This is a genomic window from Lysinibacillus sp. FSL M8-0216 (assembly GCF_038595555.1).
GTDB lineage: Bacteria > Bacillota > Bacilli > Bacillales_A > Planococcaceae > Lysinibacillus > Lysinibacillus fusiformis.
On sequence record NZ_CP152007.1, the window covers coordinates 3,976,874 to 4,438,246 of the forward strand.

420 protein-coding genes, 26 tRNA genes, 9 rRNA genes, 7 riboswitches and 1 other annotated feature (1 of these 463 running past the window's edge) are annotated in these 461,373 nt (G+C 37.9%); of the genes, 108 read left to right on the plus strand and 347 right to left on the minus strand.

The window, feature by feature from the left end; genetic code table 11:
• The 6 genes from MKX57_RS19755 to MKX57_RS19780 all read right to left on the minus strand — a co-directional run.
• Positions 1 to 523, minus strand: the 5' end (the start) of a protein-coding gene (locus tag MKX57_RS19755; RefSeq protein WP_089986249.1) for a sugar-binding domain-containing protein. Its footprint begins 524 nt before the window's first position; only the first 523 of its 1,047 coding nucleotides appear in the window; the start codon lies at positions 521 to 523; the stop codon falls past the left edge of the window.
• Positions 524 to 698: 175 nt separating this feature from the next.
• Entirely contained in the window at positions 699 to 821 is a 123-nt protein-coding gene (locus tag MKX57_RS19760; protein WP_255250346.1) for a hypothetical protein, read from the minus strand.
• Between the two features lie 256 nt (positions 822 to 1,077).
• A complete protein-coding gene (locus MKX57_RS19765; protein ID WP_008173221.1) occupies positions 1,078 to 1,311 on the minus strand; it encodes a glutaredoxin family protein in 234 nt (77 codons plus the stop codon).
• A 161-nt stretch (positions 1,312 to 1,472) separates the two neighbouring features.
• Entirely contained in the window at positions 1,473 to 3,743 is a 2,271-nt protein-coding gene (locus MKX57_RS19770; protein ID WP_342550549.1) for a S9 family peptidase, read from the minus strand.
• 130 nt (positions 3,744 to 3,873) lie between these two features.
• Positions 3,874 to 4,623 carry a TPM domain-containing protein gene (locus MKX57_RS19775; protein WP_342550550.1) on the minus strand — a complete coding sequence of 250 codons (750 nt, stop codon included), beginning with the start codon at positions 4,621 to 4,623 and terminating at the stop codon, positions 3,874 to 3,876.
• Positions 4,623 to 5,204, minus strand: a complete 582-nt coding sequence (locus MKX57_RS19780; RefSeq protein ID WP_089986252.1) for a LemA family protein — start codon at positions 5,202 to 5,204, stop codon at positions 4,623 to 4,625. Before MKX57_RS19780 ends, MKX57_RS19775 begins: the two co-directional genes overlap by 1 nt.
• Before the next feature lie 132 nt (positions 5,205 to 5,336).
• Between MKX57_RS19780 and MKX57_RS19785 the strand changes: the two genes are divergently transcribed.
• On the plus strand, positions 5,337 to 5,954 hold the full coding sequence (locus MKX57_RS19785; RefSeq protein WP_008173231.1) for a spore coat protein: 618 nt from the start codon (positions 5,337 to 5,339) through the stop codon (positions 5,952 to 5,954).
• Between the two features lie 54 nt (positions 5,955 to 6,008).
• Here the strand turns inward: MKX57_RS19785 and MKX57_RS19790 are convergent, their stop codons facing one another.
• From MKX57_RS19790 to MKX57_RS19805, 4 genes are all read right to left on the minus strand, one after another.
• Positions 6,009 to 6,731 (minus strand): amino acid ABC transporter ATP-binding protein, encoded by a 723-nt coding sequence (locus MKX57_RS19790; RefSeq protein ID WP_008173232.1) that lies wholly within the window; start codon positions 6,729 to 6,731, stop codon positions 6,009 to 6,011.
• Positions 6,728 to 7,432, minus strand: a complete 705-nt coding sequence (locus MKX57_RS19795; protein ID WP_036120219.1) for an amino acid ABC transporter permease — start codon at positions 7,430 to 7,432, stop codon at positions 6,728 to 6,730. Before MKX57_RS19795 ends, MKX57_RS19790 begins: the two co-directional genes overlap by 4 nt.
• Before the next feature lie 80 nt (positions 7,433 to 7,512).
• A complete protein-coding gene (locus MKX57_RS19800) occupies positions 7,513 to 8,307 on the minus strand; it encodes a basic amino acid ABC transporter substrate-binding protein (RefSeq protein ID WP_089986253.1) in 795 nt (264 codons plus the stop codon).
• Positions 8,308 to 8,806: 499 nt separating this feature from the next.
• Positions 8,807 to 8,881: transfer RNA gene (locus MKX57_RS19805), tRNA-Arg, on the minus strand.
• Between the two features lie 317 nt (positions 8,882 to 9,198).
• On the opposite strand from MKX57_RS19805, the gene clpP reads away from it, so the two are divergent.
• Entirely contained in the window at positions 9,199 to 9,792 is a 594-nt protein-coding gene (clpP, locus tag MKX57_RS19810) for an ATP-dependent Clp endopeptidase proteolytic subunit ClpP (RefSeq protein WP_008173241.1), read from the plus strand.
• A 51-nt stretch (positions 9,793 to 9,843) separates the two neighbouring features.
• Here clpP and MKX57_RS19815 read toward each other — a convergent pair whose 3' ends face one another.
• The 14 genes from MKX57_RS19815 to MKX57_RS19880 all read right to left on the minus strand — a co-directional run bounded on the left by MKX57_RS19815 (position 9,844) and on the right by MKX57_RS19880 (position 22,432).
• Positions 9,844 to 10,101, minus strand: coding sequence for an HPr family phosphocarrier protein (locus tag MKX57_RS19815; protein ID WP_008173242.1), 258 nt, complete (start codon positions 10,099 to 10,101; stop codon positions 9,844 to 9,846).
• A 113-nt stretch (positions 10,102 to 10,214) separates the two neighbouring features.
• On the minus strand, positions 10,215 to 11,162 hold the full coding sequence (gene whiA, locus MKX57_RS19820; RefSeq protein WP_008173244.1) for a DNA-binding protein WhiA: 948 nt from the start codon (positions 11,160 to 11,162) through the stop codon (positions 10,215 to 10,217).
• Between the two features lie 88 nt (positions 11,163 to 11,250).
• A complete protein-coding gene (locus MKX57_RS19825) occupies positions 11,251 to 12,219 on the minus strand; it encodes a YvcK family protein (protein WP_342550551.1) in 969 nt (322 codons plus the stop codon).
• A gap of 4 nt (positions 12,220 to 12,223) precedes the next feature.
• Positions 12,224 to 13,117 (minus strand): RNase adapter RapZ, encoded by an 894-nt coding sequence (rapZ, locus tag MKX57_RS19830; RefSeq protein ID WP_008173248.1) that lies wholly within the window; start codon positions 13,115 to 13,117, stop codon positions 12,224 to 12,226.
• A gap of 9 nt (positions 13,118 to 13,126) precedes the next feature.
• A complete protein-coding gene (locus MKX57_RS19835) occupies positions 13,127 to 13,594 on the minus strand; it encodes an 8-oxo-dGTP diphosphatase (RefSeq protein WP_008173251.1) in 468 nt (155 codons plus the stop codon).
• A gap of 328 nt (positions 13,595 to 13,922) precedes the next feature.
• The gene (gene trxB, locus MKX57_RS19840; RefSeq protein ID WP_008173253.1) at positions 13,923 to 14,867 is read right to left on the minus strand and encodes a thioredoxin-disulfide reductase; all 945 of its coding nucleotides are present in this window, start codon (positions 14,865 to 14,867) and stop codon (positions 13,923 to 13,925) included.
• 232 nt (positions 14,868 to 15,099) lie between these two features.
• Positions 15,100 to 16,623, minus strand: coding sequence for a tetratricopeptide repeat protein (locus tag MKX57_RS19845; protein ID WP_342550552.1), 1,524 nt, complete (start codon positions 16,621 to 16,623; stop codon positions 15,100 to 15,102).
• Between the two features lie 90 nt (positions 16,624 to 16,713).
• Positions 16,714 to 17,331 carry a bifunctional phosphoribosyl-AMP cyclohydrolase/phosphoribosyl-ATP diphosphatase HisIE gene (gene hisIE / locus MKX57_RS19850; RefSeq protein WP_089986254.1) on the minus strand — a complete coding sequence of 206 codons (618 nt, stop codon included), beginning with the start codon at positions 17,329 to 17,331 and terminating at the stop codon, positions 16,714 to 16,716.
• Complete coding sequence (hisF, locus tag MKX57_RS19855) at positions 17,328 to 18,089, minus strand: imidazole glycerol phosphate synthase subunit HisF (protein WP_090003048.1); 762 nt, start codon at positions 18,087 to 18,089, stop codon at positions 17,328 to 17,330. The genes hisIE and hisF overlap by 4 nt, the downstream gene beginning before the upstream one ends.
• Positions 18,083 to 18,715 carry an imidazole glycerol phosphate synthase subunit HisH gene (gene hisH, locus MKX57_RS19860; RefSeq protein ID WP_090003047.1) on the minus strand — a complete coding sequence of 211 codons (633 nt, stop codon included), beginning with the start codon at positions 18,713 to 18,715 and terminating at the stop codon, positions 18,083 to 18,085. Before hisH ends, hisF begins: the two co-directional genes overlap by 7 nt.
• Positions 18,712 to 19,311 carry an imidazoleglycerol-phosphate dehydratase HisB gene (gene hisB, locus MKX57_RS19865; RefSeq protein WP_342550553.1) on the minus strand — a complete coding sequence of 200 codons (600 nt, stop codon included), beginning with the start codon at positions 19,309 to 19,311 and terminating at the stop codon, positions 18,712 to 18,714. Before hisB ends, hisH begins: the two co-directional genes overlap by 4 nt.
• 4 nt (positions 19,312 to 19,315) lie before the next feature.
• Complete coding sequence (hisD, locus tag MKX57_RS19870; RefSeq protein WP_239355240.1) at positions 19,316 to 20,590, minus strand: histidinol dehydrogenase; 1,275 nt, start codon at positions 20,588 to 20,590, stop codon at positions 19,316 to 19,318.
• A 47-nt stretch (positions 20,591 to 20,637) separates the two neighbouring features.
• Positions 20,638 to 21,267: an ATP phosphoribosyltransferase gene (hisG, locus tag MKX57_RS19875; protein ID WP_036120252.1), complete on the minus strand. Its 630-nt coding sequence runs from the start codon at positions 21,265 to 21,267 to the stop codon at positions 20,638 to 20,640.
• A complete protein-coding gene (locus MKX57_RS19880; RefSeq protein ID WP_342550554.1) occupies positions 21,260 to 22,432 on the minus strand; it encodes an ATP phosphoribosyltransferase regulatory subunit in 1,173 nt (390 codons plus the stop codon). Before MKX57_RS19880 ends, hisG begins: the two co-directional genes overlap by 8 nt.
• A gap of 523 nt (positions 22,433 to 22,955) precedes the next feature.
• On the opposite strand from MKX57_RS19880, the gene MKX57_RS19885 reads away from it, so the two are divergent.
• The gene (locus tag MKX57_RS19885) at positions 22,956 to 23,162 is read left to right on the plus strand and encodes a hypothetical protein (RefSeq protein WP_008173271.1); all 207 of its coding nucleotides are present in this window, start codon (positions 22,956 to 22,958) and stop codon (positions 23,160 to 23,162) included.
• A gap of 75 nt (positions 23,163 to 23,237) precedes the next feature.
• On the opposite strand, the gene MKX57_RS19890 is transcribed toward MKX57_RS19885, so the two are convergent.
• The 15 genes from MKX57_RS19890 to MKX57_RS19960 all read right to left on the minus strand — a co-directional run bounded on the left by MKX57_RS19890 (position 23,238) and on the right by MKX57_RS19960 (position 37,656).
• Positions 23,238 to 23,783 carry a DapH/DapD/GlmU-related protein gene (locus tag MKX57_RS19890; RefSeq protein WP_342550555.1) on the minus strand — a complete coding sequence of 182 codons (546 nt, stop codon included), beginning with the start codon at positions 23,781 to 23,783 and terminating at the stop codon, positions 23,238 to 23,240.
• A 5-nt stretch (positions 23,784 to 23,788) separates the two neighbouring features.
• The gene (ppaX, locus tag MKX57_RS19895) at positions 23,789 to 24,430 is read right to left on the minus strand and encodes a pyrophosphatase PpaX (protein ID WP_008173275.1); all 642 of its coding nucleotides are present in this window, start codon (positions 24,428 to 24,430) and stop codon (positions 23,789 to 23,791) included.
• Positions 24,431 to 24,443: 13 nt separating this feature from the next.
• Complete coding sequence (gene lgt, locus MKX57_RS19900; protein WP_008173278.1) at positions 24,444 to 25,265, minus strand: prolipoprotein diacylglyceryl transferase; 822 nt, start codon at positions 25,263 to 25,265, stop codon at positions 24,444 to 24,446.
• 45 nt (positions 25,266 to 25,310) lie between these two features.
• The gene (gene hprK, locus MKX57_RS19905) at positions 25,311 to 26,246 is read right to left on the minus strand and encodes an HPr(Ser) kinase/phosphatase (protein ID WP_025116542.1); all 936 of its coding nucleotides are present in this window, start codon (positions 26,244 to 26,246) and stop codon (positions 25,311 to 25,313) included.
• A gap of 122 nt (positions 26,247 to 26,368) precedes the next feature.
• Positions 26,369 to 26,686, minus strand: coding sequence for a cytochrome c551 (gene cccB, locus MKX57_RS19910; RefSeq protein ID WP_008173280.1), 318 nt, complete (start codon positions 26,684 to 26,686; stop codon positions 26,369 to 26,371).
• 51 nt (positions 26,687 to 26,737) lie between these two features.
• A complete protein-coding gene (locus MKX57_RS19915; protein WP_089986258.1) occupies positions 26,738 to 27,580 on the minus strand; it encodes a YitT family protein in 843 nt (280 codons plus the stop codon).
• A gap of 172 nt (positions 27,581 to 27,752) precedes the next feature.
• Positions 27,753 to 28,982, minus strand: a complete 1,230-nt coding sequence (locus MKX57_RS19920; protein WP_043989566.1) for an HDOD domain-containing protein — start codon at positions 28,980 to 28,982, stop codon at positions 27,753 to 27,755.
• 171 nt (positions 28,983 to 29,153) lie between these two features.
• On the minus strand, positions 29,154 to 29,798 hold the full coding sequence (locus MKX57_RS19925) for a VTT domain-containing protein (RefSeq protein WP_225316111.1): 645 nt from the start codon (positions 29,796 to 29,798) through the stop codon (positions 29,154 to 29,156).
• Between the two features lie 255 nt (positions 29,799 to 30,053).
• Positions 30,054 to 31,601: a fatty acid--CoA ligase family protein gene (locus MKX57_RS19930; RefSeq protein ID WP_342530715.1), complete on the minus strand. Its 1,548-nt coding sequence runs from the start codon at positions 31,599 to 31,601 to the stop codon at positions 30,054 to 30,056.
• 142 nt (positions 31,602 to 31,743) lie between these two features.
• The gene (locus tag MKX57_RS19935) at positions 31,744 to 33,678 is read right to left on the minus strand and encodes an ABC transporter permease (RefSeq protein WP_342530717.1); all 1,935 of its coding nucleotides are present in this window, start codon (positions 33,676 to 33,678) and stop codon (positions 31,744 to 31,746) included.
• Complete coding sequence (locus tag MKX57_RS19940) at positions 33,650 to 34,426, minus strand: ABC transporter ATP-binding protein (RefSeq protein WP_008173288.1); 777 nt, start codon at positions 34,424 to 34,426, stop codon at positions 33,650 to 33,652. Before MKX57_RS19940 ends, MKX57_RS19935 begins: the two co-directional genes overlap by 29 nt.
• Positions 34,427 to 34,438: 12 nt before the next feature.
• Entirely contained in the window at positions 34,439 to 34,864 is a 426-nt protein-coding gene (locus MKX57_RS19945; RefSeq protein ID WP_342530718.1) for a hypothetical protein, read from the minus strand.
• Between the two features lie 11 nt (positions 34,865 to 34,875).
• Positions 34,876 to 35,859, minus strand: a complete 984-nt coding sequence (locus tag MKX57_RS19950; RefSeq protein WP_008173291.1) for a sensor histidine kinase — start codon at positions 35,857 to 35,859, stop codon at positions 34,876 to 34,878.
• A complete protein-coding gene (locus MKX57_RS19955) occupies positions 35,859 to 36,563 on the minus strand; it encodes a response regulator transcription factor (protein WP_008173292.1) in 705 nt (234 codons plus the stop codon). The genes MKX57_RS19950 and MKX57_RS19955 overlap by 1 nt, the downstream gene beginning before the upstream one ends.
• A 100-nt stretch (positions 36,564 to 36,663) precedes the next feature.
• On the minus strand, positions 36,664 to 37,656 hold the full coding sequence (locus tag MKX57_RS19960; RefSeq protein WP_342530721.1) for a lipoate--protein ligase: 993 nt from the start codon (positions 37,654 to 37,656) through the stop codon (positions 36,664 to 36,666).
• Positions 37,657 to 37,800: 144 nt separating this feature from the next.
• On the opposite strand from MKX57_RS19960, the gene yhfH reads away from it, so the two are divergent.
• Positions 37,801 to 37,926 (plus strand): protein YhfH, encoded by a 126-nt coding sequence (gene yhfH / locus MKX57_RS19965; protein ID WP_008173294.1) that lies wholly within the window; start codon positions 37,801 to 37,803, stop codon positions 37,924 to 37,926.
• Between the two features lie 200 nt (positions 37,927 to 38,126).
• Here yhfH and MKX57_RS19970 read toward each other — a convergent pair whose 3' ends face one another.
• The 6 genes from MKX57_RS19970 to MKX57_RS19995 form a co-directional block, all read right to left on the minus strand.
• On the minus strand, positions 38,127 to 40,316 hold the full coding sequence (locus tag MKX57_RS19970) for a YhgE/Pip domain-containing protein (protein WP_342550556.1): 2,190 nt from the start codon (positions 40,314 to 40,316) through the stop codon (positions 38,127 to 38,129).
• Between the two features lie 130 nt (positions 40,317 to 40,446).
• Positions 40,447 to 41,019 carry a TetR/AcrR family transcriptional regulator gene (locus MKX57_RS19975; RefSeq protein ID WP_008173298.1) on the minus strand — a complete coding sequence of 191 codons (573 nt, stop codon included), beginning with the start codon at positions 41,017 to 41,019 and terminating at the stop codon, positions 40,447 to 40,449.
• Positions 41,020 to 41,140: 121 nt separating this feature from the next.
• On the minus strand, positions 41,141 to 41,668 hold the full coding sequence (locus MKX57_RS19980; RefSeq protein ID WP_008173300.1) for a FixH family protein: 528 nt from the start codon (positions 41,666 to 41,668) through the stop codon (positions 41,141 to 41,143).
• 3 nt (positions 41,669 to 41,671) lie between these two features.
• Positions 41,672 to 43,060 carry an ATP-binding protein gene (locus tag MKX57_RS19985; protein WP_096364808.1) on the minus strand — a complete coding sequence of 463 codons (1,389 nt, stop codon included), beginning with the start codon at positions 43,058 to 43,060 and terminating at the stop codon, positions 41,672 to 41,674.
• Complete coding sequence (locus MKX57_RS19990; protein ID WP_008173305.1) at positions 43,057 to 43,740, minus strand: response regulator transcription factor; 684 nt, start codon at positions 43,738 to 43,740, stop codon at positions 43,057 to 43,059. The genes MKX57_RS19985 and MKX57_RS19990 overlap by 4 nt, the downstream gene beginning before the upstream one ends.
• On the minus strand, positions 43,737 to 44,708 hold the full coding sequence (locus tag MKX57_RS19995) for a YncE family protein (protein ID WP_233301547.1): 972 nt from the start codon (positions 44,706 to 44,708) through the stop codon (positions 43,737 to 43,739). The genes MKX57_RS19990 and MKX57_RS19995 overlap by 4 nt, the downstream gene beginning before the upstream one ends.
• A gap of 164 nt (positions 44,709 to 44,872) precedes the next feature.
• On the opposite strand from MKX57_RS19995, the gene MKX57_RS20000 reads away from it, so the two are divergent.
• Positions 44,873 to 45,961: a glycosyltransferase family 2 protein gene (locus MKX57_RS20000; RefSeq protein WP_043989571.1), complete on the plus strand. Its 1,089-nt coding sequence runs from the start codon at positions 44,873 to 44,875 to the stop codon at positions 45,959 to 45,961.
• A gap of 170 nt (positions 45,962 to 46,131) precedes the next feature.
• Positions 46,132 to 50,124: a collagen-like protein gene (locus tag MKX57_RS20005; RefSeq protein ID WP_342550557.1), complete on the plus strand. Its 3,993-nt coding sequence runs from the start codon at positions 46,132 to 46,134 to the stop codon at positions 50,122 to 50,124.
• 140 nt (positions 50,125 to 50,264) lie between these two features.
• Here the strand turns inward: MKX57_RS20005 and hemY are convergent, their stop codons facing one another.
• The 3 genes from hemY to hemE form a co-directional block, all read right to left on the minus strand.
• Entirely contained in the window at positions 50,265 to 51,686 is a 1,422-nt protein-coding gene (gene hemY, locus MKX57_RS20010) for a protoporphyrinogen oxidase (protein ID WP_008173311.1), read from the minus strand.
• A 14-nt stretch (positions 51,687 to 51,700) separates the two neighbouring features.
• Complete coding sequence (hemH, locus tag MKX57_RS20015; protein ID WP_107922682.1) at positions 51,701 to 52,621, minus strand: ferrochelatase; 921 nt, start codon at positions 52,619 to 52,621, stop codon at positions 51,701 to 51,703.
• Positions 52,622 to 52,769: 148 nt separating this feature from the next.
• The gene (hemE, locus tag MKX57_RS20020; RefSeq protein WP_096364806.1) at positions 52,770 to 53,819 is read right to left on the minus strand and encodes a uroporphyrinogen decarboxylase; all 1,050 of its coding nucleotides are present in this window, start codon (positions 53,817 to 53,819) and stop codon (positions 52,770 to 52,772) included.
• Positions 53,820 to 54,232: 413 nt separating this feature from the next.
• Here hemE and MKX57_RS20025 point away from each other — a divergent pair, with 413 nt between their 5' ends.
• Positions 54,233 to 54,748, plus strand: coding sequence for an antibiotic biosynthesis monooxygenase (locus MKX57_RS20025; RefSeq protein ID WP_008173317.1), 516 nt, complete (start codon positions 54,233 to 54,235; stop codon positions 54,746 to 54,748).
• A 57-nt stretch (positions 54,749 to 54,805) separates the two neighbouring features.
• On the opposite strand, the gene MKX57_RS20030 is transcribed toward MKX57_RS20025, so the two are convergent.
• Both MKX57_RS20030 and MKX57_RS20035 read right to left on the minus strand, forming a co-directional pair.
• Positions 54,806 to 55,987, minus strand: coding sequence for an ABC transporter permease (locus tag MKX57_RS20030; RefSeq protein ID WP_008173319.1), 1,182 nt, complete (start codon positions 55,985 to 55,987; stop codon positions 54,806 to 54,808).
• Positions 55,971 to 56,720, minus strand: coding sequence for an ABC transporter ATP-binding protein (locus MKX57_RS20035; protein ID WP_342550558.1), 750 nt, complete (start codon positions 56,718 to 56,720; stop codon positions 55,971 to 55,973). Before MKX57_RS20035 ends, MKX57_RS20030 begins: the two co-directional genes overlap by 17 nt.
• 104 nt (positions 56,721 to 56,824) lie before the next feature.
• Here MKX57_RS20035 and MKX57_RS20040 point away from each other — a divergent pair, with 104 nt between their 5' ends.
• From MKX57_RS20040 to MKX57_RS20065, 6 genes are all read left to right on the plus strand, one after another.
• On the plus strand, positions 56,825 to 57,238 hold the full coding sequence (locus tag MKX57_RS20040; protein WP_089987027.1) for an HIT family protein: 414 nt from the start codon (positions 56,825 to 56,827) through the stop codon (positions 57,236 to 57,238).
• A 150-nt stretch (positions 57,239 to 57,388) separates the two neighbouring features.
• Positions 57,389 to 57,925: a tryptophan transporter gene (locus MKX57_RS20045; protein WP_036120328.1), complete on the plus strand. Its 537-nt coding sequence runs from the start codon at positions 57,389 to 57,391 to the stop codon at positions 57,923 to 57,925.
• Positions 57,926 to 58,058: 133 nt separating this feature from the next.
• Complete coding sequence (locus MKX57_RS20050) at positions 58,059 to 58,454, plus strand: YtxH domain-containing protein (RefSeq protein WP_025117254.1); 396 nt, start codon at positions 58,059 to 58,061, stop codon at positions 58,452 to 58,454.
• Positions 58,455 to 58,611: 157 nt separating this feature from the next.
• Positions 58,612 to 59,172: an HTH-type transcriptional regulator Hpr gene (locus MKX57_RS20055; protein ID WP_008173331.1), complete on the plus strand. Its 561-nt coding sequence runs from the start codon at positions 58,612 to 58,614 to the stop codon at positions 59,170 to 59,172.
• A 176-nt stretch (positions 59,173 to 59,348) separates the two neighbouring features.
• Complete coding sequence (locus tag MKX57_RS20060) at positions 59,349 to 59,894, plus strand: DUF3267 domain-containing protein (protein WP_008173333.1); 546 nt, start codon at positions 59,349 to 59,351, stop codon at positions 59,892 to 59,894.
• Positions 59,895 to 59,964: 70 nt separating this feature from the next.
• Positions 59,965 to 60,150: a hypothetical protein gene (locus MKX57_RS20065; RefSeq protein ID WP_008173337.1), complete on the plus strand. Its 186-nt coding sequence runs from the start codon at positions 59,965 to 59,967 to the stop codon at positions 60,148 to 60,150.
• A gap of 178 nt (positions 60,151 to 60,328) precedes the next feature.
• On the opposite strand, the gene MKX57_RS20070 is transcribed toward MKX57_RS20065, so the two are convergent.
• Positions 60,329 to 60,433, minus strand: coding sequence for a YjcZ family sporulation protein (locus tag MKX57_RS20070; RefSeq protein ID WP_004230765.1), 105 nt, complete (start codon positions 60,431 to 60,433; stop codon positions 60,329 to 60,331).
• A 143-nt stretch (positions 60,434 to 60,576) separates the two neighbouring features.
• Between MKX57_RS20070 and MKX57_RS20075 the strand changes: the two genes are divergently transcribed.
• Positions 60,577 to 61,557 (plus strand): peptidylprolyl isomerase, encoded by a 981-nt coding sequence (locus tag MKX57_RS20075; RefSeq protein WP_342550559.1) that lies wholly within the window; start codon positions 60,577 to 60,579, stop codon positions 61,555 to 61,557.
• Between the two features lie 87 nt (positions 61,558 to 61,644).
• Here MKX57_RS20075 and MKX57_RS20080 read toward each other — a convergent pair whose 3' ends face one another.
• From MKX57_RS20080 to MKX57_RS20095, 4 genes are all read right to left on the minus strand, one after another.
• Complete coding sequence (locus MKX57_RS20080) at positions 61,645 to 62,949, minus strand: methyl-accepting chemotaxis protein (RefSeq protein ID WP_342550560.1); 1,305 nt, start codon at positions 62,947 to 62,949, stop codon at positions 61,645 to 61,647.
• 164 nt (positions 62,950 to 63,113) lie between these two features.
• Entirely contained in the window at positions 63,114 to 64,049 is a 936-nt protein-coding gene (yhaM, locus tag MKX57_RS20085) for a 3'-5' exoribonuclease YhaM (RefSeq protein WP_008173348.1), read from the minus strand.
• Positions 64,046 to 66,934 (minus strand): AAA family ATPase, encoded by a 2,889-nt coding sequence (locus MKX57_RS20090; RefSeq protein WP_342550561.1) that lies wholly within the window; start codon positions 66,932 to 66,934, stop codon positions 64,046 to 64,048. The genes yhaM and MKX57_RS20090 overlap by 4 nt, the downstream gene beginning before the upstream one ends.
• A 5-nt stretch (positions 66,935 to 66,939) precedes the next feature.
• On the minus strand, positions 66,940 to 68,154 hold the full coding sequence (locus MKX57_RS20095) for a DNA repair exonuclease (protein WP_008173351.1): 1,215 nt from the start codon (positions 68,152 to 68,154) through the stop codon (positions 66,940 to 66,942).
• A gap of 265 nt (positions 68,155 to 68,419) precedes the next feature.
• Here MKX57_RS20095 and MKX57_RS20100 point away from each other — a divergent pair, with 265 nt between their 5' ends.
• Positions 68,420 to 68,605 carry a YhzD family protein gene (locus tag MKX57_RS20100; protein WP_008173354.1) on the plus strand — a complete coding sequence of 62 codons (186 nt, stop codon included), beginning with the start codon at positions 68,420 to 68,422 and terminating at the stop codon, positions 68,603 to 68,605.
• Positions 68,606 to 68,651: 46 nt separating this feature from the next.
• Here the strand turns inward: MKX57_RS20100 and MKX57_RS20105 are convergent, their stop codons facing one another.
• Entirely contained in the window at positions 68,652 to 69,434 is a 783-nt protein-coding gene (locus MKX57_RS20105; protein WP_025117262.1) for an enoyl-CoA hydratase, read from the minus strand.
• A 139-nt stretch (positions 69,435 to 69,573) separates the two neighbouring features.
• Between MKX57_RS20105 and MKX57_RS20110 the strand changes: the two genes are divergently transcribed.
• Positions 69,574 to 70,545, plus strand: a complete 972-nt coding sequence (locus MKX57_RS20110) for a rhodanese-related sulfurtransferase (RefSeq protein WP_089987031.1) — start codon at positions 69,574 to 69,576, stop codon at positions 70,543 to 70,545.
• A 67-nt stretch (positions 70,546 to 70,612) separates the two neighbouring features.
• On the opposite strand, the gene MKX57_RS20115 is transcribed toward MKX57_RS20110, so the two are convergent.
• Positions 70,613 to 72,262, minus strand: a complete 1,650-nt coding sequence (locus MKX57_RS20115; RefSeq protein WP_090003264.1) for an FAD-binding dehydrogenase — start codon at positions 72,260 to 72,262, stop codon at positions 70,613 to 70,615.
• Between the two features lie 403 nt (positions 72,263 to 72,665).
• Positions 72,666 to 72,905: a binding site (T-box leader), on the plus strand.
• Positions 72,906 to 73,063: 158 nt separating this feature from the next.
• Here MKX57_RS20115 and serA point away from each other — a divergent pair.
• Positions 73,064 to 74,671, plus strand: a complete 1,608-nt coding sequence (gene serA, locus MKX57_RS20120; protein WP_342550562.1) for a phosphoglycerate dehydrogenase — start codon at positions 73,064 to 73,066, stop codon at positions 74,669 to 74,671.
• Positions 74,672 to 74,848: 177 nt separating this feature from the next.
• Here the strand turns inward: serA and MKX57_RS20125 are convergent, their stop codons facing one another.
• The 5 genes from MKX57_RS20125 to MKX57_RS20145 all read right to left on the minus strand — a co-directional run bounded on the left by MKX57_RS20125 (position 74,849) and on the right by MKX57_RS20145 (position 79,792).
• On the minus strand, positions 74,849 to 75,637 hold the full coding sequence (locus MKX57_RS20125) for an HAD-IA family hydrolase (protein ID WP_008173370.1): 789 nt from the start codon (positions 75,635 to 75,637) through the stop codon (positions 74,849 to 74,851).
• A gap of 174 nt (positions 75,638 to 75,811) precedes the next feature.
• A complete protein-coding gene (locus MKX57_RS20130) occupies positions 75,812 to 76,060 on the minus strand; it encodes a DUF3006 domain-containing protein (RefSeq protein WP_043989579.1) in 249 nt (82 codons plus the stop codon).
• Positions 76,047 to 77,234, minus strand: a complete 1,188-nt coding sequence (locus MKX57_RS20135; RefSeq protein WP_342530749.1) for an MBL fold metallo-hydrolase — start codon at positions 77,232 to 77,234, stop codon at positions 76,047 to 76,049. Before MKX57_RS20135 ends, MKX57_RS20130 begins: the two co-directional genes overlap by 14 nt.
• A 71-nt stretch (positions 77,235 to 77,305) precedes the next feature.
• Positions 77,306 to 78,652 carry a GntP family permease gene (locus MKX57_RS20140; RefSeq protein WP_089987036.1) on the minus strand — a complete coding sequence of 449 codons (1,347 nt, stop codon included), beginning with the start codon at positions 78,650 to 78,652 and terminating at the stop codon, positions 77,306 to 77,308.
• The gene (locus MKX57_RS20145) at positions 78,653 to 79,792 is read right to left on the minus strand and encodes a glycerate kinase (protein WP_089987037.1); all 1,140 of its coding nucleotides are present in this window, start codon (positions 79,790 to 79,792) and stop codon (positions 78,653 to 78,655) included.
• Positions 79,793 to 79,956: 164 nt separating this feature from the next.
• Here MKX57_RS20145 and MKX57_RS20150 point away from each other — a divergent pair, with 164 nt between their 5' ends.
• Positions 79,957 to 81,036: a sugar diacid recognition domain-containing protein gene (locus MKX57_RS20150; RefSeq protein ID WP_008173377.1), complete on the plus strand. Its 1,080-nt coding sequence runs from the start codon at positions 79,957 to 79,959 to the stop codon at positions 81,034 to 81,036.
• A gap of 39 nt (positions 81,037 to 81,075) precedes the next feature.
• On the opposite strand, the gene MKX57_RS20155 is transcribed toward MKX57_RS20150, so the two are convergent.
• Positions 81,076 to 82,581, minus strand: coding sequence for a coproporphyrinogen III oxidase (locus tag MKX57_RS20155; protein WP_008173379.1), 1,506 nt, complete (start codon positions 82,579 to 82,581; stop codon positions 81,076 to 81,078).
• A 176-nt stretch (positions 82,582 to 82,757) separates the two neighbouring features.
• Here MKX57_RS20155 and MKX57_RS20160 point away from each other — a divergent pair, with 176 nt between their 5' ends.
• Entirely contained in the window at positions 82,758 to 83,126 is a 369-nt protein-coding gene (locus tag MKX57_RS20160) for a hypothetical protein (protein WP_342530754.1), read from the plus strand.
• Between the two features lie 46 nt (positions 83,127 to 83,172).
• Here the strand turns inward: MKX57_RS20160 and MKX57_RS20165 are convergent, their stop codons facing one another.
• The 4 genes from MKX57_RS20165 to MKX57_RS20180 form a co-directional block, all read right to left on the minus strand.
• Entirely contained in the window at positions 83,173 to 84,081 is a 909-nt protein-coding gene (locus MKX57_RS20165; protein ID WP_089987039.1) for a copper amine oxidase N-terminal domain-containing protein, read from the minus strand.
• A 119-nt stretch (positions 84,082 to 84,200) separates the two neighbouring features.
• A complete protein-coding gene (locus MKX57_RS20170; protein WP_089987040.1) occupies positions 84,201 to 84,863 on the minus strand; it encodes a ribonuclease H family protein in 663 nt (220 codons plus the stop codon).
• A 130-nt stretch (positions 84,864 to 84,993) separates the two neighbouring features.
• Positions 84,994 to 85,341: a YlbF family regulator gene (locus MKX57_RS20175; RefSeq protein WP_008173388.1), complete on the minus strand. Its 348-nt coding sequence runs from the start codon at positions 85,339 to 85,341 to the stop codon at positions 84,994 to 84,996.
• A 16-nt stretch (positions 85,342 to 85,357) separates the two neighbouring features.
• Positions 85,358 to 86,500 (minus strand): DUF445 family protein, encoded by a 1,143-nt coding sequence (locus tag MKX57_RS20180; protein ID WP_089987041.1) that lies wholly within the window; start codon positions 86,498 to 86,500, stop codon positions 85,358 to 85,360.
• 189 nt (positions 86,501 to 86,689) lie between these two features.
• Here MKX57_RS20180 and MKX57_RS20185 point away from each other — a divergent pair, with 189 nt between their 5' ends.
• From MKX57_RS20185 to MKX57_RS20200, 4 genes are all read left to right on the plus strand, one after another.
• Positions 86,690 to 86,893 (plus strand): YheE family protein, encoded by a 204-nt coding sequence (locus tag MKX57_RS20185; RefSeq protein WP_025117277.1) that lies wholly within the window; start codon positions 86,690 to 86,692, stop codon positions 86,891 to 86,893.
• 171 nt (positions 86,894 to 87,064) lie between these two features.
• Complete coding sequence (locus tag MKX57_RS20190) at positions 87,065 to 87,481, plus strand: hypothetical protein (protein WP_089987042.1); 417 nt, start codon at positions 87,065 to 87,067, stop codon at positions 87,479 to 87,481.
• A 459-nt stretch (positions 87,482 to 87,940) separates the two neighbouring features.
• Entirely contained in the window at positions 87,941 to 89,260 is a 1,320-nt protein-coding gene (locus MKX57_RS20195; RefSeq protein ID WP_170844181.1) for a hemolysin family protein, read from the plus strand.
• A 133-nt stretch (positions 89,261 to 89,393) separates the two neighbouring features.
• Positions 89,394 to 90,302, plus strand: coding sequence for a cation diffusion facilitator family transporter (locus MKX57_RS20200; RefSeq protein ID WP_342530761.1), 909 nt, complete (start codon positions 89,394 to 89,396; stop codon positions 90,300 to 90,302).
• A gap of 18 nt (positions 90,303 to 90,320) precedes the next feature.
• On the opposite strand, the gene MKX57_RS20205 is transcribed toward MKX57_RS20200, so the two are convergent.
• Positions 90,321 to 91,061, minus strand: a complete 741-nt coding sequence (locus MKX57_RS20205) for a zinc ribbon domain-containing protein (protein ID WP_342530763.1) — start codon at positions 91,059 to 91,061, stop codon at positions 90,321 to 90,323.
• A 63-nt stretch (positions 91,062 to 91,124) separates the two neighbouring features.
• A complete protein-coding gene (locus MKX57_RS20210; protein WP_008173399.1) occupies positions 91,125 to 92,054 on the minus strand; it encodes a YafY family protein in 930 nt (309 codons plus the stop codon).
• A 571-nt stretch (positions 92,055 to 92,625) separates the two neighbouring features.
• Here MKX57_RS20210 and MKX57_RS20215 point away from each other — a divergent pair.
• Positions 92,626 to 93,747, plus strand: a complete 1,122-nt coding sequence (locus tag MKX57_RS20215; RefSeq protein WP_090003252.1) for a response regulator — start codon at positions 92,626 to 92,628, stop codon at positions 93,745 to 93,747.
• Between the two features lie 53 nt (positions 93,748 to 93,800).
• Here the strand turns inward: MKX57_RS20215 and MKX57_RS20220 are convergent, their stop codons facing one another.
• Positions 93,801 to 94,448, minus strand: coding sequence for a response regulator transcription factor (locus tag MKX57_RS20220; protein ID WP_008173403.1), 648 nt, complete (start codon positions 94,446 to 94,448; stop codon positions 93,801 to 93,803).
• Between the two features lie 12 nt (positions 94,449 to 94,460).
• The gene (locus MKX57_RS20225) at positions 94,461 to 95,576 is read right to left on the minus strand and encodes a GAF domain-containing sensor histidine kinase (RefSeq protein ID WP_008173404.1); all 1,116 of its coding nucleotides are present in this window, start codon (positions 95,574 to 95,576) and stop codon (positions 94,461 to 94,463) included.
• Positions 95,577 to 95,759: 183 nt separating this feature from the next.
• On the opposite strand from MKX57_RS20225, the gene MKX57_RS20230 reads away from it, so the two are divergent.
• Complete coding sequence (locus MKX57_RS20230; RefSeq protein WP_008173406.1) at positions 95,760 to 96,185, plus strand: disulfide oxidoreductase; 426 nt, start codon at positions 95,760 to 95,762, stop codon at positions 96,183 to 96,185.
• A gap of 54 nt (positions 96,186 to 96,239) precedes the next feature.
• Positions 96,240 to 97,079, plus strand: a complete 840-nt coding sequence (locus MKX57_RS20235; RefSeq protein WP_036120414.1) for an RluA family pseudouridine synthase — start codon at positions 96,240 to 96,242, stop codon at positions 97,077 to 97,079.
• Positions 97,080 to 97,127: 48 nt separating this feature from the next.
• Here the strand turns inward: MKX57_RS20235 and MKX57_RS20240 are convergent, their stop codons facing one another.
• Together MKX57_RS20240 and MKX57_RS20245 are read right to left on the minus strand one after the other, a co-directional pair.
• Complete coding sequence (locus tag MKX57_RS20240) at positions 97,128 to 97,958, minus strand: aldo/keto reductase (protein WP_008173410.1); 831 nt, start codon at positions 97,956 to 97,958, stop codon at positions 97,128 to 97,130.
• 84 nt (positions 97,959 to 98,042) lie between these two features.
• Entirely contained in the window at positions 98,043 to 98,213 is a 171-nt protein-coding gene (locus MKX57_RS20245; protein ID WP_008173412.1) for a hypothetical protein, read from the minus strand.
• A gap of 394 nt (positions 98,214 to 98,607) precedes the next feature.
• On the opposite strand from MKX57_RS20245, the gene MKX57_RS20250 reads away from it, so the two are divergent.
• Complete coding sequence (locus MKX57_RS20250; RefSeq protein WP_239355378.1) at positions 98,608 to 99,453, plus strand: VOC family protein; 846 nt, start codon at positions 98,608 to 98,610, stop codon at positions 99,451 to 99,453.
• Positions 99,454 to 99,489: 36 nt separating this feature from the next.
• Here MKX57_RS20250 and trmL read toward each other — a convergent pair whose 3' ends face one another.
• Together trmL and queG are read right to left on the minus strand one after the other, a co-directional pair.
• Positions 99,490 to 99,963, minus strand: a complete 474-nt coding sequence (gene trmL / locus MKX57_RS20255; RefSeq protein WP_008173417.1) for a tRNA (uridine(34)/cytosine(34)/5-carboxymethylaminomethyluridine(34)-2'-O)-methyltransferase TrmL — start codon at positions 99,961 to 99,963, stop codon at positions 99,490 to 99,492.
• Between the two features lie 66 nt (positions 99,964 to 100,029).
• Positions 100,030 to 101,166, minus strand: a complete 1,137-nt coding sequence (gene queG / locus MKX57_RS20260) for a tRNA epoxyqueuosine(34) reductase QueG (protein ID WP_342530770.1) — start codon at positions 101,164 to 101,166, stop codon at positions 100,030 to 100,032.
• Positions 101,167 to 101,225: 59 nt separating this feature from the next.
• Here queG and MKX57_RS20265 point away from each other — a divergent pair, with 59 nt between their 5' ends.
• The 3 genes from MKX57_RS20265 to MKX57_RS20275 all read left to right on the plus strand — a co-directional run bounded on the left by MKX57_RS20265 (position 101,226) and on the right by MKX57_RS20275 (position 104,324).
• A complete protein-coding gene (locus tag MKX57_RS20265) occupies positions 101,226 to 101,915 on the plus strand; it encodes a phenylalanine--tRNA ligase beta subunit-related protein (protein WP_089987048.1) in 690 nt (229 codons plus the stop codon).
• Positions 101,916 to 101,930: 15 nt separating this feature from the next.
• Positions 101,931 to 102,440 carry a hypothetical protein gene (locus tag MKX57_RS20270; protein ID WP_008173424.1) on the plus strand — a complete coding sequence of 170 codons (510 nt, stop codon included), beginning with the start codon at positions 101,931 to 101,933 and terminating at the stop codon, positions 102,438 to 102,440.
• A gap of 297 nt (positions 102,441 to 102,737) precedes the next feature.
• Positions 102,738 to 104,324, plus strand: a complete 1,587-nt coding sequence (locus tag MKX57_RS20275; protein WP_008173426.1) for a catalase — start codon at positions 102,738 to 102,740, stop codon at positions 104,322 to 104,324.
• A 45-nt stretch (positions 104,325 to 104,369) separates the two neighbouring features.
• On the opposite strand, the gene MKX57_RS20280 is transcribed toward MKX57_RS20275, so the two are convergent.
• The 3 genes from MKX57_RS20280 to nagB form a co-directional block, all read right to left on the minus strand.
• Complete coding sequence (locus MKX57_RS20280; RefSeq protein ID WP_036127356.1) at positions 104,370 to 104,771, minus strand: cytidine deaminase; 402 nt, start codon at positions 104,769 to 104,771, stop codon at positions 104,370 to 104,372.
• 18 nt (positions 104,772 to 104,789) lie between these two features.
• Positions 104,790 to 105,698 carry an LD-carboxypeptidase gene (locus MKX57_RS20285; protein WP_008173429.1) on the minus strand — a complete coding sequence of 303 codons (909 nt, stop codon included), beginning with the start codon at positions 105,696 to 105,698 and terminating at the stop codon, positions 104,790 to 104,792.
• A gap of 282 nt (positions 105,699 to 105,980) precedes the next feature.
• Positions 105,981 to 106,694, minus strand: coding sequence for a glucosamine-6-phosphate deaminase (gene nagB / locus MKX57_RS20290; protein WP_239355376.1), 714 nt, complete (start codon positions 106,692 to 106,694; stop codon positions 105,981 to 105,983).
• 186 nt (positions 106,695 to 106,880) lie between these two features.
• Here nagB and MKX57_RS20295 point away from each other — a divergent pair, with 186 nt between their 5' ends.
• Positions 106,881 to 107,627, plus strand: a complete 747-nt coding sequence (locus tag MKX57_RS20295; protein ID WP_008173431.1) for an arylamine N-acetyltransferase — start codon at positions 106,881 to 106,883, stop codon at positions 107,625 to 107,627.
• A 40-nt stretch (positions 107,628 to 107,667) separates the two neighbouring features.
• Here MKX57_RS20295 and MKX57_RS20300 read toward each other — a convergent pair whose 3' ends face one another.
• The 6 genes from MKX57_RS20300 to MKX57_RS20325 form a co-directional block, all read right to left on the minus strand.
• Complete coding sequence (locus MKX57_RS20300; RefSeq protein ID WP_239355375.1) at positions 107,668 to 108,753, minus strand: S-layer homology domain-containing protein; 1,086 nt, start codon at positions 108,751 to 108,753, stop codon at positions 107,668 to 107,670.
• A 576-nt stretch (positions 108,754 to 109,329) separates the two neighbouring features.
• Positions 109,330 to 110,004, minus strand: a complete 675-nt coding sequence (locus MKX57_RS20305; protein ID WP_089987053.1) for an ABC transporter ATP-binding protein — start codon at positions 110,002 to 110,004, stop codon at positions 109,330 to 109,332.
• Between the two features lie 2 nt (positions 110,005 to 110,006).
• Positions 110,007 to 111,038: an ABC transporter permease gene (locus MKX57_RS20310; protein ID WP_239355374.1), complete on the minus strand. Its 1,032-nt coding sequence runs from the start codon at positions 111,036 to 111,038 to the stop codon at positions 110,007 to 110,009.
• Between the two features lie 146 nt (positions 111,039 to 111,184).
• Complete coding sequence (locus tag MKX57_RS20315) at positions 111,185 to 111,982, minus strand: phosphotransferase (protein ID WP_089987055.1); 798 nt, start codon at positions 111,980 to 111,982, stop codon at positions 111,185 to 111,187.
• Positions 111,983 to 112,104: 122 nt separating this feature from the next.
• Positions 112,105 to 112,464, minus strand: a complete 360-nt coding sequence (locus MKX57_RS20320; RefSeq protein ID WP_342550563.1) for a hypothetical protein — start codon at positions 112,462 to 112,464, stop codon at positions 112,105 to 112,107.
• A gap of 1,335 nt (positions 112,465 to 113,799) precedes the next feature.
• Positions 113,800 to 115,020 (minus strand): helix-turn-helix transcriptional regulator, encoded by a 1,221-nt coding sequence (locus MKX57_RS20325; protein ID WP_237068882.1) that lies wholly within the window; start codon positions 115,018 to 115,020, stop codon positions 113,800 to 113,802.
• Between the two features lie 135 nt (positions 115,021 to 115,155).
• On the opposite strand from MKX57_RS20325, the gene MKX57_RS20330 reads away from it, so the two are divergent.
• A complete protein-coding gene (locus tag MKX57_RS20330; RefSeq protein ID WP_089987056.1) occupies positions 115,156 to 116,451 on the plus strand; it encodes a S8 family peptidase in 1,296 nt (431 codons plus the stop codon).
• A 401-nt stretch (positions 116,452 to 116,852) separates the two neighbouring features.
• Here the strand turns inward: MKX57_RS20330 and MKX57_RS20335 are convergent, their stop codons facing one another.
• The 22 genes from MKX57_RS20335 to MKX57_RS20440 all read right to left on the minus strand — a co-directional run bounded on the left by MKX57_RS20335 (position 116,853) and on the right by MKX57_RS20440 (position 125,119).
• The gene (locus MKX57_RS20335; protein ID WP_089987057.1) at positions 116,853 to 117,146 is read right to left on the minus strand and encodes a hypothetical protein; all 294 of its coding nucleotides are present in this window, start codon (positions 117,144 to 117,146) and stop codon (positions 116,853 to 116,855) included.
• Positions 117,147 to 117,182: 36 nt separating this feature from the next.
• Entirely contained in the window at positions 117,183 to 117,317 is a 135-nt protein-coding gene (locus MKX57_RS20340; protein ID WP_255319032.1) for a hypothetical protein, read from the minus strand.
• Between the two features lie 116 nt (positions 117,318 to 117,433).
• Positions 117,434 to 117,514 (minus strand) — tRNA-Leu (locus tag MKX57_RS20345).
• A 47-nt stretch (positions 117,515 to 117,561) separates the two neighbouring features.
• Positions 117,562 to 117,635 (minus strand) — tRNA-Cys (locus MKX57_RS20350).
• 8 nt (positions 117,636 to 117,643) lie between these two features.
• Positions 117,644 to 117,718: transfer RNA gene (locus MKX57_RS20355), tRNA-Gly, on the minus strand.
• Positions 117,719 to 117,724: 6 nt separating this feature from the next.
• Positions 117,725 to 117,799 (minus strand) — tRNA-Gln (locus MKX57_RS20360).
• A gap of 21 nt (positions 117,800 to 117,820) precedes the next feature.
• Positions 117,821 to 117,896, minus strand: a tRNA-His gene (locus MKX57_RS20365).
• 37 nt (positions 117,897 to 117,933) lie between these two features.
• Positions 117,934 to 118,009: transfer RNA gene (locus MKX57_RS20370), tRNA-His, on the minus strand.
• 13 nt (positions 118,010 to 118,022) lie between these two features.
• Positions 118,023 to 118,096 (minus strand) — tRNA-Trp (locus tag MKX57_RS20375).
• Positions 118,097 to 118,109: 13 nt separating this feature from the next.
• A tRNA-Tyr gene (locus MKX57_RS20380) sits at positions 118,110 to 118,193 on the minus strand.
• Positions 118,194 to 118,202: 9 nt separating this feature from the next.
• Positions 118,203 to 118,278 (minus strand) — tRNA-Thr (locus tag MKX57_RS20385).
• Between the two features lie 10 nt (positions 118,279 to 118,288).
• Positions 118,289 to 118,361 (minus strand) — tRNA-Phe (locus MKX57_RS20390).
• 14 nt (positions 118,362 to 118,375) lie between these two features.
• Positions 118,376 to 118,451: transfer RNA gene (locus MKX57_RS20395), tRNA-Asp, on the minus strand.
• Between the two features lie 3 nt (positions 118,452 to 118,454).
• Positions 118,455 to 118,529, minus strand: a tRNA-Met gene (locus tag MKX57_RS20400).
• A gap of 26 nt (positions 118,530 to 118,555) precedes the next feature.
• Positions 118,556 to 118,631: transfer RNA gene (locus tag MKX57_RS20405), tRNA-Val, on the minus strand.
• A 19-nt stretch (positions 118,632 to 118,650) separates the two neighbouring features.
• Positions 118,651 to 118,725: transfer RNA gene (locus tag MKX57_RS20410), tRNA-Glu, on the minus strand.
• Between the two features lie 24 nt (positions 118,726 to 118,749).
• A tRNA-Ser gene (locus MKX57_RS20415) sits at positions 118,750 to 118,841 on the minus strand.
• A 5-nt stretch (positions 118,842 to 118,846) separates the two neighbouring features.
• A tRNA-Asn gene (locus tag MKX57_RS20420) sits at positions 118,847 to 118,923 on the minus strand.
• Between the two features lie 16 nt (positions 118,924 to 118,939).
• A 5S ribosomal RNA gene (rrf, locus tag MKX57_RS20425) occupies positions 118,940 to 119,055 on the minus strand.
• Positions 119,056 to 119,168: 113 nt separating this feature from the next.
• A 23S ribosomal RNA gene (locus tag MKX57_RS20430) occupies positions 119,169 to 122,096 on the minus strand.
• A 233-nt stretch (positions 122,097 to 122,329) separates the two neighbouring features.
• A 16S ribosomal RNA gene (locus MKX57_RS20435) occupies positions 122,330 to 123,881 on the minus strand.
• The 16S, 23S and 5S rRNA genes sit together here with 16 tRNA genes alongside, the layout of an rRNA operon.
• 350 nt (positions 123,882 to 124,231) lie before the next feature.
• Positions 124,232 to 125,119, minus strand: coding sequence for a nucleotidyltransferase-like protein (locus tag MKX57_RS20440; RefSeq protein WP_043989585.1), 888 nt, complete (start codon positions 125,117 to 125,119; stop codon positions 124,232 to 124,234).
• Between the two features lie 146 nt (positions 125,120 to 125,265).
• Between MKX57_RS20440 and MKX57_RS20445 the strand changes: the two genes are divergently transcribed.
• Positions 125,266 to 125,619: a YgzB family protein gene (locus MKX57_RS20445; protein ID WP_008173457.1), complete on the plus strand. Its 354-nt coding sequence runs from the start codon at positions 125,266 to 125,268 to the stop codon at positions 125,617 to 125,619.
• A gap of 21 nt (positions 125,620 to 125,640) precedes the next feature.
• On the opposite strand, the gene perR is transcribed toward MKX57_RS20445, so the two are convergent.
• The 3 genes from perR to bcp all read right to left on the minus strand — a co-directional run bounded on the left by perR (position 125,641) and on the right by bcp (position 127,620).
• The gene (perR, locus tag MKX57_RS20450) at positions 125,641 to 126,084 is read right to left on the minus strand and encodes a peroxide-responsive transcriptional repressor PerR (RefSeq protein ID WP_043989586.1); all 444 of its coding nucleotides are present in this window, start codon (positions 126,082 to 126,084) and stop codon (positions 125,641 to 125,643) included.
• A 118-nt stretch (positions 126,085 to 126,202) separates the two neighbouring features.
• Positions 126,203 to 127,147 carry a D-2-hydroxyacid dehydrogenase gene (locus MKX57_RS20455; RefSeq protein ID WP_342530821.1) on the minus strand — a complete coding sequence of 315 codons (945 nt, stop codon included), beginning with the start codon at positions 127,145 to 127,147 and terminating at the stop codon, positions 126,203 to 126,205.
• Positions 127,144 to 127,620: a thioredoxin-dependent thiol peroxidase gene (gene bcp / locus MKX57_RS20460; protein ID WP_089986839.1), complete on the minus strand. Its 477-nt coding sequence runs from the start codon at positions 127,618 to 127,620 to the stop codon at positions 127,144 to 127,146. Before bcp ends, MKX57_RS20455 begins: the two co-directional genes overlap by 4 nt.
• Before the next feature lie 130 nt (positions 127,621 to 127,750).
• Between bcp and MKX57_RS20465 the strand changes: the two genes are divergently transcribed.
• Together MKX57_RS20465 and MKX57_RS20470 are read left to right on the plus strand one after the other, a co-directional pair.
• Entirely contained in the window at positions 127,751 to 129,037 is a 1,287-nt protein-coding gene (locus MKX57_RS20465; protein ID WP_089986838.1) for a glutamate-1-semialdehyde 2,1-aminomutase, read from the plus strand.
• 135 nt (positions 129,038 to 129,172) lie between these two features.
• Positions 129,173 to 130,261 (plus strand): aromatic acid exporter family protein, encoded by a 1,089-nt coding sequence (locus tag MKX57_RS20470; RefSeq protein WP_008173466.1) that lies wholly within the window; start codon positions 129,173 to 129,175, stop codon positions 130,259 to 130,261.
• Between the two features lie 91 nt (positions 130,262 to 130,352).
• Here MKX57_RS20470 and MKX57_RS20475 read toward each other — a convergent pair whose 3' ends face one another.
• From MKX57_RS20475 to mutY, 19 genes are all read right to left on the minus strand, one after another.
• Entirely contained in the window at positions 130,353 to 131,387 is a 1,035-nt protein-coding gene (locus MKX57_RS20475) for a toxic anion resistance protein (protein WP_090002962.1), read from the minus strand.
• A gap of 22 nt (positions 131,388 to 131,409) precedes the next feature.
• Positions 131,410 to 133,041, minus strand: coding sequence for a YceG family protein (locus MKX57_RS20480; RefSeq protein ID WP_096365881.1), 1,632 nt, complete (start codon positions 133,039 to 133,041; stop codon positions 131,410 to 131,412).
• A gap of 261 nt (positions 133,042 to 133,302) precedes the next feature.
• Positions 133,303 to 134,121, minus strand: coding sequence for an HAD family hydrolase (locus MKX57_RS20485; RefSeq protein WP_089986835.1), 819 nt, complete (start codon positions 134,119 to 134,121; stop codon positions 133,303 to 133,305).
• An 11-nt stretch (positions 134,122 to 134,132) separates the two neighbouring features.
• Positions 134,133 to 135,233 (minus strand): cysteine protease StiP family protein, encoded by a 1,101-nt coding sequence (locus MKX57_RS20490; protein ID WP_342530831.1) that lies wholly within the window; start codon positions 135,231 to 135,233, stop codon positions 134,133 to 134,135.
• The gene (locus MKX57_RS20495; protein ID WP_089986833.1) at positions 135,230 to 136,591 is read right to left on the minus strand and encodes a phosphoribosyltransferase family protein; all 1,362 of its coding nucleotides are present in this window, start codon (positions 136,589 to 136,591) and stop codon (positions 135,230 to 135,232) included. The genes MKX57_RS20490 and MKX57_RS20495 overlap by 4 nt, the downstream gene beginning before the upstream one ends.
• The gene (locus tag MKX57_RS20500) at positions 136,572 to 137,765 is read right to left on the minus strand and encodes an HpcH/HpaI aldolase/citrate lyase family protein (protein WP_090002966.1); all 1,194 of its coding nucleotides are present in this window, start codon (positions 137,763 to 137,765) and stop codon (positions 136,572 to 136,574) included. The genes MKX57_RS20495 and MKX57_RS20500 overlap by 20 nt, the downstream gene beginning before the upstream one ends.
• Positions 137,766 to 137,866: 101 nt before the next feature.
• On the minus strand, positions 137,867 to 138,025 hold the full coding sequence (locus tag MKX57_RS20505; protein WP_008173481.1) for a hypothetical protein: 159 nt from the start codon (positions 138,023 to 138,025) through the stop codon (positions 137,867 to 137,869).
• Between the two features lie 128 nt (positions 138,026 to 138,153).
• Positions 138,154 to 138,729 (minus strand): TerD family protein, encoded by a 576-nt coding sequence (locus MKX57_RS20510; RefSeq protein WP_008173483.1) that lies wholly within the window; start codon positions 138,727 to 138,729, stop codon positions 138,154 to 138,156.
• 34 nt (positions 138,730 to 138,763) lie between these two features.
• Positions 138,764 to 139,345, minus strand: coding sequence for a TerD family protein (locus MKX57_RS20515; protein WP_008173485.1), 582 nt, complete (start codon positions 139,343 to 139,345; stop codon positions 138,764 to 138,766).
• Positions 139,346 to 139,376: 31 nt separating this feature from the next.
• On the minus strand, positions 139,377 to 139,994 hold the full coding sequence (locus tag MKX57_RS20520) for a TerD family protein (protein ID WP_008173487.1): 618 nt from the start codon (positions 139,992 to 139,994) through the stop codon (positions 139,377 to 139,379).
• Positions 139,995 to 140,261: 267 nt separating this feature from the next.
• On the minus strand, positions 140,262 to 141,158 hold the full coding sequence (gene nikC, locus MKX57_RS20525) for a nickel transporter permease (RefSeq protein ID WP_008173489.1): 897 nt from the start codon (positions 141,156 to 141,158) through the stop codon (positions 140,262 to 140,264).
• Between the two features lie 12 nt (positions 141,159 to 141,170).
• Positions 141,171 to 142,175 (minus strand): ABC transporter permease, encoded by a 1,005-nt coding sequence (locus MKX57_RS20530; RefSeq protein WP_008173491.1) that lies wholly within the window; start codon positions 142,173 to 142,175, stop codon positions 141,171 to 141,173.
• A 224-nt stretch (positions 142,176 to 142,399) separates the two neighbouring features.
• Entirely contained in the window at positions 142,400 to 144,019 is a 1,620-nt protein-coding gene (locus MKX57_RS20535) for an ABC transporter substrate-binding protein (protein ID WP_008173493.1), read from the minus strand.
• A gap of 31 nt (positions 144,020 to 144,050) precedes the next feature.
• A complete protein-coding gene (locus MKX57_RS20540; RefSeq protein ID WP_089986829.1) occupies positions 144,051 to 145,031 on the minus strand; it encodes a dipeptide ABC transporter ATP-binding protein in 981 nt (326 codons plus the stop codon).
• Positions 145,006 to 146,019 carry an ABC transporter ATP-binding protein gene (locus MKX57_RS20545; protein WP_008173496.1) on the minus strand — a complete coding sequence of 338 codons (1,014 nt, stop codon included), beginning with the start codon at positions 146,017 to 146,019 and terminating at the stop codon, positions 145,006 to 145,008. Before MKX57_RS20545 ends, MKX57_RS20540 begins: the two co-directional genes overlap by 26 nt.
• 305 nt (positions 146,020 to 146,324) lie before the next feature.
• The gene (locus MKX57_RS20550; RefSeq protein ID WP_090002968.1) at positions 146,325 to 148,070 is read right to left on the minus strand and encodes an ABC transporter ATP-binding protein; all 1,746 of its coding nucleotides are present in this window, start codon (positions 148,068 to 148,070) and stop codon (positions 146,325 to 146,327) included.
• Positions 148,071 to 148,275: 205 nt separating this feature from the next.
• The gene (locus MKX57_RS20555; protein ID WP_036120520.1) at positions 148,276 to 148,824 is read right to left on the minus strand and encodes a DUF402 domain-containing protein; all 549 of its coding nucleotides are present in this window, start codon (positions 148,822 to 148,824) and stop codon (positions 148,276 to 148,278) included.
• Positions 148,825 to 149,104: 280 nt separating this feature from the next.
• The gene (locus MKX57_RS20560) at positions 149,105 to 149,281 is read right to left on the minus strand and encodes a gamma-type small acid-soluble spore protein (protein ID WP_008173504.1); all 177 of its coding nucleotides are present in this window, start codon (positions 149,279 to 149,281) and stop codon (positions 149,105 to 149,107) included.
• Positions 149,282 to 149,373: 92 nt separating this feature from the next.
• Positions 149,374 to 150,408, minus strand: coding sequence for an A/G-specific adenine glycosylase (gene mutY / locus MKX57_RS20565; protein ID WP_342550564.1), 1,035 nt, complete (start codon positions 150,406 to 150,408; stop codon positions 149,374 to 149,376).
• Positions 150,409 to 150,607: 199 nt separating this feature from the next.
• On the opposite strand from mutY, the gene MKX57_RS20570 reads away from it, so the two are divergent.
• A complete protein-coding gene (locus tag MKX57_RS20570; protein WP_107922569.1) occupies positions 150,608 to 151,594 on the plus strand; it encodes a metal-dependent hydrolase in 987 nt (328 codons plus the stop codon).
• Positions 151,595 to 151,629: 35 nt separating this feature from the next.
• Here MKX57_RS20570 and MKX57_RS20575 read toward each other — a convergent pair whose 3' ends face one another.
• The 3 genes from MKX57_RS20575 to recX are packed head-to-tail and all read right to left on the minus strand — an operon-like array spanning position 151,630 to position 153,029.
• Positions 151,630 to 151,899 carry a YfhJ family protein gene (locus MKX57_RS20575; protein ID WP_107922568.1) on the minus strand — a complete coding sequence of 90 codons (270 nt, stop codon included), beginning with the start codon at positions 151,897 to 151,899 and terminating at the stop codon, positions 151,630 to 151,632.
• Positions 151,900 to 152,229 (minus strand): YfhH family protein, encoded by a 330-nt coding sequence (locus MKX57_RS20580; protein WP_008173513.1) that lies wholly within the window; start codon positions 152,227 to 152,229, stop codon positions 151,900 to 151,902.
• Positions 152,226 to 153,029: a recombination regulator RecX gene (gene recX, locus MKX57_RS20585; RefSeq protein ID WP_342550565.1), complete on the minus strand. Its 804-nt coding sequence runs from the start codon at positions 153,027 to 153,029 to the stop codon at positions 152,226 to 152,228. Before recX ends, MKX57_RS20580 begins: the two co-directional genes overlap by 4 nt.
• A 159-nt stretch (positions 153,030 to 153,188) precedes the next feature.
• Here recX and MKX57_RS20590 point away from each other — a divergent pair, with 159 nt between their 5' ends.
• The 5 genes from MKX57_RS20590 to MKX57_RS20610 all read left to right on the plus strand — a co-directional run bounded on the left by MKX57_RS20590 (position 153,189) and on the right by MKX57_RS20610 (position 158,118).
• Positions 153,189 to 154,097, plus strand: coding sequence for a TIGR01777 family oxidoreductase (locus MKX57_RS20590; protein ID WP_239355284.1), 909 nt, complete (start codon positions 153,189 to 153,191; stop codon positions 154,095 to 154,097).
• Positions 154,098 to 154,153: 56 nt separating this feature from the next.
• Positions 154,154 to 154,978, plus strand: coding sequence for a polysaccharide deacetylase family protein (locus MKX57_RS20595; RefSeq protein WP_008173518.1), 825 nt, complete (start codon positions 154,154 to 154,156; stop codon positions 154,976 to 154,978).
• A 37-nt stretch (positions 154,979 to 155,015) separates the two neighbouring features.
• A complete protein-coding gene (gene rlmD / locus MKX57_RS20600) occupies positions 155,016 to 156,404 on the plus strand; it encodes a 23S rRNA (uracil(1939)-C(5))-methyltransferase RlmD (RefSeq protein ID WP_096365899.1) in 1,389 nt (462 codons plus the stop codon).
• A gap of 232 nt (positions 156,405 to 156,636) precedes the next feature.
• Positions 156,637 to 157,320 carry a Crp/Fnr family transcriptional regulator gene (locus tag MKX57_RS20605; protein ID WP_342550566.1) on the plus strand — a complete coding sequence of 228 codons (684 nt, stop codon included), beginning with the start codon at positions 156,637 to 156,639 and terminating at the stop codon, positions 157,318 to 157,320.
• 135 nt (positions 157,321 to 157,455) lie between these two features.
• Complete coding sequence (locus MKX57_RS20610) at positions 157,456 to 158,118, plus strand: peroxiredoxin-like family protein (protein WP_089986823.1); 663 nt, start codon at positions 157,456 to 157,458, stop codon at positions 158,116 to 158,118.
• Positions 158,119 to 158,660: 542 nt separating this feature from the next.
• Here MKX57_RS20610 and MKX57_RS20615 read toward each other — a convergent pair.
• The gene (locus tag MKX57_RS20615) at positions 158,661 to 159,296 is read right to left on the minus strand and encodes a hypothetical protein (protein WP_089986822.1); all 636 of its coding nucleotides are present in this window, start codon (positions 159,294 to 159,296) and stop codon (positions 158,661 to 158,663) included.
• Between the two features lie 236 nt (positions 159,297 to 159,532).
• Positions 159,533 to 160,717: an MFS transporter gene (locus tag MKX57_RS20620; protein WP_043989601.1), complete on the minus strand. Its 1,185-nt coding sequence runs from the start codon at positions 160,715 to 160,717 to the stop codon at positions 159,533 to 159,535.
• A 362-nt stretch (positions 160,718 to 161,079) separates the two neighbouring features.
• Between MKX57_RS20620 and MKX57_RS20625 the strand changes: the two genes are divergently transcribed.
• Positions 161,080 to 161,265 (plus strand): SE1561 family protein, encoded by a 186-nt coding sequence (locus tag MKX57_RS20625; RefSeq protein WP_008173529.1) that lies wholly within the window; start codon positions 161,080 to 161,082, stop codon positions 161,263 to 161,265.
• Positions 161,266 to 161,308: 43 nt separating this feature from the next.
• On the opposite strand, the gene MKX57_RS20630 is transcribed toward MKX57_RS20625, so the two are convergent.
• Positions 161,309 to 162,109, minus strand: coding sequence for a YwqG family protein (locus tag MKX57_RS20630; RefSeq protein ID WP_008173530.1), 801 nt, complete (start codon positions 162,107 to 162,109; stop codon positions 161,309 to 161,311).
• A gap of 190 nt (positions 162,110 to 162,299) precedes the next feature.
• Here MKX57_RS20630 and MKX57_RS20635 point away from each other — a divergent pair, with 190 nt between their 5' ends.
• The gene (locus MKX57_RS20635) at positions 162,300 to 163,835 is read left to right on the plus strand and encodes a fumarate hydratase (protein ID WP_043989602.1); all 1,536 of its coding nucleotides are present in this window, start codon (positions 162,300 to 162,302) and stop codon (positions 163,833 to 163,835) included.
• 261 nt (positions 163,836 to 164,096) lie between these two features.
• Positions 164,097 to 166,001: a heavy metal translocating P-type ATPase gene (locus MKX57_RS20640; protein WP_096365861.1), complete on the plus strand. Its 1,905-nt coding sequence runs from the start codon at positions 164,097 to 164,099 to the stop codon at positions 165,999 to 166,001.
• Between the two features lie 59 nt (positions 166,002 to 166,060).
• Here the strand turns inward: MKX57_RS20640 and MKX57_RS20645 are convergent, their stop codons facing one another.
• Complete coding sequence (locus MKX57_RS20645) at positions 166,061 to 166,978, minus strand: YihY/virulence factor BrkB family protein (protein WP_342550567.1); 918 nt, start codon at positions 166,976 to 166,978, stop codon at positions 166,061 to 166,063.
• A gap of 22 nt (positions 166,979 to 167,000) precedes the next feature.
• On the minus strand, positions 167,001 to 167,327 hold the full coding sequence (locus tag MKX57_RS20650) for a hypothetical protein (RefSeq protein ID WP_089986819.1): 327 nt from the start codon (positions 167,325 to 167,327) through the stop codon (positions 167,001 to 167,003).
• Positions 167,328 to 167,505: 178 nt separating this feature from the next.
• Here MKX57_RS20650 and MKX57_RS20655 point away from each other — a divergent pair, with 178 nt between their 5' ends.
• The gene (locus MKX57_RS20655; RefSeq protein WP_008173540.1) at positions 167,506 to 167,727 is read left to right on the plus strand and encodes a DUF1128 domain-containing protein; all 222 of its coding nucleotides are present in this window, start codon (positions 167,506 to 167,508) and stop codon (positions 167,725 to 167,727) included.
• A gap of 56 nt (positions 167,728 to 167,783) precedes the next feature.
• On the opposite strand, the gene motB is transcribed toward MKX57_RS20655, so the two are convergent.
• Positions 167,784 to 168,548 carry a flagellar motor protein MotB gene (gene motB / locus MKX57_RS20660; RefSeq protein WP_008173542.1) on the minus strand — a complete coding sequence of 255 codons (765 nt, stop codon included), beginning with the start codon at positions 168,546 to 168,548 and terminating at the stop codon, positions 167,784 to 167,786.
• Entirely contained in the window at positions 168,532 to 169,335 is an 804-nt protein-coding gene (motA, locus tag MKX57_RS20665; RefSeq protein ID WP_008173543.1) for a flagellar motor stator protein MotA, read from the minus strand. Before motA ends, motB begins: the two co-directional genes overlap by 17 nt.
• 189 nt (positions 169,336 to 169,524) lie before the next feature.
• Between motA and MKX57_RS20670 the strand changes: the two genes are divergently transcribed.
• The 3 genes from MKX57_RS20670 (at position 169,525) to MKX57_RS20680 (ending at position 171,779) form a co-directional block, all read left to right on the plus strand.
• A complete protein-coding gene (locus MKX57_RS20670; RefSeq protein WP_115648589.1) occupies positions 169,525 to 170,766 on the plus strand; it encodes an aminopeptidase in 1,242 nt (413 codons plus the stop codon).
• Between the two features lie 138 nt (positions 170,767 to 170,904).
• A complete protein-coding gene (locus MKX57_RS20675) occupies positions 170,905 to 171,039 on the plus strand; it encodes a hypothetical protein (protein ID WP_255250397.1) in 135 nt (44 codons plus the stop codon).
• Between the two features lie 176 nt (positions 171,040 to 171,215).
• Positions 171,216 to 171,779, plus strand: coding sequence for a carbonic anhydrase (locus tag MKX57_RS20680; protein WP_008173550.1), 564 nt, complete (start codon positions 171,216 to 171,218; stop codon positions 171,777 to 171,779).
• A gap of 71 nt (positions 171,780 to 171,850) precedes the next feature.
• Here the strand turns inward: MKX57_RS20680 and MKX57_RS20685 are convergent, their stop codons facing one another.
• Both MKX57_RS20685 and MKX57_RS20690 read right to left on the minus strand, forming a co-directional pair.
• The gene (locus MKX57_RS20685) at positions 171,851 to 172,438 is read right to left on the minus strand and encodes a GNAT family protein (RefSeq protein ID WP_107922564.1); all 588 of its coding nucleotides are present in this window, start codon (positions 172,436 to 172,438) and stop codon (positions 171,851 to 171,853) included.
• A 175-nt stretch (positions 172,439 to 172,613) separates the two neighbouring features.
• Positions 172,614 to 173,423: a polyphosphate kinase gene (locus tag MKX57_RS20690; protein ID WP_342550568.1), complete on the minus strand. Its 810-nt coding sequence runs from the start codon at positions 173,421 to 173,423 to the stop codon at positions 172,614 to 172,616.
• A 200-nt stretch (positions 173,424 to 173,623) separates the two neighbouring features.
• On the opposite strand from MKX57_RS20690, the gene MKX57_RS20695 reads away from it, so the two are divergent.
• Positions 173,624 to 174,337, plus strand: a complete 714-nt coding sequence (locus tag MKX57_RS20695) for a hypothetical protein (protein ID WP_115648588.1) — start codon at positions 173,624 to 173,626, stop codon at positions 174,335 to 174,337.
• A gap of 27 nt (positions 174,338 to 174,364) precedes the next feature.
• Here the strand turns inward: MKX57_RS20695 and map are convergent, their stop codons facing one another.
• Positions 174,365 to 175,120, minus strand: coding sequence for a type I methionyl aminopeptidase (gene map / locus MKX57_RS20700; protein ID WP_008173560.1), 756 nt, complete (start codon positions 175,118 to 175,120; stop codon positions 174,365 to 174,367).
• Positions 175,121 to 175,290: 170 nt separating this feature from the next.
• Positions 175,291 to 175,851, minus strand: coding sequence for an energy-coupled thiamine transporter ThiT (gene thiT, locus MKX57_RS20705; protein WP_008173562.1), 561 nt, complete (start codon positions 175,849 to 175,851; stop codon positions 175,291 to 175,293).
• Positions 175,852 to 175,985: 134 nt separating this feature from the next.
• Positions 175,986 to 176,093, minus strand: a riboswitch (TPP riboswitch).
• A gap of 126 nt (positions 176,094 to 176,219) precedes the next feature.
• Here thiT and MKX57_RS20710 point away from each other — a divergent pair.
• Together MKX57_RS20710 and MKX57_RS20715 are read left to right on the plus strand one after the other, a co-directional pair.
• Positions 176,220 to 176,543 carry a DUF4870 domain-containing protein gene (locus MKX57_RS20710; protein ID WP_008173564.1) on the plus strand — a complete coding sequence of 108 codons (324 nt, stop codon included), beginning with the start codon at positions 176,220 to 176,222 and terminating at the stop codon, positions 176,541 to 176,543.
• A gap of 52 nt (positions 176,544 to 176,595) precedes the next feature.
• Positions 176,596 to 176,721 (plus strand): hypothetical protein, encoded by a 126-nt coding sequence (locus MKX57_RS20715; RefSeq protein WP_255250400.1) that lies wholly within the window; start codon positions 176,596 to 176,598, stop codon positions 176,719 to 176,721.
• A 40-nt stretch (positions 176,722 to 176,761) separates the two neighbouring features.
• Here the strand turns inward: MKX57_RS20715 and MKX57_RS20720 are convergent, their stop codons facing one another.
• From MKX57_RS20720 to MKX57_RS20760, 9 genes are all read right to left on the minus strand, one after another.
• Complete coding sequence (locus MKX57_RS20720) at positions 176,762 to 179,842, minus strand: SMC family ATPase (protein WP_342550569.1); 3,081 nt, start codon at positions 179,840 to 179,842, stop codon at positions 176,762 to 176,764.
• Entirely contained in the window at positions 179,839 to 180,996 is a 1,158-nt protein-coding gene (locus tag MKX57_RS20725; RefSeq protein ID WP_342550570.1) for an exonuclease SbcCD subunit D, read from the minus strand. Before MKX57_RS20725 ends, MKX57_RS20720 begins: the two co-directional genes overlap by 4 nt.
• A gap of 123 nt (positions 180,997 to 181,119) precedes the next feature.
• The gene (locus MKX57_RS20730) at positions 181,120 to 182,031 is read right to left on the minus strand and encodes an SGNH/GDSL hydrolase family protein (RefSeq protein ID WP_008173573.1); all 912 of its coding nucleotides are present in this window, start codon (positions 182,029 to 182,031) and stop codon (positions 181,120 to 181,122) included.
• Positions 182,032 to 182,063: 32 nt separating this feature from the next.
• Entirely contained in the window at positions 182,064 to 183,293 is a 1,230-nt protein-coding gene (locus MKX57_RS20735; RefSeq protein ID WP_107922561.1) for an aminopeptidase, read from the minus strand.
• Position 183,294: 1 nt separating this feature from the next.
• On the minus strand, positions 183,295 to 184,443 hold the full coding sequence (locus MKX57_RS20740; RefSeq protein ID WP_008173577.1) for a DEAD/DEAH box helicase: 1,149 nt from the start codon (positions 184,441 to 184,443) through the stop codon (positions 183,295 to 183,297).
• A 218-nt stretch (positions 184,444 to 184,661) separates the two neighbouring features.
• Entirely contained in the window at positions 184,662 to 185,363 is a 702-nt protein-coding gene (locus tag MKX57_RS20745; protein WP_008173579.1) for an amino acid racemase, read from the minus strand.
• A complete protein-coding gene (locus MKX57_RS20750; RefSeq protein WP_342550571.1) occupies positions 185,360 to 186,592 on the minus strand; it encodes an ATP-grasp domain-containing protein in 1,233 nt (410 codons plus the stop codon). Before MKX57_RS20750 ends, MKX57_RS20745 begins: the two co-directional genes overlap by 4 nt.
• Positions 186,593 to 186,649: 57 nt before the next feature.
• The gene (locus MKX57_RS20755) at positions 186,650 to 187,639 is read right to left on the minus strand and encodes a C39 family peptidase (protein WP_237068874.1); all 990 of its coding nucleotides are present in this window, start codon (positions 187,637 to 187,639) and stop codon (positions 186,650 to 186,652) included.
• Positions 187,640 to 187,820: 181 nt separating this feature from the next.
• Positions 187,821 to 189,317, minus strand: a complete 1,497-nt coding sequence (locus MKX57_RS20760; protein ID WP_090002976.1) for a long-chain fatty acid--CoA ligase — start codon at positions 189,315 to 189,317, stop codon at positions 187,821 to 187,823.
• Positions 189,318 to 189,566: 249 nt separating this feature from the next.
• On the opposite strand from MKX57_RS20760, the gene MKX57_RS20765 reads away from it, so the two are divergent.
• The gene (locus MKX57_RS20765) at positions 189,567 to 190,172 is read left to right on the plus strand and encodes a metallophosphoesterase family protein (RefSeq protein WP_008173587.1); all 606 of its coding nucleotides are present in this window, start codon (positions 189,567 to 189,569) and stop codon (positions 190,170 to 190,172) included.
• A gap of 45 nt (positions 190,173 to 190,217) precedes the next feature.
• On the opposite strand, the gene MKX57_RS20770 is transcribed toward MKX57_RS20765, so the two are convergent.
• From MKX57_RS20770 to MKX57_RS20795, 6 genes are all read right to left on the minus strand, one after another.
• Positions 190,218 to 191,969, minus strand: a complete 1,752-nt coding sequence (locus tag MKX57_RS20770) for a methyl-accepting chemotaxis protein (RefSeq protein ID WP_342550572.1) — start codon at positions 191,967 to 191,969, stop codon at positions 190,218 to 190,220.
• A gap of 277 nt (positions 191,970 to 192,246) precedes the next feature.
• A complete protein-coding gene (locus MKX57_RS20775; RefSeq protein ID WP_008173590.1) occupies positions 192,247 to 192,831 on the minus strand; it encodes a DUF305 domain-containing protein in 585 nt (194 codons plus the stop codon).
• A 76-nt stretch (positions 192,832 to 192,907) separates the two neighbouring features.
• Complete coding sequence (locus tag MKX57_RS20780) at positions 192,908 to 193,111, minus strand: cysteine-rich CWC family protein (RefSeq protein WP_152333869.1); 204 nt, start codon at positions 193,109 to 193,111, stop codon at positions 192,908 to 192,910.
• Between the two features lie 80 nt (positions 193,112 to 193,191).
• Positions 193,192 to 193,389 carry a hypothetical protein gene (locus tag MKX57_RS20785; protein ID WP_008173593.1) on the minus strand — a complete coding sequence of 66 codons (198 nt, stop codon included), beginning with the start codon at positions 193,387 to 193,389 and terminating at the stop codon, positions 193,192 to 193,194.
• Positions 193,390 to 193,402: 13 nt separating this feature from the next.
• A complete protein-coding gene (locus MKX57_RS20790) occupies positions 193,403 to 193,612 on the minus strand; it encodes a hypothetical protein (RefSeq protein ID WP_025115801.1) in 210 nt (69 codons plus the stop codon).
• Between the two features lie 45 nt (positions 193,613 to 193,657).
• A complete protein-coding gene (locus tag MKX57_RS20795; protein WP_043989606.1) occupies positions 193,658 to 193,891 on the minus strand; it encodes a hypothetical protein in 234 nt (77 codons plus the stop codon).
• Between the two features lie 121 nt (positions 193,892 to 194,012).
• On the opposite strand from MKX57_RS20795, the gene MKX57_RS20800 reads away from it, so the two are divergent.
• Positions 194,013 to 194,507 carry a L,D-transpeptidase family protein gene (locus MKX57_RS20800; RefSeq protein WP_043989608.1) on the plus strand — a complete coding sequence of 165 codons (495 nt, stop codon included), beginning with the start codon at positions 194,013 to 194,015 and terminating at the stop codon, positions 194,505 to 194,507.
• A 39-nt stretch (positions 194,508 to 194,546) separates the two neighbouring features.
• On the opposite strand, the gene MKX57_RS20805 is transcribed toward MKX57_RS20800, so the two are convergent.
• The gene (locus MKX57_RS20805) at positions 194,547 to 195,311 is read right to left on the minus strand and encodes a DUF2935 domain-containing protein (protein ID WP_090002997.1); all 765 of its coding nucleotides are present in this window, start codon (positions 195,309 to 195,311) and stop codon (positions 194,547 to 194,549) included.
• Positions 195,312 to 195,522: 211 nt separating this feature from the next.
• Between MKX57_RS20805 and MKX57_RS20810 the strand changes: the two genes are divergently transcribed.
• On the plus strand, positions 195,523 to 197,193 hold the full coding sequence (locus tag MKX57_RS20810) for a ribonuclease J (RefSeq protein ID WP_089986810.1): 1,671 nt from the start codon (positions 195,523 to 195,525) through the stop codon (positions 197,191 to 197,193).
• A 57-nt stretch (positions 197,194 to 197,250) separates the two neighbouring features.
• Here the strand turns inward: MKX57_RS20810 and MKX57_RS20815 are convergent, their stop codons facing one another.
• Complete coding sequence (locus MKX57_RS20815) at positions 197,251 to 197,910, minus strand: restriction endonuclease subunit S (protein WP_342550573.1); 660 nt, start codon at positions 197,908 to 197,910, stop codon at positions 197,251 to 197,253.
• A gap of 219 nt (positions 197,911 to 198,129) precedes the next feature.
• Between MKX57_RS20815 and MKX57_RS20820 the strand changes: the two genes are divergently transcribed.
• On the plus strand, positions 198,130 to 198,519 hold the full coding sequence (locus MKX57_RS20820) for a helix-turn-helix transcriptional regulator (RefSeq protein WP_008173600.1): 390 nt from the start codon (positions 198,130 to 198,132) through the stop codon (positions 198,517 to 198,519).
• 32 nt (positions 198,520 to 198,551) lie between these two features.
• Here the strand turns inward: MKX57_RS20820 and MKX57_RS20825 are convergent, their stop codons facing one another.
• Positions 198,552 to 199,427, minus strand: coding sequence for a radical SAM/SPASM domain-containing protein (locus MKX57_RS20825; protein ID WP_008173601.1), 876 nt, complete (start codon positions 199,425 to 199,427; stop codon positions 198,552 to 198,554).
• 179 nt (positions 199,428 to 199,606) lie between these two features.
• Here MKX57_RS20825 and MKX57_RS20830 point away from each other — a divergent pair, with 179 nt between their 5' ends.
• Positions 199,607 to 200,017 (plus strand): hypothetical protein, encoded by a 411-nt coding sequence (locus MKX57_RS20830; RefSeq protein WP_008173602.1) that lies wholly within the window; start codon positions 199,607 to 199,609, stop codon positions 200,015 to 200,017.
• A gap of 52 nt (positions 200,018 to 200,069) precedes the next feature.
• Here MKX57_RS20830 and MKX57_RS20835 read toward each other — a convergent pair whose 3' ends face one another.
• The 3 genes from MKX57_RS20835 to MKX57_RS20845 all read right to left on the minus strand — a co-directional run bounded on the left by MKX57_RS20835 (position 200,070) and on the right by MKX57_RS20845 (position 204,799).
• On the minus strand, positions 200,070 to 201,473 hold the full coding sequence (locus MKX57_RS20835) for a SpoVR family protein (RefSeq protein ID WP_089986808.1): 1,404 nt from the start codon (positions 201,471 to 201,473) through the stop codon (positions 200,070 to 200,072).
• A 45-nt stretch (positions 201,474 to 201,518) separates the two neighbouring features.
• Positions 201,519 to 202,676 (minus strand): sporulation protein YhbH, encoded by a 1,158-nt coding sequence (gene yhbH, locus MKX57_RS20840; protein ID WP_089986807.1) that lies wholly within the window; start codon positions 202,674 to 202,676, stop codon positions 201,519 to 201,521.
• 173 nt (positions 202,677 to 202,849) lie between these two features.
• A complete protein-coding gene (locus MKX57_RS20845) occupies positions 202,850 to 204,799 on the minus strand; it encodes a PrkA family serine protein kinase (RefSeq protein ID WP_008173608.1) in 1,950 nt (649 codons plus the stop codon).
• A gap of 161 nt (positions 204,800 to 204,960) precedes the next feature.
• On the opposite strand from MKX57_RS20845, the gene MKX57_RS20850 reads away from it, so the two are divergent.
• Both MKX57_RS20850 and MKX57_RS20855 read left to right on the plus strand, forming a co-directional pair.
• A complete protein-coding gene (locus MKX57_RS20850) occupies positions 204,961 to 205,956 on the plus strand; it encodes a M23 family metallopeptidase (RefSeq protein WP_089986806.1) in 996 nt (331 codons plus the stop codon).
• Positions 205,957 to 206,217: 261 nt separating this feature from the next.
• Positions 206,218 to 207,912 (plus strand): methyl-accepting chemotaxis protein, encoded by a 1,695-nt coding sequence (locus MKX57_RS20855; RefSeq protein ID WP_342530889.1) that lies wholly within the window; start codon positions 206,218 to 206,220, stop codon positions 207,910 to 207,912.
• 62 nt (positions 207,913 to 207,974) lie between these two features.
• Here the strand turns inward: MKX57_RS20855 and MKX57_RS20860 are convergent, their stop codons facing one another.
• The 6 genes from MKX57_RS20860 to MKX57_RS20885 form a co-directional block, all read right to left on the minus strand.
• Positions 207,975 to 208,655: a hypothetical protein gene (locus MKX57_RS20860; protein ID WP_342550574.1), complete on the minus strand. Its 681-nt coding sequence runs from the start codon at positions 208,653 to 208,655 to the stop codon at positions 207,975 to 207,977.
• Between the two features lie 143 nt (positions 208,656 to 208,798).
• Positions 208,799 to 210,289, minus strand: coding sequence for a sodium:solute symporter family protein (locus MKX57_RS20865; protein WP_089986803.1), 1,491 nt, complete (start codon positions 210,287 to 210,289; stop codon positions 208,799 to 208,801).
• Between the two features lie 21 nt (positions 210,290 to 210,310).
• Positions 210,311 to 211,063 carry a 3-oxoacyl-ACP reductase family protein gene (locus MKX57_RS20870; RefSeq protein ID WP_008173618.1) on the minus strand — a complete coding sequence of 251 codons (753 nt, stop codon included), beginning with the start codon at positions 211,061 to 211,063 and terminating at the stop codon, positions 210,311 to 210,313.
• Complete coding sequence (locus MKX57_RS20875; protein ID WP_089986802.1) at positions 211,053 to 212,804, minus strand: HAMP domain-containing methyl-accepting chemotaxis protein; 1,752 nt, start codon at positions 212,802 to 212,804, stop codon at positions 211,053 to 211,055. Before MKX57_RS20875 ends, MKX57_RS20870 begins: the two co-directional genes overlap by 11 nt.
• Before the next feature lie 106 nt (positions 212,805 to 212,910).
• Positions 212,911 to 212,996, minus strand: a riboswitch (cyclic di-GMP riboswitch).
• A gap of 176 nt (positions 212,997 to 213,172) precedes the next feature.
• Positions 213,173 to 213,367 (minus strand): hypothetical protein, encoded by a 195-nt coding sequence (locus tag MKX57_RS20880; RefSeq protein WP_043989610.1) that lies wholly within the window; start codon positions 213,365 to 213,367, stop codon positions 213,173 to 213,175.
• Between the two features lie 147 nt (positions 213,368 to 213,514).
• Positions 213,515 to 214,009 (minus strand): DUF1456 family protein, encoded by a 495-nt coding sequence (locus MKX57_RS20885; protein ID WP_090002983.1) that lies wholly within the window; start codon positions 214,007 to 214,009, stop codon positions 213,515 to 213,517.
• Positions 214,010 to 214,196: 187 nt separating this feature from the next.
• On the opposite strand from MKX57_RS20885, the gene MKX57_RS20890 reads away from it, so the two are divergent.
• Entirely contained in the window at positions 214,197 to 214,400 is a 204-nt protein-coding gene (locus MKX57_RS20890; protein WP_008173624.1) for an alpha/beta-type small acid-soluble spore protein, read from the plus strand.
• A gap of 75 nt (positions 214,401 to 214,475) precedes the next feature.
• Here MKX57_RS20890 and MKX57_RS20895 read toward each other — a convergent pair whose 3' ends face one another.
• The 23 genes from MKX57_RS20895 to MKX57_RS21005 all read right to left on the minus strand — a co-directional run bounded on the left by MKX57_RS20895 (position 214,476) and on the right by MKX57_RS21005 (position 243,008).
• On the minus strand, positions 214,476 to 215,672 hold the full coding sequence (locus MKX57_RS20895; RefSeq protein WP_008173625.1) for an MFS transporter: 1,197 nt from the start codon (positions 215,670 to 215,672) through the stop codon (positions 214,476 to 214,478).
• A 313-nt stretch (positions 215,673 to 215,985) separates the two neighbouring features.
• Positions 215,986 to 217,347 carry a trypsin-like peptidase domain-containing protein gene (locus MKX57_RS20900; RefSeq protein ID WP_043989613.1) on the minus strand — a complete coding sequence of 454 codons (1,362 nt, stop codon included), beginning with the start codon at positions 217,345 to 217,347 and terminating at the stop codon, positions 215,986 to 215,988.
• A gap of 534 nt (positions 217,348 to 217,881) precedes the next feature.
• The gene (gene glpK / locus MKX57_RS20905) at positions 217,882 to 219,378 is read right to left on the minus strand and encodes a glycerol kinase GlpK (protein WP_115648587.1); all 1,497 of its coding nucleotides are present in this window, start codon (positions 219,376 to 219,378) and stop codon (positions 217,882 to 217,884) included.
• 19 nt (positions 219,379 to 219,397) lie between these two features.
• Entirely contained in the window at positions 219,398 to 220,201 is an 804-nt protein-coding gene (locus MKX57_RS20910) for an MIP/aquaporin family protein (RefSeq protein WP_107922553.1), read from the minus strand.
• Between the two features lie 162 nt (positions 220,202 to 220,363).
• Entirely contained in the window at positions 220,364 to 220,921 is a 558-nt protein-coding gene (locus MKX57_RS20915) for a glycerol-3-phosphate responsive antiterminator (protein ID WP_008173630.1), read from the minus strand.
• 71 nt (positions 220,922 to 220,992) lie between these two features.
• Positions 220,993 to 222,636 carry a glycerol-3-phosphate dehydrogenase/oxidase gene (locus MKX57_RS20920; RefSeq protein WP_089986800.1) on the minus strand — a complete coding sequence of 548 codons (1,644 nt, stop codon included), beginning with the start codon at positions 222,634 to 222,636 and terminating at the stop codon, positions 220,993 to 220,995.
• 207 nt (positions 222,637 to 222,843) lie between these two features.
• Positions 222,844 to 223,812 carry a tRNA-dihydrouridine synthase gene (locus MKX57_RS20925; RefSeq protein ID WP_107922552.1) on the minus strand — a complete coding sequence of 323 codons (969 nt, stop codon included), beginning with the start codon at positions 223,810 to 223,812 and terminating at the stop codon, positions 222,844 to 222,846.
• A gap of 113 nt (positions 223,813 to 223,925) precedes the next feature.
• Positions 223,926 to 225,290 carry a 23S rRNA (uracil(1939)-C(5))-methyltransferase RlmD gene (rlmD, locus tag MKX57_RS20930; RefSeq protein ID WP_342551138.1) on the minus strand — a complete coding sequence of 455 codons (1,365 nt, stop codon included), beginning with the start codon at positions 225,288 to 225,290 and terminating at the stop codon, positions 223,926 to 223,928.
• A 109-nt stretch (positions 225,291 to 225,399) separates the two neighbouring features.
• Positions 225,400 to 225,522 carry a hypothetical protein gene (locus MKX57_RS20935; RefSeq protein WP_012292033.1) on the minus strand — a complete coding sequence of 41 codons (123 nt, stop codon included), beginning with the start codon at positions 225,520 to 225,522 and terminating at the stop codon, positions 225,400 to 225,402.
• Between the two features lie 14 nt (positions 225,523 to 225,536).
• On the minus strand, positions 225,537 to 226,562 hold the full coding sequence (locus MKX57_RS20940) for a cytochrome d ubiquinol oxidase subunit II (protein ID WP_090002986.1): 1,026 nt from the start codon (positions 226,560 to 226,562) through the stop codon (positions 225,537 to 225,539).
• Complete coding sequence (locus tag MKX57_RS20945) at positions 226,559 to 227,905, minus strand: cytochrome ubiquinol oxidase subunit I (protein WP_089986797.1); 1,347 nt, start codon at positions 227,903 to 227,905, stop codon at positions 226,559 to 226,561. Before MKX57_RS20945 ends, MKX57_RS20940 begins: the two co-directional genes overlap by 4 nt.
• Positions 227,906 to 228,336: 431 nt before the next feature.
• A complete protein-coding gene (locus MKX57_RS20950; RefSeq protein ID WP_025115774.1) occupies positions 228,337 to 229,251 on the minus strand; it encodes a diacylglycerol kinase in 915 nt (304 codons plus the stop codon).
• Positions 229,252 to 229,323: 72 nt separating this feature from the next.
• Positions 229,324 to 229,887, minus strand: coding sequence for a thioredoxin family protein (locus MKX57_RS20955; RefSeq protein ID WP_090002987.1), 564 nt, complete (start codon positions 229,885 to 229,887; stop codon positions 229,324 to 229,326).
• 160 nt (positions 229,888 to 230,047) lie between these two features.
• Positions 230,048 to 231,475, minus strand: a complete 1,428-nt coding sequence (gene gatB, locus MKX57_RS20960; RefSeq protein ID WP_008173646.1) for an Asp-tRNA(Asn)/Glu-tRNA(Gln) amidotransferase subunit GatB — start codon at positions 231,473 to 231,475, stop codon at positions 230,048 to 230,050.
• 1 nt (position 231,476) lies between these two features.
• Positions 231,477 to 232,940 (minus strand): Asp-tRNA(Asn)/Glu-tRNA(Gln) amidotransferase subunit GatA, encoded by a 1,464-nt coding sequence (gene gatA, locus MKX57_RS20965; protein WP_107922551.1) that lies wholly within the window; start codon positions 232,938 to 232,940, stop codon positions 231,477 to 231,479.
• 24 nt (positions 232,941 to 232,964) lie between these two features.
• The gene (gene gatC / locus MKX57_RS20970; protein WP_008173651.1) at positions 232,965 to 233,252 is read right to left on the minus strand and encodes an Asp-tRNA(Asn)/Glu-tRNA(Gln) amidotransferase subunit GatC; all 288 of its coding nucleotides are present in this window, start codon (positions 233,250 to 233,252) and stop codon (positions 232,965 to 232,967) included.
• A 234-nt stretch (positions 233,253 to 233,486) separates the two neighbouring features.
• A complete protein-coding gene (locus tag MKX57_RS20975; RefSeq protein WP_089986794.1) occupies positions 233,487 to 234,626 on the minus strand; it encodes a CamS family sex pheromone protein in 1,140 nt (379 codons plus the stop codon).
• Positions 234,627 to 234,733: 107 nt separating this feature from the next.
• Positions 234,734 to 236,737 carry an NAD-dependent DNA ligase LigA gene (gene ligA / locus MKX57_RS20980; protein ID WP_171365962.1) on the minus strand — a complete coding sequence of 668 codons (2,004 nt, stop codon included), beginning with the start codon at positions 236,735 to 236,737 and terminating at the stop codon, positions 234,734 to 234,736.
• 14 nt (positions 236,738 to 236,751) lie between these two features.
• Positions 236,752 to 239,004: a DNA helicase PcrA gene (gene pcrA, locus MKX57_RS20985; RefSeq protein ID WP_171365961.1), complete on the minus strand. Its 2,253-nt coding sequence runs from the start codon at positions 239,002 to 239,004 to the stop codon at positions 236,752 to 236,754.
• Between the two features lie 32 nt (positions 239,005 to 239,036).
• Positions 239,037 to 239,726, minus strand: a complete 690-nt coding sequence (locus tag MKX57_RS20990; RefSeq protein WP_008173655.1) for a heptaprenylglyceryl phosphate synthase — start codon at positions 239,724 to 239,726, stop codon at positions 239,037 to 239,039.
• Positions 239,727 to 239,839: 113 nt separating this feature from the next.
• Entirely contained in the window at positions 239,840 to 240,157 is a 318-nt protein-coding gene (locus tag MKX57_RS20995; protein ID WP_008173656.1) for a YerC/YecD family TrpR-related protein, read from the minus strand.
• Positions 240,158 to 240,172: 15 nt separating this feature from the next.
• The gene (locus tag MKX57_RS21000; RefSeq protein WP_342550575.1) at positions 240,173 to 241,228 is read right to left on the minus strand and encodes a DUF3048 domain-containing protein; all 1,056 of its coding nucleotides are present in this window, start codon (positions 241,226 to 241,228) and stop codon (positions 240,173 to 240,175) included.
• Positions 241,229 to 241,286: 58 nt separating this feature from the next.
• Positions 241,287 to 243,008 carry an adenine deaminase C-terminal domain-containing protein gene (locus tag MKX57_RS21005; protein ID WP_008173659.1) on the minus strand — a complete coding sequence of 574 codons (1,722 nt, stop codon included), beginning with the start codon at positions 243,006 to 243,008 and terminating at the stop codon, positions 241,287 to 241,289.
• 199 nt (positions 243,009 to 243,207) lie between these two features.
• Here MKX57_RS21005 and MKX57_RS21010 point away from each other — a divergent pair, with 199 nt between their 5' ends.
• On the plus strand, positions 243,208 to 243,633 hold the full coding sequence (locus MKX57_RS21010; protein WP_089986790.1) for a YgaP-like transmembrane domain: 426 nt from the start codon (positions 243,208 to 243,210) through the stop codon (positions 243,631 to 243,633).
• A 113-nt stretch (positions 243,634 to 243,746) separates the two neighbouring features.
• Here MKX57_RS21010 and purD read toward each other — a convergent pair whose 3' ends face one another.
• The 30 genes from purD to MKX57_RS21160 form a co-directional block, all read right to left on the minus strand.
• On the minus strand, positions 243,747 to 245,003 hold the full coding sequence (gene purD / locus MKX57_RS21015) for a phosphoribosylamine--glycine ligase (protein WP_090002992.1): 1,257 nt from the start codon (positions 245,001 to 245,003) through the stop codon (positions 243,747 to 243,749).
• A 73-nt stretch (positions 245,004 to 245,076) separates the two neighbouring features.
• A complete protein-coding gene (purH, locus tag MKX57_RS21020) occupies positions 245,077 to 246,603 on the minus strand; it encodes a bifunctional phosphoribosylaminoimidazolecarboxamide formyltransferase/IMP cyclohydrolase (RefSeq protein ID WP_342530923.1) in 1,527 nt (508 codons plus the stop codon).
• Positions 246,604 to 246,717: 114 nt separating this feature from the next.
• Positions 246,718 to 247,287, minus strand: coding sequence for a phosphoribosylglycinamide formyltransferase (gene purN / locus MKX57_RS21025; RefSeq protein ID WP_171365958.1), 570 nt, complete (start codon positions 247,285 to 247,287; stop codon positions 246,718 to 246,720).
• Positions 247,287 to 248,342: a phosphoribosylformylglycinamidine cyclo-ligase gene (gene purM / locus MKX57_RS21030; RefSeq protein ID WP_008173664.1), complete on the minus strand. Its 1,056-nt coding sequence runs from the start codon at positions 248,340 to 248,342 to the stop codon at positions 247,287 to 247,289. Before purM ends, purN begins: the two co-directional genes overlap by 1 nt.
• A 92-nt stretch (positions 248,343 to 248,434) precedes the next feature.
• On the minus strand, positions 248,435 to 249,859 hold the full coding sequence (gene purF / locus MKX57_RS21035; protein WP_008173665.1) for an amidophosphoribosyltransferase: 1,425 nt from the start codon (positions 249,857 to 249,859) through the stop codon (positions 248,435 to 248,437).
• A complete protein-coding gene (gene purL / locus MKX57_RS21040) occupies positions 249,835 to 252,069 on the minus strand; it encodes a phosphoribosylformylglycinamidine synthase subunit PurL (RefSeq protein ID WP_342550576.1) in 2,235 nt (744 codons plus the stop codon). Before purL ends, purF begins: the two co-directional genes overlap by 25 nt.
• The gene (gene purQ / locus MKX57_RS21045) at positions 252,056 to 252,739 is read right to left on the minus strand and encodes a phosphoribosylformylglycinamidine synthase subunit PurQ (protein WP_008173667.1); all 684 of its coding nucleotides are present in this window, start codon (positions 252,737 to 252,739) and stop codon (positions 252,056 to 252,058) included. Before purQ ends, purL begins: the two co-directional genes overlap by 14 nt.
• Positions 252,740 to 252,741: 2 nt before the next feature.
• Positions 252,742 to 252,990 carry a phosphoribosylformylglycinamidine synthase subunit PurS gene (gene purS, locus MKX57_RS21050; RefSeq protein ID WP_008173668.1) on the minus strand — a complete coding sequence of 83 codons (249 nt, stop codon included), beginning with the start codon at positions 252,988 to 252,990 and terminating at the stop codon, positions 252,742 to 252,744.
• A gap of 2 nt (positions 252,991 to 252,992) precedes the next feature.
• Complete coding sequence (gene purC / locus MKX57_RS21055) at positions 252,993 to 253,703, minus strand: phosphoribosylaminoimidazolesuccinocarboxamide synthase (RefSeq protein ID WP_008173669.1); 711 nt, start codon at positions 253,701 to 253,703, stop codon at positions 252,993 to 252,995.
• A gap of 130 nt (positions 253,704 to 253,833) precedes the next feature.
• Positions 253,834 to 255,129 carry an adenylosuccinate lyase gene (purB, locus tag MKX57_RS21060; RefSeq protein WP_107922548.1) on the minus strand — a complete coding sequence of 432 codons (1,296 nt, stop codon included), beginning with the start codon at positions 255,127 to 255,129 and terminating at the stop codon, positions 253,834 to 253,836.
• A gap of 13 nt (positions 255,130 to 255,142) precedes the next feature.
• Positions 255,143 to 256,267: a 5-(carboxyamino)imidazole ribonucleotide synthase gene (gene purK / locus MKX57_RS21065; RefSeq protein ID WP_008173673.1), complete on the minus strand. Its 1,125-nt coding sequence runs from the start codon at positions 256,265 to 256,267 to the stop codon at positions 255,143 to 255,145.
• Positions 256,264 to 256,752, minus strand: coding sequence for a 5-(carboxyamino)imidazole ribonucleotide mutase (gene purE, locus MKX57_RS21070; protein WP_008173674.1), 489 nt, complete (start codon positions 256,750 to 256,752; stop codon positions 256,264 to 256,266). Before purE ends, purK begins: the two co-directional genes overlap by 4 nt.
• Positions 256,753 to 256,957: 205 nt before the next feature.
• Positions 256,958 to 257,056: riboswitch (purine riboswitch) on the minus strand.
• A 93-nt stretch (positions 257,057 to 257,149) separates the two neighbouring features.
• On the minus strand, positions 257,150 to 257,344 hold the full coding sequence (locus MKX57_RS21075) for an NETI motif-containing protein (protein ID WP_008173676.1): 195 nt from the start codon (positions 257,342 to 257,344) through the stop codon (positions 257,150 to 257,152).
• 578 nt (positions 257,345 to 257,922) lie between these two features.
• Positions 257,923 to 258,038: ribosomal RNA gene (rrf, locus tag MKX57_RS21080) — 5S ribosomal RNA — on the minus strand.
• Between the two features lie 187 nt (positions 258,039 to 258,225).
• A 23S ribosomal RNA gene (locus MKX57_RS21085) occupies positions 258,226 to 261,153 on the minus strand.
• Between the two features lie 234 nt (positions 261,154 to 261,387).
• Positions 261,388 to 262,939: ribosomal RNA gene (locus MKX57_RS21090) — 16S ribosomal RNA — on the minus strand.
• Positions 262,940 to 263,450: 511 nt separating this feature from the next.
• Positions 263,451 to 264,752: an NCS2 family permease gene (locus MKX57_RS21095; RefSeq protein ID WP_008173678.1), complete on the minus strand. Its 1,302-nt coding sequence runs from the start codon at positions 264,750 to 264,752 to the stop codon at positions 263,451 to 263,453.
• A gap of 131 nt (positions 264,753 to 264,883) precedes the next feature.
• Positions 264,884 to 264,985, minus strand: a riboswitch (purine riboswitch).
• A 227-nt stretch (positions 264,986 to 265,212) separates the two neighbouring features.
• Positions 265,213 to 265,881: an MOSC domain-containing protein gene (locus MKX57_RS21100; protein WP_342550577.1), complete on the minus strand. Its 669-nt coding sequence runs from the start codon at positions 265,879 to 265,881 to the stop codon at positions 265,213 to 265,215.
• A gap of 636 nt (positions 265,882 to 266,517) precedes the next feature.
• A complete protein-coding gene (gene guaA, locus MKX57_RS21105) occupies positions 266,518 to 268,071 on the minus strand; it encodes a glutamine-hydrolyzing GMP synthase (RefSeq protein WP_089987294.1) in 1,554 nt (517 codons plus the stop codon).
• A gap of 154 nt (positions 268,072 to 268,225) precedes the next feature.
• Positions 268,226 to 268,327: riboswitch (purine riboswitch) on the minus strand.
• A gap of 32 nt (positions 268,328 to 268,359) precedes the next feature.
• Complete coding sequence (locus MKX57_RS21110) at positions 268,360 to 270,543, minus strand: transglutaminaseTgpA domain-containing protein (RefSeq protein WP_342550578.1); 2,184 nt, start codon at positions 270,541 to 270,543, stop codon at positions 268,360 to 268,362.
• Entirely contained in the window at positions 270,540 to 271,721 is a 1,182-nt protein-coding gene (locus tag MKX57_RS21115) for a DUF58 domain-containing protein (RefSeq protein WP_008173685.1), read from the minus strand. Before MKX57_RS21115 ends, MKX57_RS21110 begins: the two co-directional genes overlap by 4 nt.
• Positions 271,718 to 272,662: a MoxR family ATPase gene (locus MKX57_RS21120; RefSeq protein ID WP_008173686.1), complete on the minus strand. Its 945-nt coding sequence runs from the start codon at positions 272,660 to 272,662 to the stop codon at positions 271,718 to 271,720. The genes MKX57_RS21115 and MKX57_RS21120 overlap by 4 nt, the downstream gene beginning before the upstream one ends.
• A 192-nt stretch (positions 272,663 to 272,854) precedes the next feature.
• A complete protein-coding gene (locus tag MKX57_RS21125; protein WP_089987292.1) occupies positions 272,855 to 273,535 on the minus strand; it encodes an ABC transporter ATP-binding protein in 681 nt (226 codons plus the stop codon).
• Positions 273,532 to 274,335 (minus strand): ABC transporter permease subunit, encoded by an 804-nt coding sequence (locus tag MKX57_RS21130; protein WP_237068910.1) that lies wholly within the window; start codon positions 274,333 to 274,335, stop codon positions 273,532 to 273,534. The genes MKX57_RS21125 and MKX57_RS21130 overlap by 4 nt, the downstream gene beginning before the upstream one ends.
• A complete protein-coding gene (locus MKX57_RS21135) occupies positions 274,332 to 274,784 on the minus strand; it encodes a nitrous oxide reductase accessory protein NosL (protein WP_342550579.1) in 453 nt (150 codons plus the stop codon). The genes MKX57_RS21130 and MKX57_RS21135 overlap by 4 nt, the downstream gene beginning before the upstream one ends.
• A gap of 2 nt (positions 274,785 to 274,786) precedes the next feature.
• Entirely contained in the window at positions 274,787 to 276,052 is a 1,266-nt protein-coding gene (locus MKX57_RS21140) for a NosD domain-containing protein (RefSeq protein WP_342550580.1), read from the minus strand.
• Between the two features lie 59 nt (positions 276,053 to 276,111).
• Positions 276,112 to 276,753 carry a hypothetical protein gene (locus tag MKX57_RS21145; protein WP_090003212.1) on the minus strand — a complete coding sequence of 214 codons (642 nt, stop codon included), beginning with the start codon at positions 276,751 to 276,753 and terminating at the stop codon, positions 276,112 to 276,114.
• A gap of 210 nt (positions 276,754 to 276,963) precedes the next feature.
• Positions 276,964 to 277,284: an NAD synthetase gene (locus MKX57_RS21150; protein WP_089987290.1), complete on the minus strand. Its 321-nt coding sequence runs from the start codon at positions 277,282 to 277,284 to the stop codon at positions 276,964 to 276,966.
• Between the two features lie 157 nt (positions 277,285 to 277,441).
• Positions 277,442 to 278,266, minus strand: a complete 825-nt coding sequence (gene nadE, locus MKX57_RS21155; RefSeq protein WP_008173697.1) for an ammonia-dependent NAD(+) synthetase — start codon at positions 278,264 to 278,266, stop codon at positions 277,442 to 277,444.
• 19 nt (positions 278,267 to 278,285) lie between these two features.
• On the minus strand, positions 278,286 to 279,746 hold the full coding sequence (locus MKX57_RS21160) for a nicotinate phosphoribosyltransferase (RefSeq protein ID WP_008173699.1): 1,461 nt from the start codon (positions 279,744 to 279,746) through the stop codon (positions 278,286 to 278,288).
• Between the two features lie 312 nt (positions 279,747 to 280,058).
• Here MKX57_RS21160 and MKX57_RS21165 point away from each other — a divergent pair, with 312 nt between their 5' ends.
• Together MKX57_RS21165 and MKX57_RS21170 are read left to right on the plus strand one after the other, a co-directional pair.
• Positions 280,059 to 280,400: a P-II family nitrogen regulator gene (locus MKX57_RS21165; protein ID WP_012291989.1), complete on the plus strand. Its 342-nt coding sequence runs from the start codon at positions 280,059 to 280,061 to the stop codon at positions 280,398 to 280,400.
• Positions 280,401 to 280,414: 14 nt separating this feature from the next.
• Positions 280,415 to 281,716 (plus strand): ammonium transporter, encoded by a 1,302-nt coding sequence (locus MKX57_RS21170; protein ID WP_342530951.1) that lies wholly within the window; start codon positions 280,415 to 280,417, stop codon positions 281,714 to 281,716.
• 76 nt (positions 281,717 to 281,792) lie between these two features.
• Here the strand turns inward: MKX57_RS21170 and MKX57_RS21175 are convergent, their stop codons facing one another.
• Entirely contained in the window at positions 281,793 to 282,293 is a 501-nt protein-coding gene (locus tag MKX57_RS21175) for a methylated-DNA--[protein]-cysteine S-methyltransferase (protein WP_008173702.1), read from the minus strand.
• 103 nt (positions 282,294 to 282,396) lie between these two features.
• Between MKX57_RS21175 and MKX57_RS21180 the strand changes: the two genes are divergently transcribed.
• From MKX57_RS21180 to MKX57_RS21190, 3 genes are all read left to right on the plus strand, one after another.
• Positions 282,397 to 283,128: a phosphate ABC transporter ATP-binding protein gene (locus MKX57_RS21180; protein WP_171366094.1), complete on the plus strand. Its 732-nt coding sequence runs from the start codon at positions 282,397 to 282,399 to the stop codon at positions 283,126 to 283,128.
• A complete protein-coding gene (gene fetB, locus MKX57_RS21185) occupies positions 283,125 to 283,877 on the plus strand; it encodes an iron export ABC transporter permease subunit FetB (RefSeq protein WP_089987286.1) in 753 nt (250 codons plus the stop codon). Before MKX57_RS21180 ends, fetB begins: the two co-directional genes overlap by 4 nt.
• 73 nt (positions 283,878 to 283,950) lie before the next feature.
• On the plus strand, positions 283,951 to 284,925 hold the full coding sequence (locus tag MKX57_RS21190) for a proline dehydrogenase family protein (RefSeq protein ID WP_008173705.1): 975 nt from the start codon (positions 283,951 to 283,953) through the stop codon (positions 284,923 to 284,925).
• Positions 284,926 to 284,969: 44 nt separating this feature from the next.
• Here MKX57_RS21190 and MKX57_RS21195 read toward each other — a convergent pair whose 3' ends face one another.
• From MKX57_RS21195 to MKX57_RS21240, 10 genes are all read right to left on the minus strand, one after another.
• Positions 284,970 to 285,581 carry a response regulator transcription factor gene (locus MKX57_RS21195; RefSeq protein WP_008173706.1) on the minus strand — a complete coding sequence of 204 codons (612 nt, stop codon included), beginning with the start codon at positions 285,579 to 285,581 and terminating at the stop codon, positions 284,970 to 284,972.
• A 16-nt stretch (positions 285,582 to 285,597) separates the two neighbouring features.
• On the minus strand, positions 285,598 to 286,548 hold the full coding sequence (locus tag MKX57_RS21200; RefSeq protein ID WP_043989641.1) for a sensor histidine kinase: 951 nt from the start codon (positions 286,546 to 286,548) through the stop codon (positions 285,598 to 285,600).
• Positions 286,549 to 286,869: 321 nt separating this feature from the next.
• Positions 286,870 to 287,901 (minus strand): fatty acid desaturase, encoded by a 1,032-nt coding sequence (locus MKX57_RS21205; RefSeq protein WP_342530957.1) that lies wholly within the window; start codon positions 287,899 to 287,901, stop codon positions 286,870 to 286,872.
• 108 nt (positions 287,902 to 288,009) lie between these two features.
• The gene (locus MKX57_RS21210; protein WP_090003210.1) at positions 288,010 to 288,510 is read right to left on the minus strand and encodes a GNAT family N-acetyltransferase; all 501 of its coding nucleotides are present in this window, start codon (positions 288,508 to 288,510) and stop codon (positions 288,010 to 288,012) included.
• Positions 288,511 to 288,610: 100 nt separating this feature from the next.
• Positions 288,611 to 292,042 carry a methionine synthase gene (gene metH / locus MKX57_RS21215; RefSeq protein ID WP_342550581.1) on the minus strand — a complete coding sequence of 1,144 codons (3,432 nt, stop codon included), beginning with the start codon at positions 292,040 to 292,042 and terminating at the stop codon, positions 288,611 to 288,613.
• Positions 292,035 to 293,882 carry a bifunctional homocysteine S-methyltransferase/methylenetetrahydrofolate reductase gene (locus MKX57_RS21220; protein WP_107922848.1) on the minus strand — a complete coding sequence of 616 codons (1,848 nt, stop codon included), beginning with the start codon at positions 293,880 to 293,882 and terminating at the stop codon, positions 292,035 to 292,037. The genes metH and MKX57_RS21220 overlap by 8 nt, the downstream gene beginning before the upstream one ends.
• A gap of 89 nt (positions 293,883 to 293,971) precedes the next feature.
• Positions 293,972 to 294,071, minus strand: a riboswitch (SAM riboswitch).
• Positions 294,072 to 294,173: 102 nt separating this feature from the next.
• Entirely contained in the window at positions 294,174 to 295,568 is a 1,395-nt protein-coding gene (locus tag MKX57_RS21225; protein ID WP_342550582.1) for a protoporphyrinogen oxidase, read from the minus strand.
• 189 nt (positions 295,569 to 295,757) lie between these two features.
• Positions 295,758 to 297,050, minus strand: coding sequence for a globin-coupled sensor protein (locus MKX57_RS21230; RefSeq protein ID WP_342550583.1), 1,293 nt, complete (start codon positions 297,048 to 297,050; stop codon positions 295,758 to 295,760).
• Between the two features lie 628 nt (positions 297,051 to 297,678).
• Positions 297,679 to 298,965 carry a tetratricopeptide repeat protein gene (locus MKX57_RS21235; RefSeq protein ID WP_239355416.1) on the minus strand — a complete coding sequence of 429 codons (1,287 nt, stop codon included), beginning with the start codon at positions 298,963 to 298,965 and terminating at the stop codon, positions 297,679 to 297,681.
• 71 nt (positions 298,966 to 299,036) lie between these two features.
• Positions 299,037 to 300,053, minus strand: coding sequence for a YdcF family protein (locus MKX57_RS21240; protein WP_239355415.1), 1,017 nt, complete (start codon positions 300,051 to 300,053; stop codon positions 299,037 to 299,039).
• 184 nt (positions 300,054 to 300,237) lie between these two features.
• On the opposite strand from MKX57_RS21240, the gene MKX57_RS21245 reads away from it, so the two are divergent.
• The gene (locus MKX57_RS21245) at positions 300,238 to 300,702 is read left to right on the plus strand and encodes a hypothetical protein (protein ID WP_008176901.1); all 465 of its coding nucleotides are present in this window, start codon (positions 300,238 to 300,240) and stop codon (positions 300,700 to 300,702) included.
• On the plus strand, positions 300,690 to 300,977 hold the full coding sequence (locus MKX57_RS21250; protein ID WP_008176904.1) for a DUF2653 family protein: 288 nt from the start codon (positions 300,690 to 300,692) through the stop codon (positions 300,975 to 300,977). The genes MKX57_RS21245 and MKX57_RS21250 overlap by 13 nt, the downstream gene beginning before the upstream one ends.
• A 48-nt stretch (positions 300,978 to 301,025) precedes the next feature.
• Here MKX57_RS21250 and MKX57_RS21255 read toward each other — a convergent pair whose 3' ends face one another.
• The gene (locus MKX57_RS21255) at positions 301,026 to 301,394 is read right to left on the minus strand and encodes a potassium channel family protein (protein ID WP_174804750.1); all 369 of its coding nucleotides are present in this window, start codon (positions 301,392 to 301,394) and stop codon (positions 301,026 to 301,028) included.
• A gap of 182 nt (positions 301,395 to 301,576) precedes the next feature.
• Positions 301,577 to 302,137: a TetR/AcrR family transcriptional regulator gene (locus MKX57_RS21260; RefSeq protein ID WP_089987279.1), complete on the minus strand. Its 561-nt coding sequence runs from the start codon at positions 302,135 to 302,137 to the stop codon at positions 301,577 to 301,579.
• Positions 302,138 to 302,281: 144 nt separating this feature from the next.
• Here MKX57_RS21260 and MKX57_RS21265 point away from each other — a divergent pair, with 144 nt between their 5' ends.
• The gene (locus MKX57_RS21265; protein ID WP_089987278.1) at positions 302,282 to 303,397 is read left to right on the plus strand and encodes an alpha/beta fold hydrolase; all 1,116 of its coding nucleotides are present in this window, start codon (positions 302,282 to 302,284) and stop codon (positions 303,395 to 303,397) included.
• Between the two features lie 94 nt (positions 303,398 to 303,491).
• Here the strand turns inward: MKX57_RS21265 and MKX57_RS21270 are convergent, their stop codons facing one another.
• The 3 genes from MKX57_RS21270 to MKX57_RS21280 all read right to left on the minus strand — a co-directional run bounded on the left by MKX57_RS21270 (position 303,492) and on the right by MKX57_RS21280 (position 306,623).
• Positions 303,492 to 305,114 (minus strand): S-layer homology domain-containing protein, encoded by a 1,623-nt coding sequence (locus MKX57_RS21270; RefSeq protein WP_342550584.1) that lies wholly within the window; start codon positions 305,112 to 305,114, stop codon positions 303,492 to 303,494.
• Between the two features lie 102 nt (positions 305,115 to 305,216).
• Positions 305,217 to 306,383, minus strand: coding sequence for an endonuclease Q family protein (locus MKX57_RS21275; protein ID WP_043990225.1), 1,167 nt, complete (start codon positions 306,381 to 306,383; stop codon positions 305,217 to 305,219).
• A 69-nt stretch (positions 306,384 to 306,452) separates the two neighbouring features.
• The gene (locus MKX57_RS21280) at positions 306,453 to 306,623 is read right to left on the minus strand and encodes a hypothetical protein (RefSeq protein WP_170844197.1); all 171 of its coding nucleotides are present in this window, start codon (positions 306,621 to 306,623) and stop codon (positions 306,453 to 306,455) included.
• 141 nt (positions 306,624 to 306,764) lie between these two features.
• Between MKX57_RS21280 and MKX57_RS21285 the strand changes: the two genes are divergently transcribed.
• The 3 genes from MKX57_RS21285 (at position 306,765) to MKX57_RS21295 (ending at position 308,085) form a co-directional block, all read left to right on the plus strand.
• Positions 306,765 to 307,346 carry a TetR/AcrR family transcriptional regulator gene (locus MKX57_RS21285; protein WP_043990255.1) on the plus strand — a complete coding sequence of 194 codons (582 nt, stop codon included), beginning with the start codon at positions 306,765 to 306,767 and terminating at the stop codon, positions 307,344 to 307,346.
• 71 nt (positions 307,347 to 307,417) lie between these two features.
• Positions 307,418 to 307,771 carry an SMR family transporter gene (locus MKX57_RS21290; RefSeq protein WP_008176915.1) on the plus strand — a complete coding sequence of 118 codons (354 nt, stop codon included), beginning with the start codon at positions 307,418 to 307,420 and terminating at the stop codon, positions 307,769 to 307,771.
• On the plus strand, positions 307,771 to 308,085 hold the full coding sequence (locus tag MKX57_RS21295) for an SMR family transporter (RefSeq protein WP_008176924.1): 315 nt from the start codon (positions 307,771 to 307,773) through the stop codon (positions 308,083 to 308,085). The genes MKX57_RS21290 and MKX57_RS21295 overlap by 1 nt, the downstream gene beginning before the upstream one ends.
• 77 nt (positions 308,086 to 308,162) lie before the next feature.
• On the opposite strand, the gene MKX57_RS21300 is transcribed toward MKX57_RS21295, so the two are convergent.
• On the minus strand, positions 308,163 to 308,954 hold the full coding sequence (locus MKX57_RS21300) for an ABC transporter ATP-binding protein (protein ID WP_008176926.1): 792 nt from the start codon (positions 308,952 to 308,954) through the stop codon (positions 308,163 to 308,165).
• 5 nt (positions 308,955 to 308,959) lie between these two features.
• Positions 308,960 to 310,006 carry an iron chelate uptake ABC transporter family permease subunit gene (locus MKX57_RS21305; RefSeq protein ID WP_089987272.1) on the minus strand — a complete coding sequence of 349 codons (1,047 nt, stop codon included), beginning with the start codon at positions 310,004 to 310,006 and terminating at the stop codon, positions 308,960 to 308,962.
• A gap of 195 nt (positions 310,007 to 310,201) precedes the next feature.
• A riboswitch (cobalamin riboswitch) is annotated at positions 310,202 to 310,393 on the minus strand.
• A 154-nt stretch (positions 310,394 to 310,547) separates the two neighbouring features.
• Between MKX57_RS21305 and MKX57_RS21310 the strand changes: the two genes are divergently transcribed.
• Together MKX57_RS21310 and MKX57_RS21315 are read left to right on the plus strand one after the other, a co-directional pair.
• Positions 310,548 to 311,144: a biotin transporter BioY gene (locus tag MKX57_RS21310; RefSeq protein WP_090003202.1), complete on the plus strand. Its 597-nt coding sequence runs from the start codon at positions 310,548 to 310,550 to the stop codon at positions 311,142 to 311,144.
• Between the two features lie 116 nt (positions 311,145 to 311,260).
• Entirely contained in the window at positions 311,261 to 311,845 is a 585-nt protein-coding gene (locus MKX57_RS21315; protein ID WP_089987270.1) for a YdhK family protein, read from the plus strand.
• Between the two features lie 41 nt (positions 311,846 to 311,886).
• On the opposite strand, the gene MKX57_RS21320 is transcribed toward MKX57_RS21315, so the two are convergent.
• The 6 genes from MKX57_RS21320 to MKX57_RS21345 all read right to left on the minus strand — a co-directional run bounded on the left by MKX57_RS21320 (position 311,887) and on the right by MKX57_RS21345 (position 316,851).
• Positions 311,887 to 312,588: a response regulator transcription factor gene (locus MKX57_RS21320; protein ID WP_008176937.1), complete on the minus strand. Its 702-nt coding sequence runs from the start codon at positions 312,586 to 312,588 to the stop codon at positions 311,887 to 311,889.
• Positions 312,560 to 313,960, minus strand: coding sequence for an ATP-binding protein (locus MKX57_RS21325; RefSeq protein ID WP_090003201.1), 1,401 nt, complete (start codon positions 313,958 to 313,960; stop codon positions 312,560 to 312,562). Before MKX57_RS21325 ends, MKX57_RS21320 begins: the two co-directional genes overlap by 29 nt.
• 129 nt (positions 313,961 to 314,089) lie before the next feature.
• On the minus strand, positions 314,090 to 314,632 hold the full coding sequence (locus MKX57_RS21330) for an NADPH-dependent FMN reductase (RefSeq protein ID WP_025117582.1): 543 nt from the start codon (positions 314,630 to 314,632) through the stop codon (positions 314,090 to 314,092).
• Positions 314,633 to 314,695: 63 nt separating this feature from the next.
• Entirely contained in the window at positions 314,696 to 315,313 is a 618-nt protein-coding gene (locus MKX57_RS21335) for a nitroreductase family protein (protein ID WP_008176945.1), read from the minus strand.
• A 68-nt stretch (positions 315,314 to 315,381) separates the two neighbouring features.
• Entirely contained in the window at positions 315,382 to 316,365 is a 984-nt protein-coding gene (locus MKX57_RS21340; protein ID WP_342550585.1) for a ring-cleaving dioxygenase, read from the minus strand.
• 51 nt (positions 316,366 to 316,416) lie between these two features.
• The gene (locus tag MKX57_RS21345) at positions 316,417 to 316,851 is read right to left on the minus strand and encodes a MarR family transcriptional regulator (RefSeq protein ID WP_008176948.1); all 435 of its coding nucleotides are present in this window, start codon (positions 316,849 to 316,851) and stop codon (positions 316,417 to 316,419) included.
• A gap of 172 nt (positions 316,852 to 317,023) precedes the next feature.
• Between MKX57_RS21345 and MKX57_RS21350 the strand changes: the two genes are divergently transcribed.
• Positions 317,024 to 319,009, plus strand: a complete 1,986-nt coding sequence (locus MKX57_RS21350; RefSeq protein ID WP_342550586.1) for a catalase — start codon at positions 317,024 to 317,026, stop codon at positions 319,007 to 319,009.
• Between the two features lie 53 nt (positions 319,010 to 319,062).
• On the opposite strand, the gene MKX57_RS21355 is transcribed toward MKX57_RS21350, so the two are convergent.
• The 3 genes from MKX57_RS21355 to MKX57_RS21365 form a co-directional block, all read right to left on the minus strand.
• Positions 319,063 to 319,527, minus strand: a complete 465-nt coding sequence (locus tag MKX57_RS21355) for a YusW family protein (protein WP_008176953.1) — start codon at positions 319,525 to 319,527, stop codon at positions 319,063 to 319,065.
• A gap of 106 nt (positions 319,528 to 319,633) precedes the next feature.
• Positions 319,634 to 321,847, minus strand: coding sequence for a YcdB/YcdC domain-containing protein (locus tag MKX57_RS21360; protein WP_089987146.1), 2,214 nt, complete (start codon positions 321,845 to 321,847; stop codon positions 319,634 to 319,636).
• Between the two features lie 126 nt (positions 321,848 to 321,973).
• Positions 321,974 to 323,263 carry a glycoside hydrolase family 18 protein gene (locus MKX57_RS21365; RefSeq protein WP_342551139.1) on the minus strand — a complete coding sequence of 430 codons (1,290 nt, stop codon included), beginning with the start codon at positions 323,261 to 323,263 and terminating at the stop codon, positions 321,974 to 321,976.
• Between the two features lie 536 nt (positions 323,264 to 323,799).
• Between MKX57_RS21365 and MKX57_RS21370 the strand changes: the two genes are divergently transcribed.
• Positions 323,800 to 324,219, plus strand: a complete 420-nt coding sequence (locus MKX57_RS21370) for a hypothetical protein (protein WP_089987147.1) — start codon at positions 323,800 to 323,802, stop codon at positions 324,217 to 324,219.
• A 13-nt stretch (positions 324,220 to 324,232) separates the two neighbouring features.
• Complete coding sequence (locus tag MKX57_RS21375; RefSeq protein WP_342550587.1) at positions 324,233 to 329,317, plus strand: DUF4132 domain-containing protein; 5,085 nt, start codon at positions 324,233 to 324,235, stop codon at positions 329,315 to 329,317.
• Between the two features lie 47 nt (positions 329,318 to 329,364).
• Here MKX57_RS21375 and MKX57_RS21380 read toward each other — a convergent pair whose 3' ends face one another.
• Positions 329,365 to 330,096 carry a hypothetical protein gene (locus tag MKX57_RS21380; protein WP_342550588.1) on the minus strand — a complete coding sequence of 244 codons (732 nt, stop codon included), beginning with the start codon at positions 330,094 to 330,096 and terminating at the stop codon, positions 329,365 to 329,367.
• Positions 330,089 to 331,426 carry an AAA family ATPase gene (locus MKX57_RS21385; protein WP_342550589.1) on the minus strand — a complete coding sequence of 446 codons (1,338 nt, stop codon included), beginning with the start codon at positions 331,424 to 331,426 and terminating at the stop codon, positions 330,089 to 330,091. The genes MKX57_RS21380 and MKX57_RS21385 overlap by 8 nt, the downstream gene beginning before the upstream one ends.
• A gap of 119 nt (positions 331,427 to 331,545) precedes the next feature.
• On the opposite strand from MKX57_RS21385, the gene MKX57_RS21390 reads away from it, so the two are divergent.
• The 4 genes from MKX57_RS21390 (at position 331,546) to MKX57_RS21405 (ending at position 338,343) form a co-directional block, all read left to right on the plus strand.
• Entirely contained in the window at positions 331,546 to 332,088 is a 543-nt protein-coding gene (locus tag MKX57_RS21390) for a hypothetical protein (protein ID WP_342550590.1), read from the plus strand.
• A gap of 557 nt (positions 332,089 to 332,645) precedes the next feature.
• A complete protein-coding gene (locus MKX57_RS21395) occupies positions 332,646 to 334,394 on the plus strand; it encodes a HAMP domain-containing methyl-accepting chemotaxis protein (RefSeq protein ID WP_008176967.1) in 1,749 nt (582 codons plus the stop codon).
• Between the two features lie 131 nt (positions 334,395 to 334,525).
• Complete coding sequence (locus MKX57_RS21400) at positions 334,526 to 337,693, plus strand: amino acid adenylation domain-containing protein (RefSeq protein ID WP_342550591.1); 3,168 nt, start codon at positions 334,526 to 334,528, stop codon at positions 337,691 to 337,693.
• A gap of 185 nt (positions 337,694 to 337,878) precedes the next feature.
• Positions 337,879 to 338,343 (plus strand): 4'-phosphopantetheinyl transferase superfamily protein, encoded by a 465-nt coding sequence (locus MKX57_RS21405; RefSeq protein WP_258955003.1) that lies wholly within the window; start codon positions 337,879 to 337,881, stop codon positions 338,341 to 338,343.
• Positions 338,344 to 338,445: 102 nt separating this feature from the next.
• Here the strand turns inward: MKX57_RS21405 and MKX57_RS21410 are convergent, their stop codons facing one another.
• The 7 genes from MKX57_RS21410 to groES form a co-directional block, all read right to left on the minus strand.
• On the minus strand, positions 338,446 to 339,456 hold the full coding sequence (locus MKX57_RS21410) for an ABC transporter substrate-binding protein (protein WP_342550592.1): 1,011 nt from the start codon (positions 339,454 to 339,456) through the stop codon (positions 338,446 to 338,448).
• A 13-nt stretch (positions 339,457 to 339,469) separates the two neighbouring features.
• A complete protein-coding gene (locus tag MKX57_RS21415) occupies positions 339,470 to 340,231 on the minus strand; it encodes an ABC transporter ATP-binding protein (protein ID WP_089987153.1) in 762 nt (253 codons plus the stop codon).
• Positions 340,232 to 340,235: 4 nt separating this feature from the next.
• A complete protein-coding gene (locus MKX57_RS21420; RefSeq protein WP_171366050.1) occupies positions 340,236 to 341,285 on the minus strand; it encodes an iron ABC transporter permease in 1,050 nt (349 codons plus the stop codon).
• A gap of 243 nt (positions 341,286 to 341,528) precedes the next feature.
• Complete coding sequence (locus MKX57_RS21425) at positions 341,529 to 342,065, minus strand: DUF6241 domain-containing protein (protein ID WP_089987155.1); 537 nt, start codon at positions 342,063 to 342,065, stop codon at positions 341,529 to 341,531.
• A 302-nt stretch (positions 342,066 to 342,367) separates the two neighbouring features.
• Positions 342,368 to 343,725 (minus strand): IS3 family transposase gene (locus MKX57_RS21430; protein WP_085961709.1). Its coding sequence is split into 2 segments (ribosomal slippage): positions 342,368 to 343,272 and positions 343,272 to 343,725, totalling 1,359 coding nucleotides; the frame shifts between segments, so codons are not numbered across the junction.
• Positions 343,726 to 343,861: 136 nt separating this feature from the next.
• Entirely contained in the window at positions 343,862 to 345,496 is a 1,635-nt protein-coding gene (gene groL / locus MKX57_RS21435; RefSeq protein WP_008176984.1) for a chaperonin GroEL, read from the minus strand.
• A gap of 128 nt (positions 345,497 to 345,624) precedes the next feature.
• Positions 345,625 to 345,909, minus strand: coding sequence for a co-chaperone GroES (gene groES / locus MKX57_RS21440; RefSeq protein ID WP_008176986.1), 285 nt, complete (start codon positions 345,907 to 345,909; stop codon positions 345,625 to 345,627).
• A 168-nt stretch (positions 345,910 to 346,077) separates the two neighbouring features.
• Here groES and MKX57_RS21445 point away from each other — a divergent pair, with 168 nt between their 5' ends.
• Positions 346,078 to 346,842, plus strand: coding sequence for a type II CAAX endopeptidase family protein (locus tag MKX57_RS21445; RefSeq protein WP_036120942.1), 765 nt, complete (start codon positions 346,078 to 346,080; stop codon positions 346,840 to 346,842).
• A 75-nt stretch (positions 346,843 to 346,917) separates the two neighbouring features.
• On the opposite strand, the gene tatC is transcribed toward MKX57_RS21445, so the two are convergent.
• From tatC to MKX57_RS21460, 3 genes are all read right to left on the minus strand, one after another.
• Positions 346,918 to 347,742 carry a twin-arginine translocase subunit TatC gene (tatC, locus tag MKX57_RS21450; RefSeq protein ID WP_008176990.1) on the minus strand — a complete coding sequence of 275 codons (825 nt, stop codon included), beginning with the start codon at positions 347,740 to 347,742 and terminating at the stop codon, positions 346,918 to 346,920.
• A gap of 16 nt (positions 347,743 to 347,758) precedes the next feature.
• Positions 347,759 to 347,944, minus strand: a complete 186-nt coding sequence (locus MKX57_RS21455) for a twin-arginine translocase TatA/TatE family subunit (protein WP_008176991.1) — start codon at positions 347,942 to 347,944, stop codon at positions 347,759 to 347,761.
• 165 nt (positions 347,945 to 348,109) lie between these two features.
• Complete coding sequence (locus MKX57_RS21460) at positions 348,110 to 348,745, minus strand: redox-sensing transcriptional repressor Rex (RefSeq protein WP_012291935.1); 636 nt, start codon at positions 348,743 to 348,745, stop codon at positions 348,110 to 348,112.
• Between the two features lie 244 nt (positions 348,746 to 348,989).
• Between MKX57_RS21460 and MKX57_RS21465 the strand changes: the two genes are divergently transcribed.
• Entirely contained in the window at positions 348,990 to 350,933 is a 1,944-nt protein-coding gene (locus tag MKX57_RS21465) for an ABC-F family ATP-binding cassette domain-containing protein (protein WP_107922865.1), read from the plus strand.
• Between the two features lie 436 nt (positions 350,934 to 351,369).
• Here the strand turns inward: MKX57_RS21465 and tsaD are convergent, their stop codons facing one another.
• From tsaD to MKX57_RS21495, 6 genes are all read right to left on the minus strand, one after another.
• Positions 351,370 to 352,386: a tRNA (adenosine(37)-N6)-threonylcarbamoyltransferase complex transferase subunit TsaD gene (gene tsaD / locus MKX57_RS21470; RefSeq protein WP_342550593.1), complete on the minus strand. Its 1,017-nt coding sequence runs from the start codon at positions 352,384 to 352,386 to the stop codon at positions 351,370 to 351,372.
• Positions 352,386 to 352,838 (minus strand): ribosomal protein S18-alanine N-acetyltransferase, encoded by a 453-nt coding sequence (gene rimI, locus MKX57_RS21475; RefSeq protein WP_342531015.1) that lies wholly within the window; start codon positions 352,836 to 352,838, stop codon positions 352,386 to 352,388. The genes tsaD and rimI overlap by 1 nt, the downstream gene beginning before the upstream one ends.
• The gene (tsaB, locus tag MKX57_RS21480) at positions 352,831 to 353,538 is read right to left on the minus strand and encodes a tRNA (adenosine(37)-N6)-threonylcarbamoyltransferase complex dimerization subunit type 1 TsaB (RefSeq protein ID WP_089987158.1); all 708 of its coding nucleotides are present in this window, start codon (positions 353,536 to 353,538) and stop codon (positions 352,831 to 352,833) included. The genes rimI and tsaB overlap by 8 nt, the downstream gene beginning before the upstream one ends.
• Positions 353,535 to 353,984: a tRNA (adenosine(37)-N6)-threonylcarbamoyltransferase complex ATPase subunit type 1 TsaE gene (gene tsaE / locus MKX57_RS21485; RefSeq protein WP_043990256.1), complete on the minus strand. Its 450-nt coding sequence runs from the start codon at positions 353,982 to 353,984 to the stop codon at positions 353,535 to 353,537. Before tsaE ends, tsaB begins: the two co-directional genes overlap by 4 nt.
• 335 nt (positions 353,985 to 354,319) lie before the next feature.
• Complete coding sequence (locus tag MKX57_RS21490) at positions 354,320 to 354,658, minus strand: hypothetical protein (protein ID WP_043990233.1); 339 nt, start codon at positions 354,656 to 354,658, stop codon at positions 354,320 to 354,322.
• 470 nt (positions 354,659 to 355,128) lie between these two features.
• Positions 355,129 to 355,204, minus strand: a tRNA-Asp gene (locus MKX57_RS21495).
• A 150-nt stretch (positions 355,205 to 355,354) separates the two neighbouring features.
• On the opposite strand from MKX57_RS21495, the gene opp3b reads away from it, so the two are divergent.
• From opp3b to MKX57_RS21515, 4 genes are read left to right on the plus strand one after another with little or no spacing between them, the layout of a single operon-like run.
• Positions 355,355 to 356,284, plus strand: coding sequence for an oligopeptide ABC transporter permease (gene opp3b, locus MKX57_RS21500; RefSeq protein WP_107922886.1), 930 nt, complete (start codon positions 355,355 to 355,357; stop codon positions 356,282 to 356,284).
• Positions 356,281 to 357,312 (plus strand): oligopeptide ABC transporter permease, encoded by a 1,032-nt coding sequence (gene opp3C, locus MKX57_RS21505; protein WP_342531021.1) that lies wholly within the window; start codon positions 356,281 to 356,283, stop codon positions 357,310 to 357,312. The genes opp3b and opp3C overlap by 4 nt, the downstream gene beginning before the upstream one ends.
• 13 nt (positions 357,313 to 357,325) lie before the next feature.
• Positions 357,326 to 359,317, plus strand: coding sequence for an ABC transporter ATP-binding protein (locus MKX57_RS21510; protein ID WP_008177010.1), 1,992 nt, complete (start codon positions 357,326 to 357,328; stop codon positions 359,315 to 359,317).
• Positions 359,314 to 359,679 (plus strand): DUF3899 domain-containing protein, encoded by a 366-nt coding sequence (locus MKX57_RS21515; RefSeq protein ID WP_216604819.1) that lies wholly within the window; start codon positions 359,314 to 359,316, stop codon positions 359,677 to 359,679. The genes MKX57_RS21510 and MKX57_RS21515 overlap by 4 nt, the downstream gene beginning before the upstream one ends.
• Before the next feature lie 40 nt (positions 359,680 to 359,719).
• Here MKX57_RS21515 and MKX57_RS21520 read toward each other — a convergent pair whose 3' ends face one another.
• Entirely contained in the window at positions 359,720 to 361,402 is a 1,683-nt protein-coding gene (locus MKX57_RS21520; protein ID WP_096365780.1) for a peptide ABC transporter substrate-binding protein, read from the minus strand.
• Between the two features lie 135 nt (positions 361,403 to 361,537).
• Between MKX57_RS21520 and MKX57_RS21525 the strand changes: the two genes are divergently transcribed.
• Together MKX57_RS21525 and rpoN are read left to right on the plus strand one after the other, a co-directional pair.
• Entirely contained in the window at positions 361,538 to 362,602 is a 1,065-nt protein-coding gene (locus MKX57_RS21525; protein WP_239355479.1) for a Xaa-Pro peptidase family protein, read from the plus strand.
• 179 nt (positions 362,603 to 362,781) lie between these two features.
• The gene (gene rpoN, locus MKX57_RS21530; protein WP_089987163.1) at positions 362,782 to 364,068 is read left to right on the plus strand and encodes an RNA polymerase factor sigma-54; all 1,287 of its coding nucleotides are present in this window, start codon (positions 362,782 to 362,784) and stop codon (positions 364,066 to 364,068) included.
• 61 nt (positions 364,069 to 364,129) lie between these two features.
• Here rpoN and MKX57_RS21535 read toward each other — a convergent pair whose 3' ends face one another.
• From MKX57_RS21535 to MKX57_RS21555, 5 genes are read right to left on the minus strand one after another with little or no spacing between them, the layout of a single operon-like run.
• The gene (locus tag MKX57_RS21535) at positions 364,130 to 365,611 is read right to left on the minus strand and encodes an aldehyde dehydrogenase family protein (RefSeq protein ID WP_089987164.1); all 1,482 of its coding nucleotides are present in this window, start codon (positions 365,609 to 365,611) and stop codon (positions 364,130 to 364,132) included.
• 18 nt (positions 365,612 to 365,629) lie between these two features.
• Positions 365,630 to 366,532 carry a 4-hydroxy-tetrahydrodipicolinate synthase gene (gene dapA, locus MKX57_RS21540; protein WP_089987165.1) on the minus strand — a complete coding sequence of 301 codons (903 nt, stop codon included), beginning with the start codon at positions 366,530 to 366,532 and terminating at the stop codon, positions 365,630 to 365,632.
• A gap of 25 nt (positions 366,533 to 366,557) precedes the next feature.
• The gene (locus tag MKX57_RS21545; RefSeq protein ID WP_342550594.1) at positions 366,558 to 367,430 is read right to left on the minus strand and encodes a proline racemase family protein; all 873 of its coding nucleotides are present in this window, start codon (positions 367,428 to 367,430) and stop codon (positions 366,558 to 366,560) included.
• Between the two features lie 12 nt (positions 367,431 to 367,442).
• The gene (locus MKX57_RS21550) at positions 367,443 to 368,462 is read right to left on the minus strand and encodes a proline racemase family protein (protein ID WP_342550595.1); all 1,020 of its coding nucleotides are present in this window, start codon (positions 368,460 to 368,462) and stop codon (positions 367,443 to 367,445) included.
• Complete coding sequence (locus MKX57_RS21555; RefSeq protein ID WP_171366046.1) at positions 368,459 to 369,640, minus strand: FAD-dependent oxidoreductase; 1,182 nt, start codon at positions 369,638 to 369,640, stop codon at positions 368,459 to 368,461. The genes MKX57_RS21550 and MKX57_RS21555 overlap by 4 nt, the downstream gene beginning before the upstream one ends.
• Before the next feature lie 153 nt (positions 369,641 to 369,793).
• Here MKX57_RS21555 and MKX57_RS21560 point away from each other — a divergent pair, with 153 nt between their 5' ends.
• The 5 genes from MKX57_RS21560 to MKX57_RS21580 all read left to right on the plus strand — a co-directional run bounded on the left by MKX57_RS21560 (position 369,794) and on the right by MKX57_RS21580 (position 375,185).
• Complete coding sequence (locus MKX57_RS21560) at positions 369,794 to 371,500, plus strand: sigma 54-interacting transcriptional regulator (protein WP_237068918.1); 1,707 nt, start codon at positions 369,794 to 369,796, stop codon at positions 371,498 to 371,500.
• 138 nt (positions 371,501 to 371,638) lie between these two features.
• Entirely contained in the window at positions 371,639 to 371,905 is a 267-nt protein-coding gene (locus MKX57_RS21565; protein WP_008177031.1) for a (2Fe-2S)-binding protein, read from the plus strand.
• A complete protein-coding gene (locus tag MKX57_RS21570) occupies positions 371,905 to 372,246 on the plus strand; it encodes a (2Fe-2S)-binding protein (RefSeq protein ID WP_008177033.1) in 342 nt (113 codons plus the stop codon). Before MKX57_RS21565 ends, MKX57_RS21570 begins: the two co-directional genes overlap by 1 nt.
• The gene (locus MKX57_RS21575) at positions 372,236 to 373,468 is read left to right on the plus strand and encodes an FAD-dependent oxidoreductase (protein WP_008177036.1); all 1,233 of its coding nucleotides are present in this window, start codon (positions 372,236 to 372,238) and stop codon (positions 373,466 to 373,468) included. The genes MKX57_RS21570 and MKX57_RS21575 overlap by 11 nt, the downstream gene beginning before the upstream one ends.
• 265 nt (positions 373,469 to 373,733) lie before the next feature.
• Positions 373,734 to 375,185 carry an alanine/glycine:cation symporter family protein gene (locus MKX57_RS21580; protein WP_107922880.1) on the plus strand — a complete coding sequence of 484 codons (1,452 nt, stop codon included), beginning with the start codon at positions 373,734 to 373,736 and terminating at the stop codon, positions 375,183 to 375,185.
• Between the two features lie 44 nt (positions 375,186 to 375,229).
• On the opposite strand, the gene rrf (MKX57_RS21585) is transcribed toward MKX57_RS21580, so the two are convergent.
• The 23 genes from rrf (MKX57_RS21585) to acpS all read right to left on the minus strand — a co-directional run bounded on the left by rrf (MKX57_RS21585) (position 375,230) and on the right by acpS (position 391,315).
• Positions 375,230 to 375,345 (minus strand): 5S ribosomal RNA (gene rrf, locus MKX57_RS21585).
• Between the two features lie 187 nt (positions 375,346 to 375,532).
• Positions 375,533 to 378,460: ribosomal RNA gene (locus tag MKX57_RS21590) — 23S ribosomal RNA — on the minus strand.
• Between the two features lie 234 nt (positions 378,461 to 378,694).
• Positions 378,695 to 380,246: ribosomal RNA gene (locus tag MKX57_RS21595) — 16S ribosomal RNA — on the minus strand.
• A 197-nt stretch (positions 380,247 to 380,443) separates the two neighbouring features.
• Positions 380,444 to 380,517: transfer RNA gene (locus MKX57_RS21600), tRNA-Gly, on the minus strand.
• Positions 380,518 to 380,534: 17 nt separating this feature from the next.
• Positions 380,535 to 380,611: transfer RNA gene (locus MKX57_RS21605), tRNA-Arg, on the minus strand.
• 30 nt (positions 380,612 to 380,641) lie between these two features.
• Positions 380,642 to 380,727, minus strand: a tRNA-Leu gene (locus MKX57_RS21610).
• A gap of 66 nt (positions 380,728 to 380,793) precedes the next feature.
• Positions 380,794 to 380,866: transfer RNA gene (locus MKX57_RS21615), tRNA-Lys, on the minus strand.
• Between the two features lie 15 nt (positions 380,867 to 380,881).
• Positions 380,882 to 380,956 (minus strand) — tRNA-Gln (locus MKX57_RS21620).
• Positions 380,957 to 380,961: 5 nt separating this feature from the next.
• Positions 380,962 to 381,037, minus strand: a tRNA-Asp gene (locus MKX57_RS21625).
• Between the two features lie 29 nt (positions 381,038 to 381,066).
• Positions 381,067 to 381,138 (minus strand) — tRNA-Glu (locus tag MKX57_RS21630).
• 1 nt (position 381,139) lies between these two features.
• Positions 381,140 to 381,216 (minus strand) — tRNA-Asn (locus MKX57_RS21635).
• A 91-nt stretch (positions 381,217 to 381,307) separates the two neighbouring features.
• The gene (locus tag MKX57_RS21640; RefSeq protein WP_043990239.1) at positions 381,308 to 381,766 is read right to left on the minus strand and encodes a SprT family protein; all 459 of its coding nucleotides are present in this window, start codon (positions 381,764 to 381,766) and stop codon (positions 381,308 to 381,310) included.
• A gap of 67 nt (positions 381,767 to 381,833) precedes the next feature.
• A complete protein-coding gene (locus MKX57_RS21645) occupies positions 381,834 to 384,005 on the minus strand; it encodes a Tex family protein (RefSeq protein ID WP_342550596.1) in 2,172 nt (723 codons plus the stop codon).
• Positions 384,006 to 384,148: 143 nt separating this feature from the next.
• Complete coding sequence (gene sigB / locus MKX57_RS21650; RefSeq protein ID WP_089985767.1) at positions 384,149 to 384,934, minus strand: RNA polymerase sigma factor SigB; 786 nt, start codon at positions 384,932 to 384,934, stop codon at positions 384,149 to 384,151.
• Positions 384,912 to 385,382 carry an anti-sigma B factor RsbW gene (gene rsbW / locus MKX57_RS21655; RefSeq protein WP_008177047.1) on the minus strand — a complete coding sequence of 157 codons (471 nt, stop codon included), beginning with the start codon at positions 385,380 to 385,382 and terminating at the stop codon, positions 384,912 to 384,914. The genes sigB and rsbW overlap by 23 nt, the downstream gene beginning before the upstream one ends.
• Positions 385,382 to 385,714 carry an STAS domain-containing protein gene (locus MKX57_RS21660; protein ID WP_025114281.1) on the minus strand — a complete coding sequence of 111 codons (333 nt, stop codon included), beginning with the start codon at positions 385,712 to 385,714 and terminating at the stop codon, positions 385,382 to 385,384. The genes rsbW and MKX57_RS21660 overlap by 1 nt, the downstream gene beginning before the upstream one ends.
• Before the next feature lie 50 nt (positions 385,715 to 385,764).
• Positions 385,765 to 386,772 carry a PP2C family protein-serine/threonine phosphatase gene (locus MKX57_RS21665; RefSeq protein ID WP_171365853.1) on the minus strand — a complete coding sequence of 336 codons (1,008 nt, stop codon included), beginning with the start codon at positions 386,770 to 386,772 and terminating at the stop codon, positions 385,765 to 385,767.
• 12 nt (positions 386,773 to 386,784) lie between these two features.
• Positions 386,785 to 387,186 carry an anti-sigma regulatory factor gene (locus tag MKX57_RS21670; protein ID WP_008177053.1) on the minus strand — a complete coding sequence of 134 codons (402 nt, stop codon included), beginning with the start codon at positions 387,184 to 387,186 and terminating at the stop codon, positions 386,785 to 386,787.
• Between the two features lie 364 nt (positions 387,187 to 387,550).
• Positions 387,551 to 387,901, minus strand: a complete 351-nt coding sequence (locus tag MKX57_RS21675; protein WP_008177055.1) for a type II toxin-antitoxin system PemK/MazF family toxin — start codon at positions 387,899 to 387,901, stop codon at positions 387,551 to 387,553.
• A 4-nt stretch (positions 387,902 to 387,905) separates the two neighbouring features.
• The gene (locus MKX57_RS21680) at positions 387,906 to 388,169 is read right to left on the minus strand and encodes a hypothetical protein (protein WP_036162355.1); all 264 of its coding nucleotides are present in this window, start codon (positions 388,167 to 388,169) and stop codon (positions 387,906 to 387,908) included.
• Between the two features lie 291 nt (positions 388,170 to 388,460).
• The gene (gene alr / locus MKX57_RS21685) at positions 388,461 to 389,582 is read right to left on the minus strand and encodes an alanine racemase (RefSeq protein WP_342550597.1); all 1,122 of its coding nucleotides are present in this window, start codon (positions 389,580 to 389,582) and stop codon (positions 388,461 to 388,463) included.
• A 195-nt stretch (positions 389,583 to 389,777) separates the two neighbouring features.
• Positions 389,778 to 390,836 (minus strand): outer membrane lipoprotein carrier protein LolA, encoded by a 1,059-nt coding sequence (locus MKX57_RS21690; protein ID WP_043990243.1) that lies wholly within the window; start codon positions 390,834 to 390,836, stop codon positions 389,778 to 389,780.
• A gap of 125 nt (positions 390,837 to 390,961) precedes the next feature.
• Entirely contained in the window at positions 390,962 to 391,315 is a 354-nt protein-coding gene (acpS, locus tag MKX57_RS21695; RefSeq protein WP_089985770.1) for a holo-ACP synthase, read from the minus strand.
• A 64-nt stretch (positions 391,316 to 391,379) separates the two neighbouring features.
• Here acpS and MKX57_RS21700 point away from each other — a divergent pair, with 64 nt between their 5' ends.
• Complete coding sequence (locus MKX57_RS21700) at positions 391,380 to 392,003, plus strand: rhomboid family intramembrane serine protease (protein WP_036121030.1); 624 nt, start codon at positions 391,380 to 391,382, stop codon at positions 392,001 to 392,003.
• Between the two features lie 73 nt (positions 392,004 to 392,076).
• Here MKX57_RS21700 and MKX57_RS21705 read toward each other — a convergent pair whose 3' ends face one another.
• The 8 genes from MKX57_RS21705 to MKX57_RS21740 form a co-directional block, all read right to left on the minus strand.
• Positions 392,077 to 392,652 carry a GNAT family protein gene (locus MKX57_RS21705; protein WP_089985910.1) on the minus strand — a complete coding sequence of 192 codons (576 nt, stop codon included), beginning with the start codon at positions 392,650 to 392,652 and terminating at the stop codon, positions 392,077 to 392,079.
• Between the two features lie 107 nt (positions 392,653 to 392,759).
• Positions 392,760 to 394,238: a PH domain-containing protein gene (locus MKX57_RS21710; protein WP_043990246.1), complete on the minus strand. Its 1,479-nt coding sequence runs from the start codon at positions 394,236 to 394,238 to the stop codon at positions 392,760 to 392,762.
• Positions 394,231 to 394,710, minus strand: a complete 480-nt coding sequence (locus MKX57_RS21715) for a PH domain-containing protein (RefSeq protein WP_008177068.1) — start codon at positions 394,708 to 394,710, stop codon at positions 394,231 to 394,233. Before MKX57_RS21715 ends, MKX57_RS21710 begins: the two co-directional genes overlap by 8 nt.
• A 123-nt stretch (positions 394,711 to 394,833) precedes the next feature.
• Positions 394,834 to 396,375 carry a DEAD/DEAH box helicase gene (locus MKX57_RS21720; protein ID WP_008177070.1) on the minus strand — a complete coding sequence of 514 codons (1,542 nt, stop codon included), beginning with the start codon at positions 396,373 to 396,375 and terminating at the stop codon, positions 394,834 to 394,836.
• A gap of 352 nt (positions 396,376 to 396,727) precedes the next feature.
• The gene (locus MKX57_RS21725) at positions 396,728 to 397,420 is read right to left on the minus strand and encodes an alpha/beta fold hydrolase (RefSeq protein ID WP_008177072.1); all 693 of its coding nucleotides are present in this window, start codon (positions 397,418 to 397,420) and stop codon (positions 396,728 to 396,730) included.
• Positions 397,421 to 397,497: 77 nt separating this feature from the next.
• Positions 397,498 to 398,865: a UDP-N-acetylmuramoyl-tripeptide--D-alanyl-D-alanine ligase gene (gene murF / locus MKX57_RS21730; RefSeq protein WP_342550598.1), complete on the minus strand. Its 1,368-nt coding sequence runs from the start codon at positions 398,863 to 398,865 to the stop codon at positions 397,498 to 397,500.
• 11 nt (positions 398,866 to 398,876) lie between these two features.
• Complete coding sequence (locus tag MKX57_RS21735; RefSeq protein ID WP_342550599.1) at positions 398,877 to 399,956, minus strand: D-alanine--D-alanine ligase; 1,080 nt, start codon at positions 399,954 to 399,956, stop codon at positions 398,877 to 398,879.
• A 114-nt stretch (positions 399,957 to 400,070) separates the two neighbouring features.
• Positions 400,071 to 400,823, minus strand: coding sequence for a hypothetical protein (locus MKX57_RS21740; RefSeq protein WP_008177079.1), 753 nt, complete (start codon positions 400,821 to 400,823; stop codon positions 400,071 to 400,073).
• A 339-nt stretch (positions 400,824 to 401,162) separates the two neighbouring features.
• On the opposite strand from MKX57_RS21740, the gene MKX57_RS21745 reads away from it, so the two are divergent.
• Positions 401,163 to 402,350: an FtsW/RodA/SpoVE family cell cycle protein gene (locus tag MKX57_RS21745; RefSeq protein ID WP_008177081.1), complete on the plus strand. Its 1,188-nt coding sequence runs from the start codon at positions 401,163 to 401,165 to the stop codon at positions 402,348 to 402,350.
• A gap of 57 nt (positions 402,351 to 402,407) precedes the next feature.
• On the opposite strand, the gene MKX57_RS21750 is transcribed toward MKX57_RS21745, so the two are convergent.
• Positions 402,408 to 402,545: an Lmo0850 family protein gene (locus MKX57_RS21750; RefSeq protein ID WP_164908744.1), complete on the minus strand. Its 138-nt coding sequence runs from the start codon at positions 402,543 to 402,545 to the stop codon at positions 402,408 to 402,410.
• 334 nt (positions 402,546 to 402,879) lie between these two features.
• On the opposite strand from MKX57_RS21750, the gene MKX57_RS21755 reads away from it, so the two are divergent.
• Together MKX57_RS21755 and cls are read left to right on the plus strand one after the other, a co-directional pair.
• The gene (locus tag MKX57_RS21755; protein WP_043990249.1) at positions 402,880 to 404,040 is read left to right on the plus strand and encodes an MFS transporter; all 1,161 of its coding nucleotides are present in this window, start codon (positions 402,880 to 402,882) and stop codon (positions 404,038 to 404,040) included.
• A gap of 167 nt (positions 404,041 to 404,207) precedes the next feature.
• Positions 404,208 to 405,665, plus strand: a complete 1,458-nt coding sequence (gene cls, locus MKX57_RS21760; RefSeq protein WP_043990258.1) for a cardiolipin synthase — start codon at positions 404,208 to 404,210, stop codon at positions 405,663 to 405,665.
• A gap of 52 nt (positions 405,666 to 405,717) precedes the next feature.
• On the opposite strand, the gene MKX57_RS21765 is transcribed toward cls, so the two are convergent.
• From MKX57_RS21765 to MKX57_RS21780, 4 genes are all read right to left on the minus strand, one after another.
• Positions 405,718 to 406,500, minus strand: a complete 783-nt coding sequence (locus tag MKX57_RS21765; RefSeq protein WP_043990250.1) for a M15 family metallopeptidase — start codon at positions 406,498 to 406,500, stop codon at positions 405,718 to 405,720.
• Between the two features lie 150 nt (positions 406,501 to 406,650).
• The gene (locus MKX57_RS21770; RefSeq protein WP_008177088.1) at positions 406,651 to 406,902 is read right to left on the minus strand and encodes a hypothetical protein; all 252 of its coding nucleotides are present in this window, start codon (positions 406,900 to 406,902) and stop codon (positions 406,651 to 406,653) included.
• Positions 406,903 to 406,953: 51 nt separating this feature from the next.
• Positions 406,954 to 407,712, minus strand: coding sequence for a membrane protein insertase YidC (gene yidC / locus MKX57_RS21775; RefSeq protein ID WP_008177090.1), 759 nt, complete (start codon positions 407,710 to 407,712; stop codon positions 406,954 to 406,956).
• Between the two features lie 168 nt (positions 407,713 to 407,880).
• A complete protein-coding gene (locus MKX57_RS21780) occupies positions 407,881 to 408,675 on the minus strand; it encodes a helix-turn-helix transcriptional regulator (RefSeq protein ID WP_025114261.1) in 795 nt (264 codons plus the stop codon).
• A gap of 505 nt (positions 408,676 to 409,180) precedes the next feature.
• On the opposite strand from MKX57_RS21780, the gene MKX57_RS21785 reads away from it, so the two are divergent.
• The 3 genes from MKX57_RS21785 to MKX57_RS21795 all read left to right on the plus strand — a co-directional run bounded on the left by MKX57_RS21785 (position 409,181) and on the right by MKX57_RS21795 (position 412,966).
• Positions 409,181 to 409,831, plus strand: coding sequence for a LytTR family DNA-binding domain-containing protein (locus MKX57_RS21785; protein WP_008177095.1), 651 nt, complete (start codon positions 409,181 to 409,183; stop codon positions 409,829 to 409,831).
• A gap of 350 nt (positions 409,832 to 410,181) precedes the next feature.
• The gene (locus MKX57_RS21790) at positions 410,182 to 411,702 is read left to right on the plus strand and encodes a succinate CoA transferase (RefSeq protein ID WP_342550600.1); all 1,521 of its coding nucleotides are present in this window, start codon (positions 410,182 to 410,184) and stop codon (positions 411,700 to 411,702) included.
• Positions 411,703 to 411,823: 121 nt separating this feature from the next.
• On the plus strand, positions 411,824 to 412,966 hold the full coding sequence (locus tag MKX57_RS21795) for an MFS transporter (RefSeq protein WP_107922306.1): 1,143 nt from the start codon (positions 411,824 to 411,826) through the stop codon (positions 412,964 to 412,966).
• 17 nt (positions 412,967 to 412,983) lie between these two features.
• Here the strand turns inward: MKX57_RS21795 and MKX57_RS21800 are convergent, their stop codons facing one another.
• From MKX57_RS21800 to MKX57_RS21855, 12 genes are all read right to left on the minus strand, one after another.
• Positions 412,984 to 413,292, minus strand: coding sequence for a hypothetical protein (locus MKX57_RS21800; protein ID WP_008177106.1), 309 nt, complete (start codon positions 413,290 to 413,292; stop codon positions 412,984 to 412,986).
• 443 nt (positions 413,293 to 413,735) lie between these two features.
• A complete protein-coding gene (locus MKX57_RS21805) occupies positions 413,736 to 414,017 on the minus strand; it encodes a GNAT family N-acetyltransferase (protein WP_008177108.1) in 282 nt (93 codons plus the stop codon).
• Between the two features lie 132 nt (positions 414,018 to 414,149).
• Positions 414,150 to 415,064 (minus strand): DUF1002 domain-containing protein, encoded by a 915-nt coding sequence (locus tag MKX57_RS21810; RefSeq protein ID WP_342550601.1) that lies wholly within the window; start codon positions 415,062 to 415,064, stop codon positions 414,150 to 414,152.
• A gap of 138 nt (positions 415,065 to 415,202) precedes the next feature.
• On the minus strand, positions 415,203 to 416,060 hold the full coding sequence (locus MKX57_RS21815) for a S1-like domain-containing RNA-binding protein (RefSeq protein WP_342550602.1): 858 nt from the start codon (positions 416,058 to 416,060) through the stop codon (positions 415,203 to 415,205).
• A 29-nt stretch (positions 416,061 to 416,089) separates the two neighbouring features.
• Positions 416,090 to 416,509 carry a transcriptional regulator MntR gene (gene mntR, locus MKX57_RS21820; RefSeq protein WP_008177112.1) on the minus strand — a complete coding sequence of 140 codons (420 nt, stop codon included), beginning with the start codon at positions 416,507 to 416,509 and terminating at the stop codon, positions 416,090 to 416,092.
• A gap of 122 nt (positions 416,510 to 416,631) precedes the next feature.
• On the minus strand, positions 416,632 to 416,934 hold the full coding sequence (locus tag MKX57_RS21825) for a late competence development ComFB family protein (RefSeq protein WP_008177114.1): 303 nt from the start codon (positions 416,932 to 416,934) through the stop codon (positions 416,632 to 416,634).
• 165 nt (positions 416,935 to 417,099) lie between these two features.
• On the minus strand, positions 417,100 to 419,223 hold the full coding sequence (locus MKX57_RS21830) for a heavy metal translocating P-type ATPase (protein ID WP_008177115.1): 2,124 nt from the start codon (positions 419,221 to 419,223) through the stop codon (positions 417,100 to 417,102).
• Complete coding sequence (locus tag MKX57_RS21835; protein WP_008177117.1) at positions 419,204 to 419,575, minus strand: metalloregulator ArsR/SmtB family transcription factor; 372 nt, start codon at positions 419,573 to 419,575, stop codon at positions 419,204 to 419,206. Before MKX57_RS21835 ends, MKX57_RS21830 begins: the two co-directional genes overlap by 20 nt.
• A gap of 145 nt (positions 419,576 to 419,720) precedes the next feature.
• Complete coding sequence (locus MKX57_RS21840; protein ID WP_342550603.1) at positions 419,721 to 422,090, minus strand: penicillin acylase family protein; 2,370 nt, start codon at positions 422,088 to 422,090, stop codon at positions 419,721 to 419,723.
• Positions 422,091 to 422,398: 308 nt separating this feature from the next.
• Positions 422,399 to 423,154, minus strand: coding sequence for an exodeoxyribonuclease III (locus tag MKX57_RS21845; protein WP_342550604.1), 756 nt, complete (start codon positions 423,152 to 423,154; stop codon positions 422,399 to 422,401).
• A 53-nt stretch (positions 423,155 to 423,207) separates the two neighbouring features.
• Positions 423,208 to 424,122 (minus strand): UDP-N-acetylmuramate dehydrogenase, encoded by a 915-nt coding sequence (murB, locus tag MKX57_RS21850; protein WP_008177120.1) that lies wholly within the window; start codon positions 424,120 to 424,122, stop codon positions 423,208 to 423,210.
• A 208-nt stretch (positions 424,123 to 424,330) separates the two neighbouring features.
• Entirely contained in the window at positions 424,331 to 424,636 is a 306-nt protein-coding gene (locus tag MKX57_RS21855; protein ID WP_004231981.1) for a helix-turn-helix domain-containing protein, read from the minus strand.
• 356 nt (positions 424,637 to 424,992) lie between these two features.
• On the opposite strand from MKX57_RS21855, the gene MKX57_RS21860 reads away from it, so the two are divergent.
• Together MKX57_RS21860 and MKX57_RS21865 are read left to right on the plus strand one after the other, a co-directional pair.
• Entirely contained in the window at positions 424,993 to 425,517 is a 525-nt protein-coding gene (locus MKX57_RS21860) for a YceI family protein (RefSeq protein WP_008177127.1), read from the plus strand.
• A gap of 35 nt (positions 425,518 to 425,552) precedes the next feature.
• Positions 425,553 to 425,906 carry a DUF2500 domain-containing protein gene (locus tag MKX57_RS21865; RefSeq protein ID WP_089985775.1) on the plus strand — a complete coding sequence of 118 codons (354 nt, stop codon included), beginning with the start codon at positions 425,553 to 425,555 and terminating at the stop codon, positions 425,904 to 425,906.
• Positions 425,907 to 425,945: 39 nt separating this feature from the next.
• On the opposite strand, the gene MKX57_RS21870 is transcribed toward MKX57_RS21865, so the two are convergent.
• The 3 genes from MKX57_RS21870 to MKX57_RS21880 all read right to left on the minus strand — a co-directional run bounded on the left by MKX57_RS21870 (position 425,946) and on the right by MKX57_RS21880 (position 430,140).
• Positions 425,946 to 428,306: a bifunctional 2',3'-cyclic-nucleotide 2'-phosphodiesterase/3'-nucleotidase gene (locus tag MKX57_RS21870; RefSeq protein WP_342550605.1), complete on the minus strand. Its 2,361-nt coding sequence runs from the start codon at positions 428,304 to 428,306 to the stop codon at positions 425,946 to 425,948.
• Positions 428,307 to 428,610: 304 nt separating this feature from the next.
• Positions 428,611 to 429,237, minus strand: a complete 627-nt coding sequence (locus MKX57_RS21875; RefSeq protein WP_342550606.1) for an FMN-dependent NADH-azoreductase — start codon at positions 429,235 to 429,237, stop codon at positions 428,611 to 428,613.
• A gap of 195 nt (positions 429,238 to 429,432) precedes the next feature.
• Positions 429,433 to 430,140, minus strand: coding sequence for a DsbA family oxidoreductase (locus tag MKX57_RS21880; protein WP_342550607.1), 708 nt, complete (start codon positions 430,138 to 430,140; stop codon positions 429,433 to 429,435).
• 125 nt (positions 430,141 to 430,265) lie between these two features.
• On the opposite strand from MKX57_RS21880, the gene MKX57_RS21885 reads away from it, so the two are divergent.
• Complete coding sequence (locus tag MKX57_RS21885) at positions 430,266 to 431,645, plus strand: FAD-dependent oxidoreductase (protein ID WP_008177142.1); 1,380 nt, start codon at positions 430,266 to 430,268, stop codon at positions 431,643 to 431,645.
• 376 nt (positions 431,646 to 432,021) lie between these two features.
• On the opposite strand, the gene MKX57_RS21890 is transcribed toward MKX57_RS21885, so the two are convergent.
• Complete coding sequence (locus MKX57_RS21890) at positions 432,022 to 432,948, minus strand: manganese-dependent inorganic pyrophosphatase (RefSeq protein ID WP_008177150.1); 927 nt, start codon at positions 432,946 to 432,948, stop codon at positions 432,022 to 432,024.
• Positions 432,949 to 433,344: 396 nt separating this feature from the next.
• Between MKX57_RS21890 and MKX57_RS21895 the strand changes: the two genes are divergently transcribed.
• Positions 433,345 to 434,151: a GNAT family N-acetyltransferase gene (locus MKX57_RS21895; protein WP_237068839.1), complete on the plus strand. Its 807-nt coding sequence runs from the start codon at positions 433,345 to 433,347 to the stop codon at positions 434,149 to 434,151.
• A gap of 103 nt (positions 434,152 to 434,254) precedes the next feature.
• On the opposite strand, the gene MKX57_RS21900 is transcribed toward MKX57_RS21895, so the two are convergent.
• Both MKX57_RS21900 and MKX57_RS21905 read right to left on the minus strand, forming a co-directional pair.
• The gene (locus MKX57_RS21900; RefSeq protein ID WP_008177153.1) at positions 434,255 to 435,121 is read right to left on the minus strand and encodes a MurR/RpiR family transcriptional regulator; all 867 of its coding nucleotides are present in this window, start codon (positions 435,119 to 435,121) and stop codon (positions 434,255 to 434,257) included.
• A gap of 308 nt (positions 435,122 to 435,429) precedes the next feature.
• Positions 435,430 to 436,659 carry an MFS transporter gene (locus tag MKX57_RS21905; protein ID WP_342550608.1) on the minus strand — a complete coding sequence of 410 codons (1,230 nt, stop codon included), beginning with the start codon at positions 436,657 to 436,659 and terminating at the stop codon, positions 435,430 to 435,432.
• Positions 436,660 to 436,863: 204 nt separating this feature from the next.
• Between MKX57_RS21905 and thrC the strand changes: the two genes are divergently transcribed.
• From thrC to MKX57_RS21920, 3 genes are all read left to right on the plus strand, one after another.
• Positions 436,864 to 437,916 carry a threonine synthase gene (thrC, locus tag MKX57_RS21910; protein ID WP_008175156.1) on the plus strand — a complete coding sequence of 351 codons (1,053 nt, stop codon included), beginning with the start codon at positions 436,864 to 436,866 and terminating at the stop codon, positions 437,914 to 437,916.
• Entirely contained in the window at positions 437,913 to 438,827 is a 915-nt protein-coding gene (thrB, locus tag MKX57_RS21915) for a homoserine kinase (protein WP_342550609.1), read from the plus strand. Before thrC ends, thrB begins: the two co-directional genes overlap by 4 nt.
• Before the next feature lie 121 nt (positions 438,828 to 438,948).
• Positions 438,949 to 439,635, plus strand: coding sequence for an MtnX-like HAD-IB family phosphatase (locus MKX57_RS21920; protein WP_008175158.1), 687 nt, complete (start codon positions 438,949 to 438,951; stop codon positions 439,633 to 439,635).
• Between the two features lie 53 nt (positions 439,636 to 439,688).
• Here MKX57_RS21920 and zupT read toward each other — a convergent pair whose 3' ends face one another.
• The 8 genes from zupT to MKX57_RS21960 form a co-directional block, all read right to left on the minus strand.
• Positions 439,689 to 440,498, minus strand: a complete 810-nt coding sequence (gene zupT / locus MKX57_RS21925; RefSeq protein WP_008175159.1) for a zinc transporter ZupT — start codon at positions 440,496 to 440,498, stop codon at positions 439,689 to 439,691.
• Positions 440,499 to 440,662: 164 nt separating this feature from the next.
• Positions 440,663 to 441,271, minus strand: coding sequence for a phosphatase PAP2 family protein (locus MKX57_RS21930; RefSeq protein ID WP_008175160.1), 609 nt, complete (start codon positions 441,269 to 441,271; stop codon positions 440,663 to 440,665).
• 83 nt (positions 441,272 to 441,354) lie between these two features.
• Positions 441,355 to 441,483, minus strand: coding sequence for a hypothetical protein (locus MKX57_RS21935; protein WP_255319030.1), 129 nt, complete (start codon positions 441,481 to 441,483; stop codon positions 441,355 to 441,357).
• A 26-nt stretch (positions 441,484 to 441,509) separates the two neighbouring features.
• Positions 441,510 to 442,388: a hypothetical protein gene (locus tag MKX57_RS21940; RefSeq protein ID WP_216604791.1), complete on the minus strand. Its 879-nt coding sequence runs from the start codon at positions 442,386 to 442,388 to the stop codon at positions 441,510 to 441,512.
• 434 nt (positions 442,389 to 442,822) lie between these two features.
• Positions 442,823 to 443,443 carry a response regulator transcription factor gene (locus tag MKX57_RS21945; protein WP_008175164.1) on the minus strand — a complete coding sequence of 207 codons (621 nt, stop codon included), beginning with the start codon at positions 443,441 to 443,443 and terminating at the stop codon, positions 442,823 to 442,825.
• Positions 443,418 to 445,706 carry an ATP-binding protein gene (locus MKX57_RS21950; RefSeq protein WP_239355144.1) on the minus strand — a complete coding sequence of 763 codons (2,289 nt, stop codon included), beginning with the start codon at positions 445,704 to 445,706 and terminating at the stop codon, positions 443,418 to 443,420. Before MKX57_RS21950 ends, MKX57_RS21945 begins: the two co-directional genes overlap by 26 nt.
• 5 nt (positions 445,707 to 445,711) lie before the next feature.
• Entirely contained in the window at positions 445,712 to 445,870 is a 159-nt protein-coding gene (gene comX / locus MKX57_RS21955; protein WP_008175167.1) for a competence pheromone ComX, read from the minus strand.
• A 14-nt stretch (positions 445,871 to 445,884) separates the two neighbouring features.
• A complete protein-coding gene (locus MKX57_RS21960; protein WP_089985782.1) occupies positions 445,885 to 446,787 on the minus strand; it encodes a polyprenyl synthetase family protein in 903 nt (300 codons plus the stop codon).
• Positions 446,788 to 447,125: 338 nt separating this feature from the next.
• On the opposite strand from MKX57_RS21960, the gene MKX57_RS21965 reads away from it, so the two are divergent.
• Positions 447,126 to 447,665, plus strand: a complete 540-nt coding sequence (locus MKX57_RS21965) for a hypothetical protein (protein WP_089985783.1) — start codon at positions 447,126 to 447,128, stop codon at positions 447,663 to 447,665.
• Positions 447,666 to 447,769: 104 nt separating this feature from the next.
• Here the strand turns inward: MKX57_RS21965 and MKX57_RS21970 are convergent, their stop codons facing one another.
• From MKX57_RS21970 to putP, 12 genes are all read right to left on the minus strand, one after another.
• Positions 447,770 to 448,084, minus strand: coding sequence for an antibiotic biosynthesis monooxygenase (locus tag MKX57_RS21970; protein ID WP_008175171.1), 315 nt, complete (start codon positions 448,082 to 448,084; stop codon positions 447,770 to 447,772).
• Between the two features lies 1 nt (position 448,085).
• On the minus strand, positions 448,086 to 449,105 hold the full coding sequence (locus tag MKX57_RS21975) for a siderophore ABC transporter substrate-binding protein (RefSeq protein WP_089985784.1): 1,020 nt from the start codon (positions 449,103 to 449,105) through the stop codon (positions 448,086 to 448,088).
• Between the two features lie 65 nt (positions 449,106 to 449,170).
• Positions 449,171 to 449,932 (minus strand): ABC transporter ATP-binding protein, encoded by a 762-nt coding sequence (locus tag MKX57_RS21980; RefSeq protein WP_008175175.1) that lies wholly within the window; start codon positions 449,930 to 449,932, stop codon positions 449,171 to 449,173.
• The gene (locus MKX57_RS21985; protein WP_008175176.1) at positions 449,929 to 450,882 is read right to left on the minus strand and encodes an iron chelate uptake ABC transporter family permease subunit; all 954 of its coding nucleotides are present in this window, start codon (positions 450,880 to 450,882) and stop codon (positions 449,929 to 449,931) included. The genes MKX57_RS21980 and MKX57_RS21985 overlap by 4 nt, the downstream gene beginning before the upstream one ends.
• Positions 450,875 to 451,825, minus strand: a complete 951-nt coding sequence (locus MKX57_RS21990; protein ID WP_089985785.1) for an ABC transporter permease — start codon at positions 451,823 to 451,825, stop codon at positions 450,875 to 450,877. Before MKX57_RS21990 ends, MKX57_RS21985 begins: the two co-directional genes overlap by 8 nt.
• Positions 451,826 to 452,110: 285 nt before the next feature.
• A complete protein-coding gene (locus tag MKX57_RS21995; RefSeq protein ID WP_008175178.1) occupies positions 452,111 to 453,163 on the minus strand; it encodes a hypothetical protein in 1,053 nt (350 codons plus the stop codon).
• Between the two features lie 40 nt (positions 453,164 to 453,203).
• Complete coding sequence (menC, locus tag MKX57_RS22000; protein WP_043989909.1) at positions 453,204 to 454,310, minus strand: o-succinylbenzoate synthase; 1,107 nt, start codon at positions 454,308 to 454,310, stop codon at positions 453,204 to 453,206.
• Between the two features lie 21 nt (positions 454,311 to 454,331).
• Positions 454,332 to 455,156 carry a GNAT family N-acetyltransferase gene (locus tag MKX57_RS22005; RefSeq protein ID WP_008175180.1) on the minus strand — a complete coding sequence of 275 codons (825 nt, stop codon included), beginning with the start codon at positions 455,154 to 455,156 and terminating at the stop codon, positions 454,332 to 454,334.
• Positions 455,156 to 456,301 carry a M20 peptidase aminoacylase family protein gene (locus MKX57_RS22010; RefSeq protein WP_036121158.1) on the minus strand — a complete coding sequence of 382 codons (1,146 nt, stop codon included), beginning with the start codon at positions 456,299 to 456,301 and terminating at the stop codon, positions 455,156 to 455,158. Before MKX57_RS22010 ends, MKX57_RS22005 begins: the two co-directional genes overlap by 1 nt.
• A 207-nt stretch (positions 456,302 to 456,508) precedes the next feature.
• Positions 456,509 to 457,996 (minus strand): peptide MFS transporter, encoded by a 1,488-nt coding sequence (locus MKX57_RS22015; protein WP_008175182.1) that lies wholly within the window; start codon positions 457,994 to 457,996, stop codon positions 456,509 to 456,511.
• Between the two features lie 418 nt (positions 457,997 to 458,414).
• A complete protein-coding gene (gene hflX / locus MKX57_RS22020; protein ID WP_008175183.1) occupies positions 458,415 to 459,701 on the minus strand; it encodes a GTPase HflX in 1,287 nt (428 codons plus the stop codon).
• Positions 459,702 to 459,838: 137 nt separating this feature from the next.
• A complete protein-coding gene (gene putP, locus MKX57_RS22025) occupies positions 459,839 to 461,326 on the minus strand; it encodes a sodium/proline symporter PutP (protein ID WP_008175184.1) in 1,488 nt (495 codons plus the stop codon).
• Positions 461,327 to 461,373: the final 47 nt, after the last annotated feature.

A 461,373-nucleotide genomic window follows, 5' to 3' on the forward strand; every position in this document is an offset into this window, starting at 1 on the left:
GTGCGGCAACAAAGGTAATATCTTTTTGTCCCTCTAATGGATGTAAAAATTGAGCTAGAGAGGCAACTGATTTTCCACCAGTGACCGCTACAACTTGTTCATCAAAAGCAGTAGACATAAATTGCAATGCTGCTTCCTTGCCAAGCAAGGTTAGGATTGTATTGTCTTCACTATAGTCACCTGGTACAACAACAACATGTTGTATACCAAAATGATGTTCAAGCAATTTTGCAAGCTGGGTTAAACCAGACCATTCATAAACGATGGCTCTCAGTTTTTCAATGACTTCTTCACCATCATCTGTACATACCATACCCGACTTTTGCGAATCTAATAACCCTTGTTCACGTAAAATGTCAGTTTCTTTACGAATTTCTCTCTCTGTCATTTTCAATGAATCTGCGAGTGTTCGACGCCCGATAGGTTGCATAAGTTGAACGGCTTGCAAAATACGATATCTAGATTGCAGAAGCGGATACATTTCAGGAAGTAGCCTTTGCTGTGCCTCTGGAATAGTGAACATATTTATCTACTCCCTTGTTAATAAAGGTGGGTTCAATTAAGTCCCACTATATTATTTTGTGTCCCACTTATGATTTTATTATAATACGCATATTTGGAAAGTGCAAGTAATTGTATAGTTTTGGATTAAAAAAAAGCCCCATAGCTTTGTCATTAGCTACGGGACTTTGGTTTGCTTATTTTGTGAAAGATAAAATTGCGTTTTTCTTAAATCCTTCTAAAGCTTTTGTTGCTTCATTTTTATTTGTAAATTCAAAAATACGAACGTCCTTTTTTTCAAATACTGTAATAACCCACATTGTAAAATCTCCCTTCACATCGCTTTTGTAATATAACAACCACTAGAATTTGTGATACTTTTCATTATCTGTTTTATAACAACGTCTTACTTGATACCTATTCTACTCCGATTTTTATAAAATAAAAGACTAATGTGAAGGTCTTCACAAACTGTTCAAATTCAAACCGCTTTCATTGAACAATTTGTGAATTGTATGAATGACAACTAACAATAGAGCGATTTACGCCGTTATTATCTTTTTAAAGACATAGAACTTAACTGCCCAAGTACTCCATCAATGTAGCATAATCCAGATTACCGTATTGGATAACGACCCCATCCTTTTCTACTACAGGTATCATTAACATATATTTTTCGTGTATGAGATCATCCTCTTCAATATTAACTATTTCAATATCGAACGCTACATCTTCCTGTACAAGCTTTAATGTATGTAAGCCCTCTACACATAATGGACAATTAGCTCGACTAAAAAATTGAACAATCATGGATGGCACCTCCTGTTTCAATTATCTCTTCATCGTTGAACGATGACAATGCTAGCTACAACGATTGTAAACTATGTGGTGGATTCATTCAAAAGCTTACTAGAAAAATGAAAGGCATTGAGTGCGAATAACAAGCACATCAATGCCTTTTGGCTATTATGTTATTTTAAATGATGATCAAGGAATTTCAACATGGCATTATAGAATTCGATTCTGTTTTCTTCATTCGCGAAGCCATGGCCCTCATTATCCTTTAACATATACTCTACATCTACACCTCTAGCACGTAAAGCTTCGACAATTTGGTCGGATTCCGCTTTGTTGACACGTGGATCATTTGCGCCTTGTGCAACAAATAAAGGTGTTTTAATTTTATCTGCATGGAAGACCGGAGAAACCGCTGTTAATAATTCTTTATCTTTCTCTGGATGACCTACTCGTTCATAAAAAATGTCTCGCATAGTTTCCCAGTATGGTGGAATTGTATCTAATAGTGTGAAAATATTAGATACACCAACATAATCAACTGCTGCCGCATATAAATCTGGTGTATACGTAATGCCAGCTAATGTAGCATAACCACCAAATGAAGCACCGTAAATACCGATACGTTTAGGATCTGCAATACCCTGGTCAATCGCCCATTGAACGCCATCCGTTATATCATCTTGAATTTTCAAGCCCCATTGCTTATTACCAGCTTGAAGGAATTCCTTCCCATATCCAGTCGAGGAACGGAAGTTTACTTGTAGCACTGCATAGCCACGATTTGCTAATAGCTGTACTTCTGGATTGAATCCCCACATATCACGAGCCCACGGTCCACCATGTGGGTTTACAATAAGAGGTAGATCTTTAGCATTTTTATTTTTCGGCAATGTTAAATAACCATTTATAATTAATCCATCACGACTCTTATAAGAGATAGGATGCATTTCTGCAAGCTCTGAAGATTTCAACCAAGGGCTCAATGTTGCTAATTCTGTTAATTCATCTGTTGTTGAATCATAGTAATAATATTTTCCATAGATGGTGTCACTCGATACACTTACAATAAATTTTGTCATCTCTTTATTGTAATCGTTTATGCCCAATTGGCTTTCTTGAACACCAAGCTTGTTTTGAATTTTACGGAATAACTTTTCAAAATTTTTATCAAAGAATTGATAATGGATTTTATCCGTAGCATACGCACCATACAATAATTTATCTTTTTCAGCATTATACAATACACCCGAAACATCCACTTCATCATTGGACATGATTACTTCTTCTTTCCCTTGTAAGTCATACTTCACCACTTCTACTTTATCCCGGCCTTTATTGGATGTAGCATAAATAAACTTATTGTCCTTCGAGAAAGCTATCGGCATCACTTCATCCCCAGCACCGATTTTAATAAATGATCTGAATTCATCCTTTTCTGAATCTCGATAAAGGACAGTACCTTCCACCCCATCAGTAGCCACAGCTACACGTACATTGCCGTTACGATCTGCTAACCAGTTCGTAATATTGCCAGGATTTTTGGCGACGTGAGTCGTTTTACCCGTCTTTACATTTAGCTTGTACACATCAAAAACAGTAGCATCCTCTTTGTTCATCATAATAAGAATTTCGTCTTTTACACCCTGTAAGCTATCCAATATTCCTACCGTTACGTTAGGATATGGCGTTAAATCTTTTTCCACAGAACCGTTAAAGGTTGTAGAATAAATATGGAAGTTTTCATCTCCACCTTTATCTTTCAAATAAAGTAAAGCATCATCCTTCCAGAAAAAACCTGCAATATCTCGATCCTTTGAGCTTGATACACGAACAGGCTCACTATTATCATTCATTTTTTTCACGAATACATTCGAGCGGTTCTCCCATTCAGAGGCAAATGTAATGTAATTACCATCAGGGGAAAGTTCGTAGCCAAAATTCCCTGGATTTTTCATAAAATCTTCCACAGAAATTTCTTTTACTCCTTTATTATTGGAACCATTTTTTATATGTTTAACATTGTTAAGGAGTTTGCCAGCATCTTGTTTCGTAATAAAATCTGTACTTGAAGATACTCCCTTAAAGAAACCAAGCTTATTGGCCTTCTTTAAATACTCTGCTAGTGACTTTTCTTTTCCTTCTTTATTGGCACCTCTAACTAAAATCCTAGCTGCTTGATCACGTTTAATAGTAGCGCTTAAGTCTGAAATCTCTCCAGCCTTTATCCATTGATCCTTAATTTGTTGACGCATTGAATCAGAGCCATGCTGGAATGTTAAAGCTGTTACTGCTAAATCCAGAAATTCCTGTGCTGAAAGATGTTCCTCTTGTGCTAATACAACATTTGTTTCATTGGCAGCACGTACTTCTTGCAATGTTGCAGGAATAACCGTAGCAGTTGTTAGTATAATTGCTAATGATGCAGTTAAAAATCTTTTTTTCAAAATGATTCCTCCCTATATCAGTTTACGTTATATCGATAGTCGATATATTCAAATTATACCATTATTTGTATTTTTGTCAATATTTTCATATTAAAAGCGAACTAAATAATTAGCTCGCTTGTCGTTAGTATTAAAATTTTCGGCTTGCCCCTCCACCTGCTGAAGAGCCGCCACCAAACCCTCCAAAACCGCCACCACCTGAACGTCCGCCACCAAAGCCACCAGGATAACCGCCGTAGCCTCTCCCACGAGGTCCGCCTCTTCCGCCTTTTGAAAAAGAAGAAAAAATGAGGACTATTATAACGATGACAATACTGAGCCAGATGGGCATTCCTTCCTCCTCCTTTGCACCTGCAGGTAATTCACCATTCCAATTATACTCTTCAGCTACAGTACGAAAGACCTCCGCATATGTAGCTAGAAAGGCTTGATCATTATCACCTTCACTTGCAAAGGGATAAAATGCATTATCTAAAATACGCCCTAATTTACCGTCTGGTAATGCTCCCTCTAAGCCTTGACCTACAGCTATCACCACATCATTTTGGCCTTCGCCCTGTCCAAATGTAGCGAGTATAAGGACACCATTATTTTTCTCTTTGTCCCCAATGCCCCAGGAACGAATCATCTTTGTCGCATACATTTTCGCCTCCTGCCCATGAAGGCTATCAACGGTTACGACCATGATTTCAGCACCTGTCCCTTTATCTAATTGCTCTGAATAATGGTTTAGCTCCTGTTTTACATCTAAAGATAGGACATTCGCAAAATCATGGATATACGTATTTTTCATTGGTGAAGGTATTGCTGCTTTCGTCATAGTCATGCTAAAAAGAAGCACTGAGCAAACGATAAGCAGCTGTATAATACAACGCTTCATCACTGTGTACCCGATTGACTAAAATCAATAGACGGTGCTTGTTCGGCACCCGCAGCGGCTTTAAAGTATTCTTTTTGTTCAAATCCAAACATCCCTGCCATTAAATTGCCAGGAAAGCGTTTAACATGCTTATTAAATTGTTGTACTTCATTATTATAATCCTCGCGCGCAACTGCCAAGCGATTTTCTGTGCCAGCAAGCTCATCCATTAACTGACGAAAATTTGCATCTGCCTTTAAGTTCGGGTAGTTTTCCACGACTACTAGTAAACGACTAAGCGCACCAGATAAAGCATCATTCGCAACAGCTTGCTGTTCAGGAGTATTAGCATTGCCCATTTGAGCACGTGCGTTAGTAATATCCGCAATGATCTGTTGCTCGTGATTCGCATACCCTTTCACAGATTCAACCAAATTGGGAATTAAATCGTAGCGGCGTTGGAGCTGGTTTTCAACTTGCGCCCATTTGGAATCTACATTTTCCTCAGCTGTTACTAAACTGTTATATTTAGGAATCAATACTAAGGCTAACACGATAAGAATGATAACAATTATCCCAATTGGTCCAAACCATTTCTTCATTTTCTAAAACCTCCTTGACTTGCATTTCCTTTTGTTAGTCTACATTTTTGCCTTTGCATTTATACCGTATGAAAATCATTTGGCTTGACATACTAAATACTGCATCAAAAATTATATGAGGAGGCGTTTTTTTTGTCACAATCGTTTTACAATGAATCATCATCCAATCAAACAAATTTCAATCAACAACATAGTCTAAATCATGGTGGACACGAAATGATGGACATGCATGAAGCAATTGGTGAAATTATCGCTGGTATGAACCAAGCGATCATTTTACGTCCACAAGTAAAGGATCAAGAATTACTCAGCATTTTGGATCGCCAATATAATTTTACATTGGGTATGTATAATACGATTGTTGAGTCCTTTAAAACAGGTCATGATCCATCTGTTCCTACGGGACGTTACCAAATGGAAACAGGCAATGACTTTAAATATGGCTTAACTCCAGGCCAACCAAAAAAACCAATGCAAAACGCTAATGAAATTAATGATGAAGCCATTTCTGGTTTCTTACTAGGCGCTCAAAAGGGAGCAGCAAAATGTATGACGGCTGCTGCAACAGAAACGACAAACCCTGTTGTTCGTCGTGTTGTTGCTGATAGTATTCCCAACTGCATTGAAATGGCCTATGAATTATCCATTTACCAAAATAAACATGGCTATTATCAAGTGCCTCAGTACTCTCAACAAGATATGCAAACGATGCTTAATGCATACGATACAACCTCTAATCCCCTTCATTAAAAATCAAAAGGCAGTCCATGGTGATGAATTCTCATCATGGACTGCCTTTTCTCATTATAATACTTTTCCTAAAAATGCTTTCGTACGTTCACTTTGTGGGTTTCCGAATAATTCCTCAGGCAACCCCTCTTCCACAATATAGCCACCATCCATAAAGACTACTCGATCACCAACCTCACGAGCAAAGCCCATTTCATGTGTGACTACAATCATTGTCATCCCTTCAGCCGCTAGATTTTTCATTACATCTAACACCTCTTTTACCATTTCAGGATCAAGAGCTGAAGTAGGCTCATCAAATAGAATGGCCTTTGGCTTCATTGCTAACGCACGTGCAATAGCTACACGCTGCTGTTGTCCACCTGATAGCTGTTCAGGATAATTATAGGCTTTACTGTCGAGACCCACCTTTTTTAACAGCTCATGCCCAAGCTCTTCAGCTTCTGGACGACTCATTTTACGAATTTGCATGGGAGCCATCGTGACATTATCGATGACGTTCATATGAGGGAATAAGTTAAATTGTTGAAACACCATTCCCACCTCTGCTCGAATCTCATTGATATTCGTTTTCGGATCATTGATCTTCACATCTTCAATATAAATAGCACCGTCCGTTACTTCTTCTAGCATATTAATGCAACGTAAAAAAGTACTTTTTCCTGAACCAGAAGGCCCAATGACACATACAACTTGTTTTTCTTGGATTTCATAATCAATCCCTTTTAATACTTCTAGCTTACCAAAATATTTGTGTAGGTTCTCAATTCTTATCATCTTGCTTCCCGCCCTTCTGCCTTACGAGGGACATAACTATTGCTAAATCGTTTCTCAATAAATGCAACAATCTTCGTTACACCATACGTTAATATTAAATATAGTAATGCAGCAACAATATACGGTTCCCAGAAACGGAAGCTTGCACCTGCAACAACTTTACTAGCATATAGAATATCTGGTGCAGCGATGACTGTTACTAGTGAGGAATCCTTTAATAATGCTATGAATTCATTCCCTAATGGCGGGATCATGCGTCTAAAGGCCTGCGGTAAAATAACCTTACGCATCGCTTGGTTATGTGTAAGACCAAGAGAACGAGCGGCCTCCATTTGCCCCTTTGCAATACTTTGGATACCTGCACGGAAAATTTCTGCATTGTAAGCAGCACAGTTTAAAATAAGCGCGGTAATCCCTGAAACCATATACCCTAAAGAATGTCCAAAAATGGTTGGAATAACGGCTAAGTGTATTAATAAAATTTGAACAAGCATTGGTGTTCCGCGGAATAAATCAACATATAATTTTGATGGCCAATATATCCATTTTTTACTTGATAATTTCCCTAGTCCTAAAAACAGTCCTAAAAGAATACCGCCAAAATAACCACTAAGTGTCAAAATAAGTGTTACGCCAATACCTCGTATAAACATATCTCGGTAGTTCCAGACAATGTCCCAGCGTAGGTCAAAGATGTCCATCCGAAAACCCCATTTCCCCTTTAAAGTTACATCAATTAAATGAGTCGCTAGCATACTGCTTGGCGAGTGGCATTACCATATTATTCGAAATCAGTACCTGTAATTTCTTTTAATTTACCGTTTTCTTTAATCTTTTTCAGACCTTCATTTAATTTATCTAAAAGCTCTTTATTCCCCTTTTGAACCATAAAGCCATAATATTCTTTTTCGAATGCGTCATCTTGAATGACTTTAATTTTTTGATCTGGATGCGCTTTAATATATTCGTATACTACCGCATTGTCTCCAATAGCTGCATCAACATTACCATTTAGCATTTCTTGAATTGCGATTGGCTGACTTTCAAAAGCCATAATATTTGTACTTGCTTCACCTTGTAGCTTTTTAGCTGCCATATGGCCAGTAGCATTAATTTGTACGGACACCTTTTTGTCTTTTAATTCATCTAATGATTTAATCTTTGAATCTTCTTTCACAACAATTAATAATTGAGATTCATAGTATGGCTCAGTAAAATCGAATGATTCTTTGCGCTCATCTGTAATTGTAATCCCTGAAGCACCAATATGTGTTTCACCGTTTTTAATTGTTTGGAAAACGGGTTCCCAACCAATATTATTCCACTCTACTTCGAAATTCATTTCATCAGCAATTGCTTTTAAAATATCGACATCAATCCCCACAATTTTCCCTTTATCGTCAACAGATTCAAACGGTGCAAAAGTTGCTTCTGTACCTACTTTATATACTTTCTTGCCATCCGCACCTTCTGAAGGTGTGCTACCAGAAGAGGCATTGTCCTTTGTGCCACATCCTGCAAGTGCTAAAGTTAGCGCTGCTATCATCATAAGTAACATCCAAGCTGTTTTTTTCATTGCATTTCCCCCTATTTCGATAATTTTCCATCCTGCGTATTATTTTTCGCAATTCGGAAATGTTAGACTATTAGGTCAATTATATTAATATTATAGTATTTGCACAACAACTTTTCGCATAAAACTAAATATTTTTTCATATTAATTAATGGTAAAACCATTTATATAGAAAAAATAAGCATTAATAACAAGATATCGAACCTAAAACTAATATATATACAATAGAAGCGATGTCAAATTTCGATAAATTTAAACAAAAAAAAAAGAATCCCCTCAGAAAGGATTCTTTTTTCGGCTATTACTAGCCTTCACGGACAGTATGTTCACTAAAAAATAATTTGGAGTTGTTGCTTTCTTGAAGGTTTGAAAGGCATAAATAGGGGAATAATGCCAACTAGGACAGTATTCCCGTTACTTTTCCTCTCTATCCCCACTAAGCAGGCTGCTAAACTACTTATTAGGAGATTGAGCTATTACAGTATATCAATATTCAGTAAAATGGCGCCCTCGGAGGGAATCGAACCCCCAGTGCAAGAACCGGAATCTTACGTGTTATCCATTACACCACGAGGGCAAAAAACACAAAAAAAAAGTACTCACCCTAGGCTTACGAAAAGCATGATGTAGATAATCCTCTTTTGAAGCATACCTGCAAAATAGTGTCCTGTACTTTCAAACTTATAACCTTACCTATTATACAAACGTATCACATATAATTCAACCATAGAATGCAAAAAGAATTTATTTTTTTTATTTTAATTAATTTCACTTTAGCAGGGTTAATATTTGACCTTCCCTGACTATAATGTGTATGATAAGGTTACAGCTGAAATAAACAATGTAGATTTCAGCAAAGGTAATCGAATTTAGTTTTTTGAAGGAGGATTTAACATGAATTTAATTCCTACAGTTATTGAACAAACAAGCCGTGGTGAGCGTGCATATGACATTTATTCACGTCTACTTAAAGACCGCATTATCCTTTTAGGAAGTGCTATCGATGACAATGTGGCGAACTCCATTGTCGCACAGCTACTTTTCCTACAAGCAGAAGATCCAGACAAAGACATTTCTCTTTACATTAATTCGCCAGGTGGATCAATTACGGCTGGTATGGCTATTTATGACACAATGCAAATTATTAAGCCAAAAGTTCAAACGATTTGTATTGGTATGGCTGCATCAATGGGAGCTTTCTTACTTGCTGCGGGTGAACCTGGTAAACGTTTTGCATTACCAAATGCGGAAGTAATGATTCACCAACCACTAGGTGGCGCACAAGGTCAAGCGACAGAAATTGAAATTGCTGCTAAACGTATTTTATTCTTACGTGAAAAATTAAACGGCATTTTATCTGAACGCACTGGTCAACCACTTGAAGTCATTGCAAGAGACACAGATCGTGATAACTTCATGACAGCTGAACGTGCAAAAGAATATGGTTTAATCGATCACATTATGCACCGTAGTACGGATAATAAATAATACTAAAAAGCCTCCCAGAAAATTACTCTGAGAGGCATTTTTATTTGTTTGTTAATCTTCATTTTCAATAATTGCAGCTAATGCTGTAACCGCTTGCTCGGCATCATTGCCTTCACTACTTAACGTTACTTCGGTACCTTTCGCAACCGCTAAGCTCATGACACCCATTATCGATTTGGCATTCACTTTTTTTTCATCTTTTTCTAGAAAGATATCCGCACTGAAACGATTGGCCTCCTGCACAAATAGTGCCGCTTGTCTAGCTTGTAGTCCTAATTTTAATTTAACCTGGACTCTTCTCTCGATCATTCTCAAAACTCCCCTTCACTACCGTTCATCTATTAGTTTTATCTTACCTTACTTACTAGCAAAAGAACAATAAGCGATTACGCATGACATTCATACCTGAAAAGTATGAAAACTTAACCGCCTATTTTTTCACCGCGTCTTAATGCATCTGCTATTTCGTCTATTTTTCTTAAACGATGGTTGACACCTGATTTGCTGACGGTACCACTGGATACCATTTCACCAAGTTCTTTTAACGTAACATCTTGATACTCTACTCGTAATCGTGCAATTTCACGAAGCTTTTCTGGTAGTTGGTCAAGTCCAATAGAATTTTCAATAAATCGAATATTCTCTACCTGCCGTAATGCTGCTCCAATTGTTTTGTTTAGATTGGCTGTTTCACAGTTCACAATACGATTGACACTATTGCGCATGTCTCGCAATATCCGAACATCCTCAAATTTCATCATTGCCTGATGGGCGCCTACAATATTAAGGAAATCAGAAATTTTTTCCGCTTCCTTTAAATAAGTAACAAAGCCTTTTTTGCGTTCAATTGTTTTGGCATTGAGTTCAAATTCATTCATTAAATCCATCAATGCTTCACCATGTTCTTTATATAAAGAATAAATTTCTAAATGGTAGGCGGACGTTTCTGGGTTATTGACAGAGCCTCCTGCCAAAAATGCACCTCTTAAATAGGCTCTTTTTTGACCATTTTTTTTAATGAGCTTTCTTGAGATCGTATGATTAAATTGAAAGTCGTCTGAGATGATTTCTAAATCAATTAACAGCTCGCGCGCTCCTTCTCTTACACGGCAAATATATACGTTATTTTTTTTCAATCGCATTTTCTTACGAACTAGTAATTCCACATTGTACGGATACAATTTTTTCATAATCGTATATAGTCTTCTTGCAATTGCAGCGTTTTCAGTTTGCACGTCCAAGCTTAGTTGTTTATTCGCAAAGGATAATGAACCATTCATACGAATTAGGGCAGAAACTTCTGCTTTCATACAATGATTGTCCGCTTCTATTTGGGTTAATTCCTTTTTCGTTTCAGAAGCAAAAGACATATCACGCCCCCCTTTCAATCATAATTTCTATGTATATGTTCATCTTACCATATACAATAAACACTTTATGTTTCTATTATCGGTTCTCTTACCGATCATAAATACCGGCATAATCTACCAGCCACTCTGCAACATTCGTAGCAGTATGTCGAACCGTACCATCTGATCGAATTGTAGCAATATCGCGTCTTATAACCTCTAATCCCATACTTTCAAGCTTTGCCACATCAAATGTCACTGGCTCTGCTCTTTCTTCTTTATACAATTCTTTTACTGGATTCGGCAATTCTTCATCATTAACTAAAATCGAATCAATAAAGGATGCGCCAACATGCTTATGTATGGCCGATACATGATCACCTGCTGTATAAGAAATGGTTTCACCTTTTTGTGTCATTAAATTACAAACATATATTTTTCTTCCTTTTGCTTTCACAACAGCTTCCCCAATCTCTTTGACAAGGAGATTTGGAATAATACTTGTGTATAAGCTTCCTGGGCCAATTAATATATAGTCTGCACGCTGAATTGCCCGAATAGCTTCTGGTAACGGTTGCACGTTTTCAGGTACTAAAAAAACGCGATCAATGCGTTTTGTCGCTGTCGGGACTTTTGATTCACCTTCAATGATTGAACCATCCTCTAACACAGCATGTAAGTTAATTTTTTTATTGGCTGCTGGTATTACACGGCCGTGTACTTTTAATACCTTCCCCATCTCACTTATAGCATGGTTAAAATCACCAGTAATATCAGTAAGTGCTGTTAGCATTAAGTTCCCTAAGGAATGGCCACGTAAATCCTCTGACGCTGAAAAACGGTATTGAAACATTTGCTCCACTAGCGGTTCAATATCTGATAATGCCGCAATGACATTACGAACATCACCTGGTGGTGGAATATCATAATCATCTCGTAAACGTCCTGAAGAGCCGCCATCGTCTGCTACCGTCACAATAGCAGTAATATCAAATGGATGGTGCTTGAGCCCACGAAGTAATGTAGATAGTCCTGTTCCACCACCAATTACCACAAGCTTTGTTTGCTTTTTCCCCATTCACTCATTCCTTTCTACGATTAATATCACGATGCGTAATAACCGTATTCTCTTTGTTGGCTAAATAAGCCCCAAAAAACTCTGCTAAAGTTACTGAACGATGCTGACCACCTGTACAACCAAAAGCGATAACGAGTTGTGATTTACCTTCTTGTCGATAAAGAGGAATCATAAAGTCGAACAAATCCGTTAGTTTTTGTATAAGTATTTGCGTATCTTCCAAGGCTAAAACATAGGAGGATACTTCTGTTTGAAGTCCCGTCTTTGGGCGTAGCTCTTCTACATAATACGGATTTTTAAGAAAACGAACATCGAACACTAAGTCTGCATCAATTGGCATACCATGCTTGAAGCCAAAAGACATGATGTTTACGGTAAAAATAGTATCTGCTTCACTGGCAAATTCTTTAACGATCTTTTCACGTAATTGCTTTGGTTTCATGTTAGATGTGTTATAAACAAAATTAGCACGGCCTTTTACTTCCGATAAAAGCGCTCGCTCTTGCTTTATACCATCTAAAGGTAAGCCACTTACTGCCAATGGATGGGCTCTTCTTGTTTCTTTATAGCGTCTTACTAATGTGGCATCATCTGCATCTAAAAATAAAATACGAGCTACAATGTCGCCTTCTTTTAGTATATGGTCTAACGCCCCAATAAGCGCATCAAAAAAGTTACCTCCACGCATATCCATCACTGCCGCAATACGTGTACTATTCTTTCCAGAATCTCTTAGCAGAGTTAAAAAAGTTGTAAGTAACGCAGGTGGTAAATTATCAATACAGTAATACCCTAAATCTTCAAAGCTTTGAATAGCTACTGTCTTCCCAGCTCCAGACATTCCTGTAATAATAACCAATTCATGTGTACTTTGTTGGCCTTCAACCACCACTGTCATGCAACTCCTTTATTGTTCTTTTGATATTTGTATTTTCTGATGAAGTAATTCAAAATTCGTTGTATAGTCAAACGTGCCATACTGAATACCTGATTGCGAAATAGCAAATTGTAAATTAGTGCGATCTCCTTCAGCCATTGGCAAATGTGCTAAATCCTCTACTGGGTGCCATGCAAGTTTACCTTCTCTAGTTTCTACAAACGGTATACCGTCTACATCCTTAGCAACAAATGTATAAAGCATCCATTCATCTACGACTTCATCATTTTCTTTAATGACCATCGTATAAACACCCTTTAGGTGTACATGTAAAGGTATAACATTTGTCTCTTCCTGAAATTCACGAATTGCAGCCTCAAAGATGGACTCACCGCTTTCCATTTTTCCACCCGGAGCAACGTACCAACCTCGTCTTGGTTTCTGAAGTAATAATACTTTACCGTCTTTTACGGCAATTAAATTTGCAATTCTTTGCATAGGCACACCTCTAATCACTTTTGCATTCTACTCTCCATTATAGCAAGACACAGCAAGATTTGTCCTCATTTACAACTCTCATACGTAGACATTTAACAATTTAGTTTTATCGAAGAATTTATTGAAAAAAAGCTCATGCTCTTTTCATGATCTATACAAATAAAAAAGTAGGTTGTTCCCACCTAATTGAGGCGGAAACAACCTACTAAACAAAATAAAAGGGGGATTGCTAATTACACTTTTAATCATACACCTTTTATATGTCATTCAAGTTACAACAATATTAAAACCACATTAAAATTGTATTTTTTTCCTTAAAATAGCCAAGTTATGCATTTATTTTCTCTAATAGCTCTTCTACATAATGCTGTACGGCTTGAGCTGCAATACTGCCATCACCAGTTGCTGTAACAATTTGACGTAGTGATTTTTCACGTACATCTCCAGCTGCAAAGATTCCTGGAATTGTTGTTTCCATATTATCATTTGTCAAAATATAACCAGCATCATTTAAAATACCTAAAGATTCAAATGGCTTTGTTAAAGGTAGCATACCGATATACACAAACACACCATCTGTTGTAAACTCTGATTCAGTTCCATCCACAGTTGATTGTAGTGTAACACTACCCACTTTACCATTAGCTTCATTAATTTCTTTTACTGTAGCATTCCAAATGAAATCAATTTTGTCATTTGCAAATGCACGATCTTGGAGGATTTTTTGTGCACGTAATTTATCACGACGGTGGACAATTGTTACTTTATCAGCAAAGCGTGTTAAATATACGCCCTCTTCTACAGCTGAATCTCCTCCGCCAACAACTACAAGATTTTTTTGTTTAAAGAACGCGCCATCACAAACTGCACAGTAGCTGACACCACGGCCGCCAAGTTCTTTTTCACCAGGCACACCCATTTTTTTATACTCTGCACCAGTTGTAATAATAATGGCACGTGTTTTATATTCTTTTGTACCTGATTTAATTGTTTTAAATTCTTCCCCGTCGATGATTTCTGTTACATCGCCATAGGCATATTCAGCACCGAATTTTTTAGCATGGTCAAACATTTTTGTAGAAAGCTCAGGTCCTAAAATTGTATCGAAACCAGGATAGTTTTCTACTTCTTCAGTGTTGGCCATTTGTCCACCAGGGATTCCTCGTTCAATCATAAGCGTTGCCAAATTAGCACGTGATGTATAAACAGCAGCAGTCATCCCCGCAGGACCTGCACCAATAATGACCACATCATAAATTTTTTCTTCCGACATAAATACTTCCCCCTAAACAGAATACTTTTTATCTTCATTCAACAATATAGTAGTGAAAGTGTAACGTCACCTACATATGATCCCAACTTACAATAGAGGGGATGAAGATAAACCATTGGCAACTAGCAAGGAGTAACACTCAAACGCAATGTTGCCAGGGCAAATTCTTGATAACGTTAGTATGTTCATCGTATGTGAAAGTATAAAGTTATTCAACTATGTTGCTCACACACTAATTATGACTGTCTGGTAAAAAAGCTAAAATTTCTTCAATATACTTCGATAAAGTGGCAACAGATACTCCATATTGTTGAGCTATTTCTTTTTTTGTCACCTTAAGCATTTGAGAAGATCTAAATAAATAATCATTTGCTCCTGCAATCGCTACAGGATTTGTAAAACGATAATTTTGAATTAAAGCTTGTTCACACAGGACAAACCACATTTGAAACATAGGTACAATCAATGATGATAATTTGCCATACTGCTCTAATAAAATTTCCGGCACATTTACAGCACGTAAAAAGCTGGCCTCTACTTTGTTTTTCTTTTCAAATTCATGACCAAGTGCATAGGCTAAAAATAATTTCTCAAACGCACCGAATTGCTCGATATTGACCCATTTAGGATGGGCGATTATTTCTTGCTTATGAGCCGTATCCTTCAATAAAAATAAGCCAAAGATACGCTCACTTGAATAGCTACTTTCTAATTTTTCAACAATAAAATTTCGATCATGTTCCAACGCATCCAGTGCAAATTCGTTGTCTTGTTGGCGCCAAGGTTCAAAGCCCTCTTTATCTGGGTCTACCTCTAGCAGTTGACCCCAAGCACTTTTAGAAACTTCCTCATGCCCTGAAAAATAAGCAGCATGGGATAACCAGAAATAAAAACCTGCGTCGCCTACATAGCCTCTTTTTTGCATACTGCGCAACCATTTATAGGCTAATTCATATTGCCCTATTAAAGCTAATGTAGCACCTAGTTTATAACGATGCTCCCATGTATATGGCTGAATTTTAACAAGGATATTTAATAGCTCTTGCAAATCTTCTTCATTCTTTTCGTAATACGCAATCACCGTTAAGTTACAAAGTGCATGTAAGTTTCCCTTATTTTCACGTAGTACTGTATGTAAGAGAGTCTTCGCCTGTTCCTCTTCTCCAACATAAAAATAAGCAAGTGCAAGATTATTATAGGCCGACCAAAAGGCTGGTCGATCTTCAATTAAATCTTCTAAAATAGTAATAGCTTCAGGAAAGTCGCCCTTCTCCATATGACGGCGAGCCTGTTCCTGACGATATAAATCCTCACCAGATCCTTCAAGCTCCTCAAATTCATCCTGCTCGAATGCGACAAATTCTAAAATTTCTGCTGCTTCATCTGCATATGCACCTTCAGGCTCTAGCTGCAAATACTCTTCAGCAAAGCGTTTAGCATCCTGCATGATGCCTACACAACCCGACACTTCCGCCATGTAAAAAATAATTTCCGGATTATCGGGGTCAATTTGATAGGAACGACGAAGCAGATCATACGCTTCTTCAAAACGTTGACCTTCTAACTCTACAATAGCAAGCTGCAAGATTATCATAGGATCATCTGGGCTAAGATCAACTGCACGCTGCAAATATTTATAGGCTTTATTCATTTGTCCACTGTTCATAGCTTGAATTGATTTTTTATAATAATAGTCGCCTGTTGGAATGAACGACACTATATTTGATTGGTTCTTATTTTGACGTTTCTTTTCCAATATATTTCCTCCGAAACAAGAAATAAGGAACGTATTAAACGTTCCTTTACACAGTAAACCCTATTATACCATACAATTAATAATATGCTGTTATTTCTCCTCGTGACGTTTTTTCAACACATGAAGAACATCATATATACTTACCTTTTGTTCTTGCAGTAATACTAGTAGGTGATAAATTAAATCAGCAGCCTCCCACTTTACTTCTTCTGCATCCCGATTTTTGGCCCCAATAACAACCTCTGTCGCTTCCTCCCCAACCTTTTTACAGATTTTATCGATACCCTTGTCAAATAGATATGTAGTATAAGCTCCTACAGGCATTTCCTGTTCTCGCTTTTCAATAACACTTACAAGTTTTGCAATCATTTCTACAGAGCCGACTTCAGCATTTTGCTGTACCACCTCTGTAAAGCAAGAAGTTGTACCATTATGACAGGCTGGACCATCTGGTAAAACCTCCACAACTAATGCATCTTGATCGCAGTCTGTTTTAATGGTGACAACCTTTTGTGTATGACCACTTGTCGCGCCCTTATGCCAAAGCTCTTGACGTGAACGAGAATAAAACCAAGTTTCACCTGATTCTATCGTTTTAACTAATGACTCTTTATTCATATAAGCCACTGTTAGTACTTCTTTCGTATTGGCATCCTGTACAACTGCCGGTACAAGACCTTTCTCATCAAATCGAATACGTTCTATCATCGTACTGCCACTCCTTTTTCCCGTAAGTATTCTTTCACTTGGGCTACGCTTGTTTCTTTATAATGGAAGATGGAAGCTGCAAGTGCTGCATCTGCATCAACTTCTTCTGCTAATACTTCGTAAAAATGTTCGGCATTTCCTGCCCCACCACTTGCAATAACAGGGACTGTCACAGCCTCTCGTACTGCTTTTGTTAATCCCAAATCAAAGCCAGATTTTTCTCCATCTTGATTCATACTAGTTAGTAAAATCTCACCTGCTCCTAAGCGCACCGCTTCCTTTGCCCAGTCAATAGCTGACCAAGTAGTTTTGTTGCGCCCACCATGGGTATAAACCATCCATGTACCGTCCTCTTCACTATAGCGAGCATCGATGGCCACGACGATGCATTGGGCACCAAAGAAATCGGAGCCTTCTTGAATAAGGGCAGGACGCTCTAAAGCGGAAGTATTAACAGAAACTTTATCCGCACCAGCGCGTAAAATACGCTTCATATCATCCAACGTCCGAATACCTCCACCAACTGTAAAAGGAATCGCTAATGTGGCTGCACTTTGTCGAACTACATCTATCATTGTTTCGCGACCTTCATGTGAAGCAGATATATCTAAAAATACGAGCTCATCTGCCCCTTGTTCATCATAGAATTTTGCTAGTTCCACTGGGTCACCAGCATCACGAATGGATACAAATTGTATCCCTTTTACAACACGGCCCTCCTTGACATCTAGACAGGGAATAATTCGTTTCGTTAGCATGCTTTCACACCTTTCAGCCATTGCTCCAATAAATATACGCCCAGCTCACCTGATTTTTCAGGGTGAAATTGCATACCTGTCACGGAACCTTTCGTTACAATACCGGGAACTCGTACGCCACAATAGTCTGCATAAGCAACAAGCTCAGACTCCTCAATATGAGTGGCATAAAACGAATGAACGAAATAGACATGCTTTGCAGGGGCACTATTTTCTAACCAAGCAGGACGATTCGCCATCACCAATTGGTTCCAGCCCATATGTGGCACTCGATATGCCCGCCCCTCATTTGTTCCACTAAATCGCTTAATTTGTCCTTTAAAGAAACCTAAGCCATTTGTTGATGTGACCTCATCACTTTGTTCAAATAATAATTGCATCCCTAAACAAATGCCTAAAAGAGGGCGATTTTGGCTTTGGGCTTTTATTAGATAACGATCTAATTTAGTCTCTGCTAAACGCTTTCTAGCATCCGGGAATGCCCCAACTCCTGGTAATAGTAATGCATCTGTAGCATCTAGCTTCTGTTCATCAGCTGTCACAACCACCTCACAGCCCAGTCGATTTAATGCTTGTACCACGCTAAATAAATTCCCCATACCATAATCAATCACACCTATTTTCACGTTAACAGCCCCTTAGTCGATGGTACTCCTTTAACACGTGGATCAATTTCTACGGCAGCATCAATCGCTCTAGCTAATGCTTTAAAAATCGCCTCAATGATATGGTGCGTATTATGTCCATAGGGTACAATCACATGTACATTCATTCGTGCTTCCAAGGCAAATTTCCACAAAAACTCATGCACTAATTCTGTATCAAAAGTTCCCACCTTTTCTTTTAAAGCGGGCACACGGTATTCTAAGTGTGGACGATTCGAGCAATCAACCACCACCTGCGCAAGTGCATCATCCATTGGCACAAATGCCGTTCCATAGCGTTTAATGCCCTTCTTATCGCCAAGTGCTTCTCGAATTGCTTGCCCTAACACAATGCCAAGATCCTCCGTAGTATGGTGATCATCGATATAGGTATCCCCATTCGCATGGATGGTCCCGTCAAAAAGACCATGCTTGATAAATAAATCCAGCATATGGTCCATAAAACCTACGCCTGTTTTAATGTTTGCCTTCCCTCCACCATCTAAATTGATAGCTATTGAAATTTGCGTTTCATTAGTTGTTCGCTCTACTTGTGCAAATCGTTTCTTTTCCGTCATTGTATTATTCCTTCTTCCATCCGCGAGATTCCACCGCACGTGCATGCCCCTCTAAACCTTCCATACGTGCGAGACGGGCAATTTTTGGTGCATTGTCTTGCCAAGTTTTTTCACTGTAATAAACAATACTTGATTTTTTCACAAAATCATCTACGTTTAAGCCACTAGCAAAACGTGCTGTACTATTGGTTGGTAACACATGATTGGTCCCCGCAAAATAATCACCAACAGGCTCTGAACTATAACGACCAATAAAAATACCACCTGCATGCCTTATTTGTTCAGCGATCGCCTCAGCATTATTTGTCATAATCTCTAAATGCTCCGGTGCTAATGAATTAATCGCTTCCACTGCATCTGATACTGTTTCAGCTACATAAATGACCCCAAAATTTTCGATTGAAGCACGGGCCACTTCTTGACGCGGTAAAATCTCCAATTGCTTTTCAACTTCTTCAGCTACCTTTTTAGCCAATTGCTCTGAGGTCGTGACGAGAATAGCACAAGCTAAAGGGTCATGTTCTGCTTGTGATAATAGATCTGCAGCAATTTCGTCTGGAAATGCAGTGTCATCAGCTAGTACTGCAATTTCGCTGGGTCCCGCAATCATATCAATTGCAACCTCTCCAAATACCTCCCGTTTAGCAAGGGCTACAAAAATATTTCCTGGGCCTGTAATTTTATCGACTGGGGCGATGGTCTCTGTGCCATATGCAAGAGCAGCAATCGCTTGTGCCCCACCAATTTTATAGATTTCATCAATCCCTAAAAGCTGAGCCGCCACTAGGACACCTGCAGGTATTTTTCCATCACGCCCTGCCGGTGAAGCAATCACGATTCGCTTCACACCAGCTACCTGTGCTGGAATCACATTCATTAGCACGGATGATGGGTATGCTGCTGTACCGCCAGGAACATATAACCCTACTGCATCTAGAGCTGTTACACGTTGTCCTAGCCAAGAACCGTCTCCAAGCTCTAAGCGATAGCCGTGTCGTGACTGTTGTTCATGATAAAGGCGAATATTCTTGGCCGCTTCTGCCAAATCCTGATAGAGTTGTTGGTCAAGATCATTTACGGCTTTTTGTATTTCTTCCTTTGTGACCTGCAAGCTTGTAGGCATATATCCGTCCCACCGCTCTGTATAGGCACGTAATGCTATGTCTCCCTGTGTCCTGACATCTGCTAGCACCTGTCTTACAACTGTTAACTGTTCCTCATTTCCTCCTTCAAGTGGTCTTTTTAAGGAAATACCCTTTGCTAGTTTTGCTATTTTCATACAATTAAACCCCTTCAGTTACTCATATGTAGCGAGATATGATTACTTTATTGTTCATTCACACACTTCTTTAGTCGCCTTACAAGGTCAATAATACGCTCACCTTTCATGCGATAACTGACTGGATTGGCAATTAACCGAGATGAGACAGCCGAAATAAATTCATATTCCACTAAGCCGTTCTCTTTTAATGTGCGTCCTGTAGAAACAATATCGACAATTCGATCAGCTAAGCCAATCATAGGAGCTAATTCAATAGATCCATTAAGCTCAATGATTTCGACTTGCTCCCCAATGCCTTTATAATATTTCATCGCAATATTCGGATATTTCGTTGCAATTCTAGGAGCAATCTCATTCATCTCTGTATGGGGTAAACCCGCTGATGCGATATAGCAATTACTAATTTTTAAATCCAGTAATTCATGTACCTCTCTCTGCTGCTCTAACAAAACATCCTTCCCAGCAATACCGATATCCGCTACACCATGTTCAACGTAAACAGGTACATCCATTGGCTTTGATAAAATAAAACGAATTTTCTCTTCTGGTATTTCAATCATTAATTTACGCGACATTTCGACCTCTTCTGGTAAATTAAATCCTGCCTCTAATAGCATTTGGTAGGCTTCTTCAAAGATTCGCCCCTTTGGCATTGCAATTGTTAATTCATTCACCGCCAACTTCCTCCTGTCCAACTACAACTACTTCAGTAAAGTGTGCTAAAAAGGCTTCTTCATCGACTAGGCTACTACGCAACTGTAAGGTAGCAAATTTTCCTGCTCCTCGTAATGTGTTTACCTGTAATAAAGCTGCCTCAAATTGTTCTTCCTCAAACAGCACAACAGTTGCTTCTTGCTGCCCCTCTGATTGTCCATTTAATGTTTCCAATAAACGATCGACACGAATGCTAAAGCCTGTCGCACCAGCTTTTGATCCAAACACCTCTAACAATCCATCGTAACGGCCACCATTTCCTAATGGAAAACCACTGCCTAAGGCAAATATTTCAAAAAGCATACCTGTGTAGTAACTCATATGACTCGAAAGTGTAAAATCAAACGTAACATAATCAGCTAAGTCAGCCATCTCCAATAGCTGAGCAAGCTGTTGCATATATACTAATGCATCATTTTTGCGAACATATTGTTCAATATCACGAATATCCTTCACATCCATTGCTTCTTCAATAAACTGGAGAAGAGCATCCGCTTTAGCTTTCGGTAAATTAAATGACTCTACCGCTTCTTCAAATCCAACATAATTTCGCTGGACAAGTAAAGTTCTGAGTGTAGCTTGCTGTTCAATACTCTCTGTGTAATCTTGTAAAATGCAGTTTAGGATTCCTGCATGCCCAATCGTCACTTTAAACGCTACTAATTGTAAGTGTTTCAAAAGCTCCATTGCTGTCACTATGACTTCTGCATCAGCAAATACGGATTGGTCGCCTATTAATTCAATGCCCATTTGATCGAATTCTGCTGGTCTCCCACCTTCTGCTTCTTGTGCACGAAAAACACTTGCGAAGTACGCTAAACGTTGAGGAATCATTTCTTTCAATAATTTTGAAGTGGCCACCCGAGCAATGGGGGTCGTCATATCCGGTCGTAGCACTAATGTATTTCCTTGACTATCCACAAGTTTAAATAAATGAGTATCAGCGATCGCGGAAGCTTTTCCGACTGTATCAAAATATTCAACAGCTGGCGTTTTGATAAACTCATATCCTCTTTTAGATAAGAAATCTTTGCCAGTCTGTCTTACTGCTTCAACTTTTTCAAAGATCTGCGGAAATGTATCACGCATTCCAAGTGGTTTTTCAAACATTTTTATTGACGACATATGAACACTTCCTCACATTCACTTTAATTCACTAGAGTATTAGAGAATTAGATTATGAAAGAATTCTAACTTATTTCTTTTCAACAGTCAACGCAATTCCCCTTAATTATCTAAATCTTTAATTTACTTTTCATTTGAATAATATAGAGAGGCAAGAGGCAAGTTGAAGAAAATCTACAAACTTAAAGATTGAGAATGAGAATATGTCTAAAATGTGACAAGCAAATCATGGACGCTGTTAACTTGTCTGTAAAAAATTGATAATGATTCTCGAGTGGACTGAAATATCGACCACTCCATCATCTATTCTCAATACGACCCATTATAAAATTATATTAATATAACTTAATAGCCATGTAAAATTAAAATGATTCTCAATCTCATTATCAATAAAATTACTATAATATCAGTATTTACGATGATTATTACTCTCATTCTACTTTTACTTTTACAATTCAAAATCCTTCATATAGAATAGCATTAATAAATAAAACAACAGTTATAATACACATTGGAGGGATTTATGATGGCATGTCCATTCGTACAACTTAGTGAGCAAATGATCGTTAGTATTTGTAAGGGAGATTTTTATCCTGGTGATAAAATTACACTGCATACAACAGAAGATATTGATGGTACTGCAATCAAATCAACTTTCGTTGAATCAACTTGCTTAGGCGATCATAGTAATTGTGAATTCAAATCAGAATATGATGCTGTACACGCATAAATCGGCTTCATAATACTAAAAACAAAAGCTACTCCCAAAAATTGTTGGGAGTAGCTTTTTAAACTTATTGAACGTTTATTGTTTTTTAGGTGTACACCATTGCACAATTTCATGACACTTACGCTCTGCCATTTGCTCTGCTGTATAAATAATTTGCATCGGGTTTCCTCCTGCTAGGCAACCAGCCGGCACATCCTTATGTACAAGAGTAGCGGCCGAAACAATGGCGCCATCTCCAATTGTCACACCAGGTAAAATGGTAGAATTCGCACCAACCATTACTTCATGACCAATATGAACATCCCCTAAACGATATTCCTCTATTAAATATTCATGGGCTAAAATGGTCGTATTAAAGCCAATCACTGTATTATCTCCAATAAAAATACGTTCAGGATACATAGTGTCTGGCATAACCATTAAGGCTAATGATGTTTTTTCACCAATAGTCATTCTTAAAAATGTTCGATAAAGCCAGTTTTTCACACGTAAAAATGGTGTGAAGCGTCCAATTTGAATGATAATGAAACACTTCATCACCTTCCAAAAGGACACCGTATCGTAGATTTTCCAAAGAGAATTCGCCCCTTCGACACGGTAACGTTCTGTTTTACGCGCCATCTAACTTACCCCTCTTTCACAATATCCAATAAATCCGTCATATGATGCAAAATAAATTCCGGTTGATACTGCTGTAAGTACGCCTCGCCTTTAATCGCCCAAGCGACACCAGCTGCTCTGACTCCTGCACGATGTCCGGCTTCTATATCATGCGAATTATCTCCAATCATAATGGCATCAGCTTTGTCGACACCTAGACGTTCCAATGCAAGTAATACTGGTTCAGGATCGGGTTTCACATTTTTCACATTATCTGTTCCAATACGCACATCAAATAGGTGTGTTGCTCCAAGGATAGATAGCCCGCGATCAATCGTATCATTCCGTTTTGTCGAAACAATCGCCAATAATATTCCTTGGGCTTTTAATTGCTCTAATGTCGAAACAACATCAGGGTATTGACTAACAAGTTCATCATGATGCTCTAAATTCCAAGCTCGATATTTGGCTATTAAAGCTTCCTCTTCACCTGGTGCAATGTCATTAAATGTCTGCTTGAGGGATGGACCAATGAATTTCAAGCAATCTTTTGGCGAAAATTGCCCGGGAAATCTCTCATTTAAAACATGCATAAATGTTTGAATGATTAATTCATTTGTATTCAGTAAAGTTCCATCAAAATCAAATAGTAGTGCCTTTACAGCCATATGTTACATCCCCTTATTTATTATCTAAGTATTTCATGGCTGGTTTAACCTTTATTCTACGATAAATAATGGCCCCAAGACCTACTACAATACTTATAATAGATACAATCTGTGCTGAGCGTAAATCACCAACTAGGTAAAGACTATCTGTACGCATGCCTTCAATGAAGAAACGACCAATAGAATACCAAATTAAATAACTGAAGAAAATTTCCCCACGATTTAAATTTACCTTACGTAATACTAGTAAGATAATGAGCCCTATTAGATTCCACACGGATTCATACAAAAACGTAGGATGTACATAAGTACCTAATTCTTCAATATACATTTGATTGATAATCCAATCTGGTAACATTAAATTTTCTAAAAATTCCTTTGATACAGGACCACCATAAGCCTCTTGATTCATAAAGTTGCCCCAGCGACCGATAATTTGTCCAATTAAAATACTAGGCGCTGCAATATCCGCTACTCGTAAAAAGCTTACATTTTTAATACGAGTAAATATGTAAGCCGTCACAAATGCACCTATTAACGCACCGTGTATAGCAATACCGCCATTCCATATCTCAATGATTTTACCTGGATTTTCACTATAGTAATCCCAGCGCATTGATACATAATAAATGCGCGCACAAATGATGGAAATCGGAACCGCCCACAATAATAAGTCTGCCAAAAAATCTTCAGGCAATCCTCGTTTTACAGCCTCTCGTTGGCCCACCACATACGCTAAAATAATACCCGATACGATGAGCAATCCATACCAACGGACTGGAATTGGCCCTAAGTGAAAGGCAATCGGGTTAATTTGTAAAAGTAATAAATCCATCTTTTGCTCCTCTCCAACTATCTGTTACCAAAGAACGGTTAACTTTTAATCATCTAATACATCGTTTGACGAAATAACTTCATCTAAACGTCTTGAAAATTCTTCAGCCGCATTTACGCCCATTTTCTTCAATCGATAATTCATCGCTGCCACTTCGATAATTACAGATACATTTCGTCCTGGCCTTACAGGAATTGTTAATTTCGTCAATTCCGTATCAATGATTTTCATCTTTTCTTCTTCTAAGCCTAATCGATCATACACTTTTTGAGGGTCCCAAATTTCCAGCTCAATAATAAGTGTAATACGTTTATACGGGCGGACTGCACTTGCACCAAATAGTGTCATAATATCAATAATGCCGATGCCTCGTATTTCCAGTAAATGCTCTAAAAGAGGAGGTGGACTACCAATTAATAAATTTTCTGATTCTTGTCGAATCTCAACACAATCGTCGGCTACTAAACGGTGACCTTTTTTGACAAGCTCAAGAGCTGTTTCACTTTTACCTACGCCACTTTTACCAATAATCAGTATACCAATGCCATACACATCAACAAGGACACCATGTGCAGCTGTCATTGGTGCTAAACGACCCTCTAAATAGTTCGTCAATCTACTTGAAAACTTGGTTGTTGTCATATGTGTTTTAAAAACTGGAACATGCTTTTCGTTGGAAGCTTGAATCAGCTCCTCAGGTACTTCTAAATCCCGAGAAATTATAATTGCAGGTGTATCCTGAGAACAAAGTAAGCGCATCCGCTCAAGCTTGATATCTGTTGGTAACATTTCAAAAAACGACAGCTCTGTTTTGCCAAGCAATTGTACTCTATTGGCTGGATAATGTGTAAAATACCCTGCCATTTCAAGTCCTGGTCTTGAAATATCACTTGTCACAATTGTTCTGCCGATTCCTTCCTCACCTGCTAATAACTCTAACTTAAATTTCTCCATAACATCTCTCGTTAATACTACGACCAATGAAAAAGCCTCCAATCAATGGATAAGGTTCTCCTTATTTTAGCATGTCTATGTATAAAAGAAATGTATTTACTCTTCACAAAAAAAACTAGCGGCTCTCCAGTCCGCTAGTTTTTGAAGTATTATTTTTTAGTAGCTAACCATTTAGCAACTGCTTCAGCATCTGCGCCTTTTACAATTCCTCCAGGCATGCCACCTTTACCATTATTAATAATATCTAAAATTTCCGATTCCGATAAACGAGAACCTACATCGTTTAATGCTGGTCCATTGGCACCTTGTAGCTCGCCACCATGACATGTCACACATGATTTCATTGCGATAGCTTCTCCATCTGGAGCAGTGGCACCTTCATTGTTAGTTGCCTCTTTATCTCCGCCTCCACAAGCTGCTAAGAAAATTGCTGAACCGAACACTAATGTTAACATTGCTTTTTTCATTAGTACCCCTCCTCATAATAGATAATACCTTACGCCGCCATTATACCAAAATTATGCACGTTTGAAACCTTCTCCTAATACCTCATAGGCATCCGAAACGATGACAAACGCTGATGGGTCAACGCTTTTAATGAGTTGTTTCAGCTTTGTGAATTCTGTCTGATAAACAACAACCATAAGAACTGGTCGTGCCTCTCCTGTATAGCCCCCAAATGCTTGTAACTTAGTTACACCCCGATTGACTTCTGCATAAATGGCTTCACGTACTTCATCTTGTTTCAACGTAATAATATAGACCATTTTGGATTGGCTAAAACCTAGCTGAATAATATCAATCGTTTTGGTTGTTACATAAAGTCCAATTAGGGCATACAAACCTTTCTCTAAATCAAAAACAACTGCTGCACTAATCGCTATGATTCCATCTATTAACAGTACACTTGTACCAAGCGTTAATCCAGTATACTTCGTAATGATTTGCGCTAGTAAATCAGTGCCACCAGTAGAAGCATTCCCTTTAAAGACCAGTCCTATTCCTAATCCCACTACAATTCCGCCAAAAAGAGCTCCAAGCAAAGGATTGTCCGTCCATGGCTCCCAGCTATTTGTTAGCAAGACAATAAACGGTAATGTAATCGTACCAATAAATGATTTAATGCCAAATTTTTTGCCGAGTAATAAAACACCAGCAATAAATAGTGGAATATTAAAGGCATATTGTACAATACCCGGATTCCAGCCAAATAACCCATGCAAAATCGTACTAATTCCACTTACCCCTCCGGAGGCAACCTGATTTGGTAATAAAAAGACATTAAAACCAATAGCAATTACTGTTGCTCCTACAATAACATACACATAGTCCACAATGTTTTCCCTAACATCATGTTTCATTTCCCCACGCCCACTTCAACTATCAGAATTTTTTTAAGACGAGATGATTATAGCAAATACTTTCTACATTGAGAACTTCATCTTGATGAAGAGATTAGCTATTGTAGAGGATAAAAATAAGCTATCTTATACGAATGTAAGATAGCTTTTTGTACGAAATATTGGCACTTACTTAAAATGATTTTTCTGCCCATTCCATTGCCTCATAATATAGAAGATCCATATCATTAAGCGGGATATTTAATTGAGCACCTAGCTCCTCTAATCGGGGCCAATCCAATTTGCCTAGAGCGATACTAAATTCTAGAAATGGTGTCATCTCTGTTTCATGCCCTAAAATTGTATTTGTAATATCTTCTGAAAATGGTAGCTGATGTAATATGCTGCTCATAGGTCTTTGCAGTAATGTGTCAATGAGCGAAAACATACCTACAAGGAAATATTCCGAAAAATTCTTTTTGTAAGACAGCTTCGCTAACTTCTCACAAACTTTTGCTCGAAACAAGGACATACACATCACTTCTTTGAAAAGATCTGAATCCGCATCAATATCAATTTCTCGCATCGCTAATAGATAAATCCATTTTCGTAAATTGGATATACCTAATAACACGATTGCTTGTTTAATGGAGCGTACTTTAGATTTTGAACGCTTAGAAGAATTATTGATCATTTGTAATAATTTATACGTCAAAGAAATATCTCGTTCGATATTTTCTGCTAATAATTGAATATTTGGTTCTTCTTCTTTTAGCAAGGAGATGATATGAATATACTGAATCGTATTAGCAGGTATATCTGTTGCTTTTATAATTTGAGGTTGTTCAAAGAAATAGCCTTGAAATAAGACGTATCCAGAAGACTTAGCCACTTCAAATTGATGACGAGTCTCTACTTTTTCAGCGAGCAATTGAATATGTGGATAATTTCCCTTTACTTTATTTTCAATCTCCATTCTTTTAACCATCGATGTTGCTAGAAAATCTACTTTTATATAATCAACTTGTTCAAATAATTCATCATAGATTTCAACATGTTCATCCATAATAAAATCATCTAACGCAATTTGAAATCCATATTTTTTTAGCTCCACCACCCGTTTCACTAATTGTGATGTCAGTGGAACATCCTCTAAAATTTCAATGACAACTTGTGAAGGATTTAAAAATTCATGAATGGAGCTCATTAATAAGTTATCAGTAAAATTAACAAAACCTGGCTTACCTTTTGTTACTTCTTCAAAACCAATTGAAAGAAATGAGTTCACCAGTACATCAATAGTTGCTGCATCTGAATCAACCATTGGAAAGGCATTAACGTTTTTGCCACGATATAATAATTCATATGCAACGACCTGTTCGTGAAGATTAAAAATAGGCTGCCTGCCAATAAATACTTCCATTTCGTTGCCCCCATTTCTCCACATTCTAGTAATTAATAGTATAGCATTTTTTACGACCTGATGCTTATACTTCAATATAATTTATCATCATCATTATAGATTTACTAGTTCTTTTTTCTACCTAAAAAAAGACAGTCCCAGTGATGTGGCATCACGTTAGGACTGTCCAAATTATTTGCTAACTTTGGCTTTTATCGCACCAATTACTGCTGGAACGACAGAGATAAAAATAATCAATATAAGCACAACTGAGAAGTTATCTTTAATAATAGGAATATTACCAAAGAAATAACCAAGTAATGTACAGCTGAATACCCATAAAATAGCACCTAAAATATTATAAAGTAAGAAGTAGCTATAATTCATTTTACTTGCTCCCGCTACGAATGGGATAAATGTACGAATAAACGGCATAAAACGGGCTATTACAATTGTTTTTCCACCATGTGTATTGAAGAATTTTTCAGCTGCTTCCATACGTTCTTTTTTTACAACTCTTCCGAGAAGGCTCTTTGGAGGAATCGACGTTCCAACTTTATGACCAATATGATAATTCATTGTATCACCTAAAATGGCCGCTGCTAAAAATACTGGTATTAATATCCACATATCAAAGGCTCCCATTGCAGCAGCCAATGTACCACTTGCGAATAGTAATGAATCACCTGGTAAGAATGGGAAAATAACGACGCCTGTTTCTACAAAAACAATGGCAAATAAAATAAGATAACTCCAATTACCAAAATCACGAATGATTTCTTCTAAATGCACATCGATATGCACAATAAAGCTTATTAACTCCTGAATGAGTTCTATCATGTTTTTGTATGCTCTCTTTCAATAGTATTTTTACCTAAAAGCTTTGACGTAGCCTTACATCAAAGGGTTCCAGTTTTGTACGTCTTTTTACATTACTTCCTCACTATATGACAAGCTATTGAAAAGTATGTAGAAGATTTCACAAGTTTGATTTTATCACTTACAGATAACTTACCTCAACTGATTTTACTATTATACGAATAATGTACACAAAAAAAGAGCTACCATTTTTCAATAGTAGCTTTTTTCGCTTTATACTTTTTCTTTTAAGGAACGGCGAAGTATTTTTCCAGTCGTATTTTTAGGTAATTCATCCATAATTTCAATGACCTTAGGCACCTTATATTTCACCATATGCTTACCACAATACGATAGAAGATCTTCCGTCGTAGTGGCCGCCACTTCTTTTAATACCACATATGCATGAACTGCCTCTCCTAAGTTAGGATCAGGGAATCCAACTACCGCTGCCTCTACAATGTTATTATGGGCAAACAATACTTCCTCGACCTCTCTAGGATAGACATTAAAGCCTCCTACAATGATCATATCCTTTTTACGATCGACAATATAAAAATAGCCTTCGTCATCCACTCTTGCTAAATCGCCTGTATAGAGCCAGCCATCACGGATTGTCATTGCCGTTTCCTCTGGCATTTTATAATACCCCTTCATTACGTTAGGGCCACGTACTATTAACTCTCCAACCTCCCCAACAGGTACTTCCTGACCGTTTACATCGACAACTCTATTTTCCACATTGCTAATCGATGTACCAATAGATCCAGCTTTACGGTCACGATCCAAAGGATTAAAACACGTCACAGGTGATGCCTCTGATAAGCCATATCCTTCTGATACACGCACATTAAATTTCTGCTCGAAATTATGTAATAGTGCAACTGGTAAAGATGCTCCTCCTGAAATAGCTAAACGAATTGTCGAAAAATCTTCAGGATTTCCTTCAGGTAATTGGTATAAGAAATTATACATAGTTGGTACCCCAGCAAAGACTGTTGCTTTTTGCTCTCGCGCTAAAGCAAAAATTTCTGTAGGGCTAAATCTAGGTGCTAGTAAAACTGTTGCTCCACTTAATAATGGCGCGTTTACAACAACTGTTAAAGCAAAGACATGGAATACAGGTAATGTGGCAATGACACGATCCTTTTCTTGGATATCTAAATAATGGGCAACATCACGCGCATTTGAATAGACATTTTCATGCGTAAGCATCGCTCCTTTTGGAGTGCCAGTAGTGCCCGAAGTATATAAAATAATAGCATTGTCATCATCTGCCACTTTAACAGGTTGTAAAGATTGAGAAGTATTCGCGATGATTTGTGTAAATAAATGAGTTTTTTCTTGCGCACTTGGTGATAAAGCTGCTACTTTTTCCGCTATATCTGCCGTTGTTTCACAAACTACAAATGCTTTAACCTGCGGAAATGCTTGTACACCTTTCTCCACCAATGGTAGTAAAAGATCCAGCGCAATAACTGCTTTTACATCGCCATTATGCAAAATATAAGAAATTTCATCTGGTGTATAAATAGGGTTAACAGGAATTGCCGTTGCCCCTAAACGCATTGTTGCATACAAAGCAATTAAATAATGTGGTGTATTGCCGAGTAAAAACGCCACATGATCCCCTTTTTCAACACCCAAATCTTGTAATCCCTTTGCAAAACGACCAACTGTTTGCTCGAATTCTCCGTATGTCGTATCTTTCCCCATAAAATGATACGCAACTTTTTCCGGCTGTTCTGTTGCCTGTTGACGAACACGTGAAACTAAATTCAATTACACCATCCCCTTATCGTATAAAATGAATCGTTATTCAGTAATATTATATAAGAAATATATGTAAAAAACAATCAGTCTTTTTATTTCATGTCATAAATTACGTTAAATAATTCATTTTTTTCTCTTTTAAACAAATACATTACGAACGAATATGAGAAATGTATCGCCAACGAATTAAATAAAAATACACTACTTGAATTAATACAAAAAAGCCAAAAGCAAAGAATACTTCTTTTACAATAGAAATATTCGCGATATCTTTCAAAATGCCCTGTACCATTAGAAACGCAAAGGCACTGTGCATCATAGCAACGCCCCATGGCAAGAAAAATTGAGGAAATAAATGGCGGTTAACAAGCTTCTTTAACTCTATCTCCGTTAAACCCATACGCATTAAAACATCAAATTTACGCTTTTCTCTCTCTAGTGATGTATGCAATTTGAAATAGATAAAGCTTCCTGCAGCCAGTAAGAATACGGTAGCTACTAGAACTCCCACTAATGTAAATAATGAGTAGGTAGCTAATATATAAGAATAATTTAAACCGGCATTTTCAAAGTAGAATGGACTGAATTTATCCTTTTTAAGAAAATATAAATTGGATTCTAAATAATCGATGTCCTTACCGACTTCCTTCGTTTCCATCCACTGTGGAATAACAAATGTAAATAAATGATAGCTTGGTTGAATAATGTTTTTCTCAGAAATAGGAAGAATAAGCTTTGCAAAATCCTCATCACTAATAACGATCGAGTTTACGCTTACAATTGAACCAGGAAACACAATCTTAGGATAAACACTATCAATTGTAATTGGTATCGAATTTTCTTCAAGCACTGTATGCACAACTCTATTTTTTAATTTTTTTAGTGAATCCTCTGAATAAGGAATAAATACCGCTTCACCGGGACCAAGATTTAGAAGTGGATAACTATAGGAAGATAGCAAGACATTCATATCGGACTCACGAAAAACCTCTACTTCATTTTGCGTGAAAGAAGATGTTTGCTTAACAACAACAAAGCGGGACAGCTGATAGGATAACCCCTTCTCTTCTAATTGCAGACGCAAAGAATTTATATGCTCTCGCTCAAAAGGATTATCAATATCCCCCTTATAAACTAAGCCCAATGGATTTAAACGATCATATTGGGTTGTGTAAGAAGACATTGTCGCTAATACACCTACAGATAAAAATGCGAGTGTGGACACCATAGTAACGACAAAAAACATTTTCACATTATCCATCATAATATGAGTTTGCTCAGCTAGTGAGAGCAGACGATAGCGTTGCCAATGAAATTTACGTTTACCACGTGCTAAGTCTAAAAAACACGGGACAGAATCGCTGAAAAAATAATAAGTACCAAATGTTGCTGAAAATGGTATTAATAGCGTTAGTCCTATTAAAGACGTATGTCCTACAACAAACGCGAGAATATAAGTCCCTAAAATTAAAGTAATACCGTATATAGCCCGAATTTTGGAATAAGTTGTTAAACTATTTAAATAATCGCTACCTTTAATTAGATCTCGTAATTTCCTCTCTCGTGTAAAATATACACTAATAAAAGAAATGACGACAAAGGCACTTGTGAATACGCCTATTGTGAGTAGGAATGGCTGCCAGGAAACATACAATGGTAATTCATCCAAATGTAAAATTTCTCGCACAATCATGAAAAAGAATTTTGAAAAAGAAAAGCCAAAAACAATTCCTACAATGATGGAGCCTGCCCCAATAATCATTGTCTCAAGAAAGACAAGTTTATTCATCTGACGCTTTTCCATTCCTAGATGCAATAACATCGCAAATTCATGTGATCTAGCCTCTAAAAAGGCACTCATAGAATAATATAAAAAGAATAATGTAAAAAGGACGAGTACAATTTCAGCACCCACCATGCCAATAAGTGATACTTCTCCTAATATTCCGCGTTCAATATCAGGATGAAACATCAGCATTGAATAGATAAAAAATACAGCCACAGAAAAAAAGCTCGCCATGAAAAAGGCACCATATATCCGGCTGTTCCGTACGACATTACGGTAAGCGAATTGTCGAAAGGTCACCTACTTGCCCTCCTCCTAGTAAGCTCAAAACATTTAATATACGTTGGAAAAACATTTGACGACGGTCATCTCGATAAATTTCATTGAAAAATTCGCCATCTTTTATGAATAGCACTCGATCACAGTAACTTGCTGCAATTGGATCATGCGTTACCATCACAATCGTCGTGCGTTTATCTTTATTTACTTTCGTTAAAAGTTCAAGTACATCTCGTGAAGAATTCGAATCTAAATTACCTGTTGGCTCATCTGCTAAAATGAGACTCGGATTATGAATAAGTGCTCGACCTATGGCGGTTCTCTGTGCTTGTCCACCCGAAATTTCATTTGGACGCTTATGTAAGAAGGGCGTCAAATCTAACTTATCGACAATATTAGCCAGCCGTTCCTCCATTACCTCTAACGGTTGCTGGTCCAATGTTAACGGCAACACAATATTCTCCTCAACTGTTAGCATATGCAGAAGATTGAAGTCCTGAAAGACAAAGCCTAGCTGCCTTCTTCTAAAGTAGGCAAGCTCTGTTGCATTAAGCTTATGAGGGTTCATGCCATCTAAAATTATCTCTCCACTTGTTGGTTCATCAATAGTAGAAATAATATTCAATAATGTTGTTTTACCACTTCCGGAAGGGCCCATAACTGCTAAAAATTCGCCTTCTTCCACGTCAAAGCTCAATTGATTTAAGGCACGATGTGTGACCTTGCCTTCATAAACTTTTGTCACATCTTTAATTTGTAATATAGGCATGCTAAATTCACCTTATTTCTTCATTAATTCTAATGATTGCGGTAAAAGCCACTGTAATACAATTTCAAAGCCGATTTGAAAATGGGGCTCTGTTAATTCTAAAACGGACTCTTCCGCTACCAAACTAAAACAATGCTCTCCTATAATGACATCCCAGGCATCCATTTCTCCCTCTAGAATTTCACCATATACAGTGTAATGTCCACTATACATAATCTGTTGACCATCGACAGGAAACGCATTTAATAATGTTGGTTGTTGTAAGTTTAACCCAAGGATATTTGAAAAATGCAGTAGTTCTTCATTTAGCACTTCATTTGCCATGACGAAATTTTGATAAGATACTTGATCGCCCTCTTGCAAATGTGTCATAAAAAGAGACTTTGTTTTCTCTTTATCGATATTTAATAGCCAACCTTCAATGCTTACTTCTGTCATCCTAGCTCCCCCTAATTTGTAAAAGTCACTGTAACAATCGTCCCTTTTCCTACCTCTGATGAAATAGCCAATTCATGTCCAAGCTTCTCGCAAATTTCCTTGGCTAAATAAAGGCCCATCCCAGTAGACTCCCCTGTTTTCCGTCCATTTTCACCAGTAAAAAAGGCCTTCGTAACACGTGAAAGGTCAGAAGCTGGAATACCGATTCCCTCATCGCAAATGGCTAGCTGTACATAATCATCCTTTTTAATAGCAGAAATGACTATTTTTTTATTGGCTTCAAATGTGTATTTCACTGCATTGGTTACAAACTGACCGAGAATGAAGCGAAGCCATTTCGAATCACTCGCCACAATAAGATCATCTTCAATATGAATTTCAGGGAATACTCTTTTCGTAATAAATAAACGTTTATTCTCATTAACAGTTGCAGTCACTATGGACTTTAATGCAACCTGTTCTACTTGCATATCATCTTCGAAGTTTTCTAATCGTGCATTTACAAGCACCATGTCTAAGCCTCTACGTAAACGATCAATTTCCTCCTGCACATTTTTCTTATCCAGCGGACGATCATCCTGCAGCAATAACTCAATGACAGATATGGGTGTTTTCATCTGATGCACCCACTGATTCATAAATTGATCATGACGTTTTTGACTAGCGTATAATGAATGCAGCTCATGTTGATAGAGTCGATATAGCTCATGCATATATTTCTCTGTTTGCATTGCTTCTGGCGTTTTGGCGTTTTTTTGTAACACATCCTCCATTGCTGTTGGTAGCTGGGATATTTTCAACAAATAACGTTGCCGCATTAAATAGCGAACAAGTAAAAATGAACAGAGCAGTACAAGACTGATACAGAAGGAATATATAGCTGTATCGATATTTCTGAATCCATCTAGTCCATATAAGACCATGATGAAGCCAACTAATAAGAGCTGAAATACAATAAATGATGCATAATCACGTAAAAATAATTTCCAGCCCACTATAATTCACCCGCACTCAATATGAATCGATAGCCTGCGCCACGCACAGTTTCAATAGTTGATGCAATTTGATAATCCGCTAATTTTTTACGGACGCGAGTCATATTAACATTCAACGTATTTTCATCGACAAATGCTTGATCATCCCAGAGTTCCTCTAATAGTTGCTCCCGTGTTACTACTTTCGGGGCATTCCCCATAAGCAATTCTAAAATAATGCACTCTTTTTTCTGGAGTGGGATTTCTAATTCATTTTTATGCAGCTCCATCCTCTCTAAATGAAGAATAAGCTGCCCTTGCTTAATTGTCCGCTCCTCTTGCCTTGTAGCATACTCCCCATATGTACGACGCAAATGACTACGAATTTTAGCCAAGACAATTTCATAATTAAAGGGCTTTGTAATAAAATCATCGCCCCCATTTTCAAGTGCAAAAATTTGGTCCATTTCCCCTGAGCGAGCAGAAATAAAAATAATTGGACACGTTGTATGTTGACGTAGCTGACGGCACCAATAGTAGCCATCATATGAAGGTAAATTTATATCAAGCAGCACCATATGTGGATTAAATGCTGTAAATTCTTCTATAAGATGATCAAATTCTTGAATGGTTTCAACCTCGTATTGATATTTTCTAAGCGTTTCCGCTAGTAATGATGCAATCTTCACATCATCTTCAACTATGAATATTCGATGCTTTTCCATATCAACACTCCTTTCTAACTATATTGTATCAAAAAAAGGTTCGACGACATAATTGTCAGCGAACCTTTAGGCTAAATCATTACATGAAATCGAACTTTTCTTAATAAATTAATTGTAAAAAGTCTTCTGTTGAAATTCCACCAAAATATGTAGGAATATCAATATCTGCTAATGCTTCTGCTATAGCCGTTCTATCATGGTTTGTCCCAACTAGGCGTTGTTCTATATCAGTCATATCCCCTACACCAAAGAAATCACCAAAAATATGTGCCTCTTCGATGACACCATGATTAACTTCAAGGCGAATATCAATGCCTCCTGTTGGGAAACGGTGCGTCTTTTGAATATTAAAGCGCGGTGATTTACCATAATTCCATTCCCATGTTTGATAACGTTCTGCTGAAAGCTTATGAATATTTTCCCAATCTTGATCCGTCAGTTCATAATAACGAATGTTTGCTTCGCCACCGAAAATGGATTTTAAAATTTCAAGACGAAATTCTTCTATCGTCATCTTCTCTTTTAAAAACTCAGAAATGTTTGCTACTCGGGAGCGAATGGATTTAATTCCTTTAGATTCAATCTTATCCTTTTTGACTTTTAAGGCTGACACAACGGCATCTATTTCAGTATCAAACATCAACGTACCATGACTGAACATACGGCCTCGTGTAGAAAACTGGGCATTTCCAGAAACTTTACGACCCTCTGCAAGAATATCATTACGTCCTGAAAGCTCTGCATTCACACCCATTTTTGCCAAAGCATCTACTACTGGCTGCGTGAATTTTTTATAATTCATAAAGCTATCGCCATCATCGTTTGTAATAAAACTGAAATTAAGATTTCCTAAATCATGATACACGGCTCCACCGCCAGACAAACGGCGAACAACAATAATGTCATTATCTTCTACATAATCCGTATTAATTTCTTCAATGGTATTTTGATTTTTACCAATAATGATGGACGGCTGGTTAATATAGAAAAGTAGCACTGGCTCCTTTTCAACATCCATTGTTTTAAGTAAATACTCCTCAATAGCAAGGTTAACACGCGGATCATGGATCACTTTATTATCAACGAAAATCATAGTTTACGTTTCCTCCTTCACAAAATATCCATATTTATTTTAACGCAAATTAGGCGTTTTGTGTTGACGAAAAGCATCTGTTATAATACACTAGTAAATATCAGAACAGTAATAGTACAGATGAACTTAAAGGAGGAGTCCACAATGTTAGAAAACGTAGTTGAATTTTTCAAGAATTTGCCTGCTAAGCAATGTACAGAGTGCGGTGAAAAAATTGAAGAACAAAGTGAATGCTACTGCAACACTTGTGAAAAATGTAACCACCTATAAGCATTTGCCTATTCTGTAATTGTCATTTACGTGCCCCACACGTAGTCATAATGATAACTTCATCATATTTTATGATGAACCTTTAATTAAATCTCTTACACTTACAAAACAACAGCTGATACGCTCATATCAGCTGTTGTTTTTTGGCGTTTAAAGACAAAATAAAGCACCCACCTCAGTTGGTGAGTGCTTCAACTATTTTAGTTTTCCTCAGCTATTTTAGAGTAACGTTTGTTATGCAGTAGCATGAAATAACCGAATGTGATGGCTAAGAATGCTACTAAGAAGCCAGCTAAAACTCCATAGTTTTGCATTAAGAATGACGTATCGCCAGTAGAAATGCTTGTTTTAAATGCTTGAACCGTATAAGTCATCGGTAATAGTTTGTTAAATACTTGTAATGGTGATGGAATTAATTCAAGTGGGAAAGTACCTGCACTTGTTGTTAATTGCAAAATCAATACAACAATTGCCATGAAACGTCCTGGATCACCAAAGATCGAAACTAGCATCTGGATTAATGCTAAAAATACATAGCTTGTTAATAATGCTGTTAATATAAAGTGGCCCATGTTATTTACTTCAAGTCCTAGACCCCATTTAACAATAACTACTGTTAGTACTGTTTGCACTAAACCTACGACTGCTAAAACAGTCACTTTACTTGTGAACCAAGATGCACCATTTTTTGGACGAATAGCTGGTTCAACAAGTGGGAACACAATTGAAATTAATAATGCACCTACGAATAAACCTAGAGAAATAAAGTATGGTGCAAAACCTGTACCATAGTTAGGAACATGGTTGACTGATTCTTTTTCAACTTCAACTGGACTACCTACCATGTCGTAAGTGTCTTGATTAGCTTTTACTTCATTTGCTTTTTCACTTGCCTCACCTAATTTGCCTGATAATGTAGACGTACCGTCAGCAAGTTCTGTAGAACCATCTGCAAGTGTTGCTGAACCTTGTGCTAGCTCACCAGATTTTGAAGCAAGGGTAGATGTACCTTGATTTAATGTCGTTGTACCATTCGCTAATTCATTTAAACCAGATGCCAATGTTTTAGAGCCTGTTACAGCTGTATTCACACCCGCATTTAGTTCCCCTAATTTTGCAGCTAATGTTGCATTACCTGCTTGTAGACCTTTGGCACCTTCCACTAAAGCATTACTTTTTGCTGTTAGTGCATTAGCACCTGCTAGCACCTCAGCTTGCCCTGCTGCAATTTGACCTGCACCTGAGCTTACTTGATTAGCACCTGCTTGTAATTTTTCTGTACCTGCAGATAATGATGTTAAACCATTGTGCACACTAGTACTACCTGCTTGTAGCTCTGCTAATGTTTGCTTTAATGCCGCTGCTTGTTCCTCTGGCATTGAAGCCATCATTGTTTGTAACTGGTTGGATAACGCTGTAATACCTGCTTCTACCTTAGCAGAACCAGCAGTTAATTGGTTCGCTGCACCATTTAATGCACCTGCATTTTCAGCAATAGAAGCTGCACCTGCACTAATTTGTTGCTGTTTATCATTTAAAGTGTTTAAACCTGCCCCAACTTTAGCAACACCTTGTGTATATTGTGATAATCCTTGCTCAAGGCTAGTTGCACCATTGGCAGCTTGCTGTGCACCTTGTTGTAATTGTACTGTACCATCTTGAAGTTTAACTAAACCACTAGATAAATCATTCGCACCTTTTGCAGCATCTCCAGCACCTTTTGTTAATTTATCTGTACCATTTGATAGTTCAACTGTACTTGATGCTAGCTGTTCAAGATAACCTTTTAAATCTTTTGCACCGTTCGCAACTTTTTGGGCACCTTCATCAAGCTTATTAGAGCCATCTGCGGCTTCTGTAAAGCCATCACCAAGCGTTGCAATAGAATCAAATAATTTTTCAGCGTAAGTTGCTGAAACTTGTGAATTTACTTCTGCACGGACACGATCCATTGCAGTCTCACCAATTTGTGCACCAAGGAAGTTTAGCCCTTCGTTTGGAATGTAGTTCATAACCAATTTTGATGGTTTGTCATCTAATAATGTTGTAGCATGCTCAGAGAAATTTGTTGGAATTTCTAGAATCATATAATAATCACGGCTATTTAAACCTTTTTCGGCTTCTTCTTTTGAGACCTCTATAAAGTTAAACTGCTCGCTATCTATCAACTTATCAACTAAGGTGTCCCCTAAGTCTAATTTTACGTCATCCATCTCAGCACCAGTATCCTCATTAACAACAGCTACTGGAAGATTAGGAAGCCCTGCATAAGGATCCCAAAACGCCCATAAAAACATACCCGCATACATTACTGGAATAAATAATACAGCAATAATGGAAACAAGCATTTTTCTTGTTTTAAAGATCTTCAGCCACTCAGCTTTAATCATATAATATCCTCACTCCTAAACTGTTTGACCGAAAACGTCATTCGGTCATTTTTGTTCAAAAAAATATAAACCCTTCAACCTTTGCAAAAAGAACACTTGATTCGACACTTTTGTGAGTATTGAAATCGAATCAAGTTAGAATTAAACCTCGAAAGATTGTCTCCTTGAAAAGATTAAGAATCTTCTCTTCAGGGATCACATCACCGTGTAACTCATGCCAATCGACAACAAATGCAAGATAGGCCTTTAATAGTAAGTAACTAACCAGCTCTGCATCACAATCTCTAATTTCACCTTTATTTATACGTCGCTGAATTAACTCTGCAACATACGATAAAATTTCTGTCTCGATGCGTAGGAGCACCTGTTTAACAGCTGGTGTACGTAGTTCTTTTTCTTCCTCTATTAACTTCGCAAATAAAAGATGTTTTTCACGGAACTGTAGCATTTTCATTAAAGCATTATGTGCATTATCCATAAAGCTTGCTGATGCATCCAACACTGCATCCGCTTCACCCTTCATCTCTCGAACTAGTGACATAGCGATTTCCTGAAATAAAATCTCTTTATTTGCAAAGAATGTATAAATCGTACCTTTACCGACATTAGCTATCTTTGCCACTTGCTCCATTGTTGTTGCTTTGTAGCCAAACAATGTGAAAGATTTTGCAGCTGCTTCAAGAATTTCCTGCCTACGATCCATTAGTAACACCCTTTCTTGTTAGGTTATGTACATCAAAAGTACACTTTCATAAAAATGACCAGAAAACCATTCCGGTCATCTGGTCATTATCATATTCCTATTTTAAAAAAATTGCAAGTGTTTAATGATGATTTTCTTCATCTTTTTTTTCTTCAGTCTGATCAGTGTCGTCAGAAGTGCCATTATCATGGTTCATCATGTTATTATCCATACTGTTATTGCTCTTTTCATCTTCTGGCAAAACTTGTGTCATATCGGGACTTCCTGCAAGAATTTCTTGCTTAGGCATGTTATGAACACCATTTGCTGTTGTATGCGCATACATATAATAAACCCCATCATGATCAAATGTAGTTGTCGCTTTATATACGCCATCTTTGTCTAATTTTCCATCAATCATTTGACCTTCATCACGTTTCCCTGATTCCCACACTTCAAACTCTACTACTGCGTCATCGACATTTTTACCACCCTGCTCAACATGTGCTGCTAGCTCAATTGTTTCATTAAGTGGTACTTCTTTTGGTGTTAAAATTTCAACTTCTGGTATTTGTGGAACTTCTGGCTCCGGTAAAGCCTCTTCTTTTTTTTCTCCACAGCCTACCAATAAGGCAGGAACCGCAATTAGTGCAAATAACCATTTTTTCATTTTTTAATCCTCCATTAATGGCAATGTAATCTTAACGATTGTGCCTTTTTCAATAATACTTTTTATTTCCAATCTTCCCTGTAGCTGCTTTAATAATTGCTCTACAATCGATAAACCTAGTCCACTACCGCCATCTGCTCGACTCCGCGCCTTGTTAACACGGTAGAATCGCTCTGTTACGTGTGATATATCCTCTTGTGGGATGCCGATTCCATAATCTTTGATGGTGATTTGTGCACTTCCATTCTTTTCAAGAGCAACCATTTCAACCTTCGAATTTTCATACGAGTAATTAATAGCATTTTCAATAATATTTATGAAAATTTGTTTAAGCTTTACCTCATCCGCTTGAATAATTAAGGCATCGTCCACATCTAAATATAATGTTATGTTCTTTTTATCAGCTTGATGTGTTAAGATTTTTTGAACCTCTCGTAAAGTCTCTCCCAGAGGAATTGGATACACTACTATGTCTGTTTGTTCATTTTCAGTTCTGGCAAGTTGAAGTAATTCGTTCGTCAACCTCTCCATTCGATTAGCCTCACGAACAATAAGCTGAATCGTTTCCTCTTTTTGATTTTCTGTGATGATGCCATTTTGCATTGCTTCACTATAGCCCTTTACATAGCTAATTGGTGTTCGTAACTCATGAGAAACAGTCGCTAAAAATGTTTTTTGTGCTTCATCCTCTTGCTGGATTGCCTCTGCCATTTTATTAAAGGTGCTTGATAATTTACCGATTTCATCTCGTGAATTTACAGGTACACGTGTCTCATAATTCCCGTAGGACATCTGTTCCACCGCAAGTTGCAAATCGTTTAATGGTCGCATAATATGCCGAATACCTTTATAAATTAAATAGCTTACAACCACTAAAAAAATGAAAGCACTAATAAATAACAGAATCACCCCACTATTAGCTAATTCACTAATTTTGGCTAGAGGGAAATAAATGTAAATGATTCCTTCTAATCTATTTTGATCGACAAGGGGCAAGACGACAGAAATTAGCTGTCGATCGAAACGAGGTTCATAGCCAATTTTTTGCACATAACTACCAGAAAGTAATTTCTGTCTTTCTTCAGGTCCAATTAATGTTTCATAATCTATATCAAATGGAACACAGGCACTTAATTCACGTGGATTTCTTACCGCAAATATATTTAAATTTGAATAATCGTTAAAACGTTCAATGTCTGCAATAAATTCATCCGTTACCTTTCCATTGTTATACATTGTCTGTAGCTTTAGGCCAACCTCAACCATTGTATCTTCCGTATCTTGTACATATAAGCGTTGGTATAAAAAATTCGTGAGGACATACATAAAAACAACAGTAATAATTAAAAATGCAAAAATTAACAACCAAATACGTGTGGCTATCTTTTTCATTCGCCAGGATCAAAGCGGTAGCCGACTCCCCAGACCGTTTGAATATGTGCAGCCGCTTCCTTTCCAAGCTTGATGCGTAAGGTTTTTATATGAGTGTCGACAGTTCGAGTCCCACCTACATAATCAATATCCCAAATGCGTTCTAATAATTGCTCACGTGTATAGGCATTTCCAGGATTTTTCATAAATAAATGGAGTAGTTCAAATTCTTTTAAAGTAAGGGGGATACTTTTTCCATCGACCGATACTTTACGTGCTATTTCATCTATTTTAATGGGACCAAATACAACATATTTTTGTTGTAGCTCTGCAATATTTGCACCACTTCTTCTTAATACTGCGTAAATTCTAGCGACTAGTTCATCATGTGTAAATGGTTTAACAATATAATCATCACCACCAAGTGTAAGACCCTTCACTTTGTCATCATTGGCGTCACGTGCTGTCAGGAATATAATCGGAACATTGGACATAGCCCGTATACTTTGACACACAACAAAGCCATCCTCATGCGGCATCATTACATCAAGCAGCACTAAATCAATTTTCTCACGTACAATTATATCGTATGCCTCAGTACCACTTGCAGCAGTAAATGTTTCAATATCAGAGTTATTGAGCATCATTTCTATTAGGTTCCGCATATCTTGCTCATCATCAACTATTAATACAGTTGTCATTGTTTTTCCTCCCTTACTAACAGCTGAAAAGCACCTTTCCCGACATCAACTGTTTTTTCTTTCTGGCCATCTTTTATAAAGTGTAATTTGTGATCGTCATAGCCAGCGACAACAATATAGTCTTTAAATTGATTGACCACAAAAGGGTTTGCCCCTACTTCCTGCTGCCATTTTATATGACCATCAAAGTCAGCAACATATAACTCATTATGACCATGACTTACAACAAGTACAGCATCCTTTGTCTTTTTTAACCCTACTGGCATCAATGGCATGTTTATTTCACCATGCAATTGACCACTGCTCAAATCATATTTTTTAACCGAACTATTTGGCTTACTTCCTTCTCCATGGCCACCTATCCAAAGTTCATGTGTCTCGTCTACAATGGCTATTCCATGTGAAGATTTTTGTATCGGCCACTCCTGTTCAATTTGTAAATCTTTCATATTTAAAACAGATAATTTTGTATCTTTAAAATTTATCACATACAGCTTATCCTTATACGATGCCATTGACATAGGATAATTACCTATCCGCTTGGAGGCCAACACGTTTCCTTCATGATCAAAGCTTGTCACTGTATTAGTTTTACTATTCGTTATAAAAAATTGCTTGATATTGTCATCATAATACACATTCGTTGTACCAACCTCTACTTTTTGAGAATAGAGCTTTTCTCCAGTTGATAGTGTATAGACATCAATGGTATTTAATTGGTGTCCGTATAAGAGAACTTGATCATCCCCTAGTAATGTTGCCCCTGAATAAGCTCTATCAAATAACCACTTCGCTAATACATGGCCATTTTCATCAATAAAGTCTAATGATGGCTCTTGAATATTTAATGAAGCTATAAAATTTCGATCACGCTCAATCGATTCATAAGATTTTTCAGTACAACCCGCTAACCAAACTATTTGTAGTAAAGAAAAAATGAAGAATGCCCATTTTTTCAACGTTATCACCTCTGCCCCTTTACTATACTTCACAATTGTGAAATTCGGGTGAAACTTGAAAGGTAAATTTATGACAAACCATAAAAATACATTTCACAATTCAATTGTATTCATCCAGCCAATACTTCCTTCTATACATATACTACAAGGATAATGGTAAGGAGGAATAAAATGTGGTTTCCATCAGCTTATGTATGATTGTGAAAAATGAAGAAGATGTCATCGGTAGATGTCTTGAATCTGTTAAAGGTTTAGTAGATGAAATCAATATTGTAGATACAGGTTCAACAGATCGTACAAAACAAATTGTTGCTCAATTTACAGATAGAATTTTTGATTTTGAATGGATCCATCATTTTGCCGCTGCCAGAAACTATTCCTTTCAGCAAGCAACGATGGATTACATTCTTTGGTTAGATGCAGACGATGTTTTTTTAGAAGAAGATCAAGAAAAATTTAAGGCGTTAAAGAGTTCTCTTTCCCCTACTATTGATGCCGTTTCAATGAATTACAATCTCAGCTTCGATAGTGAAGGAAATGTAGATGCTTTAATAAGAAGAAACCGACTAGTAAAGAAAGAAAAAAGCTTCCAATGGATTGGTGCTGTTCACGAATATTTGGAAGTAGGTGGCGAATTAATAGAAAGCGATATAGCGGTTAGTCACTTACCATTAACTCATGACCATTCACGTAATATTACGATTTATAAGACATTAGTTGAATCTGGTGAAATATTATCACCACGAGATACATTTTATTTTGCCAATGAGTTATTAGATCACAGTCAATTTGAAGAAGCCATTTACTATTACGAATTATTTTTAACGTCAAAGCTAGGCTGGGTGGAAGATAATATTCGTGCTTGCTTTAAATTAGCGGATTGCTATTCGAATTTAAATGATCCAGAAAACAATTTTAGTGCAATATTAAGAAGCTTTGAATACGATGTACCCCGCCCTGAGGCCTGTTGTCGACTAGGTTATCATTTCATGGAGCAATATAAGAATTATGAAGCTATTTTCTGGTATGAACAAGCACTTATCATTAAACAAAATCCTAACGCTCCTTTTCAAAATAAAAGCTTCTCAACTTGGCTTCCTCACCTACAGCTTTGTGTTCTATTTGACCGTCTACAACAATACGAACTCGCAAACGCACACAATGAATTAGCCGGCTCCTTTATCCCAAACGACGCAAAGGTTTTACACAATAAAAAGTATTTCGAGCAAACTTTAAAGTCTAATCAGACTGATTCCCAGTAATTCTAATCGCTAGAATAAATAGGACAAAAAATTACCCATTAGTATTTAGCAGGTCATTATGAATCTTCAAGTTTTATTAACAAACCTACTATTTACTATTAGTAAATAGTTATGTGTCTACCTCCTCTATCAATTCTCGGAATACGATATTTGAGAGAGGAGGTGAGACTTTGCATTTTGGAAATTATTTAAAACGAGTATGTAGTAAATGTAATTCTTTTCCTTGTTGTTGTAGAACTGGGCCTATTCCAAGTTGTCCAGTTTGGCCTGTAAAACCTACCGGAACTACTGGTGGTATTACAGGGGCTACGGGTGTAACTGGAGCTACTGGGGCTACTGGTGTAACTGGAACCACTGGTGCTACTGGCGCTACGGGTGTAACTGGTGTAACTGGAACCACTGGTGCTACTGGCGCTACGGGTGTAACTGGGGCTACTGGTGATATCGGAGCTACAGGCTCTACTGGTGTTACCGGAGCTACGGGTGTAACTGGAGCTACCGGTTCTACTGGAACTACTGGGGCTACTGGCGCTACGGGTGTAACTGGAACCACTGGTTCTACTGGTGTTACCGGAACTACTGGCGCTACCGGTTCTACTGGAACTACAGGCTCTACTGGTGTTACCGGAGCTGCGGGTGTAACTGGAACTACTGGGGCTACTGGCGCTACTGGCGCTACAGGTGTAACTGGAACCACTGGTGTAACTGGGGCTACTGGTGATATCGGAGCTACAGGCTCTACTGGTGTTACCGGAGCTACGGGTATAACTGGAGCTACCGGTTCTACTGGTGCTACAGGTATAACTGGAACTACTGGGGCTACTGGGGCTGCCGGTTCTACTGGAACTATTGGTTCTACTGGCGCTACGGGTGTAACTGGAACCACTGGTGTAACTGGAACCACTGGTGTAACTGGCGCTACGGGTGTAACTGGGGCTACCGGTTCTACTGGAACTACAGGCTCTACTGGTGTTACCGGAGCTACAGGCTCTACTGGTGTTACCGGAGCTACGGGTGTAACTGGAACTACTGGGGCTACTGGCGCTACCGGTTCTACTGGCGCTACCGGTTCTACTGGCGCTACCGGTTCTACTGGAACTACAGGCTCTACTGGTGTTACCGGAATTACTGGAACTACTGGGGCTACTGGGGCTACTGGCGCTACCGGTTCTACTGGAACTACAGGCTCTACTGGTGTTACCGGAGCTACGGGTGTAACTGGAGCTACAGGCTCTACTGGTGTTACTGGGGCTACCGGTTCTACTGGAACTACAGGCTCTACTGGTGTTACCGGAGCTACGGGTGTAACTGGAACTACTGGCGCTACTGGTGATATCGGAGCTACAGGCTCTACTGGTGTTACCGGAGCTACGGGTGTAACTGGAGCTACAGGTTCTACTGGCGCTACGGGTGTAACTGGAACCACTGGTTCTACTGGTGATATCGGAGCTACAGGCTCTACTGGTGTTACCGGAATTACTGGAACTACTGGGGCTACTGGCGCTACCGGTTCTACTGGAACTACAGGCTCTACTGGTGTTACCGGAGCTACGGGTGTAGCTGGAGCTACAGGCTCTACTGGTGTTACCGGAATTACTGGAACTACTGGTTCTACTGGCGCTACCGGTTCTACTGGAACTACAGGCTCTACTGGTGTTACCGGAGCTACGGGTGTAACTGGAGCTACGGGTGTAACTGGAACTACTGGGGCTACTGGCGCTACCGGTTCTACTGGAACTACAGGCTCTACTGGTGTTACCGGAGCTACGGGTGTAACTGGAGCTACGGGTGTAACTGGAACTACTGGGGCTACTGGCGCTACCGGTTCTACTGGAACTACAGGCTCTACTGGTGTTACCGGAGCTACGGGTGTAACTGGAACTACTGGCGCTACTGGCGCTACTGGTGTAACTGGGGCTACCGGTTCTACTGGAACTACAGGCTCTACTGGTGTTACCGGAGCTACGGGTGTAACTGGAACTACTGGCGCTACTGGTGATATCGGAGCTACAGGCTCTACTGGCGTTACCGGAGCTGCGGGTGTAACTGGAACTACTGGCGCTACGGGTGTAACTGGAACCACTGGTTCTACTGGTGATATCGGAGCTACAGGCTCTACTGGTGTTACCGGAATTACTGGAACTACTGGTTCTACTGGCGCTACCGGTTCTACTGGAACTACAGGCTCTACTGGTGTTACCGGAGCTACGGGTGTAACTGGAGCTACGGGTGTAACTGGAACTACTGGGGCTACTGGCGCTACCGGTTCTACTGGAACTACAGGCTCTACTGGTGTTACCGGAGCTACGGGTGTAACTGGAACTACTGGCGCTACTGGCGCTACTGGTGTAACTGGGGCTACCGGTTCTACTGGAACTACAGGCTCTACTGGTGTTACCGGAGCTACGGGTGTAACTGGAACTACTGGCGCTACTGGTGATATCGGAGCTACAGGCTCTACTGGCGTTACCGGAGCTGCGGGTGTAACTGGAACCACTGGTGTAACTGGGGCTACTGGTGATATCGGAGCTACAGGCTCCACTGGTGTTACTGGGGCTACTGGCGCTACTGGCGCTACCGGTTCTACTGGCGCTACCGGTTCTACTGGCGCTACCGGTTCTACTGGAACTACTGGGGCTACTGGCGCTACTGGGGCTACTGGCGCTACTGGCGCTACTGGTGATATCGGAGCTACAGGCTCTACTGGCGCTACCGGGGCTACTGGCGCTACTGGCGCTACTGGCGCTACTGGTGTAACTGGGGCTACTGGTGTTACCGGAGCTACGGGTGTAACTGGAACTACTGGCGCTACTGGTTCTACTGGTGATATCGGAGCTACAGGCTCTACTGGCGTTACCGGAACTACTGGATCTACTGGTTCTACTGGCGCTACCGGTTCTACTGGAACTACAGGCTCTACTGGTGTTACCGGAACTACAGGCTCTACTGGTGTTACCGGAGCTACGGGTGTAACTGGAACTACTGGCGCTACCGGTTCTACTGGAACTACTGGCTCTACTGGTGTTACCGGAACTACTGGAACTACAGGCTCTACTGGTGTTACCGGAGCTACCGGAGCTACCGGTGTAACTGGAACTACTGGCGCTACGGGTGTAACTGGAACCACTGGTGTAACTGGGGCTACTGGTGATATCGGAGCTACAGGCTCCACTGGCGCTACCGGTTCTACTGGACCTACTGGCGCTACTGGCGCTACGGGTGTAACTGGGGCTACTGGTTCTACTGGTGATATTGGACCTACTGGTTCTACTGGTGTTACTGGTTCTACGGGGGCTACTGGCGTTACTGGAACTACAGGTGTAACTGGAACTACTGGTTCTACTGGCGCTACTGGTGTTACTGGAACTACTGGTTCTACTGGCGCTACTGGTGTTACCGGAACTACCGGCTCTACTGGAACTACAGGTTCTATAGGCCCTACGGGTGTAACTGGAGCTACTGGTTCTACTGGCGCTAATGGTATAACTGGAACCACAGGTTCTACGGGTGTAACTGGAACTACCGGGGCTACTGGCGCTAATGGTATAACTGGAACCACAGGTTCTACGGGTGTAACTGGAACTACCGGGGCTACTGGCGCTACAGGAGCTACAGGTACAACTGGGGCTACGGGTACAACTGGGGCTACTGGTATTATTGGAGCTACCGGGGCTACTGGACCTGCGTTTACTGAAGGATTCTCTGCCTTTAAAAACACGTTGGTTGTTAGTGGATCTACTTCAATCACTAACTGGAGTGTCGCGTCACCATACTTTACAACACCTGCATTCAATCCAACAACTGGCATATTCACTGTACCAACTACAGGTAGATATTCCTTTGAAGCAACCATTAACTACTCCACTACTGCGGCCATTAGTGTTACTTTAGGAGGGGGAATAAACCCATCATTTGCAATTAGGCAAAATGCTACAACAAATTTAATTAGTGGCTTGTTCCCTGTACTAAACGTCAATGTGGCACTTGTATTAACTTTACGAGCAGTTCTTGGAAATGGCACAATCACTTTAGCAGGAGAAGTGAATTTAAATGCTGGAGATACGATTGATTTGTTCTATGAAGCCAATGGATTGACTATCTCTCTTACACTAGGTGGAGCTAACTCTGGTGGTATCGTTTGGTCATGTCATCGAATTTCTTAGAACTAGGTTATCTAGAAAATTGGATGTATAGATGTAGAAATAGCAAACTAAGAAATAGTTAGTTTGCTATTTCTTTTTGTCTTTTGAACTTACTTCAAAAAAAATAGTACAAACATAATGTTTGTACTATCGTGCTTCTACTAACAAAAAATTTCCGCCAACACTTCATCGGCAACATGTTTACCTTGTTGCACACATTCTGGGATGGATATTCCTTCGAATGAGCTACCTGCCAATTTTACAGTTGGAAAATGTTCTCGTAATTCCTGCTTTATCCGTTGGACCTTCGCCTCATGTCCAACGGTGTATTGTGGCATCGCATTTTTCCAACGTGTAACTACTGTCGTTATTGGTTCTCCATCTATACCGATAGTTTTATTTAAATCCTGTAGCACTGTTTTTTCAATCTCAGTATCTGATAATGCTACAATCGCCTCGTCACCCACTCGACCAATATAACTACGTAATAACACATAATCATTAGGTGAGGTACCCGGCCATTTTCGATTCATCCAAGTACATGAAGTGATTGAAAAATCACTATTTCGAGAGACATAAAATGAGAGTGCGTCTAAATCACCAAGCTGGTCCTTTTTAAATGCCATTGTAACGGTTGCGATAGTGGCAGCTTTCATTGTCCCTAGTTCATTTAACAAATTATACTTACTGAACATCTTATCTGCCATATTAAAGGGTGTAGCAATAATGACCGCATCCGCTTTAATATGTGAGAAATTGTTTAGCATTACATGTACAGACCCATCTTTTCCATGCTCAATTTCTTCGACCTTGACACCTTTCATCACTGTCCCAGGAAGTAGAGATTCCTCAATACTTTCGATTAATGTTTCAAGCCCATTACTAAAGGTTTGAAATATCCCTTTATTTTCATCAATAAAATCATTACTTAAGAAATTTGTTCCAGCCTTTTTCATCCCTACTAATAAGCTACGATATTTTTGCTCTAGATGATAAAGCTGCGGGAAAGTTGAGCTCATGCTTAATTGCTCAATATCACCTGCAAATGTCCCTGCTAGTAATGGTTCCACTAGATTTTCAACAACCTCTGCGCCAAACCTTCTTCTAAAAAATGCCCCCAATGGTTGATCATCGTCTTGTGCTGAGCGGGGGATAAAAAAATCACCTGCCGCACGAACTTTACCGCTTAGTGAAAACAAGCCTGATGTAATAAATGATGAGATATGTGGCGTTTCTCCTGATAAAAGATGGCTTGGTATTGGGTATAACTGGCTTCCGACAGCAACATAGTTGGGTCCTGCGTTACTTGTCATGATTTTTTGTTCAATACCGAGATCCTTTGCTAAAGCATTTACATAATTTTCACGGTCAAAAAAAGATTCTGGCCCACGCTCAATAATAAAACCATCTTTTCTTAGTGTTTGAATTTTTCCGCCAAGACGTAATGACGACTCGACAAGTACGATATCTAATGGCAATTCTTTTGTGCTTGCTTGTTTTTGCATATAGAACGCAGCTGTAAGGCCCGTAATACCACCACCTACAACAACTACCTTTCGTCTTTTCTGAGTCACCAACATCATCACTTTCTTTTCGCTTAGCTTAATTTTTTATAAATTGCATCGACCATCGCATCAATAAATAAAGGATGTGTATTTGGCATCGACGGACGATAATATTTTGCGCCTAGTTCATCACAAACGACTTTACATTCAAAATCATTATCATATAACACTTCTAAATGCTCTGTTACAAAACCTACTGGCGTATAAACAAATGAACGGAAGCCTTTTTCTTCATAAAGCTCACGTGTTAAGTCTTGAACATCTGGACCAATCCAAGGCTCTGGTGTCTGTCCTGCTGATTGCCAGCCGACCTCAACGTTTTTCAAACCAGTTGCCTCTTGAATAAGTCGAGCTGTTTCAATTAATTGATCCTCATAAGGGTCACCTAAATCTTTAATTTTTTCAGGAAGTGAATGAGCTGAAACGATTAAACATCCTGTTTCACGTTCTTCTTCAGACATTGACTTAAATGTATCATTAATTTGTTGTTTCCAATACTCAATAAATTTAGGTTCATCATACCAAGATTCTACTGATGTAATCGTTAAGCGATCTCCTGCTGCTTCCACAGCACGGCCATTATAAGATTTAATAGAGAATGTTGAGAAATGAGGAGCTAAAACAATTGATACCGCTTCTTTGATGCCCTCTGCCACCATTTGCTCTATTGCGTCTTCAATAAATGGATGAATATGCTTTAAACCAATAAACAATTTATATTCTACAGCACCCTGAACTTCATTTAAACGTGCACATAACGCTTCAGCTTGTGCCTGTGTTGCTGCTGCTAAAGGAGATAAACCTCCAATTGCTTCATAGCGACTACGTAAATCTTCTAAATGCTCTTCCGAAGGTTTGCGACCATGACGAATATGTGTATAGTAAGGTTCAATATCCTCTTCTTTATAAGGTGTCCCGTATGCCATTACCAATAAGCCTTTAACTTCTTTCATTACCCTTTTCACCTCTAAAATTGTTTTATGTTTTTATACATTATGTGATAAAAAGAAGCTGTCCAATCTATGATGTTGGACAGCCCCCTTTCTATGATGAAAATTTCGTACATAGAAAAGGACATATTTCACATTTGAATCCGCTTTTTTAAGAACGAGCTTGAATTTGTTGTGCACTATATTCATGAATAAGTGTCGTTAAACGCTTTAAGACCTCTGGATCAACCTCTGGGAAAACACCATGACCTAGGTTAAAGATATGACCTGGCATTTCTAAACCTTGATCGATAATATCCTTAGTTCGTTTTTCAATGACTGACCAATCTGCCAATAATAGCGATGGATCAAGGTTACCTTGGACTGGTTTTGTAATACCATTCGCGCGTGCTTCTTTTATTGGTAAACGCCAGTCTAAGCCGACAACATCAATCGGTAAATCATTCCATTCCTTCGCTAAATGACTTGCCCCGACACCAAATTGAATCAATGGTACATTTTCTTTTTGTAATTCCGCAAAAATTCGCGTCATAATTGGTTTTATAAATACACGGTAATCTTCCACATTTAAAGCGCCCACCCAAGAATCAAATACTTGGATTGCTTTTGCACCAGCTTTAATTTGGGCAGTGACATCTGCAATAATCATGTCAGCCAGTTTATCCATTAATGCAAACCAAGCTTGTGGTTCTGACACCATAAATGACTTTGTTTTGTTATAGTTTTTAGAAGGACCACCTTCAATCATGTAGCTGGCAAGTGTAAATGGTGCTCCAGCAAAACCAATCAACGGGACATTTAATTGCTCTTCTGTCAAGATTTTAATAGTCTCTAATACAAATGGTGTATGCTCTTTAGCATTGAATTCACCTAAATTATCAACATCTGCAACTGAACGAATTGGATTAGAGATAACAGGACCAACACCTGCTTTAATTTTTACATCTACGCCAATTCCAGGAAGAGGTGTGACAATATCTTTGTATAATATAGCTGCATCAACATTGTAATTTTCTACAGGTAGACGAGTGACATATGCACATAGCTCAGGTTGATGTGTAATTTCTTCTAATGAATATTTTTCTTTGATGGCACGATATTCTGCCTGAGAACGTCCTGCCTGACGCATATACCATACTGGCGTGTGTGTAGTTTTTTCTCCACGAGCAGCACGCAGAAGTGTATCGTTAAAAGTTGTCATGAATAATTCCTTCCCCTCGATAAATTCATTACTATCCATACGCCCTGGCGTAATTGTGTCCAGATTTCTTGCTCTTTACTCTTCTCTTCAAAATCTGCAATATCGACCAGAGGCTTTATCTTGAATCAGTGGGTTCACCACTCTCTATAGCGGAAAGAGTCTTCTGTGTTTTATACTTCGATTTCAGTACAAAAAACCTTTGCTGAGTCAAGAAAAAAATGTATTATTTATTCCTTTATTATTGATATCCGTTTCCAATAGTAAACGCTTCCTCTGTTATTGTATAGTTTTCCTAGTGAAATGTCATAAAATTGTTCATTCTAGACAGATTCTTTTTGGACAAAGCGTTAGACTTATGCTGAAAAGGGTATAATCACGCTATAATTAGTAAGATTCATAAGGAGGATAAATTGATGAATATTTATTTAACTTCTGGTACTGGTGATTTTTTAGAACAACTGAAAAATAAGTATCCAAATGAGCATATGATCTTAATTCATGGAGAGGGAAATTCTGTATTAATTCATGAAACAGAAGGGAAATCTGTTTTTGCCACACCTCGCAAATTTGAAGTGTTAGATTCGGTAAATGAGCTAGAAGAACGTGGATTCTTTGTTCTTAATAATATTCCTGTAACAGATGAAGGACGCCCTGTTTTCGAGCATCGCTTTTTACAACGTTCACATGCCATTGAGGATGAGCCAGGCTTTGAGTCCTACAGATTACTTCGTCCCATCAAGGATGACACTTATATTGTCATGACTCAGTGGCATGGACCACATTCATTCGAAGCATGGAAAAGCTCTAAAGCCTTTGAAAACGCACATGCAAAAAGAGATGATTCCAGTGGTGTAAATCAGCAGAACATCTTCTCGGCAGCTTCCTATGTAACAACTTATAGTGCTATGCCAAAAGAGGATACAGAATAGATCTACAACAAATAAAAGCTCATCTTCTCAGCACAGGCTGGGAAAATGAGCTTTTCATTATTTAGATACTTTCGCAGTCAATTCACTAATTACTAAAACAATGACAACTACAATATAAAACATCGGCTGTGTAATCGCACATAATCCTACGATGATCGCTTGTGTAATCATAGCTAGACGTACAATTTGCTTCACAGCTAGTTGACGAGCATTATCCGGCAACGGAAACAGCATGTCCATGCGGAATTCCCCACTTGAAAGTAATGCTTGTTTTAATTGGATAGTCGTTGCAAAGCTTAGTGCCGCGGCAACAATCCATGTAACTATTGGAATGTCTACAAATGCTGCAATTACTGCTGAAATGGCCGTAAGACGGAGCCATAAATAAAAATGATCATCTGTACGGACAAAAGTGCGAAATACTAAATACTTTTGAGCGTTATTTTTACCATATGGAACGAATTTATAGAGCCAGTCCATCCAGCCTCGACGTCGGATGCTTCCATGTAAATGGGGTACATCTGTAAAATAATTTGCGAAACGATAAAAGCTCATCATTCGATTTTGCTCAAGCTTTACAAAATGTTCGTAAGGTACTGGTTCTCCTACAGATTTTTTTCTAAAGACAATAATATAAATAACACTTATGACTGTAGCAACAATTGATAGGAGCAACTGAGCTTGCAGCCCCATATAAACAGCGGCAGCAAATATTATTGCTCGAATCAGCCTGTCCACCCAAACCATTTGACCACGTTCACTATATCGATAGCTGAATTCTCCTCGTACACTTATATATTTCAGCACAATCACAAGTAGGAATATCGACCAAATGTCAGCCGTTGTTAAATCCGTCACTGCTTTTAATAGTGGAATACTAACAATGTAGACGATCGCTACAATCCAAACCTGAGACCAAAATGTCCAAGCCAGTGCCTTGCTAAAATACAGCGACATTTTTGACTCTAGGGGCAATAGGTACACTTGGTCTGGCTCTCTCAAAAGCGTAGTAGGGCGACTAAAGGCTAATAAAACGCCTATAAAAACAGCAATAAGTATTTCAGCTGGGAAATCTGTCTGTACAACTTTCAACCATTCACTATATTGGTAGCCTCCTGCTCCAATTAGAAATACAAGTACAATGGCAATATGCCCTGTAAAAATAAATTGCATATATTTTTGTACTTCTCCTATATAATGCATGAAGCGAGAGGACCATACATCACGCAAGTTCTTCATGGTCCCGCTCCTTTGTCATTGCAATATATAGATCGTCCAATGTTGCATTGGGCATCGCAAATGTTTGTCGCAAATCTGCCATCGTTCCTTGCGCTCGAACTCTTCCTTCGTGCAATAATATAATTCGATCACAATGCTTTTCGGCAGTCGATAAAATATGCGTAGACATTAATATGGAAGCACCTTCTTTTTTCTTCTCATCCATTTGATCTAATAATGATTGAATTCCGAGTGGATCTAACCCCACAAAAGGTTCATCAATAATATAAAGACTAGGATTCACTAGAAATGCACACATAATCATAACCTTTTGACGCATTCCCTTTGAAAAATGTGATGGGAACCAGTTTAATCTTTTCTCCATTCGAAATTCCTTTAAAAGTACTTCAGAACGAGCATCTAGAGTTGCCTTATCAATACCGTAAGCCATCGCTGTTAATTCTAAATGTTCCCTCAATGTTAGTTCATCGTAAAGCACAGGGGTTTCAGGGATATAAGAAAAGGCTGTACGATACTTGTCCGTATCTTCCTTTAACGTTCCTCCATTAAGGTAAATATCCCCTTCTTTTGGCAACATTGTTCCTATTATATGTTTAATCGTTGTACTTTTACCGGCCCCATTCAAGCCAATTAAGCCAACAAGCTCTCCTTTTTCAATAGTAAAAGATAAATCTTTAATAACAGGTTTTCTTGTATATCCGCCTGTCACATGCTGTACCTCTAATACTGACATAACCTCACTCCTCTTCTTGTTTTATATTTTATCAAAAATTAGCAAATGATACAGGTTTGAGTATGATAGAATGAATTTACATATACGATAAGGGGGAAATTCTCATGAGCGATTGCCTATTTTGCAAAATTATCGATGGATCCATTCCAAGTACAAAAGTGTATGAAGACGATCATGTCTATGCATTTACAGACATTTCACCAGTTGCAAAAGGTCATACTTTACTAATTCCAAAGCATCACTGCCAAGATCTATACGAAATGCCAGAGGATGTTGCACGCAACTTATATGCTGCGGCACCGAAAATTGCGAATGCCATTAAGGCAGCGTTTGAGCCAATCGGTTTGAATACGATTAATAATAATGGGGCAGCGGCTGGACAAACTGTGTTCCACTATCATCTACATTTTATTCCTCGTTATGACGAAAAAGAAGGCTTAGGTTTAGTTTGGCAAACACAAAAATATTCACCAGAACAATTGACTGAAGTGGCAGAAAGTATTAAAGCCAACCTATAACGTTTTTTGTAATATATTAACATTTTAATAACCCACATACTGTATTGCAAATATAAAAATTTTAGCGTACAATCACAAATAAGTTTCGCTAACGGTCAAGAGGACACGTTGGGAAACTAATAGATTAGCTCAGTCGAGGAGAGATAAAAAATGAATACAAAGAATTTAGTATTAATGGCCCTTTTAGTTGGGATCGGTGCGGCACTATATGTCGTTACACCAGGAATGATTAACGGCATGAAACCCGATTTCATGTTAACAATGATGTTTATTGGCATATTATTGTTTCCTACAGTGAAAGAAACGTTTTTACTTTCGCTAGCAACAGGTGTACTTTCAGGTTTGTTTACAACATTTCCTGCCGGTCTAGTTCCAAACATTATTGATAAAGCTGTAACAGGCTTTGTGTTTTTAGCTGCTGTAATTGTTCTAAAAAAGATAGCAAATAGTTTCGCTGTCTCTGCAGTTTTAGTTGGTTTGGGTACTATCCTATCAGGTACGGTCTTTTTAGCAGTGGCACTTTTTGTTTTCAATGCAAATGTAGGTGCAACGTTTGCGATGCTCTTTATTGGGGTTGTCCTTCCAGCGGTAGCATTTAATGTCGTTGCTTTTGCTATTATTTATCCTATTGTTGCAAAATTAGTGAAGCGCTCTAAATTTGTGACTGCCATTTCTCAGATTTCATAAATACTAACTTTAAAATAATCGAAAGAAACTGAACGGTGATGCTCTATCACTTGCTCAGTTTCTTTTTCTTTTTGTATTTATGCAATTCATGGTTTAATAGTAGTTAATCATGACAAGAAATGAGGTATATAATATGAAAGCAAAACCATTTTTAATTGGACTAGCAACAGGTATTATTGGTGGAACAGTTGCTGTGCTGTTCTCAACCCCACAATCAGGCCAGCAGTTACGCACAACGTTAAAACAAAATGCAGACCAAACAAAAGGTATGCTCCTTGATGTTAAACAACAAGTAGGGACTGTGAAACATTCTGTCAATACATTAACAAACGAAGTTAAAAATAATATCCCACAAATAATAAATGATTTAAAACAAACAATTACGACTTTTACAGAAGAAATAGAGCCAAATAAAAATAATTTGCAACAAGAATTAGATGCTTTACAGAATTCGATAAGCGAAATCGAGAAAAACATTGCACAATTCACAGAAAACAAGAAAAAACCGCAGGAAAAAATTAGCGACTAAAGTCCTTTCTAGATGCTAATTAATCTATTTTTTCATCAAAAATTATTGCTATAATATTATTTTTTAACCACTTTTCAATTTTTTAATTTTTCTAACTTTAAACTTTTTTTCTTTACTGCTATAATATTTTTAAAAATGTGAAAGAAAGCAGTAGGTGATGGTTTTGTCAGAGGAATTATACACACAAAAAGAAGCAATGCTCTACAGTCAAAGAATCGCGCAATTATCGAAAGCACTATGGAAAGCGGTTGAAAAAGATTGGCAACAATGGATTAAACCATATGATTTAAATATTAATGAACACCATATTTTGTGGATTTCCTATCATTTAAAAGGAGCCTCTATTTCTGATGTAGCAAAGTTCGGAGTCATGCATGTTTCTACAGCATTTAACTTCTCCAAAAAATTAGAAGAGCGAGGCTTCCTTAAGTTTTCGAAGCGAGATGATGATAAGCGTAATACGTATGTTGAGCTAACTGAAGCTGGCACAGAGCTTATTGTAGAGATGAATAAAAACTACCATAATACTTATCATTCTGTATTAGAAGGATCATTGGCCTTAAAAGACTTATACGGCCGTTTCCCAGACTTTTTAGACGTAATGGCTGTCATTCGAAATATTTATGGTGAGGATTTCATCGATATTTTTGAACGCTCCTTTCAGCATTTCCGTGATTCCTTTGACACGCTTGAAGAACGTCCAACTGTAAAAGGATAAAATAAGGCTATCGTACAGATATTTTCCTGTGGGTTCTAACTGTTCATTCAGAAATAAATCATGTGAAAGGAGGTATTTCAGAAATATTTCTGAAGTACCTCCTTTCTCTTGCATTCTAAGACAATTCAATTTACATTAAATAGGACACTTCCTATTTTCGGAGTTGATAATAAACCATGCATTGTTGGAAAATTTTAAATCTTGAACATCATTACGGCACTACGCGTATTATTATAATGGGTGTTATTACTTTCTTATCCGTTTTTTCAGTATCGTATGTGACGTTTAATTTATTCAACGAGGAGCATTATACAGATCGTTTATTCTGGCTCTTTGTAATAGCTGTATTAACACTTTATCCGGTTCACAAGTTTTTACACTTTCTCGCTCTTTACGATTTACGCCAGCATCTTAAATTGCGTGTCCGTACGCAATTTTATCTAATTCCAGTATTACACATGCGTATTCGTGAACCTTTATCCAAAAACCGTTATATACTAGCACTTCTTACGCCATTTATCGTTCTTAATACTAGTATTATAATAGGTACTTGGCTACTACCAGCATACACACATTACGGTACTTTGCTGTTAGCGTATCATTGTAGTCTATGTTTGATTGATATACTTTACGTGAAATATTTATTGAATTCACCAAAAAACTCACAAGTTGAAGAAACACCGAAGGGCTATGAAATTTTAGTTCCACCAACGGTTCACTAAATTGCTTGTACTTGTTTTTTAATGGCGTTCTTTGTTATGCTATTACTATTGAAAGAGGGGAGGAATAGACTTGCTATTAATGATTGTAGTTCTATTCTCGGTATTCTATTTATTTCAAATTAACCGTATGACATATGCTCTATGTATGCGACGTGAAATTCCCGAAGAAAACCAGCCAAAAATATTCCGAACTATAAATATACTTATTACCATTTTACTTGTCTCATTTTATATTGAAATTTTATACGCGGTATAACAACTGAAAAGTAAAATACATTCACATCCGCATGCGACAAGATAAGTTGAGTCCCCATAAAACAACTTACTCAAACCATTACTAATGGCTTGGATCTCTGGCATGCAGCGTGAATGTCTAACACTGTTAAGAAAAGCTAAGAGTTATTGGAGCTCTTAGCTTTTCACTGTTTTATTAATTAGTATAGGAACGCTGCACCAACGATAATTAATAAAATAAATAACACAACTAATAAAGCAAAGCCTGAGCCGTAGCCACCGCCACCGTATCCTCCGTTGCCCATAACTTCACCCCCTTTCTTTTCTATATCCTATGCGCTTCAAAAATTGAAATATAGGCAATACTCAAGGGGGAACCATTTTGTTTTTAAAACGTTTATGTTATAGTAAAAAATGGACGAAACCATGTTAGGAGAGAATATCCACTATGAAAAAAACAGTTTTATCTTTAACTTTAGCTGCTTCTGTTTTAGCGCTCGGTGCGTGTAGCGGCGGAGATAGCAAAGCAATCGTTACTTCTAAAGTTGGCGACATTTCAGTTGCTGACTTTAATGAAAAAGCCAAATCTTTAACAGGCTCATATGTATTACAACAATTGGTGACTGAAAAAGTATTGTCTGACAAATATGAAGTAACAGATAAAGAACTTAAAGAAGCTTATGATACTACAGCTTCACAATTTGGTGATGGTTTTGCACAAGCACTTGCTGAAAGTGGCTTAACAGAACAAGGCTTTAAAGATTCTTTACGCGTGCAACTTCTTCAAGAAAAAGCTTTAAAAGATCAAGCTATTAAAGAAGAAGATGTGAAAAAATACTATGAGCAAATGAAAACAGAATTAAATGGTCGTCATATTTTAGTAGCAGATGAAAAAACAGCAAAAGAAGCCATTGAGAAAATTAAAGGTGGCGCTAAATTTGCTGATGTAGCAAAAGAGTACTCTACAGATACAGCTTCTGCACAAAATGGTGGGGAGCTTGGTTGGTTCTCTGTTGGTTCAATGGTTGATGAGTTTAACGATGCTGCTTATGCCCTTGAATTAAACACTTTAAGTGAGCCAGTAAAGTCTAGCTTCGGTTATCACGTAATCGAAATTACGGACAAGCGTGACGTGAAAGATGTTGGTGCTTTTAAAGATGAAGAAGAAAAAATTCGTACATCGATGTTAAGTAAACTGAACCAAACAGGTGAAGCGCAAACTATTCTAAAAGATATCGTTGCGAAAATGGCAAAAGATGCAAATGTTAAAACTTCTGATAAGGATTTAAAAGATTCCCTAGAATTCTTTACTACAACAAGTGAAGAGCAAGCTAAGGCCGCTGAAGAAGCAGCTAAAAAAGCAGAAGAAAATGCTGCTAAGGAAGAATCTAGCGACAAAGCAGAAAATACAGATAAAGAATCTAAATAATTAGGATGATTGACCTTTTTCATTAAAGGAGCAACATTCTCAAAGAAAGGGAGCATCTTATAATACAGATGCTCCCTTTCTCTTTTGCTATTTTACTTTAAATTGGCTTATTTCGGCTTGTAAGTCATTTGACATCGTCTGGAGGATATTTGCTGCACTTGCAATTTCCTCGTTAGAAGCCGTTTGCTGCTCAATAGAGAGCGCGATATGCTGTATACCTGAAGTGGTGCTATTTGCAATACCTACAATTTCTTTCGTTGCATAATCGGTTTGGCTCGCCTTCTCATTTACACGCAATACTATATCCGTAACTTCCTTTGTACGATGGCTAATTTGTTGTAGATATTCTACAATATTTTTAAAGGCACCGCCTGTTTGTTCAACAGCCTCTCGCCCTTCCTCTACAAATTGTGTACCACTATTAATAGCATAAACTGCGCTTGATGTTTGGCTTAAGATATCATCTACTAATGTTCTAATATTGTCAGCAGCCTTCCCAGATTCCTCAGCTAGTTTTCTCACTTCATCGGCGACAACCGCAAATCCTTTTCCTGCTTCTCCTGCACGTGCTGCCTCAATGGAAGCATTCAATGCAAGTAAATTTGTTTGATCCGTAATGCTTGTAATGAGTGCCACAATTGTACTAATTTCCTTCGATTTTTCCCCTAATGCATTGACAACCTCTGTTGATTGGTGAACAGATTCATTAATAGTATTCATTTTTCCAATCGTTTGTTCAATTAACTGTAATCCTAAATCGGCCTTTTGGTTCGTTTCATTCGCTATATCCGCAACTGCCTGAACTGCGGATGAAGCATAATCCATATCTTTGGAAATTAAGTTAGCAGAATCAGATAATAAGTCCATTTGCTGCAATTGACCTTCCGCGCTAGCGGCAATTTCTCGAATTGCAACAGAGATGGTTTCAACTGTATTACTACTTTGCTCTGTAATCGTAGTAAATTCATTTGTATAAGCAGAGACATCCGTAGATGCTTTATTCGCCTTTTCAATAACTGAGCCGATTTGCTCTAACATATGATTAAATTCAGTCGATAATTGACCAATTTCATCTTTCAATTTATCATCTATACGTATTGTCAAATCGCCATCCGCAGCTTGCGTCATTGCTTTTAACACACGCTTTACACGCTTTAAGACGATATATCTTGTACATAAAGAAATAATTACTGTCCCAATAAATAGCGAAATAAATGTATTGATGGCAACACCTGCGCTACCATTTAACTCCACTACCTTTTCGATTTGTTGGCTAACGAACTCAGAAATATGTGAGCTAATAAATAAACTGATTCCAATAGCTAGTATCATTTTGAAAATCAAACTTTTCCAAAACTTTATTTTACGTGAAACAAGTCCCTCTTTATCCATTGTTTTTCCCCATTCCTATAAATTCTTCCTATATTCTAAAATAAATACAGTATTGGTACAATGGATAGGTACTGAAATTCCGCAGATATATAATTAGACTTATATAAAAGCTCGCCCACACAGTTATTTAGAAACGAAAATTTCACAAATAATGTGTTGAATGATTAAAATGTTGGCTTATAAAACGATCGGTTATCCAGAGGGAATAGTCGCTCTGTAAATTCACCAGGTGCCGTTTTACCTAATGCTCTAGTCAACATATTCATCTTAGCATCGATGTTATCAATATAATGTAAAATTTCTGCTTCTTGAACCATCGGCTTTTTTGGACTACCCCACTCTTCCTTGCCATGGTGAGATAATACCATATGCTGTAAAAGCATCACTTCTTCACCTTCGATTTCTAGCTCACTAGCAATCTTAGCAATTTCATTCACCATAATCGTAATATGTCCTAACAGGTTGCCCTCCACTGTATATGTCGTGGCAATAGGTCCAGACAGCTCCACAACTTTTCCAATATCGTGCAAAATAATACCTGCATATAACAGGTCTCGATTAAGAGTCGGATATAAATCAGCAATGGCTTTACCTAGTTTTAACATGGACACCATATGATCTAATAAGCCAGAAGCATAATCATGATGATTTTTAGTTGCCGCTGGAAAAACTAATATGGCGTCCTGATGTTTTTTAATGGCTGCTCTCGTCATACGTGAAATATTTGGATTTTTAATATCAAAGAAAAATTGATTCAACTCTTCAAATAGTTGTTCCTTTGGTGTTGCAGAGGAGGGTACTAAATCATGAATGGCAATTCCTTCTTCTGGCTTTGCCACACGAATGGCTTTGATGCGCAATTGATTTTTCCCTCTGTAGTCGTGAATTTCTCCGCCGACACGTACAATGGCTTCAGCATGATACATCTTTTCATGATCCTCATTTGTATCCCAAAGCTTTGCCTCAATATCTCCACTTTTATCTTGTAATATTAGCGACATAAATGGCTTCCCAACAGTAGTAACTCCTTTTGTCGCTTGTTTAATTAATAAATATTGATCAACTGCTTCTCCAACCTGGAGCGTTGTAATTCCTTTCATGTTGACGCCACTCCCCTTTCATTTGCTAGTGCTCCTACATCAATAATTTGCTCTTTCGGCCAATGTTTGAGCATTTCGTCATGGCAAGTAAAATATAAAATTTGACGCTCATATCCTACTTCTTTCATTAATTGTACCATTTTGTCTGTACGGTTTCGATCAAAATGGACAAACGGATCATCCATAATAATCGGGAATGGCGCAGAGGTCATCAACGTTTGGGCAAGTGCCATACGTAATGCCATGTAGGCTTGCTCCTTAGTCGCCTGTGATAATTCAACCATTTGATAACGAATTCCTGCCACATCTTTCGCAATAAAGTAGCCCTCTTCATGAATCGTAAGTTGATCGTAGCGCCCTCCAGTAAGTAATTGGAATATCGCATTAACCTTCGATAAAACATGTGGTAATTTTTTTTCTCGAAGACGAAATAATGTTTCATGAATAGCAGTCGCCACAGCTTTTTTCGTTGCCCAATGCTCAATCAATTGCTGTAACTCCGATTTTTCTTGTTCAAACTGTTGAAGCATTTGGCCATATTTTTCGTCATTTAATAACTGTTCCTTTTCAATTTGCAAGGCAGCACGATGTTCAAGACATCGGTCTATATCCACTTGCAAAGACGTTTGCTCCTGCTCTAAAACACGCATATTCTCCATAACAGAGTCCTCTATTAACTCATCGTGTTCAGATAAATTCAACGAGGCTAGTTGAGCCAGAACCGTTTGAAGCTCTGTCGTAATTTTTCTCTGCTGCTCAGATTGCTCATATCTCTCATAATAATCTCGTTCGTTTTGCACCTGTGCTTCGTTCAATAGCTGTGTCATATCAGCGGTATAACGATCTATTCGTGTTTGTCCACTTTGTAGTTTAATCTTGATGTCAGCTAGCTGCGCTTGTGCTTGCTGCACTTGTTGTTGCTGTTGCTGCGCTTCCAGGTAGGCTGTGCGCAAATACATATATATTTCATGTTCATTATAAATTTCATTTAGTACTTGTTGAAGCTGTTCATAAAGGCCATTCTTTTCATCCTGAATTTCTTGCAAAAGGCTAATGGAACCGTCCCTTTTAACCGCCAGTTCTTGCACATTTCGTATGCGCATAAATAACTCTGGCATTAACGTTCTAGCGATCGTACCTTGTAAGCGATAGCGTTTTAAAAATTGCTGCAATGACTGCGTAGTTTCCTCACTCTCTAACTCTGCTTGCTGAATTTTATATTCCAATTGGGCATACTGCTGCTCCTTCTCGCTTTGCTGGTCATTGACATGTAACCAGCGATCTTCCAATCTTTGTTTTTTTAGGAGTATAGTTTGTACAGTCATTTCATCTTGCTCTAATTGTCGTAAGAGGTGACCATTTTCTTTATTGGGCGCCTCTGTGGTTTGTCTAACAAACTTCATCAACAATATTGTTATGATTGTTAAAACTACACCAATAATGGCCACCGCCACATTTTTTTGAATAACCCCATAAACAAATGACAATACACCAATTAATAAAATCATCCAAGAAAAATAATTAGGCTGCCTTTGTTTAGTCCGTTGCGATTTGGCAGCACGCAATTGCTCAAGCCTCCGCTTTTGTTGAGGCCACTGTGCTAAAATATGTTCTTCTTCCTTTGTTAATGACTCCTGGTTTAACCTTTGCTTTTGTTGCGTTATGGCATCTAATTCTTGATGGATTTGCTCTAGCGAACGTAAATGAAACTTTAGCTCATCCTCCGCCTCTTCTAGCTTTTGTAATTGCTGTTGAAATTGCTGTTCCTGCTGTAAGGATACTGTTTCTCCAAGAAGAATGTTCTGTGCCTCTTTTTCTTGCACACCTAATAAACGAAACTGCGTATCAATTTCTTGCTCCAGCATAAAGAGATCATCTCGTAAGTTTTTCTCCTTCACGATCAACTGATGCCATGTTGCCTCCTTTTGCATAAGGCGGCCCATTTCATTTACGGTTTGCTCATTCACAGTAGCTAGCACTTTTTCCTGTAGCAATTGATATTGTTCTTTTAATTGCAGCAACTGCTGACTTTCGTGTAAAAGACGGTCCTTTGCTTGTTCATATCGTCTTACACCTTCTGCTGGAAATTGAACATATTGATCATCCCCTAATGCTTGCTGCAACATCTGTTGTTGCTTGATAAGAGGAAGGGCCTGCTTTTGAACCGTTAAGTATTGCCATTGCTGTTGTTGCTTTTTTTGAGTGGCATAAAGTTTCTCTAGGTTTTGCTCAAGAAGTTGCAATTGTTGTAATTTATCCTCAAATGTTTGGATCTTACCTTGCTCGAGTCTAATCGTTCGCTCCAATTGCTTTAACTGCTCAATTTTTTGATTAATTACTGGAACTTTACCTGTTTTCTTAAATAACTCGTTCGCCTCTTTATCCATTTTTTTCTCAAGAGCAGACAGGTGCTGGATACCTGTTGTGCCAGAGGAGAGGAGAAGATGTGTTAATTCCTCCTCTGACATTTTTTCAATGCCTTGAAGCTCATGCAAAGAAAATGAAAAAATAGATTCAAAGGATGCTCTAGAATAGCCATATAAAAGCTTAGCTAACAACTCCTCCTGTCCCGTTGTACCATCTTCAAGATAAACAGTAACATCACCTGAAGCCTTGCCTTTCACACGCTCAATAATGCAGGAACCATAAATAGGGTGTAATAGTGTCAGTTGACCACCAAACTTAGTCGATGTTTTTGGTTCATATTTGCGCTGAGTCTGCTGCCTTGTTGGAAAGCCAAAGAGCATCTGTAAAACAAATTGCTGAATCGTTGTTTTTCCTGCCTCATTTAAACCATAAAAAATTGTAACGCCTTCATTTAAGGGAATTGTCAGGTTTTGATGCTTACCAAAGCCATAAATTTGTAGTTTTTTGATTGTTAGCATGTGCATCACGCCCTTTGAATTTCTTCCGCCAATAGTGACTGTGCGTTGTGCGTTAAATTCTTTATATCCTTTTCAGATAAAGGCTCGATCAGTCTAGCACCACCAGCATACTGGTACAAGTCTTTTAGTATATCCTTCCAGTCAGTACTATCCCATTGCTCCATTAAACTTACGACTGATTGCGTAGCAGCAGAATATTCACCGTGAATTGAAGGTTTTTGTAACACCATTTTTTGTACCCAGCACATTGGCTCAATCCCTTCTTCTGCCTCGCGAATAGTCTCCAGCCATGCGTCCACCGTCGCATGCTCAAACAAGGCCTCTGTTTGCTCATCAATATTTTTTAAATAAAGCTCCACTACCGTCGCTCCCAATGAAGTTCTATTGACAGCAATTGCTTCCTCGCATCTTTTAAGTAATTCATTAGCATGGACGATATTCGTACAATCCACCTCTATTGTGTTATAAACAATGGTGGAGGTAGGAATAAAATCAAGTTCACATGCTGTTTGAGATAAAGTTACATCATAGCAACCTTTTATTCCTTGTTCTTTACGATGACGGCTTTGAATATTGCCTGGATAAACGATAGGAGGGTTTTCATGTAAGAGCTGTCGTTTATGAATATGCCCCAACGCCCAATAATGATAGTTCCGTTCAAGTAGTTGCTGTTTTGTAAATGGAGCATATAAAGCGTGTGAAGTATCGCTTGCCTCACTGCCATGCAGCATGCCAATATGAATTGCATGAGAATCTTGAGCGATTGGATAAGTATCAATAACCGACTCCTTTAAGTGGCGTTCACTATAGCTGAAGCCGTATATACAGACTTGCTGACCGCGGATTTTCAACTGGACAACACTCGTCTCAGCCGGTAATTCATACACATTACTTGGTAAAGAAAAACGTGTCCAAGTTCCTTTTAAATGATCATGGTTCCCATAGCTAATAATTACAGGAATATTGTGTTGAAAAAGTTTCTCCATTGCCTCTTGAAATTTCCTTTGGGCTTGTAAACTGCGATTTTCACCATCGTAAATATCTCCGACAATTAATAAAAAGTCGGGCTGCTCCTGAATGGCCTTTTGAATAATTTTATCAAAAGCATCAAACGTACTTGATCGAATCTCCTTCAAAATGTGTTCAGGTAAGCCAAATAAGCCCTTAAATGGACTATCTAAATGTAAATCTGCCATATGGAAAAAACGAATTGCTGACATCCAATCACCCCAACTATAGATAATTCCCACCTCAGTTAGTTACTACAAACTATCAACCAAAGCAGTCATATGATTACAAAACCGAATATTTGTTCTATTTTATCATACTTCCCTATTTATGAAAAATGGTAATGCTTAAAAAAAAAGGTCGACTTACTTTTTCCACAATTTTCGTAATTTATCAAATAGTTTACTAGTTTTACCGTGAAGTTTATAAATCTTCTATGTATAATAGATATATATTTAAATAAAGGGTGGGGTTTGTATGGAGAATTACCGTTTCACAGCTTTCGAAAAAACAGGGGAAACATTGTTTGATGAAACATGGACATTTGAAAATGATGAGGCTGCTAAGTTAAATGGCCAACAACAAATTGAAGAAAAAGGTGTTGCCAACAAAACTCATCGTCTTGTAAACGCTTCAGGTAAATTAATTTTATTCCATGTTTAATAATTGAGAAAAGGCACGTAGGATATCTACATGCCTTTTCTTATTTTTATTTCCCTACAAAGACAGGTGTTCTTTTCTCTACAAAGGCATGAATTCCTTCTAAATGATCTGTCGATTTACGCATGGTTGATTGACCTTCCGCTTCCATTGCAAGGATATTTTCGAGCTGTGCTAAATTTTGAGCGTGTAAAATATTTTTTGTCGTAATCATAGAAGAAATAGGTGAGGCAAGCATTTTACCAACAAGCTGATCTGCCATTGCAAAGACAGTACCATCAGGGGCTATATAGTCGATTAATCCTGCATCTAATGCTTCTTGTGCTGTAAGGACCTTCCCTTCCCAAATCATTTGTTTCGCTTTCACCGTACCGACACGTTCCTTCATAAAGAAGTGACCACCTCCATCTGGAATGAGTCCTATGCCTATGAAATTCATAGCTAGCTTACTCTTTTCACATGCCACAACAATGTCTGCCCCTAGTGTTAAACTAAAGCCTAGACCTGCCGATGCACCATGAACTGCCGCAATGACTATCATTGGTAGCTGATAATAGGCCTTAACGATGCGTGTAAGATATACCATCGCTTCGTCAATATTTAGAGGCTTATTTGAATCAAGCATCGCCTTAATATCGCCTCCAGCAGAAAAGACCTTCCCTTCTCCACGAATAACAAGTACTTGTATATCTTTTTCCTGTTGCAAAGCCTCAAAGCATTCAGCTAGTTCTCGCATCATAACGTCATCCATCGCATTCATCGCCTGAGGACGGTTTAAAGTTAACGTTGCACGGCGATCTAACATTTCTAATGTAATCGTTGAAAATTCCATCTCCATTACCCCCAAATATGAATAGTCATTCGCTATGTACTATTCGTGTTTTTTTAGAAAACTCCTTCTCCGCTAAACAAATTCGCTTTTGTTATGCTATATTAAAGGACGAATATTGTTATAAAGGTGGTTACACATTTTGACGCAAAAAGACTATCGTATATTACTTTATTATAAATATGTTACGATTGAAGACCCTATAGCATTTGCTGAAGAGCATTTAGCATTATGTCAAGAACTCGGACTTCTTGGCCGCATTTTAGTTGGTAATGAAGGAATTAACGGAACTGTTTCGGGAACTATTGAACAAACAGACGCTTACATGAATCATATGAAGATAGATCCTCGATTTAGCGATATTATGTGGAAAATTGACGAAGCTGATGGGCATGCTTTCAAAAAAATGCACGTTCGCCCTCGCCTCGAGATTGTTCACTTAGGTTTAGAAAATGATATTAATCCATTAGACATAACAGGGGAATATTTATCCCCTAAGGAATTTATGGAACAAATGCAAGAAGAGAATACGATCATTATCGATGCACGGAATGACTATGAATTCGACCTTGGTCATTTTAGAGGCGCTATTCGACCGGATATTGAAAATTTCCGTGACCTACCAGCATGGATGGAAACACATAAAGAAGAATTTGTGGATAAAAAGATTTTAACTTACTGTACTGGTGGAATTCGTTGTGAAAAATTCTCTGGTTGGTTAAAACGTGAGGGCTACGGAAAAAGTGTTGGTCAATTACATGGTGGTATTGCCACATACGCAAAAGATTCCGAGGTAAAAGGTCAACTCTGGGATGGGCAAATGTTTGTTTTTGATCGTCGTCGCAGTGTGCCAATTAATCAAGTGGAGCATGTCGTTATCGGAAAAGACTATTTCACAGGTGAGCCTTCCGAACGTTATACGAACTGCGCAAATCCCGAATGCCATAAATTAATGCTATGTGAAGAAAAGCATGAAGACTTTTATATGCGTAGCTGTTCTGATGAATGCCGTCGTGCCAAACGTAACTTCTTCGTTGAGGAGCATGGCTGGACGGTAAATCAAATCGAAGAGCAAATCGCTAAAATCGCAGATGTCCAAAACACAAATTCATGATAGACGTCACTCCATTACTTGGCGACAAAAAGAGCATCGTTTATGACGATGCTCTTTTGTACTGGCATTAAACTTCTGCTAAAAAACGTCCTACCTGCCTACCACTAAATATACAGCCACCAACAAACGTTCCTTCTAAAGCGCGGTAGCCATGAACACCACCGCCTCCGAAGCCGCTTACTTCCCCAGCAGCAAATAGTCCTGAAATAGGCTGACCATCCATCCCTAACACTGCCCCATTTAAGTTTGTTTGTAAGCCACCTAAGGTTTTTCTTGTTAAAATATTTAATCGTACCGCAATTAAAGGCCAATTTTTAGTGTCTAAAATTTTATGTGGCTTAGCAACACGTACTAGCTTATCCCCAATATAATTTCTAGCACCGTGAATGGCGTTCACCTGTAAATCTTTTGTAAACTTATTATCCATTTCTCGATCCCTTGCTAAAATTTGCTCTTTAATTTTCATGAAATCGAGTAAATCATTGCCTGCTAGTTTATTCATTCCATCTACTAGTTCTCTTAAATCATTTGCAATCACAAAATCCTCACCATGGTTTTTAAAGGCTTGGATTGGAGCAGGTGGTCCGGGCATGATTCTTTTTAAAACATCACCAATGCTTTTGTTTGTTAAATCAGGATTTTGTTCCGAGCCAGATAGAGCAAATTCTTTTTCAATAATTTTTTCCGTTAAAATAAACCAAGAATAGTCATAGCCTGTTTTTTGAATCGTTTCTAGTGTACTGAGTGTATCGAATCCAGGGAAATTAGGCGCATGAAATCGGTTACCTTCTGCATCAAACCATAAGGAGGAGGGGCCTGGCAAAATTCGTATTCCATGATTAGGCCAAATCGGATCCCAATTTTTTAATCCTTCTGTGTAATGCCACATACGATCACGATTCACAATACGGCCTCCTGCATGCTCTGTAATTTCCAGCATTCTTCCATCTACATATGCAGGGACACCACATACCATATTTTTAGGAGGGGTCCCTAATCGTTCAGGCCAATTTTTTCTCACTAAATCGAAATTCGCCCCGATACCCCCACTTGCCACAATAACGGCTGCAGCCTCATAAGAAAATTCTCCGACTCCTAATCTTGAGCTTTTTTCCCCTCGACTAATAAAGGTTTCTGCTAGTATTGTTCCACTTATCCCCATAATCCTTCCGTCTTGCTGAATAAATTCATCCACACGATGTCGTGGTTTAAATTCAATATAGCCTTCTTTTATGGCCTTTTTGACTTTATCCACAAATGGCTTAACAATGCCTGGACCTGTTCCCCATACAATATGAAACCTCGGCACTGAATTTCCATGTCCACCAGCAAGAGAACCACCCCGTTCTGCCCAGCCAACAATAGGAAAAAATTTAATCCCCTTTGACTTCAACCAATCATATTTTTCACCCGCAGCAAAATCGACATAGGCCCTCGCCCATTTATATGCCCAGGAATCCTCATCTTCTAAACGATCAAAGCCTGCTGTCCCTAACCAGTCCTGCCATGCCAACTCCTTACTATCCTTAATGCCGAGTCTTCTTTGTTCAGGAGAATTTACTAAAAATATGCCACCAAAAGACCAAAATGCCTGTCCCCCTAATGAATTTTCAGGCTCTTGATCTACTAGAAGTATTTTTTTCTTTGCATCGACTAACTCGCAGGCTGCCACTAAGCCTGCCAGTCCGGCACCAACTATTGCAACATCGTATTTCATTACTACACCCCCAAATCAATCATCCTTAATTTAAATTCTTCTTTCATAGTCTATTTACCTTCTAAAAATCAAAGTTTTGTCTAAAATGTGACAAGATAAAATGTTCGTTTTCTTTCATGAAGCAAACTAGTTCTAACATAGAACAATTAATTAATACCATTTAATTGCCATATAATATTTTCGCTATAAACTTCATGGAACCTTGATACAATCAATCTTTTTAAATATCGTTAATGCTTTCATTGTACACCCCTAAAAGACGAACATTATTAAACGATAATACATAAAATATTCGTGTATTGATATTTTTCAGACTTTTGAAGTCAATGTTTTTTTAGTTTTTTAGAAATATCGTTGACAAAGGTGAACAATAGGGATTATGATGTTAACAAATTTAATCATAAAAAATATAACGACGGAGACACACTAGTCGAAAGAAAATCCAAAGAGAGCTGATGGTTGGTGCAAATCAGTGATTTCTACGATAATAGTTCCACTCCTGAATAGTTAAGCTGAACCATCTAAGTAAGCTTATCCGTCTCATGCACGTTACGCATATTGCTAAGACTGCAAGAATAGGTTTTTCTAGCAGTGATTAAGGGTGGTACCGCGAACCAAGTTTATACAGCCTTTCGCCCCTTACAACACAATAACTGTGTTTGTAAGGCGTGAAAGGCTTTTTATATTGCTTTCGATTCGGAAAGGAGATTGTTTGCATGCTGTAAGATGTTAGAATTTTACAAATTCCAGACTATCGTAGATAAACCACAATTAACATTTATTAAAAAGGAGCTAATTATAATGATTACTGCCACAAAAACAATTAACGTATTTATCGCTGACCCACTAAGTGAGGATGGGATTTTTCCATTACGCCAGGAACAAGATTTAGATTTAAACATTATCGTAGACACTGGCCTAGCACCAGAAGAATTAATCGCTAAAATTGCAGATGTAGACGTGTTACTTGTTCGTTCACAAACTACTGTGACACGTGAAGTAATTGAAGCGGCAAAAAGCTTAAAGTTAATTGGTCGTGCTGGTGTAGGTGTCGATAATATTGACCTTGCTGCTGCCACTGAGCATGGTATTATCGTTGTTAATGCTCCAGATGGTAACACAAACTCAGCTGCTGAGCATACAGTCGCCATGATGACATCACTTGCACGTCACATTCCACAAGCTTTTAATACATTAAAAAATGGGAAATGGGACCGTAAATCTTATGTTGGAGTAGAGCTAAAAAACAAAACTTTAGGTGTTGTAGGCTTTGGCCGAATCGGTGTTGAAGTAGCTTATCGTGCAAAAGGTCAACGTATGAATGTTATGGCATATGATCCTTTCCTAACTGATGAGCGTGCAAAAGAATTAGGTGTCACAAAGGCGACAGTGGAAGAAATTTGTCAAGCAGCCGATTTCATTACTGTACACACACCACTTCTTCCTGAAACACGTAATCTTATTAATAAAGAAAAGTTTGCGATGATGAAAGATGGCGTACGTATCATTAACTGTGCACGTGGCGGTATTATTAATGAGGACGATTTGTATGATGCTATTGTAGCTGGTAAAGTAGCAGGTGCTGCACTGGATGTATTCGTATCTGAACCAGCGACAGACCATAAGCTGCTTACTTTGCCTCAAGTAATTGCAACACCTCATTTAGGTGCATCTACGATTGAAGCACAAGAGTCTGTAGCTGTTGATGTATCAAATGACATTATTAAATTTTATAAAACAGGTACTGTAACAAATCCAGTGAATATGCCATCTATTCCGAAAGAGCTTCTGGCACAAGTTGAGCCTTTCTTTGAATTAGCGGAAAAACTTGGTTCATTCTTATCACAAGTAACAACAGAGCCTGTAAAAGAAATCAACTTATCTTATGCTGGAGATGTAGCAAACTATGATGTCCGCCCATTAACATCAAATGCATTAAAAGGTTTATTAGCTAAAAATCACGGTAATCATGTGAATGATGTCAATGCTCGCTACCTGTCTGAGCGTATTGGCATTAAAATTATCGAACATAAAACGACAACGGCTAAAGGCTTTACAAGTTTAATTACGATTGAAATTATTACTGCAAATGAAACACATACCGTAGCTGGTACATTATTAAATGGCTTAGGTGCTCGTATCGTCAAAGTAGAGGACTATGTTGTAGACGTTATTCCACAAGGTCATCTTCTATATATTAAAAACACTGACAAACCAGGTGCAATTGGTCGTGTAGCCACTAAACTTGCAGAAAAGGAAATCAATATCGCCACTATGCAAGTAGGTCGTGCCCAAGTTGGTGGGACAGCGGTTATGATGTTAACGATAGATAATGTTGTAACAGATGAAGATTTAGCATTTGTGGCACAGCTTGAAAATATTGATGAAGTAAAAGCTATTAATTTATAATAAGCAAAACGAAAAGCAGGGAGTTTTTACTCTCTGCTTTTTTAAATACACTTTAAAGGGTAAGCTAGTGAGCATCATAATATTGGTGATAGCTTTTCCATTCATATGCTTAGCATAAAATATAAAGTATTCCAAACAAAAAAATGTACTGCATCCATGAAGGAGCAGTACATTTCTTTAAAGTTTTTCCACTAGTTGTAATAAGTCTGTCAAAGAGACTATCTCATACGTAGGTGTCACAGCTCCATTGGCCCTATTATTTTCGCGATTAATCCATACGTTTCGCATCCCTACACGAGAGGAGCCTAAAATATCAGTATTGAGATTATCGCCAACCATAATTGCCTCATCTGCTGTAATGCCTACACTTTCCATTACATGCTCAAAAATAGAAGCGTCAGGCTTACCTTTTCCAAAGTCTCCTGAGATAATAATATGATCAAAGTACGGAGCTATTTCTGGCGTAATTTTCAGCTTTAAATTTTGCAAACTAGGTGCGCCATTAGTAAGTAAAACAAGCTTGTACTTCCCTTTCAATTCGTCTAACACAGGAAATGTATCTTCATATAAAAATGGGGAGGCCTTACGCTCAGCTACAAAGCGTTCTCCTAGTTCTGCTCCGAATTTTTCATCCTCTATACCAAGAGCAGCTAAACCTTTTGTCCATGCTGCCGCACGATAGCCCGGAACAAGTCCCTTCATTGTTTGGAAAGATTCAGTCGGGTCATCAAAAGTTCCCCATAGTCCTTCGAAAGGATTAATGCCAATTAATACGGTATAGTCGTATGTTTCATAGCCTTCGTATAACGCACGAGCCTCTTGACGAACTGCGTCCTCTAGCTCAGTAGAATTCACATTATGTATCGTAGCAGCATAGTCACATGTTTTTTCAAAAGCAGTTTTTACTGATTTTTTATCCCATAGTAATGTATCATCTAGATCAAAAATAATAGTGTTTATCGACATTTTATCCGTCCGCTCCTAGCTTTTGATTAATACTATTATTTTAGCATATTTTCAAAATATTTAGGATAACAAATTATGTCCAATTCCCCTTAAATTCCATCCGTCTACAGGACTTTTCTGATTCAAAATAAAAACAAGCTGTGGATAACTTCCTCACAGCTTGTCATCTATTATTTATTGATGTTTATGACGTAAACGGTCCATTAAATTCTGGATATCGGCTTTTTTTTGTTCTGTTTCTTCCCTTAAAATATCAATATGGTAAATGCCATCTATTTCTTCTATCTGTACACGATCCCCAACAACGACAGGCTTATTCATAGCTGACTGTAAAATAATAATTTGTTCTTCTTCCTCAGGATACTTTAAAAAAACAGCATAACCGTCTTCCATACGATCTAAAGTATATTTAGTCGAGCTCACTAACAAGTTCCCCTTTCTCATTCCGTAATTGCGCAGCATCTCCATCGTTTAGCCATATCTGTTTAGTAGTCCATTTTAAATAATTATCCCCTTCACGAGCATTAGCCCCACTAGTAACATACACGATTTTACCAGGCTGTAATGATAGATTAGGAAAATTAAAAACTTGATTTCCTTCCAGAGAAATAAGCTGCCAATTGTTTAACGAAACAGCTTGTTGACCATTATTTTTAATGCCTACAATTTCTGTTACTAAATCTTTGCTGACGATCTCAACAGCTGTGGTAGGTAAAACAGTGGATGGAGTTTTTGGAGCTACCGCTCTGGAAGCTTCCTTTCCATTCACCGTGTAGTTTACCCCATCTGTTGCCACCATAATCGTTCCTGATTCAGCAGTAGCATAGATGTTACTGCCCATTGCTTGCAATCGATCCACTACTTCTGCATGAGGATGTCCATATTTATTATCTTCACCATAGCTTAATATAGTGACTTCTGGCTTCACTGCACGAATGAATTCTTTTGAGCTACTTGTATTAGAACCATGATGTCCTGCCTTCAGAATAGTAGCTGTCACATCATTTTGCATCATTTCTTTTTCTAATGCTATGCCCGCATCCCCCGTTAATAAAAAGGATACGTTGCCATAAACTACTTTTAAAACAATCGAAGCATCATTATTATCCGTTGCATGTTCATTTGCATTTAAAACCTTCACCGTTACATCCTTATCAAATTCAATAAGGTCCCCTGTTTTCGGCACATAATAAGGTATATTTTTTTCATCAATCGCCATCAGCATTTCTTCAAAAGTTTGAGAGGTATGTACTTTGCCCGAATCATAAAATTGCTCAATAGGGATTGCCTGTAACACTGGAATGAGCCCACCTATATGGTCAGCATCGGGATGTGTTGCCACTACCCGATCAAGTTTGTTCACACCAAGTTCGTTTAAATAAGAAACTACCTGCTGTCCTGCCCCTTTCACACCACCGTCTATAAGCATTGTTTTCCCATTCGGCGATTCAATTAATATGGAATCTCCTTGTCCCACATCAATAAAATGAACTCGCATCTCATGGCCAGCCGTTACAGGCACTTGCTCTGTCTTAACTGCTTCTGTACAGCCTGCTAATAAAAAAATACAAAGGAGTACTACTATTAATTTTTTCATGTGACTAACTTCCTTTCTATCTTCCTATTATACAAAAAAGAGAGCTTACCATGGGCAGCTCTCCCTGTACTTTAAACAAATATCCACCATAAAACCATTGTAATTATGATTGTAACAATGCCTTGTAATAATGTTGCAACCGTTTGTGCCTTATAGGCTTGAGTTACTTCCATTCCACTATACTGTGTAATTACCCAGAAGAAACTGTCGTTTACATGACTAACCGTCATTGCACCAGCTCCAATGGCCATTACTACTAATGCTAACGGGACAGCTCCCTCAACGCCAAGTGTCACGAGCATTGGTGCAACTAGAGTAGACGTAATAACAAGCGCTGTCGTTGAAGATCCTTGGGCAGTTTTTAAGGCAGCAGCTACTAAAAACGGCACTAGCAGGAATAAAGTACCTGACGCAAACATCCCCAAATCCATTTCCTGTAGCATTTCTCCAACACCAGCATTTTTAATAACGGTCCCAAATGAACCGCCCGCTCCTGTAATAAGTAAAATGGGAGCGGCTTCTTTTAAACTCTCTCCAATCCAACCCGTTAAGGTCGTTTCACTAATTTCAGGTAATAATAAAAAGGCAGCAGCCACCCCTAAAAATAAAGCTACCGTTGGTGAACCTAAGAACTTAAAGATCGTATTGAATGTTGATTCGGGATCCCCTACTAACGATGCTATCGAACCAAGTCCAATTAAGACAATTGGGAGGACGATTGGTAAAAAGGCTTTAAAGGTTGAAGGCATTTTGCCAAAGGATTTAATGACTTCCTCATAGTCTAATGCCTCTACATCATCTTCAGGTACTCGAATTTTGGTTGCAACTTTCACGGACCACATATAGCCTACAAATGTAGCCGGTATAGCTACTAATAAACCAATGACAATAACTGTCCCTAAATAATCAGCCGCCCCAATATTTCCTGCTGCTGCGATGGGACCTGGTGTGGGTGGGACTAATACATGTGTCGCAAATAAACCCGTCGCTAAAGCTACTGCCATTGATGCAATCGTTACGTTAGCCCGTTTAGCTAATGATTTTTGCAAACTCGATAAAATAATAAAACCCGAATCACAAAACACTGGGATGGATACGATGTAACCAATTAAGGACATCGCAAGTTGTGGACGTTTTGGGCCGACGATTCGTAAAACTACTTCTGCCATTCGATAGGCAGCGCCTGATTTCTCTAATATTAAACCTATAATAGTTCCAGCGATAATCACTAAGCCAATGCTCGTCATTAAACCACCGAAACCAGTGTTAATACTTTCTACCACTGTTAATAATGGCATTCCTGAAGCAATTCCGACGAAGAAGGCACTCATTAATAATGCCAGAAATGGGTGTAGCTTTAATTTGGCCGTGCCCAATACAACAAACAATACCCCGATTAAAATAATAATGAACAACATCTAGTCAGCCCCCTTTTGTATGTAAAGCTCAAAGATTCTCTTAGTTTTTAACCGAATAAAACGAGCGGGTTCTTGCATTGCCTGCTGAGTAGTAATCTCCTCATCTACTAATGTTTCTACAACGCTAAAATACTTTTGAAGTGCAGGCTTAGCCGTACTATCAATGTCTCCCGATAATAAAGCTGCATCTATATGTGCTAGCGCTGCGGCTTTCGCAACCCCTAATGGAGCCTTACCATGTAATGTTTGGAGATCCGATTTCCCTTCTCCCGTTATTACTAACTGTGCGGCTGCTAAATGATCCTGTAACTGGACAGCATCTATGACGATATCAATTCCTGCATGAAATGTCCCTTTTAAAAATGCGATTAACGCGCCTCCCAATCCTCCTGCCGCTCCCGCTCCTTGATAATCATGCAATCGAATAGAAAATTGTTGTTCCACGATATCTGCAAAATGCTTTAAACAGTTATCAAAATGCTTGACTTGATCGTCCCGCACACCTTTTTGAGGACCAAATATAGCTGTTGCCCCTCGTTCACCAATGAATGGATTATCCACATCACAGGCAATGGTAAATATCGCTTCTGTTAATCTAGCATCCAGTCCACTTACATCGATTGCAGTTAACTTCAGTAGACTTGAAATTCCATCTTCTAAATCTGAGCCATCTTCCTTTATGAATCGCACACCTAATGCCTTGAGCATGCCAATCCCTGCATCATTTGTGGCACTTCCACCTATACCGATAATAAATTTTCTAAAGCCTCGGTCGAGAGCAGCCTTAATTAATTGGCCAGTACCATACGTTGTAGCAAATTCAGGATTTTTTTCATTGTCTTGTAGCAGCATGATGCCAGATGCCTGAGCCATTTCAATCACACATGTTTCTTTATCACCCAAAACACCATATTGTGCCTGTATATCTCTTCCTATTGGATCTAATACATCCACTGAAAAATATTGACCATTCGTAGAGGCAATAAGCGAATCAAGTGTCCCTTCCCCACCATCTGCAATTGGTAGAATTATAGTTTCTATTGATGGATCTGCATCCAGAATTCCTTTCTGCATGGACCTCGCTACTTCAACTGCTGACAGAGTACCCTTGAAGGAATCTGGACTAATAATGATTTTCATAAAATACCTCCACTTATGTCGTCCATTGATATTTACGTAAATTTTAAATCCCTAAGTTAAGCGCTTACAAATTATTATAATGACAATAAATTCAGAAAACATTATAATAAATGTACAATTTATCTGTGCTATAACAGACTGTTTTTTATCCGAGGTGTATAAACATGTTGACAAAAAAATTAGCAGAAGATATCGTACATCAAACAATGTTGCGCTTACGTCACAATATTAATGTCATTAGCCCTACTGGTGTTATTTTAGCCTCTGGAGACAAGATGAGAGTGGAGGATATTCACGAAGGTGCGGTTTATGTAGCACAAACAAAAAATACGTTGATTATTAATGAAGACAATATAGAGTTGTATCCCAATACAAAGCCTGGCATTAATATGCCTATTATGTATCAGGATGAAGTAGTAGGTGTGATTGGTATTACTGGAGATTCAGAAGACATGCTTGAAATCGCCAATCTTGTTCAATTAACGACAGAGATCATGACACATCAAGCACTCGTTGAGTCTAAAAGCGAGTGGCAACGGAAGAATAATGACTACATATTCGAGGCACTCGTTCATGGAAGTAAGCTGGATGCTACGTTAAATAAACGAATTCAGAAATTACCCTTCTCACTAATAGCACCCTTCCAAGTTATTTTAGTGAGTTTACATGAAACATCTTATTTAGAAAATACGATACCCTTCTTTTTTGAGGATTTATTTTATAGACAGCCCATTTTAGCTGGACATAGCCAATTACAGGAGTATTATATACTGCTAACCCATTGTCAGGAACAAAGCCGTCAATCTATCATAAAAGCTCTCAGAAAGAAAAAACAAAAACTACCTTCCTTACAAATTGGTATTGGTCCAGTTGTCCAGCAACTTTCACTACTTCCCTATAGCTATCAGGGAGCTAGGACAGCACTCGAATTCGCTAACGTCCATAACGAGATTACCTTTTTTGAGGATGTAGAGTTATTTTCTCTTTTTAAACATCGTGAATCAGAGGAGGTACAAGCTTTTCATCACCGAATCCTTAAAAATATCAATGCAAAACAGCTGGAAACATTACAATCGTTTTTTGATTGTAATTTACAGTTAAAGCTTTGTGCACAGCAACTAAACATTCATCGCCATACACTTACTTATCGATTAAATAAAATAAGAGAGTTAACTGGCTATGATCCACAATATTTTGAAGATGCAGTGATCTTGCAAATGGCTTGTACATTACGAACTCTATAAATAGTAAAGGCAATCTGAATCACTCAGATCGCCTTTATTTTATAGTTTGTATAGCTCATCTAACAACTCGATTTTTTTCCCAATAGCCTCTTCAAAGGTCATAATATATGCTGCAGGATCTTTTGGGTTGTGGAATTGCGTAATTTTTCCTGTTTCAGGATGAACAAATTTAGAAGATGCGCCACAACCAATCCCTAAAATTGTCTGTACCTCTTCCATGATCACAATATTATAAATACTCTCTTCACCTGCTTTACTATAGCCGACATTTTCGAGATTACCTAAAATATTTTTTTGGCGATATAAATAATATGGAACATAGTCATTTTCCTTTGTCCAATCTTGTGCCATTTGCATCATTTCAGCGACCGTATCACGATCCGCTACTTTATATTTATCTTTATTGCGAGTCATTTCAGATGCACGTTTAAATGATAATGTATGGACAGTTAATGATTCAGGCTGCATCTTAGCCGATTCCACTAACGAATGCTGAAATTCCTCAATACCTTCATTTGGTAAACCAATAATGAGGTCCATATTAATATTGTTCATACCGGATTCACGAGCTAGCCAAAATTTATCAATTGTTTCTTGAACTGTATGATGACGACCAATGGCCTTTAACGTTTCATCTGTATAAGATTGTGGATTTACACTAATACGATCAATTCCCCATTTTTTAAGCACTTCTAATTTTTCAGGTGTAATCGTATCTGGTCTTCCTGCTTCAACGGTAACCTCTCGAATTGTTTCAGGGTTCGGGAAGGATTCATACATCGTTTGATATAAGGCGTCCATTTCATCAGCTTCAATGGAAGTCGGTGTACCGCCCCCCCAATAAATAGAGGTGATTTTCATATTATTGTCCTTGAGCCATTTTCCCATTTCACGTAATTCAATATGCAAGCCATCTAAAAATGTATTTACACGACCTTGCTTACGATTACTTCCGATCGCATAGGCTGGGAATGTACAATAGGCACATTTCGTTGGGCAAAATGGAATGCCAATATATACACTAATCTCTTGCCCAATTTGATCAATATCTGGAATGGTTACTAATTGTCGTTCCACGATATCCTTTAAAAGTGCTACCTTCTCCTTAGACAGGCGAAAATCTCGAATTAATAACTCAGCAATTTCTTGATCCCCTTTTCCTTCTTTTCTAAACTTGTGATAGAGCTTAGTCGGACGGACTCCTGTTAGAATCCCCCATTGCTGATGTACCCCTGTATGCTGCTCAAGAACATCTAAGAATACATGGGATAATGCTCGTTTCATTCGAATATTGAGCTCACGACCTGTTGCAGCTGATTCGTATTGGATGCTGTAATCATTTGTATATTGTTGTCCATCTACAGTCAATATCGCTTTTGTAGCTATTGAAAAATTCTCTCCAACGTCGTACGTAAATGAAACCGACATATCAGCTTCCTCCGGCTCCACTCGCAGCTTGGAATCCTCAAAAAATAAATTCGCTATATGATTTAATACGCGAATCCAATCCTCAGGATATTTTTGATCTATGTGAATCATTTTCATATTGTTTCGCTCTCTTCTTTTCTTATTCCATATATATTGCAGATTTTAGTTTAACAAATTTCTATGACTATAAGCAAAGTAACAATAAGAAACATCAAGAAAACAGAATATTCAGTCTACATGTAGACAAACTATTTTTTTGTCATTATAATTTCTTACAAAAGGTGGTGTTGATAGTGTTTCTTTTAAAAAATAGTAATCGTCCATCCATCTCGAGCTTTATTCATCAAGTAGAAGTAGCATTTCACCATTTTGACTTAGCGCGATGTGATGAAAAAACATTATATGTCACCGTATTATTTAAATATAAAACATATAATGTGATCTGTGACTTTATCTACATCATTGACCAACAAGAAATGTACGGAGCTATTTCTATCAACAAGCACTACGAGAAAGCTAGGGCATTTGTTAAACAGCACTTCCAGCAATTTTTATTGTATTCAGATGAAATGATATTAGCTAAAAATTTTATGAGTACGGTTTCTTTCAAGCAATGCCTGCAGCAATTTGCCAAAAGATATCCTTCCAGAATAGTTTCTTAAAAAATAAAACTAGTATGCCACAAAAGTTGGCATACTAGTTTCAAATTTATTTCAAAAATTCTTCAATGAATTCAACAGGGACATAAGTTTTCGTGTCTTTCAACGTTGGTGCCACTGACAAAGTGCGTAATGATTTGTTATAACCAAACGTTTTATCTCCACGTGTGATTGTATAAGATCCATTGCCCTTTGTTAGGATAACCGTTTTACCTTTTGATTCTACTTTAAAGCCAAGCTTTTCTGCAATGCTACGTAATGGCACCATTGTTGTTTCTTCTACCATATAAAAATCTGTGGCGATAATTTTATTAATTTCCTCATCTACTGGATTCAAAGAACTTTCCGAATTGTCATCTAGAACAATCACTTTCGATGGTGTTGTTTGTGCTGGAATACTCTTAGTGGATGCTGTATAGAAAACAGCTAAATGCTTCTCTGCTAAATCTTTTGACGTTACTTTTTCACCTTTTGCATTAAGTAGTTCCGTTTCTTTACCAATATTTAATTTTAAAATATCATATGTGTTTGTTAAATCCTCAAAGAAATAATCCACTTCTACAAGCCCAACTTCTTTTGAATCTACAATGACAATCTCTGGATTGAATTGCGGTGGGTAGATATATTTTTGTGGTTGATTGGCAAAAGTGTATGCCTCTACTTTATCCCCTTCTTTAAGCTCTACTTTTTTACCCGTATTATCATACACAGGAGTATCTTTTGTAATTTCTAGTACATTTGTTTGCTCTCCGTCTTTAACAGTGTAATATGTAATGTCTTTAGCAACACGAACATCTTCAACTGTTCCATGTGTTTGATTGAAAATGTGTACTGGATCAATTTGGATTTGCGGAACTTCAACTTCATCCTTCTGCTCATTTGCCGAAGCAACAGGTATGACAACACTTCCCATTAATAATGCAGACAAAGCTGCTGGTGCTAATTTTTTCATATACATAACAATCTCTCCTTATTGTTTGGGTTCATAGTAGTAGTAGTTTCAAAATGGAAAAAGTTTCATTACCTATAAAGAATTTAAAAAAAGAGGTGACAGTAACTACCGACACCTCTTTCGATTTATTCTTTTACAAGTTCGCTCAAGCCTGTAATATCTATACCATTTAATGCTTGTGTAGCAAGCCGGTCTGCTTCTGAATTGTCCTTACGAGCGATTAGCTGATAGTCCGGTTGTATAGTAAGTTGTGCTAATTTGGCATCAATCTTATCTGCCCAACCTACTAGATCCTTTTCTAATGCTGCCCATTCCCCACTTAATTGATTGATAACTACTTGGGAGTCTCCTTTAATTTGGACAGGTAGATGATGGACATTTAGTAATTCTAGCTCCACTAAACCTAAATAAAGCGCAGCATACTCTGCTTCATTATTAGATTTAAGTTCGGATGAAAAAGCATTTTTTCTTAAACGATAGGGCTTGCCATTTTGTTCATAGTAAATAGCACATCCAAGCCCTGCCTGTCTTGTCCCCCTATCAAAACCTCCATCGAAATAGACAATAATATTATGCGGCTCTGTATCTATTTCTTTTAAATAGGCTTTTAGCTCTTTTAATGTCCAACTTGTATCTTGACGATCTAAACAATGAATGGACTTGACTCTTCCGGTCTTTTCCATATCCTCAGCTAGTAATAGCGCTTGCGCTGCAGGCATTTCTTCAGAACGTAAAACAGTTGTTGCTCCCTTCGGTGTTTTATAGGTCCATTCAATGAATACATGCATAGTTATAACCTCCAATACAATTGACTGGTGTATATAAAGTAAAAACGTGCTCCGGTTAGCGGATACACGTTTTCCTCTTACTTGTATATGTGCAATTTCTCAAACAATTATTCCTTACGATATGGATGATTTATTGAATATCTTCATATAGGCCTTGAATTGGCTTTATTAAAATACGATTCACTTCTTCAATGACTTTACTTAACTTCATTTCTGCCTCAAGCATAGCTGAAATCTTTTCATTTTGCTGCACAAGCTGAGATGCCTTTTGAGCATAAACAAGCTCATCCTCCAATAAATCTTCTCCAGCTAATTGTTTCTTTTGTAATTCAATTTGAATTTTACGGAAGTTTTTAAAGACATTTAACGCCTCTTCATCACTCTTTACAACTTCAACCGCCGCTTGTAAAGCCTCAAACTCTGGAGTCTTACGGAATGTTGCCTCTAGCGCATTAATGTCATTATAAATATTAACCATTTATACAATCTCCTTTTTAAATAAAGTAAACAATTAAACCTTGCACAATTCCAATCAATCCACCAAGAACTGCACCTAATACGGTAATCATTTTAAATTCACGTTTTGAAATACCTAATACAAGTTCCTCTAATTTCTCTACAGGGAAAGAGTCAACCTGCTCACGAACAACTTCTTGTAAATTTAAACGTGTAAGTACATCCTCTAGTTTTTCCTCTGCCTTGACAAAAGCTTTTTCAATCGCCTGTGGGATGACCGAATTTTTCATCCATTCATTTCCTTCAGGCCAATAATAAGAAATTGATTGATTTAAACGTTCAGCGACAGCTAATTGCTCTTTTACATACATTTGTAATTTCGACAAAATTGGATCAAACTGCATGTCTTGTAAAAAGTCCATCGCTGGTCGATCTTTTAATTTTTCCCATTCTTGTGTAAATATTTTTGTTAATAATGTTGACGTACCCGGAGCTTGTAAAAACTTGACGAGCTCACGTTGAACTTTTCCTACAAGGGACGATGAATCACCTAAAAACATATTGATCATACCACCAAATGATCCTTTTGATGATAAGAAATCATCAATCATTGCTTTAATTGTCATTTCACCTTCTGGTGATAAAAAGTAATCCTCGCCTTTTTCTAGTATATGACTGACTGCTACAGGAATCTTGGCATCAAGAGTATCCTGCATATCTGAAGATAGGAGTGTACGAATTGATTTTGTTGATAGTGTATTCTTCACTGATGCAAATTGTCCCTCAACAATTGCTTCAACTTTCTGCTCAATCGTAGCTGGCATATGAGCAAACCCTGCAATATTTAACCAATCTTGAATCGTTTTATCGTTTGTAAAGATGGTTTCCTCTACTTTCGTTTGCACAAACTGTTCAACCTTTTCCTGAATATCCTTCGAGAAAAATTTCTTTCTAAACGTTTCAGGAGTTAATAAATAATTTACAACGGTAAGACCAAGCTGTTTTGCTAATTCATCACGTCGTTTTGGAATAAGTCCAGGTGTAAAAGGAACGCGCCAGTTTTTTATATATATTGCGTTATGTGGACGAAAAAGCATTTTAATGGCTAGGTGATTGGTAACACCTCCGATTGCTGCGCCAATAATTGCCATAAAAAGTAATGTCACTATAAAATTGTCCATTAGTATCCTCTCATTTCAGTTGAATTCACGATTGGCGTTTTATGTCGCCTTCTGCACTTATTATAGCAGAGCAATGATTTCCAACGAAAGAAATACCCCCTTTAGATTTCAGTATAAAAGTGAATAGTTGCAAAATTACCATTATCCTTGAATAATATGAACTACATACTATAGAAATGAGGTTGGATGATGATTCAACATTTCAGTTTTAAGCCATTATTTGAAAATACTCAACTTCCAGGATGGACTGTTTCATTTTTTTATCAGCGTGAACGCTACTCTGCTGAATATTTAAAAGACGGCACTATTCAATGGACAGGACCAACACCACCAAATGAAGAAGATGTTAAAAAAATGATTCATGAGCTAATGCTATTCCATGTGTATGATTAAAAAATATAGTAATTTTTTCGCTTAATTCCCCGATAAAAATACCTATATTTACTATATATAGCACGTCCTTTATGCTAATTATGTTGATACATGTTGAAATTCCTATATATTTCTTATACATTAGGGTTAGCAATTTAATAGTATATGTTTTTTATGCAGGGGGCCATATCAATGAGTAAAGTCACGCTTTCAGATGACTTAAACAGTTATCATTCAAAAGCATTAATACGTGTTAAAGTAAAAGAATTTTTTTCAGAATTTTCCGCGAAAATATTCGAACTAGCTGACGAAGCTGGTAAATTAGATCACAAAAAATTCGAAGCCATCTCTGGCATTAATGGCGATTTCTATAACGAATATTGTAGTCAACTTAAAGGTTTCTTTGACTCGTCTGCTAGCACTTTTGGTAAAAAGTCAATTAAAACAATGTACTTTACTTATAACGGTAAAAATTATATTTTAACTCAGCAAGGTATCACAGAAAAAGCACCAATATCTATAGCACCATTTATGGGTAATTTACCTTTGAAAGAATCCTTTCATGATGTAGAGAAGGCATGTTTAAAATTACGTTTCCAACAGGAATAAACTTAGAAGGAGCAGTCACATCAAAGACTGCTCCTTCTAAGTTTTTTCCACAAAAAAAGGAAAGTCTCAATTGAAGATCGAGTCTCTCCTTTAGCTATTAAAAATAATTTATTTAAAAAAATCCGCAAGTAAAAGCAATCTTGAGATTTTTGACGTGTCGTATTATATAAGATGCAAAATGCTTCTTTCCCTAAACAAACTATCTTTGCTCAATTTAAGTTAGCATATTGCAATCACGTTTACAATCACTTTGCTTTTGAATCTAGCTACTTTTTACATGGATAGAATACGAACGTAAAAAGTTGTTGTCAATATTTGTGTTTTTCTTTTAAATAATTTATTATTGAAACATCCAACAATTTTTTAAATCATAGGAGGTGTACACTTTGTTTACTTCCCTCATTTGGGCGGGAACAAAGGAATTATTTGGACGGAGACATATTGGAGATAACCATTAGGTTGGCGGCATTCGCCCTACTAATTATAATGACAGGATTTTTCGTTGCAACAGAATTTGCAATCGTTAAAGTGAGAACTACCCGCATTGATCAATTGCTCGCAGAAGGGCATAAGAAGGCGAAAAATGCAAAACGTGTTGTTTCAGATTTAGATGAGTACTTATCTGCATGTCAGTTAGGTATTACCATCACTGCACTTGGTTTAGGTTGGTTAGGTGAACCTACATTTGAAATTATTTTGCACCCAGTGTTTGAATTTCTAAATTTGAATGGTAGTATAACATCTATCCTTTCATTTATAATTGCATTCTCAATCGTAACGTTTATGCATGTTGTTATTGGGGAATTGGCGCCAAAAACATTAGCCATCCAAAAAGCAGAACTTGTCACATTAAACTTTTCTGGCCCATTAATTTTATTCCACAACATTACGTATCCAGTCATAAAGTTATTAAACGGGTCTGCCCGTGGCTTAACTGGCCTTTTTGGCTTAAAAATGATGTCGGAATCAGAAGTAGCTCATACAGAGGAAGAACTACGTATGATTTTATCGGATAGTTTAAAGGGTGGAGAAATAAATAACTCAGAATATGAATATGTAAATAGTATTTTTGAATTCTCAGATCGTCTTGCAAAGGAAATCATGGTTCCTCGAACAGAGATTGTCGGCATTGAAAAAGAACTGACAATTAAAGAGGTATTTGATTTAATGGGTGTTGAACAATATACTCGTTATCCGATTATTGACGGCGATAAAGACCATATTATTGGTTTAGTTAATATGAAGCATTTATTAACCGCTTACATTAAAGACCCGAAAAATGGGGATAAACCAGTTATTGACTATATGCAACCAATCATTCGAGTGATGGAAACAACGCAAATTAACGATTTATTACTCAAAATTCAACGTGAACGTATTCATATGGCCATTTTAATGGATGAATATGGCGGAACATCTGGTTTAGTGACGATCGAAGATATTATTGAGGAGATTGTCGGAGATATTCAAGATGAATTCGACGAAGATGAAATCCCAGAGGTACAAGAAATAGCAGATAATCATTTTATTTTAGATGCCAAAATGCTTCTTGAAAATGTAAATGATATGCTAGGTACTGACATAGAAGATGATGATATTGATACTATCGGTGGTTGGTTTATGACAAAACGCTTCGATGCAGTCGAAGGAGACAGCATTCAGGAGCAAGGTTATGAATTTATTGCAAAAGAATTAGATGGTCACCATATTTTATACTTAGAAGTTCTGAAGTTACCTGAAAGTGATTTATCAAATGAATTTGACGCTGTTACTGAGTAAGATTCATAAATATGGACTTTTCCTCACACCTTATATAGGTGGGAGTTAATACCGTGATAATAGATATAAACGACTCCCTTTTAAATAGGGGGTCGTTTTCTAATGTCCGAAAATTTTGCGAGGGGGAAACAAAATGGAGCTCTATACAAATTTACGTGAAGGGGAAAAAGGCGCTTGGTTATCCATTGGGACTTATTTAATCCTAAGCTCCATCAAACTAACGATTGGCTATATCGGTACCTCTGAGGCATTAAAGGCAGATGGTTTAAATAACACCACGGATATTATCGCTTCTATTGCCGTCTTGATTGGCTTACGCATTGCTCAAAGACCGCCCGACTCCAATCATCAATATGGGCATTTGCGTGCTGAGACCATTGCCTCTTTAGTAGCATCATTCATCATGCTTGTTGTTGGTCTCCAGGTTTTAATTAACTCTTTAAAAAGCTTATGGGCACCACCTGGAACAACTCCTTCCCTCTTAACAGCATTTGTAGCAATAGGTAGTGGAGTTGTTATGTATATCGTTTATCGCTATAATTTGGCACTATCAAAAAAAATAAAAAGCTCCGCTGTCAAAGCAGCCGCCTTTGATAATCGCTCAGATGCATTTGTCAGCATCGGCACAGCAATAGGTATTTTTGGTGCAATTTTTGGTTTTCCCATTATCGATTCTCTAACGGCTCTTATCGTTGCCTTTTTAATTATTAAAACAGCAGTAGAAATTTTTTGGGAGGCTGTTCAAAGTCTTACAGATGCATTTGATATCGATGAAGTGGAAACGTTATCAGTCCTAATTCGTAATGTGGACGGTGTGATCGAGCTCTTAGACTTTAAAGGCCGCGCTCACGGTAATATGTATTTTATCGACATAACCGTAACGGTTGACCCCTATTTAAATGTTTTTGACAGTCACCGCATTACTGAAGAAATCGAACGTACCATCTTGCGAGAAAATCGTTTTTGTCAGGTTCTCGTGCATATCGAACCTCATATTGAAATAGTTCCCCCTCCAAACGATGAAAAGTCTCCTACCAATTGATTGGTAAGAGACTTATTTTTATTTAATAGCGATATAAACTTCCACCTGTGCCTCTTGTGGGTTTGCACAACGTTCATCATACAATTCAAAATCACCAGTATATGTTCGTTCTACCTCAGAATTTGCAAACCATGCCCAAACTTCTTGCCATGTTTGGATAACAATCTCCGGCATTTTTCCTTTCTGTGATGTGAATACTAAATATTTGGCTGCTGGAATAGTCTTGATGACTAAATCAGAATGTGCTGTATTCAATGAGGCTTCTACACCAAGTGTTATGGAATAATTGCCGTTTACATCGGTTTCATAATCTGAATACAAACCGTATACGCTTTGATTATCCAACTTAGATAGTTGGTCAACAATATTTTGCTCATAAAAATCATGCCATAATTGCGGAATTTTGGCTTGCGCTGTCATTTCATTGGTATTGCTTGTTTCCGTCGAAATTCCTATTATTTGGAATTCCTCTCTTTTTATAATTTTTGGTTCTGACCATTCTTGTTTTCTCCATCTTTTTAAGTTTGGCAAAAAAGATGTAAGCATATGACGGGCCTCGTTTTCAGGCATACCATCTTCCTTTAGATGTGGCACACAAATGTTAATCATTGCTTCAACGGTTAAATCAGGTTGTTTAAAACTCCCCTCCTCATAACAATATGTACAATAGTCTTGATTTTTGTGACCTTCTTTTTCCGTTCCTAATAAAGCCGCATCTGTTAGAGGCATTCCACAGCTTTGACAATAGTTTTGCATCATGTTTGATTCCACCCTTCGCTTTATTTGTCCTTACTATAGCAAAGGAAACCTGACAACTGTCTGTCAACTATTATCTGGATTTTTATATAATTGAACAATTTCCTGCGCACGTTTTTGAAGTATGTCCCTTATGTGTGGTGGTTCAATAACTTTTATGCGATTGCCAAAACTAAGTAAAAAGCCGTACAGCCACTCATCCTCTGGTATAGATATATTAATTTTGGCCTGCTTATGATCAACAAATTCTACTCCAAAGGATTCTTCCACTAATGTCGTCACAGCCATATCAAAACTAATTACTAAATCCACTACGTTTTCTGGCTGATACCATTCTTTCCCCCATGGAAGTTCACTTAAATTAATTTCCTTCCGCTCATAGTGTAGATCTTCTTGCATTAAGTTTTTAATTCTTGCCAATTTAAAGAGACGAAAGTCCATTCTTAACGTGCAATAGCCATATAAATACCATGTCTTCCCTTTTTGAACCAATGTATGCGGTTCAACTACTCGCCTTGTTAACTCTCCATGTGTCGTCGAATAAGTAAAGCTTACACAGTGCCTATTTTCTATAGCACTTTTTAAAATCGTAATATGTTCCTTAAAAAGTATATTTGGCCCCCATGGACTCAGATCTATAAATAGGTGGTCCATCGATTGTTTGACATGATCATCTGCAATACTTGTTAGCTTTTCAAGAACAGCTTCTGCATGAGAATCTTCATAGGTAGTCAAAGCACTTTTAATGGCAATTGTCAGAGATGTAAGCTCATCCTTTGTTAAAATCTGTTTATCCACACGATATCCATCTATCAAGCTAATTCCTCCGTGCACCCCTTGTTGGCTAATAACCGGTACCCCTGCACAGCTAAGTGTTTCAATATCTCTATAAATAGTACGAACCGACACATTAAATACTTCTGCTAATTCTTGTGCGGTAACCTTTTTTCGATTGATTAATATCATTATCATTGTAAGCAGACGCTCTAATTTCATAGCGAAGCCCCTTTCTTCATAGATCTTATTTTTTTCTCAGCAAAATGCATTTTAATTACTATCATCCTATATTTTTAAGTATTTTTTAAGTACTTTTTTAGTTTTATTTAAGACAAATGTACTATAATTACGCCTGATTAATTATTACAATCATTATACTATTTTTACAATATAAGAAAAAATATTACTTTTTAAAGTCGATCTCTTACAGCTTTATGTTCCTACTAAATATAAACTATTTCAATTTTTTATAAGAATAGTTTGATACATAAACGCCTAAACAATTATTTCAATTCTCTTAACACAAATAAATAACTTCTTTCTTCTATATAATGAACGGCGAATACTTTCTAAGAAGGGATTTGGCGTGATGTGACACCCCCACAGGATTACTAACTCTCGCCTGTGGAAGACCTACTATAAATTGCTTTATTTTAGTATCAAATTTTTAATAGAGAAAATTAAGTGATTTTAACTTTTCATGCCCTTCAGTATATATAGAAAGCCTTTTCAACCAAAATGAACTAGAGTTTAATGGTTTTCAATTTAATTGTAAAAAGGAGAGTTTGATGTGATTCGAGCCGTTTTAATAGACAATGAACCTTTAGCTTTACACTATTTTCAAAATAAACTACAAGTATTTCAGCAAATACAAATTATTCAAACCTTTACAAGTGTAGAAGTATTTCTTAATGAGCTACCCTCGATAGAATTTGAGGTTCTATTTTTAGAGGTAAAACTCAAAGAACTTTCTGGACTTGAAGTAGCGGACATTATTAAAACAGAGCGTCCACATGTCAGTGTTGTTTTTATTACTTCCCATCATGAATTTGCTTTACAAGCTTATGAAATTGGTGGACTTGATTATTTATTAAAACCCATCAGCCATGCTCGTTTAGAAAAAACAGTGACTCGTATTGAGCATGAATTTTCTATACAGCAGATGCTTCAACAGGCAACTCAAACGTTATTAAACGTACAATGCTTTGATCAATTTGCTGTTTATAGCAATAAAAGCTTAGTAGCATTTAAAACTGAGAAGACGAAGGAATTATTTGCTTATTTTATTTTGCATCCAAATATTCCTATTCACCGAGATTATTTAATTGAAATTCTTTGGCCAGATTTAGATTATGTAAGAGCCAAATCAAATCTTCATACAGCTTTGTCGTACTTAAGGAAAACATTAAATACGATTGGCTATGAAAACTGTATTGTTTTTTCAAATAAATACTATATCTTTGAAAAACCAAGCCTCGTGTGTGACTTATATGATTTTCAAAAACTTCATGAGGATTTTTCACGATTAGAATTTCCTTCTATTTCTTTAATTCATCAATGTCTAGCAATTTATAAAAATGGTTTATTTGTATTTGATGATTATGAATGGGCAAAAGCCTATAAGGATAGATTAACGAAATCATACATAGAGTTATTAGAAAAAGGGTTCCAAACTACAGTCTTTTCAGATACTGATAAAGCCATAGAATTTTTGCATGCTTTATTAGAATATGATCCCTATAATGAACAAAAACTTGAACACTATTTATACACATTAATTCAGGCAGGTCTTCATGAGCAGGCGCACAAAATTTTCCTAACGTATAAACAAAAACTAAAAGAGGATTTAGCATTAGCTCCAAGTTCTACTTTATTAGAGATATCAAAAAAGTTGTTTGTGGAAAGTAAATAACCAAACTAAAAACGACGAGCTCCTACAATATTGTAGAAACTCGTCGTTTTGCTTTAGCTACCACTACCCTCTGTCAAACCATGTTTAACTGCATATAGAGCAGCCTGGGTACGATCTTGTACTTGTAATTTTGTAAATATATTAGAAATATGAGTTTTAACTGTTTTTTCTGTAACAAATAATGAGGATGCAATTTCTCGATTACTTTTCCCTTTTGTAAGCTCTGCCAGCACATCCTGCTCACGAGGTGTCAATGGATTTAACGAATGCGGGGCATTCTGTGCCTCCTGGCGATCCATTTCAAGCGTCGTTGTAGCCTCTGGGTGTAATGTATTTTCGCCACGCATAATACGACGAATAGATAAGACCAATTCATCTGGCTCAATATCTTTCAATTGATAGCCTGCTGCCCCAGCCTCCATTGCAGGGACAACATGGTCCCGATCTGAAAAGCTTGTCAGCATTAAAATCTCTATTTTTGGAAATTTTGCTTTAATGCGCTTTGTCGCCTGTATGCCGTCCAACTCAGGCATCACTAAATCCATTAAAATAATGTCAGGTTGGATACTTTCTGCTAATGATACGGCTTCATGTCCATTTTTCGCCTCTCCAACAACCTCAATATCCTTTTGTGTCTTTAAGAAAAACAATAACCCTCGACGCACTACGTGATGATCGTCTGCAATTAATACACGTATCATGTCCTCTCCCCCTTAGTATGGCAAGCGGATCAGCAGCTCCGTACCTTTGCCCATTTCACTTACCCAGTCGGCAGTGCCACCCACTGATTTTGCACGGTCCTTAATGGATTGTAAGCCCATTGACAGTAGCTTCGTATTATTGTCAATGACAAATCCTCGTCCCTCATCGCGTATAACTAATAAAATATCTGTAGACGTGACGGTAATATAAAGTGCTGCCTCTAAAACACCTGCATGGCGTCTCACATTATTTAAAGCCTCTTGAGCTACTCGAAATAATGTCTCTTCAATCCGCGATGGAAATTGTAGGACTCCTGAAACCATAACATGTAATTTTAAGCCAAGCATCTCAGCATATACTTTTATCGCTTCCAGTAGGCCATTTTCCAATCCCTTTGGTCGTAGCTGCCAAATCAATGCCCGCATCTCTGTTAGCGCATCCTGAGTTAAATGCTGTATCTCTTTAAATGTTTCTTTCACATCGCTATCCTGTGTCATTTCAATTCCAGCCCTCGCCGTTAGCGTAACCGAGAATAATAGTTGATTGACTGAATCATGTAAATCTCTTGCTAGACGGTTGCGTTCCTTTACAAGGGCCATTTCTTGCTCTTGTTTCGTCAGTAAAATTCGCTTTATAGCAGAACCCATCTGAAATGCTACCGACTCCAATAGGGCTAGCTCCTCCTCTGAAAAGCGTACCGTATCCTTTGAGGCAACATTTAATACACCAAAACGTTCTTGTCCAGATTGAAGGGGCACTGTGGCATGATGGGTGATTCCTTCATGATCCCCAACATTAGCTGCAATGGCACTTTCAATACGTTGACATTCAATGATATTAGATGCCTTTTTTAGCTCCTCATTACGATAGCGCGATACACACCAACAGCCACCTTTTTTTAAATAATGACAGTTGTTAAATTCCAATGCCTCAGGTAAATTTTCATGAACAACAAGCTCCGAGCGTCCCTTTGCGTCAATAAAAAAGATCCAGCCTGTTTCAAAATTCGTGCCATTTAAAAATTTGATAAGAGCCCCTTTTAGCATCGTAACAATTTCAGTTTCTTCATTTAATAGCTCTGCAATTTCCTTTAATATACTTATATTGGAATGCTCATTTTCCTTCACGAAAACACCTCTTCTATAGCATTACTATTGTTAATGATACCATTAAGGCATTAGGGTCGTCTTCATTAGCCGTTCATACTTTAGACTGAAATTATCGTCCTTATTTTGCGTAAGTTAATTTACATATAAAACTAGAACAACTATAATCGTACAAGTAGTGTTTTTATAAAGGGGAGAATCGATATGTCTAAAAAAGAGGAAAATGGCTTATTATTTATATGGATAGTTTCTGCTGTAGCTACACTGGGTTCATTATACTTTTCTGAAATTCGTCATTATGAACCGTGTAAATTATGTTGGATACAGCGTATTTTTATGTACCCTATCGTCATTATGGCCACTGTAGCCTTCATACAAAAAAATGCTCGTATTGCTGTCACAACAGCGGTTTTCTCTGTTATCGGAGGCTGTATCTCACTCTATCATTACGGCATTCAAAAGCTTAGTTTTTTAGCGGATAATGCCCCTTCTTGTGGCGCCGTATCATGTACAGGACAATATATTAACTGGTTAGGCTTTATTACTATTCCATTTTTAGCATTAACTGCATTTATTTTAATTGCAGGGGCAAGCTTCTATTTAATAAAAGCTACAAAAGCTGCAAAATAATCAAGAGACCGTGTTCTACCATTGGAATACGGTCTTTTCTACGGAGGAAGATTAATGTTTCTTTATACATTCAATGAAGATCACTTAACGATTGAGGAACTGTTACGTAATCATTGGCGACTAGGCAAAAAGCTCGTCCATGAACTACGTATGGCAAAAGCTATTACTTTAGAAAATGATGAGCTTGTTCAATGGAATACTCCTTTACAAGTCGGCACTATAGTTAAATTTACATTCCCAATCCCAGCATCTAGCTATAAACCAACCCCTGTTTGTGCGATTGATATAGTTTATGAGGATGATCATTGCTTAATCGTATCGAAGCCAAAGGGTATGGCAACGCACCCTAATGATGACCGAGATACCCATACATGTATGAACCACGTTATGGCACATATTCAACAACAAGGTGGTATGTATGCAGAGCATGTCCATCGACTAGATAAAGGGACACAAGGTTTATTACTCGTAGCCAAGCATCCTTTAGCGAAATCAATTTTTGACCGGATGATTGAAGAAAAATCTATTATTCGGACGTATGCGGCAGAAGTACAAGGAAATATACGCTCCTCATCAGGTACCATTTCCGAATCTATTGGTAAAGATCGACACCACGCATCTAGACGTGTCGTGTCCAAAACTGGACAGCATGCAGTGACACATTATGAAGTTGTTTCACGCTATAAAAATTCCTGTGTGGTCCATTTGATTCTTGAAACGGGTCGAACACATCAAATTCGTGTCCATTTAGCCTATATCGGCCATCCTATTATTGGTGATACTATGTACGGTGCAAGAGAAACGGTTAGTGATGACTATGAACTCCATGCTATCCAATTAGAATTTGACCATCCATTTTTAAATAAACGCATTACAGTCAAGGACGAGCAATAATCAAAAATCCCGCTTCTCTATTACGAGAGCGGGATTTTTTTAATAGAACTAAAAATCAAATTTAAAATGATCAGGATCTTGCCCAAATCGTTGATTACTATTTAATGACGCTATCTTATCCATTTGAGTCTGTGTTAATTCAAAGTCAAAAATCTGAGCATTTTCTGCAATTCGACTAGGTGTCACCGATTTAGGAATAATCAATGTGTCATTTTGTAAATGCCAGCGTAACACTACCTGAGCAGCCGACTTGCCAATCTCCTTGCCAATTTCTACGATAGTAGAATCATCAAGTACCCCACCTCGTCCTAACGGTGACCATGCAGTAACTGCAATCTGATGTTCATGGCAAAATGCGCTTAATGCTTGTTGTTGTAAATATGGATGCATCTCCACCTGATTAACCATTGGAGCAATATTGGCCTTTGCCAGTATTTTTTCTAAATGATGCTCATGATGGTTCGACACACCTGTTGCACGAATTAGTTTTTCATCATATAGGCGTTCAATGGCACGATAGGTTTCCTCAAATGTTTCTGGAACAGCCCAATGAGTCAAATATAAATCTACGTAATCCATATTAAGTTTCTTCAGCGATACTTCAAAAGCGCGTAAGGTTTCATCATATCCTTGGTCATTATTCCATACTTTTGTGGTAACAAAAATATGTTCACGTGGTACACCTGAATGACGAATAGCTTCTCCTACCTCTGCTTCATTCCCATACAAAGATGCCGTATCAATAGCTCGATAACCAACCTTCAGCGCTGTATCGATGGATTGTAATGTTTCTTCATGATCTGTCATTTTATAAACACCTAAGCCGAAGCGAGGCATTTCTACTCCATTTGATAATGTTTTCGATGATTGTAAATTCACGAATCACCACCCCTTTCTTTTTCCTAGTACCATTATACAAAAAATTGGATTTAAGAAAAATAAGGAAGCTACTGTTCTTCACCACTATTCATCCTTTTCCTCGATACTTTCCAATTGAATAGGGTCGGCAATACGCTCATCCTCCGCAAGCTCTAGACCATCACGTAAATGTTCCATTTGTTTGCCCAAATCTTTTAATTCCTTCATATCTCTCGCCATCGTACCATTTTCAATGTTTGGCACTTTTTTTTTCATATGAATCACCTCCTTAATAGTTTTCCCGATAACTATACGTTTGAACCATTTCTGACATATTTTATTCAGGTATGTCGTTTCATTTTCATAGTAGATAGGCTATACTAAATAGAGATGTCTTTATTACATGAGGAGGGTTACTTCCATGAAACTATTATTAATCATTGGTGTAACAGTTGCTTTCTTAACAGCTATTTTTACTGCTGGGTACGAAGGCGATTACAAAGCGGATAAATAATACCTCGAGAAAATCACTAAGCATTAGATATGCTTAGTGATTTTCTTTTTTTGTCGAACAATAACATTCCTTACTTGACTTTCGGCTATTATTAAAATAAACTAACTTACATAAAGTAACTAAATAAATAAAAATAACTTACTGGAGGTATTCTATATGCATTTCCATGAAAAACCTAACACATATGTAACAAATGTTGAAATAAAAGTAAGCGATCTACAACGTTCTTTAGCATTTTATCAAGACGTCATTGGCTTCAACGTTTTACACCAAGAATCACATAAAGCTACTTTAACAGCGGATGGACATACTGCACTATTAACAATTGTCCAACCAAACACAGTGGAAGAAAAACTGAACAGGACGACTGGACTTTATCATTTTGCACTACTCTTGCCAACTCGTCGTGATTTGGCAAATATTATCACGCATTTTCATGAAAAAGGAGTATATCTTGGGGCTTCTGATCATGCTGTCAGTGAAGCACTCTATTTAAATGATCCTGATGATAATGGTATTGAGGTATACGTAGATCGTCCTGAAAATGAATGGGGATGGCATATGGATCAAGTGCATATGGTGACAGAGCCACTAAATATTCGATCGATTTTAGAAGAAGGTAACGGAAATTGGAATGGCCTTCCTGCTGGTACAGTCATGGGACATATTCACTTATCTGTTTCTAACTTGGCAGAAGCTGAACAATTTTATACAAATGGCTTAGGGTATGATATTGTGGCGCGCTATGGTTCTCAGGCATTATTTATTTCTACAGGGCGCTATCACCATCACATTGGCCTAAACACTTGGCACTCAGAAAATGCCCCAAAGCTTGGCGAAAACCAAGTAGGCTTAAAAACGTACTCACTGCGTTTAGATAATGAAGAACAAGCATCAATAATGAAAGCAAACCTTCGTGCAATGGGTGCACCTGTTATCGATATGGACGGTGGATTCCAAACCGAGGACCCAGCTGGAAATGTCGTATTATTAAAACTTTAGTAAAAAGCAGTTCTCACAATTTGAGAACTGCTTTTATTAATGTAAACCTGGATATCCTTGTTGTCGTAATGCCTCATATATAACAATCGCAGCCGTATTAGATAAGTTGAGTGAACGGACATGATCACTTTGCGGAATACGCAAGCACATATTGCGACGTTCATACGCAAATTCTTTCGGCAGTCCTGTTGTTTCTTTCCCAAACATAAAGTAAATGTCACGCTCCTTATCACTAAAATCATGCGTGGTGAACGGCTCATCACTATAAGTTTCGATTAAATATACGTCACCATCTTTAGAATACGCTATAAAATCATCTAGTGAATCATGATAAACAACATTCACACTATGCCAATAATCTAAGCCTGCCCGTTTTAGCATTTTATCGTCGGTTGAAAAGCCTAGTGGACGAATTAAATGTAATGAAGTATTTGTACCAGCACAAGTGCGAGCAATATTTCCTGTATTCGCTGGAATTTCTGGTTGATATAAAACGATATGCAATGGCATAACGATACACTTCCTTATTGTCATAATTTCTTTTAGTATTACTCATTTAGTCGAGTTGTTTTTTCTTCATTCATCATAAAAAAACTGCAAACCTTTGTGAATTTCATGCAATACTTCTTCGTCCTGCTCATTAGCCTCCGCATCATATAAGGCAGACTTGGCCTGTTCTCCGCCTATCTTACCTAAAGCCCATGCTGATGTGCCTCGAATGACTGGACGATCATCGTTTTTCAAAAGGTTGATAAGATCTGGAATAGCCGCTTCCTCTTTAAAATGAGCAAGGGCGAGGATCGCATTTCGTTGAATGGGCTTTTTACCTCGCCATGAACCAGAAACGTGGCCAAATTTTTCCTTAAATTCTCTATTAGAAATCGTTAATAGTGGTGTTAGTAATGGCTTGGCAAGCTCTGGATCTGGCATAAATTCTTCATGAATCCAATTAATTTTCCCTTTATTTTTGGGACACACAGTCTGACATGTATCACAGCCATAGAGACGATTACCAATATGGTTACGAAACTCATCAGGAAGTGTTCCCTTCGTTTGAGTGAGGAAGGCAATACAACGTTGTGCATCCAATTGCCCTCCTTGGATTAATGCACCGGTTGGACAAACATCCAAGCATAGGCGACATTCCCCACATTCATCCTCCATTGGCTTATCTGGCGAGAATGGAATATTGGTAATAAGCTCCCCTAAATACACATAAGACCCGAATTCAGGTGTTATAATCGAACAGTTTTTACCGCTCCAGCCTATGCCTGCACGTTCTGCTACTGCACGGTCTACAAGTGCACCTGTATCAACCATTGACTCAATACGAACACCTTCGACACGCTCCTCAAGCCAAGCAGATAATAACTTCAAACGTTCACGTATTGCTGTATGATAATCGACTCCCCATGAAGCACGGCAAAATATCCCACGTCTTGCTCCCCTTTTGCCAATGGGTGCATTTTGCATACGTGAGGGATAAGCAACCGCGATCGAGACAATACTCTCTGCCTCATTTAATAAATGCAGGGGTTCGGTACGTTTTTCAATATCACTTTCTTCAAAGCCAGACTGATAGCCAAGCTCCTGCTGACGACGCAGTCGGTTTTTTAATTCTGTAAAGGGAGCTGCTGTTGTAAAACCTATTTTATCAACGCCAATGGATATTGCATATGCCACAAAGTCGCGTTGTAGGTCATGTATGTTCATTTTATTTCCAACTCCTTACATGGTACAATAATAGAAATAGATAAAGTAGGTGATGTTCTTTGGAAATTTCCATTAACGAATCTCTATTAACACAACATCCCGAGCTAAAAATCGGCATTATTCATTATACCAAAATTGTTGTAGCAGAATCCCCTCAAATGATTAAAGGTCGGATGCAATTGTATCAAGAAAACCTTTTTCTGGACATGCAGGACCTTCCAGTGAACCAGCGTGAGGGTATTGCGGAATGGCGAGCACTATGGAAACAGCTAGGTGCCGATCCAAATCGTTATCGTCACTCAGCAGAAAGCCTTATGCGTCGAATTAGTAAACAAAACTTTTTAACACCATTTCATTCTGGTGTAGATTTAAATAACTTCTTCTCTCTTCAATATGAAATTCCGATTGGTCTATATGATGTAGCCCTTATGAAAGGGTGCGTAGAAATATCTCTTGGCCACGAAGACATTGGTTATGAGGGTTTAAATGGTCGTTTTAATACGTTTAACAAAATCCTCTATAGCCGTGATGAAAAGGGAGCGTTTGGTTCTCCATTTGTCGATTCTAAACGGACAGCCGTTACAGAGGATACGACTGAGGCGCTCCATATTTTTTATCTTAGACCATCACTAACACATGAAGCAGCGAATGACCTTTTGGCGTCAGCAGGCAAAATGTTTAACCAAATTCATGGTGGTGACTATCAAATTGCCCTCTTGTCAAATAATGCACCATCTACAATACTATAAAAAGGACGTGTTTTCGTGATCAATCTTGCAGAAGCTGTTAAACTAAAAAGTATTTTAGGAAAGAAAACGCAAGAGCTTATTAGTGAATTACATCGTAGTGCTTTTGTGACAGTAGAAAAGGGACAGGCTCCTAAAACAAGTAACCGTGCACTCTCCCTTATTGAAGCCGAATTGGCACAAGTTCGTGTAGATACGCGTACGCTAGATCGTTTAGTGTATGAAGCAAACATCCAAAACACAGTAGACTTTAAAGATCAGAAACTAGCACTAGTGGAAGCTATCGAATTAGCTACACAGCTGCGTGCTGAGGCTGAACTATGTAAAGAATTTAGTATGAGGGAAAAAGAAAGTGTCCGCTTTGGCTATGGTGATGGTGCTATGTTATACGAGATTGCATTATATGAGCCAGATGACTATAGAGAACGCGCAATGAAGCTCGAAAAACAGGCACATAAACTATCCAATCTTATTAATTCAAAAAATTACAGCATACAACTTAACTTTGATGATTCCCGTTATTTCTAATCTCGGGGCGGTGAGACTCCAAACCGAGTTGGATGTGCTGTTTTCAAATTTAGCTATTCGGCTAATTAAATAAAAACCAATAACAAGTTACCTGTTACTGTATGACCGATGACTAATGACCAACTATAGGTAAAGGCCATACTCAAAAAACTTGATTCCATTTGAAAACGCCATCCAAGGCTCTCCTACATCTATGTATGGAGAGCTTTTTTATCAGCAAATATGTAAAAATTCCCTATGTCTAGATTGCCGCTTTCAAGGACAAAATGGAAGTATCTCTTGGAAAGGGGTCATACAATGACGCAGCAAAATGATTCAACACATGAGCAAGATACAACATTGACAAATCGACAGGGGCATCCCGTTACTAACAATCAAAATTTACGAACGGTTAGTAATCGAGGTCCTGCAACACTTGAAAATTATGATTTTCTAGAGAAGATAAGTCACTTTGACAGGGAGCGAGTCCCAGAACGAGTTGTTCATGCTCGCGGTGCTGGTGCACATGGTTATTTTGAAACATACGGTGTAGTAGGCGATGAACCAATTTCTAAATATACCCGTGCAAAAGTCTTTCAGGATAAAGGAAAAAAAACACCTGTATTTGTGCGTTTTTCAACGGTTATACATGGTGGACATTCGCCTGAAACATTACGTGACCCACGAGGCTTTGCGGTAAAATTTTATACAGAAGATGGCAACTGGGATTTAGTAGGCAATAATTTAAAAATCTTCTTTATCCGTGATGCAATGAAATTCCCTGACATGATTCATGCATTTAAACCTGATCCTATTACTAATATTCAAAACGTTGAACGTTTCTTTGATTTTTGTGCTAGCTCACCAGAATCTTTCCACATGGTAACATTTGTATATTCACCTTGGGGTATACCCGCTAACTATCGTATGATGCAGGGCTCTGGCGTCAATACGTATAAGTGGGTTAATCACGAAGGTAAAGGGGTTCTAGTCAAATATCACTGGGAACCACTTCAGGGCATTAAAAATTTAACACAAAAAGAAGCAGAAGAAATTCAGCAGAAAAACTTTAATCATGCCACACAGGATTTATATGATGCGATTGAACGTGAAGAATTTCCTGAATGGGAGTTACATGTTCAAATTATGGAGGATGGTCCACATCCTGAGCTTGATTTTGATCCATTGGATGACACAAAGCTTTGGCCAAACGATCAATTCCCATGGTATTCAGTCGGTAAAATGGTATTAAACAAAAATCCTGAGGACTATTTTGCAGAGGTAGAACAAGCTACTTTCGGTACGGGCGTACTGGTCGATGGTTTAGATTTCTCCGATGATAAAATGCTACAAGGTCGTACATTCTCCTATTCAGATACACAGCGTCACCGTGTGGGAGCCAACTATCTTCAATTGCCAATTAATGCGCCTAAAAAGCGTGTAGCAACCAATCAAAGTGGTGGGCAAATGATGTATAAACGAGATTTAGCACCTGGTCAAAATCCACATATTAATTATGAGCCGTCCATGTTAAATGGCTTAAAGGAAGCAGCTCAGGATGGTAAGGAATATACTCCTTATGTTGAAGGAAACCTTGTTCGAGAATCCATTGATCGTCAAAGTAATACAAAGCAAGCTGGTGAAACTTACCGTAACTTTGAGCAATGGGAGCGCGATGAGCTGCTTGCCAATTTAATTCGTGATTTATCGGTCTGTCATATGGATATACAAAATGCAATGATTGCACTAGCGGAAGAAGCAGATGAAGAATATGGTCGTTTGCTAAAAGAAGGGTTGCATAAGGCTAGAAAGGAATCTTCTCCTTCAAAGCCACTTGGCAATATTGGTGGCGATCATGCCCCTCAGGATGCGATAGATAAAGGACATAATGCCGAGCCTTATTAAATCACACCAAAAAGACATTACATATTTTTGTAATGTCTTTTTGCATTATTGTTCATAGGCCTTATACCAGTGATATGGTTGTATCTCTTTTAACGTTTTAAATATTAGTGAACCGTCTGAATTCGTAACTGCTGCCTTCACATTCTCTCCCCAATAAAAGAGTCTTTCTTGGCAGACCCCACAAGGTGTGAGGACTACGAATTTAGATTTTTCATTTTCTCTAGCAACACAAATCGAATGTGTCACCTTTGTATTCAATTTATGCGCCTCTAAAATAGCACCCGTTTCCATACATAATTCAGTTGCTGCATTGATGACCTCTGGTGCGACACTAGTTAAAATATGCCCGTCCTCAGAATATAAAGCGGCCGCTCCGCCCCATCCTGAGGGATATCTTTTCTCCACTAATTGGACAGCTGCTTCATAGAGCTTTTTCTCAATATCCATATCATCAATCCCCCACAGTTAATATACTCCTGGTAATATCTTCAACACTTTTCCCTCTGCATCTAAATACGCATCTACCCCAAGAGGAATGCCTATATTCGTTAATTCATGTCCTATTTTAAAACCTGCCACAACAGGAATGCCTAAGTCTCCAAAATACTCTTTCATTAAATTATTTAGTGCTGCATCATCCGACTCTGTTTGTGTAAAGGAGCCAATGACAACACCTGCTAGCTGCTCAAATTTCCTAGCTTGCTTTAATTGCTGTAGCATCGAATCAATGTTAGGAATCGATTCAGCTAACTCCTCTATCAATAAAATCTTACCTTCTGTCTGTATCTCAAATTTAGTACCTAATGTGCTGACAAGACGATAAAGATTTCCTCCTATTAATTCACCGCGTGCCACCCCACCAGCAATTGTTATTAAAGGAGAAATTGATTCCGTATATTGTATTTCGATAGGGGAAAATAATTGTACAAACATTTTCTTCGATAGTTCATCCATTGTATTAGCAGCCATTAGCATAGGTCCGTGGAATGTTACTAAATTAGCGTACTCATTGATGGCACAATGCAAATAGGTAATATCTGAAAAGCCCCAGAAAATTTTTGGATTTTCCTCTAATAGCGTATAATCAATTTTTTCAGCTATTCGGGCAGCGCCATAACCTCCCTTTACACAAAAAATCGCTTTCACTTCAGGATTTTTAACCATTTCATGAAAATCAGCTAACCTGATTTCATCACTTCCCGCTAAATAATCATGCTTGGCATGGATGGTATCCCCTACGATATAGCGAAGACCCAACTCATCTAAAAAAGCTAATGCGTCCCCAAGCTTTTCAGATTCTACTAGACTCGATAGGGCAACTACACCTACTACATCTCCCTTTTGTAAACGTGGTACGGTATTTTTCACGTTCATTCCTCCTTTATTTTTCTAATGCTGTCTCTAAGTTAGTGCGAAGACATTTAGCTATTATTGCATCTTCTTCCCATCATTCTATACGGTTATTTTCTACTTAAGAAGAAACGATCGACATTCTGCAATTGCAACCTTCAGACATTTAGACATACCCTTCAACAAGGGTGATTTAATTGTTATTGTAGCAGTAATTTTTGGGAGCGTATATCCATTGCTCATCCGTTTTCAGGAAAAAACAAGAAAGCAAAGTCTTCAGTCATAAGAAGACTTTGCTTTTTATTGTTAATTTGTGCCGCCATAAATAATCGTCACGTTAGGATGTTTCAATAATTGACTTGCAGGGAAATCTTCTGTTATATGGCCACTTTTCAATTTTTGAATGGCCGCCAGCTTCTTTTCACCAAAGGCAATCAGGACAATTTCCTTCGCCTTCATAATGGATTGAATGCCCATCGTAATCGCATGTGTTGGGACTTCGGCTTCGTCATCAAAGTAAATCGCATTTTCTGTTCTTGTTGATGTCGTTAATTCGACAATATTTGTCATAGAATGGAACGGAGTACCTGGCTCATTAAAACCTATATGACCATTTACGCCAATTCCAAGAAGCTGTAAATCAATACCTTCTACCGCATCAATTCTTGCATCATATGCCTTGCATTCAGCAGCTAAATCCTCTGCCTCACCATTTGGCAAATGTATATTTTCTTGTTTAATATTTACATCATTAAATAAATTATTGTGCATAAAAGTCCAGTAACTTGCAGGACTTGTTCGCTTAAGACCTACATATTCGTCCAAATTAAAAGTTTGTACATCCTTAAATGATACTTGACCAGCTTGATGTCGGGCTACTAATTCTTTATACATTCCTACAGGTGAACCACCAGTTGCTAATCCTAGCACACTATTTGGCTTCTTCTGTATTTGCTCTAAAAAAATCTTTGCGGCCATTTCGCTCATTTCGTCATATGTATTGACTTCTATCCATTTCATTTTCCTTATCATACCTACCTTAAATTCTTATTCATTAACTATATTGTAAAAAATTTCACTTTATAGTAGCTAATATATTAATTCTACAAGTTATTTAGCTATTTTTCTATCATTTCCCTCGTAATATTATGCGTGTATTCTGTTGCTGTTTCGGTTATGTTATTAATAAGGAAGTGAGGCGATTTTATGAATGCACAGATTCAGCAATATTTACAGCATATTCAATTTCAAGGAACTTTAGAGCCTACTGTCCAACTACTAGGACAGCTACAGACAAAGCATCTATTGACTATTCCCTATGAAAATTTAGATGTTGCCTTGAACCTCGGTATCTCATTCTCTATTCCTAATTTATTTCAAAAGATTATTGTTGAGCGACGTGGTGGCAATTGTTTTGAACTAAATATTTTATTTAGCTGGCTTTTACGGGAGCTAGGCTTCTCAGTTACCAATCGCTATGCTCAGTTTTGGCGCAATGTTGAAGAACATATGCCTCCTGAAGATATACCCATGCATCAGTTATTACTAGTAAAGGATGCGAAGCAATCCTATATTTCAGATGTAGGCGTTGGTGCTTTAGCGCCTTGTAAACCAGTACCATTAATAGCCGGATATAAACACCGAGAAGGTCGAGAATTATATAAAGTAGAGTATGATGAAGAAAATGGTTGGATGCTTTTTGAGCAAACCAAACAGCAATGGCGTTTGCTCTATTGCTTTCATGATGATGCAAATGATGCAAAATTTGCCCCACGACTCTCCAAGCAAAAAAATAAAATCGCCATGATTCGAACGGCTCGTGGTCGTCACACGATGATGAACAATGAATTTAGAATTTACGAAGGACCATCCTTAACTACCTATACAACAAACACCGAGAAGGAATGGCAGCAAGCATTACAGCGCTTTTTTCATATTTCTATACAACAATAAAGGAAAGCGAGTCCATCAGTGGCTTGCTTTCCTTTTCTGATTATTTCATTGTTCGATTGAGTAATTCAAACACAACTATATCATTGTGTAGCTCCTTGATTAAACCAATTTCATCTACGAAATAATAAGTTTTTATCACATCACTAAATTTTGACCTTTTCTCTACTATTATTACACCCGTATATTGCACTTCACCAGCTTGTACTGTGCTATTAGTTGATTTTACAGTTACTCTTTCTCCTGCAGTAACCCCTGGATCATCTTCATGTAAAATAACACCTATTCTAAGTGGTAGTTCCATATATAAATCATAATGTGTGTTAGCTTCACTTGCAATGGCTTGACCATATGCACGATCATGACCATATAAAAGCTCATCAGCAAGTGATTGTCCTGTACTTACATTTTTGACTGTCCATACATCATTTTTACCGTCGTGTTGCTCATATTGATAGCTTAAAGTATAACGCTTATTGTCGCTTAAAGAATAATGGGCATACGTATAAACAAATGCCGGGTCCTTTAGCAAATTGGGCTTAGAAAGAGTCAATGCTCGTGCCAAAAATGCTGAGAAGTGTGCACGTGTAACAGGGTCATTAGGCTTAAATGCACCACCCTCATAGCCCCTTATTAAATGATTATGGGCCAGTGTTAAAATTTCTTTATAACCACGTGTCTGCTCCGTCACATCTGTAAAATAATAAGAATCTGAGCCTTTTAATTGAAAGGCTCTATTTAGCACAATAGCCATTTCTCCTCTAGTAATCGGCGCGTCTGGATTAAATGTATGAGCTGCATCGAATATCCCTTTGTTTTGTACAGCAGCTATTTCTTTGTAATATTGATTAGCAGTTGTTACATCTTGATAGTGGGGGTTTTCTATGTTGATTGTGTTTAGTCCTAAAGCACGTGTGAGCATGACAGCTACTTGTGCTTTCGTAACATAGTCATTCGGCTTGAATAACTGATTCGAATAACCCTTCACAATATCCTGCTCCACTAAATAATGTATTTCTGTCATCAAGGTATCATCCGTTAAATCTTTAAAACTGGCTGCCTGCACTTCCTTCGGTATTAAGCCAATCGTTATCAGGATCAAACATACTAATTTCAATATGTTCCTCACATTATCCCTCCTCCATCGATTCTTTACCCATAAAGACGTTTAATTATGCTTAAAATGAAAAAAGACTCTACTGAAAGAGACTTTATGCGTTATTTTTATGTTGAATTAATCCGATTCCTAGACCAGTAGGATCCACCAAATAAGCAAGATAAAAGTCATCAAACTCCATTTTCTCACGCAAAATAGTAGCCCCGTTCCTTGTTGCCTATTCGATAACTTCATCAGTTGCATTTTGAATTCGTGTACCAAGTGGATAGTCACTTGGACCTTTACTAATGCCACCATTAACCCCAATTTCGCTTTCTTGCCCAGTTGTCACTGGCCTAATCTCAATTCGGGGCCGCTACCTCCCAGCCAAACAACTTACTATAAAAGCTGCCGTTTTCTTAGGTTACTGACTATTTAATTCCAAGCTAATTACTCTTCCCAAACATATCCCTCCTTTTTATTTTTGCATAACAAATAATTCAACAATTAATTGGATTTTCCTTCCTAATAATCCTATAAATTTGCATGTCACACACATTTAACCTAAATGTTACACAAGGCTCCCTATTAGTTGGAGCCTTGCTTATTTTATAACACGACACCATCGCTCATTTTAATAATACGATCTGTATAAGCCAACATTTCTTCGTCATGCGTCACTAATAATGTTGTTATATTTAAAGTTTTTGTTAATGTTCTTAATAACAACATAATTTCTTTAGAGCGCTGTGAATCTAAACTTGCTGTTGGCTCATCTGCAAACAATACTTTTGGTTGATGAATAATGGCACGAGCAATCGCTACACGTTGCTTTTCTCCACCTGACAAGGAAGAAGGATAAGCATGTTGACGATGAGCTAACCCAACTAACTGTAATAAACGATTTACTTCATGCTTTTTCTCATGTTTCTTCAGTGGCGACCCAGCAACGTCCAACATTAATAGCAGCTGCTCCTCAACGGTAAGAAAAGGTACTAGATGTGCAAACTGAAAGACAAAGCCAAATTTACTTGCACGCAGCCCTCGTACCTGTTCCTCGTTCATAGCCGTTAAATTATGTCCCTCAAAAAGGATTTGTCCATCTGTTGCTGGTTGTAGTCCAGCAGCTATAGTTAATAACGTGCTTTTCCCTGAACCAGATGCACCTACCAATGCGGTAATTTCTCCTTCTTTTAAGGATAAATTAATGCCTTTTAAAATTTCCTCTTCGACATCACCATTTTTAAACGTTTTTCTTACTTCATCAATCGTAAATAACGTCATGACTAAGCCTCCCCCTGGTGTATTGCTTGTAACGGTTCGATTTTTTTAATTTGTAGACCTGACAGTGTAGCTCCCACAAAACCAATGACAAGGAACACTAACGATAGTTGTATTGTTGTACCTAGGTTTAACGTAAACGGCATCTCCTTTGGCGCAACTATATTGAATAATTGACTAAGGCTGACTGATAATACTAATGAAAAGGCAGTAATAATCACCATCTGTGTCCAGATCATGTTAAATAACCTACTTGTTTTTAATCCAATCGCCTTGAGAATGCCATATAGTCCAATCTTTTGTACATTCATCATATAGAAGAAAATAGCAAATAACATACCACTAATGACAACTAAAAACCAAATTATCATATTTAAAGACATCTGTTCCGCACTGTAACTCGGAATAGCATTCAGAAATTCTTTATTCCTATAAGACTGCAGTCCCTCAAATTCCTTAGCCGTATTTTTGGGAACGAAAATTAATTGCATATCCTTTACCCGATACATTTCCTGATAAGCCTCTTTACTTATATAAGCAACAGGTGCATGGCTATATTTCTTTTGCTCCACAAAGCCTTTCACTATAAACTCGCCACTATATTGATTGTTCGTTAATATATCTCCAACCTTAATTCCTTTATCCTGTAGCGAGCTGTCTAACAGCACCTCACCATGTCGTACATTTCTAAATAGTGTTGATTCCGTCGACGTGACAAAGGCCACACTTTGCTGTTTATCATCCTGATCACTTAAAAAGCCCATTTGAATAGAAAAGGCAACTGCCTCCTTCTCCTCAGTCATGACTTCCTGTTGTAGATCGCTAGAGATTCTCGAAAGATTAAACGTCCCATCTGCATCCTCCGTCATGTAAAATTGTCCTTGAGGTAAATCTTTTATTAAAGCTGCATTATCCTGTGACAAACCATTCGCCAAACCTGAAATAATAAACGTTAAAAAACTAACTAGGAAGATGATGGAGCCCAAGATTAAAAACCGCACTTTATTTTTCTTCATTTCTTTCCAGGCAAGATTCATCCTTAACCCCTCCATTACTTTGATTATCCTTAGCTTAAAATTGTTACATGAACAGAGCATGAACTAATCGTTAAAAATGTAGGGGAAAACAAATAAACCGCTCTGAAGGAAAGTAATTTATCCTACAGAACGGTTTATATCTTCATCTAAAAAAACTCATATAATCCATTTTTAAAGTAATTGTACTCGTTTTGATTAATTAATTTTCTCCCATACCCTTCATAAAATATCTGCCTGTCTCTTTCAGTTTCAAAGGCTTGTGGTTTAGGTCTTACAGCTAGCGCAAAATCGTATCGTGGGTCACCGAATGCTCCACCACTCCAATCAATAATACCCGATATTTTCTGATTATGAACGAGAACATTATCGATTGTAAAATCACCGTGTATGAATGTTTGCTGAATAGGTTCAGGTTTATTCCCTTTTAAGTCATCTAACAACTTTGACGTACCATCTACCTCAAAATTTTTTAGATTAAACTCTGCCTGACCCAACATATCATCGATCCAAACCCCAACTGCTCCCTCCTTTATTTCCAGTGGGCATGGCATCGAATGAATGGCTGAAAGGACCTTTCCATAATGAAAGATGATTGCATGCCTGTTTTCCTCTTTGGTTTCATTCTCTAACGCCTGTCTAATCGTGCTACCCTCTATATATTCCATCAATGCCCATGCCTGATTGTCTAAAGGTTGTTCAACAAAACAATATAAACGAGGGATAGGTAATGTAGAATTAGATAGACATTTTAGAACAGTCGCTTCTTTCTTTAACCATGAGCCATATTGCTTTCCTTTTGTTCTCTTTAAAAAGAAAGTGCCTCTTTCAGAAAAAAGGATTCCAACATCTGATGTATGCCCCTGTCTTGGAAAAGAAATATGGGTAACTCCACCAACATAATCGACTATTTCTTTAGGTATTTCTGTAAGATGTATCGGCTTCAACCTGATCACCACCTAGTTAAAAAGTTAGAACAAATATTGTAATAAAAAAACAGTTCCAATCGTTTACCTAAATAACTTTAGCATTTCAATAGTTTTCTTTTAATCTTATCCGTTTTATACGTTTATAGTGTTTTTATATACTTTATGATGTTGCTGATATTTTCAGAATTATATTCCGCCTCTGATAAAAGATAGTATCCACTTTTCGAAAAATCAATATGACCCAGTAAACTTTTTAAGTATGGAGAAATTAAAACCAAAATGCCATCGTTTTCTAATAATTCCTCTGGAGATTCAAATCCATGAGTAACTTCTACGTTAAAAGAACTCAAATGATTTTCTTTCAATGAATTTTCTATGCTTTTTTTTAATCTCGTTGACCTTTTCTTCAAGAAGAATCCTTCTCTATCTAAACCAGTGGCAAATCCCCTAAAACCCATTGCTAATTTCGGATAAATATAAATCGTTTTAATTATGAGCACCCCTTCAAAAAAAGATTTATAACTCTCTCCATACCAATCCTATTATTTCCATTTTAACATATAAAAGAAAGGAATATATATTGTCACTACTATATCAATTGCTCCCCTTAAACGTTTGTGCAGCACATAATTTCACATAATTATGTTTGAAGTACTGTCCTACATGGTGGAAGTGATGTTGTAGTAGCAAGGAAAACAAAAAAGACTCCACACAATTAAGTGTGAAGCCTTAACTATGTAGCATTCTCTGTTGCTAGTATAGGATACAGGTGGTCGAGACAGAGAATGCATTAAAAAGCCTTATATTTCAAGGTATTCTATCTGACGTGTGTAAAATTGGTGTAAAGTAATTTGGCAATGTAAATCTCAAAAGTACATACTTTTCTTTAAAAGTGATATGCCTCAAGATAAGTTTTTTCACTAATTACATCTTGCCGCCGTGAGGTGAAAGGTATTATCTTCTCTTTAACAGTATATGAAGATAGTTCGGTATATCAAAGTTTTTTTCAAATTCTGTTTGTAACATCTTTAACGAGAATTTATCCTTTTTCATTGAATTGCGGTAACAAAGTGTTAGCTCTTTGCAGGCGCACTTTTAGCAGAAATTAATTACCCAGTAACGGAAAAGTAACAATTAAATACATTACCCACACTCTACATACGTAGAGTGTGGTGGTGCTAGTGGGTTCAATACCGCATTCATTTCTGCCAATTTACTGCTTGATAAGCTCTAAACTTTTTGAGGCTACATCATTCTATACCATCGTCAATCAACATTATTTGATTGAAAGTTATTGAGCAATGCATGTACTTCATCTGTTGATTTCATGTTCATCAATTGATATCTTACATTGTCCTTCATGTTACTTCTCCGCTCTTTTCAACAACTCTTGGTTTTTCATTTACAGAACGCTTCCCTGAAAGTGCGAGTGTCAGGTCAAAATCAGCTATCAGGTTTCTTAACACCTACTTGACTCCTTCTTCATCAACCAAAGGCAATCCATACATATAGGAGACCTACCAGTACTGTCCTTGCCCTAAGGCAATTGGCGTTTAATCTCTTTAATGCGAGAATTATGCCCGCTGAGGCTCAATATAAAGCCTACCAAAATACATGCTGCTACGTGTATCTTATGGGCAATTTTTCAGTTGCGAAGTGCCTCACATTTCGAGTTTTGAAAAACACTGTCCTCAATCATAAGATAGAGCCACTACCTTCTACCACTCTGGCCTTTTATAAAACCGGTGGATGAATTGGAACAGATATAATTATTACTGTAGCACTCAGTATTAAAATTGATAATCCAACATTTTTCTTCATATTCACACTCTCCTTTAAATTTCAATAAATTGCATAGCTTTCTCGAACTGCTTTTCTTGTCGATAATACTCTCCCAATAAATTAGAAAATTGTTGGTGCATTTCTTTTAATTCTTCATTATCTGCTGTAAATGGAATTAACCTCCCTTCTAAAAAATCCATTGCTTTCTTTTTTTCTTCTCCTAGCAAATATAAATAAAAAGTAGCAAATAAATTAAAACTTATTTTTTTCTTATTTTTTGCTTCTTCCTTTAGAATAGTAAAGGTTTTTATACTTTTTTCCGTTTGTCCTAAGCGAAATTGTGTAACACCTAAATTATATAAGCAAAGCAGATAATGATCACAGTTCTTTGACATTAAAGAAGCGCTTTTTTCAAAGTAAATTAATGCATTTTCATATTCCCATCTCATTTGGTACAAATCCCCCAAATTGTGATATATAGCAGGTAATAGCTGCTGTTGCTGTAATAGCTCCACATTTCTCACTAAATGTTCATAGATTTCGATTGCTTCGTGAAACACTTTTCCTCGAGAGTAATTGAGTGCCAGAGACATTAATGTATAAATAATTCTTTTAAAATTAAATTGGTCCTTATAGAATTGAAGAGCTTTTTTCCCATAAATAATTGCTTGGCTTGGTTCTTCTAACCGCCCTTTTATTAAAGCGAAATGATAGTAAAACTCTCCTTCTAGTGACCCTAGTTCTGGATGTATTTGAAGTATTTGAGTTAGTTCTTTAGCTGCTTCCTCATATTTACCTTTTGTAATTAAAACTAATGCATAATAATATGAATGTAAATACCTTTCATGTTGGGAAAAATTTTGTCGGTGGGCATTTAGCCATCTTAATTGATTGTCTGCTAATTTATGCTCTTTAACAAACACATAATAACGTAACTTATAAAGTTCATATAAATAAATAGATTCTGTAAAACCTATTATTTCTTCATATTCTTTTAATCTGCTCATTGTCTCTTTTACTTTCTCATTCTCTAGGTAATTTATATGTTTTTGTAAATCATTTAATAGGCAAATAATATTTTGTTCGTTATTCTCTACATCATGAATACTAATATTTAATCGTTCTAGCAGTAGACGTATTGTCTCGCTATTTGCTTCTTTATTATTATTCTCAATTTTACTTAAATGAGGAATCGAGCAAATCCCCATTGCCACTGAATTCTGTGTCATTCCTAGCTTTGTACGATAGTACTTAATTAATGAACCTATCTTCATTTTCATAACCTCCCGTATCGAATGACTATATTTTACATTTATTATAATCATAATTTTCCCAATAATCAAAAAACCTAAATTATGGTAGATTCAAATTGTAGTACTATAACTTAATTTGAAAAGGGGTTGGGATGAATGAAAAAAATGAAAAGTACGTTGCTAAGTCTTTTGATTGCAGGATCAGTAATAAATCCGGTGTACGCAACAGCGATGAATAGCGAAGATAGCTCAGGAAACGACGGTGGTCAGGAGAAATTCCGTGTTTATGTTGAGGCAAACAAAAAATCAGAAAAATCAACATTAAAAACTCAATATTCTGCTCGTTGGGAATTAACAGAGAACGGATTTTCAACTGATATGAATGAAAAACAATTCGAAGCATTACAGAAGAATAAAAATTTCACAGTTACAAAAGTTCCTATCGTTACATTAGATACGATAGGTTTGGAAGACGATAGTATGGTAGAAAATGAAACCCTGGATTTGGTAACTTCTTTAAGAGCTTCTCAACAAATACCTTGGGGAATTAAAGCAATTTATAACAATGATACTTTAACATCTACAACTGGAGGAAGTGGCATTAATATTGCCGTACTCGATACGGGTGTAAATACTTCTCATCCTGACCTTGTCAATAACGTAGAGCAATGTAAAGACTTTACAGGTGCGACAACACCCATTAATAACAGCTGTACAGATAGAAACGGACATGGTACACATGTTGCTGGTACGGCCTTAGCTGATGGTGGAAGCGATCAAGCAGGCATTTACGGTGTAGCTCCAGATGCTGATCTTTGGGCTTACAAAGTGTTATTAGATAGCGGCTCTGGATACTCAGATGATATTGCTGCTGCTATTCGACATGCAGCAGATCAAGCAACAGCTACTGGTAGCAAAACAATTATTAGTATGTCTCTAGGTTCTTCAGCGAATAATAGCCTCATTTCAAGTGCTGTCAATTACGCATACAGTAAAGGAGTTCTAATAGTAGCTGCAGCTGGTAATTCAGGCTATGCGCAAGGAACAATTGGTTATCCGGGGGCATTACCAAATGCAATCGCCGTTGCAGCTTTAGAAAATGTACAACAAAATGGGACTTATCGTGTAGCTGACTACTCTTCACGTGGTTATATATCTACAGCTGGAGATTATGTAATCCAGGAAGGTGATATTGAAATCTCAGCTCCTGGCTCATCAGTTTATTCTACATGGTATAATGGCGGTTATAATACAATTAGCGGCACATCAATGGCTACCCCTCATGTCTCTGGTTTAGCAGCAAAAATTTGGGCTGAAAATCCGTCATTGTCTAACACGCAACTACGTTCTAACTTACAAGCGAGAGCAAAATCAGTAGATATTAAAGGTGGTTATGGAGCTGCTATAGGTGATGACTACGCTTCAGGATTTGGATTTGCTCGCGTTCAATAATTTCAAAAGGTGAAGCATACTAACATTAGTAATACAAACCAAAGCTATGGTTTGTATTACTATTTTTTTGGTTCTAAACGTATTCACCAGTACCCCTAATACCTCCAAGTAGTATTATAGCTTCGCTTGTTATACGAGATCTAAGTCCCAACCAGCCTCAAACAAATTTCTACAGGTAGGGGTGAACAGGTAGAATTATTGAAAGGCACTTAATGTGCCTTTCAAACTTCACTAATTAAAATCATGAATAAATTCTTTTAACAATATTTTAAAGTAATCCAGATATCCCTCATTTAAAATGCTACTAGGAATATGTGTAGAATAGTCAATATGATTTACAAACTTAAATTCTTCTTTATCATACTTTCCTATTTCTTCGGTTTTTAGAGTAGTAGTAAATATTATTTGATTACGGAGTATGTTTCTGTTTTTTTAGTAAACAGACTATCAAAAAATAAAGTTCCATTTGGATCAATACTTTTATATTTTTCATTCATGGAGAATAAAACATTAGAGATAACTTCTTTTTTAGTTGAAATACCTTTGTCCTTTGCAATTTCAAACATAGTAATAATTGATTCTAATTCTCGTATTTGTTCATCTAGTTCTTGTACTTTACTCTCAGCATCTTCTGCATTAAATAATTGCTCTTTATAAAATAACAGTGATTCTAAAGAAATCTCGTCAACGAACATTATCCCATAGTTTACTTACCTGATTACACGAACCAGTCAAATCATTGAAGTTATATAGTAACTAATATCATTACTATCTGTTCTAAAATTCATCAAGTATAATAAAGCTTTAGTTTCATACTCGCTTCCAATACCTCTATTCTTTTCTGTAGCTTGAATAACATAGCTCATTCGTTAGCCCCCCTTTTCATGGAAGAATATTCAATCTTAATGTATACAGTTTTTCTACAAATTTTCAACATAAAAAAAGAACCCTTGAGTTATCAAGGATTCTTTCACTTTTTAGATACCGGTGGTCGGGGTCGAACCGACACTCCAAAGGAACACGATTTTGAGTCGTGCGCGTCTGCCAATTCCGCCACACCGGCATAATGGAGATAAAAAAAATCGGATAAACCGATTAGCAGTAAAAATATGGAGGCGGCAACCGGATTTGAACCGGTGATAAAGGTGTTGCAGACCTGTGCCTTACCACTTGGCTATGCCGCCATCATACTTGGAGCGGAAGACGAGGTTCGAACTCGCGACCCCCACCTTGGCAAGGTGGTGTTCTACCACTGAACTACTTCCGCAATAAATGGCTGGGGTACCTGGATTCGAACCAGGGCATGACGGAATCAAAATCCGTTGCCTTACCGCTTGGCTATACCCCAAAAGATAATTATATATAAAAATGGGGCGACTGATGGGAATCGAACCCACGAATGCCTGAACCACAATCAGGTGCGTTAACCACTTCGCCACAACCGCCATTATTAATATTATTTTGTTTTATTTTAAAGTTAAATGGGGCGACTGATGGGAATCGAACCCACGAATGCCTGAACCACAATCAGGTGCGTTAACCACTTCGCCACAACCGCCATAAAATTTAATTGGCAGGGGCAGTAGGAATCGAACCCACATCAAAGGTTTTGGAGACCTCTATTCTACCGTTAAACTATGCCCCTATTTGATAAAAACTGGTGGAGGGGGACGGATTCGAACCGCCGAACCCTAAGGAGCGGATTTACAGTCCGCCGCGTTTAGCCACTTCGCTACCCCTCCGGGAATAAATGGTGCCGGCGATAGGAGTCGAACCCACGACCTACTGATTACAAGTCAGTTGCTCTACCAACTGAGCTACACCGGCAAAAAAATGATGGGTCAGGACGGAATCGAACCGCCGACACTTAGAGCTTCAATCTAATGCTCTACCAACTGAGCTACTGACCCATATACTATAAAAATGGCGGTCCCGACCGGGATCGAACCGGCGATCTCCTGCGTGACAGGCAGGCATGTTAACCGCTACACCACGGGACCATTTGGTTGCGGGGGCTGGATTTGAACCAACGACCTTCGGGTTATGAGCCCGACGAGCTACCACTGCTCCACCCCGCGATAATGATATATGTTGTTTTTAAAAATGGTGGAGGATGACGGGCTCGAACCGCCGACCCTCTGCTTGTAAGGCAGATGCTCTCCCAGCTGAGCTAATCCTCCATCTGGGTATAAAAATGAATGGTGACCCCTACGGGATTCGAACCCGTGTTACCGCCGTGAAAGGGCGGTGTCTTAACCACTTGACCAAGGGGCCTTCGTTTGGAATAATTAAAAGTGCTGGCGGAGAGTAAGGGATTTGAACCCTTGAGACAGTGTTAACCGCCTACACGATTTCCAATCGTGCTCCTTCGGCCACTCGGACAACTCTCCAAGAATGGCTCCGAAGGCAGGACTCGAACCTGCGACAACCTGATTAACAGTCAGGTGCTACTACCAACTGAGCTACTTCGGAATAATTTTAGTATACAGCCTAGCGACGTCCTACTCTCACAGGGGGAAGCCCCCAACTACCATCGGCGCTAAAGAGCTTAACTTCCGTGTTCGGTATGGGAACGGGTGTGACCTCTTTGCCATCATCACTAGACTATTTGAAAGACAATACTTATTATAACATATTTTATCGAAATTACAAGTATAATATAATAATTTTATTCTTTCAAAACTGGATAAACGGTTCATTGAAGGTTTCAAACTTTTTTGGTTAAGTCCTCGATCGATTAGTATTCGTCAGCTCCATGTGTCACCACACTTCCACCTCGAACCTATCTACCTCATCGTCTTTGAGGGATCTTACTTACTTGCGTAATGGGAAATCTCATCTTGAGGGGGGCTTCATGCTTAGATGCTTTCAGCACTTATCCCGTCCACACATAGCTACCCAGCGATGCCTTTGGCAAGACAACTGGTACACCAGCGGTGTGTCCATCCCGGTCCTCTCGTACTAAGGACAGCTCCTCTCAAATTTCCTACGCCCACGACGGATAGGGACCGAACTGTCTCACGACGTTCTGAACCCAGCTCGCGTACCGCTTTAATGGGCGAACAGCCCAACCCTTGGGACCGACTACAGCCCCAGGATGCGATGAGCCGACATCGAGGTGCCAAACCTCCCCGTCGATGTGGACTCTTGGGGGAGATAAGCCTGTTATCCCCGGGGTAGCTTTTATCCGTTGAGCGATGGCCCTTCCATGCGGAACCACCGGATCACTAAGCCCGTCTTTCGACCCTGCTCGACTTGTAGGTCTCGCAGTCAAGCTCCCTTGTGCCTTTACACTCTACGAATGATTTCCAACCATTCTGAGGGAACCTTTGGGCGCCTCCGTTACCTTTTAGGAGGCGACCGCCCCAGTCAAACTGTCCGCCTGACACTGTCTCCTGCCCCGCTAAGGGGCATGGGTTAGAATTTCAATACAACCAGGGTAGTATCCCACCGACGCCTCCTTCGAAGCTGGCGCTCCGAGATCTCTGGCTCCTACCTATCCTGTACAAGTTGTACCAAAATTCAATATCAGGCTACAGTAAAGCTCCACGGGGTCTTTCCGTCCTGTCGCGGGTAACCTGCATCTTCACAGGTACTATAATTTCACCGAGTCTCTCGTTGAGACAGTGCCCAGATCGTTACGCCTTTCGTGCGGGTCGGAACTTACCCGACAAGGAATTTCGCTACCTTAGGACCGTTATAGTTACGGCCGCCGTTTACTGGGGCTTCAATTCGCAGCTTCGCTTGCGCTAACCACTCCTCTTAACCTTCCAGCACCGGGCAGGCGTCAGCCCCTATACGTCACCTTACGGTTTTGCAGAGACCTGTGTTTTTGCTAAACAGTCGCCTGGGCCTATTCACTGCGGCTCTCATGCGCTTGCACGCTCAAGAGCACCCCTTCTCCCGAAGTTACGGGGTCATTTTGCCGAGTTCCTTAACGAGAGTTCTCTCGCACACCTTAGGATTCTCTCCTCGACTACCTGTGTCGGTTTGCGGTACGGGCACCTCTCACCTCGATAGAGGCTTTTCTTGGCAGTGTGAAATCAGGAACTTCGTCCATACGGACTCGCCATCACAGCTCAACGTTACAGTGTGCGGATTTGCCTACACACACGCCTTACTGCTTGGACGCGCATAACCAACAGCGCGCTTACCCTATCCTACTGCGTCCCCCCATTTCTCAAACGGTGAGGAGGTGGTACAGGAATATCAACCTGTTGTCCATCGCCTACGCCTATCGGCCTCGGCTTAGGTCCCGACTAACCCTGAGCGGACGAGCCTTCCTCAGGAAACCTTAGTCATACGGTGGACGGGATTCTCACCCGTCTTTCGCTACTCATACCGGCATTCTCACTTCTAAGCGCTCCACCAGTCCTTCCGGTCTGACTTCAACGCACTTAGAACGCTCTCCTACCACTGACATCGTAGATGTCAATCCACAGCTTCGGTGAATCGTTTAGCCCCGATACATTTTCGGCGCAGCGTCACTCGACCAGTGAGCTATTACGCACTCTTTAAATGATGGCTGCTTCTAAGCCAACATCCTGGTTGTCTGTGCAACGCCACATCCTTTTCCACTTAACGATTACTTTGGGACCTTAGCTGGTGGTCTGGGCTGTTTCCCTTTTGACTACGGATCTTATCACTCGCAGTCTGACTCCCGTGTATAAATATCTGGCATTCGGAGTTTGTCTGAATTCGGTAAACCGGGATGGCCCCCTAGTCCAAACAGTGCTCTACCTCCAGTATTCTCATCACGAGGCTAGCCCTAAAGCTATTTCGGAGAGAACCAGCTATCTCCAAGTTCGATTGGAATTTCTCCGCTACCCACACCTCATCCCCGCACTTTTCAACGTGCGTGGGTTCGGGCCTCCAGTAAGTGTTACCTTACCTTCACCCTGGACATGGGTAGATCACCTGGTTTCGGGTCTACGACCACGTACTATTTCGCCCTATTCAGACTCGCTTTCGCTGCGGCTCCGCCTTCTAAAGCTTAACCTCGCACGTAATCGTAACTCGCCGGTTCATTCTACAAAAGGCACGCTATCACCCATTAACGGGCTCTAACTACTTGTAGGCACACGGTTTCAGGATCTCTTTCACTCCCCTTCCGGGGTGCTTTTCACCTTTCCCTCACGGTACTGGTTCACTATCGGTCACTAGGTAGTATTTAGCCTTGGGAGATGGTCCTCCCGGATTCCGACGGAATTTCACGTGTTCCGCCGTACTCAGGATCCACTCAGGAGGGAACGAACTTTCGACTACAGGGCTTTTACCTGCTCTGGCGGACCTTTCCAAGTCGCTTCATCTAACTCGCTCTTTTGTAACTCCGTATTGAGTGTCCTACAACCCCAAGAGGCAAGCCTCTTGGTTTGGGCTCTTCCCGTTTCGCTCGCCGCTACTCAGGGAATCGATTTTTCTTTCTCTTCCTCCAGGTACTTAGATGTTTCAGTTCCCTGGGTCTGCCTTCAAGACGCTATGTATTCACGTCAAGATACTACGCGATTAAACGTAGTGGGTTCCCCCATTCGGAAATCTCCGGATCAAAGCTCACTTACAGCTCCCCGAAGCATATCGGTGTTAGTGCCGTCCTTCTTCGGCTCCTAGTGCCAAGGCATTCGCCGTGCGCCCTTAATAACTTAACCTATCAGCTTTCAATACACATCGCATTTAACTGCTCGTGTCTTGAAACCTTTTAATGTTATTAAGCCTATAAAAAACTTAAAAAATAAATGTGTTTGTTACTATTTCAATGTCGTTTTATCCAGTTTTCAAAGAACAAGTTTTGAAGTATTTCATTCAGAAGAATGAACCTTCAAAACTGAACGCAAAACGTAATCTTACAAACCCAAGGTTTGTATTCCGAAAATATCCTTAGAAAGGAGGTGATCCAGCCGCACCTTCCGATACGGCTACCTTGTTACGACTTCACCCCAATCATCTATCCCACCTTCGGCGGCTGGCTCCAAAAGGTTACCTCACCGACTTCGGGTGTTACAAACTCTCGTGGTGTGACGGGCGGTGTGTACAAGGCCCGGGAACGTATTCACCGCGGCATGCTGATCCGCGATTACTAGCGATTCCGGCTTCATGTAGGCGAGTTGCAGCCTACAATCCGAACTGAGAACGACTTTATCGGATTAGCTCCCTCTCGCGAGTTGGCAACCGTTTGTATCGTCCATTGTAGCACGTGTGTAGCCCAGGTCATAAGGGGCATGATGATTTGACGTCATCCCCACCTTCCTCCGGTTTGTCACCGGCAGTCACCTTAGAGTGCCCAACTAAATGATGGCAACTAAGATCAAGGGTTGCGCTCGTTGCGGGACTTAACCCAACATCTCACGACACGAGCTGACGACAACCATGCACCACCTGTCACCGTTGCCCCCGAAGGGGAAACTATATCTCTACAGTGGTCAACGGGATGTCAAGACCTGGTAAGGTTCTTCGCGTTGCTTCGAATTAAACCACATGCTCCACCGCTTGTGCGGGCCCCCGTCAATTCCTTTGAGTTTCAGTCTTGCGACCGTACTCCCCAGGCGGAGTGCTTAATGCGTTAGCTGCAGCACTAAGGGGCGGAAACCCCCTAACACTTAGCACTCATCGTTTACGGCGTGGACTACCAGGGTATCTAATCCTGTTTGCTCCCCACGCTTTCGCGCCTCAGTGTCAGTTACAGACCAGATAGTCGCCTTCGCCACTGGTGTTCCTCCAAATCTCTACGCATTTCACCGCTACACTTGGAATTCCACTATCCTCTTCTGCACTCAAGTCTCCCAGTTTCCAATGACCCTCCACGGTTGAGCCGTGGGCTTTCACATCAGACTTAAGAAACCACCTGCGCGCGCTTTACGCCCAATAATTCCGGACAACGCTTGCCACCTACGTATTACCGCGGCTGCTGGCACGTAGTTAGCCGTGGCTTTCTAATAAGGTACCGTCAAGGTACAGCCAGTTACTACTGTACTTGTTCTTCCCTTACAACAGAGTTTTACGAACCGAAATCCTTCTTCACTCACGCGGCGTTGCTCCATCAGGCTTTCGCCCATTGTGGAAGATTCCCTACTGCTGCCTCCCGTAGGAGTCTGGGCCGTGTCTCAGTCCCAGTGTGGCCGATCACCCTCTCAGGTCGGCTACGCATCGTCGCCTTGGTGAGCCGTTACCTCACCAACTAGCTAATGCGCCGCGGGCCCATCCTATAGCGACAGCCGAAACCGTCTTTCAGTGTTTCACCATGAGGTGAAACAGATTATTCGGTATTAGCCCCGGTTTCCCGGAGTTATCCCAAACTATAAGGTAGGTTGCCCACGTGTTACTCACCCGTCCGCCGCTAACGTCGAAGGAGCAAGCTCCTTCTCTGTTCGCTCGACTTGCATGTATTAGGCACGCCGCCAGCGTTCGTCCTGAGCCAGGATCAAACTCTCCATAAAAGAAATTTGATTAGCTCAAATTGTTTTGCTGGCATCAATTTTGATGTCCAAAATTTTGTTTCGTTCACTAGCTAGGCTAGCTACTAAAAACTTTATTGATTACGTTTTGCTTGTTCAGTTTTCAAGGTTCATTATTTAAGTCGTTTTTTTCAGCGACTCCTTTATATTAACATCTCGTTCGAAACATGTCAACTACTTTTTTGAAAAAGTTTTTTGTGTTTTTTATCGAGTTATTCGTTATGTCTTAGCGACAATTAATATAATACAATACCAATATGTTATTCGTCAACTACTTTTCTAAAAAAATATCGAGGTATTTTTTAGATACCTCGATTACAAGCATACTACAGTCATTGACCGATTTCTAGAGCATCTTTATTGACCTTATAATGGCGGTGAAAGATCATTTCGTTTTTCGCAGTAACTGGCTCTATATGAATATACCCTTTATCCACTAAGTATTCGACAAACACTTCTAAATCAACTGAGTAATTCATGAGTTCTTGATGGTCATGTAGCTCTTGAATAGACCAGGTTTCTTTTGTTTGCATCACTTCTAATATATGTTGTGCTCCATCTCGTGTACGAGAATGTATTAAAAACTCACTTGCTAAAAATAAAAGCTCTAGACGCTTTTCTATTGGCTCATTACTTGTCACTAGCTCTTCGTATAGCTTATAAATGGCTGGTTCAATTTTTTTCACTTGTCCCCATACAGTTACTTCAGGGTATAAACCACTATCAATAATCGATAAACGACCCAAATGGTGTAAAGAATCGACTACATGATTATATGCATCCAAATAACTGCCCTTATCAAAGTATTCTTTCCCCTCCAAATAACGACGGATTAACTTTGAAAATTGAATGCCCGTTTTAATCTTACGACCACTATACGGAAATTCCTGTAATTCTATTTTTAATTTATGCAGAAATTCATTTCGATCAAATAGTACTCTGCCAAAGAAAATCCAATCGACTACTTTCTTATTAGAACCGATTAGGAGCCATTTTCGTATTAATTTTTCCGTAACCGTATGTAGAGCGACTTTATTTCCTTCATATAAGTAATGTTTTGAAAAGACTGGCTGCTCTGCTTCTTTTACAATAATTAATAAAACAGTATCAAATGTATCTGTAACGTTACTTTGCTCCTCACGCTTTTCTACTAAAATAACGCCTAATGTATTTGACTGACTCGCACGTTCTTGGTATATAGGACGCAATACTTGCTCCATGTTCAGCCCCCCTTTATTCATATAGCTTCTCTTGTTCGGTTAAAAATTCGACATACTCTAAAAGTATTCCTTCTTTGATTTACCTCAAAGCTAAAATACTTTGCCCTTATATGTTATAGTAGATTTTAGATTGGGAGGCAAGATAAATGAAACCTTATAAAAGTAAAATTAATAAAATTCGTTCATTCGCTTTAGCACTAATCTTTATTGGTTTTATTGTAATGTACGGAGGTATATTCTTTAAAAATAGCCCAATATTAGTTTTAATTTTCATGACATTAGGTGTTTTATGTATTATTGGTAGTACAGTTGTCTATGCCTGGATAGGTTTATTATCAACACGGGCAATTCAAGTTGAGTGTCCAAATTGCCATAAGCATACAAAAGTTTTAGGTAGAGTTGATATGTGTATGTATTGTAATGAGCCATTAACGCTTGATCCTACTCTTGAAGGTAAAGAGTTCGACCAATCCTATAATCATAAAACGAAAAAATCCTAGCCCGTAAAAGAGCTAGGATTTTTATTGTACTTTAGCAGTAAGACCTTTACATGATGGACATGTGCCGTATATCTCTAAACGATGCGAATGCACATCAAAGTCAGTTACCTGTGATGCAAAATGCTCTATTTCATCGAGACCTGGATAATGGAAATCGACGATCTTGCCACAGCATTCACAAATCATATGGTAATGATCATTTGTCACGAAATCAAAGCGACTTGAAGCATCTCCATAAGTAAGCTCTTTCACAAGACCTACCTCACGAAATACTCGCAGGTTATTATAGACCGTCGCTACACTCATATTAGGGAATCTCCCTTCAAGTGCTTTATAAATTTCATCGGCAGTAGGATGTGCCATAGATTGAATTAGATATTCCAAAATAGCATGACGCTGAGGAGTAATACGTACACCAGTTGTTTTTAACGTGTCCAGTGCATCCTGTAAATGCGTTGTAGACATCGTCATGCACCTCTTCCATAAGTATTATTAATTTATAATTGTTATAAATAGTGTATCCAATTAGCGCTACTTCGTCAACAATCACACATACTAATCCTCTAATTTCATCGTTTTTTTCTTAATATCCTCTCGATAGCTCCATGACATTTTCTAAATCTCTGTCACCTCTTAGCCATTTTGTTAAGCTTGGCTTAAAAATTTCTAAGCTTCGTTCCACATAACGAGATGAATGGCTTGAGACATGTGGTGATACTATAACATTTGGCAATGCCCATAGTGGATTGTTTGATGACAGAGGTTCTTCTTCGAATACATCCAAAACAGCATATTCAATTTCTCCCGCTTCAATCGCTTGGACAAGTACCTTTTCATCAACCAAATTCCCTCTGCCAAAATTCATGAAAATCGCACTGCTCTTCATAGCAATAAAATGTTCTTCATTTAATAAATGCGTTGTTTCTCGTGTTTTTGGCAGCACAGAAATGACTATATCCGCACTCGGTAAAGCTTCTTTTAATTGCCCAAAGCTAATCATCTTATCCATGTTTGACGCTTCATTTCCAGAACGATTGCAGCCAATAGTCTTGACACCAAAGGCTTGTAATAAGCGACCCACTTCCGAACCAATAGCCCCTGGACCTAAAATAAGCGCTGTACTATCTCGCAATTCAGTTTGCTTGGCTTTTTTTGACCATTCACTTTTCTTTTGTTGCTCATACATCCAAGGTAAAGCGCGTTTAATGGCTAAAATATGGGCTAGCATTGATTCTGCCATAGGTGTTTTATGAATACCTCTTACATTAGAAACTAAAATACCACGTTCCATAATAGCTTGGGCAGGCATTTTTTCAATACCTGCTGATGCAACAAAAATCCATTTTAACTTCGTCGCCTGTTGGATGCTCTCTGTTGTTAAATCCTCACCATATGTAACTAATACATCCGCTTGTTGAAGCTCTTCATTTGTTATTCCGCTTTCAAATATAAAATCGACTTGTGGGAATTCTGCTAATAATGGTTCACGTAAATCTGGTCTTGGCTCAAAAGTAAAATAGATTCTCATGTTGTCGCCTCCTGTTCTGCTAAATAATCATAAACTTCTTCAATATGATTTTTCACACGTACTTTACGCCAAGCTTTCATTAACTTACCCTCCGAATCAATTAAAAATGTTGAACGCTCAATACCCATAAATTCACGTCCATACATTTTCTTTAAGACCCATACACCGTATGCCTCCGCTACAGCATGATCTTCATCTACTAATAAAGAAAAAGGCAATCCATGCTTATCAATAAATTTTGTATGTTTGTTTGCATCATCTGGACTAACACCCAGAACAGCAGCGTTTAAATGACTAAAGTCCTCAAACTTATCTCGAAAATCACATGCTTCAGTTGTGCAACCTGGTGTCATATCTTTTGGGTAAAAGTATAAAATAACATTCTGTCCTTTAAAATCAGTTAGCTGTACCATATCTCCCTTTTCATTTATAAGAGAAAAATCGGGCACCTTCTGTCCTTCTTGCAAAGTCATAACTATCTCCTCCCTTGTACGTTCTATTTTACTCCAAGTAACAAATCAAGTCATATTCCTTAATTTCTTTGGATTTCTTACACTGATAGGTCTACAATAGATTACGTATAAAAAGATAGGAGGCAATACTATGAATCACGCAAAATCTGAAGCAGTACACACAGAGGCGTTACAACATATCGTTGGTGGTGTAAATAGCCCTTCTCGTTCATATAAAGCAGTAGGCGGCGGTTCTCCTGTGGCAATGGTTCGAGGAAAAGGGGCTTATTTTTGGGATGTAGATGGCAATCGTTATATTGATTATCTTGCAGCATATGGTCCTATCGTTACAGGTCATGGACACCCTCACATTGCTAAGGCCATTACACATGCAGCTGAAAATGGCACATTGTTTGGAACGCCGACTGAATACGAGGTTACTTTTGCAAAAATGCTAAAAGAGGCCATTCCGTCTATGGATAAAGTACGCTTTAACAACTCTGGTACAGAAGCTGTTATGACAACTATTCGTGTTGCACGTGCCTATACAGGACGTACAAAAATAATGAAATTTGCTGGATGCTACCATGGTCACTTCGATTTAGTATTAGTAGCTGCTGGTTCAGGTCCTGCTACATTAGGAACACCAGACTCAGCAGGGGTTACGACTTCTACAGCTGAAGAAGTTATTACGGTACCTTTCAATAACCCTGAAGCTTTTACAGAAGCAATGAATAAATGGGGCGAGGAAATTGCAGCTATTTTAATAGAACCAATCGTAGGAAACTTCGGTATTGTTGAACCGAATCCTGGCTTCCTTGAATTAGTACACGCTACAGCCAAAGAAAAAGGAGCCTTAACAATTTACGATGAAGTTATCACGGCTTTCCGCTTCCACTACGGTGGTGCTCAAAACTTACTTGGCCTAACACCTGATCTAACAGCACTTGGAAAAGTTATTGGTGGCGGTTTACCAATTGGTGCATATGGTGGTCGTAAAGAAATTATGGATACAGTCGCACCACTTGGCCCAGCTTACCAAGCCGGAACGATGGCCGGAAATCCAGCATCTATGCAAGCAGGTATTGCATGCTTAGAAGTCCTGCAAGCACCAGGCATTTACGATGAAATGGATCGGTTAGGTGGGATTTTAGAAGAAGGAATTTTAGCTGCAGCTAAAGAGCATGGAGTGACAATCACGTTAAATCGTCTTAAAGGGGCGCTGACGATTTACTTTACAGATGTGAAAGTTGAAAACTATGAGCAAGCCGAAAACTCTGATGGTGAGATTTTTGGCCGCTTCTTTAAACTAATGCTTGAGCAAGGCGTTAATCTAGCTCCTTCTAAATATGAAGCATGGTTCTTAACTACAGAACACACGGAAGCAGATATTCTTGAAACGATTAAAGCTGTAAATTACGCATTTTCACAATTATAATAATGAACATACGAAGGCGACTTTCTATCATAAGTCGCCTTTTTCTTATTCATGCATACAAATCTATGTATTTTATGAGCACTTCCTTCTATAATGTAAAGAAGCTAAAAAATATTAGACAGAAAGGACATCTTTATGAAATTAGGTGCCCGCGTATTTAAAACTGGTGTCGCTATCGTATTTGCCCTGTTTATTGCAGAGCTATTAAAACTACCTTCACCTGTTTTTGCTGGAATAGCAGCCATTTTTGCGATTCAGCCTTCTATTTATCGCTCTTATCAAACCATTGTAGAGCAAGTGCAAGCAAATATTATAGGTGCAACCATTGCTGTCTTTTTCGGCCTACTTTTTGGCCATCATGTGGTTGCCATTGGCATAGCTGTCATAATAGCTATAGGTTTAATGTTGAAATTTAAACTAGAAAAATCTCTTTCGTTAGCGCTGGTGTCAGTTGTGGCCATTATGGAGTTCCAAGGAGAAGACTTTTTAACATTTGGTTTAATACGCTTTGTTACTATATTAGTCGGCGTGTTAGCAGCATTTGTCGTTAACCTTGTTTTCTTACCACCGAAATATGAGATCAAACTATTCCGCAAAATTTATATTTTGCAGGATGATATTATTCGTTGGACACGACTTGCGGTACGTCAGGCTTCTGAGCATACATCCACAAAGGGTGCATTAAGTAAATTTAAAAGCCGTATGTTACGAGTGGATACGCTGTATGACTTATATAAAGAAGAGCGTAATTACTTCAAAAATAAAAAGTATGTAAAAGCACGTAAATTGGTCGTCTATCGTCAAATGATTTTAACTTCCAAAAAAAGTTTAGAATTGCTACAACGATTGCATAATCACGAAAACGAATTAGCTAAGCTTCCTACGCAATTTCACTTAATGATTCAGGAACGGCTTGATTCCTTATTAACGTATCACGAACAATTGCTCTTAAAATATACAGGGAAATTAAAGCCTGAGCATTCTGAGTGGAGCAAAAGCATCGACTATGTTCAACGCAATGAACTAATGGAAATTTTCATCAAGCAAGTGAACTTTGCTCGCGAAGAAGGCGATACAGAATTTTCCAGCTATCACTTACTCTATATTTTATCGAGGATATTAGATTACGAGGAAAATTTAGAGCATCTAGATACACTGATTGTTTCATACCAAAGCTACCACGGCCATGAAATTAATGTAGAATTTGAAGAAGAATTTATCTAGCAACCATGTAAGCGACAGATTCATGTACAGCGAATCTGTCGCTTTTTACTATACGAAAAAACCCCTAAGTAAAATGTACTTAGAGGTAAAATTAAGAACGTAACGCAAGCAATTGCTGCTCAGCTTGCTTACGTTTATCTGTCTGCTCATTCCGTAAATGCTGATAATTAGCAATACCCGTAACAATGGTATCCCACATTTCTTCTAGCGTCTGGGTTGTATCCACTTGCTGGGCAAGAGTCGTGCTTAGGTGAACCGCTTCATTGCTAGCTTCTCCAAATTGCTTCATCCGATTTTCAAAGGCGGATGCTGATTGATTTTGTAATTGCTGCCGTCTTTCATTTACAGCATTCATCAGCCCCATTTTAAAAACAGGAATGGTTTTAACAAATGCGCCATTAATCTGTTCCATCAACTCACTATTCCCCTGACGTAGCATCTCAATTTGTGGGGCTGTTAAAATGGCAACCATTCGTGATTTCTCTAACTCATCTATTTTTTGTTGAAGCAGTTCTGCAATTGCCTGTAAGCGATTAAGCTCCATTTTGGCTACCTGATTACCTGCCTCACCCTGTTTTTCATACATAGGAATTAATGTGGTTTGCACCTCATGTAATTTCATATCAGTTGCTACGATATATTTTTCTAAGTCAAGGTAAAACATCAAATCTTCCTTGTATAATCGAGCGAGTAATCGATTATCCTTCGCTAATTCCTCTTCCATAAGTACAAATTGGTAATGAATTTTCTCAATATCTCTACCGAGCACATTGTATTTTGCATATACATCATCTTCACTTTTGGATTTACGTGTAAATAGCTTCTTGAAGAAACCCTTTTGCTCAGTAAAATCTTTTTTATCAAATGTCAGCATTATGGCCTCAAGCTGTTTAAATAGTGCATTGGATTCAAAAGTAGCTGATTGGGTCACTATAGCTAAAATTTGATCTGCAAATTTTGCTAATTTGTTAGCTGGCTCTTTTCCCAACGCCATTAGCTCTAGCTGATTTTTTATATCAATCTGATGAGCAATTTGTTGGACCTCTACATGCTCTCGTAATTGTTGTTTGACGGCATCTGCTGTTTCTTGTGTCAGCTGCTCAAGCATCATTGGGATGTTTGACATGGTCGCCGCCTCCTTCCTATCATCAGAAAAAGCGATTAAAGAGCTTTTTAATAATTTTATCCGGTGCCGTTTTTTGTTGCTGTGGTTCTTCATAGGGCAAGTCAAATAACATATGCTCTAAACGATGTACATCGTACGTGTCCTCTTGCAGGTGCTTTTCTAAATCTAATTGACCTGTTGGATTATAAAAAACGATATCCATCCCGAACCGATTTAAAAACGCTAGTAAGGCAATATCTTCACGCGATAAGGCTGGTTGCTGTGGCGCTTGATACAAAACAATCTTCGGTATCTCTTGTGAATAGTCGAAGCTTTGCAATAATCTTAGGATCTCTTGAGGAATCATTGTTAGCTGCTTAAATAAAAATAACTGTAAATCATATAAAGTCTCATTAGGCTGTTGTTTTAACATGGGTTGCTCACAAGATGTTTTGATCGTATGCGCAATGGCTTGCTGTAGCTCCAACGATAATTCACCATACTGCCACCAATCACTTTGTATAATACGTTCTACTGAAAGTTCACCATTTACTAAGCAATGTTTATAGTGAAAATGAAAGTTGGCCTTGCTCGTTTTTGTAAAAGGGAATTCCTGCACGAAGATAGTTTGTGGGTTTATTAATAACTGATGCATTAAGTGCCAATATTCCTCACGCTGGCTTGAGACTCCACTGATTTTAGCAAAGATGACAGGGATCACTACTTCATTTCCATTGATATCAAATTGCGGTCTTACCAATGCTTTTTCCTTCGCATAAATAAAAATATCATCATATGTCATACGTAAAGTTAATGAGCGTGGCATAAAGTCTTTAAATTGCCACGGTCTATAGACTCCTGATTGCTGGTCATGCATTAATTGTTCAAAGTGCTGACTAGAACGATACCCTACAGTTGCCTGACGATCACGAGGCTTGTCAGGAAATGGCTGTAATGTTGTTTGGCTCGTATAGGAATAGCTGACGGAAAACGAATCAGTAGGATCTAACTCAGCAAACTCATCGACTTTTGCTGGATGAAATATTAATACGTCACAGCCAAGTTCCATTAGCAGTAAAAGAAAATATCGCTGACTAACAGTGGCTTCTCCATACCAAACAACTTTAGGAAAATCATCAGTAGGCTTCAGAGCTTTAGCCCATTGAATCCAATGGTTTTTTAACCACTTCACCAGATCAATTAAAAAACGGCGAAATTCATTGGAAAGTAAGCCTAGCGATTGTTGATGTTGAAATAATTCTATAACCTTAATAGTCGTTAGCTGTAAATGTCGATTCATAATGCTGTCATCATGTTTGGGAATCAATTGATACCCATACATCATCGCAACTAAACGATTAATAGTAAGCCCTTTAGGTGTTTGCTGATGCTGCGATAAAATTTGTTGTATAGCTTGAAAGTCTTTCTGTTCAATATGCTTATTTAATTCTTCACTTAAAATATGAATATTTTGGTTTTGAGATAAAGTAAATAATGAATTAAAATACTCATCTTCCTCAATTGGTACTCCTAAAACACGTAGAGCAATACGGCTAAAACTTATTTGTTGCGGTGTTTCCTCATAAAATGCACGATTCTTTGGTGAATCTTGAAACGCCTGTAGCCAATCATCTGGATTACGCTCGACTATTGATTTAATTGTGATTGTTTGCATACAAACGCCACCTCCTAAAAAAATCATCCTCAGTAACCTTAAGCTAAATTCAACAGGTATATTATGTTTGAAAAGGTATACGTAACATCCCAAAAATAGAACCTAGTAAAATATGGATTCCACTTTTCTGAAGTTTTATTCCACCATTACTAAGTAAAATGTAAAAAAACTAATCTGATTGCAGGCATAATAACTTGGTTGTATACAAACAAATGCAAATGTACTTTATGAAAAATTTCGTTTGCCATCCATAATTCTATCCTATAATAGAGAAAAATCTGGTTGTGTTGCATGCTGTAAAACAGTCTGAAGCAAATGTTTGGTAAATGCTTCCCCCTCATACGGCGAGTATGTTGTATTATGTAGTATTTTTGGCTGTTTATCCTTTAAATCACCGTGATTTGGTGTAAAAGCTACATCAGCCAACATCAGCATTCCATAATCCATCATAGAATCACCTGCTGCTATATGCACATCGTATGTACAAAACTCCATCATATATTCTATTGCAGCTTCCTTGGTCAAAACCTTTGGCATGAAATATAATTTTTTTCCTTGCAGAAGAACGCACCAACCATGGGCATCGAATTCTTGAACAATGGCGTGTAAATCATCCTGTTGTAAAACATCCAGATTTACATGATGGACATAAAAAAGGTCGTCTATATAGAAGGAACGTTGTAGCCATGTATCGGATTTGATGGTTTGAAATAGTTGTGACATATCCTCTTGCGGAATTGAAGAATCTTCAATACGACTACCTAATGTTTTCGTCCATTTGTCGTATGGCTGACCCTTCTCTAATATTGTACCCCCATTACTCGTAATTGCAAAAGCAGGGTTCAAGTCATTTATAAATTGAATTCTTTTATATTGATGCAACGCTCTAGTTGTAACAGGGACAAATAGTGTTTGCTGATGCACTTGTTGCAATAAAATAGCCGTTTCTTTTGTCATCATGCTCATCGTTTCATTAGCCTTCTGTTCAACGACCACTTTATCTGAAATAGGCGGAAACATTTCCATCATACGTTTAGAATAAATTAGTGTTCTATCTAAATCTGATGTGAATAATATCATGGTGAGCTCCTCTACAATTCTTTTATTAAGCCGCAACATGCGTAAGACATATGCGAATATTCTTCTATTATTACATTTTTTTCATGAGCTAATAATAAAATGTGCTCTAGCTCATCCATATACTGTGGATTAATTAAGATTTTCCAAGGTATTCGTCGCAATAAAACTCTTGTCGTTTCTCCAACACCTGGTTTAATAAGGTTAATGTTATCCATATCAAAATCCAATTGAATATTTTGGACCGATTTCATACCTGCCCAAGTAATAAGAGAAGTGGCTTCGTCCTGAAGTTGACTGATAATCTCACTCTGTACTTGTTTGAAGCATGCGACTATACGATCTATGTACAAGTTCGAGACATCTATATCTTCTAATTCTTTGTAGTATTTTGCTCCATGGAAGTCGTGCTCATCCATAAACTGCAAATTTAAAACAGTTCTACTCACCAAGCCAGAGACAGTTGAATTTAAACAAGCCGATGGAATTAAAAAATCTTCGCGAGTTCCATAAATCGTCGCACAATGCCCTGGATCTGCTAATACAGCTAAATCAGCATTTAACTGCGCTTGATAGTGTCCATTAAATTTTTGGCAAGAGTGGATCAATTCTTTCGTTATAGCACCTTTCCCCGTCCAACCATCAATAAATTGAAGACAGCCTTGTGGATGTTGTGACAAAATATAACGTATCGCCGCCTCATCAAATCCACGACCACGCAAAATTGAAATCGAATAATGTGGCACATCCACCTTATAGTTCATCGATATGTACCGTTTGATTAAAACACCGATTGGTGTACCTGCTCTAGCTAAACTAACAAGTATTAAATTGTCTAATCCTCTACTTTTAATGATTCGTTCTGCTACTACCCCAACAGCTATGGCTATTTTATTCGCGGAAGCATCCAAGGTTTTATAAAATAGATTCATATATGTTTTTGATGGGTGATATTCCACTGGTAGCATTTCAGAATAATGCGTACCTGCTTGAATAAGCTGCTCCCGTTTTTCATTACCCATCTCTAGAAAAACATTTCCAATATCACGCAATAAAAAAATAACGTCCTCTTGTGCATAGCTACCCATTCTATCTGGCTGTAAAGTCGATTTCATCGTGCTCCCTCCAACTCATGCATACAAATGACATATACCTTTGCTTCACTAACTGACTGCAGAGCCGCCACCATCCGAGCTACTACCTCTTTATTTGCTATACGTTCCACTAGTAGAAAAAGTTCCGTATACGGTTGGCTTTGAACATTATATAAATAATTTTCGACCCCATTATTCTCGGGACTCTCAAATACTATTTTCTCTGTAATCGTATAATCTAAATCGTCTGTACAATAGATCGGACTGCGAGTTGTTGATTGAAAATAAACATCATTCCCTAAATAAGAGGCAATTTGCATAGGCACATACATAAACTCACCAGTCCCAATCACAAGAGCTGGTCCGTCCGTTCGTAGCTCCTTTAATTGCTTGGCGATAGTCTGTAACATGTGATTTTGTTCAAAATGCTGTTTAGATGTTAGCATAAATCTCCCTGTTGCTTTTAAATACGGCTGACTGTTCATTTTGCTATTCTCTGCAATTGAATGATAGAAAAGACGATCAGTGGAGTCTTTGATGGGCAATAGGTTGATGTTTCTTGCAGCAATGGTCGTAATGCTCGGCTGTACACTTGTTAAACTAGGTACTCCTGTACAATTGAATGTCCCACACATAATGGAGATGAATTCAATAGAAATCCCCCATTGCCCCTCTAATTGCTGAAAGATCATTCGCTGCTGGTCCGATCGCCAATCTAAAATGGATAGGACAGCGTACTGTTTAACATCAGGAAATTTTTTTTTTAATGTTTCAATTATGTTGATGACCGTATTCCCAGTAGTAATCTCATCATCTATTAACACGATACGCTTAGCCTGCTGTAAAACATCAGGTTCCTCTGTATAAATTCTATGGCTTGTCGCATGGGAATGTTCTTCTTCGAATGTGACAAATGGTTCAATATGAGGAATGACTTCACGAGTAGTATGAATATACATAGCATTTGATTGAAATGCATTAAATACGGCATGTCCAAGTGCAGTGGCCGTCTCCGCAAACCCAATAAACAATGTCTCTTGTGCTAACTCTACACTTTCTTTCACAGAATTTTGTAGTTCCTCTACATTTATTCCTTCTTTTAAAGCTTGAACAATAGACGATATTGTATTGACCTTTTGACTACTGTCTTGCTGGTCGTACATCATAGCTAATAGAGCTCCAGTTAGCATAGGAATTTGTGGGCGAACAGCCAAATGCTTGCCAAGCACAGTACTTACAAATAAAAATTGTCTCTTCTTATTTATACGAGCTGCCATTTGAAATAAATCTGTTAGCGCAAAATTGTGTGGGTTATAGGTAATTTCAATATCGATTGAATAGTTTGGTAAAATAGTAAGTTTACTCATTTGTTGTTGCATACATATGACCACCTAGTTCAGAATTTAATAATAGTGAGGCGAAATCCATAGATTCATGATAAACGCCATAGACATGTGCCTGTTTTAAAATGCGTTGTGCCCATCGCATATGCGGTTTGATTTCATTCATTTTATTAGCATAATGACTTTTCATGACACCTTTACTACCATCATTATGTTCAACAATACTAAGTGCATCTAAATACTCTTCATATGAAATAGCGTAAAGTGCATGCACAACACGGATATGACTTGGATGAATGACCGTTTTACCGACAATTCCATTTTGTTTATCCATTAAAACTTCCTTCATTAGTCCATCTAAGCAATCGTCTAATAATGCTTTCCTCGTTTCAAGCGCACCTTTTTCACTAAATGGTGTCATGCGTAATGCCGGTTTTAACACACGCTGATTACTAAAATACTCCCACACTGGCCCAGATATCACAAAGCCGTCTTCCTCACGTCCTAAAATATTCACTATATCAGCTATACAATCCCTTATTACGCTAATATCATATATGGTCGAGTCCATACGGCGGCGAATTCCATAAATTCCACAAAAATCAGTAGCACCAATTCGTATATTCAACACCCTTGATTTGTGCTGCAGTAAAACCGATTTAATGGCTAATAATGCCTCCATACGAGATTCTTTATATAGAACCTCCCGGCTTTCTAAAATCGGCATCCCATATAAGGTAAGATTATTTTCTTGAATTGTTTTCTCAAGAAGCTCAAAATAATGTGCTCCCTGCGTCGCTGTGAATTTTGGAAAGACATAACCAGTTAAAATTTCCTGCTTTTCTTTTAATCTAGCAGTTAAATAACTAAATTGTTCAACATGACGCACACGAATAAAAAGTAAGGGGATATCTTGGAGCTGCAATTGTTTTTGTTGATATAGTTTATATAACTCGCTAATGTCCTCCATCAACTTTTCCTCACAATCACCTAATTCTGAATCCCCTACTGCATCCTCTAAATCAATAACAAGTGACGTAAGTTCTTTATATTTTTGTGATTGGATCAAACCTACAATATTAGGCATGGAAGCGGGCATATACAAAGTAGCACCTAATGCATAGGATAAAATATCTGGCGTTGCCCATTTCGTAAAAGGCTGCGGCTTTTTATAAAAAATCGTCTCTGCTTCTGTTGCAAAGTGTTGCATCTAATCCACTCCCCAATAATTATGCCTTTGTGAAAAAAGCACTGTATCAGCCTGTTCCTTACAGACCAATACAGTGCCATGTTACACTGCTGATTTCTTATTCATCTTTGTACAACAAATGTCAATAAGAACGCAGCAATTAGAATAATGAAAAATACTTCGTGTGGTGGATGGAATACAAAAATACTCCCAAACATTTTCAGTACAATAAGCGGATTTAAAATATATGCAGTCGTTTCAAACTCTGACACTCGCTCCATTAAGTACGCATCATAAATATTCCTAAATCCCGCCTACTAATAGAACCTATACTTTAATGTGCATATGTACTTAATCATTTATTAAGTACATCACACATGATTCTCATCATGTACCTGCAACTTACTAGTTACTGTAGGCCATATGCGCTGATTAATGCTGCTAAGCCGCCTTGATAGCCCGAGCCTATTGCGGCAAACTTCCACTCGCCATTATGACGGTACAGTTCACAAAATACTACGGCTGTTTCAATACTGAAATCTTCGCCTAAATCATAACGCAATACCTCTGCTCCTGACTCTTCATTTGTCAACCGAACATAAGCATTTAGGACTTGTCCAAAGTTTTGATGACGTCCCTCTGCATCATAAATAGTGACCGTTACAACAATTTTGTCAATTTGAGGAGATACTTGCTTTAAGTTGACGAGGATTTTTTCATCATCCCCATCCCCTTCGCCTGTGCGGTTATCCCCTGCATGAACAACAGATTGATCTGGACTTGCTAAATTATTGTAAAAGATAAAATCTTGTTCATTACGACATTTGCCCGATGCATCTAGTAAAAATACAGATGCATCAAGGTCAAAATCTTGCCCACCATCAAATTGTTTAACATCCCAGCCTAAGCCGATGCCGATGCTGTTTAAACTAGGGTCTTGCTTCGTTAAATCAATTCGCTGCCCTTTACTTAATTGAATAGCCATTCAAAAATCTCCCTTTCTTTCCAAAGATGAAATTTTAGTTTACGTTCAAGCCGTAGTCATTACATAAAGCAGCTAAGCCACCCTGATAGCCAGCACCAACTGCGTTAAATTTCCATTCTCCGTTATGACGATATAATTCACCGACTACAACTGCTGTTTCAATACTGAAGTCCTCACCTAAATCAAAGCGAATTAGTTCTTGGTTGGATGCAGCATTTACAATACGAATATATGCATTCGATACCATGCCGAAATTTTGATTACGTGATTCTGCATCATGAATAGTTACAGTGAATGCTAGTCGTTGAACATGTGCAGGAACTTGAGTTAATGCGACTTTTACCACTTCATCGTCACCTTCACCAACACCTGTTAAATTGTCACCAGAATGTTCAACTGACCCATTACCACCTTTTGTATTGTTGTAGAAAATGAAGTCATTTTGATCTGCTACTTTTCCTGTATCAGCAAGTAAAAATACAGATGAATCTAAATCAAAATCATTTCCACCATCATATTTATTTGTATCCCAACCTAAACCAACAATTACATTTGTTAATCCCGGATTTGTTTTTGTTAAATCTACTTTTTGACCCTTTTGTAGTGAAATGCCCATACTTTTTATTCCTCCTAAATAGTCGTTTATTTTATTGATATCTTCGAACAACGTCGCCAAGTTTAAGATCATTCGTTCCTGAACCAACTGCTGCGAATTTCCATTCAGTTTGATGACGGTAAATTTCACCACAGATTAACGTCGTTAAATTCGAATAATCATCACTTAAATTATAGCGAATTAGTTCGCTTCCTGTCCTGTCATCATACACACGAATATATGCATTTCGAATCATACCAAAGTGTTGGTTTCTACCTGCCGCATCATAGATGTTTACGACAAACACTAGCTTATTAAATTGTGTCGGAACAGACGATAGCTCAATTGTAATTACTTCATCATCTCCATCGCCATCTCCCGTTAAATTATCGCCAGAATGTCGAACAGAACCACAGCTACTTGTTAATTTCCCAAAATAAATGACATCGTCCCCAGCTAAAACTTTATCATCTTGCAGCATTAATACGGAGGCGTCACAGTCAACGCTTCTACCACTGCCACTATTTCTACTAGAAAATAAGCCACCAAGGAAGCCACCGCTTTTTTCTTGGCCGACAGGGTCCCACCCTAACCCTACTTTAATCTTATTTAATCCTGCGTTACCCTTTGTTAAATCAACACGTTGCCCTTTTTGTAAATTAATCGCCAATTTGAACACCCTCCTAAAAATATGTATTTCAATTGAAAGACTATATGTAAAGTCATAATCTACGCATTTAGATTGTCTTTTTCAACAATACTTTAAGTCTAAAATAACGTGACAAAAAATTCAATAAATGGCTCCGAAAGGTTCATCTTTTTTTATTTTATTTTGTAGGAATATTTCTATAAAGGACGCTTCAACTGTAAAAGAGTTCCTTTTCAAAACAGCCGAAAAAAAACCTTCTAGCTTGTAGAAGGCTCATGAATCTAATTACTAATTTTTCATTTTCGGATCTAGTGCATCACGTAAACCATCCCCCATTAAGTTAAAGCCAAGAACCGTTAACATAATCGCTATCCCTGGGAAAATCATTGTCCATGGTGCATTTAATAAAAACTTCCTTGCATCGGCAAGCATTTTTCCCCATTCGGGTGCTGGGGCTTGCGCGCCTAGCCCAAGGAAACCTAATGCCGCCGCTTCAATAATGGCAGTTGCAATAGCAAGCGTCCCCTGTACAATAATCGGAGTGATTGAATTCGGCAATATATGAGAAAACAGAATTCGTGAATCACGCATGCCAATTGCCTTTGCTGCTACAATATATTCCTCTTCTTTGACACTTAATACTTTTGAGCGGATTAAGCGTCCAAAGTTCGGTACGTTAATAATGGCAATAGCAATTAATGCATTTTGTAAAGATGGACCTAGCACTGATACTACTGCAATCGCTAGTAGCATACTCGGGAAAGCTAGCATAATATCAAAAATACGCGAAATAATCGTATCGATCCATTTTCCATAATAACCTGCAATGATGCCAAGTAAACTACCCATTATAACGGATAAAATAACGGAGAAAAAGCCTACCCAAAGCGATATTCTTGCGCCATGAATGATTCTCGAAAAGATATCCCTTCCAAAATCATCCGTTCCAAACCAATGATCAGCGGATGGTGCCAGTAAACGCTTCGTTAAATCTTGTTCATTGATGCCCTGTGGTGCAATGAACGGACCAATGATAGCCAGTAAAACGAAAAATATAACAATCCCGGCGCCCACTAGTGACACTTTGCTCTTTTTAAAGCTACGCCAGCCTTCGAGCCATGGACCTACTGCCCTTTCTGGAACTGGTGCTGCTTCTTTTTTTATATCGATTGCTCCAGTCATCATTGCAACTCCCTTCTATTTGTATTTAATACGCGGATCGACGACTGTATACAGTAAATCCACGATTAAGTTAATCATGATGAAAATAAATGCAACGATTAAAATTCCTGATTGAATAACAGGATAGTCTCTGAAGCCAATCGCATCATAAATATAACGACCAATTCCTGGCCAACTAAAAATCGTCTCTGTTAAAATGGCACCACCTAGCAGTAATCCTGTTTGTAGACCAATTACCGTTAACACAGGAATAACGGCATTCTTCAATGCATGCTTATAAACAACAATAAACATTTTTTGGCCTTTTGCTCTTGCAGTGCGGACATAATCTGAGCGCATAACTTCCAGCATAGAAGACCTTGTAATTCTGGCTATAATAGCCATCGGAATAGTTGCCAGTGCGACACCTGGTAATATGAGTCGCTTTAGGACTTCGACGAATTGATCAAAGCGACCTTGAATGAGCGTATCCAATAAATAAAAATGGGTTATGGCGGTTATAGGATTTCGCACATCTTCTCGACCAGAGGTAGGCAACCATCCAAGCTTGCTACTAAATGTCCATTGCTCCATCAAGCCAAGCCAGAACACCGGTACAGAAACACCGATTAATGCGACAATCATCGCTGTATAATCAAACCAAGAATTTTGGAACCACGCAGAAATAATACCAGCATTTACACCGATAACAATCGCAATAATCATCGCAAAAAAGGCTAGTTCAGCTGTTGCTGCTAAGTATGGGAAAACTTCGTCTGATACAGGTAATTTTGTACGTAAGGAAACCCCTAAATCTCCCTGAAAAATGCCTGCCAAATAACTAAAATATTGTGTATACCAAGGTTTATCTAATCCTAAACTTGCGTTTAATGCCTCGACCGCCTCTTTTGTCGCCTGTTGTCCCAAAATAACTTGAGCGGGATTACCAGGTATTGCTCGTATTAACATAAAGACAATAAAAGTCATTCCAAGCAAAACTGGGATTAGTTGAAGTAAACGTCTCCCCATATAGTGAAGCATGTTCATCACCTCTCTATGATTTTCATAATCTACTTTGAAGTCTTTATATTCTGTTGAAAGGTTGTGCCTTCACCAAACGGTTTTGAATGTTTAGATGAGTGATCTTTCATACAGGAGAAATAATTTGGTTTTCTTTTACTAGAAAAGAATCTGCTAGAATTCCACGGCTTACCCGCAGAAAAGCAAGCAGATTCTCTAATTCACTTATTCAATTAAACATAAAATTACTGTTGAATATCTACCGCATCTAAACGGTCAGAGCCAGTAGGATGCGCAATATAATTTGTCACTTTCTTGTTAGCAGCTAAAATTGGCGTAGAGTGAGCAAGTGGAACCCATGGAGCGTCCTCAGAAATAATTACCTGAGCTTGCTTATAAAGTTCATTACGCTTGTCCTCATCGACTTCAGTTTGAGCAGCTGTTAACAACTTGTGTAATTCTTGATTGTCATAGAATGTATAGTTATTAGAGCCAATATTATCTCCATCTAATAAAGTATATAGGAAGTTATCCGCATCCCCATTATCACCTGTCCAGCCAAGTAAGAATGCATCAGCTTCACCATTTTGTGCTTTTTCTAAATAAGTAGCCCATTCAAACGATACAATTTTGGATTTAATGCCTACATCCTCTAAGTTCTTTTGAATCGCTTCTGCCACTTTTTGTCCATCCGGCATGTATGGACGTGGTACTGGCATTGCCCAAAGCTCAATTTCCTTACCATCATAGCCTGCTTCAGCAAGTAATGCTTTCGCCTTTTCAGGATCATACGTATAGCCTGTAACTTCATCGTTATAACCAGAAATTACTGGTGGCATTGGGTTTTTCGCTGGCTCTGCTAGCCCTTCATAAAATGCATCCACTAATGCTTGTTTATTAATTGCATAGTTAACTGCTTGACGCACTTTTACATTATCAAATGGAGGGCGTGTTACTGTTAAACCTAAATAACCAACATTCATAGATGGACGCTCAATTAATTGTAAATTAGCATCTCCCTCGATAGTTGCTTTATCAGATGGACTAATGCCATCAGCTACATCGATATTGCCTGCTAATAAATCATTTAAACGTGCAGAGTTTTCTGGAATAGAACGATAAATCACTTTATCTAATTTAGGATAGCCATCAATATAGTAATCAGGGTTTTTCTCAATTGTTATTGAATCATTACGTACCCAGCTAACAAATTTGAATGGGCCAGTTCCTACAGGATTTGCTGACAATCCCTCTTCATCTGCTTCAAATGCTGTTGGAGAAGCAATCGCAAATGGAGACATTGCTAAGTTTTTCAGGAATGGTGCTTGTGGTTGGCTTAATTTAAAGACAACTGTATTGTCACCCTCTGCAGTTACTGATTCAATGATTTGCTTGTCACCAATTAGAAATTGCGAACTAAAGTAAGGGTGTTTATCCGCACCTGATTTCCAACGTTCAATATTCTTAACAACAGCCTCAGCATTGAAATCTGTGCCATCATGGAATTTTACACCTTCTTGTAGCTGGAAAGTATACGTTAAACCATCCTCTGATGCCTCCCATGATTTTGCTAGACCTGGTTGAATTGTTACATCTTGTTCACCAAAGTTTACTAATGTTTCATAAATATTAGCTGTCACCGTAAAGGATTCACCATCTGTGACAACAGCAGGGTCAAGTGCTACAGAATCTCCTCCACGACCATACACTAAAATTTTTGGATCGCCACTGCTAGCTGTATCGCCACCAGTTGAAGTATCTTTACTACCCGTATCCTTTGTATCAGAGCCGCCACAAGCTGCTAAGATCGTCGAGAGAATAAGGAGCAGCATTACACCTAAAGTCCAGAGCTTCTTTTTCTTCATTCAATTTCCCCCTATGTGGTTTTTATATCATTTAATGTTGGAGTGCCTCATATAGATGGCAAGCAACATAATGACCTGGTTTCACTTCTTGCATTTTAGGTACTACCTGTGAGCATTGTTCCATTTTAAAAGGACATCGCGTATGGAATGTACAGCCACTCGGCGGATTGGATGCACTTGGAATATCTCCAGTAATAATAATTTGTTCACGTTCAAACGTTGGATCTGGCACTGGGACCGAAGATAAGAGTGCTTGTGTATATGGATGAAGCGGTTCAGCATATAAGTCCTCACTCGCTGTCAACTCTACTAATTTACCTAAATACATGACGCCCACACGATTGCTAATATGGCGCACAACCCCTAAATCATGAGAAATAAAAATATAGGTTAGCTTTAAATCCTTTTGCAGCTTTTGCAATAGATTTAATACTTGTGCCTGTATGGACACATCCAATGCGGATACCGGCTCGTCCGCAATGAGCAAACGAGGATTGGTCATTAACGCACGCGCGATGCCAATTCGTTGCCTCTGACCACCACTAAACTGGTGGGGATAGCGTTTGATATGATATTCATCCAATCCAACAATCTCAAGTAGCTCCAACACTTTCTGTTTTCGCTCCTTTGCATTACCTATCCCATGAACAATAAGAGGCTCCTCCAATATTTTGCCAATGTTATGGCGAGGATTTAATGAAGCATAGGGATCCTGAAAAATCATTTGAATATCTCTACGCGCCTTCCTCATTTCATTATTGGATAATTCTGAAATCATTTTACCTGCGAATTCAATGTTTCCTTCAGTAGGCTCTAGTAACCGCATTAGTAAACGACCTGTTGTCGATTTACCACAGCCTGACTCACCAACAATCCCTAATGTTTCTCCTTCAAAAACTTCAAAGGAAACATCATCTACTGCCTTTACATCCCCTGTTTGTGTATTTAGGACTCCTTTGCGGATCGGGAAATATTTCTTTAAGCCATCAACCTTTAATAACACTTTCGACACGTTGCTCCACCTCCTGCTTCTCTAGTAAAAAACATCTCGATTTATGCTGCTCTGCTGCTTCAAATAAAGGTGGTGTTTCCTGTAAACAACGTTCCATTGCGTATTCACAGCGTGCCGCAAAACGACACCCTACTTGAATACTTCCTGGTTTTGGTACACTTCCAGGGATCGAATATAAATTATCCTTTTTAAAACGCATATCAGGCACTGATTGAATAAGACCTTGTGTATAGGGATGCTTCGGATTAGAGAATATTTCTTGAATCGGTGCTTCTTCTACAATTTGTCCAGCATACATGACAATCACACGCTCACATGTTTCTGCTACAACACCTAGATCATGTGTAATTAACAGGACTGCTGTATTCAATCGTTTATTTAAGTCCTTCATTAGCTGTAAAATTTGAGCTTGAATCGTAACGTCCAAAGCAGTTGTCGGTTCGTCCGCAATTAAAACCTGTGGATCACAGACAAGTGCCATAGCAATCATGACCCGTTGTCGCATACCACCCGATAGCTGATGCGGATAATCCTTTAGTAAGTCCTCAGCACGTGGTAACCCTACAAGTTTCATAATTTCAACAGCTCTGGCAAACGCTTTCTTTTTCGACCATTTTGGATTATGGATTAAAATGGCCTCCTTTAACTGATCACCTATTGTAAACAACGGATTTAGTGAAGTCATAGGCTCCTGAAAAATCATAGCTATGTCTTTTCCACGTATTTTCTGCATTTGTTTTTCTGTACAATTCACTAGATTTTTATTATCTAGCAATATTTCACCACCTGTTATTTTGCCTGGTGGTGATGGAATTAATCCCATGATGGACAGTGACGTAACACTTTTACCACTTCCCGATTCGCCGACAATCCCTAATATTTCTCCTTCTTGGACAGAAAAATCGATATCATCTACAGCAGGAATTTGTCCATTATCTGTGAAAAAGGTTGTTCTTAAACCTTTTATTTCTAGTAGCTTTTTCCTCATGCGCAACGTCCCACCCTACCTATATTTTACTTAATTGTATAAATTATATTAACAGAATGCTATAACTTTTGTTAAATTCCCTATTTTCAGATAATTCTAACTAAAAATCATCACTCTTTCAATCATTAATATTCTGCAATTTACGTAGTTTTTCTGCATCATTCGCCTTCAGTATTAATTACATCTTATAAAGTAATATTTTTATATAGATTTTCAAAAAAAAATAGCCTTCCATTTTTAAAAAATGAAAGACTTTTTTTGAAAAAAATTTCACAATTGATGATTTCTGTGTAAATTCACTACTATTACTCCAAATGTTGCACTTGGAATAAATCATAATATGTCCCTTGCTTTGTCATTAATTGCTCATGATTACCGTTTTCGATTAATTGACCATGGTCTATAACAAAAATTTTGTCAGCATGAGTGATGGTCGAAAGACGATGAGCAATAATTATAGTTGTTCGCTCATGAGCTAGCTCCTCTAATGATTCCTGAATCAATGCTTCACTCTCTAAATCGAGCGCTGAAGTTGCTTCGTCAAGAATTAAAATCGGAGGATTTTTTAAAAATACTCGAGCGATGGCAACTCGTTGTTTTTGCCCGCCTGATAGTTTTACTCCTCGTTCACCTACTTTAGTGTCATAACCATTTGGCAGAGTCATAATAAAATCATGGGCATTCGCTGCTTTGGCAGCCTCTATCACTTGCTCATCTGTAGCATCTGGTTTTCCCATTAAAATATTTTCTTTAACGGAGTCACTGAAAAGTATATTATCTTGGAGGACAATTCCTATTTGAGAACGTAGTGAATGCAATGTAACATCACGTACATCCTGTCCATCAATCGTTACGACACCATCGGTTGCATCATAGAAACGAGGAATTAAGCTAATAATGGTGGATTTACCGCCTCCACTCATTCCAACGAAGGCGACAGTCTCACCAGGTTTTATAGTGAAATTTATGTTATTTAAAATAGATACTCCTTCTTTTTCATATTGGAAAGATACATTGTCAAAACGAACTTCTCCCGTAGCGGATGGTAAATCTCGCGCATCAACTTTATTTTTCACTTCATATGGTTCATCCATTAAATCAAACATTCGATCCATGGATGCAATGGATTGTGTCAACGTTGTTGAAGAACTAACAAGACGGCGAAGTGGGCCATACAATCGTTCGATATACGCGATAAAGGCAACCATTGTTCCAACAGATAAAGTACCATTTATGACTTCATAACCTGCATAAGCAATAACTAGTAAAGGCGCTACATCTGTAATAGTATTTACAACAGCAAAGGATTTAGCATTCCATTTTGTTTGATCAAGGGCCTTCTCTAAAAACTCCCCATTTGCTTCATCAAATAATGTTTGTTCATGCTTTTCTAGCGTAAAGCTTTTTATAATACTCATACCAGCTACTCGTTCATGTAAATAGCTTTGTACACCTGCAAGTGCTTGAGAACGTTTACGTGTTAAGTCCCGCAGTTTTCCAAAAAAGTACTTCACACTCAATGCATAAAACGGGAACGCTAATAAGGCCACTAATGTGAGCTTAATATCCATGGTTAGCATAATAATTACTGCAATCACAATGGTTGCAAGGTCTAGCCACACATTCATTAAACCCGTCATCACAAAGTTCTTCGTTTGCTCAACATCATTGATGACCCTAGAAATAACATCACCAGCACGTGTATTGGCATAATATTTTAAGCTTAATCGTTGTAAATGTGCGTAGATTTCCTTCCGAATATCAAACAGCACCTTATTACTAACATGTTGTGCAAAATATTGACGATAGTACTCGATTGGTGGACGTATAATAAAGAACACAATAATCGTTCCGCCCAGCCAATATAACAGCTCTTTTGTTTTTTCTCCATTTGTTAAGTCGTCCGCAGCAATAATATCATCCAACACAATTTTAATGAGTAATGGAATAAATAATGGAATAGCAAATTTAACTATACCAATAACAATCGTTAGAACGATTTCCCAAGAATATGGTTTTACAAAGCGCATATATCGCTTTATGCTTCCCAAGTTTTCATCACATCCTTACAAAAAGAAACAGGCATCCATTGATGAATGCCCTATGTATTATAGCAATATTTTGATTAAAATACAGTTATGATGACTTTACCGCTAACTATTTTGTATGTACCTTCCCTAACAGTGTGGAAGATGCTCATTAAGAGTGGCTAAAAGAGGCAATATAAAACACCTATTAGTTAACTAATAGGTGTCACTAACAATCATCTGACTGCATATCAAGCTGGAACTTGTAACGATTTGTCCAAACATTGATGAAATCGGGTGCAAATGGTCCTTTTTTTTGTTGAATCCAGCTTATTAACTTATCGACATTGCGCTTTAAAATTTTATCAATCACATCAGGATAAGACATTTCCTTACGATGAAGCTCATATTCATCCTCATCTAAGAGCGTATAAGACATGTCAGGAAAAACTTTAATATCTAGATCATAGTCGATATATTTAATGGCATTATTATCGAACACAAATGGTGAGCTTAGATTGCAATAATAATACACGCCGTCTTCTCGTAGCATACAGATGATGTTAAACCAGTGTTCCGCATGGAAATAGCAAATAGAAGGCTCTCTCGTTAGCCATGTACGACCATCGGATTCTGTCACAAGTGTCCGTTCATTCGCACCGATCACAATATTTTTTGTTCCTTTTAAAACCATCGTTTCTTGCCAAACACGGTGGATGCGGCCATTGTGTTTATAACTATGTATTTGTATCGTTTCTCCTTCTACTGGTAATGCCATTTTGAAGCCCACCTTTTCGTCTATGCTACCTAAATCTAGCAGTCTCTAGTATATTATAGCAATGTGTACGCGAAAGGTGTAGTTAGAAAACCACAAATTTCACTACGCTATTTTGAATTTGTATAAAATTTCGTTAACTTTAAGCAAAATTTATTAGAAGTTCCGCCATTTTGGTATTTTTTGGTTTTTTAAGTGAATATAGAAAGGAGCTGTCTTTTTCATCTTTTCGGATTTTTAGACAGCCCCTTAGAGGTAAATGCAATTATGCAATTACAAAGTGTTACTCACCTAAATCTTGGTTAGTTTTAGAGAAACGACCTGAAGCTGGAGCTTTCTTTTGCTCTGCTTTAGCATTTTGCTTTTGCACTTCATTTACGTCCGTTTCATAACCAAATTCTTCACTTTGACGTTGCATGTTTTTATTCGGTTGGAAATTTTGGTTGTTTTGCTTTTTCATTATTCATTCACCTCCACGCTAATTATTGTGTACCGAGGTGATGAATTTTATGCTCACTAATTTATCGTTTAAAGTAGGATTTATTTTCCTGTTTATTTTTTTACCTCTTCCCAAATTTTTAACATGGGAACAGGCATCGGCAATTGTTCTATTTGTTCTTGAGTGAACCAATCGCCCATCGATGTAGATTCACACTTCATATAATAACTATTTACATGCCATGTTAAATGTGAAAACACGTGCTTAAACGTAAGCAGTTCATGCTTAGCTTGTACACTGATGGAATATTCCTTTAAGAAGCTTTCTACTGAAACCTGACTAGTATCAAACATTGGAAATTGCCAAAGATTAGCTAATAACCCTTCTTCAGGACGTTGCTCCATTAAAAAACGTCCTTGTTCATCTTGACAGACCAGAATATCATAACTCAAATGCTTCATCTTTATTTTTTTCGATTTAACTGGCAGTTTTTCCGGTTCACCTTCATTAAACGCTGTACAATACTCTCGCACAGGGCATAATAAACATTTTGGTGACGTAGGTGTACAAATAAGTGCCCCTAGTTCCATTAAGCCTTGGTTAAAGGAAGATGCATTAGTAGGATCAATAAGCTCCTCCACTGCAGCTTCAAAAATTTTTTTGGTTTTTGGTATGGCTATGTCCTCACTTATATTCAGCACTCTGCTTAATACGCGCATAACATTGCCATCTACTGCATGTTCGGGCTTGTTATAGGCAATACTTAAAATAGCACCAGCGGTATACGGTCCAACACCTTTTAATCTTGATATTTCATGGCGATTATCGGGGACCACGCCTCCGTAATTTTCTAAAACCTCACGTGCACCTGCCTGTAAATTACGCGCTCGTGAATAATAGCCAAGTCCTTCCCAATGCTTTAATAAATAATCTTGCGGAGCTTCTGCAAGCAAATCTAATGTTGGAAAACTTTCCATAAAACGATTGTAATAAGGAATAACTGTGTCGACACGTGTCTGCTGTAGCATCACTTCAGAAACCCAAATTTTATAGGGGTCTGTAGTATGTCTCCACGGTAAGTCGCGTTTCTCAGCGTTAAACCATTCGACTAAAGAATGTCGAAATTCTGTTACATATGGGTAATTCACAGTGACCTCCAAAGTTTTTACGATTTAATTTATGTTGAAAAGGGTATACAATTAATAAAGAATGAACATTCGTCCATAACTTACAATATTCGTCATTATCGAATGTCACCATACTAAAAATTAATAAAGTTATTTATAAATGAAATAAAGATGTATGCAAATTGTACTCGATTTTACTGCATACTAGGAGTGGATATTTTTGGATTCAGGTACACATTTCGTTATGGGTATTGCCCTTGGCGGTCTTGCATTAGCCGACCCTATAGTAGCAAATCACTCAATGACCTTTACTGCCGTCATGGCAGGTACGATAATTGGCTCACAAGCTCCGGATGTTGATACTGTGCTAAAACTACGCAATAATGCTATCTATATTCGACATCATCGCGGAATTACACATTCACTACCAGCAGTAGCTATATGGCCAATCTTAATAACAGCTGTTATTTCCCTTATTTTGCAAGACGTAAATGTGTTTCATTTATGGCTTTGGACATTTTTAGCTGTCGCTCTTCACGTCTTTGTCGATATTTTTAATGCGTACGGCACACAAGCAATACGGCCATTCTCCAGAAAATGGGTTGCATTAGGTGTCATCAATACATTTGATCCAATTATTTTTTCCTTGCATTGTATGGGTATTGTATTATGGGCTTTTGGAGCCAATCCTGTTTGGACATTTAGCATCATGTATATCATTATCGTGATTTATTATCTGTTACGATTCGCTGTTCAAAAAGCAGTAAAAAATGCAGTCCACAGCACGATACAAGATGAAGAATATGTTATCGTAGCACCAACTATGCGCTTCTTCCATTGGCGAATTGCCGCCAAGTCTAAAACACATTATTATGTTGGGCGGGCTTATGGCAGGACTGTTAATATTTATGATAAATTCGAAATTAAACCTTTACCTCAAACTGCCCTTATTCATGCAGCCATGAAAGACCCTAACTTAGCTGCCTTCGTGTCGTTCTCCCCGATGTACCGATGGGAGATTTCTGAGCTAGAAAACGGCTTATTGGAGGTACGTTTAATCGACTTGCGTTATCGGAGTGACAATCGCTACCCCTTTGTGGCAGTAGCACATTTAAATGACGATAATGAAATCGTTACATCTTACACGGGTTGGATTTTTACAGAAGATAAGCTTCAGAAAAAATTACAAATTGGTGCAAGTAATTAAGCAGTAAACCCTGACCAACATTGGTCAGGGTTTTATTATTGTATCATATCATCGCTAGCATCTAGGAGATGGGCATATTTTGGATTGCGCCCTGCAAAGGCATGTAGTTTATCACCATAGCTTGTAATTAATTGGCGGACAAGATTTTCTGTATAATCTGCCCCACGATAATCATATCCTGCTTTGGCTGAAGTTGATTCAAAGTCGCTCCATAATAATTCAACCCAGACACGGGCACGTCCAACTGACATTTGTGGATTTTTTGCCAGCAGTTCTGCTGTCAATTTTTCAATTTTTCCCTCCACTTATTTGCCCACCTTTACAGGAGACAGCATAGATACAGGTAATGCCTCTTGATATTTGTCACCGCCTAAACGATGTCCCCATGCAAAGCGTCCCTTTAAATAATCAACTTGGAAAAATTCATTATCTGAACGATCAATACGATACATTTCACCAGGCACAATTGTGTCTAAATCTACTAAATAAGCCGCTGCCATTAATGCTTTACGCTCATATACAGCAAATTCATTAATGATCCCAAGCTGCTCTGCCTTTCGTGCCTTTTCTTTTAAAAACGCAATTTCCTCACGCAGTTCATGCTCAGACATAGCAGCATAATTCTTTTCGTTCATTCTTCATTCTCCTTCTCTTCTATAAAACGGTTTATTACTTCTATAGGAAAACCCTTTTGATAGAGCGTCTGCTTCACCTTCATTTTTAGCTCATAACCAGTATACTTCGATACGTACTTTTTCCAAACTTTTTCGCCTTGTGCTTCGAGTAATGGTTGCCAATTTTCTTCATCTTGCTCAAGCTCTATTTGATTAAGCACCTCTTCTACAATCGGAAATGCATAGCCTTTTCTTAACAGATAATCCTGAATTTTAGCTTTTACTTGTACTGGGGTCTTTCTTTTTTCTGAACGTACAATTTTTTCCGCCAACTGTAAGGCCAATTTGATTTGTTCTTCCAAACTATATGTGGCAAGTACCTCATCTTGAAGGTTTTTATCAATTCCTTTTTTAATGAGATCTTGTCTAATAGCTCTCGGTCCCTTTTTCATTGTCGCCTTTTTTGTATCCAGTAAAGCTTTGGTATAGTTTGCATCATTTATAAAGCCATACGATTTTAATTTCTGAATCGCTTCTAAAGCTACCGCTTCACCAAATTCTAAAGTAAGAAGTTTTTTCTTCACCTCGTGCTCACTTCGCATTTGATAAGAAAGAAAGTTTAATCCTTTATTAAACGCCTTCCGTATTTCATCCTCGTAGGCAATTTCCTGAATTTCAAATTCATCGAGAACCTTCCCCTTTGTTAAACCAAATTGAAGCAGAATAGCCTCGTCAACAGGAAATGCATATTCTTCATTTAAGTAGATATTATAACGTTCAGGATTGTTTTTTTGACGTGCAATTTTTGTAATCATACGCATAGCCAACACCTCACCTGTCCATTATAACATTTCTTTTTATGGTATCCGTTATTCGATGCTATTCATCCCCCATCTTCTAGGGGTACTTTAGATGTTCACATACGTGTTAAATGATACAATTATTAGTAAGTGTAATTTTTGAAAAATGGGGTGATTCTTATGAAAATTGTGATTGCGGGTGGAACTGGTTTTGTGGGAAAAGCTTTTATCAAGCTAGCAGAGGAAAACGGTCATAATATTTTTGTCTTAACTCGGAGTGCACCTTCCGAAAAAAATGGCATTCATTATGTACAATGGTTGCAGGATGAAGCCCTACCAATAGAGGCATTAGAAGGAGCAGATGCCTTTGTAAATTTAGCGGGAGTTTCTTTAAACAATGGTCGATGGACAAACAAACAAAAGAAGGATATTTATTGGAGTCGGATGCATGCGACACTTGAAATCGTGCGCATAATGGAAAAGCTCACGAAAAAACCTAAAGTCCTTGTTAATGCAAGTGCCGTCGGTTTTTACCCCCATTCTTCAGAGATTATTTATGATGAAACATTTACTGATGTGGCGAACGATTTTTTAGGCACGACCGTTCATGATTGGGAACGCCATGCAAAACGAGCAGAACCATTAGGAATTCGTGTCGCACTTGCACGCTTTGGGGTCATTTTAGGTAGAGAGAGCGGGGCATTACCACCAATGTTATTACCATATCAAATGCATGTTGGCGGAACAATCGGCTCTGGTAAGCAATGGCTTTCGTGGGTACATATTGAAGATGTGGCACGTGCTTTATATTTCGCAATCCTTCATGAAAATATTCATGGACCATTCAATGTAACCGCACCTCATGCGACTCGCATGAAAGAATTCGGGCAATCAATCGCAATGATCATGAACAGACGACATTGGCTGCCTGTTCCTAGTTTTGCAATACGTTTGGCGCTTGGAGAACAAAGCACTCTTGTTTTAGAGGGTCAACATGTACGACCAGCAGTGTTAGAAGAGCATCATTTCATATTTAAATATCCGCATTTAACAGAAGCACTTGAAGACTTATTAATTGCTCAGAATTAGTGGATAATTTATAGCTATTTTACGCATCCTAATGAAAAAGAAAGGATGCGTTTTTTATGTGGAAACAACATATTGTAGGTGCGGTAATCGCTACATTTATTATTGCCGCAGGTATTAGCATTAATCCATATTTTGCTGCAGGTTCTGATGAACATCATTGGGGCTTTAAACGTGCGAAAAATGGTGAACAGGCAGAAGCTGGTGCACAGCTTGATCAATTACTTGATAAATACGGGGCTATTTATAAAGGCAAGGCAGATAAAAAAATTGCTTACCTAACATTTGATAATGGCTATGAAAACGGCTTTACCGAAAGTATTTTGGATACATTGGAAAAAGAAGATGTACCTGCCACTTTCTTTTTAACTGGGCATTATTTAGACAGTGCCAGTGACCTAGTAAAACGGATGGTGAAGGATGGTCATACTATTGGCAACCACTCGTATGGTCATCCTAATATGGCTCGACTTTCACCAGAGGGCATGCGTGCAGAATGGCGAAAGTTTGATGGGAAATTACGTGAATTGACTGGCATAGACCGCACAACCTATGCTCGCCCACCAGAAGGAACCTTTAATGCCAAACTGCTAGAAGTAGGAAATGCGGAAGGATATCGTCATATTTTTTGGTCTGTTGCCTTTAAGGATTGGATGAAAGATGAACGACGTGGTGCAGATTATGCCTATAATGCGCTCATGGAGCAATTGCATCCAGGTGCCGTTATTTTAATGCATACTGTTGCACAAGATAATGCCGAAGCTTTGCCAATGTTTATTGCAGAGGCCAAAAAGCAAGGCTATACCTTCTTATCACTTGATGATTTAGTATTAGAATATGAAGATTTTCCTGTTGCTTTGCAATCGTCTGCTCCTTCGTTATAATGGGGAGATGACATTATAAAGCAGGGACGTGGAACGTTTGACGCAGCAAACAACAATGACCGTGGGACAACAATTCCCACTAATAATAAAAAGGCTTGGCATCAATGGAGAAGGTGTAGGTTTTTATAAAAGAAATGTAGTATTTGTCAAAGGAGCTATTCCTGGCGAAGAAATTACAGCTCAGGTTACGAAGACACAACATAATTTTGCTGAAGCTGAGATTTTATCCATTCGTAAAGTCTCTAAGCACCGTCAGGAAGCACCTTGTCCAGTCTACAATGAATGTGGTGGCTGTCAGCTTCAACATATGACATACGAAAAACAGCTATCGGAAAAACGTGATATTGTCATCCAAGCTTTAGAGCGTTATGCGAAACCTCTAGCTGAAACGGTGGAAGTACGAAAAACACTTGGAATGGATAACCCTTGGCATTATCGTAATAAAAGTCAATTCCAAGTACGTAAGGAAGGCAAGCGAGTATATGCAGGCTTATTTGTTGAAGGCAGTAATAAGCTTCTAAATATTAACGATTGCCTTGTGCAGCACCCTGTCACTTCTAAAGTTACCGTTGCAACACGTAAGATTTTACAAAAATTAAATATCACTATTTATGATGGACGAACACTTGATGGCTTAGTGCGTACAATCGTAGTACGTACAGGGATTCGTACAGGCGAAACACAAGTTGTACTTGTAACTACACGTAAAGAAATTCCTCATTTAGCCGAACTGATTACACGGATTAAAAAAATCGATCCGAGCATTGTCTCCATTGCACAAAATATTAATCGTGAGAAAACCTCTTTAATTTTTGGTGATGAGACAATAGTTCTTGACGGTAAAGAAACGATACATGAAGAGCTTGGCGAATTGGCCTTTGACTTATCGGCTCGTGCTTTCTTCCAGCTTAACCCTACACAAACAGTTCATCTCTATAATGAAATTAAAAAAGCAGCTGCATTAACTGGTAAAGAATCAATAGTGGATGCATATTGTGGAGTTGGGACTGTGGGACTTTGGCTAGCAGATCAAGCGCAAGAAGTTCGAGGGATGGATGTCATTCCCGAAAGCATTCAAGATGCCCGTAAAAATGCGCGCAACCATGGCTTCAAGCATACCAAATATGCTGTTGGTACTGCTGAAAGTGTCTTAGCAAAATGGCGCAAAGAAGGCTTTACACCAGATGTTATTACAGTAGATCCACCACGTACAGGTCTAGCACCCGAGTTTATCCAAACCGTGCTTAAGCTTAAACCAAAGCGTTTTGTTTATACTTCTTGTAATCCATCTACATTAGCGAAGGATTTACAGCAACTATCGAAGCTTTATCATGTCGAGTACATTCAACCTGTTGATATGTTCTCACAAACGGCACAAGTAGAATGTGTTTGCTCCATGGTTCTTAAAGCAGAACATCGAAAATGATATTTCCTTTGTAAATTTTGGCGACTTGATTAGGCGTAGTCTGCATTTTGTAGACTGCGCTTTTTTCTTTTTTGATACCTATTGCTACAGTTTTCTTCTCTAATAAGAATAGCTAAACATTTGAAAAACAAAATGAAAAACGTTGAGTGACTGTCACCAATTGTCGATTGATTTCAATATGTTTACATTGTGTTATAGTCTTGGGGGGCTCATGCAATTATAAGGAGGAAAAATGGATAACATTCAATACTTATCACAATTTAATCTGCTTAATTCGCTCTCGATGGAAGATTTAATAGAGATGGAACAATTAACTTTAATAACGACCTTTCCGAAAAACACTTTTATTCAAACACCAGAAACTTTTTCGGAGGGGCTATACTTTGTTAAAAGGGGGAAGTTGCGCCTGTATAAAGTAAATGCACAAGGTAAGCAGTTTACTTCGGATATACTTAACGAAGGTAATGTATCTGGGGAAATGGATATTATTTCATTTGGTACTCGAGAGAATTATATTGAAACGATAGAGGAAAGCCACATTTGTTTGATGAATAAGGAAAGATTTGAAAATTTTTTAATTCAGCGGCCTCAATTTATGATGACATTATTAAAAGTACTAAGTAATCGAATTATCGGTATGAGTCAATTAACGCAAAATCTAGCTCTTGGGAAACTACATGACAAAGTTTTATATGCGCTTATTAAGCTATCTGATCAGTTTGGACTTACGGGTGATAATGAGTATTACAAAATAGATTTTCCTCTTTCACATCAAGAAATCGCCAATTTAGTTGGTGCAACCAGAGAAGCTGTAACTGTGGTTTTACAAGAACTTGTTAAAGAAGAAGTCATTAAGACCGGATTTAAAACAATCTATATTCATCGAGAAAAGCTTTTGGAGAGGAACATTTCATAGGCTAAAAAATGCTGGATAGTATCAAGTAGCATAGAGATTTTCAAATTGAGTTGTAAACAACATTACATCTTTCTTCTAGATGAAGATGTATCGTATAACTACATACAAAATATAATACGATACGGAGATGACATAATGAAAAACACACCATTTCAAAAATTGCAAAATGAATTAGATATAGCAGCTACACATATGGAAAAGGTGCTCCCAAAGGAAGTGCTGGATATATTCGAAAAATCCATTCATGATTTACGTACATCTGATTCGGGTAGGGGTTTAATAGCTGGAGTCAAAGCGCCTGACTTCACTTTAGTGAATTCTACAGGACAAAAGATAACTTTGTCTGAGGAAATTTTGAAAGGTCCCGTTGTTCTTATATTTTACCGAGGTACATGGTGTCCATTCTGTAACCTTGAGTTGAAAGCATACCAGCGAATGAATGATGACATTAACGCAATTGGTGGCCAATTAATTGCAGTTAGCCCGCAAACTCCAAACTATTCTGCATCTGTACAAGATAAAAATGAATTAAATTTCCATGTTTTAAGCGACTTACAAAATAAAACTGCTGAAAAATATAATCTGAAATTTAAATTGCCTGAGTATGTGTATCCTATCTACAGATCGCTTGATATATCACTCGAAACATTTAATGGTGACCATTCTTGGGAACTTCCAGTACCAGCTACTTATGTAATCGATAAAGCAGGAATTATCCGTTTAGCTAGCGTGGAGGCAGACTATAAAAAACGTATGGAACCTAGTAAGGTGATGCATTTTCTTCAGTCACTTTATTAGCATCCTAGAATTATAAAAATATGATGAAATAAAAAAACAGTCTCTCAGTTACCACATTCGTTTAGGTTAATGAGGAGTTGGAACAGAGTCGATTGATAGCCGCCAATTTAAACAATATAATACTCGTTACTAATGGTTACTTTGCTATTTATCGGACATTTAATCATAACTGGTAGAATGTGTTGCAAAGCTGGTATTGAAAAATAAATAATCATAAAAAGGACGTCTCAAAATAAATGGAGACGTCCTTTCTTTATGATGCACAGCACGAGCTGCCTGGTGGATGACGGACGGTCCAGAAAAGTCGATACCTCAACCATTACCCCAGGATTTAAAAGATTTTTAAAGGTTCAATTTTCAACTTTTATAGAAAGATTTTTGAAGCGTAAACTTTATACTTTTACCTTTAACCTTTAAGCTTTTAGGTTATTTTCATTGTAAGTTTTATTTGTGTAAGGCATGTTTGATGTTTAAACTCACACACATGCCTTGAAGCGCGAGCGACTCTTCGTTTTCCGTTTTCGCAAGGCCATGCATATCCCTTAAGCTTGGACTTCAATAAATGTTGTGGCATTCGATTCAGATAAGACTGCATCGACCTCTGATTCGAACTCCTCGATCCGACTACTTAATGTCTCTATTTGTTGTTTGACATTTAGTGGATCAATGATTTCAAATTCATTTCTTTTCATAAATGTGTCCGTATGTAATTTTACTTCTTCCGGAGATTGTTTATCTTTATTGCCTAATATATTAATTAAATAGGTTTCCAGTTTAGCTGGTAAGGCATCATTTTCTTTGGCGACTGTTTGAATAGCAGAACGATATTGATGTTGCATGACTTCTAGCAAATTCTTTTCATATTGAATAGATTGTTTCCGCTCAATGGCCTCCGCGACAGTCATTTCTTCCTTTCCAACGATTACCATTGTACGGGCATTCGATTGTACAACTAAAGCTTTTATTTTATGTCTATAGCTAATTAAGCCCATTACTTTATCGTAGGATGCTTGCATTTGTTTCTCATACTCAACTATTTCTATTCCATTTATTTTCTGATTACTTTTACGATTGGCTACTACAGAGCTAACCTCATTTGTTGCCCCTTCAATCCGTTGCTGTAGCATTTTTAATTCTGTTAAAGCGCGATGAATAGATAGTTTTTTCATTTCGGTCATGATAAAACCTCCTTCTTAAGCAAGTGTTCTTCCATTATATTTAAAAATAGCAGCAATGTCCAAAATATCCCTTTTTATTTTTATTGATTTCATAAGAATTTGTCTGTATAATTCTTTTTTAGGTGCCAAACCTATGTAACTTGGACGGAACATCCTTGTTACGCAAAAAACGCCATAACAGCACGGATTTGCTGGGCGTTTTTTTGTTTTTGAGCGGGAGATGAGCCCCGCTCTTTTTATTTTGCCATCGATGCCTGTTTGTTCTTAAGACGTCCAAATAGGAGTAATATGAAAGCCACAACTAGCAATAGCATTGCTACAAGTAAAAGGAAGCTATAGTTTTTTACATATTCTAAATAAACTCCACCTAAGAACGGTCCGGTTAAACTACCTATACTTAGGGCAATTCCACAGAGTAAATTCCCAGTAGGCAGTAGCTCCTTTGGCGTTAAATCTGCCATAAATGTAATCCCTAAAGAGAACATCGAGCCAACTAGTGTGCCCGTTAAGAAAAACGCTATAGCGACAGCCATTTGTGAATGCTCTAAAAAGCTGGCAATTGCGAAAATAATAGCGCCACCAAATGACCCTACCATCAAAATATTCTTTCTTCCCACTTTATCTCCCAGTGCACCTAATGGTACTTGAGTTAAAATACCACCAAATGTAAAGACTGATAAAATAATTGGAATCATGCCCACCTCAAACCCTTTACGTAGTGCATATACGGGGAATAATGCATTTAATGAAGACTCGAGGAATCCGTATACAAAAGGTCCTAAAAAGGCAATCCAACCAAATAAAATAGCCATTTTGTAACGCTTCCACCCTCTTGCATGTAAGTCCCCTGTTAAACGCTCAGGTTTTTCATTTTGTAAGAAGAATACAAAAGACCACGCCATTAAACACATGATTGACGAAACAATAAATGGTAAAGCTTCACCTATTTCAATCAACTTTACCATCAGTGGCCCAACGGCAAAACCTATACTAAAAGACAAGCCATAGATAGCCATCCCTTTTCCCAAGCTTTTATGATCAGCAGTACTAGTAATCCATGTTTGAGTGGCATAGTGCAAGGCATGGTCCCCCACACCAATCAGTAAACGAAGCACAAACCAAAATGTGACGCTTTTCCATAAAGGAAATGCCAATAAGGAGATAAAAACAAGTGCGCCCCCAATCAAAATGATCGGTTTATAGCCCCATTTTCGTAATGGTTGCTCTATAAATGGTGAAATTAATAATGTCCCTATGTATAAGCCCGTTGCATTCAAGCCATTTAATGCTGAGGAAACGCCATCACGTTCAAAAATTATAGAAATGAGCGGTAATAACATCCCTTGCGAAAAGCCTGATATGGATACAATTATTACTAATATGGTAAATCTTTTTTTGCTGTAATCTGAGAAGTATGTCATCTTTTCCTCCAATCAATCTCCCAAAGAACAGCATACCAAAAAGCCTTAGCGCTCACCACATGTGATTTTACGCTAAGGCTTAACGAATACTTATAGTCATTTAATTGTATAAACACGAAATTCGGCTTTTGATTATTACCGAGTACTTGTTTAAACTCCCTCCTTTTCGAGTTAGAGTTGTAAAGATGTTTTCGATCAGCTCCTTTACTTTATCTTAAAACAACTTTAACATACAAATTCAATATTGTAAATATTCCGTCTACTTATTTTTAAAATTAATCGCTTAGTCCTAGGTGTCTACCTAAACATTGAAATTTCAGCCTAAATCAGCTACGATGAAAGGGATGAAATGAGGTGTACGAATGTCCAAGCCAATCACTGATAAAAAACAGCAAGTAACCTATTTAAGAGAGCGTCTTGAAATGTTTTTAGAAGTATTAGATGCCCTAGATCCTGAAACAGCTGAATTAGATGATATTGATCGTTTAATTCAAATGATGGATGACCTAGAAGACAAAATGGAGCAATTTAATGCTCGTGAACAATAAAAATTACAAAACAAGCGAGCACTGTGTATGCTCGCTTGTTTTTTTAATGACAGTCCCAATTGTAAAGAACATTGCTAAAGTCTTTATTTTTTAATTCTTCCTCAGTAATGAAGAAATTGCCAACTCCACAATCGCCCCATAGTATATCATCCCCCACACTATCTATTTGCAATAGCAAAATTGTAGAGTCTGTATAATCACCGTATGCACGTGGATCTTCTTGTGTAAAGAAAGGATAACCACCGATTTTAAGTCCATCCCCAGTTAAAGCATCATAAAAGGCATCTTCTAATGTTTCGTTATCTTCAATTGTCGTTAAGATATGACTGTAAATGTCATTAGCTCTGTAATCATCAATCGATAAGGGTTCAAAACCTGTTTTAAAAGATAATGTCATTTCACGCTCTACTGGAAAATACATTTCCTCATCTTCCTTTTCTACGAATGAAAAATCTTGAATAAGCTGCGCTTCATCATGTATAACGGTATCATGAAAAATGACACGAAAACCTTCTTGATTTTTGCCATTATCAAAGTCCATTCCTAATACATCGTCATAGCCATCAATATAAAACTGCACTATCCCCTCTTCTGGGAAATTCGGCAAATGCTTAGGCAATTCTGCAAAATTAACTTGGGCTAAAAGCTTTAGTGGTTGTCCACTTGCATTTTTAGGATATTCCATTGCTAGTGGGAAATAAGGGTCCCCCGCAAACTTACTCTGAAACAAGGTTGTTTTTCCAGCATCCGCATCAATAAGGACAACAGGCTTCATTGTTTCCTCTATTAGCGGTCTATATTGTTCAAATTCTTCCGGTAATTCAAGTAAAGTTTTAGCAGACATACAAATTCCTCCTAATTGTGGGTTATTATTAGTTTAGAACAAACGTTCTATAAAATCAACTCTCTATTAAAATACTATTAAACTATGCGTAAATTTATCCCTCATAGGTAAGGACTCTTTTTTTCATTAGTTGAAAAGAGTATAATGTTACGTGGAAATAATCAAATTTTCTATGGGGGGCAATACACGAATGAATCAACAAACTTTGGAGAAAAGTCTTTATGATTTAATTACTGAAACATCCACGAATTTACCTAAGGATGTACGTCGTGCGATTAAAAAAGCAAAAGAAGCGGAGAATGCTGGAACACGTGCGGCAATGAGCTTAGACACAATCTCAAATAATATTATTATGGCAGAAGATAATGTATCACCTATTTGTCAAGATACTGGTCTTCCAACTTTCAAAATTTATACACCTGTGGGCGTAAACCAACTAGAAATTAAAGCTGCGATTAAAAAAGCAATCATTGATACGACAGCTGATGCAAAACTACGTCCAAATGCAGTGGATTCATTAACTGGTGCCAATAGCGGTAATAACCTTGGCGATGGTTTACCAGTTATGAAGTTTGAACAATGGGAAAATGATTACATTACGATTAAATTAATTCTAAAAGGTGGCGGCTGTGAGAACAAAAACATTCAATACAGTCTTCCATGTGAAATAGATGGTCTTGGTCGTGCAGGTCGTGACTTAGATGGTATCCGTAAGTGTATTTTACACTCTGTATACCAAGCACAAGGTCAGGGCTGTTCAGCTGGTTTCATCGGTGTTGGTATTGGTGGAGATCGTTCTTCTGGCTACGATTTAGCAAAGGAACAATTATTCCGTCATGTCGAAGATACAAATCCGAATCCTGATCTTGCCAAATTAGAAGAGTATGTGGTGAAAACTTCTAATACATTTGGTATCGGTACAATGGGCTTCGGTGGTGAAGCAACATTACTAGGCTGTAAAATTGGGGTTATGCACCGTATTCCAGCTTCCTTCTATGTATCTGTAGCATATAACTGCTGGGCTTACCGTCGTATGGCTGTTGACATCGATCCTCAAACTGGTGAAATCATTAAATGGCACTACCAAGAAGGTGAAAAAATTACGTTCAAGGATGAAGTGGCTGCTACAACAGAAGACAACACAACAAATGTAGTAGAGCTTACTGCACCAATTACAGAAGAACAAATTCGTTCACTAAAAGTTGGAGATGTAGTTTCTATTACAGGACGTATGTATACTGGTCGTGACGCTATCCACCATCATTTAATGAGCCATGATGCACCAGTGGATCTAAATGGACAAGTTATTTATCACTGTGGTCCAGTTATGGCAAAAGATGAGGAAGGCAATTGGACAGTAAAAGCAGCTGGTCCAACTACTTCTATTCGTGAGGAGCCATATCAAGGTGATATCATGAAGAAATTCGGTATTCGTGCTGTCATCGGTAAAGGTGGTATGGGACCAAAAACATTAAAAGCTCTTAATGAACACGGTGGTGTTTACCTAAATGCTATCGGTGGAGCAGCCCAATATTACGCAGACTGCATTAAAGGTGTAGATGGTGTTGATTTAATGGAATTCGGTATTCCAGAAGCTATGTGGCACTTAAATGTTGAAAAATTCACAGCAGTTGTCACAATGGATTCACACGGCAACTCCTTACACGCAGATGTCGATAAATCATCTTTAGAAAAACTTGCATTGCACGCAGAAAGAGTTTTCTAATTCAATATAAGTAAGCAGTAGCCCTTCTGACTGCACACTTTTATAAGGCACAGAATATTCCTAGTGAATAGACTGTGCCTTTTTTCTATTAAAAAAAAATCCCACTTTTTCAACTCTCCTCTTTATTTTTATAAGTTCCTTTGTTATAATAATTCTAAATAAAAGATATGGTAATTGAAATCCATTTTCAATTACACATCACATTTAAGTGTTTATAATTAAAGGTTTTGATATTGATTTTCATTATCAGGAGGGATAAGAATGGAATACTCTAATCGAGAAAATATAAGTTTAATTGAGAAAATAAAGGAGCATGCAGAATTAATCGCTGCGTTAATCGCTGGTATATTCATCTTACTTGCATGGCGTTTAGATACAAGCGGACAAACAACCGCTTCTGTTCTTCTTTATGTCATTGCCTTTTGTGTAGGTGGATTTGCCAAAGCAAAAGAAGGTATTGAAGAAACAATAGAAGATAAGAAATTGAATGTTGAACTACTAATGGTATTAGCAGCTATTGGTTCCGCAGCCATCGGTTATTGGACAGAAGGTGCTATTCTTATTTTCATCTTTGCAGTAAGTGGTGCACTTGAAACTTATGCTATGAATAAAAGTCATCGTGAAATATCTGCATTAATGAATCTTCAGCCAGAAGAAGCCTGGTTAGTTCGAGGCAACTTTGAGCCAATGAAAGTATCCGTTTCTACCTTACAAATTGGTGACCATTTATTGATCAAACCTGGGGAACGTATTCCAGCCGACGGTATTATTTTTAAAGGACAGTCTTCCATTGATGAGTCAGCTATAAGCGGTGAACCATTACCCGTTTTAAAAAGCGAGGGTGATGAAATCTTTGCAGGAACAGTAAACTTAAATGGTGCGATTACGATGGAAATGACGAAGGCCAATTCAGAAACACTTTTTCAAAAAATTATCCAGCTTGTCCAAAGTGCTCAAAGTGAAAAATCTCCGTCTCAACAATTCATCGAAAAATTTGAGGGAACTTATGTGAAATTCGTTTTACTTGGTGTAGCTATCATGATGTTCCTTCCCCATTTCGTACTAGGTTGGGATTGGACAACAACTTTTTATCGTGCCATGGTTTTATTGGTTGTTGCATCTCCTTGCGCACTCGTCGCAGCCATCATGCCTGCGACACTTGCAGCTATTTCAAATGGCGCCAAAAATGGTGTGCTATTTAAGGGTGGCTTACATTTAGAGCATCTCAGTGTTTTAGGGGCATTAGCAGTCGATAAGACAGGAACATTAACACAAGGTAAACCAGTCGTGACAGATTTTATTGTCCGCGATGGATTCGAACCTCAGATGGCTTTAGCTATTCTTGCAGGGATTGAAACACAGTCCAACCACCCTCTTGCTCAAGCCATTACTTCCTATGCAAAAGCGGAAGGAGTTACTGCCTTACCACAAGCAACAATTGAGGATATCCCAGGATGGGGTATGAAAGGGATCGTTCACAACAAGGAATATCAAGTTGGTAAACCGGAATTTGTGAATGCTCAACATGCCAATGATTTTGCAAATGGCGCTGCGGGAAAACTTGCTGCACAAGGTAAAACGGTTATTTTCATCCGTGACCAGAATGGCATTGTCGCATTAACAGCTTTAAAGGATACCGTCCGTAACGAAGCGAAAAAAGCTGTGTCATTATTAAAAGAGCTTGGTATTCAAGTAGTCATGCTTACTGGCGATAACGAAAAAACAGCGAAAGTAATTGCAAAAGAAGCTGGTGTTACAGAGTATGTAGCGGAGTGTCTACCTGAAACGAAGGTAACAGAAATGAAACGTTTGCTGTCCCAACATCACTTTGTAGGAATGGTTGGTGATGGCATCAATGACGCCCCTGCATTGGCTACCGCAACTACTGGTATTGCGATGGGTGAAGGTACAGACGTTGCGTTAGAAACAGCTGATGTTGTATTAATGAAAAACGACCTATCTAAAATCGCTTATGCTGTTCGTCTGTCTCGTAAAATGCAACGAATTGTCAAACAAAATATTATCTTTTCCATTGGGGTAATTATTTTCTTAATTGCCTCTAACTTTTTACAAGTAGTCGATTTACCTTTAGGTGTAATCGGGCATGAGGGTAGTACCATTCTCGTTATTTTGAATGGCTTACGCATGCTGAATAAAAATGTTTAAAAAATAACCTCACTTCTCTCCTACGAGAAGCGAGGCTATTTTTTTATCTGGTCATTTCCTTATCTATTAATTTGCTTTTGTAACGCCCTTTTCTGCATTGTAGCATTTAATACTCCACCAAAGATTAAAATAATTCCCGTAAAATATAACCAGAGCATTAAAATAATAACGCCACCAATACTACCATATGTAGCAGAATAATTCGCAAAGTTATTAATATAGAAAGAGAAAGCATATGTGACCACTAACCAGCCAAGTGTAGCAAACATCGCCCCTGGCCAAACACCCAATATTTTCAACCTTGGGCTTGTATTAGGCACGAACCAGTAAATACCCATTAAAACAATAAAAATAAGTATCGGTGGTATTGACCATCTTAAATTATGCCAGACCGATTCAAATTGTTCCTCTATGCCGACGATTGAAAATAGGAAATGACCTATTTGCTGGCCAAATACTGGCAATAGAAGAGCGACTGCAATGACAATAACAAGAGCCACTGTAAAAACAAGAGATAGCCCTCTATCTAATATACCCGCTCTTCCTTCTGTATCGTATGCTTTATTCAAAGCTCGAATTAGCGCGTTAATACCTTTAGATGCCGACCATATCGTACCTAGTACCCCGATGGACAATAAACTACTATTACGGTTTGTTAAAATTTCTTTCAACGTATTTTCAATAAGCTTATAAACTTCATCTGGCAATACATTTACTAAAAATGAATAAACCTGCGTTGTTTCCAAATTAAGATATGGTAGTAATGTCACAAGGAAGATAAGTAATGGGAAGAATGATAGTAAAAAGAAATAAGCGAGCTGTGCGGAAAGCGCTGAAATTTCTACTCGCTTTAACCGACCTATCAAATCTTGGACAAAGCCCTTGGATGTCATGACATCAATCGCTTCTCCCTCAGGAGAAACGATTGATTTGACGTATCCAAAGGCATTTTGCATTGTTGCCTTTTTCTTTTCCATACAACTCCTCCTAAAACTACAATTATTCTTTATGAGGTAAAGTAAAAGCTGACTTTGTGTCATCAATCATACTTTGAATCGTAGTTGGCAATTCTTTAAATTCCTCTACCTTCTCTGCAATAGTGTTGACATTGTCTGACACACTTTCACAAAGCACCTTCGCAGCCAGTACTTTCTCCTCCACTAGAACCTGTAATTCTTCACGATTTGTTGCATAGTACGTGACAGCTTCTTTCATTTTTTTAGTTGTGTCGATTGTTTTTTCGCGAGTACTGCGATCGAGCATACTTAATGCTGCACCAATTGCTGCTCCTGCTACGATTGATACTAATAATTTACTTTGACCCATATTAAAACCCCCTGCTTGTGTAATTGCATATTCCCTAATATTTCATAAATAAACTAGTGTACTGCCCTTATTCTACCCAATAACAGTCTATTTTTAAAGCAATGCTCAAATACGGAGTTGACATTTTTTTTATTCAATGAAATGATTATTGCGAAGAGTACGAAAGGTAGGGTAAAAAATGGATTTATCAGTCCCGTCAAAGGAAAACGTTATTTATATGATTGATCAAATGAAGGATAAGCTTCGTATGGTAAATGTCGATGCAATGAAATCGGAACATTTCAATGAAGCAAACTATGAAGACTTAACGTATTTATATGAAATGGTTATGAAAAGAGATTCCTTTAGCCCAAGCGAAATGCAAGCGATTGTGGCTGAATTGGGTTCTTTACGTAAATAAGCAAACAAAAAAGCTATGAGCATGAGACAAACAGTCCGTGCTAATAGCTTTTTAATTTATTGTGTATTCTTCGCTTCCGAGCCATCCTCAGTCACTAGCGGCTGAATAAGTACTTCGACACGGCGGTTCTTCGCACGGCCTTCTGCTGTATCATTAGGTGCAATCGCTCGGTTTTCACCGTAGCCTTTTGCACTAAAGTTCTCAGATTTTAATTGAGAATTACTGTCTAATAAAACCATATAAAAATTAGAGGCACGCATTAATGATAGCTCTAAATTTGAAGAGAAGTTAGGGCCCGCTGGAACATTATCCGTATGACCAGTAATAACAATATTACGTGGAGGATTGGATACTAATACACCCGCAAGCTCCTTCGCAATAGGAATATACTCTGGTTTAATCGTTGCTTGACCAGGATCAAATAAAATACTATCACGAATTGTCACAAGTAAGCCTTCATCTGTCATTTCTGTAGCGAATTGACCTTCCATTTCATTGACAGCGATAAAATTATCGACACTATCTTTAATTTCAGCCAACTCCTGTTGATCCTTTAAGTAGGCTGAATTTTGTTGTGGTGTTTGATCGCTATCCGCATTTGGACTAGGCACTGGTGAAGGCTGCTCTAAAAAGCTTGTTCCGCCATCAAAAACCTGACTAAAAACGGCTGACATTCTTTCTAGCTTTTCTTGGTCTACTGAACTTGAAGCAAATAGTATAATAAACACAGCTAAGAGCAATGTTAAGATATCGGCATATGGTACTAGCCAAGACTCATCTATATGCTCATCATGCTTTTTTTTCTTAGCTTTCTTTGCCAAGGCCACCCGCCCCGCTTTCAACAGAAATTTGACGACGTTCTTCCATCGTTAAGTATGATGATAGTTTTTGTTCAATTACACGTGGAGCCTCCCCTTCTAATACTGAAAGGATACCCTCAATCATCATTCTCTTTTGTTTCACTTCTAAAGCAGATTTACGTTTTAATTTATTCGCAAATGGGTGCCATAAAACATAACCAGTAAAGATACCGAGTAATGTAGCCATGAAAGCTGCTGAAATAGCGTGTCCAAGCTTTTCGATATCATTCATATCAGCCAATGCGGCGATTAAACCTACTACTGCACCAAGAACCCCAAGAGTTGGTGCATATGTACCTGCTTGTGTAAAAATGGCAGAACCACTAGCATGACGTTCTTCCATAGCTTCTACTTCCTCTGTTAATACATCACGGATGTAGTCTGCATTTTGTCCATCAATCGCTAATGTAAGACCATTTTTCAAAAACGGATCTTCAATTTCTGATGCTTTACTTTCAAGAGCTAATAGCCCTTCACGACGAGCTAAGTCAGCCCATTGCGAAAACATCTTAATAATTTCAATATCATTTGCTAATTTAGTTTCTTTAAAAAGAATCTTAAATAGCTTTGGTACGCGCTTTAACTCTTGCATTGGAAAGGCAATTGTTACTGCGGAAATAGTACCAAAGATGATAATTAGGATAGCTGCTGGGTTATAAAAAGCTGTTAAACTTACACCCTTCATTACCATCCCTGTTAATAGCGCTATAAACGCAATTATTAACCCTATGACCGATGACTTATCCATTCTAGAACCTCCAAATCTACTATTACTCTTAATTTCGTCTATTTTTCCATATTTTAAATATATAATGCTAGTATAAATGTATTTTAAATATTTTTCGATGTAATTAATGCTTTTTATTCACATTTCGACCATTTTTGATTATATTGAATTAAGAATATTACACTAAACTGTCTTATTTCGAAAGGGGATATGAATTTGTTATTATCATTTAACACAAAATTACTAAAATATGCCGAATTAGCGGTAAAAGTAGGAGTAAATATCCAAAAAGATCAATATCTTTATATAAGCTGTTCGACCGATAACTTAAAATTAGCTCAAATTATTACTAAAATGGCCTATGAAAATGGTGCAAAACAGGTATTTGTCGATTTGTCTGATGACGAACTTGTTCGTGCTCGCTATGAAGGAGCACCGAAAGACTCATTTGATTTCTTTCCACCGTGGAAAGTTCAAGAGCGCGAATGGCTGGCTGAAAATGGTGCAGCTTTCCTAAGCATTAGTTCACAAAACCCAGATTTACTGAAAGGCATTGAACGTGACAGAATTATGGCGTTCCAAAAAGCTTCTGGCCAAGCATTAGCGAACTATTATCAAATGTTACAATCTGATAAATTTAGTTGGTCAGTTATCGCCGCTCCATCCAAAGCGTGGGCAGCAAAGGTGTTTCCTGATTTACCAGAGGATCAACAAATGGATGCCCTATGGGAAGCTATCTTTGCGGCGACGCGTATTGATCTTGAACATTCAGTGGAGGCTTGGTTAGCTCACGATAAGGAGTTACACGACAAAGCCGATTATTTAAACAGCAAACAGTATAAGTCCCTTCACTATACGGCTCCAGGCACAGATTTAACAATCGAGCTACCTGCACATCACATTTGGACAGGCGGTAGTAGTGCCAACGTACAAGGTCAAACATTTATGGCGAATATGCCTACTGAAGAAATTTTTACTGCACCGTTAAAAACTGGTGTGAATGGGTTCGTATCCAGCACTAAACCGTTAAGCTATGGCGGTAATATTATTGATAATTTCACATTAACGTTTAAAGATGGCCGTATTATTGAAGTAAAAGCTGAGGAAGGTCAAGAAATTTTAGCTTCTCTTATTGAAACAGATGAGGGGGCGCATTATCTTGGTGAAATAGCATTAGTGCCTCATCAATCCCCTATTTCACAATCGAATTTATTATTTTACAATACATTATTTGATGAAAATGCCTCTAATCATTTAGCCATTGGTAGTGCTTATGCATTTTGTATTGAAGGTGGTAAAGAAATGACTTCAGATGAGTTAGCAGCGCATGGAATTAACCAAAGTTTGACACATGTAGACTTTATGATTGGCTCCAATAAAATGAATATTGATGGCATTACCCATGATAATCATAAAGACCCAATATTCCGTGATGGAAATTGGGCATTCTAAATAATCCATTCTTACTAATAGTATTCTAGGCTAGTATGTTATGGATGTCATAAATTATCCTTAGATTTTCCTAGTATCCTATTGTATAATTAGTTTAGGGTAATTAGTAGATCATCTAAGTAGAGAGGAGCTCTAAAAATGTTCATTACAACTGTTCTTGGATTTTCAGCAGTTTTATTAATTTCAACTGGATTCTTCATCCACTACCTACAAGTTGGTTTAGATAGCAAGTCTTCAGTAACTGTAGATCCAAAGCCAAGCGAAAAATTTTAATGTAAAAAACAGCTACTGTAAAGGTAGCTGTTTTTTTATAGATTCAAAGTTTTTCATCTGTTAAAGTGTATGAAGTTTGCTTCTTTATTGTAAAAATTGTCTGAATAAAGTCTTTATTGTTTGCATAATTAAAGTTTTGCTCTAAAATATTTTTTGTAAGGAAGGGAGCAATTTTCATGACAATGTTACATGATATTTTAGAGTTTAACAAAGAGTTTGTACAAGAGAAAAAATATGAACCATTCATCACTACAAAATATCCTGATAAACGTATTGTTGTTTTATCTTGTATGGATACTCGTCTTGTAGAGCTTTTACCAAAAGCGATGAATCTCCGTAATGGCGATGTAAAAATTGTGAAAAGTGCCGGTGCTTTAGTAAGCCATCCTTTCGGTGCTGTAATGCGTAGTTTATTAGTTGCTGTTTATGGCCTACAAGCAGATGAAGTTTACGTAGTTGGACATTATGACTGTGGTATGAGCGCAGTTGATCCTGATGCTATGTTAAGTGAAATGGTTAAAAGAGGTATTAACCCAGAAACCATCAAAATGCTGGAGTATTCTGGTTTTGATTTAAAAGAATTTTTACGTGGTTTTGGTGATGTAGCGACAAGTGTTAAGAAAAGTGTCGACACGATTCGAAATCACCCATTAATGGTAAAAGACGTTCCTGTACATGGTTTAATTATTGACCCAAATACAGGTCATCTAGATTTAATTGAAAACGGTAACCATCAATAGTTATTCTAACTTGATTTATAGCAAATCAATAAACAAGTGCCTTTCCATCGAATAGAAAGGCACTTGTTTATTTATTCATCCTCTAAACGGGCATACATATAATGATCGACCCATTGACCATTTATATATAAAAGCTTTCTTAAAAGACCTTCTTGTTGAAAGCCCGCCTTCTCTAAGACACGCATAGAGGGATTATTTTGGGTTGATACATATGCCTCGACACGATGTAGCCCAATTTGATCGAATGCAAACCGGACTACCATGTTCACTGCCTCAGTGACAATTCCCTTACCTACGTAAATTTCATCCATAGCATATCCCACAAATGCACTTGAATAGGGTAATCGTTTTACAGCATATAGTGCAATATGTCCTATTAGATTATTAGTACCATGCTCATAAATACCAAAAGTAAATTCTCGCTTTGAATCCATTAAATATAAACTTTCTTGAATTTTTTTATATTGCGCGTCGATTGTATAGTATTCAGGTCTTTGTAAAGGCTCATATGTTGACCAAAAGTATTTATTGCGGCTTACGAGACCTGTTAAACTTCGTGCATCATTTTCTTGGAATGTGCGGATGTAGCATTTTTCCCCCTTTATTGTTACCACATTCCCACCCTTTTTTCTTAATAAATTCCAAATTTTAAGCACCATTTCTCCACACTAGCCTTCCAATCAATATCGATAAAAATTTATACTACCTTCTCAAGCATCGGAAATTACGGGGGGGTACCCCTAGTTTTACCTTATTGTATGTAAAAAAAGATGCTGCTACAACTAAAACAGCTCATGTCTTCATGTCATAGCACCATCATTCATATTTTATCTTTTACTTCTTTTTCTCATTTAACACGTCCAGGCTAGATGACTCAGCATCCTCTAAATGCGCCTTGTCTAATACATTAGTTAAATGAAGTCCACGTTTCAATGCCTCTCGTTCAATATGTGCAAGCGTTTCTTGTAGCACCTGCACACGCGCATATTTTTTATCGTTTCCAGCTACTAAAACCCACGGAGCATTTTTCCTATCGGTCTTTTCAAACATTTCATTGGCAGCCTCCACATATTGCGGTGACTTTTCTCGATTACGCCAATCTTCGTCTGTCAGCTTCCAAGACTTGTATGGATTTTGTTCTCGTTCCTTAAAACGTTTTAATTGCTCTTCATCTGAAACATGAAGCCAGAACTTAATAATTATGTAGTCTCCCGCAGTTAAAATCTTTTCAAAATTATTAATTTCCTCATAGGCACGAGACCATTCGTCCTTCGTCGCGAATCCTTCAATTCGTTCTACTAATACACGACCATACCATGAACGATCGAAGACAGCGATTTGCCCGTGCTGAGGTAGCTTTCTCCAGAACCGCTGTAAATAGTTATAGCGTAATTCATGTGGCTGTGGAGCTGAAATTGGATGGACGACATAGCCACGTGGATCAACACGTTCAATTAAACGTTTTATCGCTCCTCCTTTACCAGCTGCATCCATACCTTCAAACACTAAAATTAAACCTATTTTATTCTTTAATAAAAATTGTTGGGCATTTAACATTTCATATTGGAGTACTTGTAATTTCTTTTTATACATCTTTTTATCTAGTTCAATAGATAGGTCTAAATTTTTTATGTTTTGCGTCATAAAGCTTCACTCCTTTAATCTGGATATATTCTTATTGTACTAAAGAAATAAATGGATGCCTATTGAGATGGTAAATTGTAGATAGTATTAGCAAAACAACACGATACATTGATGGAAATTTCCGTTATAATAAATTGAGTGACGGTACTATACTTATTTGTCTTTTCCCTATACAATCTAACACGAAGGGAGAGGAAAGCATGCCTCGGTTTTTATTGATGACAATTTCTTATATTGTCTCACTCATCCTAACCTTTTCATCCTTTTTCATGAAACTTAACGGTCAATCTTTTTTAGAAATTTCTAATCGTTTTTCGGTGGTATTTGCACCTGTTGATGGAAGTCATATAATTTGGATTGTCATTTATTTATTAATCGGTTATTGGTTAGTGATGAACATCAAAAAGACATCTATGAAACAGTCTGCGCTCTTTAGTTGCATAAATATTTTACAAGCATTAACGATATATGTATGGCATCATGAATTATTTATTGTTTCTCTCGGCATTACCTTACTCTTAGTCTTGTATTTATTTATGCTGTACAATACGTATCCACTTCATGACAAATCACTGTCGGGTCGTATTCCTTTCGCCATTTATTTTGCATGGATGACATTTATTTTTATCACAAATATTAGCTTTACGTTAACAGCTTATGGTTGGAACGGTTTTGGTCTAAGCACTCCTCTTTGGGCAGTTATTTTACTGACATTAGGTGGAGCCATTGCGCTACATATCCGCTTTCATCACTTTGATATCATGTATCCAAGTGTTTTTATATGGGCTTATATAGGAATCGCTTTACATAATGGTTTTGATGAGCTACTCGTAACAACAGCTGCATTATTTTTATGTGGTGTACTCTTAGTTGGTATTTTATTCATTAAAAAAAATCCTGCCTACCAAAAATAATTTGGTGTGCAGGATTTTTTTGTAATCCTATTCTTCGTCTAATGAAGTAAGGATAATTGGTTTATCTTTTGTAACAATTACTGAATGTTCAATTTGAGCAACAAGAGACTTATCAGGTGTAATGAATGTCCAACCATCACCAGCTTCTACAATATGCTCTGCTTTTGCTGAGATAAATGGCTCAACTGCAAGAACCATGCCTTCTTTCATAATCGTAGAGTCCCATGCATCGTAATAATTTAAAATGTGATTTGGTTCATCATGTAAAGAACGACCTAAACCATGGCCTGTTAAATTCATAATAACTGTTAAGCCATTAGCATTCGCTTCGCGCTCTACAGCTTTACCGATTTGATTTAATTTAGAGCCAGCCTTTACCTTTGTCATAGCACGATCAAAAGCATCTTTGGCAACACGACATAGTTTTTCTTTGTCTTCATAGCCTTCACCAACTACAAATGAAATACCCGTGTCGGCAAAGTAGCCATCTAAAGAGCCTGAAACATCGATATTGACGATATCTCCCTCCTGAATAACACGTTTACCTGGGATACCATGCGCTACTTCCTCGTTGACACTTATACAAGTATATCCTGGGAAGTCATATTCTCCTTTTGGTCCTGAAATGGCACCTGCCTCAGCAAACATTCGACCAGCAATTTCATCTAGTTCAAGTGTTGTGACACCTGGTTTTGTAGCAGCCTTCATCGCTTCACGAATCTCTGCACAAATGCGTCCAATTTTTTTAAAAGCTTCAATTTCTTCTTGCGTTTTTACAATCATGTATAACGTCCCTTTCATCTAATATCTACTCTTTAATATAACATAACTTTTTACGCGTATAACGCTAAACGCTTTAAATATTGTATGCCTGCCTTCTTGGCAAAGTGCTAAGAGCTCTATTCTCTTACGACTACATAAAAAACCCCTTCACCAATATGAAGGGGTTGGCATTATGCTTTACGTTGCATTAGTTGTGGAGCCGCTGTGAATAATAACGCTCCCACAATAGCTGTTAATACTGTTGCGGGCAGCATATAGGTACCATTATAAATAATCGAGTAGATCCACGCATTTTGATCGCCGGCATACTCTGCAAAAAATACTGCGCCAGCAGTAGTGTGCGCTGCATATCTCAAGAAGCCTGCAAATACAGTACCTACAATAATATAAAGCGCCATTTTTGTTTTGTTTAGTTGATTTGCTGCTTCCAGTAAAGGTCTGCGTACAATGGCCGCTAACCCTACAACTGTGAAAGCAACACCGTAATCTAATAAACCTTGAAGCCAGTGTACAATATAAGCTCCAAACATGGTTTGCATAACACCTACAAGCAAGCCTGTTGTTAGGCCAGCTACTAGACCCCAGCGAAATGCAATTAACATAATTGGTACCATAACAAGACTAACAGAGCCACCTTGTGCCCATACTTTAAAGGAGACCTGATCGAGCACGAGGCCAATCGCTGCAAATATTGCAATCTCCACTAGCATTAATAGTCTTTTTTTGTCCATACATATTCTCTCCTTTGTTCCGATGTAGGATACAAGAGCAGGAATAGAAATGCGCTGATTTGATTCGCTCTGACACCTTTTTATTCTTAAGAATGAAAAAACGATGTCAGGACAGAGCCTCACATCGTACAAGTGTCGGTTTCTATCCACATCCCTACGCAAGTGTTAGCTTACAGGTTCAAAGAGTCAAGGCATTACGTGCCCAGTCTCAGCTGACATCATCAGCTCCCCTTGTGGTCGTTACATCTGAATTTAATTTGAACACTTTCATTGTACGCAAAGCACGGAATGATTACAACCTCTTCCATACTTAATTTTTGAAACTTTACTGTTTTCCATGCGTAAATATTAAAAAAGGAGGTACAACTATGGAGAACCAAAAAATATTATCTGCCTTTAGTTATCTCAGTATTTTCTTTGCTCCTTTCATCGTACCATTAATTGTTTACTTCGTTACGAAAGATGCTGACATCAAAAGACATTCTATTCGCGCATTAGTGTCCCATCTAATTCCTTTCGTATTTGGGATCTTATTTTTCATTGTCTTTGTCTTTTCTACATTTAGTTTAGACCCCACTTCAAGTAATAGTACAGTCATGATCATTTGGTTCATTTCGTTCGCCATTTACGGAATTGTCTCGCTCGGAATTGTTATATGGAATATTATTCAAGCCGTTCGAGTTATCCGCTAATGTTTCATTTTTAAAATAAACAGGTAGAAGTAATTAAAAAGGAGCTGTGTTTTTGATGAAAGTATCAAAAGTAGTGAAAACCGCTGTTAAATTAGCGCCTATTGTTATACCAATCGTAAAAAAAGTGATGGCAGCAAAAAAAGGGACAACTTCTACAGTCAGTTCTCGAAAAAAATAAAAGGAGGGCGTATTTCCTTAAACCGGAAATACACCTTCCTTTATTTTATTTCAAAATGTGTTTGACTATGTCCATTCAATGTTTTTTCGACATGTAAAACGGCTGGCATCGCTGATTTTAATTCAGGCACATGAGAGATGACACCAATCATTCGTCCAGAATCTTGTAAATCGATTAATGTGTCTATTGCTTTATTTAATGATTCTTCATCGAGCGAGCCAAAGCCCTCATCAATAAACATGGTTTCAATATGAATATTGCCTTGGAAGCTTTGAATAACATCTGCCATTCCTAGAGCAAGGCTTAATGATGCATTGAACTTTTCACCACCAGATAACGTTTTAACATCTCGTAATTGATCTGTGTAAGCATCATATACATCAAGCCCAAGTCCACTTTGCTTGGCATGCTTTTCAAGCCTGTCTGAACGTCTAAGTTCAAATTGACCGTTAGATAAATGATAAAGACGAATATTGGCTGCCTCTGTAATTTGATCTAAATAATTAATTTGAATATATCGTTCAAAGGACAGTTTTTTCGAATTTTGCCCATTTAATAAGCCATACAGCTCCTTCACTCGACCTGCCTCACTCTCAAGTAGACGAAGCTCTCTCTCTGTTTCTTCTACTTTGTTGATGAAGCTTAGACATGATTTCGCAAATCCATCTATTTGTTGAAGTTGTTTAAAGGCATCCTCATAGGCGATTCTGAGATTTTCCACAGTTGCCTCCATCAGGGCTAAATCTTGCTCCTCTTTCCCTTGTAGATGTTTTTCTCCTTCTGAAATTTGAATTTGTAACGTATGAACATGTAACCTGTAGTCATTGCATGCCTTTCGAAGTTCCTCTAATTGAGTGGCACTTCTTTTCGCAGTTGCATAGTCTTCATAGTTCACAAAGCCTGCTTCCTGCATGCTTATTGAAAACTGCTCACGCTTGTCATTCATTTTGAGCTTTAATTCTTCAAAATTCTGTTTGGCGATTTCCACAGCTAGTTTAGCATTACTGGCAGCTTCCTTCGCGGCATGTAAATCATGCTGGCTTTCCTGCCATAATTTTTGTAAATCCATTTTCTGTTTACTAACATCGGTAAGTGTTTGTTTTAATTGCTTTAAGGTTGGCATAGTTGTTGGCATTTGCTTATGCTGTTCTTCTACAATTGCCTGCAGTCTTGTCCAGCCCTTCATCTGCTCAGTTAAATATTCCTCAAGTTTGACTTGTTTATGTTGCAAATGCTCTATTGCTAAACGCTGTTCCTTCTGGTTAATCCTTGTTTGAGCTAACTGTTGATTGATAATCTTTAAGCTAGTAATCTCTTGTTCCATTTTTTCTAAGGAAGCTATTATTTGTGCTTGATCCTGTTGCTTCATCGCGTATGCTTCTATTTGTGTCAGTGCCTCTTGCTGAAGCTGTTGTGCGGATGTTAAAAATGCCTCTTTTTCCAAATACAAACGCTCGTCTGAAGAAGCTTTTCTCCTTAACGTTTCCACCTGAGCAAGCTCAACAATTTCCAATTGCTCATTATGTGTTTGTTGATGAGTCGTACTCCCACAAACCGGACAAGGTTGCCCTTCTTTAAGCTGCTGAGCTAAAATGCTTGCTTGGCTTGTCAGCCAGCGTTGCTCTAATTGTTGAAGCTCCAGTCTACTGTCCTGATAATGAGTTTGAGTAGCGATAACATCTTGTTTCGCTATCTCTACCGTTTTTGTATATTTCTCCACCTTCATGAGCAAAGCTACTTGCTCCCGCAGTTTTGGTAGTTGTTCTAAGTAACCTTCATACGGTTCCAATTGTTTTTCATAGTGCTCAATTGATTGTGAAAGCTCCTCTAATTGCGCGCTTTCTTTATCGATTAGCACTAGGTTATCCGCTGCCCCTTGTTTAGCCGTTTCTACATATTGCTTAGCAACTTGCAGTTGCTGTACATTGCTGTCATAAGCCTCGAACTTAGGAAGCAATGCTTGGAGCTGCATTTCCTGCTGCAAAAGCTGTTGACGTTCTGACTCTTTTGCCTCTTCCGCTTCATATTTTTCTTGAGCTCTTTGTAACAGCTCCTTGGTTTGTAGTTGACTACTGTTAGCTTGCTGATAGGCTTGTTCTTTTAAATTTTGTTCGGCTCGTAAATCCAAACATTGTTGCTCCAGTAGTAGTAAACGCTCCGCTTGTTCTGCTAAGGCTATCTCCCGTTCCTTTGCAAGGAAGTTGTCTTGCTCATTTAATAGCAGTTCTAGTCTTTTTTGACGTTTGAACTGCTCCTCAAATTGTTCATTAAGCGTTTTAGCTAAACGGTAAAACTCCTGTTCTTTTTGATGATGATTATAGGCTTCCTCATACTGGCGCTGTTCATCTTCAAAACATTTTCTATAATAGGTAAGCTCCTCTTCCAGTGCTTGCTTTAGCTGAAACATATTTTCCGTATTATCAGCAATTTGTGTGAACAAAGGAGAGGAACGATGTGGAAGTGCACCAACAATTTGACCAAGTAGATGTTCTTTTAATTGCTTGGCACGTTCAAGATCACTTTCTGCCTCTTTTCGTTTCGCATCAAGCAGTTTTGTCATAACACCAAAGCGATCTGTTTTGAAGATTTTTCGTAATATGACCTCTTTGTTTGTAGAATCCGACGTTATTAATTTGCGGAATTCACCTTGAGGTAGCATCACAATTTGGCTAAATTGATCCTTTGTCAGACCAATAATATCCTGAATCTTTTTATCGACTTCAAGTGTTTGCTGCTTTTCAACAATGTTATAATCGAGCTTTCCCTCTTTTACTTCCGCTAACTCCACCTTTTTACCAGTAGCTGTTTTATTTTTTTCCTTTATATGTCCAGGCTGACGTAAAATCTGATAGACCCTTCCATGCATTTCAAAAATAAGTTCTACTGCTGTATATACATCATCATCAGCAAAGCCACTTCGCAGTAAAGCCGTATCCTGACGATCCTCACCACTGCCTGACCCATAAAGTGCATAACAAATCGCATCAAAAATCGTCGTTTTCCCTGCACCGGTTTTGCCAGAGATAGCGAACAAACGATGTTCCCCTAACTGTTCAAAATCAATTATTTCCGTATTTTTATAAGGACCGAATGCCGTAATCGTTAACTTTAATGGCTTCATTTTACTATTTCTCGCTCCTTATCTAATAATTCCTGTAGCATTTCCGTAAACAGACGCTCGGTTTCTTCATCTGGTTGTATCCCAATTATATCTGTAAAGAAAGAGCGGAATAGATCGATATCTTCAAGCTTTTCTGCTTCTACTACTTGAAGCTCGCTTGGTTTCTCTTGTCGTAAAATCTTACGTTCAACATGCATGGCATGTGGAAAAACGGTACGAATACGTTCCATTGGCGAAGACACGGACGTAGCATCCGTCAATCGAACAAATACATAATCATCACTTGGTGGAAGCATTAATAAATCCTCCAACTGTCCTTCCACAACACGTAAATCTCGTCTTGGCATGAACTTTCTTTTAGTTACAGTACTATTTCCTTGCTCATCTAGATCGACGATTAAAAAGCCTTTTTCATGTAGATGCTCAGACAATGAGTATTTTAATGGTGAACCAGCATAGCGAATTGTTTCATTTAAGACAAAATGTGCCTTATGTAAATGTCCGAGTGCTGTATAATGAAATGGTTTAAATAAAGCAGCATTCACGCAATCTGAACCCCCAATAGAAAGCGGACGCTCTGAGTCACTAGTATTAGCTTCTTCCTCACCGTATTTGGTCACAAAGGCATGTCCAACAAATATATTGCGTTTATTTGTATCCATACCTGCTGTTATATGTTCAATAATTTTCTGCATCGCATCATGGTGAGAACGAATGGCCTCCTCTTCAAAAATACTGCGAATAGTGGTAGGCTCTGCAAATGGTACAAGATGAAAATGCACCTCTCCATGTGAATCATTGATAATAATGGGTGCATGATCTTTCGTAAACTGCCCCTTAATATATAAACCACTATCACGCATCAAACGACTACCAAAGTTTAATCTGCCTGCACTGTCATGATTCCCTGCAACAGCTAAAACAGGAATCTTCTTCTCTAAAACTATTTTTGCTAATATATCATTTAGTAAATTCACTGCCTCAATAGGCGGCATGGAACGATCGTATAGATCACCTGCTATAATAATTACATCTGGCTTTTCTTCATCGATAGCTTGTATAAATTGTTGTAAGATATATTGTTGATCCTCTGTCATATAGACGCCTTGAACGAGCTTTCCTAAATGCCAATCTGCTGTATGAAATATTTTCATTCCTGTACCTCCTGTCCTTTTACTATTTTATCATGGCTTGTAATGGATTGTTTTTTCCTTTGTTTGGGGAATTTAGTACACACAAAAAAAAGCATCCTCTAAGATGCCTTTACTCAACATTATTTATCTCTTTTCCAACTTCCCCATAAAAGCTGTATAGCCGTGAAATCCCTGAATGGAACGTACGTTTTGAACAGACTGGGAGGATGTCACCTTTTGTTGTTTAGGCTGTGTGGAAGCTCGCTCTTTTAAAATTTCCTCAAATGACAGAGGATTCGGTTGCGGTAATTGTGATGAAGCAATATTTAAGGCATCACTACCACTATATGCCTTTAAAAATGCATTGGCCATTTCGCGATAACCTTCCATATTTGGATGAACATCTGCATAGTTTGGTAAGTAGTTAGTAGCATTTAATCCAAAGCTGTCATACACATTTACATAAACAGCTCCGGCTAGCTCTGCCTGTTGCTGTAAAATCGTATTTAATTTCACAAGCTGTGCATTTGTTCCTTCTTTTTGAGTGAGATGAACACCTGGATAGGCAAAATAATAACCTATAACATATACCTGAGCCTTTGGCGCAAGCTCTCCCAATTCATTTAAGATAGCTTCCATATTTTTTCTCACTATATTTAAGGCGTAATCTGCTTGAAGTTGAGAAAAAGTTAATGTTCCAGCCGTTGGATTTAGCCGGACAAGGCTTAATAAATCATTGGCACCTGCCGAAACAGTAACTAAAGTGGCATTGGCTAATAAATCTCTTGCTTCCTCAGTTTTAATTCTTTCTAATACATTAGCTGTTGTAAAACCTGGAAAAGCTAGTTCCTTTGTATAGAATTTTAATTGATCCATTGCCTGTAATCTCATAGCAATTAAATCACTATATCCAACATCAATTTGTTGAAAAGGGGTTTGACCAGCAGCTAGGGAATCCCCAATTGCTACATAGCTTTCGGTTTGAGCAAAAGCAGATGGGCCCCAGCATGTCATTAATAAAATAATCATCCCGATTAAACTACCTAAATGCTTCATCTGCTCTCCCCCATTCTCGATTGGAACTAAAGTTAGAAAGCCCAGCTACCTTTACGGAATATCGGCTCTACTGTTCCATCTGGTAAAATACCATCAATGTCCATTTCACCATTACCAATCATAAAGTCTTCATGTGTGACAGAAATATTTGCACCTAATGCTTCTAGTTGACCGTTTTCTAAGTCTCTACCGCCCTCTAAGCAAGTCGGGTATGCTTCTCCAATTGCTAAATGGTTTGAAGCATTTTCATCGAATAATGTATTAAAGTATAAAATCTCTGATGCTGAAATGGGTGATTCATGCGGAACAAGTGCTACTTCACCTAAATAACTAGAACCTTCATCTACTTGAATAAGCTCTTGTAATAAATCTTGACCTACTTCAGCTTCCGCCTTGATAATTTTTCCTTCTTTAAATGTTAATTTAAAGCCATCAATGATATTGCCTTGATATACTAAAGGCTTTGAATTACTAACATAACCTTCTACACCTTGCTTCATTGGAAGTGTATACACTTCTTCTGTTGGCATATTAGCAATAAAAACATTGCCTTCAGGCGTTTTACTGCCACCAGTTAGCCATTTATGCTGTGGAGCTAAAGCAATTGTTAAATCTGTTCCTGGTGCAGTATAGTGTAGCTTCGCATACTTTTTATTATTTAATAGTTCTGCACGAGATTCTAAATTCGTTACATGCTGATGCCAATTGTTAACTGCATTTCCTTCTCCGATATGAACTGTTTTAAAGATAGCGTCCCATAAAGCAGGCACTTGCTCATCTGCTGTCAATTGAGGGAATACCTTTGCCGCCCACTTTGACGAAGGAACTGCAATAATTGACCACGCAATTAAATCCTTCATAACCGCATTTCGATAGTTTTTCAATGCCGCTCCTGATACCTTTTGATGAGTAGCTAATCGATCAGCCGAAATTCCTGTTAATTTATCAGGATCTGCGGCTTCAATCCATAGTAATGCCCCTTTACGTTCAATGAGTTCATCACGCATCCGTACGACCCATTCAGGGAAACGGTTAAATTCTTCATCAGAGGCATGTTCAAAATAGGCACGATCCATTTCATCATCTGAAAAATTAACATGGACACGTCCAGCGCCAGCCTTATACGCCTCTTTAACGACCAAACGAGCAAAATCTAAAGCATCAACTGATGTGTTGACTAACAAATATTGACCTGGTTGAATGTTTACTCCAACTTTTACTGCAAGTTCTGCGTATGCCTGTAATTTTTCTTCAAATGCCATATTATTTCCCTCGCTTTTGTCCAATCGTTTTAGAATTACCTTCCATTAGCTTACCATCATGCCATATTTTCTGCACTGGCTTACCAGGAACTTCTCTTGTCCATTTTTTATAGGCTTTTTCGTCTTGATAAGATAGTAATGTTAATACTTCACCATCTGCACCTGCACGACCTGTACGACCCGAACGGTGTAAATACTGCTCAATTGTTCGTGGAACGTCAACATGAATAACATGTGTTAAACCGGCAATATCTAAACCACGTGCAGCAATATCTGTCGCGATTAAAATACGTGCGTCCCCTTTGCGGAAAGCATCTAAAGCCTTTTTACGTTCTTCCTTTTTCATGTCAGAATGAAGTGTAACGATTGGTGCAGAGCGATACTGTAGCTTCGTTTCTTTCATTAATAATTGATCAATATTATTGACGAAAGCTAATGCTCTCAGACCTTCTGTATGCGATAAACGGCGAAGGAACTCTGTTTTATCACGTTCTTCCACCTTCACAAACGAGTGGATTACTTTGCCAACCTTTAGCATATCCTCTGGCTTAATTTTAAAACGAACTGGCTCAAACATCATGCGACTTGCCACTAATTCAATTTCCTCTGTAATAGTAGCTGAAACAACTACAACTTGTCGTCCGAAGGCAGAACCTTCAATAAAGGATTTAATGACAACACGGTATTCACGACTTAGTAATTGATCACATTCATCTAAAATAACTGTTTCAATTTCCTTAAGCTTTAATTTACCTGCACGTGCTAATTCATTTAAACGACCAGGTGTTCCAACAACAATCGTTGGCTTTTTCTTTAATTTTTCAATTTGACGAGCGGAATTGGCCCCACCAATAAGCTGCTGAACCGTAATATCCGTACCTGCCGTCCACTCACGGATAACTTCTACAATTTGCATGGCTAGCTCTTGTGATGGAGCTACGATCAGACCTTGTGTTTGCTTTTTCGCCCCGTTTACTTTATTCAGCAATGGTAAAACATACGCCAACGTTTTACCAGAACCAGTAGGTGATTCTGCTACGATATCTTTTCCTTCAAGCATCGCTGGTATCATTTCCTCTTGAATTTTCATAGTTGCTTCAAAGTTCCATTTTGCTTGTAATTCTTCTTTTAATAAATTGATTACTGACATGTTATTTCCCACCTTCTATCTGCTTGACACTAGTTTAACACACTCGGTAGCTTCCTACTTTATATGTACGCAAACCTTTGTCTAATCGTTTCACCAAATGAAACTCTCATCCATAAAAAATCTGCCTAACTCCACACATGGAAATGTAAGCCCGTCCACAATTTTTTGAAGACTTACAGCCTACCCATGTAAAGCAAGCAGATTCTTTCTATACATTCCTAATCGATTAGCTCATAACCACATGCTAAAATAGCACACTCCGCTAAAACGATTAATGAATCGATATATATATTACTTAATTTTAAATCTCGATTGACAATAGATAGCTCCGTACAACCCAATACGAGACGATCACAGTTTAGAGCTAGCATGGCATCTTCAATTGGTTGCCAATCATCCTGTGTGACATTCTTACCCGCTTTAACATAATCGTAAATAATGGTCATCACATGGGCTCTCATCTCATTATCTGGTACAACCGGTGTAATTCCATATTCTTCTAACGCATCTTGGTACATGCGTGAAGTCAATGTACCAGTTGTCGCTAAAATACCAACACGCTCTGCTCCCAATTCGGATGCACGCTTCGCCGTTTCACGAATCATATGCAAAACAGGAATCGGGGAGCCTTCCTGGATCTCGTCATAAAAAGTATGAGCCGTATTACACGGAATGGCAATCATATCAGCTCCAACAGAAGCCAACTTTTTTGCATCCTCAATTATAACAGGCACTGGGTTTTCTTTCGTATTATCTAAAATAAAAGCCGTACGGTCAGGAATATTTGTATCATTATCAATAATGGTATGTAAATGCTCCTGATCTTTTTGCGCCTTTGTTCGTCTTACAATCATTTCACCAATAAACATCGTTGCTAGTGGACCAACTCCACCTATTATACCTAAAGTTTGTTTTTTCATGAGTTAGACAGACCTTTGTTATTAAAATATTTCTTATATTTGCGATAAAAATTTAAATTATCAACAGTTACATTCAACCAACGTTTGGCATTCATATCCTTATAATTAAAAATAGAATCTGTCGCCATTCCTTGTCGAATTAGACTTTTTGCTTCAATAATAAGTTGTTCATTTTGTACATATTTGAAAAGGACACCATTTGGTACGATTGTCCAAAGATGTTTATTTTGCACGTATGTTAGTGGCTGTTTACTTCCTCGAACATAATCGTCTGCAACATATTGCATAAGGTTATAGCCACTAGCTGTCACATAATAATTGGAAAGCTCATTATGTAATTCGATACTTAACAATTTATAGTGTCCATCACGCTCATCATATTTCATATCAAATGTAGCAAATCCATGGAATTGAATGGCTTCTAGAAATGTCTTCACATTTTCCATTAAAGTCGGATTATAGGCTGTCATAATAGACACATAACGACCAATCCCCTCTGGTGAATGCTCTTCTAGAATCGGATTTCCTACAGCAAGAAGCTTCGCTTTCCCATCTTGTCCTACATAAGCATTCACAACACACATATTCGCATCTTCTCCAGGAATATATTGCTGAATCATAAGATCATCTCGATAGGCTGATTCCTTATAAATAGCATGGAATATGCTATCCTTTTCTACTTTATCATGTGCAATATATACTTTTTTCTTTCCAGGAAAAATACATGTGGCATACTTTGTCATATTCATCGGTTTAATGACAATTGGGTAGTCAAATGTCATTTCGTACTCTTCATAATCATTAACTGTGCATACATGCATAGCTGGGTATTGAAAACCAAATTGTGCACACAGCTCATACATACTTTCACGAGTTAGCAGCTGATGTGCAAGAGTAGTATCCACATAAGGAACTAAAAAATCCTCTATCAATTCATCTTTATGTTCTACGATTTTTTTGACATAAAATTCATCACAGGCTAATAGCAGTAATTTTTTTTCAGGGAACTCCTGCGCTATTGCCTTTAGTGCTGTCACAAATCGTTCTTCTATATGAAGTCTCGGCACTTCACGGAAGGTCAGTAAATCACTTTGTTGAATTTTTTCCATATTCGTATGATTTAATGCAAGTGGCTTCACACCATAGGCTTCGTAAAATGCTCTGGCCATGCCATAAGCATTCATTTCATCGCCTAGTAAAACCGGTAAAAAAGCGTGCTCAATGGCCATTCTACTCAACTCACTTTTTACGTTTTTATTAGTGTAACATACTTCCTAATAGCTAGTTTATTTATGTACAGCTACTGCCTGTTCACCTAATTCATGATAGCTTTTAAAGAACTGGTCCACATTATAAGTGACATAGCCCTTTAACGGGTCCATTACTACTACCTTATCACCTAAATGTCCAGTTAACACAACAGCGTGTAAATTCATAAAAGCGTCCTGCGAAGTAGTCGCTCCTTTATAAATCCAACCTCTATCTGCCCTTTTTTTAGGCTTCGATAAATCCAGCGTCACCCATGTCACGACAGGAATTCCCTCACGAACAAGCTGCAAAATATCTTCCTGTGAGGCATTTCTCATATCTGTCACACGTAAATCAGCTTGTTTATCTGCAATAGCTGCCTCCGCTGCCTTAACAATTGGAGCAGCAAATACATACATACCATGAGCTTTATCACGAGGATTACCTGCAAAAGCCTCATTTGGATTTGGTCCAAACCGTTGATTGCCTACAATACGTATTTCTTGCTTTGGTAAATAGTTATCAGCCATTTCAAGCTTTGACACATTTATTCCAAAGTAATTTAACACGGCTGTGAGTGAAGTTATTTCACAGCCATGTGGAAGCTCAGGGTTTTGCATCACCACAGGAACATCTAGCTCTTGTTCGTCTCTTGTAAAATGGGTCTGCAATCTAAAATATGGTTTTGTCGTATCATACGTAAAATTTTCGATGGTTGTATAGCCATCATTTGCCGCACTATTTTCAAGGGTCGTTGCCGCAACAGCATATTCTCGTCCCTCTTTTAGCTTCGAAAATATAGCTTCTCCCTCTTCAGAACCAATAGCTTCTTCTACAACATTACCTGTCTGTACATCTGTGACCGTGATATAAAGATTAGCAATTGGTGCACCACTATTAAATTCTACCGTTAATACTGTTAATTGATTTTTATTTTCCGCATCTTGCTGTGAAAATGGCTGACAGCTAGAAAGTAACATTATGATCAACATGCCGATAAGTAAAAGGCGTTTATACCCCGTCCACAAGACAAATTCCGCTCCTATTCTAAATCGAAGGGTCACCCCTTCTCCATTCTTTTAATTTAATTTGTCGTAGACTTTATTATACGATACTTTGAAAGAGGTTCCTATTTTATCTTGTTTCAGAGAATTTTTTTTGCATCGAAAACGAAACTTTAAGGAAAATTAACAGTCAAAACTTTTTTTCTCAAATCGTACTTACTTTAGGTCGTAATGTATGCTTTAGAACTTTACCAGAAGCATTGCGTGGCAGTTCAGTTAAACATTCTATTTCATACGGTATTTTATATTTGGCAAGCTGTGATTGACAATAGGATAGAATATTTTCCTCATCGAGTGACTTACCTTCCTTAAATACGACAAAGGCTTTGGGCACCTCTCCATACACTTCATGCGGTAATCCAACTACTGCTGCCTCTAAAATTTCAGGCAATTGATACAATACTTCCTCCACTTCAATAGGGTAAATATTTTCACCACCTCGGATGATCATATCTTTTTTTCGATCAACAATATATAAATAGCCTTCCTCATCAAAACGCCCTAAATCTCCTGAATATAGCCAACCATCTATAATCGTTCTAGCTGTTTCTTCAGGATTACGTAAATAGCCCTTCATCACCTGTGGTCCCCTTACACATATCTCGCCTACTTCACCAGCGGGAACCTCCTTACCTTCACTATCAACTACTCGAACCTCTGTCTGCCCTAATGGCTTCCCAACGGAGCCTATTTTCGTTAAGGCATCTGTATCTAATAAAGATGTGGCTGCAGGTGTATTTTCTGTTTGACCATATAAATTTTGTACGTTCACATTTGAAAATGCCTCTTTCACTTGTTTAACAAGCTCATAGGGCATTGGGGCAGCCCCGTAACATAATAAACGCAAATGGCTAAAGCTATGTTCCTTAAAACCTGGCGTATTTAATATGATCGTATACATAGATGGAACACCAAAGAAGATGGTTGCCTCTGTTATTGCAATCTGCGCTAATGTTTTAGTTGGTGAAAAGGCTTCTTCTATCACGACTGTCCCGCCTTGATAAAACATGGGCATAGCAAAGACATGAAGTCCTGCACAGTGAAATAATGGTGTACAAATAAACATCCTGTCCTTGTTAGACATTTTCATGGAAGATGACCAAATATCAGCTGTAGCTACAATATTTTCATGAGTTAGCATCACGCCTTTTGGTTTACCAGTTGTACCTGAAGTGTACATAACAACCGCAGTATCATTGGCCTCCAACTGTACTACAGCTCTTACTAAATTAGTATTTTTAAAGATATTATTCATCGTTTGAAATCCAATAACATGTTGGAATGAATAGGATACATCCTCTAGCGCTTCAGCTAATCTTTCATCATAAATGAGTCCCTTTGCTTGTGAATGATTAAAAATAAATTCAACCTCTGGAGCTGCTAATTTAGTATTAATTGGCATAGCTACGTAGCCAGCTAATTGCACACCTAAATAAGCAATTAAAAATAAATCTGAATTGAGGGTATATAGAGCAATGACATCGTCTTTTTTATAATTTTGCTCCTGTAAATAAGCTGCAAATCTTTCGACACATTTGTAAAACTCACGATAACTTAGCTTTTTCCCATCATATAAGGTCGCAATTTCACTAGGCTGTTGCACAGCATACTTTTCAAGAATATCCGTCATGTACATCGTCATTATAAGCCCTCCAAAAATTTGTTTTTTTATTGCTAGATAGAGTCAACATCAATGGCAAATTACTAGACTGCTAAAATTTCAGAAAATTATGATTTTATTTTATCAAGCATTGAATTCCTTGGCAATTTTTCCATACATTCAAAATATGTAGGTAAACTAACGAAATATTCTTAGACGTTTTACTTTTCTAGCAATTTCTATTAGGTGTATGATAATTATACGATTATTTATAGGAAAGGCCGGGTTTGCATGCTATATGCACTTTTAGGAGATTTACATTCTAATATAGAAGATACGAAAGCTGTTCTCACTCATATTCAGCAGACAGCAAAGGAAGCAAAAATCATTGGATTAGGTGATTTATATGAATGCACGATTAGTAAGAAAAAAGCCCAAACGATGTCTGGGTTATCTTTACAAAGAGCAGCGATCGTTGAAAATAAATTTGAGGAACTGTTAACCTTCCCCTCTATACGAGGCAATCAAGAAGAACGTATTACACAGGTGACGGGCATTGAGCGCTTTAGGGCGTTACCTGAAACAATGGAGATTGATGGCGCCACACTTATGCATGGGCATCAATTTAAATGGAGTGTAAGCTGGCAGCCAACATTTCCACCCTTTCAAAAGCCATTGTTCTTCTTTGGTCATAGTCATGAATCAGGTCTTTATCACCAGCAGAAAAAATTACCGATTCGTATTCGCTACGGACAACCTATTGTATTACAAAATAAACAATACGGTGTAAATGTTGGCTCCGTTGTAGATCACCGTGAATGGTGTCTGTATGATAGTGAAAAGCGGACCATAACCTTTATGTGTGTACCTTCTGTTGATGAAGGAACAGTGTCTTAAACATAAAAAGAGCAAGCTAATCTGCTCTTAGCTTGCTCCCCGTTTTTAATGAATGTATTGTTTTTTTCCGTCCAATAGAATTTCCTTTAACGCTTTGATTTTGTCAATGACTACAAAGGATTCTTCCGAAATTTCCTTCAAGTATTTTTCTGCCTCATTTTTATGTCCTACATTATATTCACGCACTGCTTTTTTAGCAATTTCATGGACATGAATAAATGGCTGTTCTAATTCTACATACACACGTTCATCACCTAATAGCTTTTTGCCAGTGCCATAATACCATTCACCAAGACGCGATTCTTTTGGCGAGCCTACATCTTGCTCTGTCATCGTTTCAAAGCCTAGCAGTAAATTATAAATTTTCCAGCGCCATAATAAATGATCGGTAATGGCTAATTCAATGATGTCCTCTTGGCTAATAATAAAGTTTTTAGAAATCGTTGATGAACGGTATCCATCGATCATTTTACTTAATTTATAAATAGCAGAGCCCATATCAAAAACGATGACTTTACTTTTTTGCATACTTTCTGTAATTGTATGGTTGCGTTCAGATATCGTTGTAGCGGATTGAGCTTGTACCTTTGTTGTTGTAGCTATTTCCTCAAAGCGAGCCCCTTGCTGCTGTAAATTTTTATTTAACTCTGCAAGTGTTTGAGTGATATGTAGTGTATCTGTAACACCTTGATGTAAGTCTTGTGAAAATTGAGTCGTTAAAGAGCTAATATCGTTAGTAATATGCAGTAGCTCCTGTATATCTGTATGTATGGATTTGACAGATGTACTTGTATCATCGGCAAGCTTCCGAACCTCTTCTGCGACGACAGCAAAGCCCTTTCCTGCTTCCCCCGCGCGGGCTGCTTCAATCGATGCATTTAAAGCTAATAAGTTCGTTTGATCTGCAATTCTTTGAATCAATTCCATCAGCTTCGATACACTATTTACACGTTCAACGAGACGTTTAATATCCTCCTGCATGGATTTATGTCCTTCATCTGTTGTTTGTAAGATCGTTGATACTTGGTGTAACGAATCTAAATCCTGGTTTAATTTTTTTAAAGCAAGCTTTGTTTGCTCTGAAATATCGCCTACAGATGTAGCAATATCTTCAATGCTTTCATCTAGTTCATGCATCGATTGATCTGCTGCAATGATTTCCTGTTGCTGTATTTCTTGAAATTCAATGAGTTCCTTCACTGTATCCAACTGTGTGTTATACGTAATGATTTCACCTAATCCATTCACTACGGAACCGGCTTGTATTTCTATATAGGTTTCTAAAATAATTTGCTGATCGATTGTTACTAGGCTATCATACGACAATAGGACATCCAGCATCTTCTCTTGATCACGTGATAATTCTTTTACAATTAGTGGAATAATTAACTGATTAATTAATGTATAGGCAGAAATCATCCAGTTCGGTAATACGCCTATTCGTGCATGTATATATGCTATTTTACGTCGCTTAAATACATAATCTAAATCTAATTCATCGTCAAACAGACTTATAAAGTGTGAATCGAATAACCCTTTTAAACGTTCGACTGTTGAATGTGTATGAATTACTTGGTTAAATTCTGATATTTCCAGCAAACGATCATAAAAGTTGTCGAGTATATGCTGTCGATTGTTTTCATAAATTTTACGTAAGAACCCAACAGATTCTCTCCTAATTCTTGATAGAGCTAGAAAATCCAATTTTTCTTTAAAGCGCTCATTCGCCTCAATGTCAGAATTTTTAGCGGCTGAGAAATAATCATAATTTTGATTAATCTTCTTCCTTTTGAACACAATAACCACTCCCGTTTGTCTAAAGTACATGCATGTAGAAACTACTATTTATAAACGAATAATTGAATTTCCTTCATTACCTTCATCTAATAAAACATATATATTTTACCAACAACAGAAAGACAAAAATAGATTCTCAAAAAATTCGTTACACTATCTTATTTACTTGTCCACTTTATTGACATTTTTCTTTGATAAACACTATTTCCACGCAGAAAAAACGCTAAAACCATAATTGATCTTAGCGCCTTCTTCCTATATAAACATTTAGTTACTACTAGCACTCGCAATCGCAATTTTGTAAACTATCCAGTAACTTTTCCATAGCCTCTAGTTGCTCACAAAGCGTTTGAATCATGCATTTTAGAATTGGGATTAATTCTTGGCAAATACAAAATCTTAGCACATTTTGCGCTAATCGTATTCCGCCCTGATGATGGACAATCATTTCCCTTAAGTAGTTGATGTTAATGCTATTGGAAACTGGTGGTGCACACATTGCATTAAACATAGCTTCTGTAATTTCTTTATAAGCACACATATACTCGTATAATTCATACTCTGAATTTTGTACAACACAGCATCTATTTTGTAGTGCTTCAAGACTTTCAAGCATTTCTGTATGTGTTCGGATGATTTCTAATGCAAGATTTTGTACAGGAATATTTGTCGTGAAGCGTAAAACATTTTCTGACATTTGAATTGCTGCTATTTGATATGGGATGATTTGCTTTATAAAATTTTCTGAAATACTACAAGTAATGGTTACATAGGTCATGCCCTGCATCATCTTTTTAAGGATGCGTTGATATTCCTCTAAATATATCTGTGTGACATTACTAAGTTCAATAGGTCTAGCCATTAGACACACTCCTTTCAGAGTAATGTATGCCCGCTAGGTTGTTGTGCGATAGACAATTGTACCAATTGCGCAATTTTTACAGGAACGTCATGATAGTTATAAGTTCTACGGACTCTTCTTTATATGTATCTAGGCATGCTTGACAAATACATGTATTCGTCATGGTCATATTTAACAATTGTTCTGGAAAGTTCTGTGTCATACACCAACATTCTTTTTCCCCTTTGGCGACTCCACAATGATTTTCTTTCCCACATCTTGGGCATCTCTTTTCCGACATAGTCTTGGACCCCCCATTCTTTTTCCATCATTGTAAAGGAAAAAAGGAAGAGCACTCAAGACCTTACTCCTCCCCAGTCACTATTGATGCTTGTGAATTTCTTGTTTCACTTCATCTATATTGGTGTCACTATATATAGCCGTCCCATGTCCACCCTGTTTAGCCAATAATGCTTTTACCTCATTGTAGGATAATCCTGCCTCGGCATTTTTCTGCTTCACTTCATGAATATCTGTGCCCGAAACTGTGAATGGAGCTTCTCCACTTTCTCTATTCATTGTTTGCTACCCCCTATAATTCATCCGGCTGTAATTCAATCAATTCATCGCCTTCTCTTCCCACTCTCTTATTGAGTTCCTCAATAGGGATGGCATCAACAGTTTGCATATCCTCATGCAAATCGAAAAGACTAATTGTATCTGATTCAACCATGTCAGGTTTGTCTTTACTACTTAAATTCATAAATATTTTCTTTTCATGTGGTATTTGTTCTTTGTCCATCATGCCACACTCCTTTCTTCTTTAATGTGTGTAATGATGAACAGATTATGTGTCTTTCCTTTTAGCACTTTTATCGATGCGATGGTACTCAGAAATTTGAATGACACGTACATGCCTGGTATGCAATTCATGATAAATGCCTCTGCTATCTGTAAAGGAGATATATTGATCTCGTTCACTCTTTACCAAATTCTCTGCTTCTTGCTGTGACTCGATAAAGATAAACCTTCTGACATAATGTATTTCATCAAAAAAATACGTAATTTTAAATTCCCTCATGATATATGCTCCTTAACAATACGGTGTTACTGCTTATTCTATCCAAAGTCCTGAACAATCCATAACATCATTCATAAGTAGCATATAGTATAATCATAACCTGTATAAAGGAGGATGGACGTTGATTCATACCGTTAAACCCGGCGAAACGTTAACTCAAATTTCCCGCGATTATCGTACCTCATTGTCTTCCATTATTGAGGCCAATCCAGGCATTCAACCAGACACTCTTTACGTCGGTCAACAAATTATAATACCTGGCTTTCCTGATCCTGAGACAATCCCATACCGTATTGAAATTTCTACAGAAAATCGTTGGCTACGCCTCTACAGAAATAATATCCTTCAAAAACAATACCCAATAGCAGTTGGACGTATGCTACACGAAACACCTGTTGGTAGTTTTATTATTATTAACAAAGATCCAAATCCTGGCGGCCCATTTGGAACTATGTGGATGAGTTTATCGAAGGAACACTACGGGATTCATGGCACGAATGATCCTAGCTCCATTGGGCATGCTGTTTCTCATGGCTGTATCCGAATGCAAAATCAAGATGTTGAAGAATTAGCTAGTATTGTTCCTATTGGGACTGAAGTAGTGATTCATCCATAATAATAAGGCTATCCAATGTGATAGCCTCCTCGCCTTCTTCTATTTTTCTCCTCTTGACTGTGCAAGTTTCATTAAATAGTATTGCTCTTCACGCCACATATGATCCGCCATAGGTGCTGTAAATGTACCTAAAACCTCTGCACTCAATTCCATCTCTTCTAACTCTTTTAAAAATGTTTTGAATAAAATCATTTCCAACTCAACATCCTTATTAAACCGGCTTAAAGCAGGAAAGGAATGCATATTCGTTCGTAAATAACCTGTTAATTCTACTGCCTTTAAATAAAATTGTTCAAAGTGTTTGGCAAACTCATTACTCTTTTGCTTCAATCTTTTTTCGACACCATCTAAATCATCCTGAATAATACCTGCATGTCCTGAAGCATCTAATAGCCAAATTAAATGATGGTGAAGCTCATGAAATATTGGTGGTACTTCGCCTTTTTTTAAATAATTGAGCACATTTTGATATTCTTCAAGTTCATTAACCATATGATTGACAAATGTTGGTGTTAAATGAATCCCAATATCTCCTGACAATTGATGTCTCAGTAGATGTAGTTTAAATTGTTTAAACTGCTCGACATTGTCATCAACGGTTATGGAGAAAGAGACTGCATTGGTACCATCAATAGATGACAAATAGGTAAGCAGCTGAGAGAATTGTTGGATAAAACTATTTGCCCTTTGAATGTCATCCTGTTCAGATGGATATAATGCGCCATGAATAAATTGCGCATGATTTTGCATGATTTCTAGCCAAAACCTATGCTCGAAAATTGCATGTTGCACAAAATTAGACAGGGTTAAACCTCCTTTGTTTTTCTTCACTATGAAAGAAGCTTGACGCTATCGTGCCAATTTTTTAAGTTCCCTCTATTTTATTCCTCATGAAATACAAATAGTAGTCTTCAGATCATCATGATCCATTTCGTATAGGATGAAACACTAAAAGCTATACTACCAATGGCTAAAGTAATTATTAGATGGAGTTACAACTTTAGGAGGGAGTACTTTGTCCACAAAGAAACAGTTATTATCCATTTTTGCCTTAGGTGGTATTAATGAAATTGGCAAGAATATGTATGTAGTTCAATATGCAGATGATATGATTCTTATTGATTGCGGAGCAAAATTTCCAGATGAAACCTTGCTCGGTATTGATTTGATCATCCCTGATATCACCTATTTGCTTGAAAATAAAGAAAAAGTTAAAGCTTTAATTGTGACGCATGGACATGAAGATCACATTGGTGGTATTCCATATCTCTTAAAAAAATTAAACGTTCCTGTTTATGCTACCCGCTTCACTTTAGGGCTGATCGAATTAAAATTAAAAGAACATAAGCTGCTCAGAGAAACTGACTTAATTGAAATTCAGGCTGACTCAGCACTCCATTTGGGAGAAATTGATGTAAGCTTCTTTAGAACTAACCATAGCATACCCGATTGCTTAGGAATCGTCCTTGCCACTCCTGAAGGAAATGTAGTGCATACTGGCGATTTCAAATTCGACTTAACACCTGTGAATAACCAATTCGCAGACATTCATAAAATGGCAGAAATTGGATCAAAAGGAGTGCTCGTTCTAATATCAGAAAGTACAAATGCCGAACGACCAGGCTTAACGCCCTCTGAGCAACTTGTTGGTCATCATATTGAGGAGGCCTTTTTCCATGCCGAGCGTAAAATTATCATCTCAACCTTTGCCTCAAATGTTAATCGTATTCAACAAATTGTGCATGCAACCATTGCCGCTAATCGAAAGCTAGCTTTATTAGGTCGTAGTATGGTAAATGTTGTAGATGTAGCTATTGAAAGAGGTTATTTATTTGTTCCAGATGATCTGTTAATAGATGCGCGTGAAGTTAAATACCTTCCCCCAGAGGAGGTAGTCGTTCTATGTACTGGCAGTCAAGGAGAGCCATTAGCAGCACTCGCACGTTTAGCAAATGGTAACCATCGGGAAGTAAAGGTTTTACCTGATGATATGGTTATTCTCGCAGCGTCTCCTATTCCAGGCAATGAAAAAGGAGTTTCTCGCATTGTTGATCATTTGTTTCAGCTTGGCGCAAAAGTCATATATGGTTCTTCCAATCATACGGGAATGCATGTTTCAGGACATGGCTATCAAGAAGATTTAAAACTTATGCTGACGTTTATGAAACCACAATTTTTTATTCCTATTCATGGCGAATTCCGTATGTTGCATCAGCACCGTTTATTAGCTGAGTCTGTTGGCGTTCAAAAGGGCCATACGTTTATTATGAAAAACGGAGATGTTGTGGATATTGAAAATGCGACAGCGAGACAAACACGCAAAGTTCCATCTGGGGATACGTATGTGGATGGAATCGGCATAGGTGAAGTAGAAGGTATTGTCCTGCGTGATCGCAAGCAGCTTTCTGAGGATGGAATGTTGGTTATTGTTTTAACCCTTAGCAAAGCAGACGGTGCTATTATTTCAGAGCCTGATACTATTTCTCGTGGCTTTGTGTTTGCAAAGGATTTCGAAGAGCTATTGAATAAAGTGAATGTGCTGACCAAAGAAATAATCAACGAGTTGCAGCAAGAAAGTAGACAAATACATGTCTTAAGACGAGAAATAAAAAAAGCTGTGGGTCAGTATTTATTTACACAAACAAAACGAAAACCTATGATTTTACCCATCATTATTGAAATATAATTAGTCGGTGCAAGGATTAATAAATCCACTACGCACCGACTGCTTTATATTAATGGCTCATAACCTCTGACACGCATGATATTCTGGAAAATCATGCAAATAATCACCATTAAAAATATGATTTAGCATAGCTATATAAAGATAATGCAACTGCTCAAATCCTTGATATAAGCTGTTAGAATGATGGTTCGCTTGTCTAGAAGTATTATCAAAATGCTTTGGTAGATTCTTAACTGCAGTAACTAAATAATCCTTATTCGTTAATAATTGTTGAACAGCATTTAATACTTGAACTACTTGATGCTGAATGACTATAGAAGGTAACTCAATCATTAAACGATAGTCATCACATTTTTTATTATTATGTTGATACCATTTAATAAAATGAAATAAATAGTCACTGCTTAGTATCGATTCATTCGGTATGATTGCAATGATTTCATGGCTAATACATACATCTGTTTTACATTGATATATACTCGTGTCCTTTAAATTCGTTTTATTTAGAAGGATACTTTGAGCTGGTACCAATGAAAAAGAGTATTGTTCTTTCAATGTACTATCAACCTTTGGCAAACGACTAGTATCATCTTCAAGCGATAATTTCTTTAGCGCTTCTTCGGTTATATAAGGAATGCCTTCCCTAGTAAAGCGTTTTTCACTCGTGAACATTTTACCCATTTTAATTTTTGCTACCTCTTCTAACAAATACTTCACCTTGCTTTCATCCTCCAATCTTATGTTCTACTTTGTAAACTACTCTATAAACATTCACTTTCGATCTACTTCTAAAAGCTTCAATTAGGCCATTTGACTAAGGAAAGTGGCTACTCTAAAATTGTACCATTTTAATGTAACTTTTTCTCTATTATACCACTATAATAGTATAGTCATTTCCACTATTTTTCACTAGCTTTTAACATAGAGGTGAATCATATGTCAGATTTTTTAAAGCTAGTAGGTGAACAACTCCGTATTATTAGATTATCGAAGGGGCTAAGCCAGGAAGAAGTGGCCGAAAGAACAGGGAAATTGGGTTTCAGTAAAGGAAGAGTCTCCAATATTGAACACGGACAATCTAATATAACCTTAAGTACATTAGAAATACTTATGAAGGCACTAGATATCCCTCCTGAGGAGCTTTTTAATTTTCAAAAATTATCTGGCGTTACTGATATTGAGGAAAAGAACCTCATGCTAGACATTCATCGATCATTATTAAGAGAACGCAATTTAGACGAGGTTAAATATGTAGTTCGTATTACAAAGGATTTTTTAAATACGATTGATTCACAGTCAAAGAAAAACAGCCCCAATGGTCAATGACATTGGAGCTGTTTCTTCACCTATATAAATGATTACATACCAAACTTTTGACGATAGCCACATTTTCTACAAAGCTCTTCAACAGCCTCTCTTCTTGAAAAGCCATCGATTATATTATTGGCACGTTCCCCATCCACTATTTCTGAGAACGATTTTTCATGAACATTACCTAAATTAATAACCCCTTCGCCATCTAAGCAGCAAGGTACAACGGTACCATCTACAAGAATCGCAGCCTGACTACGAAGAGCGTGACAAAAGCCTTTGCCTTCATCTTCTGGCTCCAGCAAGCTTGGCCATCTAAATTCATGATCCTGATTCAAATAAATATTCGAGCCGATTTTCACACCCTTACCAGGCTCTACTTTTTCCTCGATGCGATAATCAAGATTATACTCATTTTCTAGTATTTCTAATGTTTCGCGGTTGCGACGTGCTGCAACATCCGAAACGTGATCTTGTTGTAAATTCCATAAGCGGTAGGAAATAATCGTTTTGTATTCTCTAGACTCCCGTACAAAGTCTAAAATATCGCCTAAATATTTTTCTCTGTTTTCCGAACCTTCATGTCCATCAAAGCTATGTAGAGAAAAGTTTATTTGACGTAATGCTGGTTTCCCTAATATTTTTTCACGGTTTTTCTTAATTAACGTACCATTCGTTGTAATATTAACCTTAAACCCTTTCGCATGAGCCGCATCCAACAGCTGATCAATCCGTGGATGTAAAAGAGGTTCTCCCTTTACATGCAAATAAATATATTTTGTATGCGGTCGGATTTCGTCCAATATTTTATTAAATTGCTCTACTTTTATGAGTCCCTTTGCACGTTCAGTAGGCGGACAAAAACTACATGCTAAATTACAAACACTCGTTATTTCTATATAAACCTTTTTAAATGTTTTCAACTTTCCTTCACCGTTCCAGTTCCCTTGTATTCAAATCCCATTCATTTTAACAAATTTATAGGATAGATAGCAAAAAACGAGTGCTTCTCTCTAATGAATATGGTTACACATACAAATGGACTTTAAAAACTGTAATATCTTATTAGTATGAGTATGAATAGTCGAAAGGAGGACAAACGATGCAAAATTTCAATTCTAGAAAATTTAATGAACCTGAGGAACCTGAAAACGATTCTACTGAAAAACATGCTAGAAACCATATTACATTCAATTTTACATTCAATATAGGAAATACAGACTTCCATTTTGAGCAACGTGCTGAAGGCGGAGGACAAATCAATGAGGATGTGGGGACAAATGCCAATCAAGGTGGGCAAAATGCTAGTCATGGCAGTCACACACGTAATGTAAATTCTCAGTTTGCAGATGGGAATCGCCGTAGCGGTATAGCTGGGAGTGATAACAACGAGGCTGGTGAACAGCAAGGTATAAAGGTACGAGACAGCTTAGTCACTGATAGCGATATTCATTCCTCCTCTAATCATAGTGAAAGCCATGAAGAGGACAATGATTTATTAACGGAAAAATAGAAATAAAACTTCTATCTGTTCATTGTCACACTCAACAGATAGAAGTTTTTTGTTAAACATTTCGTTTATAGTTTTTAGTACCATCATAGGAATACAACATCGGTTTACTATCCACATATGTCTCTAAATGCACGGGACGACCCCACAGCTGATATATATACGGTAGTACATTTTCTAAATAGTGAGGATCTAGCTCCATGCCTTCATAGCCATGCATTAAATAGAGCTCCCCATTCCGTAAATAATCACCATTTTTTACTAAAATATATGGGAATCCACCGTTAACCCGCATTGAAACAAGCTGGTCTCGAACTATCTCATGATCTTTGTCAGTAATCCGATATTCATTTCCTTTCTTTTGAAATAAATATAAATCCTCACGCTTCGCTAAGTCTTTTGATAAATAATTACGAATAAAGGAAATATCTGACTCAACCTCTCTTACTTCAAATATTTTTTCCCGTCCTGTGTTCGGCTGTACACCTAACCGCTTCATCTCATCAGTCGGGTTGTTATAGCGATTTTCTATATCCTCAAAAATTTTAATGCCAAGGTAATATGGATTAATGGATGTTTTAGAGGGCTGCACAACTCCTGCATTTAACTTGGCATATTCGATGGTTTCTGGAGTTGTTAGGTTCAACTCCCGCATAATTCGTTGATGCCAAAAAGATGCCCAACCCTCATTCATTATTTTCGTTTCTAATTGTGGCCAAAAATAAAGCATCTCTTCACGCATCATTGTTAATATATCTCGTTGCCAATCTTCCAGCTCGCGGCTATGTTCCTCTAGAAATAATAAAAGATCCTTTTCTGGTTTTGGTGGAAACTGCTTTAATCTCCGTCTAATTGGCTTATACACTTTATCTTTTTCTTCTAAGCTCCATAAATCATCATATGGCGATTTTATTGGAGCCTTTTCTTCCTCTTGCTCATCTTCCTCACTCCAAGATAACTTCGGTCTTAAAATAGATGGATCAATATGTTCCTGAATCGCTAAAACGGCATCTAAAAACTGCTCAACCTCATCCTTACCGTATTCTCTTTCATAGCCGGCAATTCGTTCAGCCGTAGCTGTCATGCTCTCTACCATATCTCTTCTTGTGTTGGAGAAACGCACATTATTTTTAAAGAAGTCACAGTGTGCTAAAACATGGGCAATAATCAATTTATTTTGCGTTAACGTATTTGTATCAAGTAAAAATGCATAGCATGGGTTAGAATTTATTACGAGCTCATAAATTTGACTAAGCCCTAAATCATATTGAAGCTTCATTTTATGAAATTGCTTACCAAAGCTCCAATGGGAAAAACGAGTAGGCATTCCGTAGGCGCCGAATGTATAAATAATATCTGCTGGACAAATTTCATAGCGCATTGGATAAAAATCTAAGCCAAAGCCTGAGGCAATTTCGGTAATTTCATCTATTGCTCGCTGAAGCTCTTTTGTGTCCATTTTACGCCCCCTCCCTTGAACGTTGATACTAATACAACTTCCCTATCATTCCTCATTTTTCTTGAAAAAACTCTTTAAAGCATCATAGACATCGCCTTTTTTTCTCAAAATATGATGTCTAAATTTCGGATCATCAATTTTTTTATAGGTATACATAAGTGTCGAGAAACGATTATGTTGATTGACTTCTCCATACCCGAACATGCTGGATACATCCATCAATTCAGCCACTAGTTTCAAGCACTTTTCATTATCCATTGAAATATTTTCACCATCTGAAAAATGAACAGGATAAATATTGTAGCGTGATGGAGAGTATTTTTCCTTAATTAATTCCAGTGCTTTTTTGTAAGCCGAAGAACAAATAGTTCCTCCACTTTCTCCCTTTGTGAAAAATTCCTCTTCGGTAACTACCTTTGCCTCTGTATGGTGGGCAATGAACTCAATTTCAACCGTTTCATATTTGGAACGTAAAAACTTTGTCATCCAAAAGAAGAAACTGCGAGCACAATACTTTTCAAATGCTCCCATTGAGCCACTCGTATCCATCATGGCAAGCACTACTGCTTTTGATTCTGGCTTTACTACTTCATCCCATATTTTAAAACGTAAATCATCATTATGAATAGGTGTAATTTCAGCTTTTCCATGCATCGCATTGCGTTTTAATGCATTTAAAATGGTGCGCTTTTTATCCACATTACCCATTAACCCTTTTTTGCGAATATCATTGAACTCTATTTTTTCAGTGACGATTTCTGCCTTTTCCTTCTGCTGCAAATTAGGTAGCTCCAGCTCGTGGAATAAGACATTTTGAATTTCCTCAAGACTGACTTCTGCTTCATAATAATCTTGGCCAGGCTTGTCACCTGCTTCTTTTCCTTTACCTTGAGCCTGGTTGGCTTTACTGCCATCTCGTGCCACTACATCACCAACATTGCTATCTCCTTGTCCTTGCCCTACATGCTTAGAGTTATCATAGTTATATCGAATTTTAAATTCATCAAGTGACCTTATAGGTATTTTAATAACCTCGCGGCCATTAGACATCACAATACTTTCTTCACTAACTAAATCAGGTAAATTGTTTTTAATCGCATCTTTCACTTTTTCCATATGTCTTTGTTGGTCCTGGTGTCCTTTACGATGGAGGGACCAATTTTCCTGAGAGATAACAAAGCGTTTATTTTCGTGTTCAGTCATTTTTATCCTCACCCATCTATCAAATTCGCTTTTTCTATACTATGCTTGAGAAGTACTTTCTTGAACGTTTTTTATAAATTCAATAATTCATTCCATAAAAACCCCTCATTTTGATAGTAAAAGGAGTGCCCAAATTGGGACACTCCTATCTGACTTGGAACAATAAAAGTTGTTTATCGATTCAACAGGCTTCCTACATATTGTAGCAACTCGTTAGCAGAAGTTGTATTATAACCATGCTCATCAACAAGTCTTGCGACTACCTCATTAATCTTCTTGAGTTGCGATTCATCCGGCATTTTTGATGAGGTTGTAATTTTCACTACATCTTTTAAATCGGCAAATAATTTCTTTTGAATGGCTTCTCGTAATCTTTCGTGAGAATTATAGTCAAAACGTTTGCCTTTTCGTGCATAGGCAGAAATACGAATGAGAATCTCCTCACGAAATGCCTTTTTAGCATTTTCTGAAATGCCGATTTGCTCTTCAATCGAACGCATTAATTTTTCGTCTGGGTTCATTTCCTCCCCAGTAAGCGGATCAAATAATTTATTTTTATTACAAAATGCCTCTACATTATCAAGGTAATTATTCATTAATGTTTTCGCTGATTCTTCATAGGAGTACACAAAAGCCTTCTGTACTTCATTTTTCGCAATGTCATCGTACTCTCTGCGGGCAACCGCAATATAGTTCATGTATTTCTCACGATCCTCTTGAGAAATGGAAGCATGCTGATCCAATCCATCCTTCAAAGCTCGTAAAACATCTAATGCATTAATAGATGGCACTTCTTTACGGATAATAGCCGATGAAATACGATTAATAATATAGCGCGGATCAATACCGTTCATGCCTTCATTAGGAAACTCTTTTTTCAGTTCCTCTAAGTCAACGGAATTAAATCCCTCCACATTTTCTCCGTCGTACAAGCGCATTTTCTTAATCAGATCCACACCTTGTTTTTTCGGAACTTCCAATCTTGTAAGAACCGAAAAGATTGCTGCGGCCTTTAAAGCATGCGGCGCAATATGAACATGGGACATATCACTCTCTTTAATCATCTTTTCATAAATATGCTCTTCCTGACTCATCTTTAGGTTATACGGAATAGGCATAACAATAATACGGGAATGTAATGCCTCATTCTTTTTATTAGAAATAAAGGATCGATATTCGGTTTCGTTTGTATGAGCTACAATTAACTCATCCGCACTAATTAATGCAAATCTTCCCGCTTTGAAATTACCCTCTTGTGTTAAAGATAATAAATTCCACAAGAATTTTTCATCCAGCTTCAGCATCTCTTGGAACTCCATCATTCCTCGATTGGCTTTATTGAGCTCCCCATCAAAGCGATATGCACGGGGATCTGATTCAGAACCAAATTCACCGATTGTGGAGAAATCAATACTTCCTGTTAAATCGGCAATATCCTGCGATTTCGGATCAGAAGGTGTAAATGTTCCTATCCCTACTCGTTTATCTTCTGAAAAAGAAATTCGTTCAATCATTACATTTTCAATACGTCCATCGTATTCCTTTTCAAGACGCATCGTATTTAAAGGCGATAAACTTCCTTCAATTCTTATGCCATACTCCTCAAAGAATTCATTACGCAAATGATGTGGAATTAAGTGCAATGGGTCCTCATGCATTGGACATCCCTTAATTGCGTAGACCGCACCCTCGTCTGTTCGAGAATATTGCTCTAACCCGCGTTTCAATAAAGTAACAATTGTTGATTTACCACCACTAACTGGTCCCATTAATAATAAAATACGCTTTCTAACATCTAACCTGCGTGCTGCTGGATGGAAATATTCCTCCACCAGTCTTTCAATTGCTGTTTCAAGCCCAAAAATTTCATGTCCGAAAAATTTGTACATTTTTTGCCCATCGCGTTCCTCTACACCAGCACTTTTTATCATATTGTAGACGCGTGAATGGGCTGTTTGTGCAACTTCAGGTCTTTCCCTAATAATGTTTAAATAATCTGCAAATGTGCCTTCCCACTTCAGCCTATTTTCTTCTTCGCGATAGCTTTTCACTTTATCTAAAATGTTAATAGCCTTCCCTCCATTCAGGGCTTGATTTATAACATAGTATGAAGCAAATGACATGATGATACCGATTACTTTTTCTTTCGTGAAGTTTCTTCTTATTATTGATTTTTTTATTACCAAAAAAACCGGGAAAACATTGTCTAAATCGTAAGGAAAAAGCTTTCTGGAATGAAGATAAAAATTTCGGTTATTCTAAACTTTAGAAAGGAGGTCCATCATTGCGTCGTCATTTTACATTTCTTTTAACTTTCATACTTTTAGGAATTACACTCTACCCGAATGCCTCGTTTGCAAAGGAGGAGGCGACGGAAGAAGAAATTATGCAGCAGCGTATGTCTTATTATGTACAATTTGATGAATTGCTCATTCCTTGGCATTTTTTAGCTGCTATTGATCAATATGAGAGAAATTTACAATCCGTTCGAAAAGATATCCCTAAGCGAGATGGCTATTTGTCCATTCAATTTTCTGATGAGTATTGGTCTGGCGCATTAAATCCTGTAAAGGAAGACAGCAAACCCGAAACCATTAGCTATTTTGGAGGAATGGGTCTAGACGGTAATAATGATGGCATTGCTAGCCCTAAGGACGATGAGGATGTCATCTTCTCAATGGCCAGTTACTTAGCTAAATATGGAACAACTGATGAGGATTTTAAATTAGCCTTATGGGAGTACTACGGCAGCGAAGAAGCAGTGAATCAAATTTTTACCATTTCTACTTTATACAGACATTATAAAACCATCGAGCTTGATGCCCATACTTTCCCACTTAATATCCGCTCTACTTACAGCTATCGAGGAACATGGGGGGCCAATAGAGGTTGGGGTGGACGTCGTATACATGAGGGAACCGATATTTTTGCCAATTATGGAACACCTGTATTATCTACCTCCTATGGGGTGGTCGAAGTAAAAGGTTGGAACCAATTTGGCGGCTGGCGTATCGGCATCCGTGATAATCATAACTCTTATCACTATTATGCCCACCTTGGAAGTTATCATAAGGATATTGAAGTAGGCACAATTGTGGAACCTGGCACTGTGCTCGGCTATGTCGGAAGCTCTGGTTACGGCAAAGAAGGTACATCTGGAAAATTCCCCCCTCATCTCCATTATGGCATCTACAAATTTAATGGAAGAACTGAATGGGCATTTGATCCTTATCCTTCTTTACTACAGTGGGAGCGACTGGCAAAAAGTAAAAAACAATAAATATATGATTCAAGGCACTTGAGGCATTTTGCTTCAGGTGTTTTTTCTTTGCCATTAGGAAATTTCGCATAATTATTTTAATCAACCATCCGTCAACTATACATATTTTACTATTCGTAAAAGAAAAATAATTATACTGTTGAACTAAAAAACTATTTTTAATTATTTTTACCAAATGGCTTATTAATCTATCTAAATAGTTATAAAATAAAAGTTGTTATTCAAAATACTCTATATGGAGTTAGGTAAAGGGATGGGGAAATGAAAGGCATTTATCAGTTTAAAACACTTAAAGCAAAAATTTTAAGTGCATTTATACTTTTGTTAGTTTTAGTCGTTAGCTTTACAGCTTACACTTACACTTCCAATACAGCTATGGAAAAACAAGCAAAGGCTTTAGTAAAGGAAGATTTAGTAGTTCTCAATGCAAGTAACAATTTAGCACTCTCTATGAGTGTCCGGTTGTCAGCAGCCTTAAACTATGTGTTAACCGGCGATGAAAAATATAAGGAAACGTTTAATGAGTATCGTCAAATAGCTGAAGATAATAATGCGCTGCTAGACAAATATGATACATCCGAGGAACGCACTAAAACTGTAGAACTTGCACGTGATTGGAGCCAAATTGTGAAGACAGAAGTATTCGATGTCTATCAAAAGGGCAATAAGGAACTAGCTTTAGAAAATTTAATGGATACACAAAATCTCGTGTCTAACGTACGTAATGGCTATGAACAGCTAGCTAATGACCGTGAAGAAGCCATTACAGCTGTTGGTAATGATGTTGTAACAACGAGCTCTACCAATCGTACAATCGGCATTATTTTCAGCTCCATCTTAACGATTATTGGTATTCTAATCGCCATTGTTACAGCTAGTACGATTTCTAAGCCCATTAAGGTTGTAGCAAATCGTATGAAGGAACTAGCAGATGGTAATTTACAGCTTGACCCATTAACTGTAAAAACACGCGATGAAATTGGAACGTTAATGTCTTCAGCAAACGAGATGAATGTTCAATTAAAGCAAACCATTCAATCCATCTATACGGTTTCTGAAACTGTAGCAGCAAGTAGCGAAGAGCTAGCACAATCTTCCAATGAAGTACAGGCAGGTACTGAACAAATTACAGTGACTATGCAGGAGCTAGCTTCTGGCACAGAAACGCAAGCCTCTACAACGGGTGATTTAGCAGAAACGATGACAGCTTTCAAACGTAGTATTCAAGAAACAACACAAGAAGGTACCCAGCTAAAAGAGCATTCTAGCCAGGTTCAAGATTTAACGATTAGTGGCAAAAACTTAATGATTCAATCTACACAACAAATGGCCACTATTAATGAAATCATGTTAGATTCTGTGAAAAAGGTTGAAAATTTGAATGATCAATCTGCTGAAATCTCCAAACTGGTTTCTGTGATAGATGATATTTCCAACCAAACCAATTTACTCGCTTTAAATGCAGCTATTGAAGCGGCCCGAGCAGGTGAACATGGGAAGGGCTTCGCCGTTGTAGCAGACGAGGTCCGCAAGCTTGCCGAACAAGTACAATTCTCAGTGACTGATATTTCAACAATCGTCAACCGTATTCAAGGTGATACAGGTACTGTCACTACTGCCTTACAGACAGGCTATGAGGAAGTCAAAAGAGGAACAGCACAGCTTGATCAAACAAGTGATACATTTGAACAAATATCGAGTGCTGTAGAGGATATGATTGATAATATTACTACTATTTCCGATAATTTAAATCAACTAGCTGATGGTTCAGAATCGATCAATGCTTCTATTGATGAAATGGCCTCTATTTCACAGGAATCCGCTGCTGGAGTTGAACAAACGACAGCGACTGTGGAGGAAACGGCCGCTACTATGGAGGAAATAGCTCGAAGCGCTAATCAGCTCGCTGGATTAGCTGAGGAATTAAGTGGCCAATTAAAACAGTTTAAAATTTAGAACAACGATATTAAAAGCTATCTCCATTTTTTCTAGATTTGAGATAGCTTTTTATCTTTTCATTATTGCCAATGTCTAATTGGCACTCTTTCCAGCTCATGGCGCTTAATAATAACACTTATCTTTTGAAACCATTTCTCACATAATTCCATTGCTTCTTCATATTCTTCCTCATCTCTCGCTATAGGATGTTCCCCCTGATCCATAAATATATACTCTAAGATAGGCTCTGATAAATGATCGACTACAAACTTTAATGATAGTTGTGAAACAGTATCAGTATCATCTTCTTCCTCTTCTTCTGCAAAATCTTCCTCTTCGCCTAGCAACGAGCCGCTCATTAAGTAATTTTTAGTTCGGAGGACGAACATTTCATCCTCCATCATAGCTACCTCATAGATTTTACTAAACGGAATTTCTATTATTTTAAGTTCTTCCTCTAATTCTTCTCTTTGAGCGAAGATGAGCATATTTGTCTGTTCATTTAGCAATAACCCCTTTAAAGCGTCCTCTGATAATAAGCATTGAGTGTGTGGGATCGCCTTCATCTCCTCCTCACTAGCTTCCTTCATTTGCGCATACTTTTGTGATTCCACATAACGCTCTTTTATATAACGAATAATTCCTATACTCACTAAAGCTAAACCAATTAAAAAAAAGAGCTGCTGAATAATGGCTAATTCAATCGCATTTGCTAGAAAAAGATAGATGATCCCTAACAAAATGAAGAAAATAATTTTCATTCATATCCCGCCTTTATGAAGATAATCGCTAGAAAAATAGTTTAATGTACTAGCAATCTATTCATGAATCTATCTTTTCATACTTATTTCTCCAATATAAAAAACATGAGATCGATGAATGTACAAGGATCTCATGTTCTCTATTAGCGATCGACTAATTCCTCTTTACTGCTTACGTCGTCTAGCGTTTTATCTTTTTCTATTTTGTGCATCTCAAGTACATGCTGTGATGGTGGCACTAGTAGACTTACGACTACAATAGTAACCCCCGTAATAACAACGCCGGAAAATACCGGTGCCTGCCATAATTCATTTAATAGACCAAGGAATCCTTCTGATTGGATGGTCAAACTAGGCACAAATGTCAATGAAGTCACAATGTAATAGATTAGGCCAACGGATATACTTGCCCATACAGCAGGTGTACTCACACGTTTCCAAAATGGTCCTAAAACGATTGGCCAGAATATCGTTACAAAAATAACATCCCATGCTAAATACGCTAAATCAATAACCTTTTGAAAGCTAATCGCTAACACTAGCCCTAGTAAAGCACTTGATAGAATGACAGCACGTGAAAATCTTAGCAGCTTTTTAGGATCAGGGTTACGATTAATAAAATCTAAATAAATGTTCTTTGTGACAATCCCCGAAGTCGCTACATAGCATGCAGCTACCGTGGACATCCCCATAGCTGCCATGGCCGTTAAAAAAATGGCTGCCAAAAGCGGTGGGAAATAACCTTGTGCAAAGGTAAGCATTAATGTTTCTGGGTTAGTACTATTAGGATAAATAGATTTGAAAGCTTCACCCAACATTCCTGGAATCCAACTGATTGCAATAACTATAGTCCCCGCAATGATCATACTGCGCTGAGCTACTCTTGGACTTTTCGCCGCTGCTACTCTTTGACCAAGATCAACTGCTGGAATGTCTCCAAGTGCTAAGACAAGATATAGCGTCCAAAACTCGGCTCCCGCTTTCTCAAACAATGTATGAATATTCCACCACTCAGGATTAAAGGTCACATCTGGATAGTAAAATAAAATAAAGATAGTAATTCCTAGAATTCCTGCTACAGCAAGTGCACCCTGTACAATTTCTGTATAAGCGACTGCCCATAAACCACCTATAACCGAATAGATAGCTGTTAACGATACAAATAGAAGTGCTGCAGGAATGAAGTCAATTTGTAATAGCTGCTGAATAATATATGTACCACCGACTGTTAATGCTGCTGCATTAAATACACCAAAGGCAATGGCCATTACAACACCTGTATAGGCGCCTAGCTTTTTACTACCATAGCGCAAGCCATAGTAATCTGCTAATGTCCAGCCCTTTAAACGACGTAGTGGCTTTGTCCAAATGAGTGCACCAAGAATCATACAAGTTCCTAAGCCACCCATTGTTGCTGAACCTTCAAAGCCACCACTCGTATAGCCTGAGCCAACTGCTGCAAAAAAGAATGGAGCAGCTAATAAAGCCGCGACTAAACTTCCTGTGACAACAGAAAGAGGCATACTCCATCCAGCAACAATTAAATCCTCTGCTGTGTTGACACGCTTGTACCCTTTATAGCCAATATAATAAATAAATAGTAAGTATAAGCTAAAGATGATTATATTTAACATGCTCGTACTCCTTAGTTTCCATTATCCGTTCATTACAACGCCACCATTAGGTGTTAATATTTGACCTGTATAGAAATTAGCATGCTGAGAGGCTAGAAATAGCACACTTTTGGCGATTTCTTCTGGCTGTGCTAAACGTTTTAATGGGTATTTTGCCGATTCTTCCTCCACATAGTTGTCCCCAAACTCTTTTAAAATGTCCGTAAACGTACCACTTGGAGCTACTGCATTAACAAGTATAGATGGTGCTAATTCTCTAGCTAAAGCTTTTGTAAAAGCATTAATAGCACCTTTAGCGGCAGAATAATGCGTAAATTCTTCACAGCCTAAGCTCCCTATATCAGAAGAAATATTAATGATTTTCCCTGTATCACGTTCTTTCATTCTTTTAGCAGCTTCACGGCAATTATAGAAACATCCATATAAATGAACCTTAATCATTTTGTCCCATTGCTCATCCGTCAAATCAGTAATGCTGGATGCCTGTGCAAACCCAGCATTATTCACAAGAATATCAATTTCTCCTAAATGCTTGTCCATATATTGAAACATGTCTTGCACTTCCTGAGATTTAGAAACATCTGCATGGAAGGTCATTGCTTTAACACCAAACTTTTCAGCCTCCATACGAACTGCCTCTGCCTCATGCTCATCCCCAATATAATTGATTAAAATATTAGCCCCATGTTGGGCAAAGCCTAATGCAATGGCTTTGCCAATCCCTTTACTAGAGCCAGTAATTAAAACATTTTTGCCTGTAAAATCAATGTTCATCTTGATCACTCTCCAATTTGAATTTTGTCACAAGTGCTTGAAGCTCTTCTGCTGTTTGCCCAAGAGCTGAGGAAGCATCTTTCACTTCCAGCATTGTCGTTAACTGCTCTTGTGTAGATTTGGAAACATTAGAAGAAAAATCAGCCGATAATTCTGCAGATTGTTTAATGTTATTAACAGATGCAGCCACTTCCTCCGAGGAGGCAGAGATTTGCTGAGAGGCTGCCGAAATTTCACGTATTTGATTTGCCACTTCTTCTGAGGAAGAAAGAATTTCCTTAAAGATTTCTCCCACCTCATTAGTAAATGTCATACCTACTTTTACATCTTCTTTTCCTTTTTCCATAACAGTAAGAGAGGCATTGGAATCTGACTGAATCGAACTAATTAAATTATATATTTCAGTTGCTGACTGTGAGGATTGCTCAGCTAGTCTTCTCACCTCATCAGCTACAACAGCGAAGCCCTTCCCATGTTCCCCTGCTCGTGCCGCTTCAATGGCTGCGTTCAATGCTAAAAGATTTGTTTGGTCCGCAATAGCCGTAATTAAGCTGACAATGTCACTAATTTTTTTAGTATTAACATGTAAGCCGTTAATCGTAGTGCCAATTTGCTCAACTGAATCATTGATTAATTCCATTTGTGCAATAACTTGATGCACAACTTGATTGCCTCGTTCAGATGCTTGTGATGCCGAAATAGAAGATTCTGCCGCTGTATTAGCCGAGTCAGCAATTTGTTGGATACCAGTTGCAGTCTCCTCCATAGCAGCAGCTGTTTCCTCTGTCATTGTCATAGAAGCTTCTGCATTTTGGGTAATTTGCTTTACATCATTGGCAATATTAGTAGAGCTGTTATAAGTCTCACCAGCATTGACCGTTAATTGAGTCGCTGCTGAAGATACGTGATTCGAAGTATTTCTGATGTTTAAAATAATATGTTGTAAATTGGCAACCATTGTTTGAATAGATGCTGATAAATTGCCGATTTCATCTTTAGTAATATCTAAATCAACATTTATTAGCTCCCCATTTGCTACTTGGTTTGCTACATTTACCACCTTTTGAAGTGGCTTTAATAAACGATCTATAATTATGTAAACTAATATTAATAAAATTAAAATTCCGATAATTGCAATGACAATTTGCTTAATAACACTTGCTTTAATAATGGTATTGATATAGTCCGCAGAGTAATCAATTCCTAATAGCGCTATCAATTGCCCATTATCATCGTGAATGGGGCTGAAAACTGTTCTCCAGGAACCAAAAGGATCCTCGAATATATCTGTTACTTCCGTACTATTATTTTGAATAGCTAATTTTGCTGTTTCTACATGCTCATTCGCTAAATCGGTAAAAATTTCTCCTGCTTCATAGACCTCATTCAAATTAGATGTATAGCCAATCGGATTGACCCCACCCTCATCCTGTACATCCCAAATATAACTCCAACTCATAATACCTTGTTGTTCTTGAATCATATCGAGTTGCTTTTGTACCTTCGTAAATTTGGCGTTCGTTTCTCCTTTTTCAGACAATAAATCCTTCACTTCATTACTATCTAAATTCATCGCTGTTAACAAACCAACACTTTTTAATTCTTGTTCCAAATCAACAGTCATTCGATTGTTTAATTCTTTAATACTTTGAGTAGTGATGACGGCTATAAGCAATAACACAACAATGGAAACCGTCAATAAAAGTTTGTTTTTTAATGAGATGTTTTTCCATAAATTCATGACTTTTTTCCTCCTTATACGTTTTTTTGCAAATAAAAAGCCTATTCCGAAAGAAATAGGCATAAAAAGAACTAAAACTAGAATTTAAAGGATACAACTAGCACTCTTTTGCAACCTAGCCATCTAAGTACTTATTCCCTTAGACCTGTAGCTTTGCATCTTTACTTTTTAGTAAATTTGCCTATCTTTCCCCTCCCAAAATTAACACAATGGGAAAAAGTAGTCAATGCTACCAATTTAAAATATACATATTTTATACTACTTCATTACTAGTTATTCGAATTTATTGGACAAAATAAATACAGCTACAACATGGATTCATGTCACAGCTGCATATTTTTCCACTTACCCCTAAGTGTTTGAATAATTTATACGTTTTGTGTAATCAGTAATACAGATGGTATAAAGGATAGAGCAAACATAGCCACATACCATAATGAAGTACGTTTTAATGAAAAACGAACTTTTTTTCGTTCTGCATAAAAAATATCTAGCATAACCGCAACAATAAAAGGCATTGTAACACATGCAATAGCTACTAATAAGATGTCAAAATAAATCATACAAGCACCCCTTTGTTTGTGAACATTTTTCATCTTTTTTGTGAACATTTTGTGATAATTTGATTGTACACAATTCCGTCACAAATTGTCAACTAGTTTAAAAGAAAAAAATGGTACTTTATGATTGATTCTCGCTATATTAGTACATTATTCTCTATATTTATATGTTAAGCCTCTTAAGAAATTACGAACAAATGAATCGCCACATTCTTTATAATTGCGATGACTTGGGTTTCTTAAGATCGCACCTAATTCACCTTTTGTTACTTTAATACCACCATCATATAATATTTCAAGCATGTCCTCCGTTGTTAAAGCTAAGGCAATTTTCACTTTCTTTAAAAGCATATTATTTGGGCTTTCTTTCCCCGAGACAGGTAATGGACCTTCTGGCTGTCCATCCTTTGGCTTTTGAGGACCTCTTTTAAAAGTAATGAATCCATTCAAAAAAGCTTCTACCATTTTGTTATTACATTTGATGTATTCTTCTGGTGCTTCTTCCTCATCATTAACCTTAAGAAGCATGTTTAATATTTCTTCCTTCGTATAAACCATGCCACCTAGCTTAAATATTTCCACCATATCTACATTTTTTATATCTAACGCGTAGCGTAAACGAATGAGAATATCATTATTCGTCATTGATAAATTCCTCCTTTTAATCAACCTTCTTTAGCAAAGAGCCAGGCTTTATTATAACAGACAGTTTGCTCATTTTAGCTTGATTTCCACAAGTTGTTGCTGTTAGCAATTAGCGTGTGCGTTTCCTTCTTTTAAAATGTATGAAAAATATGTAGGCAACCATTCTATATGCAAGGAGGTGAGAATAATGGCTAATAATAATCGTAGCTCAAATAAACTTCTAGTACCTGGTGTACAAGAAGCCGTGAATCAAATGAAATATGAAATTGCACAAGAGTTTGGCGTTCAGCTTGGGCCAGAAGCATCTTCTCGCGCTAATGGTTCCGTTGGAGGAGAAATTACAAAACGCCTCGTGGAAATTGCTGAGAAACGTTCAAAAGGTTTATTATAATTAAAAACTAACAAGAAAAGAACGAATCCCTCTCCTTTTGAAGAAGTGGAATTCGTTCTTTTGTAATGGATAGGATTAAGCTTTTTGCAAGTCCTCAGTCGAGCCTTTTAGCGTTAGCATGACCATAAAGGAAATGCCATATAACGCTGCTAAGTAAATCATAACGACTGTCATATCATAGCTTTGTAAAATATAGCCGACAAAGATTGGTGAAAATCCTCCTATTGCTCGACCAAAGTTAAAAATTGTATTTGTTGCTGTACTACGAATTTGCACTGGATAGAAGCTACTAATTAATGCACCGTAGCCAGCAAACATCCCATTAGAGAAGAATCCTACAATTGCACCACCCATTAATATAGCTACAGCTCCTGTCGCAAAGGAGTATAGAAATACGGCACATGCAGAAGCCAATAAAAAGATACCAAATGCACGTTTCGCCCCAAAACGATCCATAAATCTTCCGAAAGTAAGCATGCCGATAATCATGCCGACTGCAGTACTAATTGTCCACAATGCTGAGCTTGAAACAGATAAGCCTTGCGATTTTTGGAGCATGGATGGTAGCCAGATCATCAGGCCATTATAACCTGCAATTTGAACAGTTGCCATTAATATTAAGGTTAAGGTCGTCATAGTGACACGAGGTGTTGCAAATAACTGTGCCAATTTCCCTTTTTTCTCTTTGTTACTTTGGTTGTTTTGTGACGCCAGCCATTCTGGTGATTCATGAAGATTTTTTCGTACGATAAAGGCAAAGATTACTGGTAATACGCCAACAAAGAATAGTGCTCTCCATCCTAGTGTCGGTAAAATAATGGCGCTTAATAAAGCTGCTAAGATGACCCCATATTGTGCACCTACACTCACATATGAAGAGGCTCTTCCTTGTTTATTCTTTGGCCAAGCCTCGGCGACAAGCGCCATTCCGATACCGTACTCCCCACCAGCGCCTAGTCCAGCAATAAATCTATATACATAAACTTGTTCAATACTTGTTGCTACTCCTGTTAGGGCAGTACCGATTGCAAACAATATGATGGTATATGTGAACACTTTTACCCGACCATACTTATCTGCAAGCACACCAAAAATAATCCCACCTAAAAGCATACCAATATTCGTGATAGATGAAATTAATCCACCTGTTGCCAGATCAATGTTAAATTCTGCAATAATCATTGTCATCGCAAAAGAAATAAACATAATGTCCATTCCTTCTAGCGTTAACCCGGCCACTGAAGCGACCACGGTTTTTTTTCGATAATCCATTCTTTCTAACCTCCAGATTTTTGTTGTCTCTCTCTTTTAGCGTTCGAGTGAATGGATTATGGTTGTTTTGTCCATTCTCTTTTGAAGCCTCACGGGACTTCCTTTAAAAGAGGTGTATTTGAACAAAAATAAAAGCCCTTTAGTCAGAGAAGACAAAAGGGCATGCCAAAGCAAAGATATTATAAGCCTAAAAATATCATGTAGCCCTTTTCAGCCTCTCTGGACCGTATTAAAGGTGATTTATTTCGTTCATTTATACCGCTCTACATTCTATAAGATTACGCATAAAAAAGCAATGGTTGAATAGTGGAAACTAACTAGGTAACTCAATAAAGTTTTGAGCAAATTGATAGATGACATGAGCCGGTACAGCCAAATTAAGATTCTGACCATCATTAAAACCAGCTGTAATTAAACCGACCAACCTCCCTTGCATATCCAGTAAAGCACCACCGGAACTTCCGTTTGAAATAGCAGCTGTAAATTGAACCATAGACATTTTTTGTATATCTCTAAATCCCGCAACAATTCCATCAGAGACCGAATTAAATAAACCGAGAGGACTGCCAATCGCTACAATCTTTTGTCCTCTGACTAAATGACCATCCATTTTAACCGGTAAAGGTTGGCCTGTTCTGTCCACTTTCAAAATAGCCAAATCATGTATATCATGATATTTCACAAATTGATGCGTAGTATATTCATTTGAATCATTTTCATATAGCACAGAATAATATTTCCCACCACCTACTACATGCAAGTTCGTCAAAATATAGCCATCGCGATGGAGAACAACTCCAGAGCCAAAACATAACAACTTACCATCCTCGGCAAATGTCTTTATCATGACAACAGACGTCGCTAAAGAAGCCAACTGTTCATAACTACACTCTTCTGAAGTAACCATGCTTGAACTAGGGGTTGGAAGAATCGTCGGTTGTTGTGGTGGTATGCTTTTCATCGAAAGCATTTTAGGGATTATGAATTCTTTTTCATAGCAATCAGGACAACTCTGCAAATTAGATGATGCTGCTATGATAGGATACAAATTAGTGATATCCCCTTTAGGATTCATATAGCATATATCGCAGCCAAGTGTCGATAAGAAATATAAGAATAATGATTCATGCTGCGTAATGTCACCTATAAAAACAATTTTAGAGGATGCTTGATTTTCCTTAGAAAAAATTTGTGGTAAATAATAATCCATCCAATATAAAAATTTAACTGCAAAGTTTTTTAGTAAAGTGTCATTCGCATGCGGCTGTTGTTCTTTAAAAAGATGTAGAATGTTTTTAAAGCTAAGCTTTTTTGTCCATTCAAGTTGATCATTCGCTAATTTACCGCATAAAGATGTCTCATACAGTAATTGCATACTATCAGCAGCAACCTGCCAATTCTCCCAAAGCTCCGACAGTCTATCTGCATCTTTCTTATTATTGATGACCTCAAGCCTATGTAGTCGTAAATAAAATACGCTTTGCTTTGTGAAATACTCATCCATTTTTAAAATATCTTCTTTATAAAGATCTACAGAATCAGGTATACCAATATAACGTAGAAAGACTACTTCCTTCGTAAGGGCATTATTGTTAGGACTGATCTGCATAAACTCCTGAAAAGGATTAGCTAACTTTTTATACTTAATTTTTAACGGTCTCGTTGTCACAACCATTTTCATACAACTCCTATAAGCATGTCATTACATATAATGGTACTTATATACAATTCTCTGACATCTCTCTAAATCCTCTATTCCTAACCACAAAAATACACAGCTCTATAAAGAATTGGACGTTTTCTTCACCTTTCTCAAATAAAAATATAAATAAAAAGAAATACTTATCAGAAGTATGAATAATGGTAGGGCTTGTAAATAAAAAGCCGTGCATAAAAACAAGAACCCCGCCACCAGTATCTGTAGCTAGAGCACCAATAGTTAATGCAAATGGCAAAACAGACTGATTGAAAAGTCAAACCAGCTATACGATAGGCTGTTTGAAAAAGAATTCATGCCAAAGGAAATGAAAAGGAATTAGCATTGGAAGACCTCGCTCAAATAATTGAAAAATTGAGGACTCATTGGACATTAGTTAAGAGCTATCTGGAGACAACATAAAAAATAGAGAAATCCAAATTTGAATGCATTCAAATTCGGATTTCTCTATTAACTGAAGCTAGTTATGTCCCAGGCTCTCAAATGATTTGCTTACTTAAATACTTGCGCTGCAGCAACAGCCTTTTTCCATCCTCCATAAATTTTATCACGATGGTCATTATTCATATTAGGTGTAAATTGACGATCTAAATTCCAATATTTGCTGATTTCCTCTGTCGAATGCCAATAGCCAACTGCTAAGCCAGCTAAATACGCTGCGCCTAAAGCGGTTGTTTCATTAATAATTGGACGATCAACAGGAACATCCAATAAATCTGCCTGGAATTGCATTAAGAAATCATTGGCCACAGCTCCGCCATCTACACGTAATTTGGCTAGCGGAATATTAGCATCTGCCTCCATCGCTGCTAATACATCCTTTGTTTGATACGCTAATGATTCTAGCGTAGCACGTATAAAATGCTCCTTCGCAGTTCCTCGTGTTAAGCCAAAGATAGCTCCGCGCACATCAGAATCCCAGTACGGTGTTCCTAAGCCAACAAATGCTGGGACAACATAAACACCATCAGCTGACTCTACACGTGTTGCATATTGCTCTGATTCACTTGCATTACGGAACATACGTAAACCGTCACGTAACCATTGAATCGCAGAACCTGCTACAAAAATACTGCCCTCTAAAGCATATGTTACTTTGCCATCTAAGCCCCAAGCTAATGTGGTCAATAAGCCATTATCTGACTTCACTGCCTTCTCACCAGTATTCATTAACATAAAGCAACCTGTGCCATATGTGTTTTTAACCATACCTTCCTCAAAGCATGCCTGACCAAATAGGGCTGCTTGTTGGTCGCCTGCAGCTCCCGCAATTGGGACAGCAGAGCCAAAGAATAATGCCTCCTCTGTATAGCCATAAACCTCAGAAGAAGGACGTACTTCTGGTAGCATAGAGGCGGGAACTGTTAAAATTTCTAATAGTTCTTCATCCCACTTTAAATCATGGATATTATACATCAATGTACGAGAGGCATTTGAATAGTCTGTTACATGTACTTTTCCACCGGATAGCTTCCAAATTAGCCAAGTATCAATTGTGCCGAATAGCAACTCTCCAGCCTCCGCTTTTTCACGAGCTCCCTCAACATGATCTAAGATCCACTTCACTTTTGTACCTGAGAAGTAAGCATCTATTAATAAACCTGTTTTATCACGGAATAAATCATTGTAACCGCTTTCCTTTAATTGCTCACAAATATCATTCGTTTGACGTGATTGCCAAACAATTGCGTTATATACAGGCTTGCCAGTATGTTTATCCCATACTACGGTTGTTTCACGTTGATTGGTAATCCCAATCCCTGCAATTTGATTTGAACTCACACCTTTTTCTGATAACACTGTTGCAATACAAGATAGAATAGATGACCAAATTTCCTCTGCATGATGCTCTACCCAGCCTGCATGTGGAAAATGTTGTTGGAATTCTTGTTGTGCTGTGTGTACGATTTTACCCGTTTCATCAAAAAGAATAGCTCTTGAGCTTGTAGTTCCTTGGTCTAACGCTAAAATATATTTTTTTTCTGACATAGAAATCCCTCCAAATAATTTAGTCTTCTACTTGAACATTCTTAACCGTTAATTGTGCTCCTATGAAAATAGCAATCACAATTACTGCAACAATCCAAAACGCAATACTATTTTTCCCTTCAAATATTTGTTGGAAAAACAATGCACCAAATGTACCTCCAATAATTGGACCTACAACTGGTACCCATGCATAGCTCCAACCAGAATCTCCTTTACCTGCAATCGGTAAAATAAAATGCGCAATACGTGGACCTAAATCACGAGCTGGGTTTATGGCATAACCTGTTGGACCCCCTAAAGCCATCCCAATTACAATAATTAACATACCAACTAAAAATGGATTTAAACCATCTGTAATAGTATTTGTACCTAAAGCTAAAATTCCTAAAACTAAAATAAATGTTCCTATCATTTCTGATAATAGATTTGATAAAGGATGCTTAATAGCTGGCATTGTGGAAAATGGCGCTAATTTTACATCGGCATCTGCTGTTGCCTGCCAATGTGGTAAATACATAAAGTAAACAAGTGTAGCCCCTAAAAATGCACCAATTATTTGTGCAGCAATATAGGCTGGCACATCTGCCCAAGGAAAGTTTCCAATCGTGGCAAGGGCAATTGTTAATGCTGGATTTAGGTGAGCACCACTGATTCCACCTACTGCATAAGCTGCCATTGCAACCCCAAGCCCCCATGCAAAGGTAATGACGATCCATCCACCACCAAAGCCTTTTGATTTGTTTAGCACGGCACCTGCTACTACGCCGCCACCAAATAAAATAAGAATCATTGTGCCGACCAGCTCAGCTGTAAACGTAGACATAGTTTAATCCCCCTTTGTGATAATAGCCCATAGAAAACAAAAAGGAACCCACATCCAATCAAACTACATTAATACATGTAGATGAACAAATGTGGGTTCCTTTTCCTAACCACGTGCGTATGAACTTATGTCCATTTTAGAGAAAAAAACATACAGAGTCAACTATTTTTTGAAATTTTCCCATAATTGCCTATTAGAAGTTGTAACAGCGATAGCACCACCAGCTAATGCTTCTTCAATATTGTCCACTGTACGCACTAAGCCACCTGTAATAACAGGGATTTGAGTACGCTCATGGATTTCCTGAATCATCGTCGGAATAATGCCAGGTAACAGCTCAATATAATCAGGCTGTGCTGTTTCAATCATCGAATAACTTTTTTCAAGAGCAATCGTATCAATTAAAAACACTCGTTGAATAGCCATAATTCCACGCGCTTTGGCTTTCATTAGCATATTGGAACGCGTTGAAATAATGCCAGCTGGACGTATATCATTACATAAAAAGTCCGCTGCAAAATTATCTGTTTTTAAACCATGAATTAAATCCGCATGAATAATTAATTTTTTTCCATGTCGTTGTGCCTCACGCTTTAAAGACATCAATAAGCTAATGTGCACCTCCAATAGCACAATATAATCGAATGGACTTGCTATTATCTCGTCAAATTGCTTGACGGTACGCGCAGCAGGAATCACCTGTTGATTATCAAAATGCATTCCATTCTCTCCTTCCCTTATAATACAATGTGAACGCTCACCCTTATATTATGTTGAGAGTAACTACATCATTATAGCGCAGTTGTCGCTCGTTTTATTTCTTTCTTTACATCTTCTTCATATTGTGTCCGTTGCTGTGCTGTCCAGTTGAGTTGCTTAGCCATTTCATCCAGAATTGCCTCTTCATATTGTTGAACAATTGCCATTTGAAAGAACATATACCCTGTCCGGCGAACCATAAAATCATTTGGATGAACGACCATTTCATGATGAATACCATACATCAATTGCGCATATAGCCATGATGGTAAAATAGGGTGTCCTTCCTTTACATAATTAAAAACAATTTCTACATTGCTACCATAATGCTGTGTTAAAAATTTGGCCTCTTCCTCAGATAAGCCTATTTTCTTGCCTACTCTTGTATGGTCATATAAGAAGGCATAAAATTTACTTGAGCCGCCAATATGGCCACCAGAAATCGGAATATTTTTTGTTGTACATGGAGAAGATTTAATACCAAACTGTTGCTCTAGCTCTTGTGCAATCGTATTTAATACCGTTTCAGCCATTTTACGATAGCCGGTTAATTTTCCACCTGCAATTGTTACAAGTCCCGATGGCGAAATCCACACTTCATCCTTACGAGAAATTTCAGATGGATTTTTTCCGTCTTCATGAATCAATGGACGAACGCCTGCCCAACTTGATTCAATATCCGCATCGGTCACCTTCACATTTGGGAACATATAACGAATAGCGTTCATTATATAATCGCGATCCTCTTGATAAATATCCATATCGCGAGCATCACCCTCATAAAATGTATCTGTTGTCCCTACATATGTTTTTCCTTGTCGAGGGATTGCAAATACCATGCGACCATCGGGTGTATCAAAATAAACAGCTTGTTTTAATGGGAATTTGGATTCATCAAAAACAATATGCACACCTTTCGATAAAATTAAATGCTTCCCTGCTTGCTTCCCTTCAATTGTGCGCACATCGTCCACCCATGGACCAGCAGCATTAACGACAGCCTTTGCACGAATTTCGATTGCATGATTTGTTAATAAATCCGTCGCAACAATACCACTTATTTTTTGCTGTTCATTATATAAAAAGTTTTCGGCTTTTATATAATTCAATAATGTTGCCCCTCTTTCAATGGCTGCCTTTGCTACTTCAATGGTTAAACGAGCATCATCAGTACGATACTCTACATACATACCACCGCCAAGTAATCCCTTTGTTTTCACTAATGGCTCCTTCTCAATGGTTTGACCTGTACTTAACATATAACGGCGTTCTGCACGTTTGACGCCCGCTAAAAAATCATAGACACGCAAGCCGAGATTTGTAGAGTATTTTCCAAATGTCCCTCCCTTATGAAAAGGTAATAACATCCAAACAGGTGTTGTCACATGTGGACCATTTTCATAAACAATGGCACGTTCCTTCCCTAACTCTGCTACCTCTTTTATTTCAAATTGCTTTAAATATCGTAAACCGCCATGTACCAATTTTGTGGAACGGCTAGAAGTTCCTGCTGCAAAATCCTGCATTTCCACTAATGCTACAGAAAGACCGCGAGCAATAGCATCCAGTGCAATACCACAACCTGTAATACCGCCACCAATTACTAATAAATCGTACTCCCTATCTTGAAGTTCCTCTATTGTTTGTTGTCGTTGTAACGCAGAAGCTGTACTCATAATTTATTTCCTCCCTCATCATTTTAACGATAAAAAAAGACCATCAAAAGCATATGTACGCTAGGCACATATGTTTTCAATGGTCTCTCAGTTACTCAAACCTGCTATTAACTTACTTTTTATTGTAATATGCACATTCCAAAAAGGCAAGTTTCTGTTTAGTGACAGGATACTGCTTACCTCACCCTAATGAAGTAGGATTCTTTGTTACTCAATATGATTTGCTTCAAAGCGATCAAGCAATGCACGCACTTCATCTGTTGATTTCGTGTTCATCAATTGGCTTCTTAACTCACCGGCACCTCGGAATCCCTTGACATATATTTTGAAAAAGCGATGAAGCCCTGTGATGGAGCGTGGGAGTACTTCCTCATATTGATCTTGAAGATTCAGCTGAAGTCTTAAAAGGTCAAGATACTCTTTACTGCTATGCTCCTTTGGTTCTTTTTCAAAAGCAAAGGGATTTTTAAAAATACCTCGTCCAATCATTACGCCATCAATCCCATATTTTTCGGCAAGCTCTAGCCCCGTTTGTCGGTCAGGGATGTCTCCATTGATCGTAAGTAGCGTATTAGGTGCGATACGATCGCGTAATTTTTTGATTTCTGGAATGAGCTCCCAATGTGCATCAACTTGGCTCATTTCCTTTCTTGTTCGTAAATGAATCGACAGGTTCGCAATATCTTGTTTGAAAATATGCGTTAACCATTCCTCCCATTCCTCTACATCCTTATAGCCAAGTCGTGTTTTCACACTGACAGGCAGTCCACTCGCCTTTGCAGCTTGAATCAATTCTGCCGCCACATCTGGACGTAGAATAAGGCCACTACCTTTCCCTCTCGATGCCACATTTGGCACAGGACAGCCCATATTAATATCGATACCTTTAAAACCTAGCTCTGCCATGCCAATACTCATTTGACGGAAATACTCAGGATTATCCCCCCAAATATGTGCCACCATCGGCTGCTCATCTTCCGTAAAAATCAAACGCCCACGCACACTTTTCTGTCCCTCTGGATGACAATAGCTATCCGAATTTGTAAACTCTGTGAAAAATACGTCCGGTCTTCCGGCTTTACTGACTACTTGACGGAAAACAACATCTGTGACATCTTCCATCGGAGCCAGTACAAAAAATGGACGCGGCAAATCACGCCAAAAATTATCTATCATGTAATTCCAAATCCTCTCACTATCTGTATAACTCACTTTAACTCAAAAACAACTGTATGAAACATTATAAAAAGCAGATGGTATAGAGTTTTTCTATATCAACTGCTTTTCTATTATACCAACTCTAGCCACGCAACCGCTTCACAATGCGTGGAATGCGGGAACATATCTACTGGTTGAATCTTTTGTGTTTGGTAGCCGCCATCCTCCAAAATACGAAGGTCGCGTGCTAGTGTGGCTGGGTTGCAGGAGACATAGACCACTCGTTTTGGTCGTTGCTCTAAAATGGTTTTTAAAAGTGCTTCATCACAGCCTTTACGTGGTGGATCAACTACCAGTACGTCTGCTTCCTTTCCTTCCTTATACCATCTTGGTATAACTTCCTCAGCTGGGCCGGCCTCAAAATAAGTATTTGTAAAACCATTTAGGACCGCGTTACGTTTGGCATCTTCTATCGCTTGTGGGACAATTTCAACCCCCATGACTGCCTTTGCCTTTTGTGCAAGGAACAAGGAGATTGTTCCAATTCCACAATAAGCATCAATCACTCGTTCATCCCCTTGCAAGTTAGCATAATCAAGTGCTTGTTTATAAAGTACTTCAGTTTGCTCTGGGTTGACCTGATAGAAGGAGCGAGCGGAAATTTCAAAGCGTACGTCGCCAATTGTATCAATAATGACGTCCTTGCCCCAAAGGTTCAGTGTGTCATCACCAAAAATCACATTCGTTTTCTCATGATTCACATTTTGCATAATTGAAGTGACGTTCGGAACAAGCTTTTGAATTACTGCAATAACTGCTTCTTTTTGTTGTAATTTTTTCTTTTTCGTCACGAGGACAACCATGACCTCACCTGTTGCCCGTGCTTTACGAATGACAACATGGCGCAACATGCCCTCGTGGGAAAGTTCATTGTATGGGCGCATGCCTATCGCTACTAATTCTTTTTTCAAGCCTGCTAAAATTGCATCTGCTTCTCCTGTTTGGATCAAGCAACGCTCCATATCCACAATGCTATGCGTCTTTGTTTTATAGAAACCAGCAATAGCTTGTCCTGCTTCATTTTCAGAGAAAGGAATTTGCGCTTTATTTCGATAATACCAAGGCTCTTTCATTCCTTTTACAGGCAGAACAGGTGCATCAATTTTACCAATGCGTTGCATCACATTGCGCACCATATTTTCTTTCCATTTGAGCTGGCCCTCATAGGATAAATGCTGTAATTGACAGCCACCGCATTGTGTAAAGTAATCGCATGGAGCTTTTACTCGATCGGGTGATGGCTTAATAATATCTACAACTTTTGCAAAGCCATAATTTTTTAAAGTTTTCATCACATGGATTTCGGCTGTTTCGTTCGGAAGTGCGCCTTGTATAAATAATGGATAGCCATCCACCTTAGCGACACCATTGCCATCATGTGTTAAGTCTTCTATATAAACTGAAAGTCGTTCATTCTTTTTCACGGGTGCTGACATTCGTACATCCTCCATTTCAATCTCCTTATTGTAGCATGTGTTGGCGAATGAAAAAAGAACAAGACTTGGCCGTTATGCGGTTCTTCTAACTAACTTGAAAAAAGAGCCGCTATTCGCGACTCTTTCCTTGCTCTTTTGTTATATGATAATCCCTTGGTGCCCACCAAAATGCACACAAGATTCCAAGAATGACGACAATAAAAGGCGCATAAAAAATTAAAAAACTTTGCATATACTAATTTCCTCCTATGCGTGATTGTCTTCTTTTCCGGTCACATAGTTTTTATTGAATAAGAATAATTTCATCAATAAATAAAGTGATGGAAGTAGGAGACACAGTCCTAAAATAAAGGCAATGATTAAAGCAATTGCCATTTGTGTACTTGTGAAGCCATCATAAATCGTTAAATATGGATACAGTAAATATGGGTATTGCGCAATACCATAAGCGAAAAATGCTACCGCAAATTGTGCAATCAGAAGTGCAACTGCAAGCCCATATTTTTTACGCATTGCAATGAGGAACACTGTAATTATAAATAATATGGCTGATATTGCAAACATCCACCATAAATTCACCATGTGACTATAACTTTCAGGATTAATGGACTTCATCTCATACATAATGCCTAATGCGCTGATCATCAAAGGAGCTGCCCATAAAAGTGCATATTTTCTCATTAGCTTCGTAGCTTCAATGTCATTCGCTTTATGAGCATACCAAGTTAAGAATACTGCGGAAATGTAAAGTACAGCGGCAATACTCAGTACCACAATGCTCCAAGCAAATGGACTCGTATATAAAGTCCAATAGTTTAAAACAGGCTGCCCGTTAACGAGATCCACATACCCTCCACCAGCAATAGCAAAGACAACAGACAACGATGCAGGAATTAATAAACCTGCTACACCATAGGTCAGCGTGTAACCAATATGTCCTCTTGTACCATACGATTCAAAGGCATAATAGGAACCCCGAATGGCTAATAGTACAAGGGAAATGCTGACTGGTATAAGTAAAATGGTTCCATAGTAAAAAGCAGTTTGCGGGAAAAATCCTACGATCCCTACAAAGAAGAATACCAAAAAGACATTGGTTACTTCCCAAACAGGCGATAAATATCGTTTAATAATATTCGTTAAAATATGATTCTTCCCAATCAGTAGGCTATAGGCGTTAAAGAAACCTGCACCGAAATCAATCGATGCGACAATGACATAGCCAAATAGGAAAATCCACAATACTGAAATACCAAGAATCTCTAATGTCATAGGATGTCACCGCCTTTTTCAGAGTGGCGATCTTCAATCTCACGCTCAATGGGATTCTTTTTAAACATTCGCACCAAGACGACAATGCTTCCTACCGCTAATACTGCATATACACCTGCAAACAACAACAGCATTAAATCCACATGATCACTCGTTGTGGCCCCTTCTGGAGTTCGCATCAAGCCATAAAGAATCCATGGTTGACGTCCAACCTCAGCAAGCCACCAGCCCGCTTCAATAGCAATGATAGAAAGTGGCCCCCCCGCCACAATGATCCATCGATACCAGCGTGAATGAATAAACTGCCAGCCCCGTGCTTTCCCTACAACATACAGTAATGAAACTAGCACCATAAACATACCTATGGAGACCATAATATCAAAAAGATAATGAATATAGAGTGGTGGTAGATCCTCTTCCTCGAATTGATCTAATCCAATTACCTCTGCATTAGGATTAAAATGTGCAAGAATGCTTAAAGCATACGGAATTTTGATGGCATATTTCACTTCTTCTCCATCTAGCACGCCAAATAAAACAAGAGAAGCCTTTCCTTCCGTTTCAAAATGCCATTCCGCTGCAGCTAATTTTTCTGGTTGATATTCCGCTAAGTATTTTCCTGAGAAATCTCCAATCACAGCTGCTGCAATGGAGAAAATTAAACCAATTTTCATCAGTAACAGTAATGCTTTTTTATGGTATACATGTTTCGATCCTTTAAGCATTCGGTATCCTGCTATAGCGGCTAGAACAAATGCAGATGTCATATACGCTGTTACTAGTACATGCGCCACCTTTGTAGGCATAGCAGGGTTAAACATCGCTAAGAAGGGTTGAATATTAACAAGGTTCCCGTCGACAATATCGAAACCTCTCGGGGCATTCATAAAGGCATTCACGATTGTAATAAATACAGCCGACATCGATGCACCTACTGCAACTGGAATTAACAATAGCATATGCTTTTTCTGACTATCGAAGCGGTCCCAAGTATATAAATAAATGCCCAAAAATATAGCTTCAAAGAAAAATGCAAACGTTTCCAAAAAAAGTGGTAATGCAATGGTTTGACCAGCTAGTTGCATAAAGTTGGGCCATAATAATGATAGTTGTAAGCCAATTGCAGTTCCAGTCACAACACCCACTGCAACCGTAATGACGAAGCCACGTGCCCAACGTCTTGCCATTAAAATATAATGCTCATCATTCTTTTTATACCCAGTCCATTGAGCAATCATAATCATTAACGGGACACCGACTCCTATCGTTGCATAAATGATGTGGAACGATAAAGTTAACTCAGTTAATGCACGACTCCAATAGACTGCTGATTCGTTTATCATCTCATTGCCCCCTAGCTCCCAAATATTCTTCCAAGAATGGAAAGTAGCATAATGATTGCAACACCAAAGCTTAGCCAAATAAGCTTCTTCTCCTGTGACTTATACAAAAGCAACACTTCCTTTCCTTTATCCATACCCCATTTTCCACTATTACAACGAAAAAAACCTTTATAATGGACCGAAATTTCAGCCTATTAATAAGGTTTCAAAATTTGTTCATGTAATATACGCACATTTGCCAAACATTTTTCTTAATTCATTCACAATCCCTAATTCTAAAGGTTGGACTTACTACATATTTAATTTTTCGCTGCGGGCTATTTGCTTTAGTCTATTATCTTTTTAGTCGTTTTGGTGTTCTTCAAGAGTATGCTGATTCCTTTATACAAAAAAGCTCATCCTCGCTAAAACGAAGATGAGCTTTTCATATATTATATACGGTCCTCTTCGCGAATATCAGCAAGAGGGACAAAAATTTCGATATGACGCTTTAAATTTTCAAAGGTAGCTGGAGCGTCTCCGCCATATTCACCATCTAGATTAAGATGTACTTCGTTTTCAGTAGTGACTTTGACAACACTCGCTTTTTTGTAAATGACACGGTCATCATTTAAATGTTCGCCTCTTAATGCCATAGCCGCTAGTTGAATAAACTCAGGAAGGCTAACCTTCTTTAACACTAATAATGTAAAGTATCCATCATTAATACTTGCATCTGGTGCAAGTTTTTCAAAGCCTCCTACAGAGTTGGTTAAACCACATAAGAACATCATGGCATCCCCGTCAAACACTTCCCCATCATATTCTATACGCATATGGGAGGCTTTGATGGATGGAATCATTTCTACTGCTTTTAAATAGTAGGCTAACTGCCCAAGCATTGTTTTCATTTTACTTGGTACTTCATATGTTAGCTCCGTAATCCGTCCGCCAGCAGCAATATTGATGAAGTAGCGTTCTCCATTTAATAGACCGACATCCACTGGCAATGTATCGCCTTGTATAATAATGTCTACCGCTTCATCAATATTTCGCGGGATATGCACGGCACGGGCAAAATCATTTGTAGTGCCCATTGGAATTAGACCAACTTTTGGACGGTTTTCAAATGGACTTACACCTGAAACAACTTCATTTAAAGTGCCATCTCCACCAACTGCGATGATTATATCAAAGCCACGGTCTACTGCATCTTTTGCTGCAAGTGTTGCATCGCCTTCACCGGTTGTTGCGTGACAGGATGTTTCATAGCCTGCTACTTCTAATTTTTCCAACACCTCTGGTAGATGCTTCTTAAACGCTTCGCGTCCAGATGTAGGATTATAAATGATTCTTGCTCGTTTCATAACATACCTTCCTGCTTCATAAGATTCTATTTCATTCAACGATTTACTCGCTAAAATGTTGCATTACGTTTGTTACTTTTGTAACGCGTTTGTCACCTGTTTTTTAAAGTCTTCATAGACATACGTCCAATATACTTGGTTCGTTATATTTTCCTCACGAATCTCCGCATAAAGGGCCTTTTGAGCCTCTTCAAATGTTGGATCTTCTTTATCTGGTAAGCTTGCGCGCTTCGTTACAACAAGCTCTTGTAATTCAGGTGCACGTGGACCCCATTTTCCAATCACCTCACCAGTGCTATCTAATAGCAAGTAAATTGGAATAGCACGGCCTCCATTTGTTAAATAACGATCAATTAGATCTGTATCCGCATCACGGAACACTGTACGCATGTCCAATCCGGCTGCTTCAGCAACACGACGAACGATTGGATTGTTTAACATAGCATCTCCGCACCAATCTTCCGTAATCGTTAAAATTTTTGGTTGCTTGTCTTTTAATAATTCAATAAAGCCATCGTTTGTTGGCACTGCAAAGTCGTCATAAATGCGGAAGCTCTCTTCTTTAAGAGTCGTCATATTGTCCATATATTGTTGAATCGAAATAGCTTCATTAAAATATTGTTGTTCTGTTTTCATTGGTTCTCGTCCCCCTTATAATTATCTATTCTATATTTTGCTATGAATACTCCTTTTAAACAACTATTAAGTGTTACAAATTTCAATTTTGTTACATTTATGAAAAATAATAGCCAAGAAAGCGATTAAGCTCTCTCGGCTACTATGTTACAACGATTAATTATCGTTTGGCAATTTCTTGTTGCAATAATTTATTGACCATTGGTGGATTCGCTTGACCTTTAGTAGCTTTCATAATTTGACCAACTAAGAAGCCAATAGCACGATCCTTACCATTTTTGAAATCTTCGATAGACTGTGCATTGTTATCTAAAACTTCTGTAACAATGGCTAGTAAAGCACCTTCATCAGAAATTTGAACTAAGCCTTTAGCTTTTACAATTTCTTGTGCAGAACCGCCATTTTCAACTAATTCAGCAAACACTTTTTTACCGATCTTAGAAGAAATAGTACCATTTGTGATTAATTTCACCATTTCAGCAAGGTTTTCAGGTGTTAATGCCGTATCCTTTAAGTCTTTTTGTTCTGCGTTTAAATAAGCAGAAACATCCCCCATCAACCAGTTAGCAGAAAGTTTTGCATCTGCACCGTTGACGATCATGGACTCGAAGAAGTCAGAAATTTCCTTAGAAATAACAAGAACTCCTGCATCATACGGTGTTAATCCTAGCTCTTCAACATAACGTTTTTTACGAGCATCTGGAAGCTCAGGAATTTCTGATTTCACTCGCTCTAGCCATGCGTCATCAATAGAAAGACGAACTAAGTCTGGCTCTGGGAAGTAACGGTAATCATCTGTTCCTTCCTTCACACGCATTAGAATAGTTTTACCCGTTTTTTCATCGAAACGACGAGTTTCTTGGTCAATAACCCCACCTGATAATAATACATCTGCTTGACGTAATTCCTCATGCTCTAAACCACGACGAACATAGTTGAAGGAGTTCAGGTTTTTAAGTTCTGTTTTTGTACCAAACTCTTCTTGACCATAAGGACGAATAGAGATGTTGGCATCACAACGAAGTGATCCTTCTTCCATTTTACAGTCAGACACATCTGTATATTGGATAATTGATTTTAATTTTTCTAAGTAAGCATACGCTTCATTTGGCGTACGAATATCTGGCTCAGATACGATTTCAACAAGCGGAGTACCTTGACGGTTAAAGTCCACTAGTGAGTGATCTCCAGCATGTGAAAGTTTCCCCGCATCTTCTTCCATATGAAGACGAGTAATACCGATACGCTTTGTATAGCCATCTACTTCAATATCAATCCAGCCGTTTTTACCGATTGGCTTATCAAATTGTGAAATTTGATAAGCTTTCGGATTATCAGGGTAGAAGTAGTTTTTACGGTCAAATTTTGTTTCTTGTTCGATTTCCATATTTAATGCAAGAGCTGCACGCATAGCGAAATCTACCACATTTTTATTAAGAACTGGTAGGACACCAGGATAGCCTAAATCGATTACTGTTGTATTTGTATTTGGTTCAGCACCAAAGTGAGCAGGTGCTGGTGAGAAGATTTTTGAGTTTGTTTTTAACTCAACGTGTACTTCTAAACCAATGACTGTTTCAAAGTTCATGTTATTTTCCCTCCCACATTTGAGGAACTTGTTTATGGAACTCCGTTGCTTGTTCAAAAGCATGAGCTACACGGTAAATAGTAGCTTCATCGAAGTATTTACCAATTATTTGTAAACCAAGTGGTAGTCCGTTGTCCAAACCACATGGAATGGAAATAGCAGGTACACCCGCTAGGTTCATCGGAATTGTTAAAATATCATTTGCATACATTGTCATCGGATCATCCACATTTTCACCAATTTTGAAAGCTGGTGTTGGTGATGTAGGTCCAATGATGACATCGAAGTCTTCAAATACTTTGTCATAGTCTGCTTTGATCAGTGTACGTGCTTGTTGTGCTTTTTTGTAATACGCATCATACGTACCTGCGCTTAATGAATAAGTTCCAAGCATGATACGACGTTTTACTTCATCCCCAAAACCTTGTGCACGTGTTTCTTTATAAAGGTCCATTAAATTTGTCACGTTGTCTGCACGGAAACCATAACGGATACCATCGAAACGAGATAAGTTAGAAGACGCTTCAGATGAAGAAAGGATGTAGTACGCTGCAAGCGCATATTTCGAATGAGGAAGTGATACTTCTTCTACAGTCGCACCTAAGCCTTTTAATACCTCTAATGCCTCAAGCACTGATTGACGTGCTGCTTCGCCAACACCCTCACCAAGGAATTCCTTTGGTACAGCGATACGTAAGCCTTTAATATCACCAGTAAGAGCTGCAGCATAGTTTGGCACCTCTACGTCAGCCGAAGTAGAATCATTTGGATCTAAGCCCGCAATAGCCTCAAGTAATAACGCATTATCTTCAACATTGCGTGTAATTGGTCCAATTTGATCTAAAGAAGAGGCGAATGCCACTAGACCAAAACGAGACACACGACCATATGTAGGTTTCATCCCTACAACTCCACAGTAAGCTGCTGGTTGACGGATTGAACCACCTGTATCGGAACCAAGAGAGAATGGAACTTCTCCTGCTGCCACAGAAGCTGCAGATGCACCTGAAGATCCTCCTGGCACGTGATTTAGATTCCATGGATTTTTTGTTGTTTTGTAGTATGAGTTTTCATTAGATGAACCCATTGCAAACTCGTCCATGTTTAGTTTACCGACTGTAATCATACCGGCTTCACGTAGCTTGTTGACAACAGTTGCATCATAAATTGGCATAAAGCCTTCCAAAATTTTTGAGGCACAAGTTGTTTCTAAGCCTTCTGTTACGATATTGTCTTTCACACCAATCGGAAGACCAAATAGCGGTCCACGCTCTTCAAATGGTACATGATCCATTTCAGCAGCTTGTGCAGTTGCTTTTTCTTCGTTTGAAGCAAGGAATGCTTGTACATCGCCATCAAGCTTTGCAATGCGCTCGTATGCTTCTTTCGTTAAGTCAGCGATAGATAAGTTACCTGCTTTAATTTCCGCTTGTAACTCCTTAGCTGAACGTTCAAATAACGTCATGAGGAATCCTCCTATGTTTTAGTATTACATGATAGCTGGTACTTTTACTTGACCATCTTCTTGTTCTTTTACGTTTAACATCATTACTTCACGGTCTAGACCTTTTACTGCAACATCTTCTCGCATTACATTGACTAATGGTAAAACATGCGTTGTAGGTTCAACATTCGCTGTATCTAGTTCGTTTAATTGCTCTGCAAAGTCAGTAATTTTACCAAGCTGTTCAGCAAACTTCTCAGCTTCCTCTTCAGTAATTGCAAGACGTGCTAAATTTGCCACGTGCTTTACTTCTTCTTTTGTTAATTTAGCCATTTTTTACACCTCCGAATACTTGCTCCATTTATTGTTTTTATTGATAACAATAGGGTTGGATAAAGTTTTAACCATGCCAATAATCATAACATTTTTCCTATTAAAAATCACAACTTTCACCAAAAATATAGAAACTTTCACTACTATAACGAAGTGTTGTTAATCTATACCAGTTGTTTTCCTTTAAGTATCTCTATCTACATAAAAAAATAGTCAGCACAAAGGCTGACTATATTATTCATAGACATGTACATAAGGATCCGTATCATTGGCCTTTTTATTGATTAATGCCTCCGGACCATTGACAGAAGTAATACTCACCTCAACATGAATATTATTAAATCGATTGATTAGAATACCTGTCAAATATTGTGTAAATCCAATGATTTCTGCTTTACCGAAAAATTGAATAGGAATTTCGATCGTCAGTTTTTGGATTTCTTTATTGCGATAGAAACCTGTACCAATAACACTTGTATAATTTGAGAAATATTTATCAACATCTTGCTTAAAGATTTTGAAGTTTTTACTCACGTCTCGATAAACATCCTGCGAATCATCTGTTGGGAATAATACATAATTTTCATCTATCCCTTCCCAATCAGCAATGTTGTTCTGTCCAGCTTTTGCTACACCATAGCTGAAATAGGCGCCGGGAATAATCTGATTGCGGGCTTGTTGCTTAAACAAGCCAACTACAATTGGAATATCCTTTAGCTCATCACCTGTACGTAAACGTGAAACGATCTCAGCAGCCATTTTTTTGCCTTGTTCAACAAGCTCAGACTCTGATATTGGTTCCTCGTAATATTCGCCATACTGTTCTTTTTGATAATAATAAATAGAATTAAGCGCAAGTCCTATTGAAATTCCACCTAATTTTACTTTATTATCTTTAGTTTTTGTTAAGTAATTTTGCTCAACAATATGAGATAAGTAAATAGGTGCCTTTTTTGCTCGCTCTTCGGGTGTCATTGTATCAGTTATCGGTGGATTTAATCCATCCTCTGTCTGAGAGCTTCGAGCCAGCCAAGAGCTGACTGTACTTTCAGCTAAATATTGACCCTCTTGAAAGTAATAGTTTTCAGTGTCAAACTCATGGTGAGAGAGACGCATTAAACCTGCTTCTACTTCCTTCATATCATATTTCGTATAAATATTAGATACAACTAGACCTCTACTGGCACTCTCTTTATAAGGAATAAGTGTCTTATAATAAGATTCATCAATTTGTATGCTGGGGATAATAGTTGTTTCAGTTTTTTCATCTTGTTGTGTTTCCTGCGTAAGCTCTGTTCCCCCTTCATTAGAAGGTACACAGCCGACTAACATTGCAGCTGCTACAAGTGCTGGAATGAGTCGAAAAGACTTCATTTTATTTAGTGCTCCTTTACTCATAATCAATTTGGTTCGACGAATCACTGATAATATTCATTAGCGTAATTCATACCTTTCTTGAGGGTATGTCATCAGTGTTTTTATTAGATAAGGTTAAGTTGTTCAATTAAGTTTTCTTCATTCCAAACTTCAATACCTAATTGCTCAGCCTTTGCTAGCTTAGAGCCTGCATCCTCGCCTGCGATAACAAGGTCCGTTTTTTTGCTGACACTGCCTGTGACAGTCCCACCTAACTCTTCTATTTTCGCCTTTGCTTCGTTACGTGTCAATTGCTCAAGTTTACCAGTTAAAACAATTGTTTTTCCTGCAAAAGGATTATCGCCTACCACTACTTCTACTTTTTTTCCTTTAAAGGTCATATTCACGCCTACCTCAGCAAGACGTTCAATGACTGCACGTGCGTCATCATTTGAAAAATATTCAACTAATGAAGATGCCATTTTATCACCAATCTCATAAATAGCCACAAGTTGTTCCTCTGTTGCTGCCATGACCGCTTCCATGGAACCAAATTGCTCTGATACGATTTTTGCAGCCTTTTCACCAACATGACGAATTCCTAGACCAATCAATAAACGCTCCATGGAATTTTCCTTCGAAGCTTGAATCGCATTGACTAAATTGGTGGCAGATTTTTCACCCATCCGTTCTAGTTCAACCAATTGCTCTATTGTTAAATGATATAAATCAGAAACATCATGTATTAAGTCTGCACGTAATAACTGCTCAACTACTTTATCTCCAAGACCATCAATATTCATAGCATTACGAGATACAAAATATTTAATGCTTTCTGCAATTTGAGCAAAGCATGCAGGATTTACACAGCGTAAAGCAACTTCACCCTCAATACGAATCAATTCACTATCACATACCGGACAATTTTGGGGCATCTCAAACGGTACAGAGTTTTCAGGACGCTGCTCGATTAGCACACCGACCACTTGTGGAATAATATCACCAGCTTTTCGAATAATGACCGTATCCCCGAGGCGTATATCTTTCTCTCGAATAAGGTCTTCATTGTGTAATGAAGCTCGTTGCACTGTTGTCCCTGCAACTTGAACTGGCGTTAAAATAGCTGTTGGTGTGACAACCCCTGTACGCCCTACTGTTAAATCAATATCTAGTAGTGTCGTGACAACTTCCTCTGCTGGGAATTTATAAGCAATAGCCCAGCGTGGACTTTTTGCCGTATAGCCTAGCTCATCCTGTTGAGCATAGCGGTCGACTTTTATAACGATCCCATCAATTTCATAGGCTAAATGTGGTCGGTGTTCTGTCCAATGCTCAATAAAGGCCATTACTTCTTCGATTGTAGAGCAACGCTGACGCTCTTTATTGGAAGGGAAACCTAGATCCTCTAAATAATCAAGCATTTCTGCATGTCCGTCGATACCATAAACCTCACCATCACCACCAATGGCATAGATGAAAGTCGATAGTTGGCGACTTGCTGCAATTTTAGGGTCTAACTGCCGTAAAGAGCCTGCAGCAGCATTACGTGGATTAGCAAATAGTTCTTCACCATTGTCAGCACGTTGGGCATTTAATTTTTCAAATGATTTTTTTGGCATGTACGCTTCACCGCGTACTTCTATTGTAATCGGTTCTTTTAAACGGAGAGGTATGGCATGAATGGTCTTTAAATTGGCTGTAATTTCTTCCCCTACAACACCATCTCCTCTTGTTGCTCCTTGGACAAACACGCCATTTTCATATTTTAACGAAATGGCAAGACCATCTATTTTCAGCTCACATACATAAGAGAAATGATCCCCAATAGCCTGTCGAACCTTACGATCAAATTCTTGTAAATCTGCTTCGTTAAAAGCGTTTGATAGACTTAGCATCGGGTAATCATGTGTCACCTTTTTAAAGCCTTCTACAACTGTTCCTCCAACACGCTGAGTAGGTGAATCGGGAAAAACAAGTGATGGATTGGCCTCTTCTAAGGCAATCAATTCATGCAATAATTGATCATAAACACTGTCAGCAACGACCGGTTTATCTAGTACATAATAGGCATAACCATATTCATGTAATAATTTATTTAACTCCGCTATTCGCTGTTCTATTTCGTTCATTTACGTTCCTCCGCTTACGCTTTTTCAATCGGTGCAAATTGTGCCAGTAATCGCTTAATACCAATTGGTTGTGGAAAAGCAATATCAAGCTCAGTACTATCACCTTCGCCTTTTACACTTACAACCATACCTGTGCCCCACTTTTTATGGACGGCTTTATCTCCAGCCTTCCAGCCATACTGATCTCCGCCTGTTGATTGTAAGCGAGCTGTGGCAGGCTGAGTTTGTTGAACGGACCCAAGTGTACGTTTTTGATAACCACCTGTTGAACGATTGCTAGTAGCAAACGGTACATTCGTTTTAGCACCAGCTTTAGAAATAGACTCGGTAATATCTTCAGAAATCTCACCTAAAAATCTTGAAGCATTATTAAAGCTTGAACGACCAAAAATCGTTCGGCTTTGTGCACATGTTAAATATAGTCGTTCCTCTGCACGCGTCACACCAACATACATAAGGCGACGTTCTTCTTCCATTTCATCTTGATCATCAAGAGAGCGTGAATGCGGGAAGATGTTTTCCTCCATACCGATAATAAAAACAATAGGAAATTCCAAGCCCTTAGCAGCATGCATCGTCATTAAAATAATATTTCCCTTGGATGCATCCTCTTTATCAAGAGCATCGATATCAGCTATTAATGCCAAATCCGTTAAAAATGCTATAAGACTTTTATCATCACTGCGCTCTTCAAATGATTTTGTGACAGATAAAAATTCTTCAATATTCTCTAAACGACTTTCAGCTTCTATCGTCTTTTCATTTTGTAGCATTGTGCGGTAGCCAGATTTATCAATGACTTGCTCAACTAGTTCAGTGACCGATAAATATTCTTGCATTTCTGTAAAACCTTTAATCATTGCATAAAATTGTTCTGCTGAGTTTGCCGCTTTCCCAGACAGACCCATGAAAATGAGATCATTCATAGCATCAAAAATGGAGCGATCCTGCTCGATAGCATAGCGGGCCATTTTCTCAAAAGATGTGGCACCAATACTACGCTTTGGTTCATTAATAATACGTGCAAGTGATAAATCATCGTCATTATTAGCAATTAGGCGCAAATAAGCAAGTAAGTCTTTAATTTCTTTTCGATCATAGAACTTTGTTCCGCCAACAATTTGATAAACCATATTGGATTTAACTAGTACTTCCTCCATCACACGAGACTGAGCATTCGTACGATATAGTATGGCAAAATCATCAAATGTACGATTTTCCTTTTCCATCAACTGTTGGATGGTTTGTACAACAAATTGTGCTTCTTCCTGCTCATTATAAGCTTTGTATAACGCAATTTTTTCACCCTCTGCATTTTCTGTGCGCAGTTCTTTTGGATAACGTGTTGTATTATTTTGAATGACGTCATTTGCTGCTTGTAGGATGCGTTTAGTTGAACGATAATTTTGTTCAAGCATAATCACCTTAGCATTCGGATAATCCTTTTCAAAGGAGAGGATATTACCAATATCTGCTCCACGCCAGCGATATATTGATTGATCAGAATCCCCTACAACACAAATATTTTTAAATTTTTCAGCTAATAATTGCACAAGTAAGTATTGGGATTTGTTAGTATCCTGATATTCATCTACATGAATATATTGAAATTTATTTTGATAGTATTCCAGCACTTCTGGTACGCGCTTGAACAACGTAATGGTTGTCATAATTAAATCATCAAAATCGAGGGATTGGTTGCGACGTAATCTTTTTTCATAGCCTTTATAAACACGTGCAACGGTTTGTTCATAAGGGTTTTTATCATTCATTTGACTCGCGTAATCATCTGCTGTAATGCACTCGTTTTTGGCTGCACTAATAGCATTTAAAATCGCTCGTGGCTCAAACCGCTTCGGATCGATATTCTCATCCTTCATTACATTTTTAATCACCGAAAGTTGATCCGTAGAATCTAGAATGGAAAAATTACGAGATATGCCTAGTTGATCGATATTGCGACGTAAAATTCTTACACACATGGAGTGGAAAGTTGATACCCACATACTATCACCAGTTCCATTGCCTAGAATACCGTCAATACGCTCTCGCATTTCACGAGCAGCTTTATTAGTAAATGTAATGGCTAAAACTTTGGATGGATATACTTCCTTTTCTATGATTAAGTAAGCAATACGATGTGTTAATACTCGGGTTTTTCCTGATCCAGCACCAGCCATGATCAGTAGTGGTCCCTCAGTGGTTTTGACCGCTCTTTCTTGTTCAGGATTCATCCCTGCTAGTAAATTTTTTGTTAACTGTTCCATTTCGCACCGCCTTACAAACGTTTGTTCTAAAATTATAACGTATTTTTAACAGCCTTAACAGTCGCAAGTGCCACTTTTAAATCATCATAAATAATATTTCCAACTACAACCGTATCTGCGAACTGGGCCATTTCCTCTGCCTGCTTGGCTGATGTAATTCCCCCACCATAAAATAGCTTAGTATGCTTTAATTCATTTTTCACAGCACTTACTACCTCTGGATTCCCGTAAATTCCACTGTACTCTAAATAAAATACGGGAAGTTTAAAGAAATTTTCTGCCATACGTGCATAGGCTACGATATCGTCAATTGATAAATCTGTTGTAGCACCTGTTACTTGTGCCACTTTACAATCTGGATTTAAAATACAATAACCTTCTGCAACTAATTCATCCCACACCATGATATCTCCAAATTCTTTAATTGCTGCATGATGCAAATTTTTAATCCATTTTGGATCATCACTATTTAAGACCGTCGGAATGAAGTAATAGTCATAGCCCGGTGTAATCGCATCAATCGTGGAAATTTCTAAAGCTATCGGGACTTCGAATCTTCTAACACGAACTAGTAAATCTAATACCCCATCCAATGTAACATTATCTGTGCCACCGACTAAAATAACGTCAGTTCCAGATTCACAAATTTTTTCTAAGTCTTCATCTGAAATGTCCTTTGCAGGATCTAACTTGAACACATGTCTCCATTCTAAATAATCCATTTATTTTACCACCTATCGTTTTCTATCTATTCGTTTACAAGTATAGCTTATGATGGACGACAAAAAAATGAAAAAGACTGAGTAGAACTTCTACCCAGTCTCATTTTCAACTATTATTTTGGTGCTTGAAACGGTTTCTCATCAGGATACAAACGACCTAGCATTTCATCATATGTATCGTTTCCATAATCAAAGCAACGACGAACACGTGAAATCGTTGCAGTACTTGCACCCGTTTCCTTTTTAATGGATTCATAGGTTTTCTTTAAACGCAATAAATGTGCAACCTCAAAGCGTTGTGCCAACGATTGAATTTCACTAATCGTACATAAATCATCAAAAAACTTATAGCATTCTTCGATGTCTTTCAGCTCTAACACTGCTTTAAATAATTGATCTGTTTGATGCCCTCGAATTTTTTCGATTTGCATGCAATTTTCCTCCCTTTAAGGCTGCGTTTTCACCATTGCTTGTAACCCTGGTGAAGATGGTACAAAATGGACCCAAGACTTTCCTGGTACTAGCTTTACAGGTTCCCCTGATTGCTCAACAGCCGTTGGTATTCCATTCACATTAGCCCATTTGACTTCCCTCAAATAGCCATTTTGAAATACATACGCATTTCCACCAGAAGTTAAATCAATTGTTTGGCGACCAATATCATCCACTATTTGGTGATCCATTTCAAAAAATAGAACATTTGCCAATGATAATGCTTCGCCGGTTAACATATCTTTTGTGTCCACGCCAGCCGATTGTCGTTCATAGTGATTACTTTGATGATCATACACATACGAATTGTGGAAATCTTCATTATTTCCATAGTAAATGTCAACTTGACTTGTTTCAATGCCTATTTTACCACGTTCATCGGGTTCATAAAAAGCCTGAAGTACTTTTTCACTGTAATTCATTGAAGCGCCTACCATTCCAGCACCTTTTATTATCTTTTCCGATGTAATATATGAATTGTGCGGTGCAACTCGTTCGCTTGAACGTTTAAAAAGTATACCATCATAAGCCATTCCATTGATATTATCGACTACACGATTATCGAGCATCGTTTTCGCCTCTGGACTATAGCCATGAGCTACATAAAAGGCATCGAAACCTTTTGCCATATCGATAAAATAGGAGCGTGCACTACGAACAGGTCCTATATTTTCAGGCAGCTCACTTTGATAAACTGCTAAAAAGCGAGTGACATTACCTTCTGCCAGCATCTCATAAATGATATCAGCTGCAGCTAACCCTGATTGTGGGCGTGCGGCTGGATGATTATTAATCGTCACGATAATAGGCCGCTGAGTTATTTCTTCTTGCACTGCCTCTCCTGTAAGTGGGGCTACGAATGCAGGTTGCTGCACTTGGTCATCAACTACGGTTTCTTCCTGTGCTACAGTCTCATCTTCTTCTTTGACCTTTGGTGTATCCTTCGAGCATCCTCCGATCACTAAAGCGCTAAATGCCATAGCCATTAATAACTTCCTTGATTTGAACACAAGCATTACTCTCCTTTGAACATTTACATATGAAAGCAACTGTTTACACTTTCATACATTAGCGCATAACAGCAGGTAATAATAACTTATTCTTCATTACATCGAAAATCCCTTTTGGTGTGATACGAATATATGGTAAATGAGTGGACTGTAAAAATAATAATGTGTAAATAGCATCCCCTAATTGATACCCACGATCTGCTAAAGCTTGCTTTAAAGCTTTTTCTTTCTCTGTTAGCGTCAATACATCCCCATCATATAAAAGCCCACCAATGGATAATGGTATTTCTGCAATGACTTCCCCTTTTTCTACAAGGACGATACCACCATTCATGGCCTTCATTTCTTCGAAGGCTTTGATCATATCTTCTTTATTTTTCCCGATTAATAAAATATCGCCTGTGTTTGAGTAGGACGATGCAAAGCCTTGAACACCAGTTGCAAACCCTTTAATCATTGTATTTACATGCCAGTGACCTTGTCGGTTTATTAACATTAAATAGCACTCATCGTGATTAGCCAGTTGCCCTTCTCTAGTAATTAATGAATTATACGGTTTTGTAATGACATCATTCACAAGCTCAATTCCAAAAGGCATTGAAAACTGGAAATCTTGTGAATCTAAGGAAAAATCTAAATTAAACGCAGGGATAGCAGAATAATCGATGGCTGCCAGTCTATGAACACGTTCTCCATCACGTTTTAGCCAAACACCTTTTGATAGGACACTTTCTGGTACAGGATGATATTCATCTTGTAAAATATTAAGGGAGGCAAAGCGACCTGTCGCGATAAAACCATGTAAATTGGACATATTATAATAGCGTGCTACATTATACGAAGCCATTTGGTAGGCATCTATTGGAGAAACTCCTGCATCTAAGGCTACTTGAATACACTTATCCATCACTCCATCTTCATGGAACGAAGGTGGTGAACCATCTGTTGTCATCATTAAATGATCAAAAATCGGAAGCTCTTTTTCTACGATTCCTTTTAATAGATGCGGTAAATCTGGTCGAATGGATGAATGACGTAATGTAACCGCATAGCCTTGCATGATACGGCGTTCCACCTCTTCCACTGTCATCGCTTCATGATCGCCATCTGCACCAAGAAGTTTCATACGTGCTAAAGTTCTCTCGGAGGCTCCAGGGAAATGACCTTCGATTTTTTTACCTAGTCCCTTTGCCATTTGCATGCGATACAGCATTTGATCGTCCCCATGTAACAGCTTAGGCCAGCCTGTCAACTCTCCGCCAAGCAAAACATCACTTCGCTCTAACCATTCTAATATAGATGTGTTAGAGAATACCTCTTCCTCCTGCTCCAATTCGGTTTGCGAATCAAAGCGAGTCCACCAATAAAAAGAAAACGGTAATTTTTTCAAATGATCTAAAATTGAAAACGCTTTCTTATTTTCTAAATTTAAAACAAAACTTAAATTATCGGAAATAAAAGTCGTTGTCCCTAGCTGACCACAAAAATCTGCAAAGGATTGCGGATGATACAGCTGGAAAGGATGTACATGTGGCTCAATATAGCCTGGTACAATTGTTTTCCCTGTACAATCCACAACTTCTGTTCCTTCTATTAAAGGAGGCATTCTGTCACCAGCATAGACAATGCGGTCCCCTAAAATCCAAATGTTTCCTACTACCCACTGTTTCAGCATACTATGCAAATACCTTGTATTTTTCAACACAATATCAGGTGCCTTTTTTCCATCAATTACTGCTAATTGCTGACGTATTTTTGTTATTTTCCATACTGGATCCATGCTATTCGCTCCTTCCTAAAATTACGTAATTTTTCATTGTGTAAAACCAATTTGGATTCACATACTACTATTGCATATCGCATACTTTCATAAAATTTATGCTTTATGCAATCATCTTGTTTCAATCGTAACACAGCACTTTCATAAAGCAAAGTGCACCTCGTCTATTTTTTCCACAATGACTAAAGGAGGAACTATTATGATGCAGCAAGCAAATTTAAGCGAAAAAAATGCATTTTGTCGTTTTGCCATGGGTACAAGTTTGACAGCATTTGGTATCGCTAAAGTTTCAAGAAATCCTAATTGTACAAAAGGTCGATTGATGATTGCATTAGGAGCCATGAAAATGGCAGAGGGACTCTTTAAATATTGTCCAACCAAGGCTCTCATGAGCACTAATATGCAAAATGCCATGAATACCTCTATGCAAAGTATGTTCAGTGGGCAAAATTCTATGTCCTCTGAGCAAATCGATAAGCTCATGAAGGATTTCTCTTCTGCAATAGCTGGCAATTCTTCAGGTTCACAAGCTACTGCTTCAAAGCAATCTGATAGCAGCGCTTCAACCCAAAATCCCTCAACAAGGAGCAATTCTACATCGAATAATGCTCAAAACCCTTCTTAGTCAAAGGAGCCGTCCCAATCTAATTTGGAGACGGCTCTTACCTCTTACGTTTGAAACTTTAAGAGGTTTCATAAGAGGAGTAAAAATATTTTAAATTTTAGTGAAAATAATGATTATTTGAATGTACGCCAGCCAATATCTTTGCGGAAGAAAAAGTGATCCCATGTTTCTTTAGCAATGCCAGCATATACTTTTTGCTGTGCTTCCTGTAAAGTAGGCGCTTTAGCCCCAACTAACAGGACACGACCACCATTCCCAACAAATTGACCATCTACTAATTTTGTACCTGCATGGAATACAGCATATGATTTAGATAGTTCCTCTAAATTCGGTAATGCTTTGCCTTTTTCAACATCGCCTGGATATCCTTCAGCTGCAATAACAACACCTAGCATAGCATCTTCCGACCATTGTAATTCAAATGGCTGCTCGTTCATTAATGCCATCATAAATGCACCAAAGTCGGAAACCATTCGAGGTAAAACTACTTGTGTTTCTGGATCACCAAAACGTGCATTAAACTCAATAACCTGAGGGCCCTTCTTCGTTAAAATTAAGCCTGCATATAAAATACCTGTAAAGGAAGCGCCATCCGCCTCCATCCCTTTAACAGTTGGCTCAACAATCGTTTGGTAAGCGATATCTATAACTTCTTGTGAGATTTGTGGTACTGGTGAGTAAGCACCCATCCCACCTGTATTAGGTCCTTTATCACCGTCATACGCACGTTTATGGTCCTGTGCAATCACCATAGGATAAATTTGTCCTTTATGCACAAAGGACATAAAGGAGAATTCTTCCCCGTCTAAAAATTCCTCGATGACAACGCGAGAAGATGATTCACCAAAGCGTTGATTGCCAATCATATCTTGTACAGCTTCAATAGCTTCTTTCTCTGTCATCGCCACAACAACACCCTTACCAGCTGCTAAGCCATCCGCTTTAATAACAATGGGTGCGCCTTGTTCTTTAATATAAGCAATAGCTTGTTCTGCTACAGTAAATGTTTGATGGGCTGCTGTTGGTATATTGTATTTATTCATCACTTCTTTTGCATACGACTTACTACTTTCTATTTGAGCTGCTGTCTTTGTCGGACCAAAAATACGTAATCCACGAGCTGTGAAGAAATCGACAATGCCTTCAGCAAGTGGTTGTTCTGGGCCGACAAATGTTAAAGCAATATCATTTTCCTTGGCAAATTGGGCAAGTCCTGCAAAATCCATAGTGTCAATATTAACAACCTCTACCTCGCCTCGCATTCCGTCATTTCCAGGTGCTACAAATACTTGGTTAACGGATGGAGAAATGCTAAATTGTTTAGCGATTGCATGCTCACGACCGCCACTTCCGATTACTAATACATTCATTTTAGAGAATCCTCCTCTTTGTGAGTAAGACCGAGATGAACCCACATCTCGGTCTGTTTTATGTCATTATTAATTAATGTTTAAAATGGCGTACGCCTGTAAATACCATAGTAATGCCGTATTCATTTGCTTTATCGATTGAATCTTGATCTTTAATAGATCCACCTGGCTGAATAATAGCTGTAATACCAGCTGTGGCTGCAGCCTCAACAGTATCACTCATTGGGAAAAATGCATCTGATGCCAATGCAGCACCTTTTGCTTTTTCACCAGCTTGCTCAAAGGCAATTTTCGCAGCACCAACGCGGTTCATTTGACCAGCGCCTACACCAAGTGTCATTTGAGAATCCGTTACAACAATCGCGTTTGATTTAACATGCTTAACAACAGACCAACCAAGTTGCAATGCTTCCCATTCCTGTTTTGTTGGTTCACGATCTGTTACTACCTTTATATCTGCATTGGCAAAACCGTAGCGATCCGGTTCCTGTACAAGAAGACCGCCCTCTACAGATACTACATTAAATTGATCTTGCTTCGCTTGCTCGAACGGAATTGTTAATAAGCGAATATTTTTCTTTTTCGTTAAAATATCGAGTGCCTCTTGTGAGAAAGCCGGAGCAATAATAATTTCTAGGAAAATATGACTTAGCTTCTCAGCAGTTGCTGCATCCACTTCCATATTCAGAGCGATAATTCCACCAAAAATAGATGTTGGATCTGCTTCATACGCTTTATCAAATGCTTCCTCTAGTGTGACACCTGTTCCAACTCCACAAGGATTCATATGCTTTACAGCAACTGCAGCTGGCATTTCAAACTCTTTCACAATTTGCAAAGCTGCATTCCCATCTTGAATATTGTTATAGGATAACTCTTTACCATGTAATTGTGTTGCATAAGCTAATGAGAAATCAGAGCCAAGACGTTTTTGGTAAAATGCCGCTTTTTGGTGCGGATTTTCACCATAGCGTAAGTTCTGCTTTAATTCATACGTCATTGTTAAGCTCTCTGGGAACTCTTCTTCTGTCAAATAGTTCGAGATATACGAATCATAGGTGGCTGTGTGACGGAAAACCTTTGCAGCCAATTTACGACGTGTCTCAATTGTTGTTGCACCACCAGCTTTTAGTTCCTCTAATACTGTTGCATAGTCATTGCTGTCTACGATGACTGTTACATATTGATGGTTTTTTGCAGCGGATCGTAACATTGTAGGGCCACCGATATCAATGTTTTCAATTGCATCATCCCATGTTACATTAGGCTTTGAAATTGTTTCAACGAAAGGATAAAGATTGACACAAACAATTTCTATTGGCTCAATTCCATGCTCATTCATTTGTGCCTGATGAGAGTCATCATCAAATTTCCCTAATAAACCACCGTGAATCATAGGATTTAATGTTTTAACACGGCCGTCTAAAATTTCAGGAAACTTCGTTACTTCATCTACTGCTGTTACAGCTACTGCATTGTCCTGTAGCATTTTTTTAGTACCGCCAGTTGATAAAATTTCATAACCTAATGCTACTAATTCCTTTGCAAATTCTAAAATACCATCTTTATTGGAAACACTGATTAATGCACGTTTTGTCACAACAATATCCTCCTAATTTTTATCGTGCTCTTGCACGAACTAACTTGCTGTCAAAGATTCATAGAGTTAGGTGTTGAGTGTTGAGTAAGGTTCTCGACCTAACTCCTCCTTCAGTTATTGTAATAATTGCTGTAAAGCCTTTGTATATAATAAATGCTCTTGCTTATGGATAGCAGCTTCTGTTGCCTCTCGATTTCCTTCAATAACAGGTACAGCAGCCTGTGCGATAATTGGGCCAGTATCCATTCCTTCATCAACAAAATGCACCGTTACGCCCGTTATTTTCACCCCATGATTCAACGCTTGTCCGATAGCATCCTTCCCAGGAAAGGCTGGTAATAAGGAAGGATGAATATTAACAATTCTTTGTGGAAAAGCCGCTAATAATACATCACTGATTAAACGCATATATCCTGCAAGCACAATCCATTTCACATCGCACTCATGTAGAGCATCGACAATTGCTGTCTCGTAAGCGGCTTTCGAGGTAAAATCTTTCGGGTTCAAGGCTAACACTGGAATTTCAAAGTGTTCAGCACGTGTCACTACATATGCACCGGGCTTATCTGTCACTACTAGCTCAACCTTTGCATGCAGTTCCCCACGTTTAATAGCCTCTTGAATGGCTTGAAAATTACTACCGCTTCCTGATGCGAACACGGCAATTTTTGTTGGTGCAGTCATTACACTAAACTCCCATCATGTGTTCCATTAAACACTACTCCGTCGCCTTGAATGACACGACCGATTGTATAAGCCTTTTCACCATTTGCTTCTACTGCTGCCATAACTTTATCAGCTTCTACTGCTGGAACAGCTATGACAAAACCGATCCCCATATTAAACACATTATATAAATCCTTATCATCTAACTGACCTTTATCCTTTAGGAATTCAAAGATACGTAATACAGGCCATGAACCTAAGTCAATTTCTGTAGCTAATCCTTCAGGCATCATACGTGGTAAATTCTCATAGAAACCTCCACCAGTAACGTGGGCACAGCCGTGTACATCTGCTGCTTTTAAAGCCGCTAATACAGGCTTAGCATAAAGCTTTGTTGGGACTAATAGTGCCTCGCCGATTGGACCTAAATCTTCATAGTCTTCTACAATGGCATCCACCGCATATTGATGATCTGCAAAAACAATTTTACGTACTAAAGAATAACCGTTTGAATGCACACCACTCGAAGCAATACCAATAAGTACATCGCCCTCGACAATTTTTTCTCCTGTCACAATGGCAGACTTTTCACAAGCCCCCACCGCAAAGCCAGCTAAATCATATTCATCTTCTTCATATAGACCTGGCATTTCTGCTGTTTCGCCACCAATTAGAGCTGCACCAGATTGCACACAGCCATCCGCAACCCCTTTAACAATTTGCTCAATTTTTGCAGGCTCTGCTTTCCCAAGTGCTACGTAATCTAAAAAGTATAGCGGCTCCGCTCCTTGTGCAACGATATCATTCACGCACATTGCTACACAATCCACACCAATAGTATCGTGCTTGTCTACCATGAATGCTAGCTTTAGCTTTGTCCCTACACCATCAGTTCCTGAAATAAGAACAGGTTCTTTTAGATTTAGTTCTGACAAGTCAAACATACCACCAAAGCCACCAAACGTTCCCATGACACCTAGTCGGTTCGTACGTTCTACATGAGATTTCATTCGTTTTACAGCTTCATAGCCCGCTTCAATATTTACACCTGCTTGTTCATATGCCTTTGACACGCAGAGTTCCTCCTTATCATCTAAATCGCCTACGAGTATCCTAGAACTTTTTATAATCTCCTAGAAGAGACTCATTCATTGCGATGTATTTCTTAACGTAATAGTTCCTTTTCATGTGGTAAGATGGTATCCGGGAATATCTCAGTTGGATATTTACCTGTAAAGCATGCAAGGCATAGTCCACGGTTTTCATCTTCATATGGACGTGCAATGGTCTCAACCATGCCTTCAACAGAAAGGAAAGTCAGAGAATCTGCACCAATTACTTCACGAATTTCATCTACTTTATGACTAGATGCAATAAGTTCCTCATGTGTTGACGTATCAATGCCATAATAACAAGGATTTGTCATAGGTGGGGACGAAATAACCACGTGAACCTCTGCTGCACCAGCATCTTTTAACATTTTGACAATTCGACGTGAAGTTGTTCCGCGTACAATAGAATCGTCCACCATAACTACGCGTTTACCTTTGACAACTTGAACAACTGGTGAAAGCTTCATTTTCACACCACGTTCGCGTAATTCCTGTGTCGGTTGAATAAAAGTACGTCCTACATAACGATTTTTAATCAGACCAAGTTCATAAGGTATACCACTTTCTTCTGCAAAACCGATGGCAGCTGAAATACTAGAATCTGGTACCCCAGTTACAACATCAGCCTCAATATGTGCACATTCACGAGCAAGCTGTTTCCCCATACGTTTACGTGCCATATGGACATTAATACCATCAATATCCGAATCAGGACGTGCCAGATATACATATTCCATCGCACACATAGAACGCTTTTCCATATCAGCAAAGCGGTCTGACTTAACGCCCTCATCGTTAATAATCAATAATTCACCTGGTTCTACAGAACGAACGAATTCTGCTCCTATTAAATCAAATGCACAAGTTTCAGAAGCTACTACCCAGCCTTCTCCTAACTTTCCAAGAGAGAGCGGGCGTAAACCATGTGGATCACGTGCAACAAGCATTTCATCCTTTGTCATAATTAAGCAAGAATACGCACCCTTTAATAATGAAAGGGCATTTTTCACCTTAGCCCGAAATGGTGAATGCGAACTTTTCTTAATAAGATGCGCCAGCACTTCTGTATCAGAGCTAGAATGAAAAATACTACCTTGTCGCTCTAAATACTGTTTCAGATGTGTCGCATTGACTAAGTTACCGTTATGGGCAATGGAAAGGCTACCAGTTGAGGAATGGAATAATAATGGCTGTACATTTTCAATACCACCACCACCAGCAGTTGTATAACGAACATGGGCAATTGCTGCTTTGCCGTTCACTGCCTTTAATTTATCTTCGTTGAAAACATCATTAACTAGTCCTTCGCCTTTTACCGCGCGAAGGTGCTGACCATCAGAAACGACGATACCTGCGCCTTCTTGACCACGGTGTTGAAGAGCATGAAGCCCGTAATAACTAAGGTGCGCTGGATTTGGGTTACCCCAAATGCCAAACACCCCACATTCTTCGTTTAAGCCTCTGAGTTCAGCAAGCATGGGATTGCTCCTTTCCAATTAGAACGGAATTCCTCCACTGTACCTTCTACAAGCACACCTTTGTCCCCGTTGATTTTAACAAGTGCATCGTTTGTTACGACACCAATTTTATGAGCATCTTTGATGATTTCGACAAATGCAGCTGCATGTTCTTCTTTAACTGTAACAACAAAACGTGATTGACTTTCACTGAATAACACAGTTGTAGCAGAACCCGTTAATGTAACATCAACACCAAGTCCATTTGCACTGAAAGTTTTTTCTGCAATAGCCACTGCAAGACCACCTTCAGCGACATCATGTGCAGACTGTACAAGACCAACTTTTATAGCTTTTAATAAAGCCTGCTGACGTGCTGCTTCCACCTCTAGATCGATAGCTGGTGCTTTCCCAGAAATAACGCCATTATTTAATAATTTTTGAAGCTCTGAACCACCGAACTCAGTCGTTGTTTCACCAATGACAAATACGATATCTCCTGCAGCTTTTACTTCCTGTGTTGTAACATGTGCTAAGTCTTCAATTAGACCTACCATACCAATTGTTGGTGTTGGATAAACGGCTTCACCTGAACGCTCATTATAAAGCGATACGTTACCGCCAATCACTGGTGCATTCAATGCTGTACATGCAGCCGAAATACCATCAGCAGATTTTTCAATTTGCCAGAAGATTTCTGGCTTCTCTGGATTACCAAAGTTTAAGCAGTCTGTAATTGCAAGTGGTGTACCACCAGAAGCAACAATATTACGAGCTGCTTCAGCCACTGCAATAGCTCCGCCCACCTCTGGATCTAAATAAATATAGCGAGAGTTGCAGTCTGTTGTCATGGCTAACCCTTTATTTGTACCACGTACACGAATAACGGCAGCATCTGAGCCTGGTTTAACAACAGTTGACGTACGAACCTGATAATCGTACTGATCGTAAACCCATTCTTTCGAAGCAATTGTCGGTGCTTTTAATAAAGCATTTAATGTTTCTTTATAATCCATAACAGCTGGCTCTGTATTTTCAATTGCTTGGAACTGAGCATAGTAAGCAGGTTCAGCAGATGGTTTATGGTAAACTGGTGCATCCTCAGCTAACGCATCAGCAGGTACTTCTGCCACTACTTGTCCATTGTGTAAAAGACGAAGCATTTTATCATCTGTTACACGGCCAATTGCTACCGCATCTAAATCATATTTATCAAAAATCGCCTTAATTTCATCTTCGCGACCCTTTTTCACAACTAATAGCATTCGTTCTTGAGATTCAGATAGCATCATTTCGTATGCTGTCATACCTGTCTCACGTTGAGGTACTAAATCTAAATTCATTTCTACACCAGAACCAGCCTTTGAAGCCATTTCTGCTGAAGAAGAAGTAAGACCAGCTGCGCCCATATCTTGAATCCCAACTAGAGCATCAGATTTTACAACTTCTAAACATGCTTCAAGTAAAAGCTTCTCCATGAATGGGTCCCCTACTTGTACCGCTGGACGTTGATTTTCTGATTCCTCTGTTAATTCTTCAGAAGCAAATGTCGCACCATGAATTCCGTCTCGTCCTGTTTTCGCACCCACGTACATAACTGTATTTCCAACACCTGCTGCAATACCTCGTTGAATATCTTTATGATCAATTAAGCCTACACACATGGCATTAACAAGTGGATTGCCTTCATAGCAAGGATCAAATTGAATTTCGCCACCTACTGTAGGGATACCGATACAGTTACCATATCCAGCGATCCCAGCTACGACTTCTTCAAATAGATATTTACCTCGCGCTGATTTTAATTCACCAAAGCGTAATGAGTTCAGCATGGCGATAGGACGTGCCCCCATAGAGAAAACATCACGGATAATACCGCCAACACCAGTGGCAGCCCCTTGATATGGCTCAATTGCAGATGGATGGTTATGAGACTCCATTTTAAACACTACGGCTTGCTCGTCACCGATATCAACAATACCTGCACCTTCACCAGGTCCTTGTAAAACTTGTGGCCCCTTTGTAGGGAATTTACGTAATACCGGCTTTGAATTTTTGTATGAGCAGTGCTCAGACCACATTACTGAGAAAAGACCTGTCTCTGTCCAATTAGGTAGACGTTCTAAAATACCTTCTACCAATGCAAATTCTTCGTCTGACATCCCCATACCAGCGTATAGCTTTTCGTCTTTAATTTGCTGTGCTGTTGGCTCAAACTTAGTTGTTGACATGATTTTCCCTCCACTGCTTCACAATTGATTTAAATACTGCTAAACCGTCTGCGCCACCCACCAGTGCATCAACAGCTCGTTCTGGGTGAGGCATCATCCCTAATACATTGCCGCGCTCGTTTATAATCCCTGCGATATCTTCTAAAGAACCATTTGGATTGTCGCCTGAGTATGTGAATACGATTTGATTATTATCTTTTAGTGATTGTAAAGTCTCCTCATCACAGTAGTAATTCCCTTCACCATGTGCGATTGGGATATGAATAATTTGATCTTGCTCGTATTGGTTTGTGAATAATGTATTGTTGTTCTCCACTTTTAGCTTCACTGTACGGCACATAAATTTCAAGTTTTTATTGCGTAATAAAGCACCTGGCAATAGCCCTGCTTCTGTTAGAATTTGGAATCCATTACATACACCTAGTACAGGTTTACCAGCGTCTGCTGCTTTCTTAACTTCTGCCATAATGTTAGATTGATTAGCCATTGCACCACAACGAAGATAATCTCCATATGAAAATCCTCCAGGTACTAATACGCCATCAAAGCCACTTAGATCTGTTGCTGTATGCCATACATATTCTACTTCTTCACCTAGCTCGTCTTTAATCGCATGATACATATCGATATCACAGTTTGACCCAGGGAATACGAGTACTGCGAATTTCATGATTAGTTAGCCTCCTCGACTTCATAACGGTAGTCCTCAATTACAACGTTCGTTAAAACCTTTTCACACATTTCTTTTACTAGAGTATCAATGTCACGCTCTGAATCTTTAATTGATAGTTCAAGATATTTACCGATACGTAAATCCTCTACTTCACCGTAGCCCATTTTAGCTAAAGAACCCTGTACTGCAGAGCCTTGTGGATCAAGAATGCTCTCACGTAATGTTACATAGATTTTTACTTTTTTCATTGTTATTTGCCTCCGAGTCTAGAAAGTATAATAGTATAAACTTCAGTTAAATTACCAAGGTCTCTACGAAAAACATCTTTGTCTAACTTTTGCTTCGTTGTTGCATCCCAAAGTCGACATGTATCTGGTGAAATTTCATCTGCCAATAATACATGGCCATCTGCATCACGGCCAAACTCTAATTTAAAATCAATTAGTGTCACATTAACATCAGCAAAGATTGGCTGTAGAACTTTGTTAATAGCTAGTGCCTTCTCGTAAATAGCCGATACTTCAGCAGACGTTGCAAGCTCCAGAATGTCTATATGCTCTGTTGTGATGAATGGATCACCTAACTCATCGTCTTTATAGTAAAACTCAACGATTGGTCGTTTTAAAGGTGTGCCCTCTTCAAGTCCAATACGTTTTGCTAAACTTCCTGCAACTATATTACGAACGACTACTTCAATCGGGATAATATCTACTTTTCTTACAAGTTGTTGCGTATCAGATAATTGTTTTACGAAATGTGACGCAATTCCGTTTCCTTGTAATTTTTCGAAAATTAATGAAGTAATGCGATTATTTAAAATGCCTTTACCTTCTATTTCCTCTTTCTTTTCACCATTGAATGCAGTCGCACTATCCTTGTACTCAACAAGCAGCACATTTGGCTCCTCCGTTGTATACAATTTTTTTGCTTTACCCTCATACAAAAGTTGACCTTTAGTCATTCGTTTTTCCCCCCGATATTATGAGATACGCTTTTATGAATGATCAGAATCGAACCGTGTTCTCCACGGTTCAATTCTGAAGCATTTACTGGTGGCACTAACATTTATTTTTTTATTGGCGAAATAAATATTAGTTAAGTCCTAGACGTTCAAAAATCATATCGACATGCTGTAAGTGGTAGTTGTAATCGAAGCACTCATCCAGCTCTTCTTTTGTTAAATAAGATGTGATTTTTTCACTTCCATCGACTAATGTGCGGAACTGTACCTGTTCGTCCCACGCTTGCATAGCTAAAGGCTGTACAGTATCATACGCTTCCTCACGTACTAATCCTTTATCAATTAATGCTAACAAAATGCGCTGAGAGTAAATAAGGCCATATGTGCGAGTCATATTACGTTTCATGTTTTCAGGGAATACTGTTAAGTTTTTCACTATATTACCGAAGCGACTTAACATATAGTTAAGAGTAATTGTTGCATCCGGTAAAATAACGCGTTCTGCAGAAGAATGAGAAATATCACGTTCATGCCATAAAGCGACATTTTCATAAGCTGTCACCATGTATCCACGCATTAAACGCGACATTCCAACCATATTTTCAGAACCGATTGGATTACGTTTATGTGGCATTGCTGATGATCCTTTTTGACCTTTTGCAAAAGCTTCTTCCACTTCACGCGTTTCAGATTTCTGTAAACCGCGAATTTCTGTTGCAAATTTTTCAATGGAAGTAGCAATTAAAGCTAATGCACCTAAATATTGCGCATGACGATCACGCTGTAAAGTTTGTGTTGAAATTGGTGATGCAGCCAGACCTAGTTGATCACAAACATATTGCTCAACGCGAGGATCGATATTGGCATATGTTCCAACAGCGCCAGACATTTTCCCTGTTTCAATAACTTTAGCGGCTGCTTCAAAACGTTCCAGGTTACGCTTCATTTCCTCATACCATAAACCAAGCTTTAAACCGAAAGTTGTTGGCTCTGCATGGACGCCATGTGTACGGCCCATCATCACTGTATGTTTATGTTCTTTTGCCTTAGCAGCAATAATATCAATGAAATTCACGATATCTTTACGTAAAATATCATTTGCTTGTTTGATTAAATAAGAAAGTGCTGTGTCAACTACGTCTGTAGAAGTTAGTCCATAATGTACCCATTTACGTTCCTCACCAAGTGTTTCCGAAACGGCACGTGTAAAGGCCACTACGTCATGACGAGTTTCTTGTTCAATTTCTAAAATACGGTTCACATCAAATGAAGCATTTTCACGAATTTTAGCAACATCCTCTTTCGGAATATCACCTATTTCTGCCCACGCCTCACAAGCTAGGATTTCTACTTCTAGCCAAGCTTGATATTTATTTTGTTCTGTCCATATTGCGCCCATTTCGGGTCTTGTGTAACGTTCAATCATTGCGTATCTCCTTCTATTCTGACCAAATGCCAGAACTCTCGATTTGTTGTAATGTTTCTTCTAAGTTTTTTGTCATAATCGTTACATGGCCCATCTTACGGTTGACCTTAGCTTCAGCTTTCCCATAAAGATGGATAGACCATTCAGGATATTTAGCAATGGAGTTACTCAATGGCACGACATGCTGCCCTAATACATTGATCATAATGGATGGTGCCCAAAGTTCTGGCTTACGTAATGGCCAACCACACACAGCTCGTATATGCTGATGGAATTGTGAAACATTACACGCCTCTATTGAATAGTGACCTGAATTATGAGGTCTTGGTGCTAATTCATTAATAACAATGCCACCATCTTCTAACACGAACATTTCTACCGCTAACGTTCCTACTAAATGTAAGTAATCAGCAATTTTTAAAGCTTCTCGTTCCGCAGCCTGAGCTGTGCTTTCTGTTATGCGAGCAGGCACAATTGTTTCATGCAGAATATGATGAACATGAATGTTCTCTCCAACTGGCTGACAATACGATTCACCACTACCATTTCTTTGAACAATGACCGATACCTCTTTTACGAAGGGCACGAATCCTTCTGCAATACATGAAGAATGCGTGAAGAGTTCTTTCGCTAATGGAAGATCTTCAGTTGATTTTAACAGCTGCTGTCCCTTGCCATCATAACCACCGCTTGCTGTTTTGACTATACAAGGATAACCAATCGAATCAATATTGGCTACTAATTCTTCATAAGTTTTTGCAACAATATATGGTGCTACTGGGCAACCAGCTTTCACAATGGCTTCTTTTTCGGTTATACGGTTTTGTGTAATGCGTACTAACTCGGCCCCCTGAGGAACATAAGCCATTTGTGATAAACGTTTTAAGCCTTCATAATCAATATTTTCAAATTCATATGTGATAACATCACTGACTTCTGCAAGTTCTTCTAAAGCAGCTTCATCATCATATGGAGCTACAATACGAACATCTGCCACTTGCCCACAAGGTGAGTCCATTGCTGGTTCAAGTACCGCAATTTTAAAACCAGACTCCTTTGCAGCAAGAGCCATCATTCGACCAAGCTGTCCCCCACCTATAATACCTATCGTTTGTCCAGGATAAATAATTTTTGTCACACTAAGTCACCTGTGCTTTCTAATACTTGCTGCTTTGTAGCTTCACGTCGAGCATCTAATGCTTCAGCAAGTTCTGCATCTGTCGTTGACAAAATTTGAGCGGCTAGTAAACCAGCGTTTGTTGCTCCCGCTTTCCCAATAGCTACAGTTGCTACAGGCACACCACCAGGCATTTGAACGATGGATAACAGTGAATCAAGCCCATTCAGCGCACGTGATTGAACTGGTACACCGATTACAGGTAAAGTTGTTTTAGCTGCTACCATTCCAGGTAAATGTGCGGCTCCACCTGCCCCAGCTATAATTACTTGTATTCCCCGTTTGCGTGCTGTTTCGGCATACTCAAACATTAAATCTGGTGTTCGATGTGCAGATACAACCTTCTTTTCGTACGGTACTTGTAATTCGTCTAAAATATCACATGCATGTTTCATTGTTTCCCAGTCACTTGAACTACCCATAATGACACCGATTTTCGGATTCATAAATTGTCGCTCCTTTTAAACGATAGAAAAATGATCAATTATTGTGCAAGCCTCTATATGAATAGCTCTGCAATTTTTACCTTTTTACAAAGAAAATCCTCAAATAAACTACTCTCTACCTTTACGCGTGAAAGCAGCTTACTTGAGGACTTATTAGGGCAAGAATTTGTCAATGTACAAACCGTACATTGATCTTCTCATAAAAGCCAAAAGTGCTTTCCCGCATAGTCCAGCATTTACGGTGCCGGGTAGAGACACTAGAGCCAATCCTCTAGCATATATGTGGGATTTATTTGTTTTTCCTTATCACATTTTAACAAGGGATCGTATTATCGTCAATGCAAAAATGCGAACATTTTTTATAAGCTCAAAAAAAACGTTCGGATTTTAGTCAAAATCATTCCGTATCTTGAGTAGGTATAGCTTTAAATTGAATTTTTTGACGTAATAACGTGGGTTCACCATCGACTAAGTGAAAAAGGGGCTCTTCTTTTCGACCAATAGCCATGTACCCATCGTGTCGCATTCTTTCTAAACATTCTTCTATGGACTCGTTTTCTTTTACTTCATACCAAATTTGCTTCTTTCCCAACTGTTTCTCCCTTTCAATACATTAATTTATTTCCTAGCACTTGTTCCTTCATTATACCTTGAGATGCCTTAGGAGTGTGTAAGAACAAATTAATTGTTTATTAAATATAAAAAAACTGCGGATGGATATCCGCAGTTTGGATTACCGTTCAGCTAAATCCATACAAGGCTTTTATATAGATGCCTAGAAATAGTAGCAATAAAAACGAATGTAGGACAACAAGAATGAAACGAAACTCTCCTTTAATACCTAAAAGGGCACTCACAATACCTATTCCACCTAATATAAATGGCATTAACATACTGATGTCATTAAGGAATTTTAAAAAACGCCCCTACCCTTTCGGAGAATCATAACCAAACATTAAGAGTGTGAGGAGTAGGCAAAAAATCGAAAGAGACGAAAAAATAGTATGCCTCATTATCATTCCTCCGTTATTCTGTTCAAGTATAAGTAGGAAATGCTATCTATGTTAGTTATCTTTTCATCTGTATAAATTTAATATGTAGTGTATGAGACCATGATTTTTTAGTTGATAAAATAAAAAAGCCATGGAAGATATCCATGACTTCATAAGTGCCTAGCGACGTCCTACTCTCACAGGGGGAAGCCCCCAACTACCATCGGCGCTAAAGAGCTTAACTTCCGTGTTCGGTATGGGAACGGGTGTGACCTCTTTGCCATCATCACTAGACTATTTTCGGCTTTCAATATACATCGCATTTCTTCGTCAGCTGCTGTCGTTCAGTCAGTCACGTACTTGAGTACGCTCCTTCCCTCTCTCTATTGCTTCCTCGAACTACTCGTATCTTGAAACCCTTCATAAAAGAAATTATTCTTTCAAAACTGGATAAACGGTTCATTGAAGGTTTCAAACTTTTTTGGTTAAGTCCTCGATCGATTAGTATTCGTCAGCTCCATGTGTCACCACACTTCCACCTCGAACCTATCTACCTCATCGTCTTTGAGGGATCTTACTTACTTGCGTAATGGGAAATCTCATCTTGAGGGGGGCTTCATGCTTAGATGCTTTCAGCACTTATCCCGTCCACACATAGCTACCCAGCGATGCCTTTGGCAAGACAACTGGTACACCAGCGGTGTGTCCATCCCGGTCCTCTCGTACTAAGGACAGCTCCTCTCAAATTTCCTACGCCCACGACGGATAGGGACCGAACTGTCTCACGACGTTCTGAACCCAGCTCGCGTACCGCTTTAATGGGCGAACAGCCCAACCCTTGGGACCGACTACAGCCCCAGGATGCGATGAGCCGACATCGAGGTGCCAAACCTCCCCGTCGATGTGGACTCTTGGGGGAGATAAGCCTGTTATCCCCGGGGTAGCTTTTATCCGTTGAGCGATGGCCCTTCCATGCGGAACCACCGGATCACTAAGCCCGTCTTTCGACCCTGCTCGACTTGTAGGTCTCGCAGTCAAGCTCCCTTGTGCCTTTACACTCTACGAATGATTTCCAACCATTCTGAGGGAACCTTTGGGCGCCTCCGTTACCTTTTAGGAGGCGACCGCCCCAGTCAAACTGTCCGCCTGACACTGTCTCCTGCCCCGCTAAGGGGCATGGGTTAGAATTTCAATACAACCAGGGTAGTATCCCACCGACGCCTCCTTCGAAGCTGGCGCTCCGAGATCTCTGGCTCCTACCTATCCTGTACAAGTTGTACCAAAATTCAATATCAGGCTACAGTAAAGCTCCACGGGGTCTTTCCGTCCTGTCGCGGGTAACCTGCATCTTCACAGGTACTATAATTTCACCGAGTCTCTCGTTGAGACAGTGCCCAGATCGTTACGCCTTTCGTGCGGGTCGGAACTTACCCGACAAGGAATTTCGCTACCTTAGGACCGTTATAGTTACGGCCGCCGTTTACTGGGGCTTCAATTCGCAGCTTCGCTTGCGCTAACCACTCCTCTTAACCTTCCAGCACCGGGCAGGCGTCAGCCCCTATACGTCACCTTACGGTTTTGCAGAGACCTGTGTTTTTGCTAAACAGTCGCCTGGGCCTATTCACTGCGGCTCTCATGCGCTTGCACGCTCAAGAGCACCCCTTCTCCCGAAGTTACGGGGTCATTTTGCCGAGTTCCTTAACGAGAGTTCTCTCGCACACCTTAGGATTCTCTCCTCGACTACCTGTGTCGGTTTGCGGTACGGGCACCTCTCACCTCGATAGAGGCTTTTCTTGGCAGTGTGAAATCAGGAACTTCGTCCATACGGACTCGCCATCACAGCTCAACGTTACAGTGTGCGGATTTGCCTACACACACGCCTTACTGCTTGGACGCGCATAACCAACAGCGCGCTTACCCTATCCTACTGCGTCCCCCCATTTCTCAAACGGTGAGGAGGTGGTACAGGAATATCAACCTGTTGTCCATCGCCTACGCCTATCGGCCTCGGCTTAGGTCCCGACTAACCCTGAGCGGACGAGCCTTCCTCAGGAAACCTTAGTCATACGGTGGACGGGATTCTCACCCGTCTTTCGCTACTCATACCGGCATTCTCACTTCTAAGCGCTCCACCAGTCCTTCCGGTCTGACTTCAACGCACTTAGAACGCTCTCCTACCACTGACATCGTAGATGTCAATCCACAGCTTCGGTGAATCGTTTAGCCCCGATACATTTTCGGCGCAGCGTCACTCGACCAGTGAGCTATTACGCACTCTTTAAATGATGGCTGCTTCTAAGCCAACATCCTGGTTGTCTGTGCAACGCCACATCCTTTTCCACTTAACGATTACTTTGGGACCTTAGCTGGTGGTCTGGGCTGTTTCCCTTTTGACTACGGATCTTATCACTCGCAGTCTGACTCCCGTGTATAAATATCTGGCATTCGGAGTTTGTCTGAATTCGGTAAACCGGGATGGCCCCCTAGTCCAAACAGTGCTCTACCTCCAGTATTCTCATCACGAGGCTAGCCCTAAAGCTATTTCGGAGAGAACCAGCTATCTCCAAGTTCGATTGGAATTTCTCCGCTACCCACACCTCATCCCCGCACTTTTCAACGTGCGTGGGTTCGGGCCTCCAGTAAGTGTTACCTTACCTTCACCCTGGACATGGGTAGATCACCTGGTTTCGGGTCTACGACCACGTACTATTTCGCCCTATTCAGACTCGCTTTCGCTGCGGCTCCGCCTTCTAAAGCTTAACCTCGCACGTAATCGTAACTCGCCGGTTCATTCTACAAAAGGCACGCTATCACCCATTAACGGGCTCTAACTACTTGTAGGCACACGGTTTCAGGATCTCTTTCACTCCCCTTCCGGGGTGCTTTTCACCTTTCCCTCACGGTACTGGTTCACTATCGGTCACTAGGTAGTATTTAGCCTTGGGAGATGGTCCTCCCGGATTCCGACGGAATTTCACGTGTTCCGCCGTACTCAGGATCCACTCAGGAGGGAACGAACTTTCGACTACAGGGCTTTTACCTGCTCTGGCGGACCTTTCCAAGTCGCTTCATCTAACTCGCTCTTTTGTAACTCCGTATTGAGTGTCCTACAACCCCAAGAGGCAAGCCTCTTGGTTTGGGCTCTTCCCGTTTCGCTCGCCGCTACTCAGGGAATCGATTTTTCTTTCTCTTCCTCCAGGTACTTAGATGTTTCAGTTCCCTGGGTCTGCCTTCAAGACGCTATGTATTCACGTCAAGATACTACGCGATTAAACGTAGTGGGTTCCCCCATTCGGAAATCTCCGGATCAAAGCTCACTTACAGCTCCCCGAAGCATATCGGTGTTAGTGCCGTCCTTCTTCGGCTCCTAGTGCCAAGGCATTCGCCGTGCGCCCTTAATAACTTAACCTATCAGCTTTCAATACACATCGCATTTAACTGCTCGTGTCTTGAAACCTTTTAATGTTATTAAGCCTATAAAAAACTTAAAAAAATAAATGTGTTTGTTACTATTTCAATGTCGTTTTATCCAGTTTTCAAAGAACAAGTTTTGAAGTATTTCATTCAGAAGAATGAACCTTCAAAACTGAACGCAAAACGTAATCTTACAAACCCAAGGTTTGTATTCCGAAAATATCCTTAGAAAGGAGGTGATCCAGCCGCACCTTCCGATACGGCTACCTTGTTACGACTTCACCCCAATCATCTATCCCACCTTCGGCGGCTGGCTCCAAAAGGTTACCTCACCGACTTCGGGTGTTACAAACTCTCGTGGTGTGACGGGCGGTGTGTACAAGGCCCGGGAACGTATTCACCGCGGCATGCTGATCCGCGATTACTAGCGATTCCGGCTTCATGTAGGCGAGTTGCAGCCTACAATCCGAACTGAGAACGACTTTATCGGATTAGCTCCCTCTCGCGAGTTGGCAACCGTTTGTATCGTCCATTGTAGCACGTGTGTAGCCCAGGTCATAAGGGGCATGATGATTTGACGTCATCCCCACCTTCCTCCGGTTTGTCACCGGCAGTCACCTTAGAGTGCCCAACTAAATGATGGCAACTAAGATCAAGGGTTGCGCTCGTTGCGGGACTTAACCCAACATCTCACGACACGAGCTGACGACAACCATGCACCACCTGTCACCGTTGCCCCCGAAGGGGAAACTATATCTCTACAGTGGTCAACGGGATGTCAAGACCTGGTAAGGTTCTTCGCGTTGCTTCGAATTAAACCACATGCTCCACCGCTTGTGCGGGCCCCCGTCAATTCCTTTGAGTTTCAGTCTTGCGACCGTACTCCCCAGGCGGAGTGCTTAATGCGTTAGCTGCAGCACTAAGGGGCGGAAACCCCCTAACACTTAGCACTCATCGTTTACGGCGTGGACTACCAGGGTATCTAATCCTGTTTGCTCCCCACGCTTTCGCGCCTCAGTGTCAGTTACAGACCAGATAGTCGCCTTCGCCACTGGTGTTCCTCCAAATCTCTACGCATTTCACCGCTACACTTGGAATTCCACTATCCTCTTCTGCACTCAAGTCTCCCAGTTTCCAATGACCCTCCACGGTTGAGCCGTGGGCTTTCACATCAGACTTAAGAAACCACCTGCGCGCGCTTTACGCCCAATAATTCCGGACAACGCTTGCCACCTACGTATTACCGCGGCTGCTGGCACGTAGTTAGCCGTGGCTTTCTAATAAGGTACCGTCAAGGTACAGCCAGTTACTACTGTACTTGTTCTTCCCTTACAACAGAGTTTTACGAACCGAAATCCTTCTTCACTCACGCGGCGTTGCTCCATCAGGCTTTCGCCCATTGTGGAAGATTCCCTACTGCTGCCTCCCGTAGGAGTCTGGGCCGTGTCTCAGTCCCAGTGTGGCCGATCACCCTCTCAGGTCGGCTACGCATCGTCGCCTTGGTGAGCCGTTACCTCACCAACTAGCTAATGCGCCGCGGGCCCATCCTATAGCGACAGCCGAAACCGTCTTTCAGTGTTTCACCATGAGGTGAAACAGATTATTCGGTATTAGCCCCGGTTTCCCGGAGTTATCCCAAACTATAAGGTAGGTTGCCCACGTGTTACTCACCCGTCCGCCGCTAACGTCGAAGGAGCAAGCTCCTTCTCTGTTCGCTCGACTTGCATGTATTAGGCACGCCGCCAGCGTTCGTCCTGAGCCAGGATCAAACTCTCCATAAAAGAAATTTGATTAGCTCAAATTGTTTTGCTGGCATCAATTTTGATGTCCAAAATTTTGTTTCGTTCACTAGCTAGGCTTGCTACTAAAAACTTTATTGATTACGTTTTGCTTGTTCAGTTTTCAAGGTTCATTTGCTAGTTACTTTCAAGTAACTTTTTATAATTTAACATATTGTCAACTCGTTGTCAACTGTCTACGTTAATATTTTTTAAGTTGTTCGTTTGTTTCGTAACAACGTGTTTAAATATATCATCATAAAACAAAGTTTGCAAGTGTTTCATTAAAGTAAAACTATTCTTATTATTACAAAGTGAGTTTCTTCTATATAATGGTGAAAACAACTTTATATAATTCGTTATAGTTATGCTTTATTTTATATAGTAAAAGAGACGAATAGAATAACAATAAAAGTATTTAATTATTTACTGTTCCTTTCCCAATAATAAAAAATCACCTCCATCGTTAGAACTTATCCTTAACAATGGAGGTGATTTTCAACATGTATTTAATTTATCGTACCCAAATGAAATACGCCAGGAAGACAAAGAATAAACCATACATCATAGGGTGAATTTCTTTTTTACGTCCCGCTAATAACATTGTGATCGGATAGAACACGAAGCCAATTGCAATACCCGTAGCAATGGAATAACCAAGAGGCATCATTAATACGGTAAAGAATGCTGGTACTGCAATCTCAAATTTATCCCAATCAATTAAACGTAATGATGATACCATCAGTACTCCTACAATAACTAGAGCAGGTGCTGTTACTGCTGGTGTTACTACTGCTAATAACGGAGAGAAGAATAATGCTACTAAGAAAAGTACTGCTGTTACTACTGCTGAGAACCCAGAGCGAGCTCCAGCTGCTACCCCTGAAGTTGATTCTACATAGGCAGTAGTCGTAGATGTACCAAATAAAGAACCAATTGTTGTTGCAAGTGCATCTGCCATTAATGCGCGACCTGCACGTGGTAATTTATTATCTTTTACTAAGCCAGCCTGTGTTGCCACAGCCATTAAAGTCCCTGCTGTATCGAAGAAATCTACAAACAAGAACGTTAATACAACTACTAAAAACTTCACGTTAAATAGTGATTCAATATCTCCAAGTGGTTGTAGTGCCACCATGAATGTAGAATCCACACTTGGAATAGCAGAAACAATTGCCGTTGGAGGTTCAATAATACCTGTCACCATACCAATAATCGCAGTAATAACCATCCCTAAGAAAATACCAACACTGCGTAATTTAATAATTAGAATAACAGATAAAACAATTCCGAATACCGCTAGTAATGTAGCACCAGTGAAAGTTCCTAAAGTTACTAATGTAGCTGGACTATCTACAATAATCCCTGCTCCTTGTAAACCTACGAAAGTAATAAACAATCCAATACCTGCCGAAACAGCATATTTAAGTTGAACTGGTATGGCATTAATAACGGTTTCACGAATACCTGTTAGAGATAAAATGATAAAGATAATCCCAGAGAAGAATACGCCAGTTAAACCTGTTTGCCATGGAATACCGTAAGCCCCGACTACAGTAAAGGCGAAGAATGCGTTTAATCCCATACCAGGAGCTAGTGAAATTGGGAATTTAGCGAAAATACCCATTATTAAAGAACCAACTGCTGCAGCTAATGCTGTTGCTACGAAAACAGCACCTTTATCCATCCCTGCATTTTCTAGTATACCTGGGTTAACAGCTAGAATATATGCCATCGCAAGGAAGGTTGTAATACCACCTATTATTTCTCGGCGGTAATTAGTTCCTAATTCATCAAACATGAAATATTTTTTCATTATAAAAAAATCCTCCGTATGGTCGTCCTCAATATCGAAAACAAAAAAGACACGCTGACTAATCTACTAGTCGCATGTCTACGATATATTTCATCCACATTAATGTGTGAAATAAATTAGGGTTTATACATACGTATATAAACCTCAATCGTAGTCAAGTTATTTACGGTAACTTGGTAGAAACTCACGGGCCCTATTCCCGACATTATACGACGACTTATTTAATTTACATTTGTAATATATCATTTCACTTTTTAGATTTCAACCCTATTTCCGAACAATTTTACAAAATAAAATACGAAAGTTCGTGTAATTTTCTTATTTAATGTTCATATTTTAATAAACTGCTACTAAAAAGTCTAAGTACTGAACAATTCACTGAACACTATAATATAAAAAAACCCTTAGAACTCACCCGAATTCTAAAGGATTTTAAGACAGATTCCCTTGCCTACAATTTTTAATTCATCACTTTACTTTGCAAGACCTGAATTCTTTTTTCTAACTTCTGTTTCCAATCTTCCGCCAATGCATCAACTTCTCGGATATGTTTCATCGCATCTGCATCTTTGTTTTTAAAATATACTTCGTTGCAATACAAAACAGAAACTTGGGCAGGATGCTTTTCTACTAATTCAATATTCGAGTTCGCATAAATTGTCCCCTCTTCTAGTACGCGCGCAAGGAAGCCCGTATAACCAGTTTCAATCATACGTTTGAGCAATGTGTTTGATTCGGTATATTTGTCGATCGTACTACAAGGAACACGCCCCTGTGTAATTTGAATGACAGCATCTCCTATTTTATAAATATCACCGATACAAATATCCTCTTCTAGCATATTTGTAACCGTAAGATTTTCACCGAAAGCAGCAGTTGGCAATGGTTTACCAAGTTCTTGTTCCCATTGTATGTAATGTTCCGCAGGATATAAACAAACTGCACGATCAGGTCCGCCATGATGTTTTTTATCAGCGACATCATCTCCGTCGAAGCCATGAGCTGACAAATAAACTTCTTGCATTTTTTGCTTTTCAATACCTGTCATCATCGAACGCCCTTTACTATCAATCAATTCTTTTGGCATCCCAACTGCTAATGTATGAATTATTGGTTTATTTTCCACCATTTAAATCCCCCCCAATCTGATAATTCTAATACTTTTTGCATCCATTTAGTTTACTACATTCTCCAATAGTTTGCTGATTATTTCAATGTAAAGCTTGTAAGATGAGCACCCAACTCAAACTACCAACTATAGAATATTAGCCGTTGATGATGTTGAACCAGTATATTATTTATAAACAATTAAAGTCGATTAAACTCCATGAACTAAAGCATCAAAGCACCTAAATAAATGCTACAATGAAATAAAAAATGGATGATGATCTTTATCTAAACATTTTAAAAGTTCCTCTTTAAAGTGATCATTTTCAATCAGTTTCGGCGCATCTTCTACGCTAAAGAAACCGACCTCTAAACTTTCCTTACTTATTTTCAAACTCCCATTTATAGGCGTTCCTAGCCACCATATCATTATTTATAAGGATTAAACTGCCCCATTATTGCACAAAACTTAATCATTCTTATCTAAAATATAGAAAATACTGGATTATTTTCAATTAAAAAAGACCTCCCTTCACCCATGAATTACATGAATAAAGGAAAGTCTTTTGTGTTAAAAAATTGCACGTGGATAAGCAATTGCTCATTCAAACAACGGTGAAACCCTTTATAGAACTGGCTTCAACGGTTAATATATGACCTATTCCCACTCAATCGTTGCTGGTGGCTTAGATGTAATATCATACACTACACGGTTAACGTGTTTTACTTCGTTTACTAGGCGGACAGAGATTTTTTCTAGTACATCCCATGGGATACGTGCCCAGTCAGAAGTCATACCGTCGATAGATGTTACCGCACGGATACCGATTGCGTAATCATACGTACGTGCATCGCCCATTACACCAACTGAACGGATATCAGGTAATACCGTGAAGTATTGCCAAATGTCACGATCAAGGCCAGCATTGGCGATCTCCTCACGTAAGATGAAGTCAGATTCGCGAACGATTTCTAATTTTTCTTCTGTTACTTCACCAAGTACACGGATACCTAATCCAGGACCTGGGAACGGTTGACGCCAAACGATTTTTTCATCTAGACCAAGTTCTAAGCCTAATGCTCGTACTTCGTCTTTGAATAAAGTTTTTAATGGTTCGATCAATTTGAATTGCATATCTTCTGGAAGTCCACCAACATTATGGTGAGATTTGATTGTTTGTGCAGTTGAAGTACCTGATTCAATAATATCTGTATAAAGAGTACCTTGTGCTAAGAAATCCATACCTTCAAGCTTTGATGCTTCTTCATCAAATACATAAATAAATTCATTTCCGATAATTTTACGTTTTTTCTCTGGATCTGATACACCTGCAAGTTTGTCCATGAAACGTTTACGAGCATCAATTTTAATAAGATTCATATCGAAATCTTCAGTAAATGTTTTCATTACTTGCTCAACTTCACCTTTACGGTTTAAGTTGTGGTCTACGAACATACAAGTTAATTGGTCACCGATTGCTTTGTGAATAAGAACCGCTACAACTGATGAGTCAACACCGCCTGAAAGCGCACATAATACTTTTTTATCGCCTACAATTTCACGAATTTTCGCGATTTCAAGTTCAATGAAGTTGGCCATTGACCAATCACCTTTTGCCTCACAAACATCGAATACGAATTGACGTAATAAATCATTACCATAAACAGAGTGACGTACCTCTGGGTGGAATTGAACAGCGTATAGTTTACGTTCTACATTTGCCATTGCTGCAATCGGACATGATGCGCTCGTTGCGATAACTTCAAATCCAGCAGGAACTTCTGTTACATGGTCACCATGGCTCATCCACACGATTTGCTCAGTTGGTAACTCACCAAATAATTTATTGGAAGTAGTTACTTTGATTTCAGCTTTACCATATTCACGAGTTTCAGCGCCTTCTACTTTACCACCATTTGTATGTGCCATTAATTGCATACCATAGCAAATACCTAGTATTGGTAGGCCTAATTCAAAAATGGCTGGATCCACATGGAAAGCATTTTCATCATAAACAGAGTTTGGACCACCTGAAAAAATAATACCGGCTGCGTTCATTTCTTTAATTTCTTCTGCAGTTATTGTATGTGGATGTAATTCACTGAATACACCAAACTCACGGATACGACGAGTAATTAATTGGTTAAATTGGCTACCGAAGTCAAGTACAACGATTTTTTCTTGCTCTTTTAATAAAGGGCTAGCTGTCAAAATTTCCACCTCTTCTACTATTTTTAAAGGATATTTCATTTGTTCAAAGAAAAACGCGAAGAAAGTAAAATCTTTCTACGCGTTCAAAAAGCTCATGTTGATTTACAAAGGCGAATGCGTAGCAAAGTAAAGTGATTTACTATACTTCTCACCTAGCGAATACATCCGCCTTCATAGAGAAATCATTTATGGTGATTTCGTAGAAACATCCGAACCTTATTATCGAACTTATATGAAAGCAATCCTTGCATTTAATTTTTTTCATTTTACTCTTTGTCTAAGTTAAAATCAACCGATAGTGCGATTGATTAAATATTCCCAACTTTCTTTCAGCTTTGTGAAATTCACTTCTTGTTTATCCTTCCCATAAACATGTTGCTCATAAACAGCCGTTAGCTTTTGCATTTGATCTGTCTCTAATGATGCATCCACACGTTCTGCAAACATGTGCAACGTTTCCCCATCTCTCATACGCAATCCAATACGTGATAATTGCTTCAGAAGAATATGATAGGAGGAATCAAAGGTAGACCAATTGGCAGTCTTTTTACGATAGACTCGAACATGCATTTTTGGAAGCCAAGTCTTGCGCTGCAAGTATAAAGCAATCCCACTGATAATCAATAAAACGAAGATGATTATCCAAACATAAGCAAACTTTTTCAACCAAGTCCATAGCCTATCCAGGCTAAACATTGATTTACTTTGTTCTTTATTAGACACATGTTCCTGCTTTTGCGGTTGCTCAGGTTTTTGCTCTGGCTGTACTATTTCCTCCTGTTCGGATGTATCTAATGGTATATCATAATCAATGTTAACGTTGCCGCTAAAGCCTATTGTAGGCTCAAACTCCATCCAACCTGTACCAGGTATATATGCCTCTACCCATGAATGCGCGTTGTCATTGGTAATTCGATACTCTCTCAGACCATCTGACATGGGTCCTGCAGTACCAGGCGCAAATCCTTTGACCCAGCGAGCTGGAATGCCTATCGAACGCAAAAGGACTACCATTGAAGTTGAGAAATTATCACAATAACCTACTTTTGTATCAAATAAAAACTGATCAACGTAATCTTGATTTTCTGCCGGAATAGCCGCTTGTTTTTTATCATACCTAAAACCGTTCGTCCTAAAATAACCTTCCACTGCCTTAATTTGATCGTAAACCGTAGTTTTATCCTGTGTTATCGACAGCGCCAAATCTCTTACTCGTTGTGGTAATTGCGCTGGCAGCTGCATAAAGCGATCAAATGACGAATCTAACGTTTCAAGTGTGGCTGGGAATGATAATTGCAGCTGTTCCATACTATAGACAGGCTCACTATACGTTAAAGTATAGGCTGATAAAGATGTCGATGTATCATTCTGCTGCTCTATAGTCATCTTTTCCGTCTGCTCGTCCTGAATAAATAATGTGGAATCTTGAGCCGAAACAGATAACAAGCCGTATGTTTGGATTAAAAACGGCATCGAGGTCGCAATGTCCAGTTGAATTTGACGCTCGTTTTCAGGTGAGCCTACTTGTAAAGAGGTCATAATCGGCGCATTTGCCTCATATACATTTTTTCCGAAGTTCCCCTCTGACAAAATCCATCCCTTTGACGTATAAGTATCTTTCGTTTCAATACGCCAATAATGACGATCACGTGAAGACGCAGTAAAAATTAATGTACTATCTCCTTGGAAAGGTCCACCTAATTGACTATCATCTTGACTATAGCCGACTGATTTCATGCCTGTTCCATTTCCATCTTGTCCAGTAACACCTTGAATAAACGGCACAGGATCTGCCCATGTCGGCCCTGTCTTTGGTAAAAAGAAGGCGATAGTCCCGACAAGTAATACGGATACAAGCATCGGAATAACAATTTTCCATCTCCCAAACGTATTGCTCATTGTACCCACTTGAAGCCATAAACGTTTGACAAATAGGACACCTGTCATCATTAATCCTAATATAACCACTTTAACAATAGCTGTTTTCCCATTGTATTCACTAAACGTATCTAACGTAGCAATAAAGAATACTGTCATGGCAAAAAAGTAAAATATATTTTTCCGCACAGAGACCCAATGGTGGATTAAGTAAACAAGCATCCATATTAATACTAGAAATAGCACTGTTCTAAAGGCATCGGATACTAGACCAAAATCACCTGATATAATGGCGGCCATATTCCCTTTCCATTCTGTTAATAAGAAGGATATGGACTTTCCAGAAAGCACTGGGCTTTCGCTATAAATAAAGACAATGCACCAAGTAATATAACCAAACTTTACAATCCCTGATAATAAAGGATGCACTCGGAATAAACTTAGGGCTAGGGACAAGCCAATAAAAACTAGGAAGAGATGAAACCCTCCTGTATTAGTTAATTGCATAATTGGTATTAGCCATTCACGCAAAATAAAGAAGACTATAATATAGGCGACCGCTAACTCTAAAAATTCCCCTACTGTTTGTTTCACGGCTTCTTCACCTCCGTGAATACATGATAAAAATCTGTTGGATCTACATAAACAATTTGAATATGTTTATAACGCAATGTAACCTCAGACTGCACAGGTGGCTGTTTTGCCACGACAAAACAAATACAACTTTTCACTATATTCGCAAGAGTATGTAGGAATTCTTCTGATACTTCATTAGTCACATAAAGCAATGTCGCTACTTGCTTAAAGGCTTGCTGGTCATAAAATCGAAATTTTACATTCTCAGTAGATTTTATAGCTGCCAAATGATACATAACCTGATCTAACTGCTTTTCACCTTGTATAACAGGGAATACCTTTGTCACTTCTCCAGCAGAAATAAAGGAAATATCACCAAGTTCCTGCACGATCATCTTGAGCATAGATGCTACTAGCTCAATCTTATCCTCAAATAATGTTGATTTCTTGGCATCAAGCACTAACATTAGCTCAGAAGATTGTCTATCCTCAAATTCCTTAGATTGTAAGGTTTGGGTTTTCGCGAATGACTTCCAATGAATCCATGAAAAACGATCCCCAGGAACATATTCTCGTAACCCAACAGCCATAGTAGTATCCTTTACTATGGAATAAGGAGACATCATTGGCCCAACATCATATTTTGTTTGAAGTGCCGAATATTTCATTTCTCTGAGCCTTGGGTACACTAAAATAGTTTGTTCTTTCTCGGCCACAACCATTTTTTTTGCCCAACCGAAAAAATCATAGAAAGCGACCGTAACACCCAAATAACGGTGTTCGCCACGAGGCATATTTACTAATTCATAATGCCAGTTAAATTTTTTTCTAAAGCCAACAAATTTTATAGCAGTTGAACTTTCTAGCTTCGCCTGAACTAACCCCTCACTATCTACAAGTTCCTCCATCATCATATAAGCAAAAGGAAAACGTGTTTTTCTTTCGATTGAAATCATGACCTTCGCTGATTGACCACGTTCTACATGTGCTGGCTCAATTTTGCGCTCTACTACTAAGATACTTTCTCTAACAACAAAGAAAAATAAGGCATACACTAAAAATGGACTTACCGTAAAAAATACAAACCAACTAACAAATCCACCTTGGAACATCGCATAACAAAACGTTACAATCATTAAGAAAACTACTAATAGGAAATGTTTACTTTTCTCTAAAAAAGCTTTCCATTGCTTCATTGTTCTGCAAACCTTTTTGTTGGTACTGGTGTTTTAGCAATGATACGTTCAATAATTTCACTTGCCGTTACATTATCATAGCGAGCATCTGGCTTTAAAACTAGACGATGACTAAAGACAAAAGGGACAAGGTATTGGACATCATCAGGTGTTACATAGCTACGCCCTTTCATAAATGCGTAGGCTTGAGAAGCCTTCATTAAGGCTAATGTCGCCCTGGGACTTACACCTAAATAAACATAGCTGTTTTCTCTAGTTTGAGTAGCAAGCTCCACCATGTAATTTTTTACTGAATCTTCAACATACACTCCTTGAACGAGCTCTTGTAACTCAATCAATTGAGCTACCGACAATACTGCATCGATCTTTTCAATCGCTTTGCCATTTTCCGCGCGCCGTAAAATTTCCACTTCCTGCCCTCTACTAGGGTAGCCCATCTTTATTTTCAGTAAAAAACGATCAAGCTGTGCTTCAGGCAATGGATAGGTTCCTTCATGTTCTATCGGATTTTGTGTGGCCATTACAAAGAACGGCTGATTAATAGCAAGTGTTTTACCATCAATAGTAACAGAAGCTTCTTCCATTCCCTCCAGTAAAGCTGACTGCGTTTTGGGCGAGGTACGATTTATTTCATCGGCTAAAATAACATCCCCCATGATGGGTCCTGGACGAAATTCAAACTCCAATGTCTTCGGATTATAAATAGAGATCCCCACTACATCGGAAGGTAATAAATCCGGCGTAAATTGAATTCGTTTAAACTGCGCATCAAAGGATTTTGCTAATGAACGAACCATCATTGTCTTCCCAACACCAGGCACATCCTCTAACAATACGTGCCCCCTCGCTAATAAAGCAACAAGGCTTAGCTCAGCCACATCTCTCTTTCCAATCATCACTTTCTCTATATTTTCTAGCACATTTTGTATTTGAGAATTCATAAATTAAAAAACCTCCATTTCATCAAACAATTGTGTGAATTGCACGATAACTTATCATAAGCATATCGAAATTTGTCTAGTAAAACAATTATCAGAAACTTCTTCCCTTCGATAACACATACTAAACAAGGCTTGCTTGAACGTAGTCAAACAAGCCTTGTTTAGTATATAACGTCACTATTCATTAGAATGTTACAATTTTAATCTTTTTAACCATATTTCTTCCAAAGATGTAGAATTTTCTTGTGTGAAAATTTCAGTGATCCCACCAGAAATTATAATTTCCCCATCATGTAAAACTAATACATCATCTGCTATTTCTTCAGCAAAAGACAGCAAGTGAGTAGAGAATATGACCGTATTTCCTTTGTTCTTTTCCTCTAACATTACGTTTTTTAATTGCGCTATCCAAAATGGATCAAGACCATTTGTCGGTTCATCCAAGATCAGCAAAGATCCACTTCCAAGTAAACATTGCGCAAGATTTAGTCGCTGAAGCATCCCTTTAGAAAATTGTTTAGCTGGTTGATTACGAACATCCCACAAGGAAACACGCTTCAATATGCACTCTTGTTCATTTTGATCTACTTGCTTTAAAGAGGCTAGTAGATCAAAAATTTCAGCTGCCGTTAGCATGGTTGGAAAATTTACGTCATCAGGCATATAACGAATGACATCTGGTTTATGCCATATCATTTCTCCGGACTTTCCCTTCTCTTGACCCGTTAGTAAACGGATCAACGTACTCTTTCCGGCACCATTACCCCCAACCAGCGCTAAAATTTTACCAGAATGTAATGTAAAGGTAGCTTCTTTTAAACCTCTACCATTTTCATAGACATTGGCTATATTTTTGGCTTCTAAAAGAATCATCGCTGTGTGACCTCCTTCGAAAACTTAGTAGCTAGCATTAGTGGTAGAAGGATCCAAAGAAGCGTCACCACCACATACAACACAAGACCTAAAGTTGACGAATAAAACCTCGTGACACCATAAAATGCTGGACCAAGCACACTAGCCTGATTGGTGAATATAAAATAACCAAAGCGTAGCCATTCTACGGGATTAATATGTATCGATATAATGGTAAGCTTTTGTAAAACATGACCCGCTACAACTGCACCTAGAGCCATTAACGCATAAGAAATGAGCAGTAAAAAAAAGGACCATACAACAAGTGATAAGGCTAGTGCAAATAATCTTGTTTTAGCCACTGCCCCCAGTACAATACCTAATGAGACAAATATAAAGATACATAATAACGTAAGGATCACTAAAATAATCGGTAACTGGACGCCGCCTAATAGACCACCTATTGCTAAGACAACGCCAAATGCCACAAGCACTACTAATAAAAAGGCAAGTGATATAGCCACATATTTCCCTATAATATATTGCCCAATTTTCATTGGATATGTTTTTAATAATGAAAACCAGCCAGATTCAATATCGCCGGCTATACTCATACTTCCAATGGTGATAATAAATAAAGGTAATAGAAACAATAACACATTTAAAAATGATGCCGTTTGACGTGTAAAGCCCTCCACATCAGGTAATGCCATTCGCTGAATGACAATAATCGCTACAAAAACAAAAGTAAAAAGAAAAGCTACTAGTTGCATCCAATGGCTTCTTAAAATTTGCTTCAACTCTATTTTCACAAACATCATTCATGAATCCCCCAATTAAACGTCAGCAAATCTTGATAGGCTAATAATTGCCCCTCTCCTTCATTGGTCATCCATTCCTGCGCCTCATCCTTCGTCGCAAATGCAAGTACTCCATAGTTCATCGGAGTCCAATAACCTGCATTGTACACATAGGTAGCTTTATAAACGTCAATCCATTCATTATTTGCTTTATTTTTAATATAGGCTGCGCCAATTTCATCCTCACCATTTAGCGACAGATAATCCATCAAACACCCAATATCATCAAAAATCTTATAATCTCCATTTGTGAGCACAATTTGTCCAGCATATTCATGATGAACGATACTCATATTACAAATTTCACAAATATCTGTTTCACGGATAATATCACGTGGGTTATACGTCTTTTCGCCGCAACCACCCAATATTGTACTGCATATAACTAGAATGGCTATCCACCTCGTCATACTTACACCCCTCTTTTCCACAGCCAAAATCCACTCATAGATACAACTAAACCAAAAATAAATTGTAAGATGTTGATCGAAAACGACTTCTCTTTCGTATGGCTGATTAATCTTGGTTCGTTATCTACAAGCAAATTTTGTTCTGTTTTATTCACTTCCTGATCAAGTGATGTCAGAATCATAACACTCGGTGATGCCACAAAAAATTGATAAACCGGTTGTCTCACCATCCATTGACCAAAGCTTGACACAGCCACGTAGGGAACATCTCCGAAACCATCTCCCGCAACATCTAACCCTCGGTAATCATCATAAAAATTACGAACTAATCGCAAGCCTTGTTGGTCCGATCTTGCCGTTAATATATTTCCAGTAAACTGATTATCATTGATGATAGAGTGATTATCTACCTTTGTTCCTTCTAAGGCAGTCTGATTCATCTGAAACCCATTTTCTTGTATTTGTATGACTGAACATTTTTGCATTGCTACACCTACCCGATTATTTCGAATGCTATTTTTTCTTACCTTCGCCTGTTGTGTGTCATACATTAAAAGGCCATAGCTATTGAAATCATTATGGTTACTAAATGTATTGCTCGCTATTTCTAAGTCCGTAGTCATCATTACCATAAGACCTGTCACATTATGTAAATATGAATTAAAAAGCACCTTCACATCAATTGAATACATAAAATGCGTTCCATAACGACTGTTTGTCACTTCGTTTTGTCGCACATTGATATGTCTCACTTCTTCTACATATATCCCATCTTGCACAAGATCAATTGCATTATGTTCAATAGCAATGTCCTCACTTTTAAACACAGCAATCCCATTGCCTTTTTCAGCATAATGTAACTGATTACCAACAATCTTATTTTCTAATAATTGAATATGCTTAGAACGTTGAATATGGATACCCACTTGTACATCCTTTATTTCAATAGCTTTCACTTTTAAATTCTCCACTTCATTAACAACAATCCCTTTGTTTTTGGCAGAAATCATTATATCTTCGATAGAGACATTAGCCGTATGGTCTATTTTTAATGCAGGTTTAGTATTTTGAGAATAAAGTTCAACCCCTTTTTCTCCTTGGAGTGTAATCGATTTCTTTACGGTAAAATTTCCTTGGTAACGACCGGCAGGAATATGAACAATCTCTCCAGGTCTCGCTTGATCAATAGCAAATTGAAGATCAAACTCTGCTTTTGCTGTTTGACATGTCCATAGAAAAAACAATATGAACCAACCTATTCGTTTCATTACTGTCCCTCCTTATTCAGCATGAAAAGACTAGAGGAAAGTTCCCCTAGTCTAAGCTTTTAATGACCATGTCCCTCTTGCCCATGATTCATATCACTTGAATGCATAGAACTAGAATCTCCATTCTCTCCCTCAGCCTTTTTTTCCATCATTTTCTTACGTCGTTCCAATGCGTCATCTTTAATTTTTTGTAGTTCCTCCATATAAGCATTCGAATTTTCTTGGATGTATGTATCTGCTTCCGCTTTGTTCACGAAGTAAATATAGCCCCAGTTCATCGGAGATTTCAGCTCTGTTTTCACAATTGTTACATCTTCGACCTTCGCCCACTCCTTCGTCACAAAATCACGGACAAATTTTGCATTGTTCTCTTCATTAGCAACCTCTGCATTTAACAAACAGCCAATATCGTCATAAAAAGCAATAGTCCCATCTTCTTTTATCGCTTGCGCTGAAAATACGCCCATTTCATGATCCTTCATGTAAACCTTCATATTACACATTTCACAAACTGTATCCTCCTTCGGCTCTTGTAACCGCGAATCTACAAGTGAAGCAACTTGTACAGAATCATCCATTACCTTCGTTTCTATTTCAGTAGCGCCTTGCTCTGATTCCTTCTCCTTTACCTGAGGTTTTTCGCTAGTACATGCTGCTAGTACAAATAATACTATTAATGCTGGTAACCATAATTTTTTCACAACTATTCCCTCCAAATTTAGTTTTCTGTTGCCATATTCAACAATACAGATTAGTTGTGAAATTAGTAAAAAATCGCGGTGAAGAATTGGAAAAATTATCTTGAACATTCAATGAACATCTTCATTTCAAATAATTTGAATTTAGCACTTCTTTTTCATTCAAATACACAAAAAAACTCCCCACATGTTTGGCTGTGGAGAGTCTGGTCTTTATATGGAAGAACGGTAACTATTAAGTCGCTTCTTTTGTCTGCTTAAACGACTAAGCTTTAACGCAGTTTCATTTAATTCATGACGTATTTGCAAATCATTCGTACTATCCATATGGATAGGCACTGTATGTTGATGCTGTTTCTGCTGATTTGGCGCATTTATTGAACTGCGCTTCTTCTCTTTATTTCTTTGCAAACTATTTTTAAATAGATTTTGTGGATTTTGCCCAAAATTATGGCTAATATCACCTGCATGTAAATATTGATTTTCCTGACGAAAAACACTACTTGTCGTTGCATTTACTCTAGAAGTCCTCATATTTAGTTACCCTCCCTTACATTTTATAATCCTTATAGGTAATTATATCGACATTATATGATGATATTTAACAACATAGAACCAAATTGCATAAAAAAAGAGAGAAAAGAGCTATTTTCAAAAGTGAGATTCACTTTTACAACTCTTTTCCCTTATTTTACTTCCAAAAAACATCAAATATTGTAATAGGCATATGGCGTTTATGTTGCGAACGCAAATAATATCCTTCCAGTAGTTGGCGAGGTTCTTCTGGGATTTCCTTCCCCTCTAAATAATCATCAATTTGATCATAGGACACCCCAAGAGCCACTTCATCTGGCAAAGATGGGCGATTTTCCTCCAAATCTGCTGTTGGCACCTTCATATAAAGATGTTCAGGACATTTGAGCTCTGCCAATAACTGCTTCCCTTGTCGTTTATTCAAACGAAAGATTGGCATTAAGTCAGCTCCTCCATCACCAAATTTAGTATAAAAACCTGTGATGGCCTCGGCTGCATGATCCGTTCCTAATACGACTGCTCCATTCATTGCAGCAATCGAATATTGCACTTTCATACGCTCCCGTGCTTTTTCGTTCCCTTTGACAAAATCATTCAGCTGAACACCTGCATTTGCTAGGGCCCTCACACTCGCATCGACAGCATCTTTTATATTAACTGTATAAGATCCCGTCGGCTTAATATAGTCGATAGCGTCCTGACAATCTTGCTCATCTGCTTGCACTCCATATGGTAAGCGAATCGCCCAAAATGAATACTTCATTTCACCAGCTTCTTTATTTAGCTCGTCAACAGCTAGTTGCGCTAGCTTTCCTGTTAATGTTGAATCCTGACCACCAGAGATACCAAGAACAAATCCTTTTACAAAACTATAATGTTTCGCATATTCCTTTAAGAAATCAATGGATTTACGTATTTCCTCGTGGGCATCGATAGTTGGTTGTACACGTAATTCTTCAATGATTTGTTGCTGTAAAGTCATTGTTTCCATCACTCCCTTTTTACATTTGCTTAACCATGTTATGAACTTCCTCAATATTGCGCATTTTATTATCCCAGCATTTTTGACTTAAATCGACGGGATACTCTTCAGGATTCATCGCACGTTTGTATTCATCCCAAAGCAGCTCTAAATTTCCGGCTGCATAATCACGCATTTCCTCAAGCGTTGGGTTATGATAGTTGATTTCTCCATTATGAATCACATGCTGATGTAAATTTTTCGCTTCGAAATTCGTGACAAACTTAGAGACAAACGTGTGAATTGGGTGGAACATTTTAATACGTTCCTCCCCCTGAGGGTTTTCATCTTGCATCGCAATATAATCTCCCTCTGCCTTGCCATTCTTTTTATCGATAATACGATATACATTTTTGAGACCTGGCGTTGATACTTTTTCAGCATTCGCTGATATTTTAATGGTATCCTCCAGTTGACCATCGCTGTTTTCAATGGCAACCATTTTGTAAACAGCACCTAATGCAGGCTGATCATAAGCTGTAATAAGCTTTGTACCGATTCCCCACACATCTACTTTTGCCCCTTGAGCTTTTAAATTTAAGATCGTGTATTCATCCAAATCATTTGAAACAATGATTTTTGTATCATGGAAACCTGCAGCATCTAGCATGCGACGAGCCTCTTTTGATAAAAACGCAATGTCTCCACTATCTAAACGAATACCAATAAAATTAATTTTGTCTCCTAATTCTTTAGCTACTTTTATAGCCGTTGGAACACCTGATTTCAAAGTATTATACGTATCTACAAGAAAAACACAGTCGCTATGACGTTTTGCATAAGAATGGAAAGCATCATAATCATTTTTATAGGCCTGTACCAACGCATGTGCATGTGTACCAGACACTGGGATGTTAAACAGTTTACCTGCTCTTACATTACTAGTGGAAGCAAAACCACCTATAAAGGCTGCACGTGTACCCCAAATAGCTGCATCCATTTCTTGTGCGCGTCGTGTACCAAATTCCATGGCTACTTCATTTTTAATGATTTGTTTAATACGACTAGCCTTCGTCGCTATTAATGTTTGATAATTAACGATGTTCAATAATGCTGTTTCTATAAGCTGAGCCTCCACTAATGGAGCTTCTATTCGAACAATCGGTTCATTGGCAAAAACAAGCTCTCCCTCTACCATCGAATACATATCCCCTGTGAATCGAATATCTTTTAAATACTCAATAAAATCCTCTTTATAACCAACTTCATCACGTAAATACGCAATATCAGATTCACTAAAACGGAAATTCCGTAAATAATCCAGCATTCGCTCTAGGCCAGCAAATATTGCATAACCATTGCCAAATGGTAATTTTCTAAAATACAACTCAAAAACTGCTTTTTTATTATGTATCCCATCAGCCCAATAGGATTCGGCCATATTGATTTGATATAAGTCTGTGTGTAGCGCTAAGCTATCATCTGCATAGTTTGATCTCACAAGAAACCCCTTCTTCCGCTTTGATAATTAGTCCTAGTATACACTATATACCCAAATTCTTGCGTATGACATTCACACTCCCTAATGTAAGGTTTTCTAACACTAATAGTCAGAAAATTTAGAACTGTTCATATTTTAGACACAAATTTTAGTACCGCTTTCATTCCCATTCTAAAACCTTTTTACAGCAACTATTTCGAGAATAAAAATAATTCGTGTGATAAAACCTAACACGAATTTTAAAAAAGTAATTGCACTACTGTTTCAGGCGATTTAACATGTAAATTAAAATTACGCAAGGAGCTGGTACAGATGAAAAAAATCGAAGTCATCATTCGTCCTGAGGTTTTTGGAGCCGTTCGGGACGGTCTGGCACAACAAGGGATTGCAGGACTAAGCGTTTCTGAAATCGCAGGTTGTGGCCGTCAATTAGGGAGGACTGGTTTATTTCGTGGTAATACGTATGAAATTGAGTTTTTACCTAAATTGAAATTAGAAATGATTGTAGATGATAGTAAAGTGGATGGCATTGTAGAAATACTATTGCGCGAAGCAGCAACTGGCAAGGTTGGTGATGGAAAAATTTTCATTTATCCAGTAGAACAAGCAATTCGTATCCGAACAAAAGAAGTCGGATCGATTGCAGTAGAATAAAGGGGGCGATATAGATGGATGAACTATTGTTATCTGTTAATTTAATTTGGGTGATGTTAGGCACAATTTTAGTATTTTTTATGCATGCTGGATTCGCTATGGTAGAGGCAGGGTTTACACGTTCAAAAAATGCTGTAAACATCATCATGAAAAATTTTCTAACTATTTCCCTAGGGGGAATTGTCTATTTTTTATGTGGCTACGCAATTATGTTTGGTGACAGTGTAGGTGGTATTTTCGGCATAAGTGGTTTTGCTTTAAACGGAGTCGATGATCTTTCATTCTTTATTTTCCAAACAATGTTTGCTGCAACAGGAGCAACTATTTTATCTGGTGCTGTGGCAGAGCGTACTAATATTTTTGCTTATATCGGAGTCATTATACTTATGTCATTAGTCGTTTATCCTGTTGTAGGCCATTGGGTTTGGAGTGGCCAAGGTTGGTTGACTGATTTAGGCTTTGTGGATTTTGCTGGCTCAACAGTCGTTCACTTAACGGGAGCTGTAGCTGCCTTTATCGCCGCAGTTATGGTTGGACCACGACTAGGTAAATATGAAAATGGTCGAGTAAATGTTATTACAGGTCATAGTATTCCATTAGGAGCATTAGGCGTATTTTTACTTTGGTTTGGTTGGTTTGGCTTTAATGGCGCATCCACTTTAGCTGCCGATCCTGAACTTGTTCCGAATGTCATCGCAAATACATTTTTTGCAGCGGCCGCTGGTGTCGTAGCAACCTCCTTCTATACGAAGTTCCGTTATGGACATATTGACGGCTCCCTCACATTAAATGGTGCACTAGCAGGACTAGTAGGAATTACAGCAGGTGCAGCAAATGTCAGCATTATCGGCTCTATTTTAATTGGCCTTATCGCCGCTCCATTACTTGTTGAAGGTGTGCGATTCATTGAGTGGAAGCTAAAAGTAGATGATCCAGTTGGTGCAATTGCTGTACACGGTATTTGCGGTGTGTGGGGGACATTAGCCGTTGGATTATTTGATAGTAACGGGCAAGGCTTATTTTATGGTGGGGGTTTGAGTTTGCTAGGCATTCAAGCTATCGGTGTGATCGCTACAATAGCCTGGGTTAGTGTATCTGTAGCAGCCGGTATATTTATCATTAAAGCTTTTGTACCTTTACGTGTAACGGTGGAAGAGGAAATTGCTGGTTTAGATGTCATGGAACACGGAGCGCCTGCCTACGAATTCCAAGATATTTTCAAAAGCTCTGCGGTTCGAGGAGAAACCTTTGCCCATCGTTTAACACATTTCGGTAAAACACAAAACACTGTACAACAAGAAGAACAGCACATATAGACAGAAGAAAAATCTGCTCTGCTATTAATAAAGTAGCAGACAGATTTCCTTTTTGAACTAATGGCTAATGAACGTATTAATCTTTCTCTAGTTCTAATAAAAATTGTTTTACATCTAGTCCACTACGAAAGCCTGTTAATTGACCATTTTTGCCAATGACACGATGGCATGGAATAATAGCTAATATTGGATTCGCACCAATAGCACTACCTACAGCCCTAACTGCTTTGGGGTTCCCAATACGTTCTGCGATGCTTCCATACGATGTTGTTGAACCATAGGGTAATTCTTTTAGGGCGTCCCACACAGCTAATTGAAAAGGTGTCCCCTTCACATGGATAGGTACATCAAAGTCTGTCAATTCCTTGTTAAAATAGGCTGTTAATTGTTCCTTATATGGTTGCAATTTTTCTTCATTTTTCTCAAAGCTATAACCTTTAAAAGGCTTTTTTGCCCACTCCTTAACCTCATCAAATGATGCATTAGGCGTCCCAATATAGGCAAGTCCATCAGTTGTGGCTACGATGTACATAGCACCTTGTGCAAACGTTAACGTATCGAAATACAATATCTCCATTCCCTATTATCCCTTCATTTCTAAAATCTTATATTTAAACTGCATCTTTACTTCATTTCATGCTACAGTTATTTTACTGACTATAGCAAAGGAGTTTCACTACATGAATACTCTATACGAGCCTGCCATTCACTTTCAACAAGTTCAATTCTCAGTAAATGACAAAATGATATTAAAGTCAATTACTGGGTCGTTTCCAAAAGGTCAAATTACCACTCTCGTCGGCCCTTCTGGTGCAGGTAAAACAACCCTGCTTAAATTATGTAATGGCCTTCTTTCACCGACAAACGGACATATACTCATTGATAATGAGCCCATCTCAAATTATGAGCCCTCAGCATTACGAAGACATGTTGGTATCGCCCTACAAGCTGCTCCTATGATTGCTGGCACTGTAAAGGAAAACCTCGCACTCCCCCGGACATTGCAGGAAAAAAAACTCTCTCAACAGGAGGCCATTCAATATTTAGAGGATGTTGGCTTAGATGAAAGCTTCTTACACCAATCCACAAATGATTTATCAGGAGGACAGCGTCAAAAGGTTTCTATAGCAAGAACACTTATTAATCAATCCTCTATCTTATTATTAGATGAAATAACTTCTGCACTGGATCGCCAATCTGTAAAGGAAATTGAAAAGCTCATCGCCACTATTAATAAAAAATATAATGTGACGATGATTTGGATTACTCATAATTTGCAACAAGCATTAACGATCGGACACTATACATGGGTCATGATGAATGGGGAGCTAATAGAAACTGGCAAGAGCGCTTTACTTAAAGCACCGACTAACCCACGCGTAGCAGAATTTGTACAGGGGGCTAACATATGACTTATACGTCCTTATCACTAACATTAATTTTCGTGTGCATCCCTCTACTGCTATCCAAAACATTAAAATTAGGACTTGAAAAAGATACGCTTATTGCAACCCTTCGGTCTATCGTTCAATTGCTCGCTGTTGGCTATATACTAAAATTTGTCTTTGATGCAAATAGTTATGTATATATTTTTCTTATGGTTGCGTTAATGATACTAGTCGCTACATTTAATGCTCGAAAAAAAGGAGAAGGTATTAAAGGGATCACCTGGAAAATAGCACTGACACTTGTGATGATAGAAATCATTACACAAGGAGTCTTACTTGGCTTTAACATTGTGCCAGCGACCGCTCAGTATATTATTCCAATTAGTGGTATGTTAATTGGTAATTCAATGGTGTTATCCATTTTATTTTTAAACCGATTTACGGCTGAAATTACTAGCCATAAAGATCAAATGGAATTAATTTTGTCACTTGGAGGCACACCCAAACAAGCTGTTCATCGACAACTTATCAATGCCGTAAAGGCGAGTATGATTCCCACGATTGAAAGCCAAAAAACAATTGGCTTAGTACAGCTACCAGGTATGATGAGCGGCCAAATCATTGGTGGTGCCGACCCCATTCAGGCTGTACAATTTCAACTTTTGATCATCTTCGCTCTCCTAACAACGGCGACATTATCAAGTATCATGATTGGTTTTTTAAGTTATCCTGCACTTTTTAATGAGCGTATGCAAATACTTGAATTGAAATAATTGTTAAGCAGATTTAATATAGTTTTAATAATTTATGATATACTAAAAAGAAAATGCAGTTAGGAGAATGACCATGTTATTACGCGATTTTTTCATCCAGCTATCTGAAAACCAACTATTGAATAGTGCTGCAAAGAAATATGGCCTAAAATTAGGAGCACAAAGTGTAGTAGCTGGTACAAATATTGAAGAAACAATTGCAAGCATCAAAGAACTGAATGCACATAATATCTCATGTACAGTAGATAACCTTGGTGAATTTGTTTCAAGTAAAGAAGAAGCAACTGCTGCAAAAGATAAAATTCTCTCTGTGGTAGAAGCTATTCATGAAAATGATGTAAAAGCACATATTTCATTAAAGCCTTCTCAATTAGGTTTAGATATTGATGTAGATTTCTGCTATGACAATCTGTATGAAATTGTTGAAAAAGCGGCTGCTTATGATATATTTGTTAACTTCGACATGGAGGACTTTGGGCGTCTTCAAACATCTTTTGATATGGTAGAAGAATTGTCTAAAACATTTAATAATGTTGGAACTGTGATTCAATCTTACTTTTACCGTGCAAAAGACGATATCGAAAAATTCAAGGACTACCGTTTACGTATCGTAAAAGGAGCGTATAAAGAGCCTGTTGAAGTTGCTTATCAAGATAAATTGGATATCGATTTAAACTTTATTGAGTTAATTGAATATCATTTACTACATGGTAAATTTACGTCCATTGCTACACATGACCATAATATTATTGCTCACGTTAAACGCTTTGTAGCTGATCATAATATTCCACTTGATAAATTCGAATTCCAAATGCTTTATGGATTCCGTACAGATATGCAAAAAGAGCTAGCTAAAGAAGGCTATAACTTCTGTGTGTACGTTCCATTCGGCGAAGATTGGTACGGTTACTTTATGCGTCGCCTAGCTGAACGCCCTCAAAACCTTAACCTTGTCACAAAACAAGTGTTTACGAAAAAGACGAATACAGTTCTTGCTGTAGCTGCAGGTGCATTCGTTCTTGGACGCTTAACAAAACGCAATAAGTAAAACAGAAAAGAACCTTGCCGCTACCATGCGATAAGGTTCTTTTCTTATTTATTCCATCCTTTTTCTTTAAAGCGTGCAATGGCTTCAATACGATTGCCTACGTTTAATTTTTCTAAAATCGTTGAAATATAATTACGAACAGTTCCAGCAGATAAAAATAGCTCTGCGGCAATTTCCTTCGTTGTTTTGCCCTCTGCCACAAGAGTCAGCACCTGACTTTCTCGCTCAGTTAATGGATTTTCACTATCATCCTCATACACAAAATCAACGAGCTCAGGGGCATAAATTCGTTTACCATCCATAATAGTCCGGATTGCAGAAACTAATTCCTCAATAGGGCTATCCTTTAATAAATATCCCCTTACACTAGCTTTTCTAGCACGCTCGAAATAACCTGGTCTAGCAAATGTAGTTAAAATAATGACTTTACAATCCAAGCCAGAGCCATGCATTTCTTCTGCTGCATCAAGGCCAGTTTTAACTGGCATTTCAATATCCATAACACAAATATCAGGCTGGTGCTCTTTAACAAGCATCAATGCTTCCTCACCATTTTTTGCTAAGCCAACGACCTCCATATCCTCCTCCATACTAAGTAAAGAGCGAAGAGCGCCTAATAGCATCCCCTGATCTTCAGCAATCACAATTCGTATCATGTCACAAGCCTCTTTTCTATATGTTCTTCAGATTTTCTTTCACACTTTGATGCGTAATAGCCACTGGAATGGTTACTGATAATGTCGTGCCGTCCACACTTTCAATTTTGAACGAACCGTTGATAAACTCTAATCGCTCACGCATTCCTTTTAATCCGTTCCCAGTTTTCCATGCTTGTTTTTTCGTAATGCCTTGTCCATTATCACGAACTACTAAGTAAACTTCTTTAAAATTTTGATGGAAAGCTATTTCGCATTTTGTTGCACCACTATGTTTCACAACATTATTAACAGCCTCTTTTAAGCACATAGACAAAACATTTTCTACAAGCGGTGGCACTTGCAAGGCATTTTTATCGCCTTCAAAGACAAATTCCATTTCTGCTGCCTTTAATATTTGAGAAATACGCATGAGCTCATCTTCAAATTTTGCTGTACGCATGTCTGAAACTAATTCACGAACCTCTTTTAAGGCGATACTGGCAGTTTGGCGTATATCCTTAATTTCAACTAAAGCTTGCTGTGGATCACGATCAATTAACCTTGATGCTAAATCACTTTTCAAACCGATCATAGACAATTTTTGCCCCAGTGTATCATGTAAATCACGTGCAATACGTTGTCGTTCTTCAAAAACAATTAACTCTGCAATACGCTCATTGGCCGTTTCTAACTGCCCTTCTAAGTTTTCGCGTTTATTTTTGGAATAGATCGTTAGCGGTAGTAGAACAACAGCTAAAATAGTTAACACGACAAAAGGTAATTGTGATAAAAATAATTGAAGCTCAACAAAAAAGCCGGCACCTGTAGATATGACTGTAAAGCCAATATGTAGACCGTACATAATATAGAAACCAACTGGTCTTCGTATATTTCCAATAAAAAAGGCTGTAAAAATGGAAAGATAAACATAACCATATAAAATCGTCATGACAATATTAATAACCATTTCAAAGCTGATCCACATATATACTAGTCCGCTTTTCGAATTCATGGAAAATCGATAGAAAATAAAATATAGCATTAAAAACGTAATGCCTATAGAGATTTCTATATAAGATGATTTTCTAAAAATGAAGAAAAACGGTAGAAAGCAAAAAATAATCCATAAATATATACTGAGCATAGGACTATTCGGAATAATACTATGCCATTTTCTCAACATAATCTCACGCTCTTTCCTACTTTTCCCTTATTATAACAAGAAAATTATTTTTTTGCCCGTACATGCTTATTTTCTCGGCTATATTTAAAACAGCCATCTCTCTAATTGAGATGGCTGTTTTAACTAAGCGGCAATACTGCCTTTTGCTTTCCGTTTTATAATTAATTCGACTTCTTTAAACGTTACAAATTTACTTTGCTCTTCATCATATAGCTTATAACGCAATGATTCTAAACTAGTTCGTAAAGTAATCGTTGTCGCCGTGTGTAATGGCGGCGTTTCATTATGAGCCTTTTCAAGATTATAGTTAGGTACACGAGGAGCCAAGTGATGGACATGATGGAAACCGATATTCCCTGTAACCCATTGTAAAATTTTCGGCAATTTGTAATATGAGCTACCTTCTACTGCAGCTTTCACATAATCCCACTCTGAATCATGTTCAAAGTAAGAATCTTCATATGTGTGCTGAATATAAAATAACCAAATTCCTAAAGCACCCGCAATAAATAGTGTCACACCTTGGACTAATAAAAATGCTTGCCAGCCCATAAAGAAGATTAAAGCGGCACAAACTCCGGCAATGGCAATATTCGTTAACATTGTGTTGGTACGTTCCTTTTGCTTTGCATCCTTACGATTAAAACGATTTAAAACAAGTACCATATATAAAGGTCCTAAACCAAACATTACAAATGGATTACGATAGAAGCGATACCATAATCGTTGACCCTTTGAGGATTGCATATATTCTTCCACAGTCATCATATCAATATCACCGATACCACGCTTGTCTAAGTTTGAGCTTGTTGCATGGTGAATTGTATGCTCACGCTTCCATTTTTCATATGGGAATGACGTTAACACTCCAGTAAAAAATCCAACCCAGTCGTTTGCCTTTTTACTTTTGAAAAATGACCCGTGTGTACAATCATGAAAGATAATAAAAGTTCTTACGACAAAACCAGCTGAAATAACGCTTAAACCAGCTGTTAGCCAAGGTGAAACATCAACTAACAAGTAACCTGCCACCCACAAAGCAAATAACGGTACAATGGTATTGATCATTTGAAAAACACTTTTACGCATATCTGATTTAGCAAAAGGCGCTACATCTTGGCGTAATTTTTTTGTTTTTTCTTTAATTGTTGCCATCTTTTACTCCCTCGTTTCCTTTTCCTTATGATCTCATCATAAAACAAGAGTATAAGTCAGCAACAGACGCAAACATCACAAAAAGGATATGACATTTGTCATATCCTTTTATGAATTGGGTCCAGTCAGATGCAGTTGATAGAACACAAGATCTAGCCATTGTTCAAATTTATAGCCTGCATTTTTAATGGTTCCTGCATATTCAAAGCCTAGTTTCTCATGTGCTTTAATACTACCAATATTTTCTCCATCTATACCAGCAACCAATGTCTTTACCCCTTGTTCCTTCGCTTTCTCTATTAGCTTAAGCATAAGATTCGTTGCAATACCTTTTTGATAGCGGTCCTTATGTACATAAACGGAGTGCTCCATTGTATATTTATAACCCGGATAAGGACGGAATTGACTATAAGTTGCAAAGCCAGCGACCATCCCATTATCGTCATATACAAACAACGGATTTCCTAATGCTTGCTGGTCGCTAAACCATTTCTTTTTTTCATCTAAAGATTGAATTTCATATCGATAGACTGCTTTGCTCGTTAAAATAATATCATTATAAATTTCTAACACCTCAGGTATATCTTTTTCTTCCATCAATCGAATCATTTTCCTCACGTCCTTCCGAAATTATCCTTACCTTCAATAGCAAGAAAAGAAGATATAGATAGGCAATCCATCCACTATCTATATCCTCATATTTTACGCCTTATACATTGAAGTATCGAGCATCAGGATGAGCAAAAACAATCGCCGATACAGATGCTTCTGGCTCCATCATAAAGCCTTCCGTTAAATGAACACCAATATCCTCAGGCTTTAATAAGCCAAACAATTTTTCTTGATCCTCTAAGTTTGGGCATGCTGGATAACCAAATGAAAAACGTTGCCCCTGATACTTAGCCGCAAAACGATCGCGCATCGTGAAGTCTGTCACGTCTGGGAAACCCCATTGATCACGAATTTCTTGATGCATGCGTTCAGCAAAGCCCTCTGCTAATTCTAGTGCCGTCGACTGCAAGGCATGACTTTCAAGAAATTTACCATCTTCTTTTAGTTGACGAGCTTTTGCCATAACTCCTTGCCCTGCTGTCACTACCATAAGTGCAACATAATCCATTTCTCCACTTTCTACCGTTCTTAAGAAATCAGCCAGGCATAAAAAAGGTTCGACCTGCTGACGTGGGAAAGTAAAACGTTCAATTTCTGTTTTGTTATCTGCTGGATCATAAATAATTACATCATCTCCATCTGCTTGGGCAGGGAAAAATTGATATAAACCTGAAGGCTTTAAAAGATCACTTTTTAAATAATCATCCACTAAATCTTTAAGCTCTGTTGCTCTAGGATCGCCAGCATCTAGTAATGGTTGAACTTGCCCTTTTAACCCCAGATGGTGCCCAAGCAATGTCCGCATATTCACATATGGATATAAATGTGAAACAGCATATTCTTTCTTTACATGACGACGCAAATCAGCCGGTAAAAATACGGGTGCTTCCTTTACTGTACGAGCAGGTTTTATTGTAATCTCTTTGACAGGACGAGCTGCTCGTTTTTCATCTGCCTCTAAACGTTTTTGGCGAGATTCCGCTATTTCTGCTAAGAAATTTTCACGTGTCCCCTCACCCATTAATAAATTGGCCTGCTCTAATCCCTGCATCGCATCCTTTGCGTAAATAACAGGACCACCATATTCATCAGCAATTTTTGTTTCCGTAAAACGCCGGGAAAGTGCAGCTCCACCTACTAAAATTGGTACATCAATTCCTGCCTCTTTGAAATCTTGGGCGGTAGTGACCATCTGCTGTGCTGATTTAACTAATAGACCCGATAACCCAATGAAATCTGGCTTTTCCTTGCGAATAGCTTCTATTAATTGAGCAGGCGTCACCTTAATACCTAAATCTACAACCTTATAGCCATTGTTACTTAAAATAATATCAACAAGGTTTTTTCCAATATCGTGCACATCACCTTTTACAGTAGCAAGCACCATTTTCCCTTTGCCTGCACTCTCCTCGTTCTTCTCCATGTATTGCTCTAAATGGGCAACAGCAGCCTTCATCACTCCAGCAGATTGTAAAACCTCTGCTACGATCAATTGGTTATCATTAAATAAACGACCAACCTCAGCCATCCCATTCATTAAAGGCCCATTTATAATCTCAAGAGGTGACTCAAATATTTCTCGGGCAGCCTCTAAATCAGCAATAAGTCCTTCTTTGGTCCCCTCCAATATATAGTAGGCTAAGCGACCTTCTACAGTTTTCGGAATATCTGCTTCAGTCTTTTCCTTCTTTTTATCACGATAAAAATCGGTAAATACGGCTAATGTTTCATCATTTGTATTAAATAACAAGTCATTGGCTAGTTTAATTTCCGCTTCTGGAATTGAGGCATACCGTTCTAGCTTTTCAGTATTGACAATGGCATAATCTAAACCAGCCTGTGTACAATGATAAAGATATACAGCATTGAGAACCTCGCGTCCAACCGGTGGTAAGCCAAACGAAATATTACTAACTCCAAGCACCGTTAATGCACGGGGCATTTTTTCTTTAATGAGACGAATTCCTTCAATTGTTTCTAGTGCTGAGCCAATATATTGCTCATCTCCCGTTCCTACTGGGAACATTAATGGGTCAAAAATGATATCTTCAGGTTGCATTCCCCATTTTTCTGTGAGTAATTGATAGGAACGTTCAGCAATTTCAAGCTTCCGATGACGATCGACTGCCATCCCTGTTTCATCGATTGTTCCCACAACTAACGAGGCACCGTACTTTTTCACTAATGGCAATACGGCATCAAACCGTTCTTCACCATCTTCTAGATTGATAGAGTTAATGATGGCCTTCCCTTGCGAAAACTTTAGTGCCTCTTCAATAACCTTTTCGTCTGTGGAATCAATAACAAGTGGAACCTTAACTTTTTTCACGACCTCCTGCATAAAGCCACGGATATCTGCTAATTCATCACGATCTGGGTTCGCCAAGCAAATATCTATGACATGTGCGCCATTTTTCACTTGCGCCCTTGCGATCTCTGCTGCTTCCTCAAATTTCCCATCAATAATTAAGTTTTTGAATTTACGAGAACCAATAACATTTGTTCTTTCCCCAATAAATAACGGACGCATAGAATCATCGTATAGAAGTGGCTCGATACCTGATACTGCGTGACCATGCGTTTTTTCTGGTAGCTGACGAGGCTTTTCATCTTTTAAAATTTCACGTATAGCCGCAATATGTGCAGGAGTTGTACCACAGCATCCACCCACAATATTGAGCCAACCCTTTTCTGCAAATCCTTTTAATTTTTGCGATAAAGATTCTGGAGACTCATGATAACATCCTTCTTCATCAGGTAAGCCTGCATTTGGATAACAGCTAATATACCCCGTTGACAGCTCTGCTAATGAGCGAATATGATCCGTCATAAATTCAGGTCCCGTCGCACAGTTTAAGCCCACCGATAATGGTTGAATATGCTCGATGGAAATATAAAAGGCATCAATGGTTTGCCCTGCAAGAGTAGTCCCCATAGGCTCAATTGTTCCAGAAATCATCACAGGTAATTCTTTACCAGTTACCTCGAAAGCACGAGTTACCCCAAGGGTACCTGCTTTCACATTTAACATATCCTGACTTGTCTCTAGCAATAGCACATCTGCCCCTGCTTCAATCAATGCCTTTGCCTGCACAAAGAAATTTTCTTCTAATTCATCAAATGTAATGCCGCCTGTAACTGACAACGTCTTCGTTGTTGGACCCATTGCGCCTGCAACAAAGCGGGGCCAGTCGGAAGTCGTATAATTGTCAACTGCTTGACGGGCAATTTCGACTGCACGTTTATTAATTTCTTCCGCTTTTGCACCTAGATTATATTCATTTAATACAAGAGGTGTTCCACCAAATGTATTTGTACAAATAATATCTGCCCCTGCCTCTAAGTACTTATGATGAATTTTCTCAATGACATCAGGTCTAGTAAGCACTAAATTTTCATTACAGCCATCTAGGTCCTCTCCACCAAAATCATCTGCTGATAAGTTTTCATTTTGCAGCATGGTTCCCATTGCGCCATCTAGAATTAATATTCTTTTATCAAGTTGTTCTTCAATCATGTGCTTAGCCATTTATACTTACCCCTTTTTTCTGTTCATCCAATTGCTCTATATATTTCATTAATTCTAATGTCACATCGTAGCGTAAAAATGGTGTAATAAGGTAAATACCTTGGAAATATTGCGCAGCCACTTCTACTAATTCCTTGGCAATTGCAATCCCCTCAAGTGTAGCGCGTTCCTTATCTTCACCACATGCTTTCATCCTTGATAAAGCATCTTCAGATAATTTTATGCCTGGCACCTCATGATGTAAAAACTCTGCACTTTTATAACTCGTAACGGGCATAATGCCAATATAAATCGGTGCTTGTAAATGCTTCGTTGCTTCATATATTTCTATAATTTTTTCCTTTGTATAAACAGGCTGTGAAATGAAATAGTCTGCTCCATGCTCAATCTTTTTTTCTAAGCGTGCCACAGCACGATCTAAAACACGAACATTAGGGTTAAATGCAGCAGCCACAGAGAAGTTAGCCTTTTTCCGTAGTGGTTTCCCTGAGAAAGAAACCCCTTCATTTAATTGTTTAATTAATTGGATAAGCTCCATCGAGGAGACATCATATACGCTAGTGGCACCAGGGAAATCTCCAACCTTCGTTGGGTCACCCGTAACAGCTAGCACATCATGAATTCCTAAGGCATTTAACCCCATTAAATGTGATTGAAGACCAATTAAATTACGATCTCGACAGGTAATATGTGTAAGGGGGCGCACGCCATTAGTACTTTTCAATAACGCCCCCATTGCAATATTGCTAATACGTGGGGATGCCAATGAATTGTCTGCCATCATCACTACATCGGCACCTGCCTCATATAGTTGTTTGGCCCCTTCAAGAAATCCATCTATTTCTAAGTGTCTAGGTGTATCCAACTCTACGATGACCGAGCGTTCACGCTTTACTTTTTCATGAAGTGGTTCAAATTTAGCTGGCTCGGCATCACGAACAATTTCAATCTTTTCAGGCTTCGCATGCTTTTCACTAACTGGTGATAGCTCTTCTAAATACTTCTTTGCGGCTGCAATATGCTTTGGTGTCGTACCACAACAACCCCCAATTAAGCGAACACCCTGATCACGCAGTTCAACAGCAGCGCGACCAAAATAATCAGCCTCCGACTCATAAACAACACGCCCGTCCTCTAAATCTAATAGCGAAGCATTTGGATAGGCTGACATAAATGCCTTTGCCGGAAGTTCTACAGCCTCAAACGCTTGAATCGTATGATATGGACCTAGACGGCAATTGACACCAACAATATCTGCACCAAGAATCTCTAACTCATGTAGCGCATTATTTAAAGACATACCATTTTGTAAAACACCAGGCTCATGCATAGATACTTGAGCAATTATCGGTATATTAGTTTTGGCGCGTAGCACGTTTAATGTTGCTGTTAATTCTTCAAAATCATAATAAGTTTCGAGTAAAAGGCCATCAGGATTTCCTGCAAGTAACACACTTGCCTGCTCTTCAACGGTCGCTAATATGTCATCTAATGTTGCATCGCTTTTACGAATGCCACGAATTCCACCAATTGTTCCTAAAACAAATTGACCGCCATCCGCTGCTGCTCGCTTAGCAATAGTAATAGCTGCTTCATTAAATTGTTGGACACTTGATTCTAGTCCATAGCGAGCTAATTTAATGGCATTGGCACCGTACGTATTCGTTTGAATAATATCAGCACCCGCTGCGATATATTCTCTATGAATCTTTTCAATTAATTCAGGTCTCTGAACATTCATTTCCTCATGACAATACTCCAATCCATAGCCATACAACACTGTGCCTATTGCACCGTCTGCCGTCAATACATGCGTTTTTAATTTTTCAAGCAATCCCATAAAACTAGCCTCTCTTCCTCTATTTCTGTATAATAAAAAGCCTTCTTTTATATAAAAAGAAGGCTTTAACGACTCATCATTATTGTTCCTTCTCATCTTCGACTCAACGGTCTTCTGGATTTAGCACCTGACAAAAAGTTGGTTGCTGAAGCTTCAATGGGCCAGTCCCTCTGCTTCTCTTGATAAGAATTATTAAGTATGAATTTTTTAAATAATTAAAAGAATCATATCGTTTACAGACGAATGAGTCAAGACTATTTCACATAACAAAGAAATTATTTGCTTAAAAACTTAGAAATTAGATAGTTCTTCTGCAAGCTCTTCACCAATTTTTTTCCCATTTTGAATGCAAGCACCAATACCTACTCCAAAATAAGAGCAACCCGCTATCGATAAATTCGGATAGTTTTCATTCAGCTCTAGTAGTAAGCCTTGTAGCGCTTCCCGGTGAGCTAAGTCATATTTAGGCATTTGATCAATCCATTTTGTGACATTCACAACGGTTGGCTTTTCATCAATTCCTAGGCTTTTCCGAACATCTTCTAAAGCGACGGCTGCCAATTCGTCGTCAGTCATTTTACGTAACTGCTCATACGCCGGATTAATACTCTTATAGAATAGGCGAACAAGTAGTTGATTGTTTTTCGATGTATGCTTCCACTTGCGACTCGTCCAAGTTGCTGCATTACAAGTGACATCAGAATTATGCGATACAATATAGCCTGTTCCATCCGCAGGTAAGTTTGCATCAGGCACATCAAAGCCTAGATAAATAGTAATGGCTGATGCTGTAGTAAACTGATCAAAATAATGTGTTAAGGAGTCGTCCTGTAATATACTTTGAACCGCTTCATTCGGTAGCGCTAGAACAACATAATCTGCCTCAATGTATTGACCATTTGCTAATGAAATCGAATACTTGTTCCCCATTTTTTGGACATGATTTGTGGCTACCCCTTTAATGATGTCTACCTCTGTTAATTTCTGTTCTAATCGCTCAATTAAAGAGGATAATCCATTTTGAAATGAAATAAATTTTTTATTAGCAGCTTTAACAAATTGCTCACGATTCGCATCAAAACCTTTTATGATACTTCCATTGTCATTTTTATAGTCAATTAAATACGGTAAAGTGGAGGCAATAGAAAGTTGGTGTAAATCACCAGAATAGACACCTGCTAAAACAGGTGCAATTTGATTTTCCACAAGCTCTTCGCCAAGATAATAAGTTAAAAATTCCCCTATTGAGCTTTCTTTTGTAAAACCTGCATTGGGTAAAGTTAAATCTTTTAAAGCTTCTTGTTTGGCCTGGTCAGAGATAAGTGTGCTTTCCTCAAGTGATGCCACACTCATAGGTATACCGAAAGTAGAATCCGCTGGAATGGCGTGCAGCTCGTTATTTGTATAAATATAGGATATACCTGTTTCGTTGTAAACGAGATGATCTTCAAAGTCTAGCTCCTGCACTAGCTCCATTACACCTTTATGGCGAGCTACGATTGAATCAGCACCAGTTTCCATAATAAAACCTTGTTCATAGGCTGAATATAGTTTGCCACCTAAATATGTATTTTTTTCTACGAGCACTAGCTGAACATCTAAATTTTTTTCCTTCACTTGGCGTTGCAGATAATGCATTGTGCATAAACCAGTAATACCGCCACCTAATACAACAACTGTTTTCATAGTAAACCGCCCCTATTTTTAGTTCTGTCTACAGTATAAACTTATTTTCATTGAAAATTACGTTAAACCCTTTACAAATTTAGCAAAAATAGAGCTATCTCAACTGTGAGATAACTCTAGCTCCAAGAATATGCTTACTAAACACACATTATAATGAGTACTATAGTGTTTAATATAGCTACTAGTGATCTAGCTTTTTAAATTTTGGGCAAAGCTAGCTAATTTTTCTGCTGAGTTCGTTACTTCAGTAAAAGAACTACCCAACCCACTTAATATACCTGCGATTGCTTGTATTTTCGTCGCCATGCAATCATTTTGATCTTTTGCTTCTGTCATTGCCCCTACTATATTTGTAAATTGTCCTTCCGTGTGTAACATATTATCCTCACCAGATGCCACCTCATCTTGGATATGAATGAGAGATTGCTCTAATTTCCCGGTGCGTTCACTCGTTTTTTGCAACAATAATGCAACAGCGGTGACAGATTCCTTTGTTTGAATGGATAATTTACGTACTTCATCAGCTACTACACTAAATCCCTTCCCTGCTTCTCCGGCACGGGCTGCTTCAATAGCAGCATTTAAGGCTAACAAATTGGTCTGATTGGCAATATTGGTAACGACACTCATAATCGTTTCCATTTCCTTCGACATATCAGATAATTGTTCAATATTTTCTTCTATATCATGAAGAGATTGAATAATATTATGCATATTTAGTGATTGTTTCTTTAAACATTCACGTCCATCCAGTGCTTGGTTTTCAGCCAGCGTAGACACTTCTAGCGATCTCTTTGCCAATTGTTCAATTTCCCCAGACTGCTCGCTTAGTCTGCAAAATGAATTATTGGTTTCCTGTGAAATGGTCGCAAGCAATTCAGAGGAGTGTACAATTTGTCGTTCAATTGCTTCTTTTTCTAGTTCCATGTTTTCTTTATGCTGTTCAACAGTATTTTCATATGCCTCTAAAACAAGTTGCTGCTCGAAATTACAAATTTTAGAAATGGCCCTTATTGTATTAAACTGATCTCGCGGATGATCGATATGCTGTTCAACCAAGTCTATAAATGAGAGAGATAAATCTTGGAACGCGCAAATATACCATTGTGTTCTAAGCCCAATATGTACGTGCACCTTTGCAATTTTCACACGCCTTTGGTAAAATTCCTCATCAATCGTTCCGTTAAACATTTCAATAATGTGCTGCCGTAACGTTATTTTAAGCTTTTCTACAGAACTATGATGACTAATAATATTTACCAAATGTTGTTCGGTACCGATCATATTGTAAAAACGGTTTACGATGTGATCAACATTGACCATAACATACGGCTGGAATGCTTTTAAATATTGTAAGTCTTGCTTCGTTACATTTAGCATTTCAATTTGCTTCACCATTAATTGGCGATTAGACAGCTCCATTTTCACCGTATATTGCTGTAAATCCAACGCCTTCGTCTTACTCTGTTTTTGAAAAATCACTTATCTTCCCTCTTTCGTTCCGTTTACTTTATCAGGCTGAGAAACAATAAATACCTTTTAGCATATTGATTGATACAACAAAAAATACCGATTAATAGGCTGACCATATTACTATGTTCCCATTTTCTTCAGCTATTTCATTTGTCACACTGCTTCCTCCAAAAGCAGCCACACATTGTTCTATCATGAATAAAAGGTGAATTGCACTCAACTAACAGATTTTCTCTATACATTGACTACAGTCGATTTATTTATGTATGATTTCATTTCAAAATTACTCATTTACCTTAAACATTTTAAAAATTACTGTCAATTTTATTTATACCATAATTTTACATAATATATATATAAAGTCCTTACTACTACATTGTCTGAATTTCACCAAAAAAAAGCTACCACAATATTATTGGTAGCCTTTTGTTTCATTTGTTTGTTTGATTATGCTTATTTTTTTTATCTTTTTTCTATTTTTCAATTGATTATCATTAAATTTCACTATATTAATATTTTATACCCTTATTCTAAATAATTATAAATACTCATAAATAAACCCTCATACAATACAAAAGGATTATTAACTTAGACCATATAAATAATCTTAATGAACCATGAAATTTTAATATAAAATTTACAATTCCTTAAGTTCCTCTACTAATTTTGCGGCTTCTTCTATGCCAGCATCTGCTGCAAGTCCATACCACTTAATAGCCTCCTTCAGATTTCTGGCCACTCCCACACCTTTATTATATATATGACCAAGCTGTAGCTTCGCATCTGCATCGCCTTGCAGAGCAGCCTGTTTAAACCAATGAATGCCCTTTTCAATATTTCGAATGCCTGTTAAGCCTTTACTCCAAATAAATCCTAGATCATAAAAGGCATCGATATGAAATTGCTCTGCTGCTCTTTCATACCAAAATAAACCTCGATTTATATCTTTTGCTTGATCAAGACGCCCCTCTAGATATATACCGCCTAGACGATACTGTGCGTCCACATATCCTGTTTCGGCAGACTTTTTATACGCATTAAAAGCTGCATTCGTATCTTTTTTGACTCCTAATCCTTGCTCATACATAATTCCTAGCGTAAACATAGCCTCCGCCACATTCTTACTAGCTGCAAAATCAAACCATTTTCTTGCTAGAGTAAAATCCTGCGGCACACCCTCTCCATTAAAGTACATATCCGCTAAATTATTGGCAGCATCGGCATGCCCCTGTAAAGCAGCCTTTTCATATAAAGAAAAAGCCTGAGTATAATTCTCCTCAACACCGACTCCCTCAAAATAAAAATTCCCTAGCACGTATTGCGCATCTGCATTTCCTTGGGCTGCGGCTAATTCGAACCATTTTAGTGATTTTTCAGGTTGAAAACAATTCCCTTCCTTAGCATTGTAATACTCCCCTAGCTGATATTGTGCATCCGTGTCCTGATCCTCAACCGCCTCTTTATATAGATCAATCATTACCTCATGATCTAAGTCTTCTTCATCTAAAACCTTGACTTGATTATCCTGATGGCAGAAATACCATTCAACTACATCAAGTACATCATCTACCACTTCTATTCTGCTTGTTAATCTTTCGAGGGATGAAATTTGCCAAATGAGTATATAGATTGGTTGTGGAATAGCATCACGCAACACATCATCATACTCTGCTAACAGCGTTAATACATTGTCCTGCACAGATTGAATTTGATCTGAATGGACAATTTGCAAATGTCGCTGTTGCTGATCTTTTAATAACCCTCGCACTATTTGATACAGTATTTTTTGCAAGGCTGTTAAGTTAACTTCAGTGAATGTTAGTAATTTTATATGTTGAGCAAACCATGTATTTTTCGTTTGTATGATTTCTTGTAGGGAATGAATGCGTTCCTTATTGCGCTTAGCTAAAATTTGCTCGTACATTGTTTTCCTCCCTTGCACATTATGTAAAAAACTGCCTTGCCACTATTATATGGAAGACAGTTGAATTTTGGTTACACATATGCTCGCAACAGTAAGCCTATAAATAGCGCAATGATTAAAAAAACTGTAATATGGGCCCATTTATTCATTTCTAATAAGCCTATAAATTCTCTTGTAAATGCATTAGGAACATAGTAGAAGGCTGTTTTTGAGCCAACCCCTTCTGCATCTAGTTTTGCTTTTTTTGCATAGAGACTTGCGCGAAATACGTGAAAATTATTTGTCACAAATATGGAACGGTATTTTTCGCCTTGAGCATGTTGATCCATTATATTTTTCGTAAAAATCATATTTTCTTCTGTATTGGTCGACTGATCTTCCATTAGAATTTTATTCGCAGGAATATCATGGACATCTAATAAATAGGTTTTCATAGCCCTAGCCTCTGATACTTTTTCATCAGTCCCTTGACCACCTGAGACAATGATAAATGGTCTTTCCCCGTACTTTTTGTATTGCTTTACCGCTTCATTTAAGCGACTTGCTAAAAGTGGTGGAACTCTATCGCCAATTAATCCTGATCCTAGGGCTATTATATAATTTGGTTCATAGCGAATAGGTGTGAAATGATACAATACAGCATATGCTAGGACACTTGTGTATAAAAACATTGTATAGCCAAAAATTAAAAACGCATAGAAGAAAAGAATATGCCAAAGCACATTTTCAATCTGAATAAAAATGACGAATACATACCATATCATCATAATAACAAAACTTAGCCCCAAAATAGCTAACATTAAATTCCGTACTTTACGTCCTTCCTTCTCTAACAAAACCTTACTATTGAAAAACATGGCTATAGATAAAATAAACATGATACTAGGAAAGCTTCCTAGCATAATAAAAATTCCCATTTCTGAAATGATGCCCTGATCATTTGGCAGCAATAAAGGATACTGCATAATGAACGCTCTGATTATATATACCCCTATTAAACCAAGAGCTACCGCGTTGAGGAAACGCCTTTTTTCTGTCAGATACAGCAATAAAAATATGGAGATGAAGGTTATTAATGTGACTAGCATCGTTTCACCCCTTTCTATTGTATAATTTCCACAAATACTTCATCTGTCACTATTTGTTCAAATTTTTTGATATTGCTCATTTCTAGAAGGTATTGGTTTTATTTTTTAATAAAGTTCATGTAATATTACTATATAAGAACTAGTTTATGACCAAACCAAAAATTATATTGGAGGAATGTAAGTAATGAAAAAAATTCTTGCCGCTCTATTTGCAGCGACACTAATATTTTCCACAGTTGGTGCAACATTATTCATCTCTGATACACCAACAGCAGAGGCTAAATCCTATAAATCAGGTAAAAAAGGCTTCTCAAACAATAACAATAGCTCAAATATCCAGAAGTCTCAGGACACTTCTAAAGATCAAAAAAATGCCACAACAAATAAAAACAACACAAACTCAACAAATAAAGCTGATACAACCAAAAAAGGTGGTTTCTTCTCAGGTGGCCTTATGAAAGGATTAATGCTTGGGGGACTTGCAGGTTTATTATTCGGTAGCTTATTTAGCGGTATGGGTTTACTAGGAAATATTTTAGGTTTACTCATTAACGTAGCTGCAATTGCCGTTATTGTGATGCTAGTCGTAAAAATTATGAATATGTTTAAAGATAAAAAACGCAAAGAGGAAGCCCAATGGCACAAATAATTAACGAGCAAGATATTATTAACGCTATTTGTTTATCTCAAGCGTATTATAAGAGCATTCGCCCCGAGGATGTTATCGTCGAATTGACATACGATGATGACACAGGCTTCGGTGCGGAGGTTGAAGTAAATGGTCAAATCGAAATACTCAATACAGGAGCCATGATTGGTGCCTTGCGTGTTTGGATAAAAGATGTTCTCCATGGTGATCCTTTTTCAACAGGTATTGAACTTGTTTTAGACGATGAAGAAGGCATTATAGCAAAGCTTTCATAAAATATAGCCGTACAATGAATCTTTCATCAGATTCATTGTACGGCTATTCTACTTTTTCAAATGTTTCTTAACCGCAACCTCTTCCTCTTCATTTAAGGAAAAGTCTACAATAGAGCGGCCAAGCGTGAGCAACATAATAAACATTACACCCGTACCTACAATTAGATAGATCATTGTAAAAATCTTGGAGAACGAGGTTGTTGGGTATAGCCCCGTTTCTACGCCTGTTGGAATCAAGCTGACTACAGCAAAATACATAGCATCTAGCCAATACCAACCCTCTGTCCCCTTGTAAAACAAAGTACCCGATAGAATGATGAGGAATAGTGTCGTAAATAATGATAGGAACTGTGGTCGTTTAAATGACCGCCACAATCCTTTAACTAATCTTTTGGCAGATAAAATAAATGAAAACATCCTCATTTTCCTCTCTTTAATTCAGTAAATTCAATATATGTACAAATTAAAAACACTACGTATATTCATATATTATCCTCTAACCCACGTATTTACCTACTATAATTTCTTCTAGACGAATCTTATTTCTTTCAGTCATCTACTAACACCCAATAACTATCATTAGAGGGCGTTCAACCTATTTATTTTTGAACCTGTTCAAAAATATACTGTTGTAATTTATGGACAAGTTCAATCGCATTTTTATCCTTTTCGCTTTTTAAAGTCCAGTTGATGTGCACCATAGCATTTGCAGTATACAGTTGAGCCAGGTAGTCAATAGAGACATTAGGATCGCTTAGTTTTTCGTTCAAATAAGATAAACAAGCTTGGTATAAAATCCCCTCTAATTCAACACGCAAATTTGCAAAAGGAACATGTACATTTAATAGTGTTGCAATCTCTCTCTTATTTGCAGCAGTTTGGTCCATGATCATTTCAATTACTTGAGCAACATGTCCCTGGTCAGCAGAAACAAAGCGGAATGATATTTCATTTTTGAAAAAAGTGATATACTTGTTCACCATTTTTTCTAGCAAATCATACTTATCTACAAAGTGACTATAAAAGGTGGATTTGCTAATTAACGAACGGCTACAAATATCTTTTATCGTAATTTGATTGAAATCTTTTTCATTCAACAAAATAATGAATGCTTCTGTAATACTTTTTTTTGTCTTGTATACTCGAACGTCCTCTGCCATACAATCAATCCCCCTTAAAAAGAAGCTTTTCGAACCATTCTTTATACAATGTACGATTTCCTACTTTTTCAACTCATTTGCTTATTGTTAGACCTTATGGAGCACTTTATCATGGGTTTTGTAATTAATAAGAGGAGGGATACAATGTTTAAAAATTATGTTAACAATGAACAATTTAACTTGCAAATCAATCGTTTCTTAAATGACTATTATCAGAATGATGAAAGGGCTAACCATGATTTAAAAGGTATTATTCCAAGATTAACTGATTTAGAAAGCTGGTATGAAGCTTGGCTAGAGTATGCGATAAAGCGAGAAGAACAGTACCATTATGATCTTGCATCAGTCTACTATCAAGCTGCTGAATTTTATCTAGCTCCATCAGATCCAAACAAAAATAGAATGTATCAAAAATATCGGGAGACTTTCTATAAAGGTTTTAATGATTTTGACTATGAACCCTATCAAGTTCCCTATGAGAACTCCGTACTACCCGTAATTAAATTAATTAAACCTAGTGCCAATAAAACGTTACTGGTATTCGGTGGCTATGATTCCTATATGGAAGAAATGGTGAAGATGATGAGCTTCATTAGAGGAATTGATTATAATATTATCGTTTTTGACGGTCCTGGGCAGGGGTCAGCATTAAAGAATGGTTTAAAATTCATTCATAATTGGGAAAAACCGGTCGCTGCAATCATTGACTATTTTCAATTAGATCGGGTCAGTATTATGGGTGCTTCCTGGGGAGGCTACCTAGCGATGCGTGCGGCAGCATTTGAAAAACGGATTGACAAAGTGATAGCATTTAATATTTTCTACAGCGGTCTTGATGCATTAAAGATTAGAATGCCCGAAGATATCTGGAGTAGACTGACTGCTCTTTTAGCTACTAATAAATCAGATGATGTCAATGCAATTATTGAAAATATGATGGCCACAAACATCGACTTAAAGTGGAAGGTAATGAAAGGAATGGAGAATACAGGTGAGGAAACGCCGTTTACATTAATTAAAAATTTTGAGAAACATACGATGGCTGGAATCGGTCAGTTTATTAATCAGGATGTATTACTTCTTGCTGGAGAGGATGATCAATATGTTCCAATTAGCCGTCTACCACAAATCCAGCGTGAACTGTGTAATGCTGCTTCAATCACTACGAAAATCTTTACCAAGGAAACCGGTGGTGAACAACACTGTCAGGCTGGTCATCGTGACTTGGCATTTAATGAAATGAAAATGTTTTTGAAATAGTGGTATCACAAAGAAAAATGATACAAAAGCTTTCATTTACTATAGCGAAAACGTCAAAAGGTAGAGATGTTGTTTCACCTCTACCTTCAATTTTTTATTTAGTGAATAATTGATTCAGATTCACCATCATTTTAGCTGTTTGCCCTCTTGTAGTTGAAGCTGCCGGTGAATACTTCTGTCCATCTCCCGACACAATTCCTAGCTCAAACAACATCGTAATGGCATGTTTTGTCTCTGCATTATAAGATGCAATATCTGTAAATGGTGAGCTTCCTTGGACAATATAAGGCTGTTTAAATTGTTGCTCGTAGGCACGCTCAATCATCAATGCTAATTCAGCGCGTGTTACAGGTTTTGCAGGGTTAAACTTCCCATCGGCTCCCTTAATAATGCCATGTGCATACGCTGCCGCAATTTCCGACTGTGTTTTCGCATTATAATTAACGATATCTGTAAATGGCGCTTTTTCCTGCGTTGTTATTCCCAAACTTCTCACTAATATAGAGGCTACTTGTGCGCGTGTCACATTTTGATTAGGTTTAAATGTGCCATCTGGATAGCCATTCATCATCCCTGCTTCTGCTGCTTGTTGAATATAATCTTTTGCCCAATGATTCGCTGTATCTGTAAAACGAATTGTTTCTCCTGAAGTGAAAGTCGCTGTTGGATTTTGAACACTTTCATTACCAGCAGCATCAATTGCTTTTACTGTAATTGTGTAGGCTGTATGCTCAGTCAAATCTGTAAGCGTCGTCTCGGTTGTATCAGCAGGTACTGTTGAAGTTAATTTGCCATTTACATATACTTTGTATTTCTCCACACCAACATTATCCGTCGCTTCTTGCCACTTTACATCCACCGTTTTACGATCTTTTACATGGACTTGAATAGCTTTCGTTACATCCCATAAGCTACTAGTTTTTATGATTGGTAAAAATGCCTCATTTGCTACTGCAAAATAACCTGCTTCACTTAAATGAATATTTTCTGGATTTGGAAGATAGCTTGGAACATCCTTTGCCACAACATCAGATGTAGGTACAAAAAACGCTCCAGCCTTTTCAACTGTCGTTTTAATAGTTGTATTCATTGTAGCCAATAGTATTTTAAATTGATTTTGTAAGCTCTCACTATAATATGGGAATGAATTATAATAGCCCATCACATAAATTTCTGCTTGTGGATTTAATTTTTTTATTTCAGTTAAAATTGCTGCAATATTGGTTACAGCCTCTTTTGTAGCCTTTATGATGGCGAGTGTATCAATTCCGGCTGTCTGTGATTCTTTTAATATTGGCAGTAAGTCATTAGCGCCTACAGTTAACGTGATAATCTCTGCCTCTTTAATAGATGCTTTTAATTTAACCTGTTCCATAGGATAGCCAAAACCAGTCACTGTTTTGGCAACATCATTTTGTATATCTGCCAACACATTTTTTGTTGTATAGCCTGACATTGCAAAACCTTTATTATAAGAAGTAATGAAGCCCTCTTTTTGTAAAGCTTGTGCAACAAAATCTGTGTAGCCTAATCCAATTGCACCGACCTCATTCATTCCATGTGCAATTGAATCACCTAGAGCTATATAATCTGCCTGAGTAGTCCAACTTGGTGCTATGTAATCTCCTGTTTCTTCAGCAATCGCAGCGACAGGTATTGTTAACTGTAATGCAAGCATGCTTGTGGCTAAAAAACGGAATTTCTTTGAAAATTTCATACATTCTCTCCCCTACCTAAAAATAGTAATTGTTTTAACTATTTTACTAGAAGGGAGTTAAAAATAGGTTAAAAAACCAATAATCTTTTTAAATCATTTTTGCTATTCAATGTGGACCTTCCCATAAATTCCACCACCACCAACTTCAATATTTAAATGACCTGTTCTCGCAGCATCTATTAATTTGGCCATTTTTTGTGGCACAATTTGTTCAAGTTGTTCGATGGTTACTCGATGTAAAATATTCATCTCTGTTCCAAATGCTTGCAGTAATCGTTCCATCATTTTTGGGCCAATACCAGGAATAAAATCGAGCGGTACTTGATGGATATACAGTGGTCTATTTTTTTCGTGTGTAAAATCCTCTGATAATTCCTGTATACGTGAAGCAACACCCTTTATGATTTGTGGACTTCCACAGTTCGAGCAAATTATAGCTTCGTTACTAAGTTGTTCTCCGCACTTACCACAAACTGTTTGATGATATTTACCAAGTAATGGATTCAAGCCATAATTGGCGATGATTGCTCGTCCCTGTTGTTCACGAAGAGCCATTTGTAATTCTACAAAGTTTGCGTCTGCTAATCGTAATTTTTGATACTCTCGTGCGAGTTTCCCAAGAGAATGCGCGTCAGAATTACTCACAAATGGATATGCTTGAAGCTCTTTAATATGGCGTACCATATTTGTATCTGAGCTTAACCCTAATTCAATTGCATCTATTAGCTGGGGATCAAAAACTTCTGTTAGACTGTGATGAACACCTTTGCCATATAAACTTTTAAAGGGAGTAAATACATGAGCAGGAATAAATAGCCCTCCCAACTCATGAACTTTTTGTTGCAATGTTCTTCCATCACAGTAAATTCGTTGTGAGCTTAAATGAATATTTTTCATATGCTGAGACATCCAATTTGAAAATTGCTCCATGAGCAATAATGTAGGAAAGTAAGCAAGCACATGAATGGGACCATGGCAATATTGATCATAGATTTCTATTTCTGAACCTGGTATCAGTGTCGTTTCTTGAAAACGCAGTCCACCCTCTGCCAGTTCCACGAGTTCACCTTGGTCAATCATCTCTTTCATTTCCTCTATAACCTCAGGCGAATGACAATCAATAATACCAATGATGTCCAGTCCTTTTCTTGCACTAGCAGTCTCTAATATGCGCGCTAATGTCAACGTTTTACTACCAGTAATTTTCACAGCACGTCCTTTAGCTGTGCGGCCAATATGAATATGTAAATCAGCATAAAACTCTTTCATGTTCATTCACTCCTTAAACGCTACTTAAAATGAAAATACCTTACATGACTGCAAGGCATTTCACATTTATTATGATGGATGATTATTGGTTGTGCTATTATTTTCCTCATAAGCCCCAGAGCTATTTGGTGGCATAGATGATGAATCATAGGCAACTAATGTGACACCCATTTTTTTCTCCAGTTCATTAATTTTCGCAAGTTGCTGTGAATCTAATTGTGCAAATTTAATGTTTTCCATTGTCATCAATCCTTTCAAACATAAAGTTCCCTGAAGTTAAAACAACTATACTCGCCGAAAATGACTGACTATCAGTCATTTTTCGTTGACATTCATTTTTCTCTCCTGTAACATACTAATAAGTAAGGCAAAGTGAGGGATATCATGTCAAAAGAAGAAAAAATTATTCAAGCAGCCATTGAAGTATTTCGAGAAAAAGGTATTGAAAAAACAAAGGTTTCAGATATCGTAAAGACAGCTGGTATTGCACAAGGAACATTTTATCTTTATTTCCCATCGCGTCTTTCGGTTATGCCCGCTATTGCCAAAAATATGGTAGAGCGCATTATGGCTACTGTCGAAGAAGGTGTTTCAGATCATAAACCCTTTGAACAGCAGCTTGAAGAAGTGGTAGAGATGATTTTCTTAATTACGAAAGAATATGGAGATATTGTCGCACTTATTTATGCGGGTATTGCACAAACTGAGCATTTGAAAGAGTGGGAAAACATCTATTCACCCTACTATGCTTGGATGAGTAATTTTTTATTAACGGCTCAGCGACAAGGAATCATCCGAGATTCCATTAATCCATCGCGATCAGCCAAGCTTATCATTGGTCTAATCGAATCTGCTGCCGAACAAATTTATTTGTTTGACGATAGCAAGGATGAAACCATGCAGCAGCTTAAGCTTGAGCTTCTAGACTTTTTATATCACGCACTTGGCCTACGTCACGCATAAGTGGCGTTCTCTTTTATCCCAAAAATGACTGAATGTCAGTCATAAAATTCTACTACGGAAGGAATTTATTTATGCAAAAAGAATGGATGTATGTTGGACTAACAAGTTTATTTGAATTGTTTTGGATATTCGGTTTTAACGTAGCAAATACATGGTGGCATTGGATCATTATTGTATCTATTATCGCTGTTGATTTTCACTTCTTATCGAAGGCTTGTGAAAAACTCCCTACGGGTACTGTCTACGCAATTTTCGCTGGAGCAGGTGCAATTGGTACGACATTAATGGATATTTTTATTTTCAATGGTGATTTTAATGCAATTAAAGGGATATTCATGGTTATTTTAGTATTGGGCGTTATTGGCCTAAAATTGGCGGATAATCCATCGAAGGATACTAGTACGACAAAAGGAGTGGATGCATAATGGGCTGGGTATTCGTTATATTAGCAGCAGTGGCGGAAATAGTCGGTGTCATTGGTTTACGCTTTTATAGTCAACATAAAACCGTACGAAATTTATTATTATACGTCGGAGGCTTTGGTTTATCCTTTGCACTTTTATATGCTTCCTTCAACTATTTACAACTAAGCATCGCCTATGTTGTTTGGGTTGGTATTGGAACTGTAGGTGCCGTGCTGGTCAATATTATGTTCTTTGGGGAATCTAAAAACCTTGCACGAATCATCAGCATCATTGCGATTATCATTGGAGTTGCAGGTTTAAAAGCGGTATCTTAATAGTAGATGACAAAGGGCGCCCTCTTATATGAAGGAGCGCCCTTTTTTATTAGATGGTGTTGAATGATCGTGGCAAACTAAATAGGGTTGCCCCCTCTTGCGAATTGTTCAGGGACATATGTAAGATACGGCTTACCCGTCAGTGAATGTGTTTGAATATCAGCAAATACTCCAAATACTTCTCGCAACAATGATGGTGTAAGTACTTCTTCTGGTGTACCATGGCAAACAATGCGTCCGCGCTGTAAAACATAAATTTGGTCACAGTACATAGCGGCGATATTCAAGTCATGGAGAGCGGCTACTACTGTTAGATGCAAAGTTTGAATTAAGTCCATCAGTTGAAGTTGATGTTGAATATCTAAATGATTTGTTGGTTCATCTAATATAAGGACCTGTGCTTGCTGAGCGAGTGCTCTTGCCACCATAACACGCTTCTTCTCCCCACCGGAAAGTGAGCTAAAGCTTCGTTTCGCTAGGTGCAATATGCCCGTTTGCTTCAAAGCATCTTTTACAATTTGAAAATCTTGCTCCTGATCAAGCTCTAATAGCTTTTTATGTGGAGTCCTTCCCATACTGACTAAATCATGAACAGTAAAGTCAAATAATACGGGTGTTTCTTGACTAACAACGGCTAAATTTTTAGCAATGGCTTTACTAGATTGCTTTAAAATATCTTGTTCATTTAACAAGACTGTCCCACTTTCTGGCTTTAGGAGACGATACATATTTTTAAGCAATGTCGACTTCCCACTACCATTGGGGCCAATTAACCCGACAAATTGCTTTTCCTTTATTTTTACACTTACCTCGTGAAGTATTCGCTGATCGTAAATGGAGAATGATACTTGTTTTGCTTCTAATGTCATGGAAGTTAATCTCCTTCACCGAAAGAATAATTATTACGACGGAGTAACCAAATGAAAAACGGTCCCCCACAAAAGGCTGTAATAATACCGATTGGCATTTCCTGTGGAGCAATAATAATTCGAGCTAATGCATCTGCCCAAACTAAGAAAATCCCTCCTAATAAAGCACTGACCGGTATTACATATTTATAGTTAGAACCAACAATTAATCGTACTATATGCGGAATGATTAATCCCACAAATCCGATAGAACCGCTCACTGCTACAAGTACCCCCGTTAAAAGTGAGACAAGTAAAATGAGCTGTATGCGAAATTGTTGAAGATTCACTCCTAATGTTACCGCAGCCTCTTCCCCAAGTAATAGCAAATTTAAATTTCGATAGAATAGCCATAAAAGCCCGAACACAATGAAAAAGATGGAGGCCGGAATAATAATATTATTCCATTTTGCTCCCGCTAAGCTGCCTAACATCCAAAACATAACAGCCTTTAAAGCTCCCTCTTGCTTTGACATCATTAATATAAAATTAGAAATGGCAGTTAATATAAAGGAAACTGCCATCCCTGCCAATAGCAAGCGAAAAATCGAGACACGGCCACCTACGCGCGATAAGAAAAACACTAAACCAATTGCGAGCAAAGACCCTATAAAGGCTGATACAGAAAGTGCGTAGATACCTAAAAATGAAAAAGCACCTAAAATAATTACTGAAGTTGCTCCAACTGCTGCTCCTGAAGAAATTCCTAAAATATATGGATCTGCAATGGAATTTCGTACAAGTGCCTGAATCGCTGCCCCTGCAATGGCTAAACCCGCTCCTACAATTGCGGCAAGGATGACGCGGGGTACTCTTATTTGCCAAATAATAATTTCCTGTGAGCGACTCCAATCTTGCTCTATCGTTTGTTGTATAAAGGGTATTTTCGAAAGAATTACTTTCCATACATATAATGGCGTCACCGAAACAGATCCAACCATTACAGCAAATGTCATGGATACAATTAATACTAAAAGAAGCACTAAAGAAAATAACATAAATTTTTTATTCATTCATTAAACTCCTACTAAGATGATGAATGAAGCAATTAAATATACTTTCGCATAATGTAGGTCAGATGATCTTACTTCAGTTGGCACTCAATAAAAAAAGGGCATTTCATGCAAAAATACGCACAAAAATACCCTCGAATAAACAAAGTCAGAAAATCCAGCTATTGTCCGTAATTGCTTGCATCCTCGTGGGCATTACAGGTATTACTTATTGGCAGGTCTCCTGACTTCGATTCATCATCCTATAAATAGCCTTCCCATTTTTAACAGTGGCAAATAAACATGATAGGACTCCTCGTTACAGTTGCGGGACAGCGTCGGACTTCCACCGACTTCCCTTTTAAGTGACATTGTTTAAAATGTCACACCAATAGTATGTAAAGTTAAAAAATTATGACGATTCTATCATACATTTTTATAGATAGTTAGTCTACAAGGAATTTCCAACACACTTAAGTTAACCTACAATTATAATTAAGTTGACACATTTGTTTTAGTTTTTTACACTAACGATAAATACTTTGAAATTAGAGGTGAAGTCATGTCAACAGTATCAGAACAAAGTCATCCAAAATTAAAGACGGTAGATATTGCCTATATTGGAATATTTTCTACCCTCATGATGATCGGTGCCAATATAACTTCCTTTGTGCCCTTTATGACAGTGGGAGGAGTGCCGATTACTCTACAAACCTTTTTTGCCATTTTAGCCGGACTTATTTTGGGTAGTAGGAAGGGAGCGCTTGCCTGCACAGTCTATATGTGTATTGGATTAGCAGGAGCACCTGTCTTTGCTCGCTTTGGTGGAGGGTTCAGTCAACTATTAAGCCCTACTTTTGGATTCATTATCACCTTTATTTTAGCAGCATATGTTGCCGGTTTAATGGTAGAGCGAAGTGGTACAAAGAAAAGCTATATGCTAGCCGCATTCATCGCAACTGCTATCAATTATTTAGTAGGTACAAACTGGATGTTTATTGCGTATAAACTATGGGCCAGTGCGCCAGAGGATTTTTCCTATAAATTAGCGTGGCTCTGGATGATTCCCCCACTCCCAAAAGATATTGTTTTAGCTATTTTCGCTGGTATTTTAGCGTACCGACTACAAAAAACATTGAAAATCATGCCCATTCAATAGCGCTTCCATCCACTTCTTTAGTCAATAGACTAAAGAAGTTTTTTGTAATAATTAATGTCCATCATTTCTGCATATTTGTTTGTTACAGTAAGGGCAAATAGAAAGGAGGATCTCATATGACATTCAAGCAAAGATGGTCAGGTGGACTATTATCAGCAGTTGCTTTACTTACTTTATCCGCTTGTTCTGAAGATAAAACGGAGCCTTCCTCAACTTCAGATAATACTCCTGAGACAGAGCAACAAACAGAAATGGATCACTCCTCAATGAACCATTCTAGCTCAGCAGAAGTACCGGCTACATTAAGAAAAGCTGAAGATCCAGCATTTCCGGTTGGAAGTACCGCTATGATTACAGATGGGCATATGGAGGGGATGAAGGGTGCTGAAGCGACGATTGTTGGTGCCTATAAAACTACAGCCTATATCATTTCTTATGATCCAACATCAGGTGGCAAACGTGTAGAGAATCATAAATGGATTATCCATGAGGAATTAATGGATGTAGGGGAAGCACCACTGTCCCCTGATACAGAGGTAAAAACGACTGCTACTCATATGGAAGGCATGAAAAAAGCAACCGTCCGCATTAAAGAAGCCGTACCAACCACAGTTTATATGGTTGATTACACTTCAACCACGAATGGTGAAGCAGTGAAAAATCATAAATGGGTAACAGAAGATGAGTTAACAGCGCAATAATCCGAACAACCTCTTCCAATATATTTGGCAGAGGTTGTTTTCTAGTTTTTATGTTCTAAAGGCTTTCGATCCGCAAACTTCTGCCATTTATAGCCGATTCCCCAAACGGTTTGCAAGTAATCATCAGCAGGAAATCCACTTTTCCTTAATTTTTCTCGTAAATTACGGACATGGGAATCGATAGTGCGATCCTCAATGGATACATGATAACCCCAAACTGTGTTAATAAGATGTTCTCTTGAAAACACTTTATTTTGATAATCTAGAAATAAGGACATCATGGAAAATTCTTTTGGTGTTAATGGGATTGCCTCTTGTTGATAATATAATTCAAAGGATTCTTTATCTAAGCGTAAACCCTCAAAGACAACCACCTTGTCTTCTATCTTGGTTCTCCTTAATACAGCATGTATACGTGCTAATAGCTCTTCCTCATCAAAAGGCTTTAATATATAATCATCTGCCCCAATGTTTAAACCTTTTACAATATCCGAATGCTCTCCTTTAGCCGTAAGCATGATGATAGGTACATGCCAAAACTTCCTGATTTCTTCACACACTTGAAACCCATCCATTTCTGGCATCATAATATCCAAAAGAACTAAATCCACATGCTCTTCCTCTAGATAAATGAGCGCATCTTGAATGGAAGACATTGCTCTACATTGAAAACCGGGCTCTAAGTAAAGAGTCAATAAATCTAACATTCTTGGTTCATCGTCTATGCATAAAATGGTTTTCATCCGCTTCTACTCCTTTAAACGATAATTCAAAAACAGTCCCTTTATTTAGTTCACTTTTAACCGTCACTTCTCCCCCATGAGCCTGTACGAGTTCCTTGACAATGGCAAGTCCTAATCCGGTACCACCTAACGCACGACTTCTAGATTTTTCTACGCGGTAAAAGCGCTCAAAAATAAACGGTAAATCCTTGTTGGGAATCCCTCTCCCTGTATCTCGTATTATAATCGTTAATACACCATTGACCTTCTTTACATCTACCGTGGTAGTATCTCCCTGTCCGCAATAGGTCAATGCGTTATTTAATAGATTAATTATTATTTGCTCTAATCTTGCCTCATCTGCCCATAACGTTAATCCCTTTTCACAGCACACATCAAAGTGGATATCTTTTTCTTGAAAAGCAGGACTTAATTTCCCCTTAATACCAGTAAAAAAAGCCTGTAAATCTAGATTTTGTTTTTCAATAACAAATGAGTTTTCATCCATCTTAGCTAAATCAAATAAATCCTTTATTAATCGTGAAAGTCTATTCGTCTCTTCCAATATAATAGCTAAGTATTTTTGTCGATCTTGCACGGATAAATCACGTTTATAAAGAATATCGGTATAACCTTTAATAAAGGTTATCGGTGTACGAAGCTCATGGGCAATGCTAGATAAAAACTCTTTGCGCTCCTGCCTTAAATGATTTAACTCATTTGATAGTAGCTGAATGGCATTTGATAAATCCCCAAGCTCATCTTTGCCATTTGTAGAAAGAGCGACTGTAAAGTCCCCTTTACTCATTTTCAACGTGGCCTCTTTCATCTGAATTAATGGTTCAGCAAGCTTTCTAGATAACACAATGATGACAGCAATGGTGACTAAGCCAGAAACAATGCCCACTATAAGGAAATGTTTATTCAAGCGTTTCATTAATGCATGGATCGAGTCTGTATTTTGAAACATAAAGACATAACCAATCGTTGTCTGCTCTTTTTGCATTGGACTAATAGTAGCTATAGCTTTTGCCTGTTGCCAGTTATCTTGTAGAATCTTTCCCTCATATGGTGTAGTTCCATCTAATTTCTTTATCAGATTCTTCATTTCAGGATGCAGTTGCGAGGAGGCTAAAATGGTCCCCTCAGCATCTGTCACTACTACATCTGTAGATTCTTCCGATTCCATCAAGACGACATGTGCTAATGTTTCCTTATTAAAGTTCTGTTCTAATATTGTGCGATGTGAGTTTCCTCTCGCTTGCAAACTTGCTAATTCTTCCTCCACTCTAGAATTAGTCAATGAGGCGTGTAAAAAAAACATCATAAATGTTTCAATACAAAATAATGTAATGAAAAAGATGATGCCTAGCTTTAGTGATAATTTTCTCATCTGTAACCACCATTTTAGAGTTTCTTACTAGTATATCGGCAAAATATGAAGATTTCATGCAGAAAAAATCTCTTTCCAAACATAAAAAGACCCATAAATATAGTTTATACTCATGGGTTAGCTTTTAATTTAAATGTATTTTTTTGCCCAGTTTAAGAAGTTATCGATGACTACATCCAAGAATTTCACTGTACCTTCATCCGTCAAATTACCTTCTGCATCAAATTTTGTATGCACAGCACCAATATAAACATCATTGCCGCTTAGTAATGGTGAGTTAATGCCCGGTGAGAATAAAATATCACGTAGATGTAATTGTGCTTTTACAGTACCTAGATTACCCATTGATGCACCCATAATAATAGATGGTTTGCCAATCATTACTTTATCTACACGAGATAACCAATCAATCGCATTAACCATGACACCTGGAACAGTTCCATTATATTCTGGTGTTACCCATAACACTGCATCTGCAGCCTTTACTTTTGCTTTAAAATCAAGAACTGCTTGTGGTGCTTCATTTTCGATATCTTGATTGTACATTGGTAAATCCTTCAGACTTAACACTTCTAGATCCAATTTCTCTGTATATCGTTTTTCAATAAATTGAGCTAATTGCATATTATAAGATTCTTTACGGATACTCCCTACGATGGCTACTACTTTCACGATGTTTCCTCCTAAATGTACATAATTCTTAGTATTTAAATAACTATTGTATTTTATACCACTTTAATAATAAATGGCAAATTCTTCAACTGGCTTACGATAACCACGTAAACGACGACTACTTTCTTTTTCTTTTCCAATCGTAATCATGAGCGCTATTTCTTGCTCTTCTGGTACATTGAAAAGCTCACGCATTTTTTGATTATCGAAGCCAATCATTGGACAAGTATCCCAGCCACGATTTTTCGCGGCTAGCATAAATAACATGGCTGACAAAGATGCATTTCGAATCGCTTCATCTTTCATAAATTCCTCGCCGCGGTCTTCATAAAAGTGAGTATTCTCAGCAACTATTTCTTCTAACTCATACGTTGTGATAATCCCTAAATCGACCATACCTTGACTTAGTTCGGCCGTATTTTTATACGCTTTTTTATCACCTAATACAAGAATGACTCCAGAAGCTGAATGCACTTTATATTGACCATATGCAGCTTCTCTTACTTTTTCCTTCATAGCCTCATCCAACACAACGATGTAATTGGCATGCTGTAAGTTAAAGGCCGATGGAGCAAGTTTGACATCCTCTAAAATTGGGCGTATATCTTCCTCAGTCATTTTAACGTCCGTTAAAAAATTGTTCGCCGAGCGACGCTTATCAATCAATTTGGAAAATTCCATTCAATAAACCTCCAATTCAATATGTAACCATTCAGTAGAGAAAAAATTTCTCTACTGAATTAAAAATATTACTCATATTCTTTATCGAACGTAATGGAGCTTCTTACAGTATCTATAGGGCGAACAAGTCCTTCAATTTGTGTACGTTTTGGTTCTAGGAATGGTGGTAATGAAAGTTTTTCTCCTAACGTTTCATACGGTTCATCTCCCATAAATCCTGGCCCATCTGTTGCTAACTCAAATAAAATTTGTGGCGCTACACGTGCATATAAGGATTCAAAGAAATGACGATTTACATAGCCAGATGTGTGGAAACCAAAGCTTTCAAAACGTGCAGTCCATTCATCTAATACTGCACGATCCTCTACACGAAAGGCCGCATGGTGAACCGTACCAAAACCTTGGCGAGCTACTGGTAACACTGTATTGTGTTCTACAATCACTTGCGCTCCATTGCCACCCTCACCTACTTCAAATAGGTGGAAATGTCCGTCCTCCTCAATCTCTGTAAATAACATTACTTTTTCTAACACATCTTTAAAGTAATTAAAATCAGCTACACGAACAAATACTGGCCCTAAACCTGTAATAGCAAATTCAAGTGGGATAGGCCCATCCTGCCATGGCGTACCTGATGCGATACCTGTATCATGATCATCAGAAATAAGCTGATACTGCTGATCATCAAAATCCACAAATGATAGTGTTTTTTTACCAAACTGTTCTTTTATACCTGTATGTTTTACATGTAATCGGTCAAAGCGCTTTTCCCAATAGTCTAAAGAAGCATCTGTTGGCACACGGAAGGAAGTCTTTGAAATTTCATTTGTACCATGTACACCTTTTGGAATGTTAGGGAAATCAAAAAACGTCATATCTGTACCAGCACTCCCTTTATCATCCGCAAAGAATAAATGGTATGTTTGAATGTCATCCTGATTGACTGTTTTCTTCACTAAGCGCATTCCTAATACATAGGTAAAGAATTTATAATTTTCTTCAGCACTGCTTGTAATAGCCGTTACATGGTGTACACCTTTTAAATGATTCATAAAAATTCTCCTCCCATTATCTCGAAATCGAGATATTTATTTAAAATTTTTTTACTGTTCATTCGCATTTTTGCCAACCTTTTTTAGGGACAAAATCATTGTATCCAGCTCTTGAGGTCCCAATACTTGAAATATCTCATTTATTTTTTGTTCATGCTTAGGGAAAATCTCTTCCATTAGGGTCTGTCCCTCATTTGTAAGCAATACATAAGTGACACGTCGATCTCTAGGGCATGATTTGCGATATACATAGCCTTTTTGTTCAAGCTTATCAATTACATACGTAATACTACTGCTTGCAATTAATATTCTTTTGCCGATCACTTGAATGGGCTGCTCTCCACGATGATACAGAAATTCAAGGACCGAAAATTCGGTTTGATTTAAGTCAAATTGAAGTAAATCCCTTTTTGTTGCTTCCTGAATCGTTTGATATGCTCGGAACAAGACCGTAAATGCTTTTAAGTTACGATTGTCTTCCTTCATACGACTCCCTCACTTATTTCGAATTTAATTATCTTTAATTCGAGATAATAATAACATATCTATTTTTAATCAGCAATCATTTTGTTTCGTATGTTACTCATTAGCTGAAAATGTTTGTGAACATCCACTGCGGGTAGAAGGAAGTTGTAACTTATAAAGGAGGATTCTATATATGAAAAAAGAAATCAATCAAAAACAACAACAATTAGAAGCATTCCGAGTAAGTGATAAAAATCAACCACTCACAACCAATCAAGGACTAAAAATATCAGAGGATGAACATTCTTTAAAAGCTGGTGATCGAGGTCCTACTTTACTAGAGGATTTTCATTTTCGTGAAAAAATGACGCACTTTGATCATGAACGTATTCCAGAAAGAGTAGTACATGCACGTGGATCGGCAGCACATGGGATTTTTGAAACCTATGAATGTGCAAGTGACATTACAAAAGCACAATTTTTAAATGGTAAAGGAACTAAAACACCAGTCTTTGTTCGTTTCTCTACCGTTGCAGGCTCAAGAGGCTCAGCCGATACTGTCCGTGACGCACGTGGCTTCGCTACAAAATTTTATACACAGGAAGGTAACTATGATTTGGTCGGAAATAATATTCCGGTATTTTTTATACAAGACGCTATTAAATTCCCCGATTTCGTACACGCAGTAAAGCCCGAACCAAATAACGAAATTCCTCAAGCTCAAAGTGCCCATGATACATTTTGGGATTTTATTGCGAACAATCAGGAATCTGCCCATATGGTTATGTGGCATATGTCGGATAGATCGATTCCACGAAGCTACCGAATGATGGAGGGCTTCGGTGTGAATACCTATCGTTTCATCAATGCCGAAGGAAAATCCCATTTTGTTAAGTTTCATTGGAAGCCAGTTCTTGGTGTTAAATCGTTAGTATGGGATGAGGCACAGATCATAGCTGGTAAAGATCCTGATTTCCACCGCAGAGATTTATGGGATTCCATCGAACGTGGTGATTATCCAGAATGGGAGCTTGGCGTGCAGCTTATTCCGCATGAAGATGAATTTAAATTTAGTTTCGATATTCTCGATGCTACAAAAATATGGCCCGAGGAAGAGGTTCCTGTCCGTATCCTTGGCAAAATGACGCTTAATAAAAATGTGGACAACTTTTTTGCTGAAACAGAACAAGCTGCATTTCATGTAGGGCATGTTGTACCTGGCATTGACTTCTCAAATGACCCTTTATTACAAGGCCGCTTATTTTCTTATACAGATACACAGTTAATAAGACTCGGAGGCCCAAACTTTCATGAGCTCCCTATTAATAAGCCTATCTGTCCTTTCCATAATAATCAGCGAGATGGCTATGGTCGACAAACGATTAATGTTGGGCAAGTTAGCTACCATAAAAATTCCTTAGCTGATAACACACCATACCCCGTTCCTGAGGCAGAAGGTGGCTATACACATTATGAGGAAAAAGTAGAGGGTCATAAAGTACGCGCAAGCAGTGAAAGTTTCAAGGACCATTTTACACAAGCTAGGTTATTTTGGTTGAGTATGACCGATATTGAAAAGGAACATATCATCAATGCCTTTAGCTTTGAGCTTGGTAAAGTAAAAAATAAAGCCATTCGAAAACAAGTTGTCGATATGTTTGCCCATGTCAGCCATACACTTGCAACAGCAATTGCAGATAATATTGGTATTGTACCTCCCGTACACGTAGAGGTCCCTCATACTATGCAAACCTCCCCTGCTGTTAGCCAAATCTTGAATGCTATAGAAAGTGTAAAAACTTTTAAAGTAGCCGTGATCGTAGCAGAAAATACGGAGGAAAACCTAAATGACCTGATTGCTACACTTTTGAGCAAAAATATAGTAGTAGAATTAATTAGTACAAAACAGGGCTTACTAAATGGCTTTGAGATTCATGAAACTTTTGCCACTGCTTCGTCCGTACTTTATGATGGAATTTATGTAACTGGTTCCTACCATGATTCCCATCAACAAATTAAAGCAGAGCAATTTATTGAAGAAGCCTACCAGCACTTTAAAACAATTGGCCTTGCTAAAAATGTATCGGTTTTACCGCATATCGCCAATAAAAATGGGGTTGCGAATAACTTACCTTCTTTTATTCAATTCCTTTCAAAGCATCGACATTGGGAACGTTAACGTTTATACATGTATAAGCCAGCTAACGCTTGTTTAGCTGGCTTGTCTCATTTTTAAGGTAGTCGTTTAAATTCCTTTTCATTTCCGTCCATAAACTCTACTTCGACTTCAATGGACTGATAGTTATCTTCAATATTAAAAACTTTAATTACTTGATCAATCACTTCATCATTTGGCGTGGTAGAATCAAAATTTAACTGCTTAAATAACGGCTCTAGTTTTGTATAGGCTTCATCACCTTGTAACTTTACATTTTGTCGATCATCCTGTAACTTCGCTGAAATTCCTGATTTTTTATTTTCATACTCTACCTCATATGACTCCGTTGCAGAATAATCAACATCCAATGAAAACTCTAAAAAATTGAATGTCACTTGGTCTGTAGGCGTATCACCAGTCTGTTGTGAAGCATTCTGATCTGCTGGCGCATTAGTAGGCACATCCTTTACCTCATCTTTATTACAGCCATAAAGGATAACCATTACGAAAGAAATCGCTAATAATAATTTTAATTTCATCCAATTGTACACTCCTTTCTTTTCATATTATTTCCCCATTCTGCTATAAACTAACCAAAAAAGGACATCTCCTCAAATGAGGAAATGCCCTTTTCATGACATTCAACTAATAATAGAAATTGCGATCAACTTTATTTTCTTGAATAGCCTTTGCTAAACGAACTGTCGAGACAGCCAAATCAGCATATGACACACTCTTCGTAGCATTAAAGTTATTTTGCTGTGCATCAATTAGACCTATACCATTTGCTAAAGCAATATAGCCTGTATACGCTGGATCAATTGAAGATGCATCAGCAAAGTTTAATTTATAAATATCTTTATATTTAGCAACATTGTCTAATTGTAATAGTTTGATTGACCACTCTGCGAACTCTTGGCGAGTTAGAGTAGCATCTAATGCAAATTGATTAGCAGGCTGAATAATGCCCATTTTAACAGCTTGCTCCACTACCCCATAGAGCGGATGTTTTTTATCAATATTGTTGAAGGATTGCTTTTCCCCATCCCCATTGCCATAGTACCCGTAAGTTAAGGAGTGCAATAAAATTTTCAATGCTTCTCCTTTTGTTACAGCAGCGTCCGCATTAAAGTTTGCTATATCTTTTACATCTAACACATTTTGGTTGAATAAATAGTTTAACTCTTTGGCAGCTGTTGGATGAGAAATAGCTGGCTTCTCTTTTGAGTCATCTACATTCGTTAACCATTCACCAGAAATAGCATCAATTTGGTTATATAAACTTCCATTGTAAGTAGGTGCATACACCAAATCGTAATGGAGTTTACTCTCTGAATCTTGTTTTACATATTGCAGTTGCAATGTAAGTGCTTTGCTATAAGCTTCTTTTGCTTTGTCAGCGGATATAACATTATTAATAGGCTGCCAGTTATCTATCTTTTGCTTATATACACTTAGTGAGCGTAAAGATCCATCAGAGCCAATCCCTACATGTAAGCCATCTCCTACAACTGCAATACCATTCATAATGCGTGGGAAGGTGAAGTAATACTCCTTACTATATTGATCGAATACGGCATCCTCGATTGGCATTGAATATTCATGTAAATATGAAGGTGCCCATTCCTTCAAGTAATCAGTTGCCTTCTTCAATGCAGCGTCCTTAGAAATTGCGTTTACTTTGTTATTTATTAAAAAATCTCTCGATAGGTCATGATACTGAACTAGTTCACCTGTCGCCTTATTAATTTCTAAAGAGCTACCAGATCCACCATTGCCATACATATACGTATAGTTTACAGAGTAGATCGTCTCACCATTGTCATTTTCTCTTTCATCTACTAAATCGATCGTAAGCTTTGCTTTACTCTCATCAACTTTTAAGAAATTTTTTGCGAATTCTTCAGCCTCAGTTGCCGTCATACCGTTCTTTCTTGGTGGTAATGGTTGTGCTGAAATTTTTTCAATGCTCTTTGTCTTCGGCAATTGTTCAGTGAAACCATTTGCTGTCTGCCATTGCCCATTTAGAGCATGTACACCATTGAACCCTGTGGCAGGTGCATAAACAAGCTTCACATTACGTTGATCAGATCTGTAGTCATAATCAATATAATAACGAAGTTCGACAGCTAAATTATCACGAACTTGTGCCAGCATATCCTCCTCTTTCTTTTTTTGATCTAAACTATCAAAGGAAGCTTTACTAATAGACTCTGCATTACTAGACATCCCCGTAACCTCACCATTTGCCAGAACATTAATAGTAATACTTTGATCTCCAATAAGAACCCCATTATAAATTGGTGAATAGACATAGGAGTAAGTAATCGGTTCTGATAACGGTCTCGTCATATTAAAACCATATTCGTTATAATTATCACGAAGTTTGTAATTATCCGCATTTGCAAATTTACCCAGGAATTTTTGTGCAATTTTTTGTGCCTCATTCTCAGAATACTTTGCTGGATAGATTGCCTCTGCTATATTTGCAGGCTGATAATAAAAGTTTTCTAATTCTAAATCATCGCCCTTAAATACAAAGCTACCATGTACGTCTTTACCTTTAATTGTTTTATAGAAATTTAGTTCATATCGAACCGTTGTATCATCTCTATAGAAGTGTCCTGGTCCAGAATTAAAGTCTTGATCCGCTACAAATTTGAACTCTTCCGGAAATAGTGATCGTAGCTTTTTTATTAGCATATTTTTTGTAATTTTTGTTTCAGTTGAAGCTACCTGAATTTCAATACGCTCCGATCCTTCCTTTACATTTGCTGATGCTTGCGATATTGGTGCTAAAATACCAACAGAAAATGCTGTTGACGTTAGAATTATTCCTAACTTTTTAAATTTACCCAAAATATCCCTCCTAAAATACTATTTGCCATAATTATAATATAGTTTCCGATATTTAGAAACATTTTTACATATAATTTCCAAATCAAAAGAAAATACAATGGGTAAACCCTATTCTTCTGCCTCGTTTCATTTCTTCACCACATCAAAATTAGCACCAATTAATACCCAATTTTGAGGGAAAGGTAATCCTAATTTCCAATAGCCAATGCCACGAAGATTATATTGTTTGACTAGATTAAATTTAGCTTGAATGGATCTTGCATCTTCAAACCATACAATATGCGCTCTACCCTGTTCATCATAGTATTCAAAAAACGGAGCTTGTGCTCTCCAATCATATTGAATTGCCGCATTATAACGTTTGGCAATCTCAATAGCTCGTTGAGGACTCAATGCTTCAGCAAATGGGCCCCCTTGAACAAATGGTAATGTCCAATCATAACCATATAAATTTTGTCCTAGCATAATTTTGCTGGCAGGTATTTCACTCACTGCATACTTGACAACGGCCTCCACTTCAGGAAGTGGGGAAACGGCCATTGGGGGTCCCGCAGAATAACCCCATTCATAGGTCATTAATAAAACAAAGTCCACTATCTCACCATGTGCCCTATAATCATGCCCCGCAGTCCATGGACCTCGATCACTTGCACTTGTTTTTGGAGCTAAAGCAGTAGATACCGTGTATCCTTGAGCATGGAATTTCTCCACCGCTCTTCTTAAAAAATTGTTATAGGCTTCTCGTTGATCACCTGGTAAATTTTCAAAATCAAAATGGATATCCTTAACGTCCTCTAGCTTTCTAGCCTCCGCAAGAATATTATCAAAGAGTAAATTCTGAACAGCTGTACTTTGAAAAATATCTCTCGCCAGATCTCCACTAAAACTGAAATTCTCCAGATTCGTAACGACCATTGCCAATGAAGCCCCAGTATCATCCGCAATTTGAGTTACACCTTGACTAGGCGGTATCCGTAAGGTGCCATCCCGTCTGGCTTCATAGCTAAATAAAGCTAAATATGTTAAATAGGGACCCGCTTCCCTAGCTTGATTTAAAAGTACCTCACTAACCGAAGTACCTCTTGGCTCTAAGTATGCTAATGTTTCTGCTCTTGTTTTTGGTGGTTGCGGAATATATAATCTCATCCCAACAGCTAATGGTTGATTTGGGTTAATACCGTTGACTTGCGCAAGTGTTACATAGTTAATACCGAAGCGTTGTCCAATTGACCATAAACTATCTCCTGGCTGTACATAATAAAAGCTACCAACAATAGGTATCACAAGAGCTTGCCCCACAACTAAACGATTTGGGTCTGGAATTTGATTGGCATCTACAATACTTTGAACCGTAGTCCCATACGCCTGCGCAATACCCCATAAAGACTCGCCAGCCCGTACAACATGTATTTGAATGATCTTGCCTCCTTCTAGCTTGATAAATCATACCTATAAAGTTTATGAGATAAGAAAAGAAATAATGTCTTTCTAGAAACCACATAAAAATCCATTCATCAAAGTAGCAAAGGATGTTACCGTGGTTTATTTTCTAATCTTCTAGCTTTATAGATTTGGCGAATAAAAGATCCTTTATAATAGTTTTAGCATCATCATTTCGTTATATTTTCCACACAAGCGTTCACTTTCTATTACTCTCTATATAGTAGAAGTAGCCTGAAAAATTTTCTTGTGTAATATCCTCTGCTTTCCATAGTATTTATATTATAGAGCGCAAATTGATACATACCCCTATAAAAATAATCGTACAAACGTTCTATTTTCAACAGATCTTTAAGCAAGCCTACCCCCTCTTTCTACCTTACTAATAATCCGTAACATGCTATTTTTTGTTACACATTTCCCAAAAATAATTATGCAACTAGCGTCGGATGCCTTATTCTTTTCATAGTTATCACTCTTGTATAATGAAATTATTGTAAGGAGGTGTTAGATTGCGTTTATTTTACCAACAAAAAGGAATCGGTAAGAAATCACGTAAGCTTCAACAGATTCCATTTTTCATTGAAGAACCTGTCATAAATTTACAAGATTTACTTATTAAACTTGTCACACAACAGGTACAACAATATAACGAGAAAATGGTTGATACGCCACTCCATCTCTATTTCACCGATCAGCAATTAGATGATGCGGCTCAGCATGGCAAGGTCCATTTTGGAGAGAAAAAAAGTGATTCATTCCAGCCAGTAGACCAAGCTGTCTCTACAATGCTTCAAGCTTTTCAAGATGAGCTTTTCTTAGTACTTCACAATGAGGAGTCTCTAGATTCGCTTAACTCGCCACTAACTGTACAGGAAGACGATGTTTTTACATTTATTAGATTAACCATGCTTGCAGGACGAATTTGGTAAGGAGGAATGTCTCATGACACTATCACATGAACAAAAAACACATTTTCAAAGTATAGTTGACACGGCACCGTCAACAATACAGCCATTAGCAGCCGCATTATTAAAGTATATGGACAATCGTGATTACGATATTGAAAAGCTTATTACAGAACAGCATGTTCAATCACTAGAGGAGCTGTTTAGCGGACAATTATTAGAAGTGCTTATATTATTTTCTTCACAGGAACGCGCGCTCCACATTAAGAAACTAGCTTTACGTTTTGATGCTACGATGTTCCAAACTGATATGTTACGTCGATCATTTCGTTCAGCACAGCCCGTACAAGATCATCTTTTTCAATGTCTACAATTAATAGAAGAAATGCTGACATTTGAAGAAATTAGTCTGGAGGATTTACTAGCTCACCATAGCCAATATGAGCATGGTACCTACCCGAACTATAGCTCCTATGTATTGAAAAACGAAAATGAAAAAGTAATGGGCTTTCATGTCTTTGAGCAATTGCTTGCTGAAGAATTATCCTTAGAAAATCCATTCATTGAAGATAAAGTAGAGAGTATTTTATTTGATGAGCACCACAGTAACTTTTTCGGTCATCCACTCATTCGTGGCATTTTTAAATCAAGCAATAGTCGGATGCATGAAGCGCTTGGAAAATTATTAGTAGCGGCTGCACGTCAAGAAGGGCTTCGACAAGCAATTGTAGAAAATATTGACCACGGGAATCTTGATGCACAGCTCTACATGATGAAACTTATTCAGGAACATCAACTAACAAGGTTCTCCTCTGTTATACGAGCGGTCGATACATGGATGGGGCTTGGCTATAGTAGCTTCGAAAATCAAAAAATAACGGAGGAAGTTTTGTCCTTAGCCATCCAAGCGATGGAAGACGACCATTTCACTGAACAGTTGCTAAAAAGTGAACGGACCATTGATATTTACGTTGCATTATGGGCGACTTCGACAAAAGATTATACGGAGCTAGATGTGCTGTTGGCCGATCTCTTACAGCGAGACAAGCATATTCAACTTACAACATTAGCTTTTTTGAAAAACCTATCAAAAATATCCTTTACAGCGCCTTTCGTGAAGGAATTAATTGTAACAACGAAGGATATCGAAATTTTTGCATTTGCATGGGATAATTTCCTTCATGCCAACCACTATATCAATAGTGAATATGCAAGAGATAATGAATGGGATAAAACACTTCAAAGCTTCATGAAAGACAATACACAGCTACAGGGCATAGAATATGCATTATTTGAACAGCTTGAATGGGCAAAAAATGAAATGACCAAAGATGGGTTATCCATTACAGGCAAGCCTCTATCTTTTGTCTTTGTTCACTTGTCATTCGAAGACTTAATTTCAACACAAATTGTACTTGCGTATTATCTACAAGATGAAGAGTTATTCCAACGAATCATCGCGCATGCAGATGCTTATCCACCATCAAGTAGGATCGGCTTATTGAATATTTATTGTCTGGATCCAATCACACAAGGACAGCGTGAATTTCTATTCAATTCATTACGAGATCGAAGCTCTATCAATCGTTCCCTTGCATTAAAGAAAATACATGCATTGACACCAACCAAAGAAGAAATAACAAAAATCGAGGATCTTTTAGCCAATAAATCTGGGGCTCTGCGGAAAGAAGCTATTTCACTCTTGAAAATTCAACCACAGGATCATATATTGGAAAGTGCTGAACGATTAATAAAAGACAGTAAGCAGCTAAAGAGGCTTGGTGGTCTTGAATTATTGTTAGAGGCATCTAAGGACTACAATTTAGCGAGCGAGCAAATTACGAAATTATGCTCCCTATTACCAAAGATAACAAAAAATGAACAAGTACTATTAGAACAATTAGTAGCAAGAGATGTACCCGAATATAACGAAAGCAATGGCTTTGGTTTATATACACCACATGCTCCTATTCCATACGATCGCATTGCCAATAGCGCGATCAAAATGAATGGTGAGGAACCTTGGCAACAGCTTGTACCTTTATATGTACAAACACCTACACCTATTGAAAAATTCTTTCAATATGATTTAGATAAGCTTCTCTCCAAGCTAGAACAACTTATTCAAATACTTGATGAATATGCTAATTTTGAATATGAAACTTATCAATGGAATGACACTAAAATGTTGACTACTTTAGGGCAAAAATACAGTATCTTGGCCTCTAAAACAGACAGTCAGCGAAATGCCAGTTTAGATGTTTATCCTATACCAGAGGCCATTGTTCAATGGATTAAATCATCATCTTTTAGCGGTGAAGACTTAGCTTATTTCAACTTTTATAATCATCTATCAGAATACCCTGCTACTCATGACCTTTCTGAAGCAGCCCATATTCTTATAAAACCTTTCTTTCAATATGAGGAAATGAAAAAATATGTTGCCCAATTTAACTCCTTGAAATATCACTATACGCTTCAGCAAATCTTTTCAGTTTTGTCGCAAGATATCAAAAATATTTCAGGAGAGACATTGTTGCATAAAGAAGCAGTTTCATTACTTGAACGACATGCACCAGCATTTAATAGCTTTGAACAGGCAACCGGTATCGTGCTTCAGCTATTACATCAAATCCCTGCTGATCAGTGGCGAGTGGATGTAAGAGATAAAGGCTATTACTACTATCAATCTACCTCTACAATTATCGACTTAGATATTATTGAGGCATTTGTCGATCGACTATCTAATTACGCAACTTATGAAGGCTATGCTAAAATGCTTGCCATTAACGAAGAGCTGACAAAGCGTATGCAAAAAGAAAATTATAGCCCAAGTCTCTACGATCTATCATTATTCCAATATTTAGATGCATTTAAAGTTGGCTTATTGACGCAAAACCATTTATATGAAGCTATTTTTACGAACACTCTTGCCTCAGAAATATTTACTGAACCAAGTAAACTGTTGGATCGCTATCAATCTTTTGAAGACTTAGCTGATTTCCTTGCCATTCGTAATCAAGCGATCGATCGCATCTTAGCTATCGAGCTAAAGCGTGGCGATACTCCGACAGCTGTTACCAAGCTTGCTAGTAGCATTTCTTACTTTGAAGGAATCGATTATTTCCTGCAAATTTTACAGGCACTTGATGGTGAAAAGCTTTCACGAGGTTATATATGGCAGGCAGAGACGAAAAAAGATGTCTTCTCTCGCCTTTTAACTAGCTGCTATCCTCAAAAAGAAGAAACCGCACAGCAGTTAAAAGAAGCATGGCAAAAAACAGAGATTTCTAAAGAGCGTTTAATTGAAGCTATGATGTATAACCAGCATTGGATTGACCTTGTCAGCGAGGTGATTGGCTGGGAAGGACTAAAGGAATCTGCTTGGTATTTTATTGCCCATACTACAGATTCTTTATCAGACTTTGCCAAAGATCAAATTGCCCTCTTCTCCAGTATAACGGCAGAAGATTTTCGTGATGGCGCCTTTGATTTAGCATGGTTCCAAAGTGCTTATCAAACACTGGGCTCTAAGAAGTTTAAACTTGTATATGATGCGGCGAAATACGCTTCAGAAGGAGCCAACCACCGTCGTGCTCAGCTTTATGCAGATACAGCCATTGGCACACTTAGTCCAAAGCCATTAATGAAAGAAATTCAGGAAAAGCGCAATAAAGATAAACTGCGTGCACTTGGACTTATTCCGTTAAAAACAACAGATGACAAAGATGCTCTACATCGTTACCAATTTATTCAACAGTTTTTAAAGGAAAGTAAACAATTTGGAGCTCAACGTAGGGCAAGTGAATCACGAGCAGCTAGTATTGCACTAGAAAATTTAGCCCGCAACGCTGGGGACGGAGAAGCTACTCGCTTCATATGGCGAATGGAATTATCAGCCTTTAACGATATTCAGCATTTATTTAAAGCACAGCCTATCGAACAAATAACAGCGCATTTACAAATTGAAGAAGATGCCGCTATTACAATAATCGTTGAAAAAGATGGTAAACGTCTAAAAAACATACCTGCTGCTTTAAAAAAGCATGCTGACGTTGTTACTCTTCAAGAAGCTCGTAAAGATTTACAAGAACAATATAAACGTGCACGTCCAGCACTAGAGCAGGCAATGACATTAGAAACCAAGTTTTCAGCGGAAGAGCTAATTAATTTGTTAGCTCACCCGATTCTAGCCCCGCTTTTACAAAAGCTTGTCTTTATTAGCGGCGAGCATGTTGGGATGATAACACCAGAGGGTTTACAGGTACTATCAGGTAATGTCGTGAATCTTGCTCCGACAACACCCTTAATGATTGCTCACCCTTACCATCTTCTTGAAAGTGGTCAATGGAGACAATGGCAGGCCTATATGTTCGAACACAAAATACAACAGCCATTTAAACAAGTGTTCCGTGAGCTATATCTTATAAATGCAGACGAAAAAGGTCTAAAACAGTCATTACGTTATGCGGGACACCAAGTCAATCCATCCCAAACAGTAGCCTTGCTAAAAACACGAGGCTGGCAAATTAGTTATGAAACTGGACCTCGTAAGGTGTATTACAAAGAAAATATAGTGGCATCCTTGTATGCGCAGGCAGACTGGTTTACTCCAGCAGAAATTGAAGCGCCTGCAGTCGAAGGTGTTTATTTCTACGATCGTTTAACAGGAAAGCATATCGTCTTAGATGATATTCCAGCTGCAATCTTCTCTGAGGTTATGCGGGATATGGACCTCGTTGTCAGCGTTGCCCATGTTGGTGGTGTCGACCCTGAGGCTAGTCATTCCACTGTTGAAATGCGGACTATTATCGTTGAGGAATTGGCAAAATTATTAAAGCTTTCCAATGTAGAAGTGAAGAAACAACATGTCCTTATTGAAGGTAAATTAGCAAGCTATTCTTTGCATTTAGGCAGCGGTGTGGTCCATCAAGTCGGTGGTTCGATGATACCAATTGTCGCAGTCCCTTCTCAGCATCGTGGACGCATATTCTTACCTATGGTGGATGATGATCCACGAACAGCTGAAATTATGTCAAAGCTTTTAATGCTCAGTGAAGATACTAAAATGAAAGACCCAGCCATTTTAGCTCATATTCGTAGCTATGAACAAACGCATTAAAAGGTACAAAACAAAAACAGGTGACGAAACAACATGCGTCACCTGTTTTATTGTACATTTGTTTTTATCATTTCAAATAAAAGAGGTACATTCGTTCCTCGCTGTAATGAATGGCTTCCTTCCATTAAAAACGACCAGCTTTTTTTCATTTTTTCCCTATAAGGTAGTTCAGCATCGACTGGCAAATAAGCCTTTAAATATTCTTCGATCGTACCAGACAAATTTTCTATAAACTCATCTGCCTTGTGGATTTTCTCCGTTGGGATTTCATTACGTTCATCCCATAGTACATGTTCTAAGTTTGTAGAGAAATAAAATAATTGATAAGGCACTTTCAAGCGATTAATACTAAAATGGTCATTCGCAATTAAGATTCTGGCATTCCTCGCCTTCATCTCATTGCGCTGTTCAATTTGCTCTTTACGCTTATCGGACTTCACTAAAATGGCATCCTCTGTATAAAACAATTTTTGCTCGATATTCTCATCGACCTTGACGCATTCTGGTGCAATAAAACAACCGTCTGCATCTGTTATATGAATAACAGCAGTTAAATCCTTCGCTAAAAATTTATATTTATCTAAATAACTCTGGATTACACGGATAACACTGTTTTTTATATTGGGAATGCGTTTATGGGCATCCCATTTTGTCAATACATCCTCACGCTGGACATCAAAACGTATCGTTGTATCCGCGAAGTAAGTATCCAAATAATCCTCTAAAATAATTTGCTCTGTCTGCCCCTCAACAATGATTAAAAGTACCTTTTTAGACATGCTGCACACCTGCTTTACGAAAAGCACGTTTAATTTTAAATGTTTTGGTCTCTTTATAAACCTCTTCATCCTGTCCACCAAGCTGAATAGCTCTCAAGTAGACATCTCTAGCATTATTTATTTCTTTAATACCCTTTAGCTGCATATAACGGTGATTTTCATTCGTTGTCGTGAACCATAAATTTTTAATAGCTAGCACCTCTAACACTCGTAGATTATGGGATGTGAAAACAAGCTGTCCTTTTCCATCCTCATCTATCACTGTTAACAACTCACCTAGCAAATATTCAAAAACGCCTGAATCTAATTCATCAATAACGACACAAGCGTTTGGATTGTTATATACGGCAATCAATACACTAAGAATCGAAATGATCTTCAATATCCCTTCTGACTCTGTTCGCAAGGGTAATTCTTGCTCTCCACGCTGCGATAAAAATTCAAAACGGATGCCTTGTCCCCCATCATCCATTGTCTGCTTTGTAATAATATTGATTTTAATAGTCAGACCTGGAATAATAGCAGCTAGCACTCGGTTACTCTGTTCAATCACTTCACATAAAGCATAGAATTCATCCTCAGGCAATAAGGCAGGACCCTTTAAGTCATATGGAATTTGCCCTCTTGTTTTCTCTAAATGGATACTAAATGGCATAATCCGTTCTTCAAATAACGGGGCAATATTTTGGTTATTCACTACATGTAAATCTCGATTAAAATCAACGGCTATATTTTTGATTAGCTGAATCTCTTGTTCGGTCAACCGTTCCTGTAATAATGGCTTCAAATCCTTATGGAAAAGAAAAGATCTATATTCCTTTCTTGCTAATTGCTGAATAACAAGCAATTGAATACGTGCTTGTTCACTCATATCAGGCAAATTTGAGTTACGTATTTGGATACCTTTCTCTGTCATAGCCATTAACACCTTTGACCGTTTTCCCTTGTCATTTTCTCTATACGTCAGTCGTTCCAGTGTTGTATAGAGCCGATGCTGATCCTCCTGCAGCTCCACATAATAATGGACAAAGAACGTACCAAATTGATTCTCAACTAAAAATTCAAAATCGAGACTGGCTGTATCCTCACCCGCTAAAATTAACCGCTTTTCTTGCGGGGGTAGCTTCACTTCAGCAAGCCAACCTGAAATAAGGGTCTTCAATAAACCAAATGCATCTACAATGGTTGTCTTCCCAGAGCCATTTTGTCCGTAAAGTCCAACCACATTTGCTTGTAAAAAGCTCTCGAAGCTAACTGCTAAAGTAACCTCACCATGTCGTACATTCCGTAAATTTTTTAGTTTGATTTTTTTTATTTTTATGATTGCCATTTACTAAACATCCTTTAGCTCTTTTCCCCTATTATAATGAAAATTGTTATATTTTATAACAATCTCACACTTCATTATCAATTAGCCTATAGCCTATAACATTCACAGTAGGTAGGCATATGTTAAAGAAACATGAAGAAAGGTGTGTTTCATTGGTTTATCCTAGATTGGCTCCTGAAGATTTTAACAGTCAATTCCGTCCAGGTATGAAAATATGGGTGACACTACCTACTGGGACTTATTCAGGTACATTGATTCGAACATTTGGAACAGGAGGAAGAACAGCCGAAATCCAATTAGATAACGGTCAATTGGTGACTGTTGATGTTAGCCAAATAACGGCTGCTGGTACAGGAACACCTCCTGGCAACCCCTATCCACCGCCCTATCCACCACCCTATCCGCCACCTTATCCGCCGCAACCGTACCCACCAAGACCCTATCCGCCACAGCCTTATCCGCCACAACCACCGAGACCATATCCTCCGCAGCCTTACCCACCACAACCACCAAGACCATATCCTCCGCAGCCTTATCCACCACAACCACCAAGGCCATATCCGCCGTTTCCTGGGGGACAATTCCCGGGCTTCCCACCTCCATTATTGCCGGGACTCCCAAACATCTTGCCAGGTATTATCGGCAACCCTAGACAGCCATAAAAAATAAAAGGCTTTCTCTTTGTTCTTTTACGAATAAAGAAAAGCCTTTTTTTACATATTTATATTTTATTTCCATAATAATAACAAAGAACGGCAATAGCATTTTCTAGAAGAAATGACATTCCTTAATAGGTAAAAAGACTTAAAGAGAAATAAAAAAATAAGATTTTAGCCAAATTTTAATTAAACTAAAATTGACTCAGTTTTGAGCATACTTGTTTTTTATATTATTTACCCTTTGAATTTTCATAAAAATATTGTCTAAGCTACAAAATATATAGACTATAACACTAAATATCTTCGTTTACCTATTTAAATCTACACTGCAAATAGTAAGTTTTCTGGGTTGTGAATCATTTTTTTTGGCAGTATAGTAGTTTATTGTTAGGGGATAATTAGATTATTTTTCACTGGTACATATTTATTGAGAATGCATCTGGAATTCTATGAATGACATCTAGACTTTACATTGAATTAGCTTTTATTTCATCGATAACAATACCCATTTCTCATCCTTAACATGAAATAATCGGTATAATATAATTAGGAGGAAAAGCATGAAAAAACGTAAGAAGCAGCATATGTCCATTAGTAAAAAAATAACCGTTATAATGGTAAGTATTTTATTACTGTTTGGGTTAGTTACTTTAGGGCTTTCTTATTATATAGTAAGAAATAGTAATTTAACAGATATGAATCAATCGCTTGATGACAAAGGTATGATCTTAGCCAAAACAATTGATGTGAACACATTGAAATCAATCTTAGATAATCCTTCAGATAGTAACTCTGATGCAATTCGACTGACGAAGGAAATGGATGCTATTAATGATTATTCAGATAGCATTACCAATCTCTTTTTAATTACAGTTGATGGTGAAAATATTAATGCACCTGTCCTATCTTCTAGTATACTTGAACTAGGTGCTGAGTATAATCAGGACATGATTGCTATGGGTTTATCACCTGATTTCCTAGCGAGAATTAAAGAAGTTTTTGAGACAAAAGAAGCTACAGCTACAGATATCTATAGTGATGAGTTTGGTAGCTATAAAACTGGCCTTACACCAATTTTAGATGATGATGGAACTATGCTAGCTGCATATGCTATTGATTATGACGTTTCGATGGTAACTGGCAAGGCTATGTCAGAGGCACTTTGGACATTGGTAGTAACGGTTATTTTCTTAATTGGTTCATCCATTGCTGTGTATACTCTTTTAAGAAAAAAATTAACACCGATTCAACAGCTTTCCCTACAGTCTAAAAAAGTAGCAGAAGGTAATTTAGAGCTCGATCCTCTACCAGTTACTTCAACGGATGAAGTAGGAACGCTTACGCAAAACTTTAATTTGATGATTGAAAATTTAAAAACTGTTATTAAGAGTACAACAAATGTATCTGCACGTGTTTCAAACACAGCCAATATTTTGTCTACGAACATGCAGGAAACTTCTGATTCCTATAATAATGTGACATCTTCTATGCAAGAAATTGCGAGTGCAGCTGATCTTCAAGTTCAAAGAGCCAATGAAAGTACCATTACAATAGAAGAAATGAGTATTGGAATTCAACGTATTGCTATGACATCCAATCAGATTTCGGAATCTTCTATCTTAGCATCTGAGGAAGCTGAAAGAGGGAATGAATCAACTAATAAGTCTGTCGCTCAAATGAATGCGATTAGTCAGGCAGTCAATCAATCAGCAGCATCTGTTAAATTGCTTGGCGATCATTCTAATAAAATTGAAGAAATTGTCGGCATTATTACCGGAATTGCCTCTCAAACAAATCTCCTAGCCTTAAATGCAGCTATTGAAGCTGCCCGTGCAGGAGAAGCTGGCAGTGGCTTTGCCGTTGTAGCTGATGAAGTACGTAAGCTAGCTGAACAGTCTGAGGCCTCAGCCCGAGAAATTTCCACGCTTATTTCTCATATTCAGCACGATACAAATGAATCTGTGAATGTCATGGTTCGTGCGGTAGAGGAAGTCGATCATGGTATTGTCATGATAAACGATTCAGAACAATCATTTAGTCAAATATTAACATCTATTCATCATGTAACTGGACAAATACAAGAGCTGTCCGCAACTATTGAAGAAATGGCGGCTGGCATGGAACAAGTGACTTCCGCAGTTAAAGATATGGAGGACTTCTCCATCAACTCTAAAGAAAGTACAAGAGCAGTAGCTGCAACTTCTGCCTCTCAGCTAAATACAGTACAGCGAGTGTCTGAGGAAGCTCAAGTACTATCCGAGTTATCTGAAGAATTATTGAATGTTGTCAATACCTTTGTAGTGAAATAAAAAGAGAAAGGGCTGCCCTTATACGGTGTTTTTGGTCCCTTAGCTTCTACAGAATACTTTCTGCTGGAGCTAAAGGACTTAAAAATTCCTACATAAGTGACTGCCCTTTTCTAAAATAGGAGTTGTAATGATTGAATAATAAACGAGAATTTGATTGTCCTACATCACAGTTTAAAAAGCATTTTTCTAAACAAGATACGCTACTATCCAATCATACAAAGCTATTAAATGAAGAGGATACTTTAGCCTATCAAACATTAAATCGTACAATGGCTGACTATGATAAAAATATCACGATACCGCAAGTATTTTATCAAGTAGCACAACAGTTTGCAGACCGTATCGCTCTTTCCTATGAAGATGGCAAGATGACCTATCGTCAGTTAAATCAAAAATCTAATCAAGTTGCACATATTCTAATCGCCAATGGTCTACAAAAAGGTGACTATGTGGCAATTATTATGGACCGTAGCAAGGAAACTATCATCAGTTTGTTAGGCGTGCTAAAAGCTGGTGGTGTTTATGTTCCTATTGATCCGAGTTATCCAAAAGAACGTTGCCAATATCTCTTACATGATACTGGTGCACCATTTATCATAACGAAAAACGAATATAATGACTTACTGAATGACCTAATACATAATGAGTTCCAATCACGCACAGTGCTAACAATCAATCAAATGGAGAGTGGCCTTTCACAAGAGGATTTACCATGTAACCTACTTCCATCCGATTTAGCCTATATTATTTATACATCTGGTTCTACTGGTAAACCTAAGGGTGTTTTGCTTAAACATACAGCCGTTATTAACCTAATAACAGATAATCAAAGAATTTACCATTCGACTGAAGAAGATGTATTTTCTCAGTTTATTTCTTACAGTTTTGATCCCTCTGTAACAGAGACTTTTACCGCTTTCTTTTCTGGTGCAAGACTCCATATGCTCGCAAGTATTGAGCGTCTTTCAATAGAAGCATTTGCCGATATGATTGCACGAGAGCAAGTAACAACTGCAACTGTACCGAACGCTTTCTTTACACAACTAGCCACACATTTACCTATAGATTATCGGGACAAGTTGATGACGCTACAATATCTATCGGTTGGCGGCGAAGCCCTATTGCCTGCTATTGTCCAAAAATGGCAAGAAAAATTCGGTTATTCTACAGAAATTATTAATGTCTATGGACCAACTGAATGTACAGTTTTAACCTCCTACTTCAAGATAAAAAGTCAGTTAACAGACATGCAATCAAGTATTCCTATTGGCAGACCAATTGCCAATTATGAGATGTATGTGGTGAATAAGGATGAACAGCTTTGCCCGGTTCATGTAACAGGCGAATTATGTATTGCAGGAGCTGGCCTAGCAGCAGGATATTTACATCAACCTGAAAAAACAGCAGAGGCCTTTGTTCCTCATCTGTTTAAACCAGATCAAAAAATGTATCGAACAGGTGATTTAGTCCGCCTATTACCTAGTGGTGTCATTGAATTTGTAGGACGGAAAGATTCACAAATTAAAGTAAGAGGCTTTCGTATTGAGCTTGGAGAAATTGAGACCGTTCTAAGCAATCATCCTATCATTCAGGAATCTGTGGTCATAGCTAAGAAAATGTCTGACGGCCAAAACCATTTATTTGCTTACTACACAGCGGCAAATGGTATACAGCTAGAGGAACAAGTTTTAAGAGACTACTTAAACAATCTTTTACCAGATTATATGGTACCTGAACGATTCATCGAATTGCTAGAAATGCCACTATCCCCTACTGGCAAAATCGATCGCAAGCAGTTGGCTACATTGGATGTAACATTATCACGGAGTCATCTATACGTTGCCCCTGAAAATGATACACAGCTTTTACTAGCGAATGCATGGGAGTATGTACTTGGCAACAGTCCAATAGGCATTCACGATAACTTCTTTCACATTGGTGGACATTCATTAAAAGTACTTGAAATTCTTGTCCAAGTGAAGAAGCATATACCATTCCTAAAGATTCAGGATTTTTTCCAATATCAAACGATTGCTGAATTAGATCAATATATTGGCAACTATCAGCCTGAAGATTTGGACGTGGAAACAACACCTAAAAACTTTGTCTATAAGGATTTAATGGAGCCTAGTAAGCTTCCAGTTTCAGAAACGGTGAAGCCGTTACCGATGACTTCGGTTTTATTAACAGGTGCGACAGGTTATTTAGGAAGCCATGTATTATACGAGCTGCTAGTGACAACAAAAGCGCATATCTATTGTCTTATTCGACCAAGTGAAAAGGCCACTTTAGAGGATAAGCTAAAGGACAGTATGCAATTTTACTTTGGACATACCATCACTAAACATATGGAGAATCGAATAACCGTCATTCAAGGCGATTTAGGAAAGAAGAACATTCATTTAACTAGCGAAGATAAACAGGTTCTAATAGAAGAAATCGATGCCATCATCCACTGTGGAGCCGATGTACGTCACTTCGGAGCAACGGATCATTTTAATAATGTTAATGTAAATGGGACACGTTATTTACTTGAATTGGCAAAGGGTAAACCTGGTATTCATTTTCATTATGTATCAACAATCGGCATTCCAGAGGAGCTCGCTGCCATTCAATGGGGACCAGATGAGGCAAAAGGCGATTTCAACTACGATATGCAGCTTCGTAGTGTCTATACACAAAGTAAGCTGGAAGCAGAAAATCTCGTAAGAAATGCTGTACATGACGCGATTCCTATTTCTATCTATCGTGTAGGTAATTTAAGTTGTCATTCTGAAACAGGAAAATTCCAACGAAATATCAATGATAACGCCTTTTACCGAATGATTAAATCTATGCTTTATTTAGGTAAAACACCTTCCGTACAATGGCATGTAGACTTCACACCGATTAATTATGCTAGCCAAGCATTAGTATGCCTAGCTAATCAACCAGCAGCAAATGGACATGTCTTCCACCTATGTAATCCTGTATCACTTACTTATTTAGAATTAATCGACATGATAAAGGAGTTTGGCTATGATTTACAAGTCATGACAAAGCAAGAGTATACAAATTGGCTATTACATGATGACCATTCTATAGAAGTACAAGAATATTTAGCTTTAGCTATTGCACAGCTAGAAGGTGATGGAGCTAGTGACTCCCCATTTATCTTTAACTGCAAAAAAACGATTGAATTTCTAGCAAATGCAAGTATTGAATGTGCTGTACCAAATACAGCATTTATTCATCAAATGATTGAATATGGGATCGAAATAGGTTACTTTCCTGAGCCCAAACAAGTCAATATACGATGAACACAAATGATATACAGCTTTTTGCACTCCCATTAGGGGGACAGTTAACTTCCGAAGAATGGAATGCGTTTACTATAATGCTCCCTTTTCATGTCCAAAAAAATATCAGGCAGTACAAGCAATGGCAGGACCGCCAAAGAGCCTTGCTAGGTAACACCCTTATCAGGTGGGCGCTCCTCCCATTCATGAATAAGGCTGTATGCCATATTACTCAAGACATTTATGGTCGTCCAACTGTAGCGAATCACAAACACTGGGAAGGCGATTTTAATCTCTCTCACTCTGGTGATTGGATTGTCCTGGCCCTAACAACAAACGGGCGAGTAGGCATTGATGTTGAAAAAATAAAGCCAGTGAATAAAGATATTATGCACTATGCATTATCTAAACAAGAGTTCCATATGGCCCTTCATCAGCCTCTACATGCTTTTTATGAACTTTGGACATTAAAAGAGGCTCTTTTTAAAACAGGCTTATTTCCTAACCTATCGCCTCACTTGCTTGATACTATTGATATTAAAACGACAAGAGCAGATCTTTCAACGCAATTACTTTATCTTGATCAACGTCATCCTGTCACCATATGCTGGAACAATAGCTCTACCAATGTAAAAATAACAACATTAAATAGACAGCAGCTTCTACAGTAATCAAACAAGGAGGAGAAAACTATCATTTCTCCTCCTTGTTTATGAACAAAAAAGCTGCCTATTATGTCTGTTTTATAGACCAATGGGCAGCTCCAATACAGTTTATTTAAATAAATCTGGATACATTTCTTTCGCTAAGGCTTCCATACCATCTATTGTATTATAGCCATAACCAAACATATAATTGTAATCTACAATATAAATTTGTTTGTTTTTAATAGCCTTCATGCTCGAAAGCTTAGGGTTAGCATAGATTTCTTCACGAACTTTTGTCAGATCAGAACCATCCCAGTTTGGAAGAATTAACACATCTGGATCAGATGCAATTACTGTTTCCACACTAACATCTCCTGTTTCATCTTTGAAAATATTATCTAGCTTAACCATTTTAAATGCGTCATTAAAGAATGTTTCATCATGTGCTGGGTATACAAAAAGTTCCTTTGGATCATTTGTATGCAAATAAGCAAATGTTTTTTCTTCTTTAATACTTTCTAATTTAGAAGTAATGTCTTGTTGTCGATCTTTTAATTCTTTAATGAAGCTAGTTGCCTTGTCTTGAACATTGAAAATTTCACCGATATTTTCGATGTCTTTATAAATAGAATCATACGTGCCACCTGTGATTGATGATTCTAAAACAAATGTTTTAATACCCATTTCGTTTAGTGAATCTACTGTGCCTACTCCCCATTCAGCATTATCAAATAAGCCACCACGACCAAATACTAAATCTGGATTAGTTCCTAATGTAACCTCTTTCCCTACATATTCATCACTTAATATATTTAATTTTGAGTATTCCTCTTCCACAGATTTATCGACAGCACCAAAGTTTGCACCAACACCAACGATTTTATCGCCTAGTCCTAAATGCAATAATAATTCTGCTGCTGGGCGTGTGTTTGCCATAATTTTTTCAGGTGCCTTATCGAATACTTGATCTTTCTTGTCCCAAGTCGAACCACCTTCAGCCTTTGTAAAGTTTTCAATAGTTAATGGATAATGCTCTTTTGTTTGTGCTTCTTCTGAAGTATTTTTGCTAGTATTACCGCAAGCTGTTAACGTTAATAAAGCGGCCAAACCAATTCCTAGTAATAATTTTTTCTTCATGTTGTTGCTCCTCCTATAGTCCATATGCAAATCCTAATCCATTCGTCACTGGATTAGTAAACGTTTGACACTTAATATGATATAAAGCTTCTATTATTTCGGGTGTTAAAACTTCCTCGGGCGTACCATGCGCATAAACCTCACCATCTTTTACTGCGTAAAGATAATCACAGTAATGTGCAGCCATTTCTAAATCATGAAGTGCTGCTAACACTCCAATATTTAAGCTTCTCACACAAGAAAGTATTTCAATTTGATAACGAATATCTAGATGATTCGTTGGTTCATCTAAGATCATAAATTTAGGCTGCTGGGCAATTGTTCTCGCTAAAATAACCCGTTGCTTTTCGCCACCAGATAATGAAAGGAAACTACGTCCCTTGTAAGCTTGTAAGTTCGTGCGTGCTAATGCCTCTTCGACAATTTCAAAATCATTTTGATTATCAGACTCTAACATTTTTTTATGAGGTGTTCTGCCTAACATCACCATTTGCTGAACGGTTAAATCAAAATGCATTTCATTGAATTGCCCTACCACCCCTAAATGCTGTGAGATTTTCTTTTCTGGGCTTTTCAAAACGTCTAAATCATCTAAAAAAACCATCCCTTTTTGTGGCACTAAGCTTTTATAAATACTTTTCAGTAAAGTTGACTTTCCGCATCCATTTGGTCCGATTAAGCCCACAAATTGCTGCTTGTTTACATGAATGGAGATGTTTTTTACAATTTCCTTCTTTCCTATCTTTACTTCTATTTCCTTCGCTACTAATTCCATTGTTCTACCCTCCGAAGTTGTAACCTTTTTTTACAATCATATAGATAAATAATGGTGATCCAATGACAGAAGTAATGATGCCAATCGGTAGTTCAACATTCTCGATCAATGTTCGAGACAAAATATCTGCCCATATCATGAAAAGTCCTCCTAAGAGTAACGTTCCTAGCATTAATCGTTTATGATCCGCCCCGAAAATCCCTCTCGTAATATGTGGAATAATTAAGCCAACAAAACCAATCATACCTGCATAAGCAACCATCGTTCCTGTTATTAGCGATGTGAGAATCATATACAATTTACGGTAAACACTTAAATTGATACCTAATGTGATAGCAGATTCATCTCCAAGTAACATCGTATTCAGCACTCGATGTTGAAAAAGAAATAATGCAGCTCCTAATACGATGACGATTGCTAAAATCGGTGTTTTATCCCAGCTTGCAGAGGCTAAACTTCCCATAGACCAAAAAGTAACGGTTTTTATGCCCTCAGCATTATTGGCAAAAAAGATAATAAGACTTGAAAATGAGCTACATAATGCACCTATCACAACACCAGATAAGACGAGCTTTACCGATGTTGCTTTACCACCAATACTAGATAAAATTAGCACGGCCATAGAAGTAAGCATGGCTCCTGCAAATGCGCCAAAGGCAACCCCGAATTGTGCCAGCAATGCACTGCTGCCAAAGCCAACTAAAATGGCAAAGGTTGCACCCAATGATGCCCCTGAAGAAATACCAAGTATGTATGGATCAGCAAGAGGATTTTGTACAACTGCTTGCATCACAGCCCCACATAAAGCAAGTCCAATACCGATGAGCAGTGCAAAAATAACACGTGGCATTCTGACCTGTAAAATAATATTCAAATAGGACTCACTATCCACACTATCGAGTGTGCCAAACTTTCCATTAGATACAGCATGCAACAAGATATCCATTGATTGCTTGAAGGGTATACTGACCTGACCAATTGATACAGAAAAAACGGCAGATATTATAATGGAGCCGATTAATAGCAAGATGATGACATAATATATATTGCCCATCCCTATTCTGTTAGCTTCCTGATTATCCAAAATGTCACCTCAATTATCCAAATTATCTCAAATGATAACGATTATCATTATCATTTTACATTTCGTATTGTAAGGGATAATCTAAGGAAAAACAACAGGAAAATTTTTTTATTAGATTTTTTTATTAAAAAACACAAAAAACTAGCTCTCCATTTTTTAACTGCAGACTGGTAAAGGGCCGACAAATAAAAAAATAACACCCTTTGCTGAGTGTTATTTATCATATAAATCTGCTTTTAAATTGTGTTCAATATAAGCTCGCTCCTCTTCGGGTCTCAATAGACGCGTCGCTCTTCCTGAATTTCTTGATTCTTCGCCACCTTGCATCTCCCAAATTGCGTTATGATCCTCTACAGCATGAGAAAAATCACCCTTCGACCATCTTTCCAATATTGAAATGTAAAGTTCTTTATATTTATAATCGTTCATTTTGCATACAGCCAACAATCGATCAACTTTTTCTTGTGTGATTTCAGTGTGGCCCCATTTTACACTAGCTTCAACTTTTTGGTGGGACATGTTATGAATGGCTTCGTTTACTTTGTGTTCTATTAAATTGTCAGGATAAAGCAATTCTTCTTTTGTAACAGGTTTACTTTCAAGAATTACACCATCATTTTCAACAATTGCTTTTTCTTTTTCAGGGACAGGCTTCTCCATATGTTCAGTGGATTTAATATAACCAAATGCTCCACCGAAAATGATGAAAATGACAATGATACTGATAACCGATTTTGTTGTTCTCTTCATGTTATAACCCCTCAGTAATTTTTTATCATTATATATTGGTTTATATTATGCAATTAGGATAATAATAACAGAAAGTTGTAACAGGGTTCAACATCTCTAAAACGTAGAGTACCTACACAATTGCATTAAATCAAGTCATAGTTCATCAAATGCTATCACATGATTATAAGTAATATCCTCAACATTTATTACTTGGATTTCAGTGCAATCTATCATCTAAAAAGTATTGATAGGCAAAGTTAAGCAACAAAAAAACCACTTCTCTTGTTTTGATCTGACCCAAAAAAGTTAGACATATTTAGTTAAGCAACTGCTAAGACCTGAGTTCGGTACTCCACCGGGCTTAGGTCTTTTAATTTTTCTTTCATTCGTTTGTGATTGTAGTAGTGAATATAGTCATTGAGCTCCTGTTCAAAATGTGCCATAGATTCAAATTCTTGTAGATACAGGAGTTCAGATTTTAATAAGCCAAAGAAATTTTCGATGACTGCGTTGTCCAAACAATTACCCTTACGGGACATACTCTGCGTAATACCATGTTGCTTTAATGTTTGTTGATACTTTTTCATTTGATAATGCCAACCTTGATCTGAATGAAGAATAACTTGATCACTTGATTCAAGGCGCTCCAATGCTTGTTCTAACATATTATGGACTAGTTTATACACTGGACGCTTCATAACCGAGTATGCAATGATTTCGCCATTACATAGATCAAGGACGGGTGATAAATAGCGTTTCTCACCAAATAGATGGAACTCTGTCACGTCTGTTACCCATTTCTCGTTCATTTTTTCCGCTGTAAAATCGCGTTGTAATATGTTTGGGGCAATTTTTCCGACGTTACCTTTATACGAACGATATTTCTTCATGCGGACTTCACACTTTATGCCAATGGCATTCATCAAGCAGTTAATCGTTTTCGGATCATGATGAATACCAAATTTTTTTAGTTCTTTGGTGATCCGACGATAACCATAACGTCCCTTATGTTCATGATAAATGGACTGAATTGCGACTTTCACATCAGCGTATTTATCATGACGATTCAAACGCTTTTCCCAGTAATAATACGTACTACGTGGAATATCAGCGACTTTGATTAATTCCACTACTTCATAGATTTCCTTTAGTTCATAAATTACTTGCGCTTTGATTTGATTGGTAATTTTTCTTGCATTTGAACTAAAGTATTCAACTTTTTTAAGTACGCATTCTCCATTTCTAATTGTTTGATTCGTGCTTCTAACGCCTCAACAGATCCTTCAGCTGGTGTTGATTTCGTTGTTCTTTTTGTCTCTTTTTTCATAGATAGATGCCCCTTTTTCTTAGAAACAAGAGCATCATAACCACCAACTTCAAACTTCAACTTCCAATTCCGAATCATGCCAGGAGATGAAATATTGAATAGTGCAGCTGTGTCTCTCGAAGATGTACCTGTCTCGTTCATATAATTAAGTACATTCATTTTATAGTCAGCTGAATAGTTTGTATAGGACTTTAAGAAAGTCTCTACGCCATTTTTTTGATAACGGCGAACCCATTCACTGACAATCTGAGCTGTAACACCGATATCATTCGCAATTTCGATCAAAGTTTCATTTCCATTTAAATATCGTTGAACTGCTTGAATACGTTGTTCAACACTTACTTTTGTCATAAAAAAACCCCCGTAAAAGTTAGATTAATGTCTAACTTTTACGGGGCAGTTCATTTACCGAGAAGTGGTTATTGTGATTGAAATTAATTATTTACATGACCAGTAATTATTTCACAAGATGGAAGTGAATAATCCCTTACATCATTCCTGGCATGCCGCCCATTCCACTCATATCTGGCATACCTGCGCCAGCTGGTTCTGGAATGTCTGCAACTACTGCTTCTGTTGTTAAGAACAGTGCAGCTACAGAGGCAGCGTTTTGTAGAGCTGAACGAGTTACTTTCGCTGGGTCTACTACGCCTGCTTCCATCATGTTTACCCATTCGCCTGTTGCTGCATTGAAACCAATGCCAATTTCTTCACGTTTTAGGCGATCCACGATGATAGAGCCTTCAAGACCTGCGTTGTTAGCAATTTGGCGAACTGGCTCTTCTAAAGCACGAAGGACGATTTTCACTCCTGTTGCTACGTCGCCTGCTTCAGATTCAGCCACTTTTTCAACTGCTGCATATACGTTAAGAAGTGCAGTACCACCACCTGATACGATCCCTTCTTCAACAGCTGCACGTGTTGAGTTTAAAGCATCTTCAATACGAAGTTTACGCTCTTTAAGCTCTGTTTCTGTTGCAGCCCCTACTTTAATAACTGCTACACCACCTGCTAATTTCGCAAGACGTTCTTGAAGTTTTTCTTTATCGAATTCTGAAGTTGTTTCAGCAAGTTGTGCTCGGATTTGGCCAATACGTGCTTCGATTGCATCTGCACCGCCTACACCTTCAACAATTGTAGTATTGTCTTTTGTCACAACTACTTTTGCAGCACGACCAAGTGAAGAAATATCAGCTGATTTTAAGTCTAAGCCTAATTCTTCTGTAATCACTTGTCCACCAGTTAAGATAGCGATATCTTCTAGCATTGCTTTACGACGATCACCAAAACCTGGTGCTTTTACTGCTACAGCATTGAATGTACCACGAAGCTTATTCACAACAAGTGTTGCAAGTGCTTCTCCTTCAACGTCTTCAGCAATCATTAAAAGTGGACGACCTTGTTGTACCACTTGTTCTAATAATGGTAATACTTCTTGGATATTTGTAATTTTTTTATCTGTAATTAAGATATATGGGTTATCTAGAACTGCTTCCATTTTATCTGTATCTGTTACCATGTAATGTGACGCATAGCCACGGTCAAATTGCATACCTTCTACTACATCAAGCTCTGTTGTGAAGCCTTTAGATTCTTCAATTGTAATAACACCATCATTACCTACACGCTCCATCGCTTCAGCAATAAGTTGTCCAACTTCATCATCAGCAGCTGAAATAGCAGCAACTTGTGCGATTTCATCTTTATTGCTTACAGGTCGAGAAATCGAGTGTAATTCCGTTAATGCCGCAGCAACAGCTTTATCAATACCTTTACGGATACCTACAGGGTTTGCGCCAGCTGTCACATTTTTCAAGCCTTCACGAATAATTGCTTGTGCTAGAACTGTTGCAGTAGTTGTACCATCACCAGCGATTTCGTTTGTTTTAGAAGCAACCTCAGCTACTAATTTTGCTCCCATGTTTTCGTATGGATTTTCCAGCTCGATTTCTTTTGCGATTGTCACACCATCATTTGTAATCAATGGTGAACCAAATTTTTTTTCTAATACTACATTACGCCCTTTTGGACCTAATGTTATTTTTACCGCATTTGCTAATTTATCTACACCTTGTAACATTAATGAACGAGCGTCTTCTGAGAATTTAATATCTTTTGCCATGAGAATTTACCCTCCTGAAATGGAATATTCGTTAAGCTTCTTCAATATATTTATATCAATTTCATCTTATTGTCACTTTTCGATCAAGAAACAATAAGCATTCACCTTAATTTAAGGTGCATCAAATATTATTCAATAATTGCAAGAATATCGCTTTCGCGTAAAATTAGGTATTCATTACCTTCAAATTTAACTTCTGTACCAGCGTATTTAGAGAAAATAATGTGGTCGTCAACTTTAACGTCAAGCTCTACACGTTGTCCGTTCTCTAAAACACGACCTGTCCCAACTGCTACAACTTTACCTTCTTGTGGTTTTTCTTTTGCAGAGTCAGGTAGTACAATACCGAATGCAGATTTTTCTTCTACCTCGATTAGTTCAATTACAATACGATCTCCTAGTGGTCTTAACAAGTGAAACAACCTCCTAATAATAATAATTGTTGAATTTATTAGCACTCTATAACATCGAGTGCTAACACAATTATTATGATAATCAATCACACTTTTTTTTGCAAGTCAGAACTTCGAAAAATTTTGTTTTCTTTCCATATTCATCTACAATAGAAAGGAAGCCTATGAATGGAAAGGATTTTGACTGTGACTAATTCTCCAAAAGTAACAAAACATAAAAAAACAGCTCTATATGTTTTACTGATTTATATCCTCATGCATATCTCAAGCAGATGGTTGCTCTTACCGTTTCACAAGCTGGTTATGAAGATGACTGGCCTAGCTTCTGAGCAAGCAGCACCAATAACTCAAGGATGGTATATTGCGCTTAGCTTTGCCGTGGCGCTCATTTTAAGTTTAATCTTAACATCCCGTGATAAAGCCTTTTGGAACGTTTATCAAGGAAAAAAAGAAACGATACCACTCACAATTGTTTGGGGTATTCTTGGTTTCTTCCTTGTATTTTTCGGTCAAATGATTGGAGCAGCTATTGAAATGGCGGTTTTTGGTATTGAAGGAGGTTCCCAAAATACCGCTGATATTGTCGCTATAGCTAAAGGAGCTCCTATTGCCATATTAGCGATCGTTGTATTTGGTCCCATTTTAGAAGAGTTCGTCTTCCGTAGAGTTATATTTGGATCACTTGTCCAAACAACAAACTTTTGGGTGGCGGCAATAGTAAGTGCTATATTCTTTGCGATTATCCACTTCGACTTCTCCCATATTTTACTTTATACAATTTGTGGTTTGATCTTCGCCTTTTTATATCACAAAACAAAACGTATTTGGACTTCCATTATTGCACATGTCATGCTGAATGGATTTGTGACACTTGTACAATTCTATGCAGAACCATTGCAAAAGTTTCTTCAAGAACTAGAAAAAATGCAATAAATTTTTGTAAAGCTCTATAAAGTTGTCAAAAATACAAAAGCTCGGTGCCTTTATGTAGGCACCGAGCTTTATCTATTACTGTTTATTCAATTCTTCTATTTGTCGTCGTTGTTGCTCAAGAGCCTCTTCAATCTGGCGTTTTTGCTCAGCTTCCTGCTCTTCTTTTAATCGAATTTCCTCTGATTTTAAATATTTCCTATAACCAACTCGAGATATCATAATACTAATTTCATACAGGATAAATAGGGGCACTGATACCATTAAATGAGACGCCAATTCAGGTGGTGCAATGAGAGCAGCACATACAAATAAACCAAAGTATGAATATTTACGAATACGAATTAGTAGATCTGGACTCAATATACCTATCCGTGAAAAGAACAATACTACAATAGGTAATTGGAATAGAAAACCGAATGGTATTGTGAGTTTAAATAAAAATGTAAAATACTCATGTATTCCAATTGTTTGCTTAATATCTAAATCATTTGATAAATTCATCATGAATTTGATGACATACGGGAATAATAAAAAGTATGAAAAAGATAACCCTGCGATAAACAATAAAAATGAATATGGTATATAGCTTAAGGTTGCTCTTCGCTCTACTTCCCTTAATCCTGGACTAATAAATGACCACAATTGATACATTAATACTGGCGATGAAAGAATAAATGCAATTAAAAAAACAACTTGAATATAAATTGCTAGTGGTGTTACTACGTCAAATGCATGGAGCTCAATATTATATTTTGCTCCGGTAGCTTGAAGATATTTAACAAGTGGCTTGGCGACAAAAAAGGCGCCGGCCATAGCGAGAACAAAGAAAACGGCAACAATGAACAGCCGTTTTCTTAATTCTTCTATATGCTCAATGACAGTTAGATCTTTTGGATTCATTCCTCAACATCCTAACTTACTTATCTAGTTCTTTCTTTTTCTTGTCATCATCATCTTCGTCGGCTAAACCTTTAGTAGCATTTTTGAATTCACGTAGTGTTGAACCAAATGCTTTACCAAGCTCTGGTAACTTTTTAGGACCAAAAATTAGTAACGCGACAACTCCGATAATAATGAGGCTCATAGGACCAATACCGCCCATTACAGCCACCTCCTCTTTATATCCATCATTTTAACGCATATTTCGCCATTTTGCTAACTAATTATATGTGAAAGTTTTTCGTCACTCTCACTGATTTTACCTTGTTTTATTTAAAATTACTATTTGACAGAAACAGTGAACTCCACTATAAAATATGTAAAATTTTCACACTTCCTGATTCCGAATTAAATAAATAAGCGCTTGCAATTCTACCGATAAATCAATGGTTAAGAGCTGCATGCTATCTGGCACCGTTAAGCGCTCGGGCGTAAAGTTTAAAATTCCCTTTGCATTCATAGCCGCTAAACGATCTGCCATTTTTTGCGCAGAGCGTGGTGATACTGTTAAAATAGCTAGCTCTGCCCCGTATTCTGCATACTTTTCTTCCAGCAAATCAGGATGAAAAACAGGAATGTTACTAATCATTTTGCCATCCTTCGGCGCTTTCGAATCAAATGCTACAACAATATGAGTGTTGTGGTTTTTTTGAAAATTATATTTTAATAATGCACTGCCTAAATTCCCCACGCCAATTAACGCTACTTTTGTTGTTTCATGTTGATCAAGCGTCTGGCTAAAAAATTGTAATAGATGCTGTACATCGTAGCCATAGCCTTTCTTTCCAAGAGCACCAAAATAAGAAAAGTCACGGCGAATGGTTGCAGAATCTATTTTCATCGCTTCACTCAGTTCCTTCGACGAAATACGTTCCATACCTTCTTGTGCAAAGTTTTGAATAAATCGATAGTAAAGAGGAAGTCTTTTTGTAGTGGCTTGTGGAATTTTTAATTCTTGTTTCAAACTTTCTCCTCCTTAAGATGAAACTCAATCAATTTTACTGTACTAATTTTAATACATTTATCCTTAACTATATACAACATTTTTCAATCCACTAGCGTATTTCTCTTTAGTTAATGGCGCTTTGTACGCAGCTAACTAAAAAGAAATCGTTTCAATCTTACATGACTGCTCGGAATAAGTAAAGCACCGACATTGCATGCAAATCGTTCATCCATTACACTAAGGTAGAATTGAGGTGTCAAGAATGATTGTTTTACAGGTCAATCAACTAACTAAATCCTTTCTTGCAGATGAAATTTTAAGTGGTGTGAAATTAGAAGTTCAACACCGTGATCGCGTTGCCTTAGTAGGGCGCAACGGTGCAGGTAAATCTACTTTATTAAAAATAATCGCTGGTCAAATGTCCTATGACTCAGGGGATATCATTATTCCAAAGGGCATCCAGGTTGGCTATTTAGAGCAACATGCCGGATTAAATTCTACGTTAACTATTTGGGATGAAATGATGACCATTTTCGAACCCCTTTTAGTTCAAGAACAAACACTCCGCTCGCTCGAACAGCAAATGGCAGATCCTACTGTTTATGAAAATCCTACTCTGTATGCCAAAGTTATGTCGGAATACGATCAACTACAGCATACATTTAAGGATGCTGGCGGCTATCAATATGAATCGGACATACGCTCAGTGCTTCACGGCATGCAATTCTATCCGGAAGACTATGATAAACCTATTAGCTCACTATCTGGTGGACAACGCACACGCTTAGCACTAGCTAAGCTTTTATTGAGTAAACCAGACCTACTAATTCTCGATGAGCCTACGAACCATTTAGATATTGAAACATTATCTTGGTTAGAATCTTATTTAAAGAACTATGAGGGCGCTATTTTAATTGTTTCCCATGACCGCTACTTCTTAGACCAAGTTGTTTCCATTGTCTACGAAGTTTCACGTCATCGTGTCACAAAATTTACAGGCAACTACAGTGCTTATTTAGATGAAAAAGCTAAAAACTATGAACGTGATGTCAAACTTTTTGAGCGTCAGCAAGACGAAAAGGCCAAGCTAGAGGATTTTATCCAAAAGAATATTGCACGTGCCTCTACAACAAAAATGGCACAAAGTCGACGGAAGATGCTTGAACGAACAGACTGGATGGAATCGCCGGATGGTGATGAGAAATCCGCTAGTTTTGGTTTTACGATTGAACGTCAAAGTGGAAATGATGTATTATCCGTTGATGATTTAACAATCGGCTATAACGATCAGCGCATATCTAGTGGGATTAAGCTACGTACTTTTCGCGAGGATCGGATTGCTCTTGTTGGACCAAACGGAGTTGGTAAATCGACATTATTAAAAACGATTGTGAAAGATTTAACACCTCTAGCAGGTGATATCCGTTATGGTACGAATGTACAAATTGGCTATTATGATCAAGAGCAAGCAAAGCTTTCAAGCAATAAAAGTGTCTTAAAAGAGCTATGGGATGAATGGCCGCTTATGAATGAAAAAGATATTCGCACCGTATTAGGACGTTTCCTATTTAGTGGAGAAGATGTGGATAAAACCGTCTCTTCTTTATCAGGCGGTGAGAAAGCACGACTGGCACTTTCAAAACTAATGATGCAAAAGGCCAATTTTTTAATTCTCGATGAGCCTACAAACCATCTAGATTTAGATAGTAAAGAGGTACTGGAAAATGCTTTGATCGATTACCCTGGAACGCTTCTATTCGTCTCCCATGACCGCTACTTCATTAATCGTATCGCTACGAAGGTAGTGGAGTTGTCTGGAACTGGGTCGTTTGAATATTTAGGGGACTATGATTATTATGTAGAGAAAAAACAGGAGCTGTTGGAGCTAGCACAAATGAAAAGTACTTCCCAACCGCAACTACAGCAGGAACTACCTGATAAGTCCTCTACCTCCAAAATTGATAAAGAGGCAAAAAAGCGCGAACGGCAAATAAGACGTACTATCGAAGAATTAGAAGGCAAGATGCAAGAAACGACAGTCTCCATTGATAGATTAGAGGAAGCTCTCTGTGACCCTGCAATTTTTACAGATCATGAAAAAATTGCCCAACTACAAGACGAATTGGCTACTGAAAAGGAACAGCATGAGCTTTTAGAATTAGAGTGGTTAGAGTTAAATGAAGAATTAGAAAATATAGATATGTAATTTGATTTAAGCCGTGTGCATTGTCGCATGGCTTTTTTCTTTACTCTCCTTCATTTTTCATATATATTGGTCAAGTGCTATTTTTCGACAAAAAATGCCCACAGTTTTATTCACACCATAAATCTAGTAATACCAACATATCAACAGAGTTTTCCACACTGTCCACAATTAAAAATTATTTTATCCACATCACCTCGTGTAAAACATACTACTATATATTGAATAATCACAAGTTATGCACAAGTTATCAACAATTTGTGCATAAGTACGCGTGTTCGGTATTTAGTTCGCTCTATTACCTGTGGATAATTTTCCGAAAAATTTGTCAATTAAACCATTTCATTTGACGCTTCTCTTCGCTACATTCATTTTTTATCAACAAATTTTCGACAATAAAAAAGAGATATCTTCAATAAGATACCTCCTTCATTTACTACTACACCCAGGATTTTAACTCCATGCCTGGACGACCGTTCATCATTAAGTTTCCTCGGATACCCGCTTCATACATTGGCATCGCTACTGCTCCAATCATTGCCGCATTATCTGTACACAATTTGAGTGGTGGTACAAAAAACGGAATTCCTTCCTCAGCGAACACTGTCTCTAATGAAGCACGTAAGCCTTTATTGGCTGCTACACCACCAGCTGCAATGACCTGCTTCACCTGATATTCGCGAGCGGCACGCAATGTTTTCGCGGTTAGTACTTCGACAACACTTTCCTGAAAGCCCTTTGCTACGGCTGCTGGCAAAATAGCTTCGCCACGTTGATCCATATTATGTTTATAATTGATGACCGCTGATTTTAAGCCACTAAAACTAAAATCATAAGACCCTTCCTCTAACCACACTCTTGGAAAAGGAACAGCCTCTTCACCCTCATGAGCAAGCTGATCAATGCGTGGGCCACCTGGATAAGGTAAATTTAAAACTCGTGCCACTTTATCATATGCCTCACCGGCTGCATCATCTCTTGTTTCACCGATAACCTCAAAGGAGCCATGTTCCTTCATATAAACAAGCTCCGTATGCCCACCTGATACAACAAGTGCCAATAATGGAAACTCCATTGGCTGGACAAGAGCATTGGCATAAATATGACCTGCAATATGATGTACACCGATAATCGGTAAATTGTTGGCAAATGCAAAAGCCTTAGCCGCGTTTATGCCAATTAGCAACGCACCGACTAAACCTGGACCCTCCGTAACGGCAACAGCCTCTAACTCAGCTGGTTTTATATTCGCTTGTGCTAATGCTTCCTCAATAACCACTGTAATTTGTTCAACATGATGACGTGAAGCGATTTCAGGAACTACGCCACCAAATCGCTTATGGCTTTCTATTTGTGAAGCAACAACATTCGAAACAATTTCATGACCATTTCGAATAATTGCAGCAGCTGTTTCATCACAGCTCGATTCTATTGCTAATATCAATCCATTATTCATTATAAATTCACCCACATGACAAGGGCATCCTCCCCGTTATCAGTATAATAGCCTTTCCGTATACCACCATCTTGGAAATGAAGCTTGCGATAGAGATTTTGTGCAACTACATTTGTTACACGTACCTCAAGCGTCATGACTTCCATTCCATGTAAACGCGCTATATGCATCGCCTCACGCATTAGTCCTTCGCCTATCCCTCTGCCACGAGCCTGCTCAATCACAGCTACATTTGTTATTTGAGCTGCATCTATGACCATCCACATTCCACAAAAACCAATAATACTACCATCTTCATCTATAGCCAGTACATAATGCGCATACTGATTTTCATGCACTTCGTAGTAAAAGGAATCTAACGTCCATGGTACTGGAAATGAAGCCAATTCAATTTCATAAATTGCTGGCACATCGTCAGAAACCATTTTTCGATAAGTTACATTCCTACTCATGTTCCTTCTCCTTCTGTTCTTTCAGCCAGTTCGCCTCAGCCTCGGCAATCCGTTTATATTGTGGAACGAAGTGATGGGTAGCTTCGACACTTTGTAACTCCATTTTCATCGCTAGATGAATGACTTCCATCGCGCGTGGCAAGTCAATACTAAATGGTGCACGTACTGCATGATCACCAAGTTTTTGCACAATATTCTCCCAAAATATATCAACATCTGTTCCTACAAATAAAATAGGTTGCTCTAATGCCTTTAAACGCACTAATAAATCATCAATATGTGCATGATGATCCTCCACAAGTGCTTCTAATGTCTCACCTTGATAAACTGCCGTATAGACATTGCCTCTTCTAGCATCAAAAATTGGACAAATTAACCCGTTATAAAGGGCAGCGTTGGCAGCTAATGTTTTTAAACTAGATACGCCGACTAAAGGTTTCTGTAATGTCCATGCTAATGTCTTTGCTAATGTCACACCTATACGGACACCTGTATAAGAACCTGGTCCTTCAGATACTGCAATCGCATCCAAGTCATTCGGCTTTACATCTATTCGTGCCAGGATTTCTTCAATCGCTGGCATCGCACCTGCAGAATGCGTTAATTTTATATTTTGTACCATCTCGGCCACTACTTTGCCGTCCTTTACAACTGCAATGGAAAGTGGTGTATTTGCTGTTTCTATTCCTAACCAAATCATTTCATTAGCTCCTCACATAGTGCCTCATAGCGTTCTCCACGAGGTATTAACACAAAGCGTCGTTCATTTTCTCCGATTCGGTAAATCTCTATCGCTAGACGATCCTGTGGCAAATCCTGTTCAATTAAATGCGCCCATTCAACCACTGATACCGCATCTCCATAAAACAGCTCATCCCAACCAAGGTCTTCATCACTTTCTGCTAGCCTATATACATCTAAATGATTAAACGGTACTCTTCCCTCATACTGCTTAATAATCGTAAATGTTGGACTGTTGACTGTTCGTTTGACCCCTAGCCCCTTCGCCAAGGCTTTCGTAAATGTCGTCTTGCCCGCGCCTAGATCACCTTCTAATGTAATCGTATCCTGAGCTTCTAGTTTATTCGCAAGTTTGCAGGCAAAACGTTCTGTATCATCAACTGAATTCATGATTATTTCATACATATTCTTTTTTCCTCTCATCACTACATTACCTCTAGTTTACCTAAACTAGCCAAAATGTTCAAAGCATCCAATACCATTATACTTGCTTTGAGTGCGCTCGTTAAAATGCTCTTTTAATAACAGCAGTTAGGTGGCACGATGAAAACAAAAACACGACTTCTCTTAAGAGGACGTGTCAGACAGTACAATGCAATAAAGTAAAGCCACTGATTTCTACTAAGGGCGAACGCTTTCCAGTGAATGTGATAAGAAGGACAAAAACCATCGAGAGTGAATTTTCCCGATGGCTTTTGTCTACATGTTGAGATGCCTTCTTTTACAAAGACATTTTACAATTATCGATTGGAATGGCCTTTTACAGCTATAATCTCTTTAGCAATTAATTTATCATCCTTAAATTTCACTATATAAGCCTGAGTCAACAAAGTTTCATCATTCCAACGGTATTCATTATTCTTCACCTTTTTACCTGCGCCACCTGCTGTCTCAACTACCTCAATATATGACATATCATTTTTTAATTTCTCAAATTCTACTTCGTTCATATTTTTTTGCCAGTGATACGTATTTGCTTCTTCAATCTCTATAATAGGATCTCCACAGCCTACCATCATAATCATGGAACCAATAAGCAAAGGTAAATAAAAATGGTTTAAGAAATGGTCTTTGCCCATATAAACACCTCCGTAGCCAATCCAATTACTTCTAATTTTTACCCGTCGTTTTAATTTTAGAAACATATCTCATTTTACCTTATAAAACCGTCATCATTTATCGGTAATTTTTACTATCTTTAGATAACGTTAAATATATACAATTCATTAGTTTCATTTCAATAATACAAGTGCTTTCATTGGGATTGGGCGTATTTCGAGTGACAGTAGTGGGGCCATTTAGGGCAATAGATGTTATTTTGTTAAAATCAATAGGAGGTAGGTCATAAAGCCTTCACCAAATGTAAAGCTTTTCACCTCTATGTTTCTACCCAGTGAACTGGGTCTTCATAAAGTGACACTTTCACAATTGAAATAAGTGCTTGAATCAATTTTATGGTTGACGGCTATGCGGCAAGAAAATTCTCATTCAATACAAAAAAGCTCTTATGACTGTAACAGTACATAAGAGCGAACATATCAATTTTAAATGGCGGTCCCGACCGGGATCGAACCGGCGATCTCCTGCGTGACAGGCAGGCATGTTAACCGCTACACCACGGGACCTCTTTAAGACATTTATAAATATATCATATAAGAAAAAGGTATGCAATATATATTTTCATATTTTTTCTTCTCCTATTTTTCTAACAATTGGCATCAATCTTGCAAATAAATTAATAGTTTCAACACACTTTTTAGTAGGAGGTTGGTGCCATGGTTCGGTACATATTTACACGAATTGGCTATATGATCATTACGCTTTTTATTATTATCCTGCTGTCATTTTTATTAATGAAGGCTTTGCCAGGTTCACCATTTAATGATGAACGCCTTCCAGAGACGCAAAAAGAGCTATTATACAAAAAATACGGATTAGACAAGCCGGTTCCTGTGCAATTTGGTATTTATTTAACGAATCTTGTACAAGGAGATTTAGGTGTTTCTTTTGTCTTTGATAATCGACCAGTGACTAAGATTATTCAGGAACGTATTGGTGCATCGGCTGTTTTAGGCTTTCAAGCCATTCTAGTAGGTACAATTATTGGACTTTTTTTAGGCATTATAGCTGCTCTAAGACACAACACTATTATTGACTACGGCGCTACAATACTAGCCGTACTAGGCATATCCATTCCATCATTTGTTTTTGCAGGTTTTTTACAGTATTGGGTTGGCGTTAAATTGGGCTGGTTACCCATTGCCTTTTGGAATGGCTTTGAGTACTCCATTTTACCAACCATTGCTTTAGCTGTTGGAGTAATTGCTACAATTGCTCGTTTCACGCGTATCGAAATGCTAGAGGTCCTTAGTCAAGAATACATTTTAACCTCAAAAGCAAAAGGATTATCAAAGCCTATTATCATTACAAAGCATGGGATTCGAAATGCCATGATCCCAATCGTAACTATTATTGGTCCGTTAACCGTAAACACTATTACTGGTTCACTTGTTATTGAAAAGGTATTCAGTATTCCAGGTTTAGGTGAGCAATTTGTTAATTCAATTATTACAAATGATTATCAGCTCATTATGGGAACGACTATTTTTTATGCGGTGTTATTTGTAACCGTCATTTTAATCATTGATATTTTATACGGATTGATTGACCCCCGAATTCGTGTGACAGGAGGCGATAAGGCATGACCATAAAACTGACAGATGATACAACGAAGAGCCCTTCAAAGGAGTTATTTGAATATGCCTCGCAAACTGATATTACAGATGATTTCACCTATCGTCCTGAGCAATCATTTTGGCAGGATGCATGGCGTGGCCTGCGGAAAAATAAAGCAGCTATCGTTGGGCTATGTACTATTATCATTGTTCTATTACTTGCCGTTTTCGGGCCCTTTATGAATAGCCACGGCTATGACGAACAAAATATTGCGCGTACCAATTTACCGCCAAAAATTCCTGTCCTTGAGAATATTTTTTTCTTAGGCTTAAATGGTGTCGATAGCCGAGGCATAGACCAATATGAAGCGAAAGGGATTGAAGAATATTTTTGGTTCGGTACAGATGAATTAGGACGAGATCTATGGACACGTGTATGGGAAGGAACAAGGATTTCTCTTTATATTGCTTTTTTAGCAGCAACCATCGATCTCATTATAGGCGTTGCTTATGGGGCTGTTTCAGCATTTTATGGTGGTCGAACAGATACTATCATGCAACGTATTATTGAAGTGTTAGTGGGTATACCCGGACTAATTGTGAACATACTTCTGATCCTTATTTTAAAGCCAGGCATTATTTCAATTACGATTGCAATGGTGATCGTAGGATGGATTAGTATGGCTCGAATTGTTCGAGCACAAATACTGAAGTTAAAAACATATGAATATGTGCTTGCTTCACGAACACTTGGTGCTAGTAACCAGCGTCTCATATGGAAGCATTTAATTCCCAATACGCTTGGACCAATTATCGTTGCGACTACATTTACTATTCCAGGTGCTATTTTCACAGAGGCTTTATTAAGCTTTATTGGACTAGGGCTACAACCACCAACCGCTTCTTTAGGGACAATTGTTAATGATTCATATAAATTATTAAGAATTTATCCACATGGCATGATTGTCTCATCTATTGTCATTAGTTTAATTATGATTAGCTTTAATTTACTCGGTGATGGACTGCGTGATGCATTCGATCCAAAAACTCGTAAATAGGAAGGTGCTCTAAATGAAAAAAATAGTAGAGGTAAAAAACTTAAGTGTTTCCTTCAACACGTACAATGGTGAGGTACAAGCCGTACGCAATATATCATTTGATTTATTTGAAGGTGAAACCTTAGCCATTGTAGGCGAGTCTGGCTCTGGAAAATCTGTTACTTCGAAAAGCCTTCTTCGCCTTAATCCAACCGAGTCCACAATGATAAAAAGCGGACACATTTTTTATAACGGGCATGATATTTTATCTTCCAGTGAGCAAGAAATTCGAGCAATACGCGGAGCTGAAATCGCTATGATTTTTCAAGATCCAATGACTGCCTTAAACCCTACGATGACGATTGGTCACCAAATTGCAGAAAGTATAAAAAAACATACGACTTTACGTGGCCGACACATAACTAACCGTGTTATAGAACTATTGCAACTTGTCGGTATTAAAGAAGCTGATAAACGCTATAAACAGTACCCACATCAATTTTCTGGAGGTATGCGCCAGCGAATAGTCATTGCCATGGCTCTTGCTTGTGAGCCACGTATCATCATTGCTGATGAGCCTACCACAGCACTAGATGTTTCGATCCAAGCGCAGATTTTAGAATTATTAAAAAATCTACAACAAAAAATGAATTTATCCATTATCTTTATTACCCACGATTTAGGCGTTGTCGCTAAAATGGCAGATCGCGTCGCCGTGATGTATGCTGGAAAAATCATTGAGATTGGCTTAGTTGATGAAATATTTTATCATTGTCAGCACCCTTATACACAAGGGCTACTCGCAGCCATGCCTAATCCAGATATTGAGACAAATTCATTGTATGCTATTCCTGGAACGCCACCAAACCTACTTCATCCCCCTACTGGTGACGCCTTTGCAGCTCGTAATAAACATGCCTTAAAAATTGACTTTATAGAGGAACCACCTATGTTTCAGGTCAGCGACACTCATTTCGCTGCCACTTGGTTATTGCATGAACACGCACCGAAAATAGTACCGGTTCACCAACAGCTTGCTCAAGTACAGCAAGAGAAGCGTCAGGCACCAACTATCTTTGATAAAGAACATCCATATTTATCATTAAAAGAGGTTAAGCAGCACTTTTCTTTAAGTAAAAACACGGTTAATAAAGCGGTAGATGGCATTACTTTCGATATTTATAAAGGAGAAATTTTTGGTCTTGTAGGAGAATCCGGATGTGGTAAATCGACAACGGGACGTTCCATTATTGGACTCCATGCGATTACTAGTGGTGAGATTCACGTTGATGGCCGTAATATCAATGACCATCAAACAAAAAAAGACAAGCTTGCCTTCAATAGCAAGGTGCAAATGATTTTTCAAGATCCCTATTCTTCTCTCAATCCACGTATGAAGATAATGGATATTATTGCAGAAGGATTGGCCATTCATGAAGTACCTAAAAGTGAATGGAAGTCAAAAATATATGAGCTATTAAACATAGTCGGATTAACAAAGGAGTATGCAAACCGTTATCCTCACGAACTTAGTGGTGGCCAGCGTCAGCGAATTGGTATTGCACGTGCTCTAGCTGTAGAACCTGAACTCATCATTGCAGACGAGCCTATCTCTGCATTGGACGTTTCCATTCAGGCACAAATAGTGAATCTGCTAAAAAAGTTACAACAAGAACGTGGGTTGACCTATCTTTTTATTGCACATGATTTGTCGATGGTGAAGTATATTAGTAATCGTATTGGTGTGATGTATCGAGGGAAAATCGTTGAGCTAGCGGACAGTCAAGAGCTCTATGATCACCCCGTACACCCTTATACAAAATCATTATTATCGGCCATTCCATTACCAGATCCTAAGCTAGAGCGAGACCGCAAACGCATTATTTTTAATGAAGCTACCTATCAAGCTAACCGAAATACCGCAAGTGAAAGCTTTGTTGAGATACGGCCTGGTCACTTTGTTATGCTGACAGAAGAGGAGCTTGTCCAATACCGTTCAGCACAAGAAGGAGGTATATTACGTTGAAATTAAAGACCTTCCTCTTACTTGCTAGCTGTATAATCATAGTTTCCCTTAGCTATACCTGGCTCCTCCACCAACCAATCACTTTTTTAACGCTAATTAATAATATTTTCCTTATATCCCTTACTGCTACAATTGTAGGTGCTTCATTGGTTGTTGTACAAGGTGGGCTTTTTAATGGTATCGCCTATAGTTTTAAACGCTTTTTTGCACGTGTTACTAAAAATGGTGTCTATGCCTTTGAATTAGATGGAGATTTAGAATATGTTCATGCTCCGTCCTATACCTTCACTTATCCGCTACTACTAGCAGGTATACTTGGCTGCTCCGTGACAGCCATTTTATCTATAGTTTTCTATCTATAAATGAAAAATGCTGTCCTCTCGAGAAAAGAGGACAGCATTTTTATTTTACAATTTCTACCCATTTATAGCTTATGTCAGCTGAGAATGGATGCTCATATAAGTTTTTCACATATGGTTTTGTCAAACGACTTAACCCTTTTTGGAATGTTGGGGCAAATGCTACATCTTCCATCATTAATTTTTCGGCTTGCTGCATAAGTTCCCAACGCTCGCTAACATTAGAGGTAGTTTTTGCTTGTTTAATAAGTGCATCAACTTTTTCATTTTTATAGTTAGATTGATTATAATAAGCCGTTGACTCAAATAATTCAATATATGTCATAGGGTCTTGATAGTCAGGGCCCCAGCCACCATAGTCTAAATCAAAATCAACAGCCCCTTCTAATGCAAGCTTTTGCTTATTTGGCTGCATATTAATTGTTAGCTCTAAGCCTTCTAAGTTCGTCTCCAATTGGTTTTTAATAAATTCAGCGGCTTTTTTAGATTCTGCACGGTCATATGTTAAAAACTCCAGCTTTACTTGGTCTACACCAAGTTCCTTTAAGCCAGTAGCCCACGCTTCCTTCGCTAGCTCGATATTTGTTTTATTCATATCGCCGTTGCCATCACGGAAATCATTTCCCTTGTCATCTGTTGATAATCCCTGAGGTACTAAATAGTAGGCAGGAATGGAACCATCCTGTAATATCACATCAGCGAATCCTTGTTTGTCCCATGCCATATCAATGGCTTTACGAATGTTTAGATTAGATAAATATTTATTTTCATGATTCATACGAATAAAATACGTATTTGGCTTTAAAAACGTTGAATACTCTGGACTGTCTTTATATTGAGCAACATATTCACTAGATAACTCGGCAGTGTCTATTTCACCAGCTTCATAGAGATTGACAGCCGTTGCCGTATCTTTCACTATTTTCTGCGTGATTTTAGTAAGTTTTACCGTGTCCTTATCCCAATAACTTTCATTTTTGACGAACGTCCATCCTTGCCCATGTTGCCAAGACTCCATCATGAAAGGTCCATTATAGATCATATTTTCCGCTTCTAGCGCGTATTGATCGCCTTGGGACTCTGTAAATTCTTTATTTAATGGGAAGAACGGTGCATACGTTGTTAAGCTAATAAAGTATGGGATCGGCGCATTTAGCTGCACTTCTAACGTTTCATCATTTATTGCTTTAATACCGATTTCCTCCACCTTCCCATAAAGGGGATCTTCTTCTGTTTGCACATTGGCAGCATTTTTTATATCTAGCATTAAGTATGAATAGATTGCTTGAGTTTCGGGATTTATAGCTCTTTTCCATGCATACTCAAAATCATGTGCTGTCACTGGAGTCCCATTACTCCACACAGCATCTTTACGTATTTTAAATGTATATACTGTACCATCCTCAGAAACTTCATGTGACTCTGCCATACCTGGAATTGGTGTATTTTCAGGACCTATACGATATAATCCCTCAAATACTGAGTTCATTGCCGTCACAGCAAGTGCATCTACACTCCCTAAAGAGCTCATCGTCGTTAAATCTCCTGTTGCCACTAAATGAAGTTCCTGTGCGGCAATATTATCTTCCCCATCAGAAGATACATTGTCTGTTTCATTACTATTTGTAGTATTTCCAGAAGTGGTGTTATCTTTGCCGTAACAACCGACCAATACAACGAGCATTAATGCTAACAATACGAAAAGCCATTTTGTTTTTTTAGCCATCCTCAAAACCCCTTTAATTTTATTGCACGAAAGAAATCGCACTATAAAAATCTATGCAATTTCCATGCCGATTCTATTTTTTAAAAAATTGGCACAGTTTTTGCATTATACTTTCATTAAAGGGGGAATGACAACATGTCAAAACTAGAACAATTACGAAATGCTCTACAAGCACAAGGTACAAGCGCAATGATTATTACAAATGCTCAAAACCGACGTTATTTAACAGGATTTACAGGAAGTGCAGGAACGGTTGTAGTAACTAACACACGAGCACTTTTATTGGTGGACTTCCGCTATACACAGCAAGCAACAGAGCAAAGTAAAGCATTTGAGGTTCATGAAATTGATCGCAGCCGTTTATATGAAACGATTCAAGAAATTTTAGAACAGGAATCCATTCAAACTGTTGGCTTTGAACAACATCACGTCACTTACTACACGTATCAATTAATGGCAAATAAATTAACAGCAACATTAAAGCCTTTATCTACAATTGTGGAAGATTTACGTATGATTAAGACACCAGAGGAAATTGAAATTATTAAGAAAGCAGCTTGGATTTCAGATGAAGCCTTTAAGCATATTTTGACATTCATTAAACCTGGTGTTACAGAAATCGAAATTGCCAATGAGCTGGAATCCCATATGCGTAAAAATGGTGCTACTGGCGCTGCATTTGATATGATTGTCGCTTCTGGTCATCGCTCTGCTCTACCACATGGCGTGGCGTCTTCGAAAACTATTAAGCAAGGTGATATGCTTACACTTGATTTTGGCGCTTATTATGAAGGCTATCGTTCTGACATGACAAGAACTATTGCTGTCGGCGAGCCCCCTGAACAATTAAAAGAAATATATCAAATTGTTTATGGCTCCTTGCAACACGCTCTTTCTAATATGAAGGCTGGTATTACTGGACGACAGGCAGATAGCTATACACGTGACTATATTACAGCTAAAGGCTATGGGCAAAATTACGGACATGGAGCAGGTCATGGCATCGGTCTAGATATTCACGAAAATATTTTCATGTCGACAGTTTGTGAAGACGTTTTAGAGGAGAATATGGTGCTTACTGTAGAGCCAGGCATTTATGTCCCACAAGTTGGTGGTGTTCGTATAGAGGATGATGTCATCATTACAAAAGATGGTGTTGAAATAATCACACACTCGCCAAAAGAACTCATTATTTTATAATTTCTTTACACTTACCCTATAGATGTTTACTTTTTTTACACTTTTTAAAACCATTCATTTCAACATTTTGAGCTTATTATTGAAAGCTAATGATTCATTTCGTTGCACATGTCAAAGTTTCTTGTCACTATATTTTTCTAAGTTAGTTAGATAGATTGATAGAGAATCGAGGTTTAAGTATGCAACTTTCTATTAAACAAACACAAGAATTACAAATCGTTATGTCTACCCAACTTCGTCAGGCAATCGAGCTACTCCAATACTCAACTCAGGAGTTAGAACAATATATACGTGAACAAGAGCTCGTTAATCCGTTAATCGAACTAAGTGAACCAACACTTAAAGAGCACCTACAGATTCCAAAAACGAGTAGCGGACACTATAACAATTGGCATCTTTCTACAAAATGTGAAAAAAATATTCGTGATGAGCTGTTCCAGCAGGTCAGGCTAACATTTGATAATGAAAAGGACATTCAGCTCTTAAAACATATTATTTATCATTTAGATGACAATGGTTATTATGAGCAACCTATACAAACTTCTTATAATGACCTAGAAATAGAAAAGGGCATTCATTTATTACAAACGATTGGTCCTTTAGGAATGGGTGCACGTAATTTAAAGGAATGTTTACTATTACAAACTATTTATTGTCCTAACAGCCCTGCTCATGCCGATACTATTATTTCTAATTATCTAGAAGAGCTTGCTCATAATAATTGGAAGAAAATATTAAAAGAGCTGGATATATCACTAAATGACTTACAAATGATTTATCTTTTTATACAATCTTTACAGCCAAAACTAAGCTCATTATTTTATCAGGAATTGGTACATACGACGATACCAGATATTATTGTTGATATTGTTGACGGTGGGATTACCTTTTCGTTGAACGATTATTATTTACCAAAGATTAGTATTCACGCTGACTACTTTCCTTATATAAAAGCTCATTCCTCAGAAAAGAGTTATTTTAAAAAACACTTAGCTGACTACCACTGGCTAGTGAACAGCATTGAACAACGTCGAAATACAATGATCAACATTATGAAGGCCCTTATTGAAAAGCAAAAAAATTTCTTTCTGGATGGCTTCGACGCCATGCAACCACTTACGTTGCGTGAAATTGCTGACCAAATAGATGTTCACGAATCAACGGTAAGTCGTATTACAACAAATAAGTATGTACAAACTGCTTTTGGCACCTTTGAATTAAAGGAATTATTCAGCTCTAAATTGTCGACAGCCAATGGTCAGAGTGTGTCACAAGTAAAGGTGAAGTCTTTGCTGTCAGACTATATCAAGTCAGAAAATAAGGCTAAGCCCTTCTCTGATCAAAAAATAGCTGAATATTTTAACGCTGCTTTAGGCATTGAAATATCTCGACGTACCATAGCCAAATACCGCGAGGACATGAGTATCCCGTCCTCTGCACGGCGTAAAATAATACCCTTTCAATAACGAGAAAAGGAGCTACCTATTGAAGATAGCTCCTTTTCCTTCTTTCATGCAAATTCACCTATTATTGCTTCATATTAACAAATACACTTTTCACCTCAGTGTAATTGGACAATCCATATTCACCGCCCATTTCACGACCAATACCTGACTGTTTGTAACCTCCAAATGGCATCGTTTCCCATTCTAATCCAAAATCATTAATCCATACTGTCCCTGCTTGTAGTTTACTAGCAATATAATGTGCCTTCTTTACATTTTCAGTCCAAATGCTTGCAGCAAGTCCATACTTACTATTATTAGCGCGTGCAATTACTTCATCTACTGTTTCAAACGATAGAATGGACATAACAGGTCCGAAAATCTCTTCTTGGGCAATTGTCATCGTGTCCTGTACATCAGCAAAGATAGTTGGTTGGACAAAATATCCCTTTGGCAGTGCTCGATCACCGCCAGCTACTAAGCGAGCACCCTCCTCTTTTCCTTTTTCGATAAAATAAAGAACAGTGTTTAATTGCTTTTGTGACACTAATGGACCCATATCTGTTTCTGGGTCTAAACCTGGCCCTACCTTCAATGCTTTAGCCTTTTCTGCGAGTCGTTCAATAAATTGATTGTATAGACTACTATGCACAAATACTCGTGTACATGCGCTACAGTTTTGGCCATGATTGTACATCGTCCCAGCAAATGTTCCTTCTATTGCCTCCTCGACATCTGCATCTTGTAACACAATAGCAGGAGATTTCCCCCCAAGCTCTAATGTTATACTTTTCACATCATCAGCAGCCTTTTTCATCACGTGTATTCCTGTCTTTGTTGATCCAGTGAAGGCTACTTTTGCTACACCTTTATGAGTAACAATCGCTTCGCCCGCCTCTCCCGTACCTGGTACAATATTTACCACACCGTCCGGAAAACCAGCTTGTTTCATTAATTGCCCCACATATAATAATGACAATGGCGTTTCAGCCGCAGGTTTGATGACAACCGTACATCCTACAGCTAACGCTGAGCCAAGCTTCCATGCCGCCATGGCAAGAGGAAAATTCCAAGGAATAATTTGACCTACAACTCCAACGGGCTCATGTACAATGTAATTCAAGTAATCCTTCGACACTTGTACAGTCTGGCCTGTAATTTTTGTTGCCCAGCCCGCATAATAACGAAAATGTTGAACTGTGCCATCCACATCATCTGCAAGAGCAGTTTTATATGGTTTTCCATTGTCTAATGATTCAAGCTGTGCTAGCTCTTCACGATGTTCTTCTAGTAAATCTGCCAATTTATAAATAATTCGGGAGCGTTCAGCTGCCTCCATCGTTGACCATTCACCATCAAATGCTTTTCGAGCAGCTTCTACTGCAAGATCAATATCTTCTGCCTGTGCTTCGCTTACTACCGCAATGACCTCTTCATTAGCAGGATTTAAAACATTCAATGCTTTACCTGATTGAGCTTGCACATATTCACCGTCAATATACAAGCCGATCGTGGACTGTAGAAATTCCTTTACTTGTGGTTTTAATGTCAACACTGCCTCCATCATTCATCCCCCTTTGCATTAATAATGTTCAATTGCCAGTACGTCTAAATTAGTCATAATTGCTTTAAGTTGGGCATCTTCTTCCTCTGTTAGTGGGAGTCGTGGTAGACGACAAGGCCCTCCTGCCCACCCTTTTAGTTCCATTGCACGTTTAGTAATTTGTACATATTTACCCGATCCCTCTAAAAATGCACATAAAGGTAATAAGCGATCGTAAATTGCCCAAGCTGCCTCTAGGTTCCCCTCTTGTACTTGGCTATATAATTTTGTCACAAGCTCTGGCACAATATTTCCAGATACAGAAATCCACCCAACAGCCCCAACTAAAAATGATTCGATAGCTAAATCCTCTGAGCCACAAAATACTTTTATATCATCTTGGCCTTGACGTACGATATCACGCGCTTTTCCAATATTGCCGCTTGATTCTTTAATATGTGTAATATTTGGAACATCTCTACCTACTTTTAAAATCGTTTCTAAGCCAATATCTACCCCCGAAGTAAACGGATTATTATAGATCATAATAGGGAAGTTTACAGATTCGGCTACTGATTTAAAATGAACATATATTTCATCATCTTTTGGATGTGCGTAATAGGAATTAATTAATAATGCTGCATCTGCTCCAGCCTGTTCTGCCTGCTGTGTATAGATAATTGCTTCTGCAGTTGTTTCAGCTGCTGTACCAACAATCAATGTAATTCGCCCTTTAATTTGATCTACAGCTACCTCTACTGCTTTAAACCGTTCTTCTTTCGTTAAACTTACAAATTCACCTGTACTACCGTTAATAGCAATACCTGTTACCCCTGCTTCAATAAAATGTTCAATATTTTGACGGAAACCACCCCAATCAATGTCTGTTTGATTTTTCATCGGCGTTACTAATACAGGAAATACACCTTCTAGATTTTTCATCTTTATCCTCCTCTATCCTCTTTTATTACACAATGATAAATCCATGCTGCAAAGGATCTTCACGGTCCACTACAAATTGATGGATTCCTGTGATATAACCTGTTAATGCAATTTCGTAGCCAGCTTCATGCTTTTGTATAATTTCAATGCTGCTACCAAAAATACTGTCGTTTTTTTTGACAGCTTCTTCCCCTAAAACCGCTATTAACGCCAGTGTACTATCTACACCAGGTGAACGTAATATATAGCCATCTCGTTCAAAGGTAACGGACCTGACAGAGCCAACTAATTGTTCATACATAATGACCCCATCTGCCGTACTATATTTCTCACTTTCTAGTAATCCCCACGTACTGATTTCTGCTAATTCTTCTAAAACAATGGCTTTAATTTGCCGTGGTTTTTCAACCACCATGTAGCGTCGTTCATTATCAATAATGACTTGCTCACCTTCTAAATGTGCTGGCTTCACTATTAAATGAACTGATAATACTGCATCTCTCTTTTCAGAAAGTTTGACATAGGCTTCATAGACGCCTTTGAATGTTTCAATAGAGTAAGTATTATTTTTTGAGAGTTCTATTTTTCCTTGCTCAATCAATGCTGTCATTGTGGCTACAAGTGCCTCATACTTAAAATTTGTAGAAGCTGCATGCTGGAAAAATAATAAGCGATAAGAAGCAATAGCGGATGGTAAAACAAGGCAGCCATTCATTCCACGGTGTCCTCTAGGCTCATTCAAAAGCTGTTGTTTTGTATCTTCAAATTGTGTATTTAACTGATGATCCGCTTCCAAAATATCTTCATGCATAAGCATGATTGGGGATTGCACAATGATGCGAAAGGCTTCTCCCACTACTTGTGTATCTATCGTTTGAAAAGACTTATGAAAATTCATGTTTATCCTCCCTTAGTGATCCATTGGCGGAATCATCAAATAGCCCTCTTTTAGTGGGTCCTGATCATTGTAAAAGAAACGATGCATCCCCATTACCCATGCTGATCCTGTTACCTCCGGAATAACAGCTGTTAAACCACTTATCGTTACTTCTTCTAGTACACGTGCTTTAAACATTGTTCCCACAATACTTTCATAAACGAAGGACTCATTGAGAGCGAGCTTATTTTTTGAGTAGAGTGTAGCAATTTTGGCAGAAGTACCAGTGCCACAAGGAGAACGGTCTATTCCTCCTGGCGGAACAACAACTGTATTTTTTAAATCTGCTGATGGGTTAACATGATCTGTATAAAACTCAATATGTGTAAGCCCATGGATAAACGAGAATTCAGGATGGACAATATCCTCCTTAGCATTTACAGTATTACGGAGGCGAATAGCCGTGTTAATAATCTTCGTCGAATTGTCTACAGCTAAGTCTAGATTGATTTTTCTAGCATCAATAATGCCGTAAAAGTTCCCTCCATATGCTATTTCACATTCCACTACACCTAGCTCAGCATCGTTGATTTCAATCGTTTTTAATAAAAAGGATGGTACGTTTTTAAAGGTCACTTCCTTCGCTACTCCATCATCCACTTTAATTTGTACATCTATTAAACCTGCAGGTGTGTCCAATTTTATGTTTGTATAGGGTGTAGTGACCTCTATTAAATTTGCTTCAATTAGTGCTGTACAAACACCTATTGTGTCATGTCCACACATTGGTAAGTACCCACCTGTTTCTATATAAATCACGCCAATATCGGCTTCGGGGTGGCAAGGATCTGTAATGATAACGCCTGACATTACGCTATGTCCTCGTGGCTCATTCATAAGAAATTTTCGAATCCAGTCATAGTTCTCTTGCATAAATAACATTTTTTCTGACATAGTTTTGCCTTCAAGCTTGGGCATACCACTTATTAATGAACGTGTTGGATTTCCACCCGTATGAGTATCAATCGTCGTAAATAGCTTTTGAAAATTCATTTATGAAGGACTCCTTTCTGAAAACGACTAAGATGTACCGGTTCAGTAGGAATGCATGTATCTGTGTGCTGGAGTAATTCTTGGATAAGTTTTCCGGTAACTGCAGCTAAGCTAATGCCATCTCCTTCATGACCCGCTGCAATATAGAAGCCAGGTACTTCTTCTACTTCACAAATAATAGGTAAATGATCTTCTGTCCATGGTCTTAACCCTGCATATGTACGAATAATCGACATATCAGCAATTTTTGGATAGAATCGTACTGCACGTCTAGCAATCATTTTTGCCACATCATGATTCACCTTCGTGTCAAAGCCTACAAATTCACGACTACTCCCTATTAAAAAATTCTGTGCCTCTGTCGGTTCAAACACTAAGGCTACTCCATACTTTTCAATATCCGCATCCACCTTACGCTCTCCACCAAACTTTGAAATTAAATAACCAAATTCCATTACTTTTCTTAGCCCAACTGGTTGCTGACGTGATGCGACCAGTATATGACCTTTGCGAGGTTTAATGGGAATATCAATATCAAGCATTTGTCCAATAAACGGTGCCCAAATTCCGCAAGCATTAATGACTTTATTGGCGGCTATCCATCCGTCATTCGTTTCAAGTAAAAATGTATGATCTGGCTGTTTTTTAATATGCTTGACCTCTGTCTGTTTTTTTATCTTTGCCCCTAACTTCTCAGCTGAATGAAACATAGAAAATGTCAGCATGTATGGGTTCACTGTTGAATCAGTTTTACATTCCAATCCACCGTATAAGTCATCTGCGAAGTATTTTGATTCGTTCCGTAAATCCTCACGATCTAACATCGTAAAATCTAAACCCGCCTCTTGTTGGCGATTAACCCATTGCTGCGCAGCCTCCATCTCTAGCTCACTTTCACAAACAAGGATGCTGCCCGGATTCCGATATTCAAAGCTCATATCTAACTCTCTATTAAGTTCATGAACCAATCTTTGACTGACTAAAGACATTTGACTGTCGAAGCCAGGATCTTTATCAATAGCTAAAATATTGCCATCACAACGAGAAGAAGTCCCACTCGCAAGTTCGTTTTTTTCAAGTATTGTGATATCTAGGCCGGCCTTTGCGCAATAATAAGCTATTGCTCCACCAATAATGCCACCGCCAATAATTACGATATCATGATGGGATTTCTTCATATCTTCCTCCTCCTTTCTATTTATGACTGTATGATGCAAAAATCATGCCAATCTATCAAACTGGAATTTGTTTGATAAACTAGGCACTATGTGTCAAAATTATTTATATTATTCAAAATAATTGGACAAATGAACAATAAGGGGGGACTTATCTTGCATCCATATCATTTAATAATGAATAAAATAGTAAAATGTAACTTTGCTATTACAACTACTGACGACATTGTGTCCAAAATAAACGATGCCAGCAAACAATATTTTGTGATTGAAAATAATAAACCCTATGGTGCAGTTCGCGGTAAAAGAAAAAATGATGTTCACTATGTTGCCTGTCATACCATCCAGTCGAATTGCCCGCTCAAAAACGCCATTGAATATATGAAGGACTACGAATTTTTACTAGTTTGTAATGAGGAGAAGCAATATTTAGGATATTTATGGAGAGAGTCCTTAGCATACGACCTTGCCTATGAATTAGAATGCGGAAATGCTTATTTACAAACTATTTTAAATACTATTAATGAATCATGTACGGTCATAGATGCTGAACAAAATGTTATTTATTGGACAAAGGGTGCCGAAAGCATTTTTTCAGTATCTGGAGAAAATATTATCGGTAAGCCAATCACTCACTTTTTCAAAGAAGATCAACTAGAAATTTTACATACTTTACAGCATAGAAAATCTGTCTATCAACAGCAGCATTTTCCACGGGAAGATCTCGTCGTCATGATTAACTCTAATCCTGTTATGCTGCATGATAAGACGATTGGAGCGGTGGTAGCTGAAACAGATATTACCCATGTCAAGAAATTAAACGAAGAGCTTCATATTACATCTGAGAAATTGTTAAATTTAGAGAAACAGATGAATACGAATGGCCTAGCCTTTGACCCATTCACCCTTATTCGTGGTAATAGTCCAAAGCTTAAAGAAGTATTAGAAAAAGTAAAAAAGGTCGCAAAAACCGAGGCAAATATTTTAATTTATGGAGAGAGTGGCGTTGGTAAAGAGCTGTTTGCACGTGCAGTTCACGCTATTCGAGAAAAGTCTGAGGCACCTTTTGTTGCTATCAATTGTGGGGCCATTCCAAGCGGTCTATTTGAAAGTGAAATTTTTGGCTATGAAAAAGGAGCTTTTTCTGGTGCCCATCAAAAGGGAAAAAAAGGTAAAGTAGAGCTTGCACGTGGGGGTACTTTATTTTTAGATGAAATCGGTGAGATGCCGCTAGAAATGCAAGTCAAGATTTTACGATTGCTCCAGGAAAAAACTTTTTACACAGTTGGCGGTACAAAGGAAATGGACGTCGAATTTAATTTAGTAGCAGCTACTAATAGAGATTTGAAGCAATTAGTGGCAGAGGGCAAATTTAGAGAAGATTTATATTATCGACTGAATGTGGTGAATTTCACAGTCCCCCCTCTTAGAGAGCGGGCATCAGATATATTAGAAATAAGCAATTACTTCTTATATGAAAAGTCGATTAAATATAATCGACCTATTCAAGGTATCCCAACTGAAATAGCAAATGTTCTTTTAAAATACCACTGGCCAGGCAATGTGCGTGAATTATCTAATGTTATCGAGCGACTCGTTGTTTTTTCTGATGAGGGGGCCATTCATATGGAAGATCTTCCTACTGATATTTTAGCGATGATGCCAAAAGATGAAACATTGGACGTTAAGAGGGAGTTTCCTCTAGGGACAGAGCTCCACCATCAGCTTGAACATTATGAACGAGAAATAATATTAGACCAGCTTGCTAAAGTAAATGGTAATAAGAAAACATGCGCTAAAATTTTAGGTATTACTCGTGCCACTTTATACAACCGATTAAAAAAATTAAACATAGACGTCTAATTTATTTAAATATATGTCAATATTTCTATACACACCTTTCACATCCATCTAGATTTACTTTTCGTAGCTATTTTTTTCTTTGGCATAGTTTTTGCATTATGTTCTATGTTAAGTATTTTTTAGAGTAGAGGTGGAACTATGCAAAATAAATCTATGATTGTATGCCGTTGTGAAGAAATTAGTTACGATGAATTAGTTGAAAGCGCATCAAAATATAAGTGCTCTGCACGAGAACTGAAATTACGAACGCGTGCAGGTATGGGCTATTGTGGCGGTCGTACATGCCGTACTATGGTAGATAAAATTGCCAATCTTCATCATCCTCGTAAAAATGATGAGGTTTCATTAAAACATCAAGCCCCTATTCGACCAGTACGATTCTCCGACTTAGGGGAGGTTAACTGATGACAGAACGTATATTAAACCACCCAATTTTCGGGAACATAATACAAAGAGAAAAAGTGACCTTTACTTTTGACGATCATGAGTTTGAAGGTTACAAAGGTGAGTCCCTAGCGGCTGCCTTGCTAGCACACGGAATACGGACTTTACGTTTGCACGAAGAAACTGGGCAGCCTCGAGGTATTTATTGTAATATTGGACATTGTTTTGAATGCCGTGTCACTGTAAATGGCTTAGAGGGCGAACGAGCATGCTTAACCCCTCTCTCAGATGGGATGGTTGTAAAAAGTGGACAGACACTTCCTACGACAGTAAGAGACTGGAGGAAGAATCATGAACAATAAAGTAGTTATTATTGGAGCTGGTCCTGCTGGGCTTGCGGCGGCCATTACATTAGCGGAAAAAAATATTGCAGTCCTTGTTATCGATGAATATTTATATGCGGGAGGTCGATTACTGGGACAACTATATGAAGAAAAGCCAGGAACATGGTGGAATGGCATTGTAGAATCTGAACGTTTAGTAGAACGAGCTAAAGCAGTCCATGTTGAATTTTTATTACAAACAAGTGTATCCGACTTAGAAAAAATAGATGGCATGTGGATCATCCATACAACCAAAGGTGTATTTCGTACCCAACATCTGCTACTAGCTACTGGAGCTGCCGAATCGCCTTTCCCAATTCCAGGTTGGACGCTACCAGGGGTAATGTCTGTTGGAGCAGCACAAGTTATGACAAATGTGCATCGTGTGAAGCCAGGTAAACGTGGCGTCATTGTCGGAGTTAATGTACTTTCTTCAGCGATTGCGATGGAATTACAATTAGCAGGTGTTCAGGTAGCCGCTATTACATTACCCCCTGCTAACTTGTTAACAGAAGGGAATAGCAATCCCTTAGAAGTTATGAACTCATTATTGCATGTAGCTCATATGGCTCCCTCCCCTTTTGTTAAGATGGGTAGCAAATTCATGAAAAATGACTTTATGAAAAAACTCGGTATTACCTTTTATCCTAAAAATGGTGTGAAAATGTGGGATATACCTATTATGTTGCGTAAAGCGGTTATAGAAATCGTAGGTAAAGATCAGGTCGAAGGGGTCGTTTTAGCAACTGTGAATACAGACGGCTCTATTGTGAAAGGTAGCGAACAACGTATCAAAGCTGATTTTATTTGTATCGCTGGTGGCCTTTACCCTCTAGCAGAGCTTGCTTCTGTAGCAGGTTGTCCATTTCATTATATCGAACAATTAGGTGGGTTCATTCCTTTACATAATGAACAAATGGAAACTAATTTAGAGGGATTATATGTAGCTGGAAATATTACAGGAATTGAAGGAGCCAAGGTAGCATTAGCGCAGGGAGAAGTTGCAGCACTTACAATTGCTCAACGCCTCAATGGAGGAGCATCCAATCATGATATTAAGCTGGCCATCCAAGCTGTTGAAAAAACAAGAGCCACTGCACATATTCAATTTCATCCAGAAATTTTAGCTGGCCGTCAGCAGATGAAACAAATTTGGAATGAAACTGTTGGGTCTCTTACTATTCATAAAAAAACTATATGAAAGTGTAAAAGTCTTTTTCTCATCTTCATGAGTAAAAGGCTTTTTTGCTTTATGGCATAAAACATGCAATACATAGGGTGAGCTTAAAAATCATGAAGGGAGGTTTTCGCTATTTAAACATTTACCTAAACTAAAGCCGTACACACGCTTCAATCATATTGCAGGCATAATTCGCGTGATGAGTTGAGTGCTGGTGATGTATAGTAAACAAATTTTAGGGTGATAATTAAGGATTTTGATTTAAGAAAAAAAGGGGGAAACATCTATGGAGACAATCGTTAATGCGTTGGTCGATTATATTTGGGGAAATGCACTTGTATACTTAGCATTAGGGGTAGGTCTTTACTTTACCGTCCTAACAAAAGCTGTTCAAATTCGTTATATTCCTGAGATGATTCGATTATTACGTGAACGTAAAGAGTCAAATGAAGGAATCTCATCATTCCAAGCGTTTTGTATGGCATTGTCTGGGCGGGTTGGTGTTGGCAATATCGCAGGAGTGGCTACGGCAATTGCTGCTGGTGGACCAGGCGCAGTATTTTGGATGGGTGTTATGGCATTTCTAGGGGGTGCAAGTGCATTTATTGAATCAACACTTGCCCAATTATATAAAGAAAAGGCTGATGATCAGTATCGCGGTGGTTCTCCATACTATATCGAAAAGGGTTTAAGACTAAAGGGTTTTGCTATATTTGTTGCGATTGTTATCTGTCTTTCATATGGTGTTCTAGTACCGGGAATCCAGGCGAATACAATTGCCACTTCATTTAATACGGCTTTTCATATTCCGCCCTTTATAACAGGTGCCTTAATCGTTATTCTTTTGGGATTAATCATATTCGGTGGTGTAAAACGCATAGCACGTGTTGCAGATAAAGTTGTTCCTATTATGGCACTTGCCTACGTCATTTTAACACTCTTCATATTAGGAGCGAATGTAAGTGAAATTCCAGATATGGTTAAACTTATACTGACAAGTGCCTTTGGTACAAATGCAATTTTTGGAGGTATAGTGGGGACTGCCATCGCCTGGGGTGTAAGACGCTCGGTATTTTCAAACGTAGCTGGAGCAGGAGAAGCAACTTTTAGTTCTGCTGCTGCTGAAGTATCTCATCCAGCTAAACAAGGTTTAGTTCAAGGGTTTTCCATCTATATTGATACAATCATTGTCTGTACGGCTACAGCTTTAATGATTCTCATAACAGGTATGTATAATGTTACTCCTCCTGGAACAACGACACCGTTAGTTGAAAATATCCCGGGCGTTGTAGCAGGTACTGCTTATACACAAGCAGCAGTATCTACAGTATTTAATGATTTTGGAAGTGGATTCGTAGCTATAGCAATTTTCCTCTTCGCATTCACTACTTTAATGGCATATTATTATATTGCAGAGACAACTATTGTGTATTTAGATAAAAAACTTCGCTTCCCATTTTTAAAATTAGTATTAAAAGTGATCTTCTTACTAGTTGTTTATATTGGAAGTGTTCAATCTGTCAGTCTTATGTGGGGTCTTGGAGACATTGGATTTGGGAGTATGAGTTATTTGAACTTTATTGCTATTGTATTATTAACCAAGCCAGCGATTCGAGTTTTACAAGATTATGATCGACAAAAAAAGGCTGGCCTCGATCCTATTTTTGATCCAAGAGAAGTCGGAATTAAAAATGCCGAATTCTGGATAGAATATAGCAATAGGCATAAAAAGAAATGAATAGAAATAAAAAAACAGTCAGCACACAGCTGACTGTTTTTATTGCCTAGCGACGTCCTACTCTCACAGGGGGAAGCCCCCAACTACCATCGGCGCTAAAGAGCTTAACTTCCGTGTTCGGTATGGGAACGGGTGTGACCTCTTTGCCATCATCACTAGACTATTTTCGGCTTTCAATATACATCGCATTTCTTCGTCAGCTGCTGTCGTTCAGTCAGTCACGTACTTGAGTACGCTCCTTCCCTCTCTCTATTGCTTCCTCGAACTACTCGTATCTTGAAACCCTTCATAAAAGAAATTATTCTTTCAAAACTGGATAAACGGTTCATTGAAGGTTTCAAACTTTTTTGGTTAAGTCCTCGATCGATTAGTATTCGTCAGCTCCATGTGTCACCACACTTCCACCTCGAACCTATCTACCTCATCGTCTTTGAGGGATCTTACTTACTTGCGTAATGGGAAATCTCATCTTGAGGGGGGCTTCATGCTTAGATGCTTTCAGCACTTATCCCGTCCACACATAGCTACCCAGCGATGCCTTTGGCAAGACAACTGGTACACCAGCGGTGTGTCCATCCCGGTCCTCTCGTACTAAGGACAGCTCCTCTCAAATTTCCTACGCCCACGACGGATAGGGACCGAACTGTCTCACGACGTTCTGAACCCAGCTCGCGTACCGCTTTAATGGGCGAACAGCCCAACCCTTGGGACCGACTACAGCCCCAGGATGCGATGAGCCGACATCGAGGTGCCAAACCTCCCCGTCGATGTGGACTCTTGGGGGAGATAAGCCTGTTATCCCCGGGGTAGCTTTTATCCGTTGAGCGATGGCCCTTCCATGCGGAACCACCGGATCACTAAGCCCGTCTTTCGACCCTGCTCGACTTGTAGGTCTCGCAGTCAAGCTCCCTTGTGCCTTTACACTCTACGAATGATTTCCAACCATTCTGAGGGAACCTTTGGGCGCCTCCGTTACCTTTTAGGAGGCGACCGCCCCAGTCAAACTGTCCGCCTGACACTGTCTCCTGCCCCGCTAAGGGGCATGGGTTAGAATTTCAATACAACCAGGGTAGTATCCCACCGACGCCTCCTTCGAAGCTGGCGCTCCGAGATCTCTGGCTCCTACCTATCCTGTACAAGTTGTACCAAAATTCAATATCAGGCTACAGTAAAGCTCCACGGGGTCTTTCCGTCCTGTCGCGGGTAACCTGCATCTTCACAGGTACTATAATTTCACCGAGTCTCTCGTTGAGACAGTGCCCAGATCGTTACGCCTTTCGTGCGGGTCGGAACTTACCCGACAAGGAATTTCGCTACCTTAGGACCGTTATAGTTACGGCCGCCGTTTACTGGGGCTTCAATTCGCAGCTTCGCTTGCGCTAACCACTCCTCTTAACCTTCCAGCACCGGGCAGGCGTCAGCCCCTATACGTCACCTTACGGTTTTGCAGAGACCTGTGTTTTTGCTAAACAGTCGCCTGGGCCTATTCACTGCGGCTCTCATGCGCTTGCACGCTCAAGAGCACCCCTTCTCCCGAAGTTACGGGGTCATTTTGCCGAGTTCCTTAACGAGAGTTCTCTCGCACACCTTAGGATTCTCTCCTCGACTACCTGTGTCGGTTTGCGGTACGGGCACCTCTCACCTCGATAGAGGCTTTTCTTGGCAGTGTGAAATCAGGAACTTCGTCCATACGGACTCGCCATCACAGCTCAACGTTACAGTGTGCGGATTTGCCTACACACACGCCTTACTGCTTGGACGCGCATAACCAACAGCGCGCTTACCCTATCCTACTGCGTCCCCCCATTTCTCAAACGGTGAGGAGGTGGTACAGGAATATCAACCTGTTGTCCATCGCCTACGCCTATCGGCCTCGGCTTAGGTCCCGACTAACCCTGAGCGGACGAGCCTTCCTCAGGAAACCTTAGTCATACGGTGGACGGGATTCTCACCCGTCTTTCGCTACTCATACCGGCATTCTCACTTCTAAGCGCTCCACCAGTCCTTCCGGTCTGACTTCAACGCACTTAGAACGCTCTCCTACCACTGACATCGTAGATGTCAATCCACAGCTTCGGTGAATCGTTTAGCCCCGATACATTTTCGGCGCAGCGTCACTCGACCAGTGAGCTATTACGCACTCTTTAAATGATGGCTGCTTCTAAGCCAACATCCTGGTTGTCTGTGCAACGCCACATCCTTTTCCACTTAACGATTACTTTGGGACCTTAGCTGGTGGTCTGGGCTGTTTCCCTTTTGACTACGGATCTTATCACTCGCAGTCTGACTCCCGTGTATAAATATCTGGCATTCGGAGTTTGTCTGAATTCGGTAAACCGGGATGGCCCCCTAGTCCAAACAGTGCTCTACCTCCAGTATTCTCATCACGAGGCTAGCCCTAAAGCTATTTCGGAGAGAACCAGCTATCTCCAAGTTCGATTGGAATTTCTCCGCTACCCACACCTCATCCCCGCACTTTTCAACGTGCGTGGGTTCGGGCCTCCAGTAAGTGTTACCTTACCTTCACCCTGGACATGGGTAGATCACCTGGTTTCGGGTCTACGACCACGTACTATTTCGCCCTATTCAGACTCGCTTTCGCTGCGGCTCCGCCTTCTAAAGCTTAACCTCGCACGTAATCGTAACTCGCCGGTTCATTCTACAAAAGGCACGCTATCACCCATTAACGGGCTCTAACTACTTGTAGGCACACGGTTTCAGGATCTCTTTCACTCCCCTTCCGGGGTGCTTTTCACCTTTCCCTCACGGTACTGGTTCACTATCGGTCACTAGGTAGTATTTAGCCTTGGGAGATGGTCCTCCCGGATTCCGACGGAATTTCACGTGTTCCGCCGTACTCAGGATCCACTCAGGAGGGAACGAACTTTCGACTACAGGGCTTTTACCTGCTCTGGCGGACCTTTCCAAGTCGCTTCATCTAACTCGCTCTTTTGTAACTCCGTATTGAGTGTCCTACAACCCCAAGAGGCAAGCCTCTTGGTTTGGGCTCTTCCCGTTTCGCTCGCCGCTACTCAGGGAATCGATTTTTCTTTCTCTTCCTCCAGGTACTTAGATGTTTCAGTTCCCTGGGTCTGCCTTCAAGACGCTATGTATTCACGTCAAGATACTACGCGATTAAACGTAGTGGGTTCCCCCATTCGGAAATCTCCGGATCAAAGCTCACTTACAGCTCCCCGAAGCATATCGGTGTTAGTGCCGTCCTTCTTCGGCTCCTAGTGCCAAGGCATTCGCCGTGCGCCCTTAATAACTTAACCTATCAGCTTCCAATACACATCGCATTTAACTGCTCGTGTCTTGAAACCTTTTAATGTTATTAAGCCTATAAAAAACTTAAAAAAATAAATGTGTTTGTTACTATTTCAATGTCGTTTTATCCAGTTTTCAAAGAACAAGTTTTGAAGTATTTCATTCAGAAGAATGAACCTTCAAAACTGAACGCAAAACGTAATCTTACAAACCCAAGGTTTGTATTCCGAAAATATCCTTAGAAAGGAGGTGATCCAGCCGCACCTTCCGATACGGCTACCTTGTTACGACTTCACCCCAATCATCTATCCCACCTTCGGCGGCTGGCTCCAAAAGGTTACCTCACCGACTTCGGGTGTTACAAACTCTCGTGGTGTGACGGGCGGTGTGTACAAGGCCCGGGAACGTATTCACCGCGGCATGCTGATCCGCGATTACTAGCGATTCCGGCTTCATGTAGGCGAGTTGCAGCCTACAATCCGAACTGAGAACGACTTTATCGGATTAGCTCCCTCTCGCGAGTTGGCAACCGTTTGTATCGTCCATTGTAGCACGTGTGTAGCCCAGGTCATAAGGGGCATGATGATTTGACGTCATCCCCACCTTCCTCCGGTTTGTCACCGGCAGTCACCTTAGAGTGCCCAACTAAATGATGGCAACTAAGATCAAGGGTTGCGCTCGTTGCGGGACTTAACCCAACATCTCACGACACGAGCTGACGACAACCATGCACCACCTGTCACCGTTGCCCCCGAAGGGGAAACTATATCTCTACAGTGGTCAACGGGATGTCAAGACCTGGTAAGGTTCTTCGCGTTGCTTCGAATTAAACCACATGCTCCACCGCTTGTGCGGGCCCCCGTCAATTCCTTTGAGTTTCAGTCTTGCGACCGTACTCCCCAGGCGGAGTGCTTAATGCGTTAGCTGCAGCACTAAGGGGCGGAAACCCCCTAACACTTAGCACTCATCGTTTACGGCGTGGACTACCAGGGTATCTAATCCTGTTTGCTCCCCACGCTTTCGCGCCTCAGTGTCAGTTACAGACCAGATAGTCGCCTTCGCCACTGGTGTTCCTCCAAATCTCTACGCATTTCACCGCTACACTTGGAATTCCACTATCCTCTTCTGCACTCAAGTCTCCCAGTTTCCAATGACCCTCCACGGTTGAGCCGTGGGCTTTCACATCAGACTTAAGAAACCACCTGCGCGCGCTTTACGCCCAATAATTCCGGACAACGCTTGCCACCTACGTATTACCGCGGCTGCTGGCACGTAGTTAGCCGTGGCTTTCTAATAAGGTACCGTCAAGGTACAGCCAGTTACTACTGTACTTGTTCTTCCCTTACAACAGAGTTTTACGAACCGAAATCCTTCTTCACTCACGCGGCGTTGCTCCATCAGGCTTTCGCCCATTGTGGAAGATTCCCTACTGCTGCCTCCCGTAGGAGTCTGGGCCGTGTCTCAGTCCCAGTGTGGCCGATCACCCTCTCAGGTCGGCTACGCATCGTCGCCTTGGTGAGCCGTTACCTCACCAACTAGCTAATGCGCCGCGGGCCCATCCTATAGCGACAGCCGAAACCGTCTTTCAGTGTTTCACCATGAGGTGAAACAGATTATTCGGTATTAGCCCCGGTTTCCCGGAGTTATCCCAAACTATAAGGTAGGTTGCCCACGTGTTACTCACCCGTCCGCCGCTAACGTCGAAGGAGCAAGCTCCTTCTCTGTTCGCTCGACTTGCATGTATTAGGCACGCCGCCAGCGTTCGTCCTGAGCCAGGATCAAACTCTCCATAAAAGAAATTTGATTAGCTCAAATTGTTTTGCTGGCATCAATTTTGATGTCCAAAATTTTGTTTCGTTCACTAGCTAAACTAGCTACTTAAAACTTTATTGATTACGTTTTGCTTGTTCAGTTTTCAAGGTTCATAACGTTGTCGAATCAGACAACTATTTAATCTTATCAAACAACCAAGAGGTTGTCAACACTTTTTTTGGAGCGGGTGATGAGAATCGAACTCACGACATCAGCTTGGAAGGCTGAGGTTTTACCATTAAACTACACCCGCATTATTTTTAAAAAATATGGCGCGCCCGGCAGGAGTCGAACCCACAACCTTCTGATCCGTAGTCAGACGCTCTATCCAATTGAGCTACGGGCGCATATGAATTAATTAACTTTGTAATTGACTTTGGTGCGGCCGAGAGGACTTGAACCTCCACGGGGTTGCCCCCACTAGGCCCTCAACCTAGCGCGTCTGCCGTTCCGCCACGACCGCATTCAATTAGTAACTTTCTTATTATACTATACATCAATAGAAAGTCAACCTTTTTCTTAAAAGAGATGAGCCATGAAGGACTCGAACCTTCGACCCTCTGATTAAAAGTCAGATGCTCTACCAACTGAGCTAATGGCTCAAATTAAGAAATGAATGGCTGGGGTACTAGGATTCGAACCTAGGCATGACGGAATCAAAATCCGTTGCCTTACCGCTTGGCTATACCCCAATAAGTGGCGGTCCCGACCGGGATCGAACCGGCGATCTCCTGCGTGACAGGCAGGCATGTTAACCGCTACACCACGGGACCAATATTATTTGCAAAGTAAATTATGAAAATGACCCCTACGGGATTCGAACCCGTGTTACCGCCGTGAAAGGGCGGTGTCTTAACCACTTGACCAAGGGGCCATGGCTCCGAAGGCAGGACTCGAACCTGCGACAACCTGATTAACAGTCAGGTGCTACTACCAACTGAGCTACTTCGGAATAATGAGTGTTATGTTGTCGTCGTTATCTTGTCGACTTTTACTATTATAGGGATAACTAAACAATACGTCAATCTTTTTTTAATATTTTTTTACTCTAATAATTTAAGCCTGCCCAAACACTTGCTACAACAGTACTTTTCAACATTCATTTTAATTTTTCTTACATATAATTGCTGGCAATTAGTACATGTATAGGTGTAGCGTCGTTGTTTTTTTATAGATGATTTAGAAGTATGTAACGCTGAACAGAAACGAGGTGCCTTTACTTTATTTAATAGTTCCCTGAATTCTTTATCCCGATGCTGATACCCCTTACCTTCAATATGTAAATGGTAATGACACAGTTCATGAAGTACAATGCCTTGAATTTCCTTAATACCATATAATTCAAAAGCTTTTGGATTGATCTCAATATTGTGCGTTTGTAAAAGATATCGCCCGCCCGTTGAACGTAACCTTCCATTAAAATAAGCTTGGTGTATAAATGGTTTTTGAAAACTTTCCAAAGAAATTCGACATACAAGCTGTTGTAGTTCCTCATTGTCCAACTTGATCACCTCCAACAACAAGAATACCACACTGTGTAGTATGCACAGCGTGGTAAAAATTTATTACTCAATCTAATAATTGATTTTTAGGAGGAAGCATTGTTAAAGAAATCCGCCCTTTACTAAGATCAATCTGTTCAACCCAAACGGTTACAATATCTCCTAACGCCACAACCTCTAATGGATGTTTAATGCGTTTATTTTGAAGTTTTGAAATGTGCACAAGTCCATCTTGCTTCACACCAATATCAACAAAAGCTCCAAAGTCTACTACATTTCGCACAGTTCCCTGTAGCTCCATACCAACTTTTAAATCTTCCATTTTCAATACATCTGTTTTTAGCAATGGCTGTGGGAACGCATCACGTGGATCACGACTTGGCTTCATCAAAGTATCTACAATATCTTGAATCGTTACAACACCAATCTCTAGTACTCCACTTAATTGTTGAATATCCAAAGCAGCAATAGCTTCCTCCGCCTTCTTCGTTCCAAGTTCTTTTTTATCGATCTTTGCCTCTCCTAAAATCTGTTCTGCAAGATGATAGCTTTCAGGGTGGATACCTGTAGAATCAAATGGATTTTTTGCCTCAGAGATACGTAAGAAACCAATGGCTTGCTCATAAGTTTTCGCACCCAATCTTGGAATTTTCTTTAATTGTACACGGGTAGTGAATTGACCATTCTCTTCTCGAACCTTCACGATATTTTCTGCAACTGTTTTAGATAAACCAGAAACGTATTGTAAAAGTGATGAAGAGGCCGTGTTTACATCAACTCCCACTTGGTTAACTGCTGTTTCTACTATAAATGTTAATGATTCATTTAATTTCTTTTGAGAAACATCATGCTGATACTGCCCCACTCCAACTGCTTTTGGTTCAATCTTCACTAGCTCTGATAAAGGATCTTGTAAGCGTCGGGCAATAGACACAGCACTTCGTTGCTCAACCTGTAAATCAGGGAATTCAGCCCGAGCAATATCCGATGCTGAGTACACAGATGCTCCCGCTTCATTAACAATAACGTAGGCTACGTCCGTAGTCAGCTCGTTTAATACATCAACAATGAATTGTTCTGTTTCACGGGAGGCTGTCCCATTACCAATAGCAATTATACTAATTGGGTATTTTGCTAAGATTGCTTTTACAACAGCTTTCGATTTTGCCACATCTGGTTTAGGTGGATGTGGATAGATAGCGGTAACCTCTAGCATTTTCCCAGTTTCATCGACAACTGCTAATTTACAACCGGTACGATAAGCTGGGTCAACGCCCAAGACATATTTGCCTTTCATAGGTGGTTGTAATAGTAGATTACGTAAGTTTGCAGAGAAAATATGAATAGCCTGTGTTTCTGCTTTTTCAGTAAGCTCATTACGTATTTCTCTTTCTATAGAAGGTTGAATTAAACGCTTGTACGAATCTTCGATAGCTAGCTTCACTTCAGCAATAGCAGGAGATGTTCCCGTTGCTGGTATCCATTCTTTCCACATGATCATCAATACGCGATCCACCGGAACATGAATCGAAACTTTTAAAACATCTTCTTTTTCCCCACGATTTATCGCTAGAATACGATGAGGAACAATTCGATTAACAGGCTCCTCATACTCGTAGTACATTTCAAATACATTTTTCTCATCTATTTCTGCATTTTTCACACTCGTTACAAGTACGCCATCTTTCAATGAATACGTACGAATTTTCTCACGAATAGCAGCATCATCAGCAAAGCGTTCTGCTAAAATATCTCTCGCTCCTGCTAGCGCGTCTTCAGTATTAGCTACTTGATCATTATCGACGAATTTAATAGCTAGTTGCTCTAGTGGATCATGACTAAAAGCTACTAAAAGATCTGCCAGTGGTTCTAAGCCCTTTTCTTTTGCAATAGTAGCCTTAGTACGACGCTTTTGCTTGTAAGGTCTATATAAATCCTCTACACGCTGTAGTACTGTTGCTGAAAGAATAGATTTTTCTAATTCTGGTGTAAGCTTATCTTGCTCTTGGATTAATCGAATAACCTCTTCTTTCCGTTGTTCGAGCTGCTGTATGTAGTGATAACGATCCTCTACAGCTTTAATTTGCACCTCATCCAGAGATCCCGTTACTTCTTTTCGATAACGCGCAATAAACGGAACTGTATTTCCTTCTTCTAATAATTTAATAACAGCATCAACTTGCCCTGGTTTAACCGCTACATCTTTTGCAATGAGCTGTAACATTTGCTTTTGTTCCACACCATCACTACCTTTTTCTTTTCATTTTACCATTACACTTTACTAAAAATGCAAAAAAATAGTCTACTCAAACGAATATGAGTAGACTATTTTCAAACATTTAAAAGGTGTTTAGTATGATTCACAGCACACCCATTGATGGATTAGAGCGACACACCGCCACTTGCTAGAATAGCCTCTTGTAATTTCTTGATTGCTTTTCTTTGTATTCTAGATACATGCATTTGAGAAATCCCTAATTGTTCTCCAGCTTCTTTTTGACTTAGTTGCTCTAAATATGTAAGCTGAATGATTTGTTTTTCTCTTTCATTCAAAACAACCATTGCCTCGGAAACAATCATTCGTTTATCAGTCATTTCATAGCCATCGTCTTCCCTACCCAAAATATCGAATAGTGTTACGGTGCTACCATCTGAATCTGACTCTATTGAATGATCCATAGAAAGAGCTTGATAACTACGGCTCATTTCCATAGCCTCTAATACTTCTTCCTCCGCTACATCTAAACGCTCGGCAATTTCTTGAATGGATGGAGAACGCTGCAATTCAATAGTCAGCGCCTCCACCGTAGATTTGATTCTCGGCCCAATTTCTTTTATGCGTCTAGGCACATGAACATCCCATGTTTTATCACGTAAAAAGCGCTTGATTTCTCCAACAATTGTTGGTACAGCAAATGCTTCAAAACTACGGCCAACATTTGGATCAAAACGTCTAATTGCACCTAATAAACCCAGCATCCCTACTTGAACAATATCATCATAATAAGATTTACCATTCGAATACTTACGTGCTATTGACTCAACTAGATATCGATAATGAATCACTAAATTCGTTTGCGCTTCATCATCCTCCGTTGATTGGTACAATTCAATCCACTTTAATACATCTTCTTTGGATGAAGATTTATGTAGTGATTCTTTCGACATTTTTTTCCACCTGCTCCCTAGTGACATACTTTGTCATAAAGACAGTTACGCCACCATCGTTATTGATCATCACCTCATCCATCAAAGTTTCCATTAAATAAAGCCCTAACCCACCTTCTCTTAGCCCTGCAATATTTTCCTCAGGATGGTACGGTCCAATCTTAGTTTTAATCTCCTCGAAATTAAAACTATTACCGTAGTCAGCAATCATCAATTCCATTTTATTGTCGTATAACGCACATCCGATGACGATTTCGCCTTCTTCATCTTCTTTATAAGCGTGATGCACGACATTAGTGACAGCCTCACTTGCAGCAATTTTCAAGTCTTCGATATCATCATAATTAAAGCCAATCCTGCTTGCTAAGCCAGAGACAGTTAACCGAATAACACTGACAAATTGCGGTTTAGCAGGAACTCTAATTTCAATATAGTCAAATTCCTTCATTATCTTAATTCCACCTTTTTATCAGTTTCGATATCCATCAAATCACTCAGTCCTGTAATTTCAAACAATCTTTGTAATCTAGTCGATAAACCAACGAGCTTCACTTTGCCATTTTCACGTAATGTTCTTTTATAAAAGGCAACAAAAATCCCGAGTCCTGTACTATCCATGTAATTTACCTTTGATAAATCGAGTTCAATTTCCAATCCTTCTGTAATCTTTACAGCTTCCAATTCTTCACGTAATCCTGATGCCGTAAACGTATCAATTTCACCTTCTACAAAGCCAAATAATTTATGATCAATTTCTTTAAAATGTATTGTAACGTCCATATAGCACACCTCCACCATATTTATTAGACTATTTTCTGTTCCCTGTTTCATTAAAACGTAAACCTATTTTTTAAAATAACTACAGTAAAATCATCTGTCAGTTTAAAATCCTGTATTTTCTCTATCTCTCTATATAGAAGCAAGCACAATTGTTGAGCTGATAAGTACTTGTTTTCTTTTATGAGTGCTGAAATAATTTCTCTTGAATTTAAGTCATCCTGCCCTCTAAATTCTGTTACTCCATCGGTCATCATGATGATCAAATCATCTTCCTCTAAAATAATTTCATGAAATGTATATTTGGTTTCAGACAACACACCTAGTAATAAGCCTTTAGCTTCTAAAGGAATAAATTCATCTTGCTTGGCTCTATAATGTAAAGCCGGCTCATGTCCTGCAGAAGCATAGGAAAATATGTTTTGGCGAATATCTAAGCAGCCATAGAACATAGAAACAAACATACTATCATCAACACCTTTTTCTATTACCCTATTAATGACTTCTAAAACATACGAAGGATCTTTATAGGCATAACTCAATGTCTCAAGTCCGTATTTCACCATAGACATACATAAAGCAGCAGGTACACCCTTTCCTACAACATCTGTTACTGCCACACTTAAATATTCTTCTCCATCATGAAAAAAATGAACATAATCACCATTCATTTTACGAATAGGAAACGAAACCATTCCTATATCAATACTTTGTAGCTCAGGCACATATGATTTTAATAAGGTCTTTTGAATGTTAGTTGCAATCTTCATTTCCAATTCATACTCAGCCTGTTTTTGTAGTAAGCTTTGATGCTCTCGATGTGCCATACCATAATGCACCATAACTTCAATAAGAAAATCATATGCTGGCTGCGATTCACCCATTCGATTAGGAAATATTGCTTCTACAGCATTTTTATGAATACTAACAACATCCTCAGGGGCTATACTTTTTTGAATTAATTGACGTGTGAAATTTTGAGCAATATATAGATTTTTTTCTGTTTGATTCAACATATAATCTGACAATATTTTTTTATACTGAGCTTCTAATTGTTTCAATTTCTTCACGTCCTAACGCAGCCATTTTTCGGTCCTTATTGTTGTACCCTCTCCAATGACAGATTGGATGTGTAAGCTGTCCATCAATCGCTTAACCCCTGGAAGGCCAGCACCTAGACCCCCCGATGTAGAATAACCATCCTCTGTTACTTTGCGAATATCCTTAATTCCAGGTCCTTGATCAGTTGCAACAACTACTATTTTCTTTTCAGTTTCTGTCTCAATTCTTTCAATTTCAATTATACCTATACTGGCATATAAATAAATATTTCTTGCTAATTCACTAATAGCTGTGGTTATACGAGCTTGATCAACAGTGCCAAATCCAAGTGCCTTTGCCTCATTACGCCCCAGTTGTCTTGCTGTAATAATATCCCACTCTGTAATAATTTCAACCGAAGACTTACTTGTCACTGCTGCCCCTCCATTTCCTTACGGAGTAATACCCTTTTACTTTTATTCGACATATTACACACAAACTATATAGTATTTATAAATGGAATATTCTATGTATATTTTCATATACCTTTAAGAATTTTTTCAATAATCTATTTTTATTAAAAATCTTGTGTATATCTTAAATCTTTTTTTATTATTTATCAAATACGTCATAGCATAATAACGAAGAGATTTTTTGCTACCATCAAACATTTCAACATTCTTCCTATGTACTAATGACATAAGAATTTCAAAGTATACGAAATAACTGAAGGAATAGAAAAGACAAAAAAGCATCGAGATATCAATTATCTCGATGCTTTCTATACACATATGTATATCAAAATTTAACTAGACCTAAACTGATCATCAACGCACCATCAACTTTTTCCATCACAGCATGATCAAGTTGTGTAATACGATCTGTCAATCTTGACTTATCAATTGTCCGCACTTGTTCTAGCAAAATAACCGAATCACGTTCAAAACCATACTTTTCAGCATTGATTTCAACGTGTGTCGGTAACTTTGCCTTTTGAATCTGTGCAGTGATAGCCGCGATGATGACAGTCGGACTAAATCGATTGCCAATATCATTTTGAATAATCAGCACCGGCCTAGTGCCCCCTTGTTCAGAGCCTACTACCGGTGATAAATCTGCAAAAAAAACGTCACCACGTTTTACATTCAAAGTGTCATCCCCCGCTTACGAGACGCTCCACCATATGTTGTGCTTCATATTCTGCATGCAAGCATTCACTCGCGATCATTAAATTAATATGAGACATTTCAACATATCCTTTAATCATAGCTTCCCGTATTTGATTTGGTTGCTCCTGCATTAAATTTTTGCGCGCTAAAGAACGCACAAAAGATTCACCTTCAATTACTTCCTTTGTTTGTAGAAATAGTCTGTCTTGAACAGCAATTGTAGCTTCTCTTAACTTTTTATCGTACACAGCAAGCACCTCCAACGGAACCATACACTTTTCATTACTTCCCATTCTATCATTGAAAGATATTGTTGAAAAGACATGAAATGACAAAATATCTGACAATTTGAAGTACAAATTGTAAAAATATGTTGGCTGTCGAAGGTATATGACGAATAATTATTATTGCAACTTATTACCAATTATGATTTATCTATCATTCGGAAAAGAAATAAGATCTCCAGTGCTTATTAATTGACCAAATTCTTCATACTGGCATAAATTGAAAGCTAAAATATATTGGCATAAATGTGTTTATTAAAAGTATATTCTAGGAACTCTTGCTGTGATCATGCATGGTATTTCATAGTTAATGGTTTCAAGCTTAGTTGCCCATTCATCGATGGAAATCCTATTCTGTCCTTGTTGGCCAATAAGTGTTACCTTCTCACCTATAGCATATGCTTTTGGTAGGGCAACCATACATTGGTCCATACAAATTCGTCCAACAATCGGCATTCTCTGTCCATCAATTAAAACCTCTTGTCCACCTAACTTACGAATAACACCATCTGCGTAACCTATTGGAAGAGTTCCAATCCACATATCTGTTGGCGCAACATATGAAGCTCCATAGCCTACAGATTCACCTTTTTTTATTTCCTTCACATGAACAAGTTCACTTTCGAGTGAAAATGCAGGTTGTAAGGCAAAGGGTAGGATACTCTCTACATAGGAGGACGGTGATAAACCATACATTGAAATCCCATATCTCACAGCATCATACTGCAAGTTAGAATCCTTTACTAATGAAGCTGCTGTATTAGATGCATGAACAAGTGGCGGCTTTATCGGCAATACTGCTAAACAGCTTTCAAAAAATTGTACTTGCTGATCAAAATAAGTTGTATCTTTCTCATCCGCTGTTGCAAAGTGCGTAAATATTCCGTTCAACTCTACATTATCAGTAGACTCAATTGTTTGATACAATGCTAACAAATCCTGCTCAGAGCGAATGCCGATTCTACCCATACCACTATCTACTTTCATATGTAGCAGTAAAGGAAGCGCTTCATTGGCTATAAGTGGTGCTGCTTGCTGTACCCACTCACTTCCATACACAGTGAGCATAATACGCTGTTGAGCTGCGAAAGGAGCAAAGGACACTGGAGATGCACCTAATATTAGTATGTCTGGATCTTCAAAATGTGCTCGAATATGTAATGCTTCATCAGGCGTTGCCACTGCAAGTATTGTGGCACCAGCCTCAAGAGCTGCCTGTGCTACGGCTACATCTCCATGACCATATGCATTCGCCTTTACTACAGCAATTATTTGAACATTAGGTCGTATAAATTTTTTTAAATTTTTGACGTTTTGTTGGATTGCTTGTAGATTTATCATTGCTTTCGTTGGTCGAAAATATTGCTGTGTCTTCATAAGAATACCCTCTTTATTTTTAATTAAAACATTATGTATTACATACATATTTTTTATTTAGCTTGTACAATTATACGTTTATTAGTCCTGAAACGTTTACTTTATAGACAATCACTTAACATTTTCTAAACCACAAATTTTTATATTGTCAATAAGCTACAGCTTTCATGAACTAGAAAGCTGTAGCTAGAAAAGTTACTTCATACTACCTATCGTCATAGATGTAGCAACTTCAATCATTTCTTCACGCGTTAGTTTACTGGAAGCTACAAAGAATTCAACACCATCTTTTTCCCAACTAACTGAAGTATCTGTAATCGCACCTATTGTAAATCCTAAATCAACTGGATCACCAGGCGAAGATACTGGTAACATAGAGTTTTCCTTTGTCACTGGCTGTTGCATAACTGTAAAGGCTTTTTCTCCTTCAAATGTTAAGATAACGCGTTCCATACCACTTTCTTGAACGACTTTTTCATTCGCCAATTGTGCCCAATTTAATACTGGATAGCTAGTTTGGAACTCTTGATATTCTACTTCTGCACCAACTGCTTCTTTGTCTTCTTTGTCTTCTTTACCATCTTTCTCTGCTGGTGTAGCTTGTTCACCTTTAGTTTTATCTTTATCTGTAAATTGCTCAACTGCATACTCTTTGGCAGCATGCTGCACACCTAGTTTAATTTTCTTAAATGTAATTCGAATTTGTTCTTCTTTCACATCATTCATAATGACAACAGAAGTTGGTAGTAAAGTTTTCTTATCTACTGTAATCACCTGATGAGGCATACTATTTTTATAGCTATTTCTAGTAGCCGCTTCAAATATATATGCTTTCTCTTCCTCTTTCATGACAAGATTTTTATCTTCTGCTAAATCTTCTGCAAGAGCTCCTATTAGATATGCTTGACTATTCTTCTTAGGCCAATCACTTTGGAATTTATACATTTTGTTTAATGTTGGTGTTACAACAAATACGCCATCCGCATTACGCACAATCATTTGAGAAACATCTTTTCCACTTTCCATAACTTCTACTCGATAGAAATCAGGTTTAGTATGCCATACTGTTACATTATAATTTCTAGGCTCCCCACCAGATTTGATCTCCATCGTAGCATTTAATTCATAGCCATTTGTCTCTCCCCATTTACCATTCACTTTCTTCAACACTTTTTCCTGTGAGGCTGTACCACATGCCGACAGAAGTAATATCGTACAAAATAAGACGAGCCATTTAACTATTCGGTTGCCCACGCTTTCACCCTTTCTTCTTTCAAATCCACTACGACAATATATGAACCGTATTTGTCAGTTATGTCATTTGTAGAAAAGGCAATATATTTAAATTTACTGGCTAACCTTTTTAGACAACTTCATTCCTATTCTAATAAGATTACTTGAGCAGCTGCATATTGCTTGGAATGCGTAATACTAACAAAACCATTGGCAAGCTCCCCCTTAAAATATAAAACGGGTTTTCCAGCCTCTCCTCGTAATATCTCCATATCATGAAGTTTACATTGTTCGCCAATGCCAGTACCCATCGCTTTCGAAAATGCTTCCTTCGCAGCAAAGCGTCCTGCTAAAAATTCTATTTTACGAGTTTCTGAGTAACCATCAAATAATTTTTTTTCCCTTGTTGATAAAATGCGGTCTTTAAATTTATCTGTACGCTTCATCGCTTTTTCAATACGGTCTATTTCTACAATATCTAGACCAATTCCCTTAATCATGTGACCTTCTCCTTTACCTATTTCCAACAAGGCATGTATAATAATTGTAAATTGAGGTGGAGCCATGTTTAGTAGAACAGAAAATTTTAAGCAATATACAAAGTATTACCCTGTTGTGTCAACGTTAATAGCAATCAATTTAATTCTTTATGTATTGTCTCTTTTACCCGGTGTAGGAACTCTTTTGTGGAATTACGGAATTCAAGCGAATTTCCTCGTTCAAAAAGGTGAGTGGTGGCGTGTATTCTCTGCTATGTTTTTACATGCAGGGTTTATGCATGTGTTTTTTAATATGTTTTCCTTATATCTCTTTGGACCAGAGCTTGAAAAAATTGCAGGTAAAGCCCGTTTTATTACAATTTATTTAGTATCGGGTATTGTTGGCAACATGGCAACCTACATATTCTATGATAGTAGTTATGCGAGTCTTGGTGCAAGTGGAGCTATTTTTGGAATTTTTGGTGCTTTTGGGGCATTAGTGTATTATACTCGTAGAACAATGCCAATGCTTCGTAAGCTTATTTTACCAATCATCATTATCAGTGTCATTATGACTTTTCTTCAACCGAATGTAAACGTTTTTGCACATTTAGGTGGGCTAGTAACCGGATTCATTCTAGGGCTTATTTATTTACATCCAAAAAGAATTTTAAGCTGGCGCAAACAAAAAATGGCGGGTAGACCATAATTTAAGAGAGGAGCAGCACCATGGGTTATAAGTTAGATCTCATGGCACTGCTCCTCTTTATATGAATCGCTTTTTACAGGGCGACCGTCGCTTCATTGGTCATCTTAATTTTTTTCCACTCAGCTGCCGTTATACCATAAACCACTTGGTCTACATGATGATCATACAGCCACTCCGCATCCCTTAATCGCCCTTCTTCATGAAAGCCCAACACTTTTGGAATCGTACGGCTACGAATATTTCCAACCGCTACTCGCACTTCAATACGGTGTAGCTTCAAATAATGAAAGGCATAATCAATTAATGCTTTCATTGAATTTGTTACAAGCCCCTTGCCTACAAACTCATTCCCTAACCAATAGCCAATACTTGTCCACTTGTGTTGCCAGTTGATTTGATGATACCCAATGACACCCGCGAGCTGTCCATCATAGTAAATTCCTGCCTGTATCCCATCGTTATCAGCGTATTGTTGCATAGCCTTTTTTACAAATGCCTCTGTATCTTTAACTGTCTGAACACCATCTACAAAAGGTAACCATTCACGTAATGTATCCCTTGAACGATCAGTCAATGCAAATAAATCATGAACATCACTTAAATCCAATAATTTTAAATAAGCGTCTTCATTAATATCATATTTAAACATAGTCCCCACCCCTTTTGTTCTATTTATTTTATTATAAACTTCATTACCAAATATTTGTATGTAAAAAAGCTAATCCTTCCATAAAATTGAAAGAATTAGCTTTGCATTTAATGTTCGTACCAAGATAATATTGTTTCAGCATCTCGTTGTTCCAGACTCGAAACACTACCCGTTGTACCGGATGCTCCGGACATGACTGTTGCTTTTATAGACATAACATTTTTTCTTTTTTGAAAATACGATTGTGTACTTCCCATCGATTGTATACGTTTTTTCTCCACTATCAATGTGATTCGACTGAATACTCTATATTGTAAAGCCAGTTGCTTCCCATCAATTTGATAGCCTGCTGTTTTATGCTGCCAAACCCCAAGTAGTATCGTTAATGGAATGAGTAGCAATGACAATAGACCATACGGGTAGAAGAAATAACTACATGCACCAATAATAGGGACAAGCCAAATAAAATCTATGCGATAAAAGAAAGGTCTTGCTTTTTTAGGTGATCGAGTAAAGGAAGGATTCCAATTCATATCTGGGAAAAGACCCTCTAATGTCTGCATACAATCTTGTTTCTTAATGAGTGGGAATAAGGTAATTTTTTTATCCTTCCCCTCTTCACCATTACCTCCAGCACTCTCAACAACAACCGTTGCAAAGCCTGTTAATTGACGCAATGGATTTTCAACAATACGAATAGCCTGGATTCGGTTTAAAGGTAAGGTTATACGCTTTTTCTCTAAAAGTCCTTTAGTTATGATCAGCTTATCTTCTTCGATACGGACTGTATATTCATAGTAATTAATCAAGGTAATAAGGACAGAAACAACCCAGGCTACTATTAAAATTAACATAACCGATATCGCTATTAAAAAGGCCCCGACTTTCACAAAATCAGCCAACTCATGGAAAACAGTTTCATAAGGAATAATATCTGAAAACTGAGAGGCGATAGCAGCAAGACCAGATAACACAACACCAATCCCACCAGAAGTTGTGGCTAACACTAGTAAGTCACGCATGGACATATGGTAAAGAGTTGGTGCGGAAATTGAAATTGAATCGTCTGCGACCTCCGTCTGTTCTGCATATTGTTGGTTTACACCTTCATTTTTGGCACGGCGCATTTCTAGTTCAATAACATCTGCCGCTTCTTTACGAATTGCAGTAAGTTCTACTTCAGGCTTGCCACCTTTACTCCCTGCTGTTTCCACCTGAACTTTGACTAATCCAAAAATACGATGGAAAATTCCTTCATTATAGTTCAAACTTTGAATACGTTCAAACGGAATATAACGCTTCTTTTTAACAAACAATCCATATTTGATACGGAGTTCTCCATCCTCATACCAATAAACAAATGTCCGCCATTTAATAATGCCTCCAATCAATGCAAGGAGTGCGGCTATTCCCCATACACCGAAGAGTAAAATGGTATCAAAAAAATGATCACTACGGAAATTTAGTGAAAAATTAAAGCCATTCGTTATGATAATGATCGCAATGGGTAATATCATACTTTTTAATGCTTTGACGCTCGTAATTACTGCTGATATAGGATGTAAACGATTAATCTCCTTAGACATCATCTTCCGCCACCCTTGCTAACTCAGAGATACGAGCACGAAGTGAATCTGCTTCGTCCATGATAAGTGCGGGAATTGTATGTACGGTTGCTGCCGTTGATATGGAGATATTACCTAAATCATATTTCTTTAAAATCGGTCCCTGTGTCGTATCAACATGTTGGACACGAACCATTGGTATGAGCGTACGTTTTACTACAAATAAGCCATGTTGTACTTCAATTTCATGTTCTCGCACTTCATATCGCCATCGTTCCCATCTAATTTTAGGAAAAATAAAAACTGATAATATGGCACTTAATACTACAATCGCCCCAGCTATGTAATAAATAAACGTTGGCCATTCAAAATAATAAGTACCATAGCTTACGATTCCTGCTGCAATTAATAGCACCACTGTTTGTATGACACCATATAAACGCCATACAGTTAACCCTTTACGGGAAATTTGATGCACTGGTTGAGCTCTCATTGTCGTTCCCCCTCTTTTCTATAGTAGGTTATACGGAATTCATGACCGTTTTGTTTCAACTATATACGAAAAAAAACCTTACAGCCAGTATGACTGCAAGGTTTTAATATCCACTTACGAAAATTAATCTTCGTGACGTCGAGGAGAACGAGAACGACCTTGTCCACCTTCACGACGGCCTCCTTCACGGCGACCACCTTCACGACGACTGCTACTGTTACTATTACTATTACTATTACGGCGATCTCCACCACGAGAGTCACGACGTCCACCGTAGTTACGATTATTACCACCGCGACCACGATCTCCACCGCCACGATTACTGCTAGAGCGTTCACGACGCATTGGTAATGGACGTTCTTCTGAAATTGTTACTGGTGTATCATCTGGCTCTTTCGTTAATGAGCGAAGAGCAGCTGCAACAACATCAATTGCCTCATGATTATCAAGTATTTCTGACGCAAGTGTACGGTAATCACCTAAGTTGTTATTAGCAATAAGACCTTCAAGAGTATCAAGAGCTAATCGTTGTTGTCCTACTAATGCTTCATCTGTTGTTGGCGGACGAAGTGGAGTCATACGTTTCTTCGTAGTTTCTTCTACGATACGCAAGTAACCCATTTCACGTGGCGTTACAAACGTAACAGCAAGACCTGACTTACCTGCACGACCTGTACGACCAATACGGTGAACATAAGATTCAGGGTCTTGTGGAATATCGAAGTTGTATACGTGTGTGACACCAGAAATATCAAGACCACGTGCCGCTACATCCGTCGCAACAAGGATATCAATTTTATTTTCTTTAAATTGACGCAATACAGAAATTCGCTTAGCTTGACTTAAATCACCGTGAATACCTTCAGCAAGGTAACCACGAATAGATAAAGCTTGAGCTAGCTCATCTACACGACGTTTTGTACGACCAAAGATAATAGCAAGTTCTGGTTGGTGAACATTTAATAAACGAGATAAAACATCGAATTTTTCACGTTCAGCAGATTTTACGAAATATTGATCAATATTATCAACAGTTAATTCTTTTGCTTTAATTTTTACGATTTCTGGATCACGCATAAATGTTTCCGCAATTTTACGGATTGCTGGCGGCATTGTTGCTGAGAACAGTAATGTTTGACGCTCAGCAGGAACGTTTTCTAGGATGGAATTAATATCATCGATAAAGCCCATATTTAACATTTCATCTGCTTCATCCAATACTAATGTTTGCACATCTTCTAATTTTAACGTACGACGATTAATATGGTCAATAATACGTCCTGGCGTACCAACAATGATTTGAGGTTTATTTTTCAGTGCACGGATTTGACGGCCAATTTCTTGTCCCCCGTAAACTGATAATAATTTCACACGTTTATCATAGCCAATCTTGTAAAGCTCTTCAGATACTTGAATAGCTAATTCACGAGTTGGAGCAATAACCAATGCTTGGATATTAGGGTTTTTTGGATCGATTTTTTCAATTAGTGGAATCCCGAAAGCGGCAGTTTTACCAGTACCTGTTTGCGCTTGACCTAATACATCACGGCCTTCAATAGCAAAACGAATAGTACCTTCTTGGATTGGTGTTGCTTCTTCAAATCCCATACGCTTTACAGAGCGTAATGTAGATTCGCTAATATTTAATTCTGAAAAATTTGTCAAACTTCTCAATCTCCTTTTTTTCCTTTTAAGTTGACAAATGGTTACATTTTCAGATGAAGTTGTCGGCAAATTCGAGCCTGTGTAGTGGAACGTTTCCGTTACTTAAAAATTCTCTCTACATGATCATTCATGTAGAGCTCTCTTATATGAAAAGGAAAGCCCGGTCTTTACCGAGCGGTTCGATTCTGTCGTAATTATTCACTTTAGAATAAAACCGTTGTGTTCAAAAAAAAGTACTCTTCAACCAAATATGAAGAGTCTTCGCACAAAATGTATCCATTGCTTACACTAGTCTAACATGGCTTTAATACGTATGCAACGATAACGCATGAGTCGTAATAATCTGACTACTTCAAGTATCCTTTAAAAACAGCAAAACCCGCGGAAACCAATCGGAGCAATCTTCCTCAAGACATATATGATGCCTTCCATTATCAGAAAAATACAAAATTTTATTAGTGGAAGCCAATTCATCATAAAGAAATTGTGCTGTGTTAAACGGCACTATTCCATCCTGTTTCCCTTGCACTATAAAGACAGGAATTTCGATATGCCGATAATACGGTTCCACGATTCGAACCAATTTCATAAATTCAATTGTTGAAGCTAATGGCACATTATTAAACTTATGTCGATAACGTAAAAATAGCTCATTATTCGTTAAATTATGATGATATGCATCTGTCGCAAGTAATTTGAAATCAATGACCAGTTGCTTAGGACTAATATATTTTGCAGCAGCACTCAATAATACTAGCTTTTTTACCTTATAACGTTTCGCCAAATATAAAGCTATAATGCCCCCCATTGAAAATCCAACAACGATGAGCTCATCTACTTTTTTAGCTAATGACCGTATGGCTAGCTCTGCGTCCATTAACCAGTGCTTTGCAGTAAATCCATCCATATGCAAGGCTTCACCATGACCCGATAATGTTGGTTCTACTATGAGCCAATCCGTATGCGTCCGTAAGTATGTTGTAAACGGCTCCATCTCATAGGGACCACCTGAAAAGCCATGAATGCATAGTACACCTATTGACAAATCCCTCACCTCGTTTAACAAAGAAACCTCTAAAAAAATGAATCGGTGAGCAATTTATCCCACCGATTCAATGAAAATTATGACGTAAAAGCTTGTAAAATTGTCTCTAATTTCATACCACGGGAACCCTTCAGCAAAACAATAGATGATTCATTAGCAAGTTTTAGTTTTTCAATAATAGCCGTATAATCATCTTCGGCATATAACAATCGCTCTGCTCCAAAGCGCTCTTTTAATACTTCATAAAGATGAGTCATTCGAGGCCCAAATAGACAAACGTAATCGATTTCTTGCTCATCTATTTCCTCCGCTAGCCCTTCATGGAAACGCTGTTCATCCGGCCCAAGCTCTAGCATATCCCCTAATACAAGCCATTTTTCAGGTCGAATAGTTGAAGTAGCGATAAATTGAATAGCCGCTTTTACAGAGGTAGGTGCAGCATTATAAGCATCATTAATAAATAATGCACCATTTGTACCTTGTACTTGTTGCATCCTCATATCTGTTAATACTACATGCTCTAAGGATGTACGAATTTGCTCATTTTTTAAACCTAGTTGATGAGAAATTAACATGGCAACCAATGTATTTTTCACTTGATGCTTTCCAAGTACAGAAATAAAGAAGTCACCCTCTATCATACCGTGGGTAGTAAAGCTACTACCATTAGCATTGGCATGAATATGATCAGCATATAAAAGGTTATTTGGCTCTAATCCAAACGCTACGGCATTTAAATGCATTTCCTTAGCCACTAATTCCTGTAGCAATGGTTCATCTCCATCATAGAATAATAGGCCATCCGGCTGCATTCCTTGAATAATCTCAAACTTTGCCTGTGCGATACCTGCACGGGACCCTAAGTCCTGCATATGGGCCTCACCGATATTTGTAATAACTGTCATATGTGGCTGAGCTAGCTTTGTTAAAAATTCAATTTCGCCGAATCCACTCATTCCCATTTCAAGGACAGCTACCTCTGTATCTTCATCAAGCTGTAAAATAGTAATCGGTAAACCTAGTTGATTGTTAAAATTCCCAATTGTCTTTTGAACTTTAAAGAACGGTGCAAGTGTACCCGCTAAAATATCTTTTGTTGATGTTTTACCGTTAGAGCCAGTAATACCAATAAATTTGGCTTTATGTTCATTACGATAAGCTCGTGCCATTTCCTGTAAAGCTACTTCCGGATCATCCACAAACAATAAAGGTATACCTTCCGGCGGATTAGGTTCATCCTTTTGCCAGAGAGAAGCACCTGCACCTTTTTCAACCGCCTGAGCAACGAACCGGTGTCCATTTGTTTGCTCACCACGAAATGGTACAAATAAATCCCCCTGTTGAATTGTTCTTGTATCAATGGAAATTCCTGATACAACCGTATCATCGTAAGCCGACATATCCTCATTTAACCATGCAGCTAATTGTTTTAATGTTTTTTTCACAATAATCCCACTCAGTCTTTTTTATAGTGAAGCTGTTGTTTTTCTTCAAAACGTTCAATGGCTAACGTAATCAAACGATTGATCAGCTCTGGATAGCTTACATTTGTATGTTGCCACAATAGTGGATACATACTTACTGGCGTGAAACCAGGCAATGTATTGACTTCATTAATGTAAACGCTATGATCAGCTGTTACAAAGAAGTCGGCACGAACTAAACCGCTACCATCAATCGCTTTAAAAGCCCGTTTTGCCAGATCTTTTAAGCTTGATTCTGTTTCCTTTGGTAGCTCAGCTGGAATAATCAGTGCTGTGGAGCCGTCCGTGTACTTAGAATCATAATCATAAAATTCTGTAACAGGTTTAATTTCACCTGGTACTGAAACTTCCGGATAATCATTTCCTAAGACGGCAAGTTCAATTTCTCGAGCGATAATACCTTGCTCGACAACAATTTTACGATCGTATTGTAAGGCAACCTCGATTGCTTTTTTTAATTCATCACGGCTTGTTGCTTTGCTAATTCCAACGCTAGATCCTAAATTTGCAGGTTTCACAAACATTGGCCAAGTTAATCTTTCTTCACAGCGTTCAATGATAGCCTGTTGTTCATTCTTCCATTCACTGCGAATAAAGTACGTATAGGGCACTTGTGGTAAACCAGCAATCTCGAATAATTGCTTCATAACCACTTTATCCATTCCAGCAGAAGATGCTAAAACCCCATTTCCTACATAGGGAAGATTTAAAACTTCTAGTAAACCTTGCACGGTTCCATCCTCACCATTTGTTCCATGTAGCAATGGGAAAATAACATCGAACTGTACTGATTTGCCATGTTCATCGATTAAAAAATCAGTAATATTATTTTCTAAAATTGTAGTATTATCACCAAATTGTAGTTCTTCGATAGTACTTACAGGCTTTTCTAAACGATCTCCACGTCGCCATTCTCCTTCAGATGTTATGAAAATCGGATATACTTCATACTCCTCGAAATTCAAAGCACCAGTGACTGCACGAGCTGTTGATAAGGATACCTCATGCTCCGCTGACTTTCCGCCGTATAATAAACCGATTCTTTTTTTCATTTTTGTGCCCTCCACATACTTCTTGAGTACTATTAGTTTATCACGAAACGTCTTGACAAATGACATAAAAATCCCACCGTAATTTTCGACGGTGAGATTTAAGTGTATATTTCGTTAAATAATATAAATCAATTCATCGTGCTCAGTTTTCAAAATGGTATTTAAATCGTCCCATACTTCATCAGGAAAAGAATATTCTGACAGGTTGCGGACTTCTATCCCATATGCCACTTTTGGTTTTTCAATACGGTACAACGATAATAATGCACCGTCTTTAGCAAAGGATCGATAAGAACGTAAGAATTCAGGTGAAATGGTAGGGATACTTGATTTTACTTTTCTACGCCAAAATCCAGAGCTACGTTCCTTTTCGCGAATTAAACTATTAAAAACATTTGCCACCAATAAATCCGAATCACTTAAATGTCGGAAATAAATTTTTGTCATTTTTTCTAAATCTGAAGAGTAATAGACGAATCTATTTTGCAATTTGTTAAAAAATGCAGATGTAATCGGTTCTTTTTTATGACTTATGTAAAGCAATTCCCCTTGTTCCATCGGTGTTAGATGGTCTAGCCTCTTCTCATCCATAAAATCGACCCAACATAATTCCTTGGACTCAGCCGATTTTTTTACAAAATGGGGTACCTCTTCATCCAATACATATTCAAATTGTGTATGCATATTAAAAGAACCGTCTTCATAGGAATGTTTTAATAAAAGTAAGTGATGCAGTGGTTCAAGCGAAGCCGCAAATTGCGAGAATTTTAACCCGCTAAAAATGACAAATTTATCGACATCATTCATATGAACATAAATATGATACATAAAATCATCAGCTGACTTTAATTTTTTAGCCACAACCATCACCCCATTCTCCACTACATTATAAGACTAAACTCGATTTTTTTGAAACATTTTATGTTAATTGTCGTCACAACTATATACGCAGGCATAAAAGTGCTTTTTGCGTTATAATAGGAATGTTACACATGCATTTGCATACAGGTTTTCGATTACTCATTGAGTTAAAATATTTGCTTAAAAGTTCCATTGACAACGTTCAAAGCAAATTGCAATCTTATCAGTAGACATTCTTCTTTCTGATTTTGAATTCGCACTATTCTTTCAACATTATAAACGAAAATGGAAGAAACGCATTATATTTACTCATATTGAGATACTATTTTTATTTAGGTGGATTTTATGGAAAATAAACGAAATTTCGCAAATCGTTTTGACTGGACCCTTGCTTTTATTCTTTTCACTTTTCTAGTCATTAGTTTGTTAGCTATTGCATCTGCCCAAACATCCGGTCAATATGGCATTAACTACGTTCCAAAACAAATGCAATGGTATGTAATTGGTGCAGTAATTATTGGCATAGTGATGTTTTTTGAGCCAGATCAATATAAAAAAATGTCATGGTATATGTATGGAGCAGGGATTGCCTTATTGGTACTGCTTATATTTATGCCTGAAGGAGAAGGTCAAATTGGTGCACCGGTCAATGGCGCAAAAAGCTGGTACCATACACCGCTTGGAAACATTCAACCTTCAGAGTTTATGAAAACATTCTACATCTTAGCACTGGCACGATTAATTAGTAAGCATCATGAAGTCTATTCATTAAAATCATTAAAAACAGACTTCTTATTATTAGGAAAAATCGGTTTAACTCTTATCGTTCCATTAGCGATTATTTTGAAACAACCAGACCTTGGTTCAGCACTTGTATTCTTTGCCATTACCGCTGCCCTTATTATTGTAGCAGGTATTTCATGGAAAATAATATTACCTACATTTTTAGGTGGCGTAGTAGCAGGTGGTTCACTATTATGGATGGCTCTCTATATGCAAGATTTCTTAGAGAAAACATTCGGTTTTAAAACGTATCAGTTCGCTCGAATCTATTCTTGGCTCGATCCCTACTCCTATTCTTCCAGTGATGGTTACCATTTAATTACATCGCTCAATGCAATTGGATCAGGTGAAATTTTCGGTAAGGGCTTTCGAAACCGAGAAGTATATGTTGCAGAGAACCATACCGATTTCATTTTCACTGTAATCGGTGAGGAATGGGGCTTTATTGGGGCAAGCATTGTTATTTGTATTTTCTTCCTACTAATTTATCATTTAACAAAAACTACTCTTTTATTGAAAGACCCATTTTCAACATATGTTTGTGCTGGTATTATCGCTATGATTACATTCCATGTGTTCGAGAATATAGGAATGACGATTCAATTATTACCGATTACCGGTATTCCACTTCCATTCATTAGCTATGGTGGTAGTTCATTAATGGGGAATGCTCTAGCTATCGGACTTGTCTTTAGTATGAGGTTCCACTATCGGACATACATGTTTACTACACATGATGAAGATGAATAAAAATAGAAAAAGGGAAGCCTCTAGTACAGAGACTTCCCTTTTTCTATTGTAAACGAGTTAAGCTTGAACTTGCGGTGTCTGCGTTGGTGGTGTTAGCACTTTTAAAAGTTCTAGTCGAGACTTTGTTACAGTGGCTGTTACACCCAACTTAGATAAATTCGAAACAATCTTTTTCAAATCTACTTCTTTCCTCATACATTCCACCTCAATCTTTCCTCGATTTTATATAACGTTTAATTGGCAAAAAAGTTTCATTTTTCTACGAGTATGATGTCTGACAAGTTTATCATACCATTTAACTTTGCTTTGAAATTTTTCTTTTTTGTGACATTGTATTTTTTTATACCCTGCCCTGTTCACCACCAAACATTTATAAACTAACCTAAACCCCCATATTTTATTCATTTACTTTATTTCACAGCAAAAGAAAAGCCGTCTATCCATGTTTCTCCTTCCGTTTTCTTGTAATAGCAAGAACAACGGGGTTAGAATATACATATTGAAATAATGTATGAAAGCAGGGAACTATATGAAAAAGGCAATTTTATTATTAATGTCTGTTCAATTCCTCGTTTACCTAGGGTTCGGTATTATTATTCCAGTCTTACCTGAGGTTATTGTGCAGCAAAATTGGGATAATCTCCATGTTGGTGGCTTACTGACCGTCTATTCATTAGCTAGCTTTTTCACTGCACCATTTTGGGGCATGCTATCAGATAAGGTAGGTCGTAAACAGCTAATCTTAACGGGACTAATTGGTTTTAGCCTAAGCTTTGTTATTTTTTCATTATTTATTGATAACTTAGCTATTTTATATGTTTCCCGCGTTGTAGGAGGATTATTTTCAGGAGCTTTATATACGGCTGTAACAGGATTTATTGCAGATATGTCTAGCGAGGAGACACGTAATAAATATATGGGCTTTATGGGTATGTCCATCGGTCTAGGATTTATTTTTGGCCCAGCAATTGGTGGAATGCTAGGTCATTATAGCTTGCAATTACCGTTTATCGCATCAGCTATATTAATTGGACTATTATTTATTTATGCAAGTTTCGTCTTAAAAGAACCTGAAAAACGAAAAGATTCAAATAAACGTGCTATTGTGCCAAAAGGTGCTGGGAAAATGCTACAATACCGTGTGCGTTACTTATTTATGTTTTCATTTTTAGTAACATTTATGTTAGCAGGTGTAGAAGCTACATTCCAACTATTCCAAATCGAAAAAATTCAAATTACACCATTACAAATTGGTTATTTATTTATGTTTAGTGGCTTTGTTGATGCTGCGATACAAGGTGGTGTCGTTCGCCGAATTAAAAACGGCAGTGAGACAACTTGGCTAATCGGGGCACAAATTGTAACGGCTGTGGGTATGCTTTTATTCACGTTAACCGCTAACCTATTTATCGCAGGGCTAGCATTATGTGTCTTTACAGCCGGAAACGCACTTGCGAGAACATGTGTTGTTTCACTATCCTCTAAAGAATCTGGCGGGCAATATGGTACAGCAGCTGGACTATCTTATTCCATGGATAATCTGGGACGCATACTAGGTCCACTATTTTTCACCTGGTTATTTACAATGCATGCAAGTCTCGGTTACTATACATCAGCAGTAATCGCTATTCTTTCTATTAGCTTAATTTTTATTTTTAAAGCCTCTAAAAAATCGTTGCGTTTTGATTAACATAGATCATGGCTACGATAGAATGATTATCAAGCAATTCGGATTATCTCTAGTAAATCATAGAGATAATCCTTTTCTATGCTAACTAGCTATTTAAAATCTTCTTTCCTCATTTGAAGTAGGCTATACTAAGTATGTTATTATCAATAGTAAAGGCAGGTGTAGGAATGAGCATTTTTACAGATATAGAATACTTAGTTCCTTTTACTTTATTTTTTAATATTTTATTAGCCATGACTATCATTTTTTTAGAACGTAAAGATGCTACATCTACATGGGCATGGATTCTCGTCCTATTTTTCATACCATTAGCTGGGTTTATTTTGTATCTATTACTTGGAAGACAGTTACGAAAAAAACATTTATTCCGTTGGGAAGGGCGTAAAGATATCGGTATCGATACGCTCATCAACTATCAAATGGATGCCATTCGTAATGAAACATTTGAGTTTCGTATTTCAAATGCAGAGAATTATCAAGAGATGATTTACATGCACCTTAGAACAAACAATGCCGTTTTAACGCAGGACAATCATCTAGATATTTTTGATGATGGGGCCAATAAATTTGAACAGCTCCTTAAAGATATTGAAGCGGCTAAGGACCATATCCATATTCAATACTATATCTTCCGTCTTGATGATTTAGGAACACGAATCGTTCAAGCACTAATTAAAAAGGCGCAGCAAGGTGTCAAAGTACGCCTCCTCTATGATGAGATGGGCTCACGTAATGTGAAGAAACGTCATTTCAAAGAATTGCTTAATGCCGGAGGCGAGGTAGAAGTCTTCTTCCCTTCCATCTTCCCACTACTTAATCCCCGTTTAAATTTTAGAAATCACCGAAAAATCGTTGTCATTGATGGCCGTATTGGCTATATCGGAGGTTTTAATGTTGGGGATGAATATTTAGGCTTACAAAAAAAGTTTGGGTATTGGAGAGATACACATTTACGTATTGAAGGTAGTGCTGTACATCCACTCCAAACACGCTTTTTATTAGATTGGAATCAAGCAAGCTCCCAGCAAAAGATGGGTTACTCGGACCGCTACTTCCCTGCTATCCCGAAAAAAGGTGATGTTGGTTTACAAATTGTATCAAGCGGACCTGACTCCGATTGGGAGCAAATTAAGATTGGTTACTTAAAGCTGATAAATATGGCCCAAAAGTATATCTATATTCAAACGCCTTATTTTATTCCCGATGTAAGCTTCTTAGATGCCATTAAAATTGCGACTTTGTCCGGTATCGATGTACGTATTATGATCCCTAACAAGCCAGATCACATGTTTGTTTATTGGGCTACATATTCCTATGTTGGACAGCTGCTTCGTGCAGGAGCAAAAGTATATATCTATGAAAAGGGCTTTATTCATGCCAAAGCTATCATTATCGATGATGAGGCTTCCACTGTTGGTACAGCTAATATCGATGTTCGAAGCTTTAGCTTAAATTTCGAGGTGAATGCCTTTATCTATGATGCCAACATTTCGCATCAGCTGGCGGAGCTGTTTGAAAAGGATATTTTTGATTGTACAGAGCTGACGTGGGAGATGTACCAAAACCGTTCATCATTGATCAAATTTAAAGAATCAATATCTCGGTTATTAACTCCTATCTTATAAAATGAAAAAGGAAGAGAGCTTGTTCGTGTAGAACCGCATCTCTTCCTTTTTCTTATTTCACGCCTAAATATTCTTCTAGCGTAATGCTTTGCTTAGCAATTTCTTTAGCTACATCCTTACCAACATAACGATAATGCCAAGACTCATACATATAGCCTGTAATTTCCTCTTTGTTTTGAGGGAATCGTAGAATAAACCCATACTCTTGAGCGTGTGCAAATAACCACTGCCCTGCTGGTGTTTCTCCAAATTCCTCTGTCAGCCATACATCTTCTTTTCCACGCTCTCCTATATCAAACGCTAAGCCTGTTTGGTGTTCTGAATAGCCTGGACGAGCACTGTATCGATCTGCCGCCTCTTGTCCATCACGATTAACATAGTTGTTATAAAGTGTTGTTTGATATTCAAAAGAACGATAACCGCTAAAAGCAACTAAATCAAACCCTTGTTGCTTGGCAGCCTCTAGCATTTGATTGAGCGCTTGTCTTGCTTCTGGATTTTCCTCAGGTGCAAAGGTAGAAGGAAGCGGATAAATTTTATTTGCTAGCAGAATGCCTTTTATATACGTTGGTTCGGTAGGTAAAGTTTGATTAGGCAGATAGCCATTTTCGTCTGGTTGCTGCTCTGGCTTTTCAGGTGTTTCAGGTGTAGTGTCTGTCTTCTCTGTTGTAGAAGAATCTTGGTCTGTTGATTTATTTGTTTCTGTAGATTTTGGTTGCTCATTAGATGCACTATTTACTTGATTATTTTTATAGTTGTAAACTACAAAAATAGATACGATTAACGCAACAGAAATCAAAGCACCCATGATGAGCAAAAGACGATTGTTTTTCACTATTTATGCCCCTTTTAAAAATAGCACATACGAAAAGAGTAGGTCCTCCCTCTGTAAATACTTATCTTATTTTATTACTTGATTGATATAATCTCATTTTAGCACTGTTCACATTTTCAGGTGTGAAATTCACCTGTTATTTTGTAAATATTAGTCTGTAAGAATAATGATGAATACGATGATTGAAGCTAACGCAAAAAATATCGCCATATACTTCATCCATTTTGCTTCTTTTCCATATCCTTGTTCTTCAAAACTTTTTGCTCTAAAGCCATTTGACATGGCAAACATAATTGTCATTGCAAGTACAGCAAAATTAAATTTCCCTATAATAATAAATACAAGTGCCGCAATACTAAAAATAGCGACTAAAATGGATGATAGCCATTTTCTGTTCATCATGTTGTCCCCCTAAAAAAATCGAGGCAACAGAGGCGCCTCGACATGAATAAATTATTTTGCTTTTTCTGGATGTTGCGAATAGTACTTTCGCCCAATATATGTTTGTAGAATTAACAACGCACCACTGACAGACCAATACAAAGGTAATGCTGCCATAGATGACATCGAAATAAAGACAATCATAATTGGTGAAATATAAATAAACATTTTCATTTGAGCCTTTTGCTGCTCAGGTACAGTCCATAATGATACTCGTGCCTGAACGAGGTACACAATACCCGCTACAATCGTCATGACGATATCAGGTGACCCTAAGCTAAACCATAAAAACTCATGTGACTTCACATCTGTTGAATATAAAATTGAGAAATAAAGACCCATAATAATCGGCATTTGAATTAACATTGGTAAGCATCCCATGTTTAATGGATTAATGCCATGCTTTTGATAGAGAGCCATCATTTCTTGTTGATATTGCGTTTGCTCTTCTTTTGTCTTAGCTTCTTTCATTTTCTTCTGAACTGCTTCCATTTCAGGCTTGAATGCATCCATTTTTGTTTTCATCAATTGTTGTTGACGATAATTTTTCAACATAATTGGCATTAAGACTAAACGGATTAGAACAGTAATCGCAATGATTGCTAAACCATAACTGCCTGCAAAGATATTGTTCCCGAAAAATTCCAATAAAAATTCCATAGGTTTTACAAAGATACTATAGAAAAAACCTTCTTTGTTTTGCACTGCTTGACAGCCACTAAGTACAAAAACAGCCAGCCCAAGCATTGAAAATAGTTTCAAATTTTTCATTTTTCCACCTACTATAATTTATCAACTACTGTGAAGTATACCTTATAGGGTCTATCTTTATCAAATAGCAAGTGCTACTATTTATGTTTGTTATTTTCATAAAAAAAGGTGCGAGCTATAGCAGTATAGCTAACACCTCTGCACCTCATATTTTTCTATGCTCAAAAGCTATGCATTTTGTAATTCTGTCTCAGCCATTTCAAATCGGTAAAATTCATGATGAAGCTCATCTCTAAAATGCTTCGGCGTAACACCAGTATACTTTTTGAAAATACGTGTAAAATAACTTTGGTTACAGAAATGGAATTGATCAGATATAGATGTGATACTTTTGTTGGTATGTCGTAAGTAGTATTGTGACTCTTCTACACGTCGAACATTTAAGTATTCAACTAATGTAATACCTACATGTTCTCTAAAAATACGTGATAAGTGACTAGTACTTATGTGGAAATTATTAGCTATACTTTCCACAGTTAAATCATTTTCTAATTCATCATTTATATACATGATCACTTTGTTGACAGTTTGATGTCGGAAAGTCGGTTGTTTGCGATCTGCAATAAAATAAACAAAGAAATCAATTAAATCATCGGCAAATTGCAAAAATTCTGCGTCTTTCATTTGGTTTTCGATCATATCATTACAAGCAATATTGAAAGCAAATGCCTTTTTTGAAGGTACTTGATTGTCTAGCAATTTTCGAGCAACGATCGAAGACAAAACGGAAAAATAACCTCGAACAATTTTAATGACCTGCTTCCCAAAACGAATTGAAAGAATATCAATTAATTCATGTAAAGATTTTTTCGCTTTGGTGGATTCTAAATGGTAAATTTCAAAAATTAATTTCGACTCAATATTAAAAAATTCTTCGACGCCGATATATTGATTTATATTATCGATTTCTTGGAAGTATCTTTTGGAAATCGTTTCTGACATAGAATGTTGATGTAGTTGCATAATCTTCCCCATCTTTCCTCAGAGTGCACGAACTGCATTACAATATTTGACATCAATCCCAGTGAATAAAAAATAAGAAAATAGTATTTATTAATTTATCTTAAGAACTGAGTCCTATTTCACATTTTTTTAAAAAAACTACCTTATAAATAACCTAACTTAAACACCAGAACACAAGAAAATAGACTATACAGTGAATTTTACCATATTCTGCGATTTCCTTTCAACCACATTTTAATTGCTACTCTAGTTCTAATTTATCACATAGCCATAGTAGAAACCTTGTAAACTTATTCCTAACAATTAAATTTTACCATATACGTATTAAAATATTTTAGTCATTATCTAAATGTATTTACAAATTATACAAGACAAATTTCACCATTCTAATGAGTCAATCGACATTTTTCTATTTTATTCCTAAATCTTCTCTATATAATTTATATGATTATGTAGTAAAATAGATGATAATACTATTTTTAAAAGTTTAGACGAGGTGTTTAAAGTGGAACCAAAACAAATAGAAGAAATTATGGAGATTATTAAGGAATTCTTTCCCGAGAATACTTCCATTGCTATCTCTGATACCAATGAGTATTTGTATTACCAGCCAAGTAAAAAGGTTGATTTAAAAATTAAACCTGGCGACCCTATTAAAGAAGGTTCAGCGGCTCACAAAGCCCTAAGCTATGGTCAAAAAATTAGCTCGTACATCGAACCTGATGTTTTCGGTGTAGCTTATTACGGTATGAGTATTCCTTTAATGGAGGAAGGCGAAACTAAAGGAGCTATTACTGCTATCTTCCCGCAAAAACCATCAGCATTCTTAACAAACTACATTACCATTAAAATCGATGATTGCTGGTACCCAATTAAGCATGATCAAGTGATTTATTTAGAAACACAACTCCGTAAAACATTTGTTAAAACAATGTCTCGTGAAGGTTATCACCGTTTAAACCTAAGTGATTTAGAGCTATTTTTAGCACCTGATTCATTTATTCGTTGTCACCGCTCTTACATCGTTAACATTGACTACATCGATGAAATTCAACCAGATTCTCACTCAACGTTTTTATTAATTATGAAAGACGGTACTCGTATCCCTGTTAGCCAACGCTATGCAAGCTATTTCCGCCGTTCTTTAGGTTTCTAATTTTAAATACAGCGAGCAATCTATGTGGATTGTTCGCTGTATTTTTTTAATCCGAAATAGATCCCCTCATGTCCCCTATTAACAATTTTTGCATAGTTTTTATGTAGAAATTACCTATATTTATACAGCTCTACAATAAAACGTTTTCTCTGTCGAAAAATCATCTTAATGCTCGATTTTCCTTTTTTTACTCAATTTAATGCTATTCATAAAGTAATTGTGACAATTTGGTGATAGTATTATTCAAATGGTTGGAGTCATACTACAACTGAATAAACAGAAAATTCTCAAATGTTTTTTCTAGTTTTGTAATCGGTTTCCATCAAAATTATTTAGGGGAGGATTTTTTTATGGATGCAAATGTTCAAAAACGCCTAGGTTTAAAAGAGCTTGAGAGTAAAATTGTCACTGCTGAAGAAGCAGCAGCGCTTATTTCTAATGGTGATGTAGTTGGGATGAGTGGTTTTACTCGTGCTGGGGACGCAAAAGTTGTGCCAATGGCTTTAGTTGAGCGAGCAAAAAATGAAGAATTCAAAATTGATGTATATACAGGTGCATCATTAGGACCAGAAGTGGATAAGTACTTAGCAGAAGCTGGTGCCATTCGTAAACGTGGACCATTCCAAGGAGACGCTGGTATCCGTAATTTAATTAACTCTGGTGATGTTTTATATGTAGATGCTCACCTTTCTCATAATGCTGAGCTAGTGCGCCAAGGAATTATCGGACCAATTAAGTATTTAATTCTTGAAGCGGTTGCTATTACTGAAGATGGGTTAATCATTCCAACAAACTCTGTAGGTAACTCACCTATCTTTGCAGAATATGCAGAAAATATTATTATCGAGTTAAACATCTCACATCCAGAAGCTTTAATCGGCATCCATGATATTTATGTACCTGGTGAACAAGGTAAGCGTGAAGCTATTCCAATGACAGACGCTATGCAACGAATTGGTGATATCGGTATTAAAGTGGATCCAGCTAAAATTAAAGCAATTGTTATTTCTGAAGAGCCAGATGCTCCTTCATTAATCGTACCTCCAGATGAAGAAACACAAACTATGGCAAACATTTTATTAGACTTCTTTAGCAATGAAATTAAAGCAGGTCGTTTAACCAAACAATTAATGCCATTACAATCTGGTGTTGGTTCTGTTGCAAACGCTGTACTTGATGGCTTTGCAGATTCAGAATTTGAAGATTTAATCGTGGCATCAGAAGTACTTCAAGATGCAGTATTTAACTTAATCGATGCAGGTAAGGTTAAATTTGCCGCTGCAACTTCAATTACACTGACTGAAGAATTACAGCAAAAAGTATATGGCAATTTAGAAAAATATGCTGATAAAATTTGCTTACGTCCACAAGAAATTTCTAACCACCCTGAGCTTATCCGTCGTTTGGGTCTAATCTCAATCAACACAGCTCTTGAGTTAGATATCTATGGTAACGTAAACTCAACGCATGTCTCTGGTACTCGTATGATGAACGGTATCGGTGGTTCAGGAGACTTCGCTCGTAACGCACGCCTTGGTATTTTTGTTACAAAATCATACGCAAAAGGTGGAGCAATTTCTTCTATCGTGCCAATGGTATCTCACGTTGATCATACTGAGCATGATGTAGATGTTATCGTAACAGAACAAGGTATCGCTGACTTACGTGGTCTTGCACCAAAAGAACGTGTACCTTTAATTATTGAAAACTGTGCACACCCAGATTATAAAGAGCAATTATGGGATTACTACAACCGTGCTGTCAAAGCAACTGGTAGCCATCAAACGCCTCACCTTTTAGAGGAAGCACTTTCTTGGCATGTAAATCTTGCTAAAAACAAAACAATGAAAAAAGAAGTTTCAAAAGCTTAATCTTCAATTTTCAGGACGCCTACTAAGTGAAAACTTATTGGGCGTTCTTTTTTATTGGAAATGTTATAATAGGAATATATGCAACTAACTTACTAATTTGTTCTAATTCATGGGAGGAGCTATGAAAAAATTTATTTATGTAATTATTTTCTTTTCTTTTTTCGACCTATTTACCCAGCTACCTGTTATGAGTACATATGCTGAGTCTTTAGGAGCATCAGCATTCCTTACAGGTCTTGCAGTAGGTATGTATTCGTTATCCAATACATTTGGTAATATAATTTCAGGCTTTTTAACGGATCGCAAAGGACCTTTTATCATACTCATCGTTGGTCTCTTAACAACAGGTTTATCATTAACACTTTATAACTTAGTAGAGGAGCCTATTGCGCTTTTAGTAGTCCGTTTTATTCATGGACTTGTTGCAGGCTTCATTGTCCCTGCCGCCTTTACATTTTTAGCAAACGCTACTGAGCAAGAAAAAAGAGGTAAGGGTAGTGCTATTTCTGGCGCATTTGTTGGTATTGCTGCTATTATTGGCCCTGCTTTTAGTGGTATTCTAGCAAGCCGGACAAGTGTCCCATTTGTTTTTAATATTACTGCAAGCTTTATGCTTTTATTAGGGATTCTTTCTTTCTTTTTACTAAGAGCAAATCAAGTAAAAAAAGAAAAAGCGGCACCAAGTACATATATTCCGATAAGTGTATTTTTTAATAATACAGGAACATTAAAGGCATTTTCAGGAGCCTTTTTCTTAATGTTTTCACAAGGTGTAATTGCATATCTTCTACCGCTCAAAGTTCAATCTCTAGGCTTTGACTCTCGTTTAAGTGGCACATTGATGAGCACATTTGGTATTATCGCTGTACTTGTTTTTTTATTACCAACTAATCGTATCTTTGATAAGGTTAACCCTCTAAAAACATTGTCACTCGGTATTGGATTAATGGGATTAAGCCAATTATTAATAAGCCAAGCCGATTCTAGCTCTTTGCTTTATCTAGCAATGGCATGTTATGGGGTTGGGTTTGGATTCCTTTTCCCTTCCGTCAATTCACTTTTAATCGATTCTACAACGGCTGAAATACGAGGAAAAGCATATGGTTATTTCTATGCATTCTTCTCTCTTGGTGTAGTATTAGGTTCTTCCTTGTTAGGATGGCTATCACTTGGAGTGATCAGCGGCTTTATCTTTACGGGAATTGTATTATTAATATTTGCTGGAGTAATACTACTCCCACACAAAAGACCTTCTCATGCATAGATGAGAAGGTTTTGTCATTATTTTTCCTTATCTTGAATTTCCTCATTATAGAAGTGGACACCAGTATGTCCTCCACCTTCAGCGACCATTTCATTTGATGCAATCTTCGTTGGAGAAGTACCAGCCTCTGTTGCCACCTCTGTTGATACGCGTTCTGCAATATTGTCGTGCATATCAGGACCTGTTGTCAGATAAGATTCTAATCTTGATTTCATATTATTAAACATCGATAGTGCTTTATCACGGTTCTCTTTTTTACTTAAATAAGATGCTGCTAATCCCGCTAATCCTGCAATGACAACACCTGTTCCTTTTCGTTTAGCCATAATTTATTACCTCCTAAAAATATAGAAACTAGCTCTGTACTATAGTTTTTCCCTATTCTTAGAAGAATAAACATTTATTTTTTTATCTCTATCTGCATATATATAAGAATAAGAAATATACTTGCCTACATATCCGCCGTACTAACCATTCTTCTATTAACATTCAGCTCAATTTTCTACATTTATCATAATTATGTAATTTTTTATGATTATAATAGGCAAGTAAAGGGAATTAATGAATTAATACTAAAAATAGGAGAGTGATTATGATGAAGGATTTCGATTTAGCGTATGATTGGATAGACATGGCTTCATTAGTAGGTGGGGCAGGCCTTTTAACCGTACTAATTTATGGTGTGATACTTCTGTAAGGAGCTACTTGAATGAGTTATCTTAGCAATTAAAAGGCAATCCGCTTACCTTATAAGCAGATTGCCTTTATTTTATCGTTTTACATCATTATAAGCATCTGATTTGGCAAAGGCCGCAACTACATAGGAACAAACTGCTTCCATCTTATAGCCATGTTCACGCGCATACTGTGCTGCCTGATCAAGCAATTGTTTGGCCACCCCTTGACCTCGGAGCTTATCTGATACATATGTGTGATCCATTACCATTACTTGCCCGTTTTGTTGCCAAGTAATTTCTGCAAGTCTTTCCCCTGCTTGCTCATTCAAAAATGCAAATTTATTTCCTGCTAATTGCTGTAATTGAAATTCCATTTCTCACCACTCCTTTTATTCATAGTACCATAGCCTTTTGGATTTTCACAAAACTTGCGACTGTTCTAAACAAAAAGAATCTGTCCACTCATTCTAGTAGATGAGTATGACAGATTCTTTTATTATTCATTGTTAGTTAAACCAAGAAGATATAGTATCTTTTAAATTAGCAAAGAAGCTTTTCACACTCTCCCAAAATCCTTTATCTTCCATAAGAGAGCCGAACTTTTCTTGAATCGTATTACTAATATCGTTTAATTGTTCAGACCATTTACTGAAATCAATATCCAGCTTACTGATTTTATCCATTAAATCTACGAGCAATTGACGGTCCTTTTCACTTAAATTGATGTCAAGCTTGTTTAATTGCTCTTGAACGATCTTTTCAACTTCTTCACGTGTAGCTGGCTTTAATTCAGCAATTTGCTTTTTAATTTCTGTTAGTAATTCAGCTACCTTTGCATCATCCACACCGGCAGATTCAGCAATAGATGTTGCAACCGATAACTCCTCATTTGCTACATCTGTTCGTTCAATATCAAGCGTTTCACCTGTAGTAACCTCGTATGCCTTGTAAATACCAACTAACGCCGAATGCCCTGTTACCGCCTTAGGTGCAGCCACCTGTACTGTAGCATCTTCAATCCCCGCCGTTAACATTGCATTCGCGTACATTTCTGATGTCACCTGTGTAATATTTGTTGGTGTGACAATTTCTATTACTAGACCTTCCCCTACATCTCTTCGTGTAATTTTAGCAGAAGAATACATGCGGGAACTTGAATTACTATCTTTAATGTATTTAACTAGATCCTGACCTGATACCGTTATTTCTTCGATTTCAGGTTCTCCATTGACTTTTAATGATTTTTTTACTGACTCTTTTTCAGCTTCAGATAAATTTGCTCCATATACAACGATTGGAACGCCTAACTTTTCATCAATTGCTTTCGGAGGCGTATTATCAGATGCAAACCCTGTCGCTGGTGCCATCACACCAAATACCAACATAGTAGCTGTTAGTATTTTCATCCAAGTTTTTTTCAAATCGTGTGACCCCTTTCGATAAAACCTCATAATTAGCCTGTATAATGTATACCACTATACAGTTATTAGTACGTAAAAAAGCAGAGAAGGTTTCAAGGATGTCTCTTGTCGCTATTACTTAATTTAATTAATCGTCCACTAGACTTCTTCAGTCCAGCCGTCCTGTTGCTTCACTTTACCAGCTTTCATCAATGTTCCTAAGGCACGTTTAAAGGCACCCTTACTCATATGAAACATTTCTTGAACTTCTTCAGGAGAGGATTTATCGCCAAATGGCATTTTGCCCCCAACATCCTGTAGATAGCTCAAAATTTGCTGCGCATCATCGGAAAGGCGCTCATGTTTTCTCGGTAAAAGAGAACCGTTCATGGAGCCATCTTCTTTTACATCAATAATTCGAACTACTACATCTTGTCCTAAGCGTGGCTCTGCATTACGCTCTGATTCATGCACAAAAATACGATATGGATGTTCTACACCTAATAAAAACGAGCCAACTGGTAACAAACGGTATGGGCGTGCCTGAATGTTTTTATTATGCAAATCTTCAAATGCACCTTCATATAACTCCAAAATCTTTTCTTCCGTTGCTAATCGTCCAAATAAATCACCGTTACGATCTGTGCGTAGTGTCATAAATAAATGATCACCTGGAACCGGCCATACGTCTTTTAATGGTGGTAAATCCTCTGCTTTAACTAACACTTCTCGAGAGGAACCAATATCTACATAAGCCCCTTCACGTTCTACTACTTTTAGCACTTTCGCCCAACCGTATTCTCCTTGTGTAAAAGCTGGGATTGCTGTTGTAGCAGCTAAATCCCCTCGTCGATCTACAAATAAAAATACTTCAAGGCGGTCACCTACTGTTAGCGGCTCTGTTACCTCTGAAGCATTTAAAGGTAGTTCTTCAACTCCATTTGTTAAAATCCATTTTGATGTTTGTTGCTCTAATACCGTTAATGTAACGACTTCACCTGATTTTAATGCGTCCATATTGTCTCCCTTTCCTCCACACTATCATTTTATAGATTGTGCTGTGTCTTTGATGCCTCTAATTTTTTCACGATGTCTGGATTCTCTTCCATTACTTGCACAAGATCCGCTATACGATCGATTGAATTCCAACTTAAATGATGCTCAATTCCTTCAACATCATTATATATACGCTCTTCATCCACACCAATCATTCGTAAAAACTGCTCGAGCAATTCATGGCGCTGCACAAGACGCTTTCCTAGCTTTTCACCTTTCGGCGTCAATGTCAGTCCACGGTATTTTTCATAAACTAAATAACCATCTTTATCTAATTTTTGAACCATTTTTGTAACAGAAGAAGGAAGAACAGATAATGCTTCAGCAATGTCAGACACTCGCGCATATCCTTTGTTAGCGATTAGTAAATAAATTTGTTCGATATGGTCCTCCATACTAGGTGTTGGCATATCCTTTTCCCTCTCTTTCCTTTTCTTACTCTCTAGTTTACTACAAGCTTGGCTTAAAAGTTAACTGAAAATACATATGCCAGAAAATCACGACCTGTACAACTTAAAAAGAGCCTCTTCATTTAAGAAGTAGGCTCCACTTTGTGTCGAGGATACTTATTTACCACATGTAACGCGTGAATAATCTCTTTGTTGATGCGCTCAATACTTTCAGGAGTATTCATTTCCTTAAATGCCTCGTCTCTAGCTTCCATAGATGTAACATACTTACTCGGCAATGCATTTAGTGTAAGTGCCACCGTGTCGAGTTCACAGATTTCGCATTTACAAAATGTTTGATATTCCGGTCCTCGTAGTAAAAAGCTTACTAAACCACGCACAATCTCTTCTGTAACATTTACTAAAATAGGATCTGACTTATTCAAACTTTCGCCTCATTTTATATTGAATGGTTACATTACTCCTGAAACTATAATAGCTTTTAAAAAGTACTTTTTCAAGAATCACTAGTAGCATCTATTCGCACAAAATTAGTAGTGTCAAAGTAAGATTAATCTCCTGCTTTTTCCTATCAAATCACATCTTACCTACTATTTTTTTGCTTTTATTAGTCTTAATGAATTAAAAACAACTAATAGGGTTGCGCCCATATCTGCAAAAATTGCTATCCATAACGTTAGCCATCCTGGGATAACTAGCAGCAACGCAATTAATTTTAAGGCTAGGGCAAAAATAATATTTTCCTTAATAATGCGTAGTGTTTTTCTGCTTAATCCAATTGTGTATGGAAGCTTTGTTAAATCGTCACCCATTAAGGCAATATCGGCTGTCTCGAGAGCTGCATCTGTGCCTGCTCCCCCCATTGCAATTCCCACATTTGCAGTGGCCAATGCTGGCGCATCATTTACGCCATCCCCAACCATTGCTACGGCTCCAAACTGTGCACGTAAATCTTTAATCGCCATTAATTTTTCCTCTGGTAATAAACCAGCACGCACATCTGTTACCTGTAATGATGTAGCAATGGCCTTAGCAGTAGGCTCTGCATCACCTGTTAACATCACCATATGTTTTACTTTTAGGGCATTAAGTTTTTGTAAGACATCCTTACTTTCATGACGCAATTGATCAGCAATCCCAATTAATCCAATGAGTTGGCTTTTCGAAACTGCTGCTACTACTGTCTTACCCTGTTCCTGTAGCTTTTTAACCTGATTTTCTATATTTTTATCGATAAAGGCTAATGTGGACACCCATTTCATGCTACCTACGTAAATAATCTGCTGATCAACTGTTGCAAAGGCTCCTTTGCCTGTGACTGATTGGAATTCTGTAGGCACTAGCTCAGGTAAATTTTTATCGTGTAATCTATTTAATATAGCTTTTGCCAAAGGGTGCTGGGACTGTTTTTCTACTGCTGCCACTAGCTGTAATACATATTCCTCTGACCAACCATCCATTGTCACTATATCCGTAACAGCTGGCTGTCCTTCGGTTAATGTACCTGTTTTATCAAAGGCTACCGCTTCAATATGTCCTAATTGTTCTAAATGAATTCCGCCTTTAATAAGGACACCTTGTCTTGCAGCATTCCCAATCGCAGTAACAATAGCCACCGGTGTAGAAACAACGAGTGCACAAGGACATCCTACTACTAACACTGCTAAGCCTTGGTAAATCCAGTGCTGCCAATCTCCTATAAATAAAGGTGGAATAACAGCTACTAAAAAAGCAACAATGATAATAGCTGGTGTGTAATACTTCGCAAAGCGATCTACAAATTGCTGAGAAGGTGCTTTCTCTGCCTGCGCCTCTTCTACAAGATGAATGATCTTAGCAATTGTTGTGTCTTCTACTCGCTTTGTCACGCGAACCTCAAGCGCACCCTCTTCATTTAATGTACCTGCGAATACTTCATCATTCACTGTTTTATTCACTGGAATGGACTCACCTGTTATAGCTGCTTGATTCACTGCAGATAGCCCGCTAATGACAATGCCATCCATCGCAATCTTTTGCCCAGGCTTTACAAGTAAAATATCCCCTATCTCGATATCTTCTGTCGGCAGTTCAAGCTCATGAAAATGCTCGCCATGCGCTCTTTTAATGATAGCTGTCGGTGGAGCGATATCCATTAACCCTCGAATCGATTGTCTTGCCTTATCCATAGAGTAAGCTTCAAGTGCTTCACTTACGGCAAATAAAAAGACTACAACTGCCGCTTCTTCCCATTCCCCAATAATAGCAGCTCCAATAATAGCGATTGTCATAAGGGTCTTCATATCAAATTCAAAGCGAGCTAAATTACGGAAGCCCGTTTTAAAAATACCAATTCCCCCTACAAGAATAGCTATGATGAACATGGCTATTGGAATCGGGTTTGTTTCTCCCTGCATAGAAACAAATAAATAGCCTAGAATGACAAAGAACAAAGATATCCCTGCCAAAATATTCTCTTTTTTACGGTAAAAAGGTGTAGATTTTTCAACTGTTCTCACTGCTGATTGCGACACCTTGATCCCATCAAAGGCACCTGCTTCTTCAATTTGATTCACACTAATGTTGCCGACTACCGTTATTTTAGAAGCACCAAAGTTGACTTGTGCATCCTCCACCTCAGGAATAGCCTTTACATTTTTCTCAAACTTCGCTGCACAGCTAGCACAGGAAAGATTTTGCAATCTGTATTCTTGTTTAGTTGGCGTCGCTACCATTCGCAATCCCCTCTTTCGCATGTTCATAGGCAATTGTTACAATTTGAAATACATGCTCATCCGCTAAAGAGTAATACATTTGCTTCCCTTTGCGGTGTGACTTTGCTAAATTATTATCTTTTAAGTAACGTAAATGATGTGATGCTGTTGCGACTGACGAGCCAATAATCGATGCTACATCACAAACACATAATTCATCCTCTACCGTTAAAGCAAAGGCGATTTTAAGCCTTGTTTCATCAGATAATGCTTTTAAAAACTTTGCTACCCCTGATAGATCAGGCATTTGTTGTTGTACCTTAGTGACTGCTTCTTCATGTACTTGCGTCACCTCACAAATTTCTTTTGGCATTGTTCCTCACCTCATTCAAATATTCGTTTGATTGTATTCAATGTAACATATTATTCCATCTTATTCAAATGAATATTTGAATGTTGTGATTTATATCCTAGTAAAAAAAATTAACGTACTTTAAAAAGTACGCTAATCATTTTTGTTACTTCGCTTTTAATTTTAATGTTTTACCTTTAATATCTTCCTGTTTTACAAAAGTTCGATGATAATCACCATCTGCCCAATCGAGTACTTGATCTTGGTACCAATCAGACTTTACATGACCACTTTGACCAGGTCCAACAATATGATAGCCAGAAGTTAAATCACCCACATCCACAACAAAACGCCAAGAAGCACCATGATCCACATTACCAGAAAGATCATTATCAGCAGCCTGTACCGTCACTTTGGATCCTCCAATTGGAACCTTTTTAGCATTAAAATAGGCAGCTAAAATTGGAGAAGCACTACCTAACGTATGATCAAAAGTGAGCTGGTGGAAATCTCCCCATTGCCACTTGGATGCATTTTTACCAAATTGATCTTCTAATTGTGCAATGGTAAGCTCTAGTGCCTTGTAAACTGTTGCATCAACTCCACCTTGCTCCTCTATCCAAATACTCTTGCCCCCTGCATAGGCTGTGCGTAAAAGCTGGTCTGTAATATTAAATTTACCATGCATGATGTCATACATATCTGCAGGCATTTGATCTTTAAACAATACTTCCTGTAATTTGGTCATAAGCGTATGGAATACGAGTGGTGCACCTGATTCCTTAGCATCCACCATATCCCAATTCTCCAGCATGGCAATAATCTCTGTGTACGTACCATCCTGATCTTGCGCTTTCATAGATGTTAATAAACTAGGAAGAAATTCCCTAGCATAGAGATTATGTTGATCCATTTGCAAGTTCATCATATCTTCTACCGTTATCGAATCATTCGCCTCAAGTACTTCTTTAATTCGTTCAAAACGGTAAGGCTGAGCCCAGAAATCTGTAATGTGATAAGGATATTCCTCTCCTACGACTTGATTATTGGCGGTAGCAATAAAGCCTTCCTCTGGATTCACTACTGTTGGCAGCTCATCCCATGGAATAAAACCATCCCAACCATAATCACTAGAATCACCTGGAACTGGCAATTGACCATCACCTTGCTTACGAATAGGAATTTGACCATTTGCTTTATAAGCAATTGTGCCATCCTTTGAGGCAAAAACGAAGTTCTGCGCAGGTGCCTTAAAGTCTTCTAAAGCTTTTTCAAAGTCATCCCAAGATTCCGCCTTATTAAAACCAATTACTGCACGTAATTCTGCAGTTGATTGAAGCGCTGTCCACTGCATTGAAAATTGTGCAGTTGGCTTGGTATCTTTGAATGCTAGATCCGTCATAATCGGACCATGGCGTGTCACCACCACATCAAAATCTACAGTTTCTCCGTCCTTCACCTTAATAGATTCATCACGTACCTCGGCTTGCTCCCATTTTCCATCGTAGCGGTATTGTGTTGGATTATCTGGATTAGGTATTTCAATATATAAATCCTGCACATCCGGGCCAACATTCGTCACACCCCATGCTATATCATCATTATGACCTAAAATAATACCTGGAATTCCTGCAAAAATAACACCACTAACATTTTGTTGTGGAGATTGCAGATGCATCTGATACCAAATTGATGGAGTACTCAATCCTAGGTGAGGATCGTCCGCCAAAATAGGTGTACCTGATTTAGTTTTATCACCAGAAACAACCCAGTTATTACTGCCGTTAAATTCATTAGGCAGTAGATCTGCATTAAATTGTCCTGCTACCGCTACAGGGTTTTTAATATTTGCCTCAATAATAGATGAAGCATTTTCAGGATATTTAATAAATAATTCCTTGGCCTTTTCTTCATCAAAATTTTGTAAAGCCCAATGACGGAAGGCAAGTGTATTCCAATTCCCTCCCAAATCATATGCCATATACTTCCCAATCGTTAAAGAATCCACAACTGTCCATTCCTCTGGCTCGTAGCCCAATAATGAAAATTCATAGCTTAAAGTTTTATTTTCCTTAGCTTGTGCAATAAATGCATTTACCCCTTCTGCATACCACTCTAGTACTTGCTTGCTTTCCTCATCATAGGCTGCGAGTGATTTCTCAGCGGCATCGCGTAAGCTAAAAGTACGAAAGTGTTTGTCCGTATTTATTGTTGCTTCCCCAATAATTTCTGATAATCGACCACTCGCCTGTCTTCGTGCTAAATCCATTTGAAATAATCGATCTTGTGCCTGAACATAACCTTGCGCACGATATAAATCAGCATCTGTCTTTGCAAAAATATGAGGAACCCCTTTGTCGTCCCTTGTAACCGACACATCCTGCTCTAAAATATTGACAGCTAATTCGCCATCAATTATCGGCTTAGATTTATTCATAAACCATGTTAATCCGATAAAAGCTACGATAGCTAAAGTCGCTACGATCCCAGCAAGGACGATAAGCCACTTTCTCCATTTGAACTTTCTCTTTTCCATCTCATTACCCCCTCTGTGCACTATATTCCTTCCTACCTCTTAAAATCCTTAAAACAAGGTTTAAAAGATTGTCGATAGCAAATATTCGTGCGTTATGTAAGTAAATCCATCTTTAAATACAAAATTTCGTCACCATTCGCTATTAGACTAGTATAAACAATTGGCTATATGAAGGCTACAGAGCATTGTTAAAAAACGTATTTATAGATAAATGGCTTTCCTTTCATTAGTCTCCTTTTTTATTCATTCTATGTATTATTGCAAAGACAAAAAAATCGTATTTCCAATAGAAAATACGATTTTTAATGCTAGACATGTAGTTGTAATTCAATAGGGCAATGATCGCTGCCCATAATGTGTGGGTGAATAGTCGCTTGATCAATCTGATTTTTTAATTGCTCCGACACAATAAAGTAGTCGATGCGCCAACCAATATTTCGTTCACGTACTTTATTCATATAGGACCACCATGTAAAATGGTCAGTTTCATTAGGATGCTTGTATCTGAAAGAATCTACAAAACCACTGGCTAAAAGCTCCGAAAATTTAGCACGCTCCTCATATGTAAATCCGGAATTTCCCACATTCGATTTAGCATTTTTCAAATCTATTTCAGTGTGTGCAACATTTAAGTCACCACAATAGACAACAGGCTTTTTACTATTCAAGTCTTGTAAATAGCCGGCTAAACGCTCTTCCCAAGTTAGTCGAAGTGGTAATCTCGCTAAATCTCGCTGTGCATTGGGGGTATAGACATTTACTAAATAGAAATTTTGATATTCTAAAGTAATGATTCTACCTTCATCCTGAGAATCTTCATCGCCAACTCCATACATAACGGATAATGGTGTATGCTTTGTAAATATAGCCGTCCCAGAGTAGCCTTTCTTTTGGGCATAGTTCCAATATTGCTCATAATCATCTAGTGCAAGCTCTACTTGTCCAGCCTGACATTTAGTTTCTTGGATACAAAAAAAATCTGCCTCTATTTGATGAAAGAAATCTAGAAAGCCTTTCCCCAGGCAAGCCCTAATTCCATTAACATTCCATGATATAAATTTCATCTCATACTCACTCCTTAAAAAAACGCCCTTCGACTCAAGCGAAGAGCGTCACATTATAGATCATCACCAACAATTTTAACTTCTGTTTCTAATTCAATACCGAATTTTTCTTTCACAATCCGCTGTACCATTTGAATAGTTGCAATATAATCAGAAGCAGTAGCATTTCCTTTATTGACAATAAAACCTGCGTGCTTCGTAGAGACCTCTGCACCGCCTACTCCTTTGCCTTGCAAGCCACTATCTTGAATAAGCTTACCTGCAAAATGACCTGGTGGGCGTTTAAAAACACTTCCCGCAGATGGATATTCTAATGGTTGCTTAGATTCTCGCTGAAATGTTAAGTCAGCAATCTTCGCATCAATTTCCCCCTGTTCGCCAGGAGCTAATTGGAACTCAGAGGATAACACGTAATAGCCTTTCTTCGCAATAACGCTTTTACGATAACCAAGTTCAAGCTCATCCTTTGACAAGGTTAAAATTTCTCCCTCTTTTGTTAACACCTTAGATGAAATAATTATATCTTTAATCTCACCGCCATAAGCACCTGCGTTCATAGCCATTGCACCACCAATTGATCCAGGGATACCACAGGCAAACTCGAAGCCTGTTAAAGATGCTTTAGCAGATAGCTTCGACACATCTTTAATTAGCGCACCACTTTGAGCATAAACATGTTCACCATTAATACGAATCTCATCTAAATTTGAAAATGTTACAACGATTCCTCTATGACCACCATCACGAACAACCATATTAGATCCGTTACCTAACATTAATAAAGGAATATTATTTATATATGCATAGCGTATTACAAATGCTGCTTCTTCTTCTGTATCAGGAAGAACAAAAACATCTGCTTTGCCACCTAATTTTGTCATTGTATATTGTTGTAATGATTCATCTAACTTAATATTGGCAGGATTAATGCTCTTCGCTAAATCCTTTGCCCATTGTTGTTTTGTCATGAGAGCTAATTCCTTTCTAACGTCCTTCTTACTCTACACCAGTATGGATTTAGAACCCCAATTTGACAAGTAAAATGAAGGGTATTTTTATCTCACATAAAAAGACAGGTAAGTCCTGTGCAGAGATGATGAATATTATAAAGAAAATTGACAGTCATTCCAAGTGTCGTTTTTGGCACAATACTACCTAAAGAACAAGCCATTCACTTTAAAGCCAGCTACTTGCCCATGTTTCAATATTACGGATAGCGCCTTCTAGTGCTTGCCCTTTATCCGTTAATGAATATTCAACTCGTACTGGGACTTCAGAATACACTTTACGTTCAACAAGTCCTTCTTTTTCCAGTTCCTTCAAACGTTCTGATAATAAACGGCCACTAACAGGTAATGCAGACTCTATTTCATTAAAACGCTGTGGTCCATCTAATAATTGATATAATATTAAACCCGTCCATCGTTTTCCGATTAAATCCATTGCTTTAGCTAAACGAGGACATAAAGTTGTCTCATTCATATTTCTTCACCTCTATGTAACTATTGTAACGATTATTGCAGGAAATGTAAATTTAGAGTAACTTATTTACATAACATAATTAATATACTTTTATATACTTAATTACAAAAAGTAACTTTAGTATTCAGTCTTTTTCAATTACGGTGGAACCTTCCATCATTAAACCGTCCGTCCTCCTAATAATACAATGCCCTAGATATCAGTAATATGACTAACTATTTATTTTAAGTCTTGTAAATGTTCACAGTTTACACTTTTATTGGTGATTATCCATTCCTATTTATGAAAAACCCATTGAATATGGTATTTGTTTCCTTTATCATTCGTTGTAGAATGCTGTTTTAGGGGGTTTTTAAATGAAAAAATACACTATTGATATCAGTCATTCCACACTTAGTTTTTCTGTACGACATATGATGATATCTAAAATTCACGGTACTTTCGAATCGTACAACGCTGAAATTGCTGCAGCCAATATTGAGCATATGCAGGATGCAAGTATCTCTATTACCATTGACGTGGCTAGTGTCTCCACAAAAAATCATGACCGTGATGTACACCTTGTGTCTCCAGATTTTTTTGATGCAGACGTCTATCCAAAAATAGTTTTCACCTCTACATATATTGATAAACAAAATGATAAAACTTTTTTGATACATGGGGATTTAACGATTAAAAACATAACAAAGCCTATCGTATTTACAACAGTATATACAGGAAACGGTGTTAATCCTTGGGCACAAGTATATGGCTTTCAGGCAAAGACACAAATTGATCGCCGCGATTTTAATTTAGTCTACAATACAATTCTAGAAACAGGTGGCGTATTAATCAGTGATGAGATTGACATTGTGGTAGATGTCGAATTAAGCCCCCTTTAGTTATTGATTTACTTTAAGGAAAGAGGGAACTTTACATGCTATGGTTTGATAACGAAATTACATTTGTATCGAGCTTTATTACAATCGTCTTTTTTATTGTTTTTGGTAGCATCGCCTTCAGCCTTATTAAAGCTATTGTCACTTGGTCTATTAATAACCAATCACAAACCTTAACTGTACCCGCTAAGGTTGTGTCAAAACGTACAAATATTCGGGGAGGCTCTACTAATTCTGCGGCATATACTTCCTATTTCATAACGTTTGAAGAACGACATGGGGAGCGTCAGGAATTTAAAGTGAATGGTCGTAATTTTGGACAGCTAGTGGAGGGTGACATTGGTCTTTTAACGTATCAGGGCACACGCTTTCATACTTTCGAAAGACAATAAAGGGAGAGTAGCGATTAACTCGTACTCTCCCTTTTAGTTTTATTTAATTAAATACTTGGCAAATCCTGCCTCTGTATCTTCTAAATATTCAATGTTGCTATCTGCTGAGATAAATTTTTGTGCATCTTTCGCAGATAGATAAACAACTTTCGTCTTGGCTGGGAATGGTACAAATGACCAGTTTTTATCCGCAGCAGGGTTAATTGTTTTATTTGCCATAATATAATCAACTACAGCTTGACGATTTTCATAGGCATAGTTAGTTATATTCGAGCCGTCCGTATTTTTAAATGTCGCTCCATAAGAACCACCAACACGATAATTATTTGTAATGATAATGAATTCTTGTTTTAAATCAATTGGTTTACCATTATATTGTACATTTTTAATACGGTTCGCCTTTTCATCAACAAGATTACCACGTCGGTCATATTTAGATGGAGATGTCACATCAATTTGATAGGTTAAGCCATCTAACACGTCAAAATTATAAGAGCGTGCTTCTGAATCAATAATATTTTGCTCTTCTGTCTTATTCGGATCTATTGTTGCAAAAATACCTGCAGCCATCTCTAACCACTCGACGGCTTGTGCACCTGTAACTTTAATTGTGGCTACAGTATTATCGTAATGATAAATGTCTGCCATATTTTTAATGGCAAGTGGACCAACTGGAATGTTTGTATAATCTAATGGATTATTTCGTGAACCGGCTTTAAAAGGTGCCCCAGCAGAAAGAATCGGCGTTTTTTCATCAGCCGTTCCCTTTAATTCCTGTTCAATAAACCATTTTTGTGCTTGTGTGACGATTTGAATAGAAGGATCATCTTGCACCATTGAGAAATAACTATGGATTGGCGCAGTTGTTTCACCAACAGGCTGGCGAATATAAGTTAAAGTGCCTTCATGTGCTTGTTTCACAGCTTTTAATACCGTAGTGGATGGTTGTAAACCTTCTTGCTTGATTGATTGTAATGACCCACTACCATCTACTACAACCCACTCTGATCCTTGTTGTTCTAGTTTTAGATCAATGATACCAAGATGGCTACCATAGCTACCTGCCATAACTGTTGGAACACCGTGAATCGTTCCCTTTTCTTGATCTACATCTTTCAAATCTTTGTAGTCACCTGGGAATGTTAAATGCGAGTGCCCTGTAATCAAAGCATCAATTCCGTCAATTCCTGCTAGTTGATAGCCAACATTTTCAGCACCTTCCACGTAAGTGTCCTCACCAATACCTGAATGTGAAAGAACAACAATTACGTCTGCTCCAGCCTTCTGCATTTCAGGAACTACTTCTTTTACTGCTTCAACAGGTTCTTGCATGTCAACTTTACCAGCTAAATGAATGGCATCCCATTCAACAATTTTTGTTGGTACAATCCCTGTCACACCAACTTTCAGTGTATGTTTCTTACCTGTGCTATCCACTACTTCTTTATCAAGAATAACATAAGGTGTAAACATACGCTTTTTTGTTTTAGCATCGTAAGTATTAGCATTTACGACTGGATATTTGGCATCATTTAAAACTTCATTTAAGAAATCAAGACCATAGTTGAATTCATGGTTTCCTAAAGTTCCACCATCATATTTTAAAGCGTTAAGTGCCGCAATAGCCGGATGTACTTCCCCTGGCTTTAATACACTTTCTAATGCTTTATAAGAGCCAAGTGGCGTACCTTGAATTAAATCCCCATTATCAAATAGTAATGTGTTGGGATTTTTAGCACGAGCTTGTTCAATTAATGTAGCTGTATTAGCTAAACCAACCTCAGATGATGGAGCATCTAAATAGTAATTATAATTTGCTAAATTTGTATGAATATCTGTAGTTCCTAAAATTTGAAGATCTACTGACACTCCATTAGATGGTGCCTTGTATTCTGCTACAAAGCGCTCTACAATACTTTCCATTTGCTCATGTGTTACATAGTCAAGAGGACGGATCGTATTATCCTCATACGCTTGAAGAATATTTGCTGCAACAGCATTAGCTAAATCTTGTTTATAAGCTTTAGCAATTTGATCAGCATCCTTAAATTGGTCTAAGACCGCAAAGGAAGCGTTTTCACTAACAAGTCCACGAGCAGATATAACAAATGCTTGTTGACGTGTTAATTTATCGTTTGGACCAAATGTAGTTGCTGTTTTTCCTTTTATAAGTTTTAACTGTACAGCCTTTTCTACATATGGTGCTAAATCCTTGGAGACATCCGTAAAAGTAAGGGAAGAACCATCACCTATTTTGACATCTAAGCTTTCTACTAATTCTTTTACATAATCAGCGCGTGTAACTTCATTGGAAGCAGCATTAGCAGTGAATCCAAATGGTATCAACGCGAATAAAACTAGTAGCATGGCTAAAAATTTAGTTATTAATTTCTTGTTCATACAACAACCTCCTTATTCATCTAGTATTTTCCTACAGATACTATTATATTAAACTAACTCTATTTTTTACTGAATAATTAGTCCTAATTATATGTATTTTTAAAAGAATGGGTTATTACTTTCCTATAAAATCACATTTTTCTATCATTTTTATTTTTATACCACCAATAGAATGTTAGGAAATGTAAATTCCGAATAAATAGTTAATACCAATATATCCGACTTCTATACCACACCATACCTCTGTTCGCAAAATAAAAAAAGACCTCTCAAATTTGAGAGGACTTTTATTAAAAAATATTTTTTACGCGTTTACTGCTTGAAGTGATTGAGCTACTTTTTTCACTTCTTCTAGGCCATTTGCAATAATTTCTTGTGCTTTATCAGGTGATGCATTGTGACCTTCAATAATTACTTCTTCGATAATTTCCATACCGAACACGCCGCCTGCTACATTTTTAATGTAGTTTACTGACATTTCCATCGGCTGTGTTTCTGGTAGTGAGTAGTAGCCACCGCGAGCATTTAAAATAATCGCTTTTTTATCCGTCATTAAGCTAACCATTTGGCCATCTTCACCATATTTGAATGTGAAGCCTGCTTGGTACACATAGTCAATAAATGTTTGTAAAGGTGCTGGAATAGTTAAGTTCCAAAGTGGGAAAGCAAATACAACTAAATCAGCTGCTGTTAATGCATCCATCGCTTTTTGTTTAGCAGCTAAAAGACGTGATTCGATGTCTGTTAACTCCCCACCATTTTGTACTTTACCAAATGCATTGAAAAGAGCTTGCCCAAAGTATGGCATATCTTCTGCAAATACGTCAAAAGTTGTAACGTTTACACCTTGTACGTTTTCCATAAAAGTATCGTACATTTTTGTTGAAATACCATCTGGACGGTTGTTTGCTTTTACTACTAAAACGTTCATTATATAAAATCTCCCTTATATCTCATAGTCTATTATCTCGAATTCAAGATATAAACTTATCTTAAAAAAATTCTTCTAAAAAGTCAACGATACTTTCCTCAGACTTTTGACTGAAATATTAGATAAAATTTTCACTAAAACGAATAAAAGAGGCTTGTTATGTCAAGCCCCTCCGTAGTTAGAGTAATTTTAGCACTATAATTTACAGTTATCATCTGTACAAACACCAGCGTCACCCGTGCCAGCCATTTTTAGACCAGGTTGTAAGCCCTCTTCCTCAGCCACTTTACGTAGTGTATCTTCGAATACTTCTTGTGGCTGGGCACCAGAAATACCATATTTACGGTTTAAGACAAAGAATGGGACCCCACGAACTCCAAGCTGCAATCCTTCTTGAATATCTGCTTCTACCTCATTTTTAAATTCATCCACAGCAAGAACTTTTGCCACTTCCTCGCGTTGCAATCCTACTTGTTCGGCTATATCTAATAATACATCCTCTTGTCCAATACGTTTTCCTTCAATAAAATGACTGTGCAGTAGAGCTCCAACTAATGCTGTAACATCTCCCTGCTGCTCAGCCCATTTAACAAGTCGATGTGCCTTTAACGTATTCTCTTCCATTAGATTGCTAAAGTCATAGTTTAAGCCCACTTCTTTCGCACGCTCTGTAACACCTAATGTCATTTCTTTGGCTTTTTCTAAAGTCATACCATATTTCTTCGCTAACGATTCATAAACAGTAATGTTCGAATCTACTGGGGTATTAGGATCAAGTTGATAGCTTTTATAAACAAGCTCCACTTGCCCACCAAAGCCAGTATCTTCAATCGCTTGCTCTAATTGTTTTTTACCAATATAACAAAATGGACATACGTAGTCAGACCATATTTCAATTTTCATTACTCACACTCTCCTTTTGCTACATTGTAGCGATAGATTAAATCGCAAGGCAATTTTTATGCTTCATCGCATAAATTCTCCAGTACATCTACATACTGAACATAAAAACATTGTGAGGTTTATCTATGACTCAATCTCTTTGGCTCGCTACTTCCGAATCAGTCTCACTATCTTCACTTTCTTCATCTACAACTTGTGATGTATGTATAGTCGGAGGAGGCTTAACTGGTCTTTATACAGCCTATGTCTTGGCAAAAGCAGGTGTTGATGTACTTTTACTTGAGGCGAATACCCATTTTGGTCACGGTACTACAGGCCATTCCACGGGTAAACTAACTGCCCAGCATAGTATCGTTTATGCTAACCTTTTAGAAAAACTATCCGTTGATGAGGCACAGCTCTATTACCAACTCAATCAACAAGCCATTGAAAAGGTAACACAATTATTCCCAAAAGGCAGTGTAAAGCAAGTAGATTCACTATTGTATGCTCAAACAAAAGATGGGTATGCGCAATTGTTAAAAGAATGGAATGCTTATAAGGTGTTAAATATCCAATCAAAAATCACCACAGAAACAGAGCTTCCCTTCCCCATTACAAAGGCTTTATGCATGTCCCAGCAAGCTCAAATAAATCCTGTAGAGGTAAGTAATTTTCTTGCTAAAGAAGCACAAGCGATGGGTGCCAAGCTTTATACAAATACCCGAGTTCAGCAATTAAACATAGCTCAAAATAACTTACATACCGAAAAGAATATATCGGTTCAATATAAAAAACTTATTTTGTGCTCACATTATCCAATTGAAGCTTTCAAGGGGCTAAAGTTATTTAAACTGTCAAATAGTCGTTCTTACATGGTGGCTAGTAAAATTGCTGAAACGATGCAGGGGCAATATCTATCCGTTGATTTCCCTTCTCGTTCCATTCGTACAGCTACAATTAACAACGAGCATTATTTAGTACTTGGTGGAGCGAATCACATCGCTGGGGAAACAGTCAATACAGAGCCGTACTATGATGCCATTGCAAATGAAATGAAAGAACATTTTGAGCAAGAGCCCATTTATCGATGGTCTGCTCAGGATATCGAAACTCCTGACATCGTTCCTTACGTAGGAAGAATTACAAACTCATTGCCAAACGTATTCATTGCTACTGGCTATAGAAAGTGGGGCATTTCTAATTCCTTTGTTGCTGGTGACATTTTATCCAGCCTAATCACGGGATCAAGAAGTGAGGATGGTGCCATCGCACTCTATTCACCATCACGTACAAAATTCGGTGCCCAGTTTATGCAAATGCTTAAAGTTGGCGGCTTTGTCGCAAAAGAATTTATTACTGGGTATATGAGAAATGCCAGTGCTCCAACATGTACTCACTTGGGCTGTAAGACGAAATGGAATGAGGCTGATGAAACATGGGATTGTCCTTGCCATGGCTCCCGCTTCAATGCTCAAGGAGAAGTACTGGAAGGACCAGCAGTACAACCTTTGAAATTAGATTAAAAAAGAGGCTGTAGACAAACTCTCCATAAATTATGAGTTTGCTACAGTCTTTTTTACGATGAAATAAAGTAAAGCCGTTGATGTCCACTATGGCCGCACTTCGTTCCTATCAATTTTCTATATAAGAGACTCCCTTTTCATATGTTGAAAAAAGTAAAAAATCTATGCAAAGCGCAAAGAAAAAGCATGGTGTATGATGGACAACCTGTAGAGGTCATAAAAAAACTGACCATACAGTCGATGCTTACTTGAGCATGTTAGATTCGACAGTAATTACCCAATATGATACATGCAAGAAACATGACAAAAGCCATCGAAAGTGTGAACTTTTCGATGGCTATTATCTACAGCCTAAGTAGCTGTCTTCTTGTGTAAACTACTTTAGAGCTTCTGTTAATACTGGCACAATTTGCTTTTTACGAGAAACAACGCCTGGTAACACAACACGGTTGTTGATAAGCTCAGCACCGAATCCTTTTGCTGCAGCTTGTGCGACTTGTCCAATTGCTACAGCTGTAGAATCGTTATTTAGGATATCTGTCACAACGAAGAAGAATAAATCTAAACCATTCTCAGCAACATTTTTATTTAATAAAATCTCTAATTCCTCTTGTCGATTAAGCACATCATCAATATCCACAGCATTCACCTGTGCAACTACAGATTTGTACTCACCGAATTGGAACTCCTTAGCATCTAATGATAGTAGATCTTCTAAAGATTTATCAGATAGGTCTGCACCGGCTTTTAGCATAGCTAAACCATATTCTGCAACATCCACATTAGCAATTTTCGCTAGTTCTTCGCCAGCTTTTACATCTTGCTCTGTGCAAGTTGGTGATTTGAATAATAATGTATCTGAAACGATTGCTGATAGCATTAAACCAGCAATGTTCGCTGGAATATCTAAACCGTTTTCGTTAAAAATTTTCTTTAGAATTGTAGCCGTACAGCCTACTGGTTCTGCACGATAATATAGCGGATCAGCTGTTTGGAAGTTAGCGATGCGGTGGTGATCAATTACCTCGGCAATTTGCACTTCCTCAATACCATCAGCCGATTGCTGGAATTCATTGTGGTCTACTAGAATAACTTTGTCCGCTTCTCCAACTACAGATGAGATTAAACGTGGCGCTTCAAAGCCAAATTTATCTAAAGCAAACCGGGTTTCATTATTAACATCTCCAAGACGTACAGCCTCGGCTTCTTCTCCAATTTGTTGTTTTAAATAAGCATATACAATTGCAGACGTGATCGTGTCTGTATCTGGGTTTTTATGTCCAAAAACTAATACTTTACTCATTGAATTTATTCCTCCTAAAATGACCTTACATTTATCTTTTATTTTATCATATCTTATGGACTAACAAATGATAAATTGAAACATTAAGTAAACTATGCTCATTCATTTAATATACAATAATAATTCCCCACTCCCAATAACCAACTATACAAATATGAATAAAGTATAATGGACCTTCAAACTGTCACATACATATATTTTGTGCACCCATCCCCTTTGTTTGCATTATCTTTTTTTACCATCCTATTTTTAACATTCAATAGCAAAAGCGCATCTTTTTCTAGTATTAATTATTTTACATAGATATTTAGTTGGATTTTCATATTTATGTAAGCGTAATTTTATGCTATTATCAGATAGTCTATATTTTTGGATATTCAGGAAATGGGGATTACGATGACAAAGAAGATGGAAAAAAAGTACATTCCTTTAGCAAATTATTTTGAAGTAGCTTTACAACAAGAAATCACTTTATCCTTTAGTGAATTAGAAAACATTATGGGACAAGCCTTACCGAATGCCGCCTACTTAAATAAGAGCTGGTGGAAAAAAACAAAGCCCCCTCTATCACACTATTTGTCATGGACAAATGCAGGCTATCATGTCATTGATGTTAGACTAGGTACTAGTATAACTTTCTCATGCACGCAAACTAAGGCAACTGTAAACAATCTTTCTAAAAATGAAGAAGAGAACCCATCTGCATACATAATTCGAGGGATTGAAGCATCGGATGCTAGATCGTTTATTCTTTTACAGGAAGAAATTTTTCAACAAACCGACTTCATGTATAATGTTCAAAATGAAGTAGATCTAACTGTCCAACAACTTCGTAAAAATTTAACCTATTGGAAACAACTAAAAAATCGCACTATATTACTTTGCGTATTAAATGGTATTTTTGCAGGCTATGCAGTTGTACATGGGTATAAACAAACGAAAGCTAAACATGTTGCCTCTGTTCGCTTAGCTGTGAAGGAAGAGTACCAACAAAAAGGCATTGGCTCTGCGCTAATGAAGGCTGTGGAAGGTTGGTCAAAACAGCGTGATATATCCAGATTAGAATTATCAGTTATGGAACATAATAATGTTGCTTTACATCTTTTTACGAAAATAGGATTTAAACAAGAAGGCATTCGACAAAATGCTATTAAATTAAATGATACTTTCATTAACGAGTATAACTTAAGTAAAATTTTATAAATCACTTTGCCTAGATGTCTAAAGCATATTTGGACATCTTTTTATATAGTTAGACTATAAAAAATGCATAGAAAAGCAATATAACACTTTTCCATGCATAACATTAAAATACCTGTTTCTCTCTAGCAGCATCCAGGAATAATATATTACTATCTACTTGCTCATAGGATTTTTGATATTTTTCATACTGCCGCTTATCTTGGCTAATCATTTCCTCCAATAAAGCATGTAAGAAAGAAAATAAAACGGGCACTATATCTAGCGAGGAATACTTGTTTGTTCCAAGCGCAAACAAAATATTAGCATATTCACGAACGGGTGAAAATGCAGTTCCAGTAATAGCAATAATTTTTACTTTCTTCATCCTTGCAATTTCAACAATCGTTTGAATATCCTTTAACTGTTTATCAAATGATAAAACAATTAATGTTGTACGCTCTCCCATGCTATTAATTTGATTCATTATTTCATCGGAATCTATACGAAGCTGCTTAATATTAGAACGTAGTGTTTTTAATGTGTTGGATAACCAATTTGCTACAGATGCTGCCTGACGAGTGCCTAGAATATAGATATTATCTGCTTCATGCATCCATTTTGAACCTTTTTGAATCTGTTGATCGCTAATTAATTGAATTGTTTCCTGAATGTTTTGGCTATCTTGCTGCATTACCTTGCCAAAACGAGAATTAGTTTGCTTTTTACCCGTATAGGTAGATTGTAGATTTGTTCCTACATCTTGGGACATGACATAGCCTCTTATTTCTTCTTGCAGTTCCACATATCCCGATAAATCCATGGCATAGCAAAAGCGAATAACCGTTGATTCACTTACATTAGCCAGTCTGCCTACTTCTGCTGCTCCATTAGCAATCACTGTATTGGGATTATCCATTACAAATTGTGCTACTTTACGCTGCCCCTTTGACAGTCTTACAAACCTTTTCTTTATATCCTCATGAATGCACATTCCTAACAACCTTTCTTTCAATGACCTTATCACGAATGGGAGATTGTTTCCTACTTACTCAAAATTCGATTAAAAATACAGTATCATGATTGCAATTTGAATACAATGACTTTTCTGAAAAATCTTCAGCGCATTAACCTGCTAATATGTCGACTTTTTGTACTTTTCTATGTTGATTTGTTATTTTACCAAATTTATTGGTACCGATGAATAAAATTCAATAATTCCTAATTTTTATGTAATACACTAGCGAATAAAGACAAAAATGTCCTGGATTGATTACTCTTATCCAGGACATTGTTTAGTTATTATTCTAATTCTAGCTGCTTGGTTTCCTTCCCAAGGAAAATGACACCAATAACACCTATAATAATGGCTCCACAGAAAATGGCAAAAATGAAGCCTATATCATAACCAGCTGTTAATAAAGAACCAACTAGTAGCGGTCCGAAAATACCACCAATTCGTCCAGCAGCTGCTGCCATCCCTGCACCAGTACCACGAATAATGGAAGGGTATTGCTCAGGTGTATAAGCATATAGGGCCCCCCATGCTCCTAAGTTAAAGAAAGATAAAAACATGCCTGACAATAACAGTACTACAAGTGTTTCAGCATTCCCAAAAATGAAAGCACTCACTGCAGTACCAATTAGATAGGAAACAAGCACAAATTTCCGTCCAAACTTTTCAATAAACCAGGCTGCAGTAAAATAACCTGGCAATTGAGCTACTGTCATAATGAGAACATACTTAAAGCTCGTAATCATATCAAAGCCCTTACCAACCATGACACTTGGAAGCCATAAGAACATACCGTAATACGAAAATACAACTGTAAACCAAAGCACCCAAAGCATCAATGTGGAACGTGCATATTTTTTTGACCATACTTCTTTTATATTTTGAAGGATACTACGTGATTTGGCCTCTTGCTTCACCGTAAACTGTGGTGAATCTGGGAGATGCCATCTAAGATAAATAGCATAAAATGCAGGGAGTGCTGTTAAGATGAGCGCTACTCGCCATCCCCACGTTGGAATAACGAAATAGGATATCAATGCGGCAATTAGCCATCCAGCTGCCCAAAAGCTTTCCAGTAAAACAACTACGCGTCCTCTTTTTTTTGCTGCTACGCTTTCAGATACTAACGTTGATGCTACAGGTAGTTCACCGCCCAGACCCATTCCTACTAAAAAACGTAGCATTAAAAATGCCGTTAATGTAGTCGTAAAAGCGGATAGACCACTTGCAAGGGAAAATAGGACAAGTGTCCACATAAAAATTTGTTTTCTCCCTATTTTATCGGCAAAAACACCGAATACAAGGGCTCCAACAGCCATTCCAATTGAGTTAATACTACCAATCCAGCCAGCTTGACTTGGTGTCAGTCCCCAATCTGCTGCCAATGCTGCAATGACAAACGATAATATTCCAACATCCATTGCATCGAAAAGCCATCCAATCCCTGCAACGCCCAATAGTCTATTTCTAGAAATAGTTTGCTGAGATTTATTTGTTCCTACAGTATTTGTCGCCATTTCAACCACCTGTCTTTACACTTGACTTTACATTACAAGATTACTATACAGTTGTTTCAAGAAAGTGACAAGCAAAATTCTAATTACCGAATTGTTTCGACAATTTATGAAATGCTATTGAAATAATAGTGTGATTTGCGTTAAAATGTCTTTTATACAAATACAACTGTTCTTTCTATAAGAACAAAAGGAGATCGTATCTTTATGTGGAAAGGCCTTATTGAAGAATATAAACAATTTTTACCTGTAACAGAAAATACACCCGCATTAACTTTAAACGAAGGCAATACGCCTCTTATACATTTAGTGAATTTATCTAAGAAATTAGGCATTGAGCTTTACGGTAAAATTGAGGGTGCAAACCCAACTGGCTCATTTAAAGACCGTGGTATGGTGTTTGCAGTAGCTAAAGCTATTGAAGATGGTAGTAAGTGTGTGATTTGTGCCTCTACAGGAAATACATCCGCTGCTGCAGCTGCTTATGCTACAAGAGCTGGTATTCAATCCATCGTTGTAATTCCTAAAGGAAAAGTTGCCCTTGGTAAGCTTGCACAAGCAACTATGTATGGTGCAAAAATCATTGAGATTGATGGTAATTTTGATGATGCTTTAAGTATTGTTCGCCAAGTAAGTGAAACAACTCCTGTCGCACTTGTAAACTCCGTTAATCCATACCGCATTGAAGGTCAAAAAACTGCATCATTTGAAATTGTAGATGCCTTAGGCTCAGCTCCTGATTATCTATGCATCCCGGTTGGTAATGCAGGGAATATTACTGCTTACTGGAAAGGCTTTAAAGAATATCATGCTTCTAAAGATTCTGGTCTACCAAAGATGTATGGCTTTGAAGCAGAAGGTGCAGCAGCAATCGTTAAAGGAGAGCCTATTACAAATCCGGAGACAGTTGCCACTGCTATTCGAATTGGTAACCCAGCTAGCTGGAAATTGGCAGAAGCAGCTCGAGATGAATCTGGAGGTATTATTGATTCCGTAACAGATCAAGAAATTATTGCTGCTTATCAATTAATCGCCAATACAGAAGGTATTTTCGTTGAACCCGGCTCTGCCGCATCATTAGCAGGTGTTATTAAATCAGTGGAGAACGGAAAAATTCCAAAGGGTTCAAAAGTAGTTACAATCTTCACAGGTAATGGACTAAAAGATCCAGATACAGCTATGGATGTATCCACAGTCGAAGTAATATCCCTTAAAAATGACGAGAATGAGATTCGAGAATATATCGAGGGAGTACTATGAGTAAAGCATGGCAAATCTCAGTTCCAGGAAGTACAGCCAATCTAGGGCCTGGCTTTGATTCCATAGGACTCGGCTTGTCTCTATACTTACAATTAACAGTTACTTTACAAGATACATGGGATATTATCCATCTTGATGATAACGGTCCTAAAAAGTTTGAGATTGACGAACATTTACTATACGTCATTGCAAAAAAAGTTGCTGATCAATATGGTCAACAATTACCTGCATGCCGTGTCGAGATGGCTAGCGAGCTACCATTAGCACGTGGGCTTGGAAGCAGTGCTGCTGTGATAGTTGCAGGTATTGAACTAGCCAATCAAGTATGTGGGCTTAACTTAACAATACAAGATAAACTTAACTTATCATCCCAAATTGAGGGACACCCAGATAACGCAACCGCTTCTGTTTTAGGAGGCTTAACCATTTCTTCTATGGATGAAAAAGGTAATGTTGATATTTTTCATATCAATGAAATTGATGCTTCCTTTGTGGTATATGTACCAAATGTCGAATTAAAAACGAGCGAGTCTCGATCTGTATTGCCAGACCAATTTGACAGAGCCTATGCAGTTCATGCTTCGGCAAATGCTAATATGTTAGCAGCTTCACTAATGGCACGTGATTTCCAGCGTGCTGGGCGTTATATGGAAGACGATCTATTCCATGAACCGTTTCGTGCAAAGCTAATACCCGAGTATACAGAAATTCGTACAGCAGCAAAGATGAATGGTGCGTATGGTACAGCTTTAAGTGGAGCTGGCCCTACATTGATTTCTATCATTCCTTCTACCATTGCATATGACTTCGTTCAAACTATGAAAAATCAATTTCCTGAACATCAAGTGATTTTAACAAAAGCTGATGAACAAGGTATACAAGTACGTGAATATATGAAACGTCTACTATAATAGTAGGCGTTTTTTCTTGAAAGCAAGTGTGGATAAAACTAATATTATAGAAGTATAGGATTTACCTTGAAACACCTATTATTAACAACTAGGATGTGCGCTTTTCTAAGGAGGAACTATCTTGAAGCCAATTATATTCTGTGATTTCGATGGCACAATAACAGAAACTGATAATATCTTTTCTCTGATGACGGAATTTGTTCCACAAGAATCTGAGAAAATTGCAAAAGCTATGATGGAGCAAACCATTTCGTTTAAAGATGGGCTCTCTGCCATGTTTCATTTACTTTCTACTCAACAGAAAGATGAAGTCATTCAATATCTTATGGATACAGCTATCATTCGTGATGGCTTTGGAGATTTTGTTCGATATGCTCAAGATCATGGCATACCATTTTACATTGTAAGTGGAGGGGTCGATTTTTTTATTGAGCCTTTAGTAGAAAAATACGGTCCTTTCTCAGGTATTTACTGCAATACAGCTGACTTTTCTGGTGAGCAAATTAAACTGATTTATTCAAATAGCTGTGATGAGGAATGCGCAAAATATAGCATACAAGGGTGTGGTTGCTGCAAACCTAGCGTTATGCGGAAAGTGGCAAAAGAAGATCATTTTAAAATCGTTATCGGTGATTCTCTTTCAGATTTTGAAGCTGCTAAACAAGCTGATATTGTTCTGGCTAGAGATCATCTCATTCAACGCTGTGAAGAGCTTCAAGTTCCATATAAACCATTTATCACATTCCACGACTGTTTAAAAATTGTACAAGAACTTATAGAAACCAAACATACTATACCAGCAACTTAATGCACGACTATAAAAAAAAGGGAACCACATGAATGGCTCCCTTTTTTATAGACTTATACTAATAACACGAGGCTGATGGCCATGACAGCCATTCCAGCTACCAAACCATACATAGATAAATGAGTTTCATCATACCTCTGCGCTGCTGGTAATAATTCATCCAATGAAATAAAGACCATTATGCCTGCCACTCCAGCAAAAATGATGCCAAACATAACGTCTGTTAAAAATGGCATAAGGAGCAAAAATGCTACTAATGCACCGACGGGCTCTGCTAACCCCGATAAAAATGATAATTTAAAAGCCTTTCGACGATTACCCGTGGCAAAGAAAATCGGGACAGACACTGCTATCCCCTCTGGAATATTGTGAATCGCTACTGCTATGGCAATGGCAATTCCTACATTTGGGTCATTAATAGCTGACATAAATGTAGCTATCCCCTCTGGAAAGTTATGAATTCCAATAGCTAGAGCTGTAAAAATACCCATCTTCATCAAATGATCTTCATTGACCTGTGGCTTTATTGCATTCACATCTTCTACTAGCTTTACTTCATGAGGATTTGTTGATTTTGGAATGAATTTATCGATTAAAGCAATGAATAACATGCCACCGAAGAATCCGGCGATTGTCATCCAATAACCATTTGTAGTACCTAATGCATTCGTTAAAGCATCTTTAGCCTTAACAAAAATCTCAACAAGTGAGACATAAATCATAACGCCTGCAGAAAAACCCAATGCTAGCGATAAAAATTTTGTATTTGTTCGTGATGTAAAAAACGCTATTAAACTACCTACCCCAGTTGCGAGCCCTGCAAATAGAGTCAGTCCAAATGCTAGTAAAACGTTTCCGTCCATACCCTTCTTCCTTTTCCCTTTTTTTTATTGTACTCATCTTAACGCAGAAGTTTCCTAAGAGCAATTCTTTTTTACAAGGTAAATATCGCCCTTGCCCTTCCTTTATCCTTTTGCACAGAAAAAAGCAGTATCAAATCCGATGAATTTGATACTGCTCTCACAACCTATTTATGATTCGATTGGAATGTTTTTTTGCGACGTTCATACCAGATGACACAAATGATAAACCAAGTATAGCCCATACTCCAGCCTGCAAGTACATCCGTAGCAAAGTGTCTAGCACCAGCTATACGAGATAATCCTATAAGCACCATTAGGATTGTAGCCCCAACCCACAATAGGATTTTACGACTTTTACTGTTATTTTCAGCTAATATATAAGCAGTTGCAAATAAATACAGAATACCCGTCATAGCATGTCCAGATGGAAAACTATACGATGTTAATTGATCTTCAATTTCAGGTCGTGCTCGTTGGATCCACTTTTTTAATACTTGATTTAACACATTCCCTGCTGCAAATGTCAAAACAACAAATAGCATGCCTCGATAATTTTTTGTCTTCCACGCTAAATACACAATCAAAAGTACCGCTACAATGACAACAAATATCGGTTCTCCTATATAATGAAAGACTTCAATAAATTGATTGCCAAAAAAGACATCTGCCATTTTCACATCAAATTTATTCATCCAATCACTTTGAAAAGTAAATTTTAAAAAAATAAAAATAATTAGTGTGATAATTGCCAAAGGATAGGCCCATTTTTTCATACGTTCACCTCAAAAACATACTGCTATGATCTTCATATCATAACATAATTATGTCCGAACTAGAGGGAGAGAAGCATTAATTTTTATAAATACAGTTTACATTCTTCAGTGACAATCATGGCCTGTTCATTAGGCTTGTTAAAATAATTAGAGACGACCAATGCAACAATGAATAAAATGGCCACGATAGGTAGAATTTTTCTAAATATCATCAACACACCTCTGTTCCACATCTATATTATTTGATGAGTACTGGATCAAACAGCCAATCCTTTGGACCAAAGTTTCGATCTTTTTCTCCTCTTACTTCACGAGAGATTCCATGTTTTATAATCACTTCTCTAAACCTTTTACTAAATAAAGTTTTTTTATAAAGATATCTTCCATCATGACTCCATTCAGCTGAGTAAAAGACATCGCCTTTTAAAGCAGCTAAATCTTCCTGATGATAAATATCTGGCCCCTTAATAACACCATTTAAACCACAGCTACATGGAGGTTGTTCAGTTGCAAAGTATAATTTCACTCTATCCTGACTACTAGACGGTAGAATTTGTGTAGGAATAATTTGATAAGCTGGCTGTTTTCCTTGCTCAGGTCCCTGATGGATTACCTCTAAAAATTCAAAGCCTTCTAGTTTTTCATTTTTCAATAATGCTACCAGTTCCTCTGAAGCTACCCAATATCCACTTACATGAACTAAATGACGTCCTTTCATGTGTGAAGTATCAATAACTATAGGAGATAATTGCTCTTTATCCATAAGTCCGCAATTTTTACAATGAGTACTTAAAGAAAATAAGGTCCCTTTGTCCTCTAGAAACATCTCGGGTGAATTTCCTGTTGAATTTAAAGTAAACAATGGTGCCCATTCATATTCCAAATCAGAAAACTCAAAGTAGAAACGCTCTCCTATTGAGACAATGCCAAATTCACGTTCTAATGACTCGTATACGGCAGCTACTTTCTCATATGTTACATCTTCATTTAATGTAAAAATAGGATTAAATTTTGTTTTTAAATTTCTCTTTCTAATTTCAGGCGCACCAATAGCAATACCATGACGATTATAAACGTTAATCACTTGATCTTGACTAGATTCATCTATAGAAAACAAATTTTCGAGTTCTACTTTCACAATACACGCCTACCTTTATAAAGTTTTATGGTGAAGTATATTGACTGCTAGTTACCATTCTATAATCTACCTTTTACATAGATAGTCAGGTTCCTTTATTTTGAAGAAAATCATTTGTATTATTACTCACTATAGCAAATCTACTTAACCACGGTAATTTAAGCGTACCAGTACTTATACCGATATTTCAACTTCGGGTTTACGCCAATTTTTTGGCGTGATTCATACGAAAATATGGCGTGATTTGGCGGACATAAAAATACACCGCCACTTTTTTGGCGGTGTTTGAAAATTTTATAGTAAATCAAGCATAATAATAAGGTGCTTTTTTCCATAAAATTATATGAGAAGAATTTTTGTCATAAAGTACCTTTTGATAGAAAAATACACCAACAGTATAGCATGGAATTTCTTTAGAGTAAATTCATTCTTTCAGCAAGATTGACAGCCTCTGTTCTTGAATCTACATTTAGCAAAGAAAAGAGCTGTGTTAAATATCTCTCAGTAGTTCGCTGAGGAATATTCAACTCAATAGCAATGGCTTTATTTGTATGACCTTCTGCAATCAGTCTTAAAATTTTCTTTTCTTTTTCATTTAAATGAATATCTTTAGCACTTTGCAATTTAAATTTATCATCCAGAAAATCTAAGAAATTTTTCGGTAGAACAAATTCACCATTTGCAATCGCTCTGACTGTCCGTATGATTTGCTCCTTAGAGGCCGTTTTCGCTAAAATGCCTTCTATTTTTCTCTCTAAAATAAGGGGATAATAATCCGTTATATCGTCTCCTGTATAAAGGATAACGGAAGCATCCGACTGAATAGATTTAATATGACGGGCTAAATTAATACCATTTTCCAATGGCATGTTAATATCAATCAGGTAAATAGCATATGGTTTATTTTTTATTCTTTGTATAACACATGTGGCATCACTTTCAGTATCAATTATAATATCTTCATTTTCGTGAAATAAATTTTTAGTTCCCTCTAAAACTATAGGGTGATCATCCACTATGAGCATGGTAATCATGTGTTTCACTCCCTTCTTTAACTGCTATTCTAATTGACATCCCTTGGTTTAGTTGTGAGTCAATATAAAAATGACCATTAAAGGCTTTTACACGTTCTTGCATACCTCGGATGCCCATTGACTCTGCTACGATAATATCCTCTACATGACACCCAACACCATCGTCACTATAAATGATTTCAAAACCATCATTCATTTCCTTTAGATGGATTTCAACAGCTGTTGCATAAGAATGTTTTAAGGCGTTATTCAGTACTTCTTGGAATAATCGGTAAATCATTAAATTCATACGCTCATCTTCTAAATACAGACGATCTATTGAATAAATTAGAACAAAATTAGCTCTTTCTTGAACCTTTCGAATTAACTTTTCTAACGCAGCATTTAAACCTAATGTATCCAGTAATGGAGGTTTTAAATTCTCACAATATGATCGTAATTCATGTAGAGAGTCAACCATTTGCTTATGAATTTTTGCAAGCTTCTCCTGAATGTCTGTTGTATCCTTTGCATTAACAAGGACATCCACCTCTCTTGCAATATGAAGTTGTTCCTGCAAATTGGTGTCGTGTAGCTCTTGGGCTAACTGGTACTTTTCTTCTTCGAATCTCAACCATAACAGCTTATTAAGCCACGGCAATTGGCCGTCATCAGCTTGCTTCATATGCTTCAATTCCTCTAATAGTTCTTCCACCATCTTTGTATTTTCAATAAAATTATTTACATACAATAGGAGCAATTCGAGCCATAGTAGCTCCTCATCTTTTAAATGAATTGTATTGTTATGCCCCAGCACTAATGCTCGTTTATAATGTACATCCTGATGGAGAAATGCTAAATAAATTTTATCAATCTTGCGTATTTCTCCTAATCTTATATCATCCATTGTGTCAGGATGTATCAAAATTCTTTCCCCACTATTTGTAAGGAATTCATTCGTATCATAGTTATATGTTAAAACAAAAACATCCTCTAGCTCCAAATGAACAGAAACCTCATATGCGAATTTCTCTAAAAGCTCATCCATTTTAATAGTTTTCCCTATTTTATCGACAGCCGTGTACAGCTGATGAATGTAATCACCTTTTGTTGAAAATAATATTTTCCGCTTGCGATAGTCAACTTTTTCTTTTACATAAAAGAGTATTACTAACGAAGAAAATGTAAAGAAGGACACGCCTGACATGACAGTGATTCTTAAATGTTGACCGGCAATGAAATATAAGCCAACTGTGAACCATAAGGTAAATAGTAAAGAAAAAATAACATAGTAGCGCAATCTAGTAATATGATACTCGATATCAAATAATCGTTCTGCTAATTGTGTAAATATAAAGCTAAAAGGTATCAGTAATAAAAATAAGGAGCTAATCTCAGATGAAAGGATATACGTATGAAAAAGGATTTTTGGAAGTACATATAAAAATAGAAATGGTAAGAACGGAATCATTATACTACTTAATAAAATTTTCAACTGAGGTGAGCTATATTTGAAATAGCTTATTAATAAAATACCTAAGATAATAATAAGCAAAATAAGGAACATAAATAATACAATATTCGAAAGTATATCATTAGAAGCAGGGAAAACAGTTCCAATACAAGCCAATATAAAACCAATCAAAGGCATTAAATAAAAGAACCGGATATTATTCGTAAACATCCATTTTGTTTTCATAAATGCAAAATAATTTCTTAAAAAATGTAATAAAATTACTAAACATAATAACATAGTAGTACGATTTACAATAATCCCTATCCCATCTAACCTACCCGAAACTCCACTACTTACATAAGCTAGCGAGACAGCTAATATAAAAAGAATTAGTAAATCTGTTAACCTAGTATTTCTTTGCTTGAAATATAAATAAAAAGCAACAAATAACGTTAATAAATAATAGCAAGCTGGAACTATTAATACATAAAAAAACTGCTGAGGAATATCTAAATGTTTAATATGTATATTTATTATTTTCCCATCTGGCTTCATAATTGTAAGGTCATTCGCAGATAGTATTTTTGATTTATATTTCAATTGATTTAGTTCGGCAATCGGGCCATCATCTACGTTTAAAACAGCATCGCCAATGGATATATTCTGCCCCTTAGCCCAATCTTTATAATATAGTTGAGATACTAGCCATTTACCATCTTTTTCTTCTACCCCAATTTCAATATATGGCGCGCTATAATTCACAAAATTTAAGTATAAACCTAACACTAAATAAAGAACTATAGCGGGCCAAAAAAACTTGCTACGCAAAGTTTTTAGTTCCAAATTTCACTTTCTATATTCATTTCATCAATAAATGCTTCTAAAATTGCCATTTGTTCTATAGATGAAATTCCAATTAATGAGGCTCTTTGTTCTTTTAATAATGCAACTAGGCTTGGGTTTTTTTCTAAGTACTGAATTACATTAATCATCCAATCGCTCCTCATCACTTTATTAATTTTTGTAGGTAGTCTTTAGCTAAATCATTTAATTCTATATTTTCAAGATCATTTATCGCCTTCAATTTATAGACATTTTTCACAGTAATTGCATAGCGTATTGCTCCGCCATTTGTCAACTCATTTTCTGCTTCTTTATGATCCAAAATTGTAACTATATCATCATTATAATAGTCAGCTACAGATTTTGAAACATCATTTTTCAGTGATAAAAGATAAATAATCGGCAAGGAGAATCTTTTATTTAGTAGGTCATTTTTAGGTCCCCATGTTTTCAAACTTTGGATATCATTTTTAATTTGTTGGATAATGCCTATGTACTTTCCATAAGCCTCTACTTCTTTGGATACTTCACCTTTGGCAAGAACCTCTCCTATTAAGCAACTCATCGCTGTTAAGGAACCAGATTTAAGTGTAATCATGTGTATATAAGAATCTTCATCCCGGCAGTTATTTAATAAGTCCAATTGCTGACCACTAATACTTTTTAATGCGCATTCTTCAAGTATTGTTATAGCCGCTCTTTTATGTTCAAAGGAAGTTTCGTCAATTGTTTTTGAAGCCATAATCAACATAGCTAGAGCAACGTTTAAAGAAAGTTCTGGCGTCCTGCTCCAACTATTATCTGAATCCTTATCTTGAAGATCATCAATAATATCAAAAGACAGTATTAAAAGTTCAACCGCTGCAGCAATTTTATAAATGTCGTCATTTACACTATCTGAAAACGACTCATAGTGCCAATAGCATAATTTACCAAAAGAAAAACCTACTTCTATTTTTTCTTCTTTAAAGCTTTTAAACAGCAATTTTAGCTCATGATCAAGAAATGTTTCATTTTCAATAAGAATGTCTAATGATTTATTAATACACTCATCCAACCCGTTCAATAGTCCTCTCTCCCTCCCGATATATTAATAAATATTATATATATTTGTGGGAATTAATACTAGCAGTGTCAATATTTAATGCATATAATCCCATAGTTTCTTATATAAAGAAGTATCCCGCCAAAAATTGGCGTTAATTATACAAACCACGCCATTATTTTGTTAAATAATAGTTATAATATGGCGGTAGAGAACTATGTACCGCCATAAAATTGGCGTAAACTCACCATTGAAATGGCGTTATGACAGATGTTACGCTTATATTAATATAAATTGATTTTCGCATTGTCCTGATAGATTGATGAACATGAATTTTTTTGTACTGGGAGTGTTTTAAAATGAAAAATGGATTTAACGAAACTGTTTTCATACTTACGGCTACTTTTTCATGTAATATCTCTGTCTCAGCTGAAGAAATTACACTTAAAAAGCCTACAGAGGAGCAACTACGAATTGAACAGATTATTATTCAATCTGAGTTAAAAGCTTATCAAGAAACCTTAAAGGTCTATAAAAAGCTTTCAACCTTTTCAAACTTAATTAGTGATGTTCCTGGATTTGAAGATACATTTCAGCAAAAAAGAGATTACTATATTCAGCAATATGGCATTATTAAAATTTCGAATGACAACCTATCTAGTATGCCATCCGTCAATCCATTAACCTTTGGATTAAATATAGCGTCATCTACCGCTTACATGACAGCAAACTACACAATTATTAATGCTAGAGGACTGGCAGCGGTGACAGAATCATCTATAACTCATAAGCTAGATGAAAATACTAGCATCTCAGGGCTTTCCATTAATGAAAGCACTATTTCCTTTAATATGGATGCTACATTTTGTAGGTCAATAAAAACACCGATTACCCATTAGTTTGAATAAGCTGATAGCAATGGCATCCCTTTTCGTTCCATTGTTATCTGCTTTTTTATGTACAACAAAAAGGTGCCTCAATCGCTTGAGACACCTCTAGGCTATTAACCTTTTACATAATATACTTCTTGTCCGCTTTCAATGATATGATCAGGCTTTGGCTTACCTGCGCTTGCCTTATGACCAGCAATATGCTCAGGGCTCTTCTCCCAATTCTTCCATGCTTCTTCTGATTCCCAACGAACCATCACTAGCACTTCCTCATCACCACGGCGAACTTTCTTAACAAGTACCTGTTTATCAATGAAACCAGGTTGTTGTTCAAGTAATGATGGTCCGTTTGGATTAGCACCAAAACGTTCCACCACTTTATCCGAATTCCCTTCCGTCACAACGATACGTTTAATTTGTACAAACATATTAGTTAAACGCCTTTAATACATCTTCAACTTTTAACGTTTCAGATTGTAAACCACCACCTGAAAGGTACCAAACTTCTGGATCTAGGTAGAATACTTTACCGTTTTTCACAGCGTTTGTTGCACTTACGATTTCGTTTTCAATTGCAGCTTTTGTACCTGATTCACCGTTTTCATTTACAACAGCGTCACGGTCAACTACAAATAGAATATCAGGGTTTGTTTCACGAACATATTCAAAACTTACATTATCACCATGTGTGCCAACTTTAACTTTCTCATCAGCAGCTTTCACACCAAATACATCATGAATAACACCGAAACGTGAACCAGAACCATATGCTGATAATGCGCCTTCACTACCTAATACGATTAAAGCTTTCTCTTCTGATGCAGTTGCTTTGCCTTTTACTTCTTCAACTTTTGCTTCATATGCAGAGATTGCATCTGCTGCTGCTTTTTCTTTACCAAAGATTTTACCAGCTAATTCTGTATTAGCTTTGAATGATTCTAGGAAGTTTTTGTTATCTACACCAATGTAAACTGTCGGTGCAATTTTAGATAACTCAGCATATGCTGCTGACGCACGACCAGAGATGAAAATAATATCTGGGTTGATTTCAGATAATTTTTCATAATCAGGCTCGAATAAAGTACCAGCGTTTACATAAGTGCTATCTTTATACTTGCTTAAGTAAGATGGTAATGAATCTTGTACTACTGCAGTAGGATTAACACCTAGTGCATCTAGAGTATCTAGGAAACCATTATCAAAAACAACAACTTTTTCTGGGATCTTATCAAGCTTTACTTCTTCAAACGTAGTATTACCATCGCGACCTTCAATTGTGCTACCTGGAATAGTTAGTGGATATGCTGAAGACGCCTCGTTTTGTTCTTCTGCCGGTTTGTCAGTTGACGTACCTTTATCTTCTTCTTTTGCTTCGTCTTTTGAACCGCAAGCAGCTAAAACTAATAGCATCATCGCCATTAATACTGTTAGTAATTTCCATTTTTTCATTTTAAAAATTCTCCTTTAAAATTTATTTTATAGTTAATGGATGGTTAAACCATCTGTTACTATTTCTAAGAATTAAAATAAACACAAATTCGGCAGCCATCCTGCTCTTGAACAGGGATATCCATATCATAGATTTCCTTCAGCGCGTCCGAGTTAATAATATCGTTGGTAGAACCGTTTTTCACAACACGGCCATCTTTTAATGCAACAATATTATCTGAGTATACTGATGCAAAATTAATGTCATGGAGTACAATTACAACTGTTTTCCCTAACTCATCCACTAGCTTACGTAAAATCTTCATAATCTGAACAGAATGTTTCATATCTAAATTATTTAATGGCTCGTCCAGTAAGATGTATTCTGTATCCTGAGCAATAACCATTGCAATAAAAGCCCGCTGACGTTGACCGCCTGATAATTCATCTAAGTAATTATGTTGAATATCTTCTAAATTCATATATTGAATAGCTTCATCCACTTTTTCTTCATCTTCGGGTTTTAAATTTCCTTTTGAATAAGGGAAACGACCAAAGGATACAAGCTCACGAATCGTTAAGCGGACATTCATAAAGTTAGACTGCTTTAATATGGATACACGCTTGGCGAAATCATCTGATTTCCAGCGTCTTACATCTGCTTTGTCGAGTAGTACTTCACCAGTATCTGCATTCAGCAAACGGCTCACCATTGAAAGTAGCGTGGACTTTCCTGCACCATTGGGTCCAATAAAAGACGTTATTTTCCCTGAAACAATGTCAACACTTACATCTTGAACGACAGGTTTTTTCCCGAAAAACTTCGTAATTTCTTTGACTTGTATCATCCTGCTGACCTACTTTCTCTTAATAATAAGTAGATGAAGTATACTCCACCCACAAAATTAATAATGACGCTTAGTGTAGTACTGAAAGTGAATACTCGTTCAACCATCCACTGCCCACCGATTAAAGCAATAATACTCATTACACAAGAACCAGCAATTAAGACGGAGTGCTTGTATGTTTTAAAATACTGATACGATAAATTCGCAACGATTAATCCAAAGAATGTAATTGGCCCAACTAGCGCTGTCGAAACAGAAATCAAGATAGAAGCTAAAATTAACATGCGTTGTACCAGCTTATCGTATGGTACACCTAAATTAATTGCTGTATCTCGTCCTAAAGACATGACATCTAATTGATTCATATGACGCCAACCATATATAAACGTTAGTAAAATGATTACACCAGCAAGCCAAACTAAATCTGAATTAACATTGTTAAAACTTGCAAACATTTTACTTTGTAAGCCTAAAAATTCATTAGGATCGATCAATACTTGGAAGAATGTTGTGATACTTCCTAAGAACGTACCGACAATCATACCAACAAGTAGTAAGAAATATATTGGTCGCTTTCCTTCTTTAAACAAAACTCGATAAAAAATTAAAGCGAAAACAATCATTGATACAATAGCAAGGGTAAAATTATAGTAAATATTGATAACTAAAATAGATGTAGAGCCAAAGAAAAAGTAGATGCATGTTTGAATCAACATATACAAAGCATCTAATCCCATAACACTTGGCGTTAAAATCCGATTATGGGTAATGGTTTGGAAAACCACTGTTGAATAGGCAATAGCTATACCCGTTAGCCCCATCGCTATAACTTTTATGACACGTCTCGGAAAAGCATAGTGATAATTCCCATTCAACTCCCAAAATAGATACAATAAGATAGCTATCACGGCAAGACCCAGCAAAATGAACATTCTTGTACGATTACGCATATGCTCTCCCCCTAAACAACATGACTAGGAAGATGGCACTTCCAATTACACCAACAGTCATACTAATTGGTATCTCATAAGGGAAAATCAGTACGCGTCCTAAAATATCGCAGAATAATAAGAATGACATACCAAGTAATGCTGTATGCGGCAATGTTTTTGCCAAATTGTCACCTTTAAACAGTGAAATAATATTCGGTATGATCAAGCCAAGGAATGGAATGACACCGACTGTTAGCACCACTGTTGTGGAGATAAGAGCCACCAATACTAAGCCTAAATTCACCACAAACTTATAGGATAGACCAAGATTTTTAGCAAAATCCTCACCCATACCGGCTACTGTAAAACGATTGGCATAAATATAAGCTAAAATAAGTACTGGTACACTTATGTATAACAGTTCATAACGGCCTTTCATGATTAATGAGAAATCTCCTTGTAACCATGCAGAAATGTTTTGGATAATATTTGCCTTATAAGCAAAGAACGTTGTTACGGAAGACAGGATATTACCATACATTAAGCCAATAAGCGGTATAAAAATCGCATCTTTAAACTTAATTCGATTTAATATTTGCATAAATAATAATGTGCCGGCTAAAGCAAATATGAAAGCGAAGGAAATTTTCTGGAAATACGTGACATTTGTGAAAAACATCATGGAAATCAATATACCCAGTCGAGTGGCATCTAAAGTACCTGCTGTCGTTGGTGATACGAACTTATTCCTACTTAAGCTTTGCATAATTAAACCAGCAATACTCATACCTGCACCTGCTAGCAAAATAGCAACAAGTCTAGGTACACGACTAATTAAAAATAGTCTAGTTTCTTCTGATTGGAAGTCTAATAGATCAAATGGTTTAATATCTACTACTCCGATAAATAGCGATACTATAGACAACACAACAGTTGCTGTTAAAAGATATCTTATTTTCATAGTAATCCCCGGTAGATTTCAATTTTGTGTGTAATGAATGTGTAGTGAAAATGATTATCATTACTCACGATTTCCATTATAGTCATGTTTTCATTCTCAGTCAACATGCAAATGAGAATTATTCTCGGTTTATTTTAAAGGAACTAGAAAACGTGTCTAATTAATGAAATATTAGTATTTTCGGCAAATTTCACACCTTAAATAATTCACTATTTCTACAATTTCTTTATCCAAACAAAATGGTAATTGAGAACACCCCCGCGTCTCAATTACCATTTTTATTCGCTATATGATTCGTCTCACTTTTCTTAACCATGCTGAAATAATGAATATAATTAATACCAAACCTACATATCCCATTACTGCATAGAGCTTAGCTACAAGCGTCGTAAATCCTGCTAGACTTGCTAAAAAGCCTAAAACCCCTATAAAAATAACTGCTACTTTAAAGCTAGGTCTATTAGGCTTAAAGAATCTTACCATAAATGAATAGAGCATCCCTACTGCAGTATTGTAAATCATCCCTAATAGAGAGAAAGTCATTAATAGCCCAACTAATGGATGAATTTCATTTGCTAATGCTAGCATAGGAATATCTAGTCCTATAACAACGTTCATTTTTGCAAGAAGAGAAAAATTAATAAGCAGAATTAAAGCGCCTAATAGAATTCCGCCAATAATGCCCCCCATTCCAGCTATTTTATCATTGCGCACCGAGCCGCACATCACCGTTAATAATGAGAAACTTACTCCAATATTAAATGACATATATAACAAAGCAGTCAACCACCAGCTTTTCGAGCTTATTTGCGCCTGCTGGGCAATTACCGCTTGTTCGACAAAGGTAAGATCCATCGTTGCAATGGCATAGATAGCAATAATAGAAACAATCACTAATAAGTACGGAGTTGCTAGTGCAATAATATTAATGATACTTTTAACATCCATCATCACGGTGGCTACTGTTAGCAGTATCATACATATACTCCCTAGCCAAATAGGTAGTCCAAACATTTGCTGCAATGTTGCACCCGCACCAGCAAACATAATAACAGCCACGCCAAATAAAAACAGTGATAATAAATAATCCAATACAAGACCAACAGCATTACCAGAAATCTGATAAATTAAATCCTTATGAGATGCAGTGCGTAGTCTTGAACTAACCTGGGCTACACACATACCAACAATAGAGAAACCAACCATCGCTAATAGGGCACCATAAACCCCTTTAAAGCCATAGCTTGTAAAATAGAGGACAATTTCCTGTCCAGATGCAAATCCTGCACCAACGATAATTCCTACATAGGCACCGCCGATTTGCAAGCTTTTTTTCAATCAGTTCTCTCCTCGTTTTTTCCTTTATCGTAAATGATTTTTATTGATAGACCTCTTTGCTAATCGTTAGCTTATCAATAACAGCCCTATTAATTGTATAGCCAATGCCGATTTCTTGAGGTACATCAATGTATCCATTTTTGACGATGACTTCTGGATTAATAATATCCTCATACCAATAATGACTAGAGCCAGCAGTATCTCCAGGCAACATAAAATGGCTAAGAGAAGTTAAGGCAATATTATGTGCTCGTCCGATTCCTGCCTCTAACATTCCTCCACACCAAACGGGAATTTGATTCTCCTTGCAGAGGTCATGAATTCGTTTCGCCTCTGTTAAACCGCCAACTCGTCCAATTTTAATATTTATTACACCACAGCTCCCTAGCTCAATTGCTTTACGAGCATCTTCAAACGATGTGATACTTTCATCTAAACATATTGGTGTTTTTATGTTTTTCTGTAGGGTTGCATGATCCACAATATCATCAGTAGCTAGTGGCTGTTCGATCATTAATAAGTTGTAATCATCAAGCTGCTGTAATATGGCGATATCATCCAACGTATAAGCTGAGTTCGCATCGACCATTAAAGGTAGATCCGGTAGCTCTGCACGGATTGCACGCACCACTTCTACATCATAGCCAGGCTTAATTTTCACTTTCACCCTTTTGTAGCCCTTTTCCATATGGCTTTTTATTACTTCTATTAATTGAGCTGTTGAAGCTTGAATACCTACGCTGACCCCAACTTCAATTCGTTGTTTTTGCCCTCCTAAAGCCCTTGCGAGTGATTGCTTTGTTTGCTGGGAATAAATATCCCATATCGTACCTTCTATCGAAGCTTTCGCCATGCAATTTCTGCGAATAGGAGCAAACAATGTAGTCACCTCATCTGGATGCCCAACCTCTTTATGTAGCAAGAGAGGTATTAGAAAATCTTTCAGCATATGCCATGTCGTCTTTAAAGTCTCCTCTGTATACCAAGGCGCTACAAAAGCTACCGTTTCTCCCCATCCAGTAATCCCAGATTCATCTTGTGCTTCTATTAATAACAGTTCCTTTTCATCGATTGTGCCAAAGCTTGTTGTAAATGGTGCTTTCATCGGCATTTTAATATGTCTTAACGTCATCTTTTCTATTTTCACAAACTTCACTCCCTATTATAATTATAAGGCTAATAAGGAGCGTCTGACTAACAGATAGCTATGGACATATTCTGGGTGCTTCTTGACGCGTACAATGGCATAGTCTTGATTGAATAATGTTGTTAAGATCTTTCTAATTTTATAGCGCCAGTCCTCAGCTAGTTTAGGACTTTCAACTTTCACTTTCTGCAAATATTGAGGAATCGGTAATAGATAGGCATCCTGATGAAAGGATTCCTCCATTTGAAATGTATTATCTATGTCTAGGACAGGCAAGCCATCGACAGTTAGTGTCCACGGTACGATTTCATCTGCGATCTCTTCTAGTTCGTCAAGGCTATCCGCCATTTGTTCACGCTCTATCCACCACTCTACAACCAGCCTATCTGATGGCAATCCTTCATTAAAGTCATCTTGAAGAGCGCCGTAATAATCATTTTCGTATTGATAACTCATAGCATTTAGCTTTAAAAATGCTAAATTTGCTAAACTCACCTCCAGAGGCTCAAATAACCAACGAACCAGCTGAAATCCATTTTCTTTTGCGTATTCTTGCTGAGCATGCTTTAATAACTCACCTACACCTTGTTCACGATATGCTTTTTTTACACCAATCATGTGTGAATGTAAGTATATTTCTCTATCATGAGAACCTACAAAGCAATAGTTGAAGCCAATTAGCTTTTCTTCTAAATAAGCACCTAAAACTAATCCGCCATTTTGTACAACTGCTAGTAATTGGTGAGAGGGAATTGCTTGGCTTCCCCATATTTCAGCATTCAACTTTTGGACCTCTCCAATTTCTATAGGTGTCATTACTTTGCGAATATGCACTTGCTCTAACATTATGCTGACGCCTCCTTTGTATCCGTTGATTCCAATGCTAACAAGACTGCTCTCGTAAGAATCTCCACGCCAGTAACAAGTCTTGCTTGTTTAAACTTCATTTTCGGATGGTGTAACCCTGGTGATAACCCACACCCTAAACCCAACATTGTTGTTTTTAAGTGTGGTCGTTTTACCGCATAATGATGAAAATCCTCTCCACCAGGTGTGTGTACCGGCTTTCTTAAATTTGATAATCCAGCAGCTTGTATAATTGCTTGTTCCATAATATATTGTGCACTCGTATCAACTTCTGCTGCTACAATATTGGCAACAGTACGTAATTCAATCTGCACCTTATGCAATAACTTAGACGAATCAATAACACGTTTGACCCCTTGCGCTAAATCGTCCATAACATTATTTTGTTGGGCTCGAATATCAATCGTAAATGAGGCATTTCCAGGTATAATATTTCCTGATTCTCCCCCTGCATGAAACTTTGTCATCTTCACCGAAACAGGTACCATTGGATCGGTATGAATGGTTCGTAAATCCTCAATGATGGTAGCCCCTACTTCGATTGCATTAATGCCAAGGTGTGGCCTTGCAGCATGTGCATCTTCCCCAATAATCTCCCCTTCAAGTAAACGAGAGGCACCATGATACAAGGCAGCACAGTATGTACCATCCTCTAGCTCATGGACTGGTCTTACATGAACTCCAAATAAATAGTCGAGCTCATCAATTACCCCTTCTTCTAAGACCGCTAATGCTCCTGTCCCTTTTTCTTCAGCCGGTTGGAAAATGACACGGATTGTACCATTAAATGATGGCTGTTGTTCTTTTAATAATAAGAGTGCACCAATAGCCATTGTCATATGTCCATCATGCCCACAGGAATGGTTGGCACGGAAATGGCCATCAACCTCCTGCCATAATGCGTCTATATCTGTGCGTAAACCTACTTTAGGACTACCATGACCCACATCCACATAAAGACCTGTAGAATTTTTAAAACGAATTGGCGAAAATCCTTCTTCAGTTAATAAATCTACTATATAATTGGTTGTTTCTACCTCATGCCAGCTAATTTCCGGATTGGCGTGTAAATACGTAAAAATCTCCATTAATCTTGACCTCAAACGGTCCAATTCTTCTTTCATAACATCCAACCCCTTAAAATTTTCTTATAATTATGATTATTATAGCGAAAATAATGATCTTCTACATAGAAACTTATACCCATACTCAATAAAATTACTACTTAAGATAATATATTTCGCACTAGACTTCATAAATAGACATTAATTTAGATAACAAAAAAAGATGTAAATACAGCCCATTATCCGGACTGTATTTACATCTTTAATTTAGTTAATACCTTTCATTGCCTTTGAAATAATCGGCGATAAAACTAACAATAATATACCAATGACAATTGAAAGCGATCCTAAGAAGCCAAAGTATGTGAATTCGCTTACAACTTCATAAACCTTTACTAACTGCGCATTAATTGCTTGTGCTGCCGCACTTGTTAAAAACCATAAAGACATTGTTTGTGCAGCAAATGCTTGTGGTGCCAATTTCGTCGTAGCAGATAAACCAACTGGTGATAATAATAATTCACCTACAACTACTAAGAAGAATGACAGTACTAACCACCAAGGACTAACTAATGTTTCTCCACCAGATAAATGTGCTGGAATCATCATGACAAGGAATGATAAACCTGCAAAGAATAAGGCGTATGAAAACTTACGTGGCGTAGTTGGCTGCTTGTCTCCCCATTTAAGCCATAACATCGCAAATAATGGTGCCATTGTTATAACAAATAGCGGGTTTAATGACTGGAACCACGAAGATTGAAGCTGAATGCTACCAATACTTAGTTGTGTACGTTCGTCTGCATACGTAGCCAGAATTGTTGCCCCTTGTTCTTGAATCGCCCAAAACATAACGGCTGACAAGAATAATGGAATATAGGCAAGAAGTCGAGATTTTTCATCTTTTGTTGTCTTTTCACTACGATACATATAAATAAAGAAGACTGTTGGAATTAATACACCTAGAGCTGTAATGATTAAACTGAATACATTCATTGTTAAAGTACCCGTTTTAATACCAATAGCACCAAGAATAATAATAAGTAAAGCAACAATACCAAATTGCGCAAAGACTTTTTTACGTTCTTCAGGCTTTAATGGGTTATTAACTTGTAAACCCGCTAAGCCTAAGTATTTTTTCTCTGTTAATTTATAAACAATTAGCCCAATGAACATCCCTAAACCGGCTAAACCAAAGCCTAAGTGGAAGCTATACTTTTGTCCAATTGTTCCGACAATAAATGGTGCAATGAATGCCCCCATATTAATACCCATATAGAAAATAGAGAAGCCTGCATCACGACGGCTATCTGTTTCAGCGTAAATATCCCCAACAATACTTGAAACGTTTGGTTTTAATAACCCAGTCCCCATTACGATAAATGCCATTGAAGCAAATAGCATCGTTACACCGCCAGGCAGTGCTAGCAATAAGTGACCAATCATAATTAACACGCCACCATAAAAAATAGTTCTACGTGTTCCTAATACTCGGTCGGCAATCCATCCACCTATAATACCTGACATATAAACAAGGGAACCATAAATGGCCATAATAGAGTTCGCTGTACCGCGGTCTAGACCTAATCCACCCTGATTCAATTCGTAATACATAAAGAAGATGAGAATTGCTCGCATACCGTAATACGAGAAACGTTCCCAAAATTCTGTGAAAAACAAAGTAAAGAGCCCTTTAGGGTGTCCAACAAAGCCATTTTGAGGGACAGATTTTACAACTTCATCTTTACTAGACATACAATACCCTCTCCCAATTAAAAATATTCTCTTAAAAAAACATTATTACCCTAAAATAAGGATTAAAAAACTGTGTTTCATCATACTAAAGTGTTTTTTTAACTTTAGCAAGAGTTTTAAAAAATGTTGAAAATTTATTATTTTTCTTTAAATTCTGATTGTTCATTTTGATAATTATTAAATCCTTTGATATATCTAAGTTTTCTCACACTTCCGTAGCACAAACTTGTTTTCTGAACATTAAATTATTCTAAAATATTTAAAATTCAGATTTATAACTTTTTATCCAAATTTAAACTATTTTTTCTAAAAATTATTAAAATACGTACATGCTGTTGTTCTAGATTCTATATTCCCCTTAATAACAAAAAGCATGCCAAAATCTTTTTGGCATGCTTTTTATTATTTTTTCATTTTATTAATTTACAACGTATTGCTGATATTTTGCATAATCTGCTTCTTTAACTTCAAGCGATAATAAAGTACCGCCTTCTTCGTATGCTGTATTAGAAACAGAGGCATGTTCATTTAAATAAGAAACAATATTCCCTTGGTCATAAGGTATGAGCATTTCACATGTCACATAATCAGAGAAAATGTGTTGACGAACTAATTGAATTAATTCTTCTAACCCTACCCCTTGTTTTGCTGAAACCCAAATATTATCCCCACTTACAACAGGGTAAGGCACTTGGGCAAGATCAGCTTTATTGTAAACATAGATGGTTGGGATACCTTCAACTCCTACCGCTTTTAATGTTTCATTTGTAACGTCCATCATAAAACCATGCTCTGAATTAGAAACATCTACGACATGTAATAAAAGATCTGCATCTCTTGCCTCTTCTAATGTGGAGCGGAACGCTTTTACTAGATGGTGAGGCAATTTGCTTACAAATCCAACTGTGTCCGTTAATAAAAATGTCTTTTTATCAGGTAGCTCTATCTGACGAACTGAGGTTTCAAGCGTAGCAAAAAGCATATCCTTCTCAAAGACTTGTTTATGCTCTTCTTGTCCTATCTCTGCCAGCAACTGATTCATAATCGTTGACTTACCAGCATTCGTATAGCCGACAATAGATACTACCGGGAGGGCATTTTTTCGACGCTGTTTCCGCTGCGTTTCTCGTTGATCTTTGACCTGCTCTAGATCCTTTTTGATTTTCGCTATTTGATCTTCAATTTTTCGACGATCCAATTCTAGCTTTGTTTCCCCAGCACCTCGGTTTTTAAAGCCACCACCTGTACCTCCACCCTGACGGCTTAAAGAGGCATGTAAGCCCACTAAGCGTGGGAGCATATATTGAAGCTGTGCTAGTTCTACCTGCATTTGTGCCTCCCGTGTTTTCGCACGGCGGCCAAAAATATCTAAAATAAGCATTGTTCGATCAATAACTTTTGTTGCTAGATCACGCTCTAAATTACGAATTTGCGACGGTGATAGCTCATCATTAAAAATAACGAGATTTGCTTGTGCTTCTTCATAGAAATTTTTAATTTCTTCTATTTTACCTGTACCAACATAATGGGAAGGTGTCACGCGCTCTAAATTTTGCGTAACTACCCCTACAACCTCCACATTGAGAGCCTCTGTTAAATTTCGAAGCTCTTCCATTGAATAATCAAAGTGCGCATCATTCCGTAAATTTACGCCAACAAGAATGGCCTTTTCAATTAATACATCAACTTCCTTAATTCTATCCATTAGAAACCTCCCACCAAAGCCTTGGTGACCCTACGACAAATTTTCTCCATCTTACCATAAATTACACCTGTCCGTATGTTCGGAACGTTATGAAAAACGTTTCAAAAAATGCGCCTCTTAGAAAAGGCGCATTTCACTTATTTTCTTTCTTCTTTTAATAATACTTCCGAACGGTTAAACTCTTCTTCAATTTCTTCATTATGTCTATACGTCAATAGACTAACAATAACCGCAACGATTAAACATACAAAGAAGCCTGGCACAATTTCATATAGGGCACTTGATAATGATTCAACTTTCCCCCAAATAAATGCTGTTGCAGCACCCGTTACCATTCCACTTAAAGCTCCGTAATTCGTTAACTTTCTCCAATATAAAGAAAGTAAAATGACTGGCCCAAATGCTGCACCGAATCCTGCCCATGCAAAACCAACTAAACTTAAGATCGAGCTATCTGGATTCCAGGCTAAAATTGCTGCAATAATCGCAACAACTAATACAGCCATACGCCCTACAAAAACATAATGCTTATCGGTTGCTGTTTTGTTAAACAGTGCTTTATAAATATCCTCTACAAGTGCCGAAGAGGTAACGATTAATTGCGATGAAATGGTACTCATAACAGCAGCTAAAATGGCCGCTAGCATAATTCCAGCTATAAATGGATGGAATAAAATTTGTCCAAGTACAATAAATACTGTTTCAGCGTCTTTTAGCTCACCTGCATTTTGTTCATAATAAGCTACCCCTACTAACGCTGTCCCAATGGCGCCAAATAAACTTAACATCATCCAACCAATACCAATACGACGAGCCTGCTTTGTTTCCTTTACAGAGCTGATGGCCATAAAGCGTACAATAATATGTGGCTGCCCAAAATAGCCTAATCCCCAGGCAAGTGAGGAAATAATACCGGCTGCTGTTGCAGTGGCAGGTAACATGTTTAGCAGATCTGGGCTAACTGCTTTAATAGAAGTAATTGTATCCCCTATCCCACCTGTTACAAAAAGACCGAATAGCGGTACAGCAATAAGTGCTATAAACATGATAAGTCCTTGTAAAAAATCGGTATAACTTACTGCTAAAAATCCACCGAACAATGTATAGGCTACTACTACTGCCGAAACAATTAACAAACCTGTATGATAGTCATAACCAAATGAGCTATCGAAAAATTTGCCCCCTGCTACCATCCCGGAAGAAACATAAAATGTGAAAAATAATAAAATAATGATACCTGAAGCAATTCTTATTAACTTCGTATGATCGCGTAATCGATTGTCCAAATAACTCGGTATTGTAATGGAATCATTGGTAACCTGTGTATAAACGCGTAGCCGTGGTGCTACTAATAACCAGTTTAAATAAGCACCTACAGTTAACCCAATGGCAATCCAAGCCTCAACAAGACCTGATAAAAAAATAGCACCAGGTAAGCCCATTAAAAGCCAGCCAGACATGTCCGCCGCACCTGCACTTAGAGCCGTTACAGCCGGACCTAAGGAACGACCACCAAGCATATAGTCTGTTAAATTGGATGTTTTAACGAATGCATACCAACCTATCGCTAGCATGGCGACCATATAAATAATAATTGCTAATAATTGATACATATTATCTGACATACTTTTTCCTCCTATTCAGTCTTTAGTATCACCAATTCATAAAGAAA

Excerpts from the sequence above, each read along its gene's own strand:
- MKX57_RS19760 (WP_255250346.1), bottom strand. The coding sequence starts at position 821 with ATGTGGGTTATTACAGTATTTGAAAAAAAGGACGTTCGTATTTTTGAA.
- MKX57_RS19765 (WP_008173221.1), bottom strand. The coding sequence starts at position 1,311 with ATGATTGTTCAATTTTTTAGTCGAGCTAATTGTCCATTATGTGTAGAG.
- MKX57_RS19775 (WP_342550550.1), bottom strand. The coding sequence starts at position 4,623 with ATGAAGCGTTGTATTATACAGCTGCTTATCGTTTGCTCAGTGCTTCTT.
- MKX57_RS19780 (WP_089986252.1), bottom strand. The coding sequence starts at position 5,204 with ATGAAGAAATGGTTTGGACCAATTGGGATAATTGTTATCATTCTTATC.
- MKX57_RS19790 (WP_008173232.1), bottom strand. The coding sequence starts at position 6,731 with ATGATAAGAATTGAGAACCTACACAAATATTTTGGTAAGCTAGAAGTA.
- MKX57_RS19795 (WP_036120219.1), bottom strand. The coding sequence starts at position 7,432 with ATGGACATCTTTGACCTACGCTGGGACATTGTCTGGAACTACCGAGAT.
- MKX57_RS19800 (WP_089986253.1), bottom strand. The coding sequence starts at position 8,307 with ATGAAAAAAACAGCTTGGATGTTACTTATGATGATAGCAGCGCTAACT.
- clpP (WP_008173241.1), top strand. The coding sequence starts at position 9,199 with ATGAATTTAATTCCTACAGTTATTGAACAAACAAGCCGTGGTGAGCGT.
- MKX57_RS19815 (WP_008173242.1), bottom strand. The coding sequence starts at position 10,101 with ATGATCGAGAGAAGAGTCCAGGTTAAATTAAAATTAGGACTACAAGCT.
- whiA (WP_008173244.1), bottom strand. The coding sequence starts at position 11,162 with ATGTCTTTTGCTTCTGAAACGAAAAAGGAATTAACCCAAATAGAAGCG.
- MKX57_RS19825 (WP_342550551.1), bottom strand. The coding sequence starts at position 12,219 with ATGGGGAAAAAGCAAACAAAGCTTGTGGTAATTGGTGGTGGAACAGGA.
- rapZ (WP_008173248.1), bottom strand. The coding sequence starts at position 13,117 with ATGACAGTGGTGGTTGAAGGCCAACAAAGTACACATGAATTGGTTATT.
- MKX57_RS19835 (WP_008173251.1), bottom strand. The coding sequence starts at position 13,594 with ATGCAAAGAATTGCAAATTTAATTGCCGTAAAAGACGGTAAAGTATTA.
- trxB (WP_008173253.1), bottom strand. The coding sequence starts at position 14,867 with ATGTCGGAAGAAAAAATTTATGATGTGGTCATTATTGGTGCAGGTCCT.
- hisIE (WP_089986254.1), bottom strand. The coding sequence starts at position 17,331 with ATGATAGAACGTATTCGATTTGATGAGAAAGGTCTTGTACCGGCAGTT.
- hisF (WP_090003048.1), bottom strand. The coding sequence starts at position 18,089 with ATGCTAACGAAACGAATTATTCCCTGTCTAGATGTCAAGGAGGGCCGT.
- hisB (WP_342550553.1), bottom strand. The coding sequence starts at position 19,311 with ATGACGGAAAAGAAACGATTTGCACAAGTAGAGCGAACAACTAATGAA.
- hisD (WP_239355240.1), bottom strand. The coding sequence starts at position 20,590 with ATGAAAATAGCAAAACTAGCAAAGGGTATTTCCTTAAAAAGACCACTT.
- MKX57_RS19880 (WP_342550554.1), bottom strand. The coding sequence starts at position 22,432 with ATGTCGTCAATAAAAATGTTTGAAAAACCACTTGGAATGCGTGATACA.
- MKX57_RS19885 (WP_008173271.1), top strand. The coding sequence starts at position 22,956 with ATGATGGCATGTCCATTCGTACAACTTAGTGAGCAAATGATCGTTAGT.
- MKX57_RS19890 (WP_342550555.1), bottom strand. The coding sequence starts at position 23,783 with ATGGCGCGTAAAACAGAACGTTACCGTGTCGAAGGGGCGAATTCTCTT.
- ppaX (WP_008173275.1), bottom strand. The coding sequence starts at position 24,430 with ATGGCTGTAAAGGCACTACTATTTGATTTTGATGGAACTTTACTGAAT.
- lgt (WP_008173278.1), bottom strand. The coding sequence starts at position 25,265 with ATGGATTTATTACTTTTACAAATTAACCCGATTGCCTTTCACTTAGGG.
- cccB (WP_008173280.1), bottom strand. The coding sequence starts at position 26,686 with ATGAAAAAAGCAATGTTAACATTAGTGTTCGGTTCAGCAATTTTCTTA.
- MKX57_RS19915 (WP_089986258.1), bottom strand. The coding sequence starts at position 27,580 with ATGAAACATGATGTTAGGGAAAACATTGTGGACTATGTGTATGTTATT.
- MKX57_RS19920 (WP_043989566.1), bottom strand. The coding sequence starts at position 28,982 with ATGGAAGTATTTATTGGCAGGCAGCCTATTTTTAATCTTCACGAACAG.
- MKX57_RS19940 (WP_008173288.1), bottom strand. The coding sequence starts at position 34,426 with ATGCCTATATTACAAATTAAAGATGTGACAAAAGTTTATGAAGGCAAG.
- MKX57_RS19945 (WP_342530718.1), bottom strand. The coding sequence starts at position 34,864 with ATGACAGAAGTAAGCATTGAAGGTTGGCTATTAAATATCGATAAAGAG.
- MKX57_RS19955 (WP_008173292.1), bottom strand. The coding sequence starts at position 36,563 with ATGGAAAAGCATCGAATATTCATAGTTGAAGATGATGTGAAGATTGCA.
- MKX57_RS19960 (WP_342530721.1), bottom strand. The coding sequence starts at position 37,656 with ATGATTTTCGTTGATAATAAAGTGATCCATGATCCGCGTGTTAACCTT.
- yhfH (WP_008173294.1), top strand. The coding sequence starts at position 37,801 with ATGTTAGAAAACGTAGTTGAATTTTTCAAGAATTTGCCTGCTAAGCAA.
- MKX57_RS19970 (WP_342550556.1), bottom strand. The coding sequence starts at position 40,316 with ATGATTAAAGCTGAGTGGCTGAAGATCTTTAAAACAAGAAAAATGCTT.
- MKX57_RS19975 (WP_008173298.1), bottom strand. The coding sequence starts at position 41,019 with ATGGATCGTAGGCAGGAAATTCTTGAAGCAGCTGCAAAATCTTTCACA.
- MKX57_RS19980 (WP_008173300.1), bottom strand. The coding sequence starts at position 41,668 with ATGAAAAAATGGTTATTTGCACTAATTGCGGTTCCTGCCTTATTGGTA.
- MKX57_RS19985 (WP_096364808.1), bottom strand. The coding sequence starts at position 43,060 with ATGAAAAAGATAGCCACACGTATTTGGTTGTTAATTTTTGCATTTTTA.
- MKX57_RS19990 (WP_008173305.1), bottom strand. The coding sequence starts at position 43,740 with ATGACAACTGTATTAATAGTTGATGATGAGCAAGATATGCGGAACCTA.
- hemY (WP_008173311.1), bottom strand. The coding sequence starts at position 51,686 with ATGATGTTGGTGACTCAGAAAAGACGAAAGGTAGTTGTTGTAGGTGGT.
- hemH (WP_107922682.1), bottom strand. The coding sequence starts at position 52,621 with ATGAAAGAAGTTAAAGGCTTATTGGTAATGGCATACGGGACACCTTAT.
- hemE (WP_096364806.1), bottom strand. The coding sequence starts at position 53,819 with ATGACAACTTTTAACGATACACTTCTGCGTGCTGCTCGTGGAGAAAAA.
- MKX57_RS20025 (WP_008173317.1), top strand. The coding sequence starts at position 54,233 with ATGAATATTTATTTAACTTCTGGTACTGGTGATTTTTTAGAACAACTG.
- MKX57_RS20030 (WP_008173319.1), bottom strand. The coding sequence starts at position 55,987 with ATGAAGAACTTGCGTGATGTATGGTCCTCTCGCTTCATGCATTATATA.
- MKX57_RS20035 (WP_342550558.1), bottom strand. The coding sequence starts at position 56,720 with ATGTCAGTATTAGAGGTACAGCATGTGACAGGCGGATATACAAGAAAA.
- MKX57_RS20040 (WP_089987027.1), top strand. The coding sequence starts at position 56,825 with ATGAGCGATTGCCTATTTTGCAAAATTATCGATGGATCCATTCCAAGT.
- MKX57_RS20045 (WP_036120328.1), top strand. The coding sequence starts at position 57,389 with ATGAATACAAAGAATTTAGTATTAATGGCCCTTTTAGTTGGGATCGGT.
- MKX57_RS20050 (WP_025117254.1), top strand. The coding sequence starts at position 58,059 with ATGAAAGCAAAACCATTTTTAATTGGACTAGCAACAGGTATTATTGGT.
- MKX57_RS20055 (WP_008173331.1), top strand. The coding sequence starts at position 58,612 with ATGGTTTTGTCAGAGGAATTATACACACAAAAAGAAGCAATGCTCTAC.
- MKX57_RS20060 (WP_008173333.1), top strand. The coding sequence starts at position 59,349 with ATGCATTGTTGGAAAATTTTAAATCTTGAACATCATTACGGCACTACG.
- MKX57_RS20070 (WP_004230765.1), bottom strand. The coding sequence starts at position 60,433 with ATGGGCAACGGAGGATACGGTGGCGGTGGCTACGGCTCAGGCTTTGCT.
- MKX57_RS20075 (WP_342550559.1), top strand. The coding sequence starts at position 60,577 with ATGAAAAAAACAGTTTTATCTTTAACTTTAGCTGCTTCTGTTTTAGCG.
- MKX57_RS20080 (WP_342550560.1), bottom strand. The coding sequence starts at position 62,949 with ATGGATAAAGAGGGACTTGTTTCACGTAAAATAAAGTTTTGGAAAAGT.
- yhaM (WP_008173348.1), bottom strand. The coding sequence starts at position 64,049 with ATGAAAGGAATTACAACGCTCCAGGTTGGAGAAGCAGTTGATCAATAT.
- MKX57_RS20090 (WP_342550561.1), bottom strand. The coding sequence starts at position 66,934 with ATGCTAACAATCAAAAAACTACAAATTTATGGCTTTGGTAAGCATCAA.
- MKX57_RS20095 (WP_008173351.1), bottom strand. The coding sequence starts at position 68,154 with ATGTCAGCAATTCGTTTTTTCCATATGGCAGATTTACATTTAGATAGT.
- MKX57_RS20100 (WP_008173354.1), top strand. The coding sequence starts at position 68,420 with ATGGAGAATTACCGTTTCACAGCTTTCGAAAAAACAGGGGAAACATTG.
- MKX57_RS20105 (WP_025117262.1), bottom strand. The coding sequence starts at position 69,434 with ATGGAATTTTCAACGATTACATTAGAAATGTTAGATCGCCGTGCAACG.
- MKX57_RS20115 (WP_090003264.1), bottom strand. The coding sequence starts at position 72,262 with ATGAAATACGATGTTGCAATAGTTGGTGCCGGACTGGCAGGCTTAGTG.
- serA (WP_342550562.1), top strand. The coding sequence starts at position 73,064 with ATGATTACTGCCACAAAAACAATTAACGTATTTATCGCTGACCCACTA.
- MKX57_RS20125 (WP_008173370.1), bottom strand. The coding sequence starts at position 75,637 with ATGTCGATAAACACTATTATTTTTGATCTAGATGATACATTACTATGG.
- MKX57_RS20135 (WP_342530749.1), bottom strand. The coding sequence starts at position 77,234 with ATGAAAAAATTAATAGTAGTACTCCTTTGTATTTTTTTATTAGCAGGC.
- MKX57_RS20140 (WP_089987036.1), bottom strand. The coding sequence starts at position 78,652 with ATGTTGTTCATTATTATTTTAATCGGGGTATTGTTTGTTGTATTGGGC.
- MKX57_RS20145 (WP_089987037.1), bottom strand. The coding sequence starts at position 79,792 with ATGAAAATCATTATTAGTCCAGATTCCTTCAAGGGTACTCTGTCAGCA.
- MKX57_RS20150 (WP_008173377.1), top strand. The coding sequence starts at position 79,957 with ATGTTGACAAAAAAATTAGCAGAAGATATCGTACATCAAACAATGTTG.
- MKX57_RS20155 (WP_008173379.1), bottom strand. The coding sequence starts at position 82,581 with ATGAAAATGATTCACATAGATCAAAAATATCCTGAGGATTGGATTCGC.
- MKX57_RS20165 (WP_089987039.1), bottom strand. The coding sequence starts at position 84,081 with ATGTATATGAAAAAATTAGCACCAGCAGCTTTGTCTGCATTATTAATG.
- MKX57_RS20170 (WP_089987040.1), bottom strand. The coding sequence starts at position 84,863 with ATGCATGTATTCATTGAATGGACCTATAAAACACCGAAGGGAGCAACA.
- MKX57_RS20175 (WP_008173388.1), bottom strand. The coding sequence starts at position 85,341 with ATGGTTAATATTTATAATGACATTAATGCGCTAGAGGCAACATTCCGT.
- MKX57_RS20180 (WP_089987041.1), bottom strand. The coding sequence starts at position 86,500 with ATGGACAATTTTATAGTGACATTACTTTTTATGGCAATTATTGGCGCA.
- MKX57_RS20185 (WP_025117277.1), top strand. The coding sequence starts at position 86,690 with ATGATTCAACATTTCAGTTTTAAGCCATTATTTGAAAATACTCAACTT.
- MKX57_RS20190 (WP_089987042.1), top strand. The coding sequence starts at position 87,065 with ATGAGTAAAGTCACGCTTTCAGATGACTTAAACAGTTATCATTCAAAA.
- MKX57_RS20200 (WP_342530761.1), top strand. The coding sequence starts at position 89,394 with ATGGAGCTCTATACAAATTTACGTGAAGGGGAAAAAGGCGCTTGGTTA.
- MKX57_RS20205 (WP_342530763.1), bottom strand. The coding sequence starts at position 91,061 with ATGATGCAAAACTATTGTCAAAGCTGTGGAATGCCTCTAACAGATGCG.
- MKX57_RS20210 (WP_008173399.1), bottom strand. The coding sequence starts at position 92,054 with ATGAAATTAGAGCGTCTGCTTACAATGATAATGATATTAATCAATCGA.
- MKX57_RS20220 (WP_008173403.1), bottom strand. The coding sequence starts at position 94,448 with ATGATACGTGTATTAATTGCAGACGATCATCACGTAGTGCGTCGAGGG.
- MKX57_RS20230 (WP_008173406.1), top strand. The coding sequence starts at position 95,760 with ATGTCTAAAAAAGAGGAAAATGGCTTATTATTTATATGGATAGTTTCT.
- MKX57_RS20235 (WP_036120414.1), top strand. The coding sequence starts at position 96,240 with ATGTTTCTTTATACATTCAATGAAGATCACTTAACGATTGAGGAACTG.
- MKX57_RS20245 (WP_008173412.1), bottom strand. The coding sequence starts at position 98,213 with ATGAAAAAAAAAGTGCCAAACATTGAAAATGGTACGATGGCGAGAGAT.
- MKX57_RS20250 (WP_239355378.1), top strand. The coding sequence starts at position 98,608 with ATGCATTTCCATGAAAAACCTAACACATATGTAACAAATGTTGAAATA.
- trmL (WP_008173417.1), bottom strand. The coding sequence starts at position 99,963 with ATGCCATTGCATATCGTTTTATATCAACCAGAAATTCCAGCGAATACA.
- queG (WP_342530770.1), bottom strand. The coding sequence starts at position 101,166 with ATGAACATACATGACCTACAACGCGACTTTGTGGCATATGCAATATCC.
- MKX57_RS20275 (WP_008173426.1), top strand. The coding sequence starts at position 102,738 with ATGACGCAGCAAAATGATTCAACACATGAGCAAGATACAACATTGACA.
- MKX57_RS20280 (WP_036127356.1), bottom strand. The coding sequence starts at position 104,771 with ATGGATATTGAGAAAAAGCTCTATGAAGCAGCTGTCCAATTAGTGGAG.
- MKX57_RS20285 (WP_008173429.1), bottom strand. The coding sequence starts at position 105,698 with ATGAACGTGAAAAATACCGTACCACGTTTACAAAAGGGAGATGTAGTA.
- nagB (WP_239355376.1), bottom strand. The coding sequence starts at position 106,694 with ATGAAATGGATAGAAGTCAATACATATGACGAAATGAGCGAAATGGCC.
- MKX57_RS20295 (WP_008173431.1), top strand. The coding sequence starts at position 106,881 with ATGAATGCACAGATTCAGCAATATTTACAGCATATTCAATTTCAAGGA.
- MKX57_RS20305 (WP_089987053.1), bottom strand. The coding sequence starts at position 110,004 with ATGACGTTATTTACGATTGATGAAGTAAGAAAAACGTTTAAAAATGGT.
- MKX57_RS20310 (WP_239355374.1), bottom strand. The coding sequence starts at position 111,038 with ATGAATCTTGCCTGGAAAGAAATGAAGAAAAATAAAGTGCGGTTTTTA.
- MKX57_RS20325 (WP_237068882.1), bottom strand. The coding sequence starts at position 115,020 with ATGAAGATAGGTTCATTAATTAAGTACTATCGTACAAAGCTAGGAATG.
- MKX57_RS20330 (WP_089987056.1), top strand. The coding sequence starts at position 115,156 with ATGAAAAAAATGAAAAGTACGTTGCTAAGTCTTTTGATTGCAGGATCA.
- MKX57_RS20335 (WP_089987057.1), bottom strand. The coding sequence starts at position 117,146 with ATGTTCGTTGACGAGATTTCTTTAGAATCACTGTTATTTTATAAAGAG.
- MKX57_RS20340 (WP_255319032.1), bottom strand. The coding sequence starts at position 117,317 with ATGAGCTATGTTATTCAAGCTACAGAAAAGAATAGAGGTATTGGAAGC.
- MKX57_RS20440 (WP_043989585.1), bottom strand. The coding sequence starts at position 125,119 with ATGGAGCAAGTATTGCGTCCTATATACCAAGAACGTGCGAGTCAGTCA.
- MKX57_RS20445 (WP_008173457.1), top strand. The coding sequence starts at position 125,266 with ATGAAACCTTATAAAAGTAAAATTAATAAAATTCGTTCATTCGCTTTA.
- perR (WP_043989586.1), bottom strand. The coding sequence starts at position 126,084 with ATGTCTACAACGCATTTACAGGATGCACTGGACACGTTAAAAACAACT.
- MKX57_RS20455 (WP_342530821.1), bottom strand. The coding sequence starts at position 127,147 with ATGAGAATCTATTTTACTTTTGAGCCAAGACCAGATTTACGTGAACCA.
- bcp (WP_089986839.1), bottom strand. The coding sequence starts at position 127,620 with ATGACTTTGCAAGAAGGACAGAAGGTGCCCGATTTTTCTCTTATAAAT.
- MKX57_RS20465 (WP_089986838.1), top strand. The coding sequence starts at position 127,751 with ATGAATCACGCAAAATCTGAAGCAGTACACACAGAGGCGTTACAACAT.
- MKX57_RS20470 (WP_008173466.1), top strand. The coding sequence starts at position 129,173 with ATGAAATTAGGTGCCCGCGTATTTAAAACTGGTGTCGCTATCGTATTT.
- MKX57_RS20475 (WP_090002962.1), bottom strand. The coding sequence starts at position 131,387 with ATGTCAAACATCCCAATGATGCTTGAGCAGCTGACACAAGAAACAGCA.
- MKX57_RS20480 (WP_096365881.1), bottom strand. The coding sequence starts at position 133,041 with ATGCAAACAATCACAATTAAATCAATAGTCGAGCGTAATCCAGATGAT.
- MKX57_RS20485 (WP_089986835.1), bottom strand. The coding sequence starts at position 134,121 with ATGATATTATTCACATCAGATTTAGATAGAACACTAATTTATTCTAAA.
- MKX57_RS20490 (WP_342530831.1), bottom strand. The coding sequence starts at position 135,233 with ATGAAATCGACTTTACAGCCAGATAGAATGGGTAGCTATGCACAAGAG.
- MKX57_RS20495 (WP_089986833.1), bottom strand. The coding sequence starts at position 136,591 with ATGCAACAACAAATGAGTAAACTTACTATTTTACCAAACTATTCAATC.
- MKX57_RS20500 (WP_090002966.1), bottom strand. The coding sequence starts at position 137,765 with ATGCAACACTTTGCAACAGAAGCAGAGACGATTTTTTATAAAAAGCCG.
- MKX57_RS20505 (WP_008173481.1), bottom strand. The coding sequence starts at position 138,025 with ATGGAGCGAGTGTCAGAGTTTGAAACGACTGCATATATTTTAAATCCG.
- MKX57_RS20510 (WP_008173483.1), bottom strand. The coding sequence starts at position 138,729 with ATGGCTATTCAATTAAGTAAAGGGCAGCGAATTGATTTAACGAAGCAA.
- MKX57_RS20515 (WP_008173485.1), bottom strand. The coding sequence starts at position 139,345 with ATGGGCATTTCACTACAAAAGGGTCAAAAAGTAGATTTAACAAAAACA.
- nikC (WP_008173489.1), bottom strand. The coding sequence starts at position 141,158 with ATGATGACTGGAGCAATCGATATAAAAAAAGAAGCAGCACCAGTTCCA.
- MKX57_RS20530 (WP_008173491.1), bottom strand. The coding sequence starts at position 142,175 with ATGCTTCACTATATGGGGAGACGTTTACTTCAACTAATCCCAGTTTTG.
- MKX57_RS20535 (WP_008173493.1), bottom strand. The coding sequence starts at position 144,019 with ATGAAGAAAAAGAAGCTCTGGACTTTAGGTGTAATGCTGCTCCTTATT.
- MKX57_RS20545 (WP_008173496.1), bottom strand. The coding sequence starts at position 146,019 with ATGAGGAAAAAGCTACTAGAAATAAAAGGTTTAAGAACAACCTTTTTC.
- MKX57_RS20555 (WP_036120520.1), bottom strand. The coding sequence starts at position 148,824 with ATGGCATTACCAGTAGAAGGAGAAACGATACAAATACATAGTTATAAA.
- MKX57_RS20560 (WP_008173504.1), bottom strand. The coding sequence starts at position 149,281 with ATGAAAAAGCAAAACAACCAAAATTTCCAACCGAATAAAAACATGCAA.
- MKX57_RS20580 (WP_008173513.1), bottom strand. The coding sequence starts at position 152,229 with ATGAACGAAAAGAATTATGCTGCTATGTCTGAGCATGAACTGCGTGAG.
- recX (WP_342550565.1), bottom strand. The coding sequence starts at position 153,029 with ATGCGTATGATTACAAAAATTGCACGTCAAAAAAACAATCCTGAACGT.
- MKX57_RS20590 (WP_239355284.1), top strand. The coding sequence starts at position 153,189 with ATGAAAATTGTGATTGCGGGTGGAACTGGTTTTGTGGGAAAAGCTTTT.
- MKX57_RS20595 (WP_008173518.1), top strand. The coding sequence starts at position 154,154 with ATGTGGAAACAACATATTGTAGGTGCGGTAATCGCTACATTTATTATT.
- MKX57_RS20605 (WP_342550566.1), top strand. The coding sequence starts at position 156,637 with ATGGATAACATTCAATACTTATCACAATTTAATCTGCTTAATTCGCTC.
- MKX57_RS20610 (WP_089986823.1), top strand. The coding sequence starts at position 157,456 with ATGAAAAACACACCATTTCAAAAATTGCAAAATGAATTAGATATAGCA.
- MKX57_RS20615 (WP_089986822.1), bottom strand. The coding sequence starts at position 159,296 with ATGACCGAAATGAAAAAACTATCTATTCATCGCGCTTTAACAGAATTA.
- MKX57_RS20620 (WP_043989601.1), bottom strand. The coding sequence starts at position 160,717 with ATGACATACTTCTCAGATTACAGCAAAAAAAGATTTACCATATTAGTA.
- MKX57_RS20625 (WP_008173529.1), top strand. The coding sequence starts at position 161,080 with ATGTCCAAGCCAATCACTGATAAAAAACAGCAAGTAACCTATTTAAGA.
- MKX57_RS20630 (WP_008173530.1), bottom strand. The coding sequence starts at position 162,109 with ATGTCTGCTAAAACTTTACTTGAATTACCGGAAGAATTTGAACAATAT.
- MKX57_RS20635 (WP_043989602.1), top strand. The coding sequence starts at position 162,300 with ATGAATCAACAAACTTTGGAGAAAAGTCTTTATGATTTAATTACTGAA.
- MKX57_RS20640 (WP_096365861.1), top strand. The coding sequence starts at position 164,097 with ATGGAATACTCTAATCGAGAAAATATAAGTTTAATTGAGAAAATAAAG.
- MKX57_RS20645 (WP_342550567.1), bottom strand. The coding sequence starts at position 166,978 with ATGGAAAAGAAAAAGGCAACAATGCAAAATGCCTTTGGATACGTCAAA.
- MKX57_RS20650 (WP_089986819.1), bottom strand. The coding sequence starts at position 167,327 with ATGGGTCAAAGTAAATTATTAGTATCAATCGTAGCAGGAGCAGCAATT.
- MKX57_RS20655 (WP_008173540.1), top strand. The coding sequence starts at position 167,506 with ATGGATTTATCAGTCCCGTCAAAGGAAAACGTTATTTATATGATTGAT.
- motA (WP_008173543.1), bottom strand. The coding sequence starts at position 169,335 with ATGGATAAGTCATCGGTCATAGGGTTAATAATTGCGTTTATAGCGCTA.
- MKX57_RS20670 (WP_115648589.1), top strand. The coding sequence starts at position 169,525 with ATGAATTTGTTATTATCATTTAACACAAAATTACTAAAATATGCCGAA.
- MKX57_RS20675 (WP_255250397.1), top strand. The coding sequence starts at position 170,905 with ATGTTCATTACAACTGTTCTTGGATTTTCAGCAGTTTTATTAATTTCA.
- MKX57_RS20680 (WP_008173550.1), top strand. The coding sequence starts at position 171,216 with ATGACAATGTTACATGATATTTTAGAGTTTAACAAAGAGTTTGTACAA.
- MKX57_RS20685 (WP_107922564.1), bottom strand. The coding sequence starts at position 172,438 with ATGGTGCTTAAAATTTGGAATTTATTAAGAAAAAAGGGTGGGAATGTG.
- MKX57_RS20690 (WP_342550568.1), bottom strand. The coding sequence starts at position 173,423 with ATGACGCAAAACATAAAAAATTTAGACCTATCTATTGAACTAGATAAA.
- MKX57_RS20695 (WP_115648588.1), top strand. The coding sequence starts at position 173,624 with ATGCCTCGGTTTTTATTGATGACAATTTCTTATATTGTCTCACTCATC.
- map (WP_008173560.1), bottom strand. The coding sequence starts at position 175,120 with ATGATTGTAAAAACGCAAGAAGAAATTGAAGCTTTTAAAAAAATTGGA.
- thiT (WP_008173562.1), bottom strand. The coding sequence starts at position 175,851 with ATGGACAAAAAAAGACTATTAATGCTAGTGGAGATTGCAATATTTGCA.
- MKX57_RS20710 (WP_008173564.1), top strand. The coding sequence starts at position 176,220 with ATGGAGAACCAAAAAATATTATCTGCCTTTAGTTATCTCAGTATTTTC.
- MKX57_RS20720 (WP_342550569.1), bottom strand. The coding sequence starts at position 179,842 with ATGAAGCCATTAAAGTTAACGATTACGGCATTCGGTCCTTATAAAAAT.
- MKX57_RS20725 (WP_342550570.1), bottom strand. The coding sequence starts at position 180,996 with ATGAAAATATTTCATACAGCAGATTGGCATTTAGGAAAGCTCGTTCAA.
- MKX57_RS20730 (WP_008173573.1), bottom strand. The coding sequence starts at position 182,031 with ATGAAGCATTTAGGTAGTTTAATCGGGATGATTATTTTATTAATGACA.
- MKX57_RS20735 (WP_107922561.1), bottom strand. The coding sequence starts at position 183,293 with ATGGCATTTGAAGAAAAATTACAGGCATACGCAGAACTTGCAGTAAAA.
- MKX57_RS20740 (WP_008173577.1), bottom strand. The coding sequence starts at position 184,443 with ATGTCAGTAATCAATTTATTAAAAGAAGAATTACAAGCAAAATGGAAC.
- MKX57_RS20745 (WP_008173579.1), bottom strand. The coding sequence starts at position 185,363 with ATGAAAAAACAAACTTTAGGTATAATAGGTGGAGTTGGTCCACTAGCA.
- MKX57_RS20750 (WP_342550571.1), bottom strand. The coding sequence starts at position 186,592 with ATGGCCATTGAGCACGCTTTTTTACCGGTTTTACTAGGCGATGAAATG.
- MKX57_RS20760 (WP_090002976.1), bottom strand. The coding sequence starts at position 189,317 with ATGACGATGTACATGACGGATATTCTTGAAAAGTATGCTGTGCAACAG.
- MKX57_RS20765 (WP_008173587.1), top strand. The coding sequence starts at position 189,567 with ATGCTATATGCACTTTTAGGAGATTTACATTCTAATATAGAAGATACG.
- MKX57_RS20775 (WP_008173590.1), bottom strand. The coding sequence starts at position 192,831 with ATGGCTAGACCTATTGAACTTAGTAATGTCACACAGATATATTTAGAG.
- MKX57_RS20780 (WP_152333869.1), bottom strand. The coding sequence starts at position 193,111 with ATGTCGGAAAAGAGATGCCCAAGATGTGGGAAAGAAAATCATTGTGGA.
- MKX57_RS20785 (WP_008173593.1), bottom strand. The coding sequence starts at position 193,389 with ATGAATAGAGAAAGTGGAGAAGCTCCATTCACAGTTTCGGGCACAGAT.
- MKX57_RS20790 (WP_025115801.1), bottom strand. The coding sequence starts at position 193,612 with ATGGACAAAGAACAAATACCACATGAAAAGAAAATATTTATGAATTTA.
- MKX57_RS20795 (WP_043989606.1), bottom strand. The coding sequence starts at position 193,891 with ATGAGGGAATTTAAAATTACGTATTTTTTTGATGAAATACATTATGTC.
- MKX57_RS20820 (WP_008173600.1), top strand. The coding sequence starts at position 198,130 with ATGTCAGATTTTTTAAAGCTAGTAGGTGAACAACTCCGTATTATTAGA.
- MKX57_RS20830 (WP_008173602.1), top strand. The coding sequence starts at position 199,607 with ATGCAAAATTTCAATTCTAGAAAATTTAATGAACCTGAGGAACCTGAA.
- MKX57_RS20835 (WP_089986808.1), bottom strand. The coding sequence starts at position 201,473 with ATGGACACAAAAGAGCTTCAGCGAGCAATAGATGAAATTACCGAAATT.
- yhbH (WP_089986807.1), bottom strand. The coding sequence starts at position 202,676 with ATGACTGAACACGAAAATAAACGCTTTGTTATCTCTCAGGAAAATTGG.
- MKX57_RS20845 (WP_008173608.1), bottom strand. The coding sequence starts at position 204,799 with ATGTCATTTGCTTCATACTATGTTATAAATCAAGCCCTGAATGGAGGG.
- MKX57_RS20855 (WP_342530889.1), top strand. The coding sequence starts at position 206,218 with ATGAAAGGCATTTATCAGTTTAAAACACTTAAAGCAAAAATTTTAAGT.
- MKX57_RS20860 (WP_342550574.1), bottom strand. The coding sequence starts at position 208,655 with ATGAAAATTATTTTCTTCATTTTGTTAGGGATCATCTATCTTTTTCTA.
- MKX57_RS20865 (WP_089986803.1), bottom strand. The coding sequence starts at position 210,289 with ATGTTAAATATAATCATCTTTAGCTTATACTTACTATTTATTTATTAT.
- MKX57_RS20870 (WP_008173618.1), bottom strand. The coding sequence starts at position 211,063 with ATGAACATTGATTTTACAGGCAAAAATGTTTTAATTACTGGCTCTAGT.
- MKX57_RS20875 (WP_089986802.1), bottom strand. The coding sequence starts at position 212,804 with ATGAATTTATGGAAAAACATCTCATTAAAAAACAAACTTTTATTGACG.
- MKX57_RS20880 (WP_043989610.1), bottom strand. The coding sequence starts at position 213,367 with ATGATTTATTTTGACATCTTATTAGTAGCTATTGCATGTGTTACAATG.
- MKX57_RS20885 (WP_090002983.1), bottom strand. The coding sequence starts at position 214,009 with ATGACGAATAATGATATTCTCATTCGTTTACGCTACGCGTTAGATATA.
- MKX57_RS20890 (WP_008173624.1), top strand. The coding sequence starts at position 214,197 with ATGGCTAATAATAATCGTAGCTCAAATAAACTTCTAGTACCTGGTGTA.
- MKX57_RS20895 (WP_008173625.1), bottom strand. The coding sequence starts at position 215,672 with ATGGATTATCGAAAAAAAACCGTGGTCGCTTCAGTGGCCGGGTTAACG.
- MKX57_RS20900 (WP_043989613.1), bottom strand. The coding sequence starts at position 217,347 with ATGGTTGTGACAACGAGACCGTTAAAAATTAAGTATAAAAAGTTAGCT.
- glpK (WP_115648587.1), bottom strand. The coding sequence starts at position 219,378 with ATGTCAGAAAAAAAATATATTTTAGCGTTAGACCAAGGAACTACAAGC.
- MKX57_RS20910 (WP_107922553.1), bottom strand. The coding sequence starts at position 220,201 with ATGTCTACGTTTACAGCTGAGCTGGTCGGCACAATGATTCTTATTTTA.
- MKX57_RS20915 (WP_008173630.1), bottom strand. The coding sequence starts at position 220,921 with ATGCATTTTGATAATCAACAGGTGATTCCTGCTGCGCGTACCGTCAAG.
- MKX57_RS20920 (WP_089986800.1), bottom strand. The coding sequence starts at position 222,636 with ATGAGTACAGCTTCTGCGTTACAACGACAACAAACAATAGAGGAACTT.
- MKX57_RS20925 (WP_107922552.1), bottom strand. The coding sequence starts at position 223,812 with ATGATAGATAATTTTTGGCGTGATTTGCCGCGTCCATTTTTTGTACTG.
- rlmD (WP_342551138.1), bottom strand. The coding sequence starts at position 225,290 with ATGTCAGCACCCGTGAAAAAGAATGAACGACTTTCAGTTTATATAGAA.
- MKX57_RS20935 (WP_012292033.1), bottom strand. The coding sequence starts at position 225,522 with ATGCAAAGTTTTTTAATTTTTTATGCGCCTTTTATTGTCGTCATTCTT.
- MKX57_RS20940 (WP_090002986.1), bottom strand. The coding sequence starts at position 226,562 with ATGACATTAGAGATTCTTGGTATTTCAGTATTGTGGATTTTCCTATTT.
- MKX57_RS20945 (WP_089986797.1), bottom strand. The coding sequence starts at position 227,905 with ATGATAAACGAATCAGCAGTCTATTGGAGTCGTGCATTAACTGAGTTA.
- MKX57_RS20950 (WP_025115774.1), bottom strand. The coding sequence starts at position 229,251 with ATGAAACGAGCAAGAATCATTTATAATCCTACATCTGGACGCGAAGCG.
- MKX57_RS20955 (WP_090002987.1), bottom strand. The coding sequence starts at position 229,887 with ATGAAAACAGAACAACAATATTTTAATGAAGCTATTTCGATTCAACAA.
- gatB (WP_008173646.1), bottom strand. The coding sequence starts at position 231,475 with ATGAACTTTGAAACAGTCATTGGTTTAGAAGTACACGTTGAGTTAAAA.
- gatA (WP_107922551.1), bottom strand. The coding sequence starts at position 232,940 with ATGACGTTATTTGAACGTTCAGCTAAGGAGTTACAAGCGGAAATTAAA.
- gatC (WP_008173651.1), bottom strand. The coding sequence starts at position 233,252 with ATGGCTAAATTAACAAAAGAAGAAGTAAAGCACGTGGCAAATTTAGCA.
- MKX57_RS20975 (WP_089986794.1), bottom strand. The coding sequence starts at position 234,626 with ATGAAGTCTTTTCGACTCATTCCAGCACTTGTAGCAGCTGCAATGTTA.
- ligA (WP_171365962.1), bottom strand. The coding sequence starts at position 236,737 with ATGAACGAAATAGAACAGCGAATAGCGGAGTTAAATAAATTATTACAT.
- pcrA (WP_171365961.1), bottom strand. The coding sequence starts at position 239,004 with ATGGAACAGTTAACAAAAAATTTACTAGCAGGGATGAATCCTGAACAA.
- MKX57_RS20990 (WP_008173655.1), bottom strand. The coding sequence starts at position 239,726 with ATGGATTATTTAGAATGGAGACATGTGTTCAAGTTAGATCCTGCAAAG.
- MKX57_RS20995 (WP_008173656.1), bottom strand. The coding sequence starts at position 240,157 with ATGCAAATCGAAAAAATTCGAGGGCATCAAACAGATCAATTATTTAAA.
- MKX57_RS21005 (WP_008173659.1), bottom strand. The coding sequence starts at position 243,008 with ATGGATCCAGTATGGAAAATAACAAAAATACGTCAGCAATTAGCAGTA.
- MKX57_RS21010 (WP_089986790.1), top strand. The coding sequence starts at position 243,208 with ATGATGCAGCAAGCAAATTTAAGCGAAAAAAATGCATTTTGTCGTTTT.
- purD (WP_090002992.1), bottom strand. The coding sequence starts at position 245,003 with ATGAATGTATTAGTAATCGGAAGTGGCGGTCGTGAGCATGCAATCGCT.
- purN (WP_171365958.1), bottom strand. The coding sequence starts at position 247,287 with ATGACTGCACCAACAAAAATTGCCGTGTTCGCATCAGGAAGCGGTAGT.
- purF (WP_008173665.1), bottom strand. The coding sequence starts at position 249,859 with ATGCTTGCTGAACTCAGAGGCTTAAACGAAGAATGTGGGGTGTTTGGC.
- purL (WP_342550576.1), bottom strand. The coding sequence starts at position 252,069 with ATGTCAACAACTAAGTTTGAGCCAACAGCACAGCAAATTAAAGACGAA.
- purQ (WP_008173667.1), bottom strand. The coding sequence starts at position 252,739 with ATGAAATTCGCAGTACTCGTATTCCCTGGGTCAAACTGTGATATCGAT.
- purS (WP_008173668.1), bottom strand. The coding sequence starts at position 252,990 with ATGAAAAAAGTAAAAATCTATGTAACATTACGTGAGAGCATTCTTGAT.
- purC (WP_008173669.1), bottom strand. The coding sequence starts at position 253,703 with ATGACTAAAGGTCAACTTTTGTATGAGGGTAAAGCAAAAAAATTGTAT.
- purB (WP_107922548.1), bottom strand. The coding sequence starts at position 255,129 with ATGATTGAACGTTACACAAGACCCGAAATGGGCGCAATATGGACAGAA.
- purE (WP_008173674.1), bottom strand. The coding sequence starts at position 256,752 with ATGAATCCGAAAATCGGTGTCATTATGGGTAGTTCAAGTGACTGGGAA.
- MKX57_RS21095 (WP_008173678.1), bottom strand. The coding sequence starts at position 264,752 with ATGAAAAAATATTTCATGTTTGATGAATTAGGAACTAATTACCGCCGA.
- MKX57_RS21100 (WP_342550577.1), bottom strand. The coding sequence starts at position 265,881 with ATGGTGGAAAATAAACCAATAATTCATACATTAGCAGTTGGGATGCCA.
- MKX57_RS21115 (WP_008173685.1), bottom strand. The coding sequence starts at position 271,721 with ATGAAGCAATGGAAAGCTTTTTTAGAGAAAAGTAAACATTTCCTATTA.
- MKX57_RS21120 (WP_008173686.1), bottom strand. The coding sequence starts at position 272,662 with ATGAATTCTCAAATACAAAATGTGCTAGAAAATATAGAGAAAGTGATG.
- MKX57_RS21125 (WP_089987292.1), bottom strand. The coding sequence starts at position 273,535 with ATGATTCTTTTAGAAGCCAAAAATATAGCCAATGTCTATGAAAATGGT.
- MKX57_RS21130 (WP_237068910.1), bottom strand. The coding sequence starts at position 274,335 with ATGATGTTTGTGAAAATAGAGTTGAAGCAAATTTTAAGAAGCCATTGG.
- MKX57_RS21135 (WP_342550579.1), bottom strand. The coding sequence starts at position 274,784 with ATGACGAGGTGGATAGCCATTCTAGTTATATGCAGTACAATATTGGGT.
- MKX57_RS21140 (WP_342550580.1), bottom strand. The coding sequence starts at position 276,052 with ATGAAACGAATAGGTTGGTTCATATTGTTTTTTCTATGGACATGTCAA.
- MKX57_RS21150 (WP_089987290.1), bottom strand. The coding sequence starts at position 277,284 with ATGAGGACTTCTAGAGTAAATGCAACGACAAGTAGTGTTTTTCGTCAG.
- nadE (WP_008173697.1), bottom strand. The coding sequence starts at position 278,266 with ATGACTTTACAGCAACAAATCATTGAAGAATTACGTGTACAACCAACT.
- MKX57_RS21165 (WP_012291989.1), top strand. The coding sequence starts at position 280,059 with ATGAAAAAAATCGAAGTCATCATTCGTCCTGAGGTTTTTGGAGCCGTT.
- MKX57_RS21170 (WP_342530951.1), top strand. The coding sequence starts at position 280,415 with ATGGATGAACTATTGTTATCTGTTAATTTAATTTGGGTGATGTTAGGC.
- MKX57_RS21175 (WP_008173702.1), bottom strand. The coding sequence starts at position 282,293 with ATGGAGATATTGTATTTCGATACGTTAACGTTTGCACAAGGTGCTATG.
- MKX57_RS21180 (WP_171366094.1), top strand. The coding sequence starts at position 282,397 with ATGAATACTCTATACGAGCCTGCCATTCACTTTCAACAAGTTCAATTC.
- fetB (WP_089987286.1), top strand. The coding sequence starts at position 283,125 with ATGACTTATACGTCCTTATCACTAACATTAATTTTCGTGTGCATCCCT.
- MKX57_RS21190 (WP_008173705.1), top strand. The coding sequence starts at position 283,951 with ATGTTATTACGCGATTTTTTCATCCAGCTATCTGAAAACCAACTATTG.
- MKX57_RS21195 (WP_008173706.1), bottom strand. The coding sequence starts at position 285,581 with ATGATACGAATTGTGATTGCTGAAGATCAGGGGATGCTATTAGGCGCT.
- MKX57_RS21200 (WP_043989641.1), bottom strand. The coding sequence starts at position 286,548 with ATGTGGATCAGCTTTGAAATGGTTATTAATATTGTCATGACGATTTTA.
- MKX57_RS21205 (WP_342530957.1), bottom strand. The coding sequence starts at position 287,901 with ATGGCAACAATTAAAGAAAAAACAAAAAAATTACGCCAAGATGTAGCG.
- MKX57_RS21210 (WP_090003210.1), bottom strand. The coding sequence starts at position 288,510 with ATGATTCGATTGATGGAAGAAAAAGATATACCTGAGGTGTTAGAAATT.
- metH (WP_342550581.1), bottom strand. The coding sequence starts at position 292,042 with ATGGCTAAGCACATGATTGAAGAACAACTTGATAAAAGAATATTAATT.
- MKX57_RS21220 (WP_107922848.1), bottom strand. The coding sequence starts at position 293,882 with ATGGGATTGCTTGAAAAATTAAAAACGCATGTATTGACGGCAGACGGT.
- MKX57_RS21225 (WP_342550582.1), bottom strand. The coding sequence starts at position 295,568 with ATGAAAACAGTTGTTGTATTAGGTGGCGGTATTACTGGTTTATGCACA.
- MKX57_RS21235 (WP_239355416.1), bottom strand. The coding sequence starts at position 298,965 with ATGTACGAGCAAATTTTAGCTAAGCGCAATAAGGAACGCATTCATTCC.
- MKX57_RS21240 (WP_239355415.1), bottom strand. The coding sequence starts at position 300,053 with ATGCTAGTCACATTAATAACCTTCATCTCCATATTTTTATTGCTGTAT.
- MKX57_RS21245 (WP_008176901.1), top strand. The coding sequence starts at position 300,238 with ATGAAAAAAATTCTTGCCGCTCTATTTGCAGCGACACTAATATTTTCC.
- MKX57_RS21250 (WP_008176904.1), top strand. The coding sequence starts at position 300,690 with ATGGCACAAATAATTAACGAGCAAGATATTATTAACGCTATTTGTTTA.
- MKX57_RS21255 (WP_174804750.1), bottom strand. The coding sequence starts at position 301,394 with ATGTTTTCATTTATTTTATCTGCCAAAAGATTAGTTAAAGGATTGTGG.
- MKX57_RS21260 (WP_089987279.1), bottom strand. The coding sequence starts at position 302,137 with ATGGCAGAGGACGTTCGAGTATACAAGACAAAAAAAAGTATTACAGAA.
- MKX57_RS21265 (WP_089987278.1), top strand. The coding sequence starts at position 302,282 with ATGTTTAAAAATTATGTTAACAATGAACAATTTAACTTGCAAATCAAT.
- MKX57_RS21270 (WP_342550584.1), bottom strand. The coding sequence starts at position 305,114 with ATGAAATTTTCAAAGAAATTCCGTTTTTTAGCCACAAGCATGCTTGCA.
- MKX57_RS21275 (WP_043990225.1), bottom strand. The coding sequence starts at position 306,383 with ATGAAAGAGTTTTATGCTGATTTACATATTCATATTGGCCGCACAGCT.
- MKX57_RS21280 (WP_170844197.1), bottom strand. The coding sequence starts at position 306,623 with ATGGAAAACATTAAATTTGCACAATTAGATTCACAGCAACTTGCGAAA.
- MKX57_RS21290 (WP_008176915.1), top strand. The coding sequence starts at position 307,418 with ATGCAAAAAGAATGGATGTATGTTGGACTAACAAGTTTATTTGAATTG.
- MKX57_RS21295 (WP_008176924.1), top strand. The coding sequence starts at position 307,771 with ATGGGCTGGGTATTCGTTATATTAGCAGCAGTGGCGGAAATAGTCGGT.
- MKX57_RS21300 (WP_008176926.1), bottom strand. The coding sequence starts at position 308,954 with ATGACATTAGAAGCAAAACAAGTATCATTCTCCATTTACGATCAGCGA.
- MKX57_RS21305 (WP_089987272.1), bottom strand. The coding sequence starts at position 310,006 with ATGAATAAAAAATTTATGTTATTTTCTTTAGTGCTTCTTTTAGTATTA.
- MKX57_RS21310 (WP_090003202.1), top strand. The coding sequence starts at position 310,548 with ATGTCAACAGTATCAGAACAAAGTCATCCAAAATTAAAGACGGTAGAT.
- MKX57_RS21315 (WP_089987270.1), top strand. The coding sequence starts at position 311,261 with ATGACATTCAAGCAAAGATGGTCAGGTGGACTATTATCAGCAGTTGCT.
- MKX57_RS21320 (WP_008176937.1), bottom strand. The coding sequence starts at position 312,588 with ATGAAAACCATTTTATGCATAGACGATGAACCAAGAATGTTAGATTTA.
- MKX57_RS21325 (WP_090003201.1), bottom strand. The coding sequence starts at position 313,960 with ATGAGAAAATTATCACTAAAGCTAGGCATCATCTTTTTCATTACATTA.
- MKX57_RS21335 (WP_008176945.1), bottom strand. The coding sequence starts at position 315,313 with ATGGAATTTTCCAAATTGATTGATAAGCGTCGCTCGGCGAACAATTTT.
- MKX57_RS21340 (WP_342550585.1), bottom strand. The coding sequence starts at position 316,365 with ATGAATCATTTAAAAGGTGTACACCATGTAACGGCTATTACAAGCAGT.
- MKX57_RS21345 (WP_008176948.1), bottom strand. The coding sequence starts at position 316,851 with ATGAAGGAAGACAATCGTAACTTAAAAGCATTTACGGTCTTGTTCCGA.
- MKX57_RS21350 (WP_342550586.1), top strand. The coding sequence starts at position 317,024 with ATGAAAAAAGAAATCAATCAAAAACAACAACAATTAGAAGCATTCCGA.
- MKX57_RS21355 (WP_008176953.1), bottom strand. The coding sequence starts at position 319,527 with ATGAAATTAAAATTATTATTAGCGATTTCTTTCGTAATGGTTATCCTT.
- MKX57_RS21375 (WP_342550587.1), top strand. The coding sequence starts at position 324,233 with ATGACACTATCACATGAACAAAAAACACATTTTCAAAGTATAGTTGAC.
- MKX57_RS21380 (WP_342550588.1), bottom strand. The coding sequence starts at position 330,096 with ATGTCTAAAAAGGTACTTTTAATCATTGTTGAGGGGCAGACAGAGCAA.
- MKX57_RS21385 (WP_342550589.1), bottom strand. The coding sequence starts at position 331,426 with ATGGCAATCATAAAAATAAAAAAAATCAAACTAAAAAATTTACGGAAT.
- MKX57_RS21390 (WP_342550590.1), top strand. The coding sequence starts at position 331,546 with ATGTTAAAGAAACATGAAGAAAGGTGTGTTTCATTGGTTTATCCTAGA.
- MKX57_RS21395 (WP_008176967.1), top strand. The coding sequence starts at position 332,646 with ATGAAAAAACGTAAGAAGCAGCATATGTCCATTAGTAAAAAAATAACC.
- MKX57_RS21405 (WP_258955003.1), top strand. The coding sequence starts at position 337,879 with ATGAATAAGGCTGTATGCCATATTACTCAAGACATTTATGGTCGTCCA.
- MKX57_RS21410 (WP_342550592.1), bottom strand. The coding sequence starts at position 339,456 with ATGAAGAAAAAATTATTACTAGGAATTGGTTTGGCCGCTTTATTAACG.
- MKX57_RS21415 (WP_089987153.1), bottom strand. The coding sequence starts at position 340,231 with ATGGAATTAGTAGCGAAGGAAATAGAAGTAAAGATAGGAAAGAAGGAA.
- MKX57_RS21420 (WP_171366050.1), bottom strand. The coding sequence starts at position 341,285 with ATGGGCAATATATATTATGTCATCATCTTGCTATTAATCGGCTCCATT.
- MKX57_RS21425 (WP_089987155.1), bottom strand. The coding sequence starts at position 342,065 with ATGAAGAGAACAACAAAATCGGTTATCAGTATCATTGTCATTTTCATC.
- groL (WP_008176984.1), bottom strand. The coding sequence starts at position 345,496 with ATGGCAAAAGATATTAAATTCTCAGAAGACGCTCGTTCATTAATGTTA.
- MKX57_RS21445 (WP_036120942.1), top strand. The coding sequence starts at position 346,078 with ATGGAAAGGATTTTGACTGTGACTAATTCTCCAAAAGTAACAAAACAT.
- tatC (WP_008176990.1), bottom strand. The coding sequence starts at position 347,742 with ATGAATCCAAAAGATCTAACTGTCATTGAGCATATAGAAGAATTAAGA.
- MKX57_RS21455 (WP_008176991.1), bottom strand. The coding sequence starts at position 347,944 with ATGGGCGGTATTGGTCCTATGAGCCTCATTATTATCGGAGTTGTCGCG.
- MKX57_RS21465 (WP_107922865.1), top strand. The coding sequence starts at position 348,990 with ATGATTGTTTTACAGGTCAATCAACTAACTAAATCCTTTCTTGCAGAT.
- tsaD (WP_342550593.1), bottom strand. The coding sequence starts at position 352,386 with ATGAATAATGGATTGATATTAGCAATAGAATCGAGCTGTGATGAAACA.
- rimI (WP_342531015.1), bottom strand. The coding sequence starts at position 352,838 with ATGAGTAGGAATGTAACTTATCGAAAAATGGTTTCTGACGATGTGCCA.
- tsaB (WP_089987158.1), bottom strand. The coding sequence starts at position 353,538 with ATGATTTGGTTAGGAATAGAAACAGCAAATACACCACTTTCCATTGCA.
- tsaE (WP_043990256.1), bottom strand. The coding sequence starts at position 353,984 with ATGTATGAAATAATCATGAATTCAGTTGATGATACAGAACGTTTTGCC.
- MKX57_RS21490 (WP_043990233.1), bottom strand. The coding sequence starts at position 354,658 with ATGGGCAAAGACCATTTCTTAAACCATTTTTATTTACCTTTGCTTATT.
- opp3b (WP_107922886.1), top strand. The coding sequence starts at position 355,355 with ATGGTTCGGTACATATTTACACGAATTGGCTATATGATCATTACGCTT.
- opp3C (WP_342531021.1), top strand. The coding sequence starts at position 356,281 with ATGACCATAAAACTGACAGATGATACAACGAAGAGCCCTTCAAAGGAG.
- MKX57_RS21510 (WP_008177010.1), top strand. The coding sequence starts at position 357,326 with ATGAAAAAAATAGTAGAGGTAAAAAACTTAAGTGTTTCCTTCAACACG.
- MKX57_RS21520 (WP_096365780.1), bottom strand. The coding sequence starts at position 361,402 with ATGGCTAAAAAAACAAAATGGCTTTTCGTATTGTTAGCATTAATGCTC.
- MKX57_RS21525 (WP_239355479.1), top strand. The coding sequence starts at position 361,538 with ATGTCAAAACTAGAACAATTACGAAATGCTCTACAAGCACAAGGTACA.
- rpoN (WP_089987163.1), top strand. The coding sequence starts at position 362,782 with ATGCAACTTTCTATTAAACAAACACAAGAATTACAAATCGTTATGTCT.
- MKX57_RS21535 (WP_089987164.1), bottom strand. The coding sequence starts at position 365,611 with ATGGAGGCAGTGTTGACATTAAAACCACAAGTAAAGGAATTTCTACAG.
- dapA (WP_089987165.1), bottom strand. The coding sequence starts at position 366,532 with ATGAAAAATCTAGAAGGTGTATTTCCTGTATTAGTAACGCCGATGAAA.
- MKX57_RS21545 (WP_342550594.1), bottom strand. The coding sequence starts at position 367,430 with ATGAATTTTCATAAGTCTTTTCAAACGATAGATACACAAGTAGTGGGA.
- MKX57_RS21550 (WP_342550595.1), bottom strand. The coding sequence starts at position 368,462 with ATGAATTTTCAAAAGCTATTTACGACGATTGATACTCATACGGGTGGA.
- MKX57_RS21555 (WP_171366046.1), bottom strand. The coding sequence starts at position 369,640 with ATGAAGAAATCCCATCATGATATCGTAATTATTGGCGGTGGCATTATT.
- MKX57_RS21565 (WP_008177031.1), top strand. The coding sequence starts at position 371,639 with ATGCAAAATAAATCTATGATTGTATGCCGTTGTGAAGAAATTAGTTAC.
- MKX57_RS21570 (WP_008177033.1), top strand. The coding sequence starts at position 371,905 with ATGACAGAACGTATATTAAACCACCCAATTTTCGGGAACATAATACAA.
- MKX57_RS21575 (WP_008177036.1), top strand. The coding sequence starts at position 372,236 with ATGAACAATAAAGTAGTTATTATTGGAGCTGGTCCTGCTGGGCTTGCG.
- MKX57_RS21580 (WP_107922880.1), top strand. The coding sequence starts at position 373,734 with ATGGAGACAATCGTTAATGCGTTGGTCGATTATATTTGGGGAAATGCA.
- sigB (WP_089985767.1), bottom strand. The coding sequence starts at position 384,934 with ATGTCGAAAGAATCACTACATAAATCTTCATCCAAAGAAGATGTATTA.
- rsbW (WP_008177047.1), bottom strand. The coding sequence starts at position 385,382 with ATGAAGGAATTTGACTATATTGAAATTAGAGTTCCTGCTAAACCGCAA.
- MKX57_RS21660 (WP_025114281.1), bottom strand. The coding sequence starts at position 385,714 with ATGGACGTTACAATACATTTTAAAGAAATTGATCATAAATTATTTGGC.
- alr (WP_342550597.1), bottom strand. The coding sequence starts at position 389,582 with ATGAAGACACAGCAATATTTTCGACCAACGAAAGCAATGATAAATCTA.
- acpS (WP_089985770.1), bottom strand. The coding sequence starts at position 391,315 with ATGATTAAGGGAATTGGTCTAGATATTGTAGAAATAGACCGTATTGAA.
- MKX57_RS21700 (WP_036121030.1), top strand. The coding sequence starts at position 391,380 with ATGTTTAGTAGAACAGAAAATTTTAAGCAATATACAAAGTATTACCCT.
- MKX57_RS21705 (WP_089985910.1), bottom strand. The coding sequence starts at position 392,652 with ATGTTTAAATATGATATTAATGAAGACGCTTATTTAAAATTATTGGAT.
- MKX57_RS21710 (WP_043990246.1), bottom strand. The coding sequence starts at position 394,238 with ATGTCTAAGGAGATTAATCGTTTACATCCTATATCAGCAGTAATTACG.
- MKX57_RS21715 (WP_008177068.1), bottom strand. The coding sequence starts at position 394,710 with ATGAGAGCTCAACCAGTGCATCAAATTTCCCGTAAAGGGTTAACTGTA.
- MKX57_RS21735 (WP_342550599.1), bottom strand. The coding sequence starts at position 399,956 with ATGAAAAAAAGAATCGGTTTATTATACGGCGGAAAGTCAGCGGAGCAT.
- MKX57_RS21740 (WP_008177079.1), bottom strand. The coding sequence starts at position 400,823 with ATGGTTGTGGCTAAAAAATTAAAGTCAGCTGATGATTTTATGTATCAT.
- MKX57_RS21745 (WP_008177081.1), top strand. The coding sequence starts at position 401,163 with ATGGAAAATAAACGAAATTTCGCAAATCGTTTTGACTGGACCCTTGCT.
- MKX57_RS21750 (WP_164908744.1), bottom strand. The coding sequence starts at position 402,545 with ATGAGGAAAGAAGTAGATTTGAAAAAGATTGTTTCGAATTTATCTAAG.
- MKX57_RS21755 (WP_043990249.1), top strand. The coding sequence starts at position 402,880 with ATGAAAAAGGCAATTTTATTATTAATGTCTGTTCAATTCCTCGTTTAC.
- cls (WP_043990258.1), top strand. The coding sequence starts at position 404,208 with ATGAGCATTTTTACAGATATAGAATACTTAGTTCCTTTTACTTTATTT.
- MKX57_RS21770 (WP_008177088.1), bottom strand. The coding sequence starts at position 406,902 with ATGATGAACAGAAAATGGCTATCATCCATTTTAGTCGCTATTTTTAGT.
- yidC (WP_008177090.1), bottom strand. The coding sequence starts at position 407,712 with ATGAAAAATTTGAAACTATTTTCAATGCTTGGGCTGGCTGTTTTTGTA.
- MKX57_RS21780 (WP_025114261.1), bottom strand. The coding sequence starts at position 408,675 with ATGCAACTACATCAACATTCTATGTCAGAAACGATTTCCAAAAGATAC.
- MKX57_RS21790 (WP_342550600.1), top strand. The coding sequence starts at position 410,182 with ATGGATGCAAATGTTCAAAAACGCCTAGGTTTAAAAGAGCTTGAGAGT.
- MKX57_RS21795 (WP_107922306.1), top strand. The coding sequence starts at position 411,824 with ATGAAAAAATTTATTTATGTAATTATTTTCTTTTCTTTTTTCGACCTA.
- MKX57_RS21800 (WP_008177106.1), bottom strand. The coding sequence starts at position 413,292 with ATGGCTAAACGAAAAGGAACAGGTGTTGTCATTGCAGGATTAGCGGGA.
- MKX57_RS21805 (WP_008177108.1), bottom strand. The coding sequence starts at position 414,017 with ATGGAATTTCAATTACAGCAATTAGCAGGAAATAAATTTGCATTTTTG.
- MKX57_RS21815 (WP_342550602.1), bottom strand. The coding sequence starts at position 416,060 with ATGGACGCATTAAAATCAGGTGAAGTCGTTACATTAACGGTATTAGAG.
- mntR (WP_008177112.1), bottom strand. The coding sequence starts at position 416,509 with ATGCCAACACCTAGTATGGAGGACCATATCGAACAAATTTATTTACTA.
- MKX57_RS21830 (WP_008177115.1), bottom strand. The coding sequence starts at position 419,223 with ATGGTAGCGACGCCAACTAAACAAGAATACAGATTGCAAAATCTTTCC.
- MKX57_RS21835 (WP_008177117.1), bottom strand. The coding sequence starts at position 419,575 with ATGCCAAAAGAAATTTGTGAGGTGACGCAAGTACATGAAGAAGCAGTC.
- MKX57_RS21840 (WP_342550603.1), bottom strand. The coding sequence starts at position 422,090 with ATGGAAAAGAGAAAGTTCAAATGGAGAAAGTGGCTTATCGTCCTTGCT.
- MKX57_RS21845 (WP_342550604.1), bottom strand. The coding sequence starts at position 423,154 with ATGAAATTTATATCATGGAATGTTAATGGAATTAGGGCTTGCCTGGGG.
- murB (WP_008177120.1), bottom strand. The coding sequence starts at position 424,122 with ATGACAAAACAACAATGGGCAAAGGATTTAGCGAAGAGCATTAATCCT.
- MKX57_RS21855 (WP_004231981.1), bottom strand. The coding sequence starts at position 424,636 with ATGAATGAGACAACTTTATGTCCTCGTTTAGCTAAAGCAATGGATTTA.
- MKX57_RS21860 (WP_008177127.1), top strand. The coding sequence starts at position 424,993 with ATGAAAAAATACACTATTGATATCAGTCATTCCACACTTAGTTTTTCT.
- MKX57_RS21865 (WP_089985775.1), top strand. The coding sequence starts at position 425,553 with ATGCTATGGTTTGATAACGAAATTACATTTGTATCGAGCTTTATTACA.
- MKX57_RS21870 (WP_342550605.1), bottom strand. The coding sequence starts at position 428,306 with ATGAACAAGAAATTAATAACTAAATTTTTAGCCATGCTACTAGTTTTA.
- MKX57_RS21875 (WP_342550606.1), bottom strand. The coding sequence starts at position 429,237 with ATGAACGTTTTAGTAGTAAAAGCAAACAACCGTCCAGATGGTATTTCA.
- MKX57_RS21880 (WP_342550607.1), bottom strand. The coding sequence starts at position 430,140 with ATGAAAATTGAAATATGGTCTGACTACGTATGTCCATTTTGTTATATT.
- MKX57_RS21885 (WP_008177142.1), top strand. The coding sequence starts at position 430,266 with ATGACTCAATCTCTTTGGCTCGCTACTTCCGAATCAGTCTCACTATCT.
- MKX57_RS21890 (WP_008177150.1), bottom strand. The coding sequence starts at position 432,948 with ATGAGTAAAGTATTAGTTTTTGGACATAAAAACCCAGATACAGACACG.
- MKX57_RS21895 (WP_237068839.1), top strand. The coding sequence starts at position 433,345 with ATGACAAAGAAGATGGAAAAAAAGTACATTCCTTTAGCAAATTATTTT.
- MKX57_RS21900 (WP_008177153.1), bottom strand. The coding sequence starts at position 435,121 with ATGTGCATTCATGAGGATATAAAGAAAAGGTTTGTAAGACTGTCAAAG.
- MKX57_RS21905 (WP_342550608.1), bottom strand. The coding sequence starts at position 436,659 with ATGGCGACAAATACTGTAGGAACAAATAAATCTCAGCAAACTATTTCT.
- thrC (WP_008175156.1), top strand. The coding sequence starts at position 436,864 with ATGTGGAAAGGCCTTATTGAAGAATATAAACAATTTTTACCTGTAACA.
- thrB (WP_342550609.1), top strand. The coding sequence starts at position 437,913 with ATGAGTAAAGCATGGCAAATCTCAGTTCCAGGAAGTACAGCCAATCTA.
- zupT (WP_008175159.1), bottom strand. The coding sequence starts at position 440,498 with ATGGACGGAAACGTTTTACTAGCATTTGGACTGACTCTATTTGCAGGG.
- MKX57_RS21930 (WP_008175160.1), bottom strand. The coding sequence starts at position 441,271 with ATGAAAAAATGGGCCTATCCTTTGGCAATTATCACACTAATTATTTTT.
- MKX57_RS21935 (WP_255319030.1), bottom strand. The coding sequence starts at position 441,483 with ATGATATTTAGAAAAATTCTACCTATCGTGGCCATTTTATTCATTGTT.
- MKX57_RS21945 (WP_008175164.1), bottom strand. The coding sequence starts at position 443,443 with ATGATTACCATGCTCATAGTGGATGATCACCCTATAGTTTTAGAGGGA.
- comX (WP_008175167.1), bottom strand. The coding sequence starts at position 445,870 with ATGATTAATGTAATTCAGTACTTAGAAAAAAACCCAAGCCTAGTTGCA.
- MKX57_RS21965 (WP_089985783.1), top strand. The coding sequence starts at position 447,126 with ATGAAAAATGGATTTAACGAAACTGTTTTCATACTTACGGCTACTTTT.
- MKX57_RS21970 (WP_008175171.1), bottom strand. The coding sequence starts at position 448,084 with ATGTTTGTACAAATTAAACGTATCGTTGTGACGGAAGGGAATTCGGAT.
- MKX57_RS21975 (WP_089985784.1), bottom strand. The coding sequence starts at position 449,105 with ATGAAAAAATGGAAATTACTAACAGTATTAATGGCGATGATGCTATTA.
- MKX57_RS21980 (WP_008175175.1), bottom strand. The coding sequence starts at position 449,932 with ATGATACAAGTCAAAGAAATTACGAAGTTTTTCGGGAAAAAACCTGTC.
- MKX57_RS21985 (WP_008175176.1), bottom strand. The coding sequence starts at position 450,882 with ATGCGTAATCGTACAAGAATGTTCATTTTGCTGGGTCTTGCCGTGATA.
- MKX57_RS21990 (WP_089985785.1), bottom strand. The coding sequence starts at position 451,825 with ATGAAAATAAGATATCTTTTAACAGCAACTGTTGTGTTGTCTATAGTA.
- MKX57_RS22005 (WP_008175180.1), bottom strand. The coding sequence starts at position 455,156 with ATGTTAGAGCAAGTGCATATTCGCAAAGTAATGACACCTATAGAAATT.
- MKX57_RS22010 (WP_036121158.1), bottom strand. The coding sequence starts at position 456,301 with ATGAAAGAAGAATTGGACCGTTTGAGGTCAAGATTAATGGAGATTTTT.
- MKX57_RS22015 (WP_008175182.1), bottom strand. The coding sequence starts at position 457,996 with ATGTCTAGTAAAGATGAAGTTGTAAAATCTGTCCCTCAAAATGGCTTT.
- hflX (WP_008175183.1), bottom strand. The coding sequence starts at position 459,701 with ATGGATAGAATTAAGGAAGTTGATGTATTAATTGAAAAGGCCATTCTT.
- putP (WP_008175184.1), bottom strand. The coding sequence starts at position 461,326 with ATGTCAGATAATATGTATCAATTATTAGCAATTATTATTTATATGGTC.